This window comes from Chitinophaga oryziterrae (genome assembly GCF_009758125.1).
GTDB classification, from domain to species: Bacteria; Bacteroidota; Bacteroidia; order Chitinophagales; family Chitinophagaceae; genus Chitinophaga; species Chitinophaga oryziterrae.
Genome location: NZ_WRXO01000003.1, coordinates 1 through 461,373 on the forward strand (window position 1 = coordinate 1; position 461,373 = coordinate 461,373).

313 protein-coding genes, 4 tRNA genes and 2 pseudogenes (1 of these 319 only partly in view) are annotated in these 461,373 nt (G+C 42.7%); 170 read left to right on the top strand and 149 right to left on the bottom strand.

What is annotated here, in order from left to right:
* From GO495_RS32665 to treY, 7 genes are all read right to left on the bottom strand, one after another.
* Positions 1–207: transposase DNA-binding-containing protein (locus GO495_RS32665; RefSeq protein ID WP_420808914.1), on the bottom strand; the 207-nt coding region annotated here is incomplete at its 3' end.
* 247 nt (positions 208–454) lie between these two features.
* Positions 455–1,540 (bottom strand): radical SAM/SPASM domain-containing protein, encoded by a 1,086-nt coding sequence (locus tag GO495_RS12125; RefSeq protein ID WP_157299959.1) that lies wholly within the window; start codon positions 1,538–1,540, stop codon positions 455–457.
* Positions 1,518–1,931 carry a hypothetical protein gene (locus GO495_RS12130; protein ID WP_157299960.1) on the bottom strand — a complete coding sequence of 138 codons (414 nt, stop codon included), beginning with the start codon at positions 1,929–1,931 and terminating at the stop codon, positions 1,518–1,520. The genes GO495_RS12125 and GO495_RS12130 overlap by 23 nt, the downstream gene beginning before the upstream one ends.
* Positions 1,915–2,325, bottom strand: a complete 411-nt coding sequence (locus tag GO495_RS12135; protein WP_157299961.1) for a hypothetical protein — start codon at positions 2,323–2,325, stop codon at positions 1,915–1,917. Before GO495_RS12135 ends, GO495_RS12130 begins: the two co-directional genes overlap by 17 nt.
* Entirely contained in the window at positions 2,309–5,317 is a 3,009-nt protein-coding gene (locus tag GO495_RS12140; RefSeq protein WP_157299962.1) for a phosphorylase family protein, read from the bottom strand. Before GO495_RS12140 ends, GO495_RS12135 begins: the two co-directional genes overlap by 17 nt.
* Positions 5,318–5,655: 338 nt before the next feature.
* A tRNA-Leu gene (locus GO495_RS12145) sits at positions 5,656–5,739 on the bottom strand.
* A 49-nt stretch (positions 5,740–5,788) separates the two neighbouring features.
* On the bottom strand, positions 5,789–8,374 hold the full coding sequence (treY, locus tag GO495_RS12150) for a malto-oligosyltrehalose synthase (RefSeq protein WP_157299963.1): 2,586 nt from the start codon (positions 8,372–8,374) through the stop codon (positions 5,789–5,791).
* Positions 8,375–8,615: 241 nt separating this feature from the next.
* On the opposite strand from treY, the gene GO495_RS12155 reads away from it, so the two are divergent.
* Positions 8,616–10,403: a glycoside hydrolase family 13 protein gene (locus GO495_RS12155; protein ID WP_157299964.1), complete on the top strand. Its 1,788-nt coding sequence runs from the start codon at positions 8,616–8,618 to the stop codon at positions 10,401–10,403.
* A 26-nt stretch (positions 10,404–10,429) separates the two neighbouring features.
* Here the strand turns inward: GO495_RS12155 and GO495_RS12160 are convergent, their stop codons facing one another.
* A complete protein-coding gene (locus tag GO495_RS12160) occupies positions 10,430–10,936 on the bottom strand; it encodes a GNAT family N-acetyltransferase (RefSeq protein WP_157299965.1) in 507 nt (168 codons plus the stop codon).
* Between the two features lie 48 nt (positions 10,937–10,984).
* Between GO495_RS12160 and GO495_RS12165 the strand changes: the two genes are divergently transcribed.
* Positions 10,985–11,488, top strand: coding sequence for a YdeI/OmpD-associated family protein (locus tag GO495_RS12165; RefSeq protein WP_157299966.1), 504 nt, complete (start codon positions 10,985–10,987; stop codon positions 11,486–11,488).
* On the opposite strand, the gene GO495_RS12170 is transcribed toward GO495_RS12165, so the two are convergent.
* Complete coding sequence (locus GO495_RS12170; RefSeq protein ID WP_157299967.1) at positions 11,474–12,427, bottom strand: ion channel; 954 nt, start codon at positions 12,425–12,427, stop codon at positions 11,474–11,476. The two genes, GO495_RS12165 and GO495_RS12170, sit on opposite strands and share 15 nt — an antisense overlap.
* A gap of 79 nt (positions 12,428–12,506) precedes the next feature.
* On the opposite strand from GO495_RS12170, the gene GO495_RS12175 reads away from it, so the two are divergent.
* The 4 genes from GO495_RS12175 (at position 12,507) to GO495_RS32155 (ending at position 20,648) form a co-directional block, all read left to right on the top strand.
* Positions 12,507–13,340, top strand: a complete 834-nt coding sequence (locus tag GO495_RS12175) for a CvfB family protein (RefSeq protein WP_157299968.1) — start codon at positions 12,507–12,509, stop codon at positions 13,338–13,340.
* A gap of 307 nt (positions 13,341–13,647) precedes the next feature.
* Positions 13,648–16,902: a glycosyl hydrolase family 18 protein gene (locus tag GO495_RS12180; protein ID WP_170302670.1), complete on the top strand. Its 3,255-nt coding sequence runs from the start codon at positions 13,648–13,650 to the stop codon at positions 16,900–16,902.
* Positions 16,903–17,019: 117 nt separating this feature from the next.
* On the top strand, positions 17,020–18,657 hold the full coding sequence (locus GO495_RS12185) for a glycosyl hydrolase family 18 protein (RefSeq protein WP_157299970.1): 1,638 nt from the start codon (positions 17,020–17,022) through the stop codon (positions 18,655–18,657).
* 155 nt (positions 18,658–18,812) lie between these two features.
* Complete coding sequence (locus tag GO495_RS32155; RefSeq protein ID WP_157299971.1) at positions 18,813–20,648, top strand: carbohydrate-binding protein; 1,836 nt, start codon at positions 18,813–18,815, stop codon at positions 20,646–20,648.
* Between the two features lie 124 nt (positions 20,649–20,772).
* On the opposite strand, the gene GO495_RS12195 is transcribed toward GO495_RS32155, so the two are convergent.
* The 8 genes from GO495_RS12195 to GO495_RS12230 all read right to left on the bottom strand — a co-directional run bounded on the left by GO495_RS12195 (position 20,773) and on the right by GO495_RS12230 (position 35,002).
* Positions 20,773–21,894: an efflux RND transporter periplasmic adaptor subunit gene (locus GO495_RS12195; protein ID WP_170302671.1), complete on the bottom strand. Its 1,122-nt coding sequence runs from the start codon at positions 21,892–21,894 to the stop codon at positions 20,773–20,775.
* Between the two features lies 1 nt (position 21,895).
* Positions 21,896–25,126: an efflux RND transporter permease subunit gene (locus GO495_RS12200; protein ID WP_157299973.1), complete on the bottom strand. Its 3,231-nt coding sequence runs from the start codon at positions 25,124–25,126 to the stop codon at positions 21,896–21,898.
* Positions 25,127–25,129: 3 nt separating this feature from the next.
* On the bottom strand, positions 25,130–26,524 hold the full coding sequence (locus GO495_RS12205) for a TolC family protein (RefSeq protein WP_157299974.1): 1,395 nt from the start codon (positions 26,522–26,524) through the stop codon (positions 25,130–25,132).
* A 343-nt stretch (positions 26,525–26,867) separates the two neighbouring features.
* A complete protein-coding gene (locus GO495_RS12210) occupies positions 26,868–27,911 on the bottom strand; it encodes an NAD(P)-dependent alcohol dehydrogenase (protein ID WP_157299975.1) in 1,044 nt (347 codons plus the stop codon).
* 240 nt (positions 27,912–28,151) lie between these two features.
* Positions 28,152–30,077: a T9SS type B sorting domain-containing protein gene (locus tag GO495_RS12215; RefSeq protein WP_157299976.1), complete on the bottom strand. Its 1,926-nt coding sequence runs from the start codon at positions 30,075–30,077 to the stop codon at positions 28,152–28,154.
* Positions 30,078–30,112: 35 nt separating this feature from the next.
* Entirely contained in the window at positions 30,113–32,572 is a 2,460-nt protein-coding gene (locus GO495_RS12220) for a PKD domain-containing protein (RefSeq protein ID WP_157299977.1), read from the bottom strand.
* Positions 32,573–32,814: 242 nt separating this feature from the next.
* Positions 32,815–33,114, bottom strand: a complete 300-nt coding sequence (locus tag GO495_RS12225) for a protease inhibitor I42 family protein (protein ID WP_157299978.1) — start codon at positions 33,112–33,114, stop codon at positions 32,815–32,817.
* A gap of 214 nt (positions 33,115–33,328) precedes the next feature.
* On the bottom strand, positions 33,329–35,002 hold the full coding sequence (locus GO495_RS12230; RefSeq protein WP_157299979.1) for a DUF8189 domain-containing protein: 1,674 nt from the start codon (positions 35,000–35,002) through the stop codon (positions 33,329–33,331).
* Positions 35,003–35,341: 339 nt separating this feature from the next.
* Here GO495_RS12230 and GO495_RS12235 point away from each other — a divergent pair, with 339 nt between their 5' ends.
* The 11 genes from GO495_RS12235 (at position 35,342) to GO495_RS12285 (ending at position 50,867) form a co-directional block, all read left to right on the top strand.
* Complete coding sequence (locus tag GO495_RS12235) at positions 35,342–35,938, top strand: RNA polymerase sigma factor (RefSeq protein ID WP_157299980.1); 597 nt, start codon at positions 35,342–35,344, stop codon at positions 35,936–35,938.
* Positions 35,939–35,942: 4 nt separating this feature from the next.
* Complete coding sequence (locus tag GO495_RS12240; RefSeq protein ID WP_157299981.1) at positions 35,943–36,959, top strand: FecR family protein; 1,017 nt, start codon at positions 35,943–35,945, stop codon at positions 36,957–36,959.
* A 42-nt stretch (positions 36,960–37,001) separates the two neighbouring features.
* Positions 37,002–40,634: a SusC/RagA family TonB-linked outer membrane protein gene (locus tag GO495_RS12245; RefSeq protein ID WP_157299982.1), complete on the top strand. Its 3,633-nt coding sequence runs from the start codon at positions 37,002–37,004 to the stop codon at positions 40,632–40,634.
* 11 nt (positions 40,635–40,645) lie between these two features.
* Positions 40,646–42,016 carry a RagB/SusD family nutrient uptake outer membrane protein gene (locus GO495_RS12250; RefSeq protein ID WP_157299983.1) on the top strand — a complete coding sequence of 457 codons (1,371 nt, stop codon included), beginning with the start codon at positions 40,646–40,648 and terminating at the stop codon, positions 42,014–42,016.
* Between the two features lie 3 nt (positions 42,017–42,019).
* Positions 42,020–43,963, top strand: a complete 1,944-nt coding sequence (locus tag GO495_RS12255; protein ID WP_157299984.1) for a TlpA disulfide reductase family protein — start codon at positions 42,020–42,022, stop codon at positions 43,961–43,963.
* 63 nt (positions 43,964–44,026) lie between these two features.
* Positions 44,027–45,064: an alpha/beta hydrolase family protein gene (locus tag GO495_RS12260; protein WP_157299985.1), complete on the top strand. Its 1,038-nt coding sequence runs from the start codon at positions 44,027–44,029 to the stop codon at positions 45,062–45,064.
* Positions 45,065–45,144: 80 nt separating this feature from the next.
* Entirely contained in the window at positions 45,145–46,143 is a 999-nt protein-coding gene (locus tag GO495_RS12265; protein WP_157299986.1) for a DUF2157 domain-containing protein, read from the top strand.
* Entirely contained in the window at positions 46,140–47,294 is a 1,155-nt protein-coding gene (locus GO495_RS12270; protein ID WP_157299987.1) for a hypothetical protein, read from the top strand. Before GO495_RS12265 ends, GO495_RS12270 begins: the two co-directional genes overlap by 4 nt.
* 49 nt (positions 47,295–47,343) lie before the next feature.
* Positions 47,344–48,003 carry an MBL fold metallo-hydrolase gene (locus tag GO495_RS12275; protein ID WP_157299988.1) on the top strand — a complete coding sequence of 220 codons (660 nt, stop codon included), beginning with the start codon at positions 47,344–47,346 and terminating at the stop codon, positions 48,001–48,003.
* A gap of 82 nt (positions 48,004–48,085) precedes the next feature.
* On the top strand, positions 48,086–48,637 hold the full coding sequence (locus tag GO495_RS12280) for a dihydrofolate reductase family protein (protein ID WP_157299989.1): 552 nt from the start codon (positions 48,086–48,088) through the stop codon (positions 48,635–48,637).
* A gap of 232 nt (positions 48,638–48,869) precedes the next feature.
* Positions 48,870–50,867, top strand: a complete 1,998-nt coding sequence (locus GO495_RS12285; protein ID WP_157299990.1) for a RagB/SusD family nutrient uptake outer membrane protein — start codon at positions 48,870–48,872, stop codon at positions 50,865–50,867.
* A gap of 382 nt (positions 50,868–51,249) precedes the next feature.
* Here GO495_RS12285 and GO495_RS12290 read toward each other — a convergent pair whose 3' ends face one another.
* Together GO495_RS12290 and GO495_RS12295 are read right to left on the bottom strand one after the other, a co-directional pair.
* Positions 51,250–52,224: a fatty acid desaturase family protein gene (locus GO495_RS12290; protein ID WP_157299991.1), complete on the bottom strand. Its 975-nt coding sequence runs from the start codon at positions 52,222–52,224 to the stop codon at positions 51,250–51,252.
* A gap of 8 nt (positions 52,225–52,232) precedes the next feature.
* Positions 52,233–53,135, bottom strand: a complete 903-nt coding sequence (locus tag GO495_RS12295) for a lysophospholipid acyltransferase family protein (RefSeq protein WP_157299992.1) — start codon at positions 53,133–53,135, stop codon at positions 52,233–52,235.
* Positions 53,136–53,316: 181 nt separating this feature from the next.
* Between GO495_RS12295 and GO495_RS12300 the strand changes: the two genes are divergently transcribed.
* From GO495_RS12300 to GO495_RS12325, 6 genes are all read left to right on the top strand, one after another.
* On the top strand, positions 53,317–54,249 hold the full coding sequence (locus GO495_RS12300; protein WP_157299993.1) for a TlpA family protein disulfide reductase: 933 nt from the start codon (positions 53,317–53,319) through the stop codon (positions 54,247–54,249).
* Between the two features lie 290 nt (positions 54,250–54,539).
* Positions 54,540–55,883 (top strand): alpha-L-fucosidase, encoded by a 1,344-nt coding sequence (locus GO495_RS12305; protein ID WP_157299994.1) that lies wholly within the window; start codon positions 54,540–54,542, stop codon positions 55,881–55,883.
* Between the two features lie 108 nt (positions 55,884–55,991).
* Positions 55,992–56,507 (top strand): RNA polymerase sigma factor, encoded by a 516-nt coding sequence (locus GO495_RS12310; protein WP_157299995.1) that lies wholly within the window; start codon positions 55,992–55,994, stop codon positions 56,505–56,507.
* Positions 56,508–56,585: 78 nt separating this feature from the next.
* The gene (locus GO495_RS12315) at positions 56,586–57,614 is read left to right on the top strand and encodes a FecR family protein (protein WP_157299996.1); all 1,029 of its coding nucleotides are present in this window, start codon (positions 56,586–56,588) and stop codon (positions 57,612–57,614) included.
* 52 nt (positions 57,615–57,666) lie between these two features.
* Complete coding sequence (locus tag GO495_RS12320) at positions 57,667–58,554, top strand: glycerophosphodiester phosphodiesterase (protein WP_157299997.1); 888 nt, start codon at positions 57,667–57,669, stop codon at positions 58,552–58,554.
* A 77-nt stretch (positions 58,555–58,631) separates the two neighbouring features.
* Complete coding sequence (locus tag GO495_RS12325; protein ID WP_157299998.1) at positions 58,632–61,454, top strand: FAD-binding and (Fe-S)-binding domain-containing protein; 2,823 nt, start codon at positions 58,632–58,634, stop codon at positions 61,452–61,454.
* 76 nt (positions 61,455–61,530) lie between these two features.
* On the opposite strand, the gene GO495_RS12330 is transcribed toward GO495_RS12325, so the two are convergent.
* Positions 61,531–61,983: a TlpA family protein disulfide reductase gene (locus GO495_RS12330; RefSeq protein ID WP_157299999.1), complete on the bottom strand. Its 453-nt coding sequence runs from the start codon at positions 61,981–61,983 to the stop codon at positions 61,531–61,533.
* Between the two features lie 93 nt (positions 61,984–62,076).
* On the opposite strand from GO495_RS12330, the gene GO495_RS12335 reads away from it, so the two are divergent.
* The gene (locus GO495_RS12335; protein WP_157300000.1) at positions 62,077–63,423 is read left to right on the top strand and encodes a DEAD/DEAH box helicase; all 1,347 of its coding nucleotides are present in this window, start codon (positions 62,077–62,079) and stop codon (positions 63,421–63,423) included.
* Between the two features lie 63 nt (positions 63,424–63,486).
* On the opposite strand, the gene GO495_RS12340 is transcribed toward GO495_RS12335, so the two are convergent.
* Complete coding sequence (locus GO495_RS12340) at positions 63,487–65,661, bottom strand: DUF748 domain-containing protein (RefSeq protein ID WP_157300001.1); 2,175 nt, start codon at positions 65,659–65,661, stop codon at positions 63,487–63,489.
* A 97-nt stretch (positions 65,662–65,758) separates the two neighbouring features.
* The gene (locus tag GO495_RS12345; protein WP_157300002.1) at positions 65,759–68,023 is read right to left on the bottom strand and encodes a glycoside hydrolase family 2 protein; all 2,265 of its coding nucleotides are present in this window, start codon (positions 68,021–68,023) and stop codon (positions 65,759–65,761) included.
* Between the two features lie 259 nt (positions 68,024–68,282).
* On the opposite strand from GO495_RS12345, the gene GO495_RS12350 reads away from it, so the two are divergent.
* On the top strand, positions 68,283–70,700 hold the full coding sequence (locus GO495_RS12350) for an ABC transporter permease (RefSeq protein WP_157300003.1): 2,418 nt from the start codon (positions 68,283–68,285) through the stop codon (positions 70,698–70,700).
* A gap of 33 nt (positions 70,701–70,733) precedes the next feature.
* Here GO495_RS12350 and GO495_RS12355 read toward each other — a convergent pair whose 3' ends face one another.
* Positions 70,734–72,593: a helix-turn-helix transcriptional regulator gene (locus tag GO495_RS12355; protein ID WP_157300004.1), complete on the bottom strand. Its 1,860-nt coding sequence runs from the start codon at positions 72,591–72,593 to the stop codon at positions 70,734–70,736.
* Positions 72,594–72,850: 257 nt separating this feature from the next.
* Here GO495_RS12355 and GO495_RS12360 point away from each other — a divergent pair, with 257 nt between their 5' ends.
* The 4 genes from GO495_RS12360 (at position 72,851) to GO495_RS12375 (ending at position 75,443) form a co-directional block, all read left to right on the top strand.
* On the top strand, positions 72,851–73,543 hold the full coding sequence (locus tag GO495_RS12360) for a phage holin family protein (RefSeq protein WP_157300005.1): 693 nt from the start codon (positions 72,851–72,853) through the stop codon (positions 73,541–73,543).
* Positions 73,544–73,609: 66 nt separating this feature from the next.
* Complete coding sequence (locus tag GO495_RS12365; RefSeq protein WP_157300006.1) at positions 73,610–74,437, top strand: hypothetical protein; 828 nt, start codon at positions 73,610–73,612, stop codon at positions 74,435–74,437.
* A gap of 17 nt (positions 74,438–74,454) precedes the next feature.
* Positions 74,455–74,682, top strand: a complete 228-nt coding sequence (locus tag GO495_RS32670) for a DUF1963 domain-containing protein (protein WP_157300007.1) — start codon at positions 74,455–74,457, stop codon at positions 74,680–74,682.
* Between the two features lie 32 nt (positions 74,683–74,714).
* Complete coding sequence (locus tag GO495_RS12375) at positions 74,715–75,443, top strand: hypothetical protein (protein WP_157300008.1); 729 nt, start codon at positions 74,715–74,717, stop codon at positions 75,441–75,443.
* 13 nt (positions 75,444–75,456) lie between these two features.
* On the opposite strand, the gene GO495_RS12380 is transcribed toward GO495_RS12375, so the two are convergent.
* Both GO495_RS12380 and GO495_RS12385 read right to left on the bottom strand, forming a co-directional pair.
* Positions 75,457–76,131 (bottom strand): hypothetical protein, encoded by a 675-nt coding sequence (locus GO495_RS12380; protein WP_157300009.1) that lies wholly within the window; start codon positions 76,129–76,131, stop codon positions 75,457–75,459.
* A 6-nt stretch (positions 76,132–76,137) separates the two neighbouring features.
* Positions 76,138–76,551 carry a hypothetical protein gene (locus GO495_RS12385; protein WP_157300010.1) on the bottom strand — a complete coding sequence of 138 codons (414 nt, stop codon included), beginning with the start codon at positions 76,549–76,551 and terminating at the stop codon, positions 76,138–76,140.
* A 288-nt stretch (positions 76,552–76,839) separates the two neighbouring features.
* On the opposite strand from GO495_RS12385, the gene GO495_RS12390 reads away from it, so the two are divergent.
* From GO495_RS12390 to GO495_RS12440, 11 genes are all read left to right on the top strand, one after another.
* Positions 76,840–77,712 carry a DUF4349 domain-containing protein gene (locus GO495_RS12390; protein ID WP_157300011.1) on the top strand — a complete coding sequence of 291 codons (873 nt, stop codon included), beginning with the start codon at positions 76,840–76,842 and terminating at the stop codon, positions 77,710–77,712.
* Positions 77,713–77,841: 129 nt separating this feature from the next.
* The gene (locus tag GO495_RS12395; protein WP_157300012.1) at positions 77,842–78,735 is read left to right on the top strand and encodes an AraC family transcriptional regulator; all 894 of its coding nucleotides are present in this window, start codon (positions 77,842–77,844) and stop codon (positions 78,733–78,735) included.
* Between the two features lie 145 nt (positions 78,736–78,880).
* On the top strand, positions 78,881–82,117 hold the full coding sequence (locus GO495_RS12400) for a SusC/RagA family TonB-linked outer membrane protein (protein ID WP_157300013.1): 3,237 nt from the start codon (positions 78,881–78,883) through the stop codon (positions 82,115–82,117).
* Between the two features lie 10 nt (positions 82,118–82,127).
* The gene (locus GO495_RS12405; protein WP_157300014.1) at positions 82,128–84,026 is read left to right on the top strand and encodes a RagB/SusD family nutrient uptake outer membrane protein; all 1,899 of its coding nucleotides are present in this window, start codon (positions 82,128–82,130) and stop codon (positions 84,024–84,026) included.
* A gap of 19 nt (positions 84,027–84,045) precedes the next feature.
* Positions 84,046–85,254, top strand: coding sequence for a DUF5000 domain-containing lipoprotein (locus GO495_RS12410; RefSeq protein WP_157300015.1), 1,209 nt, complete (start codon positions 84,046–84,048; stop codon positions 85,252–85,254).
* 11 nt (positions 85,255–85,265) lie between these two features.
* Positions 85,266–86,462: a DUF4998 domain-containing protein gene (locus GO495_RS12415; RefSeq protein WP_157300016.1), complete on the top strand. Its 1,197-nt coding sequence runs from the start codon at positions 85,266–85,268 to the stop codon at positions 86,460–86,462.
* 34 nt (positions 86,463–86,496) lie between these two features.
* Positions 86,497–87,795, top strand: a complete 1,299-nt coding sequence (locus tag GO495_RS12420) for an alpha-L-fucosidase (protein WP_157300017.1) — start codon at positions 86,497–86,499, stop codon at positions 87,793–87,795.
* The gene (locus GO495_RS12425; RefSeq protein ID WP_157300018.1) at positions 87,792–89,015 is read left to right on the top strand and encodes an enolase C-terminal domain-like protein; all 1,224 of its coding nucleotides are present in this window, start codon (positions 87,792–87,794) and stop codon (positions 89,013–89,015) included. The genes GO495_RS12420 and GO495_RS12425 overlap by 4 nt, the downstream gene beginning before the upstream one ends.
* Positions 89,016–89,017: 2 nt before the next feature.
* Positions 89,018–90,655 carry a sodium:solute symporter gene (locus GO495_RS12430; protein ID WP_157300019.1) on the top strand — a complete coding sequence of 546 codons (1,638 nt, stop codon included), beginning with the start codon at positions 89,018–89,020 and terminating at the stop codon, positions 90,653–90,655.
* 11 nt (positions 90,656–90,666) lie between these two features.
* Positions 90,667–91,056, top strand: a complete 390-nt coding sequence (locus tag GO495_RS12435) for an L-rhamnose mutarotase (protein ID WP_157300020.1) — start codon at positions 90,667–90,669, stop codon at positions 91,054–91,056.
* Between the two features lie 14 nt (positions 91,057–91,070).
* The gene (locus GO495_RS12440; protein WP_157300021.1) at positions 91,071–91,841 is read left to right on the top strand and encodes an SDR family NAD(P)-dependent oxidoreductase; all 771 of its coding nucleotides are present in this window, start codon (positions 91,071–91,073) and stop codon (positions 91,839–91,841) included.
* On the opposite strand, the gene GO495_RS12445 is transcribed toward GO495_RS12440, so the two are convergent.
* On the bottom strand, positions 91,838–92,737 hold the full coding sequence (locus GO495_RS12445) for an AraC family transcriptional regulator (RefSeq protein WP_157300022.1): 900 nt from the start codon (positions 92,735–92,737) through the stop codon (positions 91,838–91,840). The two genes, GO495_RS12440 and GO495_RS12445, sit on opposite strands and share 4 nt — an antisense overlap.
* A 120-nt stretch (positions 92,738–92,857) precedes the next feature.
* On the opposite strand from GO495_RS12445, the gene GO495_RS12450 reads away from it, so the two are divergent.
* Genes GO495_RS12450 through GO495_RS12480 form a run of 7 tightly spaced genes read left to right on the top strand, consistent with a single transcriptional unit; the run spans position 92,858 to position 105,704 of the window.
* Positions 92,858–95,866 carry a SusC/RagA family TonB-linked outer membrane protein gene (locus tag GO495_RS12450; RefSeq protein ID WP_157300023.1) on the top strand — a complete coding sequence of 1,003 codons (3,009 nt, stop codon included), beginning with the start codon at positions 92,858–92,860 and terminating at the stop codon, positions 95,864–95,866.
* A gap of 17 nt (positions 95,867–95,883) precedes the next feature.
* Positions 95,884–97,368 carry a RagB/SusD family nutrient uptake outer membrane protein gene (locus GO495_RS12455; protein ID WP_157300024.1) on the top strand — a complete coding sequence of 495 codons (1,485 nt, stop codon included), beginning with the start codon at positions 95,884–95,886 and terminating at the stop codon, positions 97,366–97,368.
* Positions 97,368–99,446, top strand: coding sequence for an alpha-amylase family protein (locus GO495_RS12460; RefSeq protein ID WP_157300025.1), 2,079 nt, complete (start codon positions 97,368–97,370; stop codon positions 99,444–99,446). The genes GO495_RS12455 and GO495_RS12460 overlap by 1 nt, the downstream gene beginning before the upstream one ends.
* Positions 99,437–102,703: a DUF5107 domain-containing protein gene (locus GO495_RS12465; RefSeq protein ID WP_157300026.1), complete on the top strand. Its 3,267-nt coding sequence runs from the start codon at positions 99,437–99,439 to the stop codon at positions 102,701–102,703. The genes GO495_RS12460 and GO495_RS12465 overlap by 10 nt, the downstream gene beginning before the upstream one ends.
* A gap of 3 nt (positions 102,704–102,706) precedes the next feature.
* Positions 102,707–103,717 (top strand): aldose epimerase family protein, encoded by a 1,011-nt coding sequence (locus GO495_RS12470; RefSeq protein ID WP_157300027.1) that lies wholly within the window; start codon positions 102,707–102,709, stop codon positions 103,715–103,717.
* Between the two features lie 13 nt (positions 103,718–103,730).
* Positions 103,731–105,044 (top strand): sugar porter family MFS transporter, encoded by a 1,314-nt coding sequence (locus GO495_RS12475; protein WP_157300028.1) that lies wholly within the window; start codon positions 103,731–103,733, stop codon positions 105,042–105,044.
* Between the two features lie 39 nt (positions 105,045–105,083).
* Positions 105,084–105,704 carry an HAD family hydrolase gene (locus tag GO495_RS12480; protein ID WP_157300029.1) on the top strand — a complete coding sequence of 207 codons (621 nt, stop codon included), beginning with the start codon at positions 105,084–105,086 and terminating at the stop codon, positions 105,702–105,704.
* Between the two features lie 62 nt (positions 105,705–105,766).
* Here GO495_RS12480 and GO495_RS12485 read toward each other — a convergent pair whose 3' ends face one another.
* The 3 genes from GO495_RS12485 to GO495_RS12495 form a co-directional block, all read right to left on the bottom strand.
* Complete coding sequence (locus GO495_RS12485; protein ID WP_157300030.1) at positions 105,767–106,324, bottom strand: collagen-like triple helix repeat-containing protein; 558 nt, start codon at positions 106,322–106,324, stop codon at positions 105,767–105,769.
* Between the two features lie 136 nt (positions 106,325–106,460).
* Entirely contained in the window at positions 106,461–106,919 is a 459-nt protein-coding gene (locus tag GO495_RS12490) for a ribonuclease H family protein (protein ID WP_157300031.1), read from the bottom strand.
* 8 nt (positions 106,920–106,927) lie between these two features.
* Positions 106,928–107,374, bottom strand: coding sequence for a KTSC domain-containing protein (locus GO495_RS12495; protein WP_157300032.1), 447 nt, complete (start codon positions 107,372–107,374; stop codon positions 106,928–106,930).
* Between the two features lie 125 nt (positions 107,375–107,499).
* On the opposite strand from GO495_RS12495, the gene GO495_RS12500 reads away from it, so the two are divergent.
* Together GO495_RS12500 and GO495_RS12505 are read left to right on the top strand one after the other, a co-directional pair.
* Complete coding sequence (locus tag GO495_RS12500) at positions 107,500–108,822, top strand: cytochrome ubiquinol oxidase subunit I (protein WP_157300033.1); 1,323 nt, start codon at positions 107,500–107,502, stop codon at positions 108,820–108,822.
* Positions 108,819–109,838, top strand: coding sequence for a cytochrome d ubiquinol oxidase subunit II (locus GO495_RS12505; protein ID WP_157300034.1), 1,020 nt, complete (start codon positions 108,819–108,821; stop codon positions 109,836–109,838). Before GO495_RS12500 ends, GO495_RS12505 begins: the two co-directional genes overlap by 4 nt.
* Positions 109,839–109,890: 52 nt before the next feature.
* On the opposite strand, the gene GO495_RS12510 is transcribed toward GO495_RS12505, so the two are convergent.
* From GO495_RS12510 to dinD, 6 genes are all read right to left on the bottom strand, one after another.
* Complete coding sequence (locus tag GO495_RS12510; RefSeq protein WP_157300035.1) at positions 109,891–110,859, bottom strand: hypothetical protein; 969 nt, start codon at positions 110,857–110,859, stop codon at positions 109,891–109,893.
* Between the two features lie 241 nt (positions 110,860–111,100).
* A complete protein-coding gene (locus GO495_RS12515; RefSeq protein ID WP_157300036.1) occupies positions 111,101–111,304 on the bottom strand; it encodes a cold-shock protein in 204 nt (67 codons plus the stop codon).
* An 84-nt stretch (positions 111,305–111,388) separates the two neighbouring features.
* The gene (locus GO495_RS12520; RefSeq protein ID WP_157300037.1) at positions 111,389–111,529 is read right to left on the bottom strand and encodes a hypothetical protein; all 141 of its coding nucleotides are present in this window, start codon (positions 111,527–111,529) and stop codon (positions 111,389–111,391) included.
* A 236-nt stretch (positions 111,530–111,765) separates the two neighbouring features.
* Positions 111,766–112,281 carry a 2'-5' RNA ligase family protein gene (locus GO495_RS12525; RefSeq protein WP_157300038.1) on the bottom strand — a complete coding sequence of 172 codons (516 nt, stop codon included), beginning with the start codon at positions 112,279–112,281 and terminating at the stop codon, positions 111,766–111,768.
* The gene (locus GO495_RS12530; protein ID WP_157300039.1) at positions 112,262–113,077 is read right to left on the bottom strand and encodes a ThuA domain-containing protein; all 816 of its coding nucleotides are present in this window, start codon (positions 113,075–113,077) and stop codon (positions 112,262–112,264) included. Before GO495_RS12530 ends, GO495_RS12525 begins: the two co-directional genes overlap by 20 nt.
* Before the next feature lie 189 nt (positions 113,078–113,266).
* Complete coding sequence (gene dinD, locus GO495_RS12535; RefSeq protein WP_157300040.1) at positions 113,267–114,106, bottom strand: DNA damage-inducible protein D; 840 nt, start codon at positions 114,104–114,106, stop codon at positions 113,267–113,269.
* Between the two features lie 279 nt (positions 114,107–114,385).
* Here dinD and GO495_RS12540 point away from each other — a divergent pair, with 279 nt between their 5' ends.
* From GO495_RS12540 to GO495_RS12565, 6 genes are all read left to right on the top strand, one after another.
* The gene (locus tag GO495_RS12540) at positions 114,386–115,003 is read left to right on the top strand and encodes an RNA polymerase sigma factor (RefSeq protein ID WP_157300041.1); all 618 of its coding nucleotides are present in this window, start codon (positions 114,386–114,388) and stop codon (positions 115,001–115,003) included.
* A 65-nt stretch (positions 115,004–115,068) separates the two neighbouring features.
* The gene (locus tag GO495_RS12545; RefSeq protein ID WP_157300042.1) at positions 115,069–116,193 is read left to right on the top strand and encodes a FecR family protein; all 1,125 of its coding nucleotides are present in this window, start codon (positions 115,069–115,071) and stop codon (positions 116,191–116,193) included.
* Positions 116,194–116,437: 244 nt separating this feature from the next.
* Positions 116,438–119,980, top strand: coding sequence for a SusC/RagA family TonB-linked outer membrane protein (locus GO495_RS12550; RefSeq protein WP_157300043.1), 3,543 nt, complete (start codon positions 116,438–116,440; stop codon positions 119,978–119,980).
* Positions 119,980–121,335, top strand: coding sequence for a RagB/SusD family nutrient uptake outer membrane protein (locus GO495_RS12555; protein WP_157300044.1), 1,356 nt, complete (start codon positions 119,980–119,982; stop codon positions 121,333–121,335). The genes GO495_RS12550 and GO495_RS12555 overlap by 1 nt, the downstream gene beginning before the upstream one ends.
* A gap of 78 nt (positions 121,336–121,413) precedes the next feature.
* Entirely contained in the window at positions 121,414–123,348 is a 1,935-nt protein-coding gene (locus GO495_RS12560; protein WP_157300045.1) for a TlpA family protein disulfide reductase, read from the top strand.
* Positions 123,348–125,906 carry a S9 family peptidase gene (locus GO495_RS12565; protein WP_157300046.1) on the top strand — a complete coding sequence of 853 codons (2,559 nt, stop codon included), beginning with the start codon at positions 123,348–123,350 and terminating at the stop codon, positions 125,904–125,906. Before GO495_RS12560 ends, GO495_RS12565 begins: the two co-directional genes overlap by 1 nt.
* A 67-nt stretch (positions 125,907–125,973) precedes the next feature.
* Here the strand turns inward: GO495_RS12565 and GO495_RS12570 are convergent, their stop codons facing one another.
* The gene (locus GO495_RS12570; RefSeq protein ID WP_157300047.1) at positions 125,974–127,113 is read right to left on the bottom strand and encodes a threonine synthase; all 1,140 of its coding nucleotides are present in this window, start codon (positions 127,111–127,113) and stop codon (positions 125,974–125,976) included.
* 94 nt (positions 127,114–127,207) lie between these two features.
* On the opposite strand from GO495_RS12570, the gene GO495_RS12575 reads away from it, so the two are divergent.
* Positions 127,208–128,089 (top strand): AAA family ATPase, encoded by an 882-nt coding sequence (locus GO495_RS12575; RefSeq protein ID WP_157300048.1) that lies wholly within the window; start codon positions 127,208–127,210, stop codon positions 128,087–128,089.
* Here GO495_RS12575 and GO495_RS12580 read toward each other — a convergent pair.
* Positions 128,079–128,276 (bottom strand): hypothetical protein, encoded by a 198-nt coding sequence (locus GO495_RS12580; protein WP_157300049.1) that lies wholly within the window; start codon positions 128,274–128,276, stop codon positions 128,079–128,081. The two genes, GO495_RS12575 and GO495_RS12580, sit on opposite strands and share 11 nt — an antisense overlap.
* A 24-nt stretch (positions 128,277–128,300) precedes the next feature.
* On the bottom strand, positions 128,301–129,626 hold the full coding sequence (locus GO495_RS12585; protein ID WP_157300050.1) for an alpha-L-fucosidase: 1,326 nt from the start codon (positions 129,624–129,626) through the stop codon (positions 128,301–128,303).
* A 277-nt stretch (positions 129,627–129,903) separates the two neighbouring features.
* Here GO495_RS12585 and GO495_RS12590 point away from each other — a divergent pair, with 277 nt between their 5' ends.
* From GO495_RS12590 to GO495_RS12615, 6 genes are read left to right on the top strand one after another with little or no spacing between them, the layout of a single operon-like run.
* Positions 129,904–132,984 (top strand): SusC/RagA family TonB-linked outer membrane protein, encoded by a 3,081-nt coding sequence (locus GO495_RS12590; protein ID WP_157300051.1) that lies wholly within the window; start codon positions 129,904–129,906, stop codon positions 132,982–132,984.
* Positions 132,985–132,996: 12 nt separating this feature from the next.
* Complete coding sequence (locus GO495_RS12595) at positions 132,997–134,817, top strand: RagB/SusD family nutrient uptake outer membrane protein (protein ID WP_157300052.1); 1,821 nt, start codon at positions 132,997–132,999, stop codon at positions 134,815–134,817.
* Between the two features lie 12 nt (positions 134,818–134,829).
* Positions 134,830–135,219: a hypothetical protein gene (locus GO495_RS12600; protein WP_157300053.1), complete on the top strand. Its 390-nt coding sequence runs from the start codon at positions 134,830–134,832 to the stop codon at positions 135,217–135,219.
* A gap of 1 nt (position 135,220) precedes the next feature.
* Positions 135,221–136,183, top strand: coding sequence for a DUF4466 family protein (locus tag GO495_RS12605; RefSeq protein ID WP_157300054.1), 963 nt, complete (start codon positions 135,221–135,223; stop codon positions 136,181–136,183).
* 11 nt (positions 136,184–136,194) lie between these two features.
* On the top strand, positions 136,195–137,352 hold the full coding sequence (locus GO495_RS12610) for an alginate lyase family protein (RefSeq protein ID WP_157300055.1): 1,158 nt from the start codon (positions 136,195–136,197) through the stop codon (positions 137,350–137,352).
* Between the two features lie 3 nt (positions 137,353–137,355).
* Positions 137,356–139,275, top strand: a complete 1,920-nt coding sequence (locus GO495_RS12615; protein WP_157300056.1) for a heparinase II/III domain-containing protein — start codon at positions 137,356–137,358, stop codon at positions 139,273–139,275.
* A gap of 19 nt (positions 139,276–139,294) precedes the next feature.
* Here the strand turns inward: GO495_RS12615 and GO495_RS12620 are convergent, their stop codons facing one another.
* From GO495_RS12620 to glk, 5 genes are all read right to left on the bottom strand, one after another.
* A complete protein-coding gene (locus tag GO495_RS12620; RefSeq protein ID WP_157300057.1) occupies positions 139,295–140,488 on the bottom strand; it encodes a flavin monoamine oxidase family protein in 1,194 nt (397 codons plus the stop codon).
* Between the two features lie 66 nt (positions 140,489–140,554).
* Positions 140,555–140,710, bottom strand: a complete 156-nt coding sequence (locus tag GO495_RS12625) for a hypothetical protein (protein WP_157300058.1) — start codon at positions 140,708–140,710, stop codon at positions 140,555–140,557.
* A 164-nt stretch (positions 140,711–140,874) separates the two neighbouring features.
* A complete protein-coding gene (locus GO495_RS12630; RefSeq protein ID WP_157300059.1) occupies positions 140,875–141,126 on the bottom strand; it encodes a hypothetical protein in 252 nt (83 codons plus the stop codon).
* A 24-nt stretch (positions 141,127–141,150) separates the two neighbouring features.
* A complete protein-coding gene (locus GO495_RS12635; protein ID WP_157300060.1) occupies positions 141,151–141,660 on the bottom strand; it encodes a DinB family protein in 510 nt (169 codons plus the stop codon).
* 121 nt (positions 141,661–141,781) lie between these two features.
* Entirely contained in the window at positions 141,782–142,807 is a 1,026-nt protein-coding gene (glk, locus tag GO495_RS12640; protein WP_157300061.1) for a glucokinase, read from the bottom strand.
* 127 nt (positions 142,808–142,934) lie between these two features.
* Here glk and GO495_RS12645 point away from each other — a divergent pair, with 127 nt between their 5' ends.
* The 8 genes from GO495_RS12645 to GO495_RS12680 all read left to right on the top strand — a co-directional run bounded on the left by GO495_RS12645 (position 142,935) and on the right by GO495_RS12680 (position 152,131).
* Positions 142,935–143,381, top strand: coding sequence for a VOC family protein (locus GO495_RS12645; RefSeq protein WP_157300062.1), 447 nt, complete (start codon positions 142,935–142,937; stop codon positions 143,379–143,381).
* A 5-nt stretch (positions 143,382–143,386) separates the two neighbouring features.
* The gene (locus GO495_RS12650; RefSeq protein WP_157300063.1) at positions 143,387–143,743 is read left to right on the top strand and encodes a DUF1801 domain-containing protein; all 357 of its coding nucleotides are present in this window, start codon (positions 143,387–143,389) and stop codon (positions 143,741–143,743) included.
* 203 nt (positions 143,744–143,946) lie between these two features.
* Positions 143,947–145,986 (top strand): gluzincin family metallopeptidase, encoded by a 2,040-nt coding sequence (locus GO495_RS12655; RefSeq protein WP_157300064.1) that lies wholly within the window; start codon positions 143,947–143,949, stop codon positions 145,984–145,986.
* An 11-nt stretch (positions 145,987–145,997) separates the two neighbouring features.
* Positions 145,998–147,521: a ComEC/Rec2 family competence protein gene (locus tag GO495_RS12660; protein ID WP_157300065.1), complete on the top strand. Its 1,524-nt coding sequence runs from the start codon at positions 145,998–146,000 to the stop codon at positions 147,519–147,521.
* Between the two features lie 5 nt (positions 147,522–147,526).
* Complete coding sequence (locus tag GO495_RS12665) at positions 147,527–149,371, top strand: patatin-like phospholipase family protein (RefSeq protein WP_157300066.1); 1,845 nt, start codon at positions 147,527–147,529, stop codon at positions 149,369–149,371.
* A 151-nt stretch (positions 149,372–149,522) separates the two neighbouring features.
* On the top strand, positions 149,523–150,089 hold the full coding sequence (locus GO495_RS12670) for a YceI family protein (protein WP_157300067.1): 567 nt from the start codon (positions 149,523–149,525) through the stop codon (positions 150,087–150,089).
* Between the two features lie 11 nt (positions 150,090–150,100).
* Positions 150,101–151,486: a hypothetical protein gene (locus GO495_RS12675; protein ID WP_157300068.1), complete on the top strand. Its 1,386-nt coding sequence runs from the start codon at positions 150,101–150,103 to the stop codon at positions 151,484–151,486.
* 72 nt (positions 151,487–151,558) lie between these two features.
* On the top strand, positions 151,559–152,131 hold the full coding sequence (locus tag GO495_RS12680; protein WP_157300069.1) for a YceI family protein: 573 nt from the start codon (positions 151,559–151,561) through the stop codon (positions 152,129–152,131).
* Here GO495_RS12680 and GO495_RS12685 read toward each other — a convergent pair.
* Positions 152,121–152,528 (bottom strand): hypothetical protein, encoded by a 408-nt coding sequence (locus tag GO495_RS12685; RefSeq protein ID WP_157300070.1) that lies wholly within the window; start codon positions 152,526–152,528, stop codon positions 152,121–152,123. The two genes, GO495_RS12680 and GO495_RS12685, sit on opposite strands and share 11 nt — an antisense overlap.
* Positions 152,529–152,672: 144 nt before the next feature.
* On the opposite strand from GO495_RS12685, the gene GO495_RS12690 reads away from it, so the two are divergent.
* On the top strand, positions 152,673–154,208 hold the full coding sequence (locus tag GO495_RS12690) for an oleate hydratase (protein ID WP_157300071.1): 1,536 nt from the start codon (positions 152,673–152,675) through the stop codon (positions 154,206–154,208).
* Between the two features lie 13 nt (positions 154,209–154,221).
* Complete coding sequence (locus tag GO495_RS12695) at positions 154,222–156,111, top strand: amylo-alpha-1,6-glucosidase (protein WP_157300072.1); 1,890 nt, start codon at positions 154,222–154,224, stop codon at positions 156,109–156,111.
* A 34-nt stretch (positions 156,112–156,145) separates the two neighbouring features.
* Here GO495_RS12695 and GO495_RS12700 read toward each other — a convergent pair whose 3' ends face one another.
* Entirely contained in the window at positions 156,146–156,994 is an 849-nt protein-coding gene (locus GO495_RS12700; RefSeq protein WP_157300073.1) for a hypothetical protein, read from the bottom strand.
* A gap of 155 nt (positions 156,995–157,149) precedes the next feature.
* On the opposite strand from GO495_RS12700, the gene GO495_RS12705 reads away from it, so the two are divergent.
* Positions 157,150–158,775: a cellulase family glycosylhydrolase gene (locus GO495_RS12705; protein ID WP_157300074.1), complete on the top strand. Its 1,626-nt coding sequence runs from the start codon at positions 157,150–157,152 to the stop codon at positions 158,773–158,775.
* 412 nt (positions 158,776–159,187) lie between these two features.
* On the top strand, positions 159,188–159,463 hold the full coding sequence (locus GO495_RS12710; RefSeq protein WP_157300075.1) for a hypothetical protein: 276 nt from the start codon (positions 159,188–159,190) through the stop codon (positions 159,461–159,463).
* A gap of 51 nt (positions 159,464–159,514) precedes the next feature.
* On the opposite strand, the gene GO495_RS32525 is transcribed toward GO495_RS12710, so the two are convergent.
* From GO495_RS32525 to GO495_RS12730, 4 genes are all read right to left on the bottom strand, one after another.
* Complete coding sequence (locus GO495_RS32525) at positions 159,515–162,049, bottom strand: prolyl oligopeptidase family serine peptidase (protein ID WP_170302672.1); 2,535 nt, start codon at positions 162,047–162,049, stop codon at positions 159,515–159,517.
* 136 nt (positions 162,050–162,185) lie between these two features.
* Positions 162,186–162,902 (bottom strand): hypothetical protein, encoded by a 717-nt coding sequence (locus tag GO495_RS12720; RefSeq protein WP_157300077.1) that lies wholly within the window; start codon positions 162,900–162,902, stop codon positions 162,186–162,188.
* A gap of 37 nt (positions 162,903–162,939) precedes the next feature.
* A complete protein-coding gene (locus tag GO495_RS12725) occupies positions 162,940–164,298 on the bottom strand; it encodes a RagB/SusD family nutrient uptake outer membrane protein (protein WP_170302673.1) in 1,359 nt (452 codons plus the stop codon).
* Between the two features lie 67 nt (positions 164,299–164,365).
* Positions 164,366–167,716, bottom strand: coding sequence for a SusC/RagA family TonB-linked outer membrane protein (locus GO495_RS12730; protein WP_157300079.1), 3,351 nt, complete (start codon positions 167,714–167,716; stop codon positions 164,366–164,368).
* A gap of 105 nt (positions 167,717–167,821) precedes the next feature.
* Between GO495_RS12730 and GO495_RS12735 the strand changes: the two genes are divergently transcribed.
* The 4 genes from GO495_RS12735 to GO495_RS12750 all read left to right on the top strand — a co-directional run bounded on the left by GO495_RS12735 (position 167,822) and on the right by GO495_RS12750 (position 170,917).
* Positions 167,822–168,787 carry a helix-turn-helix transcriptional regulator gene (locus GO495_RS12735; protein WP_157300080.1) on the top strand — a complete coding sequence of 322 codons (966 nt, stop codon included), beginning with the start codon at positions 167,822–167,824 and terminating at the stop codon, positions 168,785–168,787.
* Between the two features lie 105 nt (positions 168,788–168,892).
* Positions 168,893–169,414, top strand: a complete 522-nt coding sequence (locus tag GO495_RS12740; protein WP_157300081.1) for a sigma-70 family RNA polymerase sigma factor — start codon at positions 168,893–168,895, stop codon at positions 169,412–169,414.
* Between the two features lie 56 nt (positions 169,415–169,470).
* Positions 169,471–170,562, top strand: a complete 1,092-nt coding sequence (locus tag GO495_RS12745) for a FecR family protein (protein WP_157300082.1) — start codon at positions 169,471–169,473, stop codon at positions 170,560–170,562.
* Between the two features lie 40 nt (positions 170,563–170,602).
* Positions 170,603–170,917 (top strand): STN domain-containing protein, encoded by a 315-nt coding sequence (locus GO495_RS12750; RefSeq protein ID WP_157300083.1) that lies wholly within the window; start codon positions 170,603–170,605, stop codon positions 170,915–170,917.
* Here GO495_RS12750 and GO495_RS12755 read toward each other — a convergent pair whose 3' ends face one another.
* Entirely contained in the window at positions 170,918–171,394 is a 477-nt protein-coding gene (locus GO495_RS12755; RefSeq protein WP_157300084.1) for an Lrp/AsnC family transcriptional regulator, read from the bottom strand.
* Positions 171,395–171,498: 104 nt separating this feature from the next.
* On the opposite strand from GO495_RS12755, the gene GO495_RS12760 reads away from it, so the two are divergent.
* Genes GO495_RS12760 through preA form a run of 7 tightly spaced genes read left to right on the top strand, consistent with a single transcriptional unit; the run spans position 171,499 to position 180,652 of the window.
* Positions 171,499–172,956, top strand: a complete 1,458-nt coding sequence (locus tag GO495_RS12760; RefSeq protein WP_157300085.1) for a CoA-acylating methylmalonate-semialdehyde dehydrogenase — start codon at positions 171,499–171,501, stop codon at positions 172,954–172,956.
* A 27-nt stretch (positions 172,957–172,983) separates the two neighbouring features.
* Entirely contained in the window at positions 172,984–174,336 is a 1,353-nt protein-coding gene (locus GO495_RS12765; protein ID WP_157300086.1) for an aminotransferase class III-fold pyridoxal phosphate-dependent enzyme, read from the top strand.
* A gap of 9 nt (positions 174,337–174,345) precedes the next feature.
* Entirely contained in the window at positions 174,346–175,815 is a 1,470-nt protein-coding gene (locus tag GO495_RS12770; protein WP_157300087.1) for an NCS1 family nucleobase:cation symporter-1, read from the top strand.
* The gene (hydA, locus tag GO495_RS12775; RefSeq protein ID WP_157300088.1) at positions 175,799–177,169 is read left to right on the top strand and encodes a dihydropyrimidinase; all 1,371 of its coding nucleotides are present in this window, start codon (positions 175,799–175,801) and stop codon (positions 177,167–177,169) included. Before GO495_RS12770 ends, hydA begins: the two co-directional genes overlap by 17 nt.
* A gap of 6 nt (positions 177,170–177,175) precedes the next feature.
* Positions 177,176–178,042: a nitrilase-related carbon-nitrogen hydrolase gene (locus tag GO495_RS12780; RefSeq protein ID WP_205691252.1), complete on the top strand. Its 867-nt coding sequence runs from the start codon at positions 177,176–177,178 to the stop codon at positions 178,040–178,042.
* A gap of 9 nt (positions 178,043–178,051) precedes the next feature.
* Complete coding sequence (locus GO495_RS12785) at positions 178,052–179,374, top strand: NAD(P)-dependent oxidoreductase (protein ID WP_157300089.1); 1,323 nt, start codon at positions 178,052–178,054, stop codon at positions 179,372–179,374.
* A 9-nt stretch (positions 179,375–179,383) separates the two neighbouring features.
* Positions 179,384–180,652 carry an NAD-dependent dihydropyrimidine dehydrogenase subunit PreA gene (gene preA, locus GO495_RS12790; RefSeq protein ID WP_157300090.1) on the top strand — a complete coding sequence of 423 codons (1,269 nt, stop codon included), beginning with the start codon at positions 179,384–179,386 and terminating at the stop codon, positions 180,650–180,652.
* On the opposite strand, the gene GO495_RS12795 is transcribed toward preA, so the two are convergent.
* The 3 genes from GO495_RS12795 to GO495_RS12805 form a co-directional block, all read right to left on the bottom strand.
* Complete coding sequence (locus GO495_RS12795; RefSeq protein ID WP_157300091.1) at positions 180,653–181,222, bottom strand: hypothetical protein; 570 nt, start codon at positions 181,220–181,222, stop codon at positions 180,653–180,655. It lies immediately after the preceding gene.
* Between the two features lie 162 nt (positions 181,223–181,384).
* The gene (locus GO495_RS12800) at positions 181,385–182,494 is read right to left on the bottom strand and encodes a FecR family protein (protein ID WP_157300092.1); all 1,110 of its coding nucleotides are present in this window, start codon (positions 182,492–182,494) and stop codon (positions 181,385–181,387) included.
* A 53-nt stretch (positions 182,495–182,547) separates the two neighbouring features.
* The gene (locus GO495_RS12805; RefSeq protein WP_157300093.1) at positions 182,548–183,102 is read right to left on the bottom strand and encodes an RNA polymerase sigma factor; all 555 of its coding nucleotides are present in this window, start codon (positions 183,100–183,102) and stop codon (positions 182,548–182,550) included.
* Between the two features lie 331 nt (positions 183,103–183,433).
* Between GO495_RS12805 and GO495_RS12810 the strand changes: the two genes are divergently transcribed.
* Both GO495_RS12810 and GO495_RS12815 read left to right on the top strand, forming a co-directional pair.
* On the top strand, positions 183,434–186,769 hold the full coding sequence (locus GO495_RS12810; protein WP_157300094.1) for a SusC/RagA family TonB-linked outer membrane protein: 3,336 nt from the start codon (positions 183,434–183,436) through the stop codon (positions 186,767–186,769).
* A 49-nt stretch (positions 186,770–186,818) separates the two neighbouring features.
* On the top strand, positions 186,819–188,204 hold the full coding sequence (locus GO495_RS12815; RefSeq protein ID WP_157300095.1) for a RagB/SusD family nutrient uptake outer membrane protein: 1,386 nt from the start codon (positions 186,819–186,821) through the stop codon (positions 188,202–188,204).
* Positions 188,205–188,253: 49 nt separating this feature from the next.
* Here the strand turns inward: GO495_RS12815 and GO495_RS12820 are convergent, their stop codons facing one another.
* From GO495_RS12820 to GO495_RS12830, 3 genes are all read right to left on the bottom strand, one after another.
* Positions 188,254–188,487, bottom strand: coding sequence for a hypothetical protein (locus GO495_RS12820; protein WP_157300096.1), 234 nt, complete (start codon positions 188,485–188,487; stop codon positions 188,254–188,256).
* Between the two features lie 63 nt (positions 188,488–188,550).
* Positions 188,551–188,979 (bottom strand): MauE/DoxX family redox-associated membrane protein, encoded by a 429-nt coding sequence (locus tag GO495_RS12825; RefSeq protein WP_157300097.1) that lies wholly within the window; start codon positions 188,977–188,979, stop codon positions 188,551–188,553.
* A 12-nt stretch (positions 188,980–188,991) separates the two neighbouring features.
* The gene (locus GO495_RS12830; RefSeq protein ID WP_157300098.1) at positions 188,992–190,281 is read right to left on the bottom strand and encodes a serine/threonine protein kinase; all 1,290 of its coding nucleotides are present in this window, start codon (positions 190,279–190,281) and stop codon (positions 188,992–188,994) included.
* Between the two features lie 374 nt (positions 190,282–190,655).
* Here GO495_RS12830 and GO495_RS12835 point away from each other — a divergent pair, with 374 nt between their 5' ends.
* Genes GO495_RS12835 through GO495_RS12845 form a run of 3 tightly spaced genes read left to right on the top strand, consistent with a single transcriptional unit; the run spans position 190,656 to position 195,921 of the window.
* Positions 190,656–192,350 (top strand): RICIN domain-containing protein, encoded by a 1,695-nt coding sequence (locus GO495_RS12835; RefSeq protein WP_157300099.1) that lies wholly within the window; start codon positions 190,656–190,658, stop codon positions 192,348–192,350.
* Positions 192,351–192,368: 18 nt separating this feature from the next.
* Positions 192,369–193,844, top strand: coding sequence for an RICIN domain-containing protein (locus GO495_RS12840; protein WP_157300100.1), 1,476 nt, complete (start codon positions 192,369–192,371; stop codon positions 193,842–193,844).
* A 55-nt stretch (positions 193,845–193,899) separates the two neighbouring features.
* A complete protein-coding gene (locus GO495_RS12845; protein ID WP_157300101.1) occupies positions 193,900–195,921 on the top strand; it encodes an SEL1-like repeat protein in 2,022 nt (673 codons plus the stop codon).
* A 3-nt stretch (positions 195,922–195,924) separates the two neighbouring features.
* Here GO495_RS12845 and GO495_RS12850 read toward each other — a convergent pair whose 3' ends face one another.
* Positions 195,925–198,822 carry a T9SS type B sorting domain-containing protein gene (locus GO495_RS12850; RefSeq protein ID WP_157300102.1) on the bottom strand — a complete coding sequence of 966 codons (2,898 nt, stop codon included), beginning with the start codon at positions 198,820–198,822 and terminating at the stop codon, positions 195,925–195,927.
* Between the two features lie 261 nt (positions 198,823–199,083).
* Between GO495_RS12850 and GO495_RS12855 the strand changes: the two genes are divergently transcribed.
* The 8 genes from GO495_RS12855 to GO495_RS12890 all read left to right on the top strand — a co-directional run bounded on the left by GO495_RS12855 (position 199,084) and on the right by GO495_RS12890 (position 210,432).
* Positions 199,084–199,167: transfer RNA gene (locus GO495_RS12855), tRNA-Leu, on the top strand.
* A 207-nt stretch (positions 199,168–199,374) separates the two neighbouring features.
* A complete protein-coding gene (locus GO495_RS12860; protein WP_240915216.1) occupies positions 199,375–200,670 on the top strand; it encodes a DNA cytosine methyltransferase in 1,296 nt (431 codons plus the stop codon).
* 18 nt (positions 200,671–200,688) lie between these two features.
* Positions 200,689–202,170 (top strand): ATP-binding protein, encoded by a 1,482-nt coding sequence (locus tag GO495_RS12865; protein ID WP_157300103.1) that lies wholly within the window; start codon positions 200,689–200,691, stop codon positions 202,168–202,170.
* A gap of 7 nt (positions 202,171–202,177) precedes the next feature.
* The gene (locus tag GO495_RS12870) at positions 202,178–205,222 is read left to right on the top strand and encodes a Z1 domain-containing protein (RefSeq protein WP_157300104.1); all 3,045 of its coding nucleotides are present in this window, start codon (positions 202,178–202,180) and stop codon (positions 205,220–205,222) included.
* Positions 205,219–206,184: a PD-(D/E)XK motif protein gene (locus GO495_RS12875; RefSeq protein WP_157300105.1), complete on the top strand. Its 966-nt coding sequence runs from the start codon at positions 205,219–205,221 to the stop codon at positions 206,182–206,184. Before GO495_RS12870 ends, GO495_RS12875 begins: the two co-directional genes overlap by 4 nt.
* Positions 206,184–208,592, top strand: coding sequence for an AIPR family protein (locus GO495_RS12880; RefSeq protein WP_157300106.1), 2,409 nt, complete (start codon positions 206,184–206,186; stop codon positions 208,590–208,592). Before GO495_RS12875 ends, GO495_RS12880 begins: the two co-directional genes overlap by 1 nt.
* Before the next feature lie 159 nt (positions 208,593–208,751).
* Positions 208,752–209,180 (top strand): very short patch repair endonuclease, encoded by a 429-nt coding sequence (locus GO495_RS12885; RefSeq protein WP_157300529.1) that lies wholly within the window; start codon positions 208,752–208,754, stop codon positions 209,178–209,180.
* Positions 209,167–210,432 carry a DNA cytosine methyltransferase gene (locus GO495_RS12890; protein WP_157300107.1) on the top strand — a complete coding sequence of 422 codons (1,266 nt, stop codon included), beginning with the start codon at positions 209,167–209,169 and terminating at the stop codon, positions 210,430–210,432. The genes GO495_RS12885 and GO495_RS12890 overlap by 14 nt, the downstream gene beginning before the upstream one ends.
* 48 nt (positions 210,433–210,480) lie before the next feature.
* On the opposite strand, the gene GO495_RS12895 is transcribed toward GO495_RS12890, so the two are convergent.
* Positions 210,481–210,708 carry a hypothetical protein gene (locus GO495_RS12895; protein WP_240915217.1) on the bottom strand — a complete coding sequence of 76 codons (228 nt, stop codon included), beginning with the start codon at positions 210,706–210,708 and terminating at the stop codon, positions 210,481–210,483.
* A 256-nt stretch (positions 210,709–210,964) separates the two neighbouring features.
* On the opposite strand from GO495_RS12895, the gene GO495_RS12900 reads away from it, so the two are divergent.
* From GO495_RS12900 to GO495_RS12915, 4 genes are all read left to right on the top strand, one after another.
* A complete protein-coding gene (locus tag GO495_RS12900; protein WP_205691253.1) occupies positions 210,965–211,171 on the top strand; it encodes a cupin domain-containing protein in 207 nt (68 codons plus the stop codon).
* 44 nt (positions 211,172–211,215) lie between these two features.
* Positions 211,216–212,214: a helix-turn-helix domain-containing protein gene (locus tag GO495_RS12905; RefSeq protein ID WP_157300108.1), complete on the top strand. Its 999-nt coding sequence runs from the start codon at positions 211,216–211,218 to the stop codon at positions 212,212–212,214.
* Between the two features lie 713 nt (positions 212,215–212,927).
* Positions 212,928–214,319 (top strand): IPT/TIG domain-containing protein, encoded by a 1,392-nt coding sequence (locus GO495_RS12910; protein ID WP_157300109.1) that lies wholly within the window; start codon positions 212,928–212,930, stop codon positions 214,317–214,319.
* A 177-nt stretch (positions 214,320–214,496) separates the two neighbouring features.
* Positions 214,497–215,765, top strand: coding sequence for a TlpA family protein disulfide reductase (locus tag GO495_RS12915; RefSeq protein ID WP_157300110.1), 1,269 nt, complete (start codon positions 214,497–214,499; stop codon positions 215,763–215,765).
* A gap of 260 nt (positions 215,766–216,025) precedes the next feature.
* On the opposite strand, the gene GO495_RS12920 is transcribed toward GO495_RS12915, so the two are convergent.
* The 9 genes from GO495_RS12920 to GO495_RS12960 all read right to left on the bottom strand — a co-directional run bounded on the left by GO495_RS12920 (position 216,026) and on the right by GO495_RS12960 (position 223,317).
* Positions 216,026–216,976: an NAD(P)-dependent alcohol dehydrogenase gene (locus tag GO495_RS12920; RefSeq protein WP_157300111.1), complete on the bottom strand. Its 951-nt coding sequence runs from the start codon at positions 216,974–216,976 to the stop codon at positions 216,026–216,028.
* Positions 216,973–217,725 (bottom strand): pirin family protein, encoded by a 753-nt coding sequence (locus GO495_RS12925; protein ID WP_157300112.1) that lies wholly within the window; start codon positions 217,723–217,725, stop codon positions 216,973–216,975. The genes GO495_RS12920 and GO495_RS12925 overlap by 4 nt, the downstream gene beginning before the upstream one ends.
* Positions 217,726–217,730: 5 nt before the next feature.
* A complete protein-coding gene (locus tag GO495_RS12930) occupies positions 217,731–218,717 on the bottom strand; it encodes an alpha/beta hydrolase (protein ID WP_240915218.1) in 987 nt (328 codons plus the stop codon).
* Positions 218,718–218,782: 65 nt separating this feature from the next.
* Positions 218,783–219,289, bottom strand: a complete 507-nt coding sequence (locus GO495_RS12935) for a cupin domain-containing protein (RefSeq protein WP_157300113.1) — start codon at positions 219,287–219,289, stop codon at positions 218,783–218,785.
* 24 nt (positions 219,290–219,313) lie between these two features.
* Positions 219,314–219,748 (bottom strand): tautomerase family protein, encoded by a 435-nt coding sequence (locus GO495_RS12940; protein WP_157300114.1) that lies wholly within the window; start codon positions 219,746–219,748, stop codon positions 219,314–219,316.
* A 51-nt stretch (positions 219,749–219,799) separates the two neighbouring features.
* On the bottom strand, positions 219,800–220,408 hold the full coding sequence (locus GO495_RS12945) for a Crp/Fnr family transcriptional regulator (RefSeq protein WP_157300115.1): 609 nt from the start codon (positions 220,406–220,408) through the stop codon (positions 219,800–219,802).
* A gap of 855 nt (positions 220,409–221,263) precedes the next feature.
* On the bottom strand, positions 221,264–221,704 hold the full coding sequence (locus GO495_RS12950) for a hypothetical protein (RefSeq protein ID WP_157300116.1): 441 nt from the start codon (positions 221,702–221,704) through the stop codon (positions 221,264–221,266).
* Between the two features lie 287 nt (positions 221,705–221,991).
* Entirely contained in the window at positions 221,992–222,873 is an 882-nt protein-coding gene (locus GO495_RS12955; protein ID WP_157300117.1) for an NAD(P)H-binding protein, read from the bottom strand.
* Positions 222,874–222,876: 3 nt separating this feature from the next.
* On the bottom strand, positions 222,877–223,317 hold the full coding sequence (locus GO495_RS12960) for a nuclear transport factor 2 family protein (RefSeq protein ID WP_157300118.1): 441 nt from the start codon (positions 223,315–223,317) through the stop codon (positions 222,877–222,879).
* Positions 223,318–223,405: 88 nt separating this feature from the next.
* Between GO495_RS12960 and GO495_RS12965 the strand changes: the two genes are divergently transcribed.
* Positions 223,406–223,828 carry a winged helix-turn-helix transcriptional regulator gene (locus GO495_RS12965; RefSeq protein ID WP_205691254.1) on the top strand — a complete coding sequence of 141 codons (423 nt, stop codon included), beginning with the start codon at positions 223,406–223,408 and terminating at the stop codon, positions 223,826–223,828.
* Positions 223,829–224,192: 364 nt separating this feature from the next.
* Here the strand turns inward: GO495_RS12965 and GO495_RS12970 are convergent, their stop codons facing one another.
* From GO495_RS12970 to GO495_RS12980, 3 genes are all read right to left on the bottom strand, one after another.
* Positions 224,193–225,104 carry an NmrA family NAD(P)-binding protein gene (locus tag GO495_RS12970; RefSeq protein WP_157300119.1) on the bottom strand — a complete coding sequence of 304 codons (912 nt, stop codon included), beginning with the start codon at positions 225,102–225,104 and terminating at the stop codon, positions 224,193–224,195.
* Between the two features lie 83 nt (positions 225,105–225,187).
* Positions 225,188–226,087 (bottom strand): helix-turn-helix domain-containing protein, encoded by a 900-nt coding sequence (locus tag GO495_RS12975; RefSeq protein ID WP_157300120.1) that lies wholly within the window; start codon positions 226,085–226,087, stop codon positions 225,188–225,190.
* Between the two features lie 330 nt (positions 226,088–226,417).
* Entirely contained in the window at positions 226,418–226,969 is a 552-nt protein-coding gene (locus GO495_RS12980) for a hypothetical protein (RefSeq protein ID WP_157300121.1), read from the bottom strand.
* A 509-nt stretch (positions 226,970–227,478) separates the two neighbouring features.
* On the opposite strand from GO495_RS12980, the gene GO495_RS12985 reads away from it, so the two are divergent.
* On the top strand, positions 227,479–228,753 hold the full coding sequence (locus tag GO495_RS12985) for a M57 family metalloprotease (protein ID WP_170302674.1): 1,275 nt from the start codon (positions 227,479–227,481) through the stop codon (positions 228,751–228,753).
* Between the two features lie 375 nt (positions 228,754–229,128).
* Here the strand turns inward: GO495_RS12985 and GO495_RS12990 are convergent, their stop codons facing one another.
* The 5 genes from GO495_RS12990 to GO495_RS13010 all read right to left on the bottom strand — a co-directional run bounded on the left by GO495_RS12990 (position 229,129) and on the right by GO495_RS13010 (position 238,329).
* Positions 229,129–230,145: an arabinan endo-1,5-alpha-L-arabinosidase gene (locus GO495_RS12990; protein WP_157300123.1), complete on the bottom strand. Its 1,017-nt coding sequence runs from the start codon at positions 230,143–230,145 to the stop codon at positions 229,129–229,131.
* Positions 230,142–232,124: an alpha-L-arabinofuranosidase C-terminal domain-containing protein gene (locus tag GO495_RS12995; RefSeq protein WP_157300124.1), complete on the bottom strand. Its 1,983-nt coding sequence runs from the start codon at positions 232,122–232,124 to the stop codon at positions 230,142–230,144. Before GO495_RS12995 ends, GO495_RS12990 begins: the two co-directional genes overlap by 4 nt.
* Positions 232,125–232,141: 17 nt before the next feature.
* Complete coding sequence (locus GO495_RS13000) at positions 232,142–233,635, bottom strand: arabinan endo-1,5-alpha-L-arabinosidase (RefSeq protein WP_157300125.1); 1,494 nt, start codon at positions 233,633–233,635, stop codon at positions 232,142–232,144.
* Between the two features lie 65 nt (positions 233,636–233,700).
* On the bottom strand, positions 233,701–235,251 hold the full coding sequence (locus GO495_RS13005) for a RagB/SusD family nutrient uptake outer membrane protein (RefSeq protein WP_157300126.1): 1,551 nt from the start codon (positions 235,249–235,251) through the stop codon (positions 233,701–233,703).
* 21 nt (positions 235,252–235,272) lie between these two features.
* Positions 235,273–238,329, bottom strand: coding sequence for a SusC/RagA family TonB-linked outer membrane protein (locus GO495_RS13010; protein ID WP_157300127.1), 3,057 nt, complete (start codon positions 238,327–238,329; stop codon positions 235,273–235,275).
* A 414-nt stretch (positions 238,330–238,743) separates the two neighbouring features.
* Here GO495_RS13010 and GO495_RS13015 point away from each other — a divergent pair, with 414 nt between their 5' ends.
* The gene (locus GO495_RS13015; RefSeq protein WP_157300128.1) at positions 238,744–241,914 is read left to right on the top strand and encodes a ligand-binding sensor domain-containing protein; all 3,171 of its coding nucleotides are present in this window, start codon (positions 238,744–238,746) and stop codon (positions 241,912–241,914) included.
* A gap of 10 nt (positions 241,915–241,924) precedes the next feature.
* Positions 241,925–242,704 (top strand): response regulator transcription factor, encoded by a 780-nt coding sequence (locus tag GO495_RS13020; RefSeq protein ID WP_157300129.1) that lies wholly within the window; start codon positions 241,925–241,927, stop codon positions 242,702–242,704.
* On the opposite strand, the gene GO495_RS13025 is transcribed toward GO495_RS13020, so the two are convergent.
* The 6 genes from GO495_RS13025 to GO495_RS32380 form a co-directional block, all read right to left on the bottom strand.
* A complete protein-coding gene (locus GO495_RS13025) occupies positions 242,701–243,237 on the bottom strand; it encodes a hypothetical protein (RefSeq protein ID WP_157300130.1) in 537 nt (178 codons plus the stop codon). The two genes, GO495_RS13020 and GO495_RS13025, sit on opposite strands and share 4 nt — an antisense overlap.
* 100 nt (positions 243,238–243,337) lie before the next feature.
* Positions 243,338–243,787, bottom strand: a complete 450-nt coding sequence (locus tag GO495_RS13030) for a nuclear transport factor 2 family protein (RefSeq protein WP_157300131.1) — start codon at positions 243,785–243,787, stop codon at positions 243,338–243,340.
* A 121-nt stretch (positions 243,788–243,908) separates the two neighbouring features.
* Positions 243,909–244,931 (bottom strand): NADP-dependent oxidoreductase, encoded by a 1,023-nt coding sequence (locus GO495_RS13035; protein WP_157300132.1) that lies wholly within the window; start codon positions 244,929–244,931, stop codon positions 243,909–243,911.
* Positions 244,932–245,160: 229 nt separating this feature from the next.
* Complete coding sequence (locus tag GO495_RS13040) at positions 245,161–246,066, bottom strand: helix-turn-helix domain-containing protein (RefSeq protein WP_157300133.1); 906 nt, start codon at positions 246,064–246,066, stop codon at positions 245,161–245,163.
* A 240-nt stretch (positions 246,067–246,306) separates the two neighbouring features.
* Complete coding sequence (locus GO495_RS13045) at positions 246,307–247,038, bottom strand: SDR family oxidoreductase (protein ID WP_157300134.1); 732 nt, start codon at positions 247,036–247,038, stop codon at positions 246,307–246,309.
* Between the two features lie 60 nt (positions 247,039–247,098).
* Complete coding sequence (locus GO495_RS32380) at positions 247,099–247,977, bottom strand: helix-turn-helix domain-containing protein (protein ID WP_338075409.1); 879 nt, start codon at positions 247,975–247,977, stop codon at positions 247,099–247,101.
* A gap of 501 nt (positions 247,978–248,478) precedes the next feature.
* On the opposite strand from GO495_RS32380, the gene GO495_RS13055 reads away from it, so the two are divergent.
* Both GO495_RS13055 and GO495_RS13060 read left to right on the top strand, forming a co-directional pair.
* A complete protein-coding gene (locus tag GO495_RS13055; RefSeq protein ID WP_157300135.1) occupies positions 248,479–249,450 on the top strand; it encodes an aldo/keto reductase in 972 nt (323 codons plus the stop codon).
* Positions 249,451–249,491: 41 nt separating this feature from the next.
* Positions 249,492–250,310 (top strand): helix-turn-helix domain-containing protein, encoded by an 819-nt coding sequence (locus tag GO495_RS13060; protein ID WP_157300136.1) that lies wholly within the window; start codon positions 249,492–249,494, stop codon positions 250,308–250,310.
* A gap of 206 nt (positions 250,311–250,516) precedes the next feature.
* Here the strand turns inward: GO495_RS13060 and GO495_RS13065 are convergent, their stop codons facing one another.
* Positions 250,517–254,674, bottom strand: coding sequence for a hybrid sensor histidine kinase/response regulator (locus GO495_RS13065; RefSeq protein ID WP_157300137.1), 4,158 nt, complete (start codon positions 254,672–254,674; stop codon positions 250,517–250,519).
* Positions 254,675–255,121: 447 nt separating this feature from the next.
* On the opposite strand from GO495_RS13065, the gene GO495_RS13070 reads away from it, so the two are divergent.
* The 3 genes from GO495_RS13070 (at position 255,122) to GO495_RS13080 (ending at position 261,950) form a co-directional block, all read left to right on the top strand.
* Positions 255,122–257,347 (top strand): discoidin domain-containing protein, encoded by a 2,226-nt coding sequence (locus tag GO495_RS13070; protein WP_170302675.1) that lies wholly within the window; start codon positions 255,122–255,124, stop codon positions 257,345–257,347.
* A 207-nt stretch (positions 257,348–257,554) separates the two neighbouring features.
* Positions 257,555–259,702, top strand: a complete 2,148-nt coding sequence (locus tag GO495_RS13075; RefSeq protein ID WP_157300139.1) for an alpha-L-fucosidase — start codon at positions 257,555–257,557, stop codon at positions 259,700–259,702.
* Positions 259,703–259,808: 106 nt separating this feature from the next.
* Positions 259,809–261,950: a GH92 family glycosyl hydrolase gene (locus GO495_RS13080; protein ID WP_157300140.1), complete on the top strand. Its 2,142-nt coding sequence runs from the start codon at positions 259,809–259,811 to the stop codon at positions 261,948–261,950.
* 25 nt (positions 261,951–261,975) lie between these two features.
* On the opposite strand, the gene GO495_RS13085 is transcribed toward GO495_RS13080, so the two are convergent.
* Complete coding sequence (locus tag GO495_RS13085) at positions 261,976–262,551, bottom strand: hypothetical protein (protein WP_157300141.1); 576 nt, start codon at positions 262,549–262,551, stop codon at positions 261,976–261,978.
* Between the two features lie 337 nt (positions 262,552–262,888).
* Between GO495_RS13085 and GO495_RS13090 the strand changes: the two genes are divergently transcribed.
* Both GO495_RS13090 and GO495_RS13095 read left to right on the top strand, forming a co-directional pair.
* Entirely contained in the window at positions 262,889–266,092 is a 3,204-nt protein-coding gene (locus GO495_RS13090) for a T9SS type B sorting domain-containing protein (RefSeq protein ID WP_157300142.1), read from the top strand.
* Between the two features lie 118 nt (positions 266,093–266,210).
* On the top strand, positions 266,211–266,807 hold the full coding sequence (locus GO495_RS13095) for an SUKH-4 family immunity protein (RefSeq protein ID WP_157300143.1): 597 nt from the start codon (positions 266,211–266,213) through the stop codon (positions 266,805–266,807).
* A 45-nt stretch (positions 266,808–266,852) separates the two neighbouring features.
* Here GO495_RS13095 and GO495_RS13100 read toward each other — a convergent pair whose 3' ends face one another.
* The gene (locus GO495_RS13100; RefSeq protein WP_157300144.1) at positions 266,853–267,650 is read right to left on the bottom strand and encodes a hypothetical protein; all 798 of its coding nucleotides are present in this window, start codon (positions 267,648–267,650) and stop codon (positions 266,853–266,855) included.
* Between the two features lie 118 nt (positions 267,651–267,768).
* Positions 267,769–268,581: a 2,3,4,5-tetrahydropyridine-2,6-dicarboxylate N-succinyltransferase gene (locus GO495_RS13105; RefSeq protein WP_157300145.1), complete on the bottom strand. Its 813-nt coding sequence runs from the start codon at positions 268,579–268,581 to the stop codon at positions 267,769–267,771.
* 103 nt (positions 268,582–268,684) lie between these two features.
* Between GO495_RS13105 and GO495_RS13110 the strand changes: the two genes are divergently transcribed.
* The 5 genes from GO495_RS13110 to miaA all read left to right on the top strand — a co-directional run bounded on the left by GO495_RS13110 (position 268,685) and on the right by miaA (position 273,470).
* Positions 268,685–269,815, top strand: coding sequence for a glycosyltransferase family 4 protein (locus GO495_RS13110; RefSeq protein WP_157300146.1), 1,131 nt, complete (start codon positions 268,685–268,687; stop codon positions 269,813–269,815).
* Positions 269,816–269,818: 3 nt separating this feature from the next.
* A complete protein-coding gene (locus tag GO495_RS13115; protein ID WP_157300147.1) occupies positions 269,819–270,391 on the top strand; it encodes an L-threonylcarbamoyladenylate synthase in 573 nt (190 codons plus the stop codon).
* Positions 270,392–270,439: 48 nt separating this feature from the next.
* Positions 270,440–271,873: a CCA tRNA nucleotidyltransferase gene (locus GO495_RS13120; protein WP_170302676.1), complete on the top strand. Its 1,434-nt coding sequence runs from the start codon at positions 270,440–270,442 to the stop codon at positions 271,871–271,873.
* Between the two features lie 118 nt (positions 271,874–271,991).
* Entirely contained in the window at positions 271,992–272,567 is a 576-nt protein-coding gene (locus GO495_RS13125; protein WP_157300149.1) for an IS1096 element passenger TnpR family protein, read from the top strand.
* Positions 272,568–273,470, top strand: coding sequence for a tRNA (adenosine(37)-N6)-dimethylallyltransferase MiaA (gene miaA / locus GO495_RS13130; RefSeq protein WP_157300150.1), 903 nt, complete (start codon positions 272,568–272,570; stop codon positions 273,468–273,470).
* 55 nt (positions 273,471–273,525) lie between these two features.
* On the opposite strand, the gene GO495_RS13135 is transcribed toward miaA, so the two are convergent.
* From GO495_RS13135 to GO495_RS13155, 5 genes are all read right to left on the bottom strand, one after another.
* Positions 273,526–275,703: a DUF3857 domain-containing protein gene (locus GO495_RS13135; protein ID WP_157300151.1), complete on the bottom strand. Its 2,178-nt coding sequence runs from the start codon at positions 275,701–275,703 to the stop codon at positions 273,526–273,528.
* A gap of 12 nt (positions 275,704–275,715) precedes the next feature.
* Positions 275,716–277,620: a transglutaminase domain-containing protein gene (locus GO495_RS13140; protein ID WP_157300152.1), complete on the bottom strand. Its 1,905-nt coding sequence runs from the start codon at positions 277,618–277,620 to the stop codon at positions 275,716–275,718.
* A gap of 147 nt (positions 277,621–277,767) precedes the next feature.
* The gene (locus tag GO495_RS13145) at positions 277,768–279,180 is read right to left on the bottom strand and encodes a hypothetical protein (RefSeq protein ID WP_157300153.1); all 1,413 of its coding nucleotides are present in this window, start codon (positions 279,178–279,180) and stop codon (positions 277,768–277,770) included.
* A gap of 162 nt (positions 279,181–279,342) precedes the next feature.
* Positions 279,343–280,923, bottom strand: a complete 1,581-nt coding sequence (locus GO495_RS13150; RefSeq protein WP_157300154.1) for a hypothetical protein — start codon at positions 280,921–280,923, stop codon at positions 279,343–279,345.
* 92 nt (positions 280,924–281,015) lie between these two features.
* Positions 281,016–282,020, bottom strand: coding sequence for a hypothetical protein (locus GO495_RS13155; protein ID WP_157300155.1), 1,005 nt, complete (start codon positions 282,018–282,020; stop codon positions 281,016–281,018).
* Between the two features lie 208 nt (positions 282,021–282,228).
* On the opposite strand from GO495_RS13155, the gene proS reads away from it, so the two are divergent.
* The 3 genes from proS to GO495_RS13170 all read left to right on the top strand — a co-directional run bounded on the left by proS (position 282,229) and on the right by GO495_RS13170 (position 287,542).
* Positions 282,229–283,704 carry a proline--tRNA ligase gene (proS, locus tag GO495_RS13160; RefSeq protein WP_157300156.1) on the top strand — a complete coding sequence of 492 codons (1,476 nt, stop codon included), beginning with the start codon at positions 282,229–282,231 and terminating at the stop codon, positions 283,702–283,704.
* A 149-nt stretch (positions 283,705–283,853) separates the two neighbouring features.
* Positions 283,854–286,784, top strand: coding sequence for a sensor histidine kinase (locus GO495_RS13165; RefSeq protein WP_157300157.1), 2,931 nt, complete (start codon positions 283,854–283,856; stop codon positions 286,782–286,784).
* Positions 286,781–287,542, top strand: a complete 762-nt coding sequence (locus GO495_RS13170) for a LytR/AlgR family response regulator transcription factor (RefSeq protein ID WP_157300158.1) — start codon at positions 286,781–286,783, stop codon at positions 287,540–287,542. The genes GO495_RS13165 and GO495_RS13170 overlap by 4 nt, the downstream gene beginning before the upstream one ends.
* 52 nt (positions 287,543–287,594) lie before the next feature.
* On the opposite strand, the gene GO495_RS13175 is transcribed toward GO495_RS13170, so the two are convergent.
* Positions 287,595–289,133: a trypsin-like peptidase domain-containing protein gene (locus tag GO495_RS13175; RefSeq protein ID WP_157300159.1), complete on the bottom strand. Its 1,539-nt coding sequence runs from the start codon at positions 289,131–289,133 to the stop codon at positions 287,595–287,597.
* Between the two features lie 214 nt (positions 289,134–289,347).
* Positions 289,348–290,346 carry an acyl-CoA reductase gene (locus tag GO495_RS13180; protein WP_157300160.1) on the bottom strand — a complete coding sequence of 333 codons (999 nt, stop codon included), beginning with the start codon at positions 290,344–290,346 and terminating at the stop codon, positions 289,348–289,350.
* Positions 290,347–290,430: 84 nt separating this feature from the next.
* On the opposite strand from GO495_RS13180, the gene GO495_RS13185 reads away from it, so the two are divergent.
* From GO495_RS13185 to GO495_RS13200, 4 genes are all read left to right on the top strand, one after another.
* Entirely contained in the window at positions 290,431–290,778 is a 348-nt protein-coding gene (locus GO495_RS13185; RefSeq protein ID WP_157300161.1) for a 4Fe-4S dicluster domain-containing protein, read from the top strand.
* A 125-nt stretch (positions 290,779–290,903) separates the two neighbouring features.
* Entirely contained in the window at positions 290,904–291,896 is a 993-nt protein-coding gene (locus tag GO495_RS13190) for a D-alanine--D-alanine ligase (RefSeq protein ID WP_157300162.1), read from the top strand.
* A gap of 65 nt (positions 291,897–291,961) precedes the next feature.
* Entirely contained in the window at positions 291,962–292,783 is an 822-nt protein-coding gene (locus GO495_RS13195) for a PASTA domain-containing protein (protein ID WP_170302677.1), read from the top strand.
* A gap of 25 nt (positions 292,784–292,808) precedes the next feature.
* Complete coding sequence (locus tag GO495_RS13200) at positions 292,809–293,117, top strand: rhodanese-like domain-containing protein (RefSeq protein WP_157300164.1); 309 nt, start codon at positions 292,809–292,811, stop codon at positions 293,115–293,117.
* A 148-nt stretch (positions 293,118–293,265) separates the two neighbouring features.
* On the opposite strand, the gene GO495_RS13205 is transcribed toward GO495_RS13200, so the two are convergent.
* The 5 genes from GO495_RS13205 to GO495_RS13225 all read right to left on the bottom strand — a co-directional run bounded on the left by GO495_RS13205 (position 293,266) and on the right by GO495_RS13225 (position 300,902).
* Positions 293,266–294,462: a hypothetical protein gene (locus GO495_RS13205; RefSeq protein ID WP_157300165.1), complete on the bottom strand. Its 1,197-nt coding sequence runs from the start codon at positions 294,460–294,462 to the stop codon at positions 293,266–293,268.
* The gene (locus tag GO495_RS13210; protein ID WP_157300166.1) at positions 294,459–295,280 is read right to left on the bottom strand and encodes a type 1 glutamine amidotransferase; all 822 of its coding nucleotides are present in this window, start codon (positions 295,278–295,280) and stop codon (positions 294,459–294,461) included. The genes GO495_RS13205 and GO495_RS13210 overlap by 4 nt, the downstream gene beginning before the upstream one ends.
* Before the next feature lie 16 nt (positions 295,281–295,296).
* Positions 295,297–296,397, bottom strand: coding sequence for a carboxylate-amine ligase (locus tag GO495_RS13215; RefSeq protein WP_157300167.1), 1,101 nt, complete (start codon positions 296,395–296,397; stop codon positions 295,297–295,299).
* Positions 296,398–296,477: 80 nt separating this feature from the next.
* On the bottom strand, positions 296,478–297,617 hold the full coding sequence (locus GO495_RS13220) for an ATP-grasp domain-containing protein (RefSeq protein WP_157300168.1): 1,140 nt from the start codon (positions 297,615–297,617) through the stop codon (positions 296,478–296,480).
* A gap of 105 nt (positions 297,618–297,722) precedes the next feature.
* A complete protein-coding gene (locus GO495_RS13225; protein WP_157300169.1) occupies positions 297,723–300,902 on the bottom strand; it encodes a TonB-dependent receptor in 3,180 nt (1,059 codons plus the stop codon).
* A gap of 359 nt (positions 300,903–301,261) precedes the next feature.
* Between GO495_RS13225 and GO495_RS13230 the strand changes: the two genes are divergently transcribed.
* From GO495_RS13230 to GO495_RS13250, 5 genes are all read left to right on the top strand, one after another.
* On the top strand, positions 301,262–302,464 hold the full coding sequence (locus tag GO495_RS13230) for a bifunctional 3,4-dihydroxy-2-butanone-4-phosphate synthase/GTP cyclohydrolase II (protein ID WP_157300170.1): 1,203 nt from the start codon (positions 301,262–301,264) through the stop codon (positions 302,462–302,464).
* Positions 302,465–302,771: 307 nt separating this feature from the next.
* A complete protein-coding gene (locus tag GO495_RS13235; RefSeq protein WP_157300171.1) occupies positions 302,772–306,689 on the top strand; it encodes a DUF5977 domain-containing protein in 3,918 nt (1,305 codons plus the stop codon).
* A 7-nt stretch (positions 306,690–306,696) separates the two neighbouring features.
* Positions 306,697–307,110 (top strand): hypothetical protein, encoded by a 414-nt coding sequence (locus GO495_RS13240; protein ID WP_157300172.1) that lies wholly within the window; start codon positions 306,697–306,699, stop codon positions 307,108–307,110.
* Positions 307,111–307,112: 2 nt separating this feature from the next.
* Positions 307,113–311,717, top strand: a complete 4,605-nt coding sequence (locus GO495_RS13245; protein WP_157300173.1) for a DUF6443 domain-containing protein — start codon at positions 307,113–307,115, stop codon at positions 311,715–311,717.
* Between the two features lie 88 nt (positions 311,718–311,805).
* Entirely contained in the window at positions 311,806–312,405 is a 600-nt protein-coding gene (locus GO495_RS13250; RefSeq protein WP_157300174.1) for a hypothetical protein, read from the top strand.
* 247 nt (positions 312,406–312,652) lie between these two features.
* Here GO495_RS13250 and GO495_RS13255 read toward each other — a convergent pair whose 3' ends face one another.
* The 5 genes from GO495_RS13255 to ggt all read right to left on the bottom strand — a co-directional run bounded on the left by GO495_RS13255 (position 312,653) and on the right by ggt (position 321,238).
* Positions 312,653–317,443, bottom strand: coding sequence for a translocation/assembly module TamB domain-containing protein (locus GO495_RS13255; protein ID WP_157300175.1), 4,791 nt, complete (start codon positions 317,441–317,443; stop codon positions 312,653–312,655).
* Positions 317,444–317,576: 133 nt separating this feature from the next.
* The gene (locus GO495_RS13260) at positions 317,577–318,626 is read right to left on the bottom strand and encodes a hypothetical protein (protein ID WP_157300176.1); all 1,050 of its coding nucleotides are present in this window, start codon (positions 318,624–318,626) and stop codon (positions 317,577–317,579) included.
* Positions 318,626–319,030 carry a hypothetical protein gene (locus GO495_RS13265; protein WP_157300177.1) on the bottom strand — a complete coding sequence of 135 codons (405 nt, stop codon included), beginning with the start codon at positions 319,028–319,030 and terminating at the stop codon, positions 318,626–318,628. Before GO495_RS13265 ends, GO495_RS13260 begins: the two co-directional genes overlap by 1 nt.
* Positions 319,031–319,555 carry a DUF1572 family protein gene (locus GO495_RS13270; RefSeq protein WP_157300178.1) on the bottom strand — a complete coding sequence of 175 codons (525 nt, stop codon included), beginning with the start codon at positions 319,553–319,555 and terminating at the stop codon, positions 319,031–319,033.
* A gap of 12 nt (positions 319,556–319,567) precedes the next feature.
* Complete coding sequence (gene ggt, locus GO495_RS13275) at positions 319,568–321,238, bottom strand: gamma-glutamyltransferase (RefSeq protein WP_157300179.1); 1,671 nt, start codon at positions 321,236–321,238, stop codon at positions 319,568–319,570.
* Between the two features lie 94 nt (positions 321,239–321,332).
* Here ggt and GO495_RS13280 point away from each other — a divergent pair, with 94 nt between their 5' ends.
* From GO495_RS13280 to GO495_RS13300, 5 genes are all read left to right on the top strand, one after another.
* Entirely contained in the window at positions 321,333–324,080 is a 2,748-nt protein-coding gene (locus GO495_RS13280; protein WP_157300180.1) for a TonB-dependent receptor, read from the top strand.
* Between the two features lie 503 nt (positions 324,081–324,583).
* Positions 324,584–324,883, top strand: coding sequence for a KilA-N domain-containing protein (locus GO495_RS13285; RefSeq protein ID WP_157300181.1), 300 nt, complete (start codon positions 324,584–324,586; stop codon positions 324,881–324,883).
* Between the two features lie 109 nt (positions 324,884–324,992).
* A complete protein-coding gene (locus GO495_RS13290; protein WP_157300182.1) occupies positions 324,993–325,382 on the top strand; it encodes a toxin-antitoxin system YwqK family antitoxin in 390 nt (129 codons plus the stop codon).
* A 25-nt stretch (positions 325,383–325,407) separates the two neighbouring features.
* Positions 325,408–325,908, top strand: a complete 501-nt coding sequence (locus tag GO495_RS13295) for a hypothetical protein (protein ID WP_157300183.1) — start codon at positions 325,408–325,410, stop codon at positions 325,906–325,908.
* 36 nt (positions 325,909–325,944) lie between these two features.
* Positions 325,945–328,437 carry a M14 metallopeptidase family protein gene (locus GO495_RS13300; protein ID WP_157300184.1) on the top strand — a complete coding sequence of 831 codons (2,493 nt, stop codon included), beginning with the start codon at positions 325,945–325,947 and terminating at the stop codon, positions 328,435–328,437.
* Here GO495_RS13300 and GO495_RS13305 read toward each other — a convergent pair.
* From GO495_RS13305 to GO495_RS13355, 11 genes are all read right to left on the bottom strand, one after another.
* On the bottom strand, positions 328,434–329,021 hold the full coding sequence (locus GO495_RS13305; RefSeq protein ID WP_157300185.1) for a redoxin domain-containing protein: 588 nt from the start codon (positions 329,019–329,021) through the stop codon (positions 328,434–328,436). The genes GO495_RS13300 and GO495_RS13305 overlap by 4 nt on opposite strands.
* Positions 329,022–329,088: 67 nt before the next feature.
* Positions 329,089–330,027 carry a YihY/virulence factor BrkB family protein gene (locus tag GO495_RS13310; RefSeq protein WP_157300186.1) on the bottom strand — a complete coding sequence of 313 codons (939 nt, stop codon included), beginning with the start codon at positions 330,025–330,027 and terminating at the stop codon, positions 329,089–329,091.
* 4 nt (positions 330,028–330,031) lie between these two features.
* Positions 330,032–331,090 (bottom strand): endolytic transglycosylase MltG, encoded by a 1,059-nt coding sequence (gene mltG, locus GO495_RS13315; RefSeq protein ID WP_157300187.1) that lies wholly within the window; start codon positions 331,088–331,090, stop codon positions 330,032–330,034.
* Positions 331,091–331,168: 78 nt separating this feature from the next.
* Positions 331,169–331,501 (bottom strand): preprotein translocase subunit SecG, encoded by a 333-nt coding sequence (secG, locus tag GO495_RS13320; RefSeq protein WP_157300188.1) that lies wholly within the window; start codon positions 331,499–331,501, stop codon positions 331,169–331,171.
* 10 nt (positions 331,502–331,511) lie between these two features.
* Positions 331,512–332,621, bottom strand: coding sequence for a hypothetical protein (locus tag GO495_RS13325; RefSeq protein ID WP_157300189.1), 1,110 nt, complete (start codon positions 332,619–332,621; stop codon positions 331,512–331,514).
* Between the two features lie 46 nt (positions 332,622–332,667).
* The gene (locus GO495_RS13330) at positions 332,668–333,174 is read right to left on the bottom strand and encodes an LptE family protein (protein ID WP_157300190.1); all 507 of its coding nucleotides are present in this window, start codon (positions 333,172–333,174) and stop codon (positions 332,668–332,670) included.
* 5 nt (positions 333,175–333,179) lie between these two features.
* Positions 333,180–334,427 carry a sigma-54 interaction domain-containing protein gene (locus GO495_RS13335; RefSeq protein ID WP_157300191.1) on the bottom strand — a complete coding sequence of 416 codons (1,248 nt, stop codon included), beginning with the start codon at positions 334,425–334,427 and terminating at the stop codon, positions 333,180–333,182.
* Between the two features lie 70 nt (positions 334,428–334,497).
* Positions 334,498–335,910, bottom strand: coding sequence for a tRNA (N6-isopentenyl adenosine(37)-C2)-methylthiotransferase MiaB (gene miaB / locus GO495_RS13340; protein WP_157300192.1), 1,413 nt, complete (start codon positions 335,908–335,910; stop codon positions 334,498–334,500).
* A 15-nt stretch (positions 335,911–335,925) separates the two neighbouring features.
* On the bottom strand, positions 335,926–336,582 hold the full coding sequence (locus GO495_RS13345) for a response regulator transcription factor (protein WP_157300193.1): 657 nt from the start codon (positions 336,580–336,582) through the stop codon (positions 335,926–335,928).
* Positions 336,566–337,318, bottom strand: a complete 753-nt coding sequence (locus GO495_RS13350; protein ID WP_157300194.1) for a sensor histidine kinase — start codon at positions 337,316–337,318, stop codon at positions 336,566–336,568. The genes GO495_RS13345 and GO495_RS13350 overlap by 17 nt, the downstream gene beginning before the upstream one ends.
* 280 nt (positions 337,319–337,598) lie before the next feature.
* Positions 337,599–337,853, bottom strand: a complete 255-nt coding sequence (locus GO495_RS13355) for a hypothetical protein (RefSeq protein WP_157300195.1) — start codon at positions 337,851–337,853, stop codon at positions 337,599–337,601.
* A gap of 155 nt (positions 337,854–338,008) precedes the next feature.
* Here GO495_RS13355 and GO495_RS13360 point away from each other — a divergent pair, with 155 nt between their 5' ends.
* Positions 338,009–338,902: a FecR family protein gene (locus GO495_RS13360; RefSeq protein ID WP_157300196.1), complete on the top strand. Its 894-nt coding sequence runs from the start codon at positions 338,009–338,011 to the stop codon at positions 338,900–338,902.
* A gap of 294 nt (positions 338,903–339,196) precedes the next feature.
* Here the strand turns inward: GO495_RS13360 and GO495_RS13365 are convergent, their stop codons facing one another.
* The 3 genes from GO495_RS13365 to GO495_RS13375 form a co-directional block, all read right to left on the bottom strand.
* Complete coding sequence (locus GO495_RS13365) at positions 339,197–339,703, bottom strand: hypothetical protein (protein WP_157300198.1); 507 nt, start codon at positions 339,701–339,703, stop codon at positions 339,197–339,199.
* A gap of 20 nt (positions 339,704–339,723) precedes the next feature.
* On the bottom strand, positions 339,724–340,920 hold the full coding sequence (locus GO495_RS13370) for a glycosyltransferase family 87 protein (RefSeq protein WP_157300211.1): 1,197 nt from the start codon (positions 340,918–340,920) through the stop codon (positions 339,724–339,726).
* Between the two features lie 138 nt (positions 340,921–341,058).
* The gene (locus GO495_RS13375) at positions 341,059–343,041 is read right to left on the bottom strand and encodes an SGNH/GDSL hydrolase family protein (protein WP_157300213.1); all 1,983 of its coding nucleotides are present in this window, start codon (positions 343,039–343,041) and stop codon (positions 341,059–341,061) included.
* 127 nt (positions 343,042–343,168) lie between these two features.
* On the opposite strand from GO495_RS13375, the gene GO495_RS13380 reads away from it, so the two are divergent.
* Complete coding sequence (locus GO495_RS13380; RefSeq protein WP_157300214.1) at positions 343,169–343,660, top strand: lysozyme; 492 nt, start codon at positions 343,169–343,171, stop codon at positions 343,658–343,660.
* A gap of 5 nt (positions 343,661–343,665) precedes the next feature.
* Here GO495_RS13380 and GO495_RS13385 read toward each other — a convergent pair whose 3' ends face one another.
* The 5 genes from GO495_RS13385 to GO495_RS13405 all read right to left on the bottom strand — a co-directional run bounded on the left by GO495_RS13385 (position 343,666) and on the right by GO495_RS13405 (position 348,001).
* The gene (locus GO495_RS13385; RefSeq protein ID WP_157300216.1) at positions 343,666–344,475 is read right to left on the bottom strand and encodes a DUF922 domain-containing protein; all 810 of its coding nucleotides are present in this window, start codon (positions 344,473–344,475) and stop codon (positions 343,666–343,668) included.
* A gap of 107 nt (positions 344,476–344,582) precedes the next feature.
* Positions 344,583–345,713: a hypothetical protein gene (locus GO495_RS13390; protein WP_157300217.1), complete on the bottom strand. Its 1,131-nt coding sequence runs from the start codon at positions 345,711–345,713 to the stop codon at positions 344,583–344,585.
* 93 nt (positions 345,714–345,806) lie between these two features.
* Positions 345,807–345,879, bottom strand: a tRNA-Gly gene (locus GO495_RS13395).
* A gap of 22 nt (positions 345,880–345,901) precedes the next feature.
* Complete coding sequence (locus tag GO495_RS13400) at positions 345,902–346,681, bottom strand: (Fe-S)-binding protein (RefSeq protein ID WP_157300218.1); 780 nt, start codon at positions 346,679–346,681, stop codon at positions 345,902–345,904.
* 12 nt (positions 346,682–346,693) lie between these two features.
* Positions 346,694–348,001 carry a 4Fe-4S dicluster domain-containing protein gene (locus tag GO495_RS13405; protein ID WP_157300219.1) on the bottom strand — a complete coding sequence of 436 codons (1,308 nt, stop codon included), beginning with the start codon at positions 347,999–348,001 and terminating at the stop codon, positions 346,694–346,696.
* 79 nt (positions 348,002–348,080) lie between these two features.
* On the opposite strand from GO495_RS13405, the gene GO495_RS13410 reads away from it, so the two are divergent.
* Positions 348,081–348,578: a phosphoribosyltransferase family protein gene (locus GO495_RS13410; RefSeq protein ID WP_157300220.1), complete on the top strand. Its 498-nt coding sequence runs from the start codon at positions 348,081–348,083 to the stop codon at positions 348,576–348,578.
* Here the strand turns inward: GO495_RS13410 and GO495_RS13415 are convergent.
* Complete coding sequence (locus GO495_RS13415; protein ID WP_157300221.1) at positions 348,575–349,492, bottom strand: DUF2279 domain-containing protein; 918 nt, start codon at positions 349,490–349,492, stop codon at positions 348,575–348,577. The genes GO495_RS13410 and GO495_RS13415 overlap by 4 nt on opposite strands.
* Before the next feature lie 61 nt (positions 349,493–349,553).
* Positions 349,554–351,278, bottom strand: coding sequence for a phospho-sugar mutase (locus GO495_RS13420; protein ID WP_157300222.1), 1,725 nt, complete (start codon positions 351,276–351,278; stop codon positions 349,554–349,556).
* 174 nt (positions 351,279–351,452) lie between these two features.
* Here GO495_RS13420 and GO495_RS13425 point away from each other — a divergent pair, with 174 nt between their 5' ends.
* Positions 351,453–352,109, top strand: a complete 657-nt coding sequence (locus GO495_RS13425) for a protein-L-isoaspartate(D-aspartate) O-methyltransferase (protein WP_157300223.1) — start codon at positions 351,453–351,455, stop codon at positions 352,107–352,109.
* Here the strand turns inward: GO495_RS13425 and GO495_RS13430 are convergent.
* Together GO495_RS13430 and GO495_RS13435 are read right to left on the bottom strand one after the other, a co-directional pair.
* Positions 352,104–354,527: a TonB-dependent receptor gene (locus GO495_RS13430; protein ID WP_157300224.1), complete on the bottom strand. Its 2,424-nt coding sequence runs from the start codon at positions 354,525–354,527 to the stop codon at positions 352,104–352,106. The genes GO495_RS13425 and GO495_RS13430 overlap by 6 nt on opposite strands.
* A gap of 63 nt (positions 354,528–354,590) precedes the next feature.
* Positions 354,591–355,028: a DUF445 domain-containing protein gene (locus GO495_RS13435; protein WP_157300225.1), complete on the bottom strand. Its 438-nt coding sequence runs from the start codon at positions 355,026–355,028 to the stop codon at positions 354,591–354,593.
* 90 nt (positions 355,029–355,118) lie between these two features.
* Here GO495_RS13435 and GO495_RS13440 point away from each other — a divergent pair.
* Positions 355,119–355,192: transfer RNA gene (locus GO495_RS13440), tRNA-His, on the top strand.
* 507 nt (positions 355,193–355,699) lie between these two features.
* On the opposite strand, the gene GO495_RS13445 is transcribed toward GO495_RS13440, so the two are convergent.
* From GO495_RS13445 to GO495_RS13460, 5 genes and pseudogenes are all read right to left on the bottom strand, one after another.
* Complete coding sequence (locus tag GO495_RS13445; protein WP_157300226.1) at positions 355,700–356,269, bottom strand: hypothetical protein; 570 nt, start codon at positions 356,267–356,269, stop codon at positions 355,700–355,702.
* Positions 356,270–356,521: 252 nt separating this feature from the next.
* Positions 356,522–356,671: pseudogene (locus GO495_RS32675) on the bottom strand (putative polyvalent protein kinase domain-containing protein); the annotation flags it as partial.
* A gap of 285 nt (positions 356,672–356,956) precedes the next feature.
* Positions 356,957–357,694: a pirin family protein gene (locus GO495_RS13450; RefSeq protein WP_157300227.1), complete on the bottom strand. Its 738-nt coding sequence runs from the start codon at positions 357,692–357,694 to the stop codon at positions 356,957–356,959.
* 121 nt (positions 357,695–357,815) lie between these two features.
* Entirely contained in the window at positions 357,816–358,490 is a 675-nt protein-coding gene (locus tag GO495_RS13455; RefSeq protein WP_157300228.1) for a hypothetical protein, read from the bottom strand.
* A 255-nt stretch (positions 358,491–358,745) separates the two neighbouring features.
* The gene (locus tag GO495_RS13460) at positions 358,746–359,471 is read right to left on the bottom strand and encodes a hydrolase (protein ID WP_157300229.1); all 726 of its coding nucleotides are present in this window, start codon (positions 359,469–359,471) and stop codon (positions 358,746–358,748) included.
* Positions 359,472–359,577: 106 nt separating this feature from the next.
* Between GO495_RS13460 and GO495_RS13465 the strand changes: the two genes are divergently transcribed.
* The 5 genes from GO495_RS13465 (at position 359,578) to GO495_RS13485 (ending at position 364,550) form a co-directional block, all read left to right on the top strand.
* The gene (locus GO495_RS13465; RefSeq protein WP_205691255.1) at positions 359,578–360,195 is read left to right on the top strand and encodes a Crp/Fnr family transcriptional regulator; all 618 of its coding nucleotides are present in this window, start codon (positions 359,578–359,580) and stop codon (positions 360,193–360,195) included.
* A 92-nt stretch (positions 360,196–360,287) separates the two neighbouring features.
* The gene (locus GO495_RS13470) at positions 360,288–361,271 is read left to right on the top strand and encodes an RHS repeat domain-containing protein (protein ID WP_157300230.1); all 984 of its coding nucleotides are present in this window, start codon (positions 360,288–360,290) and stop codon (positions 361,269–361,271) included.
* Between the two features lie 120 nt (positions 361,272–361,391).
* Positions 361,392–362,087 carry a hypothetical protein gene (locus GO495_RS13475; protein WP_157300231.1) on the top strand — a complete coding sequence of 232 codons (696 nt, stop codon included), beginning with the start codon at positions 361,392–361,394 and terminating at the stop codon, positions 362,085–362,087.
* A gap of 582 nt (positions 362,088–362,669) precedes the next feature.
* Positions 362,670–363,629: an NADP-dependent oxidoreductase gene (locus GO495_RS13480; RefSeq protein ID WP_157300232.1), complete on the top strand. Its 960-nt coding sequence runs from the start codon at positions 362,670–362,672 to the stop codon at positions 363,627–363,629.
* Between the two features lie 6 nt (positions 363,630–363,635).
* Complete coding sequence (locus GO495_RS13485) at positions 363,636–364,550, top strand: helix-turn-helix domain-containing protein (RefSeq protein ID WP_157300233.1); 915 nt, start codon at positions 363,636–363,638, stop codon at positions 364,548–364,550.
* A gap of 315 nt (positions 364,551–364,865) precedes the next feature.
* On the opposite strand, the gene GO495_RS13490 is transcribed toward GO495_RS13485, so the two are convergent.
* Together GO495_RS13490 and GO495_RS13495 are read right to left on the bottom strand one after the other, a co-directional pair.
* Positions 364,866–365,729, bottom strand: coding sequence for a hypothetical protein (locus GO495_RS13490; RefSeq protein WP_157300234.1), 864 nt, complete (start codon positions 365,727–365,729; stop codon positions 364,866–364,868).
* A gap of 142 nt (positions 365,730–365,871) precedes the next feature.
* The gene (locus tag GO495_RS13495; RefSeq protein ID WP_157300235.1) at positions 365,872–366,423 is read right to left on the bottom strand and encodes a dihydrofolate reductase family protein; all 552 of its coding nucleotides are present in this window, start codon (positions 366,421–366,423) and stop codon (positions 365,872–365,874) included.
* A 420-nt stretch (positions 366,424–366,843) separates the two neighbouring features.
* On the opposite strand from GO495_RS13495, the gene GO495_RS13500 reads away from it, so the two are divergent.
* On the top strand, positions 366,844–367,257 hold the full coding sequence (locus GO495_RS13500) for an ester cyclase (RefSeq protein ID WP_157300236.1): 414 nt from the start codon (positions 366,844–366,846) through the stop codon (positions 367,255–367,257).
* A 69-nt stretch (positions 367,258–367,326) separates the two neighbouring features.
* Complete coding sequence (locus tag GO495_RS13505) at positions 367,327–368,250, top strand: helix-turn-helix domain-containing protein (protein ID WP_157300237.1); 924 nt, start codon at positions 367,327–367,329, stop codon at positions 368,248–368,250.
* A gap of 131 nt (positions 368,251–368,381) precedes the next feature.
* Here GO495_RS13505 and GO495_RS13510 read toward each other — a convergent pair whose 3' ends face one another.
* From GO495_RS13510 to GO495_RS32530, 3 genes are all read right to left on the bottom strand, one after another.
* Complete coding sequence (locus GO495_RS13510) at positions 368,382–368,870, bottom strand: CPCC family cysteine-rich protein (RefSeq protein ID WP_157300238.1); 489 nt, start codon at positions 368,868–368,870, stop codon at positions 368,382–368,384.
* A gap of 138 nt (positions 368,871–369,008) precedes the next feature.
* Positions 369,009–369,806 (bottom strand): CPBP family intramembrane glutamic endopeptidase, encoded by a 798-nt coding sequence (locus tag GO495_RS13520; protein ID WP_157300239.1) that lies wholly within the window; start codon positions 369,804–369,806, stop codon positions 369,009–369,011.
* Between the two features lie 77 nt (positions 369,807–369,883).
* Positions 369,884–370,981, bottom strand: a complete 1,098-nt coding sequence (locus GO495_RS32530) for a helix-turn-helix domain-containing protein (protein WP_157300240.1) — start codon at positions 370,979–370,981, stop codon at positions 369,884–369,886.
* Between the two features lie 235 nt (positions 370,982–371,216).
* Here GO495_RS32530 and GO495_RS13530 point away from each other — a divergent pair, with 235 nt between their 5' ends.
* Entirely contained in the window at positions 371,217–371,759 is a 543-nt protein-coding gene (locus GO495_RS13530) for a hypothetical protein (RefSeq protein ID WP_157300241.1), read from the top strand.
* Positions 371,760–371,767: 8 nt separating this feature from the next.
* The gene (locus tag GO495_RS13535) at positions 371,768–371,971 is read left to right on the top strand and encodes a helix-turn-helix domain-containing protein (RefSeq protein ID WP_157300242.1); all 204 of its coding nucleotides are present in this window, start codon (positions 371,768–371,770) and stop codon (positions 371,969–371,971) included.
* Between the two features lie 33 nt (positions 371,972–372,004).
* On the opposite strand, the gene GO495_RS13540 is transcribed toward GO495_RS13535, so the two are convergent.
* From GO495_RS13540 to GO495_RS13550, 3 genes are all read right to left on the bottom strand, one after another.
* Positions 372,005–372,871, bottom strand: coding sequence for a CPBP family intramembrane glutamic endopeptidase (locus tag GO495_RS13540; protein ID WP_157300243.1), 867 nt, complete (start codon positions 372,869–372,871; stop codon positions 372,005–372,007).
* 193 nt (positions 372,872–373,064) lie between these two features.
* Entirely contained in the window at positions 373,065–373,649 is a 585-nt protein-coding gene (locus tag GO495_RS13545) for a TMEM175 family protein (RefSeq protein WP_157300534.1), read from the bottom strand.
* Between the two features lie 946 nt (positions 373,650–374,595).
* A complete protein-coding gene (locus GO495_RS13550) occupies positions 374,596–376,356 on the bottom strand; it encodes an ABC transporter ATP-binding protein (protein WP_157300244.1) in 1,761 nt (586 codons plus the stop codon).
* Positions 376,357–377,030: 674 nt separating this feature from the next.
* On the opposite strand from GO495_RS13550, the gene GO495_RS13555 reads away from it, so the two are divergent.
* The 12 genes from GO495_RS13555 to aqpZ all read left to right on the top strand — a co-directional run bounded on the left by GO495_RS13555 (position 377,031) and on the right by aqpZ (position 443,542).
* Positions 377,031–377,543 carry a UpxY family transcription antiterminator gene (locus GO495_RS13555; RefSeq protein ID WP_157300245.1) on the top strand — a complete coding sequence of 171 codons (513 nt, stop codon included), beginning with the start codon at positions 377,031–377,033 and terminating at the stop codon, positions 377,541–377,543.
* A 244-nt stretch (positions 377,544–377,787) separates the two neighbouring features.
* Positions 377,788–378,504, top strand: a complete 717-nt coding sequence (locus tag GO495_RS13560) for a thioesterase II family protein (protein WP_157300246.1) — start codon at positions 377,788–377,790, stop codon at positions 378,502–378,504.
* Between the two features lie 2 nt (positions 378,505–378,506).
* Complete coding sequence (locus tag GO495_RS13565; RefSeq protein ID WP_157300247.1) at positions 378,507–380,126, top strand: MBL fold metallo-hydrolase; 1,620 nt, start codon at positions 378,507–378,509, stop codon at positions 380,124–380,126.
* 97 nt (positions 380,127–380,223) lie between these two features.
* On the top strand, positions 380,224–381,189 hold the full coding sequence (locus GO495_RS13570; protein ID WP_157300248.1) for a pyridoxal-phosphate dependent enzyme: 966 nt from the start codon (positions 380,224–380,226) through the stop codon (positions 381,187–381,189).
* A 9-nt stretch (positions 381,190–381,198) separates the two neighbouring features.
* The gene (locus GO495_RS13575) at positions 381,199–382,167 is read left to right on the top strand and encodes a 2,3-diaminopropionate biosynthesis protein SbnB (RefSeq protein WP_157300249.1); all 969 of its coding nucleotides are present in this window, start codon (positions 381,199–381,201) and stop codon (positions 382,165–382,167) included.
* Positions 382,168–382,190: 23 nt separating this feature from the next.
* Positions 382,191–385,352, top strand: coding sequence for a non-ribosomal peptide synthetase (locus GO495_RS13580; RefSeq protein ID WP_157300250.1), 3,162 nt, complete (start codon positions 382,191–382,193; stop codon positions 385,350–385,352).
* A gap of 27 nt (positions 385,353–385,379) precedes the next feature.
* On the top strand, positions 385,380–405,215 hold the full coding sequence (locus GO495_RS13585; RefSeq protein ID WP_157300251.1) for a non-ribosomal peptide synthase/polyketide synthase: 19,836 nt from the start codon (positions 385,380–385,382) through the stop codon (positions 405,213–405,215).
* 19 nt (positions 405,216–405,234) lie between these two features.
* Positions 405,235–420,858 carry a non-ribosomal peptide synthase/polyketide synthase gene (locus tag GO495_RS13590; RefSeq protein ID WP_157300252.1) on the top strand — a complete coding sequence of 5,208 codons (15,624 nt, stop codon included), beginning with the start codon at positions 405,235–405,237 and terminating at the stop codon, positions 420,856–420,858.
* Between the two features lie 39 nt (positions 420,859–420,897).
* Positions 420,898–438,999 carry a non-ribosomal peptide synthase/polyketide synthase gene (locus tag GO495_RS13595; RefSeq protein ID WP_157300253.1) on the top strand — a complete coding sequence of 6,034 codons (18,102 nt, stop codon included), beginning with the start codon at positions 420,898–420,900 and terminating at the stop codon, positions 438,997–438,999.
* A gap of 73 nt (positions 439,000–439,072) precedes the next feature.
* On the top strand, positions 439,073–440,623 hold the full coding sequence (locus tag GO495_RS13600; protein WP_157300254.1) for a S8 family serine peptidase: 1,551 nt from the start codon (positions 439,073–439,075) through the stop codon (positions 440,621–440,623).
* Between the two features lie 432 nt (positions 440,624–441,055).
* The gene (locus GO495_RS13605; protein WP_157300255.1) at positions 441,056–442,741 is read left to right on the top strand and encodes a hypothetical protein; all 1,686 of its coding nucleotides are present in this window, start codon (positions 441,056–441,058) and stop codon (positions 442,739–442,741) included.
* 90 nt (positions 442,742–442,831) lie between these two features.
* On the top strand, positions 442,832–443,542 hold the full coding sequence (aqpZ, locus tag GO495_RS13610) for an aquaporin Z (protein WP_157300256.1): 711 nt from the start codon (positions 442,832–442,834) through the stop codon (positions 443,540–443,542).
* A gap of 216 nt (positions 443,543–443,758) precedes the next feature.
* On the opposite strand, the gene GO495_RS13615 is transcribed toward aqpZ, so the two are convergent.
* Positions 443,759–444,871: a pectate lyase family protein gene (locus GO495_RS13615; protein ID WP_157300257.1), complete on the bottom strand. Its 1,113-nt coding sequence runs from the start codon at positions 444,869–444,871 to the stop codon at positions 443,759–443,761.
* 242 nt (positions 444,872–445,113) lie between these two features.
* Positions 445,114–445,725, bottom strand: coding sequence for a hypothetical protein (locus tag GO495_RS13620; RefSeq protein WP_157300258.1), 612 nt, complete (start codon positions 445,723–445,725; stop codon positions 445,114–445,116).
* A gap of 252 nt (positions 445,726–445,977) precedes the next feature.
* On the opposite strand from GO495_RS13620, the gene GO495_RS13625 reads away from it, so the two are divergent.
* Together GO495_RS13625 and GO495_RS13630 are read left to right on the top strand one after the other, a co-directional pair.
* A complete protein-coding gene (locus GO495_RS13625; protein WP_338075427.1) occupies positions 445,978–446,457 on the top strand; it encodes a carbonic anhydrase in 480 nt (159 codons plus the stop codon).
* 164 nt (positions 446,458–446,621) lie between these two features.
* On the top strand, positions 446,622–446,927 hold the full coding sequence (locus GO495_RS13630) for an Arm DNA-binding domain-containing protein (protein ID WP_157300259.1): 306 nt from the start codon (positions 446,622–446,624) through the stop codon (positions 446,925–446,927).
* Positions 446,928–446,957: 30 nt separating this feature from the next.
* Here the strand turns inward: GO495_RS13630 and GO495_RS13635 are convergent, their stop codons facing one another.
* The gene (locus GO495_RS13635) at positions 446,958–447,842 is read right to left on the bottom strand and encodes an alpha/beta hydrolase family protein (protein ID WP_205691257.1); all 885 of its coding nucleotides are present in this window, start codon (positions 447,840–447,842) and stop codon (positions 446,958–446,960) included.
* 746 nt (positions 447,843–448,588) lie between these two features.
* On the opposite strand from GO495_RS13635, the gene GO495_RS13640 reads away from it, so the two are divergent.
* Positions 448,589–448,903, top strand: a complete 315-nt coding sequence (locus tag GO495_RS13640; RefSeq protein WP_157300260.1) for a hypothetical protein — start codon at positions 448,589–448,591, stop codon at positions 448,901–448,903.
* A gap of 122 nt (positions 448,904–449,025) precedes the next feature.
* On the opposite strand, the gene GO495_RS13645 is transcribed toward GO495_RS13640, so the two are convergent.
* Positions 449,026–449,364, bottom strand: a complete 339-nt coding sequence (locus GO495_RS13645) for an EthD domain-containing protein (RefSeq protein ID WP_157300261.1) — start codon at positions 449,362–449,364, stop codon at positions 449,026–449,028.
* Between the two features lie 183 nt (positions 449,365–449,547).
* Between GO495_RS13645 and GO495_RS13650 the strand changes: the two genes are divergently transcribed.
* Positions 449,548–449,814, top strand: coding sequence for a winged helix-turn-helix transcriptional regulator (locus GO495_RS13650; RefSeq protein ID WP_240915235.1), 267 nt, complete (start codon positions 449,548–449,550; stop codon positions 449,812–449,814).
* A 1,552-nt stretch (positions 449,815–451,366) separates the two neighbouring features.
* Here the strand turns inward: GO495_RS13650 and GO495_RS13660 are convergent.
* The 4 genes from GO495_RS13660 to GO495_RS13675 all read right to left on the bottom strand — a co-directional run bounded on the left by GO495_RS13660 (position 451,367) and on the right by GO495_RS13675 (position 454,756).
* Positions 451,367–451,783: a hypothetical protein gene (locus tag GO495_RS13660; RefSeq protein WP_170302678.1), complete on the bottom strand. Its 417-nt coding sequence runs from the start codon at positions 451,781–451,783 to the stop codon at positions 451,367–451,369.
* An 81-nt stretch (positions 451,784–451,864) separates the two neighbouring features.
* On the bottom strand, positions 451,865–452,542 hold the full coding sequence (locus GO495_RS13665) for a hypothetical protein (protein WP_157300264.1): 678 nt from the start codon (positions 452,540–452,542) through the stop codon (positions 451,865–451,867).
* A gap of 692 nt (positions 452,543–453,234) precedes the next feature.
* The gene (locus tag GO495_RS32680; RefSeq protein ID WP_157300265.1) at positions 453,235–453,528 is read right to left on the bottom strand and encodes an antibiotic biosynthesis monooxygenase; all 294 of its coding nucleotides are present in this window, start codon (positions 453,526–453,528) and stop codon (positions 453,235–453,237) included.
* 394 nt (positions 453,529–453,922) lie between these two features.
* Positions 453,923–454,756, bottom strand: coding sequence for an enoyl-CoA hydratase/isomerase family protein (locus GO495_RS13675; protein ID WP_157300266.1), 834 nt, complete (start codon positions 454,754–454,756; stop codon positions 453,923–453,925).
* Positions 454,757–454,861: 105 nt separating this feature from the next.
* Between GO495_RS13675 and GO495_RS13680 the strand changes: the two genes are divergently transcribed.
* Complete coding sequence (locus tag GO495_RS13680) at positions 454,862–455,242, top strand: winged helix-turn-helix transcriptional regulator (protein WP_157300267.1); 381 nt, start codon at positions 454,862–454,864, stop codon at positions 455,240–455,242.
* A 304-nt stretch (positions 455,243–455,546) separates the two neighbouring features.
* Here the strand turns inward: GO495_RS13680 and GO495_RS13685 are convergent, their stop codons facing one another.
* Positions 455,547–456,155 (bottom strand): fibrobacter succinogenes major paralogous domain-containing protein, encoded by a 609-nt coding sequence (locus GO495_RS13685; protein WP_157300268.1) that lies wholly within the window; start codon positions 456,153–456,155, stop codon positions 455,547–455,549.
* Positions 456,156–456,240: 85 nt separating this feature from the next.
* Here GO495_RS13685 and GO495_RS13690 point away from each other — a divergent pair, with 85 nt between their 5' ends.
* Positions 456,241–456,573, top strand: coding sequence for a winged helix-turn-helix transcriptional regulator (locus GO495_RS13690; protein WP_205691258.1), 333 nt, complete (start codon positions 456,241–456,243; stop codon positions 456,571–456,573).
* A gap of 2 nt (positions 456,574–456,575) precedes the next feature.
* Here the strand turns inward: GO495_RS13690 and GO495_RS13695 are convergent.
* Positions 456,576–456,803 (bottom strand): annotated as a pseudogene (locus GO495_RS13695) (helix-turn-helix domain-containing protein); the annotation flags it as partial.
* A gap of 338 nt (positions 456,804–457,141) precedes the next feature.
* Between GO495_RS13695 and GO495_RS13700 the strand changes: the two are divergent.
* From GO495_RS13700 to GO495_RS13710, 3 genes are all read left to right on the top strand, one after another.
* Positions 457,142–458,776, top strand: coding sequence for a Kelch repeat-containing protein (locus GO495_RS13700; RefSeq protein WP_157300269.1), 1,635 nt, complete (start codon positions 457,142–457,144; stop codon positions 458,774–458,776).
* A gap of 441 nt (positions 458,777–459,217) precedes the next feature.
* Positions 459,218–460,120: an SDR family NAD(P)-dependent oxidoreductase gene (locus GO495_RS13705; protein ID WP_157300270.1), complete on the top strand. Its 903-nt coding sequence runs from the start codon at positions 459,218–459,220 to the stop codon at positions 460,118–460,120.
* Between the two features lie 13 nt (positions 460,121–460,133).
* Positions 460,134–460,940, top strand: coding sequence for a helix-turn-helix domain-containing protein (locus GO495_RS13710; RefSeq protein ID WP_157300271.1), 807 nt, complete (start codon positions 460,134–460,136; stop codon positions 460,938–460,940).
* A 229-nt stretch (positions 460,941–461,169) separates the two neighbouring features.
* Here GO495_RS13710 and GO495_RS13715 read toward each other — a convergent pair whose 3' ends face one another.
* A protein-coding gene (locus GO495_RS13715; protein WP_338075413.1) for a helix-turn-helix domain-containing protein crosses the window boundary here: on the bottom strand, positions 461,170–461,373 show its end. The gene runs 582 nt beyond the window's last position; 204 of the gene's 786 nt are visible here — the last part of the coding sequence; the start codon falls outside the window, past its right edge — the gene reads right to left on this strand; the stop codon is at positions 461,170–461,172.

Genomic DNA, 461,373 nt, shown 5'->3' on the forward strand with positions numbered 1-461,373 from the left:
AACACAATTGGATGACATATTTCTGATGATGTCATCTTCACTAACACGGTCATTCTGTAAAAAACGATACATCGCTTTGGCTTCTGAATCGCTTCCTGCTAAACGTCGTATCGAATGTACCCCATTATAAAACAAGCGATTAAGAATAGAATTACCCCTATTCATTAATCGCTTGTCTTTGATCTCGTAAAAATACCGGCTATTCACTTTTTATTTCAAAAATAAAATAAAATGTGTCCAGACGGTAGCTCTACGAGCGGGTTTTGTATTTTAGTGCCCAGAACTGGAACCGCATCTATGTGATTATCAGTTCCTTTCTACGGTTATGAGCCGCCTGTGAGCCAATATTTTTGAATTGTGCTGGTATATTTTACGTTAGATTTTCCCATCGGGAATTATATTTGACACAAAGCAAAAGTAAAGAATTTCTGGTTAATGATTACAATACCGAAATTTAGAATGTAAGACCCAGGCGTTCATCCTTCCAGCCACATTGAGATAGTTCTTCAATAAACGGGCAACCGCCCATACAGGTTGATTGGTGTTTGCAACCGGAGCATCCATTGTTCAATATATTGTTACGGTATTTGAGAAAAAATTCATTGTTCTGCCAAATATCCAGCATAGTGTTTTCACGTAGTGATCCGTACCAGTTATTATTGGTCATGAATGAACAGGGCATCATTCTCATGTTTTCGTCGATGAATGCGGAGAACCTACCAGCATCGCAGCCTTCATAGAAGTTAGCGTTTGCATTTGAATATTTTACGACCCCTGAGATACTACAACTATCGAAACCGATCTTAAATGCCTGTTTGCGTTCATTTACAAGCCCGTAGAACCGACTTATCTTTAACGGGTCTTTGAGCAACATGCCAAGGTCTGGATTTCGTCCGATAGGTTTATAATTAAGGAAGATAATGGAGTTTATTCCTTCTAAAAACGAGGGCGGATCTTCCAACCATGAAATTGCGGTATCAATGGTTTTGCTATCCGTAACAAAATGAACGTTGGCCTTGATCCCATACGAATATAGAAGTTCGAGATGTTGTCGGAACTCGGTGTACGGTTCGTAAGCGCTTATAGCAACCGAACCACAAAGTTCCTTAGTGGCTTGAAGAATTTCGGAGTTTAAACCTCGACCATTTGTAGTATAGCACGGAACGATACCGTGTTCCACGGTTGCTTCCAAAATCTTTATAAAGTCGGGATGCTGGTTCGGGTTGCCCCCGCCCAATGCAACCTGGAGCACGTCCATGGATTTTGCCTGCTCCATAATTATACGGTAATCGGTCAGTTCCATATGACCTCCCTTTACAGTAGATTTACGATAGCAAAAACTACAACCTTTGTCACACCAGTTCGTAACACTTATGTCGAGGAGTTCCGGTCCGTGCTCTGACCATAGCGGTTCGGGGAACCCATTATCCTCAATCCTGAGGAAATATCCCGTCTTCCTGTTGAACCTTATTCCGTAATTTTCTTCCGGATAATATCGCACAACTAAATTCTCTGGATTACCAGCCATCCTGTGTTGCATCTATATAAAGATTTTCAGAATCGATTATAAAAGAGTCGGTACAGAAAAATCCTTCAACCGGCCCTCTGTCACTGTTGAGACGCCCATAATAAACCTTTTTGCCCGATTTTTCTGCTTCAGTTACGCGTTTGGCAAGTTCGGGACTAAATCTCCCTTCAATCCATTGTTCGAAGGTGTCCGCTTGGAATCTTTCATCTTCCCTATAAGCGTTGCGCGCCGGCTCCATGCTGTTCTCAAAAGATCTAAAGAGCTCCCTGTAGATATCCTGGAACTGTGAAGATCCGTCTATACCAACCGCATCGAGAAACATTTTCAGATTAAACTCTCCATCATTGATAATGATGAACGATGTAGACGAACTGTTCGTCACGAAATCATATCTTATTTTCATCTTCTTTCATTAAAAGGATATTCTCAATTCGGTTAACCATTGGTTCCTCGGACATAAATGTCCGAAGCTCGCTACCATGATAGCTCCACTCGATGCGTCGCATTAGCCTGACCTCGGGGTTTTTCTCCAACTGTTTCATTATTTCTGTAACAGCTTCATATGTAAAGTTCCATTTGCGGTAAAGAAACCGACCCAAGTTTTCATACTCTACCTTATAATACCGCTCGAATTCGTCTATGACGTCGAGTGACTCGATCATCAGGGCATCATACATTCTTCCGAACATGTCAGCAGCATAACCATGCTTTGCTCCTGCTGCAGCAAGGAACGCCTCTTTGTTCAGACCACGATGCACTAGGAACATAAACTCAAAATCATCATAATAGTATATCATAGAATTTGCAAAAAATTTCAATACCGGATATTATCATCGGATTTTTTGAACTAAGCCCAGCCTTCAGTTGCACTTTAGCCTGATCTGGATATCTATGGTAATAACGTTCATATGTTTCTCTGGCTTCCCAACCCAACCTATGGGAGAAAAGATAAATGAGAACCTCGAAATATGAATGTGGAAAATTGCCAGTTTTATTTTCAACAGGCGTATCATCGTCACCATCTGAATCATCATCTTCCTTTCCATTCGATGGCTCTAGAAGATTTCCAATTTCTGCTAAAAATTTGTCTATATGTATAGAATTATGTGAATATTCTTGATCGTTGAAGAGGTCGAGAAAATTCTTACGAAAGGCTTCGGGGGACAGTAATCTCAGGTACTCCAAGTAATGTTGTAAATTGAGATTCGGGGTGTCCGTGACCCGATCGCGATAAAGGAACGAATAGAAAATTTTGAGAGCGCTATACCTGTCAGTGTCGATAGCGGCGAAGATTCTAGTGCGATCTGTTGCTGAAATATATTGATCTTCGAGGTTGAAGATGCATCTTAAATAAATAGAATCGAACCAGGCCTGCCCCTCCACTATAGCAAGTAGTTCGGTGTCCCCGCTTTTTTTTGCGATATAATAGAGGAATGTTCCACATCCTTCAAGTATTCTGGAAGATGGGTTGATCTCCTCTTTTAGGAAGCGGGAGAACTCCTTTTTATCGGCCCGGTAAATTTTCGAAATAAGGTACTCTGATAGCAGGTAATCCCTGAATTCATCAAAAGTGAAGTTCACAACCTCTTGGTCGCCAAAGATTCCATTGGCTCCGGCGGGATCTCTCCTGACCAGAATATTCTCATCTAAAAATCTAACGTAGACCTTTCTATTATCCTCCTTCTCCAACAGGTCGTCAAGCGGGATGTTTTCATATTTTCGGTGTTCGACCATATAAGAGATTAACCTCCCTATAAAATTTCTGATATTAATTGGCCCGCTCACCCTCAACTCATCGTCGGCCTCCATTCTCTTTGTAATTTCGTTGACTTTGGTTTCATAATACCGCTTAAACAAACTTTCTTTGTGGATATGCCCCAAAAATTGAATCTGTTCGCCACGGTGCGCATCGCAAAAAATTCTGAGTAAAAGAAAATTCTGTGTGAGCTGGTCGAACACCTTTGTTGAGTATGTTTTCAGATCGATCTTAAAGTAATCAAGGTAGCCATTAAATATTTTTTCGGCCTCTACACCTTTTGGGGATATCGTGAGATGTCCAGTTTCACCCATAGAGGAAGAGAACGAGGCTTTTTCAAAATTGGAAAAGTGTTTCTGATAATATTCGGAACGGCAAGTGATAATAACTTTTATATATGGTCTTTCAGTGATCTCAGTAATGAACTGTTCGAGATTTTCACTCAATTTTTGCGCGGCTGCATTTTCGTTAAGGCCGTCTATGATGATAACGAATGGTTTGTTTACTGACAAGCAATGCTGTTCAACTTCGGAAAGGAAGGTCTCGAAGTCCAACCCGGAACGGTCAGGATAGCCCCTTTTCATTATACTTTTGCGAATGTCTGAGGGGTCAATGTCCGTTCCCAGAAGAAAGACTGTGGGTATTTCTCTTTTGACGAGAAAATTTTCAACCAGGTCACATACGAAATTTGTTTTCCCCTGACCTGCGTTTTCCTTTATCAGGCAAACTTTTTTAGCCAACCACTGTGAAATCTCCTCTAACCGTGATAGTTTGTATGAAAATTTACGAACGGAGTTACCAGCCATCGTAGGGAGCTCAAATTCCGACACTTTCTCTCTCAAATAGGTGCCGAGCCGATTGTAGAATTCAGGGAAAGAAGTTATCTGAACATTGGGGACTTCTGTCTCAAAAGCTGTTAGATCAAATTCAAATTCAGCGGCGCCCTTTTGGGTTAGTATTTTATTTAGCGGCACAAAATCCAGCACAGAATACTCCCACATTACCTTCGGCAGAAATGCCACTGGATCGCAGAAGTAGCGCAACATCTCTTTGTTTTTGCCCACTTCTACAAAGGTTTCCGGTATGTATTTCTGCGAAGCCTTTTGTTTGGCGAGCTGACGTTTTACTTGCTCATCTAGGACATTTTCAACTTTTTTTTTAGAGTTTGCCCCATTTTCCTTTGAAGTTGGAAAGGCCCCTGCATAGAGGCCGATATCCTCGAACGCATGGGGTGATCTAAAAACATGTTCAGCCAAACTCACCGACGATTTAATTGCAATTTCCTGAAAAAGGTCTTTGTTTGGGTTTTCATCCTTATCGCCGTCACCGTAATCGCAAACACCCTTTACGAGAATCCAATCGCGAACACAGTTGCCATCGCACGCGGTGTAGATACCTGCACCTTCCATCTCTCCACCAATTGCACCTGGCCATTCTTTCATCAACTCCTCTTTCCTCTGTTTGTTGTCCAAAAGTTCTTCTCCGGACAGCATAAGACCATGGACATATTTAGCCTCATAATCCTGATCGTCGAATTTTACATTGAATCTCCAGTCGTCTGCCGAGACAAAGCGGTTAAGAAGAAGGGAGCTCGCGGGACCTTCCTGCCCCCTGTAAGTATTTGATCCATCTTTGTTGGCCCTGATCAATTGATAGTTCACCACACGTTCAGAAATAAGTACATCCCCAATCTGCACTTTATCCGGCTTTCCGCCGAATGCTATACCAACCATCAGGACTACTTTTGGTTGCCAGAATTCGATAGCTTTCATTGTCGTGGCGATAGCCGCGGTACGGCTGATCGAACCCATATTCCCTGTGGCCACGTGCACTACATTGTAGTGGCCGAATTTTCCCAGATAGTAGGTGTATGAACCCTTTTGGATTTTTAAAACCTCGTCCTGACCATCGATCGCAAAAAGATGTTCATGCAGGACATCCTTTTCTATTTTGGTTGCAGTAACGATCAACAGGTTGCAATATTGTTTGTATTTGTCGATAAGTGCTGGAGCAACTTCCTTGTAATTAGTCATTAATGTTAGAATGATTCATATTTGTTAGTTCGATTCACCACAGAATAGCTTATCCGCCAGATCAGGCCAAGAAAGTTACAGAAAAAATGTCAGCCAATAAAAATTCGTGAATTACTGATAATATGGCGGCAATCGTTTCCATACAGATATATAATTTTTGCCCATTTCGCTTGGGTCTTGATATCACAGTGATGGTCATAAGTGTTCATTTTTTTTGTGCCGAACTGTGTGCCATCTGTGAGCCGAAAAGAGTGGGAATAAATGGAAATAACCGGCAAAAAGTGGGGTTTAATAAAAGAAAAAGCCCCTGTAAATCAAAGACTTACAGGGGCTATGAGTGCCCAGAACTGGATTCGAACCAGCACACCCTTGCGAGCGCTGCGACCTGAACACAGTGCGTCTACCAATTTCGCCATCTGGGCATCGTGTTAGGGTTGCAAATGTAAACACTTTTTTAAAATGAACAAATTTTTATTCGGATTCATGGATGAGCAGTGCTACGGGGAATTGTTTAAGTATGGCAGATACGGATAAAACCCCTTTGATAGTAAGGATTTCATCAGTAAAAACGTTTCTGAACCGGGTCGGCGCCCCGGCAGGCAGTAACACTGTTGCTGCATCAGAAGGAAAACCGGGGAGAGGGGCAATGATGAGGACCCATTGCTTACGATAAGCCCGCGCATAAGCTAAGACGCCGGAAGAACTGCTTTGCAGAGGCAAATAATCTCCTTCGATGAAGAGATCCGGATAAAGCTTGCGTAAGGGCAAGGCTTTCCAGGTGACGTACAGCTTTTGCAGGCCCAAAGGGCGGTTAGCAGAGAGATAAGAGAGTGAGAAGTCTTTGGAAGCAAATGACGTGAGTGCGGCCTTCCGGATATTATAATCTACCGGGCGGCGGTTATCGGGGTCTGCGTAGCTGTAATCCCATAACTCACAACCCTGGTAAATATCCGGTATCCCCGGAGCGGTGATTTTTACCAGCACCTGGACAAGAGAATTTGTAAAAGCATGTTCATCTAAAACAGAAAGAAATTCCCGCAGGGGATGTAGAAAAGCTGAATCCGTAAGGATATGTTGGATAAAATCTGTGCCGGTCTTTTCATAAGCTTCATCAGGAGTAGCCCAGTGGGTATTGACTTTCGCCTCACGCGCAGCTTTGATAAAATACTGCTGTAAACGCGCTATATACTCAGGAGTAACAACGCCATCAGGCGGAAACCCTGCTATGACAGACTGATAAATGAAATACTCGTCATTTAAATCGCCGGTAAAACCAAAGTTACGCCACCTGGTAACCAATGCCTTCCATTCAGCAGGAAAAAGAGTGAGCATATTCAGCCTTATACGCGCATCCTCGCCTCTTTTGGTATCATGGGTACTGGTCGTGTTCAATGACTGTGGTGTATACTGCTGACGGGTCAATAAACGTTTATGAAAGGTATCTAAAGAGAAGTCGGCAGGAGCGGGGCTATCACCTACCTCATTAAAGGATAATAAAGGATTGTACACGTAAAACGTTGTGTCTTCTACACCCTTGGCTGTCAGCGGTACTGTAAACTGCATTAGCCGCTCTACAAATAATAGCCGGTTACGTTCTTTTTCCCTATCCGATGTATCTTCGAAAAAACTCTCCAATAGGGCCATCTCCGTTTCAACAGTACGGTTCCGTACCCGCGCCTGTTCGAACGTCTCCCGTACAATCTCCTCATCAAAAGGACTATAAAGACGATAGACCGGTAAACAGATCATGAATAACGCTACGGCTTCTTTCAGTTTCTCCTTGTTAATACGCGTATCCGCCAGCTTCAATGTGTAAGCATAACGCACGAGGTTCTCCCATTCACCTGTCATGTACTGCTCTAAAATCAGCCTTTTTTTAACATAGACGGTTTCTTCATAATCACGGGTAGCGGGTAGCAATTCCTTATAAAACTGACGCAGCGCAATTTCACCTTTATGATCAGTTAAAAGATGATTGGTGTATGAAAGGAATTCATATCCGCTGGTACCCTGCAATGACCAGTCAGAAGGGAAAGACTCATGGCTTTCTAATATCTTCTCCGCAATAATATAACAACTACTGCCAAACATCCATCGTAACTGACGTATATAAGAAGCAGGGTCCCGTAATCCATCTATATGATCTATCCGTAAGCCCTGTATTAATTCTTCCCGGTATAGGCGATGTAGGAAAGTATGGTATTCTTCAAAGACAGGTTGCGTTTCCATACGCAAAGCTATCAGGTCATTTATGGTGAAGAACCGGCGGTAATTGATATTATGATCAGCTTCACTCCAGATAGTAAGCTGGTAATATTGCTGCTCGGCTAATTGGGCCAGCAGGGCAGGACTGCCGTTTATACTTTCTATAAGACCAGTCAGCCAGGTTGTTGATAACAACGGCGCCAGTAATGCTTTTTTACGCTGTACCCAGTGAACCATATTGGTACCAATTGTGGCCTGTTGATATAAAGCGCTCATGAGTTTTTGCAGAGGCTGGATATCATCGGCACTAACAACCGTATCATATGCAGACACCGACAACGGAAACACCTGCTCAAAATAATTCAGACTAAATCCATTATCTGAAACAGACAACTTAATCTCCCCGGCAGCAATACATTCCTTCAATGTCTTCCCCAAAAAAGGGGCGATCACCTTACCCGTAAAAGAAGGATGATGCCAGTCTATATCAAAATATTCATAATAAGGTGATAGAGGCCCTCTCTCCAGCACATCATACAACCTTGCATTCGTACTATGATACGCCATATGATTCGGTACAATATCCTGTACCCATGTCATCCCTTTCGCCTGTAACCGCTGATGAATGCCCCGCAACTCTTCCAATGTACCAATCGCAGGATTGATAAGATGCGGGTCCGTTACATCATAGCCATGCTGACTACCAGGCGCTGCCTGAAACACAGGGGACGCATAGATCGTGGAAACACCAAGGTCATGCAGGTAATCAATGATCTCCTCTAACTGCTTAAATGTAAAACCTGCATGAAACTGTAAACGGTATGTTGATGATGGTGGACTATAAGATCTCATAAATCATTACTGATAATGGTTGTAATAAATCCCCGCGCTATGCCATATAACCGCACAATCCGCTTGTTCCGGCGGTCAGGCAATACTCATAGTGAAAATAATATGCCAGCTATGCAGCATATTGATAACGTGGAATTTAGGCGACGCTATTCTACAGTCTGAAACGTAAAAGCGGGATAATAAATAATTTGCAGGGTTTTTGCAGAAAAGAATAGGTTCTTAACCCGGAAAAATTATAACCATGTCAGAAACCGGAAAAAATTGGTGGAAGGAAGGTGTCATTTATCAGATTTACCCAAGAAGCTTTAAAGATAGCAATGGAGATGGGATAGGGGATATACCCGGTATCATCTCAAAACTGGACTACCTGCAAAGCCTTGGGATTGACATGGTATGGCTGAACCCTGTATACGGCTCTCCGAATGATGATAATGGATATGATATCAGCGACTATTATGATATTATGAAAGAGTTTGGTACAATGGAAGATTTTGATGTGTTGTTAAAAGGACTGCACGACAGGAAAATCCGCCTCTTAATGGACCTTGTAGTAAACCATACCAGCGACGAACACCCCTGGTTTAAGGAAGCAAAACAGTCGCGCAAGAGCGCTTACTATAACTATTATCACTGGTGGCCTGCGGAGAAAGGAACACCGCCTTTCCGTTACAGTCATTTTGATGCCACTGGTAATGCCTGGACTTACAACAAAGCTACCAACGCTTACTACCTGCATTATTTCTCAGAGAAAATGCCCGACCTCAACTGGGAAAATGTAGCAACAAGACAAGCCATTTACGAGATCATGCGCTTCTGGTTTAAAAAAGGAGTGGATGGTTTCAGGATGGACGCTATCTCTTATATCTCAAAAGACACAAGCTGGCCTGATGTAAGAGACCTCGTAAAAACCAAATACAATAAAGACTGGGGCGGATATTACGCGCATGGACCACATCTGCACGATTACCTGAAGGAGATGCACAAAGAGACAATAGAAGGGTTTGATGTAACCACACTGGCAGAAGCATCCGGTATCACCATCGATGAAGCTTTACTCTTTGTAAAAGAAGATCGTAAGCAATTGCATATGCTGTATCACTTTGAAGGCATGATGCTGGGATATGAGAAAGAAGGATACAAACGCCCCGATCCTAAAGGACTGGACCTGGTGAAACTGAAGAAAGTATATACCGCCTGGGACGAAGTATTTGAACAGGATGGATGGGGGACCATTTACTTAGGTAACCATGATCAGCCGAGAATGGTGAGCAGATGGGGTAATGATGCAGGAGAATTCAGGGAAGTATCCGCAAAAATGCTGATGACTTTCCTGCTCACCATGCGTGCAACGCCCATCTTCTACAACGGCGATGAAATCGGCATGACGAACATTCGGTTTAATAAGATAGAAGATTACAGGGATATTGAAACGATCAATATGTACAAATATCTTCAAAGCAAAAAAGAAGACCTGGAACGTTTCCTGAAAGATCAGCAAACCAGTGCCCGTGATAACGGTAGAACACCTTTTCAATGGGATGATACCGCTAATGCGGGTTTCACCACCGGCAGACCCTGGCTGAAAATAAATGATAACTATACAACTTTAAACGCAGCCGCTGAAAACAGCAACGATCGTTCTATATTACAGTTCTTCCGTCAGATGGTATTACTGCGTAAACATAAACCATCACTGATATATGGTACATATGACCTGTACGACGAGAAACATCCACAGATATATACTTACACACGTACACTGGATAAAGAAATGTTACTGATCGTATTAAATTTCTCTAAACAGAAAATTCATTACGACCTGCCTTTTCAGTTAGCCGCTGATATAGAACCACTGGTAAATAATACCCTTACTTTTAATTTACAGAGTAATATGCTGATGCTGGAACCATATCAGGCATTGATATTCGGTCCGTTACCCCCGTCTAAAGTACCAGGTCGCAGGGCTGAAAGGGCTTTGAAAATAAAACAGGAAAATACGAGTCTGGAATCAACTGAAGTGGTATTTTGATAAAGCCTTGAAAGGTGTTCGGCCAATCAGGGCGAACTAAATAACATATACTCTTTCTGGTTACCCGGGAGGGTGATCATTTTTTTATAATGTAGCCCTATCTTCAGCAGCAGGGCAATGGAATGCACATTGTCCTCCGTGGTGATCGCCACTATAGTTGTCAGTTTTAATACTTCCCGGGCATACGTCATCACCGCCGCAGTAGCTTCAAATGCATAGCCTTTTCCTGTATGATCAGGATGTAAGGCAAAACCAATGTCCACATCATCCAGCCCGTCCCTTTTGATCAATCCACTTATTCCTACCGGTATATCCCCTTCTTTCAGTTTAACGAGGTATAGCCCAAACCCAAGACGTTTATAACTGGCAATTGGTCCGTTTAACAGGTAGTTACGCGCTTCATCCAGATTTTTAATACCCCTGTCCCCGATAAAACGTAACCAGGTCGGTGTATTCAGCAACGTTAATATAAAAGGTGCATCTTGAACTGTCAGTTGGTTTATACTTAGTCGTTCGGTTTCAGAGATCAGCATAGATTTTATTTCAACAGAAGATTTGTATAAATTTAGTGAAAAACGCCGATGGTTAAATACACAACTACGATATTAAGGTTTGAAAAAATGGGGGAAAAGACCGGCTGGACCTATATCGTTGTGCCTGCTGATATTGCTGAGGAGTTAAAACCAGGCCACAGGCAGTCCTTTCGTGTAAAAGGTAAACTTGATAATTTTAAGATAGAAGCCGTAGCATTATTGCCCATGGGAGATGGTAGTTTCATCATGGCATTAAACGCAGATATAAGGAAAGGCATCGCCAAAAAGTTAGGTGCAAAACTGGATGTACAGCTAACCGTAGACAATAACCCTGATCCCGTTTCCTCTCCGGAATTTATAGAATGCCTGAAGGATGAACCGGCAGCCTTTGAGTTTTTTAATTCATTACCCAAAGGCCACCGTAACTATTTTATGAAATGGATAGAGAGTGCAAAAACAGAACCGACCAGGGCTAAACGTATTGCACAGGCAGTCACTGCCCTGAGCAGAAAACAGGGTTATTCCACCATGATCAGATCAAACAGGGACTGATACGGACTTATTCAGCTTCTGTAATTCCAGTACGGTTCCGGTACTGCTTTCCCGGTACATAGGCACAAATTTCTTGTTGTATTTTATCTCACTGTACGTATAGGATGTACGTTGCTGTACGATGTTGGAATATACATCACTGAATCCCCTTATCAGGGCATAAATCTCCACATCTGCCGTTTGCAGATCTTCTGTACTCAAACCTAATAAAGGACTTTCTTCTGTAATAGGATGGACCACCGTCCAGTTCATCGGTAAGCTCTCAATCTTACTCCTTTCCAGTTTCAGATCAAAATACCGGTAAGCAGCAGGGCCTTCATCATGCACCAGCATCGCAATATTCACCTGTACGTTCACATCCGTTAGTGCGTGGTGGTCTTTATAACAGGCAAAACGGAACATTAACGCTACCCCTCCCTTGTAAGGAGCGATTACGGCATGGTCGCTAAACGCCAGATGGGCCTTAGGACGGGCAAATCGTCCATACATAAGACCAGTAGCCAGGGCAAAGGACAAAAAGCCGCTCATCGCTTCTATAGAGGCCAGAAAATTGGCCCCGTCCCCAATAGGGTTTACCCTTCCGTAACCAACAGTGGTGAACGTCTCCGTACTGAAAAAGTACACTTCTTTAAAAGTTCCCCAGGCCGACCGGGTTGCAATGCCCTGCAGCTCGTCCGTGCCTATCAGCAGGTAAATGACCGTATATGAGAGGTTCAGTGCGATGAAGGCCATTACCAGTACGCAAATGAATTTCCATAGCGGCAGGTTCAGCAGGGTCTGGTACATACTGTACCTGTCCCATAAGGAACGACCTTCTTTGCGCAGGTTGTAGGTCCCGTCGCGGTTCACAAACCGGCCTCCATAATTGCTGATGGTGGTACTGAAGCCGGTATCTTCATTCGTTTTAGAAAATGGATTGATGCGTTTAAGCAAAGCCATATAGTGAGTAGTTTACACAGCAAATCTACTTTTCGTTTTTCAATTGTGTACCTTTACAACTGTCTAAATAACTTAGTTCATGTATAAAGTAGGTGAATACAACCTGTTAAGAGTAAAGAAGGATAGTGATTACGGGTTATTCCTGGATGGGGGAGAACAGGAGATTTTAATGCCTAACCGTTTTGTTCCCACAGGTGCAAAAAAGGGTGATGAGTTAAAAGTATTCATTTATCACGACTCCGAAAACCGCCTGACGGCTACCATGCAGGAGCCTTTTGGGGTAGTAGGGGATATTGTGAACCTCAAAGCTACCGGGGTGACTGAACAGGGCGCTTTCCTCGACTGGGGCCTGATGAAAGACCTGTTTGTACCGGCTTCCAAACAATTAACTACCATGCACCCGGGACAAAGCTACCTGGTAAAGATCTATATTGATGAACAGACCGGAAGGGTGGCTGCTACCGAAAAGCTGGACCCTTACCTGAGCAATGAAAACCTGACACTCAAGGAACTGGATGTCGTAGACCTGCTCATTTACCGCCGTACTGAGATCGGTTTCGTAGTGATCATCAATCAGAAACATACCGGTGTCCTGCACTTCAACGAGGCTTTCGGCCCGGTAGACATAGGAGATAAACTGAAAGGATTTATTAAATCCATAAAAGGAGATAAGATTGATGTTGTAACTGGTTTACCAGGCTATAACCGCGTTGAAAATGAAAGTGAAAAGATCCTGCGCCTGCTGAAAGAGAACAACGGATACCTGCCTTATCATGATAAATCCGATCCCCAGGAGATCTATGATTTCTTCAGTATGAGCAAAAAGACCTTTAAAATGACCACAGGTAGTTTATATAAGGCCCGGAAGATCGTTTTTACCCAAACAGGGATCAAACTGGAAGAAAACGAATAATTTTTTTTGGATAAAAAAACGGCCCGGGAGATCATCTTCCGGGCCGTCCTTTTTATGGTACTATTTTGATTTACAGCCCTTTTCTCTTATATCGCCCCTTTATTTATCTTAAATTAAGATAAAATAATATCTGTCACAGGTAAAAGAGGCTTAGTACTCTTTCCCCACTCGCACGACTTCTACCCTGAACTATTATTGTCTACCATTTTTATTTGAAAACCTTAACACACCCTCTATGATGACCTGCTACACAAACCGGTTGCGCGACATTCCACGTCTTGCGCGCCAATCATTTTTAACCTGTATCATGTTACTGCTAGCCCTGTGCCTTGGGGTAGCACCAGCCTTTTCGCAGCTTACCAGGTTGCATGCGGATGGTAAAAAGATCGTAAACGCCAGTGGCCAGGAAGTAATCCTTAAAGGGGTTGGCCTGGGTGGCTGGTTATTACAGGAAGGTTACATGATCAAAGAAGGGTACGACGGTTACGGCACCCAATGGTCTATTAAAAAACGTTTGTACGACCAGGGCCAGACCGACGCCCAGGTTGAAGCATTCTACCAGAGCTGGCGCGACAATTTTATCACCAAAGCTGATATAGACTATATCGCTTCCCTGGGATTCAATTGTGTACGCTTACCAATGCACTACGACTTGTTCCTCACAAGTGCGCAACGTGCAGTGCGTAATGGTGTAGCCCGCAACAACGACAACTACGAAAGTTATGTGACATCCCTTACCAACTGGTACAACGGTAACACCCTGTTTACTGATACCAACCTGGAAGGTTTCCGCATGGCAGACAGCGTTCTGAAATGGGCTGGCGCCAACAACATGTACGTTATTTTGGACCTGCATGCTGCTCCGGGTGGTGAAGGTTCCGACATTAACATCGCCGACATCTTCCCTGGCCACGAACAGGGCCTCTGGACCAGAAGTATTTATCGCGATATTACCAATCGCCTCTGGCAGAAACTGTCCGCTCATTACACTAACAATGATGGAGTGGCTTTCTATGACCTGATCAATGAACCTAATAACGTTCCTGCTAATCAGACCATTCATGATCTGTTCGAAAGACTCATCAACTCTATCCGTGCTTTGGGTGATACCCACCTGCTGATGATAGAAGGAAACGGTTACGGTAACAACTACAATTACATGGAGCCGTTCACATTCACTAACAGAACAAACTTAGTGTACAACGCGCACCGTTACGGTAACTCTACTTCCACCACCGCTACAAGTGGCGATATCAACCAGATCAGTGAACTGGGAAATATTGTGAACTTCCGCAACACCAACAACTGCCCGGTATGGGTAGGTGAAACCGGCGAAAACAATAATAGCTGGCTGAGTGCAAATATCGCAGCAATGAACAGCCTGGGTATAGGCTGGTGCCACTGGACTTACAAACGTACTACTTCCGGTGAAAGTCCTGCATTATTGCGTATCAATCCTCCCACACTGATGGATGGTGCGGGAAACATGGCCGCAGTACTCAATAATATCAAGTTCGCCAACAACGTAAAAAATACCAGCACTATCGCTGCTGTTGCTCCGGGTACACCCACCAACACCACAGCGCCTATCGGTAAAACTATCTGGCTGAGAGGATTCAATAACTTATACGTTTCTTCCGAAGATGGTGCTACCACTGGTATGAACTGTAACAGAACTACCGTACAGGGCTGGGAACAGTTCCTGGTCGTAGATGCCGGTAACGGTAAAATTGCCTTGAGCAATAACGGCAAATTTGTTTCTTCTGAAGACGGTCAGCAGGCTATCACCTGTAACAGGGCTACTGTACAGGGATGGGAAGCTTTCGACTGGGTACCTACCACAGATGGTAAAGTATTCCTGAGAGGCAGCAATGGTCTGTATGTATCTTCTGAAAACGGTACACAGGCAATGACCTGTACACGTACCACTCCAAGTGGATGGGAAGCCTTCGCTTATGGTGAAGTAAGCGCATCCGCGAGAGTTGCCGCAGCGGCAGCCGCTTCTTCGTTTAAGGTAGTAGGTTATATGCCTAGCTGGCAGGGTAGTGCAGATGCTATACAATACAGCAAACTTACACATATCAACTATGCCTTCATATTACCAACCAGCACCGGTGGTCTTACCGCTGTTGAAGATGCTAATAAATTAAGAAGTATAATCACCAAAGCGCATGCGAATGGTGTGAAAGTAGAAATTTCTATAGGTGGATGGAATGATGGTAATGATGGCGCTTTCGAAGCATTTGCTGCCAACAGCACTTATCGTACGAACTTCACCAACAATGTGCTGAACCTTATCAACCAGTATGGTTTGGATGGTGCTGACATCGACTGGGAATATCCAAATGCAGGTGCTTCTGCCAATAACTATGTGGCCTTGATGACACAACTGTCTACTGCTTTACATGCACAGGGCAAATTGTTAACAGCTGCTGTAGTAGGCACAGATGGAGGAACTATCCTGAATGCAGTATTTGCACAGGTAGACTTCTTAAATCTGATGGCTTATGACGAAAATGACTTCCAGCATTCAACATATGCTTATGGTCAGCAGTCCCTCAACTATTGGGTAGGTCGCGGATTACCTAAAGAGAAAGCTATTTTAGGTGTTCCTTTCTACGCTCATCCAAGCTGGGATAACTATAATGTACTGTTGCAGAAAGGTGCTGATCCTTATGCAGACGTATGGAACAACAATGGTTACAATGGTATTACTACCATCAAAAAGAAAACCAATTTTGCCTATGATAACGGCGGTGGTATCATGATCTGGGAACTTTCCGGTGATGAAGGTACCGGTGCTAACTCCCTGGTAAGTGCTATCCACGATGCTATAGTTGCTAAAGATGGCGGCGGTACAACACCTCCTCCGACTACAACAGCGCCTATTGGCCAGACTATCTGGCTGAAAGGTAACACAGGCCAGTACGTGAGCTCTAAAGGCAATGTAAGTCCTATGTACTGTAACGCAGCTGCTGTGGCAGGATGGAATAAGTTCCTGGTAACAGATGCCGGTAACGGTAAAGTTGCTTTAAGCAATGGTGGTCTGTACGTATCGTCTGAAAACGGTGCTGCCAGCATGACCTGCAACAGAACTTCCGTTCAGGGATGGGAAGCATTCGACTGGATCGTAAACACAGATGGTACTATCTCCCTCCGTGGTAATAACGGACTGTATGTATCTTCTGAAAACGGGGTAGCTGAAATGACCTGTAACAGAACTTCCATTCAGGGATGGGAAGTATTCAATTATGGTATCGTAGCTGCCGCTGCTAAAATTGCAGAGGCAAAAGCAGATATCAGCCTGGAAACTTCAACCGGTGTACTTGTTTATCCTAACCCGGTAACAAAGGGTACTACCTTAACGGTGAACGTACAGAAATATGATGCTACTGCGCCAGTACAGATATCTATGGTAGATGTGAACAAGAGAGTAGTAGCATATAAGAAAGTAAATGCGCCTACAGTGTCAGTATCCACAGGTAATGTATCCAGCGGTTTCTATATCATGGTGATCACCAATGGTAAAAACAGCTATACTAAGAAAGTAATAATACAATAAGAGTATAGAGGGACTGACCGGATTGCTTCGTCAGGAGTAAACTGTTTACGGCTTTCCGGTCAGGCTCTTTCCTTAGATTAACCATTTAAAAAACAATCCGGGATAAACCTGTTTTTTATGAAACAAAACCTCTACAGAAACATTGCCTTTCTGTTGCTCCTGATTGCTGTATCCCTGCAATCGTCCGCACAGTTTAAGGTAATTGGTTATCTCCCTACCTGGGGCGGTACCGTAAGTAATGTTCAATTCGATAAACTCACACATATCAACTATGCATTCCTGATCCCTAATGGCACTGGTGGTTATACTCCACCAGATGATCCGGGAAGGCTGCAATCGCTCGTTACAGCAGCACATGCTAAAGGTGTAAAAGTGATTATCTCTGTTGGTGGTGGCGGTGGTGATGTTGGCTTCAGAACAACAGCAGTAAGTGCTACTTACCGCGCTGCATTTGTAACTAACATGCTGAACTTCTGTAACCAGTATAACCTGGATGGTGTAGACCTCGACTGGGAATATCCCAATGCAGGTGCGCAGGCACAGGGTTTCGTAACACTGATGCAACAACTGGCCAACGCTTTTCACCCACAGGGTAAATTAGTAACAGCAGCAGTAATCGGTGATTATGGTGATGATAGCTTCCTGAGTACTTTGTTCCCTATCGCAGACTTCCTGAACATCATGGCATATGATGACAACGATTTTCAGCACTCTACCTATGCACTGGCAGTACAGTGTTTAGACTACTGGCTGGGTCGCGGATTACCTAAAGAGAAAGCCGTTCTTGGTGTTCCTTTTTATGCACATCCTGATTATATCGCTTACAATGATCTGCTGAAGATGGGCGCGGATCCTTATGCCGACGTATTCAATAATAAGTACGGTTATAATGGTATCACTACCATCAAAGCTAAAACCAACCTGGCTTACGATCGTGGTGCGGGGATCATGATGTGGGAACTGTCCAACGATGAAGGAACAGGTGCAAACTCACTGGTAAGCGCTATTCATGAAGTGGTGGCGGCAAGAAGCGGAGATACTACTTCTCATCCTTCTACTGCACCAATTGGTAAAACGATTTGGCTGAAAGGTTTCAACGGTCAATACGTTTCTTCTGAAGATGGAGATACTGCCGGTATGAACTGTAACAGGGCTACTGTACAGGGCTGGGAACAGTTTTCTGTAGTTGATGCCGGTAACGGTAAAGTAGCGCTCAGCAACCAGGGTTTATATGTTTCTTCAGAGAACGGAACTAAAACCATCACTTGCAACAGGGCTACCATACAAGGCTGGGAAATGTTTGACTGGATTACCAATGCAGATGGTACTTTCTCTCTGCGTGGTAACAACGGTAAATACGTTTCTTCAGAAAACGGTACAAAAGCAATGACCTGCAACCGTGATGTAGCACAGGGCTGGGAGAATTTCAACTACGGCATCGTAGGAGCTTCTGCTGCGCGTTTGTCTACTGTAGCTGCAAAAACTGAAGCTGTAAGTGTTGAAACCGGCAAAGGATTATTGCTGTATCCGAACCCTGTTCCAAGAGGGACTGCTATTACCGTGAACATCCGTGATTACAATGCAAATGCACCTGTACAGGTGTCTATGCTGGATGTAAACAAAAAGACAGTAGTATACCAGAAAGCAAATGCGAAAACAGTTACTGTAGGTACAGAAAAACTGAGCGCAGGCTTCTATATACTCGTTGTTAAAAACGGTAACAGCAATTATACGAAGAAAGTGATTATACAATAAATTGAAGGCTGACCAGGATGTGGTAAACAGGAAACCTGACGGCGGGTCCTGGTCAGTTTTTTCCCTCAGAATAAACATTAATCAAAAGAAAGATGGATCTCCATATTTCAAATTTTATTCTCAGAATAGCTATTTATTCACTAATCAATATCTAAATGAAAAAGAAAAATCTACTTCTTCTGCTGCTGGCGGGTACCTTTTCCACCACTGCCCTGAAAGCCCAGACACCCCCTGCGACCTGGCAGGAACATTGGTTTGAACATAACCAGTTGTTAACCCGTGTATTTTATGACAATGACCTGGCATTATATTACGACAGTGATGTAAGCAGCTCGGTAACCTGGCCTCAACAGTATCTTGGAGACGTATGGCGCTATACAAAACGTACGTACGGCTTTTTTGGTGACGATCCACACCTCTTCGCGGTATTCCATACCAACAAGTACAGCGGCGGACATCCTTCGGGTTATTTCGATGCCAGTCATGATAACAGGGACGTAATTGACGTAGGACCTGGCCCATGGAGTGGAGGCGGCAATGATTACGACCTTACCACACACGAAGTGGCACATATCGTGGAAGGAGATTCTAAAAATGCACATGGCTCACCAGCTTTCGGTATCTGGGGAGACAGCAAATGGGCAGAGATCTTCATCTATGATGTATACGTGAACCTGGGCCGTACCAGCGACGCTACCAGGTGGTATAACCTGATGATGGCCAGCTCGGGTGATAACTTCCCGAGAGCGGGTACCAAATGGTTCAAAGACTGGTTTTACCCTATTTACAACAGCTATGGCGGTAACAAGGTGCTGAACCGTTACTTCGTATTGCTGTCTACATACTTCCCTAAGAGTGGCTCCGACTACTCCCGCGGACTGAACATGGGCGAATTCGTTCATTTCTGGAGCGCTGCTGCCGGCGTGAATTTAAAGGCACAGGCAACTACCGCTTTCGGATGGACCGGCGATTATGAATCGCAGTTCGTTGCGGCACAGGCAGCTTTCCCGATCGCGTACGCTACACCTGATCCTATAGTAGTGAATGCATACCAGGATATCAATTATGGTGGATATGGTGTGGCATTACCTGTGGGTAGCTATAACCTGGCTAAACTGAAGGCATACGGTGCTAAAAACGATGATTTTACTTCTCTGAAAGTAGCTGCAGGTTACAAAGTAGTATTATATGCTGATGATAATTTCACCGGTGCAAGTACTACCATCACTTCCGACGTGCCTTTACTCGACGTGGCTACCTGGAACGATAAAGTATCTTCCCTCATCATCAGTGCCAATGGTACTGCTCCTGTTAGCACCCTGATACAGGCAGAGAATTATACATCTATGGCAGGTGTTATCACAGAAGCTACCACTGATACAGATGGTGGTTCTAATGTAGGTAGTATTGATACCGGCGACTGGTTAGCTTTTAACAGCATCAACTTCCCTACATCGGGTACTTATAAAGTAGAATACCGTGTAGCCAGTTTAAATGGCGGCGCTCAGTTGTCACTGGACCTGAATGCAGGTACTACCGTGTTAGGTTACCTGAACGTGCCTTCAACAGGAGGCTGGCAGAACTGGACCACCATCTCTCATAATGTAACGGTGACTGCCGGTACTTATGCGTTAGGTGTATATGCACAAACAGGTGGCTTTAATGTTAACTGGATAAGGATCACTAAAGTGGCGGATGCAGCATCTGCCATTGCAGCAAAAGTAGAGCAGGATGCAAAGGATAATGAAGAGCTGGTATTATATCCAAACCCGGTAGCTAAGGAAGGCACATTAACAATAAACGTACCTAAGTACAATGCGGCAGCGCCTGTACAGGTATCCCTGGTAGATCTGAACAAACGTGTAGTGAGTTACAAGAAAGCAAATGCGAAAACAGTAACACTTTCAACACACAATGTTTCCAGTGGATTCTATGTATTGATTGTAACCAATGGTACTAAACAGTATACTAAAAAGGTATTGATCCAATAGGAGCATTTATGAATAGTTAGGAATAGTTTAATTAGAAGGGGCCTTTCAAGGCCCTTTACTTTTTTTCATAAAAAAACGGTCAGATAGCATTGCGCTATCTGACCGTTTACTTGTGTGTGCCAGTCTACTTATCTAATTTTATGTGCTTCATATCAGCGCCATCTCTTATTTCTTCTGATGCTACTGTTACAATAGTATCACCTGCATTCAGATTACCATATACTTCTATTTTACCATCTGCATCATGTCCTGCCTGTACCAGTACTCTTTCAGCTTTGCCATTTGTTACCCTTACCACAAATACGTTCACTGTTGAATTAACAACGGCTGTTTTAGGTAAAATGAAAGCGCTGTCTGCTGTGTTCAGCGGGATCTTTACTTCCGCAATCATACCGGGCATCAGTTTCTTGTCATTATTCGGAACGTCCATTTCTATACGCTGAGAACGTAAACGAGTATCCATCACACCAGACAAACGGTTCACTTTAGCCGTGAAATTCTGACCGGCATATGCTTTCACCGTAAATCCTACTTCACTGTTATTGGTCAGGTAGCTGGTATAGGCTTCGGGAACGGAGATCACTAAACGTAATTTCTTCTGTTCCTGTAAAGTGAACAGCGGGAATTCAGATCCCTTGCCTGTAGGGCCTACATAGGCGCCTGCGCTCACGTTCCTTGCACTTACAATACCACTGAATGGCGCTCTTATTTCGAGATAGTTCCTGTTGTCCGTAATCTCTTTATAGGCTGCTTTGGCAGATTCCAGTTGTGCTGCATCGGATTTCATCCTTGCCTGCGCAATATCCAGGTCGTTTTTGGAAACAGTACCGGGGGTAAGACTGGTTTCATGTAAACGGTCGTAATTGGCTTTACTGGCCAGGTACACCGCTTCCTGTGATTTCAGCCTGGACTCGGCACCGGACAATTGTGAAGTGATCTCAGGTGCTTCCATAGTAGCCAGTAACTGACCTGTGCTAACTTCAGATCCTACATCCACATGCAGTTTCTTCACAAAGCTGCTCACTTTAGCGTATATGTCCACCTGTTGAAAGGCTACCAGTTCGCCTGGTATCTGCAGGGTAGAAGCCAGCTTACCTTTATGTAATGTAGTAGCAGCTACTGTAATTACTTCCTTGGTAGCGTCTGTATTTTCCGCCTTTCCTTCTGAATGACCGCAGCTGCTTAACAGCATGACTGCCTGTAGGCCACACACCAATGTGATAGCCAGTGTTTTTGTGTTGTTCATACTATTCTTGCAAAGATGGTACATAGTTTTTACTTTCTTTATCTTCCGGATCAAGGGATACGGATTGGGTAGTTGTTTTGCCTTGCGCCCACGCAAATACCAGTGGTAATATGAAGAGGGTGCTGAAGGTAGAGGCGATAAGGCCTCCAATTACAGCACGTCCCAGCGGGGATGTCTGGTCGCCGGACTCACCCAGGCCACTGGCCATCGGGATCATACCTGCTACCATTGCAAGACTGGTCATTAATATCGGACGCAGACGTAATGCTACCGATTCTTTCGCAGATAATAACGCATCCCCGTTATGCAGGCGTAAATGCTCTGCATTGGTGATGAGTAATACCGCGTTGGAAATGGATACGCCCACAGACATGATAATACCCATATAAGATTGCAGGTTCAGGGTAGAGCCGGTGATCGTCAGTAATAACAGTGAACCTAACAGTACTGCCGGTACTGAGGTGAGTACTACCAAAGATACTTTGAACGACTGGAAGTTAGCTGCCAGCATCAGGAAGATCACGATGATCGCTACCAGCAATCCATCCTGTAAGCTATCCAGTGTGTCTGTCAGGGTCTGACTTAACCCGATCAGCTCCACATTCAATCCGCGTGGCAGTTCTCCGAGAGATGCGATCGCTTTGTTCACATCTTTTGTAGCGGTACCAAGATCTATATTATTTGTATTGGCTGTAACAGACAACGTTGGTAGCGCACCTAAGTTATCCGCTTCACCATAAGTAGTATCGCGTGTAATGGTTGCCACATCTCCCAGCACAGGACGGGCAGAATTTTTCAGCAGAGGAATTTCCATCATCGACTGAACATCTGTCATCTTATTCTCCGGGATCTGCACCTGCACACTATAACTCAGGTTCGACTTTTCATCTATCCAGATATTCTTATCCGTATAACGGGAAGAAGAAGTAGAGGCAGTCAGTGAACGGGAGATATCATTCAGGTCAACGCCCAGTTGTGCAGCACGTATACGGTCTATCGTTACCTTGTATGCAGGGTATTTGGTAGACTGTCCCAGTTGCACATCACGCAGGTAAGGGATCTGTTTCAGTTTATCTATTATCTTCTGTGCATACTCTTCATTCACTTTCTTGTTCCTTCCGGACATCCTCACTTCAACCGGGGTAGGAGAACCCTGGCTCAGGATTTTATCTGTCAGTTCAATAGGTTCAAATGAAGGCTGCACGTCCGGTTCTACCTCTTTCAGTTTTGCCCTGATCTTATCCTTCAACTGGTCCATATTTACCTTATAGTCTTCTTTCAGCGCTACCTGCATAACAGCTTCCTGCGGACCTGCCATGAAGAGGTAAATAGGACTGATGGAAAACTGGCCGGGATGTTGGCCCACATAAGAAGAGGTGATAGATACATTCTCCGGTCCTACGATATCCCTGATCACCTTCGATGCTGCAATCGTTTTTTCTTCCGTTGTTTCAGCACGTGTACCTTCAGGTGCGCGTAGCCTTAACTGGAACTGACTGCCATTACCACGTGGTAGTACGTCGCGCCCGATATTGGACAACAACAGCACTACCAGTCCTAATGCGATAACGATATAGGCAGATACGATGATTTTGCGCGCAGGTAAGATCCTGTTCATGAAACGCATGAAGCGGTTCCTGAATTTATCGAACAGGGTGATCTTTCCGTCATCATTAAAATCTATTCTTTCTACCAGTTCTTTCTTCTCATCCCAGGTATCATCTCCTTTATGAGAAACATGCGGATGTGCATGTTTATGTTCCTTCATGATCCAGTTGGCCATGATAGGGACGAACGTTTGTGCCAGGAAGTAAGAGATCACCATGGCAAAACCGATCGCCAATGCCAGCGGAAGGAACAGTGAACCCGGAATACCTCCCATTGTGAAGGCAGGTGCAAACACCGCCAGGATACAGAACAGGATCAGTAATTTAGGGAAGGCTATTTCCTTACACGCATCCCAGATGGCCAGCCCCTTGGGCTTGCCCATGTCCAGGTGCTGGTGTATATTCTCAATCGTCACCGTACTCTCATCCACCAGGATCCCGATAGCCAGTGCAAGACCACTCAGCGTCATGATGTTGATGGTTTGTCCGGCTACTTTCAGACACAGTACCGCCGCAATGATAGAGGTGGGGATCGTTAATATTACGATCAGCGCTCCCCTTGGGTCACCAAGGAATAACAACACCATCAGCCCCGTGAGGATCGCACCAATGGTACCCTCACTGATCAGACTTTTTACAGAGTTGATTACGTATACGGACTGGTCAAATTCATAGGTCAGTTTCACATCTTCCGGCAGTAATGCCTGGAATTTGGGCATTGCAGCTTTCAGCTTCTGTACCACTTCCCAGGTAGAGGCATCACCGGATTTGGCAATACTCAGGTATACGGACCTTTTACCGTTTACCAGTGCATAACCTGCAGTAATGTCCGCCCCATCTTCCACAGTAGCCACATCACGCAGGTAGAGGTTCTGTACGCCACCTTTAAACAGCGGGATATCTTCAAAATCCTTTACTGTCCTGATAGTAGTATTGGCAGGAGTGATATAGTTGATATTACCGATACGCACGTTACCGGAAGGAGAAGTCTGGTTATTCACACGGATGGCTTCTACCAGCTGATCTACTGTCATGTTATGTGAGCGCAGCAGTTCAGGATCTGCTTTTACCACCACGGTACGGAGGTTACCACCAAAGGGCGGAGCAGATACCAGACCAGGGATGGTAGTAAAGGAAGAACGTACATAGGTGTTTGCAAGGTCTAACAGCTCGTTATTGCCACGTTTTTCGCTGCTTAGTACCAATTCCCCAACGGGAAGGGTAGAGGCGTCAAAACGGATGATAAAGGGCGGTTGTGAGCCAGGCGGGAATATCGCCTGTATACGGTTACAGAAGGCGCTTAATTCTGCCTGTGCCTGTGCCATGTTGGTACCCGGATAAAAGTTCACCTTTATCAGGGTAAGGCCCTGTATGTTTTTTGTTTCAATGCTTTTGATCCCGTTTACATACAGGAGGATGTTGATATACTGCTTACCGAAATAAGCCTCCATCTGTGTAGGCGTGTATCCGCCAAAGGGATGGGCAATGTACATCACCGGCAGGTCCAGCTTCGGGAATATATCTATTTTGATCGTGCGCACGGCGCTGATGCCGAAAAAGAAAAGTGCGGCCACGATCACGAGTATCGTTATCGGTTTGCGTAATGCTAGTCTTATCAGGTTCATGAACTAAAATTCATTGATGAATAGTGAAAAGTTCCCACTGGCGGCAGCCTTCAGTAATAAAGCCTGCCACACATTTGTATAAGCAATATCGCGGTCTGTTTCAGCGCGGTTAAGCGTATAGGAAACCTGTGTTACATCTACAATATTCGTGAGCCCGTTCTTATATAATACAGTGCGTTGCAGGTATGCATCAGACGCAGAGTTCACCTGGATGGGCGCTTCCCTGTAATTATCCAGTGCATTTTGGATGCGTGTACCAGCCAGCGACATCTGTGCGTTCAGTTGCTGTTGTACCAGATCGTATTCATCCTTTAATCCCTGAGAAACATACTTTTGAGCTTTTACCTGGTGACTGACCCTCAGCGGAGTCGTAATATTCCAGGTAACGCCTATACCTATCAGGTAGTTACTGCGACCTGGTTTTACACCTTCCCAGTAATCCTTCGTATAGGCTGTCTGGTCAGTAGCATAAGATGAACTGAATCCGGAACCTCTTGTCTGCGCCACACCAAACAGGGAGAAAGCAGGGAAGTTCAGTGTATGATAATAGCTGGCCTGTGCATCACTTAACCTGATACGGTTTTCGTAATACTTCAGTAATGGATGATTCTGTAAGCTGTCATGTAGAGGATCTAATAATGAAGAAGGGATCTTTGTAATGAACACGGTGTCCAGTACAAAATCCTTAGGTGGTACACCCATCAGCACAGCCAGTTGATTGGCTTGTGTCTGTTCGAAATCTTTTGCTTTTGTATAAGCAATCTTTGCGCTGGATACTTCTGCGTTGGCAAGAGAAGAATCCACACCTGGAATCAGTCCGTTCAACACCCTGGTGACTACTACAAAACGGAAAGTATCCGCTCTTGCCAGGTTCTTCTGCCAGGAAGTTGTTAAGCGTTGTGCTGCCAGCAGATTCAGATAGGCCGCAGCCACTCTTACTTCCTGCTGGAATTGTTCCTGTTGCAGATCAGATTCATCTCTGGTTACCACCGCCTGTGCTGTTTTGATCTTTTCTTTGGAACGTCCGAAGGCAAAGAAATCCCAGTTGATATTGGCCAGATATAAACCTCCGAAAGCAGCGTTTGAATTCTGAGAAGAGAGTGTGGGTCCTGAAGAAGCTACCCCTAATCCGTTTAAACCATACGAAGGACCAAATTGCCCGTTAACGGTACCATAATCCTGTTGTGCTGAAACATTTAAGTTGGGCAGATAATCTCGTTTTGCCTGTGTAGCTGATTCTTTTGAAGCGTTTATATAATTCGCCCTTGACTTAATGGACCCGTAATTAGTAAATGCGGTCTGCACAGCCTCTTTTAAAGTGAGTACCTGCGCATGCACCTTCGTACTTCCATAGAGCACCAGGAGAAAAAATAAACAGACGGTTCTTTTTCTTTGCATGATTTTATGAACATTAATCGATAGACGCAAGAGCTATAATTCCGGATGTAAAGAGAATACCTCAAATCCAATGTCATTTAGTTAAGCATTGTGTTTGGTAGTAAAACATTCTTACAACACTTTACTTTCATACTGTGGCATAGTTCGTTTTTACATTTGAAGCAATCCGGAAGTCTTACTAAAAAGCAAAAAGAACCAGCGATTAAACGTGGTTCTTTTTGCTTTTATCCGTAGTACCTTTCTTATGAATCCTTCAATCGATGTGCAAAGATTGCACTTATATTTTTCGTTTGTATTGTTTGATTCAAACAAATAATTGTATAAATCAAAGAATCATAAAAAATCACAATGTGGCCATGTCGATAACGAAGCGATAGCGAACATCTGCTTTCAGCATGCGCTCATACGCTTTCTGGATGTAATTCATATCAATCAGTTCAATATCAGACACGATATTGTGTTCCGCGCAATAGTCCAGCATTTCCTGTGTTTCCTCGATACCACCGATCATAGAACCAGCCAGGGTTTTCCTGCCCAGGATCAGGCTGAAGGAAGAGATCACGGAAGGTGTTGGAGGCGCACCCACGCAAATCATGGCACCATTGGTCTTTAAAAGCGCCAGGTACTGATTATAATCGTGTTCGGCAGATACCGTATCAATAATAAAATCGAAGGAAGCTGCAGCGGCCTTCAGGTTATCAGGGTTTGTAGTCAGCAGGAACTTATGGGCTCCCAGTTTCTCAGCATCTGTCTGTTTGGAGGGTGAAGTACTCAGCATAGTGACTTCTGCGCCAAAAGAAACGGCGAATTTCACTGCCATATGGCCCAGGCCGCCTAGTCCTAATATAGCCACCTTATGGCCTTTACCTACTTTCCAGTGGCGTAAAGGGGAATAAGTAGTGATACCCGCACACAGGAGGGGAGCTACCGCTGCCAGGTCCAGTTTATCGGATATTTTCAGCGTATACGCCTCATCTACCACCATCAGGTTGGAGTAACCGCCATAGGTAGGGGTTTTCTTATCCTGTTCGTAGCCATTGTAAGTACCGGACATACCATTCAGACAATATTGTTCCAGTCCTTCAGCACAGTTCTCACATTTACGGCAGGAATCTACCATACAACCTACACCGGCCAGGTCTCCTACCTTGAATTTTGTTACATGGCTACCCACTTTGGTGACCCTGCCAACGATTTCATGGCCTGGTACCATCGGGAATATCCCATGTCCCCATTCGTCTCCTACCTGGTGAAGGTCTGAGTGACAAACCCCGCAATATAAAATGTCGAACTGTACGTCGTGTGGTCCTGGCTCCCTGCGCTCAAAATTAAAAGGAGCAAGCGGAGTTTTAGCAGCAGGGGCTGCGTATCCTTTAGTAGCGATCATAAAAAGCAATTAATATTAAGTGATGGTATTAGTCAGCTCTCGAATTATAACGCAAAGTAAGTGCAGATGGTTGTATTTCAAATTCCGGCAGCGCTATTTAAAAAGATAGAGGGCGGGCCTTTGCAGGCCAGCCCTCAGAAATACAAGAGATAAATGTTGTTAATGAGATCACCTATCTCAATTGTTCACAATAATAACGTGGAATTTAACATCAGCATATTTGTCAGACTTTTTTTATCACTATCTTAACAAATTCACGGACCCTTTTTTTATCACTTCCGTGCCATTCGTCATAATAATTTTCATCGCATATATATAAACGCCCATGGGTTGGGCCTTCCCTCCACTGGTCCCATTCCATCCGCTACCTGTTGCGATCAGTTCGCCCCACTGGTTAAAGATTTTCATATCAATTGCTTTGATATTTCCTTCAGGTTTGAAGATATCATTCTTCCCGTCTCCGTTTGGCGTGAACGCATTAGGGATAAATATCTCTCCCGGCTTCAGTTTGGCAGTGGCCTGGCCGGGTAAGCTTGTCTGGCAGCTTAGGGTACCCAGAGAGATGACCCGTAAACTCACCGTTTCCTGCTGCAGTCCGGTAACGTTGTAAAAAGTGTCTGTTACGGTGATATACGCTCCGCCATCTATAGAGATGAGGTAACCGGTGGCGCCGGGAATACTTTTCCAGGAGAAGGAGGCGCTATTGGCAGTCACTGCTGTATTGACAACAATGGGCGTTATTGGTCTGTCATATGGAGTGACAGTCACCGGTACACGGTCGCTGCTGCAAGGACCGGTAACGGCTTCTACATACCAGGTGGTGGTTTCACCTACCGGTGGTGTTACAAAGATATCTCCTGTGCCCAGGACATCTCCGCCGGAAGGGTAAGGATACCAGTTATAGCCTAACAAAGGATCAGGAGTCAGCACAGATAAAGTAGCCAGGCTATCCGGGCATATAGATACCGGAGAAGCCACCGGAGCTGCTGGTCGTGGTATAACAGATACTGTAATGGTATCTGTCGCCAGGCATCCAAAGAAATCTTTCCCTGTCACCACATAAGTGGTGGTATCAGTGGGAGAGATGCTGGTAGTGGAATCTGTGATATTACTTGGCTGCCAGGTATAACTTGTAATAATACCGCCGGAAGGGATGGCAGACAGGGTGGTAGCGCTACCGGAACAGATAGTGCCCGGTCTGGCGGTTGCTTTCATCTTCACTACAGACTTCTCTGTTACTGTCATTGGTACCTGGGTGACACACAGGTTACCATCCGTAATGGTACAGGTGTAAGTCCCGGCAGGAAGGTCTGTAGCGGTTTTCGTTAACTGTACGGGTATGGTATTCCATTCATAGGTAATAAGAGGGCTTCCGCCTTCTGCACTCACCGTAGCGCTGCCATTCGATTTGCCACAGTCTGCCACTACAAGAGAGGAGGTGAGTGTCATCGGGGTATAGCTCACCGCAGAAAGGGCCAGAATAACTGCCCTGGAATCAGGGCTGCCACCTGAAACATAATTAAAGAAGATGGAATCCAGCATCTTCGATTGAACTGCGCAGGGAATATCGATATCAATCGGGTAAAACCGGGGATTATTAGCCGCCAGGTCTTCTACAACATAAGGTGGAGAAGGGATACGCTGTATACGGCCTACTGCTGAAATGATAGAACCCGGCCCATTAAACCAGTCGGCAACACTCACTGTTCCTCCGGAAATAACAGTACCATCTGTAAATTTCAGGCTGATATCCAGTATACTGTTTTGCTCAGTGGAAAATGCCAGTACACTTATTTTTGTAAAGGTGGCCGGTGTTACTAATGCAATACTTCCGGATGCAAGCGTATTGGCTGCAAATGCATTGGCCGAAAGATATAAGGCATTGTTGAGGGAGTAGTCACCCAACTGGTAGGTGCGCTGGCCATTTACAATAGTACCGTTATCCGCTAAACCTCCTGCTAAAGCATTGGTAGCAGCAAAGCCCAGCGAATAAAGGATCTTCTGCTGAAGGTCCACTCCCGTAGAAGTAACGGCTGTAGCATCAGTTCCTGTATCGGCAACTATGTCATTGTTGTACCCGGTTATGACAACAGGAGAATAGGTTTGTGCTTTTAATTTGCAGGTACATATTATCAGCATAAGGGTAACAATAAAAATACTTTTCATTCACTTGTATTTTTTGGTTGATGTTAAAGAGTTTATCAGCGTAACAGGACTACCCATCCGGTGTAAGGTTTCTCTCCGGGAGCTGTTTTGATTACATAATAATAAGTGCCTTCACTCACTGGTTTTCCCTGCCGCAGACCATCCCATCCGATGGTGTATCCATTGCTCTTGTAGACTGTTTGTCCCCAGCGGTTGAACACTTCTACCTGGCATGCAGGGCGTGCTTTTAATCCATCCAGGTTCCAGCGGTCGTTGATCCCGTCTCCATTCGGACTGAATGCATTGGGGATGTTCAGTACCAGATCAGGGATTATTTTATACCATGCGCGACTGGTGCTATCCATACATCCGATATCATTTCTGGCGTATAGGGTTACCCGGTAATTACCCGGTAATTCCCATTTATAAACGGGATTAATTTCTGATGAGGTAATGCCATCCCCAAACTCCCATTCATAGGTGGTAGCATGCTGTGAGGTATTGGTAAAATTGAACGTCGCATTTTTATATTCAACAGGTATGTTCTCTCCGGGTTGTGCGGTGAAACTGGCAACAGGCGGAGGGAGCACATTGATCAGCGCTGTTTTTATCAGTGTATCAAAACATAATTGTTGTGAGCCCGCTATCAGTGTAAGAGTATATACTCCGTCATTGCTGTAGGTATGAGAAGCGTTTTTACTGGTAGCAGTACCACCATCTCCCAAAAACCATTTATATGAATCTGCAAAAGTAGATTGGTTGGTAAAGTTTACCGTAACAGGTGTACAGCCTGTGATGATATCCGGAGTGAATTTTGCAACTGGTTTTGTGATAACATCGATTGCCACCGGAGTAGCAGTTCTTATGCAGACACCATCGGTAACAGTCAGTGAAATAGTGCCGCTGTTCAGGTATTTTACCAGTTGTGGATTAAGGCCGGTACCGCTTTGCTGACTACCGCCTCCCCAGTTCCATTGTGCAACTGCTGCATTGCTGGCCGTACCGGTAAACGTAACCGTCACCATTTCTCCTGTACAGATCGGATTCTTACTCACATTAAAACCAGCAACAGGTGGGGTCTGTATTGTAACCGGGTGTGTTACCAAAGGAGAAACACAACCATTTTCAGTTAGCTGCAACGATACTGTATAAGTACCTGCTGCAGTATAATTCAGCGAGTACCAGTCGGGATTACCACCAACACCGCCACCCTGTACAGGTGCCCCGCCACCGTCCCAGGTATAAGTCGCGGTGGGGCCGGCTCCTCCCGTGTACATCAGTGTATCCGGTAAACCGAGACAAACAGCCGGCTGGCGTACATCAAATGCAGCGCTGGGTGTAGGTTTTACTGTTACATCCACAGTATCTGCGATCACACATCCGAATGCGTCTTTTGCAGTAACAATATATTGGGTATTAGCCGTAGGGGTAACGGAAGTATTATCTCCGCTGATATTGCCCGGGTTCCATGTATACCCGCTTACGGTACCGCCTGTAGCTGTTGTGGACAGGGCAGAAGCAGCCCCGCTGCATATCTCCGCAGGATTGGCCACTGCTGTAATGCTGGCCAGGGATTTCAGTACAAGGGTATCAAATACGGTCGTAATACAGTTGTTGCCATCTCTGATAGCACAGGCATAAAAGCCTGCTACCAGATTGGTAGCAGTGGCATTTGTTTGGGTTGGGTTAGTATTCCAGCTATAGGTTAAAGGAGAAGTACCACCGGTGGCTGTGAGTGCGATACTGCCATTGGCGCCACCGCAAATAGGATTGGTCACCACCTGCGAATAGGTAATGGGTGTATACCCCACTCCGGAAACCGCCATGATCAGCGCTCTGGAGCTGGGGTTGCTGCCTGGAATATAATTGAAGGTAACAGATTGTACCAGTTTGGATTGGGAGGCACAGGGCACTAAAAAATCAAAGGCATACATACGTGGATTGGTCGTTAATCCATCCACGGTATAAGGAGCTGCGGTTAACCGGGTAAGGCGACCAAAACCACTGATTAAAAAAGGGGTACCACCAAACCAGTCTTTAATAGTGATGTTACCGGCATTCACAGTAGTACCATCTGTGAAATTGAGGACCACTGTCACAACGCTGTTGTTTTCTGTACCAAATGCCAGCAGGCTTAAATTACTATATGCTTTAGGAGTAGCAAAGGTGAGTGTGCCGGTGCCTACCGTATTGGCAACATTACCGGCAGAAGACATATACAGCGCGTTGTTACCTGTATAGGGCGCCATCTGGTAAGTACGGGTACCGCTGACAATAGCGCCGGTATTGATAATACCGCCGGTTATTCCGTTCAGTGCGGCGAAGCCGGTAGTATGAATGACGTGATTACTTCCGTCTATTACGGTAGAGGTAACAGCAACTGCATTATTCCCTGCTTCCGCTATAATATCACTATTGAACCCTGTAACGGCAATGGGCGTAAAGGTTTGGGCTAATAAGACATTGGTGCCGGTCAGTAATACTGCCAGCAGAATAATGGTAAAGGTACGCTTCATGAATGGTCATTATAGGTTAGCATTAAACAAAAAGACCAACGGTACAGGCATAGGCATACCGTGGCCGCAAATGGGTATGATCAGGGCATAGCCGCACACAAGGCATGGAACACCGGAAAGCGATGCTCCTGCCAACACTTTTTAAACCTTCTCATCTAAATACTGTAGGAAAGAAAAAATGGGGGGGTAGGAAATATATATTTATAATTTCAATAACTAAATTGGGTGTAACATAACTGCTTTTATACAACTGTGATGGCCAGATTTTTGGTATTAATGGCCACACCGTCTTTCTCCCAGACCCTTCTTTGTTCAAAAGTTACGTTTGTAAGGCCGGGAGCTTTACCTGTTATGAGAAAAACATCATCATTGCTGTTGCCTGCCTGTTGCAACATGGAGTCAACTGTATAATGATAGGGTTTTATGTCGATAAAGTCTTCCGTATCTGCCTTAAAGAACCATTGAAAACCGGCAGTACCCAGTCCGGGAAGTATAATAGGTAAGGATGTACCTACCTTGATTTCTTTTACCTCAACTTCCATATGATACCTGTTTTATAAAGGGCATGACTAAAAGCTCCGTCAGGTGCTCCGTGTGTGTAGCAAATATTTATATCTTTTTTAATTGACTCCGCAGGAGTCCCCTAAATTTACTAATAACAGGGGACTCCTACGGAGTCTGTGTTCGTTGTTTAATTTATTTTCTATAAACACGGAGCTCCTGACGGAGCTTTTTAGTCACTACTCCTATAATGTATTATACATACCATTTATGGTACATCGCAGAATCTGTGCCTTCTACAAAGCAATCGAGTCTGCCTGCCTGCCATGAGCAAACGCCCACATCAGAGGAAAGTACGCCGCCGAGATTTTCATCTCCGCTCCAGCTCTTACCATCCCACCATTTGTGCATCATGTTGTAGGTTTGTCCGGGATAGAATACATCTATTCTGTTAGGTCCCCACGATTGTGCCGCAGGACTTCCCATCATACTGGACTGTAAATCTTCCCAATTGCTCCATCCTTTATCGAACCATTTATGGAACAGGTGGTTATTGGTACCGCGGGCAAAACAATCCAGTCTGCCACTGGCCCATGAGGACACCGCAGGAGCTGAAGTGATAATGCCGCCTAAATCTTCCCATCCATGCCATGCACCATCATACCAGAGGTGCCACATAGAAGAGTTCATACCGCGTGCGAAGATATCGATACGGTTAGGTCCCCAGCTAACGCAGGCTGGTTCAGAAGAGAGCACACCGCCGAGGTCTTCCCATCCGCTCCATCCGCCCTGGTAGTATCTGTGCCACAGGTGATGGTTCAGGCCGAGCGCAAATACGTCCAGCCGGCCGCTTGCCCATGAGCAGATAGCAGGAGCGCCCTGAATCAGGCCGCCAAGAGATTCCCAGCCTTGCCATGAGCTGCCATTCCACCATTTATGGTAAACAGCAGAATCCAGGCCTCTTACAACCACATCAATGCGGTTAGCTGCCCAGGAAACAGCGTTTGGTCTTGATGTAAGCTGACCGCCCAGGTTTTCATAACCATGCCAGCCATGGGCCGGAGCAGGTAATTTCACGCCACTGGCAGTCCAGAATGGGAATTCAGTATCGATACCAGCCTGTCCGTAACCGATCTTAAAGAAACCACCTTTGCCCCATCCGGCGCCCCAGGAGTTCTTACAGATCCAGCAATGTTCAGCTTCTGAATAACCGATCACCGTTACGCAATGAAGGCCTTTATCTGTACCACTTACATGGGTATAAACGCCATCAGCATAAGAGAAGAAATCTTCGTATACATGCATCACTGCAGAGCAGGGACCATTATTTGAAATATAGTTTTTACGGGCTGTTATATCAGCGATCGTAGTAGAGTTCGTGATCTTCACGGCTCTTGCATCGCGGTTGGGTCCTACGGTGCAATGAGGAGGAGATTGCCAGATATTATTGCCCGGGAAAGCAGTATTATACGGGAAACAAGGTTCATCAGGAATACCGCGGGTTTTGATCTGTGCAAATGCATCTGTAGGCCACCATCCGCCGCAATTGGCGCCATGTGAGGAGCAGAAGTGCAGGTCTGCTTCAGAAAGGTCCAGTAGTTGTCCCAGTTCAATAGAAGCCATTGCTTCTGTTACGGAAGTGGTGCAGAAAGATACACATGAACCGCAGCCGCCCTGATCTTTAACGGGAGTAATATGATTCCCGTTATGGTTCCGCCAGTCAACAGCCGGTGCAAACGTAGCTGGGATGGGAGCCGCGCCCGCAATGGGTTTCATAACGGAAGCCAGTTCTGCCTTATTAACAATTACGCCCAGCATTGCTAATTGCTGTGGCTCAGGCAGCACTGAAACGGGTGTTTCTCTCGCCTGCCATTGGGTGTTAGCCTTTTTAAGATCGGCTACCAGGTCCGTGATTTTCAGATTGGACATGTTGAATGTGGTGTTTTGGAGTGAATTAAATATGAAATAGGATTCTTCTTCGTGTCCTTCGACAATTGGAGATTTAACAGGTTCAATAAATTGGGTAAGTCCAGACTAGCGAGTCAGAAAATTTGGGGGGTGAATAAATAATCACATAACGTTTAGGAATTGCATGCATGCTCGTTCCGTCTTAAAGTTAGAACATCATCAGTTACAAAAAAAATAAATGTTGATTTGCAATCCGTTGCAAAAGAAAAAATGCGTATTTATACGCTGACAAAATATTTGTTGTTAAAAATTTTAGCAATAAATATTTTGTCATATAGGTCCACTTTTGGTTATATTTAAATGTATAGTACATTTATAGGGTTAAACAAAACAATCGTATTGTCAGGTGAACAATCTTTATGGGACGGATTAAAAAGAGGCAATGTACAAAGCCTGGAAGCATTATATACACAGTATAATGAGTTGCTGTACAACTATGGTAAGAAATTTACCACGGATATTCACCTGGTACAGGACGCTATCCAGGAAACATTCATCTCTCTCTGGAAGTACCGCACTTCCATCTCCGCTGATAAAGGCTTTAACTACTATCTCCTTAAATCTTTCCGCAACCAGTTATTAAGATTAATCAAAGAAAGGGCAAACACCACTTATACGGACGAAACCCTGGAGTTCTCTTTTGAAGTAGGTTTTGACAAACAACTGATAGCAGGAGAGGAGTACGCCTTGCTGTCTAAACAGGTAAAGGATGCCCTGGGCCAGCTGACCGCCCGTCAACGGGAAATTATATATTTCCGCTTCTTTGAAGGGCTCTCCTTCGAAGAAATAGCCGGTATCATGAATATGCAGGTAAGGGCTACCTATAAATTAACCTCCCGGGCATTGGCCGCCTTAAAGGAAATCATGTCCATCCTGTTTATTTTAAAAATAATTTAAAATCATGGGGCACTTTCTGTCCCCTGCCATCTTTTATATACAGAACAGCGCATTTAATATGACACACTCCGTTCATAACTATTCCAATTATACCATGCATCAGTTGCTGACGGCACCTTATTTCCTGGAGTGGGTAAGGTTCCCTGATGCAACAAATACCGCTTTCTGGGAGGAGTTTAAAAACACTTACCCCGAGAAAGCAGCGGACGTAACCAGAGCAGCTGCCATCGCCAGTACCATGTACGTGGTGAAAGAAAAACCGGCCATGTTATGGGAGAATATTTATAAAGAGATCAAACCAGGGCCTGTAGTAAGATTAAATATCATCTGGAAAGCCGCAGCTATATTCATATTGGCCATTGTCGCTACCTGGATGATCTTCCGTACCCATACGAATAATAATATAGAGATCGCTTCCCGTTTTGGAGAAGTAAAGAAATTAATATTGCCGGATAGCTCTGAAGTAACCCTCAATGGCAACTCCAGTATCCGCTATAGCAGAAACTGGAACAAGAGAGAAGTGTGGATCAACGGAGAGGCATTCTTTAATGTAAAACATTTAAATCCGGACGGCTTTAAAGTGCATAGTGAAGAGATCGATATTAATGTATTAGGTACTTCTTTTAATATCCGCAGCAGACGCGGAACGACATCTGTAGTATTGAACAGTGGAAAGGTATTGGTAACGGACAAAGATAAACAGTTGTTGTTATCAGCGCCGGGAGATATGGCTTTATACAGCAAGAAAGATCTTGTAAAAAAACAGGTGCCGGTGAGCAATTACACCAGCTGGCAGCAGCAAAAACTGCAACTGGACCAGGTGCAGGTATCTGCATTCTTTGAAATGCTGGAAGATGATTGGGGATATAATGTACAACTCAGCGATTCCTCACTGCTGCAAAAGAAAATAAGCGGTGAGATTGATATGAAAGATAAACAGGTGCTGATGGACGCATTAGCCATTATTCTGGATGCAAATGTTACGCAACAGGGATCAACCATTATTGTAACTACCAACTAAGAGGGACAGGTTCTATTATTTGTAATTTAAAATGCTCTGGGCATGATCAATCTGAAAAGGATTGCGGCCTTCTGTTGCCTGCTGCTTTGCAGCAGCTTGCAGATGTTTGCTGCCGTAATCGACCAAAATCAACCAACACAAACATTGAAGGATGCTTTAAATATTGCATCAAAACAATTTAATGTTTCCTTTATCTATGAAGATGAACTGGTCTCCAACAAAAGAGTAAATACTACAGTTGACGGCAGTTTCAAAAAAGTAGAAGATTATTTATCTGCTGTACTGAAACCATTTAACCTGCATTTTAAAAAGTTAGGTGCCACACAGTATGCTATTTATGGTAAACAGCCAGCTAAATCAAAAGATTCAAATACCAACCATGTAATACCCGCAGAAGCTGCTCCTCCCGAAGAAGCAGCTTCCGGGAAATTACCTGCAGCCAGTACTCCTTCATACAATTTAACAGATACTACTCCACAGATCCGCATGGTAATGGGCATAGTAACTGACGAATCCCTGGCGCCTGTATCCGCTGCTACCGTAATGGTTCCCGGTACACGAAACATGGTAATAACGAACTCCCGTGGTGAATTTGAAATCAAAATCCCTGTTACTACAAAAACATTGCAGATATCATGTGTGGCATATGAAAGCCAGCAGATAGCCATCAACAGGGTCGTATATTACCAGGTAGCATTAAAAGATAAAACAGGTTACCTGAAACCGGTAGAAGTAGTATCCACCGGTTATGCAAATCTTCCTAAAGAACGTGCCACTGGTTCCTTTGGCGTAGTGACCAGCAAAGAACTGGAGAAAATCCCTACTGCCAATGTTATACAGCGACTGGAAGGTCTTGTTCCCGGTTTGCAGATGAAAATAACTTCCGGTGATAACAGCTTTGTATATGACAACGTTACACCCGCTTCGTCCAGTAATACAAGAACAATCGGTGCCAACGATTACAACCTGAACATAAGAGGTATCAGTACCATTAGAAGTGAAAGGACCCCGCTGGTAGTTGTAGATGGTTTTCCTACAGAACTGGACATGAAAACATTTAACCCAAACGATATTGCTCAGATCACTTTCCTGCGGGATGCCGCAGCAGCTTCTATATGGGGTGCGCGTGCTGCTAACGGTGTAATTGTGATAGAAACAAAGAAAGGACGTACCCGCATGCCGGTAGTAAATGTATCAGTAGGATTCAGCACACAGGACAAACCCGATATCGGATACCTGAAATTAATGAACTCCTCACAGGAACTGGCCTACGAAAAAGAACTGGTGGATAAAGGAATTGCACTGGCATCTATCTATAACCAATATACATCTGGTGTAAAGAGTTATGCCAGTGATGGAATAGATCTTGCTTTTCAATTAAAATCAGGCAGGATTTCACAGGCGGAATATGATGCAAAGGTAGCGCAGATGAGTGCTGTTAATAACTACGGACAGATTACAAAATATCTGATGCAGCGTGCTACCAGTCAGTCTTATAACCTGTCTGTAAGTGGTGGAAGTGAGGTACACACCTATTTCCTCTCTGGTTCTTATTCCAAAGAAATGCCCAGTACAAAAGGAAGTTCCGGAGAAAGAATGACCCTCACCGCTAACCAGGAATTTAAAATAATCAGGAAGATTACACTGTCCGCGAGTTTAAAGGCATCCTTTTTTAATTATACGGCAAATGGTATAGGGATGGGGGCGCTGATGAGCGGTGGCAGAACATTTATGCCTTATAATGATATTCATAACAGGTTTTATTATACAACAGGTAAGCATTATGCTGATTCATTACAATCGCTTGGTTACCAGAACTGGGGCTACAGCTACCTGGATGAATTAACGATGTCTGACAATAGTACACATGATAATAACTATACAGGAACATTAAACCTGAATATTCCTATCTACAAAGGATTGGCTTTTACGGCTGCTTATGCAATGGAACGCAGCTATTATAGTTCCCGCTATTATTATGGGGATAGTACTTTCACTAACAGGAACCTTTACAATACCGGGACTACTATATCAGGTGGTAACCTGGTAACCGGTGTTCCTAAAGGGGGTATATTCAGTCTTAATAATTCTTCTTCTAATAATTACAGCGCACGTGGCCAGCTTACCTATAACGGTAAAATCGGGAAGATCCATGAACTGAATGCCCTGGCTGGTATGGAAACCCGTCAGACAATGATCAGCCAGAACCTGTCCACACTCTGGGGATATAATTTAGCCACCGGTTTAAGTCAGACGCCAGCGTATGGTGTGTTCTACAGTACTTATAATTATAGTGTAGGTTCTTTATATGGAGCCCCTTCACAAACAGATAAGGTCAAACGCTTCCTTTCTTATTATGGTAATGCTGCTTACACGCTGATGGGACGTTACACATTATCAGGAAGTGTAAGGTATGATGATTATAATAATTTCGGTCTGGATAGAAAATATCGTGCTAAACCTTTCTGGTCTTCCGGTGTAAGCTGGAATATCAGCAGGGAACAGTTTATGCAGCCTGTCAGCTGGGTTAATAACCTCACCCTGCGTGTTACCTATGGTATTAACGGGAATATTAACCAGGAAGTCATGCCTTTCACAAATATAAGTGTAGGTTCTTCTGATTGGCAGACCGGTCTTCCTTATGCGTCTATAACCTCCGTTGCTAATCCGGCATTAAGATGGGAGAAAACAGGCGTATTTAATGCAGGGGTTGATTATTCGTTGCTGAATGGTCGTATTGGCGGTAGTATTGATGTATATACCAAAAGAGGAAAAGATCTGATTTCTTCATTTGATGTGAATCCTACCTATACTGGTATTAATAGTAGCATGTTATCATTAAACGGGGCAACACTGTCAAATAATGGTATTGATTTAGGATTGAATGGGGCCATCATCGATAATAAATCATACGGATGGAATATGGGATTGAACTTCTCGTACAACAGCAATAAAATTACAGATAACAGGTTTAAAGCTACCACCTCCTTCTTTTCGAGTTTAAGTGGTGGATTGATAAAGAATTATCCTGTAGATGCAATATGGGCATATAAATTCGCCGGATTAGACAGTACCGGTCTTACACAGGTGTATGACCAGGATGGTAAAAAACTGAAGGCTAACCAGCCGGTAACCAATATCGGTGCCATAAAATATGCAGGGCGTTCTACTGCTCCTTATTACGGGTCTTTCACCAATACTTTCCGTTACCATCAGTTGTCATTATTTATATTAACAACTTACAGTTTTGGGAGTGTGTTCATGAAACCTACTGTAGCATCTTATCCAAGCACCAGGCGCTTTGATTACAATTTGAATGCAGACATTGCCCAACGCTGGCAAAAGCCGGGAGATGAAGCCACTACCAATGTACCCGGCGTAAGTGGTACATACGCAGCTCTCAGCACTTTTCGCTATGCCTATTCAGACCTGAATGTACAGCCGGGAGATTATATCCGACTGCGTGAAATATCACTGAGTTATGATATGCCTAAAAGCATCGCGGGAAAAATACTGGCTAAAAATGTGCGGGTAAATGGTACTGTACGAAACCTTGGATTAATCTGGAAAAAGAATAAAGTAGGCATAGATCCTGATTTCCTGCCGAACCTGAGCATAGCAATGCATATGCCGCCAACAGTACAGTACAACCTGATGGTAAATGTGACCTTTTAAATAAAAAAAGCATGAACACTAAATATATAGCTGTTTTACTACTGATACTTACAGCAGGATGCAGCAAATACACAGATATAAAGACTCAGGGCAGCCTGATACCAAAACAAACCATCAACTACAGGTATCTGCTGAACAGTACAAGTACATTTGAAGGAGGCGGTCAGCTACCTGATATCGCCACTGCGGATGTTAATATTACGGACAGCATTCAGCAGGCTGGTATTGCAGGCAATAGCTACTATACTTTTTTTAAGAACTGTTATAACTGGCAATCGCCTATTTATGCAACAGCTATCGACAGGGATCAGGACTGGGATACGTATTACAGTCGTATCTACAACTGTAATACGATCATTGCAGAAGTGCCTTCCAGCACAGGTAGCACAGATTCAGTGAAGAATGAACTGATGGCAGAGGCCCTGGTACATCGTGCAGATGCTTATCTGAACCTGGTGAATGAATATGCAAAACCATATAATGCTGCCACTGCTTCTTCAGACCTGGGAGTACCGTTATTATTAACCCCCAGTCTGGATGCTAAACTGGACCGTGCTACCGTAGCTACCATATACAACCGGCTGGAAGCAGACCTGAAAAACGCGCTTATCGCTTTGCCAAAGTTCAGCGCTTATAATACACTGCCCGATAAGGCAGCGGCCTATTCCTTACTGGCACGCCTGTACCTGTTCATGGGTAATTATACCAACGCAGGGTTGTATGCAGACAGCGCCTTGTTATTACAATCCGGATTGAATGACCTGGGTACTATCAGTAGTTACCCTACAAAACTGAAAAATCCTGAGATCATTTTTGGTAAGATAGCCTATACTTCTTTTGCTTACTCACCCACTACTTTAAAATTGGGAGATGAATTGCTTAATCTGTTAGGCACAACAGATATGCGTTATGTACTTTTCACTGCTGATGCTGCTACTAACCTTGGCAACGGTTATACCGGTCGTTTCTTTGCACTTGAAAGATCTACGTATGAAACACGTAACATCGGTACGTCCGTGCCTGAAATGATGCTGATAAAAGCAGAAAGCCTGGCTCGTAGTGGCAATGCAGGTACTGCTATTGATATAGTAAACCAGTTAAGGACGAAACGTTTCAAAGCAGCAGACTATATCGCATTAACTGCCACTGACGCAAATGACGCACTGGTGCAGGTGATCAATGAACGCCGCCGTGAATTCTTTTGCCGCCATCTTCCCTGGTATGATCAGCGCCGTCTGAAAAATGACCCTTTATTCAGCCGTACTTACGCCCGTACCTGGCAGGGCGTTACTTACACACTAGACCCGAACAGCAACAGGTATGTATTCCCGATAGGACAATACTACATCGGCTATAACCCGGAAATAGTACAAAATCCATAAATAATGACATTCAGCAGAATCATCTTCCTGGCAATTGCGATAAGTGCAGGAAACCTCGCCAGCGCGCAGACAGAGAAGAACCTGATCATGATGCCGGACAGGCCGGAAAGAGGACAACGGATAACATTGAACTATTATCCTGATAGCGCCATGCTGGCAACCGGTAAACCGGTGAAGGCAGTAGCCTATTATTACGATACTACCTATCACTGGTCAGTGGCAGATATACCACTGGACAAGGAGTATAAGGCCACCCTGCAATTACCGCCTGCCGTTGGTTTTGTTGCTTTTAAGTTCAGGGCAGGCGAGGTAACGGATAATAACAGGGACAGTGGGTATTACCGGATGTTATATTTTCCGGGTAACGTACAGGGTGCATCTACCTATGCCGGTTACTGCCTCTTAAGGGCCACCCGCTATGAAATGGGCATACCCAACTATTTCCAGGCATATAATATCAGCGATACCGCTGTTTATTTCTGGATAGGTAATGAAGTGGCCCGGTTCCATGGAGCCGGGAGGCCATTGGCTGAGATATATATCCGTTCCCTGGCTAACATGGAGAAACTGAGCAATGGTGATCCTTCAACGGTGCCTTCTCTTCGTAAAGCGGCTTCTTACCTGCTGCATCTGCCGGATGCAACAGAAAAAGAACTGTATACAACAGCAGAGGTATATGAGAAATACATGAAGGAACCGGCAGTCGCAGATTCTCTACGTGCTGTAATGCAACAACGTTATCCAAACGGTATCCTGCAAAAGAAAGCAGCCTATAAGACCGCGTCAGCAGAAAAAGATCCTGCTAAAAAGGTGCTTTTATGGAAGCAGTTTGTGAAAGACTTCCCCGCTTCATATGCGTTGGACCAGGCGGCAGATATTGATTACAATAAAGTATATCGCGACATATTTTCCATCAGTATTGCGAATCAGGATACAACTGTGTTAAGAACATACGTTGGCAATAGCTCGCTGGTTACACTGGCACTGGCGTATTACAAAATGGTGGAGATCCCTTATGATGACTGGAAAACAATGTCTGCAAAGGTAGCGTATCCTTTTTCTCAGCTTATTATGGACCGCTTTTATCAGTTGAGGAAAACAAAACCGGAAGAATACTGGTATTACTCACCGGAGGAATGGAGTGAGTACACTGATAAAATGTTTATCAGGAATTACATCGCACATGCCAGCATCTTAAAAGAAACAGGCAGGGATAAAGAAGCGCTGGAACTGGCTACATATGCGCAGCAGCTATTGCAGTACAGTAATGCGACGCTGAATGAATTACAGGCTACCTTATTACAGAGAGCAGGTAAAAAGAAGGAATTGTCTGAAGTCTTACATAATAGCGTACGTCTGAACCAGGCTTCTGTTGTAGTGCTGGATATGCTGAAGAAGGAATATGGGAAAAGCGAAGGCTTTGATGCCTATCTCGCTTCTATGAAAGATGCGAATACGATGAAACTGATGAAGGAGCATGTAAAGGAGGAGATGATCAGTACACCGGCTGCTCCATTTACGCTCAAAGATCTGAAAGGTAAAGACGTTTCATTGTCTGCACAGGCAGGGAAGGTGGTAGTACTTGATTTCTGGGCTACCTGGTGTGCCCCTTGTAAAGCGGGTATGCCTGGTATGCAGATGGCGCAGGAGCATTTTAAGAATGACAGCAATGTAGTTTTCTACTTTGTAGATACACAGGAACGTGATCCTGAATACAAAGAAAAAGTGAAGACATTTATAAAAGAAAAGAAGTATCCTTTCCAGGTATTATTCGATAACGGAGATGAGTTTTACAAAGCATATGCTACACTGATCAAAACTTCCGGTATCCCTTTTAAAGTAGTGATAGACGGAAAAGGGAATATCCGTTTTGCAGCAGTAGGCTATAAGGGCAGTCCAAGCGGACTGGCTGATGAAATGATTACAATGATCGAACTGGCTAAATAAATTAAAGAGTGATGAATCTGAGGGGTAGTATTTACTACTCCTCTTTTTTTAAAAGATGATACGATGATATTTGCAGCGATATTAATGGCATTACTGCCTTTAAAAGATACCACAGAAAACGTACATTACTATAACGCAGACAGCTCTATTCTGTTTGGAGCTTCTTTAACGGTCCCGAAGACTAAAAAGAAATGCCCGGTACTGATCATTGTTTCCGGGACCGGCAAACAGGACAGGGATGGTACTATGGCAGGGCATAAGATGTTCCTTACTATAGCTAACTATTTAAGCAGTAACGGGTATGCTGTATTGCGTGTAGACGACCGCGGTACCGGTGAAACCACCGGCACGTACGAAAACGCTACTACCGCGGATTTCGCAAAAGATGTACTCGCAGGCATCAGCTACCTCAAAACAAGAAAAGAGATCGGTAAGATCGGTTTAATAGGACACAGCGAAGGTGGGGCTGCCGCTTATATGGCCGCTGTACAGTCTAAAGACGTCGCTTTTGTGATCAGTCTTGCCGGACTGGCTACTCCCGGTTTAACAGCCCTTAAATTGCAGAATAAGGCCATTATCAGCAGTGCTGGCATCTCTCAGCAGTCGCAGGACAGGCACAACCTTATTAACACCATGCTTTTTGATACCGCATACACCTATGCCAATTCGCCTGATCTGGAACAACATCTGAGATCTGCTTATGCAGCATGGAAAGTACTGGATGACGAAAAGATGAAAGTGGAGGGGAACCAGGAGACAGGGAAAGGGCATTTCTTCTTTCCGTTGGAATCTTATATCCGACAGGCTACGGGCCCGTGGTATCGTTACCACATCCGGTTTGATCCGGTGCCTTATCTTAAGCAGGTAAAGGTTCCCTTACTGGCTATTAACGGTGATAAGGATATTATGGTAGATGCTGCACAGAACTTAGGCAATTACCGGAAGTATGTAAAACATGTGCAGGTGATAACAGCTAAAGGACTGAACCACCTTTTCCAGCATTGCGTCACCTGTACTATGCAGGAACCAGCTACCCTGAAAGAAGATTTCGCTCAGGAAGTGTTGCAACAAATGAAGGAATGGCTGGATAAACATAAGTGACAATCTTTTATCTGTTTGGGAATGAACATTTTAAGCCAATGAGTAGTTAAAGTAAAATAAATGTTATATTTTTCGCGGTCATGGATATACATTTGTTTGAAAAGCTTCAAAATGAAGGCTTGATTTCCCCCGATTCTACAGAGAAAGTACGTATACTTTCCCGGAACAAGTTGTTCTCTTTACATTGGGAACTGAAAACCATCCTGTACCTCGGCGTATTGCTGTTAAGCGGAGGATTGGGCATATTAATCTACAAGAATATTGATACGATCGGGCATCAGGCTATACTGGCCATGATCGCACTGGTATGTGCAGGCTGTTTCTTCTACTGTTTTAAGCAGAAGTTACCATTCTCATGGAACAGGGTAGCAGCGCCCAACGGCTTCTTTGATTATGTGCTGTTACTGGGTTGTCTTACTTTCCTCTCGTTCATCACTTATTTGCAGGTACAATACAATGTATTTGGTACGCGGTATGGAGCGGCCACTTTCTTCCCGATGCTGGTATTGCTGTTCAGTGCCTATTACTTCGATCACCTGGGGATATTGAGTATGGCGATTACCAACTTCGCAGCCTGGCTGGGACTAACGGTAACCCCTATGCGCCTCTTGTCTGCCAATGACTTCTCCAGTCAGCGGATCATTTACACAGGTATTTTCGTTGGCTTGTTACTGGTGTTCGTGGCATACATGGGAGATCGTCTCGACCGTAAGAAGCATTTTGCATTTACATACAGCAATTTCGGGGTACATGTTTTCATGATCGCCTGTTTGGCAGGATTAATGGGCGGCGGCTTAGGGGATTCCTATGAGCCGGACAACAGTTACATGCTCTGGTTCCTGTTACTGGCAGGAGCTACTACATTCTTCTATACACAGGCGTTAAAGAAACGTTCCTTTTATTTCCTGCTTATTGTGGCATTATACGGATATATCGGAGTGAGTTATGTGGTGGTAAGACTGCTGGTCGCAGCGAACAGCGTAGAAGCATTTTATGCCGGACTGCTTTATTTTATAGGCTCCGGCATAGGCGCTGTTATATTCCTTATGAACACCAGCAAAAAATTGAAAAAAGCATGATCTCCTATAAAAGTAAAACACTCGATAACCTTGCCGTAGTTGAAGCAGCGGAAAGAGCCCTGGATAAGACCTGTATTACAGCAGATGAATTTCAGCAGATAAAAACTGCTTACCCTGTAGATCTTTATACGCCTAATATCTACATGAGGTTTGGACTATTTATACTAACCCTGGTGGTCGTCTTTTTCTCCTTTGGTCTTTTCTGCCTGTTATTTATGGCTGGCGGAGAAAAAGCCATTGCAGGACTCACTCTTTTCTTTGGTGCTTGTCTTTACGGTGCCATTGAATTCATGGTAAACGAAAAGAAACATTATAAATCAGGCGTAGATGCTGCACTGATGTGGATGAGTGGAGCGGCAGTCATCGGCGCTGCTATTGTCTTTACGGACACACATATTAGTTTATCCGGTATAAGCTTGCTGGTGTTACTCCTGGCAATGCTGTTCGTACTCCGTTTTGCAGATGTATCGATGAGCATTGTTGCCTACCTTGCTTTCCTTACATTATTATTCTCCCTCTTCATGCATGCGGGTCGTATGGTCATTCCCTTTATGCTGATGGGCGTATCACTGGTTATTTACCTGTTATCGCGTAAGCTCACTACCATACATACCTACAGGCATTATACCAGTTGTCTGAAAATGATAGAGATTCTTTCTCTTATTACGCTTTACCTGGGAGGTAACTACTTTGTAGTAAGAGAGGCCAGTAACGCGTTATTTGAGCTGGATTTAAAACCGGGTCAATCTATCCCCGGTGCATGGATCTTCTGGATCTTTACGGTAATAATACCACCCATTTACATATTCGCGGGTATCCGTAAAAAGGACAGCATCCTGATCCGTACCGGCCTCTTTCTTGTTGCCGCTATCGTATTTACGATCCGTTCTTACCATAGCGTAGCGCCCATCGAAGTGGCCATGACACTGGGCGGTATCATCCTTATTGCACTGGCATATGGTATTACCAGACTACTACTCCCATCCCGCAATGGATTCACCTCAGAACAAACCGACGATGATAAAACAGACGCCATCCAGCTGGAAGCTGTCATCATTGCACAATCCTTTAATCAGCAGGCTCCGCAAGGAGACCAGTTTAATTTCGGAGGAGGTTCCGGCGGTGGTGGAGGAGCGAGTGGAAGTTATTAAATAACAGTATTTGCAATACCCGCATACTGTAAATCTCCATCGTTGTAATATGAAACAGATCTCAAATGATATTTTTCAGATAAACCTCGGAAGCGTAAATGTTTTCTTAGTGGGAGATACTTTGATAGATACCGGTTTTAAAGGAAGTACAGAAAAGATTTTCTCAGCACTGACAAAAGCAGGTAAGGAGCCTCATGATATTAAACGTATTATTCTTACACATTGTCACCCGGATCATACCGGTAGTGCTGCCGAATTAAAAGCTATTCTGAAAGTACCTGTATATGCACATGAACAGGATGCTATACTGATAGAAGATGGAATAGGAGGAGGCAGGATGCATCTTACGCCGGGTATTATTAACTGGTTGGTATATCAGTTGATTATTAAAAAAGCAGGTAATAGTATTGATCCTCTTTTTATTGATGTAAAAGTAAAAGATGGGGACATGATAGATGATATGCGGGTTATTCATACACCTGGTCATAGTGACGGGCATATCTCTCTGTTGATAAAAGACGTTTTAATTGCTGCTGATATTTGCGCAAATGTAACCGGACTGGCATACAGCACTTTATATGAAGATATTAAACAAGGCAGGGAAAGCATCTTAAGAGCAGCCTCATTCAATTTTGAGAAAGCGGTATTTGGCCATGGTGGTCCTATATTGAAGGATGCGGCAAAGAAATTGTATAAAAAATTCGCATAAACACCCCCTCTTAATGTCCCTTCCACGCCCCATGTTCTATTAACAAGTTGACTACTTTTATGTTAATTAAAAAGAAGACAACATGAGAAAAATAACTGTTTTCAATAATATAACGCTTGATGGTTACTTTACAGACGCAAACGGAGATATGAGCTGGGCTTATAACAGGAGCAATGATCCCGAATGGGATGCTTTTGTTAACGGTAATGCAAAAGGTGAGAGCGTACTCCTATTCGGCAGGATCACTTACGAGATGATGGCGGGCTACTGGCCAACACCAATGGCTGCAGAACAAAATCCGGAACTGGCAAAGCGCATGAATAAGCTACAAAAGATAGTGGTCTCAAATACGCTGGATAAAGTTAGCTGGGAAAATACAGCACTGATACATGATATAGCCGACATACAAAGGATAAAAAATGAACCGGGAAATAACATCACCATTTTAGGAAGTGGATCTATTGTTTCACAACTGACTAAAGAAGGATTAATTGATGAATACCAACTGGTAGTAAATCCCTTTATACTCGGGAAAGGAAGAACAATGTTTGATAGTTCCCTGCCCGTGAAACTTATCCAAACAAGAGCATTCGCTAACGGAAATGTATTATTAAGTTATGTAAAACATACTTGATAAGTTGTACCCGAAAACCGGTCTGATAAGTCAGATCCTACGTTCATCCTACGTTCCGGACGTAGGATGAACGTAGGATTACTATAGAAGCGCTATAGAAACCCTTTGTAAATACCTCATGCATTCAAATAAATTACTATATTGCAAGCCATTGTGAGGGACCTGTACCTATATTCCTGTTAATGGGACAATATCAAAAACTGTCTATATATCTGATCAACATACAACCTCTATGAAAAAAATCCTTTACCCTTTATTGGTGTGCGGCCTTTTCGCGTGCTCTAAAAAAGACACACAAACACCACAAACCATTGAGCCCGTAGCCGTTACTGAAGTTTCTGCTTACATGGCCGGCGTAGATTCCCTGAGTGAATTTGAAACAGCCTTCAAAAAGATCGCCATCAGCACTGCTGATGCCAGCGGAGGGCTCACCATATTCGCTCCCGGTAACGAAACCATCGGCGGCTACGATATAGGCGCTAAAACGATGGGAAAAGACCTTCCGGACAGTATCATCAAAAGTCATATCGTGAAGGGCGTATTCAAAGCCGCAGACCTCACAGATGGCAAACAACTGACCACCCTCAGTGGCAAAATATTTATCGTAAAAGTTGTAGACGGAAAAATCTACATCAACGGGGTATTGATCACTGTCAAAGATGGTAAAGCCGGTAGCCAGGTGGTGCATTGCATCGCTAAAATGCTTACTACCAGTCCGGGAGGTACAGATGTAACCGTATACGATGCTACAAAGTGGTCTGAAACCAACCGCAGCGGTCAGCTTCTTGCCGGTGCTACTGTAAACCTGTATCTCACCAGAGAGGAATACCAGAGCAATACGCCTTCTTTTACTGCTCTTACAAATAATGACGGTGTGGCGCACTTTACAGGTCTGCCTGTTGCTACTTACTTTGTAGTAGTTAAAAAAGAAGCCCTGTCTAATATCTGGCCGGATGCAGACGGTAATACTTATGTGAGTACAGACAGCCTTTTTCAGACGAAGACAGAAGCGACCTCCGGAATGCCTTTACAGTATGGCTATACAGCCGGTGATTTCCGTTTTGCGGACTTAAACATGGATGGTGTTGTAAACAGTAACGATAAAGGAATAACTCCTCCCCGCACCATCATTGTGAACGAAGGAGAAATATCCGCGCAGAAGATCCTGATCGGTTATCCAAAGAATTCCAGCATGAAGTTGTTCACTACCGTGGCAGATGCACAGACAAGCCTGAACAGTGTCATTACACAGGTAGGTGTAATGCACAAGTCGCTGGTAATGCTGGATGGTATCATGAGTGATGATGCAGATTGTACAGATTTCTCTGACTGGTGTGCTTACGATCAGTTCACGTTTACTGCTGCTGATAGCAGAATCAGCGATATCTGGGTATCGGAGTATGCTTCTATTAATACCTTAAACAGGATTATCCTCAGTCTTCCAACCATGACTGGCGACACTACATCAATAGCTGCACAGGCAAGAGGTTTAAGGGCTTTCACTTACCTGGAACTGGCTACCTATTTCGGAGGCTTGCCAATTTATTCCGGTATGACTGCACCCGCTGATATCAGCCGTACCTCACTGAGAGATACTTATGAGTTCATCGTGAATGAGCTGGGTATCGCATATGCTACTTTACCGGTAACAGCATCCGTTCACATTCTTACCCAAAGTGCTGCAAGAACGCTGATGGCCCGGGCATTAGTGGCCAACAGTAATTATAGTCAGGCAAGAACATATGCAAACGAGGTTATCAATAGCGGGCATTATTCCCTGGTCGATTCTACGCAGATCTTTGCAGACGCATCAAGTGCTGAAATCGTATGGGACCTTAGTGGTAGCTATCCTGCAGGGTTCAACCAATATTTCTACAACCGTAGTTTCTGCCCGGTGGCACGCACCTCAGAACTGTACCTGATGGTCGCAGAAGGAGAGATTCTAATAGGTTCGCTTAGTCCGGCCGCGCAAAAAATCACCCTTGTCCGTAACAGGTCGGGAATGCCTGCTATGAGCATGACTAACGCTGACGAAGCACAGGCTGCACTGATAGATACCTATCAGAGAGAATTCCGCAGAGAGGGATTCCGCTTTGCAAACCTGGTACGCTGGGGCTTAGCTGCACAGGTATTAACCAGCAAAGGATATACCTCTCACAATAGCCTGCTGCCTATCCCTATGAATGTAATCCTGAATAGTCCAAATATGGTACAGAATCCAGGATACTAAATTATAAAAGCTGCTAACGGGGCTTAACTGAACCCTTTATTCACCTTGTAAAAGGCAGGTGAATGAAGGGTTTCTTCATTTTTTTAGTATTCGGAACCCCTTGTAAGCGAGGCCCCCCCTTTTACTTTGCTTCATCCATATATAATAGCTATAGGTAGTCTTTAAGTAGATTATCCCCGGAATAACAGGACTTTAAGCCCTATATAAGCCTACTCTAAATAAGGTGGGCTTGTATACAAGTTGTAGTGGACTTATAGTGGGCTTATATAGGGCTTATACCCTCATATAGGTTGAATCTCAGTACCTTATGGGCTATAGTAAAAAAGCTCCTGACAGGTTTCAATCTGCCAGGAGCTTCATTATCAATTATTTAAGTATAAGGTTATAGTTGATTTAGTCCCACCATTGCATTTACATCAGGGTTCCAGACCTTCAGTTTCAGGCATGCAATAATATCAGAAGGCGTTAGGCGGGTTGTTTTAGCCTGTTGTAATTCCGGTATCGCTGCCATTGCTTCCGGCAAACGATAAAAAGGGATGCGGGAATTCAGGTGATGAATATGATGATAACCGATATTACCGGTTACCCAGTTCCAGAAAGGATTCATCAGTAAATAACTGGAAGAGGCCATGGCCGCATTCTCGTGGCACCATCCTTGTTTATCCCTGAAAGTGACCCCAGGGAAATTATGCTGCGCATAGAAAAGATAAGCGCCTAAAGCACAGGCTAAAAAGAAAGGCAGTACCAACAGCAATAAGCAGCTCAGCCAGCCCATATAAATGAATATAAGGGTACCCGCTGTAAAATGTAATATCAACGCCAGCAATGAGTCAAAATGACGGACAGGACTGCTTAAAAAAGAACGCAGGCTCATTCCCATTACGAACATGCTGATATATCCGAAGAGAATAGTTAAAGGATGTCTTTGTATCAGATAAGCACGGCGCTCTTCAGGTGTGGATTCCATGAACTTCTGTTTTGTCATGATCGGATAAGAACCGATACTGGCAGTAAAGAGCTTGGAATTATGCGCATGATGATGATCATGAGAGCGTTTCCAGATACTGGCCGGAGCCAGGATAAAAATACCAAAAGCCGAAAAAAGTAAATCAGCAATTTTAGATTTGTAAAGGATCGTGTGGTGCTGGTAATCATGATAAATTACAAACATCCTCACAATCACCAGCCCGCAGAGAACACTGCATAATATGCGGACCGGCAGAAATGGAATGAGTGCTACAGCTGCATAGAGACCCAGGAGAATGGCTGCTGTCGTTAGCGTATAATACCAGCTCTTCCACGGTGTTTCTTTGGCAAATGGTTTTGTAGCCAGAATCAGTTGTTTTCCTTGAAGCATTGTAGGTTTCAGTATATAATTGGTGATGTTGTCTTTTTAACGGGTTCCGGACGTTTGTGTTTCCATCTTCTGTGGCTCCACAACCAGTATTCAGGTTGTTTACAGATGTCCTCTTCCAGTGCTTTGGTATGAGCAGCAGAAATTTCACCATCACTTGTCATAGCGGGTTCTTCAAACAGCGTTCTTGCCGAAATCTCGTAATATCCTCTTTTCACCCTTTGTACTTTGGCATATACTACCGGATAATTCAGCTTACGGGCAATCTTCTCTGTTCCCTGGAAAACAGGCGTATCCTGGTTCAGGAAGGTGGTCCAGAAAGCACTCGTTGGCGCAGGTGTCTGATCAGCAATGAAAGCGGTAGCGCTCAGCTCTCCTTTATTGCTTACCATATCCCTGAAAGTATCTTTCATGGGGATCAGCCCGGTACCGAAGCGGCTGCGCATTCTGTATATCAGTCCGTCGAAATATTTATTGGACAGGGGATGATATACCACGTACAGGTGATGTTTACACTCCAGGCTGAAAGTATTTCCCGCCCATTCCCAGTTGCCGTAATGGCCCATTACCACCATAATACTTTTACCCTCTTCGGCATAACGGGTAAATACCGCCAGCGCTTCCGGAGTCAGTTTACAGCGTTTAATGGCCGAAGCCCTGGAAATGGTCAGCGTTTTAAACGTTTCCAGCAGCAAATCACAGAAATACCTGTAGAAGCGTCTGCTGATACCCCTGATTTCCTTTTCTGACTTTTCCGGGAATGCATTACGTAAATTCTGCAATACTACTTTCTTACGGTAGCCCGTAACGTAATACAGTATGAAGAACATAAAGTCGCACACCCCATAAAACAGCGGAAACGGCAATAGGGAGATCAGGTAAATAAACGGTAAAACGAAAAAATACATTGGCATATTCGACACAAAATACGATATATTAAAATTTAAAAAAATGTATTTTAGTTGTATAACAAGAGTTTAACACATAGGAACTAACGATAAAATTACAGTATACCCCTAGAGGGGATTAAATATTCCTGTTAAATAATGTACTTTGGCAGGCTTTAATGGTACAAAAACCAGGGTATAAAATTCAATGAAGACATTATTGCTTTTATTTGGTTTGACGCTATCCGTTACAAACACAAATGCACAGAAAGACCTGAGGAATACAACCGTTGGAGGGGCTGCTACAGAACGGGAGTCTGCCTGGCTGGATAGCGCTGTTAACCAGGTTCAGGAAGAAATAAAAGCGCTTTCCGGAGAATTCGATAAAGAGGAGAAGGTGTATGATGCCGCCGTACAAAATAAGGCGGATGATCATGTGCTGGATTCCCTCAGGGAAGTGATGGCTGTTATACATGACAGGTTGGGGGCTTACAACAACCGGGTTCAGGACCTCACACTACAGTTTATTGCAACACATCCTGATTCATATGTCAGCGCTATGAAGCTAATCTATTTTGTCAATGCGCTCCCGCTGGATTCCGTACAGCATCTTTACAAAAGTTTATCTCCGGTTATCAGGGACAGCGAATACGGCAGGGCAATAGCAAAGGAGATCCAAAAGGTGATATCAGGTTTACCGGGTAGTATGGCTCCCGATTTCAGCACAGTAGATATCAATAACAAGCCGTTACAGCTATCAGCTTTCAGAGGTAGTTATGTATTACTTGATTTCTGGGCCAGTTGGTGCGTACCCTGCCGCCATGGTAATCCTCATCTGATAGCACTGTTTAATCAGTACCGCAGTAAAGGGTTTACAATAATAGGTATTTCTGATAATGATAAACAGCCGCAGGAATGGCGGATGGCTGTCGCAAAAGACAAAATAGGTATCTGGCATCAGGTGCTCCGTGGAATGAATATGAAGAAGATAAGGAAGGAAGCAGATCTGAATGATAAATACGGGATCCGCTCTCTTCCTACCAAAATACTGATAGACAGGAATGGGGTGATTATAGGGCGGTACGGGGAAGGCGGGGAGAATGAAACCGCACTGGATAAGAAATTGGCAGAATTATTCTAAACAGGAGAGTGTTGACTCAGTTTGATTACATAATCTTTGCGCCAGGTGTTGTTGATCAATAAATACACCTTATCTGACGTGAATATTAGGTGAAGTTAAATTGAAAAACAAATCCTGAACTCATATTCCAAAGCTAAATCAGTGAACTAAACAGTCAGATGCAGTGTATTTATGATCTACAACATCTGGCTATCATAAATAATATTCAAACTGAGTCACTACCAACAGGAGGCTTTCTTGCATTTATAGCTTTTTCTCCGTATCATTATCGCATCCGAAATGTGAATAATATGGTGAAACGTTCTTTGATGGCAGTAGTCTGCCTTGTCATGTGCCTGTATGCCAACGCGCAAAAAACAGCCAATACACCTGAAAAAGAAAAGTGGTTCATGGACCTGGGCCTGGGTATGTTCATTCACTGGAGCGTGGACGTTCAGGTAGGGGCCGTGATCAGTCATTCGATGGCAGGGGCATCCGATGATTACCTGAAACGTTTCACCGAAGAACTGCCTAAGACATTCAATCCGCATAAATTCGATCCGGACGACTGGGCCGTACTGGCTAAACTGGCTGGTATGAAGTACGTGGTATTTACCGCAAAACACCATGCCGGCTTCTGCATGTGGGATACTAAAACCACGGCGTTCAATATCATGAACACCCCTTTTAAAAAGGATGCCACAAAAGCCATTTTTGATGCCTTCCGTAAGCAGGGGATCGCTATCGGGGTGTACTACTCTCCGGAAGACTTTTACTACCTCTATCAGCACCATATTCCCATTGGCAGGATGCAGCTTCCGCAGCACTTCCCGGAGAAGAACCCCGGACTGATGGCTTACGATAAATCACAGCTGAAGGAACTGCTTACCAACTATGGTAAGATAGACTTCATCTTCTTCGATGGTCCTGCAGAAGGCCTCAAGGAATACGCCTGGCAACTGCAACCGGAGATCGTTGTCACCCGCGGACAAATGAACACGCCCGAGCAGGAGTTACCAGACGCCATATTACCCGGCCCCTGGGAGGCCTGTTTCACTATGGGGACCGACTGGCAGTACAAACCTACGAATGATCCGCAGAAGTCCGGTACAGAGATGATCAATATGCTGATAGAGACCCGCGCGAAAGGGGGGAATCTATTACTGAACGTGGGCCCTAAACCAGACGGGGAAATCCAGATAGAACAGGAAGCGCTGCTCCGTGAGCTGGCCCTCTGGAACCTGGCTAATGGCGAATCTGTGAGCGGTGTAAGACCCTGGAACATCTCTCATGAAGGAAATGTATGGTTCACCCGCGCCAAAGATACCAGCACAGTTTACGCGTTTGTTCCCGGCGGAAAAGACTGGAAATATGGAGAACGCAAAGACCTGGTGCTACGTACCCTGCAAGGCAATGAACATACCAAAGTATCCATATTAGGTTACGGCAGTGAGCTGGTAGAATACAAAGAAGGATTTGATGCCGGTATTTACGTACAGTCCACCCCGGTAGGTTTGCTCATCAGCGCTGTAAACGGGCAACGTTTTTACACCGACAGGAAATGGCCGAACCCTGTAGTCATCAAAATAGAAAATGTAAAATATAAACCTGCTGTTAATAATTATAAACAAAGTACAATCGATGGTGCGAAGTAAGATCTGTTAATATGCTGTTAACAGTAACATAACTTTACGTTTCAACATTTATACCCAATTTGCATTCTTCCTTGCCAAATAGATCACTATCGCAAATTGTTGTATTTAATGAGTGTAATCTCTCAACTGAATGATGGAAACGAAAAGGTCTTCAAACAGATCTACGATTTGTTGCATAGAAAGGTATTCCGCTTTTTTCTCAAGAGGAATGATTCGCATGATACTGCAAAGGAGCTGACACAGAAGACGTTTGTCAAGCTCTGGCAATACAGGCATACGCTGAAAGAAGAATTCACGATAGAGACACAGCTGTTCACCATCGCCAATTCGATCCTGGTGGACCACTACCGCAGGGAAACACATCAAAATAACATGCAGGCGAATATTGCAGCACAAATGAATGATAACCATACCATTGCACACCCTATGCAGGAGTTCGAACAGGTAAATTACCTGAACGCTGCTATAGCCAATTTACCACCCGTACGTAAAAAAGTAATAGAACTAAGATTAGTCCATGGTTTTACCAACAAAGAAATCGCACACCATCTGTCTATCCACGTTAAAACCGTAGAAGACCATATAACAAAGGCTTTGCGCTATGTCAGGTCAATTCATCTCTAGCTTATCTTTGTTATCTAAATGTTAACAGCAGGGGGTACCCTTATTTCTATGCGTAATCAATTTTGATATTAACCATTCATGCAACTAACAAGCGAGCAGATAGACATGTTTCTAAAAGGAATGTATTCCGGCAGGGAAGCGAAAAAGATAGCCGTCTATCTACAGGAAAATCCTTCTGTATTACAAGACCACTTAAAAGAAGAGTGGGAAAGTGCGGATGGAGAAACCCCGCTGCCAGGTGAATTGAGTGAGGTAATATATCAGGAGATAACCACGCAGGTATCTGGAATAAAGAAAGTAAAAAGGAATGTATGGACTGCCATCGCGGCAAGTATACTGTTGATCGTTACATTTGTATTATTTCAAAAAAATAATAGCAAAACTGCTATGCTGGCGTCGTTGAAAAAACCGGATAATGATACTGTAAACAGGAACGCCGGCATAGTTTGGCAGGAAAAACGAAACAATACCAATAAAAAGGAAGTGATCACCTTACCGGATGGCTCCTCAGTACATCTTTTTAAAAATAGTGTGATTCGCTTTAAGGAACCATTCGTACAACAAAAAAGAGAGATCATGCTGCAGGGGCACGCATCATTTGACGTGACCAGAAACCCGCGTAATCCATTTATAGTATACGCGGGAGCTACCGCTACTACTGTACTTGGTACCACCTTTAATGTAGCACAGGATAAAGAGGGTGTAACCGTAAAATTGTACAGCGGTAAAGTAATGATAAAGCCTGCGGGAAAAGAACAACCAACAGGTTGGAAAGAGCCCGTATACCTTTCTCCCGGTCAGCAGATGAAATATGACGCAGCAAAGGACGCCGTGACAGTCATTGATGAGAAAGACAACGCAGATCACGTTAAAGGTGCCCTGAATTTTAATAGTATACCCATCAGTAAAGTACTGGAAACATTATCTGAAAAATACCAGGTACCAATCTTATATGATGCAGAAGAACTGGACACAACCTGTTTCACCGGAGCCATTCTGCCCACAGATTCTCTCATGACGATATTACAGGTAATGAAAAGCGTGAACCACCTTACCATAGCCCAGCTGCATGACACAATTATCATAAAGAAGAACGATACTAAATAACAGCTTGCATAGTGTAGATAATATGGTCGTTACAATAAAAAACCGAATCAATATGAAATACATTTTTATTTTACTGTTAATGGCAACAGGTGCATCTGCCCAGCAAAAAACAGATGTGCAATCGCATCGTGGCGGACGGGCATTAATGCCGGAAAATACCATTCCTGCTATGATTCATGCTATTGATCTTGGTACGAGAACACTGGAACTGGATTGTGTGATCTCTTCGGATAATAAAGTAGTGGTATCACATGATGTGTATATGTCGGCCGACTTTATGCGTAAACCCGATGGCTCAGACATTGATAAAAAAGACGAAAAAAACTACGCGTTGTATAAAATGACTTACGACAGCATCCGTAAATTCGATGCTGGCAGCAAGCCTCATCCTGAGTTTCATGATCAGCGTAAAATGAAAACGTACAAACCATTATTGTCCGAGTTAATAGACAGTGTGGAAGCGTATGTAAAACTGCATCACCTGAAACCGGTTTATTATAACATGGAGACTAAATGTTCTCCACAAGGCGATGGTACTTACCATCCTGCACCAGATGTATTCTCTTCTTTGGTAATGGACGTGATCAACAAAAAACATATTGCAGACAGGGTTACTATCCAGTCTTTTGATATCAGAACATTACAGATCATTCATAAAGATTTTCCAAAACAAAAAACGGCTTTGCTGATTATGAACAGGGAGAGCTTTGCGAATAATATCAAAACGCTTGGGTTTACACCAGATATCTACAGTCCTTATTTTGCACTTGTTACACCGGAGCTGGTGAAAGAAGCGCATGAGACAAAAGTAGCTGTTCTTCCCTGGACGGTGAACGAGGTTAGTGATATGGAAAAGATGATCTCTTATGGGGTAGATGGAATGATTACTGATTATCCCGACAGGCTGGTCGGCGTAGCCGGTAACTATCAGAAAAAATAATTATCTCTTCTCTGGAAAATTTAGCCGTCTTAGTCATTTGACTTTGACGGTCTTTTTTTTGTATTATTGTCCCCATTATGGTCACCGTACTTTCAACAGCAGACATTGTGGGGCACCTGGAGAGTATATTTCCTGCCGAAAGAATCAAAAGCCGCCTGGTAGATGTAGTTTCCTATGCCGCAGATGCGGGCTTTTACCACCTGGTACCGAAGGCTGTCGTGCAGCCGGTCAGTATAGATGAAGTAAGGGCGTTATTCGCCTTATGCAGGCGTCTGAACATCCCGCTTACCTTCCGGGCAGGCGGGAGCAGCTTATCCGGCCAGGCTATTACGGACGGCATACTGGCAGATATCAGCCAGCACTGGCGGAAAGTACAGCCATTAAATGAAGGGGCAGCCGTGAGGGTGCAGCCCGGAGTAACAGGCTCCGTGGTGAACCATATGCTGAAAAGCCATAAAGTAAAGATAGGCCCGGACCCGGCCTCTATCAACACCGCCATGATGGGAGGGATTTTATCCAATAACTCCAGCGGTATGTGTTGCGGTGTAAAGCTGAACTCTTATCATACCATCCGGTCATTACATTTCCTGCTCCCGGACGGGCAGGCCTATAATACTGCCGTAAAGGAGGACTATACCCGTTTTGAAACGGAATCCGCCGGACTGGCAAATGGTATCACGCGGCTTAGACAACAGGTACTGAACAATACCACCTTATACGACAGGATCCGCCGGAAATATCTCACCAAGAACACCGTTGGGTACTCGCTGAACGCCTTCGTAGACTATACCCATCCCCTGGATATCTTCGCCCACTTATTAATAGGTGCAGAAGGAACGCTGGGCTTCATCGCGGAAGCTGTGATGGATACCGTACCGGATTATCCGGCAAAATCCACCACTATTCTCTTTTTCAGGGATATGAAAGAGGCCTGTGACGCTATTGTACCGCTGAAATCATCCGGGGCAGAGATGATAGAACTGATGGACAGGGCCTCATTACGTTCCGTAGAAACGATCAAAGGTATCCCGGACATCATCAGATTATTACCGGAAACAGCCGCCGGACTGCTGGTAGAGTACCAGGATACAGATGAAGAAAGGCTGGAACAGAAAATAGCTGCCTTTGAGCAGATCCCTTTATCCCTGCTCACTCCTGCAGCATTCACTACGGACGTTACCACCCGCGAGCTATACTGGAAAATAAGAAAGGGGATGTTCCCTTCCGTCGGAGCTGTACGTGCCAAAGGCACCACGGTGATCCTGGAAGATATCGCTTTCCCTGTAGAGCAGCTGGCCGCCGCTTTATCAGACTTACAGGTGCTTTTTGTAAAATATGAATACGGGAATGCTATCATTTTCGGTCATGCAAAAGACGGGAATATACACTTCGTGGTTACCCAGTCTTTCAATACAGCGGTAGAAATAGAACGTTACCGTCAGTTCATGGATGAAGTGGTTACGCTGGTGGTAGACAAATACGATGGTACGCTGAAAGCAGAACATGGGACCGGCCGTAATATGGCGCCATTCGTAGAAGCAGAGTGGGGGGCAGAGGCATACCAGATCATGCAGCAATTAAAGGAACTGGTAGACCCGCAGCAGATCCTGAACCCGGGAGTGATCATCAATGATGATAAACTGGCGCACATCAAAAATCTGAAATCGCTGCCCGAAGTAGAGGAAGAGGTGGATAAATGTATCGAATGCGGTTACTGCGAGCATAAATGTCCCAGCCGCGACCTGACCATGACACCCAGGAGAAGGATCGTAGTAAGGCGTGCCCTGGCTAACTTTAAGAAAGAAGGTAATACAGCAGATCATAAAACATTATTACAGCAATATCAGTACGACGGACTGGATACCTGTGCCGTAGATGGCCTCTGTGCCACCGAATGCCCGGTAGACATCAATACCGGGGACCTGGTAAAACGTCTGCGTAAAGAGAACCATTCCTCTTTTGCCAATAATGTAGCTATACAGGCCGCTAAGCATTTCAACACCGTAGAAAGTGTGGTAAAGGTGTTACTGGCATCTGGAGTACTGGTGAATAAGATACTGGGCAAACGGGCCATGACAAACATCACCGGGGTCTTTAAAAAGATCGTTCCTTCTTTCCCTTTATGGATGGCGGAGCAAACCGGGCCTGTACGTATTACAAAGACTAAAACCGGTCAACCTTCATTTATATACTTTGCCACTTGTATCACCCGTAGCATGGGTAGCAGTCTGGAAGGAAAAAAGAGTGTCATTGATAGTTTGCTGACAGTTGCACAACGTGTGGGTATCAGCATTCAAATCCCTGTAAACATTCACGGGCATTGCTGCGGACAGCCATTCTCTTCCAAGGGATTTGCTTCAGCAGCAGCTTATACCAAGAACAGGACCATCGAATGGTTATGGCAGGAAACCCGGCAGGGCAAGCTGCCGGTCATCCTGGATATGAGTTCCTGCACCTATACTTTACTGGAATGCAGACCTTATCTGAATGATGAAAATAAAGCCCGTTTTGATAAGCTGGTGATCCTCGATACGGTTGATTTTCTATATGACCATGTAGTACCTTCTCTTTCTATTAAAGTAAAGAAGGATAATGTGGCCTTACATCCCGTTTGTTCTTTGACTAAAATGAAGAATGCGCATAAGCTGGCGAACATCGCCAAAGCATGTGCAAATAACGTGAATGTACCCATCTATGCAGGTTGTTGCGGGATGGCGGGAGACAGGGGCTTCTTATTCCCTGAGCTGGTGAAGTCTGCTACGAATTTAGAAGCAAAGGAAGTGGTGGAACAGCCCAGGCAGGGGTATTATTCCAGCTCCAAGACCTGTGAGATGGCGCTGGAGAATGTTACAAAGAAGAATTACGAATCTATCGTTTACCTGGTAGAAGAATGTAGTTAATTTGGGGGTGCAGGGCTAAGCCCTGTACAACACCTTCCATTTTTAGTGATGGTGCGAAACGCCATCACTAAAAATGCTATTTCAACAACTCTTCCAGACCAGCTTCAAACTGGTAATCATTCTGATAATAAATATCCCCTTCTTTACCAACGATGGCTATTTGTGAATAATGCTCCAGGAAAGCTTCCCATTTTTTCTCATCTCCATCTGTCACTAACTGTATTCCCTTTAAATCCGGGAAACGGGCGAACGTCTTCTTCCAGGCATCCGTGAAAGATTCACTACAGAGGTAGATGTACCCGATCTTTGATCCGTATTGTTTCTCCAGCCATTCCACGAAAGCAAGGTCTGCTACGCTGGGCTCATAAGACTTCCACATCCTGATGAACGTCACTTTCCCCTTAAAATCGTTCAGTGTAAAGGATTTGCCATTTACATCTTTTACTTTTAAAGGAGGCAGGGTATCTTCCTGTGCATGCGCACCAATAAAGAAGAACATTGCAAAAACTATAACGGCTAGTGATTTCATATTGCCCGCAAAAGTAGCTCATTTCCTATTAATGTACAAAAGACGCAAATTCTTCCTGAAGATTACATTACCTTTGCGGTTTATTTAAGAGATATGACTTTTGAAGAATTAAACCTGAGCAAACCTTTACTAAACGCTTTAAGTGACCTGGACTATGTACAGCCCACCACTATTCAGCAGAAGGTTTTCTCTGTAGTAATGTCCGGCCGCGATGTATGTGGAATAGCCCAAACGGGCACGGGTAAGACTTTTGCATACCTGCTTCCCATGTTACGGCTGTTCAAATTTTCGAAAGACCGTTACGCCCAGATGCTGATTGTAGTGCCTACCCGCGAACTGGTAGTACAGGTAGTCGAAGCTGTAAAGCAGTTAACCACCTATATGACAGTGGAAGTAGCCGGTTTTTACGGCGGCGTAAATATGAATCCCCAGATGGAAGCAGCCGAAAAGAAGCTGGACGTGGTCGTTGCCACTCCCGGCCGCTTAGTGGACCTGATCCTGAGCGGGGCTTTAAAGACGAAAGCCATTAAACGCCTGGTGATAGATGAGGTAGATGAGATGATGAACCTGGGGTTCCGCCCGCAGATCAACATGATCCTGGACCTGCTGCCTTTAAAGAGGCAGAACCTGTTGTTCTCTGCTACTATCACGGAAGAAGTGCAGAAACTGATGACCACCTACTTCAATGATCCGGTAACGATAGAGGCTGCCCCTACTGGTACCCCGTTGAAGAACATCCAGCAGATAGGTTATGATGTTCCTAACTTCCACACCAAGGTGAACCTGCTGGAATTACTGCTGACAGAAAACGAAGACATGGCCAGGGTGCTGGTGTTCGTTGCTACAAAAGAGCTGGCAAACGAATTGTACGAGCTGATCTCTGCCAAATTCCCGGAAAAAGTAGGTGTGATGCACTCCAATAAAGAGCAGAACCACCGTTTCAACACAGTAAAGCAGTTCAAAGAAGGTAACTACCGGTTTATTATTGCAACAGATATCATTGCCCGCGGGTTGGATATTGCAGAAGTAACCCATGTTATTAACTTTGATACACCGGAAGTACCGGAGAATTACCTGCACCGTATTGGCAGAACAGGTCGTGCGGATAAGGACGGGATAGCGCTGATTTTTGTGAAACCGGCAGAAAAGGAGTTCCAGGAGAGTATAGAAGGGTTGATGAGTTACAGGATCCCTATGCAACCATTACCTGAGAACCTGGTGATCTCTGATGTGCTGACAGAAGATGAGCTGCCACAGGTGAAAATGAAGAACTACCTGATCAAACTTCCGGCTAAAGAATTATCCGGTCCGGCTTTCCATGAAAAATCTGCCAAGAACAGGAAGGTGAACAGGAAAGTATCCCATGCAGATAAGATGATGAAGAAGTACGGGAAACCAAAGACGAGAGGCGCGAAGGTAAAGGGTAAGAAGAAAAAATAAATTGTATTATACGCTGTGAAAACAAGTGACCTGTTAAAGCAACAGGTCATTTGTTTTTCATGACTATTTAGGCAGAAGAAATCCCAGTGTAAAACTGGCGTCTATGCCATAGATCAACGATTTTAAAAGATTAAAAGAGAACAGACGGGTGCTGTCGCACTTATAATCTATGCTGCCTGTACGCTTCGATACATCCAGCGATTTATCTTTGTTTTTAGGAATGATCAGATGCTTCAGCATGAAAGATGGGAACCATGCTGTTTTTTTAACGTTGCCCTTTAATTTGTCCACAACAAGATTATGGTATTCTCCCACAATTGTTCCGTTTGCCTTTTCTTCATTCAGGCTGAAACGGAATGCTAAATTATTAAGCACTCCTGATTCTATATGAAATTTACCAAGATTTTCTGCTGGTGAATTTAACCGGGTAATATCTAAATCTCTGACCACGCCATTTATATAATAATCCGTCTTTGGGTTAAGGGGTAGATAAATGGATACGTTTAATGTTCCTGAACCCATTAAAGAACCTTCTACATTCATATTCATATGATCAGAATCGGATTGGACGGGATGGTTAATAAGAGGAGATATGGATAGCTGGAATTTTTCTATTTTCAGTGTACCGGTTAGCAAACCATCTTTGGGAAACTCCTCATATGTTATTGTGGAATGATTAACATGTACATTCTTTACCCGGATACCAAGCGGAAGACTTTTCAAAAGAGCGACGGGTAATGGCTGATGTTCTAACAAACGAGGTAATCTCCTGTCTCTGAAAACATATATGTTGCTTTCTTTAATCAATATTTTTTCAGCAATTAATTGTTTTTCAAACAGCTTTAAAACATCCAGTTTTACTATTTCTATGCCAGGAATTGTTGCTTCAACCACATCTGTCTGGTGTCCTGTCTTATGGCCCAACTCAAATTTGTCGTATTGCGGAGTGATTTTCAAAAAAGCAATCTGTAATATTTCCTTTTTACTATCAATGATCAGCTTTTTAATTTGAATGTTCTGATAAGCACCAGGTATTGAGGAATTAATATCGTGTAATGCACAGGTGACACCTGAAAAACGGGGACCATCTGTTTTAGTCATTTTTATTTTATCAATGACAATATCACCATTTAATTTTAACTGATTTATCTTGTCGGAATGCAGCGATAGATCGGTTTTTACTATTTCAAGATGGTTAATGGAGATATCTTTAATAGGCATGGGAATGGAAATGTCGGGCCCTTCGTAAGCAATTGACGAATGATTAACCCTGAAAGTATCTATTTGTATTTCTAAAGGAATTTCTTTCAAATAAGCAGATGGTCTTTTTGATTCGTTAGCTTCACCGCGTATGTTTAAATCCGTCTGATTTAATATCATTTTTTCTGCAATAAATTTTCCATCGAACAATTTCATAACATTCATTTTTAGCATTGTTATGTTTGAAATTGTTGATTCAACAAGGATAGGTTGGTTTTTTGATTTCCTGAAAAATGTATGTTTGCTGAATAATGGTATAGTTTTTAAAGAATCAATTTGTACTATTCCTTTTTTACTGTCTATAGTTAAATTCTTTATTTGTAACGTATGATAAGTTTCGGGTATGGCATAATTAATTTCGGATAAACTGCTTTCGAAGGCCCCGAAATGAAGATTGTTACTGGTAAAGGGTTTGTTTAAATCATTGATGCCTATTTCATCAATGGTTATACTTCCTTTTAGTGATAGCTGCTTTTTCTGGTCAGAATGCATCCATATATTGATCGCTGTTAATTCGAAATGACTGATCGAAATATGCCGGAAAGGAATCGGGGGAAACTTATTTTTTTGAGCAGTATCCTTTTCATTCAGAAGAAACTCATCAAGTTTAATTACCCCATTACGGAGCTTTAAATTATTTACTGAAAGTGTCTGATGGAATATGACCTTAAAAAGATTAATGCCATTAAGTTCGGCTGTTGAAAAATAAAGTGAATGTTGATGATGATTACTGTCTGGGGTATAATCTATTTTAAGATTGTTGAATGAAATTGAGGAAGAAAATAAATTGCTTCTGATGGAGGAAAAACTAACTTTTGCCAAAGGAGAAAGTTGGCGTAATTTTTCCCGGACCTTGTTTTGAACAATGTTATTTACAATAATGTTTGCAATGATTAGAATAAAAAAGATTCCGATACTGCAACACATTAATACCAGCCATTTTGGCCAACGCCGTATTGGGGTCGTGGTTTCTTTCATGATTGGATATCTGTTATTGAGGCAAGCCCGGCTGTCCGGAAGTTTATAAGTCTAAGTTACCTAAACTTATAAACTTCCGGAGGCTTTATTGTTTCTCTCACAGCATTGGCCAGGTTTTCTCCCCTTTCTTCATCTTATCCAATATTTCCTGATACATCTCCATATCACTTTCAGGAGATAAAGTGGTTCCTCTTTCCTGCCATTTTAAGGCATCTTCTTTGTGACCGAGTTTATAGAGAAGATTAGCGTAAGCAGTCATCGTAACAGAGTTCTTTTCCATCTCTACTACCTGTTTCATCCATGCCAGTGCCTGGTTGAGTAAGGCAGTGTCATTAGTGCCGGCAAACACTTTCGTTGCCATGCTGCTTATTTTAGCCGGAGAGAAGCTGGTACCTCCTTTTTTCAGATAGTCAGTTAAGTTATCTGTCATAGGTTTCCAATCCTGACTCTTTTTAGCATCTGCTTCCTGTTCCAGAATGGCCAGGAACTGTTTACGGTTAGGATCAGGGATGGAAGTAGTGTCTGCATCTTTAAGCGCCAGCGCAGGGATCAGTATTTTACTGCGTTCCTGTGCAACAAAAGGAGCATGTATTTTACGTAGTGTTTCCAAAGGCACCTTGATGATTTCACGGTCGTAAGTCATGAGACCGTTCTCTTCTATTTCCACATCATAAGGCTCTGTGTAGATAGAACCGGAAAGACCTTCTGTTTCATATACTTTCAGGCGTTTCACCATACCTGCATATTTGCCGCTCATCTCAGAAGGAGTGATTTTTACGTATCCCCATCCGGCGGCAGCATTCCACTGATGACCTTTTACGGGAACGCCTACGCCGCCCCATTCACCCAGTACACGGGCTTTGCCGGGTAATGCAGGCGCTGTGCCCGGGCCGGGGTAATCGTGAATATCTGTAAGATCGCTGTTTGCCCATTTCTCAGCAGGGTTTTGCGGGCCATCTTTACCATAGTTTTCACCGGTATGCCCATTGATCAAACGGGAGTGGTCCGTTTTCTGCAACCATTTCGTCAGGCGTGCCTGATCGTAGGTATACCAGCCTTCGTTGAATAACACCCAACAGATAATGGAAGGGTAGTTAAAGAGTTGTTCAACATTGGCCGTATTCTCTTCTTCAAAAGCCTTCTTTGCATCGGGTTGTAAGCTGGCGCAGGTAACCATGTCCTGCCATACCAGCATACCCAGTTTGTCTGCATGATAATACCATCTTGCGGGTTCTATTTTGATATGCTTGCGGATAGTATTAAAGCCCATGCTTTTTATCGCTGCAATATCAAATTGAAGGGCCTCATCTGTAGGGGCGGTATAGATACCATCAGGCCAGAAGCCCTGGTCTAATACCCCGAGATTATACGTGTATTTATCATTGAGAAAAATGCGTTCCTGTCCTTTAGTATCTTTTTTGATTTCTATCTTACGCATGCCGAAGTAAGAAGTGATCTGGTCTTCCGTATTCCCTTTTTTCACAAGGCGGATAGAAAGATCATAAAGGAAAGGGTCTTCCGGGTTCCAGAGATGCGCATTTTTTACCGGGAGTTTCATCGTCGTGTTAGCTGCGCCTTTTATGCTGCCAGCTGTTTTACCATTCGCACTGGCCACAGCTTCTATGGTATAGTCGCTCGCAGCGCCGGTGGTATTGACAGTAAGGGAAAGATAACCGCCATCCACTTCAGGTATCATTTTAAGAGAAGAAATATATACGGGCGGAACAGTTTCCAGCCATACGGTCTGCCAGATACCGGTGGTAGCCGTGTAGCGGATACCCTGTGGTTTCAGTACCTGTTTCCCATGAGGGTTAGGCCCCTGATCGGTGGGGTCGTATACACTTACAACCAGTTCGTTGTCTCCGCTTTGCAGCAGGTCTGTAATATCGAAGAAGAAGTTCTGGTAACCGCCGGTATGGTTCCCCGCTTCCTTCCCATTCACGAATACGGTTGTTTGCCAGTCTACAGCGCCGAAGTGCAGCAGGATGCGCCGATCGCTTTTCGTGTCTGGTTTAGGGAAGGTACGTTTGTACCAGAGGTGTTGGGTAGGTAGTACCGGTTTTTTAACACCTGATAAAGAAGACTCAATGGCAAAGGGGACCAGTATCTGTCCGTCGAACTGCGTAGGCTGAGCCGCGTCCTTGTCAGTAATGGCATATTGCCAGAGGCCGTTCAGGTTTTGCCAGCCGGTACGTACCAGCTGAGGGCGTGGATATTCGGGCAGTACTTTATCCGGTGTAACATCTTTTGCCCAGCGGGTCTGTAATGCTGCGGGTTGGATCTGCCATTGGGCCTGTGCCTCAGGCAGGCAGATACAGAACATGGGAATAAGGACCGGGAGTAGTTTTACAAAACGTTTCATTAGAGCGTACTGGTGGTTTTAATGCTGACGAATATAACGGCCAGGGGCAGTAGTATATTCGCAGTGAGATATAATTATCAGGGTTACATTGCACAAGCGGGCAAAAGGTAACATCATTTAAAAAGGATGTTCATTTTAGCACAGGAAAGTGTCCGTATATGAACAGATGATCGCCTGATGAAATACTGTAATCCGCCATAGATATACATTCTGCTATATGGCATCTGTTTTGAATATAGGGAGCATAACAATATCAGCCATGATCAAAAATTATCTTAAGATCGCATGGAGAAGCCTGGCCAGGAATAAGATGTATTCCCTGATCAATATCACCGGTTTAACGGTAGGCATCGCCTGTTGTATCCTGATTATATTGTATGTAAAAGATGAATTATCATACGACCGTTATAATCAACATTATAATGAAACTTACCGGGTAGTACAGGCTTTCCGGAGCGCTAAAAACGTAAAGGATTTACCGCCACCAGCGCCGGAAGAATACCAGGTATGGGGTTGCGCCCCGCTGGCTCCTGCACTGAAAGCAGATTTTCCGGAAGTAGATAAGATCGCACAGTTTACCAGTCCGAATACATTCTTGCTTCAATACAGGGATAAGCACTTCCAGGAGAACGGTATCGTATTTGCCGATTCTTCCATGTTCGACATCTTCAGCTGGAAGATGATCTATGGAGATAAAACAACAGCCTTAAAAGGTGTGAATTCCATTGTACTTACTAAAAGTGTTGCAGAGAAATATTTCGGGAAGAGTAATCCTGTGGGACAGATGATAAAAGTAGATGATGGTAATTCACTCATGGTTACCGGTGAAATGGAAGATATTCCTTCCAATTCTCATTTCACTTTTAATGGCATGATTTCCATGAGTACTTTCAGGCAGATGAGATCTGAGATTTTCAATTGGTGGGGATATGTTGACTTCTATACTTACTTTACTGTATCAGCGCATACAGATATAAACGCCATGCAGGCAAAGACTGCTGCATTTGTACAACGTCATAATCCCGCTGGTGCGGATCATAGTTATGCCATTGCTTTTGAGCCATTAAAGAATGCTTATCTGCATTCGACAGCAAAGAGGCAACCAGGTGTGACCGGCAGTTTATCTAATGTATATATCTTCTCTCTGGTAGCCATTTTTATCCTGTTCATAGCTTGTATCAATTTCATCAATCTCTCTACTGCCAGATCTATGGAAAGGGCAAAAGAGATAGGTGTAAGGAAGGCCGTGGGCGCACACCAGGAAGGACTGATGTTCCAGTACCTCACAGAATCTGTATTGATTGCATTCTTAGCGACTTTGCTGGGAGTGGCATTAGCGATTTGTTTATTACCGGTTGTGCGTGAAATGGCAGGTAAACCATTACCGTTGACAGCGTTGCTGTCCTGGAAGATGCTGCTGGCATTCCTTTTAGCGCCTGTTTTAGTAGGTATCCCGGCGGGCATTTATCCTGCCTGGGTATTGGCCAGGTTTAAACCGGCATTGGTGTTAAAGGGTAAGTTTCATTCATCCGGTAAAGGGATACAATTGAGACAGGGGTTAGTGGTATTCCAGTTTAGTTTATCCATTGCATTGATCGCCTGCACCGCTATTGTATTTTCACAACTGAATCATCTCAGGTCTCATGACCTTGGTTTTCGGCAGGACCAGATGCTGGTGATAGACTATGGCGGTGATGGTAATATCAATAAAAATATTGAAGCCGTAAAGGCCATACTGGCGCGTAATCCCGCGGTAACATCTATCACGGCTTCAAGGGCAGTACCGGGAGATTTTCTGCCCGATGCAACCACTGTGATCGAAGCGCCTAATGGCGACAAGTCATCATTTGACCCTGGTATTTATGAAATAGATGCAGATTTTTTACCCGCTTATGAGGTGAAAATGGCAGCAGGCAGGGCTTATTCCAAAAGTTTCTCCACAGATTCGGAACAGGCCATCATCATCAATGAAGCAGCGGCTAAAATGTATGGATATGCGAATCCTGCGGATGTGATAGGTAAATCTTTTGATCAGTGGGGACGCAAAGGAACTGTGATTGGTGTAACGAAAGATTTTAATTATCAGTCGCTCCATAACAAAGTAGAACCGCTGACCATCAGGATGGCACAGTTTTACTCGTTCAATAAATTATCCCTGCGTGTAAGGTCCGAACATCTGTCAGGGACAATTGCTGAACTACAGGATACCTGGGCTACCATAGCGCCAAACCGGCCTTTCCTGTATAGTTTCATGGATAAGTCGTTTAATGAGCAATATCAGAAGGATGTACGCTTTGGGCAGATCTTTATGACCTTTGGCTTTTTAACGATATTCATCGCCTGCCTGGGATTGTTTGGCCTGGCTACTTATTCAACAGAAAAGAGATTAAAGGAAATCGGTGTGAGAAAGATCCTGGGAGCATCCGTAACAAATATTGTAACGCTGTTGTCCGGTGATTTTGTAAAGCTGGTGCTGATCGCTATTATTATTGCTACACCATTGGCCTGGTGGGGAATGAACAAGTGGCTGAACGACTTCGCCTATCGTATAGCTATTCAGTGGTGGATCTTCGGCGTAGCCGGATTGATGGCTGTTGCCATTGCGTTGCTGACGGTAGGCGTGCTGGCATTAAAAGCCGCTACAGGCAATCCTGTGAAATCTTTAAGAGCAGAATAATGTTAAGAGGGTATACCCTCTTAACATATTAAACTATAATGTTCCTATATATTCATCCAGATCAACGTCTTTGCCCAGGCCCAGTTTTAACTTGATGCGGTAACGTGCCATCAGGATACTTTTGGGCGCAATACCTAAACGCTGGGCAATTTCTTTGTTGGTTAATCCGATGGATATATAGGAACAATGTTTCAGGTCTAACCTGGACAATGTATTACCGGATTTTTCCTTCAGTTTCTCAAAAAACTCAGGATGGATATTGTCGAAATCTGCTTTGTAAGTCGTTAAGGTCTGATCTATACGTTTATTCTGATCGATGATCTGATTGATCTGTTTCAGTACGTCGGTACCGCTTTTATTCTCCCCGATCTTCTTTTGAACAGCCTGCAGCAGTTCATCTTTCTGTTCCACCTGCAAACTGCCTGCCAGCAGGTCCCTTTGTAAGCGGTCCTGTCTTTCCTGTAACAGTTGTTGTTCTGCTATTAAACGCATGGCCTCTTCTTCCTTTAAGCGCACATGTAATTCCGCATCTTCTTTCTCTTTGGCCAGTAGCTGTTGCTGATGGCGGGTAGCTTTTAACCGGAAGTGATAAGATCCGAAGAACAGCAATAATGCTATACCGGCCACTATCACCAGGAATATATACAGGTAATTGAGTTTCTTGTTAAGAGCAGCCGTTTGTTTCAGCGTTTTCATCGCTGCTTCATTCGTTTCTGATTGGTATTGTGCCTTTAATCGTTTGGAAATAGCCAGTTTTTCAGCATCGGATACTTCCCGGGATGTTTTGTAATACTCTTTATAGTATTTAAGTGCAGCTACATAATCCCCTTTTTTCTCAGATACATTGGATAAGCCTTTCATGAAGGCAGACATTGTTCGCGTATACCTGGCACTATCAGAAAGGAGTACACTCAGCCCTGTAGCTATTAAAGCTTCGGCTTTCTGATAATTACCTGCTGCTATTTCATAATCACTCATTACAGCATAACAGCTTCCGATCACGGTAATCTGCCTGGTTTCCTGTCCTATTTTCAGCGCAATGTCGAGATAATGAATAACGCTGTCTTTATAACTGGCTGGAAAATATTCCTGATACAGATGGGCGATATTTAATGCTGCCTCTGCCATGATATTACTGGCAATGAGCCGGTGCTGTTGTGCGAAATAGATGCTGATAACGTTACGGTTATAAAAGAGAGCGGAATCCAGAAGTGCGGAATTTCCCCTGTTTTGCCTATAACGGTAATCATAGTATGTTGCCATGGCGTGCTGACCATAGGCCAGGTTATCAAAATTCCCGCTTTTCTCAGCCGTCAGCACACATAATTCTGCATATTTCCTTTCAGCAGGCAGATCTTCCCATTCGCCATAGATCCCTGCTATATTATAATAAACAAAGGATTCATAATCATAGGCTCCGGTCCCTTCCAGGTATTTCAATGCTTCCAGGGAGCTGCTGACAGACTCTTTGCTTTTTTCCTGGATACTTTCCAGGAAAGCTTTTCTGTACCATGCGATACCTTTTATTTGCCTGTTGGTAGTTTTAGCGGCATACCACATCGCACTGTCCAGTGCCTCCCGGGCTTCCGGTAATTCGCGATGCTGCTGATACAGTTGTACCAGGGTACTATAGATAAATGTTTTGTATTGGGGATCGGGTAAAGTATTGCTTAATTGTAAAGCTTGTTGACCAATTTTTAAAGCCTTCTCTATTTCAGTGAGCGATTTGGCTCTTGCCAGCATCCCCATGGTCATCACACGATTTTCAACGGGTAAGTCCTTTTGTGATAATATAGCACTTAGTGAGTCGGCAATTATCTGCCCTTGTGTAACTACAGACCGTATACAGAACAAAAGGATAAAAACACCTATTCGATTGATTTTCTGACTCATGTGGCAAATGGATTGGCTGCAAATTTACAGTTGTAGGGTATTTGTAGTGAACATTTTATATACATGTAGCGCATTTGTAGTCGGCAATTATTCAAATTTTAGGATTTCAGGGTCTATTTTTGATCATATATTAAAGATACAATTATATATATATAGATTGAAACGCCGGATACTATGTTTAAAACAGTAGAAGAAGCATCTCAAAGATGGATAACCGAAGGAAAAACCTGTAAAGCAGCTTTTATTATTACACTCTTATGATAACACTACCGCTTTCCGAAGATGACAAGAAAGTTCTTGAAAGACTTTACTTTATTCGATGGACCGTATATAAACGTATGCTGATGGGCATTGGCCTTGTATTTGGAAACCTGTGGTTTTGGACGGGGTGGGAGGCATCACGTGAAGAAACGTTAATACCTGTTTTTGCCATCATAACTCTTGTTGTGTTGGTGCTTGTGATTTTTGGCTGGCTAACTACTCCCGCATACAAGCGGAATGTGAAACAACCGCTGGAAGAGGATATTCAGAAGAATCAGAAAATACAAAAGACGGGTATTATTCTCAGGATAGAAAGTGCTGGCAGATATAATGACAACATTGTTTTCCAGGAGAATGGGAATCCAGACCCGGAAAAGTTTGTTTTTAACAACCGGTTTTCGGAAGCGCTTCTTCCCGGAAGAGAAATCATCCTTGACTACAGCCCCTGTACCCGGGTTATTTTGTATGCACGTCTGCTGGTACCACTAACAACGGAGGAGATAAAGGAAAGGAAAAAAACGGATGATAATGCCTTAATAGCGGCGATAAGTATAACCTGCATGATATTGTTAGGCTTAGGATGGATGTTTGATATGTTATTACCCTTTGTAATAATTGGCTTTTTATGTGTGATCATTACCGGGCTTATAGTAGCGTGGGGAAGAAGACAGCGCAAACGAACAGGGTAACAGCATCATCTATGGCAAAGAATAAAAATCGTAAAATTCAATAACGACAACAAAAAACAGGACAATATGGGAATGCACGAATTTGAAGCCGGAGCTGATATAGCTATTACAGCACTGGATAAAAGTAAAGATGCCGGTACAATGGATCTGAGGTCTATGTACCATTCAGTGGCAAAATTCACAAGGCAGTGGGATGCTTCTTTACAGCACTTTCACATACTTTCACTTTTGCTGAAACACCGGTTCACATATGCATTTCCGGTAGTGGAACACCCGGACTATATACAGTACAAAGCCTATTTTGATAGTCTTAGCGGCTATCAGGGTATTAACCGTGTACCCGGTGAAGACTGGGGCCGGGAGAACCCGCAGGTAGCTATGTATTGCAATCCCTCAGAGGCCTGGAACGATTATGCCGGCACAAATGTTCCCGAACATCTCAGAAATACAGGTATGATATATTTTGATGCCGGTAGTGAGCTTTGGCAACGGTTTGTGGATGCTGGTAAATTAACCGGCGCAGATGCAGTTCCCCCCAAAGAAATACCCATTGAAGAAGTCATTGCAGGGGTAGTAAGAGCCGCACAGGAACAGGGAGATGTAGACATTATCAGCTTCTGGTACCCGTTAATAACAACAATAGCTGCATTTGTTGCGCCTGAAGAGATAATACCGCTGAAACAAAATCCGCATTTAATAAAAATCAGGGAGATAGCGACTGTCACAGAAGCCTATAAAAAGAATAATGACTACGGCGCTACCCGCTTACCGTCGCCTGATGATTTTAAAAGTAATTTTTTAGAATGGGGTGTTGGTGAAGAACTAAGCGATCTTTTCCAATGGTGGTACCAGCCGCTGAGACAGTGGTACGAATCCCCGGAATATACTAATTAACGAACAGGGTATCCTTATTGACTTTACAAATCCTGATTTCCAGAATAACCAGGCTCCCCGGGAGATCACTCCCTGAGGGACAGAAGAGTCTTTTAGCAGTTCAGTTTCAAAATGATGAAGGCCTGGGTTGGGCAGATGGAAGAAGTGCGCAATTTTTTATCAGGAAAAAAGACCTGAAAAATCTTAATTTTAAAACCTGCTTTTCCATTGGGCCCCGCATAAAACCGGATGTTATCCAGAGCTGAAAAAATTATCGAAAAAGAAAAGATAAAAACCTATGGAGCTGAACCGTATGCCGCCACCTCACATTGCCGCCGCAGACTTGCCGCAGACGCCGGTTTCCTATCGTTGGGACAACACGACGGAAGAGGAGATGATGTTCTTCCAGATGAATATTGCGCATCGCATAGCGGAGATGTCCGACAGGGCAGCGCTGGCATTTTCACTCGGTGCGTTGGAATGGACATTGTGGCGGCTGCGACCCGAACTCCCGGGAGATGACATGTTCCAGTTTCTCGACGCGGCCTGGGCTGCACTCATTGATTGGCGCTATCTTAAGTCTTTCGACCTGCCGGATTGGGAGGAGGACTTCGAACAGCCAGTGGGCAGGCCACTCTGCTTATCGTTCGAAGTGTTACAAAGCTCTTTCGCGGAGGCTCGTAACGGCAAGCCGTTTATGCATAATCCGGTGATCATCTCGAAGGTGGCGTTGTATGTGTGCGGACGACCAGACGTTTTCAAAATGTGGCGTCGCTCCATTATCAGGCGCCTGACCGGGATGTACCCGATAGACCGCACAGCGCCTGCGGGTCGCCCGATGCCGCGTAGCCTGCTCCATCCTGGTTATGTCCCGTCTCCGGCGGTAGACAACAAACACATCGCCGACTACCTGTCTGGCCTGAACTGGCAGACCAACCCATTCCTTCGTTCACCTGATGAAATGCTGGAGAAAGGCTTTGAGGGTATGCCTTACACCTGGAAAGGTACTTCGCCGGAAGGGAAATAGCCGTTTTATATAACTACAATATGGACATGAGCAGAGTGGTTAACTCTTCAGTAGAGATTTCAGGTGCATTAATATTGTTAAATGCAAAATGCATCTCTATCTGATCATTTACTCCTTTTACATCAAGATCATCGTTATTGATAAAGGATATCTTATTATAACGGGCCTTCCAACTGCTAAGGGCATCTTCTTCTTTCAGCAGGTCAATAATGACCTGTTGTATCTTTTGCGTGAGCTTTAATACCCTGTTTAATTGCAGACCATCTGCAGGAAGCTCCATAGCCGGTACGCCAACATTTATAGCATGAGCGTTAAAAATGGCATCTGAAAAAAGTTGAAAACCTCTTTGAACGGCTAACTTCCCTGAGATTTCATAAGTCTCAGGTTTTGTAACCTTACCCAAAGACAGCATATCAACCAGGTCCGCAGGATTAATCAATTCAATCGACTCGATCTTCCCAACTGTAAGATGCAAAAATCTGGTTGTCAATGAATTTCTGTCATCGGCAACTTGTAATACCAGAAAGGCTTCATCAGTTCTTACTTTGCCAATCGTTATTACTACACCTGTATAGGATCGTCCTGAATCAGTGGTGATACTTATTATTGTAGCAGGAAAATGTTCCGCTATATGAAATAAAAGTTCCTGCTTATTAATAGCAGGAACTGATTTTAACAGGTTGTTCATGGATCTCTATAAATTTTTCATTAAAATTGCTGCCAGCTCAGTAGTACGTTCAGCAAGCCCGTTGTCTACGTTAGTACATGGCTGATGATCTATTGTTAAAACACCATTACTGAATTTATAGGCACTGGATCCATAAATGTATCCTCCTTCATTTTTAATAATCACTTTCTTCAGGGCGTCCTTAAGTGCTTCTTTTCCCATATCATCAGCTGCTATTTCTTTTACTGCTGATACAAGAGGGGTAAAATATACCATAGTAAAGGCATCTTCATACTTATCTGCAGATCCTTCTTCTGCCAGGCTATCCCAGTTAACCTCAAATTCAATGGTGTAACCAGTAATTGCATTGATCTCATCTGTTAATTTTTTGTAGCTACCGTCCTGAAATGCTTTTACAGCTCTTTTTTCTAATAGTCCCATGGTTTTAATTTTAAGTTTTTTAAGAATTTAGTAGAGGCCCAAAAGTAAGTGGCAGGGGATGTATGTGAAAATATTGCTATCCTACAAACTGTCTACACTTGTTCTACAAATGCTCTACAATGGCTATAATTAATTGAGTTATAATATATTGAATAATTGATCATGTAGGGGTTTTTAATGCATGTAGATCATTTGTAGTAGTAGGATAGTTATGTAATCTGTTTGAGTGATGTATTTTTGACGGAACAATAAGAAATCGGCGGTTACTTATTTATAATAATAAAGACTATGAAACAAACATTCAAACAAAGGTTTTGGAAATTCGGAAGATGGTTTATTGGATTATTCTTCCTGATGTTAATATTCAGGCTTATATATGGTTACGTTGCTACAGACGTAAAATCCGGCAACGATTATTCAAATAACTTTTTCAGCAGTGTAGCTAACTTAAGAAAGAACTATGCCTCTGAGAAACAAATAATGAAACAGGATGTGGCACAACAGGCTAATATAGCCTCTTCTCAGAAATATGAAAAAACAGCCACCGTTGTATCAAAGACATCACAGTTTGAAAAGGACCTGGATAGTATAAAAAAGGTTACGGCGAACTTTGAAGGAGTAATTCAATATGAACAAAACACCGGCAATAAGGGCAACCGTCAGATCCAGTTACTCATTGGTATTAACCCGGAAAAATTCGATAGCTTCTATGCAAGGATTCAGAACTTTGCCCTGGTGAAATCAACTGAAATTACAAAGATTGATAAAACAAATGAATACAGGCAGTTAAACGCAAGGAAAGCCTCTCTTGAAAAGAACCTGGCTTCATTAAATGAACTGAAATCGAGGAGCGGGGCCATTGGCGACTATATCACCCTGCATGATAAGATCCTGGAAATAGAGACACAAATGCAGGAATTAGGCGTTGAATTGGGAAATTTTGATACAGAGAATGAATTTTGTACAGTTAGGTTTTCCCTGTATGAAGGTGCACCTGAAAGGAAAATTACTTTTGCCAGTAGAATGAAAGTAGCATTGGAATGGACTATAAAATATTATGCTGTTTTGATCGTAACATTCCTGGTATTAATAGTTGCAATATTTATTCTGTTATTGGTGATTGATAAATTGAAATTACTAAAACTGATAACGGAAAAATAGATATCTAATGGAATCTGCTTTTCTTACTGAATCTTTCCTGGGAATCGCTTTTGAAGAATAATAAAACGGATTTAATCAGATTCCTGAGTTAGAGAGTAGCATTATTTTTCTTATATTTTCCAAAAAAAGATGGTGAGGAATAAAAGACGTGATGGATTTGAAGGTGAAAAGCTCATCAGTTTGCCGGAGGCTGTCTGTACCAACCTGGTAAAGAACTTCCCTGCTACCAGTCAGATTTACATCACGCATATCGGGTATTTCCCCAAGGCCACCTTCCATCACCGGCAACGAAGGAATGGTTGCAGGGATAACATCCTGATCTATTGTATGAGAGGCAAAGGATGGTATACCATAGGCAGTAACCATTATGTAGTGAGCCCTAACGAGTTTGTGATTATACCTGCCACCAGTGAATATCTGCGTTATGGCGCTGATGATGAGGACCCCTGGACTATCTATTGGGTACATTTCAGCGGAAAGGATATGGGCAGCTTTAATACTTCTTTCGGGATAGGGCTGACGGATGGCCCGCGTCAGATCCCTTTAAATGAAAAAGGACTGGAGATCTGGGATAATATGTTCCGAAGCCTTGCGATGGGATATAGTACTGAAAACCTGTGCAATGCCAACTTCTTACTGTATCATTTTCTGGCCACTTTTCTGTATCCCGGTAAACATCTCCCGGAGAAAAAACAATCGGAAGAAAATTATATCACCCAGTCTATCCTGCATATGCGCAGTGAATTGCATGGGAAATTGACAGTGGAAGAAATGGCTGCCAGACACAAATTATCAGCATCCTATTTTTCTACCCAGTTCCGTAAGGCAACAGGCATGCCGCCAATAGATTATTTCATTCACCTTAAAATACAGAAAGCCTGTCAGTTACTGTATAAGGATAATATAAAAGTAAAGGAGGTAGCAGAAGCAATAGGCTATGAAGATCCTTATTATTTCTCCCGGCTTTTTAAAAAGTATATGAACGTATCACCGGAACAGTACAAGTCAATGAGAGAAAAATAATAGAATAATCCATTATAATGAAAGAATAGGCTATTTTGGATATACCCGCCTGCACCTAATTTTATGCCGTTATGAAGAAACAATTCGAGGGCATTTAGGACCAATCAAAATCTAATATTTTTTACTGATTCAAACTTCCACGAGTATGAAAAGAGGCAAGCTATGTGGTAATGCGTTATGTATTACTTTATTGCTCTTATTCACCTGTATCCGTATCTATGCACAAACGCCAACTAAAATTACTGTTATCGGAACTGTTACCGATTCCCTGGGTAATTTAATTCCAGGCGCCAGCGTTGTCGTAGAAAATAAACGCAATACAGGTGCTTCCACGAATGAAAACGGACAATTTATTTTAGATGTATCTCCCGGTACCAGACTGCTTATAACAGCAATAGGGTTTCAATCCGGTAGTGTACTGATAAAGTCCGCAGACACAAAGATCAGGGTTGTACTGAAAGAAAAGAACTCCAAACTGGAAGAGGTGGTGATCACCGCTTTTGGTAAGAAGCAGCGAAAAGAAGCCGTAGTCGGTTCCGTTACCAGTGTACAACCTGAGAATCTAAAGATCCCTTCCAGTAACCTGACCACCGCCCTCGCCGGGCAGGTTGCCGGTATTGTCGCTTACCAGCGAAGCGGGCAACCAGGGCAGGACAATGCTACTTTTTTTATCAGGGGGGTGACTACATTTGGTTATAAGCAGGACCCGCTGATACTGGTCGATAACGTAGAGCTGACCTCTAGTGACCTGGCACGCTTACAGGTAGATGATATCGCCAGCTTCTCCATTTTAAAGGATGCCAGCGCTACTTCTTTATATGGCGCCAGGGGAGCGAACGGTGTGATCCTCGTTACCACCAAAGAAGGTAAGGTGGGAAAGGCAAAGGTAAATGCCCGTGTTGAAAACGGGATCTCCCAGCCAACAAAACGTTTGGAGATTGCAGACCCTATTACTTACATGAAACTGTACAATGAAGCGATTACCACAAGGAACCCGCTGCAACCACCATTGTTCAGTCAGAATAAGATCCTGAATACGGAGCAGACACTGAAAAATGCACCGGGAAGTAATCCTTATGTATACCCGGCCGTAGACTGGATGAAACTGATGTTCAAAGACCGCACGACTACCCAGCGCGCTAACCTCAGCGTAAGCGGTGGGGGAGGCGTAGCCCGTTATTATGTAGCAGGTTCTTATAACGTCGATAATGGGATCTTAAAGGAGAGTGGGGCTAACAGCTTTCATAACAACGTGAAGTTTCAGAACTACCAGTTAAGGTCTAATGTGAATATAGATGTGACACCTACCACAGAACTGATAGTAAGACTGTCCGGTAACTTCAATGATTATAACGGTCCTATTACCAATGATGCGTCTTTTGCAACGGACCTTTATAGTCAGGCCATGCATACCAGTCCGGTGTTATTCCCGGCACTCTACGCACCCGACGAAGCCAATGTGTACACAAAACATATCCTGTTCGGGAATTCCAATGAAGGAGGCACGGCAACAGGGGTAGGATATACCAATCCGCTGGCCAATATGCTGAAAGGATATAAACGCTTTTCCGAATCCAGGTTATCCGCACAATTTGAAGTTAACCAGAAATTAAGCTTCGTAGTTCCGGGTTTAACTTTCCGCGGGTTGTTCAGTACCAACCGGTATGCCTATTTCGATAATCAGATGGCCTACCAGCCGTTTTTTTACAATATTGCTACCTACGACCAGTTAACGGATAAATACACGTTAAAATGGCTTAATCCGCAAACTACAGGGGGTGGGGTAGCCACAGAATATCTGGTATACTATCCCGGCTATAAGAACATGAACACCTTTCTGTATTTACAGGGTATCCTGGAATACAGCGGGGACTTTGGCAAACATAATGTAAGCAGCTCCGTGGTAGCTACCCGCCAGCAGACACTGTATGCCAATGCGCTGGACCCGAATACGCAGTTGCCCAGCCTGCAGTATTCATTGCCCTACCGCAACCTCGGGCTGGCTGGCCGTGCTACCTACTCTTATAACAGACGCTATTTCCTGGAATTCAGCTTTGGGTATAACGGGTCCGAACGTTTTTCGGCAAACCATCGTTATGGGTTCTTTCCCACCCTGGGCGCTTCATGGGTAATATCGAACGAGCCATTCTGGAAAGGAATGACAGGTTTCGTGGACAGGTTAAAAATAAGAGGCAGTTACGGGTTGGCGGGTAATGATGCCATCGGTTCCCAACGTTTCTTTTACATGTCTGATGTTAACCTGAATGCAGGTTATCCTACTTACTTCGGTACCAATAACGGCTATATCCGTAATGGAGTGTATATCAATAATTACGCTAATCCTGATGTTACCTGGGAGACTTCCAAACAAACCAACCTCGGACTGGAAGTGACCCTCTTTAAGAACCTGAACATCATTGCAGAGATTTATAAGCAGCATCGTGAGAATATCCTGATGAACAGGGCCTCTATTCCATCTACAATGGGACTGGAAGCCGGTATTGCTGCCAACCTTGGTTCCGCTTCTTCAAAAGGGCTTGATCTGGAAATGAATTACAAACAGAACTTCGGGGAACATCTGTGGGTATCCGCAAGAGGTAACCTTACTGCTACCGAAAATAAGTATGAACGTTATGAAGAGCCGGTATATGCTGAAGCATGGCGGTACCGGGCCGGAAAGCCTATCAACCAGAACTTCGGATACATTGCAGAAAGACTTTTCGTAGATGATAAAGAAGCCGCTGTTTCTCCCCGGCAGATCTTCTCTACCAATGGTATTGCACCAATAGGCGGAGATATCAAATACAGGGATATCAATAAGGACGGACAGATTACAGAAGCCGATAAAGTACCTATAGGATTGCCTACTACGCCACAAATAGTGTACGGGTTCGGATTTTCTGCCGGCTACAGGAACTTTGATCTGTCGGCCTTTTTCCAGGGACTGGCACGCACTACGTTGTTTATAGATCCAAGATATGTAAGCCCTTTCGTTATACCGCCTTCTGGTTCCAATATCAATGGACAATCACAGTTAATGAAAGCCTGGGCTGACGATCACTGGTCTGAAGAAAATCAGAACCTGTATGCACAGTACCCCCGGTTAGCTACCAGTGCCACATTAATAGACAATAACCTGCAAACAAGCACCTGGTGGATGCGTGACGGAAGTTTTATCCGTCTGAAATCCCTTGAATTCGGGTACACCCTGCCAAAGAGCATATTGAAGAGAGCCGCTATATCCAATTGCAGGATCTACTTCAGTGGCTTAAACCTGTTCACCTGGAGCCGCTTTAAACTGTGGGACCCTGAACTGGGTGGTAATGGATTTGCCTATCCTGTGCAGAAGGTTTTCAATGCGGGATTAAATGTTAACTTCTAAAACTACAACGATGAGAAGTATTTATTTCCTGATATTATTACTATCTGCTGTTTCCTGTAAGAAATACCTGAATGTAACGCCGGAAAATGTAGGTACACTGGAATATGCTTTCAGAAACAGGAATGAAGCAGAGAACTATCTCTTTACCTGTTATTCCACTTTACAGTTTTTTGGCAATGTGGCAATGAATGCCGGTTTTACAGGTTCCGCGGAAATTATATATCCCAACAACCTGAGTGAGCATCCTGTATTTGAAGGAGGCTTTAATATGATACGCGGTACACAAAACGTGATCTCTCCTTCACTGAATTACTGGGATGGAGAAAACGGTGGTGTGCCATTGTATGTGGCTATCCGCAGATGTAATATTTTCCTGGATAATATAGACCTGCCGGTAGATCTTTCTGTTGCGGAAAAAAAGAGATGGATCGCAGAGGCTAAATTCATGAAAGCCTATTATCATTTTTATTTGGCCAGGATGTACGGCGCTATTCCTGTAATCAGGAAAAACCTGCCTGTGAATGCTTCTACAGAAGAAGTGAGAGTAAAAAGAGAACCAGTCGATTCTGTGTTTAATTATATCGTACAACTACTGGATGAGGCAATTCCGGATCTGCCACCTTCCATCGAAAACCAGGTGAAAGAATTAGGGCGTGTTACCAGCATCGCCGCCATGTCTGTAAAGGCAGAGGTATTGGCTACACAGGCCAGTCCGTTGTTTAACGGCAATCCTGATTATGCGGGATTTAAGGACAAAGATGGGAGAGCATTGTTCCCGGCAGGGTATGATGCGCAGAAATGGCAACGGGCGGCTGATGCCTGTAAGGCGGCAATATTGGCCAGCGAAGAACAGGGCCTTCATTTGTATACATTCATTGTGCCTGCCAACATCAGCAAGTTATCCGATTCGCTGAAGCAGTTGCTCACTATCCAGAATGCTGTTACCGAGAAATGGGATGTAAACCCGGAACTCATCTGGGCGTTGAACCCAACGTTTGGGTATCAATCATGCTGCATACCCCGTATGACTTCCAAATCTGTCGCAAACGTAACATCTGCGGCTTCGAATTTTGCTGTGCCGGAGTCTGTAACAGAGTTGTTCTATACCCGTAACGGCGTGCCTATCAACGAAGATAAAACATGGGATTATGCAGGACGTTACGGCTTGCGCAGCGGGGACCCTGCAAATAAATATTATATCCGGGAAGGGTATGAGACAATTAAGGCCCACTTTAACAGAGAACCCCGCTTTTATGCCAGCATAGGTTTTGATGGGGGCATCTGGTTTGGGAATGGTGTGCTGGACCAGGATAATGCATTGTCTGTGCAGGCGAAAGGCAACACTTCTTTTGCAGGACCTAAAGACCTGATCAGGATTAACATTACCGGCAACTGGCCCAAGAAGCTGGTGCATTACCAGACAGTGTTTGATGATGGATTGCAGGAAGTCGCTTATCACTTGCCTATGATCCGGCTGTCGGGCCTGTATTTATTATATGCGGAAGCATTGAATGAAGTGAATGGCCCTACAGCAGAAGTATTCCAGTATATAGACCGTGTAAGGCAAAGGGCCGGCTTGCAGGGAATACAGGATGCATGGAGTAACTATTCCCGGTCACCGGGTAAGCCATCCACTAAAGATGGTTTACGCCAGATCATTCATCAGGAGCGTAGAATAGAATTGTGTTTTGAAGCACAGAGCGGATGGGATTTACGCAGATGGAAAGAATTACAGGGTGTGTTAAGTAACCCATTACAAGGCTGGAGTATTTACGAAACCAGTTCTGCTAATTATTACCGTTTGCAAACACAGCTGGTACCTTCTTATGGAATCAGGGAATATCTCTGGCCTGTAAAGGATATAGATCTTACCATCAATCCCAATCTGATACAGTCTTTATACTGGTAATTATCAAAAAAATACAATTATGAAAAACATCTATAGTTGTGTATGCCTGCTGTTGCTTTTCTCCTGTTCCAAACTGGAGAATTACAACGGTGTGGTGTCTACAGATAAATCAAAGCCGGGTATAGTAACAGATATTAAGGTGATCAACTTTAACGGTGGTGCTTATATTACTTACAGCCTGCCATCATCTGCCAATATCCTCTATGTACTGGCCGATTATAAAGTGAACGGTACGCTTAGCCGCCAAACCAAATCCAGTTATTATTCAGATACTATTGTCGTGAATGGCTTTGCGGATAGTAAAGAGTATGAAGTAACCCTGCATGTGGTAAGTCGTGCAAATGTGATGTCTGATGCTGTAGTAGCGAAAGTATATCCGGATACACCCGTGTATAAAATGATCTTTCCTACAGTGAACGTAACACCTGATTTTGGAGGTGTGAATATTAAAGCGCTGAATAAATTCAAACAACCTGTAGGCATAATACTGGTAGAGACAGATCCTGTTACCAACCGCTACGAGATCAGAGACCAGTATTATACCAAGTCTGATACGATTAATTATTCGGTAAGAGGGATGGATACCTTACCTAAGAACTTCGGGATTTATATCCAGGACCAATGGGGGAATATCTCTGACACACTGAAACAGACGCTCAGTCCTATTTTCGAAACACAGTTGGATAAGAACAAATTCTTTGTAGACAAACTGGCTACGGATGCCAAGATAGGATACGGCTGGGAATTGCCCTATATGTGGGATGGTAATACAGATGGTAGTAGTACCGGCTGGCACACATTACCCGGCAGTACTTTCCCTATCACCGCTACTTTTGGTTTGGGCGTATCTGCGAAACTAAGCCGGTTTGCATTATGGCAGCGCACAGGACAGTATACTTACAGTCATGGTAATCCCCGTGATTTTACCATATGGGGATCTGAGAAAGATAACCCGGCAGATGTACAGTTGCCGGTAACTTCCGCACAGGGTGATATGGCGGGCGACTGGATCAATATGGGTAACTATCATTATCCTGATCCGCCCTCCGGTGCCAGACCAGGGGCTGTCACTGATGAAGATATTGCCTTTGCCGAAGCAGGCGTAAACTTCAATATCCCGCTAGCGAATCCGAGGGTGAAGTTTATCCGCTTTGCAGTAGCTGATACCTGGTCGGGAGGAGATTTTGCGCACGTAATAGAAATTACTTTCTGGGGTAACCCGTATTAAAATATGCAACTATGAGATTATTCATTTTAGCAGGTCTTATTTGCATGATGGGATGCAGCAAGAAGGCTACTGATTACCGCTCTTTTTTAAACGGTGGAGAGATCATATATCCCGGCACAGTCTCAAATATCAAAGTATCTCCGGGCAACGGACGTATACAGATCCGCTGGCAACCCAGTCCGGACCCCAGTGTGAAGAAGTATATTGTCTTCTGGAATAATGGTATTGATTCATCTGTAATACCGGCTACCACGGACAAACCGGGTGATACCGTTAAATGTATCATCAGTAACCTGAGCGAATACACGTATAATTTTCTGATTTATTCCTACGACTCAGCAGGCAACCGTTCTATTGCTTCTGAGATCAATAATATAAAAGTATATGGCAACAGTTACCTGAGCAGCCTGTATAACCGGCCTTATGATATCATAGAACCTGGTGTATATACTTCACCTACTGCTGTTACATTGAAATTTGGTACGCCGGATACTATCAACGTTACTACTGAAATCCGCTATACGGATGCAAATGGAATAACGCAACAGCAATGGTTATCTCCCGACAGTACGTCTATCAGTATTGACAGTTATCAACCGGGATCCACTATTTATTATAAATCGGGATATATACCTGTGCGCGGCGCCATAGATACCTTCTTCGTCACTTATTACGATTCTCTTCCGCATATCCCCGTGTTATGTAATAAATCATTGTTCAGTGCTTTGCAATTACCGAATGATGTAGGGACCTATGAAGGTCAGACAGGATTGGATAAACTATGGGATGGAAGCGTAGGGCCACAATCTTACCCTAATATTTTCCATAGTGACGGCAGCCATTCCTTACCACATCATTTTACATTTGATATGGGACAGCTATATAACGAGTTAACACATGTGGAAATCACCGGAAGAAATTGCTGTAACAACCCCGACCATTTTGAAGTATGGGGAATTGCAGATATTACGAATGCTGCGACAACATTACCAGGTAATGATGCCGGTTGGAAAGACGAAGCAATTGCAAAGGGCTGGACATTGTTACAGGACGTTACAAGAACAGATGATGGCATAGCGCCGTTTAAAATTAACCTGAGGAGTGATATTCCACCGGTAAGATATATCAGGATCAGGGTATTGCATGTAACAAGTGGAGATGGAAGTTATAGTAACATCAGTGAATTGTCTTTCTGGGCAAGGCCATAAAAATTATATTTATCAGGTCTCAAACATATAAATCATGAAACAATTAGTAGTCGTATTCTTTTTATGCCTGTCACATGCAATGGCACAACAAAAAATGGTAGACCCGGCCATTAAGACGCCGGTCAGGGTAATGGATGATTTTATGAGCAAACGCTTTGGAATGTTTATCCACTGGGGGCCCGTAACACTCCGGGGAACAGAAATAGGCTGGAGCAGAAACAACGAAGTACCGGAAGCCGATTATGACAGCCTGTACCACGAGTTCAATCCGGTGTTATTTAATGCGGAAGCATGGGTGGAAACAGCGAAGGACGCTGGGATGAAATACCTGACCATCACCTCTAAACACCATGATGGTTTTTGTTTATGGCCAACTGCTTACTCCTCTTACAACATTATGAATACCCCTTTTAAAAGGGATGTAGTAGGAGAACTGGCAGCCGCCTGTAAAAAATACGACATCAGATTCTGTATCTATTTCACGGTGCTCGACTGGCATGATAAAGATTATGCTATTCATAATCCTCATAAACCGGTTATTGATCGGGCTGCTGATATGAACAAATTTGTAGCGAGGATGAAAAATGAGCTGAAAGAGATCATTACAAAATATCATCCTTATATGCTGTGGTTTGATGGTAACTGGGAAAGCCCATGGACACAGGATTATGCAGTAGATGTATACAGCTATCTTAAAAAGCTGGATCCCAATGTGATTATCAATAACCGGTTAAGCACCAGCAAACTACAGGATACATTAATCTCTGTAAGAGCCGGGGATTACAATACACCTGAACAACGAATAGGAGAACTGGATATGACGCAACCATGGGAATCCTGTATGACAATCGCAAACCAGTGGGCATGGAAACCTAATGATCAGATGAAGTCTTTGAAAGAGTGTATACAAACACTGGCAAAATCTTCCGGTGGAAATGGGAACCTGCTCTTTAATGTAGGCCCTATGCTGGACGGACGTATGGAAGCGCGTCAGGTAGCACGATTAAAGGAAATGGGGACCTGGCTGAATAAGTACGGAGAAAGCATCTATAACACCAAAGGCGGTCCTTATAAACCCAATGCGGTATATGCTGCAACACGGAGAGGAAATAAGATCTACCTGCATGTATTTGAAGCAAAACATACACTTGAGTTGCCTGCTATTCCCGGTCGTAAGATTGAGAAAGCATATTTATTAAAAGGAGCAGCAGTGACGTATAAACAGGATACAAATGCAGTAACCATTGATTTGCCTGATCCGTTGACAGATGTAAACGATACAGTAATTGTCCTGGAATTAAATGGAAGTACAATAGATATACCGGTAATATGATTAAAGAGATAAAAATAAGAGATGCACGGTTCCCGCTTGCTAAAGGGGCCGGAAGTGATGCAATTCACCGCGATCCGGTGTATTCTTATGCCGTTACGGAATTACAGGATGATAGTGGTCTTACCGGTACAGGGCTGGCTTTTACATTGGGAGAAGGAAATGATCTTGTCTGTAAAGCTGCACGGTTTTATGCAGAAAGGCTAATAAAACTGGATATAGAAGACCTGATGTTTGATTTCGGCAGGGTGTTCAACGAATTGTCTAATGAACAGCAGTTCCGCTGGCTGGGCCCGCATAAGGGAGTCGTCCACCTGGCGCTGGCATCCGTGACGAATGCCTGTTATGATCTGTGGGCGAAGAAGAGAGGTGTACCACTCTGGAAATTGCTGATAGATCTTTCTCCCGAAGAGATAATGAGTACACTGGATTTTTCATACCTGGAAGATGAGTTGACAAAAGAACAGGCATTGCAATTAATGAAAGATAATAGTGCCGGTCGTACCGCAAGGGAAAGCATTATCAACAGTGGTTACCCGGGTTATGATACTTCAATTGGCTGGTTTAATTATTCGGATGAGAAGGTAAGGGAGAATACAAAGATCGCAGTTGCCAATGGGTTCAACGCCATGAAGCTGAAGGTAGGCTCTGAAGATGCGATGCGGGATATCCGCCGGGCACATATCGTAAGAGAGGCAGCAGGAAAGGATGTAAAGGTGATGTTGGATGCTAACCAGCAATGGACCCTGCCACAGGCTATAAAAATCTGTAAACAATTACAGACAATGGACCCTTACTGGATAGAGGAACCTACGCATCCTGATGATATACTGGGTCATAAGACGCTGGCAGATGCTATTGCACCTACAAAGCTGGCGCTGGGAGAACATGTACCTAACCGTATTATTTTTAAGAACTATCTTCAGACAGGTTGTGCCGGTTTTATGCAGGTAGATGCTGTGCGGGTAGGTGGTGTAAGTGAGTTTATCACCATCAGTTTACTATGCCGCAAGTTTGGCGTTCCTGTAGTGCCACATGTAGGGGATATGGGTCAGTTGCATCAGCACCTTGTATTGTTTAATCACATTGCGTTAGGACATGAAGCATTGTTTTTGGAACATATCCCGCATCTGCAGCAACATTTTATCAACCCGGTGAAGATAGAGAATGGAGTGTATGTAACACCACAGGAGGCCGGCAGTAGCTGTGATCTAAAATTATAACTATGATTAAATCACTGGATCTTACTGTAAGTATCCTCTACATTATAGGTATTGTAGGTATCGGCTTATGGTCTGGTATTAAACACCGGAGAAAGAATAAAGGGAATGCTGCCAGCGAATATTTCCTGGCAGGAAAAACGCTGCACTGGCCTATGATAGGACTAGCCCTCTTTGCTACCAATATCTCCTGCGTGCATCTCGTCAGTCTTGCTCAAAGTGGATTTGACACCGGACTGCTGAATGGGAACTTTGAATGGATGGCCGCTTTTACTTTAATCCTGCTGGCCTTGTTCTTTGCTCCTTTTTATATTAAGTCGGGTGTAGCGACCCTGCCTGATTTCCTGGAGAAAAGATATGACAGGGCCAGTCGTGACTGGCTGGCTATTGTATCCGTGGTCTCTGCCATCATCATTCACATTGCATTCTCCCTGCTGGCAGGTGGTATTGTACTGCACACCCTGTTCGGCGTGGATATGTATACCAGTGTAATTATCATCTCCTTACTAACTGCATTATATACTATCGTAGGCGGATTGACAGCAGTTGTTGTCACAGAGTCTATCCAGACGGTTGTACTTTTAACCGGTGCAATAGTCATCAGTATTGCGGCGTATCACAGGATGGGTGGCTGGCAACCCATGGTAGATGTATTACAGCAGCACGATCAGATGAATAAGCTGTCTATGATGCGCCCACATGGAGATGAGAGTGGCATGCCCTGGTACGCTGTTTTCCTGGGTTATCCGGTACTGGGTATCTGGTACTGGTGTGCCGACCAGACCATTGTACAACGGGTATTAGGTGCAAAAGATGAGAATCACGCAAGGGTAGGGCCGCTTTTCTGCGGGTTTATAAAGATACTGCCGGTATTCATCTTTGTACTGCCTGGATTATTTGCCTATACATTATCACAATCCGGTTTGCTGGATGTAAGTTCGTTAAGGACAGCAACAGGGATTAACAGTAAAGGGATTTATACATTGATGATTACGCAATTATTACCCACAGGTTTAATCGGCGTACTGGTAGCTGCATTATTATCCGGCCTTATGAGCCAGGTATCGGGCGCTTTGAATTCTATTTCAACAATGGCCAGTTATGATATTTATCAACGGTATTATCCAAACGCTACAGACAAACAACTGGTCATAGCAGGCAAAATATCCGCCGGTGCAGCGCTGGTATTATCCCTTGCATTAATGCCGTTATTAAATAGTTATGAAAGCCTGTTCAATGGCCTGAATGATATCATTGCACATATTGCCCCACCTATTACCTGTGTATTCCTGCTGGGTGTTTTCTGGAAGAAGGCATCTGCTGTATCTGCGAAATACACACTGTGGATAGGTTCAGCGTTGGGCGTGATCATATTCATTATTAATAAGCTTTACCCGCATACTATTATCGGACATATTCCTTTTATGATGATGGCGTTTTACCTCTTCTGTATTTGTATGCTGATACAGGTGAGTTTCTCTTATATCTATCCGGTGCAGCATACTTCGGAGAGCAGTACGTTATACTGGAAAACTCCCTGGGAGCCTTTGCAAAGCCCGGGTTGGAGAGGACTATTGAATTATAAGTTTTTGTCTGTAGTACTATTGCTGGTAATGGGCGTATTATTTTGGTTATTCCGTTAAAAAGGAAGCGTATGAAAAAGTTACTGATCCTCTGTTTATGTATAGCTGCCTGTAACGGTCAGCGGGTGAAGCGGTATGGTATGATAACAGGTTTAAAGCCTGATAAAATAGCGGAATACAAACAATTACATGCCGCAGCATGGCCAGGTGTATTGAAGAAAATTCGCGAAGTGAATATCAGGAACTATTCTATCTATCTTAAAAAAATAGAAGATAAATATTTCCTGTTCAGCTACTTTGAATATACCGGAGATAACTTTGAGGCAGATATGAAAAAGATGGCGGCTGACAGCACTACGGTAAGATGGTGGAGCTTAACAGCCCCAATGCAGGTCCCGTTGCCGGAAGCCGCGGAGGTAAAGCAGACCTGGACCAGTATGGAAGAGGTATTTCATTATTAATGTAAAACGATTGTATGGGTCTCTTAAGTGATAAGATTATTATTCTTACGGGTGGTTCTATGGGTATTGGGTTTGAGTGTGCAAAGAAATATGCAGAAGCGGGAGCGCGGGTAGTAGTACTGTCCAATGACAGCATTTCCCTGGCAGATGCCATGAAGGAATTAGGTGTAAAACATCATGGTATTGTATGCGATGTATCTGTTGGAGAAGAAGTGGCGGAGGCTATTGAAGAAACGATACAACGTTTTGGACGGATTGATGCTATTCATAATAATGCCGGTATTGCAGCTCCCTCCAAACCACTGCATCTTACAGAAGAAGATGAGTGGGACAGGTTGTTTGAAGTAAATGTCAAAAGTATTTACCTGACTACAAAATACGGACTGGAAGCATTGAAATTAACACAGGGAAGTATATTGAATACAAGTAGCCTGGTCGCAGATATAGGACAGGAGAACCATGCAGCCTATACAGGTACGAAAGGAGCTGTGAATAGTCTGACCAAATCGATGGCGCTGGATTATGCACGTTTTAACATCAGGGTGAATGCCCTTGCTCCGGCAGCCGTATGGACACCCTTATTGCGGGAGTGGAATAGTGAGCAGGACAATGAGTCAATGGAAGAATACCTGGCGCAGATACATCCATTAGGGTATTGTCCGGAAGGTGATGTAATTGCCGATGCGGGGGTGTTTTTGCTGTCTGATAAAGCAAGGTTTATTACCGGCTGCATTTTACCGGTAACAGGTGGTGCAGAGCTGGGATACAGACGCCTTCATCATTAAGCCTGTTTGTTCCTGTTCCTGTATTCTGTAGGCGATACACCCATTAAACGTGAGAACATCCGTGAAAAATAATAGGGGTCTTCAACACCTGCATGCTGTGCAATTTCTTTAACGGTCATAGTAGTGAATAACAAATACTGACAGGCCTTCTGTACTTTCAGATGGTTGAAATACTCTATAGGAGAATAACCCGTTTTTTCCCGGAAGATAGCAGAGAAATGAGACACAGAGAGATTGGCAAAGTTCGCCAGCTCATTCAACGTAAGTACTGTATGGATCTTTTGCTGCATTTGCGCTATCGTTAGTGCAATCACATCATCTTCTGGTTTATTCTCTACATAATTAAATTTATCCTCGTACAATAAAGAAGAAAGGAAATGATAAAAGATCATGTTCACATAGCGGAGATTATCTCCGCTATATCCTTTCTCAAGATTGGTATAGATGTCTTCAAATAATTTAATACGGTTCTCATTGTAGGTAAGATGAGGTTTGTAATTCCTTGATTTCTGGAGTATGAGCTCTACGATGTAAGCCGCTATCTCCCCCTTAAAATGAATCCAGTAAATAGTCCATGGGTCGTTGGTGTTAGCAGAATAGCGATGTGGAGTATTTGCAGGAATAGTGATGAATTGTGAGGGGGAGATCTCTATTCTTTTTTTATCGATCTCTATCCAGCCACTTCCTTCCACACAATAGATAATGATATGTTGCCCCACCCCGGCAGGACGTTGTATATAATGCCCTTTCGCTTTAGGATAGTAGCCTATATCGGTAATATAGACCTGTTTGGTGATCTTGTCTTTGGTGAGGAAGTCGGCCGTAATCTTTTTGGGCAATACGATCAGTTGCTGCCCGTCAAAGCCCTGCCGCTTTCTGAGTACTTTATCTTTCATCGAAGAATGATCTTTTACTAAAGATCATAAAATAATCCATCATTATCATAAAAATCACTATTCCGGGGGTGGATGCTAAACACGAGATTTGTTCTAATTCCACGACTAAAAATGAATTTTATGAAAAGACTGGTATCCCTGTATATCCTGTTAATGGCTGTATGTATGCAGCTACCGGCACAAAATAAGCCGGTCAGCGGTAAGGTACTGGATGCATCAACTAAAAATCCACTTCCTTTTGTCACCATTACCAATGTTACTAATAAAAGCGCTTCCCTGAAAACGGATGTAAGCGGTAATTTCTCAGTAAATGTCACTGCCAGGACAGTGCTTGTATTCAGTTTCGTAGGCTACAAGCCCCGCACGGTTACACTCACACCGGGCGACACTGCTTTTACCGTTAATCTGGAAAAGGATATCTCCGGATTGAGTGAAGTAGTGGTCATTGGTTACGGACAACAGAAAAAGTCAGATATCACCAGTGCTGTTGCCAGTTTATCGGGCAAGGAACTGAGTGAATTACCGGTAACCTCTATTAACAGCGCTTTGCAGGCCAGGGTACCAGGAGTGCAGATCAGGAGCGCAGGATATGAACCGGGTGCCGGGACCTCTATCAAAATAAGAGGGATCAACTCCATTACACAGGGCGGCGGACCTATTTACGTAGTAGATGGCGTGATTGTAACAGGGGATATCCGGGAAATCAACCCCTATGATATTGAATCGGTCGACATTCTGAAAGATGCTTCTGCTGCCGCTATTTACGGCTCGAGGGCCTCTGAAGGGGTAGTGATCATTACCACAAAGAAAGCAAAAAGTGGCAGGGCCTCTATTGATTATAACGGGTATTACGGCGTACAGAAGATTAACCGTACATATGATTTTGTTGATGGTAAAACCTATGCGAACCTTAGAAGACTGGCCTGGAGCGATGAAGATCCTGCTGCATGGCCTATGAACGATCCCGCTACCGATAAGAAGATCTTTAGCGCAGTAGAGTTGAAAAGTCTGGCTGAAGGGAAAACCTACAACTGGGCAGATGCCATTACACAGGTAGCGCCGATGCAAAGCCATACACTCAGTATTTCCAATGGTATTGGGAAGAATAAGATTTACCTGAGTGGGAATTATCTCGACCAGAGTGGGATCATCAAAGGCTCCGAACTGAAAAGATATTCCCTGAAAGCCAATATGGAATCGTCCGTAACGGAAAAGGTCTCTATCGGTTTAAATACTAACTTCTCTCACCTGGATAATAATGTAGTAAGCAACGAGGCTTATTATAATGCCATCAGCATGAGCCCTCTGCGCCCTATCTATGATTCAACAGGTAAACCAATGGTGGACATAGATCCCAATACAGGGACCATCACGGTAACTAACCCGCTGGCCCTTACCAATGAGGCCGTGTTTAAGAAAATAGATGACCGTTTAATCGGCAATGTATATCTGGATTATAAAGTCATTCCCAGTCTTACTTTCCGTTCCAATGCAGGAGCAGACATTTATAAGAACCAGCAGTTCGAATATTATCCGCGTTCTACAGGCGCAGGGTATTTACTGAAAGGCCTTGCTAAAGTACAGAACTTTGGGTACAGGGATTTCTTATGGGAAAATACACTGACCTATGATTATAACCTTTCAGAAAAACATTCCATTAATGTGCTTTCCGGATTCACTTTCCAGAAGAGAAGGCAGGAGTGGAATTTTGAACAGGCATCCGGTTTTCCTACAGATGAACTGACGTACAAGAACATGAGCCTGGCTAACAGACGGGATTTAATCCAGAGTGATTATTTCAACTGGGCAACCAGTTCCGTGCTGGGCAGGGTGATCTATAAATACAAGCAGCGTTATATACTCAACCTGACCGCCAGGTATGATGGATCCTCCCGCTTTGGTGCACAACACCGGTATGGGTTTTTTCCTTCCATCAGTGGTGCATGGCGTTTGATAGATGAGCCGTTCATAGGCGTGAAATTCAAATCAAGGGTCAATGATGCTAAAATCCGGGTTAGCTATGGCGTAATCGGTAATCAGGATATCTCTTATGATAACGTGTTTGCGAGGCTGAATTCGGCCAGTTATCCATTTAATGGTACCAGTCAGTCAACCGGTTACCAATTGGGCAGCAATCAGGGTAATGATGCCTTAAAATGGGAAAGCCAGTACCAGTTCAACACCGGGTTTGACTTGGCCATGTTTAGTTCCAGGGTACAGCTGACAGTAGATTTCTATAATAAGGATGTACATAACCTGTTGTTACAGCGCAACCTGGCATTATCACAGGGCTATGATACCAAGATGATTAATGTAGCGTCTCTGAATACAAAAGGGATAGATATCGGTATTAAGTTAGCACCAGTGAAAACACCCAGCTTCGACTGGCAGGTGGATTTAAATTTCTCTAAGTATAAATCTAAAGTAACATCCCTCTTACCAGGTCGTGACTCTTTGAGCCCGTATCTGAAAGTAGGGGAAGCACCGAACAGTTTGATAGTTGACTATGTATTTGACGGAATTTATAATAAGGGAGATGATTTCAAACTGAACCCCACCGGTAAACCAGGAGATGTGCGGGTAAAAGACCTGAATAATGATGGTATTATCAACCAGTACGACCGTGCCATTGTAGGGCGTACCACACCTAAAGGCTGGGGTGGCATCTGGAATTATTTCAGGTATAAGAGAGTTTCCCTGACCGTATTCGCCAGTTATATGTATGGCCATGATATCTACAATAAAGCCTATACCGATTACCTGTATTCCAATGGACGTAATGTGATCCTGAAAGAAGGACTGAATTACTGGACACCGGAGAATACGAATACGAATATTCCCCGTCCCAATGCATTTGGCAGTTCTACACGTACCCTGCCTTCTGGTTCTTCCAGTTATGCGGTGCAGAAAGGGGATTTTATCCGCATCAGGAATATCACCGTAGCCTATGACTTTTCTCCTGCATTACTGTCAAGGGTTAAGATAAAATCAATGGGCGTGTATGGACAGGTATTAGAGCCTTTTCTGTTTACAAAGTATAAGGGGATAGATCCGGAGATCGATGCCGGTAGTTACGATATCTATCCAAGATTCCGTACTATTCTCTTTGGTGTGAAAATCGGTTTATAACTTTAAAACTGCAATGTATGTTTTCTCATAAGGTCCGTTTGATCTGTCTTATTATACTCTTGTCCGGTTGTAGCAAACAACTGGATATTAAACCGGAAGTATTTATTTCTCCTGAACAGTTATACAAGGATGAAGCAGGAGTAGTAGCTGGTGTAACAGGCATCTATCGCCAACTGCTGATATTGAAACGTTCTGATTACGCCATCATAGGAATGGTGGGGACAGATGAAGGGAAGACCACCATCTTTGTGCCTACCTGGGGACCTTACTGGCAGGGATTCTCTGCGGTAAACAGTTATTCTCCTTTGATGACCGGACAGAATGACGTGGTACAAGGGTTCTGGTCTGTTTCCTACAAGGGGATTACCAATGCTAATCTGGCTATTAAATACATCGCAAAGGCGCCTGTAAATGAAGCGCTGAAGAACCGCTGTATTGGAGAAGCGAAATTCCTGCGGGCCTTATTCTACTTTTACCTGGTGCAGTTGTTTGATGGTGTCCCTTTGCCTACAGACGCTGATAACCCTGATGCCGACCGGGATGGTTATCCGCGGAGTAAAGCAGAAGATGTATACAAGCTGATTATAGAAGATCTGCAATTCGCTGCTGTTAATCTGAATAGCAAAGGAGCTGATGGGCAGGATCCCGGAAGGGCTACAAAAGAAGCAGCGATTGCTTTGTTGGGAAAGGTTTATCTTACCCGTAAAGACTACGCGAATGCAAAAGCTACGCTGGCGCCATTGTTAACAGCTACAAATGTCAGCCTGATGAGTAAGTATGCAGACCTGTATGTGGAAGCCAACGAAAACAATATAGAATCGCTGTTTGAGGTCCAGTTCTCTAATGAAACGGATAACACCAGTAATATGGCAAATAACACCGGTTGCTGGCAGATCAATTCTCCCGGGTTGAGTGGCGCTGGTGGACATGTGATCATTCCTACAGATTATTACTATCAAAGTTTTGCTGATGATGACCTTCGGAAGGACGCAACTTTCCGCACCGTGTTTTATGATTCCAATGGCAACCTGGTAGATTATTCCTGGTGGGCAGATGTAGGCAAACCACATGTAAAGAAATTTGATATCACAAAAGGTATTTCTGTGAGCGGGTCACTTTCCTCCCGCAACATGTACTACCTGCGTTATGCGGACGTTATCCTGATGTATGCAGAGGCAACGAACGAATTGAATGAGGGTGCAGCGGCGGTTGAAAATCTAAATAAGGTCCGTCATCGTGCAGGATTGGCAGATTGGTCTGGTAGTATAGCCCAGGCGGATTTACGCTCAGAGATCATGATGGAAAGAATGCGTGAACTGGGCTTTGAAGGCTGGCGTTGGTTTGATCTGAAAAGAACAGGGACGCTATTGGATTCAACGAAGGCGCATAATATGGATGCAGCGCCGAATATGCTGCCTAAGCATTTGTTATACCCTATACCTGCAAAAGAATTTGAGAATAATCCGGCGTTGAAACCGGCGGATCAAAATGAAGGATATTAATGAAAAAACTGTCTTTTATCTGCCTGTGTGTTTGCCTGTTTTTTAATGTACAGGCACAGGATAGTACCGTACTATCTGGCAGCGGGGGGCGTGTTGTGGTAAATAATAATACCGGTAAGGTAAGTTATTACTTTTCAAATGGCACGAAGCTGGAGAATACGGTCGTTGCTATTGATGAACATAGCAGCGGATATGTAAGTACCGGTAGTTTTAAAAATCATCATACTACTATTCATACTGTAGCAGATAGTTTTGGTGTGGGTAAACAGCTGGATATCGAACATACGGATGGGCAGATAACATTTCGTCTTGTACAGCATATCAGGGTATATGAGCAACGTTTGCTGATAAATGTAGAAGCAACAGGTACTGATCTGGAAACGGGAAATATTTGTCCTTTGTTGGTACCCGGTAATGTGTTTGTGCCTGGTAATGACCTGCGAATCCTGGATGTGCCTTTTGATAATGATGAGTGGGTAAGGGTAAATACGCCCAAATGGCCTGGTGCAAAAGGGACCAGTTATGAATTCTCTTCTATCTACGACGTGCATACGATGTCCGGTATAGTAGCAGGCAGTATTACACATGATTTTTGGAAAACAGGTATTGTGTATGGAGATTCTTTAAGAATATACGGCGGCATAGCCACACCGGATAAAGACGGTACACATGACCACGCTCCGCATGGTACAATGAAAGGCAATATCCTAAGCTCCCCGCTGATTTATCTGTCTGCTACAAATGACATCCGTACAGCATTTACCGATTACGGAAAAGCAAACACGATCATAGCGGGGAAACTGACCTGGAAAGGTTATGCTCCCGTATACTGGAACAGCTTTGGTGTAGAAGGTGTATTAGGGTATTCTAAAGTAATGATGCCTGCAGGTGTCATTAAGATCGCTGATTTTATCCATTCCCTGGATAACTTTAATAAATACGCAAAGCCTGTACTAAGCATAGACTCCTATGACCAGGGCATTTACACCACTGATTTGCTGGCCTCACTAGGCCGCTACGGTAAAAAGAGGAATGAGCAGATGGGATTTTATTTTATACCTTTCGCCATATGGACATGGAAAAACTCCATCGACCAGCAAATGATAGGCAATACATTATTGCAGGATATGGTATTAAGGGATAAAGACCGGCACCCTATCTTATACAAAGACGGGGACTGGGGCGCTTATGCCATCGATCCCACTCATCCGGCTACAAGACAATATATCATCACGCAACTACAGAAAGCAAAAGCTATCAATGCCACTTTTATCAAAATAGATTTCCTGACCGCCGGGGCATTAGAATCTACTGTCAGGTATAATAAGTCGGTAAGGTCTGGCATGCAGGCATACAACGCCGGCATGAAAATGTTAAAAGGATTGGTAGATTCCATTATGGGGCCTGATATTTTTATCACCCAGGCAATATCCCCTATGTTCCCGCACCAGTACGCACATACCCGATTTATTTCTACAGATGTTTACTCCCATTTAAGAGACGATGAGCCAGGCTTCCCTCACTATGGCAGTACGGAAGCCTCTCTGTCTGCGGGCTCTCATCTATGGTGGGTACAAGGCACATTATGGCCATACACCAATTTGGATGTAGCTGTAATGAAACGTTTCCAGCAGAACCCCGACTTATCAGAACAGGAAATAAAAGTAAGAATATACGCAATGATGACGATGGGGAGTATCCTCGGTGATGGATCTGATTTCAGAGATAAACTGGCAGTAGAACGGGCTAAGAAATACCTGAACAATGCTGATGTTTGCCAGTTCTTCAGTGGTCCGAAAGCGTTTACACCGCTGCGTATGTCAGATGGAGAAGGAATGGACCAGCAGATGAGCTTTTATTTAAAGGGTGATACTACAATGATAGGCCTGTTCAACTTTGATACGAAGTTGCCTTTTAAAGAAGTGATAAGGATAAAAGAGCTTGGTTTAAGTGAAGGAAAGTATATGATGAAGGATTTCTTGACGGGAGATTCACTGGGAGCAATAACTGATACAATTTCAATAACGGTGCCTGTAAAGGATGCCATCATGATAAAACTTGTTAAAATATGGAAGTAGTAGCCTGGACAGAAAAGGTGTCGATACCTACGTATAAAGTTGGTGAGCCTGAAAAAAATCCGATGTTCCTGGAAAAGAGAGTATACCAGGGTAGTAGTGGGGTAGTATATCCTCATCCGGTAATAGAGCAGATTGCAGATGAGAAAACAGATGTGGAATATACTGCTGTTTTCCTGGAGAATGAATATCTGAAAATCATGATCCTGCCTGAGATAGGAGGCAGGATACAAAGAGCATATGATAAAATACGGAAACGTGATTTTGTCTATTATAACCAGGTGATTAAACCTGCATTGGTAGGACTGGCAGGTCCATGGATCTCAGGAGGAATAGAGTTCAACTGGCCACAGCATCATCGTCCCAGTACCTTCGAGGCCGTAGACTATACGATAGAGGAAAATGCAGATGGAAGTAAAACGGTATGGGTAAATGAGACAGAGATCATGTTCCGCACTAAAGGCATGGCAGGTTTTACTTTATATCCGGATAAAGCATATTTGGAGATTAAAGGCAGGTTATTTAACCCTACCCCTTTCCCTCAGACGTTTTTATGGTGGGCTAATCCTGCGGTGAAAGTGAATGAACATTATCAATCCGTTTTTCCTCCGGATGTATATGCTGTATTTGATCACGGCAAAAGAGACGTCTCCGATTTTCCAATAGCTACAGGTACTTATTACAAAGTGAATTATGCGCCCGGAACAGATATCTCCCGCTATGATACTATCCCTGTGCCTACTTCATATATGGCGATCCGCTCCCAATATGACTTTATGGGTTGTTATGAACATGATACACAGGCGGGAATGCTGCATGTGGCAGATCATCATTTATCCCCCGGCAAAAAGCAATGGACCTGGGGTAATGGAGATTTCGGATATGCATGGGACAGGAATCTCACAGATGAAGATGGACCTTACATTGAGTTAATGACCGGTGTATTTACAGATAATCAGCCCGACTTCTCCTGGTTACAGCCGAATGAAGGGAAAAGCTTCGAGCAGTATTTTATGCCTTATGCCAGAATAGGTATGGTGAAGAATGCAACGAAAGAGGCCATGATTAATGTATCAGTCTCAGACAGGGAGATGATGATAAAGGTGTATGCAACTGCACGCTATGAAGGAGCGATAATACAGGTATTACAAAAGGATAAAACAGTAAAGGAATATACAACAGATCTATCTCCTGCTAATATCTTTGAAGTTACCTTCTCAGGTGAGGGAGATAAAGTAACTGTAACAGATGCGAACGGCTGCAGACTTGTTTCCTGGCAACCTGAGCAACCCACGGATAAAGAAATACCGGCCGCTGCTACACCAGCTAAACTTCCTGCTGAAATAACACAGGTGGAAGAGCTGTATCTGAACGGACTGCATTTAGAACAATACAGACATGCAACATTCAATCCGGTAGATTATTATGAAGAAGGACTAAGAAGAAGCCCCGGAGATGTCCGTTGTAATAATGCAATGGGATTATTACACCTGAGGCGTGGCCAGTTTAAAAAATCGCTTCCTTATTTCAGGACAGCGATAAATACATTAACCAGCAGAAACCCTAATCCTTACGATGGGGAAGTGTATTATAACTTAGGGCTTGCCTTATTTTACAGGAACGAATTGGACGAAGCGTACGATTCTTTTTATAAAGCTACCTGGAACGATGCCTGGCAACACAGTGCATTCCTCATGCTGGCAAGAATAGCCTGTACCAAAGGCAAATTCAGTGAAGCATTGGCATTGGTGGAAAAATCATTGATCAGAAACTATCATAGTCATACCGCCCGTCATTTAAAGGCAATGTTGCTCAGAAAGAACGATGAGGGAACTGAAAAGAGGATTCAGTTTATAAAGGAATCTATGTCTATAGATTCCTTTAATTATGGTTGTTTATTCGAATGGTATCTTATAGAAAAAGATATATCCATATTGAATAAAATGAATACGCTCATGCGTGGTGCCGTGAATAATTACCTTGAATTATCACTGGACTATGCACAGGCAGGGCTATATACAGAAGCTGCTGAAATACTGGAATATTGTCCTTCAACAAATCCTTTGGTATATTATTATAAAGGTTGGTTTGCATTAAAAAATGGGGAGACCGACAAAGCCCTTGCATTATATAAACAGGCTGCTGTTCAGAATCCCGACGGATGTTTTCCCAACAAGATAGAAGAAGTATTGATTTTAGAGAACGCAATACTATTAAATGAAAACGACGCACATGCACATTACTATCTCGGAAATTTCTGGTATGATAAAAGACAATATCCGGAGGCAATCGCCAACTGGGAAGCCGCTGTAAACGGGAATAACACTTTCGCTACCCCTTATCGTAATCTGTCATTAGCTTATTACAATAAGTTAAACGAAAAAGAAAAGGCTGTTAGATTCATGGAGAAAGCTTTTGCTTTAGAGGGTACGGATTCCCGCATTTTAATGGAGCTGGATCAGTTGTATAAGATTACAGGTAAAGGATTTAAAGAGAGGTTGGATTTACTGGAAACACATGCTGCTTTAGTAGAAGAGAGGGATGATCTTTACCTGGAAAGAATAACATTGTACAATAATCTCCGGCAGTTTGAACATGCAAAAACATTATTGTCCAACAGGAAATTCCATCCCTGGGAAGGCGGAGAGGGACGTGTAGTAGGGCAGTACATTCTGTGTTATACGCAATTGGCTAAACAGGCTATTCAGCAGAAAGAGTTCAAAAAAGCACTTGAATTACTGATGGCAGTATCCACTTATCCGGATAATCTTGGAGAAGGCAAGTTATATGGCGCCCAGGAGAATGATATCCATTATTTACTGGGTTGCGCATATGAAGGATTAAACGAGACCGATAAAGCAGGAGAGTATTTTATCGCAGCTACACGTGGCATCAGTGAACCGGTACAAGCTATTTACTATAACGATCCTCAGCCCGATAAGATCGTATACCAGGCTTTAGCCTGGCAGAAACTGGGTGAGCCGGGAAAAGCCAGGGAGATCTTTGAACGTTTCATACTATTTGGAGAGCAGCATATGTTCGATGCTGTATATATAGACTACTTCGCCGTATCCCTGCCGGATATGCTGGTGTTTGATATGGACATTAATTTACGTAATACGATTCATTGTAAATACCTGGCAGGACTAGGGTATTCTGGTCTTGGTGATACTGTACAAGGCCGTAAATACCTGGATGAAGTGGTGCAATTGGATGTTAACCATCAGGGAGCAGTTTTTAACCCATTGATAAAGGAATAATCTATGTTATCTGTTTTGAGTACGAGTTATGGGAAAGACCTGTACCTGATCACTTTAAAAAATGATCAGATTATTATTAATATTACGAACCTCGGTTGTACCGTTACGGCTATCTACACACCAGATAGCAGTGGTGTAATGAAGAACATTGTAGCAGGATTTCGTAACCTGTCATTTTATGAGCAGAATGATGCGTATTTTGGTTGTGTAGTGGGGCGTTATGCCAATCGTATCGCAGGGGGGAAGTTTACATTAGCGGGGCAACCGGTACAACTTTCTGTGAATGATGGGACCAACCATTTACATGGCGGTTTTGAAGGATTTCATAAAAAGATCTGGTCTGTGGTTGCAGAGATCAGGGAGGAGAATCGGGTAGGTGTGGTAATGGAATATTTAAGCAAAGATGGAGAAGAGGGATATCCCGGTAATTTACTGGTACAGGTACGATATACACTGGATAATACGGGTAAATTAAGTGTCCGCTATACGGGTCATACGGATAAACCTACTCCTGTGAATCTTACCAATCATTCTTACTTTAATTTAAGTGGTTTTGAGCAGGAATTGATAACCGGTCATCTTTTACAGATTAACGCTTCTCATTATACCGGTAAGAACGATCATAATGTACCTGATGGCAGTGTTATTGAAGTTGAGGGCACCGCCCTGGATTTTCAGCAACCTAAGCGGATAGGGGATGACATTGATCAGTTTCCCAATGACAAAGGGTTTGATCATAATTATGTTTTAAATAGCGCGGGAGAAATAGCAGAAGCAGCGGTGTTATATGAACCGGTAACAGGGCGGGAGCTAAGGGTATTTACAGATCAGCCGGGGATGCAGTTGTATACTGCTAACTGGTGGTTGGGCGGTTTGTATCCCAAACATGGGGCAGTAGCGCTGGAAACACAGGCTTTTCCTGACAGCCCGAACCATCCTTCATTCCCAAGTACTATTTTACATCCGGGAGAAGTGTATGAGAAACATACGATTTACGCGTTTGGAGTGAGATAATTAAAATCCAGTTATGAAGCAATCTTATAATAATACCTATATCCTTGGGATCTCCTTTATTTCTGCACTGGGAGGTTACCTGTTTGGGTTTGATTTCGCCGTTATTTCAGGGGCATTGCCCTTTTTACAGCAACAGTTTGGTCTGGATGCCTATTGGGAAGGATTTGCGACTGGCAGTCTGGCCCTGGGGGCAATTATCGGCTGTCTGGTAGCTGGTACTATGGCAGATAAATACGGGCGTAAAAAGGGCCTGTTACTGGCCGCAGCCATCTTTGGCATTTCTTCTCTGGCGATGGCTTTAGCGCCGGCCCGGGATTTCTTTATAGGCTTCCGGCTGGTGGCAGGGATTGGTGTGGGCATGGCGTCCATGTTGTCCCCTATGTACATCGCAGAGGTAGCGCCGGCGCATTTACGGGGCCGTATGGTGGCCATTAACCAGTTGACCGTAGTGACAGGTATACTGGTAACTAACCTGGTAAATTATACGTTAAGAAATAATGGCCCGGATGCCTGGAGATGGATGTTTGGGCTGGGTATCATTCCTTCCCTGTTATTCTTCGCCGGGGCCTTATGGCTGCCGGAAAGTCCCCGCTGGCTGGTAAAAGCGGGCAGGTCGGCAGAAGCCGGAGTAATACTGGAAAAAATAGGCAATGCAAAGGATTCACTGGGGATCATCGAGCGGTCGATGAATGAAAAACTAAGTGTAGGCCCTGCATTTAATAAGGCCGTATTACCCGCCGTATTTATCGGTGTCATCCTGGCTGTTTTCCAGCAGTTATGCGGTATCAACGTAGTCTTCAATTACACTCCCAGAATTTTCCAGAGTATAGGTGTTTCGCAGGACGGGCAGTTATTACAGACGGTTTTCATCGGTGGGGTAAACCTGGTATTTACGTTGCTGGCGATGGTATTAGTGGATAAACTCGGTCGCAAACCGTTAATGCTGATAGGGGCCGGTGGATTGGCTATCCTGTATATTATCGTGGTAAGAATGCTGGCGGCAGGTTCTGCCAATGTATCCTGGTTCCTGCTGGCAGCCATAGGAACATATGCGATGTCGTTAGCGCCTGTTACCTGGGTCCTGATCTCAGAAATATTCCCCAACAAGATCCGGAGCGCTGCCACTTCTATTGCTGTATTGTCCCTCTGGGCGGCTTATTTCGTACTGGTATTCACTTTCCCTATCCTTTTTGAAAGGCTGAAAGACAGTACTTTTTACATTTATGCGGTGATTTGTGTACTGGGTTTTATATTCATCTGGAGAAATGTACAAGAAACAAAAGGAAAAACACTAGAAGAACTGGAGGATGTAATTGTGAGGCATTAACGCATAATGCTTAAATTAGTGGTCTATTAGATAAACATTATGGCGCAGACATCTTCAATTACCACACTATTTATAGACATAGGCGGTGTTCTCCTGACTAATGGCTGGGATCGCGCAGCGCGCAAGCTGGCGGCAAGTACTTTCTCTCTCGATCCGATAGAGTTCGAAGAAAGGCATCACCTTACCTTTGATACTTATGAGGAAGGTAAACTCACGATGGATGAGTATCTTAACAGGATCGTATTCTACGAGGACCGTAGTTTTACCAGGGATACATTTAAAGAGTTTATGTTCTCCCGAACGGAACCTTACGATGAAATGATAGAGATGGTCTGCAGGCTGAAAGAAAAGTATGGCTTAAAGATCGCTATCGTGAATAATGAAGGGCGTGAGTTAAATCAATACAGGATCACCACATTCGGGATCAATAAATTTGTGGACTTTTTCATTTCTTCCTGCTTTGTTCATTTCCGCAAACCGGATGCGGACATCTTCCGTATTGCACTGGATATCGCATTCGTACAACCAAAGGAAGTATTGTATATAGAAGATCGTGCAATGTTCGTGTCCGTGGCTGAAGGCCTCGGTATTAACGGGTTATTGCACGTAGATTATGCTTCTACAAAAGAGAAACTGGCCAGTCATGGCCTCATATTATAAAAGGGGAAGCCGTATCAGAAAAAGATACGGCTTCTTAGTTTCAACAAAGACACAACAACAACTTAGTCTTTCCAACCCAGGTATGCTGCTACTTCAGCATAATTATCCCAGTTGATATTATTTTTTCTTGCAGCCACACCACCAGGTATGATCACATAACGGTATTGCAGTAATGTACTGAGCGCTATTGAATTTGAGTTATCATGTGTGAAGCGGTATATCAGTATTTTACTCAGTAAAGGGGTGAATGAAATGGTGTTTGGTTTACCACCTGCATTACTTGTATAAGGTAGTATGAAAGTACCCCCACCATACGTAAAGTATACTTTTACATCACCTGAATTCAGAATAGTAGAGGTGATTTTTGGCGCATCAACGTAACCTGCTTTGATATTGGAATTATCTACTGTAGAATCGTTAAAATTATGTGCATATGTCCAGGCAGAATAAATCACATTGGCTGTTCCAACAGGTCCGGTGGCACCTGTTGGGCCTGCAGCTCCGGTGGCTCCGGTCTCTCCGGTATCTCCTTTGGGTCCTGTAGGACCTTCTTTGGAACATGCATTAAAAAGTGACAGGCATAGCAATGAGGCAACAAAAAGTTGGGGTACTTTGGGCATCGGTTAATTTTTTATTATGATAAGATTTTACGCTGTAAATATGTGTCCGGTAATCCCATTATGAAACCGGTACTTAACCAGCGGCAGCAATTTTTTCATAAACGGCGTGTTTCGGCAGATAAGTGTAAGGTGGCTGTTATGGCTGTTTTCGAACGATACTACGGGAAAGTTTATCTACTACAATATTGAAATTGAGTTCGTTATTACTCTTTTGATGGGCTTTGATCTTTATAAATTCAACGGGAGGGTCAACGATGAGATCGAGGAATAATTTAACAAGGTCTGCATTACGTATATCCGTTCCTTTTTTAGTGGAAAAGGAACGGGCGGAGAGCTTTTCTTTTCTGTCTGCCAGTGTAACAACATACTGGCTGTCTGAAATAATACGTATAGCCGTAATGGCTGGATGATGTTCTTTTACATACTGGATGGCTTTGATCACGGCAGTGAGTTCCATCCTGTTATGTGTGGTGTCTGTTGCTTCACCGGTAAGCACTACTTTCTCTTCATCGATAAAAATGATCGCCGCCCAGCCCCCATTGAGGTGCTGGGTATGACAACTTCCATCAGTGTATATAGTTGCGATCCGGTCCATGGCAGCAATTATGCTACCACGGCCTTGCTCACTTTGCGGTATACAAATTCGTGGTAGATATGCCTGCGGCAGAATCTTCCGGGAGAATCTGAATTGACGAGCTTAATATAGAGCGCTTTCGGAACTTCGAAATACTCATAACTGCTACCGTCGTGGAAAGTAAGGAGTAAGGTTGTCTTTGTATAAGAGAAGTCCAGGATCATGGACGCAGAGATCGTTTCTGTATATTGAGGTAAGGCAGCCTCAATAGTTTCAGGAGCAATACTTACCAGAAAGTGGTAAGCCTCAATCACTTGTTTGCTTTTTTCTTCAGCTTCCTGCTTTTTAGCGTCATCGTCCTGGAATTTGTCAGGATGCCATTCCTTCATTAAATTTCGGTAAATGGTCTTTAATTCCTGTAATTCCGTGGTTTTTGTCACTCCAAGCAGCTTCCGGTAATCTATAATTTTCTTCATAAATGTGCAAAGGTAATCGTTTTAGCCGCTTTGCAAGCATTTTTAGCTAATCTGACGAAAATATGATCTTTATCAGGGACGTGGTGCTGAGTATTTAGTAGTTTTGACTTATACAAAATATATATATGAATGATTTTATAGCTGCCAGGTCGCAGATGGGGCTTTCGCTGGGCTTTCATATTGTGTTCTCGTGTATTGGAATGGTAATGCCTTTTTTTATGGCAGTGGCGCATTTCTACTGGCTACGCACTAACAACATCGTTTATAAGAATATCACAAAGGCATGGAGTAAGGGAGTGGCTATCTTTTTTGCCACAGGAGCGGTATCCGGTACCGTGCTGTCCTTTGAACTGGGGCTGTTATGGCCGGAGTTCATGAAACATGCAGGCCCCATCTTCGGGATGCCCTTTTCCCTGGAAGGAACGGCCTTCTTTATAGAGGCCATTGCACTGGGCTTTTTCCTGTATGGGTGGGACCGCTTCAATAAATGGTTTCACTGGCTGACCGGGGTTGTAGTAGGAGTGAGCGGACTGGTATCCGGTATCCTGGTAGTAGCTGCCAATGCATGGATGAATAGTCCTGCAGGATTCGACTTTGTGAATGGGCAATATCTGAACATAGATCCCGTCAAAGCCATGTTCAACGATGCCTGGTTTTCACAGGCCTTACATATGTGTATTGCAGCATTTTCCGCCACGGGTTTCGCCGTAGCAGGCATTCATGCCCTGATGATATTGAAAAAGCAGAACGTATATTTCCATACGCAGGCATTCCGGATTGCAGCCGTTTTTGCCTGTGTGGCAGCACTTTTACAACCATTAAGCGGAGATATTTCTGCTAAAGACGTATCCAAACGCCAGCCGGCAAAACTGGCTGCCATGGAGGCCCATTTTCATACAGAACCTGCCGCTCCGCTGCTAATAGGAGGGATTCCTGATGTGGCAGCGCAGAAAGTGAACTATGGTCTGCAAATCCCGGGTTTATTAAGCTTTATGGTACATGGTGATTTTAAAACACCTGTAGACGGGTTAGATAAAATTCCTGTGGAGAATCAGCCTCCTGTATCAATTACTCATTATGCTTTCCAGATAATGGTAGGACTGGGGATGGTAATGTTGCTGATAGCCGTTTGTTATTTCATCGCTATCCTGAAGAAAAAGAGCTGGTTGTCACGACAATGGTTATTACGTATGTTCGTCATTGCTACGCCAATGGGATTCATCGCGGTAGAAGCCGGATGGACGGTCACGGAAGTAGGGCGGCAACCCTGGATCATCAATGGTATCATGCGTACTGCTGATGCCGTTACGCCAATGCCTGGCATTGTTTATTCCTTTTACATTTTCACCGCTATGTATATTTCCCTGTCGCTGATCGTTACATTCCTGTTATACAGGCAGATCAAAATGGTAGGTAAAATTTATGATGTTAAAAACCAGGCTGTATGATTTACGTAGTGATTGTTTATCTATGGACTGCCATACTGTTGTATATTTTGCTGGGTGGGGCTGATTTTGGCGCAGGTATCATAGAATTATTTACATCTGAGAAAAATAAGCAGCATACCCGCACTACCATGTACAGGGCCATTGCCCCGATATGGGAAGCCAATCATATGTGGCTGATCATTGCGATAGTAGTGCTGTTTGTAGGCTTCCCGGATATCTACGCAACGATCTCCACCCATTTACATATTCCGTTGGTGATTATGTTATTCGGTATTATCGCACGGGGAACAGCTTTTACATTCAGGAATTATGATGCAGTCATTGATAATATGCAGAAGGTGTATAACAGGATCTTCGTGTATTCCAGTTTTATCACGCCTTTCTTTTTAGGTGTGATAGCTGCCAGTGCAGTATCCGGAAGGATAGATCCTGATGCACATGACTTTTTATCTGCCTATATATTCAGCTGGCTGAGCTGGTTTTCTGTAGCAGTAGGGTTTTTCACCGTAGCTATCTGCGGGTTCCTGGCAGCTATTTTTATTATAGGAGAAACAGAAGATGAGCATAATCGCAAACGGTTTATCCGCAAGGCTAAACAGATGAATGTAGCGGCCGTAGTATTTGGTGCGGTAGTATTTGTGGTAGCACATTCTGAAGGGATACCCCTGGATAACTGGCTGTTTGGGAATGCAGTGGGAATTATTGCAATTACAGCAGCGTCTTTGTCGCTGGTATTATTGTGGTATTTACTGCTTAAAAAAGGAAAGGTGATCATCATTCGTGTGTTGGCAGGGTTTCAGGTAACGATGATCTTACTGGCCATTACGCTTCGTCATTATCCCAATATTGTGATTATGAAAGGAGGAAGATATTTATCCCTGATGGAACATGCTGGTCAGGATAAGGCAATTTATTCATTGGGGATGGCGCTGTTGCTGGGTAGTATTCTTATTCTTCCCGCATTGTTTTACCTGTTATATAGTTTCAACAAGAATACCGGTAAATGGCATGAATAAAAGGCCGCCCTGCAATATTGCAGAACGGCCCTATTGATGAAACCAAATCCTGTTAATAGTAAAGATCTACAATACCATTAGGAGTACCGTTGGTAACCACAGTGGCATGCTGACCGCAATCGGTCACAGCATTGGCTACACTCCATGAAAGAGATGACTGTGCACCGCCTACTAACAGTTGAATGCTGCTGAACCTTGTTTTGGAGGTATTAGGATAATCAGAACATACTGTTACACCATATACTTCCAGTGACTCGGCTGCCCAGTAGAGTTTCTGGATGTTGTTAACCGTGAGTGTGATAGAAGAATACCCGCTAAAAGCAGAAGTATAATTGTAGTTACTGCCGGTAGTACCGGTTTGTGTCATGATACCTGTTAAACTGGTGCCTGCGCTTACACGTACCAGGTTGCTGAACAGTGCAGTACCGTTGGAACCATCTACATACCAGTTGGCAATAGCCCAGTAGTTACCACCGCCGGCAGCTGAAGGACCCCATTGCAGAACAGGTTGCAGGATGTAGGAAGAGTTTTGCAAGCCAGGGAAAAGGAAGATCGTTTGTCCATTTGATGTGGATGGAGCTGGTGGCACTACAAACGTACTGCTGAAAGATGTAATCGGAGTGGAGGAGGAGTTCGTCCAGTAAGTGTAGGCGATCCAGCCGGAACCCAGCGGTAATACCTTGCGTCCTTCAGGAATGGTGACGTTGGTAGGATAGTCTGGCAGGTTACCGGCTTTTTTCTCAATAGCGCCGAAGTCCTGGATTACTTTACCGGCAGCATCTACTTTGCTGAGCCTTTCACCGTTCACCGTGAGGTGTTCACCGGGCGCTACGCGTCCTACTTTGGAAGCCGGACGCCAGCCGCCTGGTGTAAGTACCAGATCTTTGCTCTGTGCATCTACAGGGGCAGTTACTGTAGCGGAAGGTGTTACGTCTTTGTTGGCTTTTTGCTGTTCTTTACCGCATGCGGAAAAGATGAATACGCTGACTACCGCCAGGTACATTACATACTTGTTTTTCATGTCTGAAAGGGGATTTTAGGTTATTAGAGGGTAATTGAATAGGGTGAACGTACGTTACTCTTAACAGATCTTTAACTAAATTACTACTAACGATTGCAATGGGACAGCATTCTCTTTTTTTAAGGTTTTTTTAAGGCAGGCTCCGTCCACTCTCCGTCCTGTCTGAAGCATGAAGTGGGCATAAAAAAGCAGGGCTAACTGTTAAGTTAGCCCTGCGAACATTGTATAAAGATAAGCAAGCTTAATCTATACGTTTAACGTTAACGGCGTTCATACCTTTCTTTCCTTCCTGTAATTCAAACTCAACGCGGTCATCAGCCTGGATCTCATGAACGAGACCATTTACGTGTACAAAAGTTTCTTTATTGGATTCATCATGTTTAATGAAACCAAATCCTTTTGTCTCGTTGAAGAACTTTACAGTTCCGTTTAATTTTGTGCTCATTTAAAATTGTATTATATTATAATGTGCAGTGAAGATACCTTTAATAAACCCGGCCACCAAATATAATTAGAAATCAATCAATTATTATTTCAGGTTTTTCAGATATAAATCAAAATAATCACTCACTTTTTGCATGAAGTGAATCCTCTCATAACCGCGCACGTTATGCTCATAACCCGGATAAACGAAACAATCTGCCTGTGCCTTTTTGTCTGCCGCGGCCATTAAAAATTTAATTGAATACTGTCATACAACGGAGCTGTCTATAGTGCCATATATCAATAAAAGTTTCTCTTTAAGGTTCCCTGCTTTAGCAGGCAGGTTGGCATTTTCCTCCCCTTCAGGGTTTTCCGGGGGACCCAGGTAGCGTCCGGTATACATTATTATCGTACATTTTCCCGTTCATTACAGGGCTTCCTGCTACACCACAGGCAAAAACGCCCATGAATCCAAAACAAATGCTATTTCTCAAAAGGGAATGTTTCAACCATCTTCCAGGGGCCTTTTAAATACAACCAGGTATTGATACCGGTTGCTTTGATCTCAAAAGGAATAAAATCTTCCTGTAGCTTTTCAAATAATTGTTGTGATTTAAAAGCAGTGGATTTATTCTGCACCGTAATATGCGGCCATAATACCTGTTGATCTTTGCTGTTCAGCCAGGGCAAAAATGCGTCCTGCATTTTTGCATGCAGCCGTAACAGTTCTTCTGATTGTAAACTGTATGCGACACCGTTACCCAGGTATCGTAATTCACATACCTGTAAAGAGATCGTTGTATGATGAGAAAATTTCAGCAGTTGCTCTCTGATGAATGGCTCATCAGAAGGCAGGTGATGGAATAACGTAATATGTGCATGCAGGTAATTTGCATGAGCAGGGAAATGCGCGGCCCGTAACGCATTAAAAAACTGCTGATGTTCATCATTAAGACGGAGTGTAACGATGAGGGGCGGCTCATTTCCTTTTTTTACCATTACCTAACCATAATAGGGCATCTAAAATAAATTTATCCTGTATCTCATTATCGAAGGTAAAGGATAATTCCTTATTGGTATGGTGTTCATAATCGATATCATTATGCCCCATATTAACATACAGCATCCTGTATTTTTTGTTGGTCCACGCAACGGGGTAGTATCCGCTATGCCATATTTCATGCAGTTTTGGGCCTGTTCCAAGAGGAAAGCTGCTAGAGTCGATAGAGAGTAATATATTAATATCCGGGTTTTTCCTCAGATCATTTGACCATCTGTACCACTCATTGGGAGCTGATCTGAAGGTTACAGGCAGATTCTTCACCGCAGGGTGTTCAGGATCTTCAACCCTGAGTATTGCAGACGTAGGCCTCCAGGTATTGCTGCTATAAGAGCCGGATCCCAGGAACTCATTGTGATACCAGTCCCAGTTTTGAGGATAATCTGAAGGCGTAAGTGCGAAGCCGGCGAAGTGAAAACCCATCCAGGCGCCGCCATTTTCCATGTATTGCTGAAAAGCTTTTCGTTGTTCCTCTTTATCCGGACGGGTATCCAAAAACAATACTACCTGGTATTTGGAAAGGAATGCTGTGTTCAGGTTATTCCAGTTGTTGGTAGAATCATAAGTGAAGTGGTACTTCCTGGCCATGGCAGGAAACCATTTATTAGCTTCATGTACATAGCTGATATGTGCCTGGTCTTCTTTGGCTGTATAGAAGGCGATTACTTTGAACTGTGCATGAGAGATTCCTGCGCTGAAAATAAGTGTTATAAAAGGGATGAGGTATATTTTCATGGACCATATCAGATTTGATTTTAAGGTACTTTTTTTTCACCTCTTTTTTTCATCTCTTTAGCTTCTCCTGTTTACTTTTTGATTCTGATCATTTTCCTGATATCAGGAAAATGATCAGAATGTAGTGTGGTAAAGGGTTTTGCTGTTTTGCTGCATTGAATTATCTACCTGGCCATCAGGCATAATTTATTATTTTTTTTTCTTTGCATCCTTCAAAACCTTTTTCTCATCTCCCTCCAGCCTTCTTTGCACCTTTTTCAGATCTTCTGCAGGTGGCAACTGCTCAGGTTTTACGCCGCGTTTAATTAACATTTTGCGTACAGCGGCATTGTTATCAACATGTTCTTTAGAAATGAGGTTTTCCCCCTTCATATCTTTTTCTGTCACATTATGGCTGGTTAGCTCCGTGGCAAAATCCTTTGCTTTAATTGTCAGGGTAGGAAGGAAATCTGCCAATGGCCTGCTATCGGGGACCTTTAATTTCTGTTTCATATCATTAGTAGAAAATCCTCCGAATAGTGCCTGGTCGCCTTTACTTCTTATGACGGCAAAGCTTTTTTCATCTACCCCTCTTTCGTAAATAATATTTGAAAGCTTTTTTTCAGATTTTGAAAGTTTTTCTCTTGCGGTTACTCTTGCTATATCAAGTAACCTTTGTTCAATAATTTCCTGTTTGCGGGTTTGCACAGCAAAGTAAGTTTGCGCAAATGCTATTTCAGGTTTAGCAGGGTCCCCATTCTGTGCTATAAGATAACAGGCATACCTGGTAAGCGCTATATCATCAATTTCCCGCTGCGCACCCTTGGCTAAACCGATCATTTTCCTGATATCAGGAAAATGATCGAAAACCGCTGCCCCGGCGTTTTCGCATGCTTTTTTTGCTTTCTCGATTACATTCAGGAAATTCTCCCATTTGTGATAGCCAAGAATGACCTGCAGCTCCCTTGCGCTCCAGCATTCTATACCTTTATAATCATAGCAGGCATTTTCAAATTGCCCGAAAAGTTCATTAATCTGCTCTTTCTTCATAAAGTGGAACTTGAGTTTTGGTGGTTAACAGTATATTGTTGTAATATCTAATTTAAATTAAATCATTACAATTCCCAATATTTTCTTCGTAACAGTATTGTATTCTGATCATTTTCCTGATATCAGGAAAATGATCAGAATACAATACTGTAGGGCATTTAGCTATTTTAAGTGATCGGGTATGATTTTTATCCGGGAAAACAATTACACGTTCTTTTAAATTATATGTGACCATCAGGACTGATTATGTATCTTGCAGAATAATCTTCTTTATTTTATTTGACGCATTCAGACAATTCACTTTTTCACCGCGTACTATTAGAGAATGAGATTGCTTTGGTACGAGCTGCAGCTGACGGCGATCAGAATGCTTATGGCCGGTTATACACTCATTATTACCCCAATCTGCAGGTAGCCATTACTTTTATTACCAAAGACAGAGATGAAACAGATGAGATCCTGCAGGAGACTTTCCTGAAGATATGGAGAGCCCGTGAAAAACTGCTACTGGTAAGGTCTTTTGAAGATTATGCCTTTAAAATTGCTAAAAACCGGCTGTTTGATGTACTGAGACGACAAAAAGTACATCTGAAGGCAATGGAAGCTATCAGTAAAAAGGAAATGATAACAGAGGGGGGAGATAACCAGCTGGTATATAAAGAATTTCACGATATAGCTACCCGTGCCATCAATGGATTAGATCCCCAAAAACGGGAGATTTTCCTGTTACGCACAGAGGAAGGCCTCAGTTTTGAAGAAATTGCGGAAAGATGCGGCATCGCTGTAGTCACCGCCAAAAAACATTTTTATGCTGCATTCCATGCCTTAAAAGAACTCCTGAAAGAGCATGGTGGCCTGTTCTCCTTCCTTTTTATCCTCTGGTCCAGGGGCAAATAATTATTTTTTTCAAATGACCGTATACGAATTGCCAGGCAGTTCGTCTGTAATATATATTCCCCTGTATGAACGAAGAACAGAAACTGTTATTATTAAATAAATATATGGAAGGAACGCTGAGCAGCGAGGAAGAACTGATGTTCTTTGACTGGTACGCAGAAGCTGGTGCCGGTGAATTCCATCGTTTATTACAACAGGTTGCAACAGGGACCGTTTATGAGGCTCCCGGAGCGGAGTTCTTACAGGAACTGGACAGGAAACTGAGGGAAGACGGAAAAGGTAAGGTAAGGAAAATGCGTACCTGGTGGTGGGCAGCGGCAGCAGTATTATTACTGGCAGGCAGCAGTACATGGCTGATATTCAAACAACCGGCAACTAAAGAGATCGTAGCGGTAAAGGATATCGCTCCCGGTAAGACAGGTGCCATTCTTACACTCGCAAACGGGGACGTTATTGAACTGGACAGTCTGAAGAATGGTATCATCGCTACTCAGCAGGGTACCAGCCTTAACCTGCAGAACGGTATCCTGTCTTATGATGCAAAAGACGCCGCTGACGTAAGTTATAATACCATAAGAACGCCTAAAGCAAGACAATTCAGGGTAGTATTACCGGATGGATCTGAAATATGGATGAATGCGGAGAGTTCATTAAAATACCCTACCGCATTTATAAAAAACAGAATAGTAGAGATCAGCGGCGAGGCTTATTTCGAAGTGACGAAGAATGCGGCGCTGCCATTTAAGGTGAAGATAGGGGACAAAGCAGCTGTAGAGGTGCTGGGCACACGTTTTAATGTCAATGCATACAGTGACGAACAAAGTATCAATACTACCCTGCTGGAAGGAAGCGTAAAAGTAAACAGGGGTACACAATCAACCATATTAAAGCCTGGACAACAGGCTGCAGTGAACGAAACATTAACAGTGAATAATGATGTAAATACTGATCAGGTCATCGCCTGGAAAACAGGTGTTTTCAACTTTGACGGATTGGGCATTGAGGCCGTTATGCGGCAATTGTCCAGATGGTATGACATAGAAGTAATATATGAACAGGGGATACCCTCTACTAAGTTCTATGGAGAAATAGGACGGAATCTGAACCTATCGCAGGTATTAGAGGGATTAAAATTGTCAGGGGTGCATTTCAGGATCGAGAATGGTAAGCGTCTGGTCGTATTACCATAAAACATTGGCGGAATTGTTTTTTAATGATACGGTATTACAAAGGAAAACCGCTCTGAGGTGAGATTCAGAGCGGCTCATAGCCTGGTAAAACCGAATAGACAATTATTTTAGGGACAACTGTTTTTTCAATCAACCAAACCAAGTGCAAGGTATGCAAAAAAATGCTTTTTGTAACCGGCCCAACAATGCCATGCCCAATAGTGGGCCGAACGGTAGCCGGTTTTCAGCCAAAATCTTGTTAGTAATGAAACTAACCACCTTCTTCCTTTTTATTGCATTAGTGGGGGTCAATGCAAAGGGGATTTCGCAGTCAGTCACGCTTTCAGGCAGCAATATTCCGCTTGAAAAAACATTTGCTACCATCCGCACACAAACGGGGTATCTTATTTTCTGCGACCGCAACCTTCTTAAAGATGCGCAAACAGTAACAGTGTCCGCAGCAGATATGCCGCTGAAACAGTTCCTGGACATCATCTTCAGGAATCAATCCCTGCAATACCTGATTCAGCAGCAAACAATTTTCGTAAGCAGGAAGTCATTGCCAGCTATACTGGCAGAACTAAGACCTGTACCCGTTCAGGGACATGTTACCGACGGACAGGGAGGCCCATTAGAGGGGGCTACCGTCAAACTGAAAGGTTCCACCATCAGGTCTGTTATCACAGACGCAAAAGGATACTTTAACATAACGCTGAATGTAGGAGACGTAATCGTCATTACCTATGTTGGCTTTAAAACACAGGAACTCACTATTGGTAACAGCACAGACCTTACCATCAGGTTGCAACCAGCTCCTATTGCAATGGACGAAGTGACCGTAAACGTATCTACCGGTTATCAGACCATCTCCGCAGAAAGGGCTACCGGCTCTTATGGCGTTGTAACCGCAAAAGAGTTAAAAGAAGTACCTGCTAATAACCTCATGGAACGCCTGGAAGGAAAGGTACCGGGTGTACGTTTTGATATCTATAAGAATTCAATACAGATCCGCAGTGTAAATACTTTTACAAACAATACCGCACCATTGATCGTTGTAGATGGTTTCCCGATGATCGCCACCGGTGATCAACAGAAACTCACCTCCGTGCCGGTTTCTTCAATGGCTAATGGTTCAATATTATCTGCTTTCAACCCGGAAGACATTGAACAGATCACCTTCCTGAAGGATGCCGTGGCTACCTCCGTATGGGGTGCCAGAGGCGCTAACGGTGTGATAGTGATACAAACCAAACATGGTAAAAAGGGAGCTCCTGTAGTGAGCATTTCATCTACAGTTGGTATTTCCCAACCAGCTCCCCTCTCAAAGCTCAACTGGATGAGCAGCGCACAGTATGTAGATCTGGAAACAGAAATGGTGAACAAAGGCTTTTATACAGATCCTCTTGCCTCTCCTTATTATGATCCGTTATATACTACTAACTCAAGTGATGTGGCAGAATGGTTGTTTAAAGTAAAGAGAGGAACGGCTACACAGGCGGAAGCTGATGCTGCTATCGCAAAGATATCTTCCAGAAGTAATTATTCCCAGATACAAAAATACCTGTTGCAGAACGCCGTAAATCAGCAACATACTTTATCAATATCCGGAGGTGGTGATAATAATTCTTATTATATATCTGGTAACTACAATAAAGACGTTCCTATTTACAGAAGTAACCAGTCGAGGAACACTTTCTTAACGGCCAACCTCACCAATGATCTGTTTAACAAAAGAGTGAAATTAAGAACAGGATTTAATTATCAGTATGCAGCAAGTAAAATTAACCTGGCAGCACTGGATGCATTAAGTAATTCCAGTACATCCCTGCGTCCTTACGATATGCTGGTAGATGATAATGGAAATCATATCCTTAGAGATATCAATTTCCGTCCTGAAGTAGCAGCTGGTTTTGTAGCACAGGGATATCTTCCTTTTTCATATAACGCTATTGATGAACTGAATTATTCCAATACCCAAAATACTTCCAACCAGATCCGCCTGAATGCGGGTGTGAATACTAAAATCACAAACTGGATGGACTTTGACGTATCAGGTGCTTATCAGCGTAATATCAATAATTCAACTACAATTAATGATGTGAATAGTTATGTTGGCCGGATATTTATGAACACCGCTACTACTATTTCTTCTACAACCGGTAAGCCGGTATATAATGTCCCTTATGGAGGATCTTATGCCATGACTGATGCAAACGCATATGATTATAGTCTGCGCGGACAGCTGAACTTTTCCCACTCTCTTGGGCAGGATCATCATATAAGCGGATTGTTTGGCTCCGAGATAAGGGAAACGTATAATAAGTCTTACGGTAGTACGCGGTATGGGTATGATAAAGATGCCAATAGTTTTGGTACAGTGAATCCTACCACACCTTACATGACCATGTATGGTTATACTACTACAATAGGAACCGTAACAACAGGTATTTCCGAACAAAAGAACCGCTACCTTTCATATTATGGCAATGCTGCCTACGTGTATAAGGACCGCTATAATTTAAGTGCAAGTGCACGTTTCGACGACTACACGCTGCTGGGAATTTCACGCAGTAAAAGGGCCAGGCCTTTCTGGTCTGCTGGTTTTAAATGGAATGCACAACAGGAACATTTTATGCAGGACTTTTCCTGGCTGAATGGTCTGGATCTGAGGCTAACCTATGGAACAGGTGGTTCAGTACCGCTGAGTGGCTATAATACAGCCGTTATATCGCTGAATGCGGTTGATCCTAATACACAGTTACCGATAGCTAATATTACCAATCCGGCCAATCAGCAGCTTGGCTGGGAAACTACCCGTACAATCAATGAAGGAATTGACCTGCGCGTGTTCAACAACCGCCTGATAGTAAATGTGGATGTTTACCAGAAAAAAAGTAGCGGTATATTAACGACTCTCCCATACGATGCTACCTACGGATGGTCTTCTCTTGAATATAACACCGGAAAGATGAAGAGCAGTGGCTACGAGTTTGGTATTACCGGCAAATTGCTGGATAAAAAAGACTGGGCAATCACTTCTACTTTCAATTTCTCCTATAACAAAACGAGGATCACAGATAATCGTTACAATACCGCTACCACATCAGCGCTTGTACAGGGTGGTTTTTCTGCGCTTAACAATTATCCTGTGGGCGCTACTTTCGTGTACAGATCTGCTGGTCTGGACCCTGCTACCGGTCAGACACAGATTTACGACAGAGATAAAAATGTGATTAAAAGTACCACCAACCTTACTTCTGCATTTGATATCAATGACCTGAAATATGTAGGTGTGAAAATAGCGCCTTACCAGGGAGGATTCTTTAACACCTTCCGTTATAAGAACTTTGATCTGGGCGTGCAGATGACCTACTATATGGGACATGTATTCTTAAAACCTTCCATCACTAATTACCCTACCTTCAGTAGCTTCTATGGTACTTTAGGTCGTCAGGAAGATCTTGCATACAGATGGAAACAAACAGGAGATGAGGCACATACAGATGTACCAGGATTGACGAACGTGAACAACAATAGTATAACACGCTACAAGTTCTCAGATAAGCTGGTGAGAAGTGCAGATAATATACGCCTGCAACAGATTTCCCTGGGATATCATTTTCCGGCATCTATGCTTCCTAAAAGAGTATTCAAGAGTTTGTCTGTCAGCGGTAACGTCCGCAACCTCGGTATGATCTGGGCAAAAAACAAAGAAAAGCTGGATCCGGAATACCTCAATGCCAATTCCAACTATTACAGCATGCCTCCGGTAACCAGCTATTTATTTAACATCAACGCATCATTCTAATGAAAAGAGCAATATATTTTTTGATGGTGATCGTGTTAACAACAGGTTGCCGTAAATATGTGGAAATAGATCAGATAGGGAATCGTGTGTTAAAATACACAAAAGATTATCGTGCATTACTCGATAACTCTTCAGTACTGGAAGGCGGATTTGGTTTACCTATCTATTCCAATGATGATACCCGTTTCATGGATACTACCAGGCAGGTAGCCATGATCGATATTAACAGAAATGCTTACTCCTGGCAGGCGCAGTACTGGTCAGATACACAATCGGATGTAGACTGGGAAAAATTATACAAAGCCATCTATGTATGCAATGAAGCAACAGATGGGGTGATGGCAAGTGAAAACGGAACAGATGCACTAAAGAAACAATTGTATGCAGAAGCGCTGGTACATCGTGCATATGCGTATTGGTGCCTGGTGAATATCTATGCTAAACAGTATGACAGTACCACTGCGGCTTCAGACCTGGGTGTGCCTTTATTACTTACACCAGACTTGTATGCCAGCCTTAAACGTGCTTCTGTAGCTACCGTGTATAATCAGATCACTTCAGACCTGCTGGCTGCTGTGAATGATCTTCCTGCATTGCCAGATTATAATACTCGTCCGTCCAAAGCGGCTGTATACGCATTACTGGCCAGGACATACCTGTGCAAACGCGATTTTTCCAATGCGCGTACCTATGCTGATCAGGCATTGTCTTTACAAAGTGGTCTGCTGAATCTGCCCACCTACGTGGGTAATACGGCGGCTATACCTTACCGTTTGGCAGATCCGGAAGTCATTTTTTCCAAGATCAACACCTACGGATATACAGGTATACAGCTGGATACCGCTTTGCTAAACCTGTTAGGTACAAAGGATGCCCGTTACACACTATTTGTAAAACCAGGTGGTAACTTTTATCCCACATTTGTTGGTTATGGCTACTGGAGATACAAATACAGCCAGGAAGGTAATTACTTCTGCCAGGGACCTTCTGTGCCTGAAATGATGCTGATAAAAGCAGAATGCGCTGCCCGTGCAGATGATGCTGCCACAGCGATCGGTATACTGAATACACTCAGACAACAGCGTTTTGCAGCGGCTGATTATGCGGACCTTGCAACCGGCACTGCTGCTGATGCACTGAAAAGCGTAGTAGCAGAAAGAAGACGTGAATTTTTTGGTACAGGACTAAGATGGATTGATCAGAAGAGATATAATAAAGACGCTGCTTTACAGGTAACGGTAACCCGCACACTGAATCACCAGGATTATACATTGACACCCAATAGTAACAGGTACGTATTCCCTATAGGGACGAAGTATATCCTGTTAAACCCGGAAATAGAACAAAATCCTTAACCAACCATAATTACCAACGAGTGAAGATACCGGAAGGCATTTGAAATGCCTCCGGTACTCTCTTTAAAAACAATTACAATGAAGTATAGATGGATAAGTATACTGGCTATACTGCTTGGCGTAAGCCATGCCGTGTACAGCCAGACAGATAGCAGCAGCCGGCTGAAAGATTTTGGTGTTCCTGTGGCAGGCGATACAATGCGTATCAACTACGTTAAAACAGGCGGCCCCTTACAGCAGAAAGACAATATCTCTGCCCTGGTGTATATGTTCAATGATTATGAATGGGCAGTAGATGATATCGTATTAAAGGATGGTAAAGGAACGTATAAATTACCGGAGAATTGTGCATTTGTAGCATTACTGTTTTATACAGCTGAAAATGGGAATGTGACAGTTGCTGATAATAATAATGATCATGGTTATGTTGCCACTACAATAAGTAAAGACGGGAAACATGTACCGGGCGGACAACTCGCATGGGGTATTTTCCGTAAACCATCAATGGGTAAAGCTCCTCATTACTTTGATAAATTCGAGATCAGTAATGACGCATTAGAGATGTGGGTAAGGAAAGAGATGAAAGATTACCTGCCGAATATGCCTAAGTATTTTGACAGCTACCTGGCTATGTTGAAATTACAGACAGGGGATGAGTACCCTGAGAAAGCAGTACGTAGCATGGAGCGTTTATCCAGAGATCCTAATCTGACAGAAGATAATTACGTGACTTTCCAGAACGTATATCGCTTTCAACTCAAAGACGAACATAAAGCTGATTCTGTAAGACAGTTTATTCTTCAGAAATATCCCCATGGGAAAACAGCAAGATTCGCTCGTTATAGTGAGGCATATGGCATGCCCCTGGATGAAAAGAAATTGATAGCACTGGAGAAATTTTTACATGATTTTCCTGTTAAAGAGTCAGGTGGTAGTCAGGCATTTACTTACTACAATACTTACCGGACATTAGCGCCTGCTTATTTTGTGTCTAATCAGAACGATAAATTATTCGCGCTGATACCGGATATGAATTTTGCTACACTGAATGAAAATTATCACTCGATTATCGAAGGCGTCTTCATAATGAACAGGTTACCGGTAGAGAAACTCTACCCTGTTTCCAAAGCGCTGATCGATGCCATGATAAAGAAAAGACATGACCTGTCTTACATGGAGGACGTGCGTTATACACACATGCAGGCCGACGAAATAGCGGGTATGCAGATGGACAATAAATTATCAATTCATATCCGCCTGCTCACTAAGATGGGGAAGTATACAGAGGCAATACCTTACCTCGATTTGCTGACGGAGAAAGGTAAATATACAGGCGCCGCTCTGAATGAAGCACGTATTAAGATACTGGAAAATACAGGTGGAGAGACAAAGGTCCTGCCAATGCTGGAATTAGGTATCAGAGCTAACGCGGCTACCCCGGCTATGATCAGCAAATTGAAAGAATTACATGGTGATAGTGCCGGTTTCGATGTTTACCTGGAATCACTGAAAGCAGCGGATGATGTGAAAAAAATAAAAGAAGACCTCCAGGCCAAACTGATCAGAGAGAAGTTTACTGCTTTTAAACTGGAAGACATGAACGGGAAAACTGTCAGTTCTGCTGACTGGAAAGATAAGATCGTTGTGATCGATTTCTGGGCCACCTGGTGTTTCCCCTGTAAAATGGCTTTCCCCGGAATGCAGCTGGCGGTAGACAAATATGCGAAAGATCCGTCTGTGGGATTCTATTTTATTGCCACAATGCCAAGGTCTAAAACTTATAAGGAAGATATTAAAAAGTATATCAGCACATCCGGCTTCCGTTTTAACGTGTTATACGATAATAATGTATTTAAAAGTTTAACCCCGTTCTTTAATTCATCTGCAATACCAAGGAAAATCATTGTGGAAAATGGATATATCCGCTATACCTCAGAAGGATATGAAGGTAGTCCCAGCAAACTGGCAGATGAAATATCTTATGTTATCGAGATCTTAAAAACAGAAAACTAATGAAGAGTCTTCTTATAGGAGTGATGATAGGATGTACTTTACCAGTGTTTTCCCAAAAGAAAACACTGGATACGTCCGCTTATAAAGAGTGGCGGTATTTAGCGGTCCCCACGATTTCGTATGATGGCGAATGGGTGATGTACCATTACGCAGAAGGAAATACGACGTATCTGGCGAACACACATAATGGGAAAGAGATACAGCTGGATAATGTAAGAAGCACTGATTTCTTTGATTATGGTAAATGGCTGAAGTATACTACCCCAAAGGACTCGATGGTCCTGGTACGGTTAAAGGACGGGAAGAAGGTCCTGTGGGATAAATCTTCTTATATCAATTGCGGTACCGCATCTGCCAACGTTATCTATGGTAATAACAGGATGGTGATCTGGAATGTGGAGACAAATGATAGTACTGTCATAGAGCATGAGGGAAAATATACGCTGTATGGCCAATCTATCATTTATATACGGAATATGAAGTTGCTTGCCGGCCCTTTGAAGGGAGAGAAGAAAATCTTGTTCACCGGAGATGTTACAGATTATTCTTTTGATCCTGAAAAGGGAACAGGTACTATTTTATCTGATAATCGGTTGTATACTTTTTCTGTAAAGAAAGGTGTTCCTCAGCAGATACTGAATTTTAATGAAATTGAAGCGCCTGCCGGTTACCGTATAGAAACCCGGGCATATGAGATTACAGCTGAAACGAAAGAGTTCTTGCCGGATCTCATCCCTTTGCATCCTGTTGCTCCGGCAGCAGGAAAGCGCGGGAATACAGGTTTTGAACTGGAGTTGTGGACATGGAATGAGCCGGTGACACAACGAAAACAACGCAGAGGTGTATATAATAAGACCGCATTGGATGAGCCAAAATATATCTACCATATTGATAAAAAGAAATGGGTAGAGGTAAGAGGGGAGAATATGAATGGGTTTTTGATGGCACCTGATGCTGATAATTACAACTACGTTTTACAAACAGACCCTAAGCCCTACATTTATACGATAGACTGGCGTTATAATAATAACGATGATATTTACATGGTGAATGTTCATACAGGAGAACGTACTCTCGTCGCAAAGGATTGTTACGCAAATCCGCAATGGAGTCCAAATGGTAAATATGCAGTGATTTATAATGCGGTGAAAAAGGAGTGGCAGGTGCTGGATACAGCTACCCGTCAGTTCATTGATATTTCAGATCAGATCGGTTATCCTGTGCACGAAGAAGATTTTGACATGCCTAAACCTGCACCATCGTATGGCCTTGCAGGATGGGCAGATGGTGGCAGCAGCGCGGTGATATACGATCGTTATGATCTGTGGGTGATAGATCTTAGCGGTAAGAAGAAAGCTTATTCTGTAACCAATGGTTATGGCAGACAACATGGTGTAAGATTCCGTTTGTTATCTGCTGAATATAATGAACACCTGGATATTTCGAAACCCCTGCTGCTCCACAGTTTTAATGAGCATACCAAAGCAAAAGGAGTATACCGGCTGGCAAACCATAAGGTGGAAGCTCTGGTTGATGATCCTGCTTATTCTGTGAAAGTAATGGAGATGGCAGGAGACGGAAAATCATGCGTTTTTTCGAAGGAGAATTACAATACCTGTGAAGACCTTTGGTGGGGATGCAGCGATTTTACCAGGCAGCAGCGGCTGACAGATATTAATCCTCAGCAAAAGGATTACAATTGGGGATCTGCAAAAGTGGTACAATGGAAGAATTATGAAGGCAGGGAGAACCAGGGATTGTTGTACTTACCTGAGAATTATGATTCTACGAAAACGTATCCGATGATCGTGGACTTCTATGAAACGCATACGGAAGACCTGCATGAATATTTTACACCTATGTACAGTACCTGTACGATCAATATTCCAACTTATGTGAGCAATGGATATGTTGTATTCCGCCCGGATGTACACTTTACGGTAGGAGAACCTGGTGAAAGTGCTTATAATGCCGTTGTCAGCGGTACTTCAGCCATGATAGAGAGAGGGATAGCAGATAAGGCGCATATTGGTTTACAGGGGCATAGCTGGTCTGGTTATGAAGTCGCTTATATCATTACACGTACGAATATTTTTGCTTGTGTGAATGCAGGTGCTGCTGTGACGAATATGACTTACAATTATTTCGCTGTAAGAAGTAATGGGGCGCCCTGTATTTTCAAGTATGAAACAGAACAATCCCGTATTGGTAAAAATTTATGGGAAGGCAAAGACCTGTACATTAAAAATTCTCCCATCTTTAATGCAGATAAGATACAGACACCTTTGCTGATCTTCCATAATGATAAAGACGGAGCCGTTGCATTTACGCAGGGATTAGATCTTTTCCTGGCTATGCGCAGACTGGCGAAACCGGCCTGGTTACTGAATTATAAAGGAGAAGACCATACACTGAATGGATTGCCTGCACAGAAAGACTGGACTATCCGTATGGGGCAGTTCTTTGATCATTACCTAAAAGATAAACCAATGCCCAAGTGGATGAAAGAAGGAATTAGTGTGGATGAAAGGAATGTTGATCAGAAATATGATTATTGAGTCTGTCATATCCTATGCCGTGAAAGAGGCTGCCCATTACGGGCAGCCTCAACTTTTTTGATCTGATTTACCGGTATTTATACCAGGAACCCGTATTAAACAATAATACTGTTTCATCTTCTGCTATCCAGCGGCTCTCTACCAGTTTCTTACAACCAATATAAGTAGCGCTGCCTTCCGGAGAAAGTAATACCCCTTCAGCCCTGGCTACTTCAACAATACCATCTTCCATTTCCTGTTCAGATACAGTCAGGGCAGTGCCGTTACTCTGCCCCAGTACTTCCAGCATCAGGTCCTTGGCAAAAGGGGCCGGAACTGCCAGGCCATATGCAATAGTAGGTAAGGCAGGAATGTTTTGCGTATGTTCGAACAGATTCACCATCGGTGCGCAATTCTCCGCCTGCACAATCACCATCCGCGGCAAATGGCCGGTAATCCATCCCAGCTGCTGCATCTCATGAAAAGCTTTCCACATGCCAATAAGACCAGTTCCCCCGCCGGTAGGATAAATGATCACATCCGGTAACTTCCAGTTAAGCTGCTCCGCTATTTCATAGCCCATTGTTTTCTTCCCTTCCAAACGGTAAGGCTCTTTCAGTGTCGACATATCAAACCCTCCGGTTTCAGCTACCAGTTGCCTGGCCAGTTTACCACAATCATCAATAAGGCCATCAACAAGGATCAGTTCTGCCCCATAAATACGGCATTCTTCCTGCAGAGTAGCAGGCGTATGCCTGGGCATCACAACTGTCGCTTTGATACCCGCTTTGGCGCAATAAGCGCTTAAAGCGCCCCCTGCATTACCTGCTGTAGGAATGATACAATGCGTGATCCCCAGCTCTTTGGCTTTAGACACCGCCACACTGATCCCCCTGGCTTTAAAAGAACCGGTAGGGTTTACGCTTTCGTCTTTTAAAAGCAGGTAGTTACGCTGACTAAGTGCAGATAACTCAGAAATGGGGGTCCAGCCTTCACCAAGGCTCACAATATTGTGTTTATCGAATACCGGTAATAGTTTCGCGTATCGCCATATTGTTCGCTCAGCGCTGTGCAGGAGATGGCTTTTAGGCAGGTCCAGGTCGTAATTGGTCAGTAAAGGCTGATTGCAGCAGGTAGCGAAAGACTGTCGTTCTTCTATATTGTACAACTTATGGCAATGGGGACATTGTAATGTTGTTGAGAGTGAAATAGCATTCAAGGTCTTCATGGGGTACGGATGAGTGATACTATCTAAAGTTAAGATTTTACGCTGCATGTCCGTTGCAACTAAATAAAAAAGAAGGAGTAAATATATAGAAATATTGATCTGTTGCAGTGATAAAGAGCTGTTACCTGCTTCAGTAAGGCAAAAATGGATGGCAACGACCTTTGAGCATGTGCCGAATATTGAGATCATTACTTTTGATTATAATGAGGATGAATTGCCAGGTACCTCTGTTACTTCTCATGAAGTATCGGCAGTATGGTCAGAGACGTTTAAAATGCTGTTTCCTGATCATTCCCTGGTAATTACTTCGGAACCTTATGGCGATTTGGTTGCCGGTTTTATGGGAATAGAACATATCCCTTTTGATCCGGATAAAAAGCTATATCCTGTATCTGCTGCTAAGATCAGGGCAAATGCTTATGGCAACTGGAATTACCTGCCGGAAAGTGTAAAAGAGGATTTCATTACGAAAGTAGTCATACTGGGAACAGAATCAACGGGGAAGACAACACTCACCGATAAATTATCAAAGCATTTCCAGAGTGCTTATGTATTGGAGGCAGGGAGAGATGTGGTGGCAGATTCGAATGACTTCAGTATGGAAGATCTGGAACTGATAGCCAGTATACATGCAGAACGGATCGCCGATGCATCTGTAGGTAAAAGTCCTTTATTGATCATCGACACCGATATTCATATTACATTGTCATATGCACAGTTCGTTTTTGATAAACTCCCGGAAGTAGATGAAGTGATTTATAAGCGCAACAAGGCAGACCTGTATCTCTATCTGAACAATGATGTGGAATATGTACAGGATGGAACGAGGCTGAGTGAAGAAGACCGCAATCTGCTGGATCATTCACACCGGGAAATATTAGCGCGCCATAAAGTAAGATATGAGGAAATAACCGGCACCTGGGAGGAACGCTTTAGCAAGTCCATCGCATTAATAGAAAAGCTGATCAGCAGGTAATACAGGTTTTCGTTTTGAATGTGATGATGGTATATACCAAAGCGATCCCCAGCAGGATAAATCCGGCAACTTTTATATTCTTTTTTTTTCTTTTATAACTGCCGGTATCAGGGTGGATAAATATTCCTCCCTTAAAGATCAGCAGTAGCCCTAATGCCAGAGGAACTATAACGTCGCGGTATCCCATGGCGGCAAAAGTAATTATATTAATTTATCTTTTTATCTGTACTTTAATTACAGCAGCAATGCCGTCGGGCGTTTTTGCGGGTAAATTGATGGTCATGTCATTTGTTATCAATTTCTTACCGTTAGCCAATAATTGAGCAGAGATTATTTTTGTACCTGGGATCTCCAGTTTCCCATCCTGTGGCCAATCGAATACCGAAAGATAGAGATAATTACCTTTAGCAGTAACACGTCCCCAGGCTGGCGCTGGCAATTCGCTTTCATGGGTACCATAGATGGCTTCCCCGTTTATTTTCATCCAGTTGCCAATAGCTTTAAGACTGCGGATACTTTCTTCCGGGAAAGTCCCATCTGCTTTAGGGCCTACATTTAAGAGATAATTACCGCCTTTGGATGCAATGTCTATGAGGTTACGGATAAGAGTGGTATCGCTTTTCCATTTATGATCAGTGCTTTTATACCCCCAGGTACCGTTCATGGTCATACAGGTTTCCCAGTCGGCCCCATCCATTTCACCTTTCTTAGGGATCTTTTGTTCAGGGGTTTTAGTATCTCCCGGGAAGTTGGGACGTTTAAGCCGGTCATTGGTAATGATGTTGGGCTGGAGTTTTAACAACGCCTGAAGTTTCTGAGCAGCATCGTCTGTCATATTGGTAGGAGTATCCCACCAGAGAACAGCTACATCACCATAGTTGGAAAGCAGTTCTTTCACCTGTGGCACTGCCACTTTATCAATGTACTGGGCGAAGGTGGCTGTTTCCTGTGCCGGGTCCCAATGACCGTCATGGTCTTTGGTGTAGGCATCAATTTTGGCGCTGTCCGGGTTAGGCCATCCTTCTGAAGTTACTTTCCGGTTGACGGCACCGCCTGGATTTGTCCAGTCCTGTGCCTGTGAATAATAGAAGCCCAGTTTGATATGATACTTCCTGCAAGCCGCCGCGAGTGGTAATAATAGGTCCTTTCCATACGGAGTAGCATCAACAATATTCCACTTACTGGCATTCGAATGAAAGAGTGCAAATCCATCGTGATGTTTAGCGGTGATCACAATGTATTTCATACCCGCATCTTTAGCCATGCGTACCCATTCGTCCGGGTTATATTTTACAGGGTTGAAATGTGCGGCCGCCTGTTGTTTATAAGCCGCAACAGGGATCTTGCCTCTGTTCATGATCCATTCGCCGGCCTTGTTGATTTCATGTCCATCATAAACACCTGCAAGTTGTGCGTAAACACCCCAGTGAATGAACATTCCGAAGCGGGCTTCGCGCCACCATAACATGCGGTTGTTATCCTGTGCGGAGAGGGTGTGGCAATAACATAGTAACAGAATAAAAGCTAGTTTTTTCATAACAGTGGGTTAATTCACGGCAATTTAATAATTTAATTGCAATCGATTGTTTTTATCTATATTTTTGTTTAAAGGACAACAGCCCAAAGTTTAAAGTACAACAACTGAAAATTCCACGAACCTTAATCAACTAAAATCCATTCCACGTATGGCAACAACAATTTACCTAATATTTAATGACATGACTTAGTACGCAAACGTTTGCATAACTGTACTATAGTTTGCCGGTGTACCCACCGGTACAGCCCCCTTATTGTCCACACTTAAATGAAACGTTATGATTAATTTTCTACCTCTCAGGTGGGGGATACTTCTTGTATTCCTACCCCTGTTCTCTACCGCTGTTGCAAGCGAATTACCCGATACACTGATAACAGGCCGCGTTACAGATGCCACCCGGCAACCTTTACCGGGCGTAAGCGTATCATTAAAAGGCAGCCAGACCGGCACCGTTACCAATACCAGCGGCTACTATTCAATACGCGTGCATACCATCAATGGAATACTGGTGTTTTCATTCATAGGCTCCACTAAAAAGGAAGTTGCTTTTAACGGACCGGGGACTATCAACGTACAAATGGAAGCCGACCAGAAGGCGCTGGGAGAAGTCGTTGTAGTCGGATATGGTACACAGAAAAAAATAAACCTGGTAGGTGCCGTATCTGCCGTTAAAGTAGATGAGAAAATTACCGGCAGGGCATTGCCCAATGCCTCTTCGGCTTTGTCTGGTTTAGTGCCGGGATTAGCCGCTACACAATCTACCGGTATGGCGGGTAACAACGGCGCCAGCCTGATGATCCGCGGATTAGGCACCGTGAATAACAGTAGCCCGCTGGTAGTCGTAGACGGTATGCCCGATGTGGACATCAACCGTGTGAACATGAATGACGTGGAAAGTATTTCTGTATTAAAAGATGCTACCTCTGCTTCCGTATATGGTTCCAGAGCTGCTAACGGTGTTATTCTTATTACCACAAAATCAGGGAAAGGGCAGAAGAGAACAGTCATTAATTTCAGTGGCTCTTTAACAACAGAAGTGCCTACCCGCTCCTATGAATTTATGTCTGACTATACACGCGCATTAACCATTCATCAGCGTGCGGCTGCGGTAAACACGCTGCGGTCGAATTATAATTTTAAAGATGGAACAATAGATCAGTGGATGGCCATGAGCATGGTAGATCCTTTACGTTACCCTGATACCAACTGGTGGGATGTGATCATGCGCAAGGGACAGATGCAGAATTATAATCTGTCGGCATCCGGTGGTTCCGATAATTCCAATTTCTTTATCTCATTAGGTGTGATGAATGAAAAAGGATTACAGATCAATAATGACTACAAACGCTACAATGCCCGCTTTAATTATGATAATAAGTTGCGGAAGAATATGAATGTAGGACTGAAGTTTAACGGTAACTGGTCCAGGTATGTATATGCACTGGCAGATGGTTATACAGATGATGATGCCACAAATACCGCTGGTTTTGATATGCAGTATGCTATTGCGGGTATTACGCCTTATGACCCTGCTACCGGATATTATGGTGGCGTAATGGCCTATAATGAAGACCCCCAGGCATACAATCCTTATACCGTATATATGAATACGCTGAACCATCAGAACCGGCAGGAAGCAACAGCAGCGGTATACTGGGACTGGCAACCAATAAAGGGATTAACAGGACGGGTAGACTATACATTGAATTATTACAACCAGTTTCGATGGAATGCCAATATACCTAACCGGTCTTTTAATTTCCAGACGAATGATTTTGGTAGTCGTGTGTACGTGGGCGATAATGCCGGTGTAGGTAACTATACCAATACAGGGTATAAAACCATGTTAAACGGAAGACTGAATTATCATACTGCTATCGGTAAAAATCATGATATAAATGTAGTAGGCGTATATAGCGAAGAATACTGGTACGACCGCTACCAGGGTACTGCCCGCAACGACCGCCTGTATCCTACATTACATGAAGTAGATGCTGCATTGACAGATATACAAAGCACCGGTGGTAACTCCGGTACGGAGGGATTACGTTCCTATATCGGCCGTGTAAACTACACAGTTTTCGACCGCTATCTTTTCGAGGCCAATTTCCGTTATGATGGGTCTTCTAAATTCCTGCCGGGACAACAGTATGGTTTCTTTCCTTCTGTAGCCGTAGGATGGCGTTTCACGGAAGAAGGATTCATACAGGCATTCACAAAACACATATTAAGCAATGGTAAGTTCCGCATTTCTTATGGCGGTTTAGGGAACAACAGTGGTGTGGGTAGATATGAACAACAGGAAACATTGGCTGCCAGCAACTACATACTGAACAGTGGTATCGTAAAAGGTTTTGTGAACGAGAAGATGGTGAATAAGGATTTATCCTGGGAGTCTACTAAAATAATGAACCTGGGACTTGATCTTGGTTTCTTTAATAACAGGCTGACAACAGAACTGGATTATTACAACCGGTTAACGACCGGCATGAATCGCCCTTCTGAAATGTCTAACCTGCTTACCGGTGCTTATGATGCGCCAAGAAAGAATATTGGTGATCTGCGTAATAAAGGAGTAGAAGCAAATATTACCTGGTCCGATAAAATAAATAAATTCAATTATGGTATCAACCTCAATGCTTCTTATAATAAAACCACTTTGGAAAAATGGAATGAGTTTTTAGGGAGAGGATGGACCTTCCTGAATATGCCTTACCATTTCCTGTATACCTATGAAGACATTGGCATTGCGCAAACATGGCAGGATGTGTACAATGCTACGCCACAGGGAGCTTCTCCCGGAGACCTGTTACGCAAAGATCTAAACGGGGACGGGCGTATAGACGGTAATGATATGAAAGCAGATCCTTCTGTACAGCGCGACCGGCCTACTACCAATTTTGCACTGAGCGCCAATTTTGGATGGAAAGGAATTGATGTGGCTTTTCTCATACAGGGTGCCACCGGCCGCAAGGATTACTGGTTGAATAATTACAACAAAACCAACCTTCCTGCACAGCGTTATGCTTCTACCTGGGACCACTGGAATAATACCTGGTCTGTAGAGAACCGCGATGGTCCATGGCCCCGTTTGAATGGTAGTAATAATGCTGTGGAGACTACCTTCTGGCTGGATGATATGAGCTATATCCGTTTCAAGAATATCCAGATTGGCTATACATTGCCTGTTAAATTATTGAAAAGGGCAGGAGTGAACAGCTTCCGGATTTATTGCTCTACAGAAAACATTGCCACTATTACTTCTTTCCGTGGCCTTGATCCCGAAATGACAGGCAACAGGAGCAATGCTTATCCATTGAATAGATCTTATTCAGCAGGGATTAATATAAGCCTATAAAAACTGATCACCATGAAAATAACTATATATCTTATCTGTATAATTCTTTTCGCAGGCGCTTGCACAAAAGACCTGCTGAAACAACAACCTACTACTGAACTGGGGGCTAATTCCTTCTGGAAAACAGAAGCCGATGCTACTTATGCCCTGATGGGAGCTTATGCCGATATCAGGCCCCTGTTCGACCGCGATTACTACTTCGACGGGCAGGGAGAATATTTCCGCACCCGTGGGACCAGCACCACCAGTGGTAATCTGCAAAAAGGAGATGCTTACAATAACGGAGACTATAACCCTTCCGGTTATGGCGACAACTTCGATAAAATGTACCAGTACCTCTACGGTGGTGTAAACCGCGCCAACTACGTTATTGAGAACGTCACTAAAATGTTGCCCCACGCCAGTGCAACCTCTTTACCTGAACTGGAAAGGATCATAGGTGAAGCAAGACTGCTCCGGGGGATGGTCTACTTCCGGTTAATATCCATGTGGGGTGATGTACCCTATATTGGACATGTTATTTACAACAATTCAGAAGTGGCTGGTCTTACCCGCATACCCATAGGACAGGTGAAAGACTCCGCACTGGCCGATTTCACCTATGCCTTTGATAAACTGCCCGTAAAAGCTGCTGAAGCAGGCCGTGCTTCCAAAGCTGCAGCACTGTCTTTCCGTGGTAAACTGCAATTATACTGGGCCTGCTGGAACCAGTTCGGCTGGCCTGAGCTGGACAAATTCGTACCGGACGGTGCTGCGGCTACCCTCGCTTACAGGGCTGCTGCCGAAGACTTCGGACATGTCATCAATGACTATGGACTGGTACTTTTCCGTAACGGTGAACCCGGGGAGTGTGATGTCCTGGGCAAAGCAGATAAGCTGCCTAACTACTATTACCTCTTCACCCCGGTAGCCAACGGAGATCCTGAAATGATCATGGCTTTTACGCATGGGGGTACCGGAACCAACCAGGGAGAAGAACTGATGCGCGATGTAGCCGGACGTTCTCATGAAGGCTCTCAATGCTGGGTATCTCCTCGCTATGAGATCGCAGATAGGTACCAATCGATCATAACAGGCGATTTTGCGCCGAAACTCATCCCGATGAACCCGAGTATTGCCGGAGCAAGAACGACGCTAAATTCGGCTGTAAATCCCCGGAGTTATGCAGACCGTGATTACAGGATGAAATCTTCCATTATGTGGGATTATGAAATGAGTGTAGGCATGATCTCATTGAAATCCACAGGTTGGGTGCCTTTCATTTATAAAACCTGGAACCAGGCGGTTACCCTGGAAGGGGTTAATTATACGACTTACAATACAGATGGGTGTAACTCCGGTTATGTATTGCGTAAGTTCCTGCGCAACTATGCAGGGCAGGGGCGTAGCGATGGTAACTACAACTACCCGGTAATGCGCCTGGCAGATGTATACCTGATGTATGCGGAAGCCACCAACGCGGTAAATGGTCCGCAGGCGGATGCTATCCTGTTACTGAATAAAATAAGGCACAGGGGAAACCTGCCTCCGCTGAACGCAGATAAAACTGCCAGCAGAGAAGCATTCTTCAGCGCAATAGAACAGGAACGCATAATAGAACTGTTCGGGGAAGGGCAACGCTCCTTTGACCTGCGACGCTGGAGAGCAATAGAACGTGTATGGAACCCGCCTTATGGAAATGGGGTATGGCGTATAGATACTTATGGTGCGCAGATGTCCCGCTATTTCCAGAACTCTTCTGAAAGGGAATACCAGCAGTGTTACATCTTTAAAATTCCCCCGGGAGAACGCGACCGCAATCCCAACCTCACTCAAAATACCCCCTGGTTATAAAAATATTCACGCATGAAAAAGATACTTTTTTTACTGGCTATCGCCTTTATCAGTTGCTCCAAAGACCATCCCGTTGATGAAGACGGATTACTGATCACTTCCCGTGCAGAATGTTACGTCAGCAACTTTGAATTACTGGGAGTAGATTTCCAGACGGTAAGAACAAAGAATGCTGTAATAGATACTACTGCCTGCACCATCGACGTCACCGTATTTTACGGTACGGATTTAAAAAACCTTTATCCGCAGTTCACTTTAGTCACCGATGCTAAACTAGACCCTAAAATCACAGGAAAAGTTGATTTCTCTGATCTCACAAATCCTAAATCCTATACAGTGATATCAGGTAACAGGAAAGTAAGGAAAACATATAAAGTTCTCATCACCGTACAATCTAAATAAAATGAGAAATATAGTAATCATATTATTATTGCTGGTAACAGCCTGTAAGGATAAAGACTACACCGTTCCTGTTCCCAAAGACGCGCTACAGAACGATTGTATCAAAAGGACACTCGGCCCTAACGTAGCCGGACTGAATATAGAATTCGCCTACGCTATGGCTTTACCTTTAACGAAAGGGAAAATAATCTCTGCACAGGTAGAAGCATCCATCGCTGGCGCTGCCGGTACTTACCTGGAGAATAAATCCTACTATACGAATGGCAGTGGAGTAGATGTAGGCATACAGGTAGGAGACCCTTCCGTAAATGAAAACAATTTCACAAAAGTTAATTTTACAAAAGATACGAACGCCGTTACACTTCGCTACTATTACATCATTCCAAAAGAAGCACAGGGGAAATCAGTCACCTTTACTTTTTCCGCTAAAAGCAGTGATGGAGAAGCCGTATCTTATAAAATGGGCCCTTACGTGATCTCTAAAATGGATATAGTACTTGATTTGCCGGTAAAGGACGGGGATTTTATTTCTATTGCAGATATGGCTGTATACAATGCAACAGATGCCGCTACAAAAACTGATAAGCTGGATCTTGTATATCTTTTTAGGTCCATCCCCAATATCTCCTTTGGTCACGCGTTAGTATCTCCAGGAGGAGAACCGGAATATTTGCCTGATGTAATACTGCCAGCCGGGGCCAACAAGATAACTAAAATCAGTAAAGTCTGGAATCTCCGGGATTTTCACCTCGCGCGTCTGCAATACGGCATTTATATTGATGATCTGGATTTCGAACAGTTGAAGATGTCGGATGCACCGGACTATGCCATCAATCTAAAATCTGAAGCAGGTGTCTGGATAGAAACTGCGGATGGTAAATACAGAGCTTATATTTATATTAACAAAGCAGACGATGCAAAGAAAAGTGCGGTAATCAGTATGAAACGTTATATGCTTAAATAAAATCTATCGTTATGAAATTATTACTCTTGTTGTGGATGTATGCAGCGCCTTTGCCACCTCATACTTTCCTTGTTAAACCAGCAGCATTACTCAATGCAAAGCAAAAGATAGAAAAGAACGACCCTGTTATGCAACAGGCTTTATCAGCGCTGATAAAGGATGCGGATGAATCTTTAAAAAGCGGGCCTTATTCTGTAGTATACAAAGAGAAAACACCACCCAGTGGTAATAAACATGATTACATGAGCGTAGGTCCATACTGGTGGCCGGATTCCAGTAAAACTAACGGCCTGCCCTATATCCGAAAGGATGGACAGATCAATCCGGAGCGGTATGCCATTAAGGATGATGAATATCAGAATGCATTATCCAAAGATGTATACCTGTTAGGACTGGCCTGGTATTATACCGGTGATACAAAATATGCTACCCATGCTGCCAAACTGTTAAAGACCTGGTTCCTGGATCCGGCTACGCGCATGAACCCGCACTTAAATTATGGGCAGGCCATTCCTGGTATCACAGAGGGCAGAGGTATTGGCTTGATAGATCTGCATAATATACCCATGCTGATAGATGGTATACAATTATTAAAGAATTCGCCCGCTTTACCCGTTGCTGATTATAAAGCCATACAAGCCTGGTATACTGATTACCTCACCTGGATGCGTACCAGTCCGGTAGGATTGGATGAAGCTGATGAGTTAAATAACCATGGCACCTGGTATGATGTACAACAGGTAACCATTGCATTATTTACAGCGCAACCGGCATTGGCAAAGAAAATCCTGGAAGAGCAAACGAAAAAGAGAATTGATAGTCAACTGGAAGCAGATGGACAGCAACCCAAAGAACTGGCACGTACCTTATCCTGGAACTATTCATTATTTAACCTGAGAGCATTCTTCGAACTGGCACTGCTGGCGGAAAATGTAAATGTTGATCTGTGGCACTATGGTAAACTGCAAAAGGCTTTTACCTGGTTATTACCTTATGCAGAAGGAACAAAAACATGGGATCATCAGCAGATTAAACCCAGGGATGATAAGGAGTTCCTTGAATTGGCAAAAGTAGCTGCAGTGAAATATACACTGGATTTAACCCCTCTCTGGGAAAAACATACCGACTTTAAAAGTAACATGCTTCTTCTCACCAACTGGGATTATTAAAACATGAAAAAGATACTACTTTTTATCTGCCTGTTATTGACCTGCTGCATATTATCCGCGCAGGACTTACTAAGCGGAAAATACTCCGGAAAACAGCTGTCAGAGCGCCTGATACCACAGGTTAAATGGGAACCCTTCCCGCGTACCGGCAACAGACCTGCATGGGCGAAAGCCGATGCCGAAACAGGAAAAGCGCTGATAAAAAAAGCTGAAGGTTTTCTCAATTATGAATGGCCGGGTATCCCTGCTGTAAAATCACTATTGATAGTACGTAATGGCAACAGGAGTGAATACCAGGAAATCAGCTTTAAAAAACGGCAGGTACTAGGCACACTGTTATTAGCCGAAGTATACGAGAACAAAGGCAGATTCACAGACCAGATCGTAAATGGTGTATGGTCTGTCTGTGAAGAGTCTTTCTGGGGCGCCCCCGCGCATTTGCCAAAAAGTAAGGATTACGCCGGACTGATGGACGTTACCAACCCCTTTGTAGAACTGTTCTCCGCGGAAACAGGTATGTTACTGGGCTGGGTAGATTACTTTATGGCAGAAAAGCTGGATAGCATTTCTCCACAGGTAAGAAAACGGATTTACTATGAAACTAACAAAAGGATCTTCGAGCCGTTAATGACCAAACCCCATGGATTTATGAGTACGAATGCCAATGGCAGGCGCCCTAATAACTGGAATCCCTGGATCTGTTCCAACTGGCTCAACGCCGTATTGTTATTAGAGAAAGATGATCAGAAGCGGACTGCTGCCGTACATAAAATACTGGGTGTCCTGGATGCTTTTCTAAACCCCTATCCTGCCGATGGAGGCTGTGATGAAGGCCCGGGTTACTGGGGTGCCGCAGCCGCTTCGCTGTATGATAATATCTCCATGTTAAACCTGGCCACTAATAATGCATTTGCCTATGCTTATGAAGATAAGAAGGTAAGAGAGATGGGCCGGTTCATTTATCGTGCGCAGATCAGCGAGCGTTATTTCCTGGATTTTGCAGATGCAGACCCTCAGCCTGGTATGCCTGCCCGTATGATTTACCGCTTTGGTAAGGATATTAAAGATCCGGATATGATGAAATTCGGAGCGTATTATTTTGCCCGTGAGGATAAGACCAGCACTGCCGGGTTCCAGTTCTTCAGGCATCTTTATGCCTTGTTTATGGAAGACGAACTGGATCATGCTGAGAAAGGGTTATTATTACCGGCAGACTTCTGGTGGCCCGATTTACAGGTAATGATAGCCCGTGATAAACAGGGTAGTACGGACGGTTTCTTTGTAGCCGCCAAAGGGGGTAATAATGATGAAAGCCATAACCATAATGATATTGGTAACTATGTGGTGTATTATAACGGATTGCCTGTATTGATAGATGTTGGCCGGGGTACTTACACGGCAAAAACGTTTAGTAATAAACGCTACGATATCTGGTATAACAGGTCTGATTATCACAATGTACCTACTGTAAATGGATATACTCAGCAGGATGGCCCACAGTTTAAAGCCACACAGGTGAGTTACCACAACAGTTCAGTGATAATGGATATAGGCGCTTCTTATCCCGCTGCAGCAGGTATTGAGAAATGGCAGCGTAGCGTTAAGTTAAATCGTGGAAAAAACGTACAGGTAGAAGATGTGGTACAGTTAAAAACAGGAGGACCGGTGATACAACATTTAATGACCTGTTACGCAGTAGAAATAGATAAACCGGGAATACTTGTCATTCACCAGCCATCAAAAGATCTCTATCTGCATTATCCCTCAGAGAAATTCACCGCTACTATAGAAAAGGTGCCCATGGAAGCAATGGAAGATCAGGGTGTGAAACAGAAATGGGGAGAGAATATCTACCGGATCAACTTAAAAGCAGTTAACCCGGTAACGAAAGATCATTATGTTTTTTCAGTCACTACTAAATAAATAACCGGGTATGGTGGGATCAGTCTTTTATCATTTGTGCAACATTTTTGCCACTGACCAGGGCTGCTTCTACTGTACCCGGATGTTTTCCTTCATACAAGGCTTCCCCGGCAAAATAAATGGTATCTGCTACCGGTGTATTTAAGAGCTTCCTGGCATTATCTGACATAGGGGTATCATAACTGTAAGCCCCTAACGTTTGTGGGTTGTCTGCCCAGTTATAAATATGACTGCTTACAAGCGGTGGTAACTCCTTTTGTGTCAGACCAGATAAGGAGTCTAACGCTATTTTCAATATGTCCTCTTTGGAAACCTGTTTAAAATGCTCTGCCGGCGGACCTCCCAGCCATCCCGTAAGAACAGGTGTTTTGTTGGGGAACTGTGTCCACCAGGTAGGTACTTTCTCCTTACTGAATATAAACCCGGTATCCTCTTTCCAGAAAGGTGTTGCAAACTCCAGTAATATTTTAATGACACTGCCGTAACCGATATGACTGGCAGCATTCATATAATCATCTATAGCAGGTGAGAACCTGATAATATCATGTTGCAATATCCCCAGTGAGGTAGTAATGATCACTTTCTGCGCCGTATAAGTTTTATCTGCTGTAGCTACTTTTACATTTCCCTGCTCCCAGGTTATTTTCTGAACAGGGCTATTTGTGATAATAGTACGTCCTTCTGCCAGGAAGTTGATCATTTCACAATAACCTTTATCTACCCTGAAATTAGTATCATTTTCAGCAGACCATTCATTGTACAAAGAAAACATACTCACTTTGGAGGGATCGGCCAGATCATATCCCTGTACATATCTGATCATCTCATCCCTGAGATCTGCATATTTATGGTCTGCATAATATGTTTCGAGAAATTCCATCAGGGTCATGTCTTTAGTCAAGGTACCCATCTTATCCAGTAGTTCATCCCAGCCTTCTATAAACCCTTCTTCCTGTTTCCATTCCCCATTTTCTGCGGTATACATTTCCCCCTCAACAGGGGTGTAGGAAAGTCCTGCTTCTTTGAGTAAACCAAGCGTAACAGGTAACCTGCCATGTACAAATTCGGCCCCGGCTTCCATAGATGGGCGGATAGTATGGATCCTGCCGCCTATAACTACCTGAGCCTCAAGGATAGTGACGTTAAAGAAAGGAGATAATTCTCTGGCTGCCATTAATCCCGCTGCTCCGGCACCTATAATAATGATATCCATAGTGTTAAAGATAAAAAAAGCCGCACTTTTCAGTGCAGCCTTCTATTTTAAATGTTTTTATATGCATCAGCTACCACGGGTACCGCCGGTCTTGATAGGTTTCTTTGTAAAAGCAGCGTTTTTATTAGACTGGATAAAGGCATTCGGGTTAGCGCCTGGTACATTAGGTTTAGCCTGATTGCCCTTTTTACCAACTTTCTTATTGTTGTTTAGTAATGACATAATCCGTTTATTTTATTATGTAAATATACTTATTTATCATTAATGTATCTCAAAAGAGGTTATGAATGGCTCTTGAACAGGTTTATCTTACGTTTATCCTACGTCTTTTAACGTAGGATAAACGTAAGATAAACCTGTTTTGTTCCTGTTTTGAACCTGTTCTGTTATGGTTTAAGCTTATTCAGGATTTCCTGCCATACCAACCGGGCTATTTGTTCCTGTTCCACCGTCTTCAATATTTCTTCCTGCACGACTGTACCATTTTCATCAAACTTTAGCCTGTTGGGTATAAATGTAATATCATTTGTACCATCAGAGGATACATAATAAGTGGTAGTTCCCAGCCGGTGATCGATCTCCACCTGGAAGCGGTAAGGCTTATTATCTATATAAATAATGATTGTTGTTCTCTCCATGATGGAGTAACTACAAATTGTATGCTAATCCCTGTTCCAGAAAGCGGGTGGTTCAATACCCAGTGTACGGAGATATACATATCCCTGCCCCCTGTGGTGTATCTCATTATCAATAAAATAGAGTAACAGATCAGAGATAATGCCTTCATACCGCCCAAAAGCTTTGTCAACTTCCTGGAAACGTTCTGCAGGAATCTGTGGCCAGAGTGTATCTATATCCGCGGTAATCTCATCCCAATGTTCCAGTATCGCTGCTTTTGTGGCAGGGGCCGCTGTTGGGCCATAATGGTCCAGTTCTTCCACGCGTTTCCATTTTCCGGTTACTATGCCAAGAATACCATTGGAAGCTATATCTGTGATTTCAGTGATTAATTCTGAGAATGAGCGCATGCCACCAACGGAATAACCGAAAAGCTTGTCTTCCGGAAAGGCTTCGATAGTCCTGCGGGTAAGGCGGCGATGTCCCTGCCAGTGTTCCAGCATTGCCTGAGGAGTGATCACTGTCTCTGTAACGGAAATTGTGTTGTTTGTCATGGTTTTAATGTTTATAACACAAAGAACACATGACGGAGTGACAACCCTATGTCAGCAGTGTTGCACTATTTTTTCAGGGGAGGTAAATTGTAGGTAGGAACAGGCCGTTAACGGCCTGTTCCTACTCAATTGGATTTACTGCATACCATGCAGCACCTAACAAGGCAGTTTTATCATTTAAGATGATCTTTACAGGGATATCTTCCAGCAGATGTCTCATCCTTCCAAAATCATGAAACCATCTGGTAAAAGTATGTGTATCGAGGTATTTTAAGTTCTTGGGCATAATCCCGCCACCTATAAAAATCCCTGCGGTAGCTTTTACTTTCAGCGCAAGATTGGCGGCTTCTATCGCCAGGTATCTCATGAAAAGGTTCATAGTTTCTGTGCATATAGGCACGTCATCTGCATTTTCACTGATGAGGGCAGAGGCATCATCATGTGCCAGCATTTTATCCGTCAGCCAGGCAGGAACGTCCATTTCTTTCACATCTCTCAGAAACTCATAGATGGTAAAAATACCAGGGCCGCTGAGTAATCTTTCCCAGCTTACATGCCCGAATTTCTTTTTCAGGTAGATAAACATGTCAATATCCGGGTCTGTACGTGGCGCAAAGTCGCAGTGGCCGCCTTCCGTAGGGAAAGGGTGTGCCGTTTTGCCGTCCCAGTATAAGCCTGCTTCACCCAGTCCGGTGCCCGGAGCAATGATCCCCCAGTTACCAGGTGTATGTTTGCCTTTATGTACGATATGAATGTCTTTTTCTTCCAGCACGGCAAGGCCATAAGCGGTTGTTTCCAGATCATTGATCAGATGAACGGGGATGTTGTTGTATAAACCGGAAATCTGTTTGCTGTCAATTCCCCAGGGCACATTCGTGATTTGTACTTTCCCGTTTAATACGGGACCGGCTACCCCGAAACACATTCTGTCCGGTGTTTTACTTCCTGCTAAAAAATCCGAGATCATCTTTCCCAGATCGTCATAGTTTTTTGTCCGGTATTTATTTTCTTTTAAGAGAGAGAAGGTTTTACCATCATATTTGTATGATGCAAGGTTTGTCTTTGTTCCACCTATATCCCCGGCTAAGAGGATACAGGGTTGTTGAGCCGACCAGTTATTTTTACCCGTCCTTATTGGAATAAGCATGTGATAGCCATTTTAAATGAATCTACGATTTATTACGTTAAACTGTCGCAATATACCCTTGAATTTGTCGCTTACGCACCTCATGGTTCCCGAATAGTAAGGGTAAGTTTGCTTTAAAATAAACTGTATGCAAAAGATCACCCCCTTTTTATGGTATAATGACAATGCTGAAGAAGCCATCAACTTTTATACTACCGTTTTTAAAGATGCAAAGATCGCATCTGTTCATCGTAATGACGGAAAACTGTTCACTGCAACTTTCTATCTGCATGGGCAGGAATTTATGGTCATAAACGGCGGACCAATGTTCAAATTCACAGAAGCGATTTCGCTGTTCGTGAAATGTAAAGATCAGGAAGAAGTAGACTATTTCTGGGAAAAACTTTCCGAGGGTGGAGAAAAAAGCCGTTGTGGCTGGCTGAAAGATAAGTTCGGTTTATCATGGCAGGTAGTACCTGATAACCTGGAAAAGTTATTATATAATGCAGATCCTGCCAAGGCAAAGAAGGTAATGGAAACATTGATGAAGATGGATAAGCTCGTTATTAAGGACCTGGAAGATGCAGCAAAGTGATGACGGTGCCGGAATACATAGCAAAGCAGCCGGAACCGTTCAGAAGCAAACTGGAAGAGTTGCGTGCTTTAATCCTGTCTGTAGCGCCGGATGCTACTGAATCAGTCAGTTACAAGGTACCCTGTTTCCGGTACCTGTACTGGCTGGTAGGCATGGGTGTAACAAAGAAGTATTGCAGCCTGTATATTATGGGTACTGCTGTAACGAACAAACTAAAAGAAGAAGGAGTAGAAGTAGAAGGTTCAACTATTCATTTCTCACCGGATAAACCATTGCCTGTAGCTTTAATAAAAAGAATTGTACGCGACAGGATGAAAGAGAATGAGGCAAGAGCTATCGCTAAAATGAGGAGACAGGGTTGAAGCATAAACTAATCTGATCCTGTTGCAGACAGAATCCCTGTCATGTTGATCAGTAAGCAGGAAGATATTAGTTGCATAGCCTCAGATTAAGGAATTTTACGGAAAAAAATACAAACTTGTTGGTATTTGCGGGGAGCATCAAAAGATTTATATTTAGGATCTGCACCTAAAATTATTGCACTGTTGCATTAAACCTGAACAAGATGTTAAAGACCCCTCCCTTCCGAAAGCTCAGAGGATATGCCTTTGATCCTTCTCTTTCCCTGAAAATTGATACGGTAGCAATCAATGAGATTGTATATAAAGTGGCGTGGGAACCACTGGAAGCCGGACCTTCCGGGGAATACATAGAAGTAATTGACTATGACCCTACCACGCAGAAATTTTATAAACCGGTAGACCTGAATGATAATTATATCCTGGCACAGGATGGGCTGGAACCGGGAGAAAGTAACCCTAATTTTCACCAGCAAATGGTGTATGCCGTCATCATGACGACTATCAACAATTTTGAAAAGGCGCTGGGGAGAAAGGTATTATGGTCTCCCAGGAGAAGTAAGGAAGTGTTTGAAGAATATGTGCCTAAGTTAAGGGTGTATCCGCATGCATTAAGAGAAGCGAATGCGTTTTATAGTCCGTTGAAAAAGTCATTACTATTTGGATATTTTTCTTCCAATCCGGCAGATGAGACCATGCACATGCCGGATTCACTCGTTTTTACGGCATTGAGTCATGATATCATTGCTCATGAAACCACCCATGCTATTTTAGATGGAATGCATTCCAGTTACAACGATCCCTCCAACCCTGATGTACTGGCTTTTCATGAAGCATTTGCCGATATCGTTGCGCTGTTCCAGCATTTTACTTTTCCCGAAGTATTAAAGCACCAGATTGCGCGTACCAAAGGAGACCTTGCTTCCCAGAATCTGCTGGGGCAACTGGCCCAGGAATTTGGGTCTGCCATAGGAGATTACGGGAGCTTGCGCGATGCAATTGGTGAGATTGACCCTATAACAAAGCAATGGAAGCCTAAAGTACCTGATCCTTCGGATTACCGCACAGTAATGGAGCCACATGCGAGGGGCAGTATCCTTGTATCTGCCATATTCGAAGCGTTTATCAATATTTACAAAAACAGGGTAGCTGATCTGTTAAGGATTGCGTCCAATGGTACGGGCATATTGCCACAGGGAGAATTGCATCCGGATCTTGTGAACAGGTTGGCAGATGAAGCCGCCAAAGCTGCCGGACATGTACTCTCTATGTGTATAAGGGCGCTGGATTATTGTCCGCCGGTGGACATTACTTTCGGGGATTATTTAAGAGCTATCATTACAGCAGACAGCGATATGGTGAGCGATGATTCGCTGAATTACAGGTTAGCATTTATTGATGCTTTCCGCAGAAGAGGTATTTATCCGGAAGGGATTAAAACACTCAGTACAGAAAGCTTGCGCTTTACAGATCTGCATATTGATTATGCTATCAATGAGGCTGGAAATGAAATGGAATACGATAGAAAGATCGTGGAAGAGCAGCCTTTTGATCTGGATACAAGATATCTGCTGGGTATAATTAACGGTTTCTTGCGGGAGTACAGCGATACTATCAAGTATGTTAAAAACAGGGAGAAAATCTTCAATATTACAAAAGATTATATAGGCGGGAGAAAAGAGGGAGGTGCTTTTAAAGGTATACTGGGATTACATGAACGTATCAAGAATAAGTTTGTTAATTCAAAAGCATTCAGCAAAGAAACCGGATTGGCATTTGTCAGTAACTTCCGGGAGCTCGGAGTTAATCCCTCTAAAAATAACTGGCCTTCTTTTCAGATACAGAATCTCCGGCTTGTATCAAGAGTGGGGCCGGGAAATAGCCAGATAAACCAGGTGATCTTTTCCATTATTCAGCATAGTACACTTAAAATGGAAGCGGACAAGCCTGTATTTTTTGAGTTTAAAAAGGGACAAAAGAAGGATGGTTATTTTGAATTGGCAGGTGGTTGTACGTTGATCTTCGACCTGGATGAAATGAAACTGAAATATGCTATTTCCAAACCCCTGATCAGCTTCAATGAATCCGACCCCAATGGTACATTCTCTATTAATATGTCTCGTTTGAAAAGGCAATATGATTTTCAGCATAATGTGAATGGTGCAGTAGGGAATGAGTTTGCAGCTAATTTTTGTAAGGGCGGAACCAGGATAATGGAGCCTTTTGCATTTCTTCACCAGCATTAAAAATAATGTCAATGACAACCCCAAAAGCAAAGAAGGCCGCACCTAAGAAAAAGGCTGTTCCTAAGAAAAGAGAGGAGAAGGAAATCATCCCGTCACCGGAAACAGTATCTGTGAGAATGTATTGTATAGGTACGGGTGATTGTTTCATCCTGAAATTTTATGATAAAAAAAGAGTCCCGTTTATCATCATGATAGACTGTGGTAGTTGTAGGGGAGATGGCAACTGGTTTACACCATATGTAAAGAACCTTGAAGAATATGTTGAAAACCATATAGACTTGCTCATCGTTACCCACGAACACGAAGATCATGTGAACGGCTTTGCAAAATGTGCAGACGTCTTTAAAGGAATTACGTTTAAAGAAGCCTGGTTTGCCTGGACAGAAAACCCCAAAGATCCCGGTGGCGCCGCTGAAGAACTACAGAAGAAAAGAACTGTAATGAGAACGGCACTGCAAAATGCTATTAAAGAGATTAAAAAAAGGGGGGTGACGCTGGAAACATCTTTAGCTAACAATGTTTTCAAAAATGAATTACTATCAGCACACCACTCTTTCGTTACCGGATTAGATTCTCTGGCAGAAATTAATCTGAACGTGGCAGAAGGAAAAGGTAACTCACTGGCTGGGATGAGCGAAATTAAAGAGATCCTGAAAAAAGGGAAGACGAAGATCCGTTATCTCAAACCAGGAGAAACAGTCGCGGTGAAAGGAATGCCTGATGTTAAATTCCATGTACTTGGTCCGCCAATGGACCGGGAATACATCTTTAAAGACGGCAAAGAAGGCACGGATGTTTACAAAAGGAATTCGGCATTAAATGAAAGTATCCTTGCCGCCAATGCCTTCAATTACCTGGCTACAGGTAAGCCTGAACCGGGAGATATGCCATTTACTTCAGAATACCTGATAGGAATTAATCCTAACGCAGATGAGCAGGCTATCATGAACCGGTATACTACTGTAGAGTGTTGGCGGAAAATTGATGATGAATGGTTGCAGAGTGCAGGCTCACTGGCTCTGCGGTTAAACAGCCATATTAACAATACAAGTCTGGCCCTGGCAATAGAATCCGTGGAGTCAGGCCGCGTATTATTATTCCCCGGCGATGCAGAGTACGGTAGTTGGGAAAGCTGGCATCTGATTGAGAACTGGAAAAAAAAGGGATCTAACGGTAAACATCTTGTAGAAGATTTATTAAACCGTACTGCATTTTACAAAGTAGCCCATCATTTAAGTTATAATGGAACAGCCCTGCAAAAAGGGATAAATATGATGCCAAGTGATAACCTGGTAGTAATGGCTACACTGGATCGGGACAGGATCTCTGACGGATGGAAGACTACGATGCCTAATGACTTGCTGGTGCAGGAACTCATCCGGAAAACAGGCGGCCGCTGTTTTATCATGAATGAGAAAGAAGTTGATAATGCCCCGTCTTTGACCCTGGATCCTGAATCACTGGATGAATACGTTGTGAAGAAGAAGGAAGATGGTTCCGGGAATTTATATAAACAATATACACTTAAATTCTAGCAGGTATGTCAGAAGAAATACTAACTACACCGTTTAAGAAAATTGCGATGGCGCTTTCCGGAGGCGGTTTCAGGGCTGCGTCTTTTAGTCTGGGTGCAATGAGTTACCTGCATTATCTGAAGTATCCAGGTGGAGATGAAGATGCGCGTATGCTGGATAATGTGGAATTTATTTCATCTGCATCAGGTGGCACATTTACAGGGATATTATATTCCATGCATATAATGAAAGGTATCACGTTTGAAAAAACCTACCAGCAACTGTTCAATTTTATGAACGGGCAGGTATTGCTGGGAGATATACTGAAAAGGATCAATGATGATTCGAAATGGAAGGGTGATAAATCAAGGAACCTGATCAATGCATTTGCAGGTGTATATAACGAAGAGTTATTTGAAGGTGAGACTTTTGGCGTGTATTGGCCAAAGGGAGAGAATAAACGTAATATCGAGGTTTGTTTTAATACTACCGAATTCTATCGTGGTATATCTTTCCGTTTCCAGGCCGCTTCTAATATTAATCCTAACCCCCAGAAGCAGGCTATAGCAGGCAATAAATATGTGTACTTTGAGAATGAAGAGACATTAAAGAAGATCAGGTTGGGAGATATCATGGCAGCATCTTCCTGTTTTCCTGCTGGTTTCGAGCCCATCTTATATCCGAAAGATTTTACTTACGAATCTTTAAATGAGGATACACTAAGGCAGGCATTAACCATGAAGGATTATAATGACGATACTTTCCATCCTGTAAATAATATGGGATTGATGGATGGGGGCATTGATGATAACCAAGGTGTATTTGGTGCTTTGCTGGCAAATCAGCGAAGAGAAAAAGATAACGCCCCCTTTGACCTGTTCTTTATAACAGATGTGGCCAGTTATTTTATGGAGCCTTATAAAGAGCCTGCTGTTTCCACGAAAGGAAAGATCAGGGGTGAAACTGTTGATAGCTTACTGGGACCATTTAAGCGAAAGTTTTTTGCTATTCGCCGGTTTGTAAACTGGGGATTCTTCATTGCTGTTATCTTACTTATTGCGTCTATCTTTGGTCTTACATATATACATGATGTTTCATTGGGAGTACTCGTGTTTTCAGCCACATTACTTCTGCCATTGATGCTTGCAAAAAAAATATTCAGTAATTCATTGGCAAAAGGAATTGCAGATATGCTGCAATCATCAGAAGAAGATCTTATCAAACTGATTAAAAAACAGGTGCCTTCCACAGAAAATTTCTCCGACAATACCCTTTCATTACTATTGAAATATCTTAAAAGATCCCGTATCGGTGTGCTGGAGCTGATGCTGAAAACAAGACTGAATTCGGTACTCAGTATGGTAATGGATATTAACCTGAAACAGACGAGGCGTTTAATATTCAATATCTTTTATGGAGACTTTTATGATAACAATAAGCTGGGAAGCCGGGGTGTATTTAATGTTATCTATGAACTGAGCCTGCAAAATAAACATGGGCGCCAGAAATTCCTGAGGAATAAATTTGGTAAAGATATACCGTTGTTGACAGAGGGCTGCGAAGCACTGAACAAAGTAGCCGAAAGCGCCCGTACCGTAGAGACTTCTCTCTGGTATGACAAGGAAGATCAGAAGAATAAAAGGATCAATGATGTAGTAGCCTGCGGACAGTTCACTACTTGTGCTAAGCTACTGGAATATATATTTTTTGTAGAAAAGACGTTGAACGATCCGAAAAAGGCGAATACAATTGTATTGGATGCAGAGCAACTGGTTATATTTAAGTCGGTAAAGGAACAGTTGCTGCGCGACTGGGAAAGATTTAAGATAGATCCTTACTTCCAGGTAATAGCATACAACCGGTTTTTATAAGATATTCAATAATAGATATAAAGCTCTCGCATTACGCGAGAGCTTTTTTTTTTGTCCGACAGCAATCATAATTACAGATGATGCACGTCATCTTCTACATTTTGCCGGCGTACTATCTTGCATCAGAATTAAGGAATTAATATTTACCATTATGAAAACATCAATAGCACTCTTGTTTTTTATTCTGCTGACCGGATACGTGTCAAAGGCACAAGTACAGTATCAGCAAAGAAATGATTTTAATCTTACGGTAAGTGGTACATCTACCCTGCACGACTGGCAAATGAAAACCTCTAAAATAGCCTGTAATGCAACATTTACATTCTATGAAGATGGCGATCTGGGTGGTTTAACACTATTAAACTTCACAATGCCGGCAGAAAGCCTGAAAAGCGATCATACTGGTATGGATGATAACGCCTACCGGGCATTGAAAACATCTAAGAATCCTACTATCACTTTTAATCTTACCAATGCTACGGTATCCTCTGATGGAAAAAAGATAACCTGTACGGGCAAACTATCGCTCGCAGGGGTCACAAAAGATATAGAGCTGACAGCCGCTGCAAAAGTAAATGCAGATAAAAGCATCAATATAAAAGGAAGTAAGAAACTCAATATGAGAGATTACAATATTGATCCCCCTTCTTTTATGATGGGCGCCGTTAAAACCGGCGAAAATGTAACTGTTGATTTTAACCTAACATTCAGACAATAAAATATATTTTTATGAAATCAAAATACTTATTACTAACAGTTCTTCTTTCTCCCGTAGCGCTGATGGCACAACAACAGCCCAGGGTCGCTAACCTGAGAGCTTATGATCAGAGTGGGATCAATGTTTTTGAAGATCCCAAAGATACAGCGGCAATATTTGACGGATTAAAAGTAAAGTTTGGTGCAGGCTTCACCCAACAGTTCCAGAATCTGAAGCATAAAAACCCGGATGCATTGAATAATAATGTGGGAGCTTACTCTAATGGCGTATCTACTCCGGGTAATAAGCTGAAAGTAATTACAGCAGGCTTCCAGACAGCACAGGCGAACCTTTATATGGATGTGCAGCTGGCAGATGGTATCCGGTTAAATGTAACCTCTTATCTGTCTTCCAAACACCATAATGAAACCTGGGTAAAAGGAGGGTACTTACAGTTTGATAAACTACCCTTTAAAGGACAGATATGGACTGATATCATGAAAGTCACTACTATTAAAGTGGGTCACTATGAAGTGAACTATGGCGATGCGCATTTCCGCAGGAGTGATGGTGGACAGGCTTTATACAATCCTTTCATGGAAGGGAATATTATGGATGCATATTCTACAGAAATTGGTGGTGAAATTTATGTGAAAAAGAACGGATGGTTTGGAATGGTAGGTGCTACAAACGGGATGATCAAAGGAAATGTGGACTCCTTATATGCAGCCAAGAATTCCGATGGGGATCTGCATAAATCTCCCAGTATTTTGCTGAAAGCGGGATTTGATAAAAAGATAGCAAAAGATTTACGTGTAAGGGTAAGTGCATCTTATTATGGCAATCAGAGCAGTGGGGGAAATGTGTTGTATGGTGGTGACCGTTCCGGATCCAATTATCAGTTTGCGATGGAAGAAAACTCTGCAAATCCCAGCAGTACAACAGGAGCGGGTACCCCGCTGGCTTTCTCCGGCCGTTTTAATCCCGGATTCAGTAAGAAAGTAAACGCTGTAATGCTGAACGGATTCTTAAAAGCAAAAGGCCTGGAATTGTTCGGTACATATGAAACAGCCTCTGGTCGTACCGCAAGCGAAACTTCCACCAGGAGCGCCAACCAGTATGCAGTGGATGCAGTATATCGTTTCCTGAAAGATGAGAAACTTTTTATAGGAGCACGTTATAATGCAGTAAGTGCAAGGCTGGCAAATAATGCGGCCGGTACAGGGGCAGGTGCCATCGTTTACACAGGTGATGTAAAAGTAAACCGTTTTGCAGCAGCAGCAGGCTGGTTCCTTACACGGAACGTTTTACTGAAAGGCGAATATGTTATCCAGCAATATAAAGATTTCCCAGTGGCAGACTATCGTGCCGGTGGCCAGTTCAATGGCTATGTGATCGAGGCGGTTGTCGGTTTCTAAGAGGGATCATTTACACGATTACGAGTCAGAATGCTTCAGGCATTCTGACTTTTTTTCTGAAAAACAGGTATTATGGATGTCAGGACCTTACTGTTTCTTTTTGCATTTATTCCTTCACTGGAAAAGGTGAGATGGGTGGCTAAGGGTGGATCATTAAAAGTAGATGGTACTACCAACGTGAATAAGTTCAGTTGTCAGGTAAGAGATTACAATCATCCTGATACCCTTACATTTTACCCTGCACCCCAGTCTGTACAGATGTCCGGGTCTGTAAAGCTGCCAGTAATGAGTTTTGATTGTATGAACGGGGCTATGACAGATGGATTACGTAAGGCGCTAAATGCAAAAGAATTCCCCCGCCTGAGTATTACCTTTTTATCGCTGGAAAAGTATCCTGTGCTTAAATCTGCGGAAGAGAGCATCAGAGGGACAGTAAATATTGAAATGGCGGGGGTTTCAAAAAAGGTAGCTGTCAACTACCGTATTCTTATGGATGATCAGCAGGTAATACATCTGGTAGGTAATCAAACAATTCTATTTACGTCTTTTGGATTGATCCCTCCACGGAAGCTGGGAGGAATGATCAGAACAGATGATCAGTTGCAGGTGGAATTCCATATCAGTTTTAAGGTACTTAAGGATTGATTCTGGCGAAGATAATCCCTGCAATGACAGATTGTGTTAATCCGTAGAGAAACCAGCTTAAAACGATCGGAATAGTGATATCCAGGGAACTGAAGGTAATCCACATCACAGGTAATAAGGCCACAATGGCATAAACGCATCCGAATTCTACTCCTCTCAATATAAAAGACCCTTTGAACATCCCCTTGAGTCTTTCCCAGAACCAGGACAATGCAAAGCTGAGAACAAAGGCATGCGCATAAAATAAAAGGTCCCTGCTGCCATCGGAGTTAAACAGGGGATTGTTATAATCAACAAAAAGTGAAGGGAAGAATTTTACTGCCAGATACAGGCCACCATAACTGATAAGGGAAAGGATGCATCCGGCGGATAATCCTGATAACAGTATTTTTTTCATCACGTAAAAGTACTGTTTTTGAATGTCTTCATGTATGATAAGGATCATCCTGTTTCCTTATTCACATCATTTACAGGATAGATCATGGTTTCCGATCTTTAGCAGAAATTAATTGTGCCTGGTTAAATCCTAAAAAATAGTATTATGGAAAAGAAAGCATACCTGGTTGGGAGTGGTATTGCCTCAATGGCAAGTGCTGCTTATATGATCCGGGATGGCAATATGCCTGGTAAGAACATTCATATTTTTGATGCAGTAGGTTTAAAAGGTGGCAGCCTGGACGGTGCCGGTACTCCTGATAAAGGTTATGTATTGCGTGGAGGCCGGATGCTGAATTTCTCTTATGTATGTACGTACGACCTCTTGTCGTTCATTCCTTCGCTGACAGACCCCGAGAAGACAGTGCTGGACGAGATAGAGCTTTTTAATGAAAAGTTCAGAACAGCATCCAAAGCAAGAGTGATAGCGAACGGTGAGATTACAGATGTAACATCTATGGGCTTTAGTCATAAAGACCGGCTGGACCTTATAGAGATCATGTTGCATGGAGAGGATCATCTTGGAGAGAAACGTATCTCTGATTGTTTCCATCCTTCTTTCTTTGAAACGAATTTCTGGTATATGTGGTGTTCCATGTTTGCCTTTGAGCCATGGCATAGTGCGGTGGAATTTAAGCGTTACCTGCACAGGTTTGTGCATGAATTTCCACGTATCAATACCCTGTCAGGAGTAGACCGTACTCCTTATAATCAATATGATTCTATTGTATTACCATTGGTGAAGTGGCTGGGTGAACAGGGCGTAGTTTTTGAAATGTGTACACAGGTGACAGACCTGGAATTCAGTCCTGCGAAATTTGTAAAAAGAATTCATCATTCTAAAGGGACTGTTACCGTAAATGAAAGCGATATAGTGTTTGTTACGATTGGTTCTATGACAGCCGCATCTACTCTGGGTTCCATGACGGCCGCGCCGGTGTTGAATACGCAGAAACCGGTTGACTGGGCATTGTGGGAAAAGATTGCACTGGACAGGCCGGAATTCGGGAATCCCTCTGTGTTTGATAGCCGTATTGAAGAATCTAAATGGGAATCATTTACAGTTACTTTCCGCGATCCGCGGTTTTTTCAGCTGATGGAAGAATTTTCCGGTAATGAAGCAGGTTCAGGCGGGCTGGTCACCTTTAAGGATTCGAATTGGTTGATGTCTATCGTGCTGGCGCATCAGCCTCACTTTATTAATCAGCCCGCAAATATACAGGTATGCTGGGGATATGGCTTATTCCCGGATAAGGTGGGGAATTATGTACAGAAAAAAATGAGCGAATGTACCGGTGAAGAGATTATGAGAGAGCTGCTGGGACATCTTAAGTTTGATGAAAGTATTTTGAACACATGTATCTGCATCCCCTGTATGATGCCTTACATTACCAGTCAGTTTTTAACAAGGAGCAAAGGAGACAGGCCACAGGTGATACCTGAAGGATATCCTAATATTGCATTTATCGGGCAGTTCTGTGAAATACCGGACGATGTGGTTTTTACAGTGGAGTATTCTGTACGTGCTGCACAGACCGCTGTATATGCATTATTAAATATCGATAAGAAACCTGTACCCATGTATAAGGGAGATCATGACCCAAAAGTATTATTCAATGCTGTGAAAACTTCCCTTAAATAGCTAACTTTAATCTATGGGTATAGATAATATGTTGATGCAGGATTTATCCTATGGAACCTCGAGGGAATACCTGGTGGTATCTTATGCAGGCGGCTACGCAGCAGCTACTATTTCAGGGTGTAATACAAGGAAATATCACGGACTGCTGGTAGCACCGCAGCCTCAGCTGGATGGAAATGATCATGTGTTATTGTCTGCATTAGCGGAGACGGTATCCTGTAAAGATAAGATGTTCCCATTAGGGGTACACCGTTATCCCGGGCAGTATAATCCTGATGGCCATGCATTCATTACCTTATTTTCAGCAGATCCTGTACCGTGCTGGACATTCAAAATGGGAGATGCTGTTATTACAAAAGAGTTGCTGATGGATGAATCAGAAAACCGGGTATCTATACGATATATATTAAAGGAAGGTCCTTTATCTGTTTCATTACAGCTACAGCCTTTTGTAGCATTCAGGAATATGCATACAGTAGGGAAAGCCAATTCATTTGCCAATCTTTCCGTAAACGCAATTGATAATGGTGTTCAGATGAGATTGTACGAAGGTTATGACCCTCTTTTCATGCAGGTAACAGGAAATGCTGTTTTTACGAATAATGGTTACTGGTATTATAATGCAGAATATGCAGTGGAGCAGGAGCGGGGATATGAATCTCACGAAGACCTGTATGCACCCGGGCATTTTGAAGTAACGCTGACGAAAGAACAGCCTGTTGTTTTTACTGCAGGATTATCTCTCAATAATAAATTTAATTTTAGAGTGCCTGCGTCTGCAAAGACAATGAAAGAACGTTTGCTGAAAGCTGCAAAGCAGTTTATCATCAACACCGACCATGGTGTTGCTATCAGGGCCGGTTATTACTGGTTTGGCAGTTGGGGACGTGATAGCTGTATTGCACTACCCGGATTAACATTGCTCACGGGTAATGTACCGGTGTTTGCACAGGTGGTGGAAACATTACAGGCAGGTTTGAACAATGGTTTATTGTCCAACGCCGGAATAGGTGAACATGCTTTATATAATACGGTAGATGCTTCTTTGTGGTTTGTATGGAGTTTACAGCAGTATAATGTAAAGATCTGGGCTACGTATAAAGAAGCACTTTCCAGTATCCTGTATAATTACCGGCAGGGTACGCTGTTTGGCATAAAGATGCTGGACAATGGTTTGATTACTGCCGGAGAAGAAGGCGTCGCACTTACCTGGATGGATGCTGTTATTGGCGGTGTACCTGTAACACCACGCAGGGGAGTGGTAGTGGAAATAAATGCGTTGTGGTATAATGCTGTTTGCTTCTGCCTTGAAGCTGCCCGTAATGAAGGTGATGAGGCGTTTGTGAAAGAGTGGGAAACATTGCCTGCAAAGATAGCCGCTTCTTTTATAGATGTTTTCTGGAATGAGGAGAAGCAATACCTGGCAGATGTGGAGAATGACTGGTCTGTACGTCCTAACCAGATCTTTGCGGTATCGTTGCCTTTTACGCCATTGAAACCTCATATGCAGAAAGCTGTTGTGGATAAGGTTAGGAATGAGTTGCTGACGCCACGGGGGTTACGTACTTTATCTCCTTTGGATGAACGTTACAGTGGGCATTATGGCGGAGACCAGGGGAGCCGTGATCATTCCTATCACCAGGGGGCAGTATGGCCCTGGTTACTGGCGCATTTTACAGAGGCGTATTTACGTACAGACAAAGAAGCCGCATTGCCCTTACTAGAAGAGCTGTATGAAGGAATGTCAGATACACTGGAGGAATGTTGTCTATATTCCGTACCGGAAATATTTGATGGTAATTTTCCTTATAAGGCAGGAGGTGCGGTGGCTCAGGCATGGAGTGTAGCGGAGTTAATCAGGATGGAACATATTATCAATACATACAAAAGGCCTGTCAGTTGACAGACCTTCTGTTTTTTATATATGGATGAAAGGCTTAGCGATGAATTTTACTTAATTTATAACTGGCGCCTAATTGAAAACTCTCTGCATGTTCTGTTGCGTTTATTTGTGTAAATACTGTGAACTTAGGACGTGAATACTGGAATGTGGTAGAGAAATATAAAGGCACCACATAAGTTGTGCTTCGATAAGCTTTTCCTAATTCAATTGTTCTATACAAGGAGCTTCCTAAAGCCCATTTTATACCAAAAGCATTTTGTCTCTTTTTGAAAACCAGTTCACTGGTTAATCCTATATATCCATAGTGATCATTTTTTGATATCGCAGTGGCCGAAGAATCCGGCATACTTTTTCTGAAATTCAAATAATCACCCCATTCTTTCCCTATAGATGTTTCTACTCCAAGAACTCTCCATTCATGTCCTCTGCGTAGTGGCATTACGAGATTTATACCGCCTGCCAGTCCGGCTCCTGCAAAGTATTTATGTCCTCCCAGTATTTTACTCAAATCTGCATTTGCATAATTACCGTAATAGTGAAGGGAGTCGAAACGGGTTACTTCATAAGTCCCTGTTGTAAAAGAGGCGCCATAATAAGCCTGAAAATACTTAGATGTATGGCTCCTGTGAAATGAGAACTGAAAAGCTTTCAGATTATCTGACAGCCGCTTCTCATTGTCATATGTATAATATTGATCGTTTGGGGCACCGGCCGTAAATGTAGCGCTGAAATAAGTAGCAGATTTTGCAGAATCCGCTAGCAATGGTTTTGCATAATAAGTAGTAGCATTTCCATTGAACGGACTCAAATAATAAGATTTTCTTGCGCAGCCACTAAAAACAACAGGTACCAGTATAAAAAACAGGGTAGAGTTTTTATTCATGGAGAGTTATTAGGTGAGTACCAAATTAGTACATTCTGCAAAGCGAAAGGAGCATTGCATGGAATTTAACATATTTTAAGGACGATGTTAATATTTTATAAAAATTCCTTTTGGGTTGTAACATTTAGCAGTATCTTTTAGTTCAATTATCCGTTATGAAGAAAATCGCTTTACTATTCTTATTGCTGGTACCTTCTGCAGGCCGTAGCCAGGGATTTTTACATACTTCAGGTACAAATATTGTCAATGCGCAGGGGAAGAATGTGTTACTGCGTGGAATGGGGCTTGGCGGCTGGATGCTGCAGGAAGGGTATATGCTGCATGTTCCCGGAGAAGGGCAGCAGCATAAGATCCGTGCAAGGATTGAAGCACTGATCGGAATAGACAAAACCAACGCTTTTTATGATGCCTGGATCTCCAACAATACTACCCGCACAGATATCGATTCCCTGAAAGCATGGGGATTTAATTCTGTACGTCTTCCGATGCACTATAACATGTATAAAGGGTTCACTATCATTGATACGCTGCTTTCCTGGTGTAAGGCAAGAGGGATGTATCTCATCTTAGACCTGCATGCCGCTCCGGGTGGACAGGGGAATGACCTCAATATTTCCGACCGTGACGGTACTAAACCTGCTTTGTGGGATAATGAAGCCGATAAGCAGAAAACGATCGCCCTGTGGAAGAAGATTGCGGCCCATTACAAAGACGAGCCTAACATCGCCGCATATGATATCCTCAACGAACCTAACTTCGGATTTGATGACCCGGTGAACGATAAAAACGGTATTAAAGAGCAGCATAATATCCCCCTTAAAAAGCTCATGCAGGATATTACGGCTGCGATCCGCGAAGTCGATAAGAAACATATCATCATTATTGAAGGCAATGGCTGGGGAAACAACTACAATGGCATTCTCCCTCCCTGGGATAATAATATCGTGCTGAGTTTTCATAAGTACTGGAATGCGAATGACCTGCATTCTATCCAGCATATCCTCGACTTTCGTAAAAAGTATAATGTACCTGTGTGGATAGGAGAAACCGGAGAGAACTCTAATGTATGGTTTACGGAGGCGATCCGTCTCTTTGAGCAGAATAACATTGGCTGGTCCTGGTGGCCATTGAAGAAGATGGGTAACAGCAACCCTTTAGAGATCCCTTCAAATGATGGTTATCAGCAGATCCTGAATTACTGGAACGGCAAAGGGGACAAACCTACAGAGGCCACTGCTTTTACTGCCTTAATGGAGCTGGCCTCTGCCAGTAACATCAGTAATAACATCCTGCACAGAGATGTCATAGATGCGATGATGCGTCAGCCTTATTCTTCTCAGACCAGGCCATTTGCTGCCAACATCATCACAGATCATACTGTCATACAAGCTGTTGACTATGACCTGGGCATTAATGGCGCTGCATACTACGACCTGGATACGGCCAATTACCGGCTTTCCAATCCCCAAATGACCATTGGTAACCGTGGCCGGGCATATCGCAATGATGGGGTGGATATTGCCGCTGTAAAGGATAGCGCAGACTGCTATTATGTAACGAACATCGGTAGGGGGGAGTGGTTGCAGTATACTGTTTTCATCAGGAAAAAAGGCAATTACACCATACAGCTGGTCAATACCGGCAAACTAAGTATCACTGTTGCAGGCAAGAAAGGTGCGATTATCAAAAACGTGCCTTTAAACGAAGGTAGTCTGAAATTAAGAGTGCGTGCAGAAGAAGGTGGGGGAGATTTCAAGGAAATCCGGTTTGATCGTAATTAGAATCGGTATCTCCTAAGTAAATTACGCTATCTACTAAATAACATGGTACCTGCTGATGTATTTTTGAATCCGAAAGCGATATTTTTTTTACTGCATTGTATCTGTAACCTAAAGAAAGCCTTGTGAGACACTATGCCATTGATATTACCATTACAGATCACTTGAGTTTACATTCTTTTTAATCGGGCTCTCTAATGGCCCATCTGGAAACTTATATTTAAACCTGTTTAAACTTCTTAAACAGATATAGACACATCTATGTATTCAAACTAATAATATTCTACGATATTAAGTTGTTAACAACATGCTGCCTGTGCTTGCAAGAATAGGTAGTAATGGGGAAGCTGAAAACCATTGAAAGAGTAGGCATAATCTAAAGTTTAGCCTTTTGATTTACAAAGGCAACTATTTTATGAAGAAAGCCCAAATAGCATTATCACTGATCGCAGTATTTGCAATAGTAGGTGGAACCTTAGCATTGAAAGCAAACAAACGTGGATTAGGTCGTGTATACTGTCCAACAACTACAAACCCGGCAGCATTAGCTATTTCAACTGTTAATTATGTACCATTCGTAGTTTCAGGAGCTGCAACAACCACTAAACCTTGTGCATTGACTACTAATTATGCAACAACAACTACTACAACTGCAGGTATATTTGGTACGGTATATTCTACCGTACAATAAGCCTGGCTGATAAGAGATTTTTGGCGGGATTCAATTTGAGTCCCGCATTTTTTATTTACGTTTTTCAAATCCTGAATCAACACCCTTAAGTCTCGCTTTAATTCCATTCGTCATCCATACAGGGGCGATTGAGTCTTTAAGATAGTGATCGAAGAATTGTCCAAGCCTGATTGTATAATCCATTCCTCCTCCCTGATGTCCTCCATTCTCATATTCAAGCAACCAGACTTGCTTTTTCAAGCGCCGTAAAGCCCAAAAATACTCAATACCTTGTTGCGGAGGAACCGAACTGTCATTTTTTCCAACCATTAATAATAGAGGCGTGGTTACTTTATTTGCCTGGAAAAAAGGAGAGTTTTTAAGATATAAGTTGAGTTTGTTCCACGGTGTTCCTCCTATACGACCCTGATAAGTTTCAGTCATATTTCGGCTATAGCTGCTCAGGCTATATATACTACAGAGATCAGTGGGGCCGGATGCCGATGCTGCTGCCGTAAAAGAATGGGTCGCAGTTATCAGATAATTTACTTCATACCCTCCAAAACTGTGGCCTTGTAAGCCTGCATGATGCATGTCTATCCAAGGTTTGTGGCTAAGATACTCAAAAGCGCTCATCACAGAATTATATGCACTTGCGCCTGGTTCTCCTACTTTGTAATAAATATCCGGACGAAACACGATATAACCGTTACTGACAAAATATGGGATATTCATATCTCCGCTGGATTGTTCAAAGTCATACCAGTAATTTAATTCGTTGGCCACTCTCTCATATAGGAAGAATATAATGGGATATTTCTTATTTGGGTCAAAATTTTCAGGCTTATATAATATTCCTTCTGCAGCTTTACCATCAGGCAGCTTCCATTTAACCAATTCCGAAGTCATCCAGTTGTATTCTTTTTGTGGTTGGTTATGACTTATTTGAATATAATCTTTAAAATCTTTTGTATAGAAAAAATTAGGAGCATCCGTTACACTGGAACGCCGGATAATATACGCATTGGTATCACGGGCTTTTACAGGTAGAAAATCGTACAGCAATTGCGAGTTGGGTGAGATAAGATCTACATAATCTAAATGGTTGCCCATAGATAGTTGCAGAGGGTTCTTCTTTTTATCAGCATCTATACTATAAAATCCATTTTCTTTACTATCAAGATTAAAAGCGCTTAATATTAAAGATCCACCTTTTAAGTATTTATCGATGTTCCATTTTGTTTCAATAATTCTAAAAATAATGTGATTTTTCCTGCCATAACCATTAGTAATATTTATAGGAGATCTTATTCCCAACGGATCTATTTGCCATATGTCGTATCGATCATAGATAACGACTGCGTTATCATTTTCCAACCATATAAAACTCTTAGGAGCATAATAAGATGGTACACGAGGATGATCTCCTTCTACATCGTATAAAGGCTCTTTAATAGATTTGGATATATTTACAGTATTACCTGTTCTAATATTATAGGTAAAATATTGCTGTTTGCCAGCATCATAATACAATACATATGATTTTGATAAAGCTCCATTATCAAGAGTCATATTTTTATTAACTACTTTACGGGTATCGTTTTTTATATTAAATAAGTAAAGAGAAGATCGCGCATCTCTTAGCCAATCGCTATCATAATTAAAATTTGTTTTAATTAGAATGTTTTCATCAATATTGTTATTGTCGAAGTTAGATGCAATGCTTTCATTTTCATTAGTTAGTCTTATAACACGACCATTTGTTTTTTGAATTACAGCCTGATAATAGTTCGTCAGATCATTTAACTGATCTCGCTGTATTATTTTATCATTATAATGCCATACATTAACGGTCTTTGTATTATCATCCAGTTTTTCATCAATAGCTGGAGGAGGGGAAATTAATTGAAAAAAAATAAAATTACCATCTTTACTAAATTTAGGCGCACTGTTATTTAGTAACATACCTTTTTCCATGCCGGCTGTTTGATCATTTACAAGCACAGTTGCCTTTTCATCTCCCTGTTTATATAGCCATAATGTATTATCTCCGTCGCCTTTTTTTTCTATAAAGGAACATTCGTCTGAAATTGCATTAAATATGGAGTTATATGCTTTTTCTCCTTTCCATATAGTATTAATAGTGTTGGTTTCTACATTTAACCATTGAAGTTCATGAGCATTATGTATTTTATTATCTGTTTTTTTCTGTAACAAAATTACCTTTCCATCATTGTTACAAAAGTAGTCATCAATATCTGTGTATTTGCGTTGGATGCCTGTTTGTAGATTTCGAATTGTTAATATTTGATCCTGAGAATTTAGCTGATAGACTAACGATTGGTGGTTTAGTGTAAAGGATTTTACCTGAGGGATACGTTCAATGTCACCCGTTTTTAAAGTCATTATGCAAAGAGTATCCTGATTTTGAGTGAATATAACAAACTGGCTATCTTCTGTAAAAGTTGCCTTCCATGTATCTACATTTGGGATCTCCTTTTGCCAGTCTGGTCTTTTGATATCCTGAACAATCATTGAAGCATGATTGTCTGAGCCGAAATAGTAAAGAACATAATTACCATTATTACTAATTTTTATATCATCCACTCTCGTCCATTTGGAGTATAATGTATGATCAAGAGGTTTCTTTTGCGCCCATACGTAAATACTAAAAGAAACAAACAATGTGGTTATTAGAATTCTTTTCATATTAAGAATAGCAGTACTTTAAATAACAATTGGGCTATTGCCAGGTAGAAACCCCATTTTTCATTTTTTCTAAGTTAATTTTAAATTCCTGATTTTCCGGTTCCAATTTCACTGCTTTTTCCTCAAGCGATATTGCTTCTTTATTTTTTCCTAATTTATATAATATATTGGCATTGGTATCTATCCAATTAGCTGAAGCAGGTTCTAGTTCTAGTGAATAATTACTCCATTTTAAAGCCGTATTTAATTCATCCGTTTTATTACTATGCTCAAAAATTGACCAGGCTTTGTTATTAAGATTGAATGCACTTTTATCCGTATCATACTTTTCAACAAAGATTACTAAGTTTTTAGTATGCTCAGGCCAGTCTTGTTTCCAGGAAGCCCATCTTACCTTTGCACCTGTTACTGTACGGTTCGCATAATCGATATTATATTTTCTGCTAATAGTAGTGGCTATTTTATCCCAATCCGGGTTGTAATTTTCCGGATTCGTTTTTGAAAAGATGATAGGATCTATTTCTTCTTTAGCAATGATGAAATCTATCATCCCCTGTAAATAGTTGGGGATGCCCATAACTGAGTCAACCTTTAGTTTATTTTTATATAGAACCTTAAAGCTATTATCATGTGAACTTTGTACAAGGTTCATTAGGGAATTGATATTATCCTTTGTAAATATATTTTCTCTTATTTGTGCATGTGTGCTATAAGGAATTAATAAGGCTATTAAGAGAGATAGAAACTTCATTATATAATAGTTTAATTATTCAGTTGTTAAATGATAATTAGTATCCATCATTCTGTTTAAGACGTGGGTTAAGTTTTATGTCAGAATAAGGAACAGGGTATAATTGCCAGTTATTATTCCACGAACCACCCTTAAGTGGAGTTACTATATTCATTATATCATTTACAGTACCATTCCTTTTCATGTCGAGCCATCTATGTCCCCATTCTGTGAATAATTCAACTCGTCTTTCTTTTATAATAGCTGAAATTAAGCCAGCTGTTGATGTTGTTCCATATTCAGCCAATCCGGCCCTGGTCCTGATTTTGTTCAGGTCTTCCAATCCTCCGGTTATATTCTCCTGTTGGACACGTGCTTCTGCACGTATCAGATATTGTTCGGCCAGGCGGAAAATCATGGTATATTCTGTAAGCGGTGCACCTGCTTCTGCACTTTTATATTTATAGGGATAATAATAGGTGGATGTATCTACTTTATTTTCTCCTACCCAATTTTGACGGCGTAAGTCATCCGGCTCAAATGAGTTTAATAAAAAGGAACTCAGATAAACAGGATGATCGTCATTATTGGGACCATTAGTCAGGATAAATGATTTGGCATCATAAGTATTCCATGCCGGATCTACTGGCATCAATTGCCAGATTGCTTCAATACTGGTATTCAGAAATACTTTATTAAGATCAGTTTCTAGATCGTAAACACCGGCGTTAATTATATTGGTTGATTGTGTTTCTGCACCTGCCCAGTCTTTTGTATATAAATAAACCCTCGCGAGCAAGGCGGTTGCCGTCCACTTATTTGGACGAACACGTTCGGATGTGGTACTTACTCCATCGGAAGCGATGTAATTATCGGTAAGTAAATTTTGAGCTTCTATTAAATCACTAACGATTTGTTTGTAGACCTCCGCCTTATCTGTACGGGTACTTGTTGCATTCGCTCTATAATCACTGGTAGTTGATAGTGGGACATCTCCATAAAGGTTTACCAGGTAAAAATAGAAGAAAGCCCGCAGGAATTTAACCTCACCCTGCAACTGTTTTTTAACGGCTGAAGTAAGGCTTGTACTTTTTGCCAGACCTTCAATAGCAGCATTAACTGTTTGTAAGTATGTATATGAATTCTCCCAGATTCCATAATAATCCTGACTGGAAAGTGCGTTTAAATAAGTTTTTTGAAGCAATGTATTTGAAACACCGGAAAAAAGGGTAAGTTCATCTGAAGATAGCCCTGTGCGTATTGAAATACCATTTAGCCCGCTTGCCAGTGTGTTGTCAGAAAATCTTATGTAGATCCCGGTCACAGCTCCTATTGCGGTTGCATCATCTGTATAAACAGACTCCCCGGTAATAGAGGTTTCTGGTGGATTTACTTCTGAAAGTTTGTTGCATGACATTAGTGTAACAATGAACAAAAAACTGTAAAGCGAAAATTTAACATGAAGAGTACGCATGATTCAATTTTTACAGAAAAAGTTGGATACCGGCTGTTAAAACTTTTAATGGAGGTAGTGAGGTTAAACTTCTGGTTTCCGGGTCTCCTCCCTTGTATTTGGTGATAGTAAATAGATTTTGTCCCTGAATATATACCCTCAGTTTTTTAAGGCGAAGCTTTTCAATTGCAGATACAGGGAGAGAATAAGAAAGGGAAATATTCTTGACCCGAATGAAAGATGCGTCAGAATAAGCAGCATCACTTCCATTTGCCTTACTATAACTATCGTAAAGTGAAAAGTCTTGATTGTAACGTTGAAGAGGTGCAACATCTCCTGTTTTTTGCCAGCGATTTAATATTGTGACAGGTTGATTCCCAAAATAAAATCCGCCGGGATAATTCCCGAATTTATTATTAAGACCAATTTGTTTTATGAATTGTAGCGAAATGCTAAATTGAAAATTATTATATTCTAAATTGTTTTGGAAACCACCGTAGAATTTCGGCGCCAGATTAATCGGAACTGTTAAATCTGTATAATCGGGATTAGTCGTAATAGTTCCTTTACTATCTATAAATTGGTATTGCCCGGTTGTAGGATTAACATTTGATAAGTGATAGGTGAAAAAAGTTCCCAGCGGATGACCAACGTACTGACTATCTATACCAAGTACAGTTGGGCCAATTGAAACAAGTTTATTTTTTGTAATTGACAAATTGAATGAACTGGTCCAGCGAAAGTTAGCGGACTGAATGTTTATTGTATTGACCAAAAACTCCCATCCGCTGTTTTCTATATTTGCATCCTGGTTGGCATCTATGGAACCAAAACCGGTAGTACTTGGTAAACTATAACTTGTTAATTGATTTGATGAATGGTTTCTATAGTAACTGATACTTGTAAATATTCGATCTTTTAAAAAGCCTAATTCAAGGCCTCCTTCTAGTTTTTTAGTTTTTTCCCATTCTAAAAGGGGATTAAACAAATTCTGATTATACAATCCTGTTATTCCCTGGTAGCTCAGATTAGTGGCATAATAAAGATCCAGATAACGATAATTGCCAATCTGGTCATTACCCGTTACACCATAGCTTCCTCTGATCTTTGCGAAACTTAAAGATGGAATGGATTTCTGAATGAAATTCTCATTGGAAAGTATCCACCCAATACCTAAAGCCCCAAAATTGTGAAAACGATTCTCCGGACCAAACCTGCTGCTTCCATCCCTACGCATAGTTAAATTAATCAGGTATTTGTTTTCCCAGTTGTAATTTAACCGTCCAAATACTGCGCTGTATTTGTATTGAGCAATTGTTGTTGAACTGATTTTAACAATGGGGGCTGACTTTATATCTTCCATTACTTTATCGCTAATGAAATTTTCTCCATGCAAAATTTGTCCGTTATCATCACTTTGTTGGATAGTTGCCCCCGCCAGAGCCTGGAATTCACCTTTAGCGATACTATGCTTATAAGTAATTTGGGGCTCAATAATCCATGTTTTGCCTAGGTTATTAGTAAAGTTTGACTGTCTCAAATCTGAAGACCAAAATGCAGGATCAACTGATGAATGAGGTCTTACATTAACCTCATTAAGCTGCATGTTATTGTAACCAAAACTTGTTTTAATCTCAAGATTTTCGAATAGTTTATAACTAAGTATTGCATTACTTATCAGATTACTTGTCTGACTTCTAAACCTTTGTTGTAAATATGAAAATGGATTTGTCCATGTAGAATTTGCCCAGTTTAAGCTACCATCTTTGTTATATATCTCAGGAGCATTAGGGCTAAGAGTAATATTATTAGTTAAATCAAATTGTAGCAGTTTGTTAACATCAGATAGGTAATTGCCTAAAAATGTAGCAGTGAATCTTTTATCTGCAGAGCTACTTGTAATATTAAAATGTACCGATATTTTCTGATCGTTAAAGTCTCCGGGGAATACCGTAGTTTCTTTATGATATGTTCCCCCGATTAAATATTGTGTAGTTGAATTCCCACCGGATATAGAAGCTCTTGCCTCATTGTAGTGGGCTGTACCTCCTATAAGTACTTTTTGCCAATCGGTATAACGGGTTGTATCCCACTTTATTAAATCAATATCGCCGCCAATCCCGTTACCTATTGTTACATTATCATTTTTTAATGCTTCATAGCGCATGTCGAGATATTGCCTGGTATTTAAGAGATCAATTTCCCTTGTTACTTTCCCAATACCGCTTTGTACATTAATATCAACTTTTGTTTGACCCGCTTTCCCTTTTTTTGTAGTAATTAATACTGCACCATTCGCTGCTCGGGAACCATAAATAGCTGTGGCATCCGCATCTTTTAAAATATCAATTGACTCAATATCATTTGGATTAATATAACTAAGGGGGCTGCCATAAATGCCTGTACTTTCATTTCCTGAGCCGCCTAATATGCTGCCAAGGGTTTTTAATAATTGGGGTGTATAAGGTACTCCATCTATGATGTATAATGGATCATTGCCGTTAAAATAACTATTTTGCCCACGTATTCTTATCTTCACTCCACTTCCAGCTAAACCTGTACTTTGTGTTATTTCCATTCCCGGAACTCTTCCTTCTAAAGCTAATAGAGGGTTATTTACAGGCTGCTTTTCTATTTCCTCTGCTTTGACGGTAACTACATTACTGGTATTAAATCTTTTAGTCGTCGTTCCATAAGCTATTATGATCGTTTCGTCTAATTTTCCAACAAACTCTTTCAATTGAATATTCCCTAAAGAACCTTTTCTTTTATATGATATTTCCTGACTTGAATAACCAATACTTGATATAATTAAAGAACTATTGGAGCGTAAATTATTTGTAACAAAGCTACCATCAGCACCTGTGGTTACTCCATTCCTCGTTCCCTTCCCCACTACCGTCGCTCCGATAATCGGCTCCCCCTTCTCATTAGTTACCCTCCCGGTAACTGTAATGGTCGTATCTGCTTCAGTAAACGTAGATTTTTTAGTTGGTTGGTTTCTGATTTCTACGATAGTGATGAACTTAGGCTCGATAGACCATTCCAGTTTCTTACCGGAGAGAACCTGTGATAACACCTCTGTAATTGTATTATTAACTGCTTTGATATTTACTTTTTCCTGGTCATCTAATATACTGTTCGCATAAAAAATACGCTTCCCCGTCTGCTGCTCAATTTTTAGAAAGATTTTCTGTAAAGTATAGGTACCTGATATAGTAACCTTAGGCTCAACCTGGTATCCTAAGCTATAGACAGGCAATTGTAGGCAGAATAGGCTAATAAGTAACCATAGTGACAATCTCATGGAATGCAATTGAATTGGCTGATAAATCGTATTTGTCCCGTATGAAGAGCAGAAAATAAAATCGTTTGGTGACATCTGTAGGAACGAATTTTGTTAATAATTAGTTAATGGCAAATTAGTCAAGACGTTTTATAGATATTTGATCAATGTTTGTTTCAGTAGAATTCTAATAAACCCTTCATGCACCATTTACCCATTGAATCAGACTCATACTTTAATACATATGCACTCATCCCGGAAAAATTCAGAAAATTCCTCATTCCCTCTGCCCGCTACCACTTTAAATCTGACGGCGTTAATTTCTCTCTGGATATGAATATCAGCCTCGATGGATTTTCAGTATGGATTCATTATTTATGGCTGACAAACAACATCTCACTCTATCCTTTTAATACAAAAGATACTTACGCCCTCCACTTCTGGTTATCAAGAAGTATTCCTGCAGAACTCAGAGATCAGGGACTGGTGAACGTAAAAGATTGTATCCTGTTTTTCCTGAAAGCCATGGAACATGCCGCCTGGCCCGCTTCAGGAACATCTTTAAGCATGCATATTAATATTGATCCTGCTAATCTAACTTATCTAGCCAATAAATATCCGCAATTGTCACTGTTGAAAGAGTTGCCGGAATATTCCATCAGTACACCTGTTAATCCCATACCTTTTAGTATTAGTGCAGTAAATATCCGCTTGCTGAAAAGAATTCTCCATTGCAGATATATAGGAACAGCCAGTGAATATTACCTGCTCCGGAATTGTGTGAGCCTGTTCGGTAATTATTTTAAAGAATTGAGCTTCAGTGATACGAGGATAGTAGTCGGGCCGCAGGAGAGAAGAAAACTGTATCGTATCCTGCAATATGCAGGTAGTCATCCTGAAAAGATACATTCCTATGAAAACCTTGCGGTCATGTTTCAGCTGGATCTCATTACCATGAGGCTGGGATTTGAACAGGAATTCCATATGTCATTATACGACTTCATCCTTCAGGAGCAAATGAACCGGGCGTTCGACTGGCTCATAAATCATCATTACAGTGTTGAAAAAGTAGCCAGAGAGCTAAAATACCCCGCCACGTTTCTCTTTAACGCTGATTTTGAACTGTTTTTTGGATGCAATCCTCTCGTATTACAAATGGGCCAGTAATTTATTCGCGGTCATGTTACGCTATTCAGAGATACGCAACATAAATACATGGTGTGGGAGTAAAGAAAACCGACTCAAATTGTCACTTGTTATTATATGTCATATGTGTCAGAAAATATCTTATTACAGGGACTGATAAAAGGAGATACTAAAGCCTTTGAACAACTGTATAAAAAGGAGTATAACATTCTGTTTTCCAAAGCAATGAAAGTACTGGGAGATGAGTTTAAAGCAAAAGATGCTATCAACGAAGTCTTTTTACAGCTATGGGAACGGAATACTTTCTCTAATGTGAAGGTGTCTCCGGAAGCATACCTGATGGTAATACTACATCACAAATGTATCAATATGGCCACGGCAGAATCGAAAATAAGGGCGAAATTAAAGGATTTCGGGACCGGTCTTAAGAACCAGGAGGAAGAACTGCCGGAACTGGCTCAGGAGCAGCTAAGCAGGCTGCAGCTGGCAACTGCGGAGCTGTCCGTGAAACAAAAGGATGCCATCGATAAGATATACTGGCAAAAACTCTCCTATAAAGAAGCATCTGAACAAATGGGGGTGTCAATTAACAGTTTTAATGAACATATGAAAAGAGCTATGCAGAAATACAGGCGGATTTTTACCTGATGCTGTCACCCAAAACCATCACATATACCTCTCTATAGAGGAACAATAAAGAATGTATGTCATATAATGAGGATAGTTCGAGTGTAGAACGATTGTTAATTAAAAAACAACAGAACAGGATCAGTCCTGAAGAACTGGCTCATTTGGAACAACTCCTTAAAGAAAATCCAGCGGCAAAATCCTTTGCTGAATTTTATAAGAATGAGCAACCGGCACTGCAAAACGATGAAGTAGTACAGGCCGTATGGCAACAACTGGAAAAAAGAATGCTGCAACCAAAAACAAGCGTTGTTAAAATGCGTATGGTCTGGTTTGCAGCGGCATCCATATTGATAATTGTGGGTGGCTATTTAACATTCAGACAAACACCGGAAAAAGTACAATTGATAAGTCCCGCAGCTTCCAATGCTGTTATTCTTCATGTAACAGGCGGCAAGGCTATTGATTTAACCAGCAACGATACCATCTCCACCCGCTCTACCACTAAACAGTTAATGGAAATAAGTGGCGCAGTACAAGGCTGGAATACGATAGAAGTTCCCCGGCGACTGGATTATAGATTAAAATTGTCCGACGGTACAGAAGTAACACTGAACTCAGCGACCAGATTGAAATTTCCTTTTTCTTTTGCAGGAGATAAAAGGGAAGTATATATAGAAGGCGAAGCATATTTTAATATCGCTAAAAATGCAGGTCAGCCTTTTATTGTGCATACAGGGAATGGGGATATCACCGTACTTGGAACTGAATTTAATGTAAATACATATGTGGCAGATGTACTGAAAACTGCGCTCGTGAAAGGATCCCTGAATGTGAGCAGTAATAACCAGGTAATTCATCTTAATCCCGGAGAAGAACTTATATGGGATAAGCACAACTATTCCATCTCAGAACTGGATGAACAGGTAACACTTTCATGGATGCAGGGTGTATTGTATTTTCATAATACCCCTTTATCTGAAATAGCAAAGATGATTGAAAGATGGTATGCTGTTCCTGTGAAAATTGATGATGAAAAACTGGGGGCAGAAACATTTACAGGTAACCTGGAGAAGAATCAGCCACTGGACGATTTTTTTAAACCTATGAAAGGAATTGTGAAAATGCGCTGTTATTATGATGGCAATATACTGCACATGACCCGTTAATAAAATATAAACCAACCAATCCCTTACAATTGTAATGACCATGAAATCCTACCTGCTTGCAGGATCTCTGCTTTTAGTGGTATTCTCTTGCCGTAACAAACTCCCGGATCCCAATAATCGGCTGATCTGTATCAAAGGTACCTTCAACCTGCAGACAATCCTCCGAAAAATTGAAGATCAAACCGGTAAACGGTTCTTCTACGCTAACAGCGATTTTGATGATCAGCAAACGATGACCGTTGACTGGAATAATTTACCTCTAAGTGAAGTGCTTGCGGGTTTACTGAAAGAAAAGAAGCTGCACTGGAATGCGAAAGAGAAAATCGTCGCGCTTTGCGCGGATACTGCAAAGTAGTTACTGTTTTAATAACATCAAATCAGGCTGGGCATATTTATATACTTTAAAATACATAGTCGTATTGGTTTGAAATACGCCTTCAAATGCTGAGATTTCATTGATAAAGGCTACCAGATGATCATTATCCCTGCACATTACGTTTACTTCAAGATCATAAGCGCCGGATGTCATTGCCAGGAAACTTACTTCAGGCATCTGGGCTATTCTTCTGGCGACCTGCTCTTTTAACGTAGCCGGTCTTATGTATACGGCAATGTGGGCATAAGACCTGAACCCTACTTTGTCCGGATCAACCCTGCCTACTATACTGATAGTACCTTCTTCTATCAACCTGTTGAATCGCGTTCTGATGGTTCCTATAGATACATTTAACTTGTCTGCAATAACGGTAAATGAAACCCTGCCGTCCTTTTGCAGGTGAGTAAGGATAGAAAAATCCAGGTCGTCCGGAACAGTGAGTTTATTTTTTCCCATAGCCTGTACAGAATTTTCAGAAAATATATATTAAATGTACATTTTTTTCAGTAAATTAAAGGTATAGTATAGAATATGTACTTCCCCTCAAAACCCCCCGTTATATGAAATACGAACGGATAAGAAATTTTATCAACGGTAACTTTAAGCCTGTATCGTCCGCAAGGACGCTTATCATTACATCTCCAACAGATGGAACACCATTGGCAGAAATGCCCTGTTCATCTGCTGCAGACCTGGACGAGGCTGTGAAGGCGGCGAAAGCTGCATTTCCCGCCTGGAGTAAAACGCCCATTAAAGAAAGAGTACAGGTATTCTTCCGCTATAAATATTTATTAGAGAAGAATTTACAGGAACTGGCAGAACTTGTAAGTGAAGAGAACGGGAAAACAATAGGGGAAGCTATTGCGGAAGTAGAGAAGTGCATCGAATTAACTGAATTTGCTACTTCATTACCGCAGTTGATTACAGGAGAAGTGCTGGAAGTAAGTAAAGGAGTAGAATGTCGTACATCGCATGTGCCGTTGGGCATTGTAGCTGCGATAGTGCCTTTTAACTTCCCTGCTATGGTACCTAACTGGACTATCCCCAACGCTATTGCTCTGGGCAATTGTATGATCATAAAACCTTCTGAAAAGGTACCATTAAGTCTTACCATCATTGCCCGTTTATTAAAAGAAGCTGGTTTGCCGAACGGGGTGTTTAATATTGTAAACGGAGACAGTGAAATAGTGAACGCTATCTGTGATCATCCTGATATAGAAGCCGTATCTTTTGTAGGTTCTACCAAAGTGGCGAAAATCGTTTACAGGCGTGCTACGCAAAATCTTAAACGTTGTCTTGCCCTGGGCGGAGCTAAAAATCATCTGTTGGTATTACCGGATGCCAGGCCGGATATGACCGCAGCCAATGTGGCGGCATCTATGAGTGGTTGTGCCGGACAGCGTTGTATGGCTGCATCTGCAATGATAGGGGTTGGAGCTGTGGATCATATCGTAGAAAAGATCTGTGCAGAAGCAAAAAAGATCATACCCGGGCAAAATTTAGGAGCCGTTATCAGCAAAGAATCTAAAGAAAGAATAGAAAGATATATTACGGAAGCGGAAAGTGCAGGAGCTAAAATATTAGTGGATGGCAGAGGAATTACCGTAACGGGAAAAGAGAACGGCACCTATGTAGGCCCTACCGTAATTGACTATGTAACACCAGACATGGCAATTGCCAAAGAAGAAGTTTTCGGACCTGTTATCAGTATACTCCGTACTAATACATTAGATGAAGCGTTGATAATTGAGAATGCCAGTCCATATGGCAACGCAGCATCTGTGTTTACAGAAAATGGTGGTCTGGCGCGTTATGTAGCAGATAATGCCAGTGCGGGCATGATAGGCGTAAATGTGGGAGTACCCGTTCCCCGTGAACCTTTTTCTTTTGGAGGCTGGAATGAAAGTAAATTCGGCGTAGGAGATATTACAGGAAAAAGTTCGATAGAATTCTGGACGAAACTAAAGAAGAGCACGACTAAATGGAACCCCGAAGCAGGGGTGAACTGGATGAGTTGACCTAATATACAACCAAAATTCAATGACATGGCAGAATTAGTTGCTGTATCAAATGCACAGGAAATCATACAGGATAACCTGGACTACACCCTGTTTTCATGGAGTAAACAAAAGGGGCTTGCACCGATTGCGGTAAAACACGCAGAAGGTGTTTATCTCTATGATTATGATGATAAACGCTATATAGATTTCTCTTCCGGATTGATCAATGTAAACATCGGACACGGCAATCAGCGTGTCACTGCTGCCGTCGTAAAACAAATGCAGGAAGTGAGTTATGTAACACCCGGGTGTGTTACACAGGCCCGTGGAGAACTGGGAAAGAAATTAGCTGAAATTACACCCGGTAACCTGCAGAAAACATTGTTTACTGTATGCGGTGCCAGTGCTATTGAGAACGCTATCAAGCTGGCGAGATTATATACCGGTCGCCATAAAATAATTACCCGTTACCGCGCATTTCATGGGGCTTCCTATGGTGCCATGACAGCCGGCGGAGATCCCCGGAAACTGGCATTGGATTCCCAGCAGGTACCTAATATTGTTCACGTAGAAGATCCGTATTGTTACCGTTGTCCTTTTGGAAAAGAGATCAGCACCTGTAGCAGGGAATGCGTAAGTCATGTGGAAAGAGTCATTGAATTTGAAGGGCCGGAAAATGTGGCGGCTATTCTCATGGAAGGAGAAAGCGGTTCTTCCGGCTGTATTAAATACCCGCCGGACTATCTGCAAAAGATCAGAGCTATATGTGATAAACACGGCATCCTCTTGATTGCAGATGAAGTGATGAGCGGATTTGGCAGAACAGGTAAATGGTTCGCCTGTGATCTGCACGGTGTAGTGCCTGATATGATTGCTACTGCGAAAGGTATTACTGCGGGCTATCTGCCCCTCGGCGCTTTGATTGTAAGTGATACAATTGCTGCACATTTTAATGACCATGTATTGTGGCTGGGATTAACCTATTCGGCTCATCCTGTGGCCTGTGCTGCAGGTGTGGAAGTATTGAAAATTTATGAAGATGAACATCTGATAGAGAACGCTGCCACGATGGGCGTATATATAGAAGCAAGGATGGAAGAAATGAAAGAGCAGCATGCGTGTATCGGCGATTTTAGGAATACAGGTTTATTAGGTTGTATAGAGCTGGTGAAAAACCGCACTACTAAAGAACCTATGGCGCCATTCAATGCCAAACCGGAAGAAATGGCTATCATGAACAAGGTAGCTGCCAGGTTGAAACAACTGGGTATGTATGCTTTCGTACGCTGGAACTATGTGTTCATTGCACCACCTTTGAGTATTACGAGAGAACAGGTAGAGGAAGGATTGGCGATGATTGATGAAGCCCTGTCCATTGCTGATGAATACGTAATCTAACCATACACTATGGACACTAATACAACATTGTACAGTGATGACCTTGCACCTGTGCCTTCTTCCAAAAGGACCTGGAATACCTGGAACTACGCTGCCCTGTGGATCAGTATGAGCCTGTGTATCCCTACCTACATGCTGGCCAGTTCACTAATAGAAGGCGGCATGAACTGGTGGCAGGCTATCCTCACCATCTTCGCAGGTAATACAGTAGTGTTGATCCCAATGTTATTGAACGGACATGCCGGTGCTAAATACGGTATTCCATTCCCTGTATTTGCCAGGGCCAGCTTCGGGACCAAGGGCGCTAATATCCCGGCTATGCTGCGGGCAATTGTGGCTTGCGGATGGTTCGGGATTCAAACATGGATAGGGGGTTTTGCTCTTTTTCAGATGCTGCGCTTATGGATACCAGCCCTGGCCACATTACCTCCGGTGTTCCCTGCGTCTTTTGGTTTGCCTACGGGACCTGCTATCTGTTTCCTGTTGTTCTGGTTCCTGAATATGTATATCGTATACCTTGGTATAGACAGTATCAAAAAACTGCTGGTATTTAAAGCGATATTTTTGCCATTGGCAGCTCTGGCATTATTATACTGGGCTATTACTGCTGTTAATGGCGGCCTGGGACCTATATTAACACAGCCATCTAAATTTACAACGACTGCTGCTTTCTGGGCTTTCTTTATACCCGGACTAACAGCCATGGTCGGCTTCTGGGCGACACTCTCCCTGAACATACCGGACTTTACAAGATATGCTGTTAACCAGCGTGCGCAGATAAAAGGACAGGCACTGGGCCTGCCCTCGTCCATGACATTATTTTCATTCATAGGTGTAGTAGTGACTTCCGCTACTACCATTGTATATGGTGCTACCATCTGGGACCCTGTAGTTCTGGCCGGTAAATTCGATAACAAAATACTGGTAAGCTTTGCCATGATCGCAGTGGCAATATCTACACTCGCTACTAACATCGCTGCGAATATTGTAAGTCCTGCGAATGACTTTGCCAATCTATCTCCTGCAAAGATCAATTTCCGCACAGGAGGATATATTACAGGTATTATCGGCATCCTTATTTTCCCATGGAAACTGGTGGCCGATCCTACCGGTTATATTTTTACCTGGCTGGTGGGATATTCCAGTTTATTAGGACCAGTAGGCGGAATTATGATCGCTGATTATTACCTGGTACGTAAACAGGAATTAGAAGTTGATGAACTGTATAAGCCGACAGGGATCTACAGCTTCACAAATGGTTTTAACCGGTATGCATTGATCACATTGTTGTTGGGCATACTTCCCAATATTCCAGGGTTCCTGAAAACGATCGGACTGATATCTCCGGATGCTGTGCCACAATGGTTATCCGGCATATACAGTTATGCCTGGTTTGTAGGATTCTTTGTGTCAGGGATCAGTTATTATATCATTACTATTATCACTAAAGAGAAGGTAAATTATGTCACTGCTGATTAAAAACGGAAGGATCATTACGGCCACAGATGACTATATCGCTGATATCTTCATCGAAGGAGAGATCGTCACGGCAATTGGTAAAAACCTGCCAGTAAAAGCAACACAGGAAATAGATGCATCCGGTATGCTTGTGATGCCCGGTGGAATAGATCCACATGTGCATCTTGATATGCCTTTTATGGGCACCTTTTCCAGTGATACACATGAAACAGGTACCCGTGCTGCATTACATGGCGGCACAACTACCGTGATCGATTTCGTATTACAGAAACAGGGGCATTCATTAAGAGAGGCATTGAATGAATGGAATGGCAGGGCAGAAGGAACAGCCGTAGGTGACTACGGTTTTCATATGGCAGTTACTGATTTTAATGATCATACCAAAAAGGAAATAAAAGAGATGGTGGATGAGGGGATCACCTCTTTCAAAACATTCATGGCATATAAAGGCTCACTGATGATCAATGATAGTCAGATGACCGCATTAATGCAGGAAGTGAAGCAGCAGGGCGGAATGGTGACCGTACACGCCACAAATGGTGATATGATCGATTACCTGATATCTCAGCATAAAAGCGAAGGGAAATTATCTCCCCGTTATCATTACCTCTCTCAACCGGAAGTAACAGAAGCAGAAGCTTCCGGACGCTTTGCTGATATTGCAGATTACACAGGATGTACTGCTTACATTGTACATCTCACCTGCGAAGGTGCATTGAATGCGGTACGCAATGCTACCAAAAGGAATCAGCACATATTTGTAGAAACCTGTATCCAGTATTTGCTGCTGGATGACTCCTATTATGAAAAGGATTTTGAAAGCGCCAAATGGGTAATGAGCCCGCCTTTGCGTAAGAAAAAAGACCAGGATACTTTATGGGCGGGCATTAACCAGGGACTGGTAAACATAGTGGCAACGGACCACTGCCCGTTCATGTGGAAGCAAAAACTGATGGGGGCCGAGGACTTTTCCAAAATACCTAATGGTCATCCTGCCATAGAAAACAGGATGGAATTGCTGTATAGTGAAGGGGTACACAAAAAGAAGATCTCACTCAATAAATATGTAGAGATAACTTCTGCCAATCCTGCAAAAATATTTGGGATGTTCCCGCGTAAAGGGACCATTGCAACAGGCAGTGATGCAGATATCGTCATTTTTGATCCGGAAAAGAAACATGTATTATCTGCAGCTACACATCATATGAACGTGGATTATTCCGCTTATGAAGGATGGGAAATAAACGGAAAAGTAAAGACGGTTTTATTGAGAGGGAAAATAGCAGTAGATAATGGTGAATGCCTGGTGCCAAAGGGCTATGGGAAATTCATTAAACGTAAAACAGTAAATTAAATCACTATGTCGCGTATTATCAAATCAGGATTAATTCAAATGAGCTTGCCTAAAACAGAGGGCGAAGGAACTATTGAGGAGATCAAAGAGGCTATGATTCAAAAACATATTCCGCTGATTGAAGAAGCGGGAAAAAAAGGAGTGCAGATATTGTGTTTACAGGAGATTTTCAATACCCCTTATTTTTGCCCGGGACAGGATAGTAAGTGGTATCAGTCGGCCGAAAGTGTACCCGGAGCAACAACAGACCGTATGGCTGTTTATGCTGCTAAATACAACATGGTGATCATCGTACCGGTATATGAAAAAGAACAGGCCGGCATATTATATAATACGGCTGCTGTTATTGATGCGGATGGTACTTATCTTGGAAAATATCGTAAGAACCATATTCCGCATACTTCCGGTTTCTGGGAGAAATTCTTCTTTAAACCAGGCAACCTGGGTTACCCTGTATTTCAAACGAGGTATGCTAAAGTGGGAGTCTATATTTGCTACGATCGTCATTTTCCGGATGGCGCAAGATGCCTTGGATTAAACGGGGCGGAGATCGTCTATAATCCATCAGCTACAGTAGCTGGTTTATCTCAGTATTTATGGAAACTGGAACAACCTGCACATGCTGCTGCCAACGGTTATTTCATGGGATGTATAAATCGGGTGGGAGAGGAGAAACCCTGGAACCTGGGCAGATTTTATGGCTCTTCTTATTTCGTAGATCCACGCGGACAAATATTCGCCATTGCTTCCGAAGATAAGGACGAGTTGCTGATCGCATCATTTGACCTTGATATGATAGAAGAAGTAAGAAACGTATGGCAGTTCTTTCGTGACAGAAGACCGGAAACCTATGGTAAACTGACAGAACTTTAAATTATTGCTATGGCAATCCGTAATAACAGGCTAACAGCTGATGAATACAAGGAGCAATTCAGCGATATACGTCCGCCATTTGAAACAAATGATGCTGCTTTGGTAGAAGCCAATCGTTGCCTGTATTGTTACGATGCTCCCTGTACAAAAAGTTGTCCTACAGGTATCGATGTCCCTAAGTTTATTAAACAAATCACCACAGAGAATCTCAGAGGCGCTGCCTACACTATATTAGTATCGAACATTATGGGTGGAGGTTGTGCAAAGGTATGCCCGGTAGAGAAATTATGTGAAGGGGCCTGTGTATACAACCTGATGGAAGAAGAGGCAATACCTATAGCCCGGCTGCAGCGATTTGCCACAGAAAGAGCTATACAGGAGCAATGGCCGCTGTTTACAAGAAAACCGTCTACCGGTAAGAAGGTGGCGATAATAGGCGCCGGCCCTTCCGGACTTAGTTGTGCGCATGCATTATCGAGAGAAGGGGTAGATGTAACGATCTATGAAAAGGAAAGTAAAGGTGGTGGATTGATGACCTATGGCATTGCCGCCTATAAGGTTACGCCGCAGTTTTGCCAGGAAGAGGTAGACTATATAACTTCCATTGGCGGTATCGACATAGTATATAACCAGGAGCTGGGAAAGAATATCAGCCTGGAGATCTTACAAAACAGTTATGATGCAGTATATCTCGCATTTGGGGTAGGATTGGCCCGTCAACTGGGAATACCCGGAGAACAGTTACATGGGGTCGTAGATGCCATCAGCTTCATTTATGATATCAGAACAAAAGGCTATCCTGCCATCCCTGTAGGGGACCAGGTGGCGGTAATAGGGATGGGTATGACAGCCATTGATGCAGCTACACAGGCAAAACGGCTGGGAGCTAAAGAGGTGACCCTGGTTTACAGGAGAACACAACAGGAAATGCCCTGTACGGAGGCAGAACTGAATATAGCTAAACTGGATGGTTGTAAGATCGTATGGCTGGCTGCCCCCAAAGAGATAACAGGAGAAGATGGCAAGGCCACTCAACTTGTCTGTAATGTGGTGAAACTGGATGCAGCCGGTATACCGGTAGCTACCGGAGAGATCATCACTTTCGCAGTTGATATGGTGATTAAGGCCGCTGGTCAGATGCCATTTGAAGAACTGGTATCCGGTAATCAGCTGGATAATAATAAGGGCAGGGTAATTATTGATGGTCATAGTACTACCAGTATAAAAGGGGTATTTGCAGGTGGAGATTGTGTGAATGGAGGTAAAGAGGTAGTAGATGCAGTTCAGGCGGGGAAGGATAGCGCAAAAGCAATATTGCAATATTTATTTTAAACTTTTCATATGGCAGATATATCAGCCAATTTTCTCGGTATCAGATCACCTAATCCTTTTTGGCTGGCAAGTGCACCACCAACGGATAAGCAGGTAAACGTACTGCGTGCTTTTGAGGCTGGCTGGGGTGGTGTGGTCTGGAAGACCCTGGGGAGCCAGGTGAAGAATGTATCTTCCCGTTATTCAGCGGTTGATTACAATGGGCGCCGTGTAATGGGGTTTAACAATATTGAACTGATCAGTGACCGTCCGCTGGAAATTAACCTGAAGGAAATCAAAGAGTGTGTGCGGTTGTTTCCCGACCGCGCGATGATTGTTTCACTGATGGCCGACAATGATCGTAACAGCTGGCATGAACTGATTAAGAAAGTGGAGGATACCGGAGCCCATGGGTTGGAGCTGAATTTTGGCTGCCCGCATGGCATGACGGAAAGGGGGATGGGCGCGGCAGTAGGGCAGGACCCTGACATTGCCAGAAAGGTGGTGGAATGGGTGATGGAAGCCGCTACTATTCCTGTTATTACCAAATTAACGCCTAACGTGCATTCTGTAGTGCCTACCGGCAGGGCTGCGGTAGAAGCAGGTACGCATGCATTATCGCTTATCAATACGATTCAATCAGTTACAGGTGTAGACCTGGATACATTTGTGCCTAATCCCAATGTTGGGGGCAAATCTACTTTTGGGGGATATTGCGGGCCTGCTGTTAAGCCTATCGCATTAAAGATGCTCACTACTATTGGTCAGGACAGGGTGACCTCTGCCGTACCCATTTCAGGTATCGGTGGAATCGAAACCTGGAAGGATGCGGTAGAGTTCATGTTGCTGGGAGCTACTACCCTGCAGGTTTGTACAGCTGCCATGAAATATGGCTTCCGTATTATCGAGGATATGTGTGATGGGTTAAACAACTGGATGAACGAAAAAGGGTTTCAAACAATAGATGAGTTTATTGGGAGATCACTTCCTACTTTAACAAACTGGGAAGAGCTGGATATGAACTTTCATATCGTTGCTCATATTAATCAGGATAAATGTATCCATTGCGGGTTATGCTATATTGGATGCGAAGACGGCTCACACCAGGCTATTAACCTGTCGTACGGCAATCCCTACAATACTTACTCTATCAAAGAGGATGAGTGTGTAGGGTGTAATCTGTGTCAGCTCGTTTGCCCTGTTGATAACTGTATTACGATGACAGAACAAAGAAAGGGCGATGAATACCTGAACTGGAAAGAGTTTCAGCGCAGAGGGCTACCTTTAAACGATCATTAATCAAAGATCTACGTTCGCAAACATAAATTCTTCTCTTATGTTATGTACTTCATAGGAATCTACGCACCCGGTCCTGGCTTCTCTTTTCAGATTTTTCCATTCAAGTAATAGTACCTGCTGACCGTAATTCACCAGTTGCTGAATAGCAGCTTCTATTTCCCATCCGTTAGTACGTGTAGTGATAGCTGCCAGTCTTATTTCCTGGATGTAATCAGTCAGTTTCCTGTCCACAGGATTTTTATTATCTAGAAACAATGTGATGAGTGTATACTTTCTTTCCAGTTCTTTTATCAACTGGTGTCTTTCAACCCCCGTTTTGTGATTTTCAACAAAGATGGCTTTATTACATTCCATAGCCATGGAAAGATACTCAGCTATATGCTGACGCAAATCTTCGATATACTTTGCTTTTAACGAAGTAATCTGATTAATATAATTCCTGCGCCTGAGGCTTCTTACACTTACTGCCAAAACAATAATGGAAATCAATATTATTAACAAGATTCCAAAAGTTTTAATAAATTCTCCTGCATCTGATTGCAAAAAGCGGGCAATTGGTGACTGTAACATTAATCTATCTTTTAGTTGGTTGTATAAAAAAAATGGGTTAACAAACAACTGAAAGCGTTTAGTTCTGCTAGTCTACTGCTAAACTAAATAGAAGGTTATTATGAGGAGGACTTATCCTGGTTAAATGAGGGTTTTCATAGAAAAGTTGACAAAAAGAAAGAACTATTTCAGATGAATTTCTTCACCTTGTTTATAAGATGTAATTTCTTTGGTGGCATTTAGTTGGAACAGCAAGTCTTCTATTGGCTTATTACGGTTGTAAGTAATACCTATGAATTTCTTACCGGTTGCGGATTGATCAACAATCAGCTTTGTTCCGGAATACCTGGGCACAGCTTTGGCAATTTCATTGATTGTTACACCATCAGGAAATCTAAAGATCCCTTTTTGCCAGTCCATGATATCCTCCAGGTCAAATGAATTTGTTGTAATGTCCTTTCCGGTGAAGGAGGCAATCCTGCCTGGCTTTAATAAAACACTGTTACCGCCGGCATTCATTTTTACACTTCCTTCAACAAGGGCGACTTTTACAGTGCCACTATCGTAGGTATTCACGTTAAATTCAGTACCAAGCACCTGTACATCGCTGTTGGGCGTATGGACGATAAAAGGTTGCGTATTCCTGGCTATTTTGAAGAATGCTTCTCCTGTAATGCTGACCTCACGTGAATTGCCATGAAACTTCATCGGAAATTCCAGTTTAGATGCAGAGTTAAGGATAACGGTACTTCCATCGCTAAGTATCACCGTATAATCTTTTCCTGAAGGAACAGTTAGCGTACTGGCGGTATAGATTTCGCTGGCTCCCGTATATGTTAATGTTTTATGATTACTACTTAAAAGAAAACCGTTGACGTTCTCTAAAGGCTTGCTTTCCAGATTTATTTTCTTGCTTCCAACAGTCAGCATTATTATATTATCATTTACATTATCACTCATAAATGTGGGTGAATCTGGTTTCATGGAAGAATTGATATAATATAGCAATCCTCCTCCGACAATGAGTATAGTACTGGCAGCAGCAAAAATCTTTATTATTTTGTTGCGCTTCCGTTTCCCGGCGATTGCTATCAACTGATCTGCAGTCGCATAACCTTCTCCGGCAACCTGAGTGCCTTCTGATGCCAGTTCCTTTTTGATATATTCATATTGGAGTCTTACTTCTTCATACTCTGTCTTCAACTTATTCAGCTGAATCTTTTCTTCAGGCGTAATTGATCCTAATATGTCGGCAATAATAAGCGTCTGTATGTCAATAGCGTCTAAATCCATAGTATTATATTATAGACAATGCTAAAGATTAAAAAGTATGAACAGATCGAAATTTATTTTAAGTGGAGTTTGGCGCGCATCAGTTTTAAGGAGGAATATACCTGTGTTTTAACGGTATTAACAGACAGACCTATGAGGTCAGCGACTTCTTTGTGGGATTTTTCTTCGAAGTAAACGAGCTCAAGGGAACGGCGACTCTTTTCGGGTAACATTTTCATCGCATTATTAAGGGTGTCCCTTTGTTCATTATTATTTACATATACGTAAGGATGTTCGAAATTGACGTTCATCCGGCTGTAGCGGAGGTTCCGTTTAGCGTGGTTGGAATTATGTTCTATTTTATTAAGGCTCATATTATGAGCGATCCGGGAGAGATAAAATTTGACAGTTGATTTGATCTCGATCTTGCCTCTCTGCGCCCAAAGAGCCAGGAATACCTCCTGCATCACATCTTCGGCATCAGTCTTATCGTGGAGCACCAGGTAAGCAGTAGTATAGACAACTTCACGATACTTCTCATATATCACTGAGAACGCTTTTCTGTCTCCGGCTTTAATTTGCCGGAATAACTCAAAATCCTCCTGTATCTGCCATTCTTGCACGAGCATATAAAATTTAAGTTACATGACTTCTAAAAGATCCGACTGTCTGGTGCGTCTTAATTTTTTTGTCCGGGGCATATCCGTACGTGGAAATTATTACCGAAATTACCTATTTTTTCAATGTCAAAATGAACAGCCAGGAACTAATTTTTCAGGAAGGAAGGTGAAAAATGCTAAAAGACCGTCCATAGCGGATTACAGGGTAATACCCCCTCTGTAACCCCAAAATGGATAAAAATATTTTTAGAATCGTTCATACTTTTTTAAAATCAGAATTGTCTTATATGGTTGGGGAATTTCAAAAGACACACCCAAAGAAACGGTTCCACGCTTCTCTATGCTAAAAACACCAAAATTTAGTGGTGCATTTTACAACGCACTATGCCTGCTATTTTTCCTGATTGCCAGCGTAATGCCTGCTATGGGGCAAGATAATGTGCCACCGGGTTTGAACAGGCGTATGAATATATCTGTGAGTAATAAACCTCTATTATCAGTACTGCGCAGGGTTTGTAAGAAGGCTGATCTTAATGTAGTAGCTGCAATGACTGTAATTGACGATAAAGTATTATGCAGTATTACAGCACAGAACGAAACAGTGCAGGATATTTTAACCAGGCTGGCAAAGGATAAAGGCCTTACCTGGGTTATTAAAGATGATATGATCATTTTCTCTAAATCATCTGATACTTCTTCTGCTGAAATAGCTGGTCAGTATAAAACCATTTCTGTTAAAGGCCTCATAACAGATGATGAGAATATACCTCTGCCCGGTGCATCCGTTCATATAAATAATACCAGCATAGGTACTGTTTCGGATGAACAGGGTAATTTTGTGTTGAATTGCAACAAAAAATCTCCTCTATTGATCATCACTTATACCGGATATGAGAAACAGCAGGTAGTTGTTTCAACAGGTGATTCTATTCATGTCAGATTATCGAGGTCGGATAATATGCTGGATGAGGTTGTTGCTATCGCTTATGGCAGTACATCCAGGCGATTAAATACAGGCAGTGTAATCAGTATTAAAGAAAAGGAGATCGGTCGGGTGGCAGAGGCCAATCCTTTGGCTGCGTTACAGGGCCGGGTTGCAGGATTACCTATTACTGTATCCAGCGGTGTGGCAGGAACAAGTTACACCATGCAAATTCAGGGACGCAGTTCAATAGATAATGGTTCTGAACCTCTGTTTATTATTGATGGTATACCTATTATTACTCCAGGTAAAAAGATAAATATACTTTCTTCTATTGCCTCTCAAAATTTTGACGACGGTGGAATTAGTTTTTTTAATAACCTTAATCCTGCTGATGTTGAAAGTATAGATGTTTTAAAGGGCGCTGATGCTACGGCCATTTATGGGAGTCGCGGTGCAAACGGTGTAGTATTAATTACTACAAAACGAGGGAAGCCAGGGAAAATGGCTTATAATTTTGATGTTTCCAAAGGTATTAAAGAGGTAGCCCATATGGCTCCATTGCTTTCTATTCCGCAATATCTGAAAATGAGAAATGAGGCATTCTCCAATGATGGAATGAGTCCGGGCTCTATTGCAGGTCATGTTAATTATGCGCCTGATCTCACACTTTGGGATCAGCACAGGGATGTTAATTGGCAGAAATATTTAATAGGAGGTACTGCTCATTCTACAAATGTTAATGCTGCTGTTTCCGGAGGCAATACCAGGACCCAGTATCTTGCAAGTACAGGCTATCATCATGAAACGTCTGTATTTCCTTCGGATATAGGTTACAATAAGGGGACGTTCAACTTTAATTTGAATCATAAGTCTTCAGATTCCAGGTTCTTCCTGGATTTTAACATTAAATATTCCACTGATGACAATAATTTGTATAATGCTGAATTTAATAGTTTTCTTTTGCCTCCTAATGCTCCTGCTTTACGTGATCAGGCAGGCAATTTAAACTGGCAGGAAAATGGGGGTACTTTTAATAACCCTCTTGCCGACCTGCTGAAAAAATATGAGATTAAAACGGATAACTGGTTAGTGAGTTTCAAGCCTGGTTATAAGATAATGAAAGGGCTTATCTTTCGTGCCAATTTTGGGTACGACAAGTTAAATACAAGGGAGCATTCCCAAATACCTATAGCATCACAGAATCCTTATACAAATTCTGTAATAACAGGTACCGCTAATTTCGCCACCAGTAAGTTTAATAACTATATTATTGAGCCACAACTGGATTATTCCGGTGTACTGTTAAAAGGTAAAATAGCGGTCTTATTGGGAGGCTCCTGGCAGCAAAATGATATCTATCATACCAGTGTAAGCGGAGAAGGATATACCAGCGATGCGGAATTAAATTCATTAGCAGGAGCTAATAGCATTATATATCAGCCAGACGAACGTTATTATTACAGATATGCAGCTGTATTCGGACGTTTCAATTATAACTATAAAGACAGGTATATTGCAAATGTATCTGTAAGGAGAGATGGATCAAGTCGCTTTGGACCAAAGAAACCATATGCAACTTTCGGATCTTTCGGAGCGGCATGGATTTTTACAAATGAAACATTTGCAAAAAACTTGCTTCCTTTCCTGAATTTTGGTAAACTGCGTGGTAGCTATGGGATAACCGGTAATGATCAGATAGGGGATTATAAATATCTTGATTTATGGTCGTCATTAGGAGTGCGGCCTTACCAGGGTGTTCCCGGTGTTCAGCCCCAGGCGCTTTTAAATCCGGCTTTTTCCTGGGAAAGAAATAAAAAGTTGGAAGCGGCCATAGAGTTAAGTACTTTACATGACCGGTTACTTTTCTCTATCGCTTATTACAGGAACCGGAGTGACAATCAATTACTGGAGTTTAAATTGCCTTCTCAGACAGGTTTCATCGCTATCACCAGAAATCTGCCGGCAGTTATACTTAATACAGGACTGGAGTTGACCGCAACAATAGATCTGATTAAACATGCCGGGTTTAACTGGACGCTAGATGCGAATTTAACAGTGCCATCCAACAAACTGGTAAGTTATCCCGGTATAGAAAATTCATCTTATTATGCAACTTATGCTGTAGGATATTCTGTAAATGTTATTAAAGGTTACCGGTCAACAGGTGTAGACAGGAATACAGGGCTATACACATTTAAAGATGTAGATAAGGATAATAGATTAACTACCGCAGATCACCAGATTTTAGGAAATTCAGACCCTAAATATTATGGTGGTATAAATAGTTCAACCAGGTTTCATCAATTTCAGGTGGATATTTTGTTAGAATTTAAGAAACAAACAGTACCCAATTATTACTACGCTGCGTTTATCAGTTCTCAGCTACCTGGTTTCGCTTTCAATCAGCCTACGTTGGTACTTGACCGCTGGCAAAACCCCGGCGATGTCAGCAATGTGCAGAAATTTACAGCCATTGCCAGTAGTAGCGCATACGCATTAGCGCAGAATATTCCCTTTTCGGATATTGCATATAGTAATACCGGATATCTGAAGATCAGAAATGTATCTGTTTCTTACACGATGAAAGAGAAAGTTGTAAAATCGTTAAAACTGAAAAGTCTGCATATTTATGTACAGGGGCACAACCTGTTTACTTTTACAGGTTATAACGGATTTGATCCTGAAACTCCCTATTATTTTTCGCTTCCACCGCTTAGAACAATCATGGCAGGGCTGCAGCTTGGTTTCTAAATTGTTACTCATTCCTATGAGTGTCCAGAGATAATAACAAATCATAGTTATGAATTACCGGATTAATTGTATTTTCTGTTTTCTATTAATAGTTGTCACGGGTTGTAAGAAACTCATAGATGTACCTGGGCCGGAAAACCTGACCGAAAGCACAGATGTTTTTAAGAGTGATGCATCTGCTGTTTCTGCGGTTACAGGCATCTATTCAAAAGCCATGTCATCTGCTGTTAGTTTTTTAAACGGAGGCATTACTATTTATACAGGTCTTTCGGCCGATGAACTTATTCAGAATGAAACCAACAGCACTGTTCAGGAATTCTTCATCAATTCGCTTCAACCTTCCAATTCGCTTTTGAGAAAAGATTTATGGGTCAGGGCTTATGATCTTATTTACCAAACGAATGCATGTATAGAAGGTCTCAAGAGCAGCAAATCGTTAACTGAGGCAACCAGGAACCAACTGCTTGGAGAGTCTTACTTCTTAAGAGCGTTTCTATACTTCTATATGGTTAATCTTTTCGGAGACCTGCCTTTGATTATTACGACTGATTATACCACTAATGCGACATTGCCAAGAACGAATGCAACTATTGTAAGATCCCGGATAAAAGCAGATCTTATCAATGCATTAAATTTATTGATCCCTTCCTATCCTTCACCTGATAGGGCAAGAGCCAATAAATGGACGGTATCAGCTATGCTGGCAAAGGTTTATTTGTATGATGATAACTGGCAGGAGGTCGAATCTGCAGCAAGTGCAGTTATTAATTCCGGGTCTTATTCGCTGGAAAAGGATTTAACCCATGTGTTTCTGTACACCAGTAATGAAAGTATCTTTCAAATGATGCCTGTAGCACAAGGATACAATACAACAGAGGGAAACCAATTTATTCCGTCCAGGACATTCGCTGTACCTGCTTATTCTCTTAGTAATTATCTGCTGGGCGTATTTGAGCCTGGTGATAAACGTGTTATCAACTGGATAGGTAGTCAATCGGCGGGAGGTGTGCTATATTCCTTCCCTTATAAATATAAATTGAAAGCCGACTTCTCAGCATCATTTGTTCTCAGGGAATACTATGTGGTACTTCGATTGGCAGAACAATATTTAATCAGGGCAGAGGCAAGGGCAAATCTGGGAAATCTTCCCGGGGCCATCCAGGACCTGGATACTGTGCGTTACAGGGCAGGACTGTCACTCATTGACTCATCTATCAATAAGACAGATTTGCTGGTTGCTATCCAAAAGGAACGTCAGACGGAACTATTTACAGAATGGGGAAATCGCTGGTTTGATCTGAAGAGGACCAAACAGGCAGATCTTGTTTTGAAAAACAGGAAACTTGGATGGAATGCTACAGATACGCTATATCCTATTCCAGGCGCTGAACGTTTGTTAAATCCGAACCTTACCCAAAATGACGGATATAATTAACAGTAGAGAAGAGCATACCTTGTATGCTCTTCTCATCCGACTGGATACATCACTGAAGTTGTTTTACAATAAGAGAGGAAGCATCTGCTGCCCTTAAACAAAATACATCACTGCCAGGGCAGGCTGCTTCAGCATCTGCAGTGGTACCAATCATTTGAGTTACATTATTAATGTCCCTCCAGGTGTGTACTGTTGACGGTTTTGAGCTTGGTTTAGAAGCATATGCTCCGCCAACGCCAATAAGTGCAGCCATCGCTGCAAATGCGAATTTCATTTTTGTCATAACTTAGATTTTGAAGTTACTAATAATAGGTCCCCACCTTTTTTTAATTCCAGTCTATCGGATTTATTCAGTGCTATATCTGTTTTTCTTTATTAAGAAGATTGCCAGTACCCCTGCAAATACAAAGAACAGGTTGAAGAAGAGGTGTTGTGTCCAGCTTAATTCTGTTATTGCACCTCCACAAGCGCAAGGTATTTTTCCAAAAAGATTTAGTTTAATCAAGATGATATATCCCGTAAATAAAATCATCATAGCTGTAGCAATTTTTAATGCCAGCACACGGGTTTTATCCAACATCATCATTAGAGATACGGTAATTTCAGCAATAGGGATTCCCCAAACCAGTAAGGGCGTTAATTTGTCATTAAAGGGCTGCTTATTTATCTGGGAAACGAAGACATTAAACATCATCCATTTACTTGTAGCTGCATACGTAAACATGACAATGAACAGAAAATAAACTGTGTTAATAATTAATCCTCTTTTTTTCATGGTATTTATTTATTAGACCTTAATGAAATCTGCTTTCAACGCATTTATAATTGCAGGTAACGAAGGTCTGTTCTCTGCTACCGGATCCAAACAGCTGACAATTGTCTCCAGAATATTTTCTTCCAGATTCAGGCTGACCAACGCATTATAAATGTTACCAGAAAATTCAAGGCTATTTTGAGGATTCAAAATTATAAAAGCAAGTAATGCTCCTAATGAATAAATATCTTCAGCCGGAGTGGGTGTCAGGCCTGCTTTTTGTTCAGGCGATACAAACCCCGCAGTGCCGAAACCAAAGGCCGGATTGGGTATGCCGGCCGGCATATAGTATGCCAGCTCAAAATCGATAATATATACTTTTTGATCTTTGACAATGAAATTATTAATCTGAATATCTCTGTGTAAATAACCTAGTTGATGAAGGCTGTTTATAATTTCTGTTATCTGTAAAAAATAATTCAATAATTCATTCCTGTTTTTAACAGACAGATTTTTCCAGTTCTGATTACCATGTATAGAGATGATTTTCTGTAAAAGACTTTCTCCTTCTATATATTCTATGATCAGATAATGATCTCTTCCCTTTCTGCAAAAATCTATTACACGTGGAGTAGGTACTTTGCCCTGCAAGGATTCCAGTACGGTCTTTTGCCATTGCAGTTTATGAAAGGACTGCCGTTTGAATTTGTCTGTGAATGATCCTGCACGTGCCTGTTTGATAATACAGGGCGTGAATGATAAGCCTTTCAGACTCACGCCTAAGTTAATATCCCCTTTAGGGCTAAACTTCAATAACCGGATTGGAACATAATAATTCCCAATTATACCCTTCCTTTTTTTGATACGATAAATCTTAGGTATTTTAAATGCGATGCTTTCAGTAGTGTATAATACTTTCCCTATCCGGATACAATCACCTATTATAATACCTTCAAACTCAGTGGTGACCAGTTCCAGTTCTTCTGCCAGTAATGCAGCCTGTTTATCCGAAGAAGGATAAATCATAAAGACCTTGCCGGCATCACTCGTACCGAATGCAAACCCATTATTTAAATCGAAGAGATGACTATTTTGTAATAGTCTGAATGGTGCATTATACGCCTGCAGCAAGGGTGCTACATTGTGAATTAATTTTTCCGCATCCTGCGATAGCACAGAGATATAGAGGATTCCACTATTAGCAGAATCACAATTCCCTATTTCCAGCCATGGATCATTGATACGGTATGAAATACCGAATTTCAACAAAAATTTCCCATAGGCAACTATTTCAGTGGTACAATGAGGATGCCCGTTGTTCATATTTAAAATGAATTTCGCAGACTATGTCATAAGTATTAAATCAGAAATGTATTTCCCCAGTTTACGTTTGTTAAATCAATGCAGTTGTTTGCATAATAATATGATGTGCTTAATGAGACTACTCAAACATTTTGCTCCCCCCTCATGTGACAGTCTTGCTTCAACGAACATACGGATTTTATAACAAGACAAGTTCAAAAATGTTCACAATAATTTAATTCAAAATTTACGACTGATCGTAATCGTGTCATAAATATACGAAATGGAGTAAAAATAGTTTTCTGTATATCACTGGTTAATAATTAATTATTGCATGGCACATGCTTTGACAACACTGGATGAATTTATAATAACCATTATTCATTAATTATCTTATGAGAAAAACCAATTTACTGTACTTAGTACTAGTACTCGCATTGTTTAGTTGTACCAGGAAGGACGCTTCTTTTGAAAAACCAGCTCAGTTAGCCGTTACACCAGCAATTTCTCCGGAGGGAGATGTAGTAGGAAAGGTGACCGTTGGTTACCAGGGTTGGTTCACAGCACCGGGTGACGGGTCCGCTGTTAATGATTGGACACATCAGAATCTCGACATGTGGCCTGATATGCGTGAATATACTACTACTTATCAGACCAGCGCAGGTAATCTTGGAAATGGACAACCTGCTAAAATGTTCTCCTCTTATGATCAGTCAACAGTTAATCTGCATTTCCAATGGATGCAGCAGAATGGTATTGATGCTGCGGCATTGCAACGTTTCAGCGGAGAACTTAGTGACCCGAGGTTTAAATCCATGAGGGACGGAATGGCCCAGAAGGTGAGGAGTGCCGCGGAAGCAACCGGAAGAAAGTTTTATATCATGTATGATATATCCGGTCACCAGGATATGCAGACTGTTTTAAAAACTGACTGGGTCAATACAATCCAGGGCACACTCGATTTGTTATCATCCCCCGCCTATGCAAAACAAAACGGAAAACCTGTAGTTTGCATATTCGGCATGGGATATAAAGGAGCTCCGGCTCAGGGGCCCGGCGATTCTGCTGCCTGCCTGGATGTGGTGAACTGGTTCAAAAACCAGGGATGTTATGTGATAGGTAGCGTTCCTATGGACTGGCGTACGCCTAACACGTTTTCCAGGGATAATTTTTCTACTGTTTACAGTTCGTTTAATATGTTGGCTCCATGGGCGGTCGCTGCTCAGGTGGTTGCTTCTTATCAGCCATGGATACAGGGCGATTATGATTATTGTACAGCGCATGGTATGGACTATCAGCCAATTGCTTACCCCGGATTTTCTTTCCATAATTCTGAGGCAGGAAGCGCTTTAAATCTGATTCCCAGAAATCATGGTGACTTTCTGTGGGCACAGGTGGCCGTGATGAAAACCGTAGGAGTGAAGAGCTTGTACATAGCCATGTTCGATGAGATGAATGAAGGTACTGCCATATTCAAAGTGGCAGAGAATGCTTCACAGGCTCCTACCGATAAATCGTATGTGAATCTTGATCAGGACGGGGTAGCCGTTTCATCTGATTTTTACCTGCGCCTGGTGAACGATGCGGGTAGAATGATTAAAGGTTTGATCCCTTATCAGGCAACCCATCCTACTCAGCATATAATAGGCGGGGCTGGCCCACTGGCAGACGGTACCTATAAAATCATTAACCGGAATAGCGGAATGGCGCTTGACGTAGTGGCTCAACTGACTGCCAATGGCAGTGCTATTCAACAGTGGGGCTATAATGGCGGCAGTAACCAGCGCTGGGTATTAACCAGTCTGGGTGGCGATCATTACAAAATTACGGGTGTACAAAGCGGACGTTCGTTGCATGTAACAGGGGACGATATTACAGATGGTGCCAGGATCCAGTTGTATGATTATACCGGTAGTACAAGTGAGCAATGGATTATCACTCCTGCAACGGGTGGTTACTATTTTATCCAGGGGGTACAAAGTGGAAAGGTGATTAATGTGCCGAGGCAGTCAACCGAAGCTGGTACATTAATCGAGCAGTGGACCAATGATGGTGGCGCTAATCAGCAATGGTTAATCCAGATCCCCTAATTAATAAAACGAACGGAAATGAGAATAAGAAATTTAATGCTTTTGATAGTGGTTTCTTTTTTGCTGAATAGTTGTGCTAAAAAAGAACTCATCAGAATAGATAATAAATTGGCGGTGGTGGCAAACGCATCAACTGTCAGTGGTAGCCTCGGAGATACAAATATCAAATATTTCGGCCGCTGGGATTTTACTGATGCCAGTCAATATATCAGTTACTGGGGTGGTGCTTATATCAAAGTGAACTTTACCGGAACAACGGTGAAAATTAAGGTTGGTAATACGAGCAATTTCTATGCAAAGATCGATAATGGACCCTGGGTCAGTTATAATCAGTCCGGAGGTACCATTAATCTGACAGCTGTGCCGCTTGCCGGTGGCACGCATTCTTTGAGCGTTGCACAAGGACGGGATTACGATTACTTATTTAATTTTCAGGGACTGATCCTGGATGCGGGAGCCGTGACAAGTGCACCAACAGCATTAACAAGCCTCATAGAATATATCGGGGATTCTATTACAGCGGGATATCTTGATGAGCAAACGAATGTATCGGACTATGCCTGGGTTTGTTCTGAGAACCTGAATACCGAGCACACCCAGATCGCTTATCCGGGCATCTGGTTAATGGGAGGTATGGATACACAGTATTTTAAACTACAGACGCCCAATTATCCTTCGTCTCCGGCCTGGGACTTTACACGATATACGCCCGATCTTATAGTAATCAATCTTGGTACAAATGATAATCCAAGTGTGATCAGCGACAGCGTATTTCAAAAAGGGTATATCAGTTTCCTGACTAACATCCGGACTAAATTCCCTCAGGCGGAAATATTTGTATTACGTACATTCCTGGGATTATGGGCATCTCCTACATCTGCAGCAGTGAGTGCCAGAAATGCGGCAGGAGATAGCAGGGTGCATTATATTAATACACAAGGATGGTTGGCGCAGAACACCAGTGATTATCTGCCGGATAACCTGCACCCCAGTGTTAGTGGTCATATCAAAGCAGCTAATCTTTTACAGCCCATTCTTGCGCCTTATATTAATGGTAACCAGACTATCCCCAACGGGACCTATAAGATCATTAACAGGAACAGTGGGCTTGCTTTAGATGCTGCCGGTCAGGGTACCGTGAACGGCACACCTGTTCAGCAATGGAATTATAATGGTGGCGGCAACCAGCAATGGACCGTAAAGAATCTGGGCAACAATCAATATGAGATCAGCGGTGTGCAAAGCGGGAAATCATTGGATGTAAAAGGAGAATCCGTTCTGGACGGAGCTGCTATACAGTTATATGATTACTCAGGCGGTAATCATCAGAAATGGGTTATTACACCTGCTTCTGCAGGTTATTACACTATTACAAGTGTGCAAAGCGGGAAAGTGGCTGAGGTGGCAGCTCAATCTACAGTAGCTGGTGCAATGGTAAACCAGTATACAAGTAACGGTGGGAATCACCAGCAATGGGCTTTCCAAACGCCTTAAAATTTCCTTTTGGCTCCGGTAGTTATCTACCGGAGCCATTTCTTACCTTTGCGTCATGTCGCACAGAGTTTATCTATATAATGTTAGCACCCCTTCAACCGCACAGGACAATGATAAAATGATAATGGAATGGGGGTATGAGATGCCGCTGTTATTACAACCATTGCTGATAAACGGAGCGTTCATTTCAGGCAATAATTATAATAATCATACGGACAGTAATGCAGGATTGTATTATAATGCTCAACCAGGGATCGAGAACCTGAAACGGTTTTACAATTTCCTGGAGAAGCAGGAATCAATCATTACAGATAAAGCAGCTTTCTCAGCAGCTAAAAATAACCTGTTCAAATACCTGGATAACCTGGAACATCCCTATTTTAATCTGGATATGTGGGACGTGTTCAATATGGAGGAAACGCCGCATGAAGACCAGGCTGCAATATGGCAGGCTGATATCGCATTTAATAATGAGGTGATCACCAGGGCCATCGATAACAACGATATCTCCCTGTTGTCTTATAAAGAGTTAAAGAATGTAAGTCTGGCCTTCCAGACATTGGCAGATCTGCTTAATTACGAAGGATATCATTATGGATGGGCACATATTTATGAAGAAATACCTACTGTAGAAATCTACCAGGAAGATGAGTTATGGGGATTAAAAGGACCCGACGGTGAAGTGCTGTTAAGTCCGCAGTTTGATGAATTCTATGAGTTTAGTATGCAAGACCTTGCTGTGGTGATGAAGGACGGGAAATACGGATATGTACATACTTCCGGCAAGATCGTGATCCCCCTGGAATGGGACGACGCATACGACTTTGAATATTCATACCTGGCAATTGTTAAAAAGAATGATCTTTTTGGACTGGTCAATTTGTCGGGCAGGGTAGTAGCCCCACCTGAATATGAGGATATTGAAAACTTTGGAAACGAGGGATGTTTTATTGTACAGAAAAATGGGAAGTGGGGAATGCTGGATAAAGATGGTAAAGTAATCCTCAATGCGGAATATGAAAAAATAATGCCGCTGCATGAGAATGTATTTATCATGCAGAAAAATAACTTATGGATTATTGCTGATTCACCTGCGCATAAACTGAGTGATGATTTGTTTGATCTCGTAGTTAGCAAAGCTCCTCATCAGGGATTTGCTTATGCCTTTAAGGGTAAGGATGTTTATCTGGTAGATAAATATGGGTTATCCAGAGCTAATAAGGATCTTGTACAGCAGGATGCAGGAAGTGAATACTACCATTATTATTATGACGATACAGTACGCGACCGGCTGCTGGCTTATGCTGCTTCTCCTGATGAGGGTACAGTCATCGATGCATATACTCCCGTAGAAGACCTGTATAACATCGGAGTAGATGCTTATAACAGTCAGGACTACCAATCGGCTATTCATTATTATACGCTTGCAGCTGAAAAGGGATATGGGTATGCCATGAATAACCTGGCGCATATTTATTATATGGTAGATGATTATATTGACCATGACAAAGCCTTTCACTGGTATGAAAAAGGAGCGGCCGCAGGCAATACGAATGCGATAAACGGATTGAGCCTGTGTTATCAGAACGGTATAGGTACTATCCCCGACAGGGATAAAGCAATCTCCCTGTTACAACAGGCGGCTGATGATGGACTGGCGGTAGCCCATAATAATCTTGGTTTCTTATATTTTGATAATGATCCCGATCAGGCATTGTATCATTATCAGCAGGCAGAAGAACTGGGAGAGCCGGATTACGGATGGCTGGGTTATATGTATGAGGGAAAAGAGGATTTTGAGAAAGCCATTGAATATTACCGGAAGGATGAAACTGAAATCGGGGCCTATAACCTGGGTAATCTTTACCGGAAAGGATTAGGAACGATGAAGGATATAAAAGCTGCTATAGGCTACTTTAATACTGCTGTGGAAGGAGGGTATGATACTGCTCATATCGAACTGGCCCGGATATATCTGTTTGAAGACGGCTTTACTGATACAGCGCAGGCTGCAAGACATCTTACAGCAGCTGAAGAAGCCGGTCTGGAAATTCCTGATGATCTGAAAACGATATGATTTTTATCTGAGTAATACAACGGTCCCTTTTCGTTCTCCATCCCCGCATAGTGTTTTAGCACGGATGATATAAACATAAGTACCGATAGGTTGCGGTTCTCCTTTATAAGTACCGTCCCAGCAGCTTTCCAGTGTTGTTGAATGGAAAACGAGTTCTCCCCATCTGTTAAAAATATTGAAATCAACAGTAAGGGCGCCCCAGTATTTAAATCCAAAGCAATCATTTTTACCATCACCGTTTGGTGTGAATGCGGATGCCATCGGGAAGCTGCTTAATGCAGTAGTGGTGTTTACCGGTACGGTAACAGAATCTATGCTGCCACATCCGTTTGCGTCAATAACCTGCACATGATAAGTGGTAGATATAATGGGTTTTACTACCGGATCAGGTATGCTGAGGTCTTTAATACCAGCAACAGCTTCCCATATATATTGTATGCCTCCGGAAGCTGTTAATTTAGTCTCGGGGTGCGTACAATCTATCGGATTGGCATATTTAACAGCTGTAACCGGAGCCGGATTCACGATGACAGGTATGTTCATTGTCTGATTAAGCTGACAGATATTATCTGTGACGATTAACTTATAAGTAGTCGTGGATGCAGGTGTTACTACTAACTGATCGGTATTTCCCAGGAATGTATTATCTGCATCCTGCCATTCATATGTATTTCCTCCGGTAACCTTAAGTACAGCAGATTCTCCCTTACAAATACCTGATGTTGGAGTTATTATGTTTACATCGGGCTGATGTATTTTAACGAGGATAGAATCTTTAATACTGCAACCATCTGCGGTCGTAGCGGTTACAACATACCGGGTTGTCGTTAGCGGGTTGGCCAATGGACCAGATGATGTGGCATCGTCCAGACCTGTTGCTGGTAACCAGCTATAGCTCGATGCAATATCAGCTAAAACAGATAATTGTGTAGGCGTACCGGCGCATGTAATTACATCTGTACTTTTTGTTAATGAAGGCACCGCACTTACATCAACCATAATACTGGCTGATGACGTACAACCATCCGAGGTAGTAGCAGTTACACTATACAGAGTAGCTGTTACGGGATTAGCAAGAGGTGTAGCGATTGCCGCATTGTTTAAGCCAGTTGCCGGTGACCAGCTATAATTTGATGTTAGATCAGCCAGTCCTGATAACGTTGTACCTGTACCAGCGCACATGATTACATCCGGACTTTTTGTTATCACGGGAACAGGACTTACTTTAACTGTTATATTCCCGGTTTCCGTACAGCCATTTGCAGTAGTTGCCAATACCGTGTATGACGTAGTTGTTTGTGGATTGGCTACAGGATTAGCAATGGTGGCATCATCCAGGCTTGTTGCCGGAGACCAGTTATAACCGGAGGGTACTGTTGCTGCTGCGGATAATTGCGTAGTAGTACCGTTACAGATAGTGGCGTCTGCGCTTCTTGTTAATCCGGGAAGAGGATTTACAGTGATGGCAATATTGGCTGTTTGTGTACAGTCTCCATCAGTAGCGGTGATCGTATAAGTATTGTTGGCTGCCGGTGTAGCAACAGGGTTCGCAATGTTAACCGCTGAAAGTCCTGCGGCGGGAGTCCATGTAAATGTAGGGTAATTGCCTGTTGCATTGAGCTGCACAGGTGTTCCGGCACAGGTTGCTTTACTGGTGATATTGGTTGCAAGAGGATCACAAACCCACTTTAGAGCAGTGAGATAGTCTTCAACTTCTCCATTATCAGCAAGGCCGCTTGCGGTTGTCACTGAGGTAGTTGACAACCTGAATCTGAAGCCGAAAAGTTTGGTACTCCCCTGTACCGGCTTGTTCGGTATGCCAGTCCAGGTAAGTGTAGCCGTTGTTGCAGTATTGGGAATGATTGCCGTGGCGATCTCGTTAGCATCAAACTGTTGATTACGGTTAATATCAAACCATCCGCTGAGATAAACAGCAGCACCGGTGGTGTTTGTCAGAGGAACATTGAGTGAATAAGTACCGCTGCGGTCGTAGTCAGGGAAAGTAGTGATGGCTTCTTCATCAACTCCTGTAATATTATCATCTACATCATTTAATGGATCAGCATCCGGGAGTACTGAACCCAGTTTTAGTCTTGGGTCCTGTGTAACAGTAGGAAAAGGCACATCGTAATTACAACTATTGCTTTCTGTATAGCTGATCTTATGAGCTGCATAGCCATAACTTGCGGGCAGATCGCCTCTGTCTACCGGCGTTAATATACCGAATGCTACCGCCATGCCGCCATATGAGTTCTTGTCCATATGTACTTCTACGGATACTGTACCTGTGGAAGGAGCATCGGTAGCCATTAATGGGCTTTGACCTATAGGAATGAATGCGTTGGCAGCATTTGAATGTTGTGTATCTGTAATGACGATCGTTTGGGTACCACATCCGGTGAGGGGATTGGAGATCGTTGTTGAATTTCTGTAAAACTGTAGTGTTCTCCAGTTGCCCCCTGTAGTGATAAAAGTTGTAGCCTCTACGTTTATTACGCTGGCTTCTGCATCGGCTGCACAAAAGGTAAAAGGAGTAGGAACTCCGTTACGGGTTGCATCCACCTGCATCGTAAAAGTGGTGTTATTCGTTTGTCCTGGAGCGAATAATGCCGGTTTTATCGAAGTATTGGAAAAATCATAGAGGAAATGCAATACAGCTCCACTCCAGGTGTTCATGACGGAGGGGGCGGGTATAGGGCCGGTTACCTTTGAAAAAGTAATTTTGACGGTAAGGCCATCGGTTGTATTAAATGTTTTACTGGCACCATCGGCTATTGTGAATCCTGTCCAGTCAAACCACCAGATACCTCCTTTCAGCGTTCCTTGGCCTAAGTCTGCGTATTGTGCTTTTAATGAGAAGCTTGTCAGGAATAATAAAATCAGTAAGGAGTTACGTTTCATATAGGTTGGGAGGCATTCTGCGCCACGAAATAAAACAAAAAACAGGTATAATAAAAATTGGAAGGGATATAATAACCCTTCAGCTGGAAGATTAAGGGTTATTATATATTCTTTTTTGAAATTTATTTCTGATTTCGGACTAAAGTGGATGATGAAGTTTGTAAAAGGGTATCTTTCTCGTTCTTCCAGGAATTTCTTCCCACAAAAATTTGGAATAATTAAAAAACTATTTACCTTTGCAATCCCTAACACGGAAATGATGCCCAGATGGCGAAATTGGTAGACGCACTGTGTTCAGGTCGCAGCGCTCGCAAGGGTGTGCTGGTTCGAATCCAGTTCTGGGCACTTGGCGAAAAGCCGGAGATATTATCTCCGGCTTTTTTTATATACATACTTGAAATCGTCAATCAGGTTGAATATTTGGGAATTGGTTGTTTAATCTTTAAGTTTGTTTAATCTAAAAAAGAATTCCGCACACCCAACAATAACTAAAAGTTATAATTGTCAATATGCTATAAGATGGAAAGTTTAATAATTGATAAACTCCATTAGATGAATAGAACAATTGTTAAATTGCCTGACAAAACGTATTTAAAACCTATAATGAACTACATCGACTTATTCGCAGGAGCGGGAGGACTATCAGAGGGATTTATCCGCGAAGGATTTACTCCGATTGCCCACGTGGAAATGGATGAAGCAGCTTCTTTTTCTTTAAAAACCAGGGTAGCTTATCATTATTTAAAGATGAAGGGTTATGACAAATATGTGGCTTATCTCAAAGGTGATTTAACGAGGTCCGATTTATATTCAAATATTCCTAAAGAATTATTGGATAGTGTAATTAATTTGCCAATAGGAGGGGAGCATAATTCAAGGATACATAAAAGTATAGAGACATTAATTGGTAAGAGAGAAGTGGATCTGATGATAGGGGGGCCTCCTTGTCAGGCATACTCCGTTGTGGGCAGAGCCAGGTCAAAAAATGGAATGGAAAAGGACCCCCGCAATTATCTATATTTTCAATATGCAGGGTTCCTTGAGAAATATAATCCCAAAATGTTTGTATTTGAAAACGTATTAGGACTTAAATCAGCTAAAGGCGGTATATATCTGACCCACATGGAAAGTTTATTCCGGAAGAAAGGCTATAAAATGCATCTTTTCCTGGTTGAGGCTAATAAATTTGGGGTTTTGCAAAATCGGAAAAGGATTATTATAATTGGTTGGAAAGACGATTTTATTCCGAATCTTCCGGATCTTGCAACTATTGATTTATCAGGTACGAATAAGGTAAGAGACCTGTTCAGTGATTTGCCTAAACTGATGGCTGGTGAAGGTGTAGATAAATATAGCAGATATTCCACAGAAACAATAAACGATTACTTACGAGATTCTTATATTCGTAATGGTATAAATGTATTAACTCAGCATATATCAAGACCTCACACTGATCAGGATAAAAGAATCTATCAAATAGCTGTTAACAAGTGGAACAACGGGAATGAGCGTTTAAATTATAATGACCTACCAGAAGAGCTTAAAACGCATAAAAACCGTGAAACTTTTTGTGATCGTTTTAAGGTAGTGGCAGAAGATCTGAGTTACTCACAAACCGTTGTTGCTCATATTGCTAAAGACGGGCATTACTATATTCATCCTGATATAAGGCAGAATCGTTCTATTACGGTTCGCGAAGCAGCCAGGCTACAATCATTTCCGGATGATTATTATTTTGAAGGGGTTAAAGAAAAGGGCAGTAGAACTGCTGCGTTTAAACAAATTGGGAATGCTGTTCCACCATTAATGGCTAATGAAATAGCCAAAATAATCAAGGCACAATTATAGAAACTCAATTTTACAGGAATGCATACTGAATCCTGCACACCCAATCCGGAATTTTTAATTAAATCTATCGCTGAACAAGGTTATACACTTGAGACCTCTATCGCAGATCTTATAGATAATTCAATCACTGCGACTGCGGAACTTGTCGAAGTTTTGATTGATACACAGAAAACTCCACTCGCGCTTTTTATTGCTGACGATGGCATTGGAATGTCTTATGAGGAACTTAAAAAAAACATGCAGTTTCCAAGCGGCTCTCCCGAAGATTCCCGGGAAACAAACGATCTTGGTAGGTTTGGCTTAGGATTGAAAACTGCATCCTTTGCTCAAACCAGATGCTTTACCGTAATTTCTAAAAAACGGGGTGAAACAAAGTTTAATGCACGAACATGGGATGTTAATCATTTGAAAAAAGGTCATTGGGAGGTCCTGATCAACTCTGAGGAAGAAATAGATTTTTTTTTAAATACCTACTATAATCTAAGCAAAGTTTTCCTGAAACCATTTTCGAATTATCAGCCTAATACTATTATTGTGTGGCATGGTCTTTACAAATTTGAAAATGGAACTGGGGAGAATCCTGGATCAGAAGTACTTCAAAAAGAGTTGACACGAACCGTAAAAGAGCATTTGCAACTAACATTTCACAGATTTATGGAGAGAGATAAGCCTTTGCAGATCAGACTAAATAATGAGCACCTTATTCCGTTTAATCCTTTTCCTGTAAGTGCGAGACAAATATCGACAAAGCAAAAAGTACTTTTCGGTAACCGCTTAAAGCTGGAAGGATATGTACTACCCAATAGTAGTATTTCAGAAAGTAAAGGAATTTCAGGGTGGACGCTTACGGATAAAAGTTTAATGGATATGGAAGGTATGTATATATACAGATCTGACCGGATCATTGTTTTCGGAGGCTGGAACGGAGTAATCCGAAAGTCTCCTCTGTTACAACTTGCACGCCTGAAAGTAGAAATAGGAAATGGAATTGATCACTTATTTCACCTTAATGTAGCAAAGTCTTCTATCACAATCCCTTTCAGTGAAAGAAGAGGTTTTATACGATATGTCAGTGAATTAAAGGCAGAAGCTGAAAAAGAATTTTTCAATTATGAAGTACGCCGTTCAGCTGTAAAATCGCAGGTGAAAATGATATTTAAAAAAATACCAACCAGCCATGGAATGGCAATGGTAATTGATAAGGACTTCACACTTTTAAAATCGCTTACTGATACGCTCACGGAGCAACAAAACAAACAATTGAAAATCATTCTAAGAATGATTACGACAACTGTAAATAAGATAAAAAAGGTGCATACTGATGAAAACTATGTTTCATTGGTGGAAAAGGAAGGAATTCAGGAAGTTGATATAAAGGAAGCAATAATGCAGCTTTTGGCAGACCGGATTAGCAAGGAGAATATTTTAAATGATATATTGCCTGCTATGGGGATAGATATTAACACATTATCAGCATCTATACTTTCACTTTTACAATGATATACAAATGACCCCTCAGGAAATAATCGACGGAATAAAGACAATTATCAGACTCCAGAACCAAAACAAAGAGAGTGTTTCTTTACAATATTTCAGCGAAAAGAAACCAGCTATTCTTTCAATACTTAAAATAATGATTCAGTCTGCGCTAGAAAATACAGATGAAAGCACTATTAGCAGTTATTATGAAACAGCTGTAAAGGAATATGTATCTGTTCATCCTGTTGACATTGATACTTCAAGTTCCCTTACAAAAAAGGGTTTTAAGACGTGGCTCACGGAAGAGCGGAAAAAAAAATTACCATTAAATTACATAAACAGATACCTGACTTATTTAAGTAAAATCGGGAGGTCTGATCATATAATTGAAGAACTTAGCCGTGCGAGTGAAGCAATACTTGGTAAACTCGGTGATCCTCAGTCATCTGAAGCCTTTTACAAAAAAGGACTGGTTGTAGGAAGTGTTCAGTCCGGGAAAACAGGAAATTTTAATGCTGTAATTAATAGAGCTGTTGACGCAGGATATAATCTGATAATTATTCTTTCCGGAATAATGGAAGATTTAAGAATTCAAACACAATTACGCTTGGAAACAGATGTTATCGGAGAAGGACATCAGGGAATTAAAGGTGTAGGCAAGGAAAAACGATTTGGCATGCAAGGTCTTACAGATATACCTCAGGTTATTTCAATAACATCACACAGGTCTGACTTTAAAAAATATCTTCAGGATGCCAACTTTTCATTGAATCATAAGAATATACTTGTATGTAAGAAAAATACAGGTGTTCTGAAAAATCTTTTGATCTGGCTTAGCGATCTGACTGAAGCCAGTGCTCAGCACAATATACCACTATTGATTATTGATGATGAGGCTGACAATGCATCATTAAACAACCTTGGTCATAAAGGACGTGAATATGCTAGCACTATTAATGGTCATATCCGCGCTATATTGGGTCTTTTTACGCGTAAAACATACCTGGGATATACGGGTACGCCTTTTGCAAATGTTTTACAGGATAGGAATGAAGAAGCAATTGGTCTATGGCCTATCAGTTATAAACTAAATGGAGAAATTGTAAACAAGCTGTTTGGTCAGGTTGATAATATTTTTCCGGAAGACTTCATTGAATTATTGGAAAGCCCCTCGAATTATATAGGGGCAAAACAAATTTTTGAAACGTTAACAGACTCTGATTTTATTAAGATTCCATTAGTAGAACCTGTAACGGATTGTGCAGCGTCATTTCCATCAAAAGTAGTAGATGATCAGGGAGGCACTAGGCCTGCTACTCTTACCGAAATTGAAGATGGTACAGGAATAAGATCTCCAAGGAAAGATGATCTATTTCCTTCTTATTTACCCGACTCAATGAAGGAAGCTATTGAATGCTTTATTCTTGGCATTGCAATACGGCTAAAACGCAGGCCGGCTATGGTAGGTTCAGCCTTATATATGCCTCACAACACAATGCTTATACATGTTTCCAGATTTTCTGACTGGCAAAACCGTACAAGGAATCTTGTAAATGAAGAAATAGAGGTTATAATGGATAGAATTAATGCTGAACTACCAACTTCTCCCGATTCGATTTATGCTAAACTTGAAAAAACATGGAATAAGTATTATGCATTAATAGTTGCTAATATCAGAACTTATTTACCGGTAGGGTATGCTGATGAATTTCTTGATCCGGTGACATTTGATGAGATAAAATCTCTTTTCCCTGATGCTGTCAAAGGGATTGAAGTAAAAGCGATAAATAATATTACTAAAGAAAAACTTGTTTATAATACAGATAGTAGCGGAAATGGGAAAAAATATATAGCCGTTGGTGGAAACCGTTTGTCACGTGGATTTACACTTGAAGGACTAACAATTAATTACTTTATCCGGGATACTAACTATGCAGACACGCTTTTGCAGATGGGGCGTTGGTTTGGATATAGACCTGGGTATATTGATTGTTGTAAGTTGTTTACGACGTGGGACTCAATTGAAAAGTTTGATGCAGCTACACGAACAATTGAAGAGCTTGAAATGGAGTTTAAAAAGATGCATAGGGATGGAAAAACACCGGAAGATTTTATTCTGCGCGTACGTACTCATCCAGGTGTTTTAAAAATAACACGTCCGTCCATTCTTAAAAACACAGTAGAGGTAAATTGGTCTTATCAGGATACACTAGTGCAAACTACCCAGTTCGAAATGAATGCGTCAAGAATAAACAATTCATGGAGTGAATTAAAGGATTTGTTCAGAGCTAATAATTGGAGTTTATTAAAAGACAGGGGGTTTTACTTTATTGATACAGATGTACAAGGGCTTTTTAGCTTCTTAAATTGTGCCAATGCATTCTACGAGTATAAAGCGGAGTTATCTCAAATAAAGGCTTTTATAGAACTTTGCCTTACACTAAATAAACTTAGTAAATGGCGTGTTGCTGTGAAATTCACAGGAGGATCCCAAATAAATATTCCCTCTTCAGAATCGGGTTTACCTGGAAATGTTAAATTATCTGTTAGATCAGCTCCTTTAGAAGAAAAGCAACCAGTCTATTATAAAAGGTTACTGGAGAAAAAGATATTTACAGGATCTGGTAAGTCTGCCAATATTATCTCGTCCGGTTTAGATATGGCATTATGGCTGGAGAATAGTGAGATATCTTTTGCCAATAAAAAATTTATTGATCAGAAAATAAAAGAATATAATAAAACCGATGTGGAAAATGCTGAAAAAAAGGCCAGAGAAGCGTCAAAACCAGAGCGGATTTACAGAGAATTAATGAGTGATGAAACTGGCCTTTTGGTAATTTATCTTATGGATTTACGGGAAGTGTTCAATAATGATTCAAGACTTAAACAGCTGAAGGAAAATGAAAAAATTAATGATGAAATACCTTTAATAGGATATGCAATAGGTTTCCCAAAAATGTCTTCAAATATTGGGGGGAAATATGTTCGGGGAAATTATAATATTGATGAAGATGAACCGGAAGCAGATGAATATGATGAAGAGACTTTAAATGCATTGGAGGAAATTATATGACAGTAATTGAACTTGAACAGCGCTGGCGGTTAATTGTAAATACAGGTGTTGCCCTTTATCGTTCGCTGCGTATTAATGCTGATTGTATACCTGATTTATATCTTGCGTTGGATGTTAAGGGAGATCGCTTCCTTATACTTCAGGTACCCAATGGAATAAATATTCAATGCCAGAATATTAAAATGGAAAATCTTTCCATTGAATGGCACGAAGATTCCCGTTTTGTTGTGATAGGTCTGCTCAACAAACAATTTACTGATTTATATAATGATCTGGTGCTTTCCTTATACAATAGAATTGATAAGTTGACCAGCCCAGCCCGGTATGCAGATGAATTTATTAAATGCTTTTATAAATGGGCAGATTTTTTTGAAGATAATATTCCGGATAAACTTTCAGATGTAGAAGTTAAGGGCCTTTTTGGAGAGCTTATTGTCCTGCGTAACTATATTGCTGATGCCGATCTTACTAATTGTAATACTATCTTAAATGCATGGCAGGGACCATTTGGTCGGACCCACGATTTTACTTTCGGGGACTTTAACCTTGAAGTAAAAACAAAAGATGATAATCAAATCACAGTCCGGATTTCGAGTGAATACCAGTTGCAGCCCGAGGCAGGAAAAAATATGAGACTTGCTGTTGTAAATGTGGCAGTGAAGGATAATGGAAAGAACCTGGGTATGGTTATTCACGAGATAAAAGAAATTATAATAGAAAAGGGTGCAGATATGGTTACATTTCTCAAGGCAATTATTAAAGCAGGACTTAATGCAGGTAATGTAGTGCTTTATAACCATCATAAATGGGAACCTTTATCTATCAGTTTTTATGATTGTAGTTCAGGTGATGATTTTCCCAAAATCATCTCATCCCGGCTACCCAATGGTATCAACACCGTAAAATATAATCTGACAGTAGACCTGATACAGGATTATCTTATTCAAAGAATTTATCTATAATGGAACTGAAGGAATTACTAATTTACCGGCAGCAAATTTTGGATGAAAGTAAAGATGCCGATGGCTATACATCTGATGAGGGTTTCCTTGAAAATTGTTTACCAGGCCTCGGTGATACGAAACATATTGAATCATTGGATTCAACAGACATTCATTGTTCACTGGATGGCGGAAGCACAAAGGTTAACGCTTATATGGTAAATGAATCGGAGGAACGTTTGCAGATTTTTATTGTAAATGAAGAATCTATCAGACCAGATGCTACTGATGAAAGTTTAATGTTATCACAAAAAACTGTGTATGAAAAACAGTTTAACAGAGCTATTTCTTTCCTGAAAAAATCAATTAAACGCCAGTTAGACCAGTTGCAGGACGGATCACCTGCATGGATTTTGGTTCATCAATTGTCTTCATCTGGATTCATGGATCAAATTGATGTTGTAGAAATATTTCTGTTAACTGCTACAGTTACAGTTCAACGAAAAGTGGATAGTATAACGGTAAGGAATTTTGAATTTGAAGATGAAAATATAACGGTTAGCTTCACCCGGGATAAGAAAAAACATACCAAAGATCTTATTATTATACGGAGGCTTATAGATATAAATTTTCTTTATAATATTTATATTGCAAAAGGTAGTCGTGACCCACTAATTATAAATTTCGGAGAATCTCCATTCAATAATCCACTTCCTTGTCTGCGAGCTGCAAATGAGGCGGCTTTTGATTCTTATCTTTGTGCAATCCCTGCAACTTTACTTGCGGAATTATATAAGAGACATAGTAGTCGTTTACTGGAAAAGAATGTTCGTTCTTTTCTCCAACTTAAAGGTGTTAATAAAGGAATGCAGGAAACAATCCGCAACGAGCCGGAGAAATTTATCGCTTATAATAACGGATTGACCATTACAGCTACTGACAGTGACCTTCTCTATAAAGATGGAACTTACTACATTAAAACGCTTACTGATTTTCAAATAGTTAATGGTGGCCAAACTACAGCTACGCTGTATTTTTCACAAAAACTGGGATTAAATATAGATCAGATCCGGGTAATGGCGAAGATTAATGTTGCAAAGGGAGCAAGTGAAGAGGTATTGGATGACCTTATTTCGAATATAAGTACTTATTCCAATGCGCAGTCGAAGGTCTCTAAAGTAGATCTTCGGGCACGTAATCCACAATTGATGAAGATCAAATCGCTCTCTGAAAGTATTTTGACAATAAGTGGCAGGAAGTGGTTTTTTGAACGTGCGAAAGGAGAATATGCCACATTGCTACGAATAAATTCAGGAAAAAAAGCACAATTAGAAAAGGAATTTCCAAAAGAAAGAAGATTTTCTAAAGAAGAGTTGGCGAAATATTTTGCAGCCTGGGGAGATAAACCTTATGCTGTTAAAAAGGGTGGTGAAAAGATCTTCAGATTATTCCTTGAAGATTTGTCAGGCGAAGGGAAGAGTAAAAAAGTAACAATAATCAATCGTGGTTTTTATGAAGAACTGGTTGCCCGTATTGTTTTGTTCAGAGAACTGGAAAAGATCTATGGAACGGGCAATAATGCAATGGGGCAATTAAGATCAGCAGTGGTTCCATATTCTATATCTGTTGTTTATGCATATACAAATGGTAATAAGAAGGGGCTGCACTTTGACTTACTAAAAGTGTGGAAGGCTGAAAAACTAGATGATGATTTGCGTCGGGTTTTCAAAAACCTAATGGAGTTAATGAATAAATTGATTAAGAAATATGCTCAAAGTGATGACCTGGGAGAGTATTCAAAGAAGCCAGAGCTATGGGACGCTATTGTTACTTCAAATGAGATTAGCATATTTATGGCAAATTCAGATGTAGATACAGTTCTTAAGCGTTATGGTATAACTACGGATGAGTTGAGAAAAAGAGAGAAAGAAATAAGCCAAACAGAAGAAATAAATTTTGATTCACTTATTGAGATATCAGCAATTTTTGACAGAGGAATTGAATTTTACAAAAGTATCCTCTTAGCTATGTCGAAATCATTGAGCGATTCGCACCAGAAAAAGATTGAAAGTATAATTATCTCCATTCAACAGTGCAAATCCATTGAGGGAAGTCTTTTAATATTTGAAAAGAAATTATTAAATGAAGTAATGATATCTGATACAAGCCTTCTCGATAAAATAAATAGTCAACATCTTTTGTTCAGTGATGCAACCAATTTTGTTATAAAGAAATATAATGAAGCTATAATAAAGGGAGATAATGTGCAATCCTCTTTTGATGCACTTAAAGAATTAGGTTTTAAAAAAGGAATTCGTCATTATTCTGTTTTTGGAGAAATAGGCAAACTACTTGAGAATGGCGAATTACCTTCAATGTCTCAGATAAGACAGGTTATAGAATATTCTTCTAATCAGAATAAAAAATAACTATCAGTTAGTTATGTATAAGACATACTGAAAACATAGTTTTAATTGAAACGAATAGCTGGATTAACAGATATATATCATATTGGGTATAATATCCAACATGTTTTATTGAAGGATTCTCGGGATATCTAACTTGTCATTAACTGCAATACATAAATGATGGCAGATGTACATTCACAAGAGGTAAGAAGCTTTAATATGAGCAAGATAAAGGGGAAAGACACTAAGCCTGAGCTCCTTGTAAGAAAGTTTTTATTTTCTCATGGGTTTCGTTACAGGCTTCACGACAAAAAACTTCCGGGAAAGCCGGATATGGTTTTCCCCAAGTATAAAACCGTCCTTTTTATAAATGGATGTTTTTGGCACGGACATGATGGTTGCAAATATTTTGTGGTACCAAAGACGAGAACAGAATGGTGGCTTAACAAAATCACGGGTAATAAAAATAAGGATGTTGAACACATGCTGGAACTAAAGGAAAACGGATGGAATGTAATTATTGTATGGGAATGTCAATTGAAACCAAGTGAAAGAGACGTAACATTGCAAACTCTTTTGAATGAATTAAAGAATAATGAACGGCTTTAAATATATAGATTTGTTTGCGGGAGCCGGAGGGCTGTCGGAAGGTTTTATCAGAGCTGGATTTGAACCAGTTGCTCATGTTGAAGTTGATAAGGCTGCCTGCTTTACATTAAAAACGCGTGTTGCATGTCACTATCTTAAGTCAGTTGGTAAGTATGATACCTATGTATTATATCTGAAAGGAGAAATAACGAGAAAGGAGCTTTATGAATTAGTTCCTGCAAAGCTGCTTGATGCTGTTATTAATCTGCCAATCGGAGCTGATTATAATCCTGCCATTCACAAAGCTATTGAAAGGCAATTAGGAGGTGAAAAAATAGATTTAATTATTGGAGGGCCACCTTGTCAGGCTTATTCATTAGTTGGCCGTGCTAGGTCTGAAAATGGGATGAAAGGAGATCGGCGTAATTATCTATATATTCATTATGCAAAGTTTTTAGAAAAGTATCAGCCGAAGTTATTTGTATTTGAAAATGTAGGAGGATTGCAGTCAGCTGGTAATGGATTGTATTTGAATAATATGAGTAAACTCTTTTTAAAAAAGGGCTACAACATGAAAATATTTAACGTTGAAGCCAATAATTTGGGAGTTTTACAAAATAGAAAACGTATTATCATCATAGGATGGAAAAATGGACTTCGTTATAATATTCCGGATCTTGAATTAATAAGGATTAGTACCGGTCATACAGTCAAATCGTTATTTAATGACTTACCTAAAATACAGGCCGGAGAAAAAACAGGTAAATTTTCAAAATACAAGTCAAGAACCAATGGCTATCTCACAGAAAGTTTTATCCGTAACGGTAGTAATATATTAACTCAACATATTGCACGACCTCATTCCAGGCAGGATAAAGAAATTTATCGGATTGCCGTAAAAAAATGGAATAAATTTAAAGGAAGATTAAGTTATAATGACTTGCCTGAAAGACTTAAAACTCACAAAAACCGTGGTTCTTTTCATGACAGATTTAAGGTCGTAGCGGCAAATGAGGCATTTTCCCACACGGTAGTCGCTCACATAGCTAAAGATGGGCATTATTATATTCATCCGGATATAGATCAAAACCGCTCAATAACAATTCGCGAAGCAGCAAGACTACAATCATTTCCAGATGATTACTATTTTGAAGGAGTAAAAGAAAGCATGAACAGGACGCCGGCATTTAAACAAATTGGAAATGCTGTACCACCTCTTATGGCATATCATATTGCTTGTAAATTGATGAATCTTATATATAAAAAAAGCTAATAATAAATATTTTTTTCTTTTTTTCTCTTCTTCAGAGTCAACTCACGGTTATATTATCAACTTAAGTATTACATTCAGTTCTGTGGTTCGAAGTTTGTTTTCGGAGAAAATCAGTTTTTTCTGATCAAGTTTTTTCGGGAAGATCGAATCAATGATTTGTTTTTTGCCGATAGGGAAAGTTGCGATATAGCGGGTGGCTATGTTTTTCATGATTTCTCTTCCTTGGGAAAGGTATTCACCATATTCATCTTTAGTGGCCGGTAACTTTGTTTTCACTTAGCTATTAAGAATTTTCAAGTAGGTTTCAGGGCTAAAAAAGCTTCTCTTTTATTCCATTTTAGACTAAAATGTTTCACTCAGGCACTCGTAGTATAACCTTATCAAATTTCATTGTTATTCTCTTGCATATTCGAACCCTTTTCACTCCACAATAAAAAAAGCGGTGTCTGATTGAGCTATTTTTATGTCCAACAAGGTTATTTTACTCCGGCCAACTCTACGAAATTTGACATTCATTAAATCATTCTGCAGTATGGTAGAATCAAAACCAGTTCTTGTTACAACCGGACCGGGGGAGGGGCAGAACCTGTCAATGGTTGGAGACACTTATCGTATTCTTATCACCGGTAAGGAGACAGGAGGCGCTTTTGCTATCATTGACATGCTCATACCCCCCAATGGATATATCAATTATCCGCAGTTGGAGTTAAAGGAGGTTGGACAAATACTACAGCCATAAATAAAAATGAATTATATTAAAAAAAACATAATTTATTTTTATTTATGGCTGTAGTATTTGATTTTGAGGCTGGAAAAGGATTTCACTTCACATCGACTTTTGCAAAACGTTTTAACAGTAAGCTGATCAATGACCGGGTGTTCCTTCCCGAAACACTGGGCGAGGGGTTTATCCAGGAAGTATACTTGGATAACGGATTATCATTGTGCCTGCACCATTATACGCTAAAGGAGGAGTTTGTATTGAGACGCCACGGCACAGGGGCCTCAGAGGTATTGACAATGAAGTTTGATGGACGCAGAATGCCTGTTCGATCGAAGAAGGATATGTGGGAGTCTTTGTTTACTATCGGCAAGGGCTATGAAGTGGAATTCGGGACCAGCAATTTCTTCACGGAAGTAACCATTCCGCCAAGTGAGAAAATCATCTTCATAGTGATTGTCATCACCCGCCAGACATTGCTGAATTTATTACAACTTAAGAAAGAGGGGACTGAAATAGAAAATGCCATCAGGAATAATCCCTCCTTTATCTTTCACGAGGGAATGACAGGCGAAATGGAACAAACGTTGAAACGTATCAGCATGATTAATGAAACCACAAAGCTATCTGCATTGCTATACCAGACCAGGGCGCAGGAGTTGATTTATTTTTTGTTTTCCAGGCTTTTTTCACGTAAGGAAGGCGTTTTGTTTTATGTCAACCAGGAAGATGTAAAAAAAATATACCTGGTCCGGGCAAATATTCTGGCCGATCTGAGTACTCCTCCCCAATTGCCCGATTTGGCCAGGAATATCGGCATGAGTCCCACCAAGATGAAACAGCTTTTTCGCCAAATTTTCGGAGACAGTATTTATAATTATTTCCAGGCGGAAAGAATGAACGAAGCGGCGCAACTGCTAAGGGATTATTCTGTTTCCCAGGTAGGTTACAGGATCGGCTTTTCTAATCTGAGCCATTTTACCCGGTTATTTGAGCGGCACCATCAAATGAAACCCAAACGGTACAAGGATATATTAGAGGAGAGGCTCTTACAGGATTAATGTACCACTGGCAGGAAATCTTCGCATGGAAAAAAGTCATTATCTAACCTCTGCTAATTAATTCTATTTTGTCAGATTCCTAAGTATAGTGACCCTAACGGCAAACAGCGGTTTTTATCGACCGATTTTTCAAATATAAGCGGGAAACGTCTTTTTTGAAAAATTCAACATCAGGAAGACTTAAAGGCCTGTCCTCCCAATATCCGGGAAACAACATTGCTTCTTATTTAGGCGTTAAACCCGAATCTTTGAGCAGGATCAAACTCCTAACATACATCAATAAATAAAGTGTTCTTTAAGGCGAACTTCGCACTTCATTAATTTTTATAAAATTGAAGTATGCCAATAATCAAATTAAAAGTAAGTGGTCAGAAAAAAAACTTCACCCCACAACGTTTTCTAAAAAGGTTGCTTTTGTCCCGCCTGGCAAGCCCCTTTATCCATAAGGAATTTTGCAGCATCCTTATCAGTAACGGGTTGGAAATTTCTGACATTAACGTTAATCAATTATTTAATGAGTATCCATTTTATCAAGACAATAAATTTATTTTATCAACATAAACATATCACGTAGGAAGTTTAGGAAATTCTTTGTCTTATAGGTAGTAGAACGATCAGTTGAATAATATTACAATAAAGATGATCGCTCTATTATACATAAGCTTTCGGGTTATCCCTCAAAAGCGAGTCGCTCAAATTTTAAATAATTAACCATGAAAAAAAGATTCCCCTTTATTTTAGTCTTGATTTGCACAATCTCTTTTATTGCATGTAGCAAAAAGGATAAAACTACCGATCCATCAAATGGAAATCCTTCCACATTAACTGCATTTATAGGAGATACAATTAGCATTGCAGGAAAAAATCTCGGCACCGACCCTAGAGCACTATTAATTCAATTCGGAACAGTGCTTGTCGATATAATCAGCGTATCTGAAACATCTGTAAAAGTTGTTGTACCCGATAATATTGAAGAATCGGCTGTTAAAATTCATTTATATTCAGGTACTAACGAGATAATACTAGCTAACGATTTCAAGCTGAAAGCACCGGTTATTCAATCTCTTTCCTGTGATTCAGGTGTAGCAGGGCAGCAAGTAATAATAACAGGAAAAGGATTTAGCAGTTCAACCAAATTTACACAAATATACTTTGGAGACAAGCTGCTAAACGCTATTGATCAAAGTCATACCGGTTTGATCATAAGAGTACCGGATAGCATCCCTGCAGGAAAATATGCTATTTCAGTAAGCTTGGCTGGATTGAAAGCCTCTGCTCCGGAATTGTTCAAGGTTATACTTCCTGGAACACCGACTTTCACCGGTTTTTCGCCTCAAACTGCATTTATCGGGGATACAATTACGCTCGAGGGTGAACATCTTGGTACCAATCCTGATGCTTTAACGGTTAATTTCGGAAATGTACAAGCACAGGTTGTGAGTGCGGCTGAAACTTCTGTGAAGGTCGTTGTGCCGGATGAAATAGAAGCGGCATCTGCTAAAATTCAACTTATTTCCGGCCTTACCAACCTTACGTCAACCAGTGATTTCCAGTTAAAAGCACCTGTTATTGATTCTATCACCATTAAATCAGGTTTCTCCGGACAATATTATGATATACGCGGCAAAGGGTTCAGAAAATCATACAAGACAGCACAGATCATATTTGGCAATACTACTATAGATGCCAAGCTGGGTGTGCCTGACCATTCCGACTTATATACAAAGGTGCCCGAAGGAGTGGCCGCAGGAAAATATACTGTCAAGGTTGTGGTGGCTGGCATGACGGCCACAGCGAACGATTTATTTGAGGTAATTGTCCCCAGTATAACATCTTTCACTCCTCATTCCGGAACTTATTTTACAGAAATGACTATTACAGGAACAAATCTGGCAAACGTAAATCCAGGCAATGCTGCCTTTGTTAAGTTTGTTGATTTTGCAACTGGCATAGGCAACATTTATGGCTTATCAATTTCGAATGATGCTAATCAAATAAAGTTATACGTACCTAATTTAACAGTAGGTACTTACAGGATTATTGTGAGTATAGTAGGTAGCTCTGTTCAAACTAATGAACCGTTCACTTTTACAAAGTGGGAGTGAGTTTTAATTAATTAACAGAGAATTGGTTGGCGGGCATTAATTTAAACCTGTCAATTACACCTTATTCATCGGGTTTAACAAATCAAAAATGAAAATTGCAGGCCATCAGGTTGCTGTTATTATTTCAAAGAGATCTGCGATATAACAAATGCCAATAGTAAAACAAAGAAAAACAACATGAAGAAAATTAAATTCTTTTTTCTCAGTATAGCGATCTGCAGTGCATTATCCATGCAAGCCCAACCCGATGCCCTGGTGCAACAGATAAAAAACATGGGCAAAGAAAACAATCCAGCGAAAAGCCAGGCCCTGATGAAAAAAATTATCAAAGATAATCATTTGCTGGCCGGCAAAGACGCCGAAACTATTGATATAATGAAAGGCAATGTTGCCATGGATTACCTGGAAGGTGGAAACTATAGGGAGTTTGAAAAAGTAATTTATTCGATGAGCAACAAATTTAACGAGACGTCCTTTATGAGTATGGCAGCCATTACCCTGATACAGGAAAAAAAGGATCTAACAAAAGCCGAAGCACTCGCAAAAAAAACATTAGATCTCTATAATTCTTACAAAAATGATCCAAAAGCAAGGCCAGCATATATGGCAGCAGGAGACTGGGAGCGTTTCATGAGCTTTGCATATTACCCTTATTGCGATACGTATGCCATGGCCCTGCAGGCCGTTGGGAAAAATAAAGAAGCGCTAAACTATCAGGAAAAAGCTTTTGACGGACCTCCCGAAGAGGGTTTGCCATCATCAGTGGAACGATACGCAACGTTATTGACGCTGAACAACTGCGACGAGAAGGCTTATTCTTTATTGTTGCAAATGGCAAAAACGGGTAAATCTACAGATGGCATGAATAGTTTGCTGCGTGCGCTTTATGTCAAAATGAATAAGGACGCAACTGGTTATGATGCATTTTTTGACGGCCTTCAGGAAAATGTTGTATCAGAACTTAAAAAGGAATTGAAAACAAAAATGACCAATACAGATGCTCCTGATTTTAGTTTGCGGGATTTGGAAGATAAACCAGTTTCACTTGCTGATTTAAAGGGTAAAATGGTAGTGCTGGATTTTTGGGCCACCTGGTGTTTGCCCTGCAAGGCTTCTTTTCCTGCTATGAAGAAGCTAATGATACAATATCCAGATGTGATTTTTTTATTTATTGCGACACAGGAGAAACAGGATGGTGCTACCGAGCGTATTAAAAGGTTTATCACACAAAATAAGTACCCTTTCCACGTATTGCTGGACAAACCTTTAAAGGACAACCCGCAAATGTTTGAGGCACTTTCCGCCTACAAACCCAATGGAATCCCAGCCAAAATTATCATTGACACTAATGGCAAACAGCGGTTTTTAAGTACTGGTTTTTCATCAGATACGGAGTTGATAAATGAAATGAAAGCGATGATTCAATTAATTCGTGACCAGTATTAAAAGAATTTTGAAACAGTTAGTGATAGTGAAATAATTTACTTTGGGATTATCTCACAAATAAACTGGTAAACTCACCTGTTGCGCTTATCATTTGAACTTATCTTATTGCAAGGAAATAAAAAGCCTGGATATTGCTATCAAGGCTTTTTTGCAGGAGAGAAGCGGATGCACTTGTGCAGAATAATGCGAAAGTGTATAAACCTATTTACCTGTAAACCAATTACAGGATTAACAACCTATAGCCGGATGAGACAAAAACTTTAAACCACCCCATCCATTGTAATTACCGCTTTCCCAATAAATTTACCGTCGGGAACCTCGGTGTAAGCCTTTTTAAATGAATTGAAAGGATATACCTTACTAACTACAATTGCAATTCCATCTTCTGCATAACCTGTAAGTTCGGCGAGATATTCTGGGGAAGGTTTAAGCATGAGTAGTTTATATTTCTTACTTGAAAACAAGTTGATGAAAAAAGAGGTGATGATTTCTTTTGGTCCGGGGGCAGTATGTATATAAGCTGACGAATGCTTCATGATTTGTTTTGCTTTAGTAAAAGGCATTTTACCTGATAGGTCAATAACGACATCATATTGTTTGTTCCCTTTCAAAACATCTTCGTTCCGATAATTGACGACAAAGTCTGCACCCCAATCTTTACCCGCTGGAATTCCACTATCGCCTACTACAGTAGTAACTATGGCACCACTCATTTTTGCGATTTGAGTAGCGAACATCCCAATACCACCTGAAGCGCCATTGATAAGAATTTCGGCCCCTTTTTTCAGGCTTACTAAAGTTTTAAATATCTGCAACGCGGCAGAACCTACGACGGGCATAGCCGCAGCCTGTTCGAAAGAAATATTCCGAGGCCTGATGGCTATATCTTTTTCCTCGACTGTAAGATATTCTGACAACGCTTCTCCCTTAAAGACATCCAGTATACCGAATACCTCATCACCTTTATTGTATTTAGTAGCTGCCGTGCCGGTCTCTTCAACAATGCCCGAAAAATCAATTCCTATGCCTTTTGGAAATTTACTTCCAGACATTATTTTCATTTCCCCATTGCGTATTTTCCAATCCAAAGGATTGATGGATACTGCTTTAACTTTAATTAAAATGGTTGTGGCCTGCACAGCAGGAATCGGAACCTCTGCTATTTGTAATACCTCAGCACCGCCGAATTTGGAATAAATTATCTTTTTCATTTTGTTCTGTTTATGTTACCACTGTACATACCTTCTTTAAATACCCTTGCATTACGATCAGTTACAAATAGTACAATATTGCAATCCTCGACGGCTTTAAGCAAAATTGTCTCGTCTTCAACAACCAGGCTTTCTCCTTTTTGAATATTGATATTTTCGTTGACCGCAAGCAGTCCGTCGAATAAATACACCAGGCATGTAGCATCTTTTAATGGTAAAACCGGCAGTGATTGCTGTTTTCCCTGTTCCAGTCTAATGTCATAGATCCAGGTATTGCTTCTGATCTGTAAAGGAAACGGATCATCCTTTCCGGCAACCTCCCGCCATTCATTCCGGCTTATCGCTTCAGGAAAATCATAAAACTGTACTTTCGGGATCAGTCCGCCAATTTCCGGACGAATAAATATCTGTAAGGCGCTAAGCACACCGCCCTCTTGCAAAACCAGCTCTTCATGCTGGAATTGTGCGCCAGCATTCATCATCATTAATCTTTTATTCGTGATAATCTCGATATTCCCTTCTGTATCCTTATGCTCAACTACGCCACTTCTAATATAGGTTAGTATTTCATCATCTTTATGCGGGTGCATGGGTACCAGCGTACCGGGTGTAACTGTTGCCTGGTCGATTCGTCCAATGGTACCGATACCCGAATCTTCGGAACCCGTCCCTTTACCGGGAAAAAGTATTTCGATGCCGAAGCCACCGTTTTTCTTTACGATCTTTTGCTGATTTGAAATTACTTGCAATATGATTAATTGTTTAATTTATCCTTTAAAAAGTTACTGGCTTCCTGCATCGCCTGTTGTCCTATCGAACCTGTTCCAAAAAATCCATGGACATTTTCGTAATTTTGATAAACTGTAGGGACACCTGCCTTTTGCAACTTATCTGCATAGGCTTTCCCTTCATCTCTCAGGGGATCATAGTTTGCCGTCATGATCAATGCCGGAGGCAAACCCGAAAGGTCGGTCGCCCTTAAAGGCGATGCTTCATCGAATTTAGCCGGATCGGTCAGATAATTATCCCAAAACCATTTCATCATTTCCGCAGTCAAAACATAACCATCCTTATTTTCTTCCCAGGAAGCATGATGTGATGAATAGTGATCTGTTACTGGATAGGTTGCAAATTGGGCCTTAAGTACAACCCCGGCAGCTGTCAATTTTTGTGCTACGTAAAGAGCCATGTACCCCCCGGCACTATCCCCGGCTACGGCCATTTTTTCGCCAATTGCGTTATATTTTTTTGCGTTTTCAAGCATCCAAAGCGTTGCTGTAACAGAACTTTCCGGGCCCTCGGGGTATGGATGCTCTGGTGCCAGTTTGTAATCTACTGACATGACCACAGCAGCTGTATTAGCGCAAAGCTGCCGGCAAATTTCATCATGTGTATCTAAACTCAGGAGCACGAAACCGCCCCCATGAAAATAAGTTATCACCGGGAAGGGGCCGCTTCCTTTGGGGATATAAATTCTTACCGGGATCTGGTCTTTTTCTATTATTGTATTGATCACCTGTCCAACCGCTGTCGGGTTCGGGTTTGCCGGTGCCTGTTTCATCATATCCCTGGTTTGTTGCGGCGGCAAAAGGTTTAGTTTATCATAACCGTGCGCCTCTGCGTAGGCTATTGTTTTTAATACTTCTTCGGAAAGTGCCATTTGATTAGATTTTAATGCTATGTCAAAGGTCGGTAGGATGCCAAATTTAAAATAGCACGTTGCGCCTGAAAAATAGTCCAATCCGCCAGACGGTATCGGATATTTTCAGTTTGTTGTTAACTAAATCACTGTATCCAAAAGATTTGTTACTTCTTATCAAGAAAATCTGGCGGATAAACTACCTGCCCATGTTTTTGAGCGATTGCTTGTAGTTTTTTTATAGCTTCCGTGTCCATAGGCAGCGGTGGAAGAAATTCACCGGCAGCCACCGGTTCCCCTATTTCTTCAAAAAATTCTTCCAACCCGGCAGGGACTACTGTGCAAAGCAAGTGAGCCACCTTATCACTTACATTTTTAAAGTAATGCACTACACCACCTTCAGGTATGACCACAAAGGAACCCTTTGTTGCCTTATAAGATCCGGCTTCAGAATGAACCTCCAGCTCGCCATCTACGATATAAAAAGATTCATAAAAATTGGCATGAGAATGAGGTCCCGGGCCGCTTTGGGGAGGTATCAGCATGTCGATAGTAGCAAATGCACCATTGGTTTGTTTTCCCGAGACAAGGACGCGATAGTTATCGCCTACGATTGATAATATTTCTCCGCCTTTAGGGTCAACGGTTATTGGCGACGGTTTTGAATTTTCCATATTGATATTTATTAATAGTGTTTGTCAAGTTTTTTTATTCAATATTTTCTGGCTAAATGCCGTAATTTGGTTATTAATATATTTATACTCTATCGTTAATCCTTCGTAACCATAGGCATCTGCTTTCATTTCCTGAATGGCAGTATAACTTACAGGATGGACACTTCTCAGCAAGGAGGTTAAGGATTTGTGGACAGCCTGAATATAATCAGCTTTGTCAATTTTAAGGTTGCTAGAATCCGATAATTTGATATTAAGATGGAAACTTTTTGTTTTTAATACAGCCAGAGATACAGAATTAATGAACCAAAGGTAATCCGGGACAAATGATACGGTGACTACTGTAACTTCTGGCTTCTTCTTTAAAACTTCTTTGGTAAGACGGCTAATTTCGTTAACGAGTTCTTGCGCTAAAGTTGGATCTTCCTGACCGCTTACTTTTAATTCGATTATTGGCATACTTCAATATTTAGTAATTGATGAAGTACAAACCTCCGTATTAAATTGCCGTTATTTATTGATGTATGTTAAGAGTTTGATCCGGCTCAAAGATTCAGGTTTAATGCCCAAATAGGAAGCAATATGATATTGCGAAACCCGTTGCTCAATTCCCGGATATAACTGCAGTACACTTTCAAGCCTTTTAGCCGCTGTATTCTTTAAAAATGAGGTTTCCCGTTTACACTTCCTGATAAAAAATGTTTCGGATATGTATTTGCCTAATTTAAACCATTCATTATCCCGTGAAAGCAATCCCTGATATTGCTCTGCGGTAATGTAAACTACATTCACATCCGTTAGGGCCTGGATGTTACAATTTGTAGGCTGGGAAGTTAAGAAACTGGTGTAAGCACTTACAAAATCATGCTCAAAATAAAAATCATTATTAAATTCATCTGTTTGGCCCGCGCGTATAAATGAACGCATAGCTCCTGAAATAACAACTCCGATAAAATTGCAGATAGTGCCCTCGCTGATCAGAAACTCTTTTTTACTTAAGTGTTTACGAAACATGATTTGCTTGAATTCTGCTACATATCGTTCGTTTAATCCGACAACATCCTTGAGAACCCTGTCCAAAACGTTGAGTTCATCAACCAAAAGATTTTCTGTATTCATACTGACAATTATTAGTATCTATCAAAGATAAAACAACTTGGTAACGGAAGGCGAAATTGATCGTGTATGTTTTCTATACCCTGTAAGTTTTTATGTTCTCTAAGAAGGCATCAAGATGATATTCGGTTGGGAATAACTGTCGGTTATAACAGACAGAAACAAGTAAGTTTTGTCGGTTCCAACATGATCACTATTCCTCGTGATTCCGGGTTAATTTAATTTCGTCTTTTGAAAGAGGCCAGGAAGCAGATCTACATGCTATCAGTGAAAATGATAGTGTGAAAAAAGTCGATACCAGGATAATAGTCCATTGTTTAGCCAGCATTAAATATCATTATGTTCTTAAAGATATGATAACATTTATATTTTCTCAATGGCCTCATCGCATAATCCCACTTAACATCTTTATAATCACTACTAATTGGTTCGAAAATTTACAGCTACTGGGCACTTCATAGTTCTGTACGTCATTGATTTACAGAGTTTTTTTATTTCCCGAATGTTATAAAATCACCCTTTTTAGCCCTTTCTCCCACTATTTACGACACTCGCGATGACACTCGGTTTTGCAGGAATCCAACCGGAATTCCACCGGCCCTACGCAAGGGAAATTAAGCTGCCCAGAATGCTAAAACACTTTATTTGACACTCGAAGTACACCATGACTTTGGCAGTCATTACACTGCAAATCGCTATATCTAAAAATCATTTCATTAAGATCTGCGATGCCCTAACGGACTTAAAATACTATTCAACATCCACCAGTTAACCTTTTGGATTTCGCATTCCTTTTAATAAATCTATTACCAGATGTAAGCAATCCACTAGTTCTTCCTTTTCGTAGGATCCTTCACTCTATTGCACATAGCTATACTTCTTCTGCCCATTCTGAACCTCAATTTTTTTAATGGAATTGAGGGGAATCGTTTTACGAGTGCCAAGAATCCGTGACGTAACACCCGTAACTGATACAGAATCCACCGTCATACGGTCAAAATAAAACACCGTATGTTTATGGTCTTCATAGGTGAACCTTATTTCGATTGAAGGTCCATTCAACAATACAGCTGGTTGACCTTTCTTGTCAACACAGAAAATAGAGTCTATCCGGTTAGTCAGGTAGTTGCTGCGACCTCCGAACGGACTTTGTGTTGTCACGGGTCTCAAATGTCCGCTGTCCATTCCTTGGAATTGCCGCTTAAAACTATCAACTGGTATTGTATAAGTTTTACACGCTGTGAGACCAGCAATACCGGAAAAAATGATAATAGGGAAAATAATTTTGCTTAAGGTCATAGTGATTAGTTAGAATCGAAGGGTTATAATAGTTCGATCAAAAATAACCAATTTCCCTTAGTCTACTGCCCTCTTGCCAATTTAACTATCATGATGCCTTCTATACTACAATGATATTTGGTAAAATGTTATATCCGGACGAGACCTTTTTACCTCTCAAAAATCATAATCACCAACGGTATTCTTTCCAGCTTTCCGAAATAATAATGCCCGGCAGCATCTCTACTGAAAGCAGTACATTCACCACCCCACAAAAGTTCTTTTTGTTCAGTGAAAATTCTTTAAAATTATATTAATACCGGCATTAGCTTATTTATTACAAACTGATCAAATGAGGTAGCTGTGTATGCCTCGGGGGTACGTGGAGTAGCATAAGCGCCATTGGAATCACCCAAGGCCTTAAATAGGTCTATTAATTCGTCTTGTATTGTTTCTCCAACCCCCCAATTGTTAAAACGGAATTTGATTTCCTCAAAGGACTCCTGCCTGTAACGTACAGGTTTATCTGTTAAAGTAGATAATCGTAGTGCAACATCGCTAAGGGTTATATTTTCAGGTCCCATCAGGTTGAGTTTCCAATGTCCTGCCCAGTTCTCATCCAGCAGGTATTTTGCTGCTATATTTCCTACATCCTCTGTACTGACAAACGGGATGTCATGCAGGGCGTCATAAGTAAAACTAAATTCCCCCTTTTCTTTTATGCTTTGAGCCTGCAGAAGAAAATTTTCCATGAAGTAGCCGGGCCTTAAAGCAAGCACATTTACACCCAACTTATCAAATGCTTCTTCCATTATACCACAATAAGTAATGGTGCCGAGGTTAGGTGTTGTGCTAACCCCAAGAGAAGAGATCAACACTACTCTTTTGATGTCATTTTGTTGAACAGCGGCAATACCTGCTGCCGTTATTTTATTATACCACTCCTTTAGGCTTGGAGCAGCAGCAACCGGAGGTACAAGCCAAAACAAGGCATCTGCACCATGGGTAGCCTTAATCAACCCCGCTGCATCACTAAGATCTGCAACTTTAGCTATTGCTCCGGTAATATTTAATTTGTTTAATCTATCTATATTCTGACCAAGTAGTATTGGTATAGCGCCATTTAACACAACCTGTCTGGCGGTTGCACTTCCAATATTTCCTGTGGCTGCTGCAATTGCTATTTTCATAAGTTATTTATTAACGTTAAACATATCCAGGGTTGCCTGAGTTCCGCCAAAAGCTTTGAGTGCAGGCAGCGGATTAGAGTATTCGCGATAAAAACTGAATTTGTCGTCTTTCAGTATGAAATACATAATATAATCCTGTTGATACAATATTCCTGTAGAAAGGATAGTGGTTTCTCCGTGTGCTTCTGCCCAATAAGTACCTTCCTCCTGCAAAGGATATACCCTGATATCTGAAAACTTCAGGTTGGGCATGTTCTTTAACCCCCCTTCCAGGTGATTGCGATATGCCTCCATGTTCTGTTTACCCGCTGCCCCAATGGATGGGGCATAAGGAAATTCAATTATTGCATCATCGTTGAAAAGTGTAGTTACAGCCTCTGCTCCAACTCCAAAGGCTTTCAGTAAGGCCTCATATATCTGGTACCCCGAAGAATTATTTGCCATATTTTATATAATTTATCCAAAGCTAGGCACAAAAGTATATATTTGAAAGTAGGCACCTGAAAGTATAGTAGGCACTTTAAAGTAACATATGAGCGCAGCAACAAAAGCATCAGCTAAGAAAAATGGAAATTTTTTAAAATTGCAGCAAACGTTGATGGTAAAATCATCTTTAGACGAAAGCTGTATCCTCAATCAGGCTTTAACGCTGATTGCTAATAAATGGACATTACTTATTTTGATGGCACTGATGCAGGGAACTAAACGCAACAGTGAGCTGTTGCGGCAAATCAAAGGGATCTCTCCAAAAATGCTTACACAAACACTAAAAACCTTGATGGAATACGATATGGTAAAACGAAGCGTTTATCCGGAAGTACCTCCGCGTGTTGAATATGAGTTAACCGAATTTGGGGAAAGCACGGCAGATCCGCTGATAGCATTGCTGCAATGGTCTATAGACTGGGAAGATCAGATCAGTAATTTATATAAAGCGAATTTGAATCGTACTTAGTTACTACTAGCCTGCTCAACGCTGCATCGTAATATTATTTGGTTAAATATCGGGTGATCGCACTCTTCAACTAAGATACGTCCATTAAATAAAATGATTCTCTCGCAATAAATCTCAAAATTGTTGGATTGAATATAGTAATGCAAATGAAACCTTCATTAGCGTTTTTTATCGGAAATACGGATATGAATAATTAGGTCTTGGCGGCCCAAAAAATTTTTATCACCTATCTTCCAATTGGAGATATGCGGCTTTTCAGGCAAATTAAGTTCATCGTTGTATCTGTCTCGTTCTCTGCTTTTTTTCCACCATTCTAAAATATTATCTTTATTCCGGTACAGGTTACATTTTATTTTCAATATCATTACAATCCAGCTAATGCTTTGTGATATATCGGAAGTAAAGTGTTATTAACAAACTCTTCGAATGAAGTAGGTGTAGTATTATCTACAGATCTTATTCCAGACATTTTTATGTGATGAGTATTGATTCCCGTTACGACTTCACCCATTAATCCAGCTACACTTTCAGAAACTCCGGAATCAAGCAAAGCTTTGGTAAAGTCGTGATTTGATATCTGTTCATATTCCAGATCGGGTTTACCGATAGCATTACCAATTATACTCACCGCTTCTGCTATAGTCAAGTCTCGTTCACCATGCAGTTCATGAATTACTTTCCCTTCAAAATCAAGGTTCGTTAATACTTTCACAGCGTAATCGCCAATATCCTTCGTAGCGATAAAAGGAAGTTTGATATGAGGGTCAAAAGGACCAGGTACTTTTCCAAATTGGATAATAGGCGGAATATAACCCAACATATTTTCCATAAAATAACCAGCCCGAAGATGTAGTACATTCAAATCAGGTAGTTTATTAAAAGCCAATTCCATATCGCGCAACCCGGCTACAGGGCCACTACCTGCATTAACATCCGCTCCCCAACTGCTCAATGTTACTGCATACTTTAAACCGTTTTTTGATATCGATTGAATCAATGCTCTGATAAGCCCTGATTGAAATTCCCGAAAGTCAGGACTATCAGGAATATAGTTTGGTTGCAGAATAATCCATGCAGCATCAGCACCTTTAAAGGCGGGCGTTAAAGCATTACCATCTGAAGGGTCAGCTTTAAAAGCTATCGCACCCTTATCTGAAAACATTTTTAATCTATTAATATTCCTCCCTATAACATTGATATCTTTTCCCTGATCTAAAAGTCCTTCGGCTACTATACTGCTTGTTCTGGCTGTAGCACCCGTAATTACGTACCTCATGATTATCCTATATTTAAATACAAAATTGAGGGTATTTAAAACAGGAAGATTACAAGAAACAATCCAATTGCTACAAAAAACAATCAGGAAGCACGGAACGCATTCGGCGAAATGCCAACATTCTTTTTAAAAAAGTTGATGAAGTGAGTTACTTCATCAAACCCAAGGCACCAGCCGATCTCAGAAACATTCCATGTAGTGTTCTTCAACAACATCCTGGCTTCTATCATGATCCGGTTAGTAATCAGTGCAACAGTGGTAAGACCAAGTGCCTCCTTCAGACATTTATTCAAATGATTAATTGTGACTGCCAGCTTATTCGCAAATTCTGCAGGGTGCCGGCGTGATACCCTTTGCATAGTTGATTCAATAGGAAACTGAGCCTCCAGTAACTCTATGAAAGAGGCTGTGATACGCTCAGCTGCATTGAGTGCTATACGGGGTTGATGCACAAAAGGTTGGATCTTTAAAGCCTCATGCACCAGCAATTGCACCTGTGCCCTCAGCAGATCATATTTATAAACATAATTAGAAGATATACAGTCCAGCATATTTGTAAAAATATTATTGAAAGTATTGAACTGTATGCCCGATAATAAAAATACCGGATTACCATTTTGCTGAAAGACATGAAATTTAAGTAATGAGGATAATTCATTGAAAAAACTTTCTGAAAAAATACAATAACAACCTGTCATAACTCCCGTAATGGTTTCCAGCGAATAAGGAATATGAGGGTTTGTAAACAATAAGGCCGGTTGATCAAACTCTACAACCTGATCTCCATACTTAAACTTATAATGACCGGTAAACAGGCAAATTTTATAAAATCGTAAACGCCGGAATGACTGACATTTGTTTTCATCACCAGAAAAACCGTCCAGCTTAAATATATTAAAATGACCAGGTTCAGATTGAATATTGGGAGGAATATACTTCTCCTTGTATTCATAAAAACTTATTAAGTCCAGCGCCTTTTCCATCTTATAAAATTACAATAACGCTTTAAAATAAGACCAGGAGTTTTATGACATAGTAAAGAAATATCATAACGATATCAGAAAGACTGGAAATTTTCATTTATCAGATTCCTGTAAAGGTGAATCATACATCTATGTAACACTTGTTTATCAATTTGCAAAAAATCACATGTGAACCTGATCTAAGACACCAGGATTTTAGGTCATTAAGTTATACTACAGATATTGCTGAAGGCTTATTATGCTATCGGGATGACATAACTGCCAACTGTTAAAAGGAATAAAAATCCCAACGATTTACGATTATACCTGTCCTGGAAATACCGCAAAGTATTACAAAGTCACTTCCTTCTTTACCACCATTCCTGGTCTGTTTACTGCTGTTACAATAATCTTTGATCCATGAACAGCTTCATTCAGCATACTAACTGTATATTTCCAGGCTTTGCCTGCAACAGTAGCCTGTCCTTCTTCTATTACTACACCATCCGCATTTACTATCATCACATCCATCTTCAGAACAAGGAATTTATCGGCTTTTATCATAATGAGATCTCCGGGTTGTCCGTGATATTCACCAATACTGACCGACTTAATTTCAGGCCCTTTAAATCTGTCTGAGAAAGCAACATTATACGCTGTTTGTCCGCCTGTAGCAACAGCACCATATAATGCTTTTATAACAGGGTCTTTAATAACCGTTTTTGCATACATTGTAGCTTCCCTGAACTGTTCCTGGTTCTTCATTTGTATTTCAGTAGCCGGCACACTGGCGGCTCTGCGTCTTTTGCTAACGATGGTTTCTCCCCCTCTCTGGCGAAAGGTCATATTACCTATAGATCCGGAGAGTCCTTTTATGAGTACGTTATTAATCAATATTGCCATAAAATTATGTTTTAATCATTACAGCAATAATAAGCGGAATTTCATTTCATTATAGAAAAAAATCCCTGAAGATGCTGGAATTACTATGCGACGAAGCTAGAAATGATACGTGAACAGTATGATACACCTTCACAGATTATAATAAAACCCTATGTAAAGTAGCATTGAAGAGGTATTGATAAGGTTCATCCTCCGTTCATCCTACGTTCGCAACGAAGGATGAACGGAGGATGAACCTTATCAATACCTCTTCAATCCCTTTTCTTAACAATACTTCTTAGAATCTAAGTACCTGTTAAGGTGTCTTATCAAGGAGAATGAAGCGCAAAAGTTCTTTTTAAATGCACCTTTAATGCATATAGCCTGATCATAGCTAATATGGAATAGCCAGTATGCATCTTTTTTATTAAATTAATCGTGCAAATAATTAAACCCTGATTTTAAAACATTCCCTCACCCCGGCGGGCCTCAACCATCCTTTGTTATTATGTCTTTTAACCCAAATCCCAATGAACACACACATGAAGAATCTCTCAAAAGCGCTGCTATGCACCCTCATATGCAGCTTTATACTTTTCTCCTGTAAGAAGAACCAGTTACGGGAGCAGTCCAAAAATGAGATCACACAAGATGTGATCGCACAGATCAAAGCAATGGGATTCAGCACCCAGGAAATCAGAAGAGTAGAAAATGGTTTTGTAGTGGAAGGTGACATCTTCCTGCCTGACAATTCATTTAAAGAAAAGACAAATGGTAGTAAACTGGTGATCGCCAAAGCGGAACAGTACCAGACCTGGAATATGATTGCCACTTCCGGACACCGGGTGATCACTGTTTCTGTTACCAACTTACCTACCGCATATACCACTGCGGCAGATGAAGCCATTGCCCGCTACAATACGCTTGGCCTGCGTGTCTCTTTCCAGCGTGTAGCCAGCGGAGGAGAGATAGACATCATCAATGCCAACCTGGGTACGGGCATACTGGGACAATCAGCCGGTTTCCCTGACGTCTATGGCAACCCGCCCAGCCCTATCCGGCTTAACGCCTCTTATATCGGCAGTAACCCTGATCAGGGATGGATGGCTACGATCATTGCACATGAAATAGGACATACCATCGGCTTCCGTCATACTGATTATTTCAATCGGGCATACAGCTGCGGTTCCGGCGGAAATGAAGGCGACGCCGGCGTGGGGGCTGATCATATACCCGGCACCCCTACAGCAGGCGATCCTAACAGCTGGATGCTGGCCTGTGTAGGTACTGGCGTAAACCGCCCCTTTAATACCAATGACCAGGTAGCCCTTAACTACCTGTACGGCGAAATCAGCGGTAGCAGTTCCATACCTGACGGTATTTACAAGATCGTAAGCGAAGCCAGTGGAAAGGTGGTAGATGTAGATGCCAACTATATTAACGACAATGGCACCAAAGTACAGCAATGGAGCTGGTTAAACGGCGACAACCAGAAATGGTCGTTCACTTACCTGGGCAACGGTTATTATCGTATCACCAGTGTGGCCAGCGGGAAAGTACTGGATACCGACGCTAATATAATAGCGGCCAACGGTACCAAGGTACAACAGTGGGACTGGCTGAGCGGTGATAACCAGCAATGGGTAGTACGGCCCGAAGCCAACGGTACCTATGCCATTGTCAACAAACGGAGTGGAAAAGTACTGGATGTAGACGCCAATTATATTAATGACGACGGCACCAAAATGCAGCAATGGGCATGGCTGAACGGTGCCAATCAGCGCTGGTATATACAGACGCCCTGATTCTTTTGAAGCATAAGCGGTGATGAGGCCCGCTTTTGATTAATTGTTACTTTGAAATCAGACCTTCCCTATACTTTTTTCTCAATCCTGAATGTGACGAAGTACAGGCCTAAGCTCGTAGATTTTTCTATTTCTTCCCGATAATTTCCTTTCGGTGTGCCATTCCCCAATCTGTCTTTAGCGTTTGGCCACGTTAGATGCAATTACTATTGCTTTGTCGATAGAATTGGGTGTTAAAAATATACGTATTAACTCCATTTTGCCCGGTGCTGTAGAAACCAAAGGCTCACATCGCTCAGGCTCTTTTTGTCTATAATACATAGAATGAAAAACGAGTAACTCCCTGTTTAAATGACTGGTTAAAGTACCTCCAGACTACAAACCTTTTTTTGGTAGAATTACAGGCCAGCAATCCTGGTCCCATTTTATCTCTTCCAGCAATAGTTTGGGTCTGCCCTGGTCCTGCGCATCATATCCATGATAAATGAAATAATCCTTTCCATCGGCGGTGTATACTGCGTTATGACCTACTCCGTACCATTGTTTACTGTTACCCTCTATTACTATTGTCCCTCCATTCAATTGCATAGGAATATTTTGCTTGTCAAGATAAGGACCTTGTACTCTTTCACTTCTGCCAACTACCACTTTGTAATTACTTTTTTCCCCACGGCAACAATAATCCCATGAAACGAAGAGGTAATAATATTTCCCCTTTTGAAAAATGAAAGGTGCTTCTACTGCTCCATTTCCTGCAACTGTATCGGCAGTTGTAATATCACGTGGTCTCCTGGCTATGGTGTACCATTCCTCAGGTGTAGCTAAAGATAGCAGGTCATCTTTCATCTTTACGAGCTTTATTCCGTCCCAGAAGGAACCGAAAGCAAGCCAGGGTGTTTTGCTGCTATCTATGATCAGGTTGGGATCTATTGCATTCCACATATCCCTGCCGGGGACCGACTGAATTACCTTGCCTTTATCTTCCCATCTATAATCAGGAGAGGTGTTGTCAAGGGTCGTATTAACCGCAACGCCGATACAGGATGTGTTTTTCCCAAATGCAGAAACTGCATAATACAAATAATACCTGCCGTTATGAAAACTAATGTCTGGTGCCCATATATGACCTCTGAAACCTGGTACTGCTTTCATTGCCCATTCGGGTGGCCGGGCGAACACAGGTTTTTCTTTTCGCCAATGTTGTAAATCCCCGGAAGAAAAAACAGTAATACCAAAGCCAGTGCAGAACACATAATAGGTGTCCTTTTCTTTTATAATAACCGGATCATGTACCGGTGTGTTCCGGGTAAGAAAAACAGTATCTGCAGGCACTGTCTGTGCCTGCAGGGCTAAAGAAAATGTACAGAGTAATATCCCGGCTATTAGCTTCATAATTTTATCTTCACTATCGTGAATGAATAAGGTGCGATATCCAGCGGAATCTTTTTCCCCGGGACCTTTATTACCGATTCTCTGGGGAATACATATTGTGGGTGCTCAAAACTATTGACGCTGGCCCGTTCATCGCTTTGCAATACCGTCACGCTTGCCTGTGTTGCAGCCGGTTTGGCATCTTCCAGTGCAATGGTATAAGATTGCTGCTTATCAGCTACATTCACCAGTTTAATAATAAGTTCGTTCTTTTTTTCATCTATGCAGGCAGAAGCGTATAAGCTATCCTGCCCTGCTATCACAGCGTTGTCCAATTTTACCGGAACTACTGCAGTTCCTTTATTTAAGGAAAATAGTTGTTGCACATAATAATTAGGTGTTCCGTATGAACGCAGATTATCTACCCATATAAGATCGGGTGTCCACTGCCAGCCATCTGTATGAGCAAATAAAGGTGCATATGAGGCCATATTGACTACATCGGCATTCCTTTCCAGTCCGGTCATAAAGGCGGCTTCCGATAGCGCGGTATACCAGTTGTTCTTGTTGTTTATGCTTACAGTTTTATCACTCTGTGCGGCATATTCACCTGCAAATATTTTACTGCCATTCCGGGGATAATGATCATAACGTTGTGCATTTTGTAAAAACCATTGCGGAGAACGGTAATAATGTTCATCAATGATATCAGCATGCATGTTCCTCAACTCATTGTTCAGATAATCAAAGCGTTCGCCATCGGGATCTGTTCCCGAGCTGTTCACCAGTTTAATGTCCGGGTATTTTGCTTTGATCGCATTGGTAAATAATTTGAGTCTTTCTACATATTGCGGTCCCCAGTTTTCATTACCTACACCTAACAGCTTTAAATGAAAAGGGGAGGGGTGGCCCATATCTGCACGTACCTTTCCCCATTGGGTGGTTGCGTCACCATTTGCAAATTCGATCAGGTCCAATGCATCCTGTATATAAGGGGCAAGTTCATTCAGCGGTACGAGTTCAGCGGAGTTGAATTGGCAGGCCATACCACAGTTAAGAATTGGTAAAGGTTCGGCGCCAATATCTTCAGCAAGTTGAAAATATTCAAAGAAGCCTAAACCAAAGGTCTGGAAATAATCAGGTGTTGGCCGGTGTGCGAATTCAAAATTCCAGCGGTTGATGATCAATTGCCTTTCCTCTATTGGCCCTATTGTTTTTTTCCATTGATAACGCTGTGAAAGATCAAATCCTTCTACGATACATCCTCCGGGGAAGCGGATAAATCCGGGTTTCATATCCGCAAGCAACTGCACCATGTCTGCACGCATCCCTCCCGGACGATTCTTCCATGTGTTTGACGGAAACAAGGAAATGATATCCAGATCGATCACACCGTTTCCTTCCAGCCACAATTGCATTTTAGCTTTAGGTTCCGTTTCCGTGGCAGTAAAGCTTACCTGCTGCTTATGCCACATTGTATCCTGATATGCTGGTATCAGGACGGTATCGCCAATAACCCCACCTCCGCTATTCAGCAATTGTATATGTAGTGTTATGCCTGGATGTTGCTGCCTGTACATCACAGAAAAATCGTACCGCAATCCTTTCCTGATGCCCATACCGCGGAAACCTTCATTCAGCAGTCCAACACCTTCTTTCTCAGCCTTTCTTACAGTGGCCCTCAAATAACGGGGGTTACTTGTGTTCTCTGCTTTCCTGTTTAGAATAAGGATATCGCCTTCTTTTACCTGGCTGCCATTTACTGTCCAGCCCATCAGCGGTTTGAAAAATTCAAATGAGCGGTTTTTCACCAGTTCGGCATAAATGCCGCCATCTGCACCAAGATTAATATCTTCAAAAAAGACGCCCCACATGGTTGGTGCGATCTTAGCGGTTATTGCTTTCGTTTTTACTGAAATTACTTTGTTGCTTTGCGCTGATGTTGCACCGGACCACAGCAAAAATCCCAGTACCAATACCTTACATGCCTTCTTTTTCATTTGAACCAATTGTCTGTTTATAGAATCTTTTTACCCCATATGGCGGTGCCATTATTATTCAGCCCTGTAAAAATGAAGGTGACCCGCTTATTTTCCCAGTCCCTTCCTTTCTGTACCAACACTTTATCAGTGTAACCATTGCTCCAGTTTAACTGCAGCCAGGGGGCATTGTAAGTCCATTTACTGCCGGCATCATTATTCAATGTGCCATTGGCTGATATAGTGAGCGGAACGGACACCTGGAAATCAGGAGATACCTGGGTATCTGCATAACCAGGCACTACCCTGTAACCTAAAGTAATCTGTTCCCAGTTGCCTGTGATGCTATCCCGGGGCACTACAGTATTATCTTCCCATGCATATCGTTCAGGTGATACCACCGGCCAGCCGTCAGTCGTCCAGAATATTTTCCTTATATGCAGGTCCATGAAATATTTATTGACACCTGGTCTTCCCTGATGTCCCAGGTAGTACTGCCCATTTCCATCGTCAAAAGCCGTACAGTGGGAAACACCCTGCCAGCCGCCATGTCCGCTGAACTGGTAGGGCGCTGTGATCATTGGACCATGGTCTGCATCTGTGTTAGCATCCTGCCCGTTGAAGTCATAGAATGGCCCTGCAGGATTATCTGCCCTCATTACTCTTGTATTGTATTTGGTCTCCAGCCAGTCGTAAGCAATGAATAGAAAATATTTATTGAGGGAGCTGTTATAAATCACATCAGCCCCTTCTATGTTACCGTTATAATTGCCACTGGTAAATCCTCTGTTTGCAATACGGGTACCTTTATCACTCCCATTTAAAGCAAGTCCTGTAACCGGATCAAGTTTCAATACATAAATACCATCCCATGCCGAGCCATAATACATCCATTGATCACCTGTTGGGGTAGTTACCACCGTAGGGTCGATGGCGTTGGTTTGCCTGGTATTATCATTCAGAGAAGTAACAACAAGCCCTTTTTCTGTCCAGGGGCCTTCCGGTGACGCTGCGGTAGCCAGCCCGATCACGCTTAAGCGGCCGACATTGGAAGAAAGTGAATAATACAACCTGTAGTCACTGCCTGCTTTCATGACATAAGGAGCCCATAACCCATCATTTGGGGTTCCTCCTTTTTGTTTAATAAAAGAAGCGCCCAAAGAGGGCAATGCGTCAAATACCCAACCGACAAAAGTCCATTGTACCAGGTCTTTTGATTTTCTTATTTGTATGCCCGCTTTTACTGAGATACCATATCCAACATCCGTACTATAACAATAATAATAGTCACCGAATTTTTTGATAGACGGATCATGTACATTATAGGGGCCCCACTTTGTATAATAAACAAAAGGGGAGATATCCGCATAGGTGTCACTGATGGTATTAATATCAAAAGGAGTAACTGGCGTCCCTGTTCCTGTGGTATCTGTTGTTGCGGGGGCATCAACATTTGCTTTTTTACAGGAATTGATGGCAGCCAGCATTAAAAGAATAACAGCCGTTTTTTTTATCAGACAAGATTGAAACATACAATGTATTTATATGCTGTGCACTGCCGGTTTCGTTGCAAAAAATCAGCAGTGCACGGCTTTTCTTAATAATTGGCGTTTTGTTTGAATCCGGGATTATTATCTATTTCCCCTTGTGGTATGGGATATAATTCTTTCCCTGCCTGATAATTATTGAACTCGGGATCCCTTGTCTTTAACATTTCAAGTTTTGTGGCATCCTGTAACCATCCCCAACGGCGGATATCATCGAACCGGTGCCCTTCCAGGCAGAATTCCAGTAAACGCTCATGTGCCAGTTGATCACGCATTTGTTGTTGTGTCATGGCTGCCAGTGTAGCTGTTATATCCGGGAGGTTGGCCCGGGTCCTTACTTTTTGAATATAAGGTGCGGCCACTGAGGTCTGATTCAGTTCATTCAGTGATTCTGCATACATTAGCAGTACATCCGAATAACGCATAAGCCGCTCATTGATCCCGGATTTCCAGTCATATTCATTTGCTTTATTGCCGTCCCCATTTTCGTATTTCCTGCAAAAGACGTCGTTCAGATAGGAGCTATTGGCATACACCAGCGCAAATGATTGTCCGTAGATCATTTCACCTGGCTTGTTATAAAACATGGTAGCATCCAGTCGGGGATCTACCTGTCCATCTGTTGTTTTCTCCAGTTGGAATTCGTTGAATGCAGACAGTGTAGGCTGCACATCTGTCCATCCGAAATTAGGGGCGCCAAATGTGATTGCCCTGGCAGATGTCTTGGCCCATGTAGAAGTGGGTATTCCCTGCCATCCCAGATCTGTTCCGCCTACAGTGGTGGAAAATTGAACTTCAAAAACGGATTCTATATTGTTCTCTTTGCTCTCTGTAAAATTGTCCTTATAGTTAGGCATCAGGCCGTACACGCCCAAATCGATCACCGCTTTAAATTGCGCTGCTGCTTCCGTATACATTTTATTGAACAGGTAGGCTTTTCCAAGATAGCCCATTGCTGCCCCTTTTGTGGCTCTTCCAAGCTGGTTGGCATCAGCTCCGCTTACATTTGTATAAGTTGCAGGCAGAAGGTCCGCAGCGGCCTTAAAATCCGCTATTACCTGTTTCCAGCCCTGTGCTTCTGTGGTTTGGGGAGAGAAAAAATCTGAAGAAGACTTGGGGGATGAAATGGGTAGTGCCACATTACCAAAGAGGTTCACTAAATGAAAGAAGTACAATCCTCTTAAAAAATAGGCCTGTCCCAGTACCCTGTTTTTTAAATCAGCATCCATAGCTATACCGGGTACATTATCTAATACCTGGTTACAACGGTACACTCCTTCATAGTATTCGTCAAAGGCCCATCCATAACCGGAAGCATCACTCGTGCCCAACGCGAATTTTCCTACGCCGGAAATGGCTGTCCATGGACTGTTACTCCGTATGTCATCTCCTCGAACATCTAATAATACAGGTGTAAAACGCATATAGGCGCCATCAAGCAACATCGGTGCATATGCAGCATTTACTCCCTGCACTGCGTCAGCGCTGGTTTTCCAGAAAGAGGCAGACGTTTGTGCATTAGGGTTTACCTGATCTAATTTTTTATTACAGCCTGCAGCTAATAAGCTGGCAGCGGAAATTATAAGTATATAGCGTTTCATAATAATACTGTTTTTTAAAGATTAAAGACCTAACTGTACACCAACCATCACTGTTCTGGGGTTGGGGAATGAACCGTAATCATATCCGCGATTGAATAATCCATCGCTGATGAAGTCAGGATCGTAGCCTTTATATTTTGAGATGGTCAACAGATTCAGACCAGAGACATACATGCGGAAACTCCTGATCACTTTGGTCCTGGTCAGTTTGGAGTCCGGGATACTATAACCAATCTGTGCATTCTGTAATTTCACATAGGAGCCGCTTTCTACAAACCGGTCAGAGAATTTCCCGTTGTTAATATCGTTAATGAGCGGTCTGGGTACATTTGTATTGGTATTGGACGCTGTCCAGAAACGCAATTCATCCACATGACTGTTGCCATACTGTCCGGCCATTAATGCTGCATAAACCCCGTTGTATACTTTATTGCCTGCGTTGCCCTGCCAGAAGAAAGAGAGATCAAAGTTCTTATAGGAAGCCGAAAAATTTAATCCGTAATAGAACTTGGGAATGGTTGATCCAAGATAAGCCCTGTCGGCATCCGTAATGGCGCCATCTCCGGTGTTGTCTTTATATTTCACATCACCGGGTGCTATGCCCCCCGACTGATTCTGGGTGGCGTGCTTGGTGATCTCGCTGGCATTTTGAAACAGCCCTTCTGTTACAAAGCCGTATAACTCTCCAACTTCCCTGCCTACTTCTGTTTTGCTGCCTGCACCATAAACAGGGTTGTTAGTCCCGCCCAGCTTTAACACTTTGTTCTTTAAGGTATAGGCATTGGCGCTGATGTTATAATTAAAAGCACCTGCATTGTTCCGGTAGTTAACAGTAAATTCCATACCGGTATTCTTCAATGACGCGGCATTGGTAGTAAGCGTCTGAGGAAAAGAACCTACAGAATAGGGGATAGGGATAGCGGTAATAATATCTTTTGATACACGGTTAAAATATTCAACCGTAAATGTCAGTTTCTCCTGTAATATGCCCATGTCAATGGCCACATTGGATGTTGTGGTTGACTCCCATTTCAGAGAAGGATCTGCCACAGAAACAGTCGTAGCTCCCGTTGCAAGCGAATTATTAAACAAATAGTTTGTAGCGTTGTTAATGTAGGATTGGTAATCATAATAACCCAGGGCAGTCTGATTACCCAGCATGCCATATCCTCCTCTTAATTTCAGGCTGCTGATAAAAGCAGGCAGATGAAAGATCTTTTCATTCGTAATGTTCCATGCTGCCGCAAAGCCGGCAAAATTACCATACCGGTTATATGGGCTGAATTTGGATGAACCGTCTCTTCTAAAATTAAAGGTAAGGAGGTAGCGATCGTCATAGTTATAATTAGCCCGGCCTAATAAAGAAAACATGGTTGCTGTTCCCTGCCAGCTTGTTACTCCTTTGGCGTTTGCATTTGCAACGGCGCCAAAAGTTTTAAAGTTCAGATCGGTGGTGTCCGTTGCTGTGGCAGACATCCATTCATTTTTATCTTCCTGGTACGTCATACCACCCAGGAAATCGATCTTATGTTTTCCGGCCTGCAACTGGTAAGTAAGTGTATTCTCGATCAGACTGGTATTCGCATGGCCGTATTGCTGGTACATGTAATACAAATTATTAAGATAATAGTACCCCATGTCAAACTTGGGCTCGTAATGGAAATTCTTATAGTCCGTTCTGTCGAAGCTCACATTCAGCTTATACTTCAGATTCTTAACTATTTCCAGTTCTCCCCATGCGTTGGCGAGCATCCTGTTCCTGTCGCTATAATCATTTACAAGGTTATTAAGACCAACCACATTCGCGGAAATAGCCCGGTTCTTTACCTGATCGCTACCGCCATATCCGCCTAAACGGGTGGCATCATATACCGGCATAGTGGGGATGGCCGTAAGCATACTGGTGACAGTACCGCCAAAAACAGCATGTCCGTTGGTTGCTCCATAGTTGCCTTTATGGGATTGTGTGTAGGCTGTTTTAATACCAAAACTGAAACGGCCTTTCTTTCCCTGAACGCTGCTGTTTAAAGTATAACGGTCGTATTTTTGTGGGCCGGTTTGCGTGCCTGTCTGGTTGAAATAACCTAATGAAGCATTGTAGCTCACATATTCAGAGCCGCCGGATAAATTCACGTTATGGTCTTGTATCACCCCTTTTTTTAGCGCTTCATTTTGCCAGTCTGTATTGATGGAAGATACAAAAGATGGGTTTGTCGGGTCGTTGGCCGGTGCCAGGGTCAGGCCTGCATTTAACTCAGCCGCTGATACTATTTTCTGGTATCCCAGCCTGTCGGTAACCGGTATTTTCTTGGCTATTTCCTGTGTGCCGTAATAACTGCTGAAATTCACCCTTACCGGTCCCTGCTTCCCTTTTTTCGTAGTGATAATGATGACGCCTGTTGCTGCGCGGGAACCGTATATAGCGGCGGCTGAGGCGTCTTTCAACACCTGTATGGATTCGATATCGTTCGGGGAAAAGTCATATGGTGCATCCACCGGCACTCCATCAATCACGAACAATGGGCTGTTATTACCAAAAGTTGTGGTACCGCGTATCTTTATCTGTACATAGCCGCCGGGCTCGCCGGATCCGTGTACGCTGATACCGGCAGCCTGTCCCTGTAACATTTTGGCTACATCATAAGATACATTTTTCTTTGCGTCGCCTACATTCACAACAGCCACTGAACCAGTCAGGTCCTTTTTCTTTACGGTTCCATAACCTACAACGATTACGTCATTCAGGTTTTTATAGGCCTGCTCAAGCCTTATTTTCAATGGATTATTGCCTTTCAGCACTACCACCTTGCTTTCATAACCAACACTGCTTAAAGTTATGCTGGTCCCCTCATTTCCTTCAACCGTAAAGGAACCGGAAGCATCGGTAATGGTGCCGGCGCCTTCTTTTATGCTTACAGTCACCCCTTCAAGAGGGATATTCTGCGAATTTGTAATTGTTCCCCGGAATTTTTTCTTAATTGTTTCTTGCGAAAATGCCTGCCGGCCAAAGGATAATAATAGTGTACAGGTAAGCATCGGCAATACGCTTTGCTTAAGCAAAATGCTGATCAGTTTCATAAACGTGGTATTAATTATAATTCAAAAAAATCTCATTTATTATTCCGGAAAGCTTGCAGGGAATATTGATTTTGGTTAATTTTATAAGTGTGATGGTCACATTTATTGGTGTTTCTCCCTTTGTTCAGTCAAGCAATCTGAAAATATTAGCATGAAGTTGCGACTAATAGTCTTTAAACCTTCGATAAACTGTATCAAAACTTCTGCAAATAATCTCATTTTATAAAAGACCAATGCCAACCGGATCGCTATTATGTCTTAACTTTAGATAGCGATCTGCTCTTTAATTATACGTTATGAAACAACTAACAGGGAACAATGCAGTAATATAATTAAGTAAAATTCCATCGTTAAACAGGATTGAACATTGCGGCGGATGTTCATATAAGCTATTAAAAAAGATAAGTTTCTCGGATGAAAACGCTCCTGCTTGTTTGTCTGATTGTTCTCTATGCTGGAAACATTTCGGGGCAATTGTACTATTTCCGGCACTACCAGGTTGAGAATGGCCTGTCTAATAACGCTGTGATCTGCAGCCTTCAGGACAAAAGAGGCTTTATGTGGTTTGGGACTAAAGACGGACTTAACCGCTTTGACGGATACTCATTTAAAATATTTCGCAATAATCCGGACGATTCCACCAGCATCGGGAATAATTTTATCCATACATTATATGAAGATCCCAATGGTACGCTGTGGGTAGGAACAGAAAACGGACTTTACCAATATGAAACATTATCCGAAAGCTTCAGACCTCTGCAGGCAGCTCCAAAGGGCCAGATAAGGGCAATCCAGGCCGATAGCAAGGGGAACCTGTGGTTTGTTTCCGGCTTTTCTCTCTTTCAATATACGTCCGCTAATAAAAAACTGCAATATTATAATGCGGATACGTTTTTTGAGGCCAGCTCCTTATGTCTTGCTGCTGATGGTAATCTGTGGGTAGCTACCACTAATGGATTGTTAAAAAAATACGATCCGCTCTCTAATACATTCAGCAGTTATGATGTATTCCTTCATTCAAAACGGGCCGTGTCTAAATGGATAGAAAAGATCTATAACACACAGGATGGCAGTATCCTGGTCGGGACCTCCAATCAGGGTGTGAAACGCTTTAACATTACTACAGGTACCTATACAGATATTCTTACTTACAACCAGGACCAGACAGAAATATTCGTTCGCAATTTTATTCAAACCGGAGAGCAGGAATATTGGATAGCTACAGAATCAGGTATCTTCATTTATAACATGACATCCGGAAAGGCAATCAATCTGCACAAAATGTATAACGATCCCTATTCCATATCGGACAACGCGGTCTATACTTTCTGCAGGGATAAAGAAGGGGGCATATGGGCTGGTACCTATTTTGGAGGCGTTAATTATTATCCGAAACAATATACTCCCTTCAAAAAGTATTTTCCCAAGGTAGGGGAGAATTCATTAAGCGGTAATGTTGTAAGGGAAATACATGAAGACAAATACAACAATCTGTGGATAGGCACTGAAGATGCGGGATTGAATAAACTCAATACAACAACACAAACGTTTACACACTTTCAGCCCGGGGGTTCTGCTGCAAGTATTTCCTACACCAACATCCACGGCCTTCTGTTGAAAGACGATGAACTTTGGATAGGTACATTTGAACATGGACTGGACGTTTTAAATATTAAATCCGGTAAGGTCATCCGCAGGTATAACATGAAATCGGGAATGTCGTCCCTTAAAAGCAATTTCATTTATTGCCTCTATCAGCCACCCGGTGGGCAAATTATGTTAGGGACCACAAGAGGTGCGTATCAATACGATCCGGGTAAAAATGACTTCACGCTGGTTCCCGGCCTCCCGCTCAACAACTGGTATTCCTCTCTGCTGAAAGATGAATATGGCATTATCTGGGCGGGTACTTATGGGAATGGCATTAACTATTATAACACGCAAACAGGACAAAGCGGCAATTTCAGGTATGAAGAGAAAAATGCACACGGCATAAGGAGCGACAGGATAAACAGTATTTATGAAGACAGTAGGGGTGATCTCTGGTTCGCTACAGAAGGGGGCTTATGCAAATTTAACCGCCCTGATAATAATTTTACCTGCTACACAATTGCAAATGGTTTCCCCAGCAACTTTATACTTAGTATACTGGAAGATAAACAGGCTAACTTATGGATCAGCACATCCAAAGGATTGGTCTGCTTTAATCCTCAAAAAGAAAGTGTAAAAATTTATACAAAAGCAAATGGTCTGCTGAGTGATCAGTTCAATTTCAATTCCGCCTATAAAGATGCAGCAGGTAACATGTATTTTGGCAGTGGCAAAGGATTTATCAGCTTTAACCCCGATGAATTTATTAAAAACACGTTTATATGCCCGGTTTATATAACAGGCTTCCAGGTGCATAATAAAGAGCTGCCAATTGCGCTGAAAGGATCTCCGCTGAAAAGATCCATTACCAGTACCGATAAAATCACACTCAATCACAAGCAGTCTACCTTCAGTATTGATTTTGCAATACTAAGCTATACGGCTCCCGAAATACCTGAATATGCCTATAAAATGGAAGGTCTTGATAAAAACTGGACCTTTCTGAAAACCAACCGCAAAGCCTATTTTACAGAACTGGCGCCAGGAACCTATATTTTTAAAGTGAAGGCCTCTAACAGTGATGGTGTATGGTCTCCCCGGGAAACGTCGCTTACTATCGAGATACTGCCACCGTGGTGGCGAAGCTGGTGGGCTTATTCCCTTTATGCCATCATGATCGCTGCTATTATCTGGTATATTATACAAGACTATCATAAAAGGACAGAAATAAAGAATAAGCGGAAAATTGATCTATTTGAGATTGCTAAAGAAAAAGAAGTATTTAAAGCAAAGATTGAGTTCTTCACAAATGTTGCGCATGAAATAAAAACCCCTCTTACTTTAATAAAGGGGCCACTCGAAAAAGTGATCAGAAAGGCAGGTGACATGCCTGAAATCAAAGACAGTCTTGCCATTATGGATCGTAACACCAGCAGGTTAATTAATCTCACCAATCAGTTGCTTGATTTCCGGCAAACAGAACTCAACGGCTTCTCTCTCAATTTCGTAAAAGCCAATATAACAGAGCTGATAGAAGAAATGTATAGCAGCTTTAAACCACTGGCCGAACAAAAGAATTTGTCTTTTACCCTTGAGCTGCCATCAACGCCTTTATTTGCATACGTGGATATAGAAGCGTTTCATAAAATTCTGAGTAACCTTTTCGGGAATGTTGTTAAATATGCCTGTAATCATGCAGTTGTTTGCCTGTTGCCATTCACGGAACAGCAAAAATATTTCACCATCGAAATTAAAAACGATGGATATATTATTCCTGGTGAAATGAAAGAGAAGATATTTGAACCATTTTTTCGTTTAAAAGAAACAGAAATGCAAAAAGGGACCGGAATAGGACTGGCACTTTCCCGCTCACTGACGGGATTACATCAGGGAACATTATTACTGAAAGAAACAGAAATGGGATTGAATGTTTTCTCATTGACCATTCCAATTCATCAGGCCATAGAATTTAATTTACATCCCGGAAAAAAATAAATTCAGATTTATGAATCCCTTGCTGTTATTAGTAGACGATAATGAAGATATCCTGGCTTTCCTTGGTGATGAGCTGAGTGAAAAATATACGATACTGAAGGCACAAAATGGCCAGGAGGCTTTGACTATATTAATGAAGGAACCTGTGCAACTGGTTATCAGCGATGTAATGATGCCGGTAATGAACGGATTTGAATTATGTAAGAAAATAAAAGCAACTTTCGACTACAGCCATATTCCTGTTATATTACTAACGGCTAAGAATACATTGCAGTCAAAAATTGAAGGTCTGGAACTGGGGGCCGATGCTTATATAGACAAACCATTTTCTACCGAATATCTGCAGGCTCAGATAGCCAGCCTGCTGGCCAACAGATCAAAACTAAAGAAATATTTCGCGCATTTTCCCCTTGTTCATATTAACACCATTGCTTACTCAAAGGCGGATGAGTTTTTTCTTGAGAAATTAACTGAAGTTATTTATAGCAATCTGGAGGATGAAGACCTCGATATAGAAAAACTGGCAAAGCTTATGAATATGAGCAGACCCACACTTTACCGGAAAATCAAATCCATCTCTGACCTTACACCCAATGAACTGGTAAATGTTACCCGGTTAAAAAAAGCAGCAGAATTATTGGTGCAGGGCACATTTAAAATTTATGAAGTAGCCGACATGGTGGGGTATCATTCTCAAACCAACTTTGGAAGGAACTTTCTCAAGCAGTTCGGAATGACTCCTTCAGATTATCAAAGCATGAAACAGGCAGACAGGAATGCCGGGTTTTAATATTGAGTATTTCCTGACACAGGAGTATATACCGGGGTATAAAAGGGAGAATAGCTATTGTAGCTGCCTCTGCTTACGCCAATGCTACCGGAAATGGAGAATGTTTTTTCATTGTTGATATACATTAGGCCTATTTTGGCATCCGAATAGGTGGTAAAGTTGTTAGTCTGCATCAGGCTATTGTTCTTGCTAATCGCAGGTTGATAAGGAACGCTGTTGTAACGGAAAATATAAGGTGCTATCGACACGCTTCCGAAGGCGTACAGGTTATTGGTCAATTGACGGTTAACCTGCAATGCCAAAGGTACTGACAGGAAAGAACTACTTCCTCCTTTAAATGCTACAAAGCCAGAGGAAACGCCAGCATATTTTGTAACAAACCATTTCTTATGGATATTGCTGGTGTCGTTTAGCTGTTGGGGGTGTTTGAACGCAGATTGCGTGCCATTCATAGCTCCGAAAGATGAAGTTGTCTGTGCCTTTACAGCCAGACCTGACATTAAAATAGCGGCAAAAAGGATTGTCCGTATCATGTCAATAAAGATAAGCATCCTTTTTTATTAAAGTGCTAACATAATCACAATATATAGAATAGCCAGGATTGAATCTGACGACAGTTGTTTTTATAAGTATTTAATAATCAATGTGATTTACTTCTCGCTTTTCCTGCCAGTCGAAATTCCCTATTCTCCTGGCAATCAGCCAGCGGTTATTCTCGCGGACGAAATCGTCGTGGTAAATAACCCCGATGGTAGTCTTCATTTTTTTACCGTTCTCGGTACCGATCAGTGTAACCAGACAATAAGACGTTCCCGTGGCGTTATCGCCATTTATGGTCACTGTTTGCTGGCCATTTAAATGGTAAACGGTGTCAAAGTCTTTAAGAAAATCTCTAAACGCTTCTTCCATTTCTTTTCGGCCTTTTAGTTTTAAAATTGCCGTATCTCCGACAAAAGTTTCAGACGTTGCATTTTCAGAAAACAGCTGCGCCTGGGTATGCACATCTTTCTTATCTGCCAGAATGGAGATCATATCAACTAGTTCTTTGAGAGAAGTAATATCCTCTAATGCTTTAATGTTCATGTTTGTACTTTTGCAGATAATTAAAGTATCAATAATAGGGTGGTCAATTTTGACCACCCTTTATCAATTTCTACACTCGTGAAGAGAAGGAATACGCCCACAGAGGAGCGTACTTTCGTTCTCACGCGACCGTGAGCACGATCTTGCCCTGGATATGGCCACGGGCGGCTCGTTCGTGCGCCCTTTGGGCATCGGCAAGTGGAAACGTGTTGTCGATAGCGACGCGAACCGTCCCGGCATCGAGCAAGCGCCCGAATTCCGCGAGCTGAGGGCCGTTCGAGCGCACTTGGGTCATTGAGACCATGATACCCAACTTTGCGGCTTCCTCGGCGTGGGAGAAGCCTAAGAACACAGGGAACAAAGCGCCACCACGCTTGAGCGTGCGCAAAAAACGACCGGTAGCCGGTCCGCCAAGGGTATCGAGGACGAGATCAACATCATGCGCGACGTCCTCAGGAGGGGTCTTTTTATAGTCGATGAATTCGTCGGCGCCGAGCTCGCGCAGGAACGACTCATGGACACCCGATGCTACCGCGATGACATGTGCACCTTTCCACTTAGCCAGCTGCACCGCGAAGTGCCCCACGCCGCCCGCTGCGCCATTGATGAGCACCGTCTTGCCGTTGAGCGGCACGGGGCGATGCATCTCCGGTTGAAGGGGGTTCTGTACATCGTGGCCCAGTTCGATCAGGAACTGCCATGCAGTAAGACCTGCCATCGGCGCCCCCGCGGCGTGTACATGATCGATGCCGGCAGGTTTGTGCGCCAGGTCTGACGCTGGTGCTGCTACATACGCTGCATAAGCAGCGCTTTCTCCGAAGCTGGGAAAGCGAATCATGCCAAAGACCTCATCTCCAACAGAGAAGTCCTGCACATCCCCGGCAAGAGCCTCAACAACGCCCGACACGTCCGTCCCCGGAATGGCGGGTAAGGGCACTGGCGGCCTCCACTCTGAAGGAAGCATCTTATACCCGTCGCGCAGGTACCAGTCGGGAGGATTGATACCTACGGCGTGAACGCGAACGAGCACCTCACCTGGTTTCAGCGCTGGAAGCGGCGCCTCCTCGTAACGTAATACTTCCGGGCCACCAAACTCGTGCAGCCGGATCGCCTTCATCATTGATGTACTTTCAATTTGTTTCATTTATTGTGCTTTTTTTTTAATCAGGCAGGTGCATAGCGCCACGATAGGCTGCTTCATTGGTAGCCCTGCATATTTTTTTCTTAAAACTTCATCAGATCTGCGATGAATAGAGATGGAGGATATAGGTCATTATTCCTGGATTCAGGAGTAATGACTAAATAGAATATTCATTTTAATTGGTCGGTGTTGTACTTTTTGCAATGAAGAAGCACACTTTCCGTTTTAACGGTCAATTAAAAGACTTCCGGAAAACGTTCGGTGAAAGATTGGTGTGGCGCTTAAATAGTTTGTTAAAAGACTGTGGATGCTCAAAACCCAGTTGGTAAGCGATTTCGGCAATAGTTAGCCGGGTGGTGCTTAAGCTCTCTTTAGCCTTCTCAATTAACCGGTCATGAATATGCTGCTGTGCACTTTGCCCCGTTAATGACCTGAGCATATCTGTCAGATATCTTGATGAGACCTGAAGATGTTTCGCCACTTCAGGAACTGTGGGTATGCCATCCAACTGGTCTGCAAAACGACCTGCCAGGTAGGTATCCATTTGACTGATCAGGTCATGATGAATTGCTTTGCGGGTAAGGAATTGCCGGTTATAAAAACGATTACTATAATTAAGCAACAATTCGATCTGGGAAACCAGCACATCCTGGCTAAAGGCATCAATATTATTATCCAACTCGGCAGCAATGTTTTCAAACAAGCCGGCAATTACTTTTTTCTCTTTGTCTGAAAGGAACAATGCTTCGTTCACTGCATAAGTGAAGAAACCATACTGATGAATGTTCTTTCCCAACTGATAATTCCGGATCAGGTCCGCATGAAAATATATGGTGTAACCCTCATAGCAGCCTTCTTCAACGGACATTTTGACGAGTTGATTTGGCGCTAGAAAAGCGAGGCCGCCTCCCTCAAAGTCATAATAGCCTTGTCCATATTTTACCTGGCCTCTGAAATCTTTCTTAAAAGAAACTTTATAGAAATCGATCAGGAATCTGCGCTCGACGTTTCTACGGCTGGTCCCCTTTATATCATAGTTAACCAACGTGACCAGAGGATGCAGCGGTTCAGGCATATCCATATCCCGCATCAACTCAGAGATACTCTTATAAACGATGGGTGAAGGTATTGCTTTCATGGCTTAGACTAAGTTATGATAAATCCTGTACACTTGGACGTCTCGTACATCCACAATACAAAGGTCAGCAAAGACAGCAAGTAAAAATTAGCCTATATTGTAAAAAGTGTAGCCTGAATCTCCGGCAGACTGTTAATTACTGTAGGTGGCCCCCAAAAGATAGAATAGGTGGGGCATGAAAAAGCCCGCAGATGCAAATATCTGCGGGCTTTTTGGACTACCTTGAATTATAAAGCGGTTTTACCAGGGACAATTTTCCGGAAAGTATTCTTCACCGAAGAATTTTCCTGTTGGCCCATCCTGGCCTATCAGCGCATACTTAATAATACGTTGTCCAGCCTCTTCCACTGTACTTGTGCCTTGATGATTGGTGAAATCGGTTTGAGTCCAGCCGGGACAAACCGCGTTGACTTTGAATGGGGTATCACGAAGCTCGTAAGCAAGATTGATTGTGTACATATTCAATGCCGACTTGGACGATTGATACATTACATACCTGGTGGGATAATTGCTATTGTTCAGGTCTGCGGCTAGTCCGAGCGAAGCCATGGTGGTGCTCACATTCACAATACGCGGTGCTGATGATTTTTTCAGCAAATCGATAAACATCTGCGTAACCCTGACAACACCGAACAGATTGGTTTCATACACGGCTTTAAATTGATCAACCGTTGAATCGAGTGCCGATTGTGGGACCTCACCAGATATACCAGCGTTGTTGACCAGCACATCCAGCACCGTTGTTTTTTTGCCAATTATTGTGCGGGCAGCAATGACCGATTCCTGATTGGTGACGTCCAGTTGTACGACTTCAACGTTGCTGATCCCTTCTGCTTTGAGTTTTTCCGCTGCTGATAAACCGTTTTCCAGACTACGGCAGCCTAAATAAACAAAGAATCCGTTTTGGGCGAGTCGTTTCGCTACCTCAAAACCAATGCCTTTATTAGCTCCTGTTACTAATGCTGACTTCATTTTATTAACTATTTTAACAAAAGTAGTCCGCGAAAGAACAACGGGAATGGACAAATCGTCTTACTTACTGGACAAATCGCGTAAATCTGCTAAAAATGCACTGATGCTCTTGCCCGTACTCTTTTTGAACAGTCGTGAAAAATAATCCGGGTCATTAAAACCTAACTCGTAAGCCAGTTCCTTTACCGAAAGTGTGGAGTATTGCAGCTTCCGTTGAGCTTCCTGTATTAGCCTGTTGGTGATCCATTCTTTGGGGGAAATACCCGAAAAATCCTTCACAATACTATAAAGACTACTGGTGGTCATCGCCAGTTTTTCAGCGATAGTTTGCACATCATGCTGCTCGGTCAGATGCGTTTCCACGGCAAGTTTAAATGCAATATATTTTGACAGCTTAGGATTCGAAACCGTGCCATGATTTTCATGTTGGAAGTAAGCACTGTTAAACTCGGTTAACAGCGAGTTTAAATGCGCTAAAATGATTTCTGTATTTTTTTGCTTTCGGGGAGAATGAACCAGTTGAAATAAAATGGAGAAAATGGCTTTTACCCGTTGTTTGGAGTCTGGGTCAAACGTGATCCTGTTTGAGTTTAACGGATTGACCAGAAAAGGATAGGAATGCGGAAGCAGTGCCAGCGTGTTTTCATCGAATCCGACTTTATAATCCAGGGTATCTTTATCTTTTGGCGGATTGACGAAAATTTGATTGGGCAAACCGAAAACCAATTGACTATCAGAAATGGTGATGTCCTGTAAGTCTGCTGTATAGGTTGCCGAACCCCGATCCATAAACGTAAAACAATAAAAAGATAGCTTGTGCGGTTGCAGCAGATGCTGCAAGACATCTTCCGGCAGGACGATCGCACAATTTTCGTTCACTGTGATCGATAATTTATCGTGGTGACTGAAATTTTCAAGTAATCCTTTAGTTCCCTGCACTTGTCATCATTTATTATAAACAAAATTAATAAAAGAAATGAAGATGAGAAGAGTAAAATAATGGGAAACTGGAAACTCCGTTCAATTACCATCTCGGCTTTACTGGGAACATAGACATCTCAGGCATTATTTTTCGTCTTATATTACTGTTGTAAAAAGCATAAAAGAGGATAGTTTTTTTTGATCTTGCTGATATGTAAAATTGATAATTTCTATATCACTTTTTAATAGTACAACAACATTTAAATATGAAAAAAGTAACGGGCCTTGGCGGCATATTTTTTAAATGCGATAATCCGAAAGAAATGAACGAATGGTATGCCCAAAACCTTGGATTGGCTACAGGTGAATACGGAACAACGTTTGAGTGGCGGAAGTCTTTCTGCTGTCACCATTGAAATGCACATTTATGAACATGAGCCATCCAGACAACTAAATTGAGCTGTGAGAGAAATCGGCAATTGGTTATAACTGCTGATCTTTGTATCCTTAATTCATAATATGACAACAATAACAAAAATGCCCCTCGGCAAAGATGGTCCGCTCGTATCTAAACTCGGATTAGGCTGCATGCGCATGTCATCAGTCTGGGGAAGCCCGGTGAGTGATGAAAGCGAAAGTATCTCTACTATTCAGATGGCATTGGACAGTGGCATTAATTTCCTGAATACCGGGGATTTTTATGGCAGTGGTCACAACGAGCTGCTTGTAGGTAAAGCCATCAAAGGCAGAAGGGACGATGCGTTTGTGAGTGTCAAGTTTGGCGCGATCTTCTATGGTGGTCAATGGCTCGGGTTGGACCTGCGTCCAATGGCCATCAGGAACTTCATCAACTATTCTTTGGTGCGCCTGGGTATTGATACCATTGATCTTTATCAGCCTTGCAGACTTGATAACAGCGTTCCTGTGGAAGATGTGATCGGAACTGTCGCCGACCTGATCAAAGAAGGAAAGGTACGTTATCTCGGCGTTTCTGAAATAACGGCTGATCAATTGCGCAAGGCGAATAGCGTATACCCTGTAACTGCATTGGAAATAGGCTATTCATTGGCCGATCGCCAGATAGAAAGTGAGTTGCTTCCTGTTGCTAAAGAACTGGGTATAGGGGTTGTAGCCTTTGCCAATACGGCCGAGGGATTGCTTACCGGTGAGATGAAAGCACCTCTTGCTGCCAATGACTATCACAATCACTTCTCGCGTTTTCAGGGAGAGAACCTGATAAAGAACCTGGAAAAAGTTGAAGTATTAAAGACAATGGCAAAGGGAAAAGGATTCACCCCTACACAATTAGCAATTGCCTGGGTGAATGCACAGGGGGATCATATCATGCCATTGGTAAGCATGAGCCGGAGATCACGACTGCCGGAAAATATACAGGCGATGGAAATCGGCTTCACTCCTGATGAGATGAATACCCTTAACAGGCAATTTTCGACTGGCGCGATATTGGGTGGTACATACCTGCAACGATAGGGAAGGGCACATAAGCCCCGCTTGTTTTATATCTTTACATAATGACGAATCCAACTGAAATAATTCCGGGAGTCATCTTTTACTCTTATCTCTCTGCTACACGAAAGGAGAAAGTAGGATTTCTTGCACACAATACCCTGGTGTTGCAGGTTTCCGGTCTGTTTACTTTGGAAACGTCCCGACAGAAAATTTCTATGAGGAGGGGTGAAATGTTGCTGATCGGTAAAAATCAGCTGGGAGAGATAACGAAAACTCCGCTGCCTGGTGAGGATTATGAAACGATTGTCATTTCACTACAGGAAGACATGCTCAGAAAGATCGCGCTGGAGGAGCAAATAGAGATACAACAGAAATACACAGGCCCCCCCAACATCCTTATTCCTGGAAACGATTTCCTGCAAGGCTATTTTCAATCTGTAATACCCTATGTCAGAAATCCGGTAGAAAAGTTAACGGCTGCCATGGGCATTTTGAAAGTGAACGAAGGGGTGAAGTTGCTGCTGCATACCAGGCCAGAGCTCAGCGCGTTTTTGTTCGACTTTTCCGAGCCTTATAAGATCGATCTGGAAAAGTTTATGCTCAGCAATTTCCATTTTAATGTCCCGCTGGAGAAATTTGCACAGTTTACCGGCAGAAGCCTTGCAGGGTTTAAGCGTGATTTCCAAAAAGTATTCGGTATGGCGCCCCGCCGGTGGCTGCAGGAAAAAAGACTGGCAGAAGCCTGGCATCTTATAGAAGAAAGAAACAAGAAACCATCTGCCATCTATCTCGACCTGGGATTTGAAAGCCTCTCTCATTTCTCGCATTCCTTTAAAAAGAAATTCGGCAAAGCGCCGTCCGACTCCGGAAAAATAAAATAGGTGGTTTTACCTGATATATTAATTGGGGGTGACCAAAAAGAGTCTAACTAAACACTCCTTTTGTAGCAAATTCAAAGCTCCGTTAGGAGCTTATTGAGTAGTATTTTTAACTGCCCTTTTTAGTCAGCCCCCATTAATATTATTTAGTTCGAAAACTTACCCATATTTAAGTGGGCCTGTAACCTGTTGATACATAAGGCTTATATTTACCTGTCTTTTTTTGCCCATTTTTTCAGCAACTCAATAAGTGTATGCTGATTAATTGGTTTGCCGATATAATCATTCATGCCGGCATTCATGCATTTATCCTGGTCTTCTTTCATGGCATTGGCAGTCATGGCAATAATGACAGGCTGTTCCCCTGCTTGCTGGCGGATAGCTTTAGTTGCTTCAATTCCATCTATATCCGGCATCTGCATATCCATCAGTATAAGATTATATTTATTGCTTTCCCACATTTGAAGTGCTTCATGTCCGTTGTTAGCTATGTCCGGCTCATACCCGAGTTTACCCAGAATAGTTTTTGCCACAAACTGATTGACAGCATCATCTTCAGCGAGCAAAATATTCCATGGATATAATTTGGCTAAATTTTTAAGCTGAGTTTGAGAAGTCATTATTATATCATCATCTGTGGATTGTTTTTTCTTGTTCTTGAGCGTATCGAAGATCTGTGTAAACAGCATTTTTTGTTTGATAGGTTTGATCAGCGCGGATACAAAAAGACCAGCGTTTTGCTTGTAATCGTATTCTCCGATGGAACTTAACAATATGATGGGTAGCTGAGGATTAAGTTCTTTTATGTTTTTTGCCAGTTCAGTACCATCCATATCCGGCATATGCATGTCTGTCAGCACCAGGTCAACAGGAACATCCTCTTTGATTATTTTTAATGCCTCTTCTCCGGAGGCTGCCGGTAAAGTAATAAGCTCCCATTGGTCCAGTTGACTTTTAAGAATACTTAAATTGGTCATATTGTCATCTACGATCAATATCCTCTTTTTCTCAAGTCCATCATAGTTGGTATTAACATAGTTGGTGAGAGGCTCTTTACTCACTTTGGCACAGATAGTAAAAATGAAAGTTGTTCCCTGTTCCTGCTCACTTAAAACCTGAAAATGGCCTCCCATAATTTCGACCAGTTTTTTACAAATTACCAATCCTAACCCGGTTCCTCCATATTTACGGGTAGTAGAAGCATCTACCTGCGAAAATGCCTTGAACAATTTATCGATATTTTTCTCTGAGATGCCTATGCCTGTATCTTTGATAGTAAATCTTATCTGGACAATATCATCCTCCAGATATTTTTCAAGTTGTAACTTCACAAATATTTCTCCTTTCGGAGTGAATTTAATTGCATTCCCAATAAGATTCATCAGTACCTGTTTCAGCCGCAAACGATCTCCAATGATCTGGGCCGGTACATCATGGCTAATCTGGTATAATAGATCTAATCCGGCTTTTGCTGCTTTATCAGCAAAAATATCCAGCACTTCTTCAATGCATATACGCAGATCAAAATCCTTCATTTCAAGTTCTATTTTACCTGATTCTATCTTGGAAAAATCCAGGATATCATTGATCACATTCAGCAGACTTTCCCCACTAATCTTCAGGATCTCTGCATATTTCCGTTGTTCTTCGTTAAGGCCACTGTCTGCCAGCAGATCTGCCATTCCGATCACACCATTCATCGGCGTGCGGATCTCATGACTCATTGTTGCCAGGAAAACACTTTTGGCACGGTTGGCCTGTTCTGCTTCTTTTCGTGCTTTCCGTTCTTCTTTCATTGCAACATCTAATCGTTCGGTCCGTTCCTTTACCTGTTTTTCCAATACTTCTTTCTGTGCTTTGATGGTACTGATACGAATCCTGTATACAAAAACAATAACTGCCGCAACAACTGCTATTACCAGTAATTTGAACCACCATGTCATCCAGAAAGGGGGGATAATAACAAGTTGTATAGAGGTTACATGAGATGACCATTCGCCATTGTTCATGAGTCCTTTTACTTTTAGTATATATTTGCCGGGATCCAGATTAGTGTAGGTAGCTATCCGTCTGGGGCCCACCTCATTCCAATCTGCATCAAAACCGTCCAGCTTGTACATGTATTCTTTTTTATCCCTGATGGTATAGTTCAGGGACGCGAATTCGAATGAAATAACCGAGTGCTCATAAGGTAAAATGATCTCTGTTGCTTCTCCTATACTTTTTTTCAATGGAGAAGGATCTTTTTCGTCAAGGGCGATTGGTACATCCTTGTTCAGAATCTGGAAATTGGTAAATATTAAAGGAGGATCAAATGAATCTATCTCTATACTGTCGGGATTAAACATATTAAAACCGTTCACTCCGCCAAAATACATCATCCCTGAACGACTTCTGATAGCTGCATGTGCCTTAAATTCATTCGACTGTAGCCCGTCAGCCGTGGAGAAATTTGTAAAAGATTTTGTTGATGGATCGAACCTGGACAATCCTTTATTGGTACTGATCCAAAGTCGCCCTTTAGCATCTTCCAATATATCAAATATGATGTTATTGGGTAAACCGTCCTGTACAAAGTAAGAGGTTGTGGTTCTGCGTTCTCTGTTCCAGCAGTTTAAACCATAACTGGTGCCAATCCATATGTTCCTGTTATGATCTTCATAGATGCAATTGATCCTGTTGTCAATCTGCTCATTCGAGCCTTTTGTGGGAGCAAAACGGGTAAAGACCTGCGTAGTTTTATTAAATGTCTGCAGTCCTTTTTCAAAGCTTCCTATCCAGATTACACCTTCACTATCCTGATAAATGCTTTGTATCCGGTCACTGATAATGCTATTGGGATTATTGCTGTCGTGTTTATAATGTTTAAAAGATTTGGTTTTAAAATTATAAAAGTCCATTCCCCCTCCAAAAGTACCTAACCACAGGTCATAATCCCTGTCCTTCATAATTGCGCAAACATTATCGAAGTTGACACTGGTACTGTCTTTGGGATTATGCTTTAATTGCCTGAACGTATTTTTTTTCAGATTAAGTATTGAGATCCCATCGCCTACAGTACCCATCCATAAATTATCTTCCTTATCCATCTGCAGGGGAACAATATAATCACTGCTAACAGTCCCCGGATCGCCTTCCTTGTGTCTGAAATGAGTAAAATTGCCGGTTGCCGGATCAAATAAATTTAAGCCTCCTCCGTCTGTTGCTATCCATATACGGCCATCACTGTTTTCAAAGAAGCAAAGTACGTAGTTATTACTAAGGCTGTTATCAGAAGCATTATGATTGTAATGAGTGAACTTATTGCCGTCCTTGTTATAAAGGTTTACACCACCACTGTAAGTTCCTACCCACATGTTTCCATGGGAATCTTCATAAATAGAATAAATGGAATTGTTGCTCAGACTTGTTCTATCAATTTCATCGTACAATACATTATTGAAAGTTCCTTTTTTCGGATTGAATATGCTCAAGCCGCCATTTTCTGTACCAATCCATAAATTATCCTTATCATCAACCTGCATGCATAGTATTACGTCCAGGGGTAGCGTATTGTGGTTGCGGTGATCGTGTTTGAAATGGCGAAATGTCTGTGTTCCCGGATTAAATAAATCCAATCCGCCACCTCTGGTCCCTATCCATAAATGATGACTTCCGTCTTCAACAATTGCTTCAACTGAATTATGGGCCAACGACGTTGTATCGTCACCTGAATGCTGAAAATGAGTAAAGGATTGTGTTTTACTGTTTAGCAGATTTAAGCCCCCCAGAAAGGTACCAGCCCAGATATTATGCCGACTGTCTTCAAAAATACTACGCACATAATTGTTACTCATACTTCCTGCTTTATTCTCATCATGTTTATATAACGTGAACTGATTAGTAGTGTAATTAAACTTATTCAGGCCGCCACTCTCTGTTCCTATCCATATGTTATCATTACTGTCTATGTAAAGTGTGCTTACAAAGTCATTACTGAGGCTATTCGCATTATTTTTATCATGAACATAGTGGATGAACTGTTCTGTTGCCCTGTCAAACCTGTTTAATCCTCCGCCCCAGGTACCGACCCACATATTTCCTTTCTTATCCTGTACAATACTTTTAATGAAATTATTATTTATACTGGTTGCATTTTTTTTATCGTTCTTATATACTTTAAGCTGATAACCATCATATTTATTTAATCCGTCCTGTGTTCCGAACCACATCAATCCCCTGATGTCCTGTAAGACACAGGTTACGTTACTTTGAGATAATCCCTCATTTGGGCCTATATGTGCAAACCTTATTTGTTGATTCTGAGAATGTGCAAGCAGAGGGAGACAATTCAGCAATATATACATATAGTATTTGCATGCTTTCATTAAATGGAATTTAAATATATGAACACAATAACCGTTCGATATGTTCTGATTTCCGGTATTTTCACAGATATGTCCAATTTAGCAGCGTCTCAGCTAACTTAAGATAATTAGAGAGAAAATCCAGAATATGTTATATGATCAGAATGGATAAGTCTGCTTTAAAGCGCTAAAACCTTCTACCAGGCTCCCGAAAGCCGGCGATAAATTTCAGATTTTTATTCAATGCCGTTTAGTTAAACGCTGCATATGCAACTAAACATAATAGGCTCCGTTAAGAGCCTTTTTTAGTATTTAAAAGAGTATTGAAAATCAGTATGCTTAATAGTTTTTTATATTCATTCACAAGAAATCCAGGATTTATTTTTATCTTGAAAGTCCACTGTTATGTTACCGTCCCTTAACAACCTGGCCTATATTCACATTTACTCAATAAATAACCAAGAAAAAATGAAAACCCGTATCAGAAATTTGAAATGTAGTCTCACACTTTTATTCTTTATGATGTATGGTCTTGTCAATGCACAAAACAAGCCCTTTCCGCAAGGTGTGAATTTTCCAGGATGTATAAAGCCCAGCAATGTGACTCAGGCACAGATGAATACGGCCATCCAGACTTTTTACAATACTTATAAATCCAAGTATCTTAAACAGTGTCCTGATGCAACAGATCAGTATTATATGTATGCAGAAGGTAATCCTTCTTCCTCCACAGATGCTACTGTTTCGGAACAACATGGTTATGCCATGATCACAATGGCATTGATGGCTGGTTATGATGCCAACGCGAAGAAGTATTATGATGGCATGTACAAACTCTATTCGCGTTTCAGATCTACCACAAACAACAATTTCATGTCGTGGGTGATCAAGAAAAACGGATCTGTTATGGTGGGTGGAGAAGGCTCTGCTACAGATGGCGATTTTGACATCGCTTATTCACTCATCCTGGCACATTACCAGTGGGGTGGTGGCCCGGCAGGAACTTCTGTTACCTACCTGAATGAAGCTAAACGTATCATTAATGCATTTCATGGTACCCATGGTGTAGTAGGCGCAAGCACTTACCGCACCTTACTTGGTGATGATTTCAGCAATCAGCTGAACACACGTTCATCAGACTGGATGATTGATCACATGACTGCGTATAAAAATGCAACAGGCGATGCTTTCTGGACCAACGTAGAGAACGAAGTATACAATTGCATAGCTGACCTCACCGGAACAGGAAAACCCGGCGCAAGCACCGGATTAGTGTCAGATTTCGCTAAGAACGATCCTGCGGTACCGGATGCTGCTGGTGGTGGTACCGGTGAAGATGATGCTGATAAATACAGCTGGAATGGTTGCCGTTACCCATGGCGCATTGCAATGGGCTATCAGCATTACGGATCAACGAAGGCTAAAGCTGCTATAACAAAGTTGCTCGACTGGGCTACAGGAACTCCTACAAGCGGAGATCCTCAGAACTTTAACGGCGGATATAACCTGAACGGTACCAAGTTAGGCTCGGATGCAGGTGAACTTGCTTTTGTGGCTCCTATTACCCTTGCTGCAACTGTAGATGCTAAGTACCAGTCTTTCCTGAATAAAGGATGGGGAGAGTTAACAACCCTTTCAGGCAGCGATTCTTACAATGATGCTATCGGTCTTCTTTGTATGCTGTCTATTTCCGGTAACTGGTGGATACCTGGTTCTACCAGTACGCCAACAGCGCCTGCAGCTCCATCCGGTCTGCTGGCAACCGTAGTTTCCAGCAGTCAGATTAACTTAAGCTGGACAGACAACTCATCCAATGAGGACAATTTTAAAGTTGAATACTCTACAAATGGAGGTACCAGCTGGACTGCCCTGGCAACAACAGCAGCAAATACCTCCAGTTATTCCAATACTGGTTTAACTGCCGCTACTGCTTACTCTTACAGGGTTTATGCTGTAAATACAACGGGTAATTCTGCTTATTCCGGTGTAGTAACTGCTACCACTTCATCAGTAGGTACTTCTGCTAACCTGGCATTGAATAAAACCGGTGTAGCCTCTTCTTTGGAAACATCTGCTTATCCTGCAAGCCTGGCATTTGATGGCAGCGCTACCACCCGTTGGGCAAGCGTCGAAGGAGTAGATCCACAATGGATCTATGTAGACTTAGGCGCCAGTTATGCTGTCAACAGGGTGAAAATTACCTGGGAAGCAGCTTACGGGAAGGACTTCCTGATACAAACTTCAGCAGATGCTTCTACCTGGACTACCATAAAAACAGTGACAGGCAATACAGCTCTTGCAAACGACTATACCGGTCTTTCAGGTAGCGGTCGTTATGTAAGAATATATGGCACGGCAAGAGGCACTACATATGGATATTCTATTTATGAACTGGAAGTCTATGGTGCCGCTGCAAAAACATCTTCCAATATTGCTGTTGCATCTTCTTTAGAAGCATTTAGCGCTGACCAGGTTTCAATAACTGTATCACCTAACCCGACAAAGGATGTACTGACTGTTAAATATAAAGGAACGACCCCACAGTCCGTTTTAAGGATCTATAATATGAACGGTCAGCAGATATACTTCTCAAAAGTGAATGGAAACACTACGCAGGTAGACGTTTCCGGATGGCCTAAAGGAATTTATATTATTTCAGTAGGTAGTGTTCGCAAGAAGGTAATAGTAGAATAAATACTAAATAAAATTTAAGAAGCCGTATCAAAACAATTGATACGGCTTCTTTCTTTACTACAGGCATATCTATGTGAAGAACATTAACTTCCTATCAGTTTTTATAAATATTGTATCAGCCCCCAATAAAAACAAAAAAAACAAGATGGATCTATTATTTTAGTACTCTCATGCTTAGATAGAGAATGCAAAATTAAACAGGTCGCAATGAAGAAATTAATCGGGATAACCGCAATATCCCTTGCAATGGTGGTATCCGGTTGTAAAACAACCACACCTTTAAAAAATACGGCATATGATGTTGCTCCACCTGCTCCTTATGGCGCATTGCCTAATGAAGCACAGCTGAGGTGGCATGAAATGGACATGTACGCTTTTGTACATTTTACCGTAAACACGTTTACAAATAAAGAATGGGGGTATGGGGATGAAGATCCGGCTATCTTTAACCCTACTGCTTTCGATGCAGATCAGATAGTGTCTGCTATCAAATCTGCCGGATTAACAGGACTGATCCTTACCTGCAAACACCATGATGGTTTTTGTTTATGGCCTACCAAAACAACGGAACATAATATCAGCCACAGCCCCTGGAAAAATGGTAAGGGAGATATGGTGAAAGAATTTGCGGATGCCTGTAAAAAACAAGGCCTGAAATTCGGCGTATATCTTTCTCCATGGGACCGTAACAATAAGAATTACGGTACAGAGGAATACGTTAAAATCTATCGTGAACAGTACAGGGAATTATTAACGCAATACGGCCCCGTATTCGAGACCTGGCACGATGGAGCTAATGGAGGAGATGGTTATTACGATGGCGCCCGTGAGACCCGTAAAATTGATCGTAGCACGTATTATAACTGGCCTGTTACCTGGCAAATGGAAAAAGAGCTGCAACCAGGTGCGGTAGTAATGAGTGATGTTGGTCCGGATGTACGCTGGGTAGGTACTGAATCCGGTTTTGCAGGAGATCCCTGCTGGGCTACTTACACCCCTCATGGCGAAAATGGGAATAGCAATCCTGCTCCCGGACTCTCCAAATACGAAGAGGGATTAAATGGTACCCGTAATGGAAAGTTCTGGATACCGGCAGAAACGAATTTCTCTATCAGACCAGGATGGTTCTATCATAAAAGCGAGGATAACCAGGTAAAAACACCACAGCAACTGATGGACCATTACTTCGCTTCTGTAGGGGTAGGTACAAGCATGTTGCTGAATGTACCTCCTGATAAACGCGGTCTGGTAAATGAGATAGATGCAGCTTCACTAAAGGAATTCGGTGGACTGCTGGAAGAGATGTACGCTGTTAACTATGCAGAAGGTGCAACAGTGAAAGCCGACGATATCAGAAATACAGGAAAAGAATATGCACCTGAAAATGTATTGGATAATGATCCTTACACTTACTGGGGTACTAAAGATAACGTTACTGCCAGCAGCATTGAGCTGGACCTGAAAACTACCAGTACATTCAATGTCATCCGTTTAAGGGAGAATATCAAATTAGGACAACGAATAGACGATTGGGCCGTTGATATCTGGGAAAGTGGTAAATGGGTAACCGTTCAAAAAGGCACTGCCATAGGGCGTTGTCGTCTTATAAGGTCCAATGAGCTACTCACCACTTCCAAAGTGCGCGTAAGGATCACTAAAGGGGCCGCCAGTATTTGTTTAAGTGATATCGCTTTATTTAAGGAACCCGCCAGGCTGACAATACCTGCCATTGAGCGCGATAAGTCAGGTAATGTCTCTATCTCCACCTCTCCACAGGTATTCGATATCCGCTATACCGTGGATGGAACTGATCCGGAATTGTCTTCCGCTCATTATATCCAGCCATTCGCACTGCCGGAAGGTGGTGTAGTGAAAGCAAGGGCATTTAACAGCAAAGGCAGACGCAGCGATGCAGGTGCAAGAACATTAGGTATCGTAAAGACCAACTGGACCATTACTAACAAACAGAAAAAATTAGAAAAGGTAATAGATGATGATGATAAAACGAATGTAATGATGCCGCTGAAAGCCTTTCAGGAACAGGCTCCGGATGGTATCACCGTAGATATGGGGCATGATGTGAAAATTCGTGCATTCACTTATCTGCCGGCTAAAAACTATCCTGCCAAAGGGTTAATTAACAAGTATAAATTCTATACCAGCGAAAATGGCAAAACCTGGGAGGAACAGAAAGAAGGTGAGTTCTCCAACATAAAAGCGAACCCGGTAGAACAACGTGTAGAATTACTGACGCCCGTTACTGCCAGGTATTTCCGCTTTGTACCCATAGACGTTATTCCTGCATACGATACGTCTACTGATATCGGCATAGCAGAACTGGGAATTATTCAATAAAAAAAGAGGCCATACGGCCTCTTTTTTTATAATTATATCACCGCTGATGTAATTTTTAAAAACTTCCATTTATAACATTTTATATTTGAAAAAATAGTTCACGTTAATGGATAATCAAATTAAAAAGCTCCTATGCTTTGTACCGCTATTGCTGCTACTCATTAGTTCTTCCCATGGACAAACAAAGTATGTAAACACTTTTATCGGCACCGCTCCGCTTACAGACCCTAAAATCCTTGGTTATGAATTGCCTCATGGCTGGAGATCATGGGCGGGTCTTACCTTTCCCGGAAGTTCTTTACCTAATGCCATGGTGCAGTTGAGCCCGATCACTGCATACGGGTCCGGTGCAGGATATGAATATGAGGATACGGTCATTTATGGGTTCACACACACGAATAAAGGTCACTGGAATTTGTGTAATATTCCTGTGCTGCCGGTTTCTAATCCTGGCAAAGGATTTAGTTCCAGGTTCAGTCATAAAAGAGAAAGCTCGGCCCCGGGTTTTTATCAGGTATACCTGGATGATTACAATGTAAATGTTAGTCTTACTTCCACTTTAAGATGTGGCTACCATCAATATGAGTATAAGAACAATACGGGCAGACAAATACTCTTTGACCTCGCTAAAGCGAATAACCATATTTCCAACTGGAGTATAGAACAGGATGGTAGCAATGCTTTAAAGGGGTATCAGCAAACAGGAGAGAAGATTTATTTCTACGCACGACTGAATACGAAAGTCGAAAATCTGGAAAAGACAAAAGAAGGCCAGCAGGATGGTTTTGCCGTAGTACATCTGGTAAATGGAGATGCAAAGCCAGTAACGCTCGAAATAGGAATTTCATTTGTAAGTACAGCAAATGCGAAAGAAAATCTGGAAAAGGAAATTGGTAATAAATCATTTTCAGAAATCCGTAAGGAAGCAAATGATAAATGGGAATCCTTATTATCACGCATACAGGTAAAAGGTGGAACAGAGAAACAAAAACGGATGTTCTATTCCTGCCTTTACAGATCTTTTCTGTGGCCTGCATTACGCAGTGATGTGAATATGGAATATACAGATGCAAAACATAATGTGGTAAAGAGCGGATTTAACTATTACACAGAACCTTCTTTGTGGGATACCTATCGTAATAAAGATGTTTTATTAGGGTTGATCTCTCCGCAGGTAACATTAGATGTAATTAAATCGATGAAAGATGTGGGCGATAAAACAGGGTTTATTCCAACATTTTTTCATGGCGATCATGGCACATCCTCTATAGCAGGAGCGTATTTAAGAGGGATAGATAATTTTGATATAAAAGGTACCTACCAGATCTTGTTAAGGAATGCCAATGTATCCGGCGGTGCCCGTCCTTATATTACAGAATACATCGAGAAGGGTTATATCTCAGATCCCGATATTGCCAACCCTCATGTAGAAACAAAGGCAAAGGCAGGTGTTTCCAAAACCCTGGAATACTCTTATGATGATTACTCTCTCGCACAGATAGCCAAAAAGCTGGGAGATACCGCCAACTACAGGATATTAATGGCCAGATCAAAGAATTATAAAAACATGTTTGATCCTTCTACCCGGTTTATGAGAGGCCGGTTAGAAAACGGTGAATGGATTAAAAACTTCAACCCTCAATACCCTTATTACGAATACATGTACAGGGAAGCGAATGCCTGGCAGGTATCGTTCTTTGCGCCGCATGATATGCCGGGACTGATAGCTTTATACGGTGGTGCAAAAGGATTCGAATCCAAACTGGATTCGCTCTTTACGGTACCCTGGAATCCTGCCTACATTGCCAGGAATGTTGAAACGATGATAGGACAGTACTGTCATGGCAACCAACCAGATCATGAAGCTCCTTTTGCCTATTACTTTATCAACAAGCCGGAAAAATCGCAAAAGATCATCGATACCATCCTGAATAGTTTATACGGGATAGGAGATGATGGTCTGGCACTTTGCGGGATGGATGATGCAGGGGAGATGTCTGCCTGGTATGTACTCAGCTCTTTAGGCTTGTACACCTATTCTGCAACAGATCCGGCATATCTGGTGACGGTCCCGCTTTTTGATGAGGTAAAATGGAAGACCAGCAGCGGTAAGATACTTACATTAACAAAACCCGGAAAGGGAAGGGCGCTGACCGCAATAAATGTAAATGGGAAGCCGCTCAATGGTTATTTCGTATCCCATGATTTATTTAAGAGCGGGGGAGAGATCCGGATACTGACAAAATAAAAAAAGCCCCTAGGGGCTTTTTTTATTATAAATGACCTTTTGGTTTAGGAATGACCTTACAGCAATTGCCGCTTTTGTCAAATGGATCAGACATATAAACACCATTTGCTTTTTTATCTGTTTTTTGGGTGTACTCCGCATCAAAAATGAGCCTGCCCTTATTGATCTCATAGAATTTTGAAGGGTTATAGTACATCGAATCATTCGATGGGTAAGCTGTTGGCAGCTCACTTCCGCCAAACTCCAGGTTACCGTCATGGTCCATATCCTTGATATCAGAACTGATGGCATCTAACAGCGAATCTGCTTTTGAGTTATTGATGCCGAAAGCATACAATCTGTCCTTTTTAGGACTTCCTTTTATTTCCAGGAACAGGAATACATTCCCATTGTCTTCTACAAGGCGATTACGTCTGCTGGCATAGTTGATATTGTCTGCGGCTAACTGGTAGGCCCGGTTGCCATTCACGAAGATGGTCCCTTTATACACCGTTATTTTTTGCTGCTTGCTGCTGGTGAAATGCAGCTCAGTCTTAGGTGTCTGGGCAAAGGCCGGTAAGCCGATAAAAAGCAGGAGGCAGTGTCTGAGTCGAAAACGCATAGTGATATTGTTAAATAAGACCTTAACTTAAGTAATTTCCTGCTAAATACAAAAAAGGCATATACAATGCGTCTACAAAATAGATATGAAATATCTCCCGGAAAGTACGCTTTACTATATTTTGTAGATGCTTTGTATATGGTTTATATCCCTGATCGGAGCCTTGGTAGAGACTTTTGATTGATAATCAATATAATCGGCTCCTGCGGACGCACAACCCTCCTCTACTCACTGTATTTACATTTTCGCCATATTTTTGGGCCTATGCCTGCGTATTTAAACCTGAAAAAAACAGCGCATTCCATTGAAATACTCATAAAAAAATTGATGCTTTTATATGCCCAGAAACTTTGTTCGAGCGATCTTTAAGACCTTCTTGTTGTTACAATTCAATGTCTGTTTTGCCGCCACAACGGTTTATGTGAATGTAAATAATCCCACTCCCGGTGCAGGGACCTCCTGGGCTACCGCCTATAACGATTTAAATGCCGCTTTTGCAGCGGCTCCCTATGGAGCTGATATCTGGGTAGCCCAGGGGACCTATTATCCAACAACAGGGACCGACAGGACTATTGCGTTTAATGTATTACCGACGTATGTTCATGTGTATGGCGGTTTCATTGGGAACGAGACGCTTGTGACTCAGCGCGACTTCAGGAATCATCCCACCATCCTGAGCGGCGATATCGGTATACGAGGTGATGCCAGCGACAACTCTTACAGTGTGGTACGTTTTAATGCCGGCGCTAACGGAAGCAGTACCTTTGATGGTTTTATCATCCGTGATGGTAATGCCAACGATGGTTATCCCGGTTCTACAACACCTTCATTGTATAATCAGGGGGGAGGTATTGAGCTTTACTCCGCACAGGTGAATTTTTATACATATGCGTACGCTGTGGTCCTGAACTGTACCTTTATCAACAACTTTGCAGTATATGGGGGTGCTTATGCAAGCTACTCAACCACAGGTACTATCGCTTTTGCTGTGGCATTTAACTGTGTGTTCAAAGATAATACTGCAGCGGTAGCCGGGGGAGCATATGCCACGGTATCAGTGAATGCGGACGTGGTATCTACCGATCTGTTGAACAGTGTCTTTATCAATAACAAAACGATCAATGGGGGAGGATCTGCTATATCAACTTATGTTGATACCAATCCGAATGCTGTAACGACTAACGTAAAAAACTGTGTATTTTATAATAATCCCCTGCCACTGATAAATAGTGTGTTGCTGAATGGTGCGGCAGGAAGTAATATCTGGTGTGATTATTCGATTTTCTGGAACCCCACAGCCTATCCGGATAATAGTTTCATCGTTGCCGGGGGTATTCACTATAGCGACTGCGATATGTATATGGCTACAGCAAGCGGTGGTAATACGAATGTTGATCCCCTGTTTGTTGATGCGGCTGCAGATAATTTTCATGTATCTCCCTGCTCACCTGCGATTGACTATGGCGGTTATGCTTATTATGGCTCGCCCTGGAATACTGATTTTGATGGAAACCCACGTTTGCAGGGAGGGAAGGAGGACCTGGGTATTTACGAAGCTACGAAAACAACATTAGCTGCGCCGACAGTTTCAACACCCACCGTTAACTATTGTGAGGGCGCTACCGTAACAAATGATCTGGCAACCTTAGTGGTTTCACCTACAGGTACACTCAACTGGTACGATGCATCCAATAACGCTTTAACGGGGGCGCCAACACCATCGACGACAGTTGCAGCCTCCAGTATTTATTATGTTTCCCAGTCGGTGGGTACCGGTTGCGAAAGCCCTAAGACCAGGGTTACAGTAGTAGTGGGGGCTGCGCCTTCGACGCCATCAGATCCGGGATTGTCCTACTGTCTGAATGCAACGCCTGCAGATTTAAACCTGAGTATTACAAAGGATGCTCCTGCAAATACACTGATATGGTACAGCGCCGCTACTGCCGGAACAGTATTACCTGCTACACCTGTAATATCAACGGCTACTGCCGGTTCACAATATTTCTATGTAAGTCAGAAAGATGGTTGTGAAAGTGGTATTGCTACTGTAGAAGTGAACGTGACAAAAACAGACGCACCGGTAACAACAGATCCTGCGCCTGCTTATTGTCAGGGGGCGACGGCTACCGCTTTAGATATTACGGGTACTTCCCTGTTATGGTATACTGCTGCCACAGGTGGAGTAGGTGTGACGCAAAGTACTGCACCAACACCATCTACCAGCGCAACAGGTACGCAAAATTATTATATCAGTCAGACGTTGAACGGTTGCGAAAGTGATCGTACTGTCATTGCTGTTACTGTGAATACGCCACCGGCTGCGCCAACAGTAACTACTCCGCTGACTTATTGCCAGTTGGATACTCCTGATGATCTGAATGATATTGTCACGGAAGATCCTGGTGCTGCACTCACCTGGTATACTGCCCTTACAGGAGGAACAGCATTAACGGCTGTACCAGTGATATCAACCGCTACAGCGGGCCCTCAGAATTATTATGTAAGCCAGACTTTGGGCTGCGAAAGTACCCGTTCAGCTATTGCGGTTATTGTGAATAACAAGCCTGCCGCACCCACCACTACAAATACTGCACTTACTTATTGTGCAGGTGTGCCAGCGGCAACACTGGATGCTACCGGTGCTAACCTGCAATGGTATACGGGGGCAACTTTGTTACCAGCGGCGCCAACACCATCCACAGCTACAACGGGTACCGTAAATTATGGGGTAAGCCAGACGGTATCCGGTTGTGAAAGTGAGCAGGCGGTCATCAGTGTTACAGTAGAAACACAGTTGCCTGCGCCTGTGGCAACAGACGTTACTTACTGCCTGAATGATCCGGCGATAGCGCTAACGGCTACAGGTAATGGTCTGCTATGGTACACTACGGATGCCGGAGGAACAGGTAGTACAGATGCGCCTCAGCCACTTACCACAAGCAGCGGTAACACTACTTATTACGTAAGCCAGTCGAATAATGGCGTCTGTGAAAGTGATCGCACAGCAATAACAGTTACAGTGAATGATTTACCACAGGTGAATATCAATACTGCCGGTAAGCCTGCTTGTCGTGGTACTTATGTAACATTACAGGCATCCGGTGCTGCTTCATACCAATGGAGCCCTGCAACAGGCCTTTCCAACGTGGCGGTTAGTAATCCGCTGGCATTGATGGATCAGGATATTTCCTACACGGTAACAGGCACGGATATAAATGGCTGTAAAGCGACTGCTCAGGTGGATTTACAGGTAAACAATAACTGTGGGGATTATCTGCTGCCTACTGCGTTTACACCTAACGGAGATGGGCTGAATGATCTTTTCCATGTAGTGACCTACAACATACCTAAGACATTCAGCATGCAGGTTTTTAACCGTTATGGCGGAATTGTATTCGCAAGTAATGATATCAGTGCCGGATGGGATGGAACGTTGAAGGGGAACCCTGCACCGGACGGAACATATGTATATGTAATCCTGATCAATACCTCAGATGGAAAGGTGATCAACAAAAAAGGAACGGTATTATTGATCAGATAATAAAAACGGCTGGAGATTGTCTCCGGCCGTTAATTCATTGTATCAAAAAGAAAATAATTGCCTTATATATTTTATTATTTGATATAAATCGCTAATATTAGGGTATTAATCTAACGATATGTCCCCACAGGATTTTAAGAATAACTGGATGCAGCATTCGGACAGCCCACTTTTTCCGATATCATCTGAGCGACTAAAACGCTTTAATTTATTGCCATCTACAACTGCATTTTTAACAGCAGCAGGATTCCCCAAATATGTAATGCCGGTCTTATCATTTAAAGAAGATTCCGATGATAATTTTTCTGGTATCAGCAGATTAAACGAATTGTATGATTCTTTAGGGAATGAGCCTGAATATGAGAAATATGTTGTAATTGGCAGTTGCCGGGATATGGACCCTATTGCCATTGATACAAAAGATTTTGACCGGATAGTAATGCTTGACCGTAAAGATGCTTTTACACCATCTTATTTCAATAGTTCCATAGAAGCACTGGCCGGATTCTTAATTATCTATAGGGATTTTGAAGAGGCTATTGTGACAGAACATGGCGTGGAGGGCTTCCGGAACGCATATTTCACAGATATACAACTTGAGCATTTTAAAGACTGTATGTCAAAAATTGATCCCAGGGCCTTAAAGGAAGGTGGCTTCTGGAAAGGGATCTTTGATATGTGGATTTCCATGAGACAAAAATACCTGGATAGTTAATAAAAGTATACGGGTAATGGTTATACAACCATTACCCGTATTAACTTATCTGCAATTATAGCTGATTTTTATATCCGTTAAAAGTATTGTAGCAAACTGCCCGTAACCATGATTGCTAAAGTCTATCGCGGTTGGCAATCCATATTGATTGAACGCAGTTGCATGCAATGAATTGTTCACACTATAATCCCTGTCCAGGAATTGCCAGATAGGATGAGTGCTACGTAAATTAATCTTATCATCGAAACTATAGGTTTCCGTGTTGGTAACCCCGCTTCTCGTTGTAACTATTTTTACCAGGTTGCCGTCCCGGTTGTAGGTGTAGAACCTGGTTGTAATGTCACTTTCCGGAAAGCCATAAGTATCTGTAGATTTGACAATCCTGTCTTTCAGATCATACCCATAGGTAGATACATTTCTTACTCTAAGTTGTCCATTATTGGTTTGGTCCGGTAGCGGAATACCCGGGCCAACAAACCCGAATTCATAGGTAGTATCTGATATGATCCTGTTCTTTGCATCATAATGATAACGGTGCCATATATCAAAATAAGGGTTGGGGCTGGTATAGACACCGTAAAAGTCTGTCATCCTGTTTTTCTTATCGTAGATGAATAAAAAATTGGGAGAGCTGGTCCCTACGTAAGTGCGGGTAATACTCACCGGATTCCCTTTGTTATTATAGGCAAAAGTCAGCGTGTCTTCAGGAACAGAGACAGAGAAGCCTTGTATTATTTTTACAATCTGGCAGGAAGGGACGCCGGGAGAGCAATCGGGATACTTGTTACAGCCAGATAAAATGTACGTTACAGCGCACAATACAATCAATGAAAATTGTTTCATGAGAAGATTTTTGGAGTGTGAAATAATTACTATCTGGAGTAGGGGGTATCGGTATGCAGGAATAAAGTACGTGAAATATAGGGAAGAGGTGCAGATACCTGCACCTCTTAAAAAAATATTATACAGCTACATTGAACTCTCTCAATGTATCATTTAAACTTGTTTTGAGATCTGTAGAGGCCTTACGCTGACCAATAATCAGTGCACAGGGAACCTGGTATTCACCGGCAGGGAATTTCTTGGTATAGGAACCGGGAATCACTACGCTGCGGGCTGGTACACGGCCTTTGTATTCTATCGGCTCAGGACCCGTAACATCGATGATCTTAGTACTTTTGGTCAGTACCACGTTCGCACCTAATACTGCTTCTTTCTCAACAATTACACCTTCTACTACGATGCAGCGGGAACCTACGAAACAGCCGTCCTCAATGATAACCGGACCAGCCTGCAGGGGTTCCAGTACACCACCGATACCCACACCACCACTCAGGTGAACGTGTTTACCGATCTGTGCGCAGGAGCCGACAGTCGCCCAGGTGTCAACCATAGTGCCTTCATCCACATACGCGCCGATGTTCACATAAGAAGGCATCAGGATCGCTCCTTTAGCGATATATGCGCCATAACGGGCAATTGCATGTGGTACTACACGTACGCCAAGGTCTTTATAATTGGATTTCAGCTTCATTTTGTCGAAAAACTCGAAGGGACCGAGGCTGATGGTCTCCATTGGTTGAATCGAGAAATACATCAATATGGCCTGTTTTACCCATTCGTTAACCGTCCAGCCATTTTCTCCGGGTTCTGCCACTCTTGCTTTCCCTTTATCTACAGCCTCGATCACGCACTTTACTGCATCGGTATACTTAGTATCCTGTAAAAGGGTGCGGTCGTTCCAGGCTTGAAGAATTAATTCTTTTTGCTCCATCTTGAAATGATTTTGTCACAAACATAAGAAAAAGCAACAGCATAAGAAAAGGTATCGAAAGAGAGCTTGTTTTTACTAACTTTACCACCCTTTAAACACGACTATGAACATAGCCTTTGATGCAAAGCGGGCTTTTCAGAATAATACGGGCCTGGGAAATTATAGCCGTACCCTTATCAGTTCTCTCGCTACATACTATCCTTCAAATAATTATTACCTGTATGCGCCTAAGCTTACAGATATGTATGTTACAGCGGCATATCCCAATATACACACGGTATTGCCTGAAAAAAGACTGCACCGATGGTTCCGCAGTGCCTGGCGCAGCAAATACGTGGTAGGGGAACTGGCTAAAAAGAATATTTCCATTTATCATGGATTAAGTCATGAGATCCCTTTCGGCATACATCTGAGCGGAGTGAAAAGTGTTGTTACCATGCACGACCTGATCTTTGAACGTTATCCCGGACAGTATAACCCGATAGACGTGCAAACCTACCGCCGTAAGGCAAAATATGCCAGTCTGTATGCGGATAAGATCATTGCTATCAGCGAACAGACCAAACAGGACCTCATTAATTATTATAATACGCCGGCAGATAAGATCGCCGTGGTTTACCAGAGCTGCGATGAGATGTTCTCCGTATCTCACCCGGCAAACGTTATACAGGAGCTGCTTGCGAAATATCATCTTCCAAAAGAATATTTTCTATACGTAGGTTCTATTATAGAGCGTAAAAACCTGTTGTCCATTATAAAAGCAATGCTACAACTGAAAGGCAACGTGGATATACCACTGGTAGTGCTGGGAAATGGCAGCGGATATAAGAAAAAGGTAAAAGCATATATAGAAGCCCATGACCTGTCCGACAGGGTCATCTGGTTAAATGAACAGGCTAAATTTGCGTACGGGGACCTGCCTGCGTTGTACCAGGGGGCTAAAGCGCTGATATATCCCTCCGTTTTTGAAGGCTTCGGTATTCCTGTATTAGAGGCGTTATGGAGCCGTACACCGGTAATCACCTCTCAGGGTTCCTGCTTCCTGGAAACGGCCGGGGATGCGGCTGTTTATATTGATCCGCTGCATCCGCAATCAATTGCAGAGGCAATGAAAGAGATCGTGGACAGCCCGGCGAAGGTTGCAGATATGAAAGAAAAAGGATGGGCGCATGCCCAGTTATTTACCCGGGATAAATGTGCGGCAGGGGTAATGAAAGTATACGAAAGTTTATAGAACATGATTGATTTCGAAAATGATATTACAGCTTCCCTGGAAGTGCTTAGAAATGGTGGATTGATCCTGTACCCCACAGATACCATCTGGGGGATAGGCTGTGATGCGACAGACGAAACCGCCGTAAAGCGGGTTTTTGCCCTCAAACAAAGGCCGGAACAAAAAAGCCTGGTAGTATTGCTGGCAGACGTGCGGGACCTGCTGAAATACGTAGCAAGCCCCAGTCCGGATATAGCAGATATTATTGCAGGTTTCGACCGCCCGACCACAGTCATCTATGAAGGCGCCCTGGGTCTGGCCCCCAATGTTATCAATGAAGACGGCACTATCGCCATCAGGATCGTGCAGGAGCCTTTCTGCCGCCATCTGATAAAAAGACTGCGTAAACCGCTTATTTCCACGTCTGCCAATATCAGCGGACAAGCATCCCCATCCTCTTTTGCAGAGATAGACCCTGCTATAAAAAATGGCGTAGATTATGCAGTGAACTACCGGCAGAACGAAATAACGGCTTCCCGCCCTTCCCGTATTATTAAGATAGGGAAAGATGGTTCCGTGCAGGTGATAAGAGAGTAGGCTAGTGGTTATGAACTAAAAAAACTACTTTTGCCGTTTTATTCATTTATGATCAGCAAAAGGCCTATAGATATTCCCTGCACGTTGCAGGAACGGAAAGTGTTGGAACAGATAGCGTTAGCCGCCCGGGAACTGGGTGTTCCATGCTACCTGATAGGAGGCTTCGTGCGGGATAAGTTGTTGAACAGGCGTACAAAAGATATGGACGTGGTATGTGTAGGCGATGGTATCGCACTTGCACATAAGGTTGCGGCTCATTTTGATAATGTACCCGTCAGCTTTTTCAAAACCTACGGCACTGCCCAGGTAAAATGGAATGAGCTTGAAATTGAGTTCGTTGGCGCCCGGAAGGAAAGCTACCGGCGCGATTCCCGTAATCCGGAAGTAGTGCCCGGCACTTTACAGGACGATCAGCTACGCCGCGATTTCACCATCAACGCACTGGCTATCAGTCTGAATGAAACAGATTATGGCACGCTGATTGACCCTTTCAATGGCCTGGCAGACCTGGAAGCTAAAATTATCCGTACGCCTCTGGAACCGGCACAAACATTCATCGATGATCCGCTGCGTATGATGCGTGCCATCAGGTTTGCATCCCAGCTGCAGTTCACGATCACAGACGAGGCGTTCACTGCGATCCAGGATAATGCGGAAAGAATAAAGATCATCTCCCAGGAGAGGATCACAGACGAGTTTAACAAGATCATGTTGTCTCCCGTGCCTTCGGTTGGGCTGGATCTTCTCTATAAGGCAGGGCTGTTAAAGATCATCCTGCCCCAGATGATAGACCTGGTAGGTGTTGAAATGGTGGAAGGCAAAGGGCATAAGGATAATTTCTATCATACCCTGCAGGTGGTGGATAATATCGCCCGCAATACGAAAGACCTCTGGTTACGCTGGGCAGCACTGCTGCACGACATCGGTAAGCCTGCAACTAAACGCTTTGAACAGGGCCATGGCTGGACCTTCCACGGCCATGATGCCGTAGGAGGGAAGATGGTCCCCAGGATCTTCGCTAAAATGAAGCTGCCTCAGCACGAAAGCATGCGGCTGGTGAAAAAACTGGTAGAACTGCACCTGCGGCCTATCAGCGTTACCAAAGAGAATATCACGGATTCTGCTATACGCCGCCTGTTATTTGACGCAGGGGACGATATCGAAGGACTGATGATGCTGTGTGAGGCGGATATTACATCCAAGAACAGGGTAAAAGTAAAACGTTACCTCGAAAACTTTGAACTGGTGCGCCAGCGGCTGAAAGAAGTGGAAGAGATAGACCGGATACGCAACTGGCAGCCACCCGTAACAGGAGAAATGATCATGGAAACTTTTGGGCTAAAGCCTTCAAGAGTAGTGGGAGATCTGAAAAATGCCATCCGTGAGGCGATACTGGACGGCGAAATTCCAAACACGTACGAAGCCGCATTTGCCTTCCTGCTGGAAAAAGCACAAGCATTGGATTTGACTCCAGTTAAATAAAAATGTTAATTTAGTATTGTTAAATAATGTTAAAAGCTTAAAGTCAGAGGTTTAATGTTCTTATACAGTACACAAGCCTGTCACTTTCAACAATCAAATAGTAAAAACCTTTATTGTCATGCCTGTTTTGAAATTCAGAGTTTATTGGGAAGAGGATGAAAGTGTGTACAGGGATATTTCCATTAAGCCGGACCAGACATTTTTACAATTTCATCAAGTTATTTTACAGTCATTCGAATTTGACAATAAACATAAGGCCACTTTTTTCCGTAGCAATGACAACTGGCAACGGGGCAGGGAAATTATCCTCGAAAAGGATAATGCTCCAAGAAAGGTTGATCCCCTTATGATGAACGAAACTGTTATTGCAGCTGCGGTGAAAACACCTAATCAGAAGTTCATTTATCTGTACGATTATGCCAAGAACTGGGTGTTCCTGGTAGAATTGATCGGTGTGTCCAAAGACGAAAACTCCAGGGTTACCTATCCTTACTGCGTAAGAAAAGAAGGCCTGGCCCCCAGTCAGTACGGTACTAAAGGATTAGTAGGCGACAAACTGGTGGAAATGGAAGAGAAGTACGACCTTAACAAGGAAGGTATGAGTGAAGATGGCTTTGGAGAAGAAGGAGAAGAAGATACTTCTGATGCTGATGATGACGGTGGTGAAGAGAATAATTCTGAAGAGATGTTTTAATTGGGAAAGACTGTAATCATAATAGCTGGTCCTACAGCCGCGGGTAAAACAGCACTGGCTATACGTTTAGCCAGTCATTTTAAGACTGCTGTTATTTCTGCAGACTCCCGCCAGTGTTACAAAGAAATAAGTATTGGTACCGCCAAACCCAGTCTGCAGGAACTGCAGACTGTTCCTCATTATTTTATCGATTCCCACTCTATTACCGAAGAGGTGAATGCCGGGATCTTCGAGCGACTGTCCTTACAGTACGCTGCGGAGATATTCAAAGACCGGGACGTTGCCATCATGTGCGGTGGCACAGGTTTATATATCAGGGCCTTCTGTGAAGGGATTGATGATATACCGGCTGCGCCTGCGGATATACGTTTAAAGATCAATGAACAATATGCCACGGAAGGTCTGGAGTGGCTGCAAAAAGAAGTGCAGGAACGCGACCCTGCCTTTTATGCGATAGCGGAGATTCAGAACCCCCAGCGGCTCATACGGGCGCTGGAAGTGTTATATACTACCGGGCAGTCCATCACTACTTTCAGAACAGCAAACAAAGCCACAAGGGATTTTAATATCATCAGGATAGGTGTCACTGTTCCGAAGGAACAATTACATGCGAACATCACTCACAGGGTACATGCCATGATGGCCGCAGGATTAGTAGAGGAAGTACGCGCTGTATTGCCTTATCGCCATCATAATGCATTACAGACAGTGGGGTATAAAGAAATATTTGATTATTTGGATGGGAAGATTACGTTGGAAGAAGCTACAGAACTAATCATTATCCATACCCGTCAGTATGCAAAAAGACAACTGACCTGGTTCAGGAAAGACCCCGCTATACAATGGTTTGATGCCAGGGATACAGAAGGAGTGATGAAATATATAAATACGAGGCTCCATTAGGAGCCCCGTATTTATAGGAAATATCATTCTTGTTCACAACAGACTCCGCTGTTTATTAAATCTTTTTCAGCAATACTTTCTGTTTATTAAAATCTGCACCGGCATCTAAAAATGCGATCATCTGCGGCCAGCTGGCTGCTGGCTCATAAGCATGATTATAACATTTGCGCACGGTAACAACAAGTGTATTCCCTTCCAGTTTGGTGGTGCTTACAAAACTACCTGCATCGTTGATCACTGACTTATTCAGGTTCTCGATACCTTCCACTTTATATCCTTCAGGGATATTCACGGTTACCTGGTAAGCGACTGTACGGGCATAAGACATATTGATGTCATAAGACCTTGTACGTTGTTCCGTAGTTAATTCTATCTGACCGGTAATCAGCTTACCAAAGTCTACGATGTAATTATTACCAGCTTTTTTTACCAGTCCATCCATACTGAATTGCTCTTTCATCGCAAAGGGAGGATAGCGGTGCTGCAATCCTTCTTCGATGATTTCGTAAGTGATACTGTCAGTAGGTTTGATGCTGTAATCATTGGTGATATTTGTGGTTACTGTTTCCAGCATATCCTTACGGGCCTTGCTGAAGGCCTCTGTATATTCCCCATAACGTTTGTACAGTGGCCCCTGTGCATTCAGATCCGCATTCAGCAGAGTAGGAGTGTGTACACGTTTACGTTCCTGTTTCAGCATATCTTCGTACAGCAGCATATCCATGTACTGATAACGGTACTGACCTTTGGCGGAGATCGTACGTGCGATGTTTATCTGTTGCAGGTTTGCCGGATTAAAAACGATGTCCAGTGTTTCAGCGCTCACGTTATCTTCTTTCTTACTGAATGGTAAAGTGATCTTTTTAAAAGAGGCCTCTTTTTCCCTCTTGCTGCCTGTCACCGCTACGGTGTACGCTTCCTGTCCTTCCAGGGAAGAAGGCAGTTCTCCGGGATAGGAGAACATGCTGCCCATATAGCAATAGATGGGTTTACTATCCGCCGGATAGGCAATGATGAAGTATTCCAGGTCATTGAAAGATACCGCGTCTTTAAGGGTACCTTCACTGCGGGGTACAGCAGCAGCCAGTACGCAGGGGATATCATACTCTTTCAGCATGAACCGCATTACATTGGCTACAAAATGTGATTTAGGCGTGTAGAATTTACGGTTTTGGCCTACTTCTATATTGGAAGAAGTGTATTCGCGGAAAAGGGTACAGTAACGTACATAGTAATAGATGAGTTCTGTACGCTGTGCATCGGTCAGTGTTTTCAGGTCTTCATCTTTCAGACAGGTGCTTTCCACTTTTGGGAACTCTCTCTTCATGATATCGTAATTAAGGCCGTAATTGGCGCCCACACTGATGATCTTGTATGTAAGATATTCTTTGATATCCTCTTCATCGATCCCGTTTACAACATCGTTGTTTTCATCTCTCATATAGGCGATACGTAAAGTAGGTAATGTCCTCTTTTCATATAACCAGCGTTCATCCGTTACTTTAGGAATATCTTTTTTGTTGATGGTAAATACGTTGTTATCATCATCATCTTTAGTTCTTTTTAACTCAGCATCCTTTGCATTCAGGTATCTCCATGAAATTCCCATTTTCTTGGAAATCCTTACGTCCAGTGCAAAATCGAGGATAGGGTATCTTTCGCCAATGGAGAAGTCCAGCGGTTCCGGTGCCGCATAAAAGGTAGATTTATCTTTGTAGATACGCATGTAGTAATCGATGATATCACCTACCTGTAAATCGGAAATGGCTATTTTCTGTTCTTTATCCCCGGCTTCATCCTTTACATTTACGGCTTCTTTCATATCGATATCCCGTTGCTGTCCATTCGGCTTGATGATACGGATACCCATGTATGAAACCAGCTTATAACCGCGCGACCAGCTATTTTGTTTCAGCTTCTGGATATTGAATTCAGAATACTCTTCCAGGGCTGATTTATCCTGTATTTTAACACGTTCGTGCATAGTCGTGGACAGGTGTTCCTGCTTACGGCTATGGTCCGCTCCCATGGAAAATTTCATGGCAATGATTACGGCAGACTCGTTATTGTATTTTTCAGGTACTGTAGTGACGTTAAAAGCAGCATCTTTACCATTCCAGATCTCCTTCTTTATTTCTTCTGCATCTTCCTGGTATTCCCTTTCCTGTCTTGATTGTGCCATACCGGTAAGGCCGGTACAGATCAACAGCAGGATGAATGTTATCTTTTTCAAGTTCGTATAGGTTTATAGTTTAACGAGTGTTATTTGTTCTAAATACTTTTTGGAAAGAGAAGCGATGGCTTTGTTCCATTCCAGGAAGTCGGATTTTTGCAGATAGGTATTGAGGATCGTTATCTTTTTACGGTAACAGATCTTGTTATCCTTTACGGCATAGGTGATGTCAATGGTGAATTTAGGATGGACGATGTGCAGGTTTTCCGGCAGTGTACCTGCTTTGTAACCTGCCGGCATCAGCAGATCTGTTTCTGTGATGAAGTTATCCTTGCTGTCAAACCTTAAATCTATTTTCCTTTTAACGGTATCTATCACCGCGTTGTTGAATTCTTTGTTATAGTCGATATCGATATACATTTCAGACCCGAAAGAAGACACCGCATCCTGGTACACGAGATCGAAGTTCACTTCCAGGTTACCATCACGTTGTTCCAGGCTGGTGGTTTTCATGTTGGAGATCTTGTAGTGCATATTACTGTTGGTGATGTAGTTCTCCAGGGCAGTCTGTAAGCGGTCTTTTTTAACACCGTTAATGCTGCTGAGGATATCTGTTTTGCTTTCACCTTCGTATTTGTACAGGATTTTACCGGCCATATTATTACCGTCCACATACAGTTCTTCTTTAAAGAGACGGCTGTTTTGTTCAGGTTTTGTGCTGGGGATATGTTCCAGCAGGAAGCTATCGCCATTCTCTATCATTACCTGTCTGCCCTGTATCCTTTCTGCGTATACACCGGGCTGCATATATTCTTCGGTAGCATCCAGGAACCACCATTTGCCTTTATAATTCACGGCGCAGATCATGTGGTTATCTACGCTCAGGGAAGGGATGCTGTAGTCGTACATGATATGGTTGGTACCTATCCAGCAAAGCCTTGCGTCAAAGCCGCAGCGTTGCAGCAAGGCCTTGGTGAGGTTGGCCATCCCTTTACAGTCGCCATATTTCTTACGCATTACTTCATGGGCTTCATCAGGTTTAAAACCTGCAATACCATCTTCAAAAGCGATATAGCGCACATTATCTTCTACCCAGTAAAAGATAGCTTTCAGTTGTTCCCATTTGTCGGTGATACCTTCGGTGATCTTCTTAGCACGTTCATCTAAAGCCACCGTATCGCTGTGTAACTGCTGGGTAAGACTATGATACCATTTATAGAGGTCTGCCGTAGTGGCGAAGTAAGCGGATTTGTTGCCTTCGTAATCAGCGGTTTTACTGCAGATCATGATATGCGGCCATAACCAGCTGGGACCGGGGCTCATGGCCGTTTTCTTCATGGCCGGCATGTTGCTGGCAGTATAGGTGTATATGTCTGCGTTCTTTTTACTGTCGAATGTTTTCTGAACAGAGATGTTTTGTCCTTCGAAATTGTAAGGATGTATATCCGTCTGCATCCAGCGGGGTACTATCACTGTAATCTTCTTTGTTCTGGTAGGATAGTTGTCGGTGAAAAAGACAGTAGATAAATAGCGGGGATCTTTGATCTCTTTTTCGATGGTCACTTTACTCTTGGACCCTTTTTGTACAAAGGGAAGTTCAAAGTAGCACATCCTGGCATCGGTATAAAAGTAGCTGTTGATGTTCAGGTAGTCGTAGGTAGGTCTGATGTCTCTGGCCCTTTTCCCGTCTACTTCTATATTTACGTCCAGTATTTCTTCCTGGTTGTTGTATGTTTCTCCAAAAGGGATGGAAGAGCGGAAAGCGTTGCAGATAAATGTTTTTTCTATCAGCTGGTCTACCGTTACCTGTTTTTGTTTGCTATTGTATTGATATTCATAGGTTTCTTCGCTACTGTAAAGTTCTATGTTGTCATCCTCTTTTTGCTGGGCCTTTAACAGCGGGACGTCTACGCAGGCAAGCATGATAAACAGGCACAGGGAATACCTGATGGATAGGTGTAAGGACGATGCGTTCATAGATGGAGATAAATTATATATATAACACTATAAAAGTAATTAAAAAATTCTGAAAGGTTGAGGGTAAAAAAAAGGGGCTCCAAGCGGAGCCCCTTTGTAAACAGTATATAATATCTTAGAATTTCCAGCCGAAGGTGGCCAGTACAATCAAAAGCGCTTTCTGGGGGTAATATAGATAGTGATCACACCGGTATTCAATTCATAATAATTATAATGGGGAGGTAATCTGGGTGGAGAATAAGGATCTAATACTTCGGCAGGGGAGGTATAATCAAGGATGGCCTCACCCAGATTGTCGGCCCCATCTGTTATTTTGATGGAGGTAGAAGAACTCTTTGTAGTCGATCCACTGATGCCGAACTTTAATCCGATCTTTACTTTTGTTCCCAGGCCCACATCCAGTCCGAAATTGTACCCAAAGGTGGAAGACACGCTGGTGTTGTAGGTAATTTCTGCCCCCGGATCATATTCTATCAGTAATATTTTCCAGGCGTCTCCGTATTTTTCCATATCCCAGTTGGCCAGTTCAATAGGATGATCGGTCAGGTCTACAAAACCTGTAGCGTCTCCACCGGGGAAGAGTACGGCTGCATCGCCAGGAAAGTTCTTGGTAACGGAACTGATATTGCCTTCACTGGCAATGAAGAATACAGTCATTCTAAATTCCAACATTCCATCTGACCAGTCAACGAAGAAACTTTTTGAAGCAGGTGAGTTTACTCTCAACCCCATCAGAAATTCCGCATAGTTATTTTTCAATGGTCCCTTGTCCACGCCATGGGCAGGATCCAGCCCATAATATACGTAATCTCTTACAGCGTCTATATTATTCACACGGGCATATACAGCGGCAGGATCTACAGTAAAGTCAAGGCGGCTGTTGGTTGCGGTGGCAGTTGATAATCCATTGTAGGAGGCATCTGTAAAGTAAAAATCTTTGCTGGCAGTTCTCAGAAAATAGTTGTCATGCTGTGCTATCCGCTCACTGCCGGTGTTCTTGGCGAAAGCTACCCGTTCGTTCTCTTTTACGATGATCACGGGTTTGTCTGGTTGCACTTCATAACTTAATGCAGTGGTGGCGCCATTAGCGTCATAGGCCAGCAATTGTTTTTTCTGGTTCTTATCAGCGGGATTACGCACAGCTACGATGGGGATCTGTTCCACCGTGTTCCAATCCTGAGGAGAGAATTTGTCAAGATGGGGCACGAAGATCGTCGTCAGTGGCAGTTGGTCTGCCATTGCAATAAAGGCGGTAGAATCATCTGCATAAGCTGCAAGCAGGCTTTCAAGTGTCTTTCCGTTGCCCAGTTTAGCTGTTCTGGATAACTGATACAACACATCATAATCATTGTCGAATTTTTTCAGGGCTTCCTGTTTGATTAAGTCACGCACTTCTTTGTTTTGCATCGCTTTTGCAAGCACTTTCGCAAATGCAGTAGATACTTCGGCCGTGTTAACTGGTTGTGTTTTGGGTGATTGAACAGGTGTGTCTGATTGTTTTGCGCAAGACAGGCATAGCAATAGTATTGCCAATGGCAATAAGCGCCAGGGTTTCCTCATAGGGTCTTAAAATTTAATTGTGATTAATTAATGCATATAGATTAACAACTTAATAATAGGTTACAAAAATGACTACAGTAATATTGGGTTATGTCGGTGCAAATTAAATAAAAAAAGGGTATATCATACTTTTGATATACCCTTTTTTATTTTTTATTATGTCTAGAATTTCCAGCCGCAAGTGGCCAGTACATTTGTTGTATTGCCTTTGATTTGTGCAGGAGCAGGGCTTGCATACCCCGCTGTATTAGTTGTTATTATATAAGGTTGTTCCTGGCTTTTGTTATCGCCTATTACAAGTCCTAAGTCCATATAAAAGCCCTTGTTACGATAACCGATACCTCCGGTATAATAATGACGGGTAGCATCCAGACTACTGTTTTTATAAGGATTGCCATATAGTGCATAACCCAGCCTTAATGCAATTACATGTAGTTTCAGTTCTCCGCCTATACGGATATTTGAAGCTGCCTGATAAGTATTTTTAATAGCTGTATTCCGGGCATCGTTATCATTTTTATCGTAAGCCGGATCGTTATTAAAACGCATTTTCATAGATGCGTAATCCATATATTCATAATCCAAGGTGAGGAAGCCTGTAGGCTTGCGGGTATCAGCTGATGGGCTAAACAGGTAAGTCGCACTCAGGATTCCTTTCCAGGGAGTTCTGACCATGTATTTGGATTGATCCGCATCGCCATTGTTGGTATCTGTAGACGAAAAACTTCTGATCCCTTTTAGTTTGGTATTGGTGGTCATATCCGTCGTGTAATTATCTGTAAACCAGATCCAGGAAGGCGAGTGGAGAGTAACACCCAGACTTAACGGCCGCACTGGTTTAACAATTGCGCCCAGTTTTACATTTATACCTGTACCATCTGTAGTCAGGTGTTCTGTTACTGAGAAATTGTTTAAATCAACATTCTCAGTGTTGATATTGGTTTCCTTCCAGGTCTTATCACGGGTGTAATGTGCTACAGGAATGCCCACACTACCACCAAGATAAAGGATATTATTATAATTGCTACCAAAGTCGAAGGAAATTTCGTTTGCTGAACCTCCAGTGTTTAGCATATTTTCCTGCTTTACATGAATCGTTTGTGGATCACCTGTAGATTGTGCTGCAGAATAAAAATAGAGCCCTTGTGCATCTGTAGCATCACTAATCAGATAAGTTTGATATGCCAGCACTGAACTATGTGCAAGGGCTCCAATTGTTTTCTCAGGAACAGCACCCAATTGGGTAGAAGGATCTGTAACATAGAGTTGTGCCTGTTGTGCATAATTTAATGCCAGCGATGAACTTGAATTATTTCCCGTATAATATACTCTCTGATTGTAATTATTAGTACGGTTGAAGCCCAGACCGAAGCTGAAGTTCTCCCATTTGCTTCCTGGCATCTTTCTTTTACCGCCAAAGATCAGGGTAGCATTGCTGATATTCAGGTTGCCTTTGCTGTCACTGCCTGTTGTACCCAGGTAAGTGCCTTTGTTATCTGCCTGTTGGAAACCCAGGGTAAAGGAGAAGTCGCTTGTTCTGAAAAAACCTGTACTGGCCGGGTTTACATAGATAGAGGAAACTTCCCCTCCCAATGATCCCAGTGCGCCGCCCACGGCCTGTGCGCGTGCTGTCCCTGCCGGAGCGCTTGTGCTGAACCTTAACGCATCATCTATTGTTTGTGCCTGTAGCGTATAGCAGGTTCCGGTCATAGCAATGGCTAATAACACCATTCTTCTTAACATATGTTCGTAGAATTAAGGGTTAAAAAATACCCTGGCCATGCCTTGACCAGGGTATAGTATTTAGAATATCAATGATCGTGCGTAATGTGTGTTTAGTTCCTTGATCTTCCACCGGAACGGCCACCACCGCCTCCGCCACCACCGAATGAACCACCGCCACTACTACCAGAGCTTCTGCTTGGAGTATAAGAAGGCTGATAGCTGCGTGTAGGCTGAGATGGCTGTGGTTGATACACTCTTGAAGGAGCGCTTTCACTTGTGCGGCCACCAATGTTAGAAGGTCTTTCGCTTGGAGACTGGTTGAACACACGCCTTGGCTGGTAAGAACCAGTGGAGCTTCCTACGCGGCCACCGCTGTTATCAGCAGCACCACCTGGAGTTACTCTGGAAGGACGATAATCTGAACCACCTACACGGCCTCCAGGATTGTAATTACCTGTACGACCGCCTGGAATAGTACTACCACCTCCACCACTAAATCCATCACGTGTGCGACGGCCTCTTAACGGAGCGTAGCCGTAAGCGCCACCATGCCCGTAGTAGCCACCACCATAATAACCACCACCATAATAACCACCACCGTAGTATCCTCCTATGTAGTAAGGATTATAACCGTAGTAGCTCCATGGATAACCATAGCCCAGGCCCCAGCCGGAACCGTAGCCCCAGCCATAACCAAAGCCTAAACCGATGCTGAGAGATGGGCCCCAGTAACTACTGTAGTAAGGGTAACCACCATAACCAAAGGAACTGTAGTATGGACTGCCATACATACCTGAATAGATATTGGGAGACCCGTAATATCCATCATTGTAATAGCTGCCATTGTAGGAGCTATTGTTAAAACGATCTATGCGGCGTGCATAGTCACCCTGATCTTCATCATCATAAGTAACGTACGTACCGTCACCCTGATCATTAGCATCAGTAGCAGCAACGTTGTTATTATTATTTTGATTATTGTTTTCAGAAGCATAGGTACGCTGAACTCTCGGAGAGTAATATACATCATCCGGTGTTTGAGTCGTTTTATATGCTGAGGAACAACTGCTTAGGATGAGCAGCGTTAACGCGGCAAGGTAAGGAGCTGATTTCATGTTCGGAATTTTTAGCCTGAATTCTATAGTAAATTTACATTATTTTAACGTAAAGAAAGGTTAATTGCTACAATAACATGTGACCACTCATAATATTTTACGTAATTATTTGAACGTTTCTGATTTTCATGTAGGTTTGTGGCATTTTACCTTTTGGTAATATAAATTATACAAATATTAAGCCAAAATTATAGCAATAAAATAGACAATGAGTAAAGAGATTACGGCCCGCTCGGAAGATTATTCGAAATGGTATAATGACCTGGTACTGAAGGGTAGTTTGGCAGATTATTCTGCAGTAAGAGGCTGTATGGTGATCAAACCATATGGTTATGCCCTTTGGGAAGGGATGCGCGATGTACTTGACAGGAAGTTTAAGGACACCGGACACCAGAACGCTTATTTCCCGTTATTCATCCCCAAGAGCTTTTTAAGTAAAGAGGCCGCCCACATTGAAGGATTTGCCAAGGAATGTGCTGTTGTAACCCATTACCGTCTGAAAAACGACCCGGAAACAGGTGGTGTGATCGTAGATCCCGAGGCAAAACTGGAAGAGGAACTGATCGTTCGCCCTACTTCTGAAACAATCATCTGGAATACATATAAGGACTGGATACAGTCTTACCGCGATCTGCCGCTGCTTATTAACCAATGGGCGAATGTAGTGCGCTGGGAGATGCGTACCCGTTTGTTCCTTCGTACCGCAGAATTCCTGTGGCAGGAAGGTCATACTGCCCATGCTACTGCTGCCGAAGCGATTGCTGAAACCACGCAGATGCTGGACATCTATGCAGACTTTGCCGAGAACTATATGGCAATGCCTGTTATTAAAGGTGTAAAGTCTCCTTCCGAACGTTTTGCCGGTGCTGTAGATACCTACTGTATTGAAGCATTAATGCAGGATGGTAAGGCTCTACAGGCTGGTACTTCCCACTTCCTGGGCCAGAACTTTGCCAAAGCTTTCGATGTGAAGTTCTCCAACAAGGAAAACAAGCTGGATTACGTATGGGCTACTTCCTGGGGGGTATCTACCCGCCTGGTAGGAGCGTTGGTAATGGCGCACAGCGATGATGACGGTCTGATACTGCCTCCGCGTATTGCTCCCTTACAGGTGGTGATCGTACCTATATATAAAGGAGATGAACAGAAAGCTAAAATCGACGAGAAGGTACTGGCTATCGTGGCTGAACTGAAACAGGCCGGTGTCCGTGTTAAATACGACGATTCTGATAACCAGCGTCCGGGATGGAAATTTGCTGAATATGAAATGAAGGGCGTACCGGTGCGTATCGCTATCGGTGCAAGAGACCTGGAAAACAATGTGGCTGAAGTGGCGCGCCGCGATACGAAGGTAAAGACCAGCTTATCACTGGACGGACTTACACCGCAAATCAGCGCACTGCTGGAAGAGATCCAGCAGCAGATGTTCGATAAGGCATTAGCTTACCGCGACTCTCATATCACGCCAGCTGATACTTTTGAAGAATTCGAACGCCTGCTGGACGAGAAAGGCGGGTTCATTTCTGCACACTGGGACGGTACCGCAGAAACAGAAGAACAGATCAAGGACCGTACAAAAGCGACCATCCGCTGCATTCCTTTAAATAATCCGCAGGAAAATGGTACCTGCATACTGACGGGAAAACCTTCAGTACAAAGAGTATTATTTGCCAGGGCATACTAATTTTTATCGGCACTATTTACTACATTGTAGCAAATAGTGCCGGTTACTGCTATTTCCAATAAGGTTACAACTATTCAGGATTTAATTATCTGTTGCTTATGTTTATCCCCTTTATTAAGTTAACACAGCACAAAATCCTACCTTTATAGATGCCTGAGGTTCGTTACATATATTTATGGTGGATATTGACTGCCTTCACAGTAAGCAATGCCTTTGGGCAGGGGCTGATGATCCACAACTATAATGTAAAGGACGGTCTGGCCAATGCTACAGTTTATGCTGCCGTGCAGGATAAAGAAGGCTTTATCTGGTTTGCAACACCTACCGGTGTTAGTAAATTCGATGGTAAACGCTTTCGCAATTATTCTAAAAAGGACGGTCTTACGGATAATGATGTAGTAAAGTTATATGCAGACACTAACGGAAGGGTATGGTTTTTCACGCTCAACGGTCTGTTCTCCTTTTATAAAAGTAACGTTATTCATACCGCTGCCAATGATTCTACCCTGAAAGTAGATCTCCATGGTCAGTATATGCAATACATGTTTGAAGACCTGGTACATTTTCCCTGGTTCCTGAATACGGATAACCACGTTCTCAAGTATGACAATAAGGAATGGAAGTATCCACTGGGTGCAGCCATTACAGATCTTTTCTATTTCCTGAAAAATATTGATACAATTTTTAAACCCCTTCAGCCTTACTTTAATCTCAGCACCCTCAAAGACGCGAATAACCGCGATCAGAAGATAATACCTATAAATCCGTTCCCGATAAATGATCCTGCCTTTTATGCCCGCGTGCATAAAGAGCCTGTGGTCATCATAAAAAATACTTTGTACACTTATCATCGCACTGAGGCTGTTTGCTTTTTCAACGGGGCCGACTGGGGTATCCGGGATGAGATCAGCAATATTTGTCTGGATAATGATAACCTGTGGATAGGTACCCCCCGTGCCTTATATTACCTGAAGAATTTCTTTAAAGGAGAACGCAAACTCACAAAACTCCTGGATAATCATTATATCACTTCCCTGCTGAAAGACAGGGATGGTAATATCTGGATCACCACTTTCGGAGATGGTGTATATAATATCCCTTACAAAGACTTTTATTTTAACTACCTCGATAATACCAACGGATTATACTCACACTCCATCTTCAGTATCTGTAAAGATGAGAAGAGCGGCATCCTGCTGGTAGGGCAAAACGGAGGTATGCTCAATACCATGGACAGCAACCTGGTAATACATCAGTTTAACCTGGATAGCACCAGTGGCCGGAACAGCATCCTTTCCATTTTACCTTATAAAGATAATGAGGTGCTGATAGGCGCCGATAACGGGTTGTTCGTTTTTAATACACTCACGCAAAAAGTGACCCTGCGGAAACCTGTAAAGACATTGAAAGATGTGGATATAGGTAACAACGGTAAGATCCGGATCGTATCAAAAGACCAGGTGATCACAGATGAGTATTCGACCAGAATACCGGACGTACTCCTCACTTCCATCGTTAGTATCAACGATACGGCTTATTATGTGGGCTCCAATGCCGGACTGCTTTACGGTACCGACAGTACCCGGCAGATGGTGATACCAGGAACAGATGTAGCCCTGCATCAGAGCATCAAAGACCTGAAATGGATCAATGGTGACCTGTGGATAGGGACCAGCGATCAGGGCCTCTACGTAGTGAAGGATAACCAGGTGATCAAACACCTCAGCACGGCAGATTCCCTGGTGAGTGATATCTGTCAGCAACTGTATTATGATGGAGCAGACCGCTTATACGTTTCTACTAACAAGGGAGTATCTGTTATAGATGTAAATACGAAAAAGAGGATCCGCAACATCACATCCAATGACGGATTGATGAGTGATGATACCAGGGGGGTATATTATCAGCGGGGAATTTTATATATCGCTACCTCTAACGGGCTAAGCTATTTCAGCGACAGTAATATGCCGGTAGATACAGTGCCACCGGTGATCTACCTGAGTAATGTGAAATATGGTGACAGCTCCTTCCTTCCCAATAAGAATTACTTTGTACACCTGTACCAGCGAAAAGCTTCTTTTGAGGTGGAATTTGGGGCCATTGCCTACGACTTGCCCGAGCTGGTGCAGTACCAGTATAACTTTTCCAGTGATACTGCCAGCGGATGGGTAACCACCATGTCTAACATTGTACCTTTTCCCGATTTGCAGCCGGATACATATCAACTTCAGATCAGGGCAAGGAAATATAAAAGCGACTGGAGCAAGCCAATCATCATTACGGTAACGATACTACCACGCTGGTACCAGGAATGGTGGGCCAGAGGTATCCTGATCTTATTCTCATTATTACTGGTGTTCTTCATTCTCCGGTATATAGTAAGGCGTATCAAACAGGGAGAGAAGCGTAAAACGGAGTACAACCGCCGTATTGCAGAACTGGAAGCAAAAGCATTGACAAACCAGATGAACCCTCACTTTATCTTTAACTCTCTTAACTCAGTGCAACACCTGATTATGGAGAAAGAAGAGAAACAGGCGCTCAACTTCCTGGCAGATTTTGCTACGTTGATGCGGCAGATGTTGAACAATTCAAGGAAGTCTTACATCTCACTGGAAGAGGAAATCGCTTTCCTGACCAGGTATATTGAGTTGGAAAAGATCCGTTTTTCAAATGTTTTCGTTTATCATTTTACACTTGAAGATGCATTAAAAGATTATACCATCTATATTCCGCCAATGATCATACAACCAATTGTAGAGAATGCAATCAAACACGGGCTTGCACCTAAAAACGGGGAAGGCAGGCTGGAAGTGAAGCTGGGTCTAAGGAATGACATGTTGTACTGTTCGGTAGACGATGATGGAATAGGTTGGGAGCGTGCTAATAATATCAAAAGCAGCAGGTTGATCAAGCATGAATCTACTGCTTTGAGCGTGATCCGTGAAAGGTTGCAGATTATAAAATCTTTTAATGGAAATATTGGAAAGTTGGAAATTATTGATAAATTTAAGTTCGGTTTCGGCAATAAGGAGGGTACTCTGGTTGAAATTCTGATTCCCATTGTTAAGATGTTATGAGTAATATAAAAGCTGCGATCGTAGATGATGAAGTTCGCAACATCCACATTTTGCGAAATATTCTTGAGAATTACTGTAAGGATGTTACAGTAGCAGGGGAAGCACAGAACATACATGACGCGGCGGAAATGCTGAAGAATACCCAGATAGACGTACTGTTCCTGGATATTGAAATGCCGCCACATAATGGATTCCAGTTATTGGAGATGTTCCCTGTGTTGAACTTCGAAGTTATTTTCATTACTGCGTTTCAGGAATACGCGTTACAGGCAATTAAATTTGCCGCACTGGACTACCTGCTCAAACCTATCAAGGTTAGTGAGGTGGAGGATGCGTTAGAGAAAGTGAAAAAGAGCAAGAAGGGCAGACTCAACGAACTGGCTTCTATTCTGAAGGACTATGTAAAGAATAATGACAATGCTTTTTCCAAGATAGTAATACCTGTAAATGACGGTTATAACGTAATTGATCTGAAAGATATCATTTACTGTGAGGCATTTGACAGTTATACCAAAATACAACTGATCAGTAATGTATCACATCTTATTTCCAAATCTCTGAAAGAATATGAAGAGATGTTGTCTGATAAAGGTTTTTACCGGGTACACAAATCATTCCTCATCAATATCCACCATATCGTTAAGATCATAAAAGGATTAGGTACGGCAGTGGTGATGAGTGACCAGAAGAATATCCCGATCTCTTCCAGGAAAAAAGATGAATTCTTTGCACAGTTAAAAGGTGTGATCAACTTATAAAAGAAAAGGCCCGGCAAATTTGCCGGGCCTTTCTTTTATATAGGATACGTTGTCAGAAGGTTTCACCATTCGCAAGATCTATATTGTAGTAATACACCCCATTCATTTCGGGATATACGCCTTCCAGTTGTACTTTCTTTTGTTTGGCCAGCACCCGTTTCAGATCGTCTAATGAAGCAACGGCTTCTCCGCCTGCTTTAAGGATGATGAAGGAACGTTTCATGTTGGTTTGCTTCTTCAGGATACCACTGCTGATGTTATCCACGTACACACCGCCACGGATGCCGAGTTTGGCTGCGTCGGTTTTATCCAGTGCTACCATGTCCGCACCCAGTGCATCCAGTACGGTGCTTTTCACGATCTCTGTATTACCGTCTGCATTTTTCAATACAGTGTTGGCAGTATACTCTTTATCGTTGCGCAGGTAACTGATGCTGATCTTATCACCTGGTTTGTAACGGGCGATCTGTTCTGTCATCTGCGGGATGGAAGTCGTAACGATACCATTGATACCGGTGATAACGTCCCCTTTACGGATACCTGCGGCAGAAGCTGCACCTGTTTCAGTAACACCTGTTACCACCACACCATTGATATCTCTTCTGATACCTGCATCTGCCCATTTTTCTTCAGGAATAGAACTGGGGTCCTGATAGAGGATACCGAGGTAAGCTCTCTGTACATTACCGTACTTCATCAGGTCATTCACTACTTTCTTCACCAGGTTCACTGGTATAGCGTAGGAATAGCCGGCATAAGCCCCGGTAGGAGAAGCGATGGCAGAGTTGATACCTACCAGTTCACCGGCAGTATTGATCAATGCACCACCACTGTTACCCTGGTTCACTGCAGCATCGGTTTGGATGAAAGACTCGATAGCGTTTCTTCTTACCTGCTTATTGATACCGATGGTACGTGCCTTTGCACTCACGATACCTGCTGTAACGGTCGTTTCCAGGTTTAAAGGGTAACCTACGGCCAGTACCCATTGCCCGATTTCCACGTCGTCTGAATTACCATATAACAGGTAAGGCAGATTTTTTGCGTCTATTTTTATCACGGCGAGGTCGGTGTTTGGGTCTGTACCTACTACCTTCGCTTTGTAAGTTTTATAGTTGTTGAGCGTAACAGCTATTTCGTCAGCATCATCTACTACGTGATTATTAGTGATGATGTACCCGTCGTCTGAGATCAATACACCTGAACCGGAAGCCATTTGTCCGGGAACGTAGTATTTACGTCCGCCGCCTTCACCCTGGAATTCATCTCCGAAGAAGTCGTCCCCGAAGAGGTCCTGTAGGACAGAACGTCTTTTCTGCAGGTTGTTACTTACTTCTCTTGGGTTAATCTTTGTTTTGATGTGAACTACACCCGGTGTAGCAATTTTAGCTGCCTGCGTAAAGTCGGTAGGCGGAGTGGCATTTTTCACTTCTGCTCCGGGCATGTAGCTTGCATAGTTAACGGGGATGTTGTTAGAACCGTTCTGGTAAGGACCAGCCAGCCTGGGTTGATATTTGTTGTACACAAACATGCTGGCAAGTGCAGTTGCCCCGCTGATTAGAACAGTTGCCGCGATTTGCCTGAATTTCATACTTTTTGTTGTTTAAGTGATTTGTTTGAATGTATAAGGAATATATCAATTTACATGCCTCTGATACAAATTTAAGGGTACGGGAGAATCGTTTGATTCCCGTACCCTTTACTTTAACACATTTTTATATGAAAAGTTAATACCATCTTAAGGGGCAGGCTGTCAGTATATCATGGCAGCTGTCAGAATAACGCGAAAAACAGACAAATTGGTATTACAGTCCTGTTAAGAACTGCATGGTGTCTATTCCGTCCGCATAATCAGACAGGCCGGGTTGCTGGGCGGTACCGAATGGGGTGAAGCCATGGCCTACTAAACATTGGAGGTCCTCATGGTCTTTCAGTTCGGCCGCCTGGGTGGCGAAATCTGTATAATAGCCGTAATTCAACACGCTGATAGGCGAGAACAGGGAAGGTGCTTCATGCAGTAACAGGCTTTCGTTGCTCATATACGGACTGCTGTTCAGCAGGAGTAACGCCAGGTTATAATCATAGTTGTTCTTGAACTTGTGGAAGTCTGCCAGGTAATCGTATTTACGGAATGCCTGTAGCAGGGCTTCAAAATTGTAGCCTTCCGGAACGAATATTTTGGTCACGTTGCGGCAGCCGAGTCCGAAGTACAGCATGGCATCATCTGCCAGGGCACTGAGTTCTTCCGCGGTTTCGGTACCATCCAGGATGGCAACGGAAGTGCGGTTACGGCGGATAATGTTCGGATACTGGGCAAAATAGTAGTGGAAGTACCGGGCAGAGTTATTGCTGCCGGTAGCAATGTAGGCATCGCAGTTCTTCAGCATGTCCATCACCACGGTCTGTTCTGCAAATTCCGGGTACCAGCTGCTCATCTTGTTGAGGATATGCTGCATGAGTACTACGTCTTTGGAGGACAACTTGATGCGTACCTGATGCCCGCTAAGGAATCCGCACAACCAGTCGTGAAAACATACCAGTGGAATATTGCCAGCCGCCACTATGCCCACTATCCGGGGGCGTTGCTCCCCCGTTTTAATGGGGTACGCCGCCAGCCAGGCGGTTAATTGTGCCTCATCCAGGTAATAACGGCAAATATTTTGTATAGATAGATCGATGAACTCGGGGGTAAACCATCCGTTTGCCTGGGACGCCATCACCTTAGCGGCCTCAAGCTCAGGATCATTGCCTGCCAGGTACTGGCCCAAACGGACCAATGCTGTTACTTTTTCTTTACTACTCATGAAAATGTATAAATAATTAGCTTTTTAAATTCTATTTTTGCTCACAAAATTAATGGCTTACTACTTAAACAAAAAGTTTATAACATGGCAATTAAGATAACAGACGAATGTATTAACTGTGGAGCATGTGAACCCGAGTGCCCAAACAATGCTATTTATGAAGGTGGTGTAGAGTGGGCAATGTCCGATGGGACCACGCTCAAAGGGACTTATGTGATGATGGATGGTTCCACCATCGAAGCCGATAAACGTAATGCACCTGTCAGCGTAGACAATTATTATATTGTTCCAAATAAGTGTACAGAGTGCCAGGGTTTCCATGAAGAACCACAATGTGCAGCTGTTTGTCCGGTAGATTGCTGTGTTCCTGACGAAATGTATCAGGAAACTGTGGACGAATTACTGGCGAAAAAAGAGAAGTTACACATTTAATACAGGAAGCAAAGGAATTGAAAGGGAGAAGTGGTTAGTCCGCTTCTCCCTTTTCTATAGAAAGCAAAAAAAGTGGACATACCCCATTTTTCTATTAACTTTAGCCGCTTATTATTAAAGAACATATGAAAAAGAACATAGCCCTCGTAGCTGGCGGGTACTCCGGAGAATATGTAATATCCGTGAAGAGTGCGGCCGTAATAGAGACTCATCTTGATAGCAATATCTATAATGTATATAAAATAGTGATCACCAGGGATAGCTGGACTTACACCACTTCCGGGGGACAGGCAATTGCGGTAGACAAGAACGATTTTTCTTTGACAATAGAGGGTAAGAAGGTCACATTTGATGCGGTATTCATTGGTATTCATGGTACTCCGGGAGAAGATGGCCGTTTACAGGGCTATTTTGAAATGCTGGGCATTCCGTTTACCAGCTGCGGTATGGTCACTTCTGCACTTACCTTTAATAAGGGCTTCTGTAATAAGGTAGTGGCGGCGCTCAACGTTGTAAATGTTTCAAAATCAGTACATATATTCAGGGACCAGCCTTATGATACCAAAGCTATCCTGCAGGAACTGAAGTTGCCCGTGTTTGTAAAACCGGCAGAAGGGGGTAGCAGCATTGGTATGTCTAAGGTGAATACGGCCGGGGAATTACCTGCAGCCATCGATAAAGCATTTAAAGAAGATGTACAGATACTGATAGAAGAGTTTGTGAAGGGGAGGGAGATTACCTGCGGATTGTACCGTTCTGAAGGTAAATTCACGGTATTACCTTTAACAGAGATCATCAGCAGTAAGGAATTCTTTGATTATGAGGCAAAATACACGCCTGGTATGTCTAAAGAAGTAACGCCTGCTGAGGCGCCGGAAGAAGTGGCAGCACTGATCCGGCAAACAGCACAGGAGCTGTATAACCGTTTAAACTGCCAGGGAATCGTGCGGATGGACTTCATCTGGGAGGAAGCAGGTAAGCGTCTGTTCTTCCTGGAAGCGAATACAATGCCCGGTCAGTCAGAGAACAGTATTGTTCCTCAGATGGTTAGGGCGGCCGGTAAAACTTTACAGGAGTTTTACGGCACATTAATTGAAGACTGCCTGAAAAGGTTTTAAGTTTGACATCAACTCATATTCAATAAATGCCTGCTTTAGATCAATTAAAAGTTAAAACAAAGTCTGTGTTGAAATCAATAACAAAACGCTCCTTTGGCTTTAATCTCGCTGTAGCGGTGGGATCAATCCTCCTGTTGGGGCTGTTGTTCTTCCTGTCGCTGGGGATCATCACCAAACATGGGGATACGCTGACAGTGCCTGATGTATATAAGAAAAATGTACAGGAAGCTACTATGCTACTCGAAAAAGCAGGATTTAATGTGGATGTGAGAGATTCTATTTATATAGATAGTATTCCTGCGCTGGCAGTTTGGGAACAAACGCCGGAAAAAGGGGCTACTGTAAAAGTTGGCCGTACGATTTACCTGACTATCAACAAAGTAGTTCCTCCGATGGTAGCCATGCCGGACCTGGAAGGGTTTACCTTCCGTAGTGCTGAAATGATGCTGCATGCGCTGAGACTGAATGTGGGAGATACTATCTACAAACCGGATTTCGCTACCAATACTGTATTACAGCAGTTGCTGAACGGCAAACCGCTGAAGGCTGGTAAGATGATTCCGGAAGGAAGCAATATTACCCTTGTACTGAGCAGTGGTACCGGTAATACAGAGAACCCTGCTCCGGACCTGGTAGGACTTTCCTTCCTGGAAGCCAAGGAAACATTGAGCGCAAGCAACCTTTCAGTAGGAATTGTGTTAGTAGATCCGAACGTTACTGATACCGCGAATGCGTACGTGGTCAAACAGGACCCTATGCACAGGAACAACCTGAACGAATTGAACATGGTAAGGGCAGGAGAGTCCATAGACCTTTGGTTGTCTGCCACCAAACCAGTAAAAGATGCCGGGGTAGCACCTCCACCAAAGGATAGTACACCGGAATAATTATTTACATCTAAAATTTAAAGTGATGGAAAATATCACAGCAGAAGAACTGAAAAAACGTATTGATAGCGGTGAAGCACTGCATATTGTTGATGTGAGGGAACCTCATGAGCATGAGGAATTCAACATTGGTGGTACATTATTGCCATTGGGTGATATCCGCGCTATGCAGATAGACGAGATCGAAGACCTGAAAGAAGATGAGGTGATCGTTTACTGCCGCAGCGGTGCCCGTAGCAGTCAGGCTGCCATGATCCTGGAAACAATGGGCTTTAGCAATGTTAAGAACTTAGCTGGTGGCATGTTAGGCTGGCAGGAGAAGTTCGGGAAATAAGAATTTTGTTATTGGTTAAATACGTTGTATTTAACTATTATCCAACTCCGTTAGGAATTCTCTGTTATAAATAGGGGACTCCTAACGGAGTCTTTGTTTGTAGCAAAAGCCTGTCTTCTCCACAATAGACTCCGTTAGGAGTCTCCTGTTAAACCCCTTCGAAGAAGGCGCAGCTACCGCCTATCCACGTATGTGATTTATCTTTTGTAACGCCTATCATCTTACTCTTACTTAACCTGGCAAGGTTGTGTACCAGCAATGGCCGCGTAGCGCCATCCTCCCATATATACATCATTCTTATTTCACAATAGGCCGGGCCATCGGGTGTTTCTATAGCAGGGGCATATTGTACTTTACGCTGTAATATCCAGTTCTCCGGGTCCTTGATCTGATCTATATCTTCCGGTGTAATGTCTATTACTACGCCTTGTCCTGCAAAAGAGAACAAGGGTTTTAGTACGTAGTTTCCGAGATCTTCCGGGATTGATGGCAACTGGTTTAAAAAACAGCTTTCAGGCACAAATTCATTATGAATGAAAGGCATGGTAAACTTGCTGATGCGATAGAACCAGTTGGGATGTGTGATCCATTCAACATCTAAATCCTGGAAGAGGTCCACGTGTTCTCCCAGTGTTGGTCGCTGACGCAGGAGATCATCGAAGATAACGCGGTTGTACATACGTTTTATACGTGTTTTTACACCATCTTTTAAATAGAAAAGTTGTTTGCCTTCCTGTATCAGATCTGTGATGCAAACAGGTGTAATTCCCAGTTTCTTCTCTGTATAATAAAAGTCTATTCTTGTTTTTTGTTCATGAGGTCTTACTTCCAGTAAGATGACCTCTTCTGTTTTGTAAGCTCCTGTAATTACGTTTTGTAGCAGTTTCAGATAAGTATCATCATTCAATCCGTTAAAGTAATTATTAACGGTACCGGGTATATTAAAATGCTCCCGGAACTGCCGTGTCATGAGTTCCTGGAAAGTATATAAAGAAGGAAACCCCTGTAGTTCTATCAGTTGAGGATTCAATACTCCCTGTTCATCTTTACATACTGCAAAGTCGATGACCATGAAATGAGGATGTGCTGTTTCATTGGGTACATGCATACCGGTTGGTATAGCGTCTTTAGTCAATGTTTTAAAATCCGGGCGTACGATGACATCTATGATCGCATCGCAGGCCTGTACCAGTTTTGCTGTTAGTTGGGCCGGTATAAAAACAGGTGTTTCTGCTACTTTGAAGGCAGGTGCTTCACCCGCTTCTTCAGCCATTCCATTCAGGAAATCCTGGTATAACTGAGCGGTGAAATGCTGATTGTAAGATGCTCGCAGGGAAGGGATCATTGATTAAAGATTGCTTTGTCCAGAAAGGATGGAATAAAAGAGGCGCGGGTAAGCATGATCTTATCCGGATCGGATAGTTGTTCCAGCATGCTGTAATATTTTTCCGCACCGTAATTGGTGATCACCTGGTTCTTTTTTTCCTGTTGCAGGAGGTACATCCGCATCCCGGCAGCATCAGCTTCGGGATGAAATTGTGTGCCGATACAATATTCATTAAAGCGGATGGCCATGGTAGCCCGCTCCAGGGGAACATGCGGCCTTTCCTTTTCAATAGCCAGCACACGGGCGCCTACGTCTTCCAGTTTTTGCTGGTTCAGCTGGATCACCTGCCAGTTGCGGCTATCTACGATATAATACGGTTCGGGTAACTCGCTGAAAACGGTTTCGGCTTCGCCTGCGCTGGTTTTGTGTACGGGGAAAACGCCAAAGGCAGGAGATCTGCGCCGGCATACATTCCCCAGTTCCAGGTAACGGCACATGAGTTGAAAGGAATGACAGATCAGTAAAACCTGTTTTTTTTCAGCTGATTGGGTATTCCACTGCATGATATCATTCATGAGTGAAAAGTAGTGGCGTTCCCAGTTGCTGCCCTCGCTGTCAAGCGGACTGCCGGGCCCGCCGGTAGAGATGTAGATATCATAGGAGAGGTCAGGGAATTGTTCCTTCACCCTTACTTCAAATTCGTCAAACTCAAGTTGCAGGTTATGTGTTTTAGCGTATTGCGTCAGGACTTCCCTGATGCAACGCATGCCTTCATTCGGCACTTCTTCATACATATCTAATACTGCCACTTTCCAGTGCTGCTTGGTAGGTGTCATGCTGCAAAGTTAAGGATCAGCAATCTTTCAGGAAAACTGAAGTAATAAAATCTGTAACGGATACCAGGTCCTGCGTCTGGCCAAATACTGCCAGTTGCCGATCTGCACCGGTACCATTGTCCAGCATGTAGCGGGTGTAGTCGATATAATCACGACTGCCCAGTTCATCCACTACATCATCTACAAAGTCCAGCAACTCATAAATAAGCGCGCGGGCATTGACTTCCATCTCTTTCCCGAAGTCTACCAGGTTACCGTCAATACCATAGCGGGAAGCCCGCCATTTATTTTCGTTTACGAGGGCGCGGTTGTAAATGATAAAGTTGAGATTCTGCATGCGCAGCTTGTAGATCTTTGCACAGAGCGCCTGGAAGAGGGCGGCTATGGTACAGGTTTCCCTGACGGTGAGCGGAACATCGCAGATCCGGAATTCCACTGTATTGAAGTAGGGGTGTACCCGGAGGTCCCACCATACTTTTTTAGCGTTGTCTATACAGTTGGTTTTTACCAGCAGTTGTATATAACGGTCGTACTCTTCAATGCTGCTGAAGTAGTCCGGGATACCGGTGCGGGGGAATTTATCGAATACCTTGGTACGGAACGATTTAAAGCCGGTATTCCTGCCCTCCCAGAAAGGGGAGTTGGTACTGAGCGCAAATACATGGGGGAGGAAATAACGCACGGAATTGGCGATATGCAGGGCCAGTTCCCTGTTTTCCATGCCTACGTGTACATGCAATCCAAAAATGAGGTTGGAGCGTGCAGCATCCTGCATTTCATTGACGATATCCGAATAGCGGGGATGATCTGTGATCAGTTGCATGGCCCATTTGGAGAAGGGGTGTGTGCCGGAGGCACCCACACTGAAACCGAGGTCGCCAGCAATCTGTGCAATGCTTTTACGCAGCAGCGATACATCAGCAAAGGCTTCGTCTATGTTATTGCAAACCTGGGTACCTACTTCTACTACAGCCTGATGAAATTCGGCTTTTACTTTGTCTGGAAGCACTTTGTGGGCCTGTTCGACAATCTTTTGTTCATGAGACCTCAGCTCGCGGCTGGTGGGGTCCATAACCATATATTCCTCTTCTATGCCGAGGGTGAAATTTTTGGACATGTGGCGCTATTGGTAAAACGATAGCGAGGCTGACTAAAAGTTTTAATCAGCCTCGTAAATAGTGTCCAAAGGTAGTCTCTTTACTCTTTCTTTTTAGTCTTTTTGGCGGGGGCCTTTTTAGGTGTTTCCTCTTTGGGTGCTTTCTCTGCCTTAGCAGCTTTCACGGTTTTAGGCTTCGTCGCTGCTGCAGGTTTTACTGCTGCAGTTGATTTCTTCGCAGGTAGTACATCGGGTTTCTTCGCTGATACCGGTGTTGCGCCGGGAACAATAGCCGTTTGTTTGCCAGGAATAGCCTGTTGCAGGAAAGTACCCCAGGTGAGGTTGTCTGTTCCGGGAACCTGTTTACCTGCACGTTCAATGAGGTAGCTGGCCATGGTCTCTATCACCCATTCAAAGTTTTTTGCACCAATGGTATGAGCATCTGCTTCGGGTGAAGGGTTCCAGAAGTCGATCACATAAGGGACACCGTCTTTCACTGCAATTTCCACTGCATTGAAATCGTATCCCAGGTATTGGTTCAGCATGGCAACCTGTTGGGAGATAGCGCTATATATGGCATTATCGCCATTATCTTCCTGTAAATACCTTTGATTTTCAGGCTGATAAGGATCGTAGGGGATCACCCTTACATATTTACCACCGATGCAGTAACAACGGTAATAAGATTCGTAGGCAATTTCTTCCTGCAGCATCATCACCAGTTGTCCGGTGCGGGCATGTTGTGCAAAGAACTCCTCACGGTTATGTATTTTATACACATTTTTCCAGCCACCGCCATTGTAAGGTTTGAGGTAAGCGGGGAATCCGATGTGTTCAAAGATAGTGTCCCAGTCGAAGGGATAAACCAGGTTGTGGAAGGATTTATCAGAAGTATTGTCCGGTAAGCTACGGGAAGGCAGCAGCGCCGTTTTCGGAACTTTAACGCCGGTCCTGCGTGCCAGTTCATTGTTCACGAACTTATCATCGGCACTCCACCAGAAAGGGTTGTTGATGACTGCCGTACCATCCAGGGAGGCTTGTTTCAGCCAGGTGCGGTAAAAAGGTACGTGCTGGGAAATGCGGTCCAGTATTACGGCATAATCTACGGGGATACCCTGGATCACTTTATCTATCAACACAAATTCTGCTGTTACGCCGTCTACCTCTTTTTCGTTGATACGGTCTATAAGAGCTTGGGGGAAGCTGTTTTCCTGACCGGAAAGTAGTCCTATTTTTTTCATCCTGAGTTTGTTTTGCAAGTGGTTGAAGCTCAATATTCACGCCAATACAAAAAAAACGGGCTGGTACTAAAAGAAGTCCAGCCCGCCAGATATAGATTGAATGTATTAGAAACTATAACGGATGCTTAACTGGCCTCTCCAGCGTGATAAGTAATCATTCACGGTGTAAGGTCTGAGGATACCGTTGATGTTATTCATCTTTGTTTTATCAAAGGTGAATGTTGGTGTGTTTGTCTGTGAAACAACAGAGAACAGTGGTACTGACTGATTGCTCAGGTAGTAAGACCAGCCCCAGTTGTGGTTCAGCAGGTTGGCAGCATTCAGGATATCGAAGCTAACCTGTAATTTATGCGTTTTGTAAACATAGAAGTCCTGGGCAATTTTTACATCGAAATGGCTTTCCCATGGCATTCTTGCACCGTTACGCTCAGTGTTCTGACCTGCATGGTTTTCCAGGTATTTGTTGTTTGCACTGAATTCTTTGAAGTCCTGGAACTGTTGGTCAGGCGTAACTACAGTACCGTTAACGGTCAGGTTGGCAAACTGGCTTGCATCTGTAGGAACATACAGCAAACTGGCAGAACCTGTTTTACCTGAAACGTCATCACCGGTAAGGTTGTAGTTATACAGATAAGAATAACGCTGACCGGTAAAGCCGGAGTAAACAACACCTACTGTAGTAGCCAGGTGTCCTTTTGCATATTTGAAAGTCTTGGACAGATAACCGATAATGCGATGACCCGGATCGAAGTTAGCGTGAGTAGCTTCAGATACGCTGTTCAGACCACCGGTGTTGTAAGCAAAACGCCAGTTAGAGTAAGCAGTAGAGCTGGTACCATCATTCACAGAGTAAGATTCTCCGTAAGTGTAGGCCAGGCTACCAGTCCAACCTTTATACAGTGGTTTCTGGATCTGAACGGTCAGGTTATAAGCATAACCTTTGCTGGTATTATCAAGATAAATAACGTTTGTATAAGTAGCATCCTTGCGCTGGAAGTTGTACCATGGGCGGGAATTATCCTTACCCAAAGCAACGTTACCTGCCTGAGGACCAACGTTCAGGTCTCTGTAGTTGATGTTGTTGAAAGTCTTGGAATATAATGCTTCAACACTACCAATTAAACCCCACCATGGCAGTTTCTGATCGATAGCCAGGTTGGTACGGAATACCTGAGGGTATTTGAAGTTCTTGGCAGTAACGTCGATTTCAGTAGGAGCGCCACTAGCAGGGATATAAGCACCCTTGTGAATGTCTGTAGGATCGTAGTTGAAACGCAGCGTTGCAGCAGGAGTAGCACTTGATTTGATGAATGCTATACCGGTGTTGGAATAAGCATTTGAGATCCATACAAAAGGTACGCGACCGGTGAACAGGCCCACACCACCTCTGAGCTGAGTAGTACCATCACCTTTCACATCCCAGTTAAAGCCTACTCTTGGAGCAAACATTAACCTTGTTTTTGGCGTCTGGGTGTTGTTTACGTTGTTGGAGGTAGCGATGGCAGATGCATTGAAAGCCGCATTCTCATCAGGTTTGTTGAAGAATACCGGTAAATCTATACGCAGACCGTAAGTCAGTTTGAAGTTTTCCTTTACATCCCATACATCCTGTCCGTACACGCTGAACTGAGCTGCATGGATTTTACCTGGTGCGTTATCATCACCGCCTTTGGTAGAATAGCTGATACCATAAGTAGCAGGAGCTGCATTGTTGTTCAGGAATGCAGGAACGCTCTTGTAGTTATAATAGCCATAGTAGTATTGCAGGAATACGTTATTGGTATTATAGAACTGGTTATCAGTACCAAAAGTAAGGGTATGTTTGTTTTTGATAAGTGTGAAGTTATCAACGATGGTAAAGTTATCCTGGTTGAGTGAATTCCTTACAGAAGAAAAGTCTGAACCAATATTATAGTTCAGGGAGTTTTCCTGTAAATATACAGATGGGAATTCACTGGTTTTTCTGCTGTCACGGATGCGGTTGTAAGTAACACGCAGTACGTTTGATTTGGTACTGCTGAAGTTACTGTTCAGCTCAATAACAGAAGAATTGGCTTTGCTAAGCATATAATAACCACTGTTACCGTAAGTCATGGTAGTAGCGGTACGGGAAATTACGTAGTTGCTGCCATCTACATAACTGTGACGGATGGTCAGTTTATGTTTGTCGCTGATATTCCAGTCAATACGGCCAAATACAGAAGTGGCGTATTGTTTTTTATTGATATCGGTATAGCTACCCGGATCATAACCCAGGCTCTTTACATAAGTAGCGATACTGTCCAGACGGGCCAGATTAAATTTAGAACCTGAACCAGCTTCCGCAGGATTGTAAGGCAGTGGAGTGGATATGTCGTTTCTTTCTGCGTTTACAAAGAAGAACAGTTTGTTCTTTACGATAGCGCCACCTAAGCTTGCGCCCCAGGTAGTGTTTTTGTATTCAGGGTATTTTACCTGGTTCAGTACGTTTTTACCGATGAAACCTTCGTTCTGGTTCAGGAAATAGGCAGAACCATGGAAAGTATTTGTACCACTTTTGGTAACAGCGTTTACGCCACCGCCGGTGAAACCGCTCTGGGTAACATCATATGGAGACAATACTACCTGTACTTCCTGGATAGATTCCAGCGGAACAGGGTTAGCACCTGTCTGACCACCATTTGTACCTGTAGCGGACAAACCGAATACGTCATTCGCATTGGCACCATCTACAGAGAACTGGTTGAATTTATTGCTCTGGCCAGCGAAAGAGATACCTAAAGGACTACCATCTGTGCTGCTGTAAGTTGGTACAGCCTGCGGTGTTAAACGGGTAAAGTCCTGGATACTTCTGGAAACTGTCGGTAATTCGGTCAGCTGACGCTGGGATATGTTAGTAGAAGTACCATTTCTCTGAGAACTGATGATACCGTTGCGGGTACCTGTAATAGTTACTTCAGATAATGATTTGCTTTGATCGCTCAGCTTACCGTTCTGGGTAAGAGGACTACCCAGGCTGAGATAAAGATCTTTGTAGGTAGAGGTTTCATAGCCTACATAGGTAACAGTAATGGTATAAGGTCCGCCAACACGCATGTTTGGGATAGCATAACGTCCACCTTCCTGCGTTGTTGTCCCGTAAACGGTTCCGGTGGGTACGTGTACCGCTTTAACGGTAGCGCCTATTAGTCCTTGCCCCTTGTCGTCTTTAATCACCCCTGTAACTCCACTGGTGGTTACCTGTGCAAAAGAGTAGCACACGCTCAACAGTACAATGAATGTGAGTAACAATTTTTTAAAGCCCATATTTGCAATTTGATTTTATGTCGCAAAGTTGGTGAATAATCTTTAACAGATTTTAACTATAAATTAACAAATTGTTAAGCCATTGGTTATTTTCCGGATAATGGTTCTTCTATTGGATACGAATACAATTTAATTGCGATTTAGTGGAGTTTGTTTAAGAAACAAACAAAGAAATTCTAAAAATTCGAATAGAATTCTTTGTAATACTTATCTCTTTGCTGCTGTAGTTGCCGATTTAAACAACTTTTTGTACAAATCATCAGATATTTGAAAAGTTATATGTATGAGTGCTTTGATGCAGATGCCTGTTGAACCTGTTTTTAGCATAACTTTGCATATTAACTTAACAGGAGATCTTTATGTTAGATACAATAGAATCAGCCATAGAAGACATCAGGAAGGGCAAGCTGGTAATAGTGGTGGATGATGAGGACCGTGAGAATGAAGGTGATTTTGTAACGGCGGCCAGGAATGTGACGCCGGAAATCATCAATTTTATGAGCCGTTACGGCCGTGGACTAATATGTGCTCCCCTGGTAGAGGAGCGTTGTGATGAACTGAAGCTGGAAATGATGGTACGCGATAATACCGCCCTGCACCAGACACCGTTTACGGTATCTGTGGATTTGCTGGGACATGGTTGTACTACCGGTATTTCTGCTTCCGACCGTGCAAAAACCGTACAGGCGTTAATCGATCCGAATACCCGCCCCGAAGAATTGGGCAAACCCGGACACATCTTCCCCCTTAAAGCCAAAAAAGGTGGTGTTATCCGTCGCGCAGGCCATACAGAAGCTACCATAGACCTGGCCAGGCTGGCAGGATTTGAGCCGGCAGGCGTACTCGTAGAGATCATGAATGAAGATGGCTCCATGGCACGTTTACCTCAGTTACGTGAAATAGCCACTCAGTTCGATCTGAAACTCGTTTCCATTAAAGACCTGATAGAATACCGCTTAGAGCATGAAACATTGATAGAAGAACAGGTAGCTGTTCATATGCCTACTGAATATGGTGATTTTAAACTCATTGCGTTTAAACAGGTGAATTCCGGAGATATACATATGGCGCTGAAGAAAGGCGACTGGGAAAAGGGTGAACCTGTCCTGGTTCGTATTCACTCTTCCTGTGTAACAGGCGATATCCTTCATTCCTTACGCTGTGATTGCGGTGAGCAGTTACACAAAGCCATGGAAATGGTAGAGCGTGAAGGCAGGGGATTGATCCTTTACATGAACCAGGAAGGCCGTGGTATTGGATTGCTGAACAAACTGAAAGCATATAAGTTACAGGAAGAAGGACGGGATACTGTTCAGGCTAACCTGGAACTGGGCTTCCAGATGGATGAGCGGGACTATGGCGTGGGAGCGCAGATCCTCCGTCATCTGAATATCACCAAAATGAGGTTGATTACCAATAATCCACGCAAGCGTGCAGGATTAAAAGGATATGGGCTGGAAGTGGTGGAGAATGTACCTATTGAAGTGGTACCCAATCCTCATAACGAGTTCTATCTGAAAACGAAAAGAGATAAGTTGGGTCATGAGATCCTGAAAGGATAAGATGTTTTTTAAAATGAGAAGAGGGCGCCTTCAAAAGTAACTGAGGCGCCTTTTTTATATTATCAGCGGAGTTTTCGTTCTTTCCAGCTTTCATCTATCACCCTTGTGTTAATTTTCATATAATACCATTCCCATTTAAAAATAATTGCTATTTTACTGGACTAATTTTGTTATTGTATTGCATAAAAACCTATACCAGGCACTTATCTACCTTCAATAGCATCAACCATATACCCTATTCATACACGATTGAAAAAGTTAATCTAATAGGTAATATATCTCAAGACGGAAATAAATAAGATTAATAATGATGATCCATCTGCGAACTATTGTCCTGATGACGATGGTCGTTCTCGCATGCTTTTGCAATGTTCGTGCCCAGAATGCCCCTAATTTAAACAGTATTGGAGGTTCCGCCAACGCCGTTTCCACAGACAAAGGGGTGAATATCCCTGTAAACTATTTTACAGGGATGCCCAATATCAGTATTCCCATTCATAGTTATTCTAGAAATGGAATTAGTAGCACTGTATCATTGAATTACTATTCCGGTGGAATAAAAGCAGAGGAATTGGCAACACCTGTTGGACTCGGATGGCGCTTAAAAGCAGGAGGTGTTATTATCCGTTCCCTGAGAGGACTCCCTGATGATCATCCTTCCCGTGGATTTATGAACACGCCTTTAGTAGATCCTGGAAGTTTAACTGGCAGAGGAGCTACCAGATACTCTGATGACAATTACGCAAAGGATTCTGTAGACAGTCAGCAGGATGTATTTGAGTTCAATGTAGGAAATTATTCCGGCAGCTTTGTAATCGGGAAAGATAAGAAGGTAATGCTGATACCTGAGCAAAATATTAAGATTCGTTGGAAGACGGGTACGATCAGTAGTGCCACGATGAGTAGCATCACCAGTTTTACCATGATCACGGAAGATGGAAGTACTTATACATTTGATATACCGGAAATAACGACAAGAAATAAGTCTACTGAGTACGATAAATTTCTGGGATATGTTTCCTCGTGGTATCTTTCATCTGTTACTTCTCCTTTTGCAGAAGATACCATCCGATTTATATATAAAAACGTCTCTGCAGGAAGAGCACTTTATATGCCAACCAGTAAATTTGATTATACAGGAGAAGCGACTACTACTTATAACTCCTCTGATTATGTAGTGGTCGATAACAAGTACCTGCTCCAGATTAAATTTCCTTACAATGTAAATTTGAATTTTATCTATGATTCCTTACAAAGGGTAGATGTCCCCGGTGAATATGCTTTAACCAAAATAGAATTGAAAGATTCTATTTTAAGAAGTGGGTATAAGTTTGAATATGGCTATTTCTCAAATAAAGGAATTCAATATCCCTATAACAGTACTGATACTGGTATATCCAAAATGAAGTTGAACAAGATCTATCAGTATACACAATTTCAGACATTGTCGTCTCCCTATGAGTTTACCTATGTCGGTTATATTGTTCCCAAGGTGAGAACCACGGCAGAGGATTACTGGGGTTTTTATAATAATAAAACAACAAACAGCGATCTGGTTCCAGGTTTAGGATCACTTACAGGAGCAAACAGAGAGGTGGATACCGCTTATGTTAAGTCTGGTACATTAACAGCCATTAAGTACCCGGGAGGCAGTAAGACCGCATTTGACTATGAAGCAAATGATATCAAAACGTATTATTACCAGGATGGTAAAGCAGTTACGATTGGTCCGGTTGCTACTTATCCTCAATCTGCAACCTTTACAATAACCAAGTATTCCAGTCAGACAGTGTCCTTAACAGGACATGTTACCATTGATACTGCAGGCTGTCCGGTAACCATTACGCTAAAGAATGCAGCAGGAACGGTAGTGGATCAGTTTCAGCCACTTTCTAGTTTTTATAGGACACTGAATCTTGCAGCAGGCACCTATACAGTATCCTGGGCAGCTACCGGCACTTGTACTGCCAGCGATGTTCCAATATATACATTGAACTGGCTGAATGAGGTGCAGGATACTTCTTTTGCCTATGTAGGTGGCATACGTATCAAAAAGGTTACCACACAGGATTCCACTAACCAATCTCCTTCCATGGTAAAGGAGTACAGGTATAAGACTGAAAGTGGGAGTAGTTCAGGCTTCGCAATTTTCAAACCCCGGTTTGATTACATTTATACAATTAATTACCGGACGACCCGGGGTTCTACCGTAAATTCAAAGAAGGATTATACAGTAAGAGTATCCACTCCACTGAACAACCTGGATTATGTACTGGGCAGTCCTGTAGGATATTCCAGAGTAGAAGAGGTGACACAAAATAACGGGAAGACTGTATATGAATATTCTACTTATAAAGAACTGAATTATTACCCTGTACCGCCGCAATTTCCATATGCATCAAAGATGTATCCTGCCTGGGAAATTGGATTGCCAAAAAAAGTATCTATGTATGACCAGGCTAACAAACTGTTGAAAATTACTGAGAGTAAGTATAACTTTTATGTAAAAACAACTACAGATACGGCTTTCCTGTCAATAAAGTTAACCGGCCAGTCACAATCCGTTTCAACATCAGGTGCGGTCTCAGGATATGGCTATGGGGAAGATCCTTATTATCCTGTGACAGGAAAAACAACACTTGATTCCACTGCAGAAAAGGTACTGGCAGGTACAGATACGCTGCTTGTCATGACAAAGTATACCTATGATAGTTTATATAATACAGTAAGTATAAAAAAATGGTTAAGCAAAGATCTGCAAAAGTATACCTTTACTAATATTTATTACCCTTACAACTATACTGTCACCGGTGCGTTGAAGCTGATGAAAGATAGTGGTATAGTAGTACCTGTGGCAGTAGAATCATGGCTCAAAACACCTACGACAACGAGCCTTCAGAATGCCTCCATTACAGGTTATGAATTGCTGACGTCAGTTAAGGCCAAACCAAAATACACTTATAAACTACTGAGCAGTCAGCCTGTGCCACTATCAACAATTGGTGCATTTAATGGTAGTGTACTGAACAGAAATACTACGCTGATGCCACTGACCAGTACTGTGGATAAGTTTGACAGTAAGTCAGTAGCGCTTGAAGCTACAGATAACCTTATGGGAGTCAAACAGTCAATTATCTGGGATGATGAACATCAGGCAGCACTGGCGACAGTTAATAACGCTGCCTATGGAGAGATGGCTTATACCAGCTTCGAAGGTGCTACAAATGGTAACTGGACAGTACCAGCGGGTACTTTCAATTATTCTGATGCGATAACAGGGAAACTGTCCTACGTACTGAATGGCAGTATTACAGCTACAGTGGTATCAGGGAAGTCATACCTCGTCACATACTGGACTAAAGGAAATGCTGCAGGTGTCAATGGTACCACAGGTGTGAAGCTGCTTTCCTACAGAGGATGGAACTGTTATCAGCATACATTACCTAATACAACCACAACAATTACAGTAACGGGTAGTAATCTGCTGATTGACGAATTAAGGGCTTATCCTTTATCTGCCACCATGAACACAATCACGGTTGAGTATTTTAAGGGCGTTACAAGTACCTGTAACGGCAATAATTATATCACCTATATTGAATATGATGATATAGGTAGGAAAATACTGGTAAAGGATGTGGAAAAGAATATTATAGAAATGCATTGTTTTGGTGATGCCGGGCAAAAAGTGAATTGTAATGTAACCTATAAGAATAATGAGATCAAACGGAAATTCATCCAAACGAACTGTACCGCGTCACAAATACCCGATACTATTACTTATACAGTTAATCCTGGTACATATACTTCTGCCGTGAGCCAATACATTGCAGATAGTCTGGCGACGAACGAAGCAATACAACGTGGACAAGTCTACGCAAATACAAATGGCAGTTGTAATACTACCTATATAAAAATGAGTTACGAAAATGTAACCAGTTTTTATACGGAAGATATAGTAGTAAGATTTTATGCAGATGCCGCATGTACCATACCTAAAAATGTGAGCAATCTGCTGGTTACAGTGCATGTGGAAGATCCATGTCAGTCAGGTAATTCCCATGATGTGCAGGCGACTGTCAGTGGTACAACGTTTATAATGATAGGAGGAACCACCTACTATTATGAATATACGGAATGTGATCAACCAGCGGGATTCCCATGTTATGATTACACATGTAATGTGACTTTTTCTCTTAAAACCGGCCTGTACGTTATAAAATAACCAGATTATGCAAGCTGTTATAAAAATACCCATACTATCATTGATGTTGTTTTTTAGCGAAGATGCTATTGGGCAAGCCCATACAGATACTATCAGAAATGGTTCTGTATTACACTTGAAAAAACAGCTCAACTTATCTGATGAGCAATACAGATATTGCTTACAGATCTTTCAGCAAACACAACAAAGTATAGATAGCTTGAATAAGGTAAGTAATGACGTTACGCTAAGAGATGGAATGATCAGGGCTATTAGTGCTACCTTCTTTCAACGAATGCAAAGTACACTTACAGCCGAGCAATGGCAGCATTTCAGAGGAAACGCTATCCGTAAAAGAAACGAGATGAAAGAAAGAGCTGCTGCTGCAAACGTCATCGTGAAGGAATTACCTGAACCAGATTCAAGTATCATAAATGACTAAAAATGAAACCGACATATAAATATCTTACATGTTGTTTAATTGTTATGGCGTCCTTCCGGGGAATGGCTCAAATGAAAAACGACACGCTCAATTTTAAAAATAGTTTTTCACGTAACTGGGTGCCGCAAGTCCCTTTAAAAACAGCCGCCCAGGTGATTGACCTATCCAGAACTAATCGCGAAGTATTGCAAACGACTAATTTGTTTGATAGCTACGGTAGATCAGTGCAGGACATAGAAAGGAAAACCTCAGCGACGGGTAAGGATCTGGTAAGCTTATTAACTTATGATTCCGTCGGCAGGGTGATGTATACCTATCTCCCTTATGTTTCTCCTACTGCTACAGGCGATGCAAAGACTGATCCTGTGACAGAACAGGGAACATTTTACAACAGCATTTTCAAGGGTGAACAATTTCCATATCTGCAAACAATATACGAGCGTTCACCATTAAGCAGGACACAGAAAAGCCTGAACCAGGGTACTAACTGGGGAGGAAGCAAAAGGGGGAAAACGGTGTCCTATGAAACCAATACACTGGCTGATAGTGTGAGAATATGGACATTAAACAGTAGTGATTTACCTGTTACTTCACAAATCTATTCAACAGGAGAATTAGCCAAAACAGTGACTACAGATGAAAATGGCACCCAGGTTGTTTTTTATACTGACAGAGAAGGGAAGACAGTTTTAAGCAAGGTTCAGCTCAGATCAAGCCCCGGCAATGGACATGTAAACTGGCTATGCACCTATAATGTCTATGATGATATGGGTAGCCTTCGTGTCATCTTGCCTCCTCTGGCAATTCAAAAGATCAATGGAAGCTGGAATGTAAGTACGGTAAGTAACCTGATTACAAAATACAAGTATGACGCCCGTGGAAGAAATATTGTAAAACAGACTCCGGATGCAGACTCTGTGGAAACGGTGTATGATGTGCGCAACAGGACAGTATTTGTAAGGGATGGTAACTTAAGGCAACAAGGTAAGTGGCAGGTAGTTTTGTATGATGATAAGGACAGAAGTACCATGGTAGGGCTATATGTCTCTACCGCCACCCGTGACTCGCTACAGTCCAGTATGAACACAGTTACCCCTACTCAGACAATCAGTTATACACAACCAGGGGTTGCAGATCTCATAACATCTATAAATGATAATACACTTTATGAAGCTACCAATTCGGTAACCATACTTCCGGGATTTGACACCGGTGACAATAGTGAAGAGCTCATTCAGATCAATACTTCACTGACCGGTGGCACTATCACTGTCAGTGCATCAAACCCTTTACCCAATATAGGGGCAAGTCAGTTGACCCCATTGGCATATACTTTTTATGATAGTTATGATTTTAATGGTGTCCAGGCTGTCCAGGTAGGTGACTTTTCCAAACTGATATCAAACGGCGATGCAGGTGCAGAACCTATAAGCAGTGTAAGTAGCAATACAATAGGGAAAATAACCGGTAATAAGGTAAGAGTATTGGGTACCAATCAATGGTTAACGAATAGTGATTATTATGATGATAAGGGTAGATTGGTCCAGATAATTTCTGAAAATATTAGTGGTGGTAGTGAAGTTGTTTCTAATCTGTACAATTTCAGTAGTAAATTGTTAAGCACATATCTCCGTCATACTAACAAGCATAGTGCAGTTGCAAACCAAACAAATGTGCTGACAACCATGACCTATGAACAAACAGGAAGGCTACTTACTGTAACAAAACAAATTAATGATGATGGTGTAAATAAGCAGGTAGCTCTTTTCCGTTATGATGAATTAGGACAGATTGCATGCAGGGTACTGGGAGGAGGCATAGATAGTATAGAGTATGATTATAATATCCGTGGATGGCTTAAAGGTATTAATAAAAATTATGCCGCAAATGGTACCACGGATGGAAAAAATCATCACTTTGGTATGCAATTGTCTTACGACAGTAGCTATACTCCTGTTCAATACAACGGTAGCCTGTCTGGTGTAAAGTGGAGAGGGATCAGTGATAATGCTTATAGGTCCTATGGGTATAATTATGACATGGCAAACCGCCTGATGAAAGCTGATTTTACACAATACAATGGTGGATGGAATACCAGCGCAGGAATAGATTATTCTATGAAACTTGGGGATGGTATGAATACTAGCAGTGCCTATGATGCCAATGGAAATATACTTGCGTTATCACAAACCGGTTATAAAACTGGTGGCAGTGTCAATATTGATAATCTTTCCTATACATACGTGTCTAACAGTAACAGGTTACAAGGTATCGTTGATCAGAGTAATGATGCGTCCTCTACATTGGGTGATTTTAAGGAGATTAATGGGAACAGCAATAATGATTATACTTATGATGCGAATGGCAACTTGACCAGGGATAATAACAAAGGTATAACAGCTATCACCTATAACTTTCTGAATTTACCTGAGACCATGCACTTTATGGGCAAAGGAAACATTCAATACACCTATGATGCAGCAGGGAGAAAATTGCGTAAAGAGGTAATTGACAGTACAGTTGTACCTGTAAAAACCATTACCACTGATTATATAGACGGATATGTATACCGGAACGATACCCTTCAATTCTTTGATCATGAAGAAGGTCGGGTGAGGATGGTCTATAGTGCAAATAAAACACCTACCTATGTATTTGACTACTACCTAAAGGATAACCTGGGGAATATCCGTACTATATTGACAGAACAATCGGATTTCAGTATGTACACTGCGACGATGGAAACAGCTAGTGCAGCTAAAGAAGCAGCACTGTTCAGCAATGTAGAAGAGACACGTACCGCTACTCCTATAGGTTATCCAAAGTCAGACACAGCCAGTAAAAATGCTTTCGTAGCCAAGCTAAACGCTAAAGACGGTGGAAAGAAAATAGGGCCCTCACTTATTCTCAGAGTGATGGCAGGAGATACTATTCTGATCAGAGCTAAAGCCTTTTATAAATCACAAGGACGTGAAAATAATAGTGCCCCTGCTTCTGCCGAAGATATGGTTGCAGCAATGGCAAAGGTATTTGGAGGTACTTCCAACAGTGACCCGGTGCATGAAGGACTACAAGGGGCCAGTCGTAATGATCTTTACAATAATACATACGGTGATGTTTACAGACGTTTGAAAGAAAAGAATCCTGATGAGACATATAATGGCAAACCCAAAGCATACCTGAATTTTGTATTGTTTGATGACCGGTTTAAAATGGTAGATAACAATAGTGGAGTAAGACAGGTGAAGAATGAACCGGATACTGTACAGACATTGTCTGTTGACAAGATGGCAATTACAGAAAGTGGGTTCCTGTATGTTTATACCAGTAATGAAACAGCTCAGGATGTGTATTTTGATGATGTGACAGTAGCAGCGATCACAGGAACGGTCTTGCAGGAAACGCATTACTACCCGCAAGGCCTTATAATGGAAGGTATCAGTAGTCAGGCATATGCAGGTATTGTGAACAATTATCTATATCAGGGACAGGAAATACAACGGCATGAGTTCAGTGATGGAACTGGTACGGAGTGGTATAATTTTGAAGCAAGGGATTATGATCCTCAGATTGGAAGATGGCACTCTCCAGATCCGGGAAACCAGTTTCCAAGTCCTTATGTAGGAATGGGTAACTACTGGCCTAATAAAACAGACCCGGATGGAAGATACCTGGGAGTAGATGATCTGATCTCTATAGGTATAGGGGCTGTGATAAATGTGGCAATGAATTGGGGGAATATATCAAGTGTAGGATCAGCCTTTGAATACTTTGGAGTAGGAGCGGCCTCTGGTATTGCTACTCTTTATGGTGGCCCGCTTGCGGGTGGTGCGGTAATGGGATTGGGAAACAGTCTGGTGACCCAGGTTAATGTCACAGGTTCTATTGATCCGGGACAGTTAATTTCAAGTACAGCAATAGGTGTGATCAGTGCCGGAGTAAGTAGTTCAATCGGAGAGGCAATTGGTCCCGCAATTGGTTCCTTTACTGCAAAAGCAATAGGAACGGCTACAATCAGCCCGGTAGTTAGAACGGCCTTAGTAAACGGAGCTGTTGGTGGCATTACGGGGGCAGGGACAGGTGCTGTGAGTTCATATCTGAATGGTGGTGACGCCTGGGCCGGGGCTATTGATGGCTTAAAAATAGGTGCCGTTACCGGAACTGTATTGGGTGCATATAGTGGGTATAAAGATGCAAAATTGACAGAACATAATCCCTGGACTGGAAGATGGGAAGGTAAAATTGATATGATACCTGTAAAACGAATTGATCAGGTAGTGAGTGATTTTAGTCTTAAGAGCGAGCAAACTGGGACCTTGAGTAATAAAATTGTAACAGAATATTATCTTAAGATGACATCTGAAATGGGATCTACTCCCTCTGCTATCAACAATCCCGAAATCCCTAAAGCGGGTGGATTTAAAGTAAATGGATCAACAGTAGTTGGTGAAGGTAACCATAGGGCTGCTGCCGCTGCGCTTATATATATAAAAACCGGAAATGACTTTTATCTGAAAAGCATTATAATAGATCCAATTTATTATACACCTAATTATAATGTTAATGTTAAACCTTTCCCTAAAATAGGCTCTCCAGGATCTAAATAGTAATCCTACTTTTTGATGGGAAAACAAAAAATCAAATTACACCCTGATTACTATATTTTTGGAGTCAGGGTGTAATTATCAAAAAAATATGAAACCATTTTTATTAGACAAAGACGTAATTATTAATCAATATGGATTGTCACCATTTTCTATGGTGCCGGGCAAGGTATATTATATAAAATTTCCTCATTATGATATTCTTACTTTCCTTTGTGAACACAGCAAAGCTACGCACCAGTCATATATGCTCACAGTAGGAGATGTTGCAGGAAACTGGTTTGAAAAGCGCAGGCGCGTTAGCAAAGTATTACGTAAACGGGGTGATGCTGATTATTTTATCAATTTCTTTAGTTTTCTACCCAATATCACGCCAAGACTGGTAAGTATGTATGATTATACGGCTAAGAAACTATTCAATTTTGAGTATCATTATCGACAGCATGATCTATTTATTTTAGACATGGCCATGCATGATGGAGAGGGGAAACAAAATATATTTAATTACCTGCGTAATCGTGACATTCTGGAAAAGATTATTATAGTATTTGATTATGAAAATAAGCCCTTAACCAACAAATATGCATTCGCTGAATGGAATGAAAACGATTTCGATGTCCTCATGCCTAAACGTATACCACGATATCCTAATTCCTTATCCGCAGACGATATTACACCATGGATACCTTAAGTGCGTATGATATCAGCGATATTCCCAGTAAGATTGTCACAAAACCCTCCGTAGATATTCATTTCAATATTATGCCAATTTTAAAAATGACATTTTCCTCTTAAAATCACTCACGCAAAGTCCGGCATTTGTCCAATCCGTTGTACGAAAAAGAGGCGTCAAAAGTAATTGAGGCCCTCTTCTCATTTTATGCTTCCAGACATCTGGTATGCTTCAGGTATGAAGGAGACTTGAAGGAGCCTCCTGATTACTTAGGCGTTGGTTTCTTTTGTAACGTATCTTTTCTCTGTTGCAACTCCTGTTTTTCCAGCTCTTCCTGTTTAATAGCATCCGCCCTGCGGAAGGAATCTATTCTCCGTTTACGCTCTCTTTCATTAAATAACTCTGAGAAACGGTTGTACTCACGTACATAAGAGATACCAATACCAGCCTTGTTACGGTTCACCAGGTTATATACATCGTAGTCCGTTTTACTGAATGCATTAATACGCACACGTCCTTCGGGCGTTAACAGATATTCAGCGCGGAAGTCACCGGCAAAGCGGTTGGCATTGGTAGAAGTAGCAGCCTTGCCCCAGTCGTAATCGCCACCCACATACAGGCGTATCCTGTTATTATAGAGGTTGCTGGTTACCCCGGCGCTTACCTGGTTACGGTCCATAGATGAGTTATCCTGGTTGCTTACGTTGTAAGCACGGTAGTTAACGTTGATCCCAATACCACTGTTCTTCAGCAAGGCACCCGTGATATTATTCAGGATTGCCTGTGCCTGCGCGCTCAGCGCCTGTCCCACACTGTTCTTGCCGGTAATGGCCACATTGGCGGCACCGGCAGAGTTAGGATCATCCGGCAGGAACTGATTGAACAGCAGCAGACCGGCCATCTGTTGCAATGCTTTATTCTGATCAAGGTTTACCTCATGCAGTTTAGCTGCCACACCACTTTCATATGCAAGGGAACCTACTTCAGGAAGGTTAATCTCATAAGTGATGTCCGGTTTCATCAGTTCGCCCCGCAGGTTGATGAGAATATCTACTCTTTCTGTACGGGTAGCCAGTTTATCACTGGAAGTAGAGGCGGTACCCACCAGGTTATATAAACTTACTTTAGGTAAAGAGTATTTGGCGTGGATATCTACTTTGGCTTCGCTGGGGTTGCCATTCCAGGTGATGGAGCTGTTCTTGTCTATATCAAACTTCCAGCTGGTAAGGCGTTGTAAAGTAAAGTTATAAGACCCGTTACTGATCTCATAGTTACCAAACATGCTGAAATCGCCTTCTGTATTTACCTGTATCTGTAGATTACCTGTACCATTAGCCGAGATCATATCCCCGGAAGCCGCATCCATGATCACATCTATCTGTGCATCCGGTGTAGCAGATATATCCAGTTTTACGTTCAGTTTTACGTTGTCCTTACGCTTTTTCTTCTCTTCCTTCATCTCTGTACCGTAAGACTTGAACGTGATATATTCCGATCTTCCTATGTCTTTACTATCAGAGAGCGGTAAGTAAAAATGCGTACCCCTTATTGGTCTTGCCGTGATCTTCAACTGTAGATCATTCAATGGTCCGGTAAAGTATACCTTACCATCTGCAATGACATCTCCATAAAATAAATCACTGTCCGCCGCTTCTGTATTCAGGAATACAAAGTTACGTGCCGTTACTTCGAAGTCGAAGTTGAGGTTGTCAAAATGATCATGAGAGATGTATCCGCTGGCACTGGCCTTTGTGTTATTTTTATCTATAATAGTGAAGTTCCCGAACTCGATCAGGTTATCATCTACGTTTATATTCAATTTAGGTATGGTATAATGTGTACCCAGGTACAGGACTTTTACACCCACACTATCTATTTTCAGACTGCCTTTTACCGAAGGGCGGGAGGTAGTTCCGCTGATATCCAGTTTGCCGGTAGCCAATCCTTTCAGGTCTGTCACATATCCATTTACGAAACGGTCCAGCAATGCTACGGAAGCCCCGTTGAGGTCTACCGTTGCGAGGATATTATTGTTAGTGCTGGATACGCCTACTTTTCCACTGGCCACGAAGCTCTTACCGGTATTTTCAGACGCTACGGAGAAGGTAGCTTCTTCCGTTTCCTGGCGATAGCCGCCTTTGAATGTAACAAGACCAAGAGAATCATTGTCCAGGCGCAGTTCGCTGGTGGTGATGTCCGCTTCAACGTCCAGGTTCTGCATAGGGTCGGATACGCTGATGGAACCATCTGCTAATCCTTCTATACGCATGGTGGTCAGCTGGGCGGGGATCACATCAGCCAGGTTCAGATTCTTTAGTGTGATATTGAACCGGGATTCATCCGGATTGTATTCATTGGTTTCTACGGTCACACTTTGTTCGTTACGGGTAACGCGCAGATTATGTACGGTGAGGAAGTGTTTACTCCAGTAGATCTCATTGCCCGGTGTTACGTTCCATTGTCTTTCATTGACAGTAAAAGCACTGTTGATGAAATTCACTTTCACACCATCCTGTACCGTTACCACCCGGGCGTAGAAGCCGTCCAGGGAAGAGGTATCCTCTGCCTGTAAATCTACTTTAATATAAGAAGTATCCTTGCTGGAACTGGCCAGTATCAATGGGTTTTGGAGCCATTGCTGGGTCCCTGAAGATACTTTACCAATGCTGGTACTGATATCTATCTTATTAAAATTCCCTGTACTTTTCAGTTGCAGGTCTTCGAACTTATATTTATCATAAGCCGCTTCCGGAACAGAAATATTAAGGGCGAGATTACCTTTGATCGTATTTAACGATCCATCAATTTTAGACTGATCAAACCCTGAGATCTTATCCGTAAATCCACGGATCAGTTTATCTACCTGTCCTAACTGAAATGCAAAGGAAAAGTCCTGTTTGATATCCCCAACAGGAGCAGTCGTAAAATAGCTGGGGTAGTATTTATTCAGCAACAGGCGGAAGGCATCCGGCAGTTGCATGAAGCTGTAATTACCTTTTACATATCCGCCAATTTCACTACCCTGTATAGACAGCACTTTTACGCCGTTATCCAGGTGAGTGGCCAAACTCAGGGAGTCGAATTCCAGGCGGTGATTATTCCTGTGGAGGGACACATCGTATACCCTGGCAGAACCGTTGAAGTTATCGATGTTACTACCAGCAAAGTTCAGGTCAAGTTTAGCCTGTAAATTGAGAGAGTCATTGACGATATGCAGGGCTTTCAGGTCACTGCGGCGGATATCGGAGTTGAATTTAAATACAGGTACCGGTTCGTTAAAGTCGATGGTACCCGCAAAATCCATATCCAGGTTAGGATCATTGGCGGTAAGAGAACCGTTAAAGAATTTACGGTTGAGTTCCCCTTTGGTTTTAATATTACTGTAAGAGTACCCGTAGAGGGATATCTGTTGCACATCTGCATCTACAGACGCATTTAATGTTTTGAAGTTGAAGCCCGCCCCGTTTACTTTAGCGCTGAGAGAAACCGTGGTCAGTTGCGGAACATCCAGCAGGTCGCCCAGGTTAAAGTTACTGGTGGTGAGGCTACCGGAGTATACCGGTACATCACCGCTGGTCTTAAAGTTCAGATCCGAGTTCACGTTACCGAGGTTGGTCTGGAATTTACCATAGGCCACAAAGTCATTCACGAATCCGGTGAAGCTACCTGCGAACCCGATGTTAGTGAGGTGATCTATACGTACCGGGTCTACATTCCGCAAAGTAGGAATGAAGCTTTGTACGTCGGCCCCGGTGGTTACCAGCTCGTCTGTGTGAAAATCGATGAAGGTTTCATTGATATCCGGCAGGCCACGCATTTCAAGGCTACCTTTCAGGCGGGTATTCGGACCGGCCTGCAGGTTTATATTACTGGCTTTGAGATTGCTGACAGGGCCTCTGGCATCTCCGCTTAAAGAGATTTCCTTTTTCCAGGAAGCAAGTGGCGGTGCGAAATAAGCGATATCGTCTGAGGAAAGTTTACTGTTTACAAAATGGGCCCGCATGTATACCAGGTCTATATAGTCGCTCATATCGCTGATATCTGCGTACTGCATGGTATAGTAGTTACGCAGGTGACTGCGGGGTGTTACGAGGTCCATATCGGAGAACTCCATTTCCACCGGCGACATTTTAAACCTGGCCGTGAGTTTTTTCAGCTCAAAGCCCGAGCGTTCTTTTGTTTTTAAGGTGAGGTCGCCGATGATACTGTCTTTTATGAGGCTGGTATTGGTCAGTTGCAGATTGATTTCATTGAAGCGGATATGGTGCGGTGCAAAATAACCGGCTTCTACGGCAGTAGTATCCTGTAAGTCATCTACGCCAAAGATCCCGTCTTTTATGGACAGGTCTTTTACAATCAGTTTCCAGTTATTGCTGTTCCAGCGCAGGGCAGGAATAGCGGCGGTATCCGTGAGCGGCGCAGAAGCCGTTTTAGGCCGGCGATGACGCAGGGGAGAGGAGGCATAACTGGAAATGATAAACGTTGGTTTCTCCAGGGACATTTCCTGGATATCAATGTTATGTTGTTTCAGGTCCAGGTTCTTGGCATCCAGGTAAATACGTTTGGCAACAATGCGCATATCTTCTCCCACCCAGGCATCTGCCTGGTTGATACGGATATTCCGCAGATCGGCCTGGCGAAGATCTATGGAAAGGCCTCCTCCTGTCTTAGGGGTTTTGCTGGTGTCGGGAGCACTGCTAAAGGCATCCTCAATAAATGCATAATTCCAGACAGAGTCGTTCCTGCGGCGTAAGAAATTGATCTGGGCATCTTCGAGTCCTACGAATTTGATGACCGGTTTCTCCTGGAAGAAGAACCAGTCGGTAATACGTACTTGCAGTACGCCCGCATACAGGAGCGTATCTTTGTGCTGATCTTCTATGAGAGTGCCTTCCAGCCGTAAGCTATTAAAGAGCCGTATATTAACATGATCGATCTGTACCCTTGTCTTTAGTTGATCAGATAAACGGGAAGTGACCTGTTGAACCAGGTAGTTCTGGACAGCCGGTATGTTCACCAGGATACCCAGTAAAATAGCGATCCCTAATATAGACAACAGGACAATAGATGTTATTTTACGTACCTTTTTCAGCGCAGCAAATGTTTATTCCGGGCAAAAATAGTTGAATTAGTCCATAGTCCATAGCCGGTTATCTATGATAATAAGCCTAACGCCACTAATCCGCCGACTATTGCGCAGTATTATTTTTTAACAATTTATGTAGAATGTCCAGTTGGTGTGAGGTATGATGGGCAGAAACGACTATCCTGTTGATAGGTGGACTATCCGGTGATGGGTATCTGAATGAAGAAATAATAATATCATGTTCCAGCAGTTGTGTTTCTATACCTGCCGGCTGCTGTAATACGAACATAGGCAGCAGGAACGGGTTATGGACATTCGGGATATCTGCCGTAATGATCTTAAAGTAAGCGATTTGTTTGTGTAGCAGTGCTCTTTGCGTATCATGCAGCGAAAGGCTTTGCAGGAAGGCATATGCATTGGCAGGCATCAGCGGTGTACCTGCGGTGAACAGGGGTAGTTTTTTAATAGCGGCAATGTGGGCGCCTCTGCCGGCTACCACACTACCCTGAACGCTATAGGCTTTTGCCAGGGAGGCGGCCAGCAGGTAATCCTGCTGCGGGGGCAGTGTATGCGTGATACCATTGCCGGTAGGCCCCAGGATACCTATACCGTGCGAATCATCGATCAATATCAATGCCTTTCTTTTCAGCTGTGTTAACCAACTGAAATCATTGATGGTACTGGTGAGCGGGTTCACGCCATCAGCCACTACTACAAACGTATCATCTGCATGACTGTTTATCAATGCTATGGTCTGTGTAGCCCAGTCGTGCCAGGGAATGTCCGGTATTACAGGTTTACCCAGCCACAGAGCCGGATGCGCAGACGGTGCATACAGTAACGTACCCTGTGTGGCAGCGTATTGTACAGCCGCCTGGGATGCCATATAACCGGAAGAGAAGGTTGCTGCTGCCTGCTGGTGCAGGGCAGTTGCCAATGCATGTTCCAGCTCGTCATACAGGGAAAGCTGCACATTGGCTATACGGGAGGAGATGAATATCGTACCATATCGATCAATACCGGCTTTCAGTGCTTCTTTGAACAGGGGATGCGTATGCAGCCCAAGATAGGAGAAGCCTGAAAAGAAAAGGTGTTCTTTCCCGTTGATATCAACGGTATTACCAGGAGTGATATCGGTACGTAAGGTCTGCACTATTCCGCTTTTGTTTTGATGATGAAGTAATATTCGCCGGATTTTACTTTCATATCAAAATGAGTTTCATCCAGGTTGGTGATGGTGACCAGGTTTTCTGCATCGCGCAGCCCATTGGGAGCCGTGATGGAGATGACAGCGCCATTGCTCAATAACTGGTATTTCCCGGTGTCTGGTTTGTTATCAATGGTAGCGATGAACACGTTATTATCCAGGAACTGATAATATACGTTACTGTAGTAGCCACGCTTCAGGTCTATGGCCTGGGTGATTTGCGTGTTATCGTAGGGGGATCCCGGCGGAACCACAAAATCGTATACGCGCCATTTCTTATGGATCAGCAGGCTGTTGGTATGACTGCTATTGCAGGCTGTGAGGAATAAAGCCAGTAGTAAGTATCTCATTTATTTTCCGAACTTTTCTCTATTAAAATCCTGTGAATGTCCTTTGGGAATAGACAGGCTTTGCCAGTTTTCTTTCCTGATCATTTTGCCAATGTACACAATTTGTCCAACGTGATGAGGCACATGACATAACTGCCTGTTGACGGCATCTATAACGAAATGTGGTTCATTGCGGATAAAGATGGTTTTTTCCAGATCAGCGGGTTGTAATGCAGAGAGTGCATTTATCATGCAGGTCCATCCTTTTTCCCATAGGTCCAGTATGTTTTCTTTAGAGGCTTCCGCTTCTTCAAATTCTGTATCTCTGTCGCGCCAGGGTTTTTCCCCGTCGGAAGTCAGGAAGTCTGTCCAGCGGGAGAGCATGTTCCCACTCAGGTGTTTGATGATGAGATAAATACTGTTAGGTTCACCATCAGGCTGCCAGTGCAGTTGTTCACCTGTTAACTGCTCCATGGTTTTATCTCCCAGCATTTTATAATAACTGAGTCTTGTGATGGCGCTGTCCAAATAGAGCTGTTCTATCATGGTTTAATAATTTTAGTATCCTGCGGCGCTGTCATCGCCTCTTTTATCACCTACGGCTTCCAGTTGTCCTTTCTCATTTACTTTGATCACTTCTGTACGGCCAATATACCCCATGGTCTTTATTTTATACCCCATATTTTTCAGTTGCAGCGTGAGTGTATCCGGGAAATCCGGTTCTACCGCTACTTCATCCGGCAGCCACTGGTGGTGGAATTTAGGCGCATTCACTACCTGATCTGCAGGCAGGTTGAATTCCAGTACGTTCATCAGCGTCTGAAAAACAGAGGTGATGATGGTAGAGCCGCCCGGAGTACCTGCAACAAGGTAAGGCTGACTGTTTTTCAATACAATGGAGGGTGTCATGGAACTCAGCATCCGTTTGCCCGGAGCGATGGCATTTGCTTCTGCTCCTACCAGTCCGTACATATTAGGTATGCCGGGTTTAACGCTGAAGTCATCCATTTCATTGTTGAGGAAAAAGCCAGCGCCACCAACTACCACTTTACTGCCGTAGCCGCCGTTTAAGGTAGTGGTAACGGATACGGCGTTGCCATCAGCATCCATCACGGAAAGATGGGTGGTCTCCATACTTTCAGCAACAACGCCAGCTTTGGTTTGTTCGCTGGAACCTGCTTTTGTTGGATCATAATCTTTCATCCGTTCTGCGAGGTAGGCTTTTGAGGTGAGTTGTTTCACAGGCACTTTTACAAAGTCGGGATCTCCGAGGAATGCTGCCCTGTCTGCATAAGCGCGGCGTTCTGCTTCGATCATCAGTTGTACGGATTGTAATGAATGAAAGCCCCAGGCAGCCAGCGGATATTTCTCCACCATTCCCATCAACTGTTGTAAAGCCACGCCACCACTGGAAGGCAGGGGCATGGTCACCACCTCGTATCCTTTGTAATTAAATACTACGGCCGTTCTTTCTTTTGCTTTATATGCTTTCAGGTCTGCTGTAGTGATGAGGCCATGACCACGTTGCATTTCTGCTACTATCAGTTTAGCCGTTTCTCCTTCGTAGAATCCTGCACGTCCTTTATCGCGTATTCTTTTCAGGGTATTGGCGAGGTCCTTCTGTATAAGTGTATCTCCTTCTTTCCATGTTTTTATAAAAACGCAGGATTTTGTATTTAACTGTTTAAATTGCTCCTGATGTGCGTTCAGATTTTTTGCTTCTGCCGCAGTGATCACAAAGCCTTTTTCTGCCAGTGTAATAGCAGGAGCTATCAGCGTAGCGATGGGCAGGCGGGCATATGGCAATGATGCGTAGATGCCTGCAATAGTACCAGGGACACCGGGCGCCAGGTGTCCATCCTGACTTAATTTTGTGTCGGCGTTGCCGCTCTTATCAAGGTACATATCCCGGGAAGCCTTTGCCGGAGCTGCTTCCCGATAGTCTATAGCGATGTTTTTCCCGTTCTTAAGATGGCCTACGAGGAATCCCCCACCACCCAGGTTACCTGCACCGGGGTATACGACGGCGAGCGCTAACTGGGTGGCAATGGCCGCATCCACTGCATTACCGTGCTGTTGTAACATTTGTAACCCCGCCTCACTGGCCAGCGGATGAGCGGATACTACTGCACCATGTGTTACAGTGACATTTTTCCTGACCGTATAGTGATATGCGTTTTGTTGGGCATAACCTGTGGTAGTGAGTAAAAGCAAAATTATTATACGCATAGTATATTATTGTAAAATCAGTAATTTAGTAAGCAACCATCAGAAAACCCGTCGCCACATCTAAATCAATTATATAACCCAAATCTAACACTTTATGTTACGCCCATTTAACCATTTGCTATTTTTTGTTTTATTATTTATTGTCGTCGTGCAGGGGTATGGTCAGACCATTACCGGTACTGTCACTGATGGTAAATCTGCGCTGGCCGGTGCTACCGTACAGGTAGAGCATACCAATAAAGGCGGTTATACCAATGCACAGGGTAAATTCACCCTCGAAGTAATACCGGGAACATATACGGTACTTATCAGTTATGTAGGGTTCGTCCCACAACGAAAACCGGTGACGGTCACTGCCGGACAAACGGCCACTATAGATGTAACCCTGGTGGCCAGTACTACTATGAATGAACTGGTGGTATTGGGTTCCCGCAACCTGCCACGGACCCAAACGGAAACGCCTGTACCCGTAGATGTCATTGATATCAAACGCATTACTTCTGATGCACCGCAGGTATCTGTCAATCAGATCTTAAATTACGTGGCCCCTTCTTTCAGTTCAGGTACACAGACCGTTGCCGACGGTACAGACCACGTAGATCCTGCATCCTTACGCGGACTAGGCCCAGATCAGGTGCTGGTACTGGTAAATGGTAAACGCCGTTACAATACCGCGCTGGTAAATGTAAACGGAAGTTTTGGCCGTGGCGCCGTAGGTACTGATATGAATGCCATTCCTACAGCCGCTATCGACCGCATTGAAATACTGCGTGATGGGGCAGCTGCGCAATATGGTTCAGATGCCATTGCAGGCGTGATCAACATTATTCTTAAAAGCAATGTGAATCGTTTAAACGTAAACGTTACCACTGGCGCGAATGTCACTTCGCAGGCGGATAATAATATGGATGGTCAGACGGTGCAGACGGGTGTTAACTATGGTGTACCTGTAGGTACTCATGGCGGTTATATCAACTTTGGCGGGTCTTATGATTTCCGTAATTATACGAACCGTTCCGGGCCATGGGTTGGCGCTATTTACAGGACTTATCCCGGTGCAGTAGATAAAACGGATTCTTTTTTAGTGGCGAATAAAATCACCCGTAATGATATCCGTATGAGAGCGGGGCAATCGAAAATACGCAGTTCGCAATTGTTCATGAATGCCAGTTTCCCATTAGAGAATAATGCGGAGGTGTATATTTTTGGTGGCATTGGTTACCGGAATGGAGAAGCCGGAGGGGTGTACCGTTTACCCAGTGACAGCCGGAATATCCTGGACATTTATCCTATAGGTTTTTTACCGGAGATCCATAGTGATATTTACGACCGTTCTTTAGCTGCCGGTATACGGGGAAATGTGGGCGAATGGAAAGTCGATTTCAGTAATACTTATGGCCGGAATGAATTTGATTTCAACGTCGCGAATTCACTGAATGCATCTATGGGGAAAGCATCGCCTACCAGTTTCCGCTGTGGAGGTTTGATATTCATGCAGAATACGACCAACCTGGATTTCTCCCGTCGCCTGGGAGTGTTTGATGTGGCGTTTGGTGCGGAGCATCGTTTTGAGCAATATCAGATCGTAGCTGGTGCGGAGAACTCTTATACGGATTATGGCCGGGCCACTAAAATCGGTACAGATGCTAATGGCAATCCTATCCTGATACCGGACCCTAAAGGTTCGGTTAACACGGTGTTCGGGCCTGATGGAACTGCCCGTGCAGGTGGTGCGCAGGTATTCCCCGGTTTTCGTCCGGAGAATGCGATTACGGCTACGCGCAGTGCTATTGCCGGCTATGTGGACGTAGAGGCTAATTTTACGAAGGAGTTTTTGTTGGGAGGAGCGTTGCGTTTTGAGAACTATAATGATTTTGGCAGTACTTTAAATGGTAAGATCACCAGCCGTTATAAGTTGAGTGAGGGAACCGCTTTGCGTGCCTCTGCAAGTACTGGTTTCAGGGCGCCGTCTTTGCATCAGCGGTTCTATTCTTCTACTTCTACTCTGTTCGTAGACGGTGTACCCTATGAAGTAGGTACTTTTACAAATGACAGCCGTCCTGCGCAGTTGTTAGGTATCCCGGCTTTGAAGCCGGAGAAATCCAAAAGTGTGAGCGCTGGTTTCACCAGTACTTTTGGCAAATTCAGTCTTACTGTGGATGGGTATTTTACGCGTATTAATGACCGTATAGTATATACTGATCAGTTCTCAGGTAGTAATGCGGATACAGCTTCTGCAGTGGATAAGGAGATTTATCAGTTGTTGTCTTTAGCCAATGCGAACAGGGCTGCATTTTTTGCCAATGCTATTAATTCTGAGACTAAAGGTATAGATGTCGTGTTTACGTATGGTACACGTTTAGGTGCAGGTTCTTTGCGGGCAGACCTTTCCGGTACTTATGGCTATACGCAGCAGGTAGGCGGGGTAATGGCATCTGAGAAGCTGAAGGGTAAGGAGAATATCTATTTTAGCCGGGCCAGCAGGATTTACCTGGAGAGAACGGTTCCCCGTGAGAAGATCAATGTAACCCTTTCTTATACTCTCCGTCGCTTTAATGTGTTTTTGCGCAGTGTACATTTTGGAAGTGTAGAAGAGGCGACCAACGATCCGAATTTCTATCAGACGTACTCCGCTAAGGTGGTAACGGATGCCGCGGTAGGGTACAAGCTCACTAAGGCGTTTAAAGTCAGTGTAGGGGCTAATAATGTCTTTGACGTGTATCCTGATCTGGTGGCTAACCCTAATAATACCACCAATAACCAGTTCCGGTATAGCAGAAGAGCTACGCAGTTCGGTTATAACGGCCGGTTTTTGTTTGCGAGGCTGGAGCTGAGTTTGTAAAGCATTCTTTTATTTGAGCCGCATAGGTTTTAAGCCTATGCGGCTTTTTTATTTGGGGGACTGCCTTAAAGCCCGGTACTATTCAATCAGCTCCGTGTTTGTAATAAACATCGAAAACAACACAGTAAGCGCTTAAACGCTTCTTTAAACTTCCTATAATTCTTACCAGACTTCTATATAAGAGGTATATAAGCCCTATCTATATAAGTACGGCTTATATACCTGTTATATAGGGGTTATATAGGGCTTATATACGGGTTATATATGCTAAATGGCAGAGTATCAGTTGCTTATCAGTAGTAATTAATATTTTGATGCTTTTTTACCACTGATTAGTAATGTATTAAAATATAAGGAGAATTATCATATAAAGAGATGGCGGAAAATCCGGTGTCATCTCTACCGAAAATACTTAGGGGAGTCTCTCATTAAAGCTATTGTAATCAGTTATAATATTTCTGTTTATTCTTATCTTTAATTATTGTTTAGTTAATCTCAAAATAATGGTTAAGAAAAGAGAAATTAATGTACAGGATAATGTAATATCCGTCATCACTCACAACAACGAAGACTACATTTCGCTTACCGATATGGTAAGAGCAAAAGAAGGAGATTTCTTTATTGAGCATTGGTTAAGAAACAGGAATACTGTTGAATTCCTGGGCATTTGGGAAAGTATCAATAATCCCGGTTTTAATTCCCTCGAATTCGAGGGAATTAAAAATTTGGCTGGTCTTAACTCATTTAGTATTAGTGTGAAAGAGTTAGTTAAAAAGACATTCCATCGAATTCGACGGAATTAGAATTATTAAAACCAACAAACGTGTTACTTGTGTTAACGATATTTTATATATGTTTGTGAGAGGGGGCAATTTTTACGCAGCCGGAATGCGTTTTACCTTAACATAACCTATGAATACAGCAATAAAATGCATGTGCAGTTTAATGCTGTTTGTTGTAACAACCAGCTGTAACAACCAGAATATTAACGAATTTACCCTGCGGCAGATCATGCGGGAAGAAGATGGAACCGTATGCAAACGGGTATATAGCATTCCCGGTGTACCAGGACAGGAACTCGTAGAAGTTTATTTCAGAGACGGGAGATTAAAAGAACAGTATTATCGTAAAAATGGTAAGCTGAATGGCTGCCGGATGATTTATTATGCGAATGGTCAGTTGTCTGAAACGGGTAACTGGCGTGATGATCAGCGGACCGGCGTATTTATGTATTACCGTATTGATGGCGTATTGGATTGTACGCAGAATTTTAGTTTGTTGGGGGATAGTATGAAGGAATAATATTTATTTACCCATAACCCTTACCATGAAGACCACGATCTTATTTTTCATGTTGCTGCTTAATTTGTCGGTCCTTAATGGACAAACTATATGCGCAATAGCAAAAGAGCCCAAAACCTATTACACGGTCCTGAAATCTACCAGCTTAATCTCAGATGATAATTGCAGTTTTAAAGTACTGGATTCATTAAGGGACTATGTTATCAGGGATAACGATACCACCGCATTATTGATCCTGAATAAGATGGCAGCTAAATTTGTAGGTACTGCCGCAGAAGCCCTGGATAATATTGCCGCTGCAATTTTTCATCAGAACCTGCCTTTTCTCCTGTGGTTCTGTGATGCTAATAAAAACAGTTCTATTGAAAGGACAGTGATCCTGGGTCTTAGTATAGAGGTATATGTTGATAAAGAGAAAGCAAAAGAACGGATCAATAAAGAGGCGGCTGCCGGTAAAACAACATTAACACTTACCCCATCCCAGATAAAAATACTCAACCGCATAATAAATAGCATAGATGGCTAAAATATCTATCTTAGTAGCATAAATTGCTGGATGTATATGCGCAAAGTATTGTTGTTGGCTGTATGGATGATCTTCATGTTCTCAGGTTTCGCCCAATCGCTGCAAACACCTGAACAATTCCTCGGTTACCCTTTAGGCAGCCAGTTCACGCCTCATTATAAAGTACTGGAATATTTCAAGGCAGTAGCCGCCGTTACGCCTAACATGGAGCTTGCACAATATGGAACTACCTACGAAGGCCGTCCGCTGATGCTGGCTACGATCACCTCTCCGGAGAACTTCGGCAAACTGGAACAGATCAGACAACATAACCTGGAACTGGCAGGAGGAAGCGGAAAGACGACCAGCGGAGACCCTGTTATCGTATGGCTTAGTTACAACGTTCACGGGAATGAAGCTGTATCCTCAGAAGCCGCTATGCTTACCCTGTACAAACTGGCGCAGAAAGATCAGCAATGGCTGAAAAATACGGTGGTCATTATAGATCCCTGTCTCAATCCGGATGGCAGAGAACGTTACGTGAACTTCTACAACCAGGTACATACGAAAATGATCGACCCGGAATTGTCCGGAAGAGAACATCATGAACCATGGCCGGGTGGACGTGCCAATCACTATTACTTCGACCTTAACCGCGACTGGGCCTGGCAAACACAAACAGAATCCCGTCAGAGGATATTACAATACAACCGCTGGATGCCACAGGTGCATGTGGATTTTCATGAACAATCCATCAACGCTCCCTATTACTTTGCCCCGGCAGCAGAACCTTTACATGAGGTGATCAAGCCATGGCAAAGGGATATGCAGATCCTTATCGGTAAAAACAACGCTAAATACTTCGATAACGAAGGCTGGTTATACTTCACAAAAGAAGTATTTGATATGTTCTACCCCAGTTACGGAGATACCTATCCCACCTACAACGGGGCTATCGGTATGACTTACGAGCAAGGTGGCGGCGGACACGCCGGTATCGCTGCCCTGAAAGAAGACGGAGATACATTGACGTTATCCCAGCGTATCTCTCATCATTTTACTACCGGGTTATCTACTATCGAAATATCTTCTCAGCAGGCCAACGAATTACTGTCTGATTTCACGCGCTACTTTTACGATGCTGTACATACTCCCGAAGGACCTTTCAATGCTTATGTAATAAAGGCCGCAGGGAACACCGAAAAGCTGGCCAGTTTAGCCACCCTGTTAAACAATAACAATATCCGTTTCGGCTACGGTGCTGCTGTAAATAAAGCGACCGGCTTCAATTATTTTAATGGCAAAACAGAAGGGTTTACAATAGAGAAGGAAGACCTAGTGATCAGTGCTGCACAACCCCGCTCTAATCTGTTACGTGTATTATTTGAACCGGATTCCCATCTGAACGATTCCGTTACGTACGATATCACCGCCTGGGCTTTACCATATGCCTATGGCCTGCCCAGTTATGCATTAAAGCAATCATTAGAGCCCGCAAAAGACAGCTTCCCTGCTACTAATAATACTTATCTGGCAGCCGCTAAACCATACGCTTACCTGGCCTGCTGGAACAGTATCAAAGATGTGAAATTCCTGGCAGCTCTGCTGCAAAAGAAGATCATGGTACGTTATGCCGAAGAGCCGTTTACGGCAGGAGGGAAGGCTTTCTCCGCAGGAACGCTTATCATTACACGATCAGGTAACGGGGCTCATTTTGATGAAGATGTAACTGCACTGGCGAACAAGTTTAAAACAGGGCTGGATATAGTAGGTACCGGCTTTGTAGAAAAAGGGATGGACTTTGGCTCTGATAAAGTACACTATATTAAACCGGTACGTGTAGCCGTTGTAATGGGGGATGGTATTTCTTCCCTGGCCGCCGGTGAAGTATGGCATTTCTTTGAACAACAGATCGGTTACCCCATCACTGTGATAGATCAGCAAAACCTGGATGAAGTAAACTGGAAAAAGATGGATGTCCTGATTTTACCGGATGGTAACTATAAATATCTTGCTGAAAAAGAAACTGCGGCCCGGTTGAAAGACTGGATCTCCTCCGGTGGAAAGTTAATCGCTATGCAGGATGCACTCAGCCAGATCGCTACTTTGGACTGGGGCATTAAACTGAAAAAACATGATGAAGATATCTTAGAGAAGAAAGATGAATATGGCCTGCTGAAACCATATGCCAACAGGGAAAGAGAAAGTGTAAAACAGATGATCCCCGGAGCCATCTATAAAGTACAACTGGATAATACGCATCCCTTAGCCTTTGGTTTCCCGGAAACCTATTATACCCTTAAACAGGATAGCAAAATATATGAATTCCTGGAAGATGGCGGCTGGAATGTAGGCATACTGAAAAAGAACAATTACCTCAGCGGATTTGTAGGCACAGAAACACGTAAGAAGCTGAAAGATGGCCTGCTTTTCGGTGTAAAGGAAATCGGCGAAGGTAAAATAGTGATGATAGCAGATGACGTATTGTTCCGCAGTTTCTGGGAAAACGGTAAGCTGCTGTTCGGTAATGCTGTTTTTATGGTGTACTAAAACCTTTTTATATTACATCCGATAGTCGCTGTGGTATTTACCTTCAGCGGCTTATTGGCCAGCATATCGTTAATTGCGTTATTCAGGTGACGGCTTTTTACTGCGTCCGCATTGCCCGGATTATCGTCTATCGCACCTTTGTATACCAGTTTAGCATTCTGGTTAAAAAGATAACATTCAGGCGTATGCGTAGCTTCAAAAGCATCCGCCAGCTCTCCCTTATTATCAGCTACATAATACCAGGTATATTGCTGCTCTGCAGCATATGCTTTCATCGCCTCAAACTGTTCCCTGCCACTGTTGGCATTCACCAGCACCACGCCAATATTATTATTCAGTGCATAACGGCAGATTTCCTGTGTTCTTGCCTTATTCCGCTCTATATAAGGGCAGGCATTGCCGGAGAACATTACCAGTATCCCATTGCTTTTTTTAGCCTGATTAAGTGTGATATCCTTACCGGAAACATCATGAAGAAGCAGGTCTGCTTTGGGAAGAGGAGCGCCTATTTCAAGTGGCAACCCGGGCACACTGGCGTAGGTAAGCCACGAACAAATGAACAGTTGAGAGCAAATTTTTAACATAAACTCAAGATATAGGTACTAAAGGGCCACAACACTACACGAAATACCTTTCAAAGATACGGATTTTTTATAATTTATCGTGGGCAGGGGTCTCCTTCAGGATCCTGATACTCGCATTCAGCTCAAAACCAACGAGTAAGATGAAAGAGTAGAAATAAACGGAAAGCATCAGGATGATGATGGTACCGATAGAGCCGTAAATCTTGTTATAGTTACTGAAGTTATTGACAAAATAGGAGAATAGGATGGTGACGAGGATCATCAGCATGGTAGCAAAAGTAGCCCCTGCGGTAACGAATTTCCATCGTTTGGTAGTAGCTGGTACAAAGCGGTAGATCACAGACAGGGTAGAAAAGAAGAGCAATCCTATCAATATCCAGCGGGTGACATCTGCCAGGGAGAGAATCCTTCTGTTAGTGATGCCGAGGGCATCAAATATGAACTTTAATACGGTTCCCTGGGCAATGATGAGGATGACGGTCAACAGTAACAGGAATACGAGAATAACGGTGATCCTCAATGCTGTTAGACGTTTCTGCCACCATTTCCTCCTTCTGAAACCGGGCGACTTTTTATTAAAGGCGCGCATCAGGCCCATTACTGCATTGGAAGAAGCGAAGAATCCCATCAGGAACGCGATGGATAACAGCCCGTTACGATGCGTATACAGGAAGTCATGGATCATATCGCGTACAATCATGTAGGTATTGTAGTTGGGCGTTACGTCTTCTGCCAGTTCGTAGAGAGTAGGTTCTACATTCTTCATGGGGATGTAGGGAACCAGTGTGAACAGGAAGATAAAGAACGGGGGAATGGCCAGCAGGAAGTTGAATGAGATAGCTGCTGCCCTTTCCCCCAGGCTTTTATTGCGGGTTTCTTTCAGGAAAAACTTTACTACATCATAAAATGGCAGTCCTTCAAAGCCGGGTAACACAAGTGTTTTGCTTCTGTTAACCACACTGCGGACTGGTTTCGAATTGAGTACAAGTCTTTCCGGTTTGAACATAATCTTATATTCCTCTTGCGTTTAACGCGGCCTGGTATGCTCTGGCGTTCTTCATGTGCTCCTCATAGGTAGCAGCAAAAGCATGATAACCGGAGAAATCCCATTTGGCGCAGAAATAGAGGTAGTCTGTTTCCGGGGTATTCAGCACGGCTTCCAGCGTTTTGATGGAAGGGGTACAGATAGGGCCCGGAGGCAAACCCTCGTTACGGTAAGTATTGTAAGGAGAGTCGAACAGCAGGTGAACTTCCCTGATCCTCCTCAGACCAAAATCCTGCAAAGCAAATTTCACGGTAGGATCTGCCTGCAGGCGCATTCCTTTACGGAAGCGGTTCAGGTATACGCTGGAGATGAGCGGTTTCTCATCGTTCTTATTACTTTCTTCTTCTACGATAGAGGCAAGGATAGTTACCTGGTTGATAGTGAGGCCCAGGTGTTTCGCAGACTCCTTACGGGCTTCTGTCCAGAACTCTTCCCTGCCTTCTTCTATCTTCTTAAAAGCGCTTTCCGCGGAGGTATTCCAGTAAAACTCATAACTGTTTGGAAGAACGGCGCACATGACGGTATTGGTATCCACATTGAACTGGCGCAGGTATACCTGGTCATTGATCAAGGCCAGCAGGGTAGCAGAATCGGCTTCCAGATTGGCGCATATCTTATGGATAAAGTCTTTTTTGGTACGCAGTTTTGTGATAGTAAGAATAACCGGTGTTTGTCTGCCGGAACGCAGCAGTTTCACTATCTCAAAGTTACTCATTCCCCGGGTGATTTTGTATTTACCGGCTTTTACGTGCTGGGGATAACTGAGTTCGCGTGCTACCCAGTCGAAGCTGCTGCGGCTGCGGATGATCTCCTGTTCTTCCAATCCCTCCAGCACAGCCGAATAAGTGCTACCGGTGCGTACGTAAAAGAATTTATTGTCTCCGAATGCTTTTGTATTAGGACCAAATGTACGGTAGCCTACATAGACTAAAACGCCTGCCGCAAGGCAGCACAATGCCACCAGCAAACGTTTCACCCAGGGGGATTTTTGCTTCTTCTGTTTAGATTTACTCTTTTTTGCCATAGAGGGTAGGGTAGTATTCAATAAAAAACCTCGCTTTTTAAGGGCGAGGTCCTACATTATCTTTATCAAACCGGTTATTTACGGTTTTTTAGGCGCTGGCGCAGGTGTCATTGGTGTTGAAGGCTGTACGGGAGCGCTACCAGCAGCTTGTTCCATGATAGTTTTAGGTTGTTTTGCCACTGTTCCTTTGGAGATGAAGAAAGTAGAAGTGAGGCAAAGCACCGCGATAAGGGCAGCCAGTACCCATGTACCTTTTTCAAGTACATCTGTTGTCTGACGAACACCCATCACCTGGTTACCGAAACCACCGAAAGAACCGGATAATCCACCACCTTTAGGGTTCTGCACCAGTACGAAAAAGCCCAACAGCACGCAGGCCAGGATGATTAATATACCGAAAATGAATAACATAATATATGTGTTAATTATTGTCTGTTAGTAACTGTAATTCCTTAATCTTTTGCGCAAAATAAGCGCTTTTGTTGGGATTAAGCAAACTTAATTTTTGATATATGTGGATGGCCGTTTGGTACTGCCTTTGCTTCGCCCAGATTTCCGCCAGTGTTTCAGAAACAACGTCATCAGTGAGGGTGATAGACTCCATCGCCATCTTCTCTACCGCCTCCGAAACTTCAGGATCGAAGTCTTCATAACTGCGCCTTAATTCCTTGTGATATTGTTCTTTAGTAGCCTTTTCCGAGAAGGTATGTTTGATATCTTTCAGCCAGGAAGTGAAGCTCTTCATTTCAGAAGCGCCTTTTTCACTGATCACTTCGGCCTGTTCCGGTTCTTTCAGGCGTTTATAGGCGAAGTAGTCGTCGGTATATAAAGGCTGGTAAGTAAGGGTATTTTCCGCAGGCCCCATTTCCAGCGGGAAGATTTTGATATCATCATCCTCTATTCCGGTGTTTACAGTGGTATCGGCCATTGGCTTTATTACTGTAATAGGAGAAGGGGTTGCTTCCACTTCCGGCGCTTTATAAACCGTTTCCGGTGTTTCGTACAGGATTTCAGGTTCAGGCGCTGTGTAAGCAGGTTCCGGCTCTGCATTCACAGGTTCCGGCGCTACGTAAAGAGTCTCTGGTTCCACATTCACAGGTTCCGGCACATACTCAGGTCCATCTACCACTATTTCTTTATCAGAAATAGTAATGAACTCTTCTTTCTCCGGAGTCAGACCCGGATAAGAGAGGAGAGAATCGTCCAGTAAAGGAACATATGCAGCAGGCTGTTCCGGTTCAACAGGTTTTACCGGTTCAGGAACAAAAGGTACCTCAGGAGTTACAACAGCCTTTGCTTCATCACTGGTAATGAACCGGTAGAAGTAATGCATGTTGGTACTGTACAACTGGGCTGTTTTAACGGCCGGGGCCAGCAGATTGCGTTGTACGGTATATTGTTTTTTGGCAAGAAGCAGGCGTGCAGTAGTAAAATACGGATACGACGTTACCAGCCGCTCTATAGCTGCCTCATCCACCTGCTTGATATCAGGTTCCTGGAAGATATGCTGAATGATCCTGTTCGCGGTCATATGCTGCTAAAGTATGAAAAAAATTCAAATATGTATGAAGTACTTACTACCAGTTAGCATAAGCTTTATTAAAGATATCATCCACTACTCCGGGGATGATGGTATTCTCCAGTAATCCATTCTCTACTGCGCTGGGCAGCTGGGTTGCCGGGAATTCTGCCGGGCGGGTAAAAGACTGGGTAAAACCCTTCTTATCACCGATCCTTTTAATAAAAGTGATGCTTACGGTTACATTCAGACGGGAAGTGGAGGCCTTATCCACATTGGTAACGGCGGCGTTACTGAAGGAATAGCCTGTAATAGCCCCTTTGAACTCATAATCAGCATTATCTTCATTGGTTTGGGTAAGCCTGGTCTGCGACTGTATCTTGGTACGCAGTTTTTCGGTCAGGTTCTGGCTTAACGTCGGGTTATTGATAGGCGCCCTGTTCTCAATAAACCGGACATTCACGGTTTTGGCCCCTGGTTCTATACTGGCACCGGAAGCTGAATATTTTACGGAGCATCCGCCCAATACCAGCAGCATATTTATTGCGATAATTAGTCTGATCATTTTCATTATTCGTTGATGTTGTATTCTTTCAGTTTCCTGTACAAAGTTCTTTCAGAAATACCTAAATCCAACGCAGCATCTTTTCTTTTTCCCTTATGTTTTTTCAGCGCTTTTACGATGAGTTCTTTTTCCTTGTCGGCAATAGACAGTGTTTCTTCCACTTCTTCGTGGTGGTCTATCTTATTATTATCCTGTAAGATAAAAGGCTGGGGGGAAGATAATGCGGCAGAACTACTGCTGGTGACTACTTCCTGTTGCGGGTGGAAGTTGTGCATTACATGATTATCCTGGAAGTTGTTATTGTGTATGATGTTAGGATTCTGGAGGACATCAAAGAACATTTTCTTCAATTCCGTTACATCCTTTTTCATATCAAAAAACAGCTTGTAGAGGATATCCCTTTCGCTGGCAAAGTCGCTGCTACCGTTGGAATGTGGTCCGGCCAGCATAGGGAGGCGGGATGTTTCCAGTACTTCGGGTAAGAAGCGTCTTAATTCTTTGGCGTTCACCAGTTTATCCACTGTCAGCACAGAGATCTGTTCTGCCATGTTCTTCAGTTCACGTACGTTACCTCTCCAGGGGTAATTCACCAGGATATCCCGGGCTTCATCGTCCAGTTGTATAGAAGGTGATTTATAGCGTTCGGAGAAGTCTACGCAGAATTTGCGGAACAGCAGGTAAATATCCTCTTTTCTGTCGCGCAGGGAAGGGACCCTGATAGGCACGGTATTTAAACGGTAGTAGAGGTCTTCCCGGAACTTGCCCTGCTGTGTATGGTCCAGCAGATCGCGGTTAGTAGCGGTAATTACCCTTACATCTGTTTTCTGTACTTTGGAAGATCCTACTCTTATATATTCTCCTGTTTCCAGTACGCGTAATAAACGGGCCTGGGTACCGAGGGGCATTTCCCCGATCTCATCCAGGAAAATGGTACCGCCGCTTACGGTTTCAAAGTAACCTTTGCGGCTGTCTACCGCACCGGTAAAGGAGCCTTTCTCGTGACCAAATAATTCAGAGTCGATGGTACCTTCCGGAATAGCGCCGCAGTTAACGGCAATAAATGGGTTATGTTTCCGGGCACTCAGGGAGTGGATGATATTGGAAAACACTTCTTTACCAACGCCGCTTTCTCCCACGATCAATACGGTAAGATCCGTATTAGCCACCTGTATTGCTACCTGCAGCGCATAGTTCAATGCGGGGGAGTTTCCTATAATGCCAAACCTGTTTTTAATGGACTGTATATTATCCATATCCTTATTTTATCCTTTTGCTTTGCCCGAAGGAACAACAAAAGGAGCAGTGATCCAATAATTTATCTTTTTATGCTTTGCCTGTCGATGTTCCCAATAAGGTGCCGGCAGTACAATCCTCTACCTTCACCCATACGTATTCGCCTTTTTTATGATCTTCTTTAGGAAAAATCACCACCTTATTATGATCTGTTCTTCCAAACAAATGATCTTCAGATCTCTTTGACGTTCCTTCTATCAGTACTTTGAACGTCTTGCCTACATCTTTCTGCATGCTTAACAAAGAATGTCCGCGGTGCAGTTCCACCACTTCAGCCAGTCGTCTTCTCTTCACGTCTTCCGGAATATCGTCCTGGTAACGGCGTGCCGCCAGGGTCCCCGGACGTTCTGAGTAGAAGAACATATAGGCCAGGTCGTATTTGACATAGTCCATCATGCTGAGTGTCTCCTGGTGATCTTCTTCCGTTTCTGTACAGAAACCGGTGATCACGTCGGTAGACAGTGCACAGTCGGGGAGTATTTCCCGTATTCTTTCAATCTTTTTCATGTACCATTCCCGGGTATAGGTACGGTTCATGAGTTGGAGGATACGGGTACTTCCGCTTTGCACCGGCAGGTGGATGTAATTGCAGATATTCTCGTACTTAGCTATAACGAACAATACTTCGTCTGTAATATCTTTAGGGTGAGAGGTGCTAAACCGTACACGCAGGAGAGGGCTGATCTGTGCTACTTTTTCCAGCAGGTTGGCGAAGGTAACGGTGATATCTTCACTTACCCAGTAATAGGAGTCCACATTCTGGCCCAGCAGGGTTACCTCTCGGTAGCCCCTGTTAAACATATCCGTAGCTTCTTTGATAATGGAGTCCATATCCCTGCTGCGCTCGCGGCCGCGGGTAAAGGGAACGACACAGAAGGAACACATGTTGTTACAGCCCCTCATAATGGAAACGAAGGCGGTTACGCCGTTGGTATCCAGTCTTACAGGGTTGATATCTCCATACGTTTCCTCACGGCTCAGTAACACGTTTACGGTTTTCTGACCGGTTTCGGCTTCTTCTATAAGAGCGGGGAGGGTGCGGTAAGCATCCGGGCCTACCACCATATCTACCAGTTTCTCTTCTTCTATGAGCTTGGATTTCAGGCGTTCAGCCATGCATCCCAGCACACCTACCAGTAGTTCCGGGTTACGTTGTTTCAGTTTACGGAATTCGGTAAGGCGTTTACGTACGGTTACTTCTGCTTTTTCCCTGATAGAGCAGGTATTAAGCAGGATGAGACTGGCATCTTCAACGTTGCGGGTAGGTCCGAAACCATCCTCTTTCAGTATGGACGCAACAATTTCGCTATCGTTGAAGTTCATCTGGCAACCATAGCTTTCAATATAGAATTTTTTAGTATAAGTCTGTGTTTCAGTAGCCTCTGGCCCGTAAGCTTCTCCCTGACGGGTTTCATCATGCACTTTGGTAACCTGATCAAGCATTATTTGCAACTAATTTTAGGAAAGCAAAACTAAGCAATAAAATCCGAAAATGACAGAATGGCATGGGTTAGTGAGGATAAACCTGATCAAAGCTGCGGGGGTTTTCAGTTGCAGCTTTTGCATGATGTTTTTACGATGGGTTTCTATGGTATAAATACTAAGGTGGAGCTCGTCTGCTATTTGCTGATTGGTGTATTGTTTACTGATCAGTTGTATAATTTCTATTTCCCGTTTGGTAAGGTTATAAGGCTTGAGGAAAGAGGTATCGGAGTTAATGACCTTACCCGGATAACTGGCCCCGCCTGCGTGTACGAGGCGGATGGTATGAATCAGCTCTTCTTTATCACAGTTTTTGACCAGGTACCCGTTGGCGCCGTTATTACGGGCCTGGGAGATGAGGTGTGGTTCATTATAGGAAGAAAGGATGATAATACGGGTACAGGGGTAGAGCTGCCGGATGTGTTTGGTGGCTTCCAGTCCGTTGATGAAAGGCATATTGATGTCCAGCAACACGATGTCTGGCTGTTCAACGGAAAGGAGGTCCAGGAGTTCTTTGCCATTAGCAGCGGTATGTGTGATCAGTAAATTCTCTTCCTCTTGCAGAAGGGAACAGATACCATCGAGGAAAAGGGTGTGATCGTCTGCGATAATAATTTTAACGTGGGATGACATTTGATGGGATATTTATAATGAATGTGGTGCCTGACTGGCCTGTATCTACGTTAATCTTTCCACGCAACAGCTTTACGCGGGAGTAGACGCTCTGTAATCCAATGCCCCTGGTATGATCACTGTTTTCCGGAAGACCAATCCCATCGTCTTCCACCAGGATTTCCAGGTAGGTGGGGAAATATAAGAGCTGGACCGTAGCAGCGGTGGCGTAAGAATGCCGGATGATATTACAGGTAAGTTCCATGACTATGCGGTACATGATGAGTTCCTGCCGGGGATCAAAGCAGGGCATATATGTATTACAGCAGCAATGGAAGATGATGCCGTTTTCATTTTCGATGTTAGCGAAGTGTTCCTGGAGTATTTGTGTGAGCGGGGTTGTGCCGAACATAGGCGGCATCAGGTTGTGTGTGGCGCGGCGAACATTATTACTGGTTTCATCCACCAGTTGCAACAGACGGCGGGCCTTTCGCTTATCCAGGTCTGAGGTGTAGTGGAGGCTTTGAAGGTTGATCTTAATTGCCGCGAGGCTGCTGCCTATTTCATCATGGATATCGTCCGCGATCCTTTTCCTTTCCGCTTCCTGGATATCCAGTTCCTGGTGTTGCAGACGCAGGTAAGCTTTTTTGTAAAAGTTAGCGCGATTGATTAAAATAATAAGCCATACGACTAAGGGTATTACGGCAGCTACCGAATACGCTGAGGGAATGTGGTGCGATAACAGACAGATGCTCATAGTACAGAGAATGAAGGGGTAAAATCACGCCGAATATGAGAGAAGTAAAGATGTTGTCCCGATAATATTATATGCAAGTCTACTAAAAAAAAGGATTGCTGCCTTCTTTTGCCGGGATAGATTTAAAAGATTTATTTACAGGAGATTAGAAAGGGGAAATATATTTATAGTTGTCTTGTCAGACATTGGATTATATGTAAATGAATAAGCTAAATTGATATTTACTATCAATTACAGTTTATATTATATTAGTATTATCGGTGGTATTGGAAATTTCAGACTAAAATTCGTACAATTCCCAGAAAGCATTCAGCGCCTGTTGTTGATGAGGGGCAATCTTTTCATTGGGGGTAGTGCTTTTTCTTATTTCTCCTGGTACAGTCCGCCAGGTCAGTGTATCTTTTTCCCCGTTTTCCCGCTTAATAGTAAATAGATATTCATTTTCATTCACTTTGTCAACAATCACTTTAGAATCGTCTCTGGTAAAAAATGAGATTGGATAGGATTTGATCATGGTATTTTTCAATATCTGCAAGATTAAGTATTTAAATAGAAAAAAGCAAGACAGGGCAACGGAATTTACTCACTCTCGTAATAGCCGATGGGAACGGCTTTCTCAGGAATACGGAAAAAAATTGAGTAATCGTATCAATGTATGGGTCATGTGGATTGTCATAGTTAAATACACACATGGAAAACACAGCAATTCAGGATTTTGTGATCGCCAGTCTTTCGGGGGACGCTAACACGACGCAACAGGCACAGTTGCAGGAGTGGTTATCAGCCTCCGCCCATAACCGTTCCCTTTATGAGGATATCAAACGGATATGGGAGATACCGGTGGCCGTATTTGATCAGGAAGAAGGCTGGGACGCACTGATGGAGCAGGTCAGGCCCGTATCCCGTCGCTGGTGGTGGCTGAAAGTGGCGGCCGTATTAATTCCACTGCTGATGGCTTATTGGTTTTACCATTCCACCGTACCGCAATGGCATACTTATATCGCCAGCGGGGAACTGAAAGACAGCTTGTTATTACCCGATGGGTCCCGGGTATACCTGAAACCAGGAACCGTATTAAATTATAATAATCTAAGAGAGATCAAACTTCAAAACGGGGAAGCGTTCTTTAAAGTGGTTAAAAATGAAAAACGCACTTTTCTGATCAGGGCGGGGAATGCTACTGTAAAAGTACTGGGTACTTCTTTTAATATAAGAAGGACCCCTATTTGTACGGATGTTACCGTATGGGATGGAAAGGTAAGCCTGGCAGGAAAACGATCGGCCGTAATACTTACCATGGGCAACATGGGGATCGTAGATCAGTATACCGGTAAAGCATATAAAAAAGAGGGCAATTATGAATATCGCTGCGGATGGGCCAGCAATGAGCTTGCGTTTAACAATCAACCGCTAAAACTGGTGCTGGACGAATTATCTGACCATTATCACGTACAGTTAAAAACAGCAGATACCACTACACTTAAAAGGAAGGTAACTATCCGTTTCAGCGAAATGCCACTGGCGGATGCACTCGCAATCCTCTCTGAGACAATGGATATACGTATAGTAACAGGTAGGAAGTAGAAATATAACTGCGGGGACAATTATCAGATATGCCTGTTCCATGTTTCAACACAGGCAGGTTGAATGTTATTGCCAGATGTTGTTGCTTATAAATACACTGCATCTGACTGTTTAGTTCTCTGATGTAGCTTTGGAATATGGGTTCAGGATTTGTATTTCAATTTTGATTATTAATGATAAAAAACAGAACTCAAAAGTAACTAACACACCCTCGGATATGTTTGCGGCAAAACATAAAAGGCTCCGTCAGGAGCCTTTTAGCGTATACTAATACTTTTGATAGCCTGTTTTATATTAAGCCAGTGAGAGTTTCTTTGCCAGCCAGCTGTCTTTAATGGGTACCAGCCAGTTCTGATCCAGATCCTGCTTTGTTAATACCGTATTATTCAGGTAGATGGTGTTTTCGTCTATAAAGCCTTTTTCAAGGGCATAAGTGAGTTGTGCCATTGGTAACAGTTGCAATTTGTCTTTTACCAGGAAGGCCAGTAACAGCCGGTCGAAGAAGTTCACTTTATACTGGTTTTCCATGCTTTTGATAATTCTTACGGAACTATCGGTGCTGCAACCACTTACCATCGTAGCAGATTCATCCGCCATCAACACAATTACCTGATTAAAAAGCAGCTGTCCCCAACCCTTTACCGGTGCCCCATGGGCCTGCCACTGAACCGTGAACTGGTGAAGCTGTTCGTTGATCTCCAGTACTTCCTGTTCGTTGAAAGGACGGTTACTCTGGTATATCCACACCCTGGAGGCAGGGTGAAAGTCTGCTGGCAGTAATTGATGTAAATCCTGTGTCATGACGCAAAATTACCGAATTTTTAGTTAGCTACTCTCAGACTACCTGTATCCAGGTATCCTTCTTCAGATGCTATCTTGTATAAGGTGAGATCGATGATCATTTTAACCCAGATAACGGAGCAGAAGACAGCCTTTACTGAATAAGGCTCTACATAAGCGACTGCCAGTTTATAAGGGAAGATAATATCTGTAGAAGAGAAAGAGGTAAATACCAGTGCAAGTAAAATCAGTATGGTGTTTAGCCTGCTTTGTTGCTCCTGGCTGAAATACCAGATAGCAATACCCACCATGGCGAGGATATAAGTAGGGGATTCTCCTTTGTGATTAAAGATCACTACCCATATCAGGATAGAAGACAGGATAAATAAGCGGAAGGCCGGTTGTGCCCAGTTGCTGTAACGTACTAAAGGGACACAGAGCAACAGGGCGCCTATCAGCACAAAAATCTGTTTATTCATCTCAAAGCCAAACCAGGTATGCCACCAGCCATATAAAGATACACCGACAGAAACGCCATGGTCCTGGCCCAGTAATGTTCCCCAGCTTTTATAGAGGAATAATAACTGTGCGGGCGATACTACGATCAATGGCATCAGTCCCAATACTACTAACCAAACGATAGTGGCCATAGCAGCTTTCCAGCGGGAGGGGTACATCAGGCATATGAGAAGTCCTGCGATACCGAATATCTTGATATAGAAAGTAAGCACTATCATTAATGTAGCCAGCCAGGGATTGTCTTTTTCCATGAAGTGCCAGCCCAGGATCAGCAAACCGGCGATAAGTACATTGGTTTGAGAACTGGTAAGGGAGATCAGTGTTTCTATGGCGATAAACAGCAGCAGCAGGTTCAGACGTTTTCTGTCTAAGGGCAGGGTGCGTATTGCCAGTATTAATACGATGATGTTTAACAGGTTGAAGAAGATTAACCCTGGCAGATCGGGCATCCAGGCAAATGCAGACATCCAGAGTGCAAAGGAAGGGCTGTATTTGTACAGATCGTAATTCTCAGCAGGGAATAACTGGTAGAGGTCCTGGTAGTGAATCAGGTGGAAAAAAGAATGTTTGAAGATGACATAGTTGTTATAGTGGGTGTATTGGCCAGACCCCTGTGAAGTACTCCATGAAACGACCCCTATTACTGCTGCCAGTAATACGAAGAAGATGAAAATGTAGCGTGTAGGAAATGACAGTTTTTTTGCAAAATTCTCTTGCATAGATAAGCTCGCCATAGGTCAGTAACATCAATTTTGCTACAATGATAGAAAAATCAGTATATATTTTCATATAATTTTTAAGATTTTAGTGTTAAGTAGTGTTAAAGCGAGCCGGTGTTTATCACCGGCCCGCTTTTTTTAATTGCTCATTCTTCTCAGCACGATCCCTGTCAGGTAGGATAGGCTACCGGCACAATACACATCAATCAGCATTGTACCTGAAGGAGTTGGTACGATGCCTTCCAGGGTATGGATGCCGAATTGGTTGGGCGTATTGGGAGCTGTAGTACAGGAGAGGGAATCTCTTTTGTTTACGGAGGTCCCATCGCTGACGCTCAGGCAGATTATCTTGTCTATGACTGTGGTATCCTTACTGCTGGTGAATTCCAGGTTATATACGTTACCAGGGATTAGTCCGCTGAGTTGCAGTTGTGCCCGGCTCAGGGAGGTGCTGGAGAGGTACCAGTTGTCGGACATGACCCGCTGGGGGTAAATGCCGCTGTTGGCCCCGCCCGCACTGGCACCGGTGAAGATCTTGGTGACGGTAGCGGTGATGCCGCTGGCGGCGCCCAGGTTGTCTATAAGTAGCATAGACTGGTTAAGCGCCGGCCCGGCTGCCGGAGCGGCGAAGTTGTTCCAACTGGCAGGAGGAGCTATCACGGTGTCCAGGGAGAGGTCGATCTGTACGGTTTGTTCTACTGAACCACTGGCGATGGGCTGGTATACCCATACCGGATCACTGGGAGTGGTACCGGGATTGGTAGCTGTGACCCGGTAGGCATTCTGATTACCATTGATGCGGGGATAGGTTTGGGTGACAGCGGTAAGGCTATCGAAGATAGTCCAGTAAACCCCGTCGGTACTAGTCTCTATCGTATAGGACATGTAAACGGGATCAGTGAAATAAGTGCTGATAAGGTTCCAGAGAATATTAAACATGAGGGCATGACCAGCATCATTGGGATGGATGTTATCCGCATTATAAATAGGATTGATATCCGCCGGTTTAATGCTGTTAGGATCTCTGAGCGCCTCCATTACATCTACATAAAATTCTACCGGGATGACGTCTTTGATCAGGGCCGCAGCTGTTAACAGATTATTCTGTTGGGCTACGGTATAACCGGTGCGGGGCTGGGGAGAGATCACAAAAGCAGGGATCCCTCTTTGCCTGGCAAGGGAGTACATGGTGAGGATGTTATCCCTGAACTGAGCAGGAGTGAGGCCGTTACCGATGTCGTTGGTAGGGAAGGCAATGATGATAGCAGTAGGATTGGCCGCCAGTGCCATGGAAATGTTCCTGTTCTCGCGGACGGCGGGATCTGCGCCGTTAGGCAGGCCGTTCCTGGTGTCCTGCAGGGAAAGGGCATTGTTACAAAGTACACCGGTGCTGAGTTGAGTGGATAATTTACCCGCCACGGAGTTTGCGTAAACAGATGCGCCGCTGCCTGCGAAAGTAGAGGAACCTATGGCAACGAATTTAGGCGCTGTGCTGAGGTCTGCCGCTACGTTTGCCCATTTCAGTTTAAAACCGTTGTTGGTAATCCATGCAGACATCGCCAGTTTAGATGCTGCGGGAGGCACTCTTTCTGCTGCTTTAGCTTTTGGTATTGTCACTGTTTCCGGTGTAATATTTACCTGTACATTAAAGAACCGGAAAAGATGTGTACCGCTTGTCATTGCACCATCTAATGGTGTCAGCAAAGTGATGACCCCATCTTCAATAACGTCAATTTTTGCAGGGAATACATCCTCTGCCGAAAACCCTTTTACTCCGTCAAAATTTGTTTCTTCTGTAGTAATAGTAAGCCTGTCTTCCGATACAGAGAACTTCAATGAGATCAGTTCTCCGTAATACAGTTGAATGATGTTAGCCTCATTCCCGGAAATGGGCAGGTCCAGTTCCAGGGAATCTGTGAGATTGCCGGACCTTGTAGTGCTTTGAACGGGATCACCGCCATAGACCTGTACTTCTCCCCATACGGACGTAATAGCGGAAACGTCTGTAGGTGCATCAGGAGCGCCGTAGCCGATGGGTGAAAGAGGGTAATGCGGGGTAATGTCTCTGAATGCAAAACTACCTGTAGTCGTTACAGGCAAGGCGAGGGGATAAAAACTCATAATACGTGGGTTTAACTGTTTTATGTGGGGGTTTAACTCTTTTAAAGATAAATGTTAAGTCTTAAAAAGGATAAAGGGTAATAGGAGAATTGAGTATTAATGCTTTTATTGCATTAATTTTACATATATGGAATTAGGAGATAAAGGCGTAAAGCTCATTAAGCATTTCGAGAAATGCCATTTAACAGCATATCAGGACAGTAAAGGTGTATGGACAATTGGTTGGGGAAATACTTTCTATGAAGATGATAAACCTGTTAAAAAAGGGGATATTATCACGCAGGTAAATGCGGATAAATTATTTGCGGCTATTACAAAAGGCTTTGTAGCCGATGTAAACAAACTGACGAAAGGAGTGGTGCTTAAACAGCAACAGTTCGACAGCCTGGTATCATTTGCGTATAATGTGGGCAGCGATCTGAATAATAATGGCGTTGCCGAAGGGCTGGGAGACAGCACGCTGCTGAAAGTGGTGAAGCTGAATCCCAAAGATCCTACAGTGGTTTCCGAGTTCCTGAAATGGAATGTATCCGGAGGTAAAGTACTGGATGGATTAACAAGGAGAAGGAAGGCAGAAGCCTATTTATACATGGCTGGAGAGCTGGAGTTTTTTGAATAAGCTATTTAGCGTGCGTATGCCGTAAATGCTGCTAATTCTGCTGCAATATCGTGTTGCCAGCGGGCTTGCGGCTCCGGATCGAGTCCGTGATTGGTTTCTTCATCGTACAGGTCCTGTCTTTCCTTGTATAATGTATGCATTTTCAGGAAGGCATTCCCGGAAACGGCTGTTGCATTCTGCACGGTGAGATGAGCAGCAGCCAGTTCTTTCCGCAATTTCCTCGCGTATACTTCGCATAGGTCGAAATGCAGTTGTTCATGTACCAGCAGCGCTGGTTTTCTTTGTGTGGGTCTTACGCTGCTTTGATAACAGATGAATTCATTTGTTATTACCACATTGGGGCCAGGCTCCATTCTTAAGCCGAGCCTGCAGGAAGTTGTAGCTGCTACATTTGTGTCCTGTCCGGGTTTAGGTGTTCCTTTGTAATCGTCCCATGTGAGTTTGCGGGTACTGCTCCATTCAAACTTTGTTTCGTATGATTTTACATTATCGACTTTATATATTTTCGCAGTAATCCTGTCACAGTTATTTTTATAATCCGGCTTTTTATACTCAGTTATTTTTACCAGGTTAGCTCCTTTTGATCTTGCTATCTGCTTCAGTTTGTCAATTGCTTCATCATATGTGCAGGCACCATTGTCTACAGAGTTGATAGTCCCTATTTCATCTCTGAAATGAAAACGGTCTCCCTCATCAAGTACTAATACAAATGCGCTGTCCGCAAGTGGCGGTCTGTTGGTTGTAATTCCCGGATTCAGTTTGGGAGTACAGGAATAAAGGCAGATAACTGCGAACGCATAAAGGAATTGTTTCATCTTTTCTTTGCTAACGGCTGATTGCATTACAAAGATAGTGGCATTCGGAGTGTAAGGCGTGTGGGATGGCCTTTTTTAACAGATTTTTATTCGGATAAGATAAACTTTTATGATAAGGTCGGTAATGTTTTTCCCAGATCATCTAACATACGAGTAGCAAGGTTTGGCTTTATATGATTTTCTTCAAGTAAGTACTTAATTTTCTCAGCTATTTTTCTGGCAGCAATGACATATTCATTTTTCAATGATTCCAATATTTCCACGCTAACAATTCTTTCAGCCGCGGCTTTTTCTAATAGCATTTTTTTCACTCCAAGTTCTTCAATCCCATCGCCAATACTTCTTACGATTTCAAGAACATTTATCTCTTCTTTTTCCCTCACAGGTTCTTTTTCTTCATTGATCTTCCCGGGATTTTTTACCCATTTATTAGACCAGGTGGCTACCTCTTCCGGAGGAAGATTCCAGGCTTGTGCAAATATTACTTTGTACTCTTCAAATTTGGCCAGTCCCTTGTTATCTTTCCCCGGATTGAAGGAATGGTCGAATAACTGTTTAAGTAACGCAGCTTTTGTCTGTTTGTTTTTTTCTCTATCAATTTGCTGTGCCAGTGTATTTGCTAATCCACCTTCATCATTATCTTCTCCGGTATCATTAATACTCAGGTTGTTTAAATCATTATAGATCTTCCTTAAATCCTCATAAATAAATGATTGGATTTCTTTATCCGATGCACTTTTACCAAGCCCTAATTTTTCCAGGAGTTGTTGTTTATTAAGTTTATTTATCTCATTTACATAAGCTCTTAACCTGGTAGACCATTCGATAATATGGCCTCTGGATTCCCCCTCTTTTGGTTTTAGGTTTTTGGTTACCTGGGCAGCCCATTTTGGTCTTCCACTTGCCGATAGTGAAATGGTATTCTCTTTAGATTTAAAATTCACATCTAAAGCTCTTTGAATTACGGGACCGCTGCTGTTATTTATTTGCAACTGAAAGGGCATTTTTTCTCCTGAAGATGATTTCTCCTCTTTTTCCAGCCGTTGTAATACAAATTGTGCCGTTTCATCTTCTTCCTTTTGTGGTTGGATGACAAATTTACCTTGCATGGGATCACTTTCTTTTATCATTCGGGAATGAGTGACAGCTGGCAATGCAATACCTGACTGGCCCGAATTATTTGCAACAGAACGGTTCTGATTAATATTTAAATGGGTTTGTTTATGATCTTTAGGCATGGGCATAACATCAGGGGTTCTACAATAAAAAATTCATCAAAAATAAAATCCTCCAAAATGCTGATTACAAAACATTCCGGAGGACTTAACCTGAGCGGGAAACGGGACTCGGACCCGCGACCTTTAGTTTGGGAAACTAATGCTCTACCAACTGAGCTATTCCCGCTTATGATTCAAATGTAAGAAAGTTATTCGATTTGTTGCGCGATGAGTTCTGCAATATCCAACACTTTCACACTATCTTCTTTGCCTTGTTCTTTTACACCATCAGAGAGCATGGTCATACAGAAAGGGCAGTTGGATGCTATTACTGAAGCGCCGGTAGCTACCGCTTCCCGGCCACGTTCAAAGTTAATACGTGTGCTGCCTTTTTCTTCTTCTTTAAACATCTGTGCTCCACCTGCACCGCAGCATAAACCATTGCTTTTGCAACGCTTCATTTCCACTAATTCAGCATCAAGGGCTTCGAGCACTTTGCGGGGTGCTTCATAAATATTATTTGCGCGGCCCAGGTAACAGGAATCATGATAAGTGATCTTCTTTCCTTTAAAGGAGCCTTCTTCCTTCATTTTTATTTTACCTGCATCTATGAGTTGTTGCAGATAGGTAGCATGATGGATCACTTCGTAATTACCGCCTAACTCAGGGTATTCATTGCGGAGTGTGTTGAAGCAATGAGGACAGGCGGTTACTATCTTTTTTACGTTATAGTTATTCAACACCATGATGTTGTTCTGTGCCATCATCTGGAAGATGAACTCATTCCCCGCTCTGCGGGCTGGATCACCGGTACAGCTTTCTTCCTTGCCAAGAATGGCAAAGCGTACACCTACCTTATCCAGTATCGTAACAAATGCTTTCGTGATCTTTTGCGCACGTTGATCAAAACTACCGGCACATCCCACCCAAAAAAGGATTTCAGGAGATTCTCCACCGGCGGCATATTCGGCCATCGTTTTTATTTGCATGTTCGTATCAGTTTAGGAATTCATTTCAATAGCCCATTTGTCCCTGTCGTCCGGACTGAATTTCCAGGGGGCCATGTTATTTTCAATATTGCTGAACATCATATTCCACTCCTGCGGCGCACTCGATTCTTCCATCACAAGGTGACGACGCAGTTGCAAAATGATATGCAGCGGGTTGATGCTCACGGGACACTCCTGTACACAGGCGTTACAGGACGTACAGGCCCGGAGTTCTTCTTCGCTGATATAATCGCGCAGCAACGATTTGCCATCTTCTTTATTGGCTAATAAACCTACTTCCTCGGCACGGTCACGGGTATCCATCATGATCTTACGGGGAGAGAGCTTCTTTCCGGTGATATTAGCCGGACAGGCAGCCGTACAACGGCCACACTCAGTACAACTGTATGCATCCAGTAAGTTCTTCCAGGTAAGGTCATTTACGTCCTTGGCACCGAATTTAGGCATTACATCGGATGCCGGTTCACTACCGGCCAGTTCCGGCTGCAGCATCAGCTGTACTTCTTTCTGTACGGCAGGCATGTTCTCCATTTTACCCTTAGGACGGAGATCACTGTAATAAGCATTCGGGAATGCCAGTATGATATGCAGATGTTTGGAATAAGGCAGATAATTTAAGAAAGCCAGGATGCCCAGGATATGCAACCACCAGCAGCCACGTTCTATAGCTATCAGCGTGGTATCTGAAAGACCACCTAAAATAGACGTGAACTGCCCGGAGACCCAGAAAGGCCCTGTAGCGATGTAATGTTCCTGGCTATGGCCTTGCAGCGCCTGGTCTGCCGTGTTCATTGTAAGGAACAGCAGCATCAGTACAATCTCTGTAATGAGGATGTAGTTGGCATCGGAACGTGGCCATCCGTCCAGCTCATGCTGGTTCAGACGTTTCACTTTAATGATATTCCTGCGGATAAGGAATACCGCACAACCGAAGATCACCAGGACTGCCAGGATTTCAAAACAGCCTATCAATACGGGGTATAAGCCTCCCAATACAGGGGTAAAGAGGCGGTGTTTACCAAGGATACCATCCAGGATGATCTCCAGGATCTCGAGGTTGATAATGACAAAGCCCGCATATACGAAGAAGTGCAGTACGGCTACCAGTGGCTTACGGAACATCTTTTTCTGCCCGAAAGCCAGTAATAACACGTTCTTCCAGCGCAGGGCCGGTTCATCGTTTAGCTGTACGTCACGCCCCGACAGTATATTCCGCCTGATCTGCCCCGCTTTCCGGGAGAAAAGGTATACTGCCAGTCCGAAGGCTATTACAAACAAAAGCTCCTGAATAATATGCATACACCAGATTTGACTTTGTAATTTACAGCAATCTAAGTAAAAAACATTTTCCATACTTTTACCCTTTCAAATAACCAATATGGAAACAAAGAATGTGATCCTTACGCAGGATGTGATAGAGAAGAAGATAGAGCGTATTGCTTACGAAATATATGAACACAACAGCGATGAAGAGGAAATCATCCTGGCAGGTATATGGGACAGAGGGTCTATCATGGCCCAGAAGATAGCCCGTATCCTGCAACGGATCTCTCCTTTGAAAATCAAACTGATAGAGCTGAAACTGGATAAATCACATCCGGATACAGTAGAGGTATCTGAAAAACTGGATTTTAATGGCAAAGTGATCGTGCTAATAGATGACGTGGCACATTCCGGCCGTACCATGCTGTATGCACTGAAACCTTTACTGGAATTCCTTCCCAAGAAGATCCAGAGTGCGGTACTGGTAGACCGTAAACATAAATCTTTCCCTTTATCCGTTGACTTTGTGGGTTATTCACTGTCCACTATGCCACAGGATATGGTAATGGTAGATGTGGAAGGAGAGGAGATCAAATCGGCTTACCTGATTTAAAAACAGATAAAATGACCTTTTAACCTGCCCTGCGAGGTTAACTCAAGGGCAGGAGCAGGGAATTTGAGCATGTTAAGTACCTGGAACAACGCTTTCACCCCTTTTTTACGTGTAGGTATCTTCGTGAAATCGATATCCGGAGATAAATAAAACTGGCGCGTACGCCGGATATAGCTATAATTATGCTGAATGCCGTTATTATCTTCCCAGCTGTTATTATCACCCTTTAACATCCCGTCCGCTCCATAACCAACAGCCATATTCAACCAGGCAGGAACATCCGCACCAAAGGAATGCAGGTTAACAGACAACCAGTACGTTTGCGCATTATAATCCTTTAAAGTCCTTTCCGGCAGGCTTTTCCCAAATAATTCCCTGGCACGTGCCTGTACCGCGGGGTCCCTGTAGTGAATGGGAAAAGAAGAGAATTTTACCTGTATCCGTTGTTCATCCCAGGCCAGTTCCTGGCTGATCATCAATGCCGCGCCTGCTGCGTTGGCTGTCATATCTCCCCATGAAAATCCCCATTCGGAAGAATAAGCGTCCAGTACTTCTATGACCGACTGGTAAGTAAATCCGCTCAATCCCCCTATCCAGATCTGTTGTTTTCTGGGAAGTCCGGTATAACGCCATAACTCACGACTTAACTTCCCTTCCATATAAGCGCTGTATACGTGCCCCATTTTATCCATCTGCAACCATTCGCCGTCATCGTTGAAAAAATGGAAGCCGGCCCGGGGATATTGCCTGTACCAGGCATCGTTCAGCGCTGCTAAAGAACTGCCATATAAGCCGGCAGTAATACCACTCATGAGGATGATCCTGGACTTTACAACAGTATCAACAGGCTGCCTTTGCGCCTGGACAGGTAGCAGGTACAGTACGAATAAGCAGGTTGTGGCCAGATATCTCATGTAATAAAAATCCCGGTACTTGTATATGTACCGGGATCAAAGTTAGATATATTATAATGTATTATTTCAACTTCATATCTTTTATAATCTGCTGGATCTTCTGATCGAGTGCCTGGGTAGCGGCATCAAAGCCGGCAGCGCTTTCTAACTGCTGATTTACACTGAAATAGAACTTGATCTTAGGTTCCGTACCGGAAGGACGGGCAGAGATCTTGGTACCATCTTCCAGTATAAACTGCAATACGTTGGATTTAGGCAGATCAATAGGTTGTTCCTCACCGGTTTTCAGTGATTTCACCTTTTGCAGCTGATAATCGTAAATCGTAACTACCGGTGATCCGTTGATGGTGGCAGGAGGATTTTCCCTGTAACCACGCATCATATCTGCAATCTCATCGGCGCCTTTCATGCCCTTTTTGGTAATGGAGATCAGGTTTTCTTTGTAGTAACCGTATTTTACGTAGATATCAATTAACTGTTCGTATAGTGATCTGCCCCCGTTAAGTGCAGAAGCAGCCATTTCGCAGATGAGCGCTACGGATGCGATCGCATCTTTATCACGTACATTATCACCGATCATATAACCATAAGACTCTTCACCACCGCAGATGAACTGCTCTTTTCCTTCTTTTTTATGGATCAGGTCAGCGATCCATTTAAAGCCGGTCAGTACGTTGTAACATTTTACATTGTTACGGGCAGCGAATACATCGATCAGGTCTGAAGTAACGACGGTTTTACATACGTAGTCGGTAGCTCCTGCCAGTCCTTTGTTGCGACGGCCTTCGATGATATAATTGAACAGTAGTACGGCTGTCTGGTTACCATTCAGTAATGTCCATTCACCTTTTATATCTTTCACTGCGATGCCTACACGGTCGGAATCCGGATCGGTACCCAGTAAAATAGCGGCATCGAGTTCTTTGGCTTTTTTAAGACCCATGCTCATCGCCTCTGCTTCTTCCGGGTTAGGATATACGACGGTAGGGAAATTGCCATCCGGAGTAGCCTGTTCTTCCACCACGTGTACGTTGGTGAAGCCATAGCGTTTCAGGATCTCAGGCACCAGGGTGATACCTGTACCATGAATAGGCGTGTATACTATTTTAAGGTCGTGCTGCGCTTTGATCACGTCCGGCTGGATGCTCAGGTCCTGTAAAACCTTCAGGTAAGCCTCATCCACTTCTTTTTCGATAGGGATGATATTGGCTTCTCCGCCGCTCCATTTCACTTCATCCACTGCGGAAATCTTTTCCACTTCGAGGATTACGTTTTTATCATGAGGAGGGATGAGCTGGGCCCCATCGTTCCAGTAGGCCTTATAACCGTTATATTCTTTAGGATTATGGGAAGCTGTCAGAACGATACCGCCCTGGCAATGCAGGTGACGGATGGCGAAAGACAGTTCCGGGGTAGGGCGGAGGTGTTCGAAAAGGTATACTTTGATACCATTTGCGCCCATTACATTCGCAGCAACTTCGGCAAAGAAGCGGCTGTTATTACGGCTGTCGTGTGCGATAGCGATCTTCACTTCGCCTTTAAATGCCTGTTTCAGGTAGTTGGCGAATCCCTGGGTAGCCATACCCACCGTGTATTTGTTCATACGGTTGGTACCTACGCCCATTACTCCTCTTAAGCCACCGGTGCCAAATTCGAGGTTACGGTAAAAGGCGTCTGCCAGTTCATCGGGGTTATCCTGCTGCAATTTCTTTATTGCGGCTACGGTATCTGCATCAAACTGGCCGTTCAGCCACTGTGATACCTTGTTTTCTATATTCTTGTCCATAGAACGATTTGTTTGTCTTCTAATTGAGTCAGAAACAAGTGTGTAAAATATGCTAAAATATGGATTTAATGAAAAGCCCGGCAGAGAAGTCAGCAATTATTAAACCAAGATGTTGATAAATAGAAGTATTCCACACATTATTGAAAATGGGGTGTAATGGTTAATTTTGCGCTTATGAGGCTTTACGAAGATTCCTATAAGCAAAAAGGATTGCGCAGACAACTAGTAGAAACTATCCGGCAAAAAGGAATTACAGATGAAAATGTATTAACGGCTATTGGCAACATTCCCAGGCATTATTTTCTGGATACGGCATTTGAAGGCATTGCCTATGAAGACAGGGCCTTCCCGATAGGAGAAGGGCAGACGATATCCCAGCCCTATACTGTTGCTTATCAATCACAACTGCTTGAACTTAAACCTTATGAAAAGGTACTGGAGATAGGTACGGGTAGTGCTTACCAGGCATGTGTATTGGGAGAACTGAAGGTCAATTTATTCACTATTGAAAGGCAGAAAAAGCTGTTCGACAAGGTGAAACTGTTTCCATTTAAGACAAAATATTCTACCATCAAATTCTTTTACGGAGATGGTTATGAGGGGCTTCCTACCTATGCGCCCTTTGACAAAGTACTGGTGACGGCTGCTGCTCCGCAGATACCTGAAAAGCTTCTTCAGCAGATGAAGGTAGGCGGTAAGATGGTGATCCCTGTAGGCGGACAGGACGTACAGCGGATGCTTCGGATTACTAAAATGAGTGATACGGAGTTTGACCAGGAGATGTTCGACAACTTTTCTTTTGTGCCTATGTTAGCGGGGAAAAACTCATAAAGAGTTATCTACCGGCCTTCTTTCCTCGGCCGGTTCCTCCGTTTCTTCAGGTTTTTTCTTCTTTTTGAACATATTAGGGTCCATTTTACCAAAACGGTAGCGGATATTGATCCTGATAAAACGGGTGGTCCTTTTACGGGAGTAGTCTTGAATGAAAGACGCTGTTTCGTAATGGGTACTGAACTTTTGTGTGTTCAGCACATCTGAGATATTGAGGGAGATGGCCATGGCATTGTTCTTCAGGAACTCCTTGCGGAAACCGAGGTCTATGCCGTTCATGGCTTTGAAACTTCCCTGGGGTGTTACCCTGGGTGCACGGTAATGCCCGTTCATCTGCACATTGAATTTATGGGGCAGGCGTACGGTGCTATTGACGGTGATGCCATAGGAGAAGTTCTCATTATTGATATTCCCTCCTGTGAGCTTGCTGTATTCCAGATTGAGGTTGGTAGAGACATTCCATGCTTCCACAATGTGAAGATTGTATGTGAAGTTAGCACCCCAGTCTTTGTCTGTCGCCAGGTTCATAGGTTTGGTGGTGGTAACGCCTGTAGTCGTATCCAGTGTGCTGATACGGTCTATATCATCGTTTGCCTGGGAGTAATACACACCGGTATTCAGGTAATCTCTGGAATGCGGGAAATACCTGGAGTAGTTCATCTCATATTTGTGGGTAAGAGAAGGTTTCAGGTCCGGATTACCTGTACGGATATTCTGCGGATCGGAGTTATTGGTGTAAGGCAGTAGCTGGTCAAAGCCGGGCCTGTCCACACGGGTAGAGAAGTTGAATATCAGGCTTTGGTCCTGGCTATGGGGAAGGTTATATTTAAAGAATACGCTGGGGAAGACATTAAAGAAATTATTCTTCACCGCTGAATTCTTTGTGTAGGAGAAGCCGTTCAGCACAGCCTGTTCCGCTCTTACACCCACCTGGTAGCCCAGATTGCCAATGGCATTGGAAAAGTTAGCGTATCCTCCATAGATATCTTCTTTGTAGTAATAGGTATTGGAGAGGTCGTTACTCTTTTCAAATGTTTGTGTAGTATCGTTGAATATCTGTGCGTTATAGTCGTTATTATTATTCCTTAAAGTGGCTTTAGCCCCCGCTTCGAACTTTCCTTTTTTCCCTACCGGTGTGGTATAATCCGATTGAATATTCCAGAATTTATTCTGGGAGATGGTTTTGTTTACCTGTAGCTCCGGGAAGGGTTCGGTGCTGTATTTTGTATTGTAATTGCTGTTATTATTGCTTTTGTTATCGCTATAACTCACGTAAGCCGTCCATTCTTCATTAGGGCGGTCGGTGGTATGGCGGAAGTTGAAGCTGGTGTTATTATTGGGATTATTATAATTACTCCCGTTATTCCGCTGACCGGATTTTAATGAAAGTTTCTGTTGATCCTGGTAATCGAGAAAGATCTGATCTGCACTGTTTCCGAGGCTGCTGGTGAGTCCTTCAGTAAGGGTGAAGGTATTATAATCATCCAGGTAAAAATCGAGCCCTAAACGGCCTCCATTGGAATGATTGCTATTCTTATTATGACTATCCTGGGAGAAGAAAGAAGTATTGGAAGTATCGGCAATGAGATTTTGACGATAGCTGAACCCGCTACCCGCCTGGCTTTCATATCTGCCATTATAATTCCCGAAGAAATTAAATCTGCGGATACGCAGGCTGGCATTCGCAGAACCGTTGAGTTGTCCTCTGGTGGCCACGCCCGCATTGAACATTACATTATAGCCGATCGCTTTATCCCTTTTTAAAACGATGTTGATAATACCACCGCCGCCTTGTGCTTCATATTTAGCGGAAGGGTTGTTGATCACTTCCACCCGGTCTATAGTCTCAGCAGGAATCATCTGCAGGGCGGTTTTAGCGTCCCCGAAAGGAGAGGGTTTGCCATCAACGTAGATGGTCACGCTTTTACCGCGGAGGGTGATGTTATCGTCGATGTCTACGTCTACGCTGGGGATGTTTTTAAGCACGTCTGTGCCGGTACCGCCATCTGCGGTGAGGATGGCGCCGGCGTCATATACTTCCCGGTCTATTTGCATGGAAAAGGCTGGTTTCTCGGATTTCACCTCTACGGTAGCCAGGACTTTGCCTGCCGGCTGTAATTTCAATGTACCTATCAGTGGTTTATTGGAACTGACCGGTCTTTCCAGTTTATTATAACCCATGAAGGTGATACGGAGGATGTATTTGCCTGCTGGTGGTGTAAATGTGAAACTGCCGTCTGCCAGGGTATACATGCCTGTCAATACTGTGGAGTCTTCTTTCAGTAACACCACAGAAGCGTATTCTACCGGTTTGCCGGTAATAGCGTCCATAGCCTTCCCTGAGAGTTTAACTGTTTGAGCCACAGAGACATAGTACAGACTAAGGAGTGCTGATACCAATAACAGACATTTCCGCATAAAGGGTTTAATTGTTGAGACCTGTTATAAAAGTATCACTCCATATTGTAAAGAATTGCCATTTCATGATGAATGGTGTGAAAGAATTATGAACAGCAGTCCTAACAGAAAACCTAATGCAGCGCCGGCTATGGGGAAGAGTTTTTTGATTTTTACCGGGATAAGGCTTTCTGCGTCTATATTTCGGAGGTATTGGTCAATGATCATGGGGAACATGCTATCCAGCTCTTTCATCAGTACATTTTTCACCTGTTGGGTGGTGCTTTCTCCGATGAACATTTTAAATACTGGCATGGCTTCCGGGAGCTTTTCTTTGAGGAAGATGTCCATATGGGTTTCTACTACCGGTAATATGCTTCGAATATTTTCCGGAGAGGTGAGCTTGCTGCGGATTTGTTCATTTATCAGTTGTTTCCTGTTAAGCAACAGCAATTTGATGGTTAACCAGTTTGCGAACCAGCCAATGAAAGCGGCGATAAATGGTATTAGATATGGATTCATAATAGCATTGTTAAAAAACTAAGCAAAGAAATGTGAAAAAATTTGGAAATTGAAAATGAATTTATTTATCTTTGCACTCCCAAACAAACGGTGGTCGTAGCTCAGTTGGTTAGAGCATCAGATTGTGGTTCTGAGGGTCGAGGGTTCGAAACCCTTCGATCACCCTGAAAAAAGGAAAGGTAACTGTAAAAGGTTACCTTTTTTTATGCGTATACTTAAGCGTTTGAGAGGAATCAATTTCATTGCTGGTTTTTTAACCTGGGATTTCCTTCTTGTTCTGATTCTATGTCCATTGGCAAATCTTCGGATTCTTTTAATTTGCATTTAGGAGGTTCTTACTTTTTCATATTGAATGTATTAAGATTGATAAATAGAGCATTTGAGATACTCTTTCGCTGCTTAATATATTATTTTAGTTTGGTAAGGGGAGGAATGGATAATATAAGTATCAACTTAAATCGTGACTATTTCAAATAAAGTAGTGAAGTGAACATAGTTCGAATCACTCTTGGCCCGCATTTTATCGCAAGGCCTTCAAGTCATTGAGCTTGAAGGCTTTTTTGTTAGTCAATGCTGGACTTTAGTAGGTATATTGTTGACTTATGGTTAGAAAATGTAGGTATTTGCTGAGCCTCAATATTCGAAAATGTAAATGAAATTTGGCAAACAGCTTATTGTATAGGCGTCAATAACTTACCATTAAAATCGATTCTATACTTGTTATTGCAAAAGTCAAAGATTTGAATGGAATCAGAAGTAATTGTAAATGAATCTTGGTTTTCCAGGGAAACCCAAATATCCATACCGCTAAATTGCCATTTGATTTTACCGAAGCTATCAATTCTCGAAACCTCCAGCTCTCCATGAACGAGATAATCATTGTCCAACTTATGTATACCAAAGCATGTGGCAATATCAGCCTGGGTTTGCCAAAGTAATTCCAGGTCTGGAACAGATAAACAAAATACCGTATTACAGCAGCAAATCAGTACTTTATCCGTATCCAGGAGCGCAGAATTTTTATTGATTCCTGTTGCTCCTCCTGAGCCAATAATAATACAATTATTAATTTCAATATCATTATTTGATATCCTAATTCCATGTTGGGAAACTGGAAAATCTAACGCTCCGCTGCCCAAATAGTGCCTGAAATAATTACGCGAATTGTCTGTCGAAAGGAGCGAGAATGTTGGATCGTCATATATTTCAATTTCCAGATTTCCAAATTTCAGCTTTATCATTAGAGTTAAAATGAGTGATAATCAATTTTAAATATAGTAAATAATGTTCATGCTCTTCTAATTGTCGGAATGTTGCATTTGGAAATTAACATCAGGGAAGTCGACATGTTTGGGTCAGGTTCTAAACAACATGTAGTTGGTTCTGCCTAAACATATTTGACACTATTCATAGTATTAGAAAATTTCATCTCGACTAAGTTTTGGGGATTACAATAAACTTGTGGCGATCAAGTAATACCTCTAATCTTTACTTTATTGAAAGGCTGTATAGAATACCGTATCAATAAAGAAAAGTGTATTGGCTTTCACGATAACGTTTTCATCATGTATATCTTCGAGAATCAATCCTAACTCTTTATTGTAATAGTTGTTTGTAGGAAGCCCATTCCTTAATGTATTTTCAAAACCATTGAATTGTGTCCTTTAAATTACAATTTTGTTTAAATAATCTCGTGGGCCAACAAGGAAATTTTCTCCAGATCTACCATGAAGGTTCTAAAGTTGTCCCTCTTGGCCCGACAAAACTGGAATGCGGTTCAGACCTGCGATGGACGCGAATACGCTGTTTGTTCTTCGGGTTGGTTCGATAAAATATCGTTAAATAAGAGAATCGTTTATTTCCAAGTAGTTGCTGGTTCGAGTTCGAGAAACATTGTCTCTGAAAAAAACTCAAAACATAATTCCCAATTAGCTCCAAATCATTTTATAATTTGAAACTAAAGGCGTTTCAATGTAAAACAATTCACCTTCTATCTCAAACTCCATTTCCAGGTTTTCAAGATTTGAGATTCGAACAGCATCATCTGATGTTAAAGCATTACCATCTATGACGGTATCACCTTTTAAAACATAAAAAGTATAACTACTGTTTTTATCTAATTGTAAATTATACTTACTTTTCTTATCAAAAAAAAGGCGTTTGATCGATAAACCCGGGGTAAGCACGTTGGCAATACTTCCTTTTCCGACATAAATAATTGTTTTAATTCCATTTTCAATTATCGGTTTAAAATCTTTGCTATGATAATCTGTATATGATGGCACTTTTTTTACTGCTTCATAAAAATTAGGATCAAACCAAATTTGGAAGTTTCGTGTTCCCTTAGTAATTCTCTCCTGGTGCTGAATTCCACTATTTGATTGAATAACTTGAAAATCTCCTGTTTCTAATGGTGTCCAAACTTTTGTTGCCGTGTCGTAATGTGTTACATTTCCTTCTAAAATAAAAGTCATTATTTCAAACCCTTCGTGCGGATGCAATCCAAACTCACATTGGTCGATTGCTCGTGCGTGACTCCAATAAAATAGACTGGAATAAGGTTTAACATTATCTTTTTTTCCATTAACTACTGGTTTGTTTACAAGAAAATTACCATTGAATATTGTTGTATTATATTGGTCTTCTCTTTTTAATAATTGTATCATTTTTATCTACTTTTTTAATGTTGTTGAATTGTTGTTAATTGATGTTGTTGCTCTGGCTAATGGGGATAATAAATATAGCCCAGGCTATGCTAAATGCCTCTAATCTGTTTTTATTCATTATTTAATTAAAATTAGCTCTTACAAATACCCCATAATTAGCTTTCAAAGTTTTATCCGGACCATAAAAATCAAAAATTGAGGCTAGCCCCAATTGATAGCTATTAATCCCTAAACCTAATTTTAATTGAATGTAACTTCTTTCGTGAAAATCACCTTTTGTATTATGATTATATAATGCTTGAAATCTGGAATATAAATGAATGGTTTTAGATATGGCTGGTTTGTATTCTAAAACCGTTAACCCTTCTAAATTGTAAGAATCAGATATATGAATGTTTGGAGTAATAACAAATAGTATTTGTTTATTAGCAAAAACATATTCCAGAGCGGCAACAGATACAAAGCCAGTTTTAGCATTAACGGATGTACCAATTGCTAACCCAAATCCTTTCCATATATCATAACTGACTTGGGTATTGGAAATGAAATCAAGATTTGAAAGATTATTTTTATAGTCACTTGCAAAACTCGTAAGGGCAAGAATATTGAAGTGTTTTGAATTAGGGAAATGCTTATTAACAAGAAATTGAACCCCAAAACGATTATTACCAGCATCTAATTCAACTGGCATTGGTGTAGATGGGTGAATTTTAGAAATAGAATCCTGAGCAAATGTGATGGTAGAGATTAATCCTATAATGAATAATAAAAATATTTTTTTAGTTTTTTGTTTCATTATCAGTTCTTCTTAAAATATAAATAATAGTAGAACCTGCTACTAGATGCATAATGGACAATGGTTATTCTCCTTCCTGCGGATAAATTCGGTGTCCAATTGGACTTAGTATTGAAATTGCTAAAAATTGGTATTGGCCTTAAACCGTATTATATAATTACAATAGAGGTTTAAAAAAATGGTTGCTTTTTTATGAGCAACCATTTCTTATTGGCCTGGTATTTTATGTATAATCAGGATACAGGGGCCTGGTATTTATTTTTCTGATTTTGCAACTTCCTGGGCTTTGTAATAACTTTCAATAACAGCCTGGAAATTAGGCACCATTTCTGCCAGCAGTTTGGCAAAATCTCCAGCTTCTTTCCTTCTCCAGTCTTTCATCAATTCAGGAAGCACGGCGCCGCAGGTTACCGGGATGGCGCCTGCCTGGGTCAAGCGGAGCATAGCCAGGTCATGTGCTTCAGGCGTAATATCTCCACTGGCATCTGCAACTGCATAAACAGTATAGCCTTCTCCAAGGGCAGACAAGGCAGGATAGACTACACATACGCTGGTCCACATACCGGAGATAATGATGGTCTTCTTACCTGTAGCTTTAACTGCATTAACGAATTCTTTGCTATCCCAGGCATTAATTTCTCCCTGTCGGATAACATACTTTGCATTTGGGGCATTGTCTTTTACCTCAGGCAGTGTAGGTCCATTTGGTCCTGTCGGAACGGATGCAGTATAAATGGCAGGGATATGCAACAATTGGGATGCTTTTGCAAGAGCGGCAAGATTTCTTCTTAAATCACCAACCGGCATACTGTGAACGGTTTGAACCAAACCACTCTGATGGTCGACAAATAAAAAAACGGCATCATCCGGATTGATCAGCGTCGTTTTTTTCTGCTGAGCGCTCGTTACTGTGAAATTCAGGCTTAAAACGAACATAATCGCTAGCGCCTTTAGAACTGACGGATTCATTAATTTTTTCATAAATTTGTATTCTAGAATTATAGTTATTTAATAATTCAAAATTAGAACCCCGCACGCGTCAGTGCAATAATGTACTTTATTGAATTGACTTAATCTAGATTAAGAAATGAGTAAACTCACCCGGATGACTGGTCCAAACATTGACACTTCCTCACTCGAAAACTATATCAAAACCTATGTGAGTTTGAGCGAGGATGAAATTCTTGCGCTAAATTCCCTGGTTCAGTACAGGAAAATAAAAAAGAATCAATACCTCCTCCATGAGGGAGGAATAGCAGCCATGAGTTCCTATGTAGTGAGCGGGTGCCTTAGGACATACATAACAGACAATAAAGGGATAGAGCACATTCTTGGATTTCCAACGCCTGGCTGGTGGACAGGAAATTTACAGAACTTCTACAATGACAAACCAAGCCAGCTGAACATCCAGGCCATATTTGATACGGAAATCTTATTCTTTACAAAGGAGACTAAAGAAAAGTTGTTTTTGTCAGGTGCAGTCTTCGAAAGATACTTCCGGATTTTGACTGAACGTTCATTAATTGATTTTCAGGCACGCACGCTGGAAATTCTCAGCCTCAGTGCAGAAGAGCGGTATTGGAAATTCTATAACAAATATCCCGACCTGATGCTTAAATTGCCACAAAAGTACATCGCCGGTTATATAGGCGTCACCCCTGAATTCTTAAGCAAGATGAAAAGCAATGGCTTACGAAAGCCGTAATCTTGAAATCCTGGATAAAAAAAAGAGGCTGTCTGCAATTATGTTTATTTGACTGTAAAATTTCTGGATCTTTAATTGGGAATGATAGTTTTATGATCCGGAAAAATCTCGCAGGTGCGATGGTCAGGAAAACAGATACTATCGAATATTATAATATTTACCCTTTTGCAGCGACTGCTAAAATAGTGTTGAGTAAGCGTTCTCCGCAGAAGATGTTTGTATATAACCGAGAGGGGTTGGTTATTGATAGTGTATCATTAAAAGCAGGGAAATACGCATCCCTGATGGCGGAAAAAGAAGATGTATTTTTCTTATACAGAGGATGGCTGGAATTGCAATGGCAACAGGCACAGGAACATAAACAAGAGGGCATAAAGCTTTTGAATTCCAAAGCCGAAGTATATAATCAGACATCTTTTTTAGAGAACAGAGAGCAAATTCAGTATGCTGTGGTGAATTTGGAGCAATTACAAAATTCTATTGATGATAAGATCAGCAGTTTAATCGTACCGGTGCAAAAAGATGTTGAGCAATTATTGTTTGATCTTTATCGGGACCAGGAATCAGAAATAATCTATTTGGGGGCTATAGGTTTTGGCTACACGGTTTCGTATAAGCGCGGAAATAAGCGGTATAAGTTGACAGACCATCGGGGGAATGTATTGGCTACTGTTTCGGATAAGAAAGTGGGTGTTTCTGCCAATAGCAATACGATAGATCATTATGAAGCGGATATTGTTTCTGCGCAGGATTACTTTCCTTTTGGCATGCAGATGCCGGGAAGAGGTTTTAATAGCAGTAAATACCGTTATGGATATAATGATAAGGAAAATGATAATGAGGTAAAGGGAGATGGTAATCAGCAGGATTATGGCATGCGGGTTTCTGATCCTCGATTGGGAAGATTTTTAAGTGTTGATCCTATAATTACCAAATATCCCGGGTTAACACCTTATCGGTTCGCTAGTAATAGACCTATTGATGGCATAGATATGGATGGCTTAGAGGTTGTTAAAAAACCTAATCCTAAGAAATGCAGGGAAATGGTCAGAGGCAAAACCGAATGGGGTAATTAATCCTAATATAGGCAACGTCAGATTAGATGATAAGGGTGCGCCACATACAGAGCCATATATCCCACCTTTGAAGCCGGCAGATAATCCATTATCAACGTGGCAGTCAATTGTTCAATAGCTATGAAGAGAATAAAAAATATTAATGTGATATTGCTATTGCTGTTTGTTCTAGCATGCGGACCTGCATCTAATGAAGGAATCAATAGCAAATACAATGTTAAATATCCGGACTTTGGATTCTTTGATATTAAAGGTTCAAATGTAACTCCTGAATATCTGAATGGGCATTTAATCCGGTTGAAACATATTATAAATGGAAAACTGTACAGGATAGACACTATAATATATAATAATGAAACCAGCTTTTTTTTGCCTGAAGATGCTTTTGATAGCAAAGGTCATAATAATGAAAGAACTGTTAGGATTTCTGCTTGTATCTCAGATACATCCAAAACTTTTGTCTTTAAACAAAATGGATCAGGGTATTATTTGACCCTAATAGAGAGCAATTTGGGAGATTCATCTATAAAGGTTCAATTCTTGTTGAAGACAATTGGGTATAAAAAAATGAGCTCTAACGTGCTCGATTCGTTATCAAGTTTTAATCGGCATGTAACTCCTTACAATGAGTTTGTCGTCATTAAATATTATTATCGAGAGCAGCAATTATACTATCGTACCTTAGAAGGCAGTGATACATGGAGTGCATGGTCGCCTGATTATTATGAGTTGCAACATAGTTCTGGGTTTCTTTATTGGGATTTGGAATCTATAGAACAGAAAGAAAGTTTGATGTATCTCACAAAGGACATTTAATTAAGCGTTATTCCTGTTTAGTACAAAAGAAAAAATTGCACTTCTAAAACAACGTTCTATCGCTATCTTTTTTAATTTAAGTTAGTATATACTGAAAGAGAGGAGATCTATAAATTCTTACTCTTGTGATATACTCAGAAATTGGCAGATTTGGAGCAAATTTGCCACAAACAGGTTCGAAACTTGCCCCTTACAGCCCGCCTAACACAAAAGGCACTGACTTTCAGTGCGTTTTGTGTTATAGTGATATATAGATTCGAACACCATTAAATAATGTGTACATAAATCATATCTTCTGATTGCTTATAACGTGTTCCTTCAATGCTGTTTCGTAATCATTTACCCCTGCTTGCAAAGCATTTTTGTACGTTACTGTTAACTAATCTTTCAAGCATCGTACGGAAAAGCCGTGATACTTTCCACCATGGTTTCTACCTAAAGCTTCGCTGTCGAATCGCAAATACCAAGCCCAGGCATCCACATCGAGCCTCGAAAAAGAGACTTCTGGTTACAACAAACGAACCTTTGGTTACATTCATTCCTTTCAGATCGTAGAACTTTACATCATCAAAAACAGAAATAATGAAAGCAATAAGGATCTATGAATTTGGAGAACCAGAGGTCATGAAACTGGAAGAAACAGCACGCCCCAAACCTGCGTCGGATGAAGTACTGGTAAAGACCTATGCAAGTGGTGTAAACATTGTCGATTGTGGTATCAGAAGAGGTGGCAATGACATACTGAGGCCATATCTGAAACTGCCCCTTACACTGGGTTGGGATGCTGCTGGCATTATAGAGGAAGTTGGAGCTGAAATCACCGGCTTTCAGAAAGGTGATAAAGTATATGGCATACCCAACTTTCCCGGCGATGGCAGTTATGCCGAATACTTTGTGGCTAAAGCAACCTCGGTGGCCATCAAGCCACAAAACCTTACCTTCACAGAAGCGGCAGGTGTACCTTTAGCCGGTACCACGGCCTGGGTAGGAGTGGTGGATTATGGGAAGATACAGCCAGGCCAGAAGATACTCATTCATGGCGCAGCAGGAGGAGTTGGGAGTTTGGCCATACAGATCGCCAAAGCAAAAGGGGCGTATGTAATAGGCACTGCTTCGTCGCATAATCTGGCCTTTCTGAAAGAGCTGGGAGCCGATGAAGCCATTGACTACAGGAGTCAGCCTTGGGAAAAAATTCTGAAAGACATAGACGTGATCTTTGATGCCTCACCGGTGCGTGACAACGAGACCCGTCTTAATTTCGTACATGTATTAAGGCAGGGAGGTATACTGGTATGCTCGCAACTTGATTTTCCATATGCTGAAGACGTAAAAGCAGCTCTTGCAGCAAAGCAGGCAACCGGTGAGCTCGTAAGATTTCAAACCTATGATAGTTTAAAGGAGATGGCAACTATGATAGAGGACGGTAAACTAAAAGTAACAATAAGCAAAGTGTATCCGCTGGAGCAGGTTGCTGAAGCTCACAGGGAAAACGAAGCCGGGCATGTACGCGGTAAACTGGTGCTGGAGATCATAAAAGACTAAGAGAGTATGAGACATTTTAAAACCATCAGCGAATTTCATGAATATAGGGGGCTACCCCACCCCAATCATCCGTTGTTCAGTGTCATAGACATCTCTACACCTATGCAAATGCAGGAGGAAGAACCTGTGAATATGACTATGGACTTCTATAGTATCGCGGTGAAACGAATGTCAAACGTGAAGGTTAAGTATGGACAGCAATATCTCGACTTCAATGAAGGCGTCATGTCATTCATGGCCCCACGGCAAGTCTTCAGCATCAGCATCAATGATGAAACAATAGAAACACAAAGATCAGGATGGGTGATATATATTCATCCTGATTTCTTATGGAATACACCACTTGCTAAAGTCATCAAGCAGTACGACTTTTGGGACTATTCCCTCAGGGAAGCGCTATTTCTTTCTGCCAAAGAAGAAACCACCATCTATAACATCATTGAAAACATCATACAGGAATATTATAACAACATTGATAAATTCAGTAAAAAGATCATTATCGCGCAAATAGAAAGCCTGCTTACCTACGCAGAGCGTTTCTACAACCGGCAGTTCATTACCCGGGAAAAAACAAACCATCAGTTGGTCGGAAAACTTGCAGAACTGCTTGATCAATACTTCAATACCCATGAACTGATTGCGAAAGGATTGCCCACTGTTCAATACATAGCTGATCAACTGCATTTATCCCCCAAATACCTCAGCACCTTACTGAGTACCGTCACAGGCCAGAGCACGCAACAGCATATCCATGAGAAATTGATAGAGGTCGCTAAAGAAAAACTGTCCACGACCAGCTTTTCCGTTGCTGAGGTTGCCTACCAGTTAGGATTTGAACACGCGCAATCTTTTAACAGGCTCTTCAAAACAAAAACGAACCTGTCTCCACTGGAATTCCGAGCTTCCTTCAACACTAATTAGATAGCTTCGCCTGTCGCCTTCCCATCAAATTTGTCGTTCGTGATCTTGGTCTGGAAGATTAATAGGGGCACTTCTGATTGGTGGCTGCAATCTATGAATTGACAAACACCATAAATGGATTAGTATACCGGAAGGTACTGTTATCATGGATCCTGCGAATTAAAAGCTTTTTGGCTTTTGGTTCGAACATTGTTCCTCGCATCCCACTAAATAATTGAAGCCTTCAGATCATATCTGAAGGCTTTTCTGTTTGAGACCGGTTTGCCCAGTCTTGTCTTTAATGATTTTGACTCTGACAGGACAGTAGAGAAGTTACTACCAATAGGTAATTGTTCTTATCAGTTTCTTTTCATCATAATCTTTCGTCAACCAGTTACCGGCTTTATCATTGTGGTAATCATGAAGAATAATTTTCGGTTCACCGTATAAAGAAACATGTTTTTCTTTTACGAGGCCATTATTAGCATTGTAATAATATTTCACGTAAGCTGACTTCGTCTGGCAACCCCAAACAATATCGTTAGTGAGAAAGATTGTATTACCGAGTGTATCCTTTTGCTCGAATCGCTTTTGAATGGTATCTCCTTTATGAAAGAATAGGTAAATCTCAGTACTGTCTGTGGTAATGGATTCTGATTTCTTTTTAATGCCATCCTCATCCAGGCTATATTCTCCTTTTTTAATCTTCCCATCCGCATAATAATCATAGACGGTTTTATTAACGTCTCTGCCAAAGGAATTGAAGATTTCTTCTACAAGCCTGCCGAGGGTATCATAGCGATATCTGTTGCTCCTTTCAAATGAAGTGTCACGTACTAAAAGTCCTTTGGCATTATAAAAGAATTGATCTGATGTTTGTGGATTTCTGTTATGGGTTTCATTAATGGTTTTGATCCCATTTATCGTATCATACTCATACTTACAAAGGAAAGTGTCAATGCTACCAGTTGACTGGATCCTAATTCTATCTTTCCGGGTAAGAAAGCCCATTTCGTTGTATTCACAGGTGAGGATACTCGTCCATTTTCCGTTTTCATATTCATTTTCAATGACTTGTTTAGGTCTTCCTCTTAGTTGGTCCACTTTCCAGTCGTTTTTAATATGGAGAAGAAAGTTCTCTTTGTGTTCGGAAGTTGAGCAGGCACAGAATAATAATAGGGTGATTACTAAGTATTTCATAGTTTAAATCTTGTTTATCCGGGTATAGGTAGGGCAAAATTAGAAGAATTATTAAATATTTTAATAGATGGCCATGAATGAATTAATTATTTTAGACCAAGCCGCGACTATAAAGCTATCGCTCTTATTGCAAACTTTTCCGTCACTGTTTCAAGTAATGATGTGCTACACATCCGGATTTGAAAACCATGGTATCAACCAGCTTTAATTTAAGTTTCTCCTGAAGGCTGCCGGCATCCAGCAATGGTCTCCCTTTCCCCACAATTATCGGATGGACAACTAAATGAAATTCATCGATAAGGCCTGCTGCTATCAATTCCGGAAGCAGGCTTACACTGTCTAGTGAAATTTTTTTACCGGGTTGCTGCTTTAGTTTCAGGAGTTCTTCTGCGGGGTTATTACGTATAATCCGCGTATTTTCATCGACACTGTCTAATGATCGCGAAATAACAACTTTATCGATAGCAGTAAGCCTTTCGGCAAATCTATTTTCGCCCGCTGTACCGGATTTACTTTTTGCGACATCAGCCCAATAGGGAAACATTAACTCATACATTACACGACCGTAAAAGAGCAGGTCTACGTCGTCCATCATCCCTGTGAAATAGTCATAAAGCTCTTCAGTGGGATCAAAAATAGTATGATCGCAATAACCATCTATGCTAATATTCATACCAAACGTTACAGTTCTCATTTTATTGGTTTTGGCGTTTTAGGACATCAATCAAAACTAAGATATAGCATTAACTATTGAGGGGGCGATCCGCGACAAAAAAAAGGGGCATTTAAGCCAGGAGTACTGTAAAAATTGACGGAGATACTGCGACAGGGATTTCTTTTTCATAGAGGAAAATATTAAAGCAGAATTGCCTGGCTAATCGATGAATTCGCTCCAAATCCCGGGCAAATCGGTTCGATAATTGTCCCTCGCAGCCCCATAGATAGATTTTCAAAGTCCGGCAGCCATTAACAAAAACATGTGTTTGAACCTCAGATTCGAATACCCATGATCAGTGTTTTTCTGTCATCGTACATTCTGTTAGGAAATCCTTACATCCTGTTACTCACAATTGTTGCTTGCCGTCTAACTTTGTTCTATAAAAAATTCTAAACAATGAACCAAACAGATTTAGAAAAGAACAAGACGGTAATAGCCCGTTTCGATAAAGCATGTATTGAAAAGAACGATAAAAAAGCATTAGATGAATTAGTGGCAGACCATGTCATCAATCACGCCGCTCGACAGGGGGCATCTAACGGAAAAGAAAGTTTTCATCATTTTCTTCAGCTATTGCACTCAGGACTGTCAGATATAAAAGTGGAAATATTACAACAGGTGGCCGAAAAGGACTTGGTAGTAACCCGGAAAAGCATCAGCGGTATGCATACAGGGAACTTTATGGGTGTGCCGCCAACTGGTAAGGCGATCAGCATTGAAGCTATTGAAATTATTCGCCTGGAAAATGGAAAATACGCTGAACATTGGGTGCAAAGCAATCTGAGAGAGTTGCTTTCGTCTCTTAATTAAATTGAGACAAATGCATTCACTCACTTAATCGTACGGTGCTATCTATTCTTAAAAAACTAAATTTACAGGATGAAAAGCGAACAGCCATTCCATATCAGGTCCATCAGTGAATTTCATCGCTGGAGAGGATTTTCGCCACCGGAACATCCGTTGGTGAGTGTGGTACAATTGGATTCCATAAACACTGATTTCCTCAAGGTGGCGAAAAATATGGTGTTTGACTTTTATTGCATTGCATTAAAGCGCAATTTCAACCTGAAAATAAAGTATGGGCAGCAACGGTATGACTTTGACGAAGGGGTAATGTCTTTTATGGCGCCCGGACAGGTGTTTGGAATGGAGCAGGATACAGCAGACAGGGAAAACAAGGTTAACGGATGGATGCTTTTATTCCATCCGGATTTTCTTTGGAAAACGATTTTGGCAAAGAGCATAAAAAAATACGTGTATTTTGACTATTCGGTAAATGAAGCATTGTTTCTGTCTGAAAAAGAGGAGATGATTATTGTAGGAATTATGCAAAATATCCTGCAGGAATGCCATACCAATATGGATAAATTCAGCCAGAACATTATCATTGCGCAGATGGAGGTCTTGCTGAACTATGCAGACCGGTTTTACAACCGGCAGTTTCTGACACGTAAGATAGCCAACCACCAAATTCTGGAGCAGTTGGACGCTGCCTTACATAATTATTTTTCCAGCGGGAACCTGCTGCAACACGGTGTACCAACCGTACAGGAAATCGCCGGTAAACTGTGTCTTTCCCGCAATTATTTGAGTTCATTGCTGAAAATAACCACGGGTAAAAATACACAGCAGCATATACAGGATAAATTGCTTGAAATTGCAAAGGAGCGGATTTCAGCCACATCAGTATCCGTAAGTGAAATTGCCTATGAGCTTGGCTTTGAGCATCCACAGTCCTTCAGCAGGATGTTCAAAACCAAAACCGGATTGTCGCCACTGGCCTTCAGGGCGTCATTTAGTTAGTCGAAAGTTGTCACTTGCTCTCCGCAGGTTTAAATGGGAATAATTAAGTATAATTATGCTTGATTATTCCCATTTTATTTATTGAAAGAACAAATCACAATATTCCCATTGGGTCAGACAATGAGCTGGAATTACAACCTGGGTACAACAAGCGTCATTTGCAGGTCCTTCTTCACTTCTTTCCATTCCATCCAAATATGGTCATGAGGATATTCGTCTCCCGTCATTCTGTCTTCAATTTCTTCCTTACGTTGTTGATAGAATGCAATTGCCCTTAAAACCCGTGCAGTATCAAAATCTATTTCACCGTTGATCAATTCGGCATTAGTTTCCAGTATACGACCAATGTTGATCCTGTTCTCTGTCAAAGAAAGGTGACCATTCGGGCCTGAAATTTTCATGCCTGCAACCAGCAGTTCATCCAATATACTATTGGCATGATCATCCTGTCCATCATCTTCCCAGGAGCAAATATCGCATATGTCAAAACTGCCCCGCTCCGCAAGGGTAGGGAAACCACACCCCGGGCAGGTATACAGGGGAATGTCGTTGGCTTGAAGATAAACATCATAATGAGCCCTTCTGGCAAGGAAAGCGGCTAGTATCTCAACATCGCTCATATAGTTTAAATTACGAGATCTTTGAGAAAAAAAGAAGTGCATCCGACGTTTATCTTGATGTGGGTTTCGAGAACCTTTCCCATTTTTCCTATGCATTTAAAAAGCATTTTGGTTACAATGCGACCAGTTCAGCCCCTTTTAGCATTGGGGAATCCGTTCGTGGGCATCATCCTTCCTGTAATAAAGGATAACAATGGCTGAACCCATTGCCACCACAAACCCAAGCCAGCCCAGTTGTTCTGCTCTTGCTTCGTAACCTTTTTCAATGATTACCTTATAAATGCCGTTCCCGCTTTTCAGTCCCCAGGCCCATTGGCCGAAGTTCCAGGCGGTATGTATACCTATAGGCAGTGCAATACCTTTGCTCCTTAGTGCAGCCAGCCCGAACAGCCAGGCGCCCATACCGGCGCCAATAATGGCCCCGGGCCATGTCATACCACCGACCACATGTTCCGCTATAAACAGGGCAGCTACGACCAATTGTGCAGTCAGTCTGCCTGCTGTCCTGTCAAGGCTGCGCAGCGGGTATCCCCGGAAGGCTATTTCTTCCCTGCATGCGACGAGCAGGAACAATAATAAATTGGAGCCTATGGTTATAAATCCCGCTTCCGGTGAACGCACTATTTTCAAATGACCGCCCGTAAGTACAACCAGGAATTGAAAAGTTACCAGCACAGATCCGGTCAGTAAGCCGGTCAGTAAATGGGAAAGCGTGCGGCGTCCCGGCAGCAGACCTATGTCCGGCAGGCTGAGTTTTTCCCAGCGGATAAATAAAAGGCTTAACCCTAACGCAGAAGCAACAGCGGGCAAAATGGACAGGAGCTGCGGCCAGGGACCGGGAAGGTCTCTTGTTAAAGGAGAGAATAAAGCGAGACTGGCAGCACAGCAAAACCAGAAGAGCAGTACCCGGGCTAAAGTAAATAATGGTCGGATCATATTCCACAAATATTTTTGCCGAAAATATCCAAACCAGCGTGGTTAAAGGTCGCAAAACAGGATTTGAGACCTGAATTTCATGCAGATTTTTCCCCTGCCTTGTAAAACTGGGAGGGTGTTTGGCCAGTCGCTTTTTTAAAGGCCCGATAGAATGACGCTTTTGAATTGAAGCCGGAATCATAAGCCAGACCCATCAGGCTAAATTTGTTGTTCGTTGGGTTGGCCAGCCGTTGTTTAAAATCCTCGACCCGGAGCCCATTGATGAAATCATTGAAATTCATACTGAAGCCCGTATTGATGATATAGGACAATTCATTTACAGGTATCCCCAGGTATTTGGCCAGGATCTGCAAGTTGATGTCCTCTTCCCTGTACCAATCCTGTTCTTTCATTTTTTGGAGGAGAGCAGCCTTTTTATCTGTTAGTTCGGCTGGGGGGATCAATTCTCTTTTTCCCTTCACCGGTAAATAGAGTAAACCAATTTCCGGCCGGTAATAACCTGCTATTCCCAGGGCATAAATACAGCAGCAAAGGACAAGATAGATCGGATAGTAGGGCATCATGCCCGATAACGACCGACCTTTTAAGAAGATTACCCACAAAATATACATAAACCAGGAGACCGTAATTAAGAAGGAGGCTCCCATCACTTGATCGGTCCATTTTATCATCGCTTTATTCCCCGCGCCGTTTATGCTGTTTTTGTATTGCCTGATGAGCGAAAAGGAGAGGCATCCATAAACGGTAAACAAAACAAAGGCGAGGATGTCCATGAGGAAACCCGGTTTTTGGACCAGTGTGGTATATTGGCTCAAGGTAAGGTTGAACAGGATCAGGGCAGGCAGCAGGTCAAACAGTAAGGAGGGTACGAAATGCCAGAGACGGTTGGCCGAAAAGCGATAGCCGTCAGTCACAGCAGTTTTCAAATAAAAATAAAGCAGTGGGCCGAAGGTAAACTGGTATAACAATGGAACCGGGAGGTAATGGTTGAAGTAGGGTATCTTTTCCTGCAGCACTATCTTAATACTACCCAGCGCAAAAACCAGCAGCAGTAAGCCAAGAAAGACATTGCCGCGTGTTCCTTTCTTTTTTACAAAAATCAGGGCACTCCAGATTAGTCCGTTGACTGCACCGGCCAGGATTAATAATTGAAAGAAGTTGAAAGAGATATACACTGCTTTTTAAGGTAAAAGTATAAATTTAATTGCGGTGATCATGAAGGGAAAAACGAAACCTCAGATTAGCGTTTGGATGCTGTGAGCAGGCTAACACAGCCCGAAGTTGTTTTTACTGCCTCGTGGATACTTCGGAGCTGTTGGTAAAATATTTAGCCTATATTTAAAATAAAACGATAAATTTATTTTGTTTTATTTTAAATATTGTTATTTTTGGACTATAAATAATACTCCGATGCGTAAAGTAATGTTCTCTAAAATATTCCTTATTAAAATAGTTTTATGGGCTACCATCTTTTTCTCCGCCCAAGCACTGATTTATCATATCCGGTGGTTCATCCCTTTTCTAAATCATCAGACCACACCCACGCTTTTTGCTGATAAAATGCCCATGTTATGGTTCATTGTTCAGATTTGTAGCAATTCCATTTTTTTGATAGTAGGGCTTCTCTTACTCAATCTGTTTAGAAAATACCAGCGAACCGGTTTTTTTGACAAACAAACGCTCCGCGTATTCAACGCAATTATCTACAGTTGTCTCGGGCTTGCTTTATTAGGAATTATCCAGACGATTGCTAATAATTTGTACGAAGTTCACCTTCAGCAATGGACATCAACCGTAAGCGTTGCCAACCTTGCTTTACGGTCGTTTACCACGCTATTGATTTTTAAAGAACCGCAAACGATGTATTTTCTACTGGCAATTATCCTATGGTCGGTTAAGCAATTTGTTACAAAGGCCTTGATCATTAAACATGAGAATGAATCATTCGTATAAATATAAATATGGCGATAATAATCAATTTAGATGTGATGATGGCAAAGCGAAAGATGTCACTGAATGAACTTTCTCAAAGGGTAGGTCTTACAACTGTGAATTTATCCATTTTGAAAAATGGTAAAGCAAAAGGAGTGAGGTTTGACACATTGGAAGCAATTTGCAAGGTGCTGGATTGTCAACCAGGTGATATCCTGGAATATCGCGAATAATTAAACAATGTTGCTTATACATTACCGGTACAATTATTTTATATCCACATTTCTATTATTTGCTTTAATTAGTAAAAAAAGGAAGAATGAAACAATTGTCGTTGTAATCAGGAATGTCAGAAAACTTACATCATAATTTATGGGCAACTTATCATTGAAAGTGGGCCGCAACATTGCTTTGTTGGCTCCATCCAGACCCGTAATTGTATGTAATAAAATGTTACTTATTACATGAACGCCAATTGCCGTCCACAAAGAGCCTGTTAAAATAAAGGCATAACTAAATATTAAAGAATAGGTTGCAGTAGTAACAACCATTTTTAAACCCGCGATACCAAACCCTGTTCCGGGAAGGTGGAATGATCCGAATGCCAGGGCCATCACCCAAACAGCTTTATGCCATCCTATCCGATTACTAAGTGCGATTAAAAGAAAACCACGAAATATCAATTCTTCTAAAAAATTACCCCAAAAATATGAATAGCTTTCTTTCAATATCTCTGACCCATTTAAGGTGCCGGCGGAAAAATGAAATGGGACGAAAAGATATAATATCAATCCCATTAATGATAACGACAGGATGCCTATACATGCGCCCAGGAGGAAATTAAAGAATGATCTACGGGAAAAGTCTAATCCCAGAAATGTTGTTGGGAGATGATTTTGTTTTAGAAGGCGAATGTTTCCAATGATCGTAAAGATAACTATAAGGGCCGTTATCGTTGTACGGAAAATATATGGTATTGTATTTTGAGAAGGGAAGGCAGCCTGCCCTAAAATATTTAACGACCAGGCGCCCGTTCCTAAGGCAATAAACAGCCATATCGAGCGGGGACTGAAATTTAAACCGGATTGTTGAAATAAGGGGCTAGATCTCAACTGGCTGTATCGATTAGGCATGATTAAATATATTCAGGCTTTCCTGTAAAGCGTTTGTCGAACCTTTTTCCTGCAAGATCGGAATAGCGTATATCGTTGGATGTGATCTTTTCCATGTGTTAAATTTAAAAGAAAATGTTCTCATTCAACCATCTGTCGGTTGCAAAGATTAATTAATCATTAGCTATCTTATCTTGTAATATCAGGTGGGAGTCTAATCTTTTAAGGCCTTCTCAATATTTCTGTCGGGTACTATCCACATAATTGCAGTTGAAAATAATAATATGCCTGATATTATTGGATTAATGTAGGCGAAAATTGTTGCGCATGCGTAGCCAATTATTGATAGAAATCCTTTCTTATAAAGATTTTTGAATGCGGTTTTAAATAAAGCCAGATCCTGCGTATTTTTCTCCACGAATTTCTGTAAAATGGTAAAGGCAATTCCACAAATTAATAATAGTATGGAGTAAACTAATACGGTATGTGCTGCAAACCCGTTTTCGCCCATCCAACCTGTTGCGACTGGAATTAAAGATAGCCAAAATAATAAATTTAGATTTGCCCACATAATACCTGATGTTACAGTTCTTAATGAGTATATTAAATGATGATGGTTCCCCCAATAAATTCCAATAAAAAGAAAACTTATCAGATAACTTATTAAAACGGGAACAAGCGATTGCAATGCTGACCATGCAGTAGTATGTGGGATCTTGATTTCTAAAACCATAATGGTGATAATAATGGCCAAAACCCCATCACTAAAAGCTTCTAATCTGTTTTTATTTATCGGCATTTTTCTTTGATTTATTATCATTTTCCTTGTTTAAAAACAATCTCTCAGAATTATAAACCTTATATGGTTGGGTAAATAAGCGTGTCCAGCCGAATTGCTTCATAAGTCAAAGAAAGTACAAACCGGTACATAAACCAAATTTTGGAAGAAGGAAAAATAGTAATGTAAATCAAGGAGACTGACTTCAATAAATAAATCAGCTCCTTCATTTTATTGTTTAGTGTAGGTGTAATAATGGCAGATAAGAATAGATTTATACACCTTATCTGACGTGAATATCAGGTGAAGTTAAATTGAAAAAACAAATCCTGAACACATATTCCAAAGCTAAATCAGAGAACTAAACAGTCAGATGCAGTGTATTTATGATCAACAAACCTGGCAATCTAAACTGTCATAATATTCAAACTGCGACATTAAAAGTCCAGGTCATCATCAGTCGGAAACTCAGTTACAAAAGTGGCCGCAAAGAATTTATTCTTTAGCGGATTAACAATATCTATTGGATAGGGTACTTCTCACACTTTGTCAGGCACCTGGATTCTAAGAAGTATTGTTAAGAAAAGGGATTGAACAGGTATTGATAAGGTTCATCCTCCGTTCATCCTACGTTCGCGAACGTAGGATGAACGGAGGATGAACCTTATCAATACCTGTTCAATTCTGCTTCACACAGGGTCTTATTATAATCTGTGAAGGTATATCATACTGTTAAGGGCTTACAAGGAACCCCCTAAAAAAGGCTCACGAACGTTATATATAAAAGTATAACAATGTATTTAATGAATAAACTATATAACATGAGAAGAAATAGCAATAAAACACAACAGGCTCCGCGTGGAGCCTGTTGTGTTTTATTGCCAATATTATCTATAAAAATTATATGAGTACTAAAGAAGACAATATCTGAACAGTACGTATTATTTGTTATAGGGTGTTAATAATTCTATTGGGTAAACTGCATCTCACTCAGGTTCTTATACAATCCTTCATGCACATTCACCAGCTCTTTATGTGTCCCTTCTTCTACGATCGCTCCTTTATCCAGTACAATGATCTTATCTGCCTGCCGTATCGTAGCCAACCGGTGAGCAATCACGATCGATGTTCTGCCTTCCATTAATTTATTCAGCGCATCCTGTACCAGTCTTTCAGACTCCGCATCCAATGCAGAAGTCGCTTCATCCAGTATCAATATCCTGGGTGCTTTTAATACAGCCCGGGCAATAGCAATACGCTGTCGCTGACCGCCGGATAACTGTATGCCTCTTTCTCCTACAATGGTCTGTAATCCGAGAGGGAACCGCTGAATGAACTCCCAGGCATTCGCTTTTTTCGCCGCTGCAATAAGTTCTTCTTCTGTGGCGTCCTGTTTACCATAAGCAATATTTTCTCCTATAGTGCCGCCGAAAAGAAACACATCCTGTGGCACTACGGACATCTGCGAACGTAACGCTGACAAAGGGAAATGATGGTTCTCTTTTTTATCAAAGAATATATGTCCATTACTGGGATCGTATAAACGGAGAAGCAGTGATACGATGGTACTTTTACCTGCTCCGCTTGGTCCTACAAGGGCTACTTTCTGATTCGCGGATACATTGAAGGATACACCTTTTAGTACAGGAGAATCTTCCCGTGAAGGATAGTGGAACGAAATATTTCTGAAACTGATGTTGCCTTGTAACTGATGTTCAGGATCTATTTTAACAATATCAGATAGCGGTTCTTTGGTTTCATCGAGTATCTGGAAAAGGTTCTCGGTAGCTCCGATACTCTTTTGGAGAGAAGTGTATATCTCCGCCAATCCACCAATAGAACTGCCGATAAATACAGAATAGAGCACAAATGAGAAGAGTTTACCGGTATCGAGACCAATCACGGCACCTCTCCATATTACCGCTACCAGTGCGCCAAATATGCCCATTATGATGAACGAAGAAAGAGCCGCTTTGAACTTTCCGCCTTTGATACCAATACGTGCTGCTTCATTTGTACGCCCGGTATATCTCTTCATTTCAAAGAATTCACTGGCAAATGCTTTTACACTGAAAATACCCTGCAAGGTCTCTTCTACAACGGTATTGGAAGAGGCTACCTGGTTCTGTATATCCTTTGAAAGATGACGGATAAAGCGGCCAAAAACAACAGCAATGATCACCATCACAGGTAGGATTGCCAGCATGAAACCTGTCAGACTGATCGATGTCATCATCAGTAGTGTAAGGCCTCCGCTGATGATAATGAGCTGCCGGACGAATTCCGGTAATGTGTTTGTGAAGGTTTCCTGTAGTAGTGTGATGTCGGACGATATCCTGCTGCTGAGTTCTCCGACACGTCTTGTCAGAAAGAAATTCATTGGCAGTTGTATGAGGTGATTATATATCGTCTGACGTAAGGTTGCCAGCGTTTTTTCAGAGACATTTACGAAAAGGATCGTTCTGAAAAAGGAGAAAACTGACTGTGCCATCAGCATACTGATCAATGATAATCCGATCATATTAATGGCGGAGTCATGATGATTTTTTTTACTTACGTCGATCAGTTCTCCCAGTAATTTCGGAAATGCAAGTCCAGCTAAACTGGATAACAGTAGAAATAACATCCCTGCGCTAAAGGCTGCCCAGTGAGGTTTTAGATATTTAAATAATTGCATTGCCTGTTTCGTAGATGTGGCAGAACGGGTTTGTTTAGATAGGATTTTCATCGTAAATATTTGGGTGGGCTTAACTGTTAACCGATTTATTTTAAGGAATGACTAAGTCAATAACAATGATGTAATGCTGAAAGATAAGTAGAATTTATTTTCCTCCCGAAAAATTAATTCAGGCCGATTCCGGGATATTTCTGTTACCATAATATATTATCTGTACGAATAGATTCTGAAGAAATTCTGTAGTTGCTATACTGAGATAATACATCAGTCAATCGCTGAAATCGGTCGTTGTTGTTATTTTCTTAACCAACGCAATTCTGTTTTTTTTTTGTTTAATAAAATTTGTTTCCTAATTTCGGTCATCGAACAAGAACAAATGTGTGTATAGTGATCTTGATATTTTTAAAACGAAACCCTAATTAAAAATCATAGTTTCCATTGACACACCCATGAATTGACTTTATTATGTAGCATTACTATCCGAAAAGCCCGACAACATATCTGGACCTAGCTCTGACCGGAATATGTCTTTTCAACCAATACAATAAGTTTATTAATTAATATGGATAGGTGTATCCACATAAGCGACAGCTATGTTCATCCATATTGATTTATTAACCTGGTAGAGGTTCTAAAGCATTGAATATTTGAACTTTAGATAAATGTATTAATCCTCTGCTTACTGATACATAATGTTACTTCCTTTGTTAATATAACCTTTGATTATGAGTAATCCTATCACAGGATGGTATGTTGTATATACCAGACCACGACACGAGAAAAAAGTCGCTGAACATTTATCAGCATTAAGCATTGTTAACTTTTTACCTACAACCCGAACACTGCGTTTATGGAATGACAGAAAAAGATACATTGATTCACCTCTGTTCCCTTCATATGTTTTCGTTTACCTGGAGAATATGGAAACATATTGTAAAATACTAAACCTTGAAGGGATACTTTACTATGTCAGAACAGGAAAAGAAGTCGTAAAAGTAAAAGAAGAAATTATCCACAACATTAGCCTGATCCTCAAAGGCACAAACGATATAGAAATATCAGACGAGTACTTTCAGCCGGGAGAACAGGTGATGATCAGTGATGGCGTCCTCTGCGGACTCGTCTGTGAGGTCGTTGAAGTAAAAGGGATGAAGAAAATTTTGGTGCGGATGAATGTGTTGCAGAAAAATATACTCGTCGCAGTACCCTCAGAATACCTGACGGCAATTCCAACATGATACACCTTTCTCCACATGCTATTATTTGCATCGGTGTAGTGAAAAACCCCGGTATTAGTCTTATAATATCACTATTCAGCCTGTAATTTTCAGTTGTAACTATTCTCTTTTCATCCCTGTGCATTAAAATGATCACATAGGAATGTTAAGCTGATAGCCGATTTGATACCGCGAATAATTATTCCGGTAAGTGGAAAACCTATAATTATACATAGCTGTTATTAGTTCACAAAAGCGTTACTCAATGGAAAAAATTAATCTTTTCTGTTTACCATTTGCCGGTGGAAGCAGATATTCTTATCGATTATATGAAGATAAAATGCCCCCGTTCATTAACATTGTTCCATTGGAATATCCCGGCAGAGGTGCAAGGATGAAAGAACCCCTTATGGAAGATATTGATCACCTGTTACAGGATCTTTATCTCCAGATAAATGATAAACTTGAGGATAATGCATATGCTATTTATGGACATAGTATGGGCGGACTGATATCCTGTCTGCTTACCAGAGAAGTAATTAAAAATAATCATACGCCTCCTTTACACCTTTTTATAACAGGAACACCCGGCCCTGCGGCATTATCAAGAACAGAAAAGAAAAGACATCTCCTGGACAAAAAATCCTTCATTGAAGAAGTCAGGAACCTCAATGGCAGCCCCGATGAGATCCTCCAGAATGATGAGCTACTCGACTATATCGAACCCATTTTACGTGCCGATTTTAAAGTAACAGAAAATTATATCTATTCTTCCGGTGAAAGCCTGAACGTACCTATGACCGTCATCACAGGCACAAAAGAAGATATGAAAACAGAAGACATTCAGTTGTGGCAACAGGAAACAAAATTTGCTGTCGATTTTAGAAGAATGCCAGGCCATCACTTTTTTATATATAAATACCCTTACGAGATTATTCAGATCATCGCGAAAAAATTAGTTGTTTATTCCAAATCATATTAATTATGAAAAAAGTTTATCTTAAACCCAACGTAGTATTGGAACCATTGTACGACAGATGGTACGCATGGAGCCATCTGATATCGCCTGCCCCCGCAGCCATGAACACCATCGCACGGCATCTCACTATCATGGATTCTTATCTCGCTGATCCAAGCATCCATGCTGAAGCAGTACTTAACCCCAAAATGAAAGGCGGTCCCTTCATGGATTTTGGCGGCGGAAGAGTAGAAGAAGTAGAGTCCCTGAAAAGCACCATTCTGAAACGGCAGGAAAAAGTCATTCAATTTGCCAAAGCAGCAAAAGAACTGGATAAAATATTACTGGCAGAAGCTAAAGGTTTCGGCCTCGAAACTGTATATGAAAAAGTACCGGAAATATTGAAAGGTTATGTGGAGCTCTTCTATGACCGCAATAACAACCCCGATTTCCGTTTCTTTGAATCATTGTTGTATAAGAGTGAATTTTATAACAAAAGTGCACAAAGCATCGCCTTATGGATCACGGATAATGATCACAGACCGTTTTGTTTAAGCACCCCGCGATTGGATGAACCAGATGTGCTGCACCTCAGCATCCCCTTTGATCATGCGGGTATCGATGAAATATCCCGTATGAAAAGAACGCCCCGGGCACTGTCTGAAATAAAACAAATACTGGGAATTACAGAAGAACAGTCTGCCCTGTTTGAAACATTCTTTACGGAAACACCTCCGCCAACATATAAGAAATATACCGGCGATAAGATCCGTATGCGTTATTTCGGTCATGCCTGCATACTTGTTGAAACAAAAGATGTAAGCATCCTGGTAGATCCGCTGATCAGCTACTATGGCTACGATACTGATATCGAACATTTCTCTGATGCAGACCTGCCCGATTCTATTGATTATGTACTCATCACACATAATCATCAGGACCATATCCTGTTTGAAACACTGCTGCCACTGCGCCATAAAATAAAAAACCTGATCGTACCACGTACCTGCAGTGGTAAACTGGAAGATCCTGATCTGAAACTGATGTTCAATAATATCGGTTTTAAGAATGTATTTGCAATGGATGAAATGGAAACCATAGAGTTTGTTGATACAACTATTACAGGCTTACCATTCACCGGTGAACACAGCGACCTGAACATCCTTACCAAAGCGTGTTACCTGGTACAGATAAGTGGTTTCAAATTACTGTTCCTGGCAGATTCCAGGATCGTAGAATCCAGATTATATAAACATATTCATAACCAGATAGGGGATGTAGACGTGTTGTTCCTGGGTATGGAATGTGACGGCGCTCCGCTCACCTGGTTGTATGGGCCGCTGCTTACCAAAAAGATCACAAGGGACCAGGACGGAAGCCGCAGACTGGCAGGGTCCGATTGTGCAAAAGGAATGGCGCTGATAAATATATTTAACCCGAAAGAAGCATACGTATATGCCATGGGGATGGAACCCTGGCTGGAATTTATAAGCAGCATCAAGTATACAGAAGAATCTAACCCCATCATCCAATCCAATAAACTGGTGAAACAATGCCAGGAAAAAGGCATCATTGCAGAACGTTTATATGGAGAGAAAGAATTACTATATAACAGAAAAGAAGAACTGATAGAAGAACTCCAGTAACCCCGCCTTCATTCACCATTACTCATATATAAGGTCTGCACCTGCGTCCACCGGACGCAGGTGTGAGTAACCTTTTATTTTCACTAAACATTGCGTTATGCTAAAAAAACTTGAGAGATTAGCCGCATTCATCGGAAATACCCCCCTGATGGAATTGCATAATACAGATACCCGCCTGTTTGCCAAACTGGAATACAACAATTTTTCAGGCAGCTCAAAAGACAGGGCTGCTTACAGTATCGTTTATCATGGGATCAAAACCGGACGCATTAATGAACACTCTACTATCATTGCGTCCAGCTCCGGTAACCTCGCCATCGCAGTGGCTTCCATCTGCAAAAATCTGGGCCTGAAATTCATTCCCGTTATTGATCCCAATATTAACAGCGCATATGAATCATTGCTGAACCTTTTATCTCATAAAGTGGTAAAAGTGACGGAACGTGATCATACAGGCGGTTACCTGCTTACCCGTATTGATGTGGTGAACAAATTACACGCGACCATAGAAAATAGTTTTATAGCTGATCAGTATGGTGATCCGAATAACTATAAAGGTTATTTCGGATTAGGCAGAGAGATCGTCCGCTCCATTGAAGACCTTGATTATATTTTCGTTGCTGTTAGCTCCAGTGGCGCTATTACAGGTATATCAAGAAGTGTGAAAGCAGAAAGACCGGATATTAAGATCATCGGCGTGGATGTGGAAGGGTCCGTGATCTTTAACGCTCCTCCGGTAAAAAGATATATCTCCGGTATAGGTGCCAGCCAGGTACCGCCGATTATTGAAAACGCACTCATCGATGATGTGGTGATCGTATCGCAGATGGATATCATCAGAGGCTGTTTTGAGTTGTTAAATGAACAGGTGATTTTTGCCGGCGCATCTTCAGGTGCCGTTTACTATGCTGCCAAAAACTATTTCAAAGACAATAAACACTCGGGTATTCCCAGTTCCCTGCTGATATTCCCGGATAAAGGTCATACCTACCTTGATACGATCTACAATAAGAAATGGGGCGAACAACTGGAAGCTAAACTGGAATCCACAATTACTGTTTAATACAACAACATGTTATATCTCAATACAGATAATATTTATGAAGTCGGGATCGACTGGAATGAACTGACTAATGTTATCAGCACCGCAACAAGGGTCCTTCATAAGAATGATTATTCCCAGCCCATCAAACCATACCTGCGTTATGGTGATCCCAAAAACAGGATCATCGCAATGCCTGCTTATGTTGGTGGCAGCGCTCCGTTATCCGGTATAAAATGGATCGCCAGTTTTCCGGACAATATCTATCGCAACAAGTTAAGAGCACATTCAGTTACTATCCTGAATGAACATGATTCAGGTGTTCCTCTATGTGTGATCAATACCGCACTGATAAGCGGGATACGTACCGCCGCCGTTTCCGGTGTTATCGTGCAAAAATACCTGGCTACAAGAAAAAGTGAACAACAATTTACCGTAGGGATCATTGGTTTTGGACCTATAGGCAGAATGCATCTGAAAATGATCGGTGCATTACTTGGGGACCGTCTCGATAAGGTATTGCTGTATGATATTAACAAAGTAGATCTGGACCAGGTAGATCCTGCATATAAAGACAAAATCGTGGTATGCGATTCATGGAAAGCATGTTATACTGCTGCGGATATCTTTATCACCTGCACAGTATCTTCCAGCCCTTATGTAGATCAGGCTCCTCCCAAAGGGTCTTTACAACTGAACGTTTCATTAAGGGACTACAAAGTGGAAATGGTCTCCTATATGGATGTTATTATAGTAGATAACTGGGAAGAGGTCTGCCGTCAGAATACAGATATCGAAAATATGCACAAAATAATGGGATTGGAGAAAAGCGATACACTGTCTATCTCCGATGTAGTATGTGCAGAAACCCTTGATGTTAAAGAAGACGCTGTGGTAATGTTCAATCCTATGGGCATGGCCATTTTTGATATCGCAGTAGGTGGTCACTATTACCGCGAGGCATTAAAAAGAAACATTGGTGCCGTTATGCCTGATTAAGAGAAAATAATATACTATAAGTTATGGCCCTGCAAATTATTCCGCTGCACCCCGCGCAGCAAGATATGTATATGGATCAGTTGATCAACCCTGAAAGTCCGCACAACAACACGGGAGGTTATACAAAATTGACCGGACGTCTTGATAAAGAAAAATTCAGGGAGGCTGTGAACTCTGTTCCGGATGTCTTTGACTCTTTTAAACTGAGGTTCGATTTTGAGAACCCTGCTAATCATGCCTATTTCGATGAAGACTACAGACAGTATGATTTGCCTGAACTTGATATGAGTCATGAAAGCTGGGAATCTATCGAAGCCTGGATGATGAAGCAGTTCAGTACGCCTTTCCCCGTGATGCAGATGAAAAAGGAGACGCCGCTTTATTTTCAATACCTGATCAAAGTATCTGAACAGGAACATCTGTATTTTATTAAATGCCATCATTTATTGTCTGATGGATATGGACTGGCTGCGAAACTGCAGTATATGGCTGCAAAATATAAATCCCTCGCAGAAGGTGAAGAAGTACAGTTTAATTATGCATCCTATAAAGATGAGGCTATCATCGCATCTGCACATTACAATTCAGATGCTTATGCACAGGATGGAGCGTACTGGAAAAATAAAATATCAAAGAAGCCGGAGAGTTTATTGCAGCGAAAACATCGGCAGGGCATAGCAGATGATAAAAAAAGTGATGCACTGATACTTGAAATATCAGGAGAGGTAAGGAGTTTCCTGGAAGAACTATTGGTAAAGACCAATGCAAGCCTGCAACAATTAACGATCGCGGCCTTCATTATTTATTTTGCAAAGACTTCCGGACGCTCAGAATTCTACTTCGGTGTGCCATTGCATAAAAGAAGAAATAAACAGTTGCGCAGAATAGCAGGTATGTTTACCGGTCTGATCCCTTTTAAAGGAATATATAAACCCGGTACTACACTGGAAGAGCTGATAAAACAGATTTCTGCTTCACAACGGGAAGATTATCGTTATCAGAACTATCTGCTGGGAGATCTGATCAGGCATCTGAAGGTTAATTCAACAGAAGATTACCTGCTGGAAATAATAGTAAATAATGCAACACTTAATTTTGAACTTGATTTCGGGGAAGGACTGGAAGGTATTTCCAGTGGCGTGCCTAACGGGTATCTCCCTTATCCGCTGGAATTGATATGGTATGATTACGGTAAGCAACAACCCCTGCAGTTAAGAGTAGATTTTCAGTTGCAATATTTTACAAAGAACGAGGTCAGCTTACTGACACAAAGAGTGCTGCATATCCTGCAACAATTTCCTGATGCATTGAACGGAGCCGTTGAAAATATTGATATCATTCCGGCTGAAGAACGGGCCGTGTTGTCCGCATTCGGCACAGCCGCGACTATGCCAATACCAGCTGGTGCATCCCTGGTAAACCTGTTTGCAGAGCAGGCGGCCCGCAGGCCGGATGCGATAGCAGCCGTGTTTGAGGGTAAGCAGTTAACTTACCGGACTTTGGACGAGCGTTCCAGTCAGCTGGCACATTACCTGCAAAATATGGGTGTAAAAGCTGATAAGCTGGTGCCCGTTTGTATAGAGCGGTCAATGGATATGCTGATCTGCATACTGGGCATCATGAAAGCGGGTGGTGCTTATGTCCCCATAGATCCGGAATATCCGCAGGAAAGAATAAAATATATACTGGAAGATACCGGTGCATATGTAGTTGTGAGCAGCAGCTATAGCAGGAAAAGAATACCACAGGACGTTCCTGTCCGCATCGTTACGCTGGATGCTATTCCCGATATGATTGGAAAAGAATCTGCCGGGCCACTGGACACTGTGCCGTCTCCCAATGACCTGGCATATGTTATCTATACTTCCGGATCTACCGGCATGCCGAAAGGCGTTATGGTGGAACATAGGGGAATGCTGAATCATTTACTGGCCAAAGTAAATGATCTGCAATTGAATGAAGCATCCGTCATTGCTTACACAGCTTCCTATACATTCGATATTTCCGTATGGCAGATGTTTGCAGCACTGCTGTGTGGTGGTACGACCATTGTTTATCCTGACCATCTTATTTTTAATCCCGCCGCATTAATAAAATCCGTTGATCAGCAAAAGGTAACGATCCTGGAACTGGTGCCTTCCTATCTGGCGGCCGTACTCCGGGAAAACACCGGTGCGATCCTGAATAACCTCGATTATCTGCTGGTGACGGGAGAAGCAGTGAGCCAGCCGGTATTGGCACAATGGTTTAGCCAGACTACCATCCCGGTAGTAAATGCATATGGCCCTACTGAAGCATCGGACGATATTTGTCATTACTTCATGTATAACACTCCCGAACAGACAAACATCCCGTTAGGTACTCCCATACAAAATCTCCGTATATATATACTGAACGAATCACTGGAAATACTACCACTGGGTGTGGTAGGAGAGATATGTGTGTCCGGTGTGGGCGTTGCCCGTGGTTATCTGAACCGCCCGGAACAGACAGCTGCGAAGTTCATCACCGATCCTTTTACTAAAGACAGGATGTACCGTACCGGTGATCTGGGCCGCTGGCTGCCGGATGGTACGATTGAATACCTGGGCCGTATAGATGACCAGGTAAAAATCCGTGGTTACCGGATAGAACTGGGTGAAATAGAAACCATGCTGCTTAAATCTCCATTCGTGAGTCAGGCAGTTGTAGTAGTGAAAGCAGGCGGACTAACAGGCTACATCGTACCCGATGGCACTTTTGATAAAGAAGGGATATTGAACTGGCTGAATGAGAAACTACCCGGGTATATGATACCGGCACTTCTTATAGAAGTCGACAGCCTGCCACTGACGGCCAACGGGAAAATAGATAAGAACGCACTGCCCGATCCTGATGCGGGACCCTTACTGGTGGACCAGTACGTAGCCCCCGGTAATGAAATAGAAAGTCAGATAGCCGCCATTTGCGGGGACCTGCTCAAAACAGAAAGAATAGGTATCTATGACAACCTGCAGGAACTGGGCATGCATTCACTGCTGATGATGAGAGAAGCAACTTTGTTGCAGGAAACATTTGGCATCCAGATATCCGTCAGAACACTTTTTCAATTGACTTCCATAGCATCGCTCGCAAACTATATCACATTACATCAACGTGCATCCATGCCCCAGCCTGCAAAGAAAAGCAGGAGAATAATCTTGTAACCCTATTTTATACTTAAATCTTTGAACATGTCTGGTTTTAATCTTAGTGATGTTGTAGTATTATTACAACAGGCCAATGAAAGTGGTGTCACCATATCTTTTGACGATAATGAACTGCTTTTGGATATACACGAAGACAGGGAGATTGATGAATTGTTTTTGACCCGGTTAAAAGAGAACAAGACCCATCTCATCGAATATTTTAAAAAATATAAACCTCAGGAACAGGAAATAATATTTACTGATAAAATAACCGCTGCAGACCGCAATGGTAATGAACGTATCCCCTTATCCTTCAGCCAGGAACGGCTATGGTTCATTGATCAGTTACAGGGGAGTGTACAGTACCATATGCGGGGAGCCTTCAGACTTACAGGAGCACTGGATATCCCTGCACTGGAACGTACTTTCCGTACAATTGTAAACCGACATGAAATACTGCGTACTGTTATATCACAAGAAGATGGCCTGGCATACCAGTATGTGCAGGAACCGGATAAATGGCAGATAGGTGCTACCAACTTTGAAAAGCATAAAAATGATCTGCATACTTATATCACTACATTATTTAACATCCCTTTCGATCTCTCACAGGATCATATGATCCGTGCTCACCTGATCAGACTTGCTGATGATGAACATATGCTGGTCATCGTCATTCATCATATAGCCGCAGATGGATGGTCATTGTCCATATTGTTAAATGAGCTGGTGGAAATATACAACAGGCAATCTACAGATACACTGGCCCCGCTGGAAGTACAGTACGCTGATTATGCCCGCTGGCAGCGGAAATATCTGAGTGGCGCTGTGCTGGAAAAAAAGCTGGCCTACTGGAAGAAGAAATTGCAGGGCACCACATTACTGGAACTGCCTTCTGATGTGGAACGCCCGCTGGTGAAAAGCACGCGGGGGGCCATGATCACATTTACTATTAATAAAGAACTGACAGAGCGGTTACGGTCATTGTCGCATCAGCAGGACGTTACCTTATATATCACATTACTGGCAGCATTCAAGGTGTTACTACACCGTTACAGTGGCACAGATGATATCTGTGTGGGAGGCGCTATTGCCGGCAGGATGCAGACAGAAATTGAAAAACTGATCGGGTTCTTTGTCAATACACTGGCGCTGCGCAGTGACCTGAGCGGCAACCCTTCTTTTACGACGTTCCTGCAACAGGTAAAGAATACCATGTTCGATGCGTACGAATACCAGGAGGCCCCTTTTGAAAAAGTTGTGGAGATGATGGAAGGGGAACGTGATATCAGCAAGAACCCGCTCTTCCAGGTGATATTCGTATTGCAGAATACTCCTGAGATGCCTGCCTGGCGGCTTGGAGAAGCAACGATCGTACGTGAGCCGGTGAAACATATCACCAGCCTGTTCGATCAGTTCTGGTCACTCGAAGAAAATGCAGACGGGATAAAAGTGGAACTGGAATACAGTGTAGACGTGTTTGGAGAGGCTGCGATGCAGCGTATGACCGGCCACTTCCTTCGCTTACTGGAGGATGTGGTAAAATCACCGGCAAAACCTATATGCGAATTAAATATACTGAGCAGGGAAGAAGAAACGCTGCTGTTAAGGACATTTAACGATAATGCTGTTCCCTATCCGGCAGATAAAACGATCACCTTATTGTTTGAAGAGCAGGCAAGACGTACCCCGGATGCCATTGCGTTGTCATTTGGGGCGCAACAGCTCACTTATAAGACATTGGATGAACAATCTAACAGGTTGGCCCATTACCTCAAAAATAAGGGCGTAAAAGAAGAAAACTTCGTACCCCTGTTCCTGGACCGCTCTCCGGAGCTGATCATCGCCATCCTTGGTATTCTGAAGGCCGGAGGTGTATATGTGCCCATAGATACAGAATACCCGAAAGACCGTATCGCCTATATGCTGGCAGATACCGGCTGTACACTGGCGATCACTGTCAGCGAACATGTATCATCACTGAACAGTGATATTGCACTGGTACTGATGGACCAGGAGCCGCTGGCCGCAATGCCTGCTACCGCTGTTAAAAGCAGGGTTACTCCGGATGCAATGGCCTATGTGATTTATACTTCCGGATCAACAGGAAGGCCCAAAGGTACGATGGTGACCCACCGGAATGTTGTGAGCCTGGCTACAGGCGGGAACTTCGTTCCTTTGGGTAAGGACGATGTATTATTGTCTACCGGGTCTCCTTCTTTTGATGCGACTACCATTGAATACTGGGGCATGCTGCTGAACGGCGGGCAACTGGTGCTTTGTCCCCAGAATAATCTACTGGACAATGCCTTACTCAAACAGGAAATACATAACAGGAACATCACTAAAATGTGGTTTACTGCCAGCTGGTTCAACCAACTGGTAGATGATGATATAAAAATATTTGAAGGACTGTCTGCTGTGATGGCAGGCGGTGAAAAGTTATCTGAGGACCATATCCGGAAATTCCGGAAAACATGGCCGGGGATCACTGTTATCAATGGCTACGGACCTACTGAGAACACTACTTTCTCCCTTACTTACCCCATCAGCGATATTGGCAAGACCATCCCGATCGGACGTCCGCTGGGCAATCGCAGCGCTTATGTGCTGGATGCGCTGCTGCAACCGGTACCAGTGGGTATTGCGGGAGAATTGTATGTGGGCGGGGCGGGAGTGTCCCGTGGTTACCTGAACCAGCCGGAACTGACGGCAGAGAAGTTTATCCCCGATCCTTACTCACCAGGGGCTAAGCTATACAGGACAGGCGACAAAGCCCGCTGGTTACCCGATGGTAATGTGGAATACCTGGGCCGTATAGATGACCAGGTAAAGATCCGTGGTTTCCGTATTGAACCGGGAGAGATAGAACGTACCCTGAATAACCTGGACGAAGTGGCTGCGAGTGCCGTAGTGGTGAAACAATTGGCGTCCACAGAAAAAAGACTGGTCAGCTATTACGTGCCCGACCAGAAAGCGATACGTACAAAAGAAGCGGTCCTTTACCTGCAACAGGTGGAAACCTGGAAAGAGTTGTACGAAACAGCCTACAGTAAAGCCGACGAAATCACCGACCTGGACGAAGAATTCAATATTACAGGCTGGAACGATAGTTTCACTGGTGAAGCCATTCCGGCAGAACTGATGGGCAAATGGCTGGATGATATTACCCGCGTCATATTATCCGTATCACCCAAAAATGTATTGGAGATCGGAAGTGGTACAGGATTGATCTATTATCAGCTGGTGGGGCATATACAAAAATATACCGGTACGGATTTCTCCCGTGTGTCAATGGCTCAGATGCGGCGTCGTATAGACAAAGCAGAACGTAATTACCCGGATACCATCCTGAAATTATGTGCTGCACATGAAGTAACACTCAGCGAAGATGAAGTGATAGATACCATTGTACTGAATTCCATCGTGCAATATTTTCCGGGAGAACAATACATGACAGATGTATTGTTAAAGTGCATCCCGTTACTGAAAGGGGAGGGACAGATCATTATCGGAGACGTGAGGGACCTGCGCCTGTTACCTTCTTTCAAACGCCGTCTGCAACTGAATAAATTGCAGGACAGAACAGGGATTAAGGAATTCACATGGCAGGTTGAACAAGAGGTCCTGAAAGAAGAAGAACTTTGTTTCTCCCCCGCATACTTTTATCAGCTGGCATCGCTTTGCCCTGATATCACACATATAGATATACAATGGAAACAGGGTGATTACAGCAATGAACTCACTTTATACCGGTATACCGTAGTGATCCATGTAGGGAAACAGAAAAAACTGCTGCAACCCGACTGGCAGCCATGGGAGCTGCTGGAAGATAAAAGCGGTATCCTGCTGCAATTAGTGGAAGGCCACGATACCATTGCCTTAAAAGATGTGCCGAATCCAAGGTTATGGAAGGAAAGATTACTCGATCAGGCACTACGCAGCAAGTCTGTCAATAATGTACGCGACATCGCTGCTTATATCAGTACTCCTGATGAAAATACAGCCTTTGTAAATGATATACTTGCTGTTGCCATCGCAAAAGGTTATCACTACCGTCTGCTGCTGGATGAAGACCCGTTAAAGATCAATCTTCTGCTCGAACGTACGCCGTTTAATGGGTTTGTAGAACAGGTGTATGGTAATTTTACGGGCACCGTTAAAACCAGTATTCCCTTATTCCCTGATATCTGCGCACTATTGCAGAAAGATATCCGACAGGCTTTATCCGAACGCCTGCCTGAATATATGATACCGGCAGACTTTGTTGCCCTGCAGTACCTGCCGTTAACCGCAAATGGTAAAACCGACCGTAAGTTTTTAAGTGAACGGGATGATATGCTGCGTAAGAGCAGGATTAATTACCAGGCACCGGTAACAACTACCGAACGGCAGGTGGCCATCATCTGGCAGGAATTGCTGGGAGTGGAAGGGGTAGGTGTGCGCGATAACTTTTTTGAATCAGGAGGACATTCCTTACTGGCTACCCGTGTAGTATCAGCTATCCGTAAAACAATGAATGCGGAACTGACCGTCAGGGATTTCTTTATCTATCCTACAATTGCATTACTGTCTGCATATCTGGACCAGCAAGGGAAAAACAATGTATTGCCGCCGGTCGTTACAGGTCTGCGACCTGAATATATTCCGCTGTCGTTCAGCCAGGAACGTCTTTGGTTCATCGATGAACTGGAAGGTACACTGGCCTATCATATGCCCCTGGCATTGAGGATAAAAGGTGCATTGAATATTTATGCGCTGGAAAATGCTTTGCGGCAAATCGTTAATCGTCATGAAGTGCTGCGCACTGTTATCCGGGAGAAAAACGGAGCGGCTTATCAGTTAGTACAGGAAAAAGACAAGTGGCATCTGCATAAAGAAACCACAGCAGATATACTTTCGCTCATCAATACTCCTTTTGATCTGTCCAAAGATCATATGTTACGCGCACATCTGCTGGAAGTTGCTGCGGATGAAAATATACTGGTTGTTGTTATGCATCATATTGCTTCCGACGGCTGGTCAGTGTCCATCGTAGTAAAAGAACTGGTAGAATTGTACAAAGCAGGTCAGCTAGAGCTACCGGTTCCTGAGATACAATATGCAGATTATGCGGTGTGGCAACGTGCATATTTAACACCAGACGTATTAAAAGAAAAACTACAATACTGGAAGAATAAATTACAGGGAGTAATACCCTTAAACCTGCCCACAGATCATGTGCGGCCGGCTGTTCAGAGCAGACGTGGTAACCTTGTATCTTTCCATGTTGATAAAATATTAACAGAGCAGGTAAGGCAGCTCAGCCGGCAGGAAGGTGTTACGATGTTCATGACATTACTGACCGCTTTCAAAGTATTATTACACCGCTATAGTGGTCAGGAAGACATTTGTGTGGGTACGCCTATTGCAGGAAGAATGCAGCAGGAAGTAGAAGGACTGATCGGATTTTTTGTAAATACACTGGCTTTACGCAGCAACCTGGGTAATAATCCTTCATTTACCACCTTACTGCAACAGGTAAAGGAAACCACATTAGGCGCCTATGAACACCAGGAAGTGCCCTTTGAGAAAATTGTAGATGAAGTGGCGACCAGCAGGGACCTTAGTCGTAGCCCCCTGTTCCAGGTAGTGTTCGGATTACAGAATACACCAGACATACCAGCCTTTGACCTCGGCGATGTTACCCTGTCAGAAGAAAAAATAACACATACCACCGCCCAGTTTGATATGAGCTTTTCCCTGTTGGAAAGTGCGAATGGACTGGATGTAAACGTGGAGTATTGTAAGGACCTGTTTGAAGAACGAACGATCATCCGTTTATGGTCCCATTTTGAGCAGTTGCTTCGTAATGTTGTGTTATCGCCCGAAAGCAGGATAGGTATATTGCCTATGCTTTCACAGGATGAACACAACCAGTTACTGACTGTCTTCAACGCTGCCACCGTAGGTTACCCTACAGATAAAACCATTGTAGACCTGTTTACGACACAGGCAGCACGTACGCCTGATGCAATAGCAGTTGTACTCGGGGATATCTCTTTCACTTATAAAATGCTGGACGAACGTTCCAGCCAGTTGGGACATTATCTGAGAAGTAAAGGTGTAAAAGAAGATACGCTGGTCCCTATCTGTATTGAAAGATCTCTGGACATGATTATTGGTATCCTCGGCATATTAAAGGCCGGAGGAGCCTATGTACCCATCGATCCGGAATATCCGGCAGAACGCATCAGCTTTATGCTGGAAGATACTGCTGCTGATGTCATTGTAAGTAGCAGCGCCTGCCGGTCAAAGCTGAAGACCAACCGGGAAAATGTTACCATTATAGCATTGGATGAAGATCAGCAGATACTTAGCTGGTATCAGACAACATTGCCGGAAACAGCACTTGATCCATCCCACCTTGCTTATGTAATCTATACTTCCGGATCTACCGGCAAGCCTAAAGGAGTACTGATCGAACACAGAAATGTGGTAAGACTTTTTGAAACAGATACTCCGTTGTATGATTTCAATGAAAAGGATGTGTGGACAATGTTCCATTCCTTCTGCTTCGACTTTTCTGTATGGGAAATGTATGGCGCGTTGTTTTATGGTGGATTGCTGGTAATCGTACCAAAACATATTGCACAGGATGCAACGGCCTTTGGTGAACTGCTGTTGTCGGAAGGAGTAACTGTACTGAACCAGACGCCGTCTGCCTTCTATGTGTTACAGGATTACCTGGTGGAAAGAACAAAAGAAGTACCGGTACGCTATGTCATCTTTGGAGGTGAAGCATTAAACCCAGGTAAAGTACAGCCCTGGCTGCAATCATACGAAGATTGCAGATTGATCAACATGTACGGTATTACAGAAACAACTGTACATGTAACTTATCAGGAGATAGCACAACAGCATGCTGATAGCAGAAGTGTGATAGGTAAATCAATACCTACACTGAGTTTATATATACTCGATCCCTATGGATCTTTATCTCCGGCAGGAGTGGCAGGAGAATTACATGTAGGTGGTGCGGGACTGGCAAGAGGATATCTTAACCGCCCTGATTTATCAGCAGAAAGATTTGTACCTAATCCTTTTGATGAAGGCAGAATGTACAAAACAGGTGACCTTGGCCGTTGGCTGCCTGATGGTACCATTGAATACCTGGGCCGTATAGATGATCAGGTAAAGATCCGTGGTTTCCGTATTGAGCTGGGAGAGATAGAAAGTGTAATGACGAAATGTGAACACATTAACCAGGCGGTGGTACTCGCGAAAGCAGATGAGAAAGGCACCAAACGCCTGGTAGGATATGTAGTACCCAATGGTATATATGATAAGACTGCGATACTGGCTTATCTGAAGGATAAATTGCCCGACTATATGGTGCCGGCATTATTGGTGGAACTTGACAAATTACCATTAACGTCTAATGGTAAAGTGGATAAAAAATCGCTGCCTGATCCCGATGCCAGTGCAATGCTAACGAATGAATACATCGCGCCGCGGAATGAAACGGAAGAGGTGCTGGCCGCTATCTGGAAAGAACTGCTGGGAATAGAACGGGTAGGTGTACACGATAATTTCTTTGAACTCGGTGGTGATTCAATTATCACTATACAGGTTGTCAGTCGCGCTAAACGGGCGGGTTATGAACTGCATCCGCGTGACCTGTTCCTGCATCAGACGATCGGCGGGCTTTCCGCTTTATTGTCAGCACAACAACACCAGACCATCGCCGGAGAACAAGGCAGGCTGGCAGGAAGCTGTGGCCTGTTACCCATTCAGCAATGGTATTTCGAAGATGCAAATGAAGCGGTATCCCACTTTAACCAGGGCGCTTTACTGGAAATAGATAAACGGGTGGATGCAGCAGCATTATCTGCCGCCATTACCCGGTTGATCAATCACCATGATGCATTACGTTTTGTATATCATCAGCATGGTCAGTCCTGGGAACAGATCTATGGTATAAATGAAGGAGAACTGGAAGTGATAGAAGCGCCTGCTGATAAAATCAAGGAATATGGCGATGCCTGTCATCTGAAACTGGATATTACAAAAGGGAAACTGGTACATGCCACTCTTTTGTTAACACCGGACAAGGAAGAAAATAACCGTCTGTTACTGGCCATCCATCACCTTGCTATTGACGGCGTATCATGGCGTATCCTGCTGGAAGATCTTGAACGATTACTGAATAATGAAGATTTGGGCAGCAAGAGCAGCTCTTATCGCCAATGGTACCAGGCACTGGCGGGGTATGGACAACTTTCCCGTCTGCTTAATCAACTGCCTTACTGGGAAGAGATCGTAAAAAATTATGTAGCATCAGATGATAAGGTAATAACAATGTCGGATGTACGCAGACAGGAAATTAAACTGAATGCTGCTCAGACACAGCTTTTGTTACAGGAGGTGCCGCGTGTATACCGGACGGAAATCAATGATGTTTTATTAACGGCCCTTGTACAGGCAATTGCTGAATGGAATGGTAATACCAGTATATTAATAGGTCTTGAAGGGCACGGACGCGAAGATATAATAGAAGGAACAGATACCAGCAATACAGTGGGCTGGTTTACCAACCTGTACCCGGTACTGCTGAGAACAGACGCAGGTATGGAAAGAGGTAATCTGCTGAAATCTGTGAAGGAGCAACTCAGACAGATACCCGATAAAGGGATTGGTTATGGCGTACTGAAATATATCAACAGGGTAACTTCTTTACAGGGTAATGATCCCTGGGATATTGTGTTCAATTATCTTGGCCAGTCAGATAACCTCGTAAATGAATCAGGGTTTATCAAAAAGGCAGGTGAACTACCCGGATCAGCCATTTCAAAGCAGGCCCGTGTAAGGGAAAAGTTATCTGTGAATAGCATCATACAAAACGGAGAACTGGTATTTGAATGGGGATACAGTAGTAAACATTATGAGCCGGCTGCCATTGCGGCATTGACTGCCCTGTATATTACGCAGCTGGAAGCGTTGATCGCACATTGCATATCTCAAACAGTTGCTTCTTTTACACCATCTGATTTTGGGCTGGGAGCAGTGATCAGTAATGAAGAACTGGATAAATTCCTGGATGCACCATTCAGAAATACACAACGTCGTCCGCAGGTGGCAGGATTATATCGGCTGAGCGGTTTACAGGAAGGCTTGCTGTTCCATGGTCTGTATGATAACCAGAATGTCGCTTATATCGAACAACTGAGTTGTGACCTGATAAATTTACAGGAGGATGCATTACAGAAAAGCTGGAACTACCTCTTGAAATCTCACAGCGTATTGCGCAGCGGATTTTATTATGATGAATTCAGCGTACCGGTGCAGTGTGTCTATCATGATGTAACGTTACCTGTGAGCGTACTTGATTATAGTGATCTCGATGCAGTTGCCCGGCAGACTGCCATAAAAGAATATGAAGCTGCTGACCTTCGCCGTGGCATTGATTTTAATGAAGTGCCTTTAATGCGCATCACACTAATGAAACTGGATGGTGAACGCTACCGGATGTTATGGACATTCCATCATATCCTGTTCGACGGATGGTCGTTGTCTGTGCTGATGGAAACCCTGTTAAACACATATGAATCGCTTGCCGCAGGCCAGACCCTGCAACCGGCAGCCGTAGACAACTACGGGGATTATATCCGTTACCTCGGACATCGTGATAAAGACAGGGCCGCTACTTACTGGCAACAGTATCTGAGAGAAGTGGACGAAGGAACCTTATTACCTTTTATTAAATCTTCCGCAGAACGCACCAAAGGTGCTGGTATATATATAACAACGGCTTTAATGTTAAATGCTGCCGTGACTGCCGGTATATCCCATTATGCACAGCAGCACCGTATTACGGTAAATACGCTGATGCAGGGAACATGGGCGTACCTGCTGTCCCGTTATACAGGTCGCAGGGACATTACTTATGGTGTAACGGTGTCCGGAAGACCGGAAGATCTGCCGGGTATTGAACAACGTGTGGGGCTGTACATCAATACGCTGCCATTGTATGCCAGGGTAGAGGACGATAGCGATATAGCAGGATGGCTGCAGGAAATACAGGCAGGACAGTTGCAGAGCCGCGAATACCAGTACAGCAGCCTGGATGTTATCCAACGCTCAACAGGTGTTTTCGGAGATCTCTTTGACAGCCTGCTGGTATTTGAGAACTATCCGGTAAGTAAAGCCATTAATGCACAATCATGGCGTTTGCAGATAGAGAATGTATCTGTACATGAACAAACCAATTATCCGCTGGATATTATCATAGAAGCAGCAGAAGAAATAAGTATCCGTTTCAACTATAACTCAGCAATACTGCCTGGCATATACGTAGAAGAAATTGCAGCTCAGTTCGAACAGGTAGTACTACAGATAATTGAAAAGAAAACAATAAGAGATATTGAATGGCTGACTAGCAGAGAAAAGGAACAATTGCTGGAAGAATTTAATGATACAACCGTTAGCTTCCCGCAAGGGTTGACGCTGGTGGATATTTTTACTAAACAGGCCAGGCTTACACCGGAGGCTCTAGCAGTTGTATTCGAAGATATCTTTTTAACATACAGGCAACTTGATGAACGCTCCAATCAGCTGGCACATTACCTGCAAAATAAAGGCGTAACAACAGGAACGTTAGTACCTGTATGTGTAGAACGTTCTCCTGGTATGATGATAGGTATTCTGGGAATACTAAAGGCTGGCGGGGCTTATGTTCCGGTAGATCCTGCATATCCACAGGACCGTATTAATTATATGCTTGCGGATACAGCTGCCAGCGTAATTATCAGTAATAGTGAAAGTGCACCGCAAACAAGCACATTGATTATTCGTCTCGATACTGAGGCAGATATCATCAGCACTTATCCTGTTACTGCTTTAAATACCGTTCTTACTCCGGATGATATTGCCTATGTGATCTATACCTCCGGATCTACGGGCCAACCTAAAGGGGTGATCAATGCGCATGCAGGCGTCATAAACCGGTTGCTCTGGGGACAGGAATACTTCCACCTGGGCAGCGATGATGCTGTATTGCAGAAAACGACTTTTTCTTTTGACGTTTCCGTATGGGAGCTTTTCTGGCCATTGATAACAGGTGCCAGACTGGTATTCGCATTACCTGAAGGACAAAAAGATGCTGATTATCTCAAGAAGACAATAGAGAGATACGGTATTACCACGATACATTTTGTTCCATCCATGTTGAACGTCTTTCTGGAGAATATTAATGCGGGAGACGGACTAACACTGAAAAGGATCATTTGTAGCGGAGAAGCGCTGAAACCCCAGCAGGCAATAGCTTGCAGGGAGAAGCTGCCACATACGGCATTATATAACCTGTATGGCCCTACAGAAGCTGCTATTGAAGTAAGCTACTGGCATTTGTCAGCCGATATTAAGACAGTAGAAATAGTACCTATCGGTAAACCTGTTGCCAATACACAATTATATATATTGGATAAGTCGGGCCATCTGCTCCCTCCCGGTGTTCCGGGCGAATTGCATATTGCCGGTGCACAGGTGGCAAAGGGATACCTGAACAACGATGCATTGACGGCTGAGAAATTTGTATATGACCCATTCAGTGGTGCCAGGATGTACAAGACCGGTGACCTTTGCAGATGGTTACCGGATGGTAATATTGAATACCTCGGCAGAACAGACGATCAGGTAAAGATCCGCGGTTATCGTGTGGAGCTGGGAGAAATAGAAAGTGCATTACTGGAATGTACGCTTGTGAGTGCCGCGGCCGTGATGGTAAAGGCTGATGCCAATGGCAATAAACGTCTTGTCGGATATGTTGTACCTGTTGGTAATTTTGATAAAAATGCAATTCTTAATCACCTGAAGAACAGGTTACCTGAATACATGGTGCCTGCATTACTGACAGAGCTGTCTGTAATGCCATTAACGGGCAGTGGTAAAGTGAACCGTAAAGCGCTGCCGGACCCTGATGCAACATCCCTGCTCATCAGTACATACGCAGCGCCACGTAATGAAACGGAAAAAATACTGGCAGATATCTGGCAGGAATTACTCGGTATACAACGTGTAGGTATATATGATAACTTCTTTGAACTGGGTGGTGATTCCATCATTACGATACAGGTAGTAAGCCGGGCAAGACGATTTGGTCTTGCGCTGCAACCCAAAGACCTGTTTACTTATCAGACCATCGCAGGACTTTCATCCTCCCGGAAAAGAGATGCTATTTCCGGAGAGCAGGGCATGCTGACCGGCAACAGCGGTCTGTTACCTATCCAGCAATGGTATTTCGAAACAGCCGGGGCTACCGTGCCTCATTTTAATCAGAGTGTTTTATTAGGAATTGATAAACAGGTAGATGAGGATACATTGTCATTCGCCATTACACAACTGCTGAATTATCATGATGCACTGCGTTTTACATTTATCCGCTCATGGGAACAGTCGTATGGTACATATGAAGGACAACTGGATGTGGAAGACTTGCAATCAATACCGCCTGATCTGCTGGCTGATAAGATCGCAGCATGCAGCAACAGGTATCAGGGCAGTCTGGATATCGAAAAAGGAATACTGGTGCGTGCCGTGTTGTTGTTAACACCAACTGCTGAAACCCATAACAGGTTATTGATCGTTATCCATCACCTGGCCGTAGATGGTGTATCCTGGCGCATTCTGCTGGAAGACCTTGAATTGTTACTGAAAGGGAATATACTACAGACGCCTAAGAGCAGTTCTTACCGTCAGTGGTACCAGGCATTGGCAGATTATGGACAAACACGCCGTTTGCAGGAGCAGCTGCCTTATTGGGAACAGGTTGTACAGCATTATACCCCCTTATCAACAGATCATACCTTCAGTGATAAGGTGACCATATCGGATATGCGGCATCTGGAAGTACGGTTGAATGCAAAGCAAACGCAACGTTTGTTACAGGAAATATCAGGTGTATATCATACAGAGATCAATGATGTTTTGTTAAGTGCATTAGCGCTTACCTTATCCGGATTTAACGGTACTGCCGGAATTGTAATTGGACTGGAAGGACATGGCCGTGAGGATATCGCCGATAATATAGACACCAGCAGGACCGTAGGCTGGTTTACCAACCTGTACCCGGTATTCCTGGAAGTAGCAGGTAAGCAGGACGGTTCTCTGTTAAAGTCAGTAAAAGAACAGTTACGTAAGGTTACAGATAAGGGAATAGGCTATGGCGTACTGAAATATATCAACAAAGTACCTGCATTGCAGCATAATACCCCCTGGGACATCATATTCAATTACCTCGGGCAATCAGATAATGTTGTTAACCGTGAAAGCTACCTGAGCATCGCCGCTGAATCGTCAGGAACAGCTGTTGCGCCTGATCTTACAGTGAAAGAAAAACTGGCCGTAGACAGCCTGGTGCAGGGAGGAGAACTAGTGATACAATGGAAATACAGCAGCAAACATTATGATGCAGCAAGCGTGGAAAAACTGGCCGCAGCTTATTTGTCACACCTGGAATCACTGATCTCACATTGCGCATCACAATCAGATTCTTTCTTTACCCCCGCAGATTATGGACTGGGACAGGAGATCAGTATTGAAGAACTGGACGGCTTCCTGGATACGCCTTTCAGGGGTGTTCCAAGACGTTCACAGATAGATGGTCTGTACCGCCTGAGCGGCTTGCAGGAAGGCATGTTGTTCCATGGTTTGTATGATAGAGAAGGAGGCACTTACATAGAGCAGTTTGTCTGTGAACTGATGCAGTTGCAGGTAGATACATTTATTCAAAGCTGGGAGCAGTTATTAAGATGCTACAGTATTTTAAGGACCGGTTTTTATTACGATGAATTTAGTATCCCTGTACAGTGTGTATACAGAAATGTTGAGATGCCGGTAACAATACTGGATTACCGTGGCATGAGTGAAGATGAACAGGCGAATGCCTTCGCTGCATTTAAAGCAGAAGACCTTCGTCATGGATTTGATTTCAGTGAAGCGCCTTTAATGCGCCTGACGCTGGTGCGGCTGCAGGAAGATGATTACAAAATGTTGTGGACTTCCCACCATATCCTGCTGGATGGCTGGTCTCTGCCCGTAATGGTAGACAGATTACTGAATACGTATGAATTACTGGCTACGGGAAAACCACTGGCCGCGATCACTGAAGACCGTTTTGAAGACTATATCCGCTACCAGGAACGGCGGGATAAAGAACAGGTAGCATCCTATTGGAAGAACTACCTGGAAGGGATCAATGAAGGTTCCCTGTTACCGTTTATCGGTACAGCGGTGTCCAGAACAAAAGGTGGAGGAGCATACAGGAAGAAGACAGTTTTAATTGACAGGACTGCTACTTCAAGGCTCTCTGCTTATGCGCAGCGTCACCACATTACCACCAGTACGCTCATGGAAGGCGTATGGGCGTATTTGCTTTACCGTTATACGGGCCGTCAGGATGTTACATATGGTATAACAGTATCTGGTCGCCCGGACGATCTGGAAAGAGTAGAACAGAGAGTAGGGCTGTATATTAATACCCTGCCCCTGCATACAAAAGTAGAGGAAGGTAAACGTATTACTGCATGGTTGCAGGAATTGCAGACCGGGCAGCTGGAGAGCCGTGAATATCAGTATGCAGGATTGAATGATATACAGCAATGGTCTGGTGTACAGGGCGACTTGTTCGACAGTTCCATCACCTTCCAGAATTACCCGGTAAATGAAGTGCTTTCAGCAAGGGAATGGCTGTTACAGATAAAGAATGTGGACGTGAACCCTCATACCAATTATCCGCTGACGATCATCATTTCTATTTCAGCAGAGACAAGCCTGTTATTCAGTTATAACAGTGTCTTACTGGATGAAGTGTATATAGAGAAGATAGCAGCGCATTTCAGACAGGTGCTGGAAGAAATCACCACGCATGAATCAGGAACAATTGGCGCTATAGAATTGCTGACACCTGTGGAAAAAGAAGGATTGTTGCGTGCGACATCTGTTACTTCTCCGCAGGAAACAACGATCACCGATCTATTTGAAGCCCAGGTATTGCGTGTACCCACAGCCACGGCAGTGGTATACGAAGAAGGCTCATTGAGTTACCAGGAACTGGAAGAACGTGCAAATCAACTGGCACATCATCTGCGGCGTAAGGGTGTAGAAGCAGGAACACTGGTGCCTATATGCATGGAACGTTCGCTGGATATGCTGGCAGGCATAATGGGCATCCTGAAAGCAGGTTGTGCTTATGTCCCTATAGAGCCTGATTTTCCTTCTGAGAGAATTAATTATATGCTGTCTGATACGGGTGCGAAGGTAGTCGTAAGCAGTTGTGCAGATAAACTACCGGGTAATATAGAGGTCATCACAATGGATGACATATATATGGAACCTGTCAGCAGGTTACCCCGGAAATACATAGCGGATCAACTGGTCTATGTGATCTATACTTCCGGTAGTACCGGTAATCCTAAAGGTGTGATGGTCACCCATGATAACCTGTCGGATTATGTAGCAGGTTTGTCATCTACCTTACCCATAAAAGAATGTGCTTCATTCGGCCTGTTGTCGAGCATTGCTACCGACCTTGGTAATACGGTGATCTATGCCTCACTGGCTACGGGAGGGGCCTTACATGTATTTTCTAAAGCCGCTATCAATGATGCAGAAGAGATCGATCGTTATCTGTCCAGGCATCCGGTAGATTGTGTGAAGATCGTGCCTTCTCACTGGAAAGCGTTATCCTGTTTCCTGCCAGAGAAGTTATTAATATTCGGAGGTGAAGCATTGGATGGAAGAGTGATAGATACTATCCGTTCATCGGGCAGTGGCTGTATGGTTGTCAACCACTATGGACCTACAGAAACGACTATCGGGAAACTGCTGCATATAGTGGATAAGAATGCAGTGTATGAGCAGAATGTCCCTATCGGAAAGCCGTTCTCCAATACAGTCACCTATGTGTTGAGTCCATCCGGAAAACTATGCCCTGTAGGTGTTCCCGGAGAACTGTACATAGGAGGGACAGGTGTTGCAGCGGGTTATTTGAATAATGAAGGGTTAACCGCCGCGAAGTTTGTAGCGAATCCATTTGGCGCAGGGATATTATACCGGACTGGTGACCAGGTGAAATATTTACCGGATGGGAACATGCTGTTCCTGGGTCGTATAGATGACCAGGTAAAGATCCGGGGTTACCGTGTGGAGTTGGGCGAAATAGAAAGTGTCTTATCGAAATGTCCTCTTATCCATCAGGCGGTGGTAGTAGCAAAGGCAGATGGAGATGGAAACAAACGCCTGATCGGTTACATCTTACCATCAGGGGAATTTGACAGTGAAGGTATACAGGCTTATCTGAAAGCATCATTACCGGATCATATGCATCCTTCGTTACTGATAGTGCTGGATCAATTCCCACTGATGGCGAATGGTAAAGTAGACAAGAAGTCTTTACCTGATCCTGAAACACGTGTGAATGAAGGGGCCGGTTATACAGCACCCCGGACTATCACAGAAGAGAAGCTGTCGCATATCTGGAGCACATTATTAGAAGTAGACAGGATCAGTGTACATGATGATTTCTTTGCATTGGGAGGTCACTCCTTACTGGCTATCCGCCTGATCTCCGCTATCCGTAAAGAGTTATCAGTAGAAGTATCGATCGGCGATGTTTTTGATTATCCTACTATTGCGCAATTGTCCGCACAGCTACAGCATCATTCCGTCGCTACGGATGTGCCGGCAGTAATACGGAGAACCAGGCCAGCGCATATTCCGTTATCATTCAGTCAGGAACGTTTATGGTTCATAGATCAGATGGAAGGAAGTGTACACTATCATGTACCGACGGTATTAAGACTGAAAGGTATCCTCGATAAAGATGCGCTGTCATATGCTATACAAACAATCGTAAACCGCCATGAGGTACTGCGTACGGTGATTGAACAGGAAGACGGACAGGCTTATCAGCGCGTGAATGCCGCAGGTAAATGGGAATTGGATATTATTGATAAAGTACAATACAGAAAAAGTAAAGCAGCCTTGCAGGATGGTATCGCAGACCTGATCAGCAAGCCGTTTGATCTGTATAAAGATCATATGCTGCGGGTGCATTTAATTGTGTTAGGAAAAGAAGAATATGTACTGGTAGTAACACTGCATCATATTGCTTCTGATGGATGGTCTACTGTTATTATGGTACGGGAGCTGATAGCGTTATATGCTGCCTACACAGAGAACAGGGCTCCTCAGTTACCAGTATTGGACATACAATATGCTGATTATGCGATCTGGCAGCGTGCATATTTATCTGGTGTAAAACTGGAAGAAGAACTGAGTTACTGGAAGGATAAATTATCTGATGTAGCTGCGTTACAGTTACCTACAGACTACATACGGCCTGCTGTTCAAAGTACAAAAGGTGCCAGGACCTGGTTCTCGCTGGATAAGGGATTATATGATGAAGTACAGGCTTTGTCCCAACAACAGGGAACTACGGTGTTTATGACATTGCTGGCAGCCTTCAAGGTATTACTATACAGGTATAGCGGTCAGGATGATATTTGTGTAGGCAGCCCTATTGCCGGCAGAACGCAGCAGGAAACGGAAGGAATGATCGGCTTATTCATTAATACGCTGGCATTGCGGAGTGACCTGAGTAATAATCCGTCCTTTACCACATTATTGCAACAGGTAAAACAAACGATGCTGGGAGCTTATGAGCACCAGGAAGTACCTTTTGAAAAGATAGTAGATGCCGTAGTGAAAGACAGGGACGTTAGCAGGACGCCGCTGTTCCAGGTTGCCTTTGTATTACAGAATGCACCGGAAGTACCACGTCTCAAACTGGGTAACCTGCAATTCTCACATGAAGAGGTAGCCTATACCACTACTAAAGTAGACCTGAACTTTACTTTTGAAGAAACATCTGCCGGGTTATCAGGATGTGTGGAGTATAGTGTTGATCTGTTCCGGGAAGAAACGATCCGGCGGATGACAACACACTTTGAACAACTGTTACGTGCGATTTTCAAATCACCTGCATTGCCGATAGGAACGTTGCCATTGCTCAGCGCAGCAGAACAACATCAGCTACTGTATAATTTTAATGATTCCGCAACTGATTATCCAACAGATAAGACGATCCCTGATCAGTTAGCCATACAGGTAAAACAACAGCCATCAGCAAAGGCTTTACTGTTTAACTCTCTTGAACTGACGTATAAAGAGCTGGATGAACGTTCCAGTCAGCTGGCCCATTACCTCCGCTATAAAGGTGTTGGAAAAGAAACACTGGTACCTGTCTGTATAGAACGTTCACTGGAAATGATCATCAGCATTTTGGGTATCTTAAAAGCAGGTGGCGCCTATGTACCTGTTGATCCCGCATATCCGTCCGATCGTATCAGTTATATGCTTACGGACATTGATGCACATATAATCGTCAGCAGTAGTGCGTGTATGTCGAAATTAGAGACGAACGCAGATATTATCGTAATAGATGAAGACTGGGACAGGATCAGCCATTACCCTGTCACTTCACCTGAAAGCCGCGTAACACCGGATAACCTGGCATATGTAATCTATACTTCGGGTTCTACAGGTAAACCGAAAGGTGTAATGATAGAACACAGGGGAGTTGTGAACCTGGCATTGAGCCAGCGTGATGCCCTTCGTTTAAAACCCGGTACAAGATCATTACAGTTTGCCTCCTTTGGGTTTGATGCCTCTTGTTATGAAATTTTCAATACACTGTTAAGTGGCGGTGTACTGGTAATCCCCGGCAAAGAGGACCTTTTATCAGCCGATAGTTTCGCTGCATTGATGGATACACATCAGGTGGAACTGGTAACATTACCTCCTTCTTATCAGCATATCATTAAAGATGTATTAGGACCTGTAAAAACAATTGTATCAGCAGGGGAACCACTGAATAAGGAAGATGGAAGATATCTGCAATCTAAAGGCATCCGTCTTATAAATGCTTATGGGCCTACAGAAAACACGGTATGTACTACATTAACGGACCAGCCTATACGGGAAGATAATATCGTGGTGATAGGTACACCTATTGCGAATGTGCAGGTATATATACTGGACCGTAATAATAGTGTGTGTCCGGTAGGTGTAATAGGAGAGATGTGCATAGCAGGCCCCGGACTGGCACGTGGTTATCTCAACCGTACGGGACTGACCGAAGAGAAATTCATTCCTCATCCTTTTAAACCAGGTAGCCGGATATATCGTACCGGTGATGCTGCCCGCTGGCTTTCCGATGGCAATATTGAATATATAGGACGTATAGATGATCAGGTGAAGATCCGCGGTTACAGGGTAGAATTGGGAGAGATCGAAAGTGTGTTACTCGAATGTGAACTGGTAGGAGAGGCTGTAGTATTGGCAAGGGCAGATGGGGCGGACAACAAACGACTGGTAGGCTATATCGTACCGCAGGGTGATTTTGATAAAGAAGCTATCCTTGCTTATCTGAAAGAAAAGCTACCGGAATACATGGTGCCTTCTTTACTGATAGAGATGGAAAAATTACCGGTTACAGCCAGTGGAAAAATAGACCGTAAAGCATTGCCTGATCCTGATACCTTGTTGTTGAAAGGCACTTTCTCAGCCCCCCGTAATGAAACGGAGCAGACGCTGGTGAATATCTGGCAGGAGTTACTGGAAGTAGAACAGGTAGGTATTCACGATGATTTCTTTGAATTGGGAGGAGATTCCCTGCTGGCTGTAAGAGTCGTTGCTTATCTGAAAAAGGCACTGACAATAAATCTCTCGGTAAGTAAGCTGTTTGAATTTAAAACTGTCGCCCAACTGGCCGGATATATAGATGTAATGAATGCAGGTAACACCGTAGAAAGTGATACTGCCTATGATGTGTTTGAATTATAAAAAATTTTAAAAAGAGTATATGATAGATGTCAATCTTAATAAGGCAGTTGAGGTAGTTGGTAAAGCCAGAAAAAAAGGAGTGATACTTTTTTGGGATGATGAAAAGATCAAGTTCAAAACACGGAAGAATGAAGGGATCGAACCTGAATTACTGGAGGAAATTAAAAAGTACCGGGATGAGATAAAAACACTTTTAAATAATAATGAGTTTTTAAGCAGGGAAGATATACACGAAAAAATCCTGCCTGCCAGCCGGGATAGTATAATACCATTGTCGTCCAGTCAGGAACGTTTATGGTTTATTGATCAGATGGAAGGCAGCGTGAAATATCATATTCCTGTTGTATTAAAAATGAAAGGTGCGCTGAACAGGGATGCATTGGCTTATGCATTACAGCAGATAGTCAACCGCCACGAAGTATTACGGACAGTGATAGAAGAAACGAGAGGCGTGGCAAGGCAGCGTGTGGGAGAGAAGGACTGCTGGCAACTGGATGTCATTATTCATGATCATCCGCAGGAAGGGCTGATTCAATCATTGATCGACGCCCCGTTTGATCTCTCCGCAGATCATATGTTGCGGGCAAGCCTGATCGTACAGGGCAATGAAGAATATGTACTGGTGGTAACAATGCACCATATTGCTGCGGACGGATGGTCTACTGGTATCATCGTGCGTGAGCTGACTGCATTGTACAGCGCCCGCGTACAAGGGCACAGTCCTCAGTTGCCGGTGCTGGAAATACAGTATGCAGACTATGCAGTCTGGCAACGGAAGTATTTGTCAGGAAAAGTACTGGAAGAACAGTTGCAATACTGGAATGATAAGTTGTCTGATACTGCAGCGCTGGAACTACCATTGGACCATCCGCGTCCTGTTATACAAAGCACACGCGGTGCCATTGCTTCGTTCCGTCTCGACCGCCGGTTATCTGATCAGTTGAAAGCACTTTCACTACAGCAGGGGACTACCTTGTTTATGACACTGCTGGCTGTGTTTAAGGTCCTGCTATACCGCTATACCGGACAGGAAGATATCTGTGTGGGTACCCCGGTTGCCGGAAGAACAAGAAAAGAGGTTGATCAGTTGATCGGGTTCTTTATCAATACACTGGCCTTACGCAGCGATCTTAGTCAGCAACCTTCATTTGCCGGCTTATTGCAACAGGTAAAGAAAACTACGCTGGAAGCTTATGATCACCAGGAATTGCCCTTTGAAAAGGTGGTGGAGACAGTAGTAAAAGAGAGGGACCTTAGCCGCAATCCATTATTCCAGGTCATGTTCGTGTTACAGAACACGCCGGGTTCTCCTGACCTGGAACTGAATGGGGTTACCTTCTCTCATATCGATACAGGTCATACGACTGCCAAATTCGACCTCACCTGTTCGATGGAAGAAAGCAGCACCGGCATTACCGGCCGGATGGAGTATTGCACTGATCTTTTCAGCGCAGCTACTATCAACCGGATGATACAGCACTTTGAACAGTTACTGCAGTCTGTTGTAAAAACACCCGCAGCAAAGATCAGTGCTTTATCTATGCTTACTGCAGAAGAAGCAACGCTGGTTATAAAAACATTCAATGATACATCGGTCGCTTATCCTGCAAACAAATCAATCATCGCATTATTTACAGAACAGGTGAATGCCCATCCGGAAGCAATAGCCGTACGTTTTGGTGAGGATACGCTTACTTATGCAGCACTGCATGAAAGCTCTTCTCAACTGGCGCATTATCTGCAAAGTAAGGGGGTGGGGAATGAAAGTCTCGTGCCTCTTTGCATGGAACGTTCCCTGGAAATGATGACAGGTATACTGGCCATCCTCAAAGCAGGCGGCGCTTATGTACCACTGGACCCGGCTTACCCGGAGGAACGTATCAGCTTTATGCTGGCAGAATGTAACAGTGATTTGTTGCTGACTACCACTTCGTACAGAGACCGGTTCATTAACAGGCAACTGATATTCCTTGATCAGTTACCCGCCCTGTTATCCGGCCAGCCCGTTGATGAGATCCCTGTGCAGCAGAAGGCTGACGACCTGGCATATGTGATCTATACTTCGGGCTCTACCGGTAAACCCAAAGGGGTGATGGTGACCCATCGCAATGTTGTAAGTCTGGCTACCGGCGGCGATTTCGTGTCCCTGAACAGGGAAGATATATTGTTATCTACAGGTTCCCTTTCCTTTGATGCAACTACTATTGAATATTGGGGGATGTTATTGAACGGTGGTCAACTGATTCTTTGCCCACAGCATCATTTACTCGATAACATCCTGTTGAAGCAGGAAATTTCGAAATGGCAGGTAACAAAGATGTGGTTTACTTCCAGTTGGTTCAATCAACTGGTAGATGATGATATCACCTTGTTTGAAGGCTTGACCGCCGTAATGGTAGGTGGTGAGAAATTATCAGAAGAACATATCCGCCGATTCCGGAATGCATGGCCGGAAGTCGCTGTAATAAATGGTTATGGCCCTACGGAGAATACCACGTTTTCGCTTACTTATCTCATTAAAGATATTGGCAGAAGTATCCCTATCGGTCGTCCTTTGGGAAATCGTACTGCATACGTGCTGGACACCATGCAAAATCCGGTACCTGTAGGTATTGCGGGAGAACTGTATGTGGGCGGGGCAGGAGTGTCCCGTGGATATCTTAATCAGCCGGAGCTGACAGCCGGAAAATTCATACCTGATCCTTATGCACCGGGTGAAAAATTATACAGGACAGGAGACCGGGCCAGGTGGCTGCCGGATGGTAATGTGGAGTACCTTGGCCGTATTGATGACCAGGTAAAGATCCGTGGTTACAGGATAGAGCCGGGAGAAATAGAAAGTGTACTGCTGGGTTGTGAACTGGTTACACAGGCTGTTGTGATTGCGCAAAAGGTGAGTAAAGGTCATAACAGGCTGATAGGGTACATAGTCCCCAATGGTGTTTTTAACAGAGAAGGCATTGTTACTTATCTGAGAGCGCAATTACCGGAATATATGGTTCCGGCATTGCTGATCGAAATGGAAAAACTACCTGTAACAACAAATGGGAAAATTGATAAGAAAGCTTTGCCTGAACCGGAAGAAATGGCTTTGCAGACGAATGAATTCATCGCGCCACGTAACAGGACAGAGCAGACCATCGCAGATATCTGGAAGGAATTGCTGGGTATAGAACGTATAGGTATATACGATAATTTTTTTGAGTTAGGAGGAGATTCCATTATTACCATACAGGTAGTGAGCAGGGCCAGAAGGGCCGGATATGAACTGCATCCCCGTGACCTGTTCCTGCATCAGACGATAGAGCGGCTTGCATTGCAACTGTCAACACAGCGTGAACAGACAATAACAGGTGAACAGGGGCTCTTAACCGGTAGCAGCGGGTTATTACCTATCCAGCAGTGGTTCTTTGAAACAAATGAGGCCGCAGGGTCTTATTTCAACCAAAGTGTGCTGATGGGTATTGATAAAGGAATAGAAGCTTCCCTATTAAATACAGCTATCATCAGACTGGTACAATATCATGATGCCCTTCGTTTTGTATATCACCGTGATGATCAAGGCTGGACACAATATTACGGTCAGCAGCAGGTAAATCTTGCAGTAGTGGATGCTGCTGAAAACCTTAATGACACAATTGAAGCATACTGCCAGGAGGCCCATCGCAGTCTGGATATTACAAAGGGTATACTGATACATGCTGCACTGATATTAACCGGTGAGAGTGAAACACACAACAGGCTGTTGATCGTGGTGCATCATCTGGCAGTAGATGGGGTGTCATGGCGTATCCTGCTGGAAGACCTTGAACTGTTACTGAAAAGAGAGGGCGTATTGAGCCCCAAGGGTAGTTCTTACCGTCAATGGTATGAAGCATTATCGGCATATGCAAACCGTCGTGTATTAAAGGCACAGCAGCCCTATTGGGAACGGGTGGTAACCGCTGCCCGGGAAGTGCCTTTACGTGTTGATAAAAACTATGAAGGGCGGATTGCAGTAGCAGACATACACAGTCATGAAGTACGACTGGATAGTGTGCTTACACATCGCTTGTTACAGGAAGTACCGAAGGCTTATCATACAGAGATCAACGATATTTTATTATGTGCTTTAGCGCTTACCTTCCCCGGAGTATGTATAGGACTGGAAGGGCATGGAAGGGAGAATATTGCGGAAGGTATTGATACAAGCCGTACAGTAGGCTGGTTTACTAATCTCTACCCGGTATTGCTGGAAGTGGAGAAGGATAAACAACCCGGGGAATGGCTGAAATCCATAAAAGAACAATTACGGGCAATGCCTGATAAAGGGATAGGATATGGCATTCTGAAATATATTGCTAAAGTCCCTTCCCTTCAGGGTACAGATCCCTGGGATATTGTATTTAACTATCTTGGACAATCAGATAATGTAGTGGACCATCAGGGAGCTTTAAGCCTGGTAACCGAATCTTCCGGGTCTGGTTTGGGAGAAGCATACGCCATGCAGGAGAAACTGTCCGTCAATAGTATTATCCGGGATGGGGAGCTTGTAGTGATATGGAGTTACAGCAGTAAGCATTATGATGCTCCTGCTATCATAGCATTGGGCGATAATTACCTGTCCAATCTTGAAATGCTGATAACGCACTGCGTATCGCAAACAATATCTTCATCTACGCCCTCTGATTATGGACTAAGAGGAGCTCTTACAGTTGAAGAGCTGGATAAATTCCTGGATACACCCTGGCAGGAGAGTACCCGGCGTGCACATGTGACCGGGTTATATCCGCTTAGTGGCCTGCAGGGGGGGATGTTATTCCATGGTTTGTATGATGATGCATCAGCTGCTTATATTGAGCAGTTTGGATGTGATCTGCTATCGCTGAATATAGATGCTTTTAAAGATGCATGGGCATACCTGTTTAAAAGGCACAGTATTTTCCGTACTGCTTTTTATAGTGATGAAGCAGGTATACCATTACAATGTGTGTATGATGAGATGCCGTTACCGCTGACAATACTCAATTACGGTGATATAGGTGTAGACGTTCAGGAGCAGGCGGTACAGGAGTACACATTAAAGGATAGCCGGTTGGGTTTTGATTTTAAAAAGGCCCCGTTAATGCGTATCACCCTGATCCGTCTGCGTAATGAACGTTACCGCATGTTATGGACATTCCATCATATCCTGTTTGATGGCTGGTCCATTCCTGTGCTGGTGGAAGAATTATTACGTGCATATGAATCGCGTGTAACCGGAAAGGTTATACGTGAGGGAAATGAAGACAGGTATGAAGATTATATCCGGTATCTAGAACGGCAGGACAAAGAACAGGAAGAATTATACTGGAGAGGTTATCTCAGTGGTGTGGAAGAAGGTACTTTACTGCCTTTTATAAAAGCAGGGGCAGACCGTACAAAAGGTGCCGGGGAGTATAGTAACAGGGTATTGGAGCTGGATGCTTCCGTTACCGCAAAGATCACACGTTATGCACAGCAGGAGCATATTACTGTAAATACACTGATGCAGGGTGTGTGGGCATATCTTTTATACCGTTATACAGGCCGCACGGATATCACCTTCGGCGTAACGGTATCCGGACGCCCGGAAGATCTACCGGGTATAGAGCAGCGTGTAGGTCTTTATATTAATACCCTGCCATTCCATGCAAAGGTGGACGAGGATAAACAAACGAATGGCTGGCTGAAGGAATTACAGGCCGCACAATTACAGAGCCGGGAATACCAATACATGGCATTGGATGTTATTCAGCGCTGGACGGGGATATCCGGCGACCTTTTCGATACGCTGCTGGTATTCGAAAACTACCCGGTGAGTAAAGTGATCTCTTCACAATCCTGGCAATTACAGATAGACAATGTAGCCGTACATGAACAGACCAATTATCCATTGGGAATCATGATAGGCGCTTCAACAGAAATAAATATCCGTTTCAGCTATAACAATAAAATGCTGAGTGCTGATTATGTGGAAGCCATAGCAGGTCATTTTGAAAAAGTATTATTTCAGATAGCCGGCAATGAAGCAGCTACACTGAAAGATATAGCCTGGCTCACTACACAGGAACAACAGCAACTGCTGGAAACATTTAATGATACCGCTGTTGCTTATCCTGCGAATAAAACCCTGACAGACTTATTTACTGAACAGGTATTCCGTACTCCGGATGCTATTGCTACTGTTTTTGAAGCCAGTGTTTTAACCTACCGTCAACTCGACGAACGTGCGGGTCAACTGGCCAATTACTTGCGCAGCAGAGGCGTAACGAACGAAACACTGGTGCCCATTTGCATAGAGCGTTCACTGGATATGATCATAGGCATCCTGGGCATTTTAAAGGCCGGAGCCGCTTATGTTCCCATTGATCCGGCCTATCCGAAGGAACGTATCAGTTATATGCTTTCAGATACTGCTGCCGGACTTATTCTCAGCGACAGCAGATCTGCTGCCGGACTGCCGGAAACAACAGCCGATGTTATCAGGTTGGATGATGAGGCTGATATCATTAACGGATATCCTGTTACTGTATTGGAAACAACGATCAGACCGGATCATCTTGCCTATGTAATTTATACGTCCGGATCTACAGGTACCCCAAAAGGTGTCATGAATGAACATGCAGGGGTCGTAAACCGTTTGCTGTGGACGCAGTCTTATTTCAAATTAAAAAGTACCGATGTCGTTTTACAGAAAACAACCTTCTGTTTTGATGTGTCCGTATGGGAATTATTGTGGCCGCTGATCACTGGTGCGAAACTGGTATTTGCGCTGCCGGACGGACAAAAAGATACCGATTATCTCAAAGGGGCAATAGATCACTATGGCATCACTACCATGCACTTTGTTCCTTCCATGCTGAATGTTTTTCTTGAAAGTATTTCAGCAGGGGATTGTGCTTCACTGTTACGTGTACTTTGTAGTGGGGAAGCATTAAAACCACAACAGGTAATGGACTTCCGGGAAAAATTACCGGTAGCTGAAATATATAACCTGTATGGTCCTACGGAGGCGGCCATTGACGTAACTTACTGGCATGGCTCCAGGGATATAACATATGTAGATGTTGTGCCTATCGGAAAACCCGTGGCCAATACGCAGTTATATATATTGGATAAGTCAGGCAATATCCTGCCACCGGGTGTTTCAGGCGAACTACATATTGGTGGGGTACAGGTAGCCCGTGGTTATCTGAACAGGGCTGTCTTAACAGCAGAGAAATTTGTACCCGATCCTTTCAGTGCAAAGGCTGGTGCAAGGATGTACAGGACCGGTGATCTGTGCCGCTGGTTACCGGATGGAAATATTGAATATGCCGGCAGAATAGATGACCAGGTAAAGATCCGCGGTTATCGCATAGAATTAGGTGAAATAGAAAGTGTATTACTGGAATGTGAATGGGTGAGCGAAGCGGTAGTACTTGCCAAAACAACTCCTGACGGCAATAAACAACTGGTGGGATATGTAGTGCCTGCCGGAGATTTTGACCGCGAAGCTATTATCTCTTATCTGAAAGGGAAACTACCCGAATATATGGTCCCTGCTTTGCTGACAGAGCTGTCTGCAATACCATTGACCAGCAACGGGAAAGTTGACAGGAAAGCCCTGCCGGACCCCGATGCGGGCGCTTTACTGATGAATATATACGTAGCCCCCCGTAATGAAACCGAACAGGCGCTGACTGCCATCTGGCAGGATTTACTGAATGTAAAGAAGGTAGGTGTATATGACGACTTTTTTAACCTGGGAGGTAATTCGTTATTGTCTATGCGGCTGGTTTCTGCATTACGCAAAAATCTGCAGGTAGAAGTCTCTGTTAAGTCCATTTTCATTCATTCTACGGTAGCCAGTCTTGCAGCATATATATTACAGCGTGAGAGTGCCGGTCTGGCCCTGCCGCCTGTGGAAGCGCACCCCCGTCCGGAACAAATACCATTGTCTTTCAGCCAGGAACGTTTATGGTTTATTGATCAGCTGGAAGGAAGTGTACAGTATCATATTCCTTCTGTACTGAGATTGAAAGGTACTTTAGACAAAGCAGCCCTGGCATATGCGTTGCAGAGCATCGTCAATCGTCATGAAGTGCTGCGTACGATCATAGAACAGGAAGATGGTAAAGCATGGCAAAGGATACTGGACAAAGACCACTGGCAGTTACAGGTAGTAAATGCCCCTGCATATAAAGAAGATCCGCTTGTACTGTCTTCATTGGTGAAATCATTGATCAGCGCTCCATTCAACTTGTCTGCAGATCATATGCTCCGTGCACATCTGATCGAACTGGGAGAAGAAGAGCATATACTCGTGGTAGTACTGCATCACATTGCCGCCGATGGCTGGTCTACCGGCATTATCGTAAAAGAGCTTGTTGCTTTATATGAGGCATATATCAATAATAATCCCGCGTTATTACCAGCTTTGCCGCTGCAATATGCAGACTATGCCATCTGGCAGCGACAGTATTTATCAGATATGGTACTCTCTGTACAACTGGAATACTGGAAAGAGAAACTGAACGGAGTAGAAGTGTTGCAGCTACCTGCAGATCGTACCCGGCCGGCAGTACAGAGTACCCGTGGTGCAGTAAGCTGGTTCCGGTTTGACAAAAAACTGTCGGATCAGCTGAAAGTACTCTCCCAGCAGCAGGGGGCCACCTTATTCATGACATTACTGGCCGCTTTTAAGGTATTGTTATATCGCTACAGCGGGCAGGAAGATATTTGTGTTGGTAGTCCTACTGCCGGCAGAACAAGGCAGGAAACAGAAGGGCTGATCGGGTTTTTCATTAACACCCTCGCACTACGTAGTCATCTCGCAGCAGATCAGCCTTTCGCCGCATTGTTGCAGCAGGTAAAAGAAACGACGTTAAGTGCATATGATCATCAGGAAATACCTTTTGAAAAAATAGTGGAGGCCGTTATAAAAGAGCGTGACCTCAGCAGGAGCCCGTTGTTCCAGGTAATGTTCGTATTGCAGAATATGCCTGCCACTCCGGACCTGAACCTGGGTAATCTGCATTTATCCGGTGAAGCTATTGATTATACGACAACACAATATGATCTTAGTTTTTCAATACAGGAAGATGCGGACGGCTTATCCGGCAATGTGGAATATTGTGTGGACGTATTTAGCGGGGATACTATTGCGCGCATGACAGGCCATTTTGAACAACTGTTGAGGGCTATTGTAAAAAGTCCGGCAGTTGCTATTAACTCACTGCCGATGTTGAGCTTCGCCGAAGAACAACAGTTACTGAAAACGTTTAATGATACTCAGGCTCCCCGGACAGATAAGACGCTGATCAGTCTATTTACAGAACAGGCTGGGCGTACACCCCAGGCAACCGCATTGGTATTTGAAAATACAGCGCTGACCTATCAGGAACTGGATGAACGTTCCGGTCAACTGGCTGCTTATTTAAACAGCAAAGGCGTAAAAACGGCATCGCTGGTGCCGCTTTGCCTGGAACGTTCCCTGGATATGATCGTAGCAATATTAGGTATCCTGAAGGCCGGTGGTGCTTATGTGCCGCTGGACCCGGAACACCCTGCGGAACGTATCAGTTTTGTACTGGATGATTGTGGTATGGACAATGTTGTCATTACGACCACTGCTTACAGGCATTTAATAAACAGAAAAGAGGTTATTTGTCTGGATGAATGCAGGGAAGAGCTATTGCAGCAGCCATTCCATCGTATAGACAACGCAGCAGCAGATCCTGCTTATGTGATCTATACTTCCGGTTCTACCGGCAAGCCTAAGGGTGTGATCATCAGGAATGAAAGTGTCGTGAATTTTATCTGTAACCGTAGCCGGGATTTTGGAATAGATGCCAGTGACCGGGTATTACAATTTTCAAATTATTGTTTCGACGCTGCTGTAGAACAGATGTTCCTTCCTTTGGTAAATGGCGCAGCTTTGGTGATGATCCCTGAAGCGTTACGATTGGATAAGTTATTATTTGAGCAGTTAATGGAGCGGGAAAGGATCACTCATCTGGATACTACCCCCGGGTTCCTGTCAACCATGACACCAGGTAAATATGGTGGTCTTAAACGGGTAATATCCGGTGGAGAGGCCTGTAGTTTACAGTTGGCAAAGGCATGGGGAGAGCATGTGGATTTCTATAACGAATATGGTCCTACGGAAGCTACGATTGTTGCGACCGGGTATTTATTCAGTCCTGAAGATATTAACAAACGTGATATTTTACCAATTGGTAAACCATTGACCAATGTACAGGTATATGTACTTGATACCAGCAGGCAACTATTACCGGTAGGAGTAGCCGGTGAATTATATATTGGCGGTGTACAGGTAGCCGGTGGTTATCTGAATCTGCCGGTATTAACAGCAGAGAAATTTGTGAATGATCCTTTTTCTGACGAGGCAGAAGCCAGGCTTTACAAAACAGGAGATCTGGCACGCTGGCTGCCAGATGGTAATATAGAGTACCTGGGTCGTATTGATGACCAGGTAAAGATCCGCGGATATCGTATAGAACTGGGAGAAATTGAAAATGTACTGCTGCAATATGAAGAGGTCAGCGAAGCAGTGGTACTGGTAAAAGCAGATGCCAATGGTACTAAACGACTGGTAGGATATGTAGTAAGTCATCATACATTTGACCGTGAAGGGATCATTGCTTTTTTAAGGGAAAGGTTGCCGGAATATATGGTGCCGTCTATGCTTATCGCGCTGCCGGCATTACCATTAACGTCAAATGGAAAGGTAGATAAGAAAGCGTTACCCGACCCTGATCCTTCTGCATTACTCACGAATATTTATGCGGCACCAGGTAATACAAAAGAACAGGTGCTGGCAGATATCTGGCAGGAGTTACTGGGAATAGAACGGATAGGGATATATGATAATTTCTTTGAACTGGGAGGTGATTCCATTACCACAATACAGGTGGTGAGCAGGGCAAGAAGGGCCGGATATGAGTTGCATCCTGCCGATCTTTTCAAATACCAGACGATTGCCGGCCTGTCGGCATTGTTATCCTCACAGCAGGAGTCTGCTATGCTTTCCGGTGAACAGGGAATCCTGAAAGGCACAAGCGGATTGTTACCAATTCAGCAATGGTATTTTGAAACCAGTCATACAAAAGATGTTCACTTTAATCAGGCTGTATTATTGGGAATTGACAAACGGGTGGAAGTAGCGGAATTATCTGCCGCGATCGCAGCACTGGTCCGTTATCATGATGCATTGCGCTTTGTATACAATCGTACCGGTAATGAATGGACGCAGGTATACGGCATACATGAGGGGGCGCTGGAAGTCGCAGATCTGCGATCAGTAGCTGAAGATGAACTGGGAGACCGGATTACCGCATTGAATGATAACTATCAACAGGGGTTATATATAGAACAAGGGGTCCTTATCCGCACGGTGTTATTATTAACACCGGCGGCTGAGGAACGTAACAGGCTGCTGTTAGTAGTTCATCATCTGGCAGTAGATGGGGTTTCATGGCGTATTTTACTTGAAGATCTGGAACTGTTACTAAAGAATGACGGTCATAAAAAGGCCGATGAATTACTGGGCGCAAAAAGCAGTTCTTACCGCCAATGGTATGAGGCGCTGTCTACATATGGCCAGCATAAGCGTTTGCTGGCACAGCGTGGATATTGGGAGCAGGTGAAAAAGAGTTATGTGCCATTACGGGTCGATAAGCCGTATGAAGAACAGATAACGATATCAGATACACGGAATCATGTTGTCCGGCTGGATGCTTTACAAACACAGCGCTTATTACAGGAAGTACCACGTATTTATCATACAGAGATCAATGATATTTTATTATGTACGCTGGCGCTTACTTTATCAGAATGGAGTAACACGGACAAGGTAGTGATCGGACTGGAAGGCCACGGCCGTGAAGCAATTGCGAATGGCATAGATACCAGTCATACTGTAGGCTGGTTCACCAACCTGTACCCGGTATTACTGGACGTAGCAGGTAAGCGGGATGGTGCGCTGTTGAAGTCTGTGAAAGAACAGCTACGTAAGGTGACCGACAAAGGCATAGGATATGGCGTACTGAAATATATAAATAAAGCAGATTTCTTACAGGGCAAAGATCCCTGGGATATTGTATTCAATTACCTCGGACAATCAGGTAACATAGTAGCGCGTGAAGGGCTGTTGAGCATTGCGTCCGAATCACCGGGAGCTTCCATCGGGGCAGACTTTCCGGTAATGGAAAAAATAGCGGTAGATAGCCTGATACAGGACAGCGAACTGGTATTGCGCTGGAAATACAGCAGCAAACATTATGAGGCAGCAGGGATTGAAAAACTGGCAACAGCTTACCTGTATCACCTGCAGGAGCTGATCACACATTGCATATCGCAACCAGCTGTTTCATTTACGCCATCTGATTATGGGCTTGGTAAAGAAGTGGACCTGGAAGAACTTGAAACTTTTCTCGATGCCCCATACAGGGGGACCCCCAGACGTTTGCAGATAGATGGTTTGTACAAACTGAGCGGGTTGCAGGAAGGTATGTTGTTTCATGGTTTGTATGATGATCAGACGGGTGCTTATATAGAACAGTTTGGTTGTGATCTGCTGCATTTACAGGAAGAAGCCTTTTTACAAAGCTGGAATATGTTGTTGCAGCGTCACAGCGTTTTGCGGACCGGGTTCTATTATGACGACTTCAGTATTCCTGTACAGTGTGTATACCGGGACGTACAAATGCCGGTAACAATACTGGATTACCGGAATATGAATGAAGAGGCATTGAAAGAATATGAAGCAGCTGACCGCATCAAAGGATTTGATTTTAAAGAAGTGCCTTTAATGCGCCTTACTTTAATACAGCTGGAGGATAACCGCCACCGGATGTTATGGACTTCCCACCACATCCTGTTCGACGGATGGTCTCTGCCGGTACTGCTGGAAGGACTGTTGCGCACTTATGAATCCCTTGTTACTGCAACCACGCTGCCGGAAGTACAGGAAGACCGCTACGAACCTTATATCCGTTATCTGGAGTACAGGGATAAAGAACAGGAAGAAAGATACTGGCGGAAATACCTGGAAGGTGTTACAGAAAGTACCTTATTACCATTTATAGGAAGTACCGCAGAGCGTACAAGAGGAGCAGGCATTTATAAGCAGGAACGCCTGGTATTGGATGCTTCTGCCACCGGCAGGATCGCACGTTTTGCACAGCGTCACCGCATTACGCAGAATACCTTAATGCAGGGCGTGTGGTCGTATTTGTTATACCGCTATACAGGCCGTAAAGATGTCACCTATGGTATCACCGTATCCGGAAGACCGGAAAACTTACCGGGAGTGGAACAGGCGGTTGGCATGTATATCAATACTTTGCCTTTACATGCAAAGATCTCAGAAGAAAAAGAAGTGGTGGCATGGTTGCAGGAATTACAGGCATCACAGTTGGAAAGCCGCGAATACCAATATACCCCGCTGGATATGATGCAGCGCTGGACAGGTATATCGGGCGACTGGTTCGATAGTCTGCTGGTATTTGAGAACTATCCTGTCACCAAAGTGCTGGCTGCACAGCAATGGCATTTGCAGGTGGATAATGTATCCGTACATGAGCAGACCAACCTTCCACTGGAAATCCTGGTAACGGCTTCCGATACGATCAGTATCACCTTTAAATACAATGCAGATATACTTGATGAGGCCTATGTACAGATAATAAAAGGTCATTTTGAGCAGATATTACGGCAAATGACAGGTAGGGATACCGGAACGCTCAATACACTGGAACTACTGACACGGGAGGAACGTCATCAGATAGTATATAAATTTAACAATAAAGAAATTGATTACCCGCAGGATAAAACGCTGGTGGATTTATTCCATTCACAGGCCACCTGTATGCCGGGAGCAACAGCCCTGATATTTGAAGGGAAGTCCATGACCTACCAGCAACTGGATGATCGTTCCAGTCAACTGGCACATTACCTGCAAAGCCTGGGAGTAAAGGCGGATACGCTGGTGCCCGTTTGCATAGAGCGGTCGCTGGAAATGATTATCGGTATACTGGGAATCATGAAGGCTGGCGGGGCATATGTTCCTGTTGATACGGAATACCCGGCAGAAAGGATCGGTTATATCCTGGATGACATCAACGCAAAAGTAGTTGTAAGCAGCAGCCGGATAAAACCAAAAATAGCAGAAGCACGTGATATCCGCGTCATAGCATTGGATGATACAAGTGAACTGCTACACAGGCAACCCGTATTGTCGCCGGCTATCTTGCCTGCACCAAATGACCTTGCATATGTGATCTATACGTCGGGTTCCACCGGAAAGCCGAAAGGTGTATTGATTGAGCATCGTGGTATGCTGAATCACTTATATGGAAAAATAAATGATCTAAGTATTGATCAACGGTCTGTGATTGCTTACACAGCATCCTATACATTTGATATTTCAGTATGGCAAATGTTCGCCGCATTGATCTGCGGTGGTACTACCGTTATTTATAATGATGAACTTATTTTTAATCCCGGTAAACTAATAAAATCTATTGATCAGGAACAGGTGACCATCCTGGAGCTGGTGCCTTCCTACCTCGCAGCGGTATTACAGGAAGATATTAATATCCCTCTGCAACACCTGAAATTCTTACTGGTAACAGGTGAGACTGTAAGTCAGCAGTTACTGGCCCGCTGGTTCGGTCATCCGTATTATAAGACCATCCCGGTAGTGAACGCCTATGGGCCTACTGAAGCATCTGATGACATCTGTCATTACTTCATGTACGAAACGCCTGTACAAACGAACATTCCGCTGGGATCTCCTGTACAGAACCTGCATATCTATATCACAGATGAGTCTATGCATTTGTGTCCTGTTGGTGTGCCTGGTGAGATTTGCGTATCCGGAGTAGGCGTAGGACGTGGTTATTTGAACCGTCCTGAATTAACCGCTGAAAAATTCATTGCAGATCCTTTTACAGAGGAAGAAGAGGTACGCATGTATCGTACCGGAGATCTGGGCCGCTGGCTGCCGGACGGTAATATAGAATACCTTGGCAGGATAGATGATCAGGTGAAAGTGCGTGGCTATCGTATAGAACTGGGAGAAATAGAACATGCATTACAGCAGCATGAAAGTATACATCAGGCGGTAGTTGTAGCAAGGGCTGATCTCCGGGGAAACAAACACCTGGTGGGATATATTGTGCCCGCTGAAACATTCGGAAGAGATGTAGTAAATACGTACCTGAAGGAATTGTTACCGGAATATATGATCCCGTCGGTGTTGATTACACTGGAAAAATTACCACTCACCCCCAATGGAAAGATCGATAAAAAGGCATTGCCAGACCCGGATGCACAAGGATTATCCTCTCAGTCATATGTAGCGCCACGTAATGAAACAGAACAGTTGCTGGCGGAAATATGGCAGGAACTTTTAGACGTGAAGGCTGCTGGTATCTATGATAACTTTTTTGAACTGGGAGGAAACTCATTACAGGTGATACGGCTCACTTCCTCTATTCGCAAAAAATTCCAGGTGGAGATTGCTGTCAGAACCTTCTTTCAACTGGCTACTATTGAATCACTGGCCAGGTATATAAAGCTCAATCAAAAAGGAATAGAAGTAGATCAGGAAGATTTACAGACCATCAGATTATAACACCCCTATTATATTCTTACTTAAATCAAATCATTGTATATGTCAGATTTTAATTTAATTGACATTGTTGACTTACTGGAAAAAGCACAGGACATCGGTATAAAAATATCTTATGATGATAATGAGCTGATCTTACAGGCGAATAAAGAAAAAGTAATTGATAAATCTTTTTTGAGTGAGTTAAGGGATAATAAACATCACCTGATCACTTATTTCAAATATCATCACCAGGATACTGCAGGTATAGCCACCATCGAAAAGTCGGCAGCGATTGACAGAACAGCATATACCCATATTCCATTATCATTCAGCCAGGAAAGATTATGGATCATAGATCAACTGGAAGGTAGTGTGCAATATCATCTGCCCGCTGCATTAAGATTAAAGGGACATCTTGACCGCCGGGCATTGCATAATGCCTTGCGGGATATTGTGAACCGTCATGAAATATTGCGTACTGTGATCCGCAGTTCAGACGAAGATGATAAACCCTGGCAACATATACTGGATAAAGACCGCTGGCAACTGACAATTATAGATGAATATGGTGGTACACTAAAGCCATATATAGAGGCGCCATTTGATCTGGCAAATGACCATATGTTACGTGCACACCTGATCATTCTGGGAGAAGAGGAACATATACTGCTGATAACATTACATCATATTGTATCTGATGGATGGTCTACCGGCATCCTTATCAATGAACTGGTGGAATTATATGATGCGCATATCAATAGTCGCATGCCCAAATTAGCTCCTTTAAATATTCAATATGCAGATTATGCTATCTGGCAGCGCGGGAATCTCTCCGGTACATTACTGGAAGAACAACTGCGTTACTGGAAAGATGAACTGGAAGGAGTAGCTCCCCTTGATTTACCACTGGATTATACCCGGCCTGCTGTACAGAGTAACCGGGGTACGACTGCCCATTTCGAACTGGATAAGGAGTTGTCTGGGAGGTTGAAGCAATTATCAAGGCAACAGGATACTACGTTGTTTATGACCCTGCTTGCCGCGTTTAAGGTCTTACTGTACCGTTACAGTGGTCAGGAAGATATCTGTATCGGCAGCCCTATATCAGGCAGGACAAGAGAAGAAATGGAAGGGTTGATCGGTCTGTTTGTTAATACGCTGGCTTTGCGCAGTGACCTTGGTAATGATCCTTCTTTCACCAGCCTGTTACAACAGGTGAAAGATACTACGCTGAGCGCATACGATCATCAGGAAATACCTTTCGAGAAAATCGTTGAAGCCGTAGTGAAAGGACGTGACCCCGGCAGAAGCCCGCTGTTCCAGGTGATGTTTGCCCTGCAGAACACACCACCGGCAAAAGAAGCGGCATTAGGAAAATTAATATTGTCAGCAGAGGACATCTCCTCGGATAGTGTGAAATTTGATCTGTCTGTTGTGATGGAAGAAACAACAGATGGTTTAAAAGGTAGTATAGAGTACTGCACGGACCTGTTCAATGCAGCTACTATCAGCAGACTGTTATCCCATTTTAATTTGTTGCTGCATTCCATTACGAATGATCCGGCAGCACGTATCAGTACCTTACCGTTATTAACTGAGGCAGAGCAGCAACAGTTATTATTTACATTCAATGATACCACAGCAGATTTTCCACTGGATAAAACTATGCTGGATTTGTTTGCGGAACAGGTATTGCAGCAACCGGATGCTACAGCCCTTATAGCAGGAGAGGAGTCTATCAGTTATAAAACATTGGAGGAACGTTCAAATCAACTGGCGCATTATTTAACGGATCAGGGTGTAAAAACATCCTCCCTGGTACCTGTATGCCTGGAACGTTCAACAGACCTGATCATAGCAATGCTTGCTATTATGAAGACGGGAGCAGCCTATGTACCGGTTGATCCTGCCTATCCGCCTGAACGTATCCGTTATATGCTGGAAGATACCGGTGCCTCTGTAATCATCAGTAATGTTATTTTACAGGACATCAGGGATGTTCATATCATACAACCGGATAAAAGCAGAACGGAAATCAGCCGTTATCCGACCAGCGCTTTACCCGTTACAGTCATTCCTGGCAGCCTGGCATATGTAATTTATACTTCTGGTTCTACAGGACAGCCAAAAGGTGTATTGATAGAACACCAGGGACTGGCGAACCTGGTACACTGGCATAATGAGCGATATGAGGTAACAGCCCGTAGTAAAGCAACGGCCGTATCAGGAGTGGGCTTTGATGCCTTTGGATGGGAAATCTGGCCTTATTTATCTATTGGTGCTGCTGTTTGTTTAGTGGATGATGATACCCGTATTTCTATGCCCGCACTGGTCGAATTACATCGACGGGAAGGCATTACCCATGCTTTTATTTCTACAGCGCTGGTACAGGAATTTATTCGGGAAGGAGAAGATAAGATCAATGCATTACATTATCTGCTGACGGGTGGTGATAAGTTATCTGCCACCGATATCAGCCGGTTATCTTATAAAGTAGTCAATAACTACGGGCCTACAGAAAATACTGTAGTCACTACCAGTTATGAGCTGCTGCCACTGAATCGTAAACAGGCTCCCGTAATAGGATATCCTGTCAGCAATACCCGGATCTACATCGTAAACAGCGGATACCAGCTTTGTTCCGTAAGAGTAGCAGGAGAGATCTGTATAGCTGGTATCGGGCTGTCCCGTGGTTATCTTAACAGGACCGACCAAACCGCAGAAAAGTTTGTGCATAATCCTTTTGAGGGAGGCCGGATGTACAAAACGGGCGATCTTGGCCGCTGGTTACCGGATGGTACCATTGAATACCTGGGCCGTACCGATGAGCAGGTAAAGATCCGTGGTTACAGGATAGAACCGGGAGAAATAGAAAACGTGCTCTCCACATGCGATCATGTACAGCAGGCCGTAGTAACGGTTATTACAGATGATAAGGGCAACAAACGGCTGGCAGGATATATTGTTCCCAATGGTGAATTTGATAAGACTGCTATTCTTGCTTATCTGAAAAACAGGTTGCCGGATTATATGCTGCCTGCTGTGCTGATAGAACTGGATAAAATACCATTAACTGCCAATGGTAAAATTGATAAGAAAGCCTTACCTGAACCTGTTGTGGATACCCTTGTTACCAATAGTTATGAAGCACCCCGTAACGAGGCCGAGCAGGTATTGGCAGGTATCTGGCAAGACCTGCTGGGTGTGAAACTGGTAGGGATACACGACAATTTCTTTGAACTGGGTGGGGATTCGATTATTACCATCCAGGTAGTAAGCAGGGCTAAACGTGCCGGTTATGCATTACAGCCCAGGGACCTGTTCATTCATCAGACCATAGCCGGGTTGTCATCCGGGTTATCATCACACATGCGGGCTGTTTCCTGCGAACAGGGGCTGCTGACGGGGAACAGTGGGTTATTACCTATCCAGCAATGGTTCTTCAATACAGCAGGGACAACAGTCTCGCATTTCAATCAAAGTGTTTTACTGGGGATAGATAAAAACGTGCATGCTGATACGTTATCATCTGCTATAAAAAAACTAGTTCAATATCACGATGGTTTGCGCTTTGTATATCATAATCATGTGCAGGGATGGGAACAGGAATATGGGATCTATGAAGGAGAGCTTGAGATAGCTGAGCTATGGTCAAAAGCACAGATTACAGACTACTGCAATAAATTCCAGCAAAGTCTTGATATAGAACAGGGCATTCTTATAAGGGCTGCATTGTTATTAACACCGGCGACCGAAACCCATAACAGGTTATTGATCGTTGTTCATCACCTGGCAATTGATGGTGTGTCCTGGCGCATTCTGCTGGAAGACCTGCAACTGTTACTTAAAAACGGAGCATCCGGGAGAGTAGAAGATATACTGGGCCGTAAGAGCAGTTCTTACAGGCAGTGGCATCAGGCATTGACGGATTACGGACAACGCCGCAGGGCATTGACACAGTTACCTTACTGGGAGCAGGTAGTCCGGAAATATACGCCCCTGAAAGCAGATAAGCAGCATGAGGGCTTAACGCTGATGTCTGACGTACGTAATTATTCGGTACAGTTGAATGCATTACAGACACAACGGCTCCTGAAGGAAGTACCCCGTGCTTATCATACAGAGATCAACGATATACTTTTGTGTGCGCTGGCAATGACCTTATCGGAATGGAACCATACTGCTGCCATTGTGATTGGTCTGGAAGGGCATGGTCGTGAGGATATCTCCCAGGATATAGATACCAGTCGTACAATAGGATGGTTTACCAACCTGTTCCCGGTATTGCTGGAAGTAGAAGCCGGCAAACAACCCGGAAAGTTATTAAAAGCAGTAAAAGAGCAGTTACGTAAGGTAAACGATAAAGGAATTGGTTATGGTGTACTGAAATATATTAATAAAGTAGCCACATTACAGGGTAATGATCCCTGGGATATTGTATTCAATTACCTTGGGCAATCAGATAACCTGCGGGATGATTCCGGGTTTTTCAGCGGGGTTGCGGAATCCTCCGGAGAAGATATAGCAAAGGATTTTCCTCTGCATGAAAAGTTATCTGTTACCGGTCTGGTAAGACAGGGAGAATTATCGCTGGAGTGGGGATACAGTAGTAAACACTATGATACGGCAAGCATAGAAAAACTGGCCGCCGCTTATCTCTCTCATCTGGAAGCATTGATAGCACACTGCATATCACAGCAGACTGCTTCATTTACGCCGTCTGATTACGGTGTAGGTGCAGATATTAGCAGTGAGGAGCTGGATGAATTTCTAGATACTCCTTTTAAAGGAACGACAAGACGTAGCCAGATAAGTGGTTTGTATCGCCTGAGCGGTTTACAGGAGGGGATGCTGTTTCACAGTTTGTATGCTGAAGATGAGGGCACCTATACAGAGCAGATGGTATGTGAATTTGAAGATTTACAGGTAGATGCATTTGTACAAAGCTGGAATCATTTAATAGCGCGGCATAGTATTCTGAGGACGGCTTTTCATTATGATGAGTTTAGTGTGCCGGTGCAATGTGTATATAAAGAAGCCGTATTGCCGGTTACAATACTCGATTACCGCAGTATGAATGAAGAGGAGCAGCAAAAAGCTTTCAGTGAGTTTGAAAAGAAAGATCTGCGCCGTGGGTTTGATTTTAAAGAAGCCCCACTGATGCGTCTCACACTGATCCGACTGGATGAACATAATTACCGGATGCTCTGGACTTCCCATCATATCCTGCTGGACGGCTGGTCATTGCCTGTATTGGTGGGCGGACTTTTAAGCATCTACGAATCACTGGTAACGGGTGCTCCTGTTGAGACAGTAGCGGAAGACCGTTATGAAGAATATATCCGGTATCTCGGACGCAGGGACAAGGAGCAGGCAGAATTGTACTGGAAAGAGTATCTGCAACATTTGAATGAAGGTACATTGCTGCCATTCATCGCGTCTACAACTGCAAGGACTAAAGGCGTGGGTGCTTATAAAGGGGAAAAGTTAATCCTTGATAAAGCCTTCACGAACCAGTTGGCGAAGTATGCACAGCGTCAGCATATAACACTCAATACACTCATGCAGGGTGTATGGGCGTACCTGTTATACCGTTATACGGGCCGTCAGGATGTTACATATGGTATAACGGTATCTGGCCGCCCGGAAGACCTGCCAGGTGTAGAACAGGGCATAGGGTTGTACATCAATACCCTGCCTTTGTATGCGAGGATAGAAGAGGACAGGATTGTTGCTGCATGGTTACAACATTTGCAGGCAAGTCAGCAGCAAAGTCGCGAACATCAGTATACGGGATTGAATGATATACAGCAATGGTCTGGTGTACAGGGCGATTTATTCGACAGTTCCATCACCTTCCAGAATTATCCGGTGGATGAGGTTGTGGCATCAAAAGAATGGCAGTTAAAAGTGAGCAGGGTAGAAACGCATCCTCATACCAATTATCCGCTGACGATCATCATTTCTATTGCAGCAGAGACAAGCCTGTTATTCAGTTATAACAGTGCCTTACTGGATGAAGTGTATATAGAAAAGATAGCAGGACATTTCAGACAGGTGCTGGAAGAAATCACCACGCATGAATCAGGAACAATTGGTGCTATAGAATTGCTGACATCTGTGGAAAAAGAAGGATTGTTGCGTGCAACATCTGTTACTTCTCCGCAGGAAACAACGATCACCGATCTATTTGAAGCCCAGGTGTTGCGTGTACCCACAGCCACGGCAGTGGTATACGAAGACGGCTCATTGAGTTACCAGGAACTGGAAGAACGTGCAAATCAACTGGCACATCATCTGCGGCGTAAGGGTGTAGAAGCAGGGACACTGGTGCCTATATGCATGGAACGTTCACTGGATATGCTGGTCGGCATAATGGGCATCCTGAAAGCAGGTTGTGCTTATGTCCCTATAGAGCCTGATTTTCCTTCAGAGAGAATTAATTATATGCTGTCTGATACGGGTGCGAAGGTAGTCGTAAGCAGTTGCGCAGATAAAGTACCTGGTAATATGGAGGTTATCACAATGGATGACATATATATGGAACCTGTCAGCAGGTTACCCCGGAAATATGTAGCGGATCAACTGGTCTATGTGATCTATACTTCCGGTAGTACCGGTAACCCTAAAGGTGTGATGGTTACCCATGATAACCTGCTGGATTATGTAGCAGGTTTGTCATCCACCTTGCCCATAAAAGAATGTGCTTCATTCGGCCTGTTGTCGAGCATTGCTACCGACCTTGGTAATACGGTGATCTATGCCTCACTGGCCACGGGAGGAGCCTTACATGTATTCTCTAAAGCCGCTATCAATGATGCAGAAGAGATCCATCGTTATCTGTCCGTGCGTCCGGTAGATTGTGTGAAGATCGTGCCCTCTCACTGGAAAGCGTTATCCTGCTTCCTGCCGGAGAAGTTATTAATATTCGGAGGTGAAGCATTGGATGGAAGAGTGATAGATACTATCCGTTCATCGGGCAGTGACTGTATGGTTGTCAACCACTACGGACCCACAGAAACGACTATCGGGAAACTGCTGCATATAGTGGATAAGAATGCAGTGTATGAGCAGAATGTCCCTATCGGAAAGCCGTTCTCCAATACAGTCACCTATGTGTTGAGTCCATCCGGAAAACTATGCCCTGTGGGTGTTCCCGGAGAACTGTACATAGGAGGGACAGGTGTTGCAGCGGGTTATTTGAATAATGAAGGGTTAACCGCCGCGAAGTTTGTAGCGAATCCATTTGGCGCAGGGATATTATACCGGACTGGTGACCAGGTGAAATATTTACCGGATGGGAACATGCTGTTCCTGGGTCGTATAGATGACCAGGTAAAGATCCGGGGTTACCGTGTAGAGTTGGGCGAAATAGAAAGTGTCTTATCGAAATGTCCTCTTATCCATCAGGCGGTGGTAGTAGCAAAGGCAGATGGAGATGGAAACAAACGCCTGATCGGTTACATCTTACCATCAGGGGAATTTGACAGTGAAGGTATACAGGCTTATCTGAAAGCATCATTACCGGACCATATGCATCCTTCGTTACTGATAGTGCTGGATCAATTCCCACTGATGGCGAATGGTAAAGTAGACAAGAAGTCTTTACCTGATCCTGAAACGCGAGTGAATGAAGGGGCCGGTTATACAGCACCCCGGACTATCACAGAAGAGAAGCTGTCGCATATCTGGAGCACATTATTAGAAGTAGACAGGGTCAGTGTACATGATGATTTCTTTGCATTGGGAGGTCACTCCTTACTGGCTATCCGCCTGATCTCCGCTATCCGTAAAGAGTTGTCAGTAGAAGTATCGATCGGCGATGTTTTTGATTATCCAACTATTGTGCAATTGTCCGCACAATTGCAGCGTCACGCTGTAATAAGTAATACTCCTGCTCTTATAAGAAAGGTAAGGCCAGCGCATATTCCGTTATCATTCAGTCAGGAACGTTTGTGGTTTATCGATCAGATGGAGGGAAGTGTGCAATATCATGTACCAACGGTATTAAGACTGAAAGGTATCCTCGATAAAGATGCGTTATCATATGCATTGCAAACAATTGTGGACCGCCATGAGGTACTGCGTACGGTGATTGAACAGGAAGACGGACAGGCATATCAACGTGTGAATGCAGCAGGTAAATGGGAACTGGATGTTATTGACAAAGCATTATACAGAAAAAATGAAACAGCGCTTGAAGAGAGTATCGCACAACTGATCAATACTCCGTTTAACCTGCAACAGGATCATATGCTGCGGGTACATTTAATACCTCTGAGTGAAGAAGAACATGTACTGGTAGTAATATTACATCATATTGCTTCTGATGGATGGTCTACCGGTATTATTGTAAAAGAGCTGGTAGAACTATATGCTGCTTACACAGAGAACAGGGCACCTCAGTTACCTGTACCGGACATACAATATGCCGACTATGCGATCTGGCAGCGTGCATATTTATCTGGTGCAAAACTGGAAAAAGAGCTGGGCTACTGGAAGGATAAGTTATCTGACGTAGCTGCTTTAGAGTTACCCACAGATTATCCAAGACCTGCCGTACAGCCTACCCGTGGTGGTATGTATTCATTCCGGTTCGACAAACAATTATCTGCACAGTTACAGGTTTTGTCCCAGCAGCAGGGAACTACGCTGTTTATGACATTGCTGACAGCCTTCAAGGTGTTACTATACAGGTATAGCGGTCAGGAAGATATTTGTGTGGGTATTCCCGTTGCCGGCAGAACACAACAGGAAACGGAAGGATTGATCGGGTTCTTTATTAATACGCTGGCATTGCGCAGCGATCTGAGTAATAATCCTTCATTCATCACATTACTGCAACAGGTAAAACAAACCACATTGGGAGCTTATGAGCACCAGGAAGTACCTTTTGAAAAGATAGTGGATGCCGTCGTGAAAGACAGGGATGTTAGCCGGACACCATTATTCCAGGTGATGTTCGTATTACAGAATGCGCCGGAAGGAGAAGCATTGAAACTGGGTGATGTAAAACTCTCAGAGGAAGTAATGCGACATACAACTGCCAGGTTCGACCTTAGTTGCTCTCTGATTGAAAGTGAAGATGGCATCATGGGAAGTGTGGAGTATTGTCTTGATCTGTTCCGTGAAGAAACGATACACAGCATGCTGGAACATTTCGAACATCTGTTGAAATCTATAGCAGATCAACCTTCCCAGGCAGTTGGTGTATTACCTATATTAAATACTGCAGAACAGAAACAACTGCTGGAGACATTTAACAATACGGCAACCACAGATCCGCTTGATGAAACAATACTGGACCTGTTCGAGATACAGGTAGCAATGCGTCCCAATGCAGTAGCGCTGGTTGCCGGTAAAATATCCATTACCTATAAAGTATTAAATGAACGTGCCAATCAGCTGGCCCATTTCTTAAGCAGTAAAGGGGTTAAAGCAGAAAGTGTAGTACCTGTATGCCTCGAACGTTCTGCTGATATGGTACTGGCTATGCTGGCCGTATTAAAGGCTGGTGCAGCTTATGTACCGGTTGATCCGGCTTATCCGTCAGACCGTATACGTTACATGCTGGAAGATACGGGAGCGACCGTTGTTATTACGAACAGTAATACATTGACTGTAATGGCGGATGTTGAGTTGATAAAGCTGGATGAAGACCTTGAAGAAATCAGGAAGTATCCTGCTATAGCTTTCAACGCTGCAGTAACAGCGGATAGCCTTGCCTATGTGATCTACACTTCGGGTTCTACAGGACAACCTAAAGGCGTAATGATCGAACATCATGGCCTGGCGAACCTGGTACACTGGCACGTCCGCGCATACCAGGTAACATTCCGCAGTAAGGCTACAGCCGTTTCCGGAGTAGGCTTTGATGCTTTTGGATGGGAGGTATGGCCTTACCTGGCAACTGGGGCAGCGGTATATCTGCTCGATGATGAAACCAGGCTGCAGATGCCATCACTGGTAATGCTGCACTTGCAGCATGGTATCACACATGCCTTTATTCCAACGGCACTGGTACAGGAATTTATCCAGGCCTCTTCAGCTAAAATTACACCTTTACAATACCTCTTAACAGGAGGGGATCAGTTATCAGCAACTGATATCAGTGGACTAACATACAAAGTGGTCAATAACTATGGTCCTACGGAGAACAGTGTAGTTACTACCAGTTATGAGTTATTACCTGTCGATCGGGACCATCCGCCGGTTATAGGTCGCCCGGTCAGCAATACAAGGGTATACATTCTCAACAATGAGGAACAATTATGTCCGGTAGGTGTGATTGGAGAGATATGTATTGCCGGTTCCGGACTGTCACGCGGTTATCTCAATCTTACAGCTCTTACAGCAGAGAAGTTTGTAAGTGATCCGTTTGCCGGTGGAAGAATGTATAAGACGGGCGACCTTGGGCGTTGGTTGCATGATGGCACTATAGAGTATGCCGGAAGAATAGACGAACAGGTAAAGATCCGCGGTTACAGGATTGAGCCGGGTGAAATAGAAAGTGTGCTCTCAACATGTACGTATGTACGACAGGCAGTGGTGTCAGTTAAAACAGACACAAAGGGGAACAAACACCTGGTAGGTTACGTGGTGCCCGATGGTATTTATGATAAGACGGCCATCCTTACTTATCTGAAGAGCAGGCTGCCGGATTATATGGTACCCTCCTTACTGATGGAACTGGATAAAGTACCCCTGACCGCTAACGGGAAAATTGACAGAAAAGCCTTGCCAGATCCGGAGGCCAGCGCATTATTAACGAATGAATATGTAGCGCCCCGGAACGAAATGGAACAGGCTATTGCCGGTATCTGGCAGCAACTGCTGGGCGTAGAGCGGGTAGGTATTTATGATAATTTCTTTGAACTGGGAGGCAACTCGCTGTTGGTAATGCGTATGGTAGCCTTGATGCGCAGCCGGTTACAGATAGAAGTGCCTATCAGAACGATCTTTGTTCAGGCAAATATCGCACAGTTATCAGACTGGCTGTCAGTTTCCGGAATGGGAAATACGCTGCTGCCTGCTATTGAAATGCAAACGAGGCCACCAAGGATACCGTTGTCGTTCAGTCAGGAAAGGTTGTGGTTTATAGATCAGCTGGAAGGCAGCGTACAATATCATATACCATTATTGCTAAGATTAAGTGGTGATTTGAATATAACAGCGCTGGAAAATAGCCTGCAACAAATTATAAACCGTCATGAAGTACTCAGGACAGTGATCCGGGAAGAAGAGGGCGTTGCTTATCAGCAGATACTGGGTAAAGATAGCTGGTCGCTTTCTGTGACAGATAGTGAGGAGCCTGCCGGACTGGAAAATTACATTACTGCATTGGTACGCAAACCGTTTGATCTTTCAGCAGATCATATGTTAAGGGCTCATTTGATATGCCTGCCGGAAAACAGTTATCTGCTGGTGCTGACAATGCATCATATTGCTGCAGACGGATGGTCTATGGGGATCGCTACGCGTGAAGTAATGGAATTGTACAATGCTTATGTAGAAAATCGTCCGGTGCAGTTAGTCCCACCAGTATTACAATACGCGGATTTTGCAATCTGGCAGCGTGCTTATTTGTCGGGAGAAGTATTAGCGCAGAAACTGGCTTACTGGAAAAATAAACTGGAAGGAGTAACTCCTTTGGATCTTCCGTTAGATTATACGCCACCTGTTACGCAAAGCATGCGGGGGGCAAGAATGGAATATCAGATCGATAAAACAATACTTGCCGGATTAAACCAGCTGAGCCGGCAACAAGGCGTTACACTGTATATGACATTACTGGCAGCATTCAAGGTATTGTTGCACCGTTATAGTGGCCAGGATGATATCAGTGTGGGTACTTCCTCAGCGGGCCGCCAGCAGCAGGAGATAGAGGGGCTGATCGGCTTCTTTATCAATACACTTACCCTGCGCAGTGATCTCAGAAACAATCCTTCTTTTACCGCCTTACTGCAACAGGTGAAGCAAACTACCCTGGGGGCGTTTGAACATCAGGATGTGCCTTTCGAAAAAATTGTGGAAGTAGTGGTGAAGGACAGGGACCAGAACAGGAGACCATTATTCCAGGTAATGTTTGTGATGGATAATACCCCTGCTGCTGAAGAATTCAGTCTGGAGAATGTCCGTATGACTGCCGACGAAATCACGCATACGACTGCAAGATTTAATATTATCCTTTCTGTTACGGAAGATAAAAATGGCGTCTTACTGGCAGGTATTGAATATGCGAAGGACCTGTTTAGTGAAAGCACGATTCAGCGGATGTTCATTCATTTTGAACAATTACTGAAAGCAATCGTTGCATCTCCGCAAGAGCAGATAGGCCGTCTGAATATGTTAACGCCGGAGGAACAAAGAACACAAATTACAGCTACTGTATCATATCCGCGGGATTACACATTCGCAGATTGGTTTGAATCAGCTGTAGCACATTCTCCCAAAGCCACTGCACTGGTATTTGAAGGTAAGGTACTTACTTACAGGCAACTGGATGAACAATCTGCCCAGCTGGCCCATTATCTGCGTAGCAAAGGCGTAAAGGCGAATACACTGGTGCCTGTTTGCATGGAACGGTCGCTGGATATGGTAGTGGCAGTATTGGGCATTCTGCGTGCAGGAGGGGCTTATGTACCTGTTGAACCGGATTTTCCGGCAGAAAGGATCAGGTATATGCTTGCCGATACAGCGGCTACCGTGATCGTAAGCAGCAGTACCTGCAAAGAGGTATTGCCCGTTACAGATTTGCCGGACATAATCCTGCTGGACCAGGACAGGGCAAAGATCAATGCATACTCAGTAGAAGCGCCATTGGTATTGCCTGCGGCTACTGATCTCGCTTATGTGATTTATACCTCTGGTAGCACCGGCACGCCTAAGGGCGTGATGATCACGCATCATAACCTGGCAGACTATATAGCAGGATTGCGGTTGCGTTTACCGATCAGCCAGTGTCATTCTTTTGGATTATTATCAAGCATAGCTACTGACCTTGGCAACACGGTTTTGTTCCCGGCTTTGGCAAGTGGTGCAGCATTGCATCTGTTCTCAAAAACAGCTGTCAACGATGCGCACAGGATACTGTCTTATTTTGAAACGCATGAAATAGACTGTATCAAGATCGTACCATCACACTGGAAAGCATTATCAGAACCAGGCAGATTACTGCTGCCGGAAAAACTTTTGATATTCGGAGGGGAGGCGCTGGAGAATACAGTGGTGGATAGCATCCATAATGCGGGTGCAGAATGTACGATCGTAAATCATTATGGCCCAACAGAGACAACTATCGGAAAACTACTGCATGTGGTGAAGCCGGATGCAGTATATGAATCAGTTGTACCGGTAGGTCGTCCGTTTTCCAATACCAGCGTATATGTGCTGAGCCCTGAAATGCAGTTATGTCCTGCAGGTGTACCAGGTGAATTATACATTGGCGGTGAAGGTGTGGGGAAAGGTTATCTGCATAATGAAACCCTCACTGCCGGACGATTTATTGACAATCCTTTTTCAACAGAAGATCCTTTTAAATTATATCGTACAGGCGACCGTGTTAAATACCTGCCTGATGGAGACATTGTATTCCTGGGTCGTATAGACGATCAGGTAAAGATCCGTGGTTACCGTGTAGAACCCGGAGAAATCAGCCGTGTGATGGAACAATGTGAACTGGTCGGCCAGGGACTTGTTATTGCGCGGGAAGATAACGGCGGATATAAACGTCTGATCGGTTATGTAATACCCGTAGGTGCTTTTGACCGGGAAGGCATCCTGTCCTATCTGAGGACACAATTGCCGGAATACATGGTCCCGGCTGCATTGGTTGAACTGGAACAATTCCCTTTCCTGGCAAATGGGAAAGTGGACAAGAAAGCATTGCCCGATCCGGAGAATGTGATCACAACCGGTTATGCAGTACCTGAAACAGCTATTCAGAAAGGATTAGCTGCTATGTGGTCTTCATTACTGGAAGTGGAACAGATAGGATTGCATGATGATTTCTTTGCATTGGGAGGGCATTCATTACTGGCCATCCGTTTAATATCGGCTATCCGCAAGCAACTTAACCTGGAGGTATCTATCGGCGATATCTTTGATTACCCTACTATTGCCACTTTATCGGCCAGACTGGAAACTAATCCGGATGCAGCATTACCGGCAGTCATTCGCCGGGAAAGACCTGCACAAATACCATTATCATTCAGTCAGGAGCGGTTATGGTTTATAGACCAGCTGGAGGGCAGCGTACATTATCATCTGCCAACAGTATTGAGACTGAAGGGAAAGCTCGACAGGCAGGCATTAGCCCGTGCGGCACAAACGATCGTCAACCGTCATGAAGTATTAAGGACCGTCATAGAACAGGGCAATGCAGCGTCCTGGCAACGGGTGATGGAACCTGATCAGTGGCAGATGCAGATCTTTGACGAACCCTGTTATAAAACGGATACAGCAGCGCTGAATGCCTTTGTGGAAGAACTGGTAGCCACACCGTTTAACCTTAGCCGCGATTATATGCTTCGTCTGCAACTGATCGTACTGGGAGAGGAAGAACATGTAGCAGTGGCAACGATGCACCATATCGCGTCTGATGGATGGTCGGCAGGTATTATCGTCCGGGAGCTCGTAGCATTATATGAGGCTTATTCAACAGGTCGTGAGCCGCAATTGCCGCTACTGGAATTACAATACGCAGATTATGCCATCTGGCAGCGTGAATATTTATCAGGAGCTGTGCTGGATGAACAACTGGGTTATTGGGAAAATAACCTGGCAGGGGTAACCGCTTTGCAGTTACCGGTAGATTATCCCCGTCTTGCTGTACAAAGTTCACGTGGGGCTGTTACAACGTTCCACATCGGCCGTGAATTATCAGAGCAGTTATATACGCTGTCTCAGCAGGAAGGTGTTACACTGTTTATGACATTGCTGGCATCGTTCCAGGTATTGTTATACCGTTATAGTGGTCAGGAGGATATTTGTGTGGGCAGTCCGATGGCCGGCAGAACAAGACAGGAACTGGAGGGACTGATAGGCTTCTTTATTAACACGCTTGCATTACGAAGTGATCTGAGCGATGCCCCTGCATTCACTTCTTTATTGCAGCAGGTAAAACAAACTACCCTGGGCGCTTATGCCCACCAGGAAGTTCCGTTTGAGAAAATAGTGGATGTAATAGTAAAGAACAGGGACCTTACCAGGAACCCGATCTTCCAGGTGGCGTTAGTATTGCAAAACACGCCCAACGTGCCTGATTTCCATCTCGGGGAACTGCGTATGTCCGAAGAAGGTGCAGACCATACAACCGCAAAATTGGACCTGACTGTTATTTTTCAGGAAAGTCCTGAAGGATTAGCCGCCAGCGTGGAATATTGCACAGATCTGTTTAACGCGGACAGCATTGAGCGTATGATCGCACATTTCAGACAGTTACTGGCATCTATCGTAAAAGCGCCTGCAACAAAGATCAGCGTATTACCGATGTTAAACGCAGACGAAGAACAGCAGCTGTTGAATGACTTTAACAACACGGCAGTCGCATATCCGGAAGATAAAACGATCATAGAGCTATTTACGGAACAGGTGACAAAGAGTCCCGATAACATTGCTGTTTTATTTAAAGACAAAGTGCTGGGTTATAAAGAACTGGATGAATGGTCAAACAGGTTAGGGCACTATCTGCAAAGCAAAGGCGTAAAAGAGGAGATCATGGTACCTGTTTGTATACCGCGCTCTCTGGAAATGATGGCGGCCATATTGGGTATCTTAAAGGCCGGGGGAGCCTATGTGCCACTGGACCCTGCTTATCCTGCAGAAAGGATCGGCTTTATGTTGTCCGAAAGTAACAGTCCGGTTTTGCTTACGACCAGCGAATATGCAGAACAGTTGCATAAGGAAAGACCTGATATGGAACTGATCTGTATGAATGAAATTACGGAAGTATTGTCCGCACAAAGTACAAGTCCTGTTCAGAACAATCTTATTGCAGATAACCTTGCATATGTTATTTATACATCCGGATCTACGGGTAAGCCTAAAGGTGTAATGGTAAATCATCGCAATGTTACCAGTCTTGTTATGCATCCCAATTATGTATCACTGGATAATACAGATGCCATACTTTCTGCCGGTTCGCTTTCATTTGATGCCACTACATTTGAATACTGGGGCATGTTACTGAATGGTGGACGACTGGTATTAAGTCCGGAGAACAGTCTGCTGGACACTGACATACTGAAACAGGAATTATACGATAAACAAATCAGTGTTTTGTTTATTACCACAGGTTGGTTCAATCAGTTAGTAGATACAGATATAAGCGTGTTTGCAAGATTATCTGCTATACTCACCGGTGGAGAAAAGATGTCTGAGAAACATGTAGAAAGATTCAGGAATACTTATCCTGATATAAAGATCAGTAACATTTATGGCCCAACAGAAAACACCACTTTCTCATTAAGTTATCCTATCAGTAGCAAAGTACTAAATACGAGCACACCTATAGGAAGGCCGTTGAATAATCGTACTGCCTATGTACTGGATGCTGTACAGCAATTGGTACCGGTAGGTGTAGTAGGAGAGCTGTATGTTGGTGGAGCAGGTGTTTCCCGTGGTTATCTGAACCGTCCGGAATTAACGGAAGAACGTTTTGTCACAAATCCATTCAGCACCGGAGAGAAAATATATAAAACAGGAGATCTGGTCCGCTGGCTGGCAGATGGTTCTATAGAATATTTAAGTCGTGCAGATGACCAGGTAAAAGTTCGCGGTTTCCGTATAGAATTAGGTGAAATAGAAAGTGTATTACTGCAAAGTGAGCTGGTAAGTCAGACTGTGGTAATCGCTAAAACGGGAGATAACGGGTATAAGCGTTTAATTGGTTATATCGTGCCTTTAGGTGCGTTTGACCGTGATGGTATCCTGGATTATCTGAAGAACAGGTTACCTGAATATATGATACCCTCTCTGTTAATGGAACTGGAAAAATTACCGATCACTACCAATGGTAAGATTGATAAAAAAGCCTTACCTGATCCTGATAGCAGCGACATTTCCGTGACTGAATATGTAGCGGCACGTACAGCAACGGAACAAAAACTGGCAGATATCTGGAAGGAGTTGCTGGATATGGAACGAATAGGTATACACGATAATTTCTTCGAATCAGGTGGTAACTCCCTGCTGGCTATACATCTGATATCAGTAATACGTAAAGGGCTGACTGCAGACATCGCCATCAGCGATATTTTTGATTACCCTACGATCGGATCACTGGCAGTAGTACTGGATCAACGTGCACTGGCCGCAGCTGTTTCCCAACATGATAACAGGCACGTCCTGCTACTGAATAAAGGGCAACAGGAAACGCCCGTTTTCTTTATACCGGGTGGTAATGGTATCTGTGATGGTTATAGTGTATTGGGAGAAGCGGTGCAGGATACCGGTGCGTTATATGGATTGCAGATGATGGGTATATTTGAAGGTGAAACCCCACTGGATAACATTCCTGCCATTGCAGCACAAAATATAAAATGGATGAAGCAGATTCAGCCTAAGGGGCCATATCGTCTTATTGGTCATTCTCTGGGTGGTCAGATCGGATATGAAATGACGCGGCAACTGGAAGAAAATGGAGAGCAGGTAGCAGCTCTTTTTGTGTTGGATACTCATGTTGCACCTAAACGTACGATCCTTGGTAATGATGAATTATTTGAATCACTGGTAGAAGCATTTGAATTATATAAGATCATTGGTAAACCTCACCCCGAATGGATGGCCTCATTAAAAGCTGCATTGAGCAAATTACAGCCCAGAGAAATAATACCATTTGTAATGACTTTTGTGAAAGAGCATGTAAAAGAAGAAAAAGAACATCTGGGATTTGTATTGAGGATGTTTAATATGGCGGCGCACAGTTTTTTTATGGAATATAAGGTGGAAGGGAAGATTAATACATCGCTTACTATTATAAAATCAGCTACCCGCGTAACAGATGACAATGATGCTGCATTGGGATGGGCGACCTTTGCAACAGATGTAAAAACATACACAGCTCCCGGTGATCATATCTCAATGACCAAAGAAGAAGGAGCTTCTGCAATAGCCCGGTATATGAAGGAACAACTCAACAATCTAAAACCTCATCATCAGTAACCCACTTAACAAGTAAACAAAAGGACCAGCCACCTGGCTGGTCCTATCTTTCATCATTATCTAAATTATCCACATGAGAATCTCTAATTTATTTATGGGCTGTATGTTGCTTCTGGCCCTGGCATCCTGTAACAGGACAGAAAGTACATTGAATGTTAAATTCCCGCAGGGAAATCCAAAAGATGTGATCCCCAAATCGGACATTAATGCATTTGTTCGTGAGCAACTAAACAAGACAGGCCGGTTCGACTGGAAAATGGCCAGTGATAGTATGGCATGGAGTGCGCTGGTACAGGGCGACAGCATTCTTTCTGTAGGTTATCAGCCAGCAGGTGTGACAGACCTCAGCAAAACGATTGATAAGATCAATATCAATGATGCAGCCTGGGAAGCCGCAAGGAAACAGGTACTGAACATTATACTCGAAAATGAAAGACAGAATAATCCTGCTATCACAGAAAAGGATATCGTTACTTATTATCCTAAAAAACTGCCTGTTTTTGATGTGAAAGCGAGCCATTTTTCTACTGTAAAAGCATTAAGGGCATCCGGACTGGTACGTTATGCGGAGCCGGTTGGATATGGCCGTTATATGCAGACGCAGGATGTTATTTCCGCAAAAGCTACCGTGACTGCATCTTCGTCATTACTTACTTTTGGATGTGATAGTAACCTTGCTAATACAGCGCTGGTAGCAGGTGTTGATTACACGAATATCACACCGGGAGCAAAGCAGGCATGGAATTACAGTTATCATAATATACCGCAGGCATGGACACAGTCTACCGGCAGCAATGTAAAGATCATGCTCATTGATACAGGTGTGAGCCCTGACCAGGATAATCTTGGTAGTTTATTTAATCAGGGCGCTTCTTCCGGCAGAACGATTGAAAAACTGGCTACGTTCCCGGGTGGTACGCCAGCTGATGTGTGCGGTCATGGTACAAAAATGGCGGGTGTACTTGCAGCACCGAGAGGTGTTAACGGCAGTAGTGCAGGGATCGCTTATAACAGTAGCCTGATTGTTGTACATGCAGCAGAAAACGTAGTGATCCTTTCTCCTGAATCAGTACAGGGAATCGGTGATGCATATGTACTTGGAGGTGATAATACCAGTGTTAAAATTATCAGCATGAGTATGGGGTCTCTTTTCTCATTCGGTCATGTTACTGACGGTATAAAATATGCATATAACAAAGGCAAGCTGATGTTTTGTGCCGCTGGTACAACTAATGCTGCTTTCGCCGGATTTCTGGGGGTAGTATATCCTGCTTATATGGCGGAAGTAAATGCCGTAACAGGAGTAAAGGATAATTTAACTTCGCCTTGCGTAGATTGTCATTCCGGCAGAGAGGTCGCCTTTACAATCGTAATGGAGAAATCGACGACTGGTATTAATCCGCTCACTACAGCTGCAACTGGTAATGCACCTTCTACCGTAGGGGGATCTTCAGTAGCTACCGCAAGCTGTGCTGCTATAGCAGCACTGGTATGGAGCAAATATCCTTCCTACCCAAGAGACAGCATTGTAGCAAGATTACAAAGAGCCGGCAGCAATAGTCAGAATAAAAATGGTCAGCTGGGATGGGGTGTTGTTGATGCACAAAAGGCTGTAGGTAATTAATTGCAGTTAATATCACTGGTTCGATGAGGCAATTTAAGCTCCGTTGGAAGCCCCGTGTTTGTCGCAAACGTAATAAACAAAACACAGACTCCGTTGGAGTCCCTTTATTCGCGATTTAGGAGACTCCGAAGAGGATATAGGTATGTGCTACAAACACGGGGCTCCTAACGGAGCCTATTGTGTTTGCTGGAAACACGGAGTTCGGACGGGAGTCTATTGCGTTTGCTACGGGCCTTTTTTGTCTATAATAGTTTTTGTGTAAAAGTTATTATTTATTCACATTTTATATTGGAAATGCTGAAAATCCATTTAGGATAGTATTTTTGAACATTCACGTTAATTCGAAGCTCCGTTTTCTGTCACATCTATGTATTGCATCTCGGTTGTTAACCCGGGATGTCTGTAGCCCATTTGTTAATTACGATCTATCATATGAAAGCGTCTGTTTTATTATTATGGTTATTAGTAACCGGATTATCCTGTTTTGCTTATAAATACGGGGAACATAAGGCTATAGGTGATGAGGCTTATACCCGGTTTTGCATGGAGCATACTGTTATTAATAAGATTTTTTCGATGGAATGGTTGTCGAATGCAACCCTTACTACCACTTACGGAGATCTGAATGCACTGAGTGGCGACCACGTGAGTAATCCTCTGGTGCTTGAAGAAGAATTATTGAACCCGACATCCATTGCAAGAAGGGTGATGGCCGTAAATGGGCAATATATAGCCCTTGGATTTACGGCAGCACCCGATACTAAACTTTCTGCGATTGATTTCAATTATGTTACGGATGCCATGCTAAACCTTTCTCATTTCTACCTGTATGGGAAAACGTTCGAAGACCATTTGAAAGCCTTTAATGCTGCGCTGCTGAAGAGATACATGATACCGGGAAATGTGACAGGGATTTTCGAGAAGCTGAATAAAACAAATGCCATCAATATGTATGTTTCCCTGCATGCAATTGCATTGGACCTGGCCGGTGAGGCCGGCAAACTATCAGGGTCTGATGATCAAAAGGAAAAGAAGCTGTTGCAATATGCACTGTTGTTTAATGGGTTCGCAGACCACTTCCTGGAAGATGCATTTGCTGGCGGACATCTCGTCGTAAATCGTACGGTAGCTGCTTCTATCACAAACAATAAATCACTCCATGATTTTTATTGTTTGCATGGAACAACCGTTGTAAACCGTAAGTCTGAAGTATGGAAGGCTTATGGTGACGGGTCTTTTAACAACACACATACCGCCTGGAAAAATGCGGCTGTGCTCACTGATATAAATTACAGCCGCTTTACACCGGAGGCTGAACGAATCATCAGTGCTGTGCGTCAATCATTGGATGAATTGTATGATGAATATGAATCATCGAATAAAAATGTAACCGGTCAGTCTTTTTTATACCGTATACCAGCACAGCATAATGAGCAGGTGAGATTCTTTATGCAACGGTTTAATGCGTTAGAATCTATCCCTATTCCTTATAACTCGAACCTGAAAACGCTTTTCGCATTTGAACCAACGACGGAAATGAAAAAAGCGAGTCAGTTACTGCCTTACCGTAATTTTATCAAGAGCCGTATCGGTAACTCACTGGTGATCAGTCTTGACCAGCGGACTTTCGACCAGTACTATTTCCAGGGGATAGCGTTTCGCGTGAATGCAGGAAGGATTGGGGGTAGCTATCATGTTAACAGGAGAGGAGGCAAAAGAGGTACAATGGACCATTGGCATGGATACACGCTTAGTTTCATTCACGGGAGCTCTGGTGTTTATATAGACAATAAGACAATAAGCTCTTTCCGTAATACGCAGGTCCGGGCGGGCATCCGCAGCAATCTCGACCTCTGGGTCTCGGATAGTCGTTTTCTCGGTCTCTATAGTTATTCAGAAGCTGGATTTCAATTCGGGAGAGATAAAAGATTTGTTGTGGTACCCTCACTGGGATTACAATTGGGCTCATTGTTTAATATAAATTATTATAACATGCCGGTGTGGTTGCGATTACCTGCACAGTTTTTCCTTCCGCTTAAACTTCGGGTAGGTACTGTGATAAGTAATGGTTATGCGCCGGGGTGGTTCTCTGCTATAGACCTCGACTTTGTATTTTAAAAGTGCGCTATTTTTTATAGATACATTCTAAAAGAACAAAAAACGAACTAAATTGTTAGGAATTGAGCTAAACCTTAAATTCAAAACAATATGAAAAAGTTATTTGCAGAGTTTTTCGGAACTTTCTGGTTAGTATTTGGAGGATGTGGCAGTGCGGTATTTGCCGCCGGAGTTCCTAATATTGGGATCGGTCTTTTGGGGGTGGCATTAGCCTTCGGTCTCACAGTGCTTACGATGGCTTATGCTGTCGGTCATATTTCCGGTGGGCATTTTAATCCGGCAGTATCTTTCGGGCTAATGGTCGGTGGGCGCTTTCCTGCAAAAGATCTGATACCTTATATCATTGCCCAGGTATTAGGTGCAACAGCTGCTGCCGGTATACTTTATCTCATTTTGAACGGAGCCGGAGCTTTTAGCAGGGAAGGAGTAGGTGCATTCGCTACTAACTTTTATGACAGCCCCGGATATAATAACAGAAGTTATAGTTTAATGGCTGCCTTTCTTACAGAAATGACGCTGACAGCATTCTTCCTTATCGTTATTATGGGTGCTACAGACAAGTTTGCTAATGGAAAATTTGCGGGAATTGCAATCGGATTGGCTCTTACACTTATACATCTGATTAGCATTCCAATTACTAATACCTCCGTTAATCCTGCCCGATCTACCTCTCAGGCTTTATTCGTAGGAGGAATGGCCTTAAAGCAGTTATGGTTATTCTGGGTTGCACCCATCGCAGGTAGTATTATCGGTGGGTTCATATACAGAACCCTTTTGCAGAAACAAGATAATGAGGGTTGACCCAGGTATCTCAGTTTCATACTACATTTGATTTCCACCAGATATTCTGTTGTCAAAAATGAGTTGAATAAGTCATTCCAATTTTTTTATAAAAAAGCAGGGAGATATCATTGATGGTATCTCCCTGTGTTTAAGACGTTCTTTGTTCAACTTTTGCTTATTACCCGACTTCAGTTAAAGCCCTGTTATGATTGTCAAAGTATCTAACAAAAGGAATTATAAAGAAGTACAGGTATTACCGGATAGCGTTGCCCCGGCACCATTTGATGCCGTTACGGTAGATTTAACGCTGGAAGCACTCAGTACTGAAATACTGTAAGGAGGCGTAAAGGCTGTAACTCCGTTGCCAGATGTATTTCCTGTTACACTTGTGAATGTATTATTAGTAAGCTGAACTGCCGTGGAAGTTTTGGACATTAAATCAACCGGCGTCTTAACATTTTCGAAAACGTTCGATGCTATTAACAGATTCGCCTCAAAACCGGCCTGAACACAAGAATTACTTGTTGTACTATTAAAGTAATTGTTCACTATATGTACTTTGCCAAATCTTACCCTTGGCATCCTGGCTACGCAACCTTGTGCCCACCAGCAACGCGCAAATGTAATATTAAGGTGACCTCTGTCGGCTGTTGCACCATCACTTGATCCGATTAAATTTGAAAAACGATGGTCATCGGAACCGCCGGAACCACCCGCTTTGGGAGGTTTTAAATACGTAAACTTGCAATAGGAAACTGTGATATAATCAGAGGTGTTTTTGATATCGAAATTCCCGTCAACACCATCCCTGAACTCGCAATGATCAACCCATACATTATTGGAGGCATCTAATGTTGCGTTATCCCAACCATCGACATCATATGCACCCGGTCCTTCAAAAATAAGATTACGGAGAATGATATTATTGCATCGTTTTACGTAGATAATACCTGAGTTGTCCTTGGTTTGATCTGCAGAAACCAGTTTCGCTCCGGACGAACCAAAGATTGTTTTTCCTGTTTGGTCCTGGAAAGAAATTCTTCCTCCTGAAGGTATTGTGATGGTACCATTTACCTGTATTACCTTAACACTGGTATTTTGTATGGCGGCTTTTAAGGTGGCATAAGTTGTGACAACGGTGGGAGTGGCTGTACCGCCACCTGTTGTACCTCCGTTTTGAGATGCCCATCCTTGTGCAGAACAGGTCGCTGCTGCTGCCTGTAACTGTGCAGATGCCGTTGTCAGAGACAATGTATCGTTGTTTTCTCCCTGGCTCTTCTTGCAGCTTAAGGAAATAAACGTCATCGCCAGAATTATGGCTAAAGAACTGAAATAGGTTGTTTTCATTTTAATGTTTTTTCACGTTATGGAATTCTGTTAATTAAGGGGGCTTTAACTGGGTTCAGATGCTTCAATAGTGTTAAGCAATTTTTCTTGTTCAAAGTATAAAACATAAATCAGAAAACCCCTGAATCAGCTGAAAATATTAACGCAATCGATGCCGGTCACAGAAACCCGGCTCATACTTTTATTCTATCTCTGCTGGATAGATATTTCAGGTATATAATTGCCTGAATTTATTTCAAAAGCTAACGGTGCAGGTTCTCCGGCACTTTAGTCAGCATGAGGGATACCGTATCTTTATCACAGACCATCTTCCATTGCATGTGCCCTGCAGCCGGCATTGTAACAGCAGCATACAATGTGTCTGTTGCTGATGCCGGGGAGTGCAATACGAATCGGATGGTTTGTTGCTGTTCTGTGTATATATATTTGCCCGCCATAGCTCTTGCTGATTCTACCACGTATGGATTTGGACTGAACGTTGCCCGTCCGTAATCTTCGAGGTAGATATTTTTCCAGGATAGACTATCCTTCAGCCAGTCATTCACTTTCGCCGTATCGTTATTCCTGACCAATTGATCGACCCTCCACTTACCGGTCAGTTCGGAGGGAGCTTTCGTTGTAGTCACGTAGTAGATAAAGCCAAATGCGTAGACAGCCAGAGCGAGGCGAAGTAAATTCTTTATTCCGCCCAAACGAATAGCCGGCAAAGCCGGCCGGACCCGAATAAAAAATTCTTTCAGGGCACTCCATTGAAGTAGCAGTAAATAAGAAAGACCGAGGGTAAACAAGATGGCATTCAGGAGTGCGCCGGCAGGGATTGAATAAAAGATATCGATCAGCACAATGTTCACCATAACGGGAAGTAAAAGGAGTACCCCAAAAACAGCGGTCCTCCTGAATAATAGCAAGGTAGATCCGGCGATCTGAATTCAGGCAATTCCCCAAGTAAACGAGAGCATCAATTTTGTATTAACATTAAAATAGAACAGTGAAAAATTTAACCGCATCAATGTAATAAAAGGTTCGTAGAGAACAAATCTATCCGTCCCAGGCAGGATGCACAAACGATTAAAAAATTAGGGTTTGGTCAGAAGCCTTTTGCAACTATCGTCAGTTGTTCCGATTCCAGAGTTCCTAATGAATTGATCTTTGACCAGGGGCTGGGGGATTTATTTATTATCAGAACGGCGGGACAAGTATCATCTGCAGCGTCTTATGGAAGCATGGAGTATGCGGTGTTAAAATTGTATACCAGGTTAATCGTTGTTTTAGGCCATACCGACTGTGGTGCTGTGGCTGCGGCCGTACAGAGACCGGAAGACGTACCTGGCCATATTGTTACGTTAATTAATGAAATTAAACCAGCTGTAGCCAAATGTGCCAACATGCCCGGAGATCCTGTGAATAACGCTGTAAGACAGAATGTGATTGACCAGGTAAGTGCACTCAGGGATTTAGACCCCATTTTACAGAAAAAATATGTAAAAGGTGAAATCCTGATTGTAGGTGCTGTTTATAATATTCATACCGGGAAAGTAGAATTCCTGGATGAAACTATGCAAGATCTTCCTGAGAAAACCAAATAGCCTTAACGGATTGCTGATGGAGGTTCGAATCCCTCTTGGCCCGCCAAGTGAATGAACAGAACGTAACAAAGCGTTTATTCCTTCAAAAAATATCTTAAGAAGCGTTGACGACTTGATCCAAAAGCACAATAATCCGACATTTATTAACCTTAGAATGTTGTATTATGTTAGAAAGCAGCTTTGGATTAACCTTCTTTTTGAAGGTCCCCAAAAAACCAAAAAAAATGAGGTTTATCTACTTCAGAGTTACAGTAGACGGTATTCCAAAAGAAACATCCACAAAAAGAAAATGGGATATAGAAAGATGGAACCAGGAAACCGGAAGGGCAATTGGCACTAAAGAGGATGCCAGAAGTATTAACAATTTCTTAGAATCACTAAGCAATAAAATTGCAAACGCCAAAACCGACCTAATTTCAAATGATATAACAGTTACTACTGAAAGGGTATCCTCTAAAAATAAACCATAAATTTTTCAGCTATTCAGATTCAGCAGCTAATTAAATCGCTTTTAACAAAAATTCAGCTATTTCAGGATTTAACCTATCTAAAAAATCTTGCCTGTTAAATCCTGGCGGGTCTTGTGATGGTGGCAGTGCCGCACTTTTTAGTTCATTCGGATATACACTCATAAATGAGAAATGCCCGGCATTTTCAACTTCCCTGTATATGATCTGCTTGGTATTATTAATACCTTCCATCACAATATAAGCATGAGGCATCTTCGGCGTGAAAGTGTCAAGCACTGCTGTATACATCAAAATAGGAATATCAATATCACTTAAAGCACCTTTTTCGCGAAACCAAACTGTGGCAGGTGCCAGCAAAATGATACTTTTTACACGTGGATCTTTAGCTAAAATCAAAGGTCTGGCATCCGCAGCTTCCTGTGGCAACGGCGTTGGTTTACCTCCCGCCAAGGCAAGCGCAGAATAACCTCCCATGGAATGCCCTATGAGAGAAACGGTTTCAGAAATTAAGATAGATTTAAATTCAGAGGTTTCCCAAAACCAATCGATAGCTGTTTGTAAATCAGTAGGACGACTAATTAAGTTATCAACGGTGTCCACCAAACTATTATCAACTCGGTTGTTTCCTGGATGTTCAAGCATTCCAATGATAAATCCATTTCTGGCAAGATACTGACCTAAGGTCCGAAATAAAAGCGGCATCGATCCACTTCCATGTGAAAAAATGACCAATGGATAATTGCCATTTTTGGGTGTCGCATCAACGGCCAGGTCCAATTGAAAAGGACCTAATTTTTCTAACTTTTCTGGTATATCAGAGGGATAGAAAATATGTAGAGGTAATTTCGTTTCTTTTGATATGCTGTCAATATTAATTTTTGTATAGCCAGCGAAGAAATAGTCAATCATTTTCATATATTTCAGATGCAAATTAAAACAATTTCAGTTAAGCGCTGAATTTCATAAAAATACTGCCCTTGATTTCGATCGTAATATATCGTCAGATTTATTTTCAAATACACTGGCTACAGGCGTCCAGATGCAGTCAATCGGTATAAAGATCATGCACCTGATACTGGTACCTGATTTTATTCCTTGAAGGATCGCAAAAGGGGTAGTTATAGTTTCAATTTCATACGTTATTTTGAGTGCATTGTAATAAACACATTTTTCTGTTATAGGGAAATCTCCTCTCTGAATACGGAGTATTTTACGAATTTTGAGATCAGCGGTTTTAACACACGAATAATTCCTGTTCTTAATTTCATATTGAGCTGACTTTTGGGGTAAGGTTATAGATTGTTCATCGAAACGGACATGTGTGTTTTCATATATGTAGCCTGCCTTCTTTGAATAAATATAGTTTGAGTCTTTAGCTGATTTGCCATAAAAGCACATTGGAGATGTGGTGAGGAAAGTTTCTTCCGATGGCCTTCACAGATTCATTGCGAGGATCATATAGTTCACAGTATGGCATCTCTTTAGTAAATAGCATAGAAAAAAATACATACAAAATCCAGCACTTCAACATCACAGGCTGATATTTAGATAAGTAATTCTAATCGATAAGGGTAAGCCTGTAATCACCAAAATCTCTGAAAAAGTTTGATAGCGATCTAGGGCCTCGTTAAATCTTTTTTTCAAGCTGTTTTTATTGACTTTTGAAACAGATGGCTACGGGTACACTTGCAGACATCGGCCAGAAACTGTCCAACTACAGTAACGTCTATCTTTTTGAACCAGATATCTCAAACCTCACGGAAAGCTTGATCACAAATGGGTTTCGTGATACGGTTGCCAAAGGATATGTACTATATGATTTCAGGCTCGACAACCTCGAAAACGGCATCGAAGATAAGACATGTTCATTTGGATTATTGATCAATGGACTCTCCAGGTATAGTGCTGAATTCAAATCTGGTATAACTGATCGGCATGTCTATACCGGAGGAGGGGTGCGGTCATCCATATTTTAGAATTTCTCCGTATGCCGAAGTAATATTTTAAGCTAACAGGTTGGAAAACAAAGAACGTTAAAGACCTCCTTAGAGGCTTTAACGTTTGAATTCGTTGCTTTAACAATTTGTAGTTCCGTTTTTTAGGCTTTAATTATTGTCTCATTAGTTACCATTATTACAACATTGGCGATATCAAAAAAGTTAATATGGTCGGGATTTACTTTGTTCAAAAAGTTTTCGCTCGAAAAGAATTGTTGATAATCGTCAAATGAATCAAAATATATATCTGTCATACCATCATATATAGGTGCGGGAAACCCCGGTGCTTCTACCGGATGACTTACAACATACCTGCGTACGTATTGCTTCGTCTCCGGTATGGAAGCGAATAAAGGAGCATGTTTATTTTTGTGATAATCCACAAATTGTTCAAAGCTCATCTCAGGAACTCTTCTAATTAAAAATGAAAACTTAATCATATCTTTATTTATTTACATCAAAACTATTTCAAATTATGCCTTCGGGCAAGTACGCATAAATTAATCCCTATAAGGGTTGAGGCACTATACATATCGAATATGAAATATGAGAAGAAAATTCCGCTTCGGAAAGACTGCGGGCTTCATTTATTCAAAGAATTATTGAACGGAAAATGGAAGCTCATGTTGATTTACTATATATCAACAGGACTTAAAAGACCGGGGGAATTACAACGAAAAATTTGCACCGCGGATAGGCGTGTTCTGGCTAATCAACTGAATGAATTGGTATTGCACGGTTTTGTCAGTAAAGTCATTTTCGATACCAAAGTTCCTAAAGTAGAATATGAACTTACAGATTTAGGGAAAAGTTTACTTCCTATCATTTTAAATTTGGAGGCATGGGGTGAAAACAACAGGGCCGTGCTGGAAAAAGCTCTTCCGGTGTGAGTTAAAACCTTTAACGAAAAGGTTGCCACGATCACAATACTGTTGAAGAACTCCAACCAGGTAGCATAATTTTGAAATAATTCCTTTACCTCATTTAAACTAGTCAATCCACAATTACCTAAATCCAGTGTTGGACCCTCTGTTTCTAAATTGAGCCTTATAAGTTCTTTTGCGTGTTTAAGCGCATGCGGATAGGAGTTTATTATTATTTGCCTCAAGATATTTCCTGTCTGAAAAAAGTTTTCGTATTCACGATAATGAAAATCATAAATTGGTATAAAATATTCTACAAATGGGATAATCTTTTTTAAATAACTAAAATTAAATTTCCTATTCAATTCATAAGGTCTAAGTAAAGGTGTTGCGATAATAATTAATGCCTTATTGGATAAAGATTTCAATTGCTCAATATCTTTTTGTGGAATAGAAAGATCTAGTTTGTGTTCGTACTCATTTGTGATATAAAAAATGATATTTTTTGCTTCCGTCGATTCAAAAGGAATGAATGTAAATTCAGAATTTCTATATTCCTTTATCTCAACTTCTATTTGAATATTTTCTGTTCGGATGATCCAGTCATAACCATTGAATTTGTCCATAGAAGACTTTCTCTCAAAATGGATAAGTTCTTCCAAGGTTCTTCTGAAAAATGATTTTCCTACTCCTGGATTTCCTTGTATATATAAATTACATTTCAAAGCCTCCATAGATTATTATAATTGTTTTACTGATCGCTTCTGTTTTTTACGGACTACACAAACACCCCGGCAAACGCAATCCCAATTTTGTATTATTTGCAATACTGTACTTTGTAAAAATACAAATTAAATGCATCGCTATTTTCAAAGTTTGACACGATTTTCAGGTGGTATGCAATGAGTTTGATACTATAATGGCAGACGAAGAATCGCGACAATTCGCTTTGGAAATGCTACCTGTTTGCTAGCTTGTATTTGAAGAATATAAGCTAACGGATGACTTCTATTATAGCACTGCGTATGACCTGCTCTATACAGAAGCATTTAATTAATTAACCTTGTCTATACGCGTAAATGTTTTGCCTTGCTCAATTTCCTAGGTATAGATGTAATCGTAGTCAGCAGTAAGCTTTTTACTAAATATCAGCGGATATCAAGCTGAAAGTGAGTTTGCCTTTAATTGGAAAACAAGGGTAAATATGTAAGAATTTCGTCCTCTTTTATTGAATAAGAGTAAAAATTGCCCTCGTTTAGAATTTAGGAGGTAATGCAACAGACGGAAACGATACAATTGTCAATAGCATTTCTAATGATTTTATTTACTAATAAATATATAAATACTATATAAATCTTCTTTAAACAGGTTCGAAACTTGCCCCTTACAGCCCGCATTTTATCGCAAAGCCTTCAAGTCATAGAGCTTGAAGGCTTTTTTAGTTTGAACATTTTTTCATTATGTTACGAGGATTTATATAACTACCTTATTTCCAAATGTTAAGGAGGTTCGAATTCCCGGTGAACCTAATACAGAGAAAGCTTACTTCTGGGCAAGCGTCGCAGAAAATCGTTTACCATTAGAGTTTATGTCTTAGACAAAATAGCTTCCATCTTATCAGCCAAAGTTTGCGCTCCCAGTTAATATCAAACTTTTCATTCTTATTTAATAGCCATGCAGGTATTGCTACTTTGCTATGAATCATTGGTGGACTGTCTGTAACTTTTTGTCTGTAATCCTTGTCAAGTGATGATTTCTGATAGTAACGAATGTCAATTACTGTCAAATCTTTACTTGACTTATAAATATAGAGGTTAATGTCATATAAATTTTTGTAAAGGGTTTGGAGGATCGGTATGACTTGCTGAAATAGTAATGGCGTTTTCTTATCATTTTCCTTTTTCAACAACATTCTTTGGTCATTAAAACTTCTATTACTGTCTTTGATTTCTGTCAGAATGAACTTACAATTATTCGATATTTTGTTCCAAGACATCCCTCTCGCCATATTTAACAATTCGGGAATTGCTTCTTGTATTTCTTGTTGGAGACTATCCGAGGTCATATGCAATTACATCTAATAGTTTTCAAACTTCGTCCCCTTTAGGAAAAAGTCATATGAATATAGCAATTCATTAATTTCCTTTTTCCTTATACGATATTGCTTGGTGTCTATTTGATTCTCTTCTCTGGCTGTGATAAGCCGTTGCAATTCCTGTCTTTTGAGATGTCGCTTTTTAGCATTTTGATAATCTTCTATATCTTTTTCACGTTGTCGAACAACATCTTCCCGGATTCTATTTGGGTTTTCTTGATTGGTTGTTCTTTCGAGAGAATAGCCATTACGATCTATAAATGAAATGTTCTGCTCAAATTGAAAAAAAGGTTCCTGCCTTATGTATTGCTCATAGCCTTTAGAATCAAATTGAATTTCACCATTTCTTGTAATGATTGTCCACCGATGTCCATTTTCGACGTCGGTTCTCTCAATGTCTTCAATTTCAAAGTCTTCCTGAAAACTGCTGCAAAAGTCAAAAGTCAGGTTTCGGATTGATTTGAATATCAATGTAGCTGGTGCTATCCAAAAAGTAAATGGAAGTCCTTCAAGCTCGGGTTTATTCCATGAAAGAATATAGTCTATATCCAAATCCAAGTTTTCTGTCAATCGAAATTGATAAATTTTGCAGTCGTGCCAACCCATTTGTCCAAAGTCTGCATCCGTCCAAATATACTTTTTTAGTTTGTAGGCTATCATAAATTGCAGAGCGTATTAAATTATTCTTGCTTTCACCAATTTGTGCCCCGACAGCTCGGAAACGGGGCTTCATTTAGTTTGTTCCCGATTGGAAATATCCATCCAGCTCAATATCAAACAGATTTCAACTTCATTTGTATAAGATAGTTAATTTGAAATTACAATTTCAGCATTTTCAGACAAAACCCGGCAATAAACTGCATTATGTGGCTCAAATCATTCGCAAAAAGGATCGAAAACTGTCCCTTGCCCCGCATGATGCCGAAATGGGAAGAATTGAGCCGAATAATTTTTAACTTTTTGATCTACTATGAGGTTAGAAATAACGATTTGTACTATCAATGCTAAGCACAACCCGCTGACTAACAGTGGGTTTTGTCATTTCAGAATTATTGCAGCAATTGTAACTACTTATTATTCAACTGTTGTTGGTTCGAATCCCTTTTTTATTTTACAATATTGCGGCAAACAAGCTTCAGAATTACTTCAATAATCGGCGATAAAGCCATGCATCTATAATCTAATTCTATGAGAAGTCAAATTTTACGAGTATGCAACATTTTTACTCGGTCGGCTGAGAAATACCATTCAAAAAACACATAGATTCTTATGCAGGGAAAGCGGTTGCCTATAGCCGCAAGATTTGATCCCAGCCTTTTAGCTAATTTTAATGCCAGTTACGGAAAATAAATTTATAATTCAATTTCCTTGAAATGCTCTACAACTGGGAATGGATCATAATAATGATGCAATAGTTCCTTCCAATGCAGATAGACATCGGATTGTCTAAAACCTACTGTGTGGTCTTCTAATTTATCCCATTCGACTAACAGAATATATTTGTCGACGTTTTCTAAACATTTTTGCAAACTGTGATGACGATAACCAGGTATTGATCTGATATATTGTCCTGCTTTCTTAAAATCTGTTTCAAATTCCGAGTATAGTCCCGGCTTTATATACAAAATCGCTACTTCCAATATCATAATATTAAATTATATTGCTATCCGCAGTTTGGTAATTAAGGAAGATACAAGATACTAAATGATGCTGAAAAGCTTCAAGTTCAATGACTTGAAGCTTTTTTAATTTAAATTAATCCTGTACCTTATTGATTATCAACCTACATTACGTTCGAATCCACTTGGTTGAAACTAAGAATATGCTTTGTTAAATTGAGTATACTAATAGCTACTAAAACGTAGGCTCATTTTCGTTTATTTCATTTTTATTAGATAGCCTCGCAACTGGTATTGTTCACTTTCATTGGGAATGCATTGGTTTTAATATTCGTAATATAGTTTCTGCATTATTTTTAAAGATCTGCGTAAATTAGTTACTCCTCTTTCCATGTTATTAATGAAAAGAAATGTAGGTGAACTACATCAAACTTCTGAGTAGTTCTTCCAGTTTTAATTCACCGACTACAGTTTGTGCGCCATTTTCCATAGCTTTTTTCATAATCTCCGCTGTTCCGGGAGAAAATGCCAACGTTGCCCAACCATCATTTTCCGATTTAAAACCTTCTGCATTTCTTACCGGTGGTAAAACTTTTTTTGTCGTTTTTATTACACCTTCCGGTAAGTCGGCAATGTGGTGTGCCAGCTGGTCTACGAATATATCTATTTCAGTATCCGGTAAAGCGCGATTGATCCAGCCATATTGCTCTGCAGTAGCAGCGTCGAATAAATCAGCTCCTAATATAATTTCCAACGCACGACCACGTGTCATTTTTGACGATAGGTATTGTGTAGCTCCGCCTCCCGGTATAATACCCATCAGCGCTTCACACTGTGCCAGCTTCCCTTTTTCTAAAGAGGCGAAGCACATATCAGCTGCTGCAATAAATTCAGCTCCACCGCCACGGGCAATGCCCTTCAATTTTACGATTGTCAGTTGAGGTTGTTCTCTGAGCATTTCGCCAACGGCCTGAAATATGTTTAACCCATCCGGTGCGGCCTTTATTAATTCGTCTAATATATTCTGTTCTTCAAGAATATTTATATCCACATGGGAGATAAAAAAATCAGGATTCGCACTATCAAACACAATCACTTTAATATCGTTGTTATTGGATAACTCATCAAGTAGATGCCGTAATGCTTTTATCAAAGAGGCGCTGAGTACGTTAACAGGTGCATTATCTAAGGTGATATTAGCCACCCCGTTTTCGATGTTGAGATGCAATAAATTGTTATGTTTAGTTGCTGTCATTTTACTAAAAAGTTTTAAGAATTAATCTCTAATTTTACTACTATACTTAGCAAAAGTAATAGCTGTATTGACTAATCTTAAAAATGCTATAGTAAACCATAGCACATGACAAAGGAAGAAAATAAGGGGAGACAGTACATTTGTACGATAAAGAATGAGCAGGAAATAAAGTATGGGCAAGATGCCTTATATGTTTTGAGTGGCAAATGGCGTATGCCTGTCGTCTTAGCGTTATATAATGGTCTTCATCGATATCGGGAGATTGCCCAAAGTATCCCTGGAATTACCTTTGCCATGCTGTCAAAAGAGCTGCAATTAATGCAACTTAATAACCTGATAATAAGAATTGAAGATCCCGATTTCCCAAAAAACATAGAGTATAGGCTTACAGATTATTGTGAGTCTTTGTATCCAATTATGGAAAGTTTGATAAACTGGGGGAAACAACATCGAAAAGTGATCAGTTCTAAAACACATCAGGTTTAACAAGTTTTCCTCATTGGAATGTTTGCATGGCATTCACTTTTTGAATACCCCATAATTTGTATAAAAGATGTCGATTTTAATTAAATCTTCAATTAATAAGTTCGATAACTGTCCATCTGGCCCCGCATAACACAAAAAGCACTGATTTTCAGTGCTTTTTGTGTTGTAGTTACATATAGATTCGAGCACCATTAAATAATGTGTACATAAATCATATCTTCTGATTGCTTCTAACGTATTCTTTCAATGCTGTTTCGTAGTTATTTAATCCTGCTTGCAAAGCATTTTTGTGCTTTACTGTTAACTAATCTTTTAAGCATCGTACGGAAAAGCCGTGATACTTTCCACCATGGTTTCTACCTAAAGCTTCGCTGTCGAATCGCAAATACCAAGCCCAGGCATCCACATCGTCGTACGCTGTACTACTCCAAAATAATAAAGTGCCATTATTTAAAGGAATAAATCCGCTTTTACCACGAAAACTGCTGTATAAAGCTGTAAATCCACTTAAATTTGTTGCACCAACGTTTGGGCTTGACCAAAATTCCGTACCTGTTGCTTTCATTTTTCCGCCTGCTACAATTTCGCCACCAAGAAATTCTGCCAATATCGACCATTCTTTATCCGTTGGTATGTGCCAGCCTTTTGGACAAAGTTTACCAGTATTTAAGGCATGCCAATTATACAAAGCACCTGTAGTTTCCTTATTAGTCTCCTTATCATCGTACCAGCAATATCCTGGTGAATTTAGCTCATACCAAGCGTCAGCAGTATCTGATATAAATGGGATTTCAGTACCATCATTGTATTTTGTGGTTTTTAAGTTTTCTACCATCCATACTTGTGTTCCAATTGATATTGTATGATAAACATTACCGTCAATATCAGTAATTATTTCTGTGTCCTTGTCCATTATTTTGATTGTTGAATGCAAATGTATTTATAAAACCGGTGTACTTTTGATACCAATATCCTAAAGGATACCAAACGGTTTAATTATGAAAGGAATGACAGAAGAACAGGCAATGAAGTATTTGCAGGATACATTGTTTGTCGTGGGCGGTAAATGGAAACTCCCAATATTGAGAGCAATACATAGTGGAAATTATCGCTTTCGCGATATACAACGAAGTGTGCCTTTAATTACAACGAGGGTTCTATCAAAAGAATTGAAACACCTTGAAGAGAACAAGTTAGTAATCAGAACGGTTTATCACTCGCCACTTGCAGTTGAGTATAAAGTGTCTGACTACACGCTTTCTCTATTGCCTGTCATTAAAGAAATGATTTTATGGGGTAAAAATCACAGAGAGAAAATTAGAGAGAAATAATATCAATTAAAACCCACTCTAAACGCCAACGGACTCATGCCACTTTTACTTTTAAACAATTTGCTGAAAGATTGTGGATGTTCAAAACCTGATTCATAAGCAATTTCGCTGATTGATAAATTTGTCGCAGACAGTTTTTCTTTCGCTTTTTCAATCAACTTGTTGTGTAGGTATTGTTGTGTGCTTTGTCCTGTCAATGAGCCTACACTATTATTTAAATCCGTACTTATCTAAAAGAGCAAGTTGTCCCCTTCTCTCCGCAAGCTGGAAAGGACAAATTATCGAAAGATGGTTTGTCTTTTTTTCATTTTCGGGTGTATGGGTCTACAGGTTGGTAATTAGCTTGAAAATGAAATTTATTTAGAGATCAAGTTGCATTCCTGGAAACTTAACAAGCCTTAAGAGGTAGTGGTAAAATGGGTTAAAAATCTATCCTGATGATACATATTTTTCTTTTGGCAGCAAATTTTTAATGACGCAGATATCACAACAAGGAGCTGAATACTGTAAGCGGAGATCGGCGCAAAGAAATAATTAGCTACATTTACGCAACTTTTATCATTTACCTATGAAGTTGTATTGCTATGTTCTAGGCGTTTTATGCCTTAGTTTACTGGTTTGTTGTAAGAAAGAGAAAGTTAAGGATACACCATTACCTCCCATCATTAATCCAAATCTTACATTGATTTCTGCAGATGTGGAAAATAATGATGCCGTTCATATCGAAGGTAAACTCATTCTGCCAGCCTGGTTAGAGAGCCCTATTTGCGGCATCGTATATAGTGCAGATTCCATCCCTACAGTGTACAGTTCAGGGAAAATTGTCCTTGAGAATGTCCATGACTCTGTTAATGTAAGTTATACTATTAAGGATTTGTCGCGTTGGAAAAATTATACATTCCGATTGTTTATAATGACGGCAAAAGAAACCTGGTACAGCCAGTCGAAACAGGTAATTCCTCCCAGCTTTCAAATAGCGCCGCTCAAAGATTCGGTTATTTCCAGGAATACAATATTAAAGATCTATTTGACAGAACCTATACCAACTGATCAGACAAACGGTTTTGAAGTGTATGTAGGTAATAAAAAAGTAGACAGCATAAATGTTGTTGTTGATGCGTCCGGAAGTATTACGTTTCTTGTGCCGATCGACTATAGTCCGGGCACAGCTATCACGATCAAAAAAGGCTCATATAGCCAAAGTATTGTTCCTGATATTCCTGTATTGTCCGGTTATTGGAGGCGGATTTCATCGCATGACGGTTTTCTCGCTGACAATGCCGCTTATTTTACATTGGGCAATAAAGGATATATTATAGGGGGACATAAATACCTGTCGGAAATGCAACCAATTAATACTGTTTGGGAAATAGATCTGACCACTTACGAATGGAAAAAGAAGAATCCGTTTCCTACAACACTCCACAGTGGTATGGCCGTCACCGTTAATAATAAAGCATACTTGTTTGGAGGTGTAACAGACGGCTCTACACCTAACGACAAGGTATGGGAATATGATGCTGTATCGGATAGCTGGCAAAGTATCAGCAACATGACTGACGCTGTTGTTGGAACTCCAATTGGTCGCCTGAGGATGACCATGGCGGTTTACAATAATAAGATTTACATGGGTGGCGGTGTAAGGTTAATGGGATCACCAAATCCCTACGAGTATTGGTATACGCAATATTGGGTAACGTTTGATCCGGCTACGCTTACCTGGGGGAAACTCCCGCAGTTAACAAATAATAATTCGATACAAAGTATGACCGCCTATGCGTATGATAATAAGTTATATTTATTCGGTGGTGATAATACCAGCCATCAATCAGGTGAAAACTTTGCGCTCGATTTCATTAACAATACCTGGTCCAAACCTAATGTTACACGTTCATTACCACCTAGAACAGGAGTATCTGTTATCCGTAAAAATAATACCACGTTTTTCTTCGGGGGGTATCAATATAAATCCAGTACCGGTCCGTCCGGAGGTAGATTTGGTGTTATCCCGGAGTTCTGGAAAATGGATGCAAACCAGCAGTTTACGCAATTGGCAAGTGCCAGTACGTACGAGTTTGTATCCGGATTGAACAGGAATACTCCAATTTTTGCGACAGCCAACGGATTTATCGTATATAATGCGCTCACGTGGAATGGAGACAATACATTGACTAGAGCTGTAATAGAGTATGTACCGGAGTAATTGAGGACAGATTAATGAAATAATGAAAAAAGAGTACAAAGTGCCAGTCATGGTCGGAGGAAATAATTTAGAACTGGCTTGAACCAGAAAACAAAGGATGATTTGTATAAAACACGTCAATTTTAATCAAATCTTCAATTAATAAGTTCGATAACAGTCCAACAGGACCCGCAGGCTTTAAGCCTTCAAGTCGAAAGATTTGAAGGCTTTTTCCCTCATTTCCAAATCATAAAATATTCCTTTAGAAAAGATCATTTGTATCGTTGCTTTTGTGTTACCATTCAGAAAGCGCACACCATAGAGAATTTTCGGGATATGGTCATAGCGGAATTAAGATAGTTTCGTACGGGTAAAATGGACCTTTCAAGACATTAAATTTGGACTTTTCAGGACAGTATATCGGAAGTTTATGGACGATCTTGCAGCATAAACTTTTTGAAAATGGAACACAAAAACGCTTTCATTATTACCGGACCAACTTCGGGTATCGGGTATGCCACAGCATTAGAATTGGCAAAATATGGTACTGTAATTATGGTTGGCAGAAACCAGGATAAACTGAATCAGGTAAAAAAAGATATTGAAGGGATTGGACAAAAGGCAATACCAATAATATGTGACATTTCAGATATTAAAAGTGTCAGGCAAGCTGCACAGCAAATCATCGAACTCCAACTCCCGATTGGAGGACTACTCAACAATGCTGGTATTATGCAGACCAAAGTAAAAAAGAATGCGCAGGGATGGGATATGACATTCGCCACAAACCACCTGGGTGCATTCGCGTTGACCGAAGCACTCGTATCTCATCTTCCGGACGGAGCGAATGTAGCTTTTATTGCTTCTGCCTTAGAAGATCCTGAACGTAAACCAGCTAAAATTATGGGAATGAAAGGTGCCCGTTACCTCTCTGCAGAAGCAAGTGCCCGTGGGGAGTGGCAAGCCGGCGGTTCTAAAATGGCAGGAATAGACGCATATGCCACGTCAAAACTGTGTGTGCTGGCTTCAACTATGGCTTTAGCGCGGGAAAACCCGCGGTTACATGTTAATGCTATAGAACCTGGAATAACCCGGGGTACGGGTTTGGGTGCTGAAAATGTAAATGCTTTCGTACATTTCCTGTTTGGGTATCTTATGTCCATAATTCCTCCTTTCTCAAAATACAGCAGTACACCTGAAAAGTCAGCAAAAGTAATTGCAAAGGTGCTGACTGATAAATCAGGTAAAACGGGTATCTATTTTGATGAAAAAGGTGAGCCGATGCTCGGCTCTGCCTTATCCCGTGATCCTGCATTCCAGGAGCGTGTTATTGCAGAGACAAGGGCATTATTACAGAAAGTATAATAATATATTTGCAATGAGAAAAGAAACATCAGGCTTTCGTTATGTGGTAGATGAAATTTCAACTGAACATTTCATTCCTGAACATTATTTTGTACACGTTGCTAAAGGCTTAGTAATACTTTATGACGGCAATAAATATGTAGAGCTACAACCCGGACAATGTTGCATCGCCCGTAAGAACCGGCTGGGCCGCTATTATAAGATGAAAGAGAATGATGAACTGAATAAAACGATCTTCGCGCTTGATGTTACTTTTCTCAGGAAATTTCAGGAGCGGCACAAAACAACAATAACGAATTTCAAATCCCCTGAGACATTCATTCGTATCACCCCTAACGATCTATTGCAGCATTACATCAGATCGCTGGAACCCTATTACAATTCAGGGCAAATAAGCGAGCCTTTTGCTGACGTAAAACGGGAAGAACTATTGATAATGCTGCTTCAGTCACAACCAGAACTGGCAGGCCTTTTTTTCGACTACGGCATTCCTGCAAAAATCAACATAGAAGAGTTTATGGTACAGAATTATAAATTCAATGTAAGTGTTGACCAACTGGCATTTCTAACCGGGCGAAGTTTATCTGCGTTCAAAAGAGATTTTAAGCAAACATTCAACGAAACACCCAGCCGATGGCTCGTGCGAAAACGCTTAGAGGAAGCCCGTTTTTTAATTGAAAAGAAAAACCAAAAGCCCTCTGAAATATTTCTTGATATGGGTTTCGAGACCTTATCACATTTTTCATTTGCTTTCAGAAAATTATTCGGGCTGAGCCCGACCGAACTAGTCAGTCAAAAAAAGAATGGCAGTTATATTTAATGCTATACTAATTATTTCTTTCTAGCCAGGATTCTTTTTGATAATCCCGTTTGTCATGACGTTCACTTTTTGAAATCACCATAACTTGTATAAAAAAGTGTCAATTTTGATCAAATCTTCACCCAATGTTTCCCTTTCATACATATAGGTTCAAAGTCACGCGCTGATCGACCCTACCGGTAAATATTTCAGCGAAGAATATTTCCCGGACACAGTTTGTCCCTGGTAATCAGTTAAAAGCCTGACGAAATTCCAGCGGCGATAAATTCGTCTTCTTTTTGAAAAGCGTGCTAAAGGATTGCGCGTGCTCAAAGCCCAGGGCATAGGCGATCTCGCTGACCGAAAGACTGGTCGTGGTAAGTTTTTCTTTGGCTTTCGCGATCAGTTTTTCATGAATATGCTGCTGTGTGTTCTGCCCGGTATGAACCCGAAG

Coding starts and splice junctions, on each gene's coding strand:
- GO495_RS12125 (WP_157299959.1), bottom strand. CDS start 1,540: ATGCAACACAGGATGGCTGGTAATCCAGAGAATTTAGTTGTGCGATAT.
- GO495_RS12130 (WP_157299960.1), bottom strand. CDS start 1,931: ATGAAAATAAGATATGATTTCGTGACGAACAGTTCGTCTACATCGTTC.
- GO495_RS12135 (WP_157299961.1), bottom strand. CDS start 2,325: ATGATATACTATTATGATGATTTTGAGTTTATGTTCCTAGTGCATCGT.
- GO495_RS12140 (WP_157299962.1), bottom strand. CDS start 5,317: ATGACTAATTACAAGGAAGTTGCTCCAGCACTTATCGACAAATACAAA.
- treY (WP_157299963.1), bottom strand. CDS start 8,374: ATGAGATCTTATAGTCCACCATCATCAACATACCGTTTACAGTTTCAT.
- GO495_RS12155 (WP_157299964.1), top strand. CDS start 8,616: ATGTCAGAAACCGGAAAAAATTGGTGGAAGGAAGGTGTCATTTATCAG.
- GO495_RS12160 (WP_157299965.1), bottom strand. CDS start 10,936: ATGCTGATCTCTGAAACCGAACGACTAAGTATAAACCAACTGACAGTT.
- GO495_RS12165 (WP_157299966.1), top strand. CDS start 10,985: ATGGTTAAATACACAACTACGATATTAAGGTTTGAAAAAATGGGGGAA.
- GO495_RS12170 (WP_157299967.1), bottom strand. CDS start 12,427: ATGGCTTTGCTTAAACGCATCAATCCATTTTCTAAAACGAATGAAGAT.
- GO495_RS12175 (WP_157299968.1), top strand. CDS start 12,507: ATGTATAAAGTAGGTGAATACAACCTGTTAAGAGTAAAGAAGGATAGT.
- GO495_RS12180 (WP_170302670.1), top strand. CDS start 13,648: ATGTTACTGCTAGCCCTGTGCCTTGGGGTAGCACCAGCCTTTTCGCAG.
- GO495_RS12185 (WP_157299970.1), top strand. CDS start 17,020: ATGAAACAAAACCTCTACAGAAACATTGCCTTTCTGTTGCTCCTGATT.
- GO495_RS32155 (WP_157299971.1), top strand. CDS start 18,813: ATGAAAAAGAAAAATCTACTTCTTCTGCTGCTGGCGGGTACCTTTTCC.
- GO495_RS12195 (WP_170302671.1), bottom strand. CDS start 21,894: ATGAACAACACAAAAACACTGGCTATCACATTGGTGTGTGGCCTACAG.
- GO495_RS12200 (WP_157299973.1), bottom strand. CDS start 25,126: ATGAACCTGATAAGACTAGCATTACGCAAACCGATAACGATACTCGTG.
- GO495_RS12205 (WP_157299974.1), bottom strand. CDS start 26,524: ATGCAAAGAAAAAGAACCGTCTGTTTATTTTTTCTCCTGGTGCTCTAT.
- GO495_RS12210 (WP_157299975.1), bottom strand. CDS start 27,911: ATGATCGCTACTAAAGGATACGCAGCCCCTGCTGCTAAAACTCCGCTT.
- GO495_RS12215 (WP_157299976.1), bottom strand. CDS start 30,077: ATGAAAAGTATTTTTATTGTTACCCTTATGCTGATAATATGTACCTGC.
- GO495_RS12220 (WP_157299977.1), bottom strand. CDS start 32,572: ATGAAGCGTACCTTTACCATTATTCTGCTGGCAGTATTACTGACCGGC.
- GO495_RS12225 (WP_157299978.1), bottom strand. CDS start 33,114: ATGGAAGTTGAGGTAAAAGAAATCAAGGTAGGTACATCCTTACCTATT.
- GO495_RS12230 (WP_157299979.1), bottom strand. CDS start 35,002: ATGTCCAATCTGAAAATCACGGACCTGGTAGCCGATCTTAAAAAGGCT.
- GO495_RS12235 (WP_157299980.1), top strand. CDS start 35,342: ATGTATAGTACATTTATAGGGTTAAACAAAACAATCGTATTGTCAGGT.
- GO495_RS12240 (WP_157299981.1), top strand. CDS start 35,943: ATGGGGCACTTTCTGTCCCCTGCCATCTTTTATATACAGAACAGCGCA.
- GO495_RS12245 (WP_157299982.1), top strand. CDS start 37,002: ATGATCAATCTGAAAAGGATTGCGGCCTTCTGTTGCCTGCTGCTTTGC.
- GO495_RS12250 (WP_157299983.1), top strand. CDS start 40,646: ATGAACACTAAATATATAGCTGTTTTACTACTGATACTTACAGCAGGA.
- GO495_RS12255 (WP_157299984.1), top strand. CDS start 42,020: ATGACATTCAGCAGAATCATCTTCCTGGCAATTGCGATAAGTGCAGGA.
- GO495_RS12260 (WP_157299985.1), top strand. CDS start 44,027: ATGATATTTGCAGCGATATTAATGGCATTACTGCCTTTAAAAGATACC.
- GO495_RS12265 (WP_157299986.1), top strand. CDS start 45,145: ATGGATATACATTTGTTTGAAAAGCTTCAAAATGAAGGCTTGATTTCC.
- GO495_RS12270 (WP_157299987.1), top strand. CDS start 46,140: ATGATCTCCTATAAAAGTAAAACACTCGATAACCTTGCCGTAGTTGAA.
- GO495_RS12275 (WP_157299988.1), top strand. CDS start 47,344: ATGAAACAGATCTCAAATGATATTTTTCAGATAAACCTCGGAAGCGTA.
- GO495_RS12280 (WP_157299989.1), top strand. CDS start 48,086: ATGAGAAAAATAACTGTTTTCAATAATATAACGCTTGATGGTTACTTT.
- GO495_RS12285 (WP_157299990.1), top strand. CDS start 48,870: ATGAAAAAAATCCTTTACCCTTTATTGGTGTGCGGCCTTTTCGCGTGC.
- GO495_RS12290 (WP_157299991.1), bottom strand. CDS start 52,224: ATGCTTCAAGGAAAACAACTGATTCTGGCTACAAAACCATTTGCCAAA.
- GO495_RS12295 (WP_157299992.1), bottom strand. CDS start 53,135: ATGCCAATGTATTTTTTCGTTTTACCGTTTATTTACCTGATCTCCCTA.
- GO495_RS12300 (WP_157299993.1), top strand. CDS start 53,317: ATGAAGACATTATTGCTTTTATTTGGTTTGACGCTATCCGTTACAAAC.
- GO495_RS12305 (WP_157299994.1), top strand. CDS start 54,540: ATGGTGAAACGTTCTTTGATGGCAGTAGTCTGCCTTGTCATGTGCCTG.
- GO495_RS12310 (WP_157299995.1), top strand. CDS start 55,992: ATGAGTGTAATCTCTCAACTGAATGATGGAAACGAAAAGGTCTTCAAA.
- GO495_RS12315 (WP_157299996.1), top strand. CDS start 56,586: ATGCAACTAACAAGCGAGCAGATAGACATGTTTCTAAAAGGAATGTAT.
- GO495_RS12320 (WP_157299997.1), top strand. CDS start 57,667: ATGAAATACATTTTTATTTTACTGTTAATGGCAACAGGTGCATCTGCC.
- GO495_RS12325 (WP_157299998.1), top strand. CDS start 58,632: ATGGTCACCGTACTTTCAACAGCAGACATTGTGGGGCACCTGGAGAGT.
- GO495_RS12330 (WP_157299999.1), bottom strand. CDS start 61,983: ATGAAATCACTAGCCGTTATAGTTTTTGCAATGTTCTTCTTTATTGGT.
- GO495_RS12335 (WP_157300000.1), top strand. CDS start 62,077: ATGACTTTTGAAGAATTAAACCTGAGCAAACCTTTACTAAACGCTTTA.
- GO495_RS12340 (WP_157300001.1), bottom strand. CDS start 65,661: ATGAAAGAAACCACGACCCCAATACGGCGTTGGCCAAAATGGCTGGTA.
- GO495_RS12345 (WP_157300002.1), bottom strand. CDS start 68,023: ATGAAACGTTTTGTAAAACTACTCCCGGTCCTTATTCCCATGTTCTGT.
- GO495_RS12350 (WP_157300003.1), top strand. CDS start 68,283: ATGATCAAAAATTATCTTAAGATCGCATGGAGAAGCCTGGCCAGGAAT.
- GO495_RS12355 (WP_157300004.1), bottom strand. CDS start 72,593: ATGAGTCAGAAAATCAATCGAATAGGTGTTTTTATCCTTTTGTTCTGT.
- GO495_RS12360 (WP_157300005.1), top strand. CDS start 72,851: ATGATAACACTACCGCTTTCCGAAGATGACAAGAAAGTTCTTGAAAGA.
- GO495_RS12365 (WP_157300006.1), top strand. CDS start 73,610: ATGGGAATGCACGAATTTGAAGCCGGAGCTGATATAGCTATTACAGCA.
- GO495_RS12375 (WP_157300008.1), top strand. CDS start 74,715: ATGGAGCTGAACCGTATGCCGCCACCTCACATTGCCGCCGCAGACTTG.
- GO495_RS12380 (WP_157300009.1), bottom strand. CDS start 76,131: ATGAACAACCTGTTAAAATCAGTTCCTGCTATTAATAAGCAGGAACTT.
- GO495_RS12385 (WP_157300010.1), bottom strand. CDS start 76,551: ATGGGACTATTAGAAAAAAGAGCTGTAAAAGCATTTCAGGACGGTAGC.
- GO495_RS12390 (WP_157300011.1), top strand. CDS start 76,840: ATGAAACAAACATTCAAACAAAGGTTTTGGAAATTCGGAAGATGGTTT.
- GO495_RS12395 (WP_157300012.1), top strand. CDS start 77,842: ATGGTGAGGAATAAAAGACGTGATGGATTTGAAGGTGAAAAGCTCATC.
- GO495_RS12400 (WP_157300013.1), top strand. CDS start 78,881: ATGAAAAGAGGCAAGCTATGTGGTAATGCGTTATGTATTACTTTATTG.
- GO495_RS12405 (WP_157300014.1), top strand. CDS start 82,128: ATGAGAAGTATTTATTTCCTGATATTATTACTATCTGCTGTTTCCTGT.
- GO495_RS12410 (WP_157300015.1), top strand. CDS start 84,046: ATGAAAAACATCTATAGTTGTGTATGCCTGCTGTTGCTTTTCTCCTGT.
- GO495_RS12415 (WP_157300016.1), top strand. CDS start 85,266: ATGAGATTATTCATTTTAGCAGGTCTTATTTGCATGATGGGATGCAGC.
- GO495_RS12420 (WP_157300017.1), top strand. CDS start 86,497: ATGAAACAATTAGTAGTCGTATTCTTTTTATGCCTGTCACATGCAATG.
- GO495_RS12425 (WP_157300018.1), top strand. CDS start 87,792: ATGATTAAAGAGATAAAAATAAGAGATGCACGGTTCCCGCTTGCTAAA.
- GO495_RS12430 (WP_157300019.1), top strand. CDS start 89,018: ATGATTAAATCACTGGATCTTACTGTAAGTATCCTCTACATTATAGGT.
- GO495_RS12435 (WP_157300020.1), top strand. CDS start 90,667: ATGAAAAAGTTACTGATCCTCTGTTTATGTATAGCTGCCTGTAACGGT.
- GO495_RS12440 (WP_157300021.1), top strand. CDS start 91,071: ATGGGTCTCTTAAGTGATAAGATTATTATTCTTACGGGTGGTTCTATG.
- GO495_RS12445 (WP_157300022.1), bottom strand. CDS start 92,737: ATGAAAGATAAAGTACTCAGAAAGCGGCAGGGCTTTGACGGGCAGCAA.
- GO495_RS12450 (WP_157300023.1), top strand. CDS start 92,858: ATGAAAAGACTGGTATCCCTGTATATCCTGTTAATGGCTGTATGTATG.
- GO495_RS12455 (WP_157300024.1), top strand. CDS start 95,884: ATGTTTTCTCATAAGGTCCGTTTGATCTGTCTTATTATACTCTTGTCC.
- GO495_RS12460 (WP_157300025.1), top strand. CDS start 97,368: ATGAAAAAACTGTCTTTTATCTGCCTGTGTGTTTGCCTGTTTTTTAAT.
- GO495_RS12465 (WP_157300026.1), top strand. CDS start 99,437: ATGGAAGTAGTAGCCTGGACAGAAAAGGTGTCGATACCTACGTATAAA.
- GO495_RS12470 (WP_157300027.1), top strand. CDS start 102,707: ATGTTATCTGTTTTGAGTACGAGTTATGGGAAAGACCTGTACCTGATC.
- GO495_RS12475 (WP_157300028.1), top strand. CDS start 103,731: ATGAAGCAATCTTATAATAATACCTATATCCTTGGGATCTCCTTTATT.
- GO495_RS12480 (WP_157300029.1), top strand. CDS start 105,084: ATGGCGCAGACATCTTCAATTACCACACTATTTATAGACATAGGCGGT.
- GO495_RS12485 (WP_157300030.1), bottom strand. CDS start 106,324: ATGCCCAAAGTACCCCAACTTTTTGTTGCCTCATTGCTATGCCTGTCA.
- GO495_RS12490 (WP_157300031.1), bottom strand. CDS start 106,919: ATGGACCGGATCGCAACTATATACACTGATGGAAGTTGTCATACCCAG.
- GO495_RS12495 (WP_157300032.1), bottom strand. CDS start 107,374: ATGAAGAAAATTATAGATTACCGGAAGCTGCTTGGAGTGACAAAAACC.
- GO495_RS12500 (WP_157300033.1), top strand. CDS start 107,500: ATGAATGATTTTATAGCTGCCAGGTCGCAGATGGGGCTTTCGCTGGGC.
- GO495_RS12505 (WP_157300034.1), top strand. CDS start 108,819: ATGATTTACGTAGTGATTGTTTATCTATGGACTGCCATACTGTTGTAT.
- GO495_RS12510 (WP_157300035.1), bottom strand. CDS start 110,859: ATGAAAAACAAGTATGTAATGTACCTGGCGGTAGTCAGCGTATTCATC.
- GO495_RS12515 (WP_157300036.1), bottom strand. CDS start 111,304: ATGAGCACAAAATTAAACGGAACTGTAAAGTTCTTCAACGAGACAAAA.
- GO495_RS12520 (WP_157300037.1), bottom strand. CDS start 111,529: ATGGCCGCGGCAGACAAAAAGGCACAGGCAGATTGTTTCGTTTATCCG.
- GO495_RS12525 (WP_157300038.1), bottom strand. CDS start 112,281: ATGGTAAAAAAAGGAAATGAGCCGCCCCTCATCGTTACACTCCGTCTT.
- GO495_RS12530 (WP_157300039.1), bottom strand. CDS start 113,077: ATGAAAATATACCTCATCCCTTTTATAACACTTATTTTCAGCGCAGGA.
- dinD (WP_157300040.1), bottom strand. CDS start 114,106: ATGAAGAAAGAGCAGATTAATGAACTTTTCGGGCAATTTGAAAATGCC.
- GO495_RS12545 (WP_157300042.1), top strand. CDS start 115,069: ATGAACGAAGAACAGAAACTGTTATTATTAAATAAATATATGGAAGGA.
- GO495_RS12550 (WP_157300043.1), top strand. CDS start 116,438: ATGAAACTAACCACCTTCTTCCTTTTTATTGCATTAGTGGGGGTCAAT.
- GO495_RS12555 (WP_157300044.1), top strand. CDS start 119,980: ATGAAAAGAGCAATATATTTTTTGATGGTGATCGTGTTAACAACAGGT.
- GO495_RS12560 (WP_157300045.1), top strand. CDS start 121,414: ATGAAGTATAGATGGATAAGTATACTGGCTATACTGCTTGGCGTAAGC.
- GO495_RS12565 (WP_157300046.1), top strand. CDS start 123,348: ATGAAGAGTCTTCTTATAGGAGTGATGATAGGATGTACTTTACCAGTG.
- GO495_RS12570 (WP_157300047.1), bottom strand. CDS start 127,113: ATGAAGACCTTGAATGCTATTTCACTCTCAACAACATTACAATGTCCC.
- GO495_RS12580 (WP_157300049.1), bottom strand. CDS start 128,276: ATGGGATACCGCGACGTTATAGTTCCTCTGGCATTAGGGCTACTGCTG.
- GO495_RS12585 (WP_157300050.1), bottom strand. CDS start 129,626: ATGAAAAAACTAGCTTTTATTCTGTTACTATGTTATTGCCACACCCTC.
- GO495_RS12590 (WP_157300051.1), top strand. CDS start 129,904: ATGATTAATTTTCTACCTCTCAGGTGGGGGATACTTCTTGTATTCCTA.
- GO495_RS12595 (WP_157300052.1), top strand. CDS start 132,997: ATGAAAATAACTATATATCTTATCTGTATAATTCTTTTCGCAGGCGCT.
- GO495_RS12600 (WP_157300053.1), top strand. CDS start 134,830: ATGAAAAAGATACTTTTTTTACTGGCTATCGCCTTTATCAGTTGCTCC.
- GO495_RS12605 (WP_157300054.1), top strand. CDS start 135,221: ATGAGAAATATAGTAATCATATTATTATTGCTGGTAACAGCCTGTAAG.
- GO495_RS12610 (WP_157300055.1), top strand. CDS start 136,195: ATGAAATTATTACTCTTGTTGTGGATGTATGCAGCGCCTTTGCCACCT.
- GO495_RS12615 (WP_157300056.1), top strand. CDS start 137,356: ATGAAAAAGATACTACTTTTTATCTGCCTGTTATTGACCTGCTGCATA.
- GO495_RS12620 (WP_157300057.1), bottom strand. CDS start 140,488: ATGGATATCATTATTATAGGTGCCGGAGCAGCGGGATTAATGGCAGCC.
- GO495_RS12625 (WP_157300058.1), bottom strand. CDS start 140,710: ATGTCATTACTAAACAACAATAAGAAAGTTGGTAAAAAGGGCAATCAG.
- GO495_RS12630 (WP_157300059.1), bottom strand. CDS start 141,126: ATGGAGAGAACAACAATCATTATTTATATAGATAATAAGCCTTACCGC.
- GO495_RS12635 (WP_157300060.1), bottom strand. CDS start 141,660: ATGACAAACAACACAATTTCCGTTACAGAGACAGTGATCACTCCTCAG.
- glk (WP_157300061.1), bottom strand. CDS start 142,807: ATGCTTATTCCAATAAGGACGGGTAAAAATAACTGGTCGGCTCAACAA.
- GO495_RS12645 (WP_157300062.1), top strand. CDS start 142,935: ATGCAAAAGATCACCCCCTTTTTATGGTATAATGACAATGCTGAAGAA.
- GO495_RS12655 (WP_157300064.1), top strand. CDS start 143,947: ATGTTAAAGACCCCTCCCTTCCGAAAGCTCAGAGGATATGCCTTTGAT.
- GO495_RS12660 (WP_157300065.1), top strand. CDS start 145,998: ATGACAACCCCAAAAGCAAAGAAGGCCGCACCTAAGAAAAAGGCTGTT.
- GO495_RS12665 (WP_157300066.1), top strand. CDS start 147,527: ATGTCAGAAGAAATACTAACTACACCGTTTAAGAAAATTGCGATGGCG.
- GO495_RS12670 (WP_157300067.1), top strand. CDS start 149,523: ATGAAAACATCAATAGCACTCTTGTTTTTTATTCTGCTGACCGGATAC.
- GO495_RS12675 (WP_157300068.1), top strand. CDS start 150,101: ATGAAATCAAAATACTTATTACTAACAGTTCTTCTTTCTCCCGTAGCG.
- GO495_RS12680 (WP_157300069.1), top strand. CDS start 151,559: ATGGATGTCAGGACCTTACTGTTTCTTTTTGCATTTATTCCTTCACTG.
- GO495_RS12685 (WP_157300070.1), bottom strand. CDS start 152,528: ATGAAAAAAATACTGTTATCAGGATTATCCGCCGGATGCATCCTTTCC.
- GO495_RS12690 (WP_157300071.1), top strand. CDS start 152,673: ATGGAAAAGAAAGCATACCTGGTTGGGAGTGGTATTGCCTCAATGGCA.
- GO495_RS12695 (WP_157300072.1), top strand. CDS start 154,222: ATGGGTATAGATAATATGTTGATGCAGGATTTATCCTATGGAACCTCG.
- GO495_RS12700 (WP_157300073.1), bottom strand. CDS start 156,994: ATGAATAAAAACTCTACCCTGTTTTTTATACTGGTACCTGTTGTTTTT.
- GO495_RS12705 (WP_157300074.1), top strand. CDS start 157,150: ATGAAGAAAATCGCTTTACTATTCTTATTGCTGGTACCTTCTGCAGGC.
- GO495_RS12710 (WP_157300075.1), top strand. CDS start 159,188: ATGAAGAAAGCCCAAATAGCATTATCACTGATCGCAGTATTTGCAATA.
- GO495_RS12720 (WP_157300077.1), bottom strand. CDS start 162,902: ATGAAGTTTCTATCTCTCTTAATAGCCTTATTAATTCCTTATAGCACA.
- GO495_RS12725 (WP_170302673.1), bottom strand. CDS start 164,298: ATGTCATGCAACAAACTTTCAGAAGTAAATCCACCAGAAACCTCTATT.
- GO495_RS12730 (WP_157300079.1), bottom strand. CDS start 167,716: ATGTCACCAAACGATTTTATTTTCTGCTCTTCATACGGGACAAATACG.
- GO495_RS12735 (WP_157300080.1), top strand. CDS start 167,822: ATGCACCATTTACCCATTGAATCAGACTCATACTTTAATACATATGCA.
- GO495_RS12745 (WP_157300082.1), top strand. CDS start 169,471: ATGTCATATAATGAGGATAGTTCGAGTGTAGAACGATTGTTAATTAAA.
- GO495_RS12750 (WP_157300083.1), top strand. CDS start 170,603: ATGAAATCCTACCTGCTTGCAGGATCTCTGCTTTTAGTGGTATTCTCT.
- GO495_RS12755 (WP_157300084.1), bottom strand. CDS start 171,394: ATGGGAAAAAATAAACTCACTGTTCCGGACGACCTGGATTTTTCTATC.
- GO495_RS12760 (WP_157300085.1), top strand. CDS start 171,499: ATGAAATACGAACGGATAAGAAATTTTATCAACGGTAACTTTAAGCCT.
- GO495_RS12765 (WP_157300086.1), top strand. CDS start 172,984: ATGGCAGAATTAGTTGCTGTATCAAATGCACAGGAAATCATACAGGAT.
- GO495_RS12770 (WP_157300087.1), top strand. CDS start 174,346: ATGGACACTAATACAACATTGTACAGTGATGACCTTGCACCTGTGCCT.
- hydA (WP_157300088.1), top strand. CDS start 175,799: ATGTCACTGCTGATTAAAAACGGAAGGATCATTACGGCCACAGATGAC.
- GO495_RS12780 (WP_205691252.1), top strand. CDS start 177,176: ATGTCGCGTATTATCAAATCAGGATTAATTCAAATGAGCTTGCCTAAA.
- GO495_RS12785 (WP_157300089.1), top strand. CDS start 178,052: ATGGCAATCCGTAATAACAGGCTAACAGCTGATGAATACAAGGAGCAA.
- preA (WP_157300090.1), top strand. CDS start 179,384: ATGGCAGATATATCAGCCAATTTTCTCGGTATCAGATCACCTAATCCT.
- GO495_RS12795 (WP_157300091.1), bottom strand. CDS start 181,222: ATGTTACAGTCACCAATTGCCCGCTTTTTGCAATCAGATGCAGGAGAA.
- GO495_RS12800 (WP_157300092.1), bottom strand. CDS start 182,494: ATGGATTTAGACGCTATTGACATACAGACGCTTATTATTGCCGACATA.
- GO495_RS12805 (WP_157300093.1), bottom strand. CDS start 183,102: ATGCTCGTGCAAGAATGGCAGATACAGGAGGATTTTGAGTTATTCCGG.
- GO495_RS12810 (WP_157300094.1), top strand. CDS start 183,434: ATGCTAAAAACACCAAAATTTAGTGGTGCATTTTACAACGCACTATGC.
- GO495_RS12815 (WP_157300095.1), top strand. CDS start 186,819: ATGAATTACCGGATTAATTGTATTTTCTGTTTTCTATTAATAGTTGTC.
- GO495_RS12820 (WP_157300096.1), bottom strand. CDS start 188,487: ATGACAAAAATGAAATTCGCATTTGCAGCGATGGCTGCACTTATTGGC.
- GO495_RS12825 (WP_157300097.1), bottom strand. CDS start 188,979: ATGAAAAAAAGAGGATTAATTATTAACACAGTTTATTTTCTGTTCATT.
- GO495_RS12830 (WP_157300098.1), bottom strand. CDS start 190,281: ATGAACAACGGGCATCCTCATTGTACCACTGAAATAGTTGCCTATGGG.
- GO495_RS12835 (WP_157300099.1), top strand. CDS start 190,656: ATGAGAAAAACCAATTTACTGTACTTAGTACTAGTACTCGCATTGTTT.
- GO495_RS12840 (WP_157300100.1), top strand. CDS start 192,369: ATGAGAATAAGAAATTTAATGCTTTTGATAGTGGTTTCTTTTTTGCTG.
- GO495_RS12845 (WP_157300101.1), top strand. CDS start 193,900: ATGTCGCACAGAGTTTATCTATATAATGTTAGCACCCCTTCAACCGCA.
- GO495_RS12850 (WP_157300102.1), bottom strand. CDS start 198,822: ATGAAACGTAACTCCTTACTGATTTTATTATTCCTGACAAGCTTCTCA.
- GO495_RS12860 (WP_240915216.1), top strand. CDS start 199,375: ATGAATAGAACAATTGTTAAATTGCCTGACAAAACGTATTTAAAACCT.
- GO495_RS12865 (WP_157300103.1), top strand. CDS start 200,689: ATGCATACTGAATCCTGCACACCCAATCCGGAATTTTTAATTAAATCT.
- GO495_RS12870 (WP_157300104.1), top strand. CDS start 202,178: ATGACCCCTCAGGAAATAATCGACGGAATAAAGACAATTATCAGACTC.
- GO495_RS12875 (WP_157300105.1), top strand. CDS start 205,219: ATGACAGTAATTGAACTTGAACAGCGCTGGCGGTTAATTGTAAATACA.
- GO495_RS12880 (WP_157300106.1), top strand. CDS start 206,184: ATGGAACTGAAGGAATTACTAATTTACCGGCAGCAAATTTTGGATGAA.
- GO495_RS12885 (WP_157300529.1), top strand. CDS start 208,752: ATGGCAGATGTACATTCACAAGAGGTAAGAAGCTTTAATATGAGCAAG.
- GO495_RS12890 (WP_157300107.1), top strand. CDS start 209,167: ATGAACGGCTTTAAATATATAGATTTGTTTGCGGGAGCCGGAGGGCTG.
- GO495_RS12900 (WP_205691253.1), top strand. CDS start 210,965: ATGGTAGAATCAAAACCAGTTCTTGTTACAACCGGACCGGGGGAGGGG.
- GO495_RS12905 (WP_157300108.1), top strand. CDS start 211,216: ATGGCTGTAGTATTTGATTTTGAGGCTGGAAAAGGATTTCACTTCACA.
- GO495_RS12910 (WP_157300109.1), top strand. CDS start 212,928: ATGAAAAAAAGATTCCCCTTTATTTTAGTCTTGATTTGCACAATCTCT.
- GO495_RS12915 (WP_157300110.1), top strand. CDS start 214,497: ATGAAGAAAATTAAATTCTTTTTTCTCAGTATAGCGATCTGCAGTGCA.
- GO495_RS12920 (WP_157300111.1), bottom strand. CDS start 216,976: ATGAAAAAGATAATTTATTCCAAATTCGGCGGTGCTGAGGTATTACAA.
- GO495_RS12935 (WP_157300113.1), bottom strand. CDS start 219,289: ATGGAAAATTCAAAACCGTCGCCAATAACCGTTGACCCTAAAGGCGGA.
- GO495_RS12940 (WP_157300114.1), bottom strand. CDS start 219,748: ATGCCAATAATCGAATTAAAAGTAAGCGGTCAGGAAGATCCAACTTTA.
- GO495_RS12945 (WP_157300115.1), bottom strand. CDS start 220,408: ATGAATACAGAAAATCTTTTGGTTGATGAACTCAACGTTTTGGACAGG.
- GO495_RS12950 (WP_157300116.1), bottom strand. CDS start 221,704: ATGACCTTAAGCAAAATTATTTTCCCTATTATCATTTTTTCCGGTATT.
- GO495_RS12955 (WP_157300117.1), bottom strand. CDS start 222,873: ATGAAAATAGCAATTGCAGCAGCCACAGGAAATATTGGAAGTGCAACC.
- GO495_RS12960 (WP_157300118.1), bottom strand. CDS start 223,317: ATGGCAAATAATTCTTCGGGGTACCAGATATATGAGGCCTTACTGAAA.
- GO495_RS12965 (WP_205691254.1), top strand. CDS start 223,406: ATGAGCGCAGCAACAAAAGCATCAGCTAAGAAAAATGGAAATTTTTTA.
- GO495_RS12970 (WP_157300119.1), bottom strand. CDS start 225,104: ATGAGGTACGTAATTACGGGTGCTACAGCCAGAACAAGCAGTATAGTA.
- GO495_RS12975 (WP_157300120.1), bottom strand. CDS start 226,087: ATGGAAAAGGCGCTGGACTTAATAAGTTTTTATGAATACAAGGAGAAG.
- GO495_RS12980 (WP_157300121.1), bottom strand. CDS start 226,969: ATGGCAATATTGATTAATAACGTACTCATAAAAGGACTCTCCGGATCT.
- GO495_RS12985 (WP_170302674.1), top strand. CDS start 227,479: ATGAACACACACATGAAGAATCTCTCAAAAGCGCTGCTATGCACCCTC.
- GO495_RS12990 (WP_157300123.1), bottom strand. CDS start 230,145: ATGAAGCTAATAGCCGGGATATTACTCTGTACATTTTCTTTAGCCCTG.
- GO495_RS12995 (WP_157300124.1), bottom strand. CDS start 232,124: ATGAAAAAGAAGGCATGTAAGGTATTGGTACTGGGATTTTTGCTGTGG.
- GO495_RS13000 (WP_157300125.1), bottom strand. CDS start 233,635: ATGTTTCAATCTTGTCTGATAAAAAAAACGGCTGTTATTCTTTTAATG.
- GO495_RS13005 (WP_157300126.1), bottom strand. CDS start 235,251: ATGAAACGCTATATACTTATAATTTCCGCTGCCAGCTTATTAGCTGCA.
- GO495_RS13010 (WP_157300127.1), bottom strand. CDS start 238,329: ATGAAACTGATCAGCATTTTGCTTAAGCAAAGCGTATTGCCGATGCTT.
- GO495_RS13015 (WP_157300128.1), top strand. CDS start 238,744: ATGAAAACGCTCCTGCTTGTTTGTCTGATTGTTCTCTATGCTGGAAAC.
- GO495_RS13020 (WP_157300129.1), top strand. CDS start 241,925: ATGAATCCCTTGCTGTTATTAGTAGACGATAATGAAGATATCCTGGCT.
- GO495_RS13025 (WP_157300130.1), bottom strand. CDS start 243,237: ATGATACGGACAATCCTTTTTGCCGCTATTTTAATGTCAGGTCTGGCT.
- GO495_RS13030 (WP_157300131.1), bottom strand. CDS start 243,787: ATGAACATTAAAGCATTAGAGGATATTACTTCTCTCAAAGAACTAGTT.
- GO495_RS13035 (WP_157300132.1), bottom strand. CDS start 244,931: ATGAAACAAATTGAAAGTACATCAATGATGAAGGCGATCCGGCTGCAC.
- GO495_RS13040 (WP_157300133.1), bottom strand. CDS start 246,066: ATGAAAGCAATACCTTCACCCATCGTTTATAAGAGTATCTCTGAGTTG.
- GO495_RS13045 (WP_157300134.1), bottom strand. CDS start 247,038: ATGAAGTCAGCATTAGTAACAGGAGCTAATAAAGGCATTGGTTTTGAG.
- GO495_RS13055 (WP_157300135.1), top strand. CDS start 248,479: ATGACAACAATAACAAAAATGCCCCTCGGCAAAGATGGTCCGCTCGTA.
- GO495_RS13060 (WP_157300136.1), top strand. CDS start 249,492: ATGACGAATCCAACTGAAATAATTCCGGGAGTCATCTTTTACTCTTAT.
- GO495_RS13065 (WP_157300137.1), bottom strand. CDS start 254,674: ATGAAAGCATGCAAATACTATATGTATATATTGCTGAATTGTCTCCCT.
- GO495_RS13070 (WP_170302675.1), top strand. CDS start 255,122: ATGAAAACCCGTATCAGAAATTTGAAATGTAGTCTCACACTTTTATTC.
- GO495_RS13075 (WP_157300139.1), top strand. CDS start 257,555: ATGAAGAAATTAATCGGGATAACCGCAATATCCCTTGCAATGGTGGTA.
- GO495_RS13080 (WP_157300140.1), top strand. CDS start 259,809: ATGGATAATCAAATTAAAAAGCTCCTATGCTTTGTACCGCTATTGCTG.
- GO495_RS13085 (WP_157300141.1), bottom strand. CDS start 262,551: ATGCGTTTTCGACTCAGACACTGCCTCCTGCTTTTTATCGGCTTACCG.
- GO495_RS13090 (WP_157300142.1), top strand. CDS start 262,889: ATGCCCAGAAACTTTGTTCGAGCGATCTTTAAGACCTTCTTGTTGTTA.
- GO495_RS13095 (WP_157300143.1), top strand. CDS start 266,211: ATGTCCCCACAGGATTTTAAGAATAACTGGATGCAGCATTCGGACAGC.
- GO495_RS13100 (WP_157300144.1), bottom strand. CDS start 267,650: ATGAAACAATTTTCATTGATTGTATTGTGCGCTGTAACGTACATTTTA.
- GO495_RS13105 (WP_157300145.1), bottom strand. CDS start 268,581: ATGGAGCAAAAAGAATTAATTCTTCAAGCCTGGAACGACCGCACCCTT.
- GO495_RS13110 (WP_157300146.1), top strand. CDS start 268,685: ATGAACATAGCCTTTGATGCAAAGCGGGCTTTTCAGAATAATACGGGC.
- GO495_RS13115 (WP_157300147.1), top strand. CDS start 269,819: ATGATTGATTTCGAAAATGATATTACAGCTTCCCTGGAAGTGCTTAGA.
- GO495_RS13120 (WP_170302676.1), top strand. CDS start 270,440: ATGATCAGCAAAAGGCCTATAGATATTCCCTGCACGTTGCAGGAACGG.
- GO495_RS13125 (WP_157300149.1), top strand. CDS start 271,992: ATGCCTGTTTTGAAATTCAGAGTTTATTGGGAAGAGGATGAAAGTGTG.
- GO495_RS13140 (WP_157300152.1), bottom strand. CDS start 277,620: ATGAACGCATCGTCCTTACACCTATCCATCAGGTATTCCCTGTGCCTG.
- GO495_RS13145 (WP_157300153.1), bottom strand. CDS start 279,180: ATGAGGAAACCCTGGCGCTTATTGCCATTGGCAATACTATTGCTATGC.
- GO495_RS13150 (WP_157300154.1), bottom strand. CDS start 280,923: ATGTTAAGAAGAATGGTGTTATTAGCCATTGCTATGACCGGAACCTGC.
- GO495_RS13155 (WP_157300155.1), bottom strand. CDS start 282,020: ATGAAATCAGCTCCTTACCTTGCCGCGTTAACGCTGCTCATCCTAAGC.
- proS (WP_157300156.1), top strand. CDS start 282,229: ATGAGTAAAGAGATTACGGCCCGCTCGGAAGATTATTCGAAATGGTAT.
- GO495_RS13165 (WP_157300157.1), top strand. CDS start 283,854: ATGCCTGAGGTTCGTTACATATATTTATGGTGGATATTGACTGCCTTC.
- GO495_RS13170 (WP_157300158.1), top strand. CDS start 286,781: ATGAGTAATATAAAAGCTGCGATCGTAGATGATGAAGTTCGCAACATC.
- GO495_RS13175 (WP_157300159.1), bottom strand. CDS start 289,133: ATGAAATTCAGGCAAATCGCGGCAACTGTTCTAATCAGCGGGGCAACT.
- GO495_RS13180 (WP_157300160.1), bottom strand. CDS start 290,346: ATGAGTAGTAAAGAAAAAGTAACAGCATTGGTCCGTTTGGGCCAGTAC.
- GO495_RS13185 (WP_157300161.1), top strand. CDS start 290,431: ATGGCAATTAAGATAACAGACGAATGTATTAACTGTGGAGCATGTGAA.
- GO495_RS13190 (WP_157300162.1), top strand. CDS start 290,904: ATGAAAAAGAACATAGCCCTCGTAGCTGGCGGGTACTCCGGAGAATAT.
- GO495_RS13200 (WP_157300164.1), top strand. CDS start 292,809: ATGGAAAATATCACAGCAGAAGAACTGAAAAAACGTATTGATAGCGGT.
- GO495_RS13205 (WP_157300165.1), bottom strand. CDS start 294,462: ATGATCCCTTCCCTGCGAGCATCTTACAATCAGCATTTCACCGCTCAG.
- GO495_RS13210 (WP_157300166.1), bottom strand. CDS start 295,280: ATGACACCTACCAAGCAGCACTGGAAAGTGGCAGTATTAGATATGTAT.
- GO495_RS13215 (WP_157300167.1), bottom strand. CDS start 296,397: ATGTCCAAAAATTTCACCCTCGGCATAGAAGAGGAATATATGGTTATG.
- GO495_RS13220 (WP_157300168.1), bottom strand. CDS start 297,617: ATGAAAAAAATAGGACTACTTTCCGGTCAGGAAAACAGCTTCCCCCAA.
- GO495_RS13225 (WP_157300169.1), bottom strand. CDS start 300,902: ATGGGCTTTAAAAAATTGTTACTCACATTCATTGTACTGTTGAGCGTG.
- GO495_RS13230 (WP_157300170.1), top strand. CDS start 301,262: ATGTTAGATACAATAGAATCAGCCATAGAAGACATCAGGAAGGGCAAG.
- GO495_RS13235 (WP_157300171.1), top strand. CDS start 302,772: ATGATGATCCATCTGCGAACTATTGTCCTGATGACGATGGTCGTTCTC.
- GO495_RS13240 (WP_157300172.1), top strand. CDS start 306,697: ATGCAAGCTGTTATAAAAATACCCATACTATCATTGATGTTGTTTTTT.
- GO495_RS13245 (WP_157300173.1), top strand. CDS start 307,113: ATGAAACCGACATATAAATATCTTACATGTTGTTTAATTGTTATGGCG.
- GO495_RS13250 (WP_157300174.1), top strand. CDS start 311,806: ATGAAACCATTTTTATTAGACAAAGACGTAATTATTAATCAATATGGA.
- GO495_RS13265 (WP_157300177.1), bottom strand. CDS start 319,030: ATGAGATACTTACTACTGGCTTTATTCCTCACAGCCTGCAATAGCAGT.
- GO495_RS13270 (WP_157300178.1), bottom strand. CDS start 319,555: ATGATAGAACAGCTCTATTTGGACAGCGCCATCACAAGACTCAGTTAT.
- ggt (WP_157300179.1), bottom strand. CDS start 321,238: ATGCGTATAATAATTTTGCTTTTACTCACTACCACAGGTTATGCCCAA.
- GO495_RS13280 (WP_157300180.1), top strand. CDS start 321,333: ATGTTACGCCCATTTAACCATTTGCTATTTTTTGTTTTATTATTTATT.
- GO495_RS13285 (WP_157300181.1), top strand. CDS start 324,584: ATGGTTAAGAAAAGAGAAATTAATGTACAGGATAATGTAATATCCGTC.
- GO495_RS13290 (WP_157300182.1), top strand. CDS start 324,993: ATGAATACAGCAATAAAATGCATGTGCAGTTTAATGCTGTTTGTTGTA.
- GO495_RS13295 (WP_157300183.1), top strand. CDS start 325,408: ATGAAGACCACGATCTTATTTTTCATGTTGCTGCTTAATTTGTCGGTC.
- GO495_RS13300 (WP_157300184.1), top strand. CDS start 325,945: ATGCGCAAAGTATTGTTGTTGGCTGTATGGATGATCTTCATGTTCTCA.
- GO495_RS13305 (WP_157300185.1), bottom strand. CDS start 329,021: ATGTTAAAAATTTGCTCTCAACTGTTCATTTGTTCGTGGCTTACCTAC.
- GO495_RS13310 (WP_157300186.1), bottom strand. CDS start 330,027: ATGTTCAAACCGGAAAGACTTGTACTCAATTCGAAACCAGTCCGCAGT.
- mltG (WP_157300187.1), bottom strand. CDS start 331,090: ATGGCAAAAAAGAGTAAATCTAAACAGAAGAAGCAAAAATCCCCCTGG.
- secG (WP_157300188.1), bottom strand. CDS start 331,501: ATGTTATTCATTTTCGGTATATTAATCATCCTGGCCTGCGTGCTGTTG.
- GO495_RS13325 (WP_157300189.1), bottom strand. CDS start 332,621: ATGACCGCGAACAGGATCATTCAGCATATCTTCCAGGAACCTGATATC.
- GO495_RS13330 (WP_157300190.1), bottom strand. CDS start 333,174: ATGATCAGACTAATTATCGCAATAAATATGCTGCTGGTATTGGGCGGA.
- GO495_RS13335 (WP_157300191.1), bottom strand. CDS start 334,427: ATGGATAATATACAGTCCATTAAAAACAGGTTTGGCATTATAGGAAAC.
- miaB (WP_157300192.1), bottom strand. CDS start 335,910: ATGCTTGATCAGGTTACCAAAGTGCATGATGAAACCCGTCAGGGAGAA.
- GO495_RS13345 (WP_157300193.1), bottom strand. CDS start 336,582: ATGTCATCCCACGTTAAAATTATTATCGCAGACGATCACACCCTTTTC.
- GO495_RS13350 (WP_157300194.1), bottom strand. CDS start 337,318: ATGAGCATCTGTCTGTTATCGCACCACATTCCCTCAGCGTATTCGGTA.
- GO495_RS13360 (WP_157300196.1), top strand. CDS start 338,009: ATGGAAAACACAGCAATTCAGGATTTTGTGATCGCCAGTCTTTCGGGG.
- GO495_RS13365 (WP_157300198.1), bottom strand. CDS start 339,703: ATGACACAGGATTTACATCAATTACTGCCAGCAGACTTTCACCCTGCC.
- GO495_RS13370 (WP_157300211.1), bottom strand. CDS start 340,920: ATGCAAGAGAATTTTGCAAAAAAACTGTCATTTCCTACACGCTACATT.
- GO495_RS13375 (WP_157300213.1), bottom strand. CDS start 343,041: ATGAGTTTTTATCCCCTCGCCTTGCCTGTAACGACTACAGGTAGTTTT.
- GO495_RS13380 (WP_157300214.1), top strand. CDS start 343,169: ATGGAATTAGGAGATAAAGGCGTAAAGCTCATTAAGCATTTCGAGAAA.
- GO495_RS13385 (WP_157300216.1), bottom strand. CDS start 344,475: ATGAAACAATTCCTTTATGCGTTCGCAGTTATCTGCCTTTATTCCTGT.
- GO495_RS13390 (WP_157300217.1), bottom strand. CDS start 345,713: ATGCCTAAAGATCATAAACAAACCCATTTAAATATTAATCAGAACCGT.
- GO495_RS13400 (WP_157300218.1), bottom strand. CDS start 346,681: ATGCAAATAAAAACGATGGCCGAATATGCCGCCGGTGGAGAATCTCCT.
- GO495_RS13405 (WP_157300219.1), bottom strand. CDS start 348,001: ATGCATATTATTCAGGAGCTTTTGTTTGTAATAGCCTTCGGACTGGCA.
- GO495_RS13410 (WP_157300220.1), top strand. CDS start 348,081: ATGGAAACAAAGAATGTGATCCTTACGCAGGATGTGATAGAGAAGAAG.
- GO495_RS13415 (WP_157300221.1), bottom strand. CDS start 349,492: ATGAGATATCTGGCCACAACCTGCTTATTCGTACTGTACCTGCTACCT.
- GO495_RS13420 (WP_157300222.1), bottom strand. CDS start 351,278: ATGGACAAGAATATAGAAAACAAGGTATCACAGTGGCTGAACGGCCAG.
- GO495_RS13425 (WP_157300223.1), top strand. CDS start 351,453: ATGAGGCTTTACGAAGATTCCTATAAGCAAAAAGGATTGCGCAGACAA.
- GO495_RS13430 (WP_157300224.1), bottom strand. CDS start 354,527: ATGCGGAAATGTCTGTTATTGGTATCAGCACTCCTTAGTCTGTACTAT.
- GO495_RS13435 (WP_157300225.1), bottom strand. CDS start 355,028: ATGAATCCATATCTAATACCATTTATCGCCGCTTTCATTGGCTGGTTC.
- GO495_RS13445 (WP_157300226.1), bottom strand. CDS start 356,269: ATGATAAAGCTGAAATTTGGAAATCTGGAAATTGAAATATATGACGAT.
- GO495_RS13450 (WP_157300227.1), bottom strand. CDS start 357,694: ATGATACAATTATTAAAAAGAGAAGACCAATATAATACAACAATATTC.
- GO495_RS13455 (WP_157300228.1), bottom strand. CDS start 358,490: ATGAAACAAAAAACTAAAAAAATATTTTTATTATTCATTATAGGATTA.
- GO495_RS13460 (WP_157300229.1), bottom strand. CDS start 359,471: ATGAAAAAATTAATGAATCCGTCAGTTCTAAAGGCGCTAGCGATTATG.
- GO495_RS13465 (WP_205691255.1), top strand. CDS start 359,578: ATGAGTAAACTCACCCGGATGACTGGTCCAAACATTGACACTTCCTCA.
- GO495_RS13470 (WP_157300230.1), top strand. CDS start 360,288: ATGATCCGGAAAAATCTCGCAGGTGCGATGGTCAGGAAAACAGATACT.
- GO495_RS13475 (WP_157300231.1), top strand. CDS start 361,392: ATGAAGAGAATAAAAAATATTAATGTGATATTGCTATTGCTGTTTGTT.
- GO495_RS13480 (WP_157300232.1), top strand. CDS start 362,670: ATGAAAGCAATAAGGATCTATGAATTTGGAGAACCAGAGGTCATGAAA.
- GO495_RS13485 (WP_157300233.1), top strand. CDS start 363,636: ATGAGACATTTTAAAACCATCAGCGAATTTCATGAATATAGGGGGCTA.
- GO495_RS13490 (WP_157300234.1), bottom strand. CDS start 365,729: ATGAAATACTTAGTAATCACCCTATTATTATTCTGTGCCTGCTCAACT.
- GO495_RS13495 (WP_157300235.1), bottom strand. CDS start 366,423: ATGAGAACTGTAACGTTTGGTATGAATATTAGCATAGATGGTTATTGC.
- GO495_RS13500 (WP_157300236.1), top strand. CDS start 366,844: ATGAACCAAACAGATTTAGAAAAGAACAAGACGGTAATAGCCCGTTTC.
- GO495_RS13505 (WP_157300237.1), top strand. CDS start 367,327: ATGAAAAGCGAACAGCCATTCCATATCAGGTCCATCAGTGAATTTCAT.
- GO495_RS13510 (WP_157300238.1), bottom strand. CDS start 368,870: ATGAGCGATGTTGAGATACTAGCCGCTTTCCTTGCCAGAAGGGCTCAT.
- GO495_RS13520 (WP_157300239.1), bottom strand. CDS start 369,806: ATGATCCGACCATTATTTACTTTAGCCCGGGTACTGCTCTTCTGGTTT.
- GO495_RS13530 (WP_157300241.1), top strand. CDS start 371,217: ATGCGTAAAGTAATGTTCTCTAAAATATTCCTTATTAAAATAGTTTTA.
- GO495_RS13535 (WP_157300242.1), top strand. CDS start 371,768: ATGGCGATAATAATCAATTTAGATGTGATGATGGCAAAGCGAAAGATG.
- GO495_RS13540 (WP_157300243.1), bottom strand. CDS start 372,871: ATGCCTAATCGATACAGCCAGTTGAGATCTAGCCCCTTATTTCAACAA.
- GO495_RS13545 (WP_157300534.1), bottom strand. CDS start 373,649: ATGCCGATAAATAAAAACAGATTAGAAGCTTTTAGTGATGGGGTTTTG.
- GO495_RS13550 (WP_157300244.1), bottom strand. CDS start 376,356: ATGAAAATCCTATCTAAACAAACCCGTTCTGCCACATCTACGAAACAG.
- GO495_RS13555 (WP_157300245.1), top strand. CDS start 377,031: ATGAGTAATCCTATCACAGGATGGTATGTTGTATATACCAGACCACGA.
- GO495_RS13560 (WP_157300246.1), top strand. CDS start 377,788: ATGGAAAAAATTAATCTTTTCTGTTTACCATTTGCCGGTGGAAGCAGA.
- GO495_RS13565 (WP_157300247.1), top strand. CDS start 378,507: ATGAAAAAAGTTTATCTTAAACCCAACGTAGTATTGGAACCATTGTAC.
- GO495_RS13570 (WP_157300248.1), top strand. CDS start 380,224: ATGCTAAAAAAACTTGAGAGATTAGCCGCATTCATCGGAAATACCCCC.
- GO495_RS13575 (WP_157300249.1), top strand. CDS start 381,199: ATGTTATATCTCAATACAGATAATATTTATGAAGTCGGGATCGACTGG.
- GO495_RS13580 (WP_157300250.1), top strand. CDS start 382,191: ATGGCCCTGCAAATTATTCCGCTGCACCCCGCGCAGCAAGATATGTAT.
- GO495_RS13585 (WP_157300251.1), top strand. CDS start 385,380: ATGTCTGGTTTTAATCTTAGTGATGTTGTAGTATTATTACAACAGGCC.
- GO495_RS13590 (WP_157300252.1), top strand. CDS start 405,235: ATGATAGATGTCAATCTTAATAAGGCAGTTGAGGTAGTTGGTAAAGCC.
- GO495_RS13595 (WP_157300253.1), top strand. CDS start 420,898: ATGTCAGATTTTAATTTAATTGACATTGTTGACTTACTGGAAAAAGCA.
- GO495_RS13600 (WP_157300254.1), top strand. CDS start 439,073: ATGAGAATCTCTAATTTATTTATGGGCTGTATGTTGCTTCTGGCCCTG.
- GO495_RS13605 (WP_157300255.1), top strand. CDS start 441,056: ATGAAAGCGTCTGTTTTATTATTATGGTTATTAGTAACCGGATTATCC.
- aqpZ (WP_157300256.1), top strand. CDS start 442,832: ATGAAAAAGTTATTTGCAGAGTTTTTCGGAACTTTCTGGTTAGTATTT.
- GO495_RS13615 (WP_157300257.1), bottom strand. CDS start 444,871: ATGAAAACAACCTATTTCAGTTCTTTAGCCATAATTCTGGCGATGACG.
- GO495_RS13620 (WP_157300258.1), bottom strand. CDS start 445,725: ATGGTGAACATTGTGCTGATCGATATCTTTTATTCAATCCCTGCCGGC.
- GO495_RS13630 (WP_157300259.1), top strand. CDS start 446,622: ATGTTAGAAAGCAGCTTTGGATTAACCTTCTTTTTGAAGGTCCCCAAA.
- GO495_RS13635 (WP_205691257.1), bottom strand. CDS start 447,842: ATGAAAATGATTGACTATTTCTTCGCTGGCTATACAAAAATTAATATT.
- GO495_RS13645 (WP_157300261.1), bottom strand. CDS start 449,364: ATGATTAAGTTTTCATTTTTAATTAGAAGAGTTCCTGAGATGAGCTTT.
- GO495_RS13650 (WP_240915235.1), top strand. CDS start 449,548: ATGTTGATTTACTATATATCAACAGGACTTAAAAGACCGGGGGAATTA.
- GO495_RS13660 (WP_170302678.1), bottom strand. CDS start 451,783: ATGTCTTGGAACAAAATATCGAATAATTGTAAGTTCATTCTGACAGAA.
- GO495_RS13665 (WP_157300264.1), bottom strand. CDS start 452,542: ATGATAGCCTACAAACTAAAAAAGTATATTTGGACGGATGCAGACTTT.
- GO495_RS32680 (WP_157300265.1), bottom strand. CDS start 453,528: ATGATATTGGAAGTAGCGATTTTGTATATAAAGCCGGGACTATACTCG.
- GO495_RS13675 (WP_157300266.1), bottom strand. CDS start 454,756: ATGACAGCAACTAAACATAACAATTTATTGCATCTCAACATCGAAAAC.
- GO495_RS13680 (WP_157300267.1), top strand. CDS start 454,862: ATGACAAAGGAAGAAAATAAGGGGAGACAGTACATTTGTACGATAAAG.
- GO495_RS13685 (WP_157300268.1), bottom strand. CDS start 456,155: ATGGACAAGGACACAGAAATAATTACTGATATTGACGGTAATGTTTAT.
- GO495_RS13690 (WP_205691258.1), top strand. CDS start 456,241: ATGAAAGGAATGACAGAAGAACAGGCAATGAAGTATTTGCAGGATACA.
- GO495_RS13700 (WP_157300269.1), top strand. CDS start 457,142: ATGAAGTTGTATTGCTATGTTCTAGGCGTTTTATGCCTTAGTTTACTG.
- GO495_RS13705 (WP_157300270.1), top strand. CDS start 459,218: ATGGAACACAAAAACGCTTTCATTATTACCGGACCAACTTCGGGTATC.
- GO495_RS13710 (WP_157300271.1), top strand. CDS start 460,134: ATGAGAAAAGAAACATCAGGCTTTCGTTATGTGGTAGATGAAATTTCA.